The following is a 452469-nucleotide window of genomic DNA, read 5'->3' on the forward strand; positions in this document are numbered from 1 at the left end:
GCTGGGCACGCTGCTCACCACGCCGACGGAGCGCGCTGCGCTGGTCGCCGCCACGCAGCAGGCGCAGGCGCTGAAGGCATCGCTGGACGCGGCGCAACAGCTCAAGGCCGGGGGCGATGCGGCCGCGCTGCAGGCACACATCCGGGGCGACACCCAGGGCAAGCTCAAGGCGTTTCAGAGCGCGCAGCAGGACATGGTGCGCCTGACCGAACGCGGCGCCACCGAGTTGCGCGACAAGGCGGGTACCGAGCGGCTCAAAACCGTGTGGGGCGTGGCGGGCATCATGGCCATCATCATTTTGGCAGTGTGTATCGGCACAAGGCTGGTGCAGCGCGGTGTGACCGAACCCCTGGCCGACATTGTTCAGGTGGCGCGTTCCATTGGCGCGGGCGACCTGACGGTGCGCATCGGCACCGACCGCCAGGATGAAATGGGCGAGGTGCTGCGCGCGCTGGCGCAGATGTCGCAATCCCTGGCGGAACTGGTGGGACAGGTGCAGCGCTCTGCGGGCAGCATCGGTACGGCCAGCGTCGAGATTGCCCATGGCAACCACGACCTTTCCAGCCGCACGGAGGCCACCGCCGCCCATCTGCAGCGCGCATCGTCTACGCTGGACCACCTCAGCGGCGCGGTGGGGCAGTCGGCCGCTTCGGCCCGCGAGGCCAATGCGCTGGCGGCTTCGGCCTTCACGTTGTCGCAAAGCGGCGGCCAGTCGGTCAGCGAGGTGGTGCACACCATGCACCGCATCGACAGCTCATCCAAGAAAATCGTGGACATCATTGCCGTCATTGACGGCATTGCGTTCCAGACCAACATCCTGGCGCTGAACGCCGCCGTGGAAGCGGCCCGCGCCGGTGAGCAGGGGCGTGGTTTTGCGGTGGTGGCCAGCGAGGTGCGCTCGCTGGCCGGGCGCTCGGCAGAGGCCGCGCGCGAGGTCAAGGCGCTGATTTCCGCCTCGGTCGAAAACGTGGAAGCCGGTACGGCCCTGGTGGACCGCGCGGGGCAGACCATGCAGGAGATCGTGCAATCGGTCCAGCGCGTCAGCGGCATCATCGAGGAGATCACCGCCAGCACCGCTGAACAAAGCGGCGACATGCAACTGGTGAACTCCGCCGTGGGCGAACTGGAGCAGATGACCCAGCAGAACGCGGCCCTGGTGGAGCAAAGCGCCGCAGCGGCCGGTGCCATGAGCGAGCAGGCGGCGGTGCTGGAACGCCTGGTGGGGCGCTTCAAGCTGGCCCATGCCGGGCCTGCCTCGCAGGCGCGGTTGACGGCCGGCTAAACCCGCCCCTCGGAACTGCGGCGCACCGGTGCACCGGCGCCCGGTGATCAGGGCCGCATGCTGGCGATATGCCCTGCACGTGGGTGGCCGCTGCCCGCCAGCACGCTGGCAAACAACGCCTGCGTGGCCTGGGGGCCTGCATGGTGCTGCACCACCAGCCAGGGCTGCGGCCCTGACGACACGGCGGCGCTGAACTGCTTCCTCGCTGCCACCAGGCGGTCGTTCAGGCCCTGGGCGCCCCAGTCGGCATGGCGCTTCTTGACCTGGGCGGGCGCAAAGAACATCACCGGGCGCGGGCCGGGCAGTTGGCCCGCGCCGCCCAGATCGCCCACATGGCTCGCCCCCACCGAGCAGCTATAGGCCAGGCCGGTGACATGGGCGTGTATGCGCTGGCGCAGGCCCACGCTGCCCGCGAAGTCGATATAGACGCTGGGCGTGGCGCCGTCGATGGTGTCCAGTGCGTCGTAGGTGACCACGCGGTGGTAGCAGCCCAGGCTTTCGCAAAACGCCACGTTGCCGGGCGAGGTGAGGCCGATGACCTCGATGCCCTCGCGCTGTGCGAGCTGGAACGCGGTGCCGTAGGCCGTCTTGCTCGACGCGCTGGACAGCAGCATGCGTTTTGCACCAAAGAACTGCTGGTCGGCCAGAAAGTCGTCAATGAGCCACGAGGTGATGAACAGCGGCCGCAGCAGGGCCTGCACATCCTCGTTGTCAGCGCGGTACAGCCCGTCGGTGCTGGTGCGCAGATAGTGGTTGTAGACCGCATGCAGGCCCGCGCGGTGGGCGGCGCCGTCGCTGAAGCCCGTCGGACTCACACGCGCTGGCGACAGCACGGCCTGGCTGGCCATCGGCCAGTAGCCATACAGGCGCTCACCCACGGCCACGGCCGGGTGCAGCGACTGCACCACAGTGCCGAAGCCCCACACGGGCACGATGCCCCAGCCGGCCTCGCCGGTGGGGAAGAACTGCCAGTAGTTCAGCATGTCGCCCAGCGCGGCATAGGTGATGTTGTTGGCTGTGAGGGCGAAGGACTCGACCCGCACGCGGACCTGGCCCTCGGCCAGCGGGGTGTCGTCGGTGGTCAACAGGCGGGTGGTGGCCAGCTGGTCCTGGCGCACGAGAAGGGTGGTGGTGCTCATGCCGCCACGCTAAACGAAACGGCCCGCTGGCTCAACACCAGCGGGCCGCTTTGGTGACAGGACTGGCGCCCTGCCGTGTTACTTACACCAGCGTGATGGTCACGTCGATGTTGCCGCGCGTGGCGTTGGAGTAGGGGCAGACCTGGTGGGCCGCGTCCACCAGCTTCTGGGCGGTCTCCTTGTCCAGGCCGGGCAGGCTGATGGCCAGGCGGGCAGCGATGCCGTAGGCGTTCGGGATGGGGCCCAGGTCCACTTCCGCGTCGATGGACACGTCTTGCGGCACGGGAATGCCGATCTTGCCGCCCACAGCCTTCATCGCGCCGATGAAGCAGGCGGCGTAGCCGGAGGCAAACAGCTGCTCGGGGTTGGTGCCGGTGCCGGCCGTGCCGGGCGAGGACAGCTTGACTTCCAGGCGGCCGTCATCGGTCTTGGCGGCGCCATCGCGGCCACCGGTCACGTGCGACTTGGCGGTGTACAGGACTTTTTCGAGCTTGGTCATGGTGTCTTCCTTGCGGTTGTTGCCCACTGGCGGGCGGTGGAGGGAATCGGTTCTTGCGTTGTCTGAAGGCCGTCAGCGTTGCTCGCTAAGCCGGTCTCGCAGTTGCTTGAGTTCGGTGGTCAGGGCCGTCAGCTCGGCAATCGAGCACTGGCTGCTTTGCAGCACGCACGGTGGAATGGCTTCGGCCTGGTTGCGCAGCGCGCGGCCTTGCGACGTGAGGGTGATGCGCACGCGGCGCTCGTCCTGCACATCGCGTAGCCGGGCAATGTGGCCCTGCGCCTCCAGGCGTTTGAGCAGCGGCGTGAGCGTGCCGGAGTCGAGAAACAGGCGCTCGCCCAGCTCGGACACGGTCACGCCGTCCTGTTCCCACAACACCAGCATCACGAGGTACTGCGGGTAGGTCAGGCCGATGTGGTCGAGCAGGGGCTTGTAGAGCTTGGTCATCGCCAGCGAGGCGGAATACAGCGCAAAGCAGACCTGGTTGTCCAGCCGCAGGATGGCGGGGCTGGGGGTGGAGGGGGTGCTGTGGCTGGGCATGGGGTGAATTGTGAGCGTGAATTCAATTGCGCGCAATTGAATTGTGAAAAACTTTGTTAATGGATGGGTTTGTGTCGGTGGGGGAGCGGCGCCGCGCCATCGGTGCTATTCGCGCGTCCCGCTGGCGCAGGCGGGGGCGCTGTGCCCCTTCACTCTCGGGAAATTGCTATCAATAGCAGAGCTGCTGGTGCATGATTCATATGCGCTAGCGGCCGATTGGGCTTTAAATTTGGCATGTAGTAGTTCGGGCGACGACGAACCACCAGGCCCTCAGCGCCCGCTGAACTGCGCGGGCCGGCGCTCGACAAATGCGCGCACGCCTTCGGCCGCATCCTCGCTGTTGGCCAGTTGCTTCTGCACCGGGATGAAGTCCGCCACCGCAGCCGCCTGGCCTTGCTCGATGGCCTTGAGCACATTCAGGCGCGTGGCCACCACCGCGCGCGGCGCCTGTGCGGCAATGCGCTGGGCAATCGCCAATGCCTCGTCCAGTTCCTGGCCAGCCGGCACCACTTTCTGCACAAAGTTCAGCCGGTACGCCTCGGCGCTGCCAAACTCGTCGGCCGTCAGCAGGTGCAGCAGCGCATTGCCCGTGCCGGCGCGCTCGGCCATGCGCAGCGTGGCGCCGCCCGTGGCCATGATGCCGCGCTGCACCTCCATCTGCGAGAAGCGGCAGTTGTCGGCCGCCACCACGATGTCCGCGCCCAGCATCAGCTCGATGCCCACCGTGAAGCAGATGCCCTTGACCGCCACCACCATGGGCTTGGTGCGGCGCCGGTAGCCGGGCAGGCCGTAGTCGTGCGGCTCAACCAGGCCTTCAGGGATGGCTTTCTCGCCGCGCTGCATGTAGGCGCTCACAGCGGGCAGGTCCAGTCCGGCCGTGAAGTGGTCACCCATGGCATGCAGCACACCGACGCGCAACTCGGGGTCATCGTCGAGGCGGGTGTAAGCCTCGGCCAGCTGGCGGAACATGGGGGGTGTCCAGCCGTTGCGCTTGGCCGGGCGGTTGATGCCTATCAGCAGTACGTGGCCGAGCACCAGGGTGTCTATGCAGCCCTCGGGCGGGGGCATGGTGCTGGATGGTGTGGTGGTGTTGGCTTCTGACATGGCCGGGTCTCCTTTTCGTTTCCACGATTGAAAACCCGGCGCGCCGACTGCGCCGTCCCCTGGGGGACAACGCATGTGCGCAGCGCTCCCATGCGGCCGCGGCTTCAAAAACCGGCGCGGCGCCTTACCAGTGCCCCCGCGCAAGGGCCGCCCCGCCGCGCTGGGGGCGTCCCCCTGCTAGGGGGAAGGCGCGAAGCGACTCAGGGGGTTAGTAGGTATACACGCCCTGCCCAGTCTTGCGGCCCAGGCGGCCCGCAGCCACCATTTCCTTGAGCAGCGGGCAGGGACGGTACTTGCTGTCGCCAAACTCGGTCAGGTACACGTCCATCACCGCCAGGCACACATCCAGGCCGATCATGTCCGCCAGTGCCAGCGGGCCGATGGGCTGGTTGCAGCCCAGTTTCATGCCGGCGTCGATGTCCTCGGGCGTGGCCAGGCCTTCGGCCAGCACGAAGAAGGCCTCGTTGATCATGGGCACCAGGATCCGGTTGACCACAAAGCCGGGCGCGTTCTTCACGGTGATGGGGCTCTTGCCCAGCGCCTCGGCCAGGGCCTTCACGGCGTCGTGCGTGGCATCGCTGGTCTGCAGGCCACGGATGATCTCCACCAGCGCCATCATGGGCACGGGGTTGAAGAAGTGCATGCCGATGAACTTGTCGGCGCGGCCGGTGGCGGCGGCCAGCTTGGTGATGGAGATGGACGAGGTGTTCGATGCGATCAGCACCTCGGGCGCCACGATGGCGTCCACCTGCTTCAGGATCTTGAGCTTGAGCTCGTAGTTTTCGGTGGCGGCCTCGATCACCAATTGCGCGGCTTTGAGGTCGTCGTAGCTGGTGGAGGTCTTGATGCGGCCCAGCGCGGCGGCCTTGTCGGCCTCGGTGATCTTTTCTTTCTTGATCAGGCGGTCCAGGCTGCCGGCCACGGTGGCCAGGCCTTTTTGCACTGCAGCATCCGAGATATCCACCATCACCACGTTGATGCCCGACACCGCACAGGCCTGTGCAATGCCGTTGCCCATGGTGCCTGCGCCGATGATGCCTACGGTCTGAATCGTCATATAGAGAGCTCTCTTCAAAGTGAAACGGATGGGCGGAATGGTAAGGCGAATCGCACGACCGTTCGGTTATCGTGGCCCGGCGCCGCTCTCACAACTCTCCTGGCGTCGTGCCGTGCCTGCAGTGCTACCCGTACTGCCTGCGGCGCGGCGCCTGGCCAGAACCGCCTTGCCGGGTTGTGTGAGCAGCGCTTCACACCACATAACCAACCCGCCACACAGCATGGCGGAGGAGACAAGACAGCATGTTCGATTACATCGTCATTGGCGGCGGTTCAGCGGGTTCTGTGCTGGCGGGCCGCCTGACCGAAGACCCCGCAGTGCGCGTCTGCCTGCTGGAGGCAGGGCCGGCAGACAAGAGTGTGCTCATCCACTGCCCCGCCGGGCTGGCGGTGATGGCCAAGTTCGAGCTCAACGGCTGGGGCCTGAACACCACGCCGCAGGCCGGACTGAACAACCGCCGGGGGTTTCAGCCACGGGGCAAGGTGCTGGGCGGCTCCAGCTCCATCAACGCCATGGTCTACATCCGGGGGCAGCATGCCGACTACGACCACTGGGCAGCCCAGGGCAACCCCGGCTGGGGCTGGGAGGACGTGAAACCCTACTTTCTGCGCGCGGAAAACAACGAGCGCGGCTCCGACGCCTGGCACGGTCAAGGCGGGCCGTTCAATGTGGCCGACTTGCGCGCCCCCCACCGGTTCAGCCAATACTTCACCGACGCGGGTGTGCAGGCCGGCCACCCGCACAACACCGACTTCAACGGCGCCACGCAGGAAGGCGTGGGCCTGTACCAGGTCACCCACAAGAATGGCGAGCGGCACAGCGCGGCCAAGGGCTACCTCACGCCGCACCTGGCGCGGCCCAATCTGCAGGTCGTCACCGGGGCGCACGCCACCCGCATCGTGTTCGAAGGCAAACGTGCCGTGGGCGTGGAATACCGCCAGGGCGGCTCGCTGCACCACCTGAAGGCCAGTCGCGAGGTGCTGCTGAGCGCGGGCGCGTTGATATCGCCCCAGTTGCTGATGCTGTCGGGCGTGGGGGCGGCGGCGCACTTGCAGCAGCACGGCATCCCCGTGCTGCACGATCTGCCCGGCGTAGGCCAGCACCTGCACGACCACCCCGATGTGGTGCAGGTGCTGGACGCCCCCGATCTGAAGGACCTCTTCGGCCTGTCGCTGTCGGGCATGGCGAAGACGCTGAGCGGCATCCTGGAGTGGCGCAAGCACCGCACAGGCATGCTGACCACCAACTTTGCCGAAGCGGGCGGCTTCATCAAGAGCGACCCGTCCGAGCCCGCGCCCGACCTGCAGCTGCACTTTGTGATCGGCAAGCTGGTGGATCACGGCCGCAAGACGGTGTTCGGCCACGGCTACTCGGCCCATGTGTGCCTGCTGCAGCCCAGGAGCCGCGGCGCCGTCTCGTTGGCAGGCCGTGACCCCATGAAATTGCCGTTGGTGGACCCCAACTTTTTTGGCGACGCCGATGACATGCAGCGCATGGTGCGCGGCTTCAAGCGCACGCGCGAGATCCTGGCGCAACCGGCGCTCGCAAAGTTCGGTGCCAAGGAGCTGGCAGCATCGGCCAGTGCGCGCACCGATGCGGAGATTGAGCAGTTCATCCGCCAGTACGCCGACACCATCTACCACCCCGTGGGTACCTGCCGCATGGGGCCTGGGCCGCTGGATGTGGTGGATGCCGAACTGCGTGTGCATGGCCTTTCGGGCCTGCGTGTGGTGGACGCGTCCATCATGCCGCGCATCGTGAGCGGCAACACCAATGCGCCCACGGTGATGATTGCGGAAAAAGCGGTGGACCTGCTGCGCGCCGCGCCGTGAACAATTTCACGTTTGGCGCCCGGAGCGCGATTTTTAAGGTTTTCAAAGGGTCTGCTTAAGGAGTTTTTAACAGGCAAAAGCGCGGCGAATTTCTAGACTTCTTGGCATGGAAACGGGTGCATGGTGCACCCGGCCCGGCGCCAGAAAAAAGGCGCTGAAAGAGCCCACCGGGGCCATGAAAGAACGTGATGAAGATTGATGCCCGCGAAATTGCCGCACTGACCCAAGCCCAGCCCGCAGCCCCCCGCATGGACATGTACGCCAGCATCCACAAGGCGCTGCGCGCCTTCATGGCCGACACGCTGCTGGGCCTGGGCCGCATGGATGTGGACGACGACCTGGAGTTTGCCCACACCTGCGACCGCGTGATGCAGCTGCTGGACCTGTGCCGCGCCCACCTGCACCACGAGAACCAGTTTGTGCACGCCGCCATGGAGGCGCGCCTGCCCGGCTCCAGCCAGAGCATTGCCGGTGAACATGTGGAGCACGAACAGGCCATTACGGCCCTGGCCGACGGGGTGAACCACCTGATGGCCTGTGCCAAGCCCGCACGCCCCGCCGCCACCCTGGCCCTGTACCGCCAGCTGGCGCTGTTTGTGGCGCACAACTTCGAGCACATGCACGAGGAAGAGACTGCGCACAACCGCGTGCTGTGGCAGTGCTACACCGACGCTGAACTGGCGGGCGTGCACGACGCGCTGGTGGCCTCGATCCCCCCGCACGAAATGATGGTGGTGGCCCGCTGGATGGTGCCCTACATGTCACCGGCCGAGCGCACGGCCATGCTGTCGGACATGCAGCAACATGCGCCCGCCCCTGTGCTCGCCGCAGTGCTGGTACAGGTGCAGCCGCACCTCACGCAGCCCGAATGGACCAAGCTGATGCGCAGCCTGGCCCTGCCGGTGGTGCCAGGTCTGGCGCACTGAGAGAACTCAGGCTTCCTCCAGCACCACCGGGCGCAGCACGCACAGCCGAAAGCGCCCGCGCCCCGTTTTTTCGATGTGGATGTGCGGGCAGTTCTCCTGCAGGCGGCGCTGCAGCAATAGCAGGCGGGCCTCCAGGTTGTCGGCCACATCGGGCAGGCGCAGGGCGGGGTCCAGCCGCAGTTCGCGGTTGGTGAAGTCCACGCGCCCGGTGTGCTGGTGGTCGCGCAGCAGCTTCCAGACAATGGCGCCCGCCACGCCCTTGATCAGGTAGTCGTCGTTGATGAACACGCTGTCGTTGGCCGCAAAGTGGCGCACCCGCAGCGCGCTGCCGCTCACCGGCGGTGCCGCTATTGGAGTAGGCAGCGGCTCGGGCGTATCGGGCGCGGCCTGCAGCAGGTCGATGGCGGCGGCCAGCTGGCCCGCAATGCCCACCAGCAGGTCTTCATCCTCGAAGCCAAAGCGCATGTCCTCGGGGCTCTCGGCAAACAGCACACCCAGTAGGCGCCCGGCCGACAGCAGCGGCACCGCCACCTGGCTGTGCGGCTCGGGCAGGCCGGGGTAGGGGATGTCCAGGCCGCGCAACGGGGGCGCATCGGGTGTGGCATGCGCGTCCATGCTTTCGCGGATGGCATGGCTGTACAGGGCGGCGTGCGTCATGTGGCTGATGCGCACCGGCGTGCGCTCGCGCGCAGCCATGCCGATCACTCCCTGACCCAGCCGGATTTCTGAACCCACGCCCGACGTGGCATAGCCGCAGCTGGCCACCGTGTAGAGCTGCTGGGCGCTGGCGTCCAGCATCAGCACCATGGCGTGCTGGATGCCCAGCTTGTCCTGCAGGCCCTGCAGTGCGCATTGCAGCAATTCGTCCAGCCCCGAGCAGCGCGCGATGCTCTCGCTGCACAGGCGCAGCGTGTGCAGCAACCCGGAACGCGGCGCCGGTGCCGGCAGGCCTTCGCCCGCCACCGATTCGATGCGCTCCACCGCGTAGATGTCGGCCCCTTTGAGTTCAAACACCTCGGCCATGCCCGCATGCGACGCAATGCCCGCCAGCTGCGCGCGCATGCTTTCGAACACCGGCCCGCTGTCTTCGGTGCGTTCGTACAGCAGGTGCAGGCGGTAGAAATGGGCGGTGACTGGGTCCAGCACCAGCACCGACGCGCGCGGGTTGCGCACGATGTTCTGGCGGGTCTTGTTGAAGAACTGGAACGACAGTGCCACATGCACCGCATCCACATAGACCACCTGCGAGATGTAGGCCACGTTGGGTGTGCCGTCAGGGTCGCAGGTCGCCATAATGGCGGGAATCGCCCCTTCCAGGCAGGGGCGGATGCTGTGCAGGGACGGCGCTGCGGTGCTCATGGCAGCGGTACGGGTGGCGTGGGCGGCGTACACAACTGCGCGCCTGCGCGCGGGCCTGGGGTCTGGTCGAACGCGCTGGTGGGGGTGAAGGTCACTGCGACCACATCCTGCAGCGGCGCCGCCAGCATGGCGCCCACATACTGCGGGCCGTAGCCGACCTGGCCCACCTCCTGCACCATGGACTGCAGGTAGGCCTGCAACACCGGCAAGTCGCCGTCATGGGCTGGGCGCTGTGTGGCCCGGTGTGCCTTGAGCTGCAGCGTCTGGTGGGTGGATGGCACGCTGAACACCACGGCAATCTCGCCGGTGTGCGCAATGTCTTGCAGCAACTGCTCGGACTGGCTGCGCCGCAGGTACACCGTGACCTCCTGCCCATCGCCGCTGATGTGGCTGCCCACGGCGCGCATGATGCTCGGCCGCAGGGCCGCGTCGCGTGACGCCACGATGGCCGAAACGCCCTTGGCCACCATGGCGATATGGCTGGGGCCGAGCAGCGCGGTCATGCCTTGAAGCGCTTGCGGGTCAGCGCCAGCGCCACCCAGAAGGCCACCACGGTGGTCACCACCAGCACCAGGCCATGGCGCCAGGGGTGGGCGGGCCACTGGTCCATGAACAGCGGGCGGACCAGCTCCACGGCATTGGTCAGCGGCAGCCAGTCGGAGATGGCGCGCACGATGGGGGGCAACTGCTCGCGCGGGAAGAACACACCCGACAGAAACATCATGGGCGTGAGCACCAGTGTGAAGTAGTACGTGAAGAAGTCATACCCCTTGGCCAGCGCATTGAAGATGAGTGCAATGCTGGAGAACATCACCCCCACAAACAGCAGCACCGGCCAGGCCACCAGCAGCTTGGGGCTGTGGCTGATTGAGAGGGCCAGCATGACGCCCAGGATGGCGGTGACGGTGAACAGCGCCTTGAACGCCGCCCACAGCATTTCGGCCAGCACCACGTCGTCCAGGCTCACGGGCGCGTTCATGATGCCGTCCCAGGTCTTTTGCACATGCATGCGCGAGAAGGCCGAGTACAGCGCCTCGAAGCTGGCCGCGTTCATGGCGCTCATGCAGATCGAGCCACTGGCCAGGAACAGGATGTAGGGCACCTTGGTGTCGCCCGCTGCGCCACCCACATTCACCTGCCCTACCAGGGCCCCCATGCCGTAGCCAAAGGCCACCAGCCACATCAGCGGCTCGGCAATGTTGCCCACCAGGCTGGGGATGGCCAGCTTGCGCCACACCAGCAGGTTGCGCATGAACACGGGCCACCAGCGCACGGACAGGCTGGGCGGGCGCCATACCGACGGCGGGGGCGGGGCCCCGGTGGTGGCCACGGTGGACGGGGAAGAAGTTTGCATCCGCTGATTGTGCGATGTTGACGGGCGCACGCACAGCCCCCAACTAGCGGTTGCCCAGCCAGCTGGGCACGGCCATTGCTTGGCCCAAGCCATGTCCACCCATGTCCTGAACCTGCCTGCCGGTGCCAGCGCCCTCTGGCAAAACCGCCTCGGGCTGCTGCTGGAGTCCACGGGCGAGGGGGTGTTCGGCATCGACCTGGCTGGCAACTGCGTGTTCATCAACCGCGCGGGCGCACAGATGCTGGGCTTTGCGGCCGATGAGGTGATGGGGCGCAACATGCACGCGCTCACCCACCACAGTCACCCCGACGGCAGCCCCTATGCCGACAGCGACTGCCCCATCTTCAACGCGTTCCGCCAGGGCCTGCCCTGCCGGGTGGACACCGAGGTGTTCTGGCGCCGCGACGGCACTGCGTTTGCCGTGGAGTATTCGAGCCACCCCATTCTGGAAGGCGATCAGGTGCAGGGAGCCGTGATCGCCTTTGTAGACATCACCAGCCGCAAGCGTGCCGCCGATGAGCTGCAGCGCGCGCACGATGAGCTGGCCCGCGCCAATGACGAGCTGGAGCGCCGCGTGGCCACCCGCACGCACGAGCTGTCGCAGGCGCTGGCGCAGCTGCGCGAGCTGTCGGCCTACTCGGAGCAGGTGCGCGAGGACGAACGCACCCGCATCGCCCGCGAGGTGCACGACGAGCTGGGCAGCCTGCTGGTGGCGCTGAAGATGGATGTCAACTGGCTGCACAAGCGCCTGGGCGAGCAGGGCGAGCGCACGCCCGAGGCCGCGGGCGACATGCGCACCCAGATGCGCTGCAAATGCCAGAACATGAGCCGCATGATCGAAAACGCCGTGGACAACGTGGGCCGCATCATCACCGACCTGCGCCCCAGCATCCTGGACCACCAGGGCCTGTGGGCGGCGCTGGAGTGGCAGGCACAGGAGTTCGTGCAGTCGGCCGAGCTGGAGCTGGCGTGGCAGATGGAGGTGCCTGCCACCCTGCACTTGCCCGAGCCTGCAGCCATCGCTGTGTTCCGCATCTTCCAGGAGATGCTGAGCAATGTGGGCCGCCACGCGCAGGCCAGCGCCATCGACATTGCGATTGACGTGCAGGACGATGTGCTGCAACTGCGTGTGCACGACAACGGTGTGGGCGCCACCCGCCAGGCGCTGGAGGCGCCCACCGCCTATGGGGTGATGGGCATGCGCGAGCGGGCGCGGCAGCTGGGTGGCCGGTTGAGCATCACCAGCGAGCCGGGGCAGGGCTCGTGCCTGCAATTGCTGATTCCTCTGGAGCTGTCATGAATTCCGTGGTTCGGGTGTTGATCGGTGATGACCACCGCATCGTGCGGGAGGGGCTCAAGCAGGTGCTGGGCGACCCGGCCAATGGCGTGCCCGAGATCACTGTGGTCGCCGAGGCCACCCAGGGCAGCGAGGTGCTGGAGCTGGTCGGTACGCTGCAGGGGCCCACGGGAACACCGGGGCTGGACCTGGTGCTGCTGGACATCGCCATGCCGGGCATGGACGGGCTCGAAGTTCTGCAGGCGCTGCGCAAGGCCTGGCCCGCGCTGCCAGTGCTGATGCTCAGCACCTACCCTGAGCGGCAGTACGCGGTGCGCTGCATCCAGATGGGCGCGGCGGGCTATCTGCACAAAAGCGCCGATCCCGACGACATGGTGGCCGCCGTGCGCAAGGTGGCCGCTGGCGGGCGCTACCTGACGGAGGCGACCGCGCAAGCCCTGGCAGGTGCACTGGAACGCACCGGGGTGGTGCGCACCGCCCAGCAGGGCACGCCTGCGGGGGTGGACGCGCTCTCCTATCGGGAGCACCAGGTGTTCCGCCTGCTCACTGCCGGGCAGAGCGTGAGCGAAATTGGTGCGCAGCTCAAGCTCGCGCCCAACACGGTGAGCACCTACCGCGCCCGCATCCTTGAAAAGACCGGTGCGCGCAATGACGTGGAGCTGGCGTTGCTGGCGCGCGGCACGCCTGCAGAATGATGGAGCGGCTCGCCCACCTGATTTTGTAGTGCTGCCCCTACACGCTGTAGACGCTGCACCCACGAATTCATGACAGCGGGTCGATGAGGGCTCCAACTGGCCCGCGCTTTGCGTAGTGCCTGGCATCAACTTCTCTGAGGTGTGCCATGTCCGAATTTTTCTCGCCCTACGATGCCGACCGCCCCTTGATGCTGAAATGCAGCTGCGGCCGCGACCACACCGCTGCAGACCACCACGCCGAGGTGGCTGCGGACGCTGCCGCCGCCAGGCTGCGCGAGCGCAGCGAGACCCGCGAATTCGAGGCCTACAGCAACGAATTCATCGAGGCCACGCTGGTCAAGGCGCTGTTTCCGCAAGATGAAGTGCGCCGCCGCTTCCTGCGCGCCGTGGGCAAGGGTACGGCAATGGCCGCCATCGGCAGCGTGCTTCCCGTGGCCAGCCTGCAGGCCATGGCGCAGGAGAAACAGGGCGCGCTGGAGAAGACCAACCTCAAGATCGGCTTCATCCCGATCACCTGCGCCACGCCGCTGATCATGGCGCACCCGCTGGGCTTCTATCAAAAGCAGGGCCTGAATGTCGAAGTCACCAAGACGGCGGGCTGGGCGCTGATCCGCGACAAGATGATGAACAAGGAGTACGACGCCACGCACTTCCTGTCGCCCATGCCGCTGGCCATCTCGATGGGCGTGGGCTCCAACGCCATGCCCATGAAGGTGGCCACCATCCAGAACACCAACGGGCAGGCCATCACCCTGGCCAACAAACACAAGGACAAGCGCGATCCCAAGCAGTGGAAGGGCTTCAAGTTTGCGGTGCCGTTCGAGTTCAGCATGCACAACTTTCTGCTGCGCTACTACGTGGCTGAGCATGGCCTGAACCCCGACACCGACATCCAGATCCGCGTGGTGCCGCCGCCAGAAATGGTGGCCAACCTGCGTGCCGGCAACATCGACGGCTACCTGGGCCCGGACCCGTTCAACCAGCGCGCGGTGTACGAAGAGATCGGCTTCCTTCACATCCTGACCAAGGAGCTGTGGGACGGCCACCCCTGCTGCGCGTTCGGCACCAGCGCCGAGTTCATCCAGCAAAACCCCAACACCTTTGCCGCGCTGTACCGCGCCGTGCTCACGTCGGCCGCCATGGCGCGCAAGCCCGAAAACCGCGAGCTGATCGCCAAGGTGATTGCGCCCGCGCAATACCTCAACCAGCCCGAGACCGTTCTCACGCAGGTGCTCACCGGCCGGTTTGCCGATGGCCTGGGCAAGATCCAGTCGGTGCCCGACCGTGCGGACTTCGACCCCATGCCCTGGCAGAGCATGGCGGTGTGGATGCTCACGCAGATGCAGCGCTGGGGTTACGTCAAGGGCGATGTGAACTACCAGCAGATCGCCGAGCAGGTGTTTTTGCTCACCGACGCCAAGAAGCACATGAAGGCGCTGGACCAGAAGGTGCCCGAGGGCGCGTACCCCAAGTTCAAGATCATGGGGCGCGAGTTCGATGCTGCGAAGGCCAGCGAATACGCCAAGAGCTTCCCCATCCGCAAGCCGGCATGACATGACTCCTGCCAAAAATCTCAACCTGCGTGCGGGCCTGCTGTCCGTGCTCATCTTCCTGACGCTGCTGGGCATCTGGTACATCGCCACGGCGCCGTCGGGCGCTGCGGGCGGAAGCACGGCCGGCATGACGGCCGAGCAGATCGAGTACGCCAAGATGATGGGCAAGGACCCGGGCGCGCCCAAGAGCGGCGGCTTTCCCACGCTGGGTGCCATGGGTACCACGGTGTGGAGCCATCTGTCCAACCCGTTCTACGACAACGGCCCCAACGACAAGGGCATTGCCATCCAGCTGGCGCATTCGCTGGGCCGCGTGGCACTGGGCTTTGGCCTGGCCTGCCTGGTGGCCATACCGCTGGGGTTTGTCATCGGCATGTCGCCGCTGCTGCGCCGCGCGTTCGACCCGTTCATCCAGGTGCTCAAGCCCATCAGCCCGCTGGCGTGGATGCCGCTGGCGCTGTACACCATCAAGGACTCATCCATCTCGGGCATCTTCGTGATCTTCATCTGCTCGGTGTGGCCCATGCTGGTGAACACGGCGTTTGGCGTGGCGTCGGTCAAGCGCGAGTGGCTCAACGTGTCGGCCACGCTGCAGGTCAACCCGCTGCGCAAGGCCTTTCTGGTGATCCTGCCTGCGGCGGCGCCCACCATCCTCACGGGCATGCGCATCAGCATGGGCATCGCCTGGCTGGTGATCGTGGCGGCCGAGATGCTGGTGGGCGGCACCGGCATTGGCTACTTCGTGTGGAACGAGTGGAACAACCTCTCGCTGACCAATGTGATCTTTGCCATCGTGGTCATTGGCCTGGTGGGCATGCTGCTGGACCTGGCCTTTGGCCAATTGCAGAAGGTGGTGACCTATGTGGAGTGACGTGACCCAGCGTCCAGCTGCTGCAGCCCCCCTCGCCTCTGACCTCCCGCAACGAAAGGCCCCCGCTGTGACCCAAGGCTTCCTCCAGATCGACCGGCTGAGCAAAGCCTTCGCACCCACCAAGCCGGTGTTTGCCGACGTGTCGTTCACGCTCGACAAGGGCGAGTTCGTCTGCATCATCGGCCACTCGGGCTGCGGCAAGACCACCATCCTGAATGTGCTGGCGGGGCTCGACACCGCCACCTCGGGCACCGTCATCATGGACGGGCGCGAAGTGGCCGGCCCCAGTCTGGACCGGGGCGTGGTGTTCCAGAGCCACGCGCTCATGCCCTGGCTCACGGTGCGCCAGAACATCGCGTTCGCCGTGAAGTCGCGCTGGCCTGACTGGAAGAAGAGCCAGGTGGATGCGCATGTGGAGAAGTTCGTGGCGCTGGTGGGCCTGAGCCCTGCCATCGACAAGAAGCCCTCACAGCTCTCAGGCGGTATGAAGCAGCGCGTGGGCATTGCGCGCGCGTTCTCCATCCAGCCCAAGATGCTGCTGCTGGATGAACCTTTTGGCGCACTCGATGCGCTCACGCGCGGCACCATCCAGGACGAGCTGATGGCCATCGTGCGCCAGACGCAGCAGACGGTGTTCATGATCACGCACGACGTGGACGAAGCCATCTTGCTGGCCGACCGCATCCTGCTCATGAGCAACGGCAACGAGACGCCCGAGGGCTACCGCCCCGGCGGCATCGCCGAGGTGGTGGTGAACCCGCTGCCACGCGAACGCACGCGCACCAGCCTGCACCACCTGGACGGCTACTACGCGTTGCGCAACCACATCGTGGACTTCCTGGTCACAAGGGCGAAAGCGTGAACACCCCCTGAGTCGCTTCGCGCCTTCCCCCTCAAGGGGGACGCCGCCCGTGCGGCGGGGCGGCCCTTGCACGGCGGCCCTGGCCTGGATCGCGCCGGTTTCAACCCCTGTAGGCAAAGCGCAACCGAATCGCGCCCATTTTTAACCCCTCTTTATCAAGGAGCCATCACCATGAACCGCAACGACGTTACCGAAAAGATCATCAGCACCAAGGTCGCCAAGGGCCTGCAATGGGAGGCCATTGCCAAAAAGGTTGGCCAGTCCAAGGAATGGACCACTGCGTTGTGCCTGGGCCAGATGACGGCCACGCCCGACCAGGCCAAGATCGTGGGCAAGATCTTTGGCCTTACGTCAGAGGAGCAAAAGTGGCTGCAAGTGGTGCCGTACAAGGGCTCGCTGCCCACGCCCGTGCCCACCGATCCACTGATCTACCGCTGGTACGAGGTGGTGAGCGTGTACGGCACCACCATCAAGGAGCTGATCCATGAAGAGTTCGGCGACGGCATCATGAGCGCCATCGACTTCAGCATGGACATCCAGCGCGAAGCCAATCCCAACGGCGACCGGGTGAATGTGGTGCTGTCGGGCAAGTTCTTGCCCTACAAGCAGTACTGAAACCGGGCCCAGGCCGCATTCGTCACAGCACTTTGACGGCGCGCCCGATGAAAGGGTTCGGGGGTGATCGCGTGCGCACAACCGGCAGCCGCGCACCCTCAAACCTGCACACCGGATACCTGGCCTCGCGTCGCCGGCGTTGCAGGCGGCTACAGTGGCTTCGAAAACCCGTCGCCTGGCGCTGGCCCCGCTGGTCAGGTGGCTGAGTGCGCGTGGTTTACGCGGCCTTCCAGAAGATGTAGTCCGCCTGGTATTTCACGATCTGGCGCTCGCCCTTGTTGGCCGGGCTGCACGCCGACGCCGGTGCCACACCGCCTTGGAGTGCCACCCGCTGGATGTAGGTGACGCCGGCCATTGCGCCCGCACCCATGGCGGGGTTGGCCTTGACCAGCTGGTAGGGGAGGTTGCCCGTGCCCGCCGGTGCCACGGCAATCTGCGTTGCAGTCAGTCGGGAGCCATCATTCGATGCCCAGGTGGCCGGAGGACCAAAGTAGGTGCCCACCTTGTTGCCGCTGCGGTCGTTCAGCACGGCACTGGGGCCGACAAACACCCATTCCGTCTGGCCGGGGGCGTTGGCCTTGTCGCGGCATTCATAGGTGATCTCTCCGACCCCCACGGTTTCCATGGCCACGCGGTTCCCGGCAGGCACCTGGATGGCGGCGGGAAGGCTGGCCTGCGAGAACATGGTGCTTGCAGGTGGCGCCGTTGTGCTGCACGCTGCGAGCAGGGCGGCTGCCGCCAGGGCGCCTGCAACGGGGACAAGCCGGGAAGTCGTTGAGGGTGTATTGCGCATGGTGATTCCTGTGCTGGAGTTGGGGATGAATCAGCCACCACCGGGCGGCGGCTGCACCCGTAACTACGCACGACACCGTGGCCTGGATTCAGCGCACCGCATTTTTGTTTTGCGCCGGATGTGCCGCATTGGCGCCGTGCGCTGGAAGCGCACACAAGAAAATATGAATGAAATTGCCTTCTGGCGCTTATGCAGCATGCGCAAGTAGCTATCAAATAAGAAGCGAATGGTGGCTGGCAACACGGCACAGACTGTGGACTCACTCCCGGATCTGGCGTCCTGTCAGCTTGAGAAACAGGTCCTCCAGATTGGCCGGCCGGTGCAAGGTGCGCAGGTGGCCGTGCGGGGTCAAGGCCTGCAACAAGGGCTGGGCATTCTGGGTGTAGAAAAACACGGTCTCACCGCTCACCTCGGTGCGCGCGGCCAGCGCACTCAGCGCAGCATCGTGCGCCAGCGCCACGGCGCCCATGCCAAACACTTCCACCACGTCGGGCTCCAGGTGCTGGGCGATCAGCTCGCGCGGCTTGCCCTCGGCGATCTTGCGGCCATGGTCGAGTACCAGCAACCGCGAGCACAGGCGCTCGGCCTCGTCCATGAAGTGCGTGGTCAGCAAAATGGACTTGCCTTGCTGCAGCAGCAGCTGCAGCCGCTCCCACATCAGGTGGCGGGCCTGGGGGTCCAGGCCGGTGGTGGGTTCATCCAGCAGCAAGAGCCGCGGGTTGTTGATGAGGGCGCGGGCCAGCGACAGGCGCCGCTTCATGCCTCCGGAAAGCTCCCCGGGTTTGGCGTCGGCTTTGTGCGTGAGGGCAGCGAACTCCAGCAGCTGGGGCACCCGCTCGTTCATCACAGGGCCCTTGAGGCCGAAGTAGCGGCCGAAGACGTGCAGGTTTTCGGCGCAGGTGAAGTCCGGGTCCAGCGTGTCGAACTGCGTGACCACACCGAGCTGTGCCTTGATGGCCAGCGCATCGCGTGGCATGTGCAGCGGGGTGCCGCCAGCCTGGGGGTAAAAGTGCACCGCACCGCCATCGGGCGCCGCTTGGCCCAGGCACATGCGGATGGTGGTGGTCTTGCCAGCGCCGTTGGGGCCGATGACGCCCAGGCATTCGCCGGGAGCAATAGCGAAGGAGACATCGTCCACCACGGTGGTCCCGCCGTAGGTCTTGCGCAGGTTCAGGGCTTCGAAGAGTGCGGTCATGGCGATGGGGGTGGTGTGCCCTTGCAGGGCAGTATTCACAGTCAAAATGGGCTGTAGCGCTTACGGATAAAGCGCGAAAAGCTATCAAAATAATAGTCGATGCAGCCTCTGACCGGGGCTTACACCGCAGCCGCCGTCAGCCGCCCGCGCCCGGATGCCTTGGCTTCGTACAGCGCTGCATCGGCCCGCGCCATCAAGCTGGCCAGCGTGCCCTCGCCCGCCTGCAGGGTGGCCATGCCGGCGCTAAAGTCGAGCTCGAAGCCGAGTTCCGCCGCACTGGTTTTGCGCAGGCGCTCGCGCAGGCGGCGGTCGAATGCTTCGCCGGCGGGGGCGGCGTTGTGCAGCAGTACTCCAAATTCCTCGCCCCCCAGCCGTGCGATGAGGTCGCCACTGCGGTGGGTTTCCTGCAGCAGGCGCGCAAACAGCTGCAAGGCGCGGTCGCCCGCCTCGTGGCCCAGGGTGTCGTTGATCAGCTTGAAATGGTCCAGGTCCAGCATCAGGGCCGTCATGGGAAGGCGGTGGTGCCAGGCGTGCGAAATGAGGTTCTCGCCTTGGTGCGTGAAGCCGCGGCGGTTGAGCAGGCCGGTCAGCCCATCGGTCATGGCGAGGGTCCGCAGCTTCTGTTCGGCCTCGTAGCGCCAGGCCACCAGCACGGCCACCGTGCCGAGCACCAGGCTCACGTTGGTGACCACCGCGGCCGCCAGGTTGACAGGGTGGGGCGTGCGAAAGCTGGGGTACTGGTCTGTGAACGCGCCCAGCAGTCCGCGCGCCAGAGTAAAGACTGCCGAGCTCAGCAGGCACCCCATCAACAGGTGCCGCCAGCGGCTGTCCGCCAGGATGAGCGGCGCCTGCGTGGCACGGGCCACCACACACAGCGTGGCGGCCAGCAGCCCGTTGGCCCATCCCACGCGCCAGGCGTAGTGGTCAAACCCCAGCGTGTAGCCCAGCGGCGCGGCCACCACCAGCACCAGCAGCGTACGGCGCAGAGGACGCGGCCCCAGCCACTCTTCCAGCGCGCGGTACAGCGCCCACTGCGCTGCGGTCTGGCACGCAATGGCGAGGGTGGACAGCGTCTGGTCCCAGAAGGAGGAAGAAGCGATGATGGCGGCCCAGCCCACCGCCTGCAGCAGCAGGCTGGCCTGCACGTGACGGGCCGCGCGGCTCACGTCGCGGCCCATGATGAGCGGCAGGACGGCCGAGATCATGAACAGGTTCGCCGCCATGACGGTCATCAGCGTGACGAAATCCAGCTTCATGGGTAGGGTGGTCTCCTTGCGGCAGTGTGTGCCGTCGGCGCGATGCCAATGGGTCGGCCCCTTGGAACCCGGAAAATCCGCTCGGGCTGAGCCTGTCGAAGCCCTGCGCAGCGCTTCGACAGGCTCAGCGTGAACGGTTCAAGCGGATTCATGCCGACTCAAATACGTTCTTGTTTGCTTGCTCCTTGCTGGCGGGCCTACTGGAAAGCCACTTCAGCAAAGCTGCGCAGCTTGCGGCTGTGCAGCCGGTGGATGCCACCCTTGCGCAGGATCTCCACCGCCCGCATGCCGATGCGCAGATGCTGGTCCACGCGCTCGCGGTAGAAGTGGTTGGCCATGCCCGGCAGCTTGATCTCGCCGTGCAGGGGCTTGTCGCTCACGCACAGCAGGGTGCCGTAGGGCACGCGAAAACGGAAGCCGTTGGCGGCTATGGTGGCGCTCTCCATGTCCAGCGCCACGGCGCGGCTCTGGCTGAAGCGGCGCTGGGGCAGGTTGTCGGGCAGCAGCTCCCAGTTGCGGTTGTCGGTGCTGGCCACGGTGCCCGTGCGCATGAAGCGCTTGAGGTCGGCCTCGGGCACCTGCGTCACGTCGGCCACGGCCTGCTGCAAGGCCTGCTGAATTTCCGCCAGCGCCGGGATGGGCACCCACAGCGGCAGTTCTTCGTCCAGCACGTGGTCTTCGCGCACATATGCATGGGCCAGCACGTAGTCACCCAGCTGCTGGCTGTTGCGCAGACCCGCGCAGTGGCCCAGCATCATCCAGGCGTGGGGGCGCAGCACGGCGATGTGGTCGGTGATGGTCTTGGCGTTGGACGGGCCCACACCGATGTTGACCATGGTGATGCCGCTGCGGTCCTTGCGCACCAGGTGGTAGGCGGGCATTTGCGGCAGGCGGGGCGGAGCCACGCCGAGCTCGTCGCCAGTCTGGGCGGGCAGCCCCACCCGGCGCGTGACGACATTGCCCGGTTCGATGAAGGCCACATATTCACTGTCCTCCTTGGCCATCTCGGCATGCCCCAGGCGCACGAATTCGTCAATGTAGAACTGGTAATTGGTGAACAGCACGAAGTTCTGGAACCACTCGGGCGCCGTGCCCGTGTAGTGGCGCAGGCGGTGCAGCGAATAGTCCACGCGCGGTGCGGTAAACAGCGACAGCGGTTGCGCCTCGCCCGGGCGGGCCTGCCAGGTGCCGTTGGCAATGCCGTCGTCCATGGCGGCCAGGTCGGGCAGGTCGAACACGTCACGCATCAGCATGCGGCGCTCGGTGGTCAGCGTGCCCTCGATGTGGTCGTGCTCGGCAAACGAGAAGTGGATGGGGATGGGGTGTGCGCTGGTGCCCACTTCCAGCTCCACGTTGTGGCTGGCGCGCAGCAGGCGGAACTGCTCGGCATAGTAGTTGGCAAACAGGTCGGGCCGCGTGAGCGTGGTCTCGTAGCGGCCAGGGCCCTCGACGAAGCCATAAGCCAGTTTGGTGTCGGCACGCGCCACCGTGGTGGTGTGCACCCGGACAAAGGGGTAGAACGCACGCACAGGCGATCCGGGCGTCTCACCGCCCACAAAGTGGTGCATGGCTTCGCGCAGGTGGCCTATCTGTTGCTGGTAAATGCGCTGCACCTGCGCCAGAGCGTCGGCCGGATCGGTGTGGCGGGTGGGGGCGATGAAGTCGGGGATGAGGGGCATGGCGCTATTGTCCACAAGCCTGTGGTTATTTCCGCAGCCAGTCGCTCGCCCTGCTTGCATCCATCGGTTCCGACACCACAAACCCCTGAATCAAATCGCACCCCAGCCCCGTCAAAAGCCCCACCTGCTCCGCCGTCTCTACCCCCTCTGCCACGGTCTTCAACAGCAGGCTGCGCGCCATCTGGATGATGGCCGTGACGATGGCAACGTCGTCTGCGTTGCCCGGGGTATCTGCCACAAAAGACCGGTCGATCTTGAGCTTGTCGATGGGGTAGCGCTTGAGGTACGCCAGTGATGAATAGCCTGTCCCAAAGTCATCAATCGAGATGCTCACGCCAAGCGCTTTCAGGGCATTGAGCGTGTCCAGCACCTGACCGGTCTGGTGCATGAGCACGGACTCGGTCAACTCGATCTCCAGGTAGTGCGGCGCCAATCCGGTTTCGCGCAGCACGGTGGCGATCTCTGCGGCCACGTCGCGTTGGCGGAACTCGATGGCGGACAGGTTGACAGCGACTGGCACCATGGCAAGGCCCTGGTCTTGCCATTGCTTGAGTTGACGGCAGGCTTCGCGCATGACCCAGCGGCCGATGGGCGTGATGAGGCCGCGCGATTCCGAGAAGGTGATGAACTCGTCGGGCCCAACCAGGCCGCGCTCGGGGTGGCGCCAGCGCACCAGGGCTTCCAGGCCCTGCAGCGCGCCGTCGGACAGGCGTACCTGGGGCTGGTAGTGCAGCTCGAACGCGTCGGTCGCAATGGCTTCGCGCAGCAGGCGTTCGTGGCGCAGCACGTCCAGGGCGCTGGCATCCATGCTGGGGTCGTAAAACTGGCGGTTTCCGCGCCCACTCTCCTTGGCGTGGTGCATGGCGGCGTCGGCGCAGCGCAGCAGCTGGTCAGCACTGTGGCCGTGTTCCGGGTACAGCGCGATGCCGATGGAGGGCGAGATGGTGAGCGGAAGCTTGTCGATGGTGAATACGCCATGCATGGCGGCCAGCAACTTATCGGCCACCACCGCCGCATCTTCTGGGCTGGCCACGTCGGTGAGCACGACCACGAACTCGTCGCCCCCCAGGCGCGCCACCACATCGGCGTCGCGCACGCCCTGGCGCAGGCGCTCCGCCACGTTGCACAGCAGCTGGTCGCCGGCATGGTGGCCCAGCGAGTCGTTGACGGTCTTGAAGTGGTCAAGGTTCAGGAACAGCGCAGCGCACCGCCCGTGCCGTCTGCGGGCCAGCGAGAGAACCTGCGAGAGCTGCTCCATCAGGAAGTGCCGGTTGGGCAACTGCGTGAGGCTGTCGTGCAGGGCGATGAAGGCTTCGCGCTCCTGGGCCTGCTTGCGGGCGGTGATGTCGCGCACCACCACGATGCGGTAGTCTGCGTGGTGCAGGGGCATGGTCTTGCCCACCACCTCCACGGGAATGGCGTGACCATCCTTGTGGCGAATCGTCACTTCGTAAGGATCTTCTCGGCCGGACCGGGTGTAGTCCAGGGCCACGGCGCGCCACTCGGGGCTGATGAAGTTGAAGATGGACAGGCCCACCACTTCCGTCAGTGCATAGCCGGTGAGGCGCGTGAGGGCTTCGTTGCCGTCGGTGATGATGCCGTCGCGGTGGAACACGATCGCCTCGTCGGTGGCCTCGGTGAACTTGCGCATGCGCTCTTCGCTCTGGCGCACCGTGCGTTCGGCACGCCAGCGCTCGGTAATGTCTGTGATCAGCACAAATGAGCCCAGCTGCTGCGAGTCGGCATCAAAGTGCGGGATCAGGTTGACCTCGATCATGCGGGCCTCGCCATTGGGCAGGGTCTGCTCGCGCGCGTATTTCACGTGCTCGCGCCGGCTGCTGCGCTCCACATGGGGCTGGATGGCCTCCCAGGCCTTGTCGCCAATAGCCTCTTGCACCGTCAGGCCGATGATGGACTCAGTGGTATGGCCGTTGTAGGCGGCGTAGCCCTGATTGGCGAACTGGCAGCGCAGGCCTGGCAGATCGTAGTAGGCCATCAACGCAGGCACAGAATCCGCAATCAGCCGCAACAAGGCGTCGCTGGAGCCTCGCGGGCCGGGGGCGGGTACGGCGTTCGGAAGTTCTTGCATGGAAGGTAACAGAGAGTTTTCGTTATATCCGATCGACCTGACACCAAACTTGGGGCCAATACCTAACCGGCTGCACAACAGCGCGCCGCCCGTGCGCGCTGCTCTGTCAACATGCAGCACCAGATCAACACAGAGCAGGTGCGCAATGGCGGGATTCGAAGGTTTTTCCACGGCAGCGGCCGTTCTGGCAAGCGCTACGGGGTGCGGTTTGCTGATGGGCATCGAACGGGAGCGCCGCAAGGGATCGGGGCCAGCTCGTTCGCTGGCAGGTGTCCGGTCCTTCACGCTGGCGTCCATCGGGGGCGCAGCGGCTGCGCTCACAGCCATTCCGGCGCTGGTAGTGGTGGGCGCTTTGCTGGTGGCCGCGCTGACGGTGGTGGCCTATGCCCGAGACCGCTCGGGCGACCCCGGAGTCACCACTGAAATTGCGTTGGTGCTGGCCTACCTCATTGGCGTGACCTGTGCGCGCGACCAGCTCCTTGCAGCAGCCCTGGCGGTGGTGGTGACCGGCCTGCTGGCGTTGCGCACCACCTTGCACCAGTTCTCCAGCCAGTGGCTGCAGCCGGGCGAAGTGCGCAGCGGCCTCATTCTGGCGGCATTGGCCTTGCTGGTGTATCCATTGGCGCCCAACGCGCCCCTGTGGCAGGGCGTGCTGAACCCGCAGGTGGTGGTGCGCCTGGTCATCGTGCTGCTGGCCATCCAGTCGCTCGCGCATGTGGCGAAGCGGCTCATGCAGGCGCGCCATGCGGTGGCGTTGTCAGCGCTGGCCTCGGGCTTTGTGTCCAGCACGGCAACCATCGGAAGCCTGGGCATGGAAGTGCGTGCGGGCCGGGCCATGCCGCGTGCACATGCCGGGGCCGCGGTGCTGTCGTGCGTTGCCACCATGGCACAGATCCTGGTGGTGGCGGCCACCGTACAGCCGCAGTGGCTGGGGCTGCTGTGCTTGCCGGCGCTGGCGGGCGGGTGCGTGGCGGGGGCCATAGGCTGGTGGGGCGTGCGGGGTGTGCGCCACCTGCCCGGCCAGGGTGCCGAAGCAGCATCGGCCCCCGCGCTGCCGCCCGACACGCCCATGTTCAAGCTGCGGGATGCGTTGGTCATCGCCGCCCTGCTGACGGGCATCCAGGCCGGTGTACAGCTGCTGACGGCGTGGCAAGGCGATGCCGGCATGCTTGTCGGCGCGCTGCTGGCGGCCCTGGCCGATGTGCATGCCGCGACCGCCGCCGTGCTGGTGCGCGGCGGGCCGGCGAGCGCTGCGGCACCCGCCATCGCGCAAGCCCTGATGGCCGCGCTGCTGGTGCATGCGGGCAGCAAATGTGTGGTGGCCCTGGCCAGCGGAGGCTGGCGCTACGCCCTGGCGGTGGTACCGGGCGTGCTGGCGCATACGCTGGCCTTTGTGGGGGTTCTGGCCCTGAAGTCATAGCGGCCTGTAGGGGGCGGGCCGGATAATCGGCCCATGACCTTCAAAGAAAACCAAGCCCGCACTGATTTCAGCGCGCTGGCCCTGAGCCCCGCCATGCTGGCCAACCTGCAGCAGCTGGGCTACACCACGATGACGCCCATCCAGGCGGCCAGCCTGCCGCCCGCCCTGCTAGGCAAGGACCTGATCGCCCAAGCCAGCACCGGCAGCGGCAAGACCGCCGCGTTTGCGCTGGCGCTGCTGGCGAACCTCAACCCCCGCCGCTTTGCGGTGCAGGCCCTGGTGCTGTGCCCCACCCGCGAGCTGGCCGACCAGGTGACCACTGAGATCCGCCGCCTGGCGCGCGCAGAGGAAAACATCAAGGTCGTGACCCTGTGCGGCGGCGTACCGCTGCGCGGCCAGATGCTCAGCCTGGAGCACGGCGCGCACATCGTGGTGGGCACGCCCGGCCGCGTGATGGACCACCTGGAGCGCCAGCACCTGAGCCTGGAAGCGCTCAACACCCTGGTGCTCGACGAAGCCGACCGCATGCTGGACATGGGCTTCTTCGACGACATCGTCGTGGTGGCCAAGCAGTGTCCCAAAGAGCGCCAGACCCTGCTGTTCTCGGCCACCTACCCCGAGGGCATCGCCAAGCTGAGCGCCCAGTTCATGAAGTCGCCCGAGCAGATCACCGTGCAGGCGCAGCATGCCGAGGGCAAGATCGAGCAGCGCTGGTACGAGGTGAAGAACAGCGAGCGCCTGCATGCGGTGTCGTTGCTGCTCAACCACTTCCGGCCCGATTCGTCCATCGCGTTCTGCAACACCAAGCAACAGTGCCGCGACCTGGTGGCCGTGCTGCAGGCCCAGGGCTTCAGCGCGCTGGCGCTGTTTGGCGAGCTGGAGCAGCGCGAGCGCGACCAGGTGCTGGTGCAGTTTGCCAACAAGAGCTGCTCGGCGCTGGTGGCCACCGACGTGGCCGCGCGCGGGCTGGACATTGCCAACCTGGCCGCCGTGATCAACGTGGATGTGACGCCCGACCCCGAGGTGCACATCCACCGCATCGGCCGCACGGGCCGGGGCGATGCCGAAGGGTTGGCGCTGAACCTGGCCAGCCTGGACGAGATGGGCAGCGTGGGCAAGATCGAGCAACTGCAGGGCCGAGAGTCGCGCTGGTTCCCCGTGGCCGACCTGACACCGACCGGCAACGGCCCGCTGGTGCCGCCCATGGTCACCATCCAGATCATCGGTGGCCGCAAAGAGAAGATCCGTGCGGGCGACGTGCTGGGCGCGCTGACCGGCGAGATGGGCTACACCCGAGAGCAGATCGGCAAGATCAACGTGAACGACTTCTCCACCTATGTGGCGGTGGACCGTGCCATCGGCGCCCAAGCTGCCCAGCGTCTGAACCAGGGCCGGGTGAAGGGCAAGACCGTGAAGGCCCGCCTGGTGACGGGAACCCAGGACTTTGAGTAAAAAGCGCCGGATGCGCTAGGCGGCCTCAATTCTGAAGTGCAACACCGAGAATTGAGGCCAAGATGTCAAATAAGAATTACCAGCAGTTGAGCCAGAGCGAACGTCATGCGATAGCCCTTGGACTGCAGCAAAAGCAAAGCCTCAGCGCCATAGCCCGTGCCCTGGGGCGCTGCAAAAGCACCATCAGCCGAGAGTGCCAACGCAATGCGGGCGGCAAGGGCTACAACTCCAAGTTCGCCCAGCAACGCTGCGACAGGCGCAGATGCTTTGCCCGCCCCCAACCCAAGCTTGGCCGTGATGGACCTTTGTTCAAAATCGTTCGCGACTACTTGCGCCAGCGCTGGTCGCCCCAGCAAATCGCAGGGCAGTTGAAGAAACTGCACCCTGACAACAAGCGCAAACAAGTGTCACACGAGAGCATCTACACCTGCATCTATGCCCAGCCTCGGGGAGAGCTCAAAAAGGAGTTGGTGTCCTGTCTGCGCATGGCCCGCGCCAAGCGCTGGCCCCGCTCCAAAGGCGAGGACCGGCGTGGACAAATCACCGATCTGCTGAGCATCCATGTGCGCCCGCCTGAGATTGAAGATCGCCAGTTGCCCGGGCACTGGGAGGGAGACCTCATCAAGGGTAAAGGCAATGCGAGTGCCATTGGCACGCTGGTCGAGCGCACCACACGCCTTGTGGTACTGGTCAAGCTGCCGCACCCCAACCCGGCTACCGCAGCGCATGTCCTGCAGGCCTTCAGTGACAAGCTCAACTCCATTGCCCAGCCCATGCGTCAGAGCCTGACGTACGACAGGGGCCGGGAGATGGCAGAGCACCAGCAGCTCACGCGCAACACCGGTATGAAGGTGTACTTCTGCGATCCCTACAGCCCCTGGCAGAGAGGCTCCAACGAGAACACCAATGGATTGTTGCGTCAGTACTTCCCCAAAGGCACGGATCTCAGTGGCTACACCCAGGAGCAGCTTGATGCGGTGGCCGATGAACTCAATGGCCGCCCCAGGATGACTTTGGGCTGGAGCAAGCCTATTGAGGTGTATGCCGAGCATTTGGCTCGCTTGGCACAACAGCCCGATTCAGTCCATTAACTTTTAATGTTGCACTTGGACTTGAAACCGCCCTAGTCAATCATGCGCCAAAAGCTATCAATTTGATAGTGGGTGCGCGTCCTGCACTGGCGGCATCAGCGCCGTGCTGCGGCAGCCTCCAGCATCCGCACCATCTCTCCAAAGCCCCGCTGGCGCGCCAGCTGCTGGGGCGTGTTGCCCTGCCGGTCGGTCAGTGCCTGGCTGGCCCCCGCCTGTAGCAAGGCTTGCAGTGTGGCCTGGTGGCGCGGACCGCCGTTGCCCAGCACGATGGACTCGATGAGCGCCGTCCAGTGCAGGTTGTTCACATGGTCCAGCGGCGCCCCGGCGGCGATCAACTGACGCACCACCCCGTCGTGCCCCAGGTGGGCGGCAGCGATCAGTGCTGTGCCGTCGTAGCGGCTGGTCACCTGTTTGGCGCTGGCGCCCAGCTGCAGCAGCACGCGCAGCGTGGCCTCGTCGTCGGCCACGGCGGCGATGGTCACGGCGTCGTAGCGGTCGTTCTCCAGCGCATTCAGGTCGGCTCCAGCCTGGGCAAGGGCGCGGATGGCATCGGCCTGCCGGGCAAAGGTGGCCACATGCAGCGGCGTGCGGCCGTAGCCATCGCGGGCATTCACGTCGGCCCGCGCTGCGATCAGCTGGGTGAGCCTGGGCACATCGCCCCGCGCCGCAGCGGCATGCAGGCCCTGGTAGGCCGCTGTTTCTGCCGCCGTGGGTGGCACCTGGGCCTGGGCCGGGGTGGCACAGGCCAGTGCGGCGGCCAGGGCGAAAACAAGATTCCACGGCTTCATGGGGGCCTCCGTTGAATGCTCAGTTGCCTGTGGTTGGGCTGGCTTACTTCAGCAAGTCCTGCACCTTGGCGATGCCCGCCACCGCGCACTGCTCGTCCAGGTGGCCGCCGGGTGCACCGCCCACGCCCACAGCGCCGATCACCTCGTTGCCCACCTTCACCGGCACGCCACCGCCCAGCAGCAGGTAGCCGGGGATGTTCACCAGGTTGGCCGCAGCGGGGTTCTTCTGCGCGCCTTCCATCATGGCCAGCGTGGTGTTCTTGGCCGATGCCGAGGTGTAGGCCTTGAGGCGGCTGGCTTCCAGCGTGTGGGGGCCGGCGTTGTCGGCGCGCTGCACAGCGCGCACGGTGCCTGCGCGGTCCACCACGGTGGCCGTGACGGCGTGGCCGTTGGCGGTGCAGGTGGCCACGGTTTGCGCGGCGATCTGCGTGGCCAGGTCCAGCGACATGTTCTTTTCGGTGCGCACGCCTTCGGCGCTGGCGGCGGTGGCGATCAGGGACAGGGTGAGGGCGGCGACGGTGGCGAGGCGGTTTTGCATGGTGTTCTCCGGTGTTTCTGGGTCGGTGCCACCCGTTGTGGCGCCGTGGGAGAACTGTAGAAATGGCCGCCGTTTTCGGCCATTCGGGCGGCTACGCGCGGGCCTCCGTAGAACTACGGAAAGCCCGCCAAAGGGCAGCTCACGCGGCCGCGTCCACCAGCGCCGCGTAGCGCCGGATCAGCTGCGCCAGCGACTCGGCCCCCAGCTTGGCAAACAGGTTGGCGCGGTGTGTTTCCACCGTGCGGGGCGAGAGTTCGAGAGCCCGGCCGATTTCCTTGTTGGTCAGACCCTCCACGATCAGTCCCAGCACCTCGCGCTCGCGGGCCGAGAGCTGCGCAAAACGCTCGCGCGCCTGCTGGTCTGCCTGGTGGCGTTCGCGCGAGCGCACATGCTGGCGCACGGCGTTTTGCAGGGCTTCGATCAGCACCTCGTCGTCCACCGGTTTTTCCAGAAACTCGGCCGCGCCAGTCTTGAAGGCGCGGCGGCACATCTCCACCGTGCCGTGGCCGGTGAGCAGGATCACGGGCTGGTCCACGCCCTGCGCCAGCAGTTGCTCCAGCACCGTGAGGCCGCTGATGCCCGGCATGCGCACATCCAGCACGATGGCGCCGATGCTGGCGCGGTCAAACCCGGCCATGAAGGACTGCGGGTCGGCCCAGGTCTGCACGCGCAGGCCCACGGTGCTGATGAGCAGGGAGAGGCCCTCGCGCACGGCAGCATCGTCGTCCACCAGGTGGATCAGGGGCGAGAGGGAGGGGGCGCTATCGGTCATCGGTGGGTGGTGCGACGTTGAGGGTCAGCACAAACTCAGCCCCCCGTTGGGCGGCGGATGAGGGCGTGGCCTCGGGCGCCAGGCTCAGCTGCGCGCCCATGGCCTGCGCCAGGCTCTCGCACAGCGTGAGGCCCAGGCCCAGGCCGCCGTTGCGTGTGGTGTAGAAGGGCTCGAACAGGTGCTGGCGTGCTTCGGGCGGGATGCCGGGGCCGTGGTCGCGCACCGAAAGCGCCACCTGTCCGGCACCAGCCTGCGCCATGGCAAGGTGCAGCCGGCGTTCAGCGGGGGGCACTTGCTCCAGCGCCTGCAGCGCGTTCATCAGCAGGTTGTGGATGATCTGTTGCAGGGCCACGGGTTCGGCCAGCACCGGGGGCAGGTCTGCTGCGGCCAACACCTCGGGCACTACGCCGCGCTGTGCCAGCTCGGGCTCCAGCAGGTGCAGCACGTCCTGCACGGCGGTGGGCAGTGCCAGGGGCTGGGCCTGACCGGCCAGGTCGGGCCGCTCCACCAGGCGGCGCAGGCGGCCCACCACGGTGGATGCGCGGCGCGCCTGCTCCACGGCGCGGGCCATGGCGGTCTGTGCGGTGTCGAGGTCGGGTGGGTCGTCGGCCAGCAGGCGCTGGGCGGCCTGCGTGCTGGACAGCAGTGCCGTGAGCGGCTGGTTCAGCTCGTGCGCCATGCCAGCGGCCAATTCGCCCAATGTGTTCAGCCGCGCCACCTGGCCCAGGCGCAGCAGCTCTTCGGCCCGCTGGCGCGCCACGCGCTGGCGCCACAGGGCGCGGCCTGCGGCCCACAGCGCTGCGGTCAGCAGGCACCAGCCCAACATGCGCCACCAGGGCAGTTCGTGCAGGCCCACGGTGCGGCGGGCCACCACGTCCAGCGGCTGGCTGGCGGCGGCCAGCAGTTTGTGAAAGTCGTAGGTGCGGATGCCGCTGCCCGGGTCGGCCTGGCCGGGCTGCACCACAAAGGCCGTGCCGCCCTGCTCCAGCGTCACGCGCACCGGGCTGGCGGCCATGTCCATGGGCCACTCGTCGGCGGGGATGGTGGTGCGCAGGTCGATGTGCAGCGCATAGCTGGCTGGCGTGCCCGCCAGCACCAGGTAGTAACGGCCTGCGGGCAGGTTCAAGCCTGCCGTAGCGGCGTGACCGGTGCGCCGTGAGGTGGCCTCGGCGGCTGTCAGCTCGGCCTGCAGTGCGGGCGGCCAGTCGCTGTGGGCCGAGCGCTGCAGCACCGCCAGGATCTGCGGATACACCGACGTGAGGCGGGGCAGGGGCGATGCCGCGTTGTGCAGGTCATCCACCGCAGCGGCTGGCTGCAGCAGCGCCAGCGTGGCCATGATGGCGTCGTGCTGCACCACGCGCTGGCTCAGCAGCCGGTGCACGATGCGCGCGTCGGTCTCAAACGCCGCGTGCAGCTGCTGCAGGCGGTCCACCACCAGCCAGCCGCAACCGATGCAGGCCACCGCCACCCACAACAGCAGGCTGGGCAGGTGCAGGGCGTGTCGGGGCAGAAGGCGGCGCCAGGCGGGGAACATGCGCGGATTCTGGCATGGGCGCCTTAGAGCCTGTTCAACGTCGCTCAGATTCTGAACAGGTTCTTAAGGTGGCTCTGGTGTAATTTCAGACTGCCTGTTTCCGCTCCTTCGCCTACCCACCATGTCTGCACCTTCTCCCGCATCCCACCCTTGGTTTTCACCCCGCAACCTACTGTGGGCCTCGGTGGCCGTGGCGGTGGTCACCATTGCGCTCAAGACGCTGGCCTGGGTGGTCACGGGCTCGGTGGGTCTGTTGTCTGACGCGATGGAGTCGTTTGTGAATCTGGCCAGCGCCATGTTTGCGCTGGCCATGGTGACGGTGGCGGCACGGCCAGCCGATGACGACCACCCCTACGGCCACCACAAGGCCGAATACTTTTCCTCGGGCTTTGAGGGCATCCTCATCATGGGCGTGTCGGCAGGCATCCTGTGGGCAGCCGGGCACCGCTTGTTTGACCCACAACCCATCGAGCAGGTGGGCTGGGGCCTGGGCCTGTCGGTGCTCAGCTCGGCCCTGAACGGGCTGCTGGCCTGGGTGATGTTCCGCTCGGCGCGCGAGCACCGCTCCATCGCGCTGGAGGCCGATGCCCGCCACTTGGTCACCGATGTGTGGACCTCGGCCGGTGTGCTGGTGGGCATTGCGGGCGCTGCCCTGACCGGGTGGTTGTGGCTGGATGCGGTAGCGGCCATTGCCGTGGCGCTGAACATCCTGAAAGAGGGCGTGGAGCTGGTGTGGCGGTCGTCCCAGGGCCTCATGGATTCGGCGGTGGAGCCCGAGGTGCAGTCCACCATTGACGCCACGCTGCAGCAGTTTGTGGCCGCTCAGGCGCCGGGCGCCGTGCGGTTCGACCATGTCTCCACCCGCCGCGCGGGCCAGCGCCAGTTTGTGGACATGCACCTGCACATGCCCGCCGACTGGACCCTGCGCCACGCCGCAGAGCTGCGCGGCCAGGTAGAGCGCGCGCTGATGACCGCCGTGCCGGGCCTGCGCGCCACCATCGAGCTGCTGCCCACCGATGTGGAGGCGCACTTTGACGACCCCCGTGACGATTTGAAGGATGCCGTGAAGTGATCAGCGTATTGCAACGTGTGCGCGAAGCGCGTGTGGATGTGGACGGGCAGACCGTGGGCGCCATCGGCGCGGGCCTGCTGGTGCTGGTGTGCGCCGAGCGTGGCGACACCGAGGCCGAGGCCGACAAGTTGCTGGCCAAGATCCTCAAGCTGCGCATTTTTTCGGACGCTGCGGGCAAGATGAACCAGAGCGTGCAGGACATCGATGGACGTGGAGCCTGCGGGGGCCTGCTGCTGGTCAGCCAGTTCACGCTGGCGGCAGACACCACCGGCGGCAACCGGCCCAGTTTTACCCAGGCGGCTGCGCCCGACGAGGGCCGGCGGCTGTATGACTATGTGGTGGCTCAGGCCCGCAAGGCGCATCCCGATGTCGCCACCGGGCAGTTTGCGGCCGACATGCAGGTGCATCTTGTCAACGACGGGCCGGTGACGATACCGCTGCGCGTGGCGCCTGCGTCTCCCACGTTGCCGGCATGACCCGGTGCTGCGCGTGACCGGGCCCGAGCGCCACCCTGCCGCTCCTGCCCCGCCCTCCGCGGCGCTGTGGTTCATGTACCTGTGCCTGCTCACGGCATTTTCGCTGAGCCAGGCGTTCCGCACGGTAACCAGCATCATTGCCACCGGGCTACAGGCAGACTTCGGGATCTCGCCGGATTCGCTCGGCGCGTTTGCAGGGCTTTTCGGGCTGTCGTTTGGCGTCACGCAGTTGCTCATGGGCATTGGCATGGACCTGTACGGCCTGCGCAAAACGGTGCTGACAGCCTTCCCCCTGGCGGTGCTGGGCGCTGCGGTGTCGGCCGCTGCACCCAGCTACGGGTGGCTGATGCTGGGGCAGCTGCTGATCGGGGTGGGGTGCTCGCCGGCGTTTCTGGCCTGCACGGTGTTTATCTCGCGCCACTTTCCAGCGCAGCGCTTCGCATTTTTTTCGGGCCTCGGGATGGGCGTGGGTGGGCTGGGCCTGCTCTTCACCGGCACACCGCTGGCCTTCATGGTGCAGCACGGGGGGTGGCGCATGGGCTTTGGGGTGCTTGCGGTGCTTTCGCTGTTGTCGTGGCTGCTGATTTTCTGGAAGGTGCGCGAGCCCGCGCTGCCGCACGCTTCCTCAGGCCCGCGCGAATCGTGGGGCCAGGCGGCAGCCCGGTTTGGCACGCTGTTCAGGGTGCCGCACACCTGGGGCATCCTGATCCTGGGCATGACCTGCTATGCGGCGTTTCTGTCATTGCGCGGCCTGTGGCTGGGCCCGCTGCTGATGGAGCGCCATCACTTCTCGCTGGTGGAAAGCGGCAACGTGGCGCTGGTCTTGTCGATGATTTCGGTGGTGGTTCCGGTCGTCTACGGGCGCATGGACCCCGGGGCCACGCACCGGCGCGCCTGGATCACAAGGCTTTCATTGCTCATGGGTGGCCTCTTCGTGCTGCTGGGCCTGTTGCAGCACGCAGCGGCCAGTGTGGCGCTGATTTTCCTCATGGGGTTGCTCTCGGGTTACGGGGTGCTGCAGTACGCTGATGTGCGCTCGTCGTACCCCGCGGAGACGACGGGCCGCGCGCTGTCTCTGTACACGATGTCGATGTTTCTGGGGGTGGCCCTGATGCAGTGGTTCACCGGGGTGGTGGCCACATGGGCACAACATGGCGGGCATGACCCCTACCAGGCGGTGATGGTGTGCATTGCCTGCATGCTGGCCGCGGCCTCCACGGCTTTTCGCCTGTTGCCCCGCTCGCCCCTGCTGCTGCCTGGCGCGCACTGAGGCTGTGCTTGCAGCCGATGGCTCAGGCCCGCAGGAAGAACAGGCCCGCCATCACCAGGCCCGTGGCCACGATGCCCCAGCGCAGCCACGCAGCCGGTATGCGCCGCGCCACCCGCGCGCCCCCGTAGCCGCCCGCCGTGGCGGCCACCATCATCATCAGCGCCTGCGGCCACAGCACCACGCCACCGGCGGCGTAGATGGCCACGGCAATGGCGGTGAGCAGGGCAGACACCCAGTTTTTCAGGCCATTCATGGCGTTCAGGTTCGTCTGCCCCAGCAGGCCGAACAACGCCAGCAGCAAGATACCCAGCCCGCCGTTGAAGTAACCACCGTAGGCCGCCACCGCCAGGATGCCCACGGTGGCCTTGGCCGTGGACGGCTTGCCACCCGCGAGCATCTTGCGCAGCTGCGGCCCGAAGGCGAACAGCGCCGTGGCCGCCAGCAGCAGCCAGGGCACCACGCGGCGGAAGGTGGCATCGGGCGTGACCAGCAGCAGAGCCGCACCGGCCGCGCCGCCCAGCAGCGACAGCACCACCAGCAAGCGCATCGACAGGCCCGGCGGCGGGGCGGTGTCCTCCCGAAAGCCCCAGGCCCCCGCCATGTAGCCCGGCAGCAGCGCCACGGTGCCCGTGGCATTGGCCACCACAGGCGGCACGCCGGTGAAGACGAGCGCAGGCAGGGTCAGAAAGCTGCCGCCTCCGGCAACGGCGTTCAGGGCGCCGGCCATGAAGGCGGCCACGAGCAGCAGGGCGATTTCGGTCATTTTTTCGGGGTCGGAAGGGGGGCTCCCCACCACGATGGCGCGCGGGTTGAAGCATTCGCCTGATCTTAGGTGTGCGAGACCCCTGTTTTGCCCACCATTACATGCAAAAAAGGTTGCACTGATGTGCTGTGTGATACGGCCCTGCGGCCCGCGCTGGCCCTCTGCAGCCAAGCCTGGGGGGCCGCTGGCTAGCGGGCGTAGGGGTCTGCGTACCCCAGCTCTTGCAGGATGGCGGTTTCGTAGTCTTCCATCTCCTGCGCATCCGCCTCGCTGGTCTCGTGGTCCCACCCCTGTGCGTGCAGCGTGCCGTGCACCAGCATGTGGGCGTAGTGCTCTTCCAGGCTCTTGTTCTGCTCACGGGCCTCACGCTCGATCACCGGGGCGCACAGCACCAGGTCGGCGGTCACCACCGGCTCCTGGGCGTAGTCGAACGTGAGCACGTTGGTGGCGTAGTCCTTCTTGCGGTACTCGCGGTTGAGCTGCTGGCCTTCTTCAGCACCCACGATGCGCACGGTGATTTCGGCATCCGTGGCCAACGCGTGGCGAATCCAGCGCGTGACCTTGTGGCGGGGCAGCACGGCACGGTGGGCGGCCACGCCGTCAAAGGAGCCGAATTGCAGAGACAGGGCGAGTTGGTTCAAAGGCATTTGGAGTGTTTTTGGCCGCTGGCGCTTGGTGGATAAGCGCAAGCAGCTATGAAAATAGGAGTTGAGTCTGGGAGGCTATTCGCGCACACGCGCTGCCGTCGCACGGCGGGGGGCGTCATAGGCGTCCACGATGCGGGCCACCAGCGGGTGGCGCACCACGTCGGCGCTGGTGAAGTGGGTGATGGAGATGCCCTTCACACGCTTGAGCACGCGTTCGGCATCAATCAGGCCGCTCAGGTTGCCCTTGGGCAGGTCGATCTGGCTCACGTCACCCGTCACCACCGCCTTGGCGCCAAAGCCGATGCGGGTGAGGAACATCTTCATCTGCTCGGGGGTGGTGTTCTGCGCCTCGTCGAGGATGACGAACGCGTTGTTCAGTGTGCGCCCACGCATGAAGGCCAGCGGCGCGATCTCGATGGCGTTGCGCTCGAAGGCCTTTTGCACCTTGTCATGCCCCATCAGCTCGTACAGCGCGTCGTACAGGGGGCGCAGATACGGGTCCACCTTCTGCGCCAGGTCACCGGGCAAAAAGCCCAGGCGCTCGCCAGCCTCCACCGCCGGGCGGGTCAGCACGATGCGCTGCACGCTGCTGCGCTCCAGCGCGTCCACCGCACTGGCCACGGCGAGATACGTCTTGCCGGTGCCGGCAGGGCCGATGCCGAAGGTGATGTCGTGCGTGGCAATGTTCTGCAGGTACAGGTTCTGCGTGGGGGTGCGCCCGCGCAGGTCGGCACGGCGGGTGTTGAGGATGATGGCGTCGTCTGGCGCCTCCAGCAGCTCGCTGTCGCCCGCCAGCATCAGCTGGATGTAATCCTCGCCAATCGGCCGCTCGGCCATTTCATACAGGGCCTGCAGCAGCTCCATCGCCTGTGTGGCCTTGGCCTTGGGGCCGTCAATCTTGAACTGCTCATGCCGGTGCGCAATGCTCACCTGCAAGGCCACCTCGATGGTGCGCAGGTGCGCATCGGCCGGGCCGCACAGGTTGGTGAGCCGGGTGTTGTTGTGGGGGGTGAAGGTGTGGCGCAGGATCACGCGGATAATTCCAGTCAGGCAACCGAAAAACGGCAAGAAGACGGCGCCGCGCGTCATGCCCGCGTCGCCAAAGGACATCAATGATAGGCAAATTGACCGGCACCCTGCTGGAGAAGAACCCCCCCGAGGTGCTGCTGGACTGCCACGGCGTGGGCTACGAGGTGAACGTGCCCATGAGCACCTTCTACAACCTGCCCGCCGTGGGCGAGCGCGTGAGCCTGCTCACCCAGTTCATTGTGCGCGAGGACGCACAACTGCTGTACGGCTTTGCCACCGTGCCCGAGCGCCAGGCGTTTCGGGAGCTGATCAAGATCTCCGGCGTGGGGCCGCGCACGGCCTTGTCCATCCTGAGTGGCATGGGTGTGAGCGACCTGGCGCAGGCGATCTCGCTGCAGGAGGCGGGGCGCCTGGTGAAGGTGCCGGGCATCGGCAAGAAAACGGCCGAGCGGCTGCTGCTGGAGCTCAAGGGCAAGCTGGGCGCCGACATGGGCGCCGTGCGTGGCGCCGCCACCAGCGATGCGCAGGCCGACATCCTGCAGGCGCTGCTGGCCTTGGGATACAACGACAAGGAAGCCGCAGCGGCGCTCAAGGCGTTGCCGGCGGACGTGGGGGTGAGCGAGGGGATCAAGATGGCGTTGAAGGCGCTGGCGAAATAGCAGCGCAGCGCGTTGCAGTGTTCAGTGAGAATGGGTGCGAACCAGGGGGTGAAGATGAAAAGCAGATTGTCGGAATGCGTGGTGGCGGTATTTGCAGCAGTGGCGGCGGCCCTGCTGGTGGGTTGCGGTGGTGGCCAGGAGGCGGGTGTGACGTCTTCGAGCCCGGTGCTGCTGGTGGATGGCTGGGTGCAGCCCGACACTGCGGACCAGGGGGTTTCGAATGTCAAGGCACGTAGCGCCGTGGCGTCGCCACCCGAACCTGCACGGGTGAGCCTGGGAGCGCTGGCAGATGCCAAGGTGGCTCAGGCCGCTGGGGGTGTCGGCCCGCGCCAGGTAGGTATCGCGCGCGATGTGGTGGCTACCCATGCGGCCGAGCAGACTCTGCAGCACATGCAGTGGAAGGCCGGTTCGAACGGCGGGCTGGTGGCGGCCATCAGCTTTACCGCAGAGGGAGCCCACGGCCTGCGTCTGGGGGTGGTGGCGCGGCAGTTACCTCCCGGCGCCGTGCTGCGTTTTTACCGCCAGACGGATCCGGGCTCCGTGTTCCAGATATCCGGGCAGGATGTTTTGCAGAGCATCCAGCGCAATGCGCAAGCCGCAGAGACCGGTCTGGATGCGCGCACCTGGTGGAGCCCCGATCTGGGTGCCGACGAAGTGACCCTGGAGCTTGAGGTGCCTGCGGGCACCCGGGTGGGTACGCTGGACTTTTCCGTGCCGCGCGTCTCGCACATCTACGAAAACCTGGCGATACCTACGGAGGAAGAGTTTTCCGCGAAGATCAACGAATCGGCGTCTTGCCACCTGGATGCCAGTTGCCAAGATGCTTATGCAAACCAGCGCAACGCCGTGGCCCGCATGATTTACACGTCGGGGGGCAGCACCTATGTGTGCACCGGCACCCTGCTCAATGACAACCAGTCCTCGGGAACACCTTATTTTCTGACAGCGAACCACTGCATTTCCACGCAGGCCGAGGCCTCTTCGCTGCAAACCGACTGGTTCTATCGGGCGCCAACCTGCAACTCGCGGACGTTGTCAAGCGCTACCACCAAGCGGTTCAATGGCGCTGCACTGCTCTACACCACCACCGCAACAGACATCACGCTGCTCCGGTTGAACGACACACCGCCAGCGGGCGTGTTCTTCGCAGGCTGGGATGCCAGCGTCCAGTCCATCGGCACACCCGTGGTGGGCTTGCACCACCCCAGGGGTGACCTTCTCAAGATGAGCATCGGCGACGTGAACAGCTATTCGTCGTGTGCTGCAACAAGCGGCACGCAGTTCCAGTGCAGCGGCACCACGGGCAACTTCTACCGCGTGATCTGGAACCAGGGCACGACCGAAGGCGGCAGCAGTGGGTCGGCGATCTTCAAGGGCGGCACGCACGTCATCGGTACTCTGTATGGAGGCAGCGCAAGCTGTTCTGCCATCACCGCGCCGGAGTTCTATGGACGCTTTGACATCGCGTACAACGATGGCCTCAAGAACTGGCTCGCAGCGGGAACCAGCGCGCAGGCGCGTACAGCGATCTACCGGTTTTTCAACATCCAGACGGGCGCCCATTTTTTCACGTCCAGCGCGGCTGAACGCGATTACGTCATCGCCACCTATCCGCAGTTCCAGTACGAGAACATAGCTTTCTATGCATACCCGCAGCCCACGGCCGGGCAGAGTGCTGTGTACCGCTTCTTCAACCTGTCCAACAGCGCACACTTTTATACGATCAGCCAGGGCGAGAGCGACTTTGTGCGGGCGAACTATCCGGTCTTCAAGTACGAAGGGCCCATCTGGTATGCGCAGACCACTGCGGGCAATGCCGCCATCCCCGTCTACCGTTTTTACAAGCCTGACAAAGGCACCCACTTTTACACGGTCAACGCCGCCGAGCGGGACTATGTGATCGCGAACTACAGGGACTTCAATTACGAAGGTGTGGCCTACCACGCCTGGACCAGCCGGTAGAACACCAGAGATCCTTCAACGGCAGCATCCAGCGCATGACCATCCAGACCGACGACTTCACCCCCGCCCCCGCCAAGCGCGTCATCTCGGCCGCCCCCGCTTCGCCCCAGGAGGAGGCGATCGAGCGGGCCCTGCGCCCCAAGCTCCTGCAGGAGTACGTTGGCCAGGCCAAGGCGCGCGAGCAGCTGGAGATCTTCATCGGCGCGGCGAGGAAGCGGGGCGAGGCGCTGGACCATGTCCTGCTGTTCGGCCCGCCCGGCCTGGGAAAGACCACGCTCTCGCACATCATTGCGGCTGAGCTGGGGGTCAACCTGCGCCAGACCAGTGGCCCTGTGCTCGAAAAGCCCAAGGACCTGGCAGCGCTGCTGACCAATCTGGAGAAGAACGACGTTCTTTTCATCGACGAAATCCACCGCCTGTCGCCTGTGGTGGAGGAAATCCTCTACCCCGCGCTGGAGGACTACCAGATCGACATCATGATCGGCGAGGGGCCTGCGGCGCGCAGCATCAAGCTCGACCTGCAGCCCTTCACGCTGGTGGGCGCCACCACACGCGCGGGCATGCTCACCAACCCGCTGCGCGACCGCTTTGGCATCGTGGCGCGGCTGGAGTTCTACACGGCCGAGGAACTGGCGCGCATCGTCAAGCGCAGCGCTGGGCTGCTCAATGCTCCGATGGATGAAGAAGGCGGCTTTGAGATCGCCCGCCGCTCGCGCGGCACACCGCGCATTGCCAACCGGCTGCTGCGCCGCGTGCGCGACTACGCCGAGGTCAAGGGCGACGGCCGCATCACCAAATCGATTGCCGACAAGGCATTGGCCATGCTGGATGTAGACCCACAGGGCTTTGACGTGATGGACCGCAAGCTGCTGGAGGCGGTCATCCACCGCTTTGATGGCGGCCCAGTGGGGCTCGACAACATTGCGGCCAGCATTGGCGAAGAAGCTGGCACCATTGAAGACGTGATCGAGCCCTATCTCATCCAGCAGGGCTTCTTGCAGCGTACACCGCGCGGGCGCATTGCCACGCTGGCGGCCTTCCGCCACCTGGGGGTGGCGCCACCCAAGGCGGCGGGCGGGCTCTTCTCTGATTGATCAAAAAAAGGCACGGCACATGACACCCCGAACATCCCTCGCACTTTGGATTTTCCTGTGAACAAGCGCCGCTGGGCCTTGGCGCTGGGCGCAGCAGCACTGGTGGTGGCTGCTGCAGTGGGTGCAATGGCGCTGCGGGGGCCGCAGGTCGATGCCCTGTTGGTGCAGTCGGCGCCGCTGGTGCGCACACTGCAGTTTTCGGCGCGCGTGGCCACGTTGTCGCGCGTCGAGGTGGGCAGCACCATCACCGGCCGCGTGGCCCAGGTGCGGGTAGCAGAAGGCGCACAGGTGCGACAGGGCGACGTGCTGGTGCAGCTCGAACCGGATGAGCTGCACGCTGCACTGGCGCAGGCGCAGGCTTCCGAGCGCCAGGCGCAGGCGCGCCTTGCGGGCCTGCGCAGCAGCGGCCGCAGCGCCGCCCAGGCAGCGCGCGCGCAGGCCGATGCCACCCTGCAGGCGGCGAGCGCCAACCTGGCGCGGGTGCGGCAGCTGGTGGCCCAGGGGTTCTACAGCGCCGCGCAGCTCGATGAGGCGCAGCGCGCCGTCGAGGTGGCCCGGGCGCAGCAGGTGAGCGCGCAGGCGCAGGTCCAGGCCAACGCCGATGCGGGCACCGATGTGGTCCAGGCGCAGGCGCAGCTGGCGCTGGCCCAGGCGGCGATCGTGGCGGCCCAGGCCCGCCTGGCACAGACTACGCTGTTAGCCCCGGCCGATGCCCGCGTGCTGGTGCGCGACGTTGAGCCCGGGCAGATCGTGCAGCCTGGCAAGGCCCTGCTCAGCCTGGCGCTGGCCGGGCCCACCCAGCTGGTGGCCCAGGTGGACGAACGTTTTCTGGACCAGTTGCTGCCGGGCCAGAAGGCCTTGGTGGTGGCCGATGCCTTTGCGGGCCAGCGTTTTGCCGCGCGCGTGCTCACCATTGCACCGGCGGTGGACGCCCAGCGCGGCGCCATCGAGGTGAAGTTTGCACTGGAGCAGCAGGCTCCCGCCTTCCTGCGCGAAGACATGACCTTGTCGGTCGAGGTGGAGACTGCGCGGCGCGAGCGTGCCCTGGTGCTGCCGCAGGCCGCGCTGCGGGGTGCGGTGGTGGGTGACCAGGCGACCGTGCTGGTGCTGCAGGAGGGGCGCGCACAGGCCCGCCCTGTGCGGCTGGGCCTGCGCACACTGGACGCAGCGGAGGTGCTCGACGGCGTGGCCGAGGGCGACACCGTGCTGCGCGGCGGCGCAGTGCAGGCGGGCGACCGCGTGCGAGCCCGCACGGTGGTCTGGACCGCAGGTTCGGCCGCCGCCGTTTCCAACGCCCCGGGGGGCGATGCGGGCTCCGCATTGACCAACGCCATGGGCCGTTGAGCATTCCGCCATGCTGATCTGGCCCGGCTTCGAGTTGCGTGTGGCGCTGCGCTTTCTGCGCGAGGGGCGCATGCAGACCGTACTCATCATCGTGGGCGTGGCGGCGGGTGTGGCGGTCATTGCCTACATCTCGGCGTTGATCAACGGCCTGCAATCGAACACCCTGGCCAAGACGCTGGGCGCCCAGGCGCACATCACTCTGAGGGCGCCCGACGATCTCGTCACACCCGCAGCCCCCGCATTGCCCGGCACCGCTCTGCTTTCCGAAACCCAGCCGCGCGCGCAGCGCCTGCGGTCCGTCGCCAACTGGCAGGCGCTGGTGCCGCTGCTCGAGCGCTTGCCCGAAGTCGCCGGGGTGTCGCCCATGGTCTCGGGCTCAGGCCTGGCGCTGCGCGGCGAGGCGTCGCAGGCGATTGCCCTGATGGGCGTGGACCTGGATCGCTATGACCGCGTGGTGGGGCTGCGCTCCAAGGTGGTCAGTGGCACGGCGCGGCTGGCACCGGGCGAGGCCATCGTGGGGCGCGAGCTCGCGAACGATCTGGGTGTGCGCGTGGGCGACCGCCTCACGGTGCAGACCGGCGGTGCGGGCGGCACGGTGAGTGATTCGGTGCGCGTCACCGCGCTGGTGGACCTGGGCGTGAAAGACCTGAACCGGCGCACCGTGATCGTGCCGCTGCGCGCAGCGCAAAGCCTGCTGGCGCTGCCGGGTGGCGCCAGCCAGCTCGACCTCACCCTGAAGGACGTGTGGGTGGCGCAGACCTTGGCGCGCGCGTTGCAGACCCAGTTCCCCTACAAGATCGAGAGCTGGCAAGAGAGCAATGCCCAGCTGGTGTCAGCACTCAATGCGCAGTCCATCAGCACCTCCATCATCCGGGGTGTGGTGCTGGCCGTGGTGGTGCTGGGCATTGCCAGCGTGCTGGTGGTCTCGGTGGTGCAAAAGGGCCGGGAGATCGGCATCCTGCGCGCCATGGGCGCCACGCGCGGTCAGGTGCTGCGCGTATTTTTGGTGCAGGGCGCCGTGGTGGGTGCGCTGGGCTCGGTGCTGGGCCTGCTGCTGGCGGTGGCGCTGATCTGGGTGTTCACGCATTTTGTGCGCGGCTCGGATGGCATGCCGCTGTTTTCCATCGCGCTGCCGCCCGCCATGGCGCTGCAGATTGCGCTGATCGCGTCGGTGTGCGGTGTGCTGGCGGCCGTGGCACCTGCGCGGCGCGCAGCGGCGCTGGACCCGGCACAAGCCATCAGGATGTAGTGATGAGACACCCCCCTGTGCGGCTGCGCCGCTTCCCCCCGCTCTCGCAGTGCTGCGCACTGCGGGCAGGGGGACGCCCCCAGCGCGGCGGGGCGGCCCTTGCGCGGGGGCCGCTGGCCTTGGCTGCGCCGGTTTCGTGCGCCACGAACGGTACGCAGCACAGTGGATTGCGAAGATGTTGATCGCGCTCGACGCCGTGCGTAAAAGCTACAACGTCGGCCGCCCCAGCGAGGCCGAGGTGCTGCACGGCATCGACCTGCAGGTGCGCCGGGGCGAGTTCATCGCGCTGATGGGGCCTTCGGGCTCGGGCAAGAGCACGATGCTCAACATCCTGGGCCTGCTCGAACGCATGACGACTGGCAGCTATCTGCTGGACGGCGAGGCGGTGCAGGACCTGGACGACGCGGCGCTCACGCTGCGCCGGCGCAGCACGCTGGGCTTTGTTTTTCAGTTCCACCACCTGCTGCCTGCTTTCTCCGCGCTGGAGAACGTCACGCTGCCGGCCCTCATGGCCGAAGGCCGCGTCAGTGCAGCCCACCGCGAGCATGCCCGCAGCCTGCTCGACGCCGTGGGCCTGGCCCGGGCCATGGACAAGCGTCCCGCAGAGCTGTCGGGCGGCATGCAGCAGCGCGTGGCCATTGCGCGGGCGCTGGTCATGAACCCGCCGTTGGTGCTGGCCGATGAGCCCACGGGCAACCTCGACACAGCTTCGTCGGCCGAGGTGTTTGCGCTGCTGCGCCGTATCCATGCCGAGCGGGGCACGAGTTTTGTGGTGGTCACCCATGACCCCCGCCTGGCCGCGCGCTGCGACCGGCTGGTGGAGCTGATCGACGGGCGCATTGCCCGCGACGAAGCCATCACCGAAGGCGTGGAGCCGGTCCCGCACCGGTAGGCGCAAGCAGTTTTTGCTACTGAATTAATAGCTGCTGGCGCTTATGGTGAAAGTGCTGGAGACCGATTTGACTGAAAATCAGGAAGAGCGCGCCGCCGTGCCCGGTGCGACGCTCGGGGCCACGTCCCGGGGCACGGGCGTGCGCCTGTCTCCGGCCGTGTGCGTGGCCTGCGCGGCGATGGCAGGCGACGCTGCCTGGTGGGCCAGCCACCCGCCGACGATCAGTGCCTGTGCAGCGTAATAGGTGGACAGCACCCACACCTGCGCCATCGGCAGCGGCATCACGAAGCGGTTGGTGGCCAGCAGCGAATCGCTGAGCATGAAGAACCCGGCGCCGATGGCCACCAGCAGCGAAGGGGTGTCGCGCAGCGCGGTGGCCCGCCCGATGGCCTGGGCGGCCATCAGCGCGATCACCAGCACGTAGGCGGCCACGGGGGCGCGCAACGCAGGCGGCAGCCCCCCCGCCCACAAAAAGGCATACATCGCCGCGCCCACCCCCAGCGTGGCGACCAGTGCGCCCCGGTGCGGAAACCACGCCTGACCGCTCTTGAACAGCGCCACGTAAAACAGGTGCGCCACCAGAAAACTCACCAGGCCGGGGATGAAGAAGCCCTGGAACATGAGGAACACATCCCCCGCCAGCGACCCGGCCAGCGCGGCCAGCAGAAGCCACAGGGTTTTGGAGTTAAATCGGCTGCTGGCGCTTGATGGATATGCGCTAGCAGCTACCAAAACAAGAGCAATCACCATCGTCAGCGGCTTGAACAACCAGTACCACTGCGTGAGCCCCAGCGCGCTGGAGGCGGTGGCCAGCGCGCCGCTTTGCAGCATCAGCGCCATCGGCATGCCAATGCGCCCCTGCATCACCGCGCCCAGCGCCCACTGGCTGACCAGCAGCACCGCAAACCACACGGCGCTGTGCGCGAGTGGCGCCGCATCGGCCTGCCACAAAAAGGCCGCCACGCCTGTGAGGATCAGCGCAAACTGCACCAGCGCAAACCGCTGCACCACGCGCGACATGGGCGGGTGGTACAGCTGCATCTGCGCCATGCTGAACGCGGGCTTGGGAAACCGCTCTGCCACATCGGCCGGGCGCCAGCCCGGTGGCTTGATCCACACCCGCAGCTTGTCCGCCCAGCTGCGCGCATGCCAGCTGTCGTGCGCGAGGCCCGCGTACACCTGCGCGTTGGCCCACAGCGGGTCCCAGCTGTTGAGCAGGCCGCGCGTGCCGTACACGCATTTCTCCTGCGCGTCCTCGTCCTTGAAGGTGCCGAACATCCGGTCCCACACGATCAGGACGCCGCCGTAGTTCTTGTCCAGGTAGGCGTCGTTCACTGCGTGGTGCACCCGGTGGTTGCTGGGGCTGCAGAACCAGCGGTCGAACCAGCCGAGCCTGCCCACCTGCTCGGTGTGCACCCAGAACTGGTAGAGCAGGTCGATGAGCGCCACCACAGCAAACACCAGTGGCGGCACGCCCGCCAGCGCCATGGGCACATAAAAAATCCAGCCCAGCAATGCGCCCGAGCTGGTCTGCCGCAGCGCGGTGCTGAGGTTGTAGTCCTGGCTCTGGTGGTGCACCGCGTGCGCGGCCCACAGCACCGCTGATTCGTGGCCCATGCGGTGCAGCCAGTAGTAGCAGAAGTCGTAGAACACCAGCGCCAGCAGCCAGCCTGGCAGGCTGGTCCAGAACGCATCGTTGCGCCACAGCGCCACGTGCTCGAACAGGGCCGTGTAGATGCCGATGCGCAGCAGCCGGGTGAACACGGCACTGGTCTGGCTCAGCATGCCCAGACTGATGCTGCTCACGGCATCGGCCAGGCGGTAGGTGTTGCGCTGGCGCTTGTAGCCAATGGCCAGTTCAATGGCGATCAGCAAAAAGAAGACGGGGGTCGCAAGGACAATGATCTGGCTGGGGCTCATGGAGGACACCAAAAATGTCCACCGATTCTTGCCCCAATCAGGTCAGCGCGCCTCTGGCATCAACCCTGATGATCCGCTCCACCACACCGTCCAGCAAACCGCCGCGCACGCCGATCAGGAAGTCGTGCAGATTCACCGTGGGGTCGCAATGGCCGGGAATGAGCCAGAGCATGTGCCCCAGGCTGGGCAGGCGGGCCTCGGGGTCGGCCGCGTAGAGCAGGCCGTGCTCGTCGCCGCCGTTGGCATAGCGCAGGGCGCGGCCCTCGGACAGCAGGGCCACGGTGGGCAGGCCCGAGTCGATGGCGTGGCTCTTGTGGCCCGCGTCACACACCGCGTGGGTGTCGCGCACCGACACCACCTGGGTCTTGATGAAGAGGGCGTGTTCAAACACGGGCTGGGCGGGCTCGCGCTCGTTGCGCGCGTAGTCGGCGTCCATGAACAAAAACGAGCCCGCCTGCAGCTCGCCAAACACGCCGCTGGCGGCCTCGTGCACCAGCGTGCCGGTGCCAGAGCCGGTGATCAGCGGCACGGGCAGTCCGGCGGCTTCGATGAGCTGGCGCGTATGGTCTGCCGCGCGCACCACCGCGGCAATGGTCTCGCGCCGGCCCACGCTGCTGGCCAGGTGCTGCGCGCGGCCATGGTAGGCCTGCAGGCCCGCAAACCGCAGGCGGGGGCTGCGGGACACGGCCAGCGTCAGCGGCACGGCGGCTTCGCCCGGCGGCACGCCGCAGCGGCCCTGGCCCACGTCGATCTCCACCAGCACGTCGATGCCCGCATCGCTGCCGGATTGCGCCATGGCTTCGGCCAGGCGTTCGATGCCGTCGATGTGGTCCACAGCCAGCCCCAGGCGCCCGCCGCGTGCGGCCAGGCGCGCGGCCAGCCGCGCCACGCGGTGCAGTTTGGGCATGGCAATGATCTGGTTGGTGATGGTGATGTCATCCACACCACCGGCGGCCAGCGCCTCGGCCTCGGCCACCTTCTGCACACACACGCCCTGGGCGCCCGCGCGCTGCAGTTGCAATGCCAGCTCGGCGCTTTTGTGCATCTTGGCGTGGGGGCGCCAGCGTACCTGGTGCTTGCGCGCAAAGTCGGCCATGCGCTGGATGTTGCGGTCCATGGCGTCCAGGTCCACCACGGCGGCAGGGGTGTCGATCTGGTCGACCCGCTGGCCAATGGTCATCTGCAAGGCTTCAGGCGTGGTTTTCATCGCGCAGCACGATCTGTTCAAGATGTTGGGTGTCTGCCCAACCCACCAGGGTCAGGCCGTCGGGCGTCCACAGCAGGCGGTTGATGGCGGCGTTGGCCAGTTGCCAGGTGCGCGGCGCCTGGATGTCCTGGCGGGTGGCCAGGCGGTACAGCACGTCGAGCACGCCGCCATGCGCCACCATCACCACCTGCTCGCCCACATGCTGCTGCGCCAGGGTGGTCACGGTGTGTTCGATGCGGTCACGCAAGGTGACAAGGGACTCGCCGCCTTCGGGCGTGTAGTGGGGGTCGCGCTTGCGCCAGCGCAGTGCATCCTCGGGCAGCTCGGCCTCGATTTCGGCAAACGTGCGGCCCTGGAAGTGCCCGAAGCTGCGCTCGCGCAGGCCGGGCTCCGTCATCAAAGGCGCGCCGGTGGTGCGGGCCACGGCCTGGGCGGTGGCGTACGCGCGCTGCAGATCGCTGGTGTAGATGGCTGCAATCGGCTCGCCCCCCAGGGCCTGGGCGACCTGGGCGGCCTGCCACAGGCCGGTGTCGTTGAGCGGAATGTCCAGGTGGCCCTGGATGCGGGTGTCCACGTTCCAGGCGGTTTCGCCGTGGCGGATGGCAACGATGCGGGTGGCGTGCATGCGGCGGGTGGATGTGACAGGAGTCTTAGCGTGCCGGAGGAACCAGCGGAAGGCGCACCTGCCGTGGCCCCTGGGGCGGTTGGGGAAAGCCGTTGAGTGCCGCGTCGAACAGCACGCCATAGACGGCCGGGTCGCTCACCCACACGTCTTCGTGCACGGCCGAGGTCTCGTACACCACGGCCTGGGTCTGCGCATCGCGCATCAGGACGCTGACCGTGCGCCGGTAAAGCGGTGTGGGCGCACCAAAGCGCAACATGCCATGCACGCCCCAGCCCCGGCCGTACCAGCCGCCCATGCCCCAGTGGTCGGGTCCGTAGGGATCATGGCGCGGCACGGTGTCGGCCTGCACACCCAGCTGCACCAGCAGGCGGGGCGCGGCATCGTCGCGCTGCAGGCCCGCGCGGGCCAGGGCCTGCTCGGCCAGCGTGGCGATGGCGTCAAACGATGGGGCCTGCTGCGAGGGCAGGCGCTCGATGCGGTACGTGGCGGGGGCCGGCGCGGCCGCCAGGGTCGAGAAGCTCTGCACCCGGCCTTCGACCACGCGGGTGGTGCTGCAGCCTGCGAGCAGGGCGGCTGTGAGGCCCAGGAGCAGGGCGGGAATCCATCGGCGTTGCGTCATGGTCAGAGCCTCCTGAAAAAAGGTTCTCCGGCAGAGCGCCGCTGCTCTGCCAAGGTTCACGACAGCTGTACCACCTGCACGCCGGGCAGCGAGGGCGAAGGCGCCACAAACTCTTCCTTGTCAAACGCCTTGTCGCCGTCTTCGCTGGCGATGCCCGTGGCCCTGGCGTTCTTGAAGTCGTACAGGCTGCCGTCCAGCAGGTGCGAGGGCACCACGTTCTGCAGCGCGTTGAACATGTTCTCCACCCGGCCGGGGAAGCGCTTTTCCCATTCGCGCAGCATCTCGCCCACCTGCTTGCGCTGCAGGTTCTCCTGGCTGCCGCACAGGTTGCACGGGATGATGGGGAAGTTGCGGTGCGCAGCCCAGCGGGCGGTGTCTTTCTCGGCCACGTAGGCCAGCGGGCGGATCACCACATGTTTGCCGTCGTCGCTCACCAGCTTGGGGGGCATGCTCTTCATCTTGCCGCCAAAGAACATGTTGAGCAGCAGCGTTTGCAAAATGTCATCGCGGTGGTGCCCCAGCGCGATCTTGGTGCAGCCCAGCTCGTCGGCCACGCGGTACAGAATGCCCCGGCGCAGGCGGCTGCACAGGCTGCAGGTGGTCTTGCCCTCGGGGATCAGCTTCTTGACGATGCTGTAGGTGTCTTCGTTCTCGATGTGGAAGGGCACGCCGGTGCTGGCCAGGTACTCGGGCAGCACATGCTCGGGAAAGCCCGGCTGTTTCTGGTCCAGGTTGACGGCCACCAGGTCAAAGTGGATGGGCGCGCGGGCCTTGAGCTTGAGCAGGATGTCCAGCAGCGCATAGCTGTCCTTGCCGCCGGACATGCACACCATCACCTTGTCGCCTTCTTCAATCATGTTGAAGTCGACGATGGCCTTGCCCACTTCGCGGCACAGGCGCTTTTCCAGCTTGTGGGTTTCGCGCTCGATCTTCATGCGGGCAGCGCCGCTGGCGGCTTCGGTGCTTTCCTCCGTCCAGCCAGTGGATTGGTCGGAGGTTGGGGCTTCATTCAATACTGCGCTCATGGGGTCACCACTGTCCTGTCTCAATGCGAATGGCCACTTCGCAGTCGTCAAAAATTTCGAGTTTGGCAATCTTCACCCGCACGCCCAGCACGCCGGGCAGTTGCATCAGGCGGTTGGCCAGCTTGCCGATCAGGCTCTCCAGCAGGTTCACATGCTCGGCCGTGCACTCGTCGATGATGATCTGGCGCACGCGCCGGTAGTCCAGCACGTGGCCGATGTCGTCGTCGCGCGGGGCCAGCGGCTGCACGCCCAGGCTCAGTTCGGCATCGACCTGGATGGGCTGGGGGTCAGTCTTTTCGTGGTCGAGGATGCCCAGGTTGGCGTCAAAGCGCAAACCGGTGAGCGTGAGGATCTGGGTGCCTGCAGCGGTGGTCATGAAAAGGTCCTGGGGCGAACAACGGGCGTTCACATCAACGAAAAATCGCGGTCAAACTTCATCAGGTGCTGGCCGCCATCGACCAGCAGCGTGGTGCCTGTGATGGAGCGGTTCTCCAGCGCGAATTTGACCGTAGCGGCCACGTCCTCGGCGGTGGACGAGCGGCCCAGCGGGGAGAGCGCGTGCAGCTGCGCGAACTTTTCGTCGCTGAGCATGTGGCTGGTCAACGTGAGGCCGGGCGCCACGCCCACCACTCGCACGCGCGGCGCGAGGGCCATGGCCAGCATGGTGCCGGCGGCCTCCAGCGCCGCCTTGGAGAGCGTGTAGCTCATGAAGTCGGGGTTCTGGTTCCAGAGCTTCTGGTCCAGCAGGTTGACCACGGCGCCCTGCGCGTCGGCCTCGCCGGCAGCCACGCGGTCGGCCACATGCTGGTGCAGCGCCTGCGCCAGCAGCACCGGCGCGGCGGTGTTGCTGCGCAGGTGCTTTTCGAGCGCGGCAAAACCAAAGGTGGCGGCGTTGTCATGCTCGAACAACGAGGCGCTGTTGACCACCGCATCCAGACGGCCAAAGTGCGCCACCACGCGGGGCAGCAGGGCGCGCACGGCGGCCTCATTCTCAAAATCAGCATCAAAATGGGCGCTAGCGCTTGTCAGTTGTGCGCAAGCAGCTACCGTATCGATAGCATCCTGCTCGGACGATCGGTAGTGCACCGCCACCTGCCAGCCACCCGCCGCCAGGGCCAGCGCAATGCTGCGGCCCAGGCGCTTGGCAGCGCCTGTGACCAGAACGGTGCGTGGGTGGGAGGGAGTTGGCATGTGGGCTGGGAGACAATGCGGGCCGTGACCCAAAGACCCGACAGTTTAACGACCGCCATGCACCAGCACATCACCCAGGCCATTGCCGCCGAGGGCGGATGGCTGGGTTTTGACCGCTTCATGGCCTTGGCCCTGTACACGCCCGGCCTGGGCTACTACGCCAACGACTCCACCAAATTCGGCGCCATGCCCGGGTCCGGCAGCGACTTTGTGACCGCGCCCGAGATGACTCCCCTGTTCGGCCAGACGCTGGCCGTGCAGGTGGGAGAAGCCCTGGCGCAGACCGGGACCGACGAGGTGTGGGAGTTTGGCGCGGGCTCGGGCGCGCTGGCCCTGCAGCTGCTCGATACCCTGGGCGACCAGGTGCAGCGCTACACCATCGTTGACCTGTCTAGCAGCCTGCGCGCGCGCCAGCAGACCAGGCTGGTGGCGCATGCCCACAAGCTGCGCTGGGTGGATGCGCTGCCCGAAAAGTTCAGCGGGGTGGTGGTGGGCAACGAGGTGCTCGATGCCATGCCCGTGCAGCTGCTGTCGCGCCACGGCGGCCAGCAAGGCGGGGTATGGCACGAGCGCGGTGTGGTGGTGGCGGAGGACGGCAGCTTTGCCTGGGCCGACCGCCCCACTGACCTGCGCCCACCCGTGGACATCGAAGGCCCGCAGGACTACCTGACCGAGATCCACGCCCAGGGCGAAGGCTTCATGCGCATGCTGGCCGACCGGCTCACGCGCGGGGCGGCCTTCCTGCTGGACTACGGTTTTGGCGAAGACGAGTACTACCACCCCCAGCGCCACATGGGCACCGTGATGTGCCACCAGGGGCACCTGGCCGATGGCGACCCGCTGGTGGCGGTGGGGCGCAAGGACATCACCGCCCACGTCAACTTCACCGCCATGGCGCTGGCCGCGCAGGAGGCGGGCCTGAATGTGCTGGGCTACACCACGCAGGCGCATTTCCTCATCAACTGCGGATTGCTATCAAAAATGGAGCTATTGCCGCAAGAGGGGCGGGCGACAGCGGCCAAATTGATCATGGAGCACGAGATGGGCGAGCTGTTCAAGGTGCTGGCCGTGGGCGCCGGCGAGCCCTGGGAGCCGATGGGGTTTGTGCACGGGGACCGGTCGCACCGGTTGTGATGCGTGCTGCAGGCCGGGCCGCCCCATCGCCCGCAAGCCTTTTCGAGCTTCAGGACGCCAAGAGGGGGTGTGAGCCCGGCTGGGGGCTGCGCATCTGCATGAGGGCGTTTCAGATGTCCGGCGCCAGAGGGTTGGCTTCATAGCGCGACCAGCCCGCGGTGATTGAAGCGCCGTCGGCACGGTCCTTGGGGTGGCTTCGGCCTTCGGAAACCGGAACCTCTGCAAAATCGAAAGGGCTCATGCCCTCGATGCACGCGACATTGACTCCGTACTGGTGATGGTTGGAGCGGCGCTGGTGGAAGGTGTAGATGCCGCACTTCGCGCAGAAGTAGTGTTTGGCCTCGCCCGTGTTGAACTGGTAGAGCGCGAGAGCTTCTTGCCCCTGGGTCACGTGGATGTCGTTCAAGTCCGCAGAGACCGCCACCGCCCCGCGCATGCTGCAATAGGAGCAGTTGCACCGTCGCGCGGTCCGCAGGCCATCGGCCAATCGCAGAGTGAATCGGACGGTCCCACAGTGGCATGCCGCTTGGTGGACGGGACGGTCGTCTGGAGATTTTTCGGTCATAACGAGCGGATTTTCATGGGTGGATTGCCATGGCGCCAGCGGACAGCGTCCCGTGCTACCGGCCAGGTTTCGATGACATGTTTGGCATGGCTATGAGCTATTGATGGCCAGTGCATCGCTGCGGTCCTTGAGCTGTATCCCCGTGAGCTGCAGGCGCCGCGCCTCCTGGCACAGCCACCACAGCCGCGCCGCCGCGGCGGGGGGCGCCAGGCCCTCGCGCCGCACGTTGGAGATGCAATTGCGTTCAGCGTCGTGGCGGCCCACCTGCGGGTGCCAGGTCAGGTAGATGCCCAGGCTATCGGGCGAGCTCAGTCCCGGCCGCTCGCCGATCAACACCGCCACCAGGCGTGCTCCGAGCAGCGCGCCCACCTCGTCGCCCAGCGCCACGCGCGCCTGCTGGGCGATCACCACCGGCCCCAGTGTCCAAGGCGCGGGCGCTTGCTGGCGAATCGCGTCGATCAGCGGCGGCGCGTGTCGCGCCACGGCCAGGGACGAAAGGCCGTCGGCCACCACCACCAGCAGATCTACGGTCTCAGCGCCGTCGCCCGCTTCGTCCCGCAATGCCTGCGCGTCCGCGTCGGACAGGCGCCGGCCCAGGTCGGGGCGCAGCAAATAGGTGGCGCGGTCTGGCGCGGCGCTGTGTACCAGGCGCGTGGCGTTGCCCAGGGCCTGGAGTTGGGTGGCCAACGCTGGTGCGTCCAGCGGCACGTGCACGGCATCGCGCGCCTGCGCATGCGCCAACCCAAAGCGCAGCAGCTCGGCCGTGGGCAGCGCTGCGCCCGCGCGCCCCAGCGCCACGCGTGCCTGGGTGTGGGCGCGCAGGTCGTCCCAGGGGTCGGGTCGCATGCCATGTGGTGCATGGTCGTATGTCATGCGCCAAACCTCAGTTGCCGCATCTGCGCCAGCGCGGGGTGGTGTGCGTTGGCCGGCAACAACCGCCCGCCAGCATCCGTGATCTGCATGCGCTGCAGCCAGGCATCGAACTCGGGCGCACACCGCAGGCCCAGCACCTCGCGCAGGTACAGGGCATCATGAAACGACGTGCTCTGGTAGTTGAGCATGATGTCGTCCGCCCCCGGCACGCCCATCATGAAGGTCAGGCCCGCCGTGCCCAGCAGCGTCATCAGCGTGTCCATGTCGTCCGAGTCGGCCTCGGCGTGGTTGGTGTAGCAAACATCGCAGCCCAGCGGCACACCCAGCAGCTTGCCGCAGAAATGGTCTTCCAGGCCCGCCCGAATGATCTGTTTGCCGTCGTACAGGTACTCGGGGCCGATAAAGCCGACCACCGTGTTGGTCAGCAACGGCGAGAACGCCCGGGCCACACCGTACGCCCGCGCCTCGCAGGTCTGCTGGTCTACGCCGTGGTGTGCGTTGGCCGACAGGGCGCTGCCCTGGCCGGTTTCAAAATACATCACGTTGTTGCCCAGGGTTCCACGGCGCAGCGACAGCGCCGCATCGCGTGCTTCCTGCAGCAGTGCGAGCGAAATGCCAAAGCCCGCGTTGGCCGCTTCGGTACCCGCAATCGACTGGAACACCAGGTCCACAGGCGCGCCCTGCTCGATCATCTGGAGGGTGTTGGTCACATGCGTGAGCACGCAAGACTGCGTGGGAATGCCGAGCCGCTCTATCACGTCGTTCAGCATGTGAACCAGCTCGGTCAGCGCGGTGATGCTGTCCGTCGCCGGGTTCACGCCGATCACCGCATCGCCCGCGCCATACAGCAGCCCGTCGATCATCGAGGCCGCGATGCCACGCAAATCGTCTGTGGGGTGGTTGGGCTGCAGCCGAACGGCCAGGTGGCCGGGCAGGCCAATGGTGTTGCGAAACCGCGTAACCACGCGGGACTTGCGCGCCACGGCGATCAGGTCCTGGTTGCGCATGAGCTTGCTCACGGCGGCGGCCATCTCGGGCGTGATGCCGGGCGCCACGGCGGCGAGGGTGGCGCTGTCGGTTTCGTGCGCCAGCAGCCAATTGCGAAAGTCGCCGACAGTGAGGTGCGCAATGGGTGCGAATGCAGCGGCATCGTGCGTGTCGAGGATGAGGCGCGTGACCTCGTCGCGTTCATACGGGACCAGCGCCTCGTTCAGGAAGGTCGTGAGTGGCACCTCGGCCAGCGCCATGCGGGCGGCCATACGCTCCACCGCGCTGGCGGCAGCCAGGCCCGCCAGTGCATCGCCCGATCGCAGCGGCGTCGCCTTGGCCATCAGGTCGCGCAGGTCAGCAAACTGCCAGCGGTGGCCGGCGGCGGTGTGCTGGTAACGGCTGGAGCAGTCCATGGATCCTCCTCGCAACTGCCATGGTAGCGGTGGTCCTGCTCTGGGGGGCGGCACACGCCTGCACCTACACTTGGCCCACCATGATCCGCTGGTTCCTCGTCATCTTCCTGGCCCTGATGCTGATCAGCTGGCTGTCGCCCTTTTTACGGCGCATGGGGTTTGGGCGCCTGCCGGGAGATCTGCGGTTTCGCTGGCTGGGGCGCGACTGGGATGTGCCGGTGGCGTCCACGCTGCTACTGAGCTTCGTCCTCAGCCTTCTGGTGAAGTGGCTTTGAACCCCGCCCGCAGCATGGTACCTGCCCGCCTGTTATTCCTCTGAATTTTGCAGGGCGCTCAGAAAGGTCTTGCGCCACCAGTGCACGTCGTGCTGGCGGATACGCGCCATGAGTTTCTGGTGACGCGCCTGCCGCTCCACCAGCGGCATTTGCAGCGCCAGCTGGATGGTGTCGGCCATGCCCTGCGTATCGTAGGGGTTGACCAGCAGCGCTTCCTTGAGCTGCTCGGCCGCACCCGCAAAGCGCGACAGCACCAGCACGCCGGGGTCGTCCGCGTCCTGTGCCACCACGTATTCCTTGGCCACCAGGTTCATGCCGTCGCGCAGCGGCGTCACCAGCCCCACCGATGCCGCGCGGCACAGGCCGGGCACGCGTTTGCGCGCGACCATGCGGTGGATGTAGCGCACGGGCATCCAGTCGAGCTCGCCATAGTCGCCGTTGACAGATCCGCACAGCCCTTCAAGCTCCTGGCGCAGGTCGGCATACGCGTGCACGTCGTCCCGTGTGGGCGAGGCGATCATGATGAGTGTGGCGCTGTTGCGGTTCTCGGGGTAGCGGTCCAGCAGCTCGCGAAACGCGCGCACGCGGTGCGGGATGCCCTTGGAGTAGTCGAGCCGGTCGATGCCGAGCAGGAGGCGCCGCCGCGAGTATTCGCCGCGCATCTTCTCGAAGGTTTCCACCGCGTCGGGCGCGGCAGTCAGGCGCGTGAACTCATCCACATCGATGCCGATGGGAAAGGCCTGCACCGCCACCGTGGCGCCAAACGCACGCACCCGCTTGTCGTCCACCTCCTCGGCGCTGCCCTCGTTGCGCACATAGCGCTTGAAGTGCGCCACATCGGCCTCGCTCTGCAGGCCCACCAGGTCGTAGGCAAACAATGAGCGCATCAGCCACTCGTGTTGCGGGATGGCCGCCATGATGAGCGGCGGCGGCATGGGAATGTGCAGGAAGAACCCGATGCGCTGTTTGCAGCCCATGGCGCGCAGCTCGGCGGCCAGCGGGATCAGGTGGTAGTCGTGCACCCAGATCACATCGTCGTCGCGCAGCAGCGGCAGCAGCTTGCGCGCAAACATCTGGTTCACGCGCCGGTAGCCCGCGATGTAGCTGGCGTTGAAGTCGGCAAGGTCCAGCCGGTAATGGAACACCGGCCACAGCACGCTGTTGCTGTAGCCGTGGTAGTAGCTGTCGTGGTCTTCGCGGCACAGGTCCACAGTGGCTAGGGTGACGGCGCCGGCGTTGCGGGTGTGCAACTCGCCCTCACCCGGGGTACCTTCTTCCACCACGGTGCCGCTCCATCCAAACCACAGGCCTCCCGTCTGGTTGAGGGCCTCGCCCAGTGCCACCGCAAGACCACCAGCGGCGGGTTTGCGGGGGTCTGCGACACGGTTGGAGATCACGACAAGTCTGCTCATCCTTCGATCATCCTTGTAACAAGGCGTGCCGCGGTGTCGGACGCCGCCGCAAATCGCGCTCAAATCACGCTGTCCCAGGGCGCCGACAGGCGCACGGCAGCGTTGATCACGCCCACCATGGAATAGGTCTGCGGGAAGTTGCCCCACATCTCGCGGGTGTCGGGGTGCGTGTCTTCCGACAGCAGGCCCAGCGGGTTGCGGGCGGCCAGCATGGTCTCGAAGATGGCCCGCGCCTCGGCCTTGCGGCCAATGCGCGCCAGCGCGTCGATGCGCCAGAAAGTGCAGATGTTGAAGGCCGTTTCGGGCTTGCCGAAGTCGTCGGCCGCCTCGTAGCGGCGCATGTAGGGGCCATCGCACAGGCTTTTCTCCATGGCCTCCACGGTGCTCACAAAGCGCGGGTCTTTGGGGTCGATGAGTCCCACCTCGGCCATCAGCAGCACACTGGCATCCAGCTCGTGCCCGCCAAAGCTCTCGGCAAACGCCTGGCGTTCTTCGCACCACGATTGGTCGAGGATCTCGGTGCGCATGCGGTCGGCATGTTGCTGCCAGTGGCTGGCGCGGTCGGCCAGCTGCAGCGTGGCGGCGATCTTGGCCAGGCGGTCGCAGGCGGCCCAGCTCATCAGGGCCGAGGAGGTGTGCACCCGGGCGCGCGTGCGCAGCTCCCACATGCCCGCATCGGGCTGGCCGTACACGCGCACGGCGTTGTCGCCCACCTGTTCCAGCCGCTTGAATTCGGCCAGGCCCGCGCGGTGCAGCAGGCGGTGGTCGTGGAAGGCCTGGGCCGCGCCCAGCACGATGTTGCCGTACACGTCGTGCTGAAAATGCTCGGCCGCCTGGTTGCCCACGCGCACCGGGCCCATGCCCCGGTAGCCCGCCAGCTGGGGTACGAAACTTTCGGGCAGGTCTTTCTCCAGCCCAATGCCAAAGAGCGGCTGGATATGGCCGCCGCCGCCTTCGACCACCACGTTGCTCAGCCAGCGCAGGTAGTCCTCCATGGTGCCCACCTCGGAGATGCTGTTGAGCGCGCGCACCACAAAGAACGCATCGCGCAGCCAGCAGTAGCGGTAGTCCCAGTTGCGGCCGCTGTGGGCGGACTCGGGGATGCTGGTCGTCATGGCGGCCACGATGGCGCCGGTGTCTTCGTACAGCGACAGCTTGAGCGTGATGGCTGCGCGGATCACGGCCTCCTGCCACTCCAGCGGAATGGCCAGCGCGCGGCTCCAGCTGCGCCAGTAGGCCGTGGTCTCCTGCTCGAAGTGGCGGGCGGTGTCGGCAATGCCGTCCACCAGCGTCTCGTCGGCGCCCAGCAAGAAGTTGTGTTCGCGCGTGAGCACAAATGCCTGGCCCGACAGCACATGCGACACCGGCGCATCGGTGGACAGGCGCAGCGTCATGCTCCCGCCCACATAGCGGATGTGGTTGCTGCCGCGCGTGATCCCGGGCGTGGTCTGGCCCCAGTCGTAGCGCACCTTGAGCGCCACGCGGATGCGCGGCGCACCCTGGATGGGGCGCACCCGGCGCACCAGCGTCATGGGCCGGAAGTAGCGCGAGCGGCTGTAAAAGCGCGGCGCAAAGTCGGTGATCTCGATGCCGTGGCCCGCCTTGTCGAACAGCTGCGTGCGCAGGATGGCGGTGTTGGGCTCGTACCACTGGTGGGCCGAGGCCAGGTCTTCGAGTTCGATGGCGAAGTGGCTGCCTTCTTCGCCAGGCTGCAGCAGGGCGTTGAACACCGGGTCGCCGTCAAAACGGGGCAGGCAGCACCACACCATGCGGGCGTGGTCGTCAATCAGTGCACTGATGGCGCAGTTGCCGATCATCCCGAGGTTGAGCGAGCCCGCTTGGGGGTCGTGGGCGGCGGTATTCATCGGTTTCGCTCCGGTTGCGGTGGGTTCCAGTGGGTGCGCGCGGCCGAGAGCCAGCCCCGCAATGCGGCGGGCGTCATGCAACGGTGTTGCGCCATGGTCGGGCCCTCACCCACCTTGATGCCCCAGCCGCCCAGCGCCTGCACGGCGGCAAAGCCCGCCTCGTCGGTGACGTCGTCGCCCACGAACACCGGGATGCGCCCTGCGAACGGCGTCTGGGTCATGAAATCGGTGATGGCCCGGCCTTTGTGTACGCCGCGTGGCTTCACCTCGAACACGCACTTGCCGCGCAAAAGCTCTACGCCCTCCACGTGCTGCATGGCACTTGCCAGCGCATCGTGGCACAGGGCCTCCAGATGCTGGGCCTGGCGGTAGTGCAGGGCCACGCTCACCCGCTTGTGCTCTACCAGCAACCCCGGGTGGCGTGCCGCGAGGGCGTGGGCGGCCTGCAGAACGGGCGCCAGGTCGGGCGGTGAAATCGCAGGCAGCGAGATGTCGGCAAGGCGGTATTGCGCGCCGTGCTCACTGGCCAGCGGCAAGCGCAGAGGCGCCAGAAATCCGTCAATATCGGCCTCGGGCCGGCCCGTCACGATGGCCAGCGCGCCGCCCAGGTGGGCATGCAACGATGACAGTGTGGGAACCAGCCCCGAGGCGACGCGCACCGCCTCAGGGCGGGGCGCCAGCTCGGTGAGCGTGCCGTCGAAATCCAGGAAAAGCGCATGCGCCGTTGTCAATTGTGGGAGCAGCTGCATGGGCCAAACCTTAGCAGACACGGCGAAACTGACTGCGGGGCAAGGGTGTTTCCTCGCGGTGGATGGCGTGCTGGCTGGGGGAAGGCACCGGCCCACCAGGGTTCATTGCGGGGTGCGTCACGCCTTGAAATTCAGGGAGCGCGGTGCCATCTGCAAACCACCGGGTGCCTGTCACCCCCGTTTCTGATTACCGCCCATGACCGAAGCACTGCACATTGTCTGCCCCCATTGCCACACCACCAATCGCGTGCAGAGTGCCGACCTGGGCAGCGCGCCTGATTGCGGCAAGTGCCACCAGCACCTCTTTGCTGGCGCGCCGCTGGAGCTTGATGCCACCAGCTTTGACAAACACGTGGCGCGCAGTCACATCCCGGTGCTGGTGGACTTCTGGGCTCCGTGGTGCGGACCCTGCCGCCAGATGGCGCCTGCGTTTGCGCAGGCGGCCCGCGAGCTGGAGCCCCGTGTGCGCCTGGCCAAGCTCAATACCGAAGACCAGCAGGCCATCGCGGCGCGCTATGCCATCAGCAGTATTCCGACCATGATCCTGTTCCAGCAGGGACGCGAGGTGGCGCGCATTTCCGGCGCGCTGGGGGCTGCAGACATCGTGCGCTGGGTGCGTACCACCGCAGGTTGATGCGCAGCGGTCAGCGGATTCCCAGCACGCGGTCCGCCGACACGCTGCCTGCGCCGCGCCCCACCAGGTACAGCATCAGCCCTGCCCATGACAGATGGGTGGCCCACGCATCGGGGTAGACAAACACCTGGATGATCAGTGTCATGCCCAGCAAGGCCAGGGCAGACAGGCGGGTGAACAGGCCCAGCACCAGCAGCACCGGAAACACATGCTCGGCCACGGTGGCCATCTGCGCCGCCAGATCGGGCGGCAGCAGGGGCAGCCTGTATTCCTCGCGGAACAGCATGTAGGCGCTGTCGGAGATGGTGAACCAGCCATCGACCTTGGTGCGGGCCGACATCCAGAAGATGCCTGCGATGGCCACCCGGTTGACCAGCGCCAGCAGGCTGTGCGGGGTAAGCCATGTGGCGGTGTCGGCCAGGCGCGCGCCCAGCCCGCGAGGGCCCTTGGGAGGTACAGCGGGCACGTGTGTGCGGGTGGTCATGAAGGGCTCCTCAGCATGGTCGTGAATCGGTGGGTATCAATGCGCCTGCGTCCAGCAAGGTGTTGATCAGCGCCGCAAAGTCTGTGGTGGGTTCGACACCCAGCGCCGAAGTGGCGGCGGCCTCCAGCGCGTGACCCTGGGCGCAGGCGTCCAGAAAAGCCACTCCAGCGCGCGACAGGGGGTGCCACACCACTTCTGCATGGGGCCGGGTGAGCAAGGCGCCATCGCCAGTCCACTCCAGCGGCTCTTTGGGTGTCAGGCCGTCACGGTGGCTTTGCCACAGGGTGTACGCAGGATGTTCGTCGCTCCAGGCCCAGCGCGTGGCGGGGTGGGGGCGCAGTCGCATCAGGGGCAATGTGTCGGGCGTCTGCTGTGCCAGCCAGTCGCGGCCAAGTGTGGGGGTATGGGCGGTAGCGTCTGCCGCCAGATGGCATTCGGTCCAGCAGCGGTCCAGGCGCGCCACGGCACTCAGGTAGGGCAGCTCGGCCGCCGGTGCAAACCCGGTCAGAAAGTCGGCAAACCCCGCGCCGTAGTCCACCAGCAGGCCGTCAAGTGGCGGCCGGGCGCGGGCAAACACCCCCGCAGCGGCGCGGAGCCACTCTTCGCCCACCAGCTGGCACACCGTGGGGTAGTTGGCCTGCAGCGCATCGATGCAGCCTTTGAGCGCGGTGTTGCGGTACACGGCAAAGCCCGGTTGGCATTCCAGCGCAGACAGCCACGGTGCTTGCGCAGCACGGCCGAGCAACGCGGCAGAGAAGTCGTCCTGGAAGGCGCTCAGCTGCATGGGGCCTCCTCGGGCTGCGTCGCTGTGAGCGCGCTGTGGGCCTGGTCGCGCTCTGCCAGCAGTTCGCAGAAGGCGGGCAGCTGGTCGTCCCGCTCGACGAGGGTGGGCACGGGGCCGGTGCGAGCGATCACCTGCGCGTACAGCGCCCATACCCCGGGGGCGATGGGCACATCGTGGCTGTCGATCAGCAGGGCATGGCCATGCACCGGGTCGGCATGGTGGCCTGCCAGGTGGATTTCGGCCACGGCGCGCAGGGGGAACGCATGGAGGTAGGCGTGCGCGTCAAAGCCCAGGTTGTTGGCGCTGACGTACACGTTGTTCACGTCCAGCAGCAGGGCGCAGCCGGTGCGCCGCACGAGTTCTGCAAGGAAGTCGGTCTCCAGCCAGTCGTGGCCGTCGATGTGCAGGTAGTGCGTGGGGTTCTCGATGGCGATGGGGCGTTGCAGCACGTCCTGTGTGCGGGCGATGTTGTCTGCGATGCGTTGCAAGGCAGCCTGCGTGCGCGGAAACGGCAGCAGGTCGGGCAGGTACTGCCCGCGCCAGCTGGACCAGGCCAGGTGTTCTGAAATGATGACGGGCTCCACCCGCCTTCCAAGGGCGGCCAGCCGCGCCAGGTGAGCCTCGTCGGGCGGCGAATCGGCTGCAAGCGACAACGACACGCCGTGCAGTGCCACGGAGTGGCGCGCGCGGATGGCCTCCAGCCAAGCCACGCGGGGGCCGCCATCGGCCAGGTAGTTTTCAGGGTGCACCTCCCACCACAGCCCCGGGGCGGTGCAGTGCAGCGCCTCGGCATAGTGCTGGGGCTTGAGGCCCAGGCCGGCGGTGAGAGAGCACTGGGCCATGGATCAGGCCTTGGCGGGTGTCAGCGAGCCCATGCCCTTGGGGGTCTTGATGGTGGCGCAAGTGCCTGCGGGCACATACTTCCAGGCGTTGCCCTGGTAGTCCATCTTGGAGGTGCCTGCGCAGGTGGTGCCGGGGCCTGCGGCGCAGTCGTTCTTGCCCGCCATCGAGACGCCGTAGCACTTCTCCATGGCGGGCTTGGCGCCGTCCATGGGGGCTGCGTTGGTTTGGGCCATGGCGGCGCCAGAGGTCAGGGCTGCGAGGGCCAGGGCGCCGAGGCTGAGGGTGCGAGTGGACATGGTACGTTTCTCCGAGGGTTGGACAAGGGTTGAATCCGACCGGGGTGCTGCGCAGTGGCCGCGTTGAAATACCCGATCTGCGTTGTAATTCGGGCTGCGCAGCAGGCGGGTTACAGCACTGCGCAAAAAAAATGCGTGGCGACATGCCGCCAAAGTTTTTTTGCATGGCCTGTAACCCATCGGTCCCGGCATCCGAATTGCCTTCAGGGAGACACCATGGAGAGTGTGGAAGAGCGCCTGCGAGGCTTGTTGCTGCAGGGGCTGGATACCGACGCAGCCGCCTACCAGCGCTTTTTGAAAGAGCTGAGTGCCCACCTGCGCGCCTTCATGCGCCGCCGCCTTGCGCAGCGGCCCGATGAAGTGGAAGACCTGGTGCAGGAAACGCTGCTGGCGGTGCACAACCAGCGCCACACCTACCGGCCCGACATGCCGGTGACGGCCTGGGCGCATGCCATTGCGCGCTACAAGCTCATCGACTGGCTGCGCTCGCACGCAGTGAAAGAAGGGCGCAACGACCCGCTGGACGATGCCGACGAGTTGTTTGCCAGCAGCGACAGCGAGGCCGCCGAAGCCCGGCGGGACCTGGGGCAACTGTTGCGCACGCTGCCCGACAAGCAGCGCCTGCCGATTGAGTATGTGAAGCTGGAAGGTTTGTCGGTGGTTGAGACGGCGCGCCTCACGGGGCTGTCGGAGTCAGCCGTCAAAGTCGGCGTGCACCGGGGGCTGAAGGCCTTGGCCGGCAGGATCAGAGACATGACTTACGCAAAACAGGGTTCAAGCGAATCGACAGGTGCATCCAAAGGCTCGTCGTTGCAGCCTGAATTGCGCAAGTCCCAGGAGGAATGGCATGAAAACCGATGAATTGATCCACCTGCTGGTCGCCGATGACCGGCCAGTGCAGCGCAACGCGATAGAGCAGCGGTTTTTGGTGGCCACGCTGGCGGGCATGGCCGGTGCCGGGGTGTTGATGCTGGCCCTGTTCGGCCTGCGCCCCGGTTTGCTGGCGACCATGGCGCTGCCCATGTTCTGGGGCAAGCTGGTGTTTGCGGCTGCGCTGGCTGCTGCCGGGCTGGCGCTGCTGCGCCGCATGGCCCGCCCGGGCATGGCGGTGGGGCACGCGGCGCTGTGGCTGGCCATGCCGCCGCTGGTGCTGTGGGGCATGGCCTTGTGGGCGTTGTCGCAGGTGTCGGCTGCAGAGCGCATGCCGCTCATCCTGGGAAGCACCTGGCGCACCTGTCCGTTCAGCATCGCGGCGCTGTCGGTGCCAGCGTTTGTGGCGAGCTTCTGGGCTCTCCGGGGCGCCGCGCCCACGCGCCTGGCGTGGGCGGGCGCCGGCGCCGGCTTGCTGGCAGGTGCGCTGGGTGCGCTGGTGTACGCCCTGCATTGCCCCGAGATGGCCGCCCCGTTCCTGGCGGTGTGGTACCTGGCGGGCATGGCGATTCCGACGGCGCTGGGGGCATTGCTGGCGCCGCACCTGCTGCGCTGGTAGCTGCGCCCTTCGCCGCTGTGCAGAGGTATCGCGCAGGACCAAGTGCTCTTGCGGTGTTTTCCCTGTACTTCTTCAGGCGCCCTGCCGTCCTTGCCATTTACCCTTCTGCAGTTCGTATTGCAGCCCTGCTGACCGTCACCGCACTGGGGGCGGTGATGGCGTCTGGCGCCCATGCCCAGGCCTTTGACGCGGTGCGCCTGTACGGCGCAGCGGCCGACCGCGATGGTGGAACCTTGGGGCTGGCTGTGGTAGCCGGGCATCAGTACATGGGCTCGGACGAGCGCCGCACGCGCGCCTACCCTGCCATTGACTACCGCTGGGCCAGCGGCTGGTTTGCGGGTACCACCAACGGCGTGGGCTACAACTTTTCGCGGCAGGCCGGTGTGCAATATGGTGTGCGCCTGACGGCAGACTTCGGCCGCGACGAGAGCCGCTCGGCGGTGTTGCGGGGCCTGGGGGACGTGGATGCCCGCCCGGAAATCGGTGCGTTTTACAACCTGCAACCCACGGCCCACACCTTTCTGACCTCATCGCTGCGCTACGGCGCGGGGCAGGGGCGCGATGGCCTGCTGCTGGACCTTGGGGCGGGCCTCACCGCGCAGGTAGCACCCGCATGGCGCGTGGGCGCGGGCGTAGCCACTACCTGGGCCAACGCGGCCTACACGCAGTCCTACTTTGGCGTCGATGCCGTCCAGGCTACCCGCAGCGGCCGAGGCGTTTACACAGCCGGTGCCGGTGTGCGGGATGTGCGGGTGTCCGTATCTGCCACCTACGCCATCACGCCGCGCGCATCGGCCACGGCCGCGCTGTCGTACAGCCGGCTGCAGGGCGATGCCGCCCGCAGCCCCATCGTGCGCGACCGCGCCGGGGTCAACGGCGTTTTGGCGGTGGCATACGCATTCTGAGGGCGTCTGCGGGTAACCGGGGTCTGCGCGCCCGGAGGGGAGGTCACTCGGGCGCCGCTTCACGCAGCCAGTGCGCCACCGCATCCACCCGCGCCTGGTGGATCAGCGCACCCACCTTGGGCCCGGTGAGGCCCTGGGCTGCCGCCCGCGCAGCAATGTCGCGCGTGACAACCGACTGTGCGGCCTGCAGCACGGCGGCCAGGCGCTGGCGCTGCGGGTAGGCGGCCTCGTCAAACCCCAGCCGCCCGCGTGCGTCGCACTCGCACGCCAGCAGAATCTCGGCAAACCGCTCTGGCTTGCGTATGGCGTCGCAGCGCTCCAGCAGGCGCACCAGCGCAGCGGCCGAAAGCTCGCCGCTGCGGTGGATGTTGCCGTGCTCGCGCGCCACCACATCGGCCGTCTCGCGGCAGTCCACGGGTACACGCAGCCGTTCGGCAAGTGTCCTGAGCAGCCTGGCGCTGCGCTCTTCGTGGCCGATGTGGCGCGGCAACACGTGCGCGGGCGTGGTGCCCTTGCCCAGATCGTGCACCAGGCATGCGAAGCGCACCGTGAGCGGCGCCTGCAGCCGGGCGGACATGTCCAGCACCATCATCAGGTGCACGCCGGTGTCCACCTCGGGGTGGTATTCGGCCCGCTGGGGCACGCCCCACAGGCGCGCCACTTCGGGCAACAGCACCTGCAGCGCGCCGCACGCGCGCAGCACCTCGAACATGCGCGACGGTTTTTCTTCCATCAGCCCGCGCGCCAGCTCCTGCCACACGCGCTCGGGCACCAGGTGGTCCACCTCGCCATGCGCCACCATCTCGCGCATCAGCTGCATCGTTTCTGGCGCCACGGTGAAATCAGTGAACCGCGCCGCAAACCGCGCCACGCGCAGGATGCGCACCGGGTCTTCGCGGAACGAGTCGGTCACATGGCGCAGCACCCGCGCCTCGATGTCTTTGGCGCCAGAATATGGGTCAAAAATGCCTCCAGCGCTTGTCCCATAAGCGCTAGTAGCTATTGCATTGATAGTGAGGTCGCGGCGGGAAAGGTCTTCTTCCAGCGTCACGTCGGGCGAGCTTTCCACCACAAAGCCCCGGTAGCCCCGCCCGCTCTTGCGCTCGGTGCGTGCCAGCGCGTATTCCTCGCGCGTTTCGGGGTGCAGAAACACCGGGAAGTCTCGGCCCACGGGCAGGTAGCCCAGCTCCAGCATCTGCTCGGGCGTGGCACCCACCACCACCCAGTCGTGGTCATTCACCGGCCGGCCCAGCAGCTTGTCGCGGACGGCGCCGCCCACCATGTAGATTTGCATGGAGCGAGTTTAGAACCTGCGCCGCGCCGTATATTCAACCCACCATGCCTCCATCGTCTGAACTTTCCGACCTCACCATCACCCAGCTCAACCCCGACGGCAGCATGCCCGTGCCCACGCCGCCCGACGCGGCCGCCAACGCCGCCGCCGAGGCCCTGCAGCGCGAGGCGCAGCTCGAAGCCTTGAAAGCCAAGGTGGATGACCTGCAGGAGATCCTGGCCAAGCCGCTCAACGACATCCTGGCCGAGCACGACAAGTTCAAGGAGATGGCGGCCGCATGGGATTCGTTCGGCGCCATGTGGATGCTGTCGCAGCGCGCCATGCGCCGCGTGGCGCTGGACCTGGCCGCCACGCAGGGCGTGAGCGAAGAAGAGGTGGTGGCCCGTGCGCTGGCCTATGCCAACCAGGTGCTCAACACCGAGGACGAAGACCTGGGCGGCACCATCGCCCCCGCCCAGCTGGCGCACATCGCACGGCACAAGCCGTTTTTGCGCAAGCAGTTCCGCTAGCGGGCCCTTCAGCGCCGCAGGCGGTAGGGCTCTTCAAAGGCCAGAAAGTCCTTCTCGGCCAGGGCCTCGTCGACCCAGGCCTGCACGCCCGGCAGGGCGCGCACGCGGTCCACATAGTCTTTGATAGCGGCGGGCACAGGCAGTGCGTAGGTGTGCAGGCGCATGCACACGGGGGCAAAGTAGGCGTCGGCCACGGTGAATTCGCCAAACAGCAGGGGGCCGCCGTGCTCTTGCAGCAGCGCGCTCCACATGTCCACCAGGCGCTGCACGTCGGCGCGCACGCCGGCCTGGTCGCGCCAGATCAGCGCGCCCGTGTCGGGCAGGTGGGCCTCGATGTTCATGGGGCAGTGGCTGCGCAGGGCGGTGAAGCCGCTGTGCATCTCGGCGCAGACGCTGCGTGCGCGCGCGCGTGCCTTGGCGTCTGCAGGCCAGAGCTTCTTGTCGGGGTGGGTTTCGGCCACGTATTCGGCAATCGCCAGCGTGTCCCACACCACCAGGTCACCATCCACCAGCACCGGCACCTTGCCCGTGGGGCTCACGGGTCCCATCGTGCGCTTGAACTCCGAGTTGGCGTCAAAGCTGTCGAAGCGAACGCGCACTTCCTCAAACACGATGCCGGCCTGCTTGAGCAGCACCCAGGGGCGCATGGACCAGGACGAGTAGTTCTTGTTGCCGATATAAAGCTTGAGCATGGTGGGCCTCTGAAGTGAAGAGATCAGCCCGCCATGCTAGCGGCTACCGGGCGCAGCCGCGATGCCAAAAATCGGCCTGAATGATGCGCAGCAGGCATCACCGGCCACCGGGCCGGTGGTCAGACCGGCCAGACCACGCCGTTGTCGTTCAGGATGGCATCGAGCGGAAGATCGAACTCTTCGGGCTCAAAGTCGTCCAGATAGCCATGCGTGAAACCAAGACCCACGGTAAAAGGCTGCGGCTGCAGCGTGGCCAGGGTGCGGTCGTAAAAGCCACCACCGTAGCCCAGCCGGTAGCCGCCCGGCGCGTAGCCCACGCAGGGCACAAACAGCAGCGTGGGCACGATGACCTCGGTGTCCTTGGGCTTGGGGATGCCGTAGGCGTCTTCTTCCATGGGGCAGCCGGGGTACCAGGCGTGGAAGGTGAGCGTCTTGTGCTGCTTGTTGACCACGGGCAGGCCGATGCGGCGCAGCTGGGGTTCGTCCAGCAGCTCGCCGTCTTCCTTCCAGCGGTGCAGGGCGGGCAGGGGGTCGAACTCGCCCTTGATGGGCCAGTAGGCGCCGATCACCGTATCCGGCCGGTTCACCAGCCAGATGCGCATCACCTGCTGCAACAGGTCGGATCGCTGCAGGCGGTCGGGCAGGTTGAGGCGTTCTTCAATCAATGCGCGCCGAAGGGCTGCTTTGTCCATCAGATAATTCCCCCATGCAATTTCTCAGAGCGATTCTGACACCCCTTGTGGCCGCTACCGTGCTGGCCGCCACCGCGCCCTTTGTCATGGCGCAAAACCGTGGTGACGAGACCCTGCTGGAGATGCACCAGGCGTTCCGCAAGGGCGACCGCAGCAAGCTGGCGCAGCTGCTGCCCGCCGCACGCGGGCATGCGCTGGAGCCCTGGGCGGCTTACTGGGAGCTCAAGGCGCGCCTGGGCGAGGCACAGCCGGCCGAAATCCAGTCGTTTTTGCAGCGCTACGCAGGCAGCTACCAGGAAGACCGCCTGCGCAACGACTGGCTGCTGCTGCTGGGCCAGCGGCGCGACTGGTCGCAGTTTGCCGAACAGCACCCCCACTTTCGCATGTCGGACGACCGCGAGGTGCGCTGTTACGCCCTGCTGATCGACCAGATCAAGGGCACGGCGCCTGCCACGGCAGCCGACGAAGTGCGCCGCAACTGGTACGCGCAGCGCGATGCCGACGACGGCTGCACGCACGCGGCCAGCGAGTTCTACAGCTACAAGAAGCTCTCGGCGCTGGATGTCTGGCGCAAGGCCCGGCTGGGCGCCGAAGCCAACCGCCCGCGCGCGGTGCGGGCGGCGGTGGAGATCGTGGCGCCCGAGGCGCTGGGGCAGCTCAAGGAGGCGCTGGACGCGCCCAGCAAATACCTGTCTTCGCGCTCCACAGCCGGTGGCCGGGTGCGCCAGGAGCTGGTGTTGCTAGCCCTCATCCGGCTGGCTGGGGGCGACCCCGATGGCGCCGCCCACCAGCTCGACAGCAAGTGGAGCGAATACCTCTCTGCCGAAGAGCGCAACTGGGCCTGGGGCGTGATTGGCAAATCTGCCGCGCAGAAGCTGGCGGGCAGCGCGCACGGCTATTTCTCCAACGTGACGCGCAGCAGCCACCTCAACGACGACTTGCTGGGCTGGAAGGTGCGCGCCGCCTTGCGCGCCGGCCAATGGAAAACGGTGAGCAATGCCGTGGACGCCATGAGCGACGAGGCCCGCCAGGACAGCACCTGGGTGTACTGGAAGGCGCGCGCGCTGCTAGCGGGCAAGCCCAGCGAGGCGGACCGCACCGAGGCGCGCCAGCTGCTGGAAGGCATTGCCAGCACCCGCGGTTTTTACGAACAGCTGGCGCTGGAGGAACTGGGCCAGCGCATCACCACACCGCCCGCACCCGCGCCGCTGACGGCCGAGGAAAAGGCCGCAGCCCGCGCCAACCCGGGCCTCAACCGTGGCCTGTACGCCATCCTGCTCGGGCTGCGTGGCGAAGGTGTGCGCGAATGGAACTACACCACCAACCTGCACCAAAGCGGCGGCATGGGCGACCGCGAGCTGCTGGCCGCCGCCGACTTCGCCTGCCAGCGCGAGGTGTGGGACCGCTGCATCAACACCAGCGAACGCACCAAGAGCGTCGTCGATGTCGCGCAGCGCTTTCCCACGCCGTTTCGCAGCGCGGTGGTGGAGCGTGCCAACGCCATCGGCCTGGACCCGGCCTACGTGTACGGCCTGATCCGCCAGGAAAGCCGCTTCATCATGGATGCGCGCTCGCACGTCGGCGCATCGGGCCTCATGCAGGTCATGCCCGCCACGGCGCGCTGGACGGCCCGCAAGATCGGCATGACCAACTTCACCGCCGACCAGATCAACGACCGCGACACCAACATCGCCATCGGCACGGCCTACCTCAAGCTGGCGCTGGATGATTTTGCGGGCTCCATGCCCATGGCCGCCGCGGCCTACAACGCCGGCCCCGGCCGCCCGCGCAGCTGGCGCAACGGCCCCGTGCTGGATGCCGCCATCTGGGCCGAGAACGTGCCCTTTGCCGAAACGCGCGACTACGTGAAGAAGGTGCTGTCCAACACCACCAACTACGCGGCCATGCTCACCGGCCAGCCGCAGTCGCTCAAGACACGCCTCGGTACCATCGGCCCGCGTGATGCGGCCGCGCCCGAGGTGAACAAGGACCTGCCTTGACGCAGGGGTTGCCGAAGACTGGGGCAGGCGGTGAATGGAAGAATAACGGTTTTGCTATAAATATTAGAGCTGTCAGCGCTTGGTCGATAAGCGCTGAAGCCTGATTTGATTGTGATTTTTTGGGAGGAGAGGGATGACAAAGCGCAAAGAGATGGTGGCTGCTGCGGCCATCGGACTCATGCTGTGGGCGACCTGCGGGGCTGCCCAGGCGCAGCCGGTCTACAAATGGGTGGACGAGAACGGCAAGACCCACTACGGATCACAGCCACCGCCCGCCAAGCCGGACGCCGCGCCCCTCAAGCTGCAAGGCAGCAACGGTACCAGCGGCGGCGCGGGTGCGGCCGGCAAGGGCAGCGCCAGCGCCCGTGCCCAACAGGAATACAACCCCGACGGCACCAAGAAGGTTCCCAAGGACGTGGCGGAGTTCGGCAAGGCCCTCAAGGATTCTCTGGGCAAGGTGGACAGCAAGCAGGTGCCGCTGAACTGCACCGCGGCTGTGGACAACATCCAATACCAGGCCGACCTGATGCTGGAAGTGGGCCAGAAGAACGTGCGCGACGGCTACATGGCGCAGGCCGACTTCGACAAGGCGGCCCCCAAGATCCGCGAGGCCAAGGGCAAGTACAGCGTTTCGGACTGCCAGGGGGCGGCGGGGAACAAGAAGTCGTTTTACCAGTGCATGTCCAGCAGCAACAACCACGTCACGGGTTGCGACAAGCAGTTCAAGCATTGATCGGGGTTTGGGGTCGCTGTGTGGCCAAAGCCGCCCCACACCCCGCACAGCCCCATCACACGTTGTGCAGCATCTCCCCCTGCCGCACCGCCGCCCCAGCGCGCACCAGTTCATCGGCCAGATGGGCGAGCCATTCGCCTTCGGCCTGACCGCCGAAATGGGTTTCGCGCAGCATGCCGAAGTAGGGCGTGGCCTGCGCCCAGGCTGTGAGGTCTTCCATGCGGATCTGCTGCCATTCGAGCAGCTTGTACTTGAGCAGCACCTTGGCGGCATACAGTGCGTGTTTGCCGGGGTTGCGCACGAAACCGTCCAGGCGCCGTCGCGCCCCGTCAATGGCGCGCGGGGCGTCGGCAAACACGGGGCCGTGGCCGGGGATGACCACCCGGGGCGAGAGCTTTTCGATCACGTCCAGCGTGGCGGCGACTTCGGCAAACGCATCGTCACCCTCCAGCTCGGGAAACACCACGCCAAAACCGTTTTCCCACAGTGCGTCGGCCGAGATCAGGATGCGGTCCCGGGGCTCGAACAACACCACCGAATGGGGGTCGTGGCCGGGCGCAGCATGCACCTGCCACGTGGTATCGCCCAGCAGCACGCTGGAGCCCGGCTCCAGCACCGCCTCAAACCGGAACTGCGGGCATTCTTGGCCGGTGGGGGTGTAGCTCAGCGCATAGGCGTCCCACTGGCGCACGTGGGTGGCCTGGCCGGGGGGGATGGCCGTGTGCACGGCAGGCCATGCACGTTGCAGTGCGGCGTTGCCTCCGCAGTGGTCGCTGTGCAGGTGGGTGTTGAGCAACCGGTCCAGCGCCCGCCCGCCGAGCGCATCCTGCACCAGCGCCACGGTCTGCTCCGCATGGCTGCAGTAGCCGGTGTCCACCAGTGCGGTGTCGTGCTGGCCGATGAAGAGGATGTTGTTAGCCGACAGCCAGCCGCGTTCCAGGACGGTGATGGCAGGGGGAAGAAGCGCGTGAGGGGCGGGAGTGAGGGGCATGGGCGGCATGGGGGCGTGGTCATTGCAGCGGCAGGGCGCCACGGCGTGCGGTAACGCGCCAGCGTACCCCACGCGCCGGGGTGCCCAAGCCCTCCAAAACCCGCAATCAACTGTACAGGCGCAAGGCCAGGGCGCGGTGACGGCCGGCTTGGTGTGAGCTGCAACAAGGGCGCCGAAGCGCCCTTGAATATGTAGCGGAGAAGCGTTAAAGCGGTGAAGCGGGTGAGGGAGCTCAGCGCCCCCCGGTGCGTTACGCGGTGGGTGACCGCAGCTCGCGCCGCAGGATCTTGCCCACGTTGCTCTTGGGCAGTTCGTCGCGGAACTCGATGTACTTGGGGCGCTTGTAGCCGGTGAGGTTCTGGTGGCAGTAGTTGGCCACCTCGTCCTCCGTCAGGGCCGGGTCGTTCTTGATGATGAAGACCTTGATGGCTTCGCCCTGCTTTTCGTCGGGAATGCCGATGGCCGCGCATTCGACCACGCCGGGGCACATGCTGATGACCTGCTCCAGCTCGTTGGGGAACACGTTGAAGCCGCTCACCAAAATCATGTCCTTCTTGCGGTCGATGATGCGGGTGAAACCCTGCGCGTCCATGATGCCGATGTCGCCCGTGCGCATGAAGCCGTCTGGGGTGAAGGCCTTGGCATTCTCTTCGGGCTGGTTGTAGTAGCCCGTCATCACGTTGGGGCCGCGGATGCAGATCTCGCCCGATTCGCCCTGGGGCAGGCTGTTGCCTTCGTCGTCCTTGATGGCAATGTCGATGCCCGGCAGCGGCAGGCCGATGTTGCCGCTAAACGACGTGTTGTTCACCGGGTTGTTGGTGCCAATGGCGCAGGTCTCGCTCATGCCCCAGCCCTCGATCATGGTGCTGCCGGTCACCTTTTGCCACTGCTTGGCTGTGCCTTCGCTGGCCGCCATGCCCCCGGCCTGCGACACGCACAGGTGCGAGAAATCGAGTGCACGGAACTGCGGGTTCTGCAGCAGCGCGTTGAACAGCGTGTTCACTGCGGGCAGCATGTGGAAGGGGCGTTTCTTGAGCTCGGCGACAAACTTCGGAATGTCGCGCGGATTGGGAATCAGCGTGAGGCTGGAGCCCTGGCGAATGGCCAGCAGGCACAGCGTGAGCGCAAAGATGTGGTACAGCGGCAGCGCGGCAATGCTGTTGGCCTTGCTCACATCGCCCACCTTGGACAGCGCGGGCGTGAACCAGGCCTCGGCCTGCAACGTGGCGGCCACGATGTTGCGGTGGGTGAGCACAGCGCCTTTCGACAGGCCCGTGGTGCCCCCCGTGTACTGCAGGAAGGCAATCGAATCCAGCGTGGCCTGGCTGGGTGCGAGCGACTTGTGCTCGCCCAGCGACAGCGCCTTCTTGAAGGTGACGACCTTGCGGCCATTGGACAGCGGCAGCTCATACGCAGGCACCATCTTGGCGAGATGCCGCACGGCAAAGGTGATCCATTTGCCAAACCAGAAACCCAGCAGGTCGCCCATGGAGGCCATCACCACGTGCTTCACGGCCGTGTGGTCAATGACCTCAGCCAGCGTGTGGGCAAAGTTCTCCAGGATCACGATGGCCGTGGCGCCCGAGTCCTTGAGCTGGTGCTGCAGCTCGCGCGCGGTGTAGAGCGGGTTCACGTTCACGCAGGTGTAGCCGGCGCGCAGCACGGCGGCCATGGTCACGCCAAACTGCGGGATGTTGGGCAGCATGATGGCCACGCGCGCGCCGGGCTCGAGCCCCAGGCTTTGTAGGTAGGCGCCCAGCGCGGCCGAGCGGCGCTCGAGCTCGCCATAGCTCATCCACTGGTCCATGCAGACCGAAAACGGGCTCTTTGCGTGTTTGCGGAACGACTCTTCCAGCAGGTGGGCCACAGAGCGGTATTGCTCGGGCTGCACGTCATGCGGGACGCCCGGGGGGTAGCTCTTGAGCCAGATCTTTTCCATGCGCTTGTTTCCTTGTGCTCGCCAAATTCCATTGATAGGTGGGCACAGATTGTGGAAGGCGGGCGCGTTGCGGGCTATCGGGCTTGTCCTAGTGTGTTGGCGAGCTGGGTCCCGCAGGTGACAGGGTCGGCATCGAAGAGCAGGTCCATCAGCGCCCGCTCGCGTTGCTCGATGGTGGCCAGAAACTGCTCCACCCCGCCGCGCTGGCGCGCAAGCTGGCCGAAGGTGTCAAACCCCGCCTCCAGAAACTTCTGCAGCGCCCCCATGCCCGCGGCGTTGGCGGGGCCGCGCATCATGCGCAGCATCATCCGCAGGCCGGGTGTGCGCGTGAGGCGCGCCAGGTCGGTGCCCATGGCCAGCACGCGCTCCAGCTGCTGCTGGCGCGCATGGCGCTGGGCCACAGTGCGCCAGGCGGTGGTGTAGCGAGCGACCTCGCTGGCTGCCCCGGCCCCTTGCGCCAGCCATGCGCGGCCCATGTCCTGGTCCAGCTCTTCGGTCTGTGCGTGCAACACGGCCAGGGCCACGGCGGTGTTCACCACCGGCTGGGGGAACATGGTCTGCAGCGTGCCCGCGATGCGGCCAAACTGCAGATCGCGGTCGGTGTAGTCGGTGTCGCTGTACAGCTCCTCCAGAAAAAAACCTGCCGCCGGGCCGAACGAGGGCGAGGCCATCAGATCCGCATAGGTGCCGCGAAAGCGCCGCGCCTGGAACGTCTTGACGCTGCCCACCGCCGCCCCCAGCGCCGGGTCGCCCGTGCGGTGCAGGCGCAGGGCGGTCACGTCGGCAATGGCATCGCGGATGGTCTGGGCGGCATCCATGGGGCGGGGTCCTTCCTGTTGTGTTGATGGCCTCGGGGCGGTGCCCAAGCCGCACAATGCGGCTGGTCGATTACATCATTGCATCCTCACCACCATCACCATGATTGCGCGCTGGCAACGAATCCTTCTCCTGTGCATCCTGCTGGCCATGGCCGCCTGGCTGGTGTGGCAGTGGCCCCATTCACCCCTGCGCGCCGTGCTGGGCGCCTTGGTGCCCCTGGGGATGTTCCTGGTGGTGATGGCGGTGGAGTTTGTGCTGATGCACATCACCAACCGTACCGACGCGGCGCCCCGCGCCCGCCTGTCGCAGGTGGTGGGTGCCTGGTGGGCCGAGGTGTGGGTGGCGCTGCAGGTCTTTGGCTGGCGCCAGCCGTTTCGCCACCAGTCCGTGCCCGACTGGCTGCCCGCCCAGCCAACGGGCAAGCGCGGCGTGGTGCTGGTGCACGGCTTCATGTGCAACCGGGGCCTGTGGCTGCCGTGGTTTGCGCCACTGCAAGCCCAGGGCCATGCCCATGTGGCGGTCAATCTGGAGCCGGTGATGGGCTCGATAGACGAATACGCGGACATCATTGAAGACGCTGTCTTGCGGGTAACTGCCGCCACGGGGCAGGCGCCGGTGGTGCTTTGCCACAGCATGGGGGGCTTGGCGGTGCGGGCGTGGCTGCGCGCGCACCAGGCCGATGGGCGGGTGCACCGGGTGTTGACGCTGGGCACGCCGCATGGCGGAACATGGCTGGGGCGCTTCAGCCGGGCGGTGAATGGGCGGCAGATGAGCCTGGCGGGGGACTGGGTGCTGGCGCTACAGAGGGCCGAGCCTGCGGGGCGGGCTGCGTTGTTTACGTGCTGGTATTCCAACTGCGACAACATCGTGTTTCCGGCGAGCACTGCCAGTTTGCCGGGGGCGGACAACCGGTTGGTTCAGGGGGTTGCGCATGTGCAGATGGCGTTTGATGCGGGAGTGATGAAGGCTTGTCTTGAGGAGATGGGGTGGGGGTGATTTTTTGATTGTTTTGGCCTCTAGCGCTTATGTATAAAGCGCTAGCAGCTATTGTTTTCATAGTCATCGAGTTTCCGTCTACCGTTCGGGCTGAGCCTGTCGAAGCCTGGGCGCGCTGGTTTGAAGCGCATGCTTGTGGTGAGTGCGGAGGCCGGGAGTCGCCCCGGCGGGCGAGGTACTTGTTCTTTGCTTCGCCAAAGAAAAGTACCCAAAAGAAAGGCGACCCCCAGTCTGCGACCCCTTCGCGTTGCGAAGGGGCAAACCTGCGGCGGGGCGGTTGCGGGGTGCGCCGTGGAACTCGCTTTGCGCCTGCGGCGCGCGTAGCGCAAAGCGAGTTCCACGGCGCACCCCGTGACCGAGCACCCCAGGTTGCCCCGTAGCGCAGCGAAGGGGTCGCAGACAGTAGGGTCGCTTTCTCTTTGGTGACTTTCTCTTGGCGAGACAAGAGAAAGTTACTGCGCCGCCGGGCGCACACCCCGGCCTCCGCCCGTCAACCCGGCATGCGGCCCATCCGCGAGCCTGCGAGCGCGCTCAGGTTTCGAGAAGCCCAACCTGAACGGCCGGTGAGATGCAAAGATTCAGAAAGCTCAGCCCGAACGTCGATTGGCTATCAAAAAAATAGCTGCTAACGCTTGTTGGATAGGCGCTAGCAGCCATTTTTATCAAAAGTCAGGCCGCCAAGGCCTCCCGCTCATCCGCCGCAAACTCCGGCAACCCCCGCAGCCGCTCATAGATCGGCGCAAAGTCCGCCGCCGTCATCTCAAACAGCTGCTCAAAACTGTCGATCACAAAATAGGTCTGCTGGTACGTATCAATCTTGTAGCGCGTGCGCATGGTGCGCTCCAGCTGCAGCGCAATGCGCTGCGGCTCCGGGCTCTGCACCGAATACGCCAGCTCGCCCGACGAACTCAGGATGCCAGCGCCATACGCCCGCAGCTCCCCCGCCTCGCGGATCAGCCCGAACTCGATCGTGTACCAGTACAAACGCGAAAGCATTTCGCACGACCCCAGCCCCTGCGCCTTCAGCCCGCCCTGGCCGTAGCGCTGCACATAGTCGCCAAACACGGGGTTGAACAGCAGCGGCACATGGCCGAACAGGTCGTGAAAAATGTCGGGCTCGACGATGTATTCGAACTCCTCGGGCTTGCGGATCCAGTCCGTCACCGGGAACTTGCGGTTGGCCAGCAGGGTGAAAAACGGCACCTCCGGGATCAGCCCCGGCACGCCCACCAGCTCCCAGCCGGTGGCTTTGTACAAGCGCTCGTTCACCTCTTCAAAGCGTGGGATGCGGTCGCTCGCGCCCAGTGAGGGCAGGGCGTTGATAAACGCCTGGCTCGCCAGGCCCGGCAGCAGCGCGCGCTGGCGTTCGTACAGGCGGCGGTAGGTGTCGTGGTCGGCGGCGGTGTAGCTCGCGTAGTCCTGGTTGCAGGTGTAGTCGGCATTGGCGCGGCTGTAGTCGCCGCGCGGAGGGCGGTCGCTCGCGCCGTATACGACGGGTTTGACGACAGACTCGGTGGTCATGGCGCTCACTCCCTCTCAGGCCTTCTTGGCCTCAAGCACGCCGCGGGCGATCTGGTCGCGCTCCAGCGATTCGAACAGTGCCTTGAAGTTGCCTTCGCCGAAGCCGTCGCGGTAGTCGCCCTTGCGCTGGATGAATTCGAAGAACACGGGGCCCAGCATGGGGGTCGAGAAAATCTGCAGCAGCAGGCGCGGTGTACCGTCGGCCGTGGTGCCATCGAGCAGGATGCCGCGCGACTGCAGTTCGCCCACGGGCTGTCCATGGCCAGGCAGGCGACCTTCCAGCATCTGGTAGTAGATGTCGTTGGGGGCTGGGGCCATGGGCACGCCGGCCAGGCCGAGCTTGTCCACGGTGGACAGAATGTCGTCGCAGATCAGCGCGATGTGCTGGATGCCTTCGCCGTTGAACTGCATCAAAAACTCTTCGATCTGCCCGCCGCCCTGCTTGGACTCTTCATTCAGCGGGATGCGGATCTTGCCGTCGGGCGCCGTCATGGCCTTGCTGGTGAGGCCGGTGTATTCGCCCTGGATGTCGAAGTAGCGGATCTCACGAAAGCCGAACAGCTTCTCGTAGAAGTTGGCCCAGAAGCCCATGCGGCCGCGGTACACGTTGTGCGTGAGGTGGTCGATCTCGTTCAGGCCATGGCCCACGGGGCGGCGGTCCACACCTTCGATGAATTCGAAGTCGATGTCGTAGATGGACTTGCCGTCTTCAAACCGGTCGATCAGGTACAGCGGCGCGCCGCCGATGCCCTTGATGGCGGGCAGGCGCAGTTCCATGGGGCCGGTGGGGATCTCGATGGGCTGGGCGCCCAGCTCCAGGGCACGCTGGTAGGCCTTGTGCGCGTCCTTCACGCGGAACGCCAGGCCGCAGGCCGAGGGGCCGTGCTCGGCGCCAAAGTAAGCCGCCTGGCTGTGGGGCTCGCGGTTCAGGATGAAGTTGATACCGTTCTGGCGGTACAGCACCACGTCCTTGGAGCGGTGCCTGGCCACGAGCGTGAAGCCCAGCTTTTCAAACACCGCCTCCAGTACGCCCGGCTGGGGCGAGGTGAATTCGACGAACTCGAAGCCCATCAGGCCCATGGGGTTGTCCCAGGCGTCGAGCTGGGCGGCGGTTTGTTGCGGCAAGGCGGCGTTCATGGGTGTCTCCGGCATTCGTCGTTGATGAATGTCATGGACTGTAGGCGCGCCCTGCCTCATGTTTCTGGCGAAATCAAGAGCCGGCGGCGCTTGATTTGCAGGAATATTGTGAATCGTCAATCTTTGGCGCACTTGTTGCGCTTGGAAAGCGCCGTGGAGGCCGCCTTGTCAGGAGCCGGGCGCAGCGGACTGCAGCTTGCGCAAAGCCAGTGCGGCTTCGATGCGGGGCTGCTCCTGTTCGCTGAAGAGCTGCTGGCGCAGCTGCTGCAGGCCGGGGCCATCGCCGTGCTGCGCACGCGCTTGGTCGTATTGCGCCAGCCGCTGCTGCCAGTGCTGTTCTTCCCGGTCGAGCCGGGCCATGTTGTGGGCGGCGGCCTCGCCGTAGCGGGCACTGCGCGCGGCGTGGCGGGTGCGTTCGTCGGTGTTCTGGGCGTTGAACGTGGCGGTCTGGGCCGCGGCGTCGAGGTGGACGGTGGCGGCGGCGCGCTCGGCGCGGCGTGCCTCGGGCAGTTCGTTGTCTGCATCGCGCAGCGCCTGGGCGCGTTGCTCGGCAGTGAGGCCGGGGTTGTGCGCAATCTCCAGGCGCGCCAGGGTGTAGCGGTCCAGGTCTGCCTCGCGGGCGAACAAAGCGTCGTACTCGGGGCCGTCAAAAAACTGCTGGCGCACCCGGTGCCGTGCCTGAAGCGCCTCGCGCAGGGCGGCGGGGTCGTTCATGTCCTGGGGCGAGCGCAATTGGCCCAGCGCCACCCGGTAGTCCACGTAGCGCTCGGCCAGTGCCAGCGCGCGGGTGGCCAGATCTGCAGAAAAGTGCTGGCCTACCAGCGCCGCCAGCCGCTGCTTGAGCGCGGCGGGGTCGCTCGCATCCTCGGCCCGCGCTTCCAGGAGCAGGGCTTCCAGCGTGTCGCGCAGGCCGTGCACCAGCAGCGGGTCTGCGCTGTGGTCGGCCACCGCGGCGCGGCCGGGGGCAAAAAAGCTGTCCTCCATGGGCCGCGCCGGCTGCGATATCCCCGCAAGCATCGCACCCCCGGCGGGCGCGGCGGCCGCACCCTGCGGGGTTGGCGTGGATGCGGCGTCCGGCAGACCGGGCGCCCCGAGCCACCACACCACGGCGGCCGTGGCGGCGGCAAGGGCCACCCCTGCACTGAGGGCGCGCGCGGCCTTCATGGCTTACAGGCCCACCGATTTGAGGCGGTTGGCGTGCTGGCGGTACAGCGTGACGGGGTCGGTAGAGAACCAGTCGCGCAGGCCCAGCAGCTGGTTGACTTCGTCCAGATGGTTCTGGCGGTAGTCGCCCAGGTGTTTGCCCAGGCGCGACGAGCAGGCCGATACCAGGCCGTCGTTGGATTCGCCAAAGGTGAGGCTCAGCGTGGCCAGCAGGGCGTCGCTGGCGTCGAGCACGTTGGTCAGGGGCAGGGTGCCGGTCCAGGAGTAGTAGCGCACGCCGTTCACCAGCTCGGCGCCGTTGCCGCAGCCCGAGGTGGGCACGCCGTGCGGGAAGCGGCTGTTGAACTTGGCCGAGCCTGCGGTGGTCAGCGAGTCCAGCGCTGCCGTGGGCATCTGGGGCAAGCCGGTACCGCCGGAGGTCAGGTTGATCAGGCCCACCAGCGCCCTGGCGGCGGCGCTGGCCACCACCTCCGACACCGAGCCCGCGGGCGCCACGCCCCGAAGGATGTCGGCCACGCGCGAGCCCCGGTTCACGCCACCAATCGATGTCACGGAGGCCACGAGCTGGGGGGCGACTCCGGCCACATAGCGCGTGGTGGGGCCACCGTGCGAATGGCCCACCAGGTTCACCTTGGCAGCGCCGGTGATGGCCAGGATGGTCTTGACCTGGGCCAGCAACTGCTCGCCGCGCACCTCGGTGCTGTTGGCGGCCGACACCTGCGCCACGTACACCCTGGCGCCGCCCTGGCGCAGGGCGTCGGGAATGCCGTAGAAGTAGTCGATTCCCAGGGCCGAGTCAAAGCCAAAAAGGCCGTGCACCAGCACGATGGGGTAGCGCGTCTGGGTGTAGCCGCTCTGTGCCTGGGCATTGGCGCCCATGAGCAAAAGCCCCGCCGTGGCCGCCAGCAACAGTCGCCGCAAAAAGCGGCTGAAAAATCCGGTCATGTGTTTGTCTCCGTTGGTATGGTTTCTTATGGTGCAAAAACGAACGACCGTTCTTTTTTGCAGGATCAATTTTTCTATTGGGCGCAGGGAGTCACTATCGGGACATACCCGTGCCCGCGGTGTGGAATGCGGGGCCGGCGCGGTGTTTCGTAAAATCCTGCGCCATGAATGGTTTCAACGCACTCGACAAGCTGGACAGGGCCATCCTGCGCCGCCTGCAAGACAACGGCAGAGAAACCTATGACGTCATTGGCGAACAGGTGGGCCTGTCGCCCAGCGCGGTGCTGCGTCGGGTCAAGCGCCTGGAAGACAGCGGCGTGATCCAGCGCTATGTGGCGCTGGTGTCGCCGGAGGCCGTCGGCCTGGGACTCACGGCGTACCTGAACGTGCGGCTCGAAAAGCACACCGAGAGCCACAAGCGCAACCCCATGGACCTGTTCCGCGCCAGTGTGCAGACCTGGCCCGAGGTGGTCGAATGCGCCTCGCTCACCGGCGAGATGGACTACCTGCTGCGCGTGGTGGTGGCCGACATGGCGCACTACAGCCGCTTCATCATGGACACCCTGCTCAAGCACCCCAGCGTGCAGGACTGCAAGACCAGCTTTGTGCTGGACCGCGTCAAGGCCACCACCGCCGTTCCTGTCTGACGCAGCAGGGCGGGCGCTTGCCATCGGGCCGCAAGCCGCGATACCCTGCGCACCCATGGTCCACGGGGCGGCTGGCGGTCTCCCAAGCGACTGCACACCGGGCCTGTTGCTATATCCTTCATAGCTGTTGGCGCTTGTCAGTAAAGCGCTGGAGCCTGATTTTGTGTGTATTTGAGAGAAGCCACTATTTTGTTGCAGCGCAGCAAATTTGGCTGGAGTTGCTGAGGGAAAACCCTTATATTTACCCGCATGATCGCAACAAAAGACTGGCTCAAAGCATCCTGGTACGCAGGCCGAGACATGCTGCGTCCCGTCACCGGCGGCGTTGTCGCCCCTGAACATGGCGTCAAGAAGGAGGTGCCCGTGATGGTTCCCATTCGTGCCCTGGGCCCCTCGTACCGCGAGCGGATCACCCAGCACCTGCTTCAGCTCGAGCCTGAAGACCGTTACCTGCGCTTTGGCTATGCGGCCAATGACGAGCAGATCCGCCGCTATGCCGAGCAGCTGGATTTCGACCGCGACGAGATCTTTGGCATCTACAACCGCCGGCTTGAACTCATCGCCATGGCGCACCTGGCCTTTTCGGAGCACCCGGAATATAAGCACTGCGCCGAATTCGGCGTGTCGGTGCTCAAGCAGGCGCGCGGGCGCGGCTTCGGGGCGCGCCTGTTCGAGCGGGCCGTGATGCACGCCCGCAACGAGGGCGTGAACATGGTGTTCATCCACGCGCTGTCCGAAAACACCGCGATGCTGAAAATCGCGCGCAAGGCGGGCGCCACGGTGCGCCGCGATGGCTCGGAGTCCGAGGCCTATCTGCAGATCGAGCCGGCCAACCTGGACACGCGCATGACCGAAATGGTGGAGCAGCAGTTCGCCGAGGTGGACTACCAGATCAAGAAGCAGGCCAAGCAGTTCTGGGATTTCCTGGCCAGCGTGCAGGAAGTGCGCAGCGGCGTGCAGCACGCACGCCACCAGTCGGCCGAATAGCCACCGGCGCAGCCCCTGGACGGGCTGACACCACAATCCGCTATCCTTGGGGCCCGACCCACTACCGCGCGCACGCTCTCAAACAGTGTCAGATCCGCATCCCGGGCGAGCGCCCGAAAAGGAAGACAAGCGCACCTTTCTGCAAAAGGTTGCCGAGTTCATCCACCCCGGCCCTGATTCCACCGAAGAGCTCATCGGTGCCCTGGCCGACGCCGAGGACAACCAGGTCATTGGAGCCGAATCGCGCGTGATGCTGGAGCGCGTGATCCGCATGGCCGACATGACCGCAGGCGATGTGATGGTGGCTGCGCCCCGCATGGACCTCGTCAACATCGAGGCGCCGTTTGACGAGATGCTGCACCTGGTCATCAACACCGCGCACTCGCGGTTTCCGGTGTACCAGGGCGAGCGGGACAACATCATCGGCATCCTCATGGCCAAGGATCTGCTCAAGCTGCAGCGGTCGCCCGAGCTGAACATCCGCACCCTGCTGCGCCCCGCAGTCTTCGTGCCTGAAAGCAAGGGCTTGAACGACCTGCTGCGCGAGTTTCGCGGCAACCGCAACCACCTGGCCATCGTGATCGACGAGTTCGGCCGTGTGGCTGGGCTGATCACCATCGAGGACGTGCTTGAGCAGATCGTCGGCGAGATTGAGGACGAGTTTGACATCCCCGAGGACAACGGCGACATCTTCGGCCTGGCCGACCACACCTACCGCGTCAGTGGCGACACCTCGGTGGAGCGTGTCTCCGAAGCGTTCGACGTACAGGTCAAGGGCAGCGACCCCGATGAGTCGTTCGACACCATCGGTGGCCTGATCGCCCACGAAATGGGCCACGTGCCCAAACGGGGCGAGCACCTGCAGCTCAGCGGGCTGCATTTCGTCGTGCTGCACACCAAGGGCGGCGCCGTGCGCTGGTTCAAGGTGTCGCGCGTCGAAGACGCCAGCACCAGCGACTGATGGGCCGCGCTGTGTCCATGGCGGGGCCACCGCTGGCCTTGCAGGCGCTGCTGGCCGTGGCTGCCGGTGCCGCGCAGGCGGCGTCGCTGGCCTGGCCGGGCAACGGCCAGCCCCTGTGGTGGTTGCAGATCGCCTCGCTGGCCGTGCTGGCCTGGCTGGTGCGCCCACACCCGGCAGCCTGTGTACGCTGGCAGCGCGGCGCGCTACTGGGCGGGCTGTTCGCCACCGCCTGGCTGGCCGGCACCTTCTGGTGGCTCTTCATCTCCATGCACACCTACGGCGGGCTGGCCGCGCCACTGGCGGTGGCTGCGGTGCTGGGCCTGGCGGCGTTCCTGGCCAGCTACTATGCAGCGGTTTTGGGGCTTTTTTGCCGTCTCACGCTTACCAGTAAAGCGCTGACAGCTATTGTTTTCGGAGCATTCTGGCTGCTGGCGGAGCTGGCACGTGGCACGCTGTGGACGGGCTTCCCCTGGGGGGCTGGCGGTTACGCGCATGTGGATGGGCCGCTGGGCGTGCTGGCGCGCAGCGTGGGCGTGTACGGTGTCGGCGCCGTGGCCGCGATGCTGGCCATGGGGGCCGTGCAGCTGCGCAGTGCCGACTTGCGGCGTGCGCGCGTGTGGGCCGGGCTGGTGGCACTGGCGGCGCTGCTGGCCGCAGCCACCTGGGGCCGCCATTGCGCTATCAGCGGTTGTGGCACACCCGTGCAGCCAGCCGTCCCATCACTCAGCCTGGAGCTGCTGCAGGGCAACATCCCGCAGGACGAAAAATTCCAGCCGGGCAGCGGCGTACCGTTGGCCCTGCAGTGGTATGCGCAGGCGCTGCGCGATGCCCGCGCTGACCTGGTGGTGGCGCCCGAAACGGCCATTCCGCTGCTGCCCCAGCAACTGAGCCCGGGGTACCTGGAAGGCTTGCAGCAGCGTTACGCGCAAGGGGCGCAGGGCGCGCAGGCCGCGCTGCTGGGCATCCCGCTGGGCGACGAAGTGCAGGGCTACACCAACTCGGTGCTGGGCCTGGGCCCCACCACGCTGGCGGCACCGTACCGCTATGACAAGCACCACCTGGTGCCGTTCGGCGAATTCATTCCGCCGTTCTTCAGGTGGTTCACGGCCATGATGAACATCCCCCTGGGCGATTTCAACCGGGGCCTGGTTGCGCAGCCCTCCTTTGCGTGGGCAGGCCAGCGCATCGCCCCCAACATCTGTTACGAAGACCTGTTTGGCGAAGAGCTGGGCGCACGTTTCATCGACCCGGCCCAGGCGCCCACGGTGTTCGTCAACTTCAGCAACATTGGCTGGTTTGGCAACACCGTGGCCATCGATCAGCATCTGCATATCAGCCGCATGCGCGCTCTGGAGTTCGAGCGCCCCATGGTGCGCGCCACCAACACCGGCGCCACGGCCATCATCGACCACCGCGGCGTGGTTACGCACCAGCTGGCGCGCCACACCCGCGGTGTGCTCAGGGGCGAGGTGCAAGGCCGGGGGCTGGACGCCCAGCGCGGCTGGCACATCACGCCGTATGCCTGGTGGGTATCGCGCTGGGGCCTCTTGCCGCTGTGGATGACCGGCGGCCTGGCGCTGCTGGTGGCATGGCTGCTCCACAGGCGCCAGCGCGGGGGCGTGCGGGGTTGATCCACGTCAGGTGCGCGCCGGGTTGGTCGGGCGCCACCGCAGGGCATTGTTTAGAGGCGGCTCCCTATGCCTTGATAATAGGGGCCCGCAAGCCGGGCCTGTATTGCGAACAATGACGATTTGAGGCGGGGCAACCGCTGTTCTGGAGCACGACTGAAAATGGCAGATTCCTTTTCCTACGAACAACTGATCGCCTCCGGCGAGGGCCGGCTGTTCGGCGCCGACAGCGGGCGCCTGCCGCTGCCGCCCATGCTGATGTTTGACCGCATCACGCACATCGACAGCGATGGTGGCGCGCACGGGCTGGGAAAGATCCGCGCCGAACTTGACGTGAAACCCGACCTGTGGTTTTTTGCCTGCCATTTCCAGGGCGACCCCGTCATGCCCGGCTGCCTGGGGCTCGACGCCATGTGGCAGCTCATCGGCTTTTACCTGACCTGGCTGCAGCTGCCGGGCCGGGGCCGCGCGCTGGGCGCGGGCGAGGTCAAGTTCACCGGCGAAGTGGGCCCCGATGTGAAGCTGGTCACCTACGAAATCGACATCAAGCGCGTCATCAAGCGCAAGCTGGTCATGGCCATTGGCGATGCCCGCCTGTTGGCCGATGGCAAGGAAATCTATGTAGCCAACGACCTGCGTGTGGGCCTGTTCAAACGCGAGGAAGACGGCAAGGACGCAGCATGACGACCACCAAGAAGCGCGTAGTCATCACCGGCGCGGGCATCGTCTCGTGCATTGGCAACGACCTGGCCACCGTGGAGGCCTCGCTGCGTGCGGGCACCAGCGGCATCAAGGCCGTGGAAAAGTTCAAGGAACTGGGCCTGCGCAGCCAGGTGGGCGGCGCGCCCGAGATCGACATCGAGGCGCGCATCGACCGCAAGCAGCTGCGCTTCATGGGCGATGCGGCGGCCTATGCGCAGATCGCGCTGGAAGACGCTATCAAGCAAGCAGGCCTTTCGCCCGAACAGGTGAGCCACCCGCGCACGGGCCTCATCATGGGGTCGGGCGGCGGCTCACCCGCCAACCAGATCGAAGCAGCCGACACGCTGCGCGACAAGGGCATCCGCCGCGTGGGCCCGTACCAGGTCACGCGCTGCATGAGCTCCACCGTGTCCGCGTGCCTGGCCACCAATTTCAAGGTCAAGGGCATCAATTACTCCATCACCTCGGCCTGCTCTACGTCGGCCCACTGCATTGGCGTGGCCGCGCAGCAGATTGCCTGGGGCATGCAGGACGTGATGTTTGCGGGCGGCGGCGAGGAACTCTCATGGGGCATGTCGCTGCTGTTTGACGGCATGGGTGCCATGTCCAGCAAGTACAACGACACCCCCGAGAAAGCCTCGCGCGCCTACGACGCGAACCGCGATGGTTTTGTGATCGCCGGTGGCGGCGGGGCGGTGGTGCTGGAGAGCCTGGAGCACGCCCAGGCCCGTGGCGCCACCATCCTGGCCGAAGTGGTGGGCTTTGGCGCCACCAGCGACGGTGAAGACATGGTGGCCCCCTCGGGCGACGGCGCCATTGCCTGCATGCAGCAGGCCATGCAGGGGCTGGATGCCCCCATCGACTACATCAACACCCATGGCACCTCCACGCCGGTGGGCGACATGCAGGAAGTGCGTGCCATGCAGGCGCTGTTTGGCGACAAGGTGCCGCCGTTCTCGTCCACCAAGTCGCTCACCGGGCATTCGCTGGGCGCCACTGGCGTGCAGGAGGCGATCTACTGCGTGATCATGCTCAACAAAGGCTTCATCGCCGGTTCGGCCAATGTCGAAACGCCGGACCCGGCGCTTGGCAACATGCCGCTGGTCACGCAGACGCGCGACGCCGAGCTCACCACGGTTCTGTCCAACAGCTTTGGCTTTGGTGGCACCAATGCCAGCCTGGTGCTGCGGCGCTGGATAGCCTGAGACCCCCCTGAGCGGCTGCGCCGCTTCCCCCCGCTCTCGCATTGCTGTGCGATGCGGGCAGGGGGACGCCACCCGTGCGGCGGGGCGGCCCTTGCACGGTGGCTTCTGGCTTGGGCCGAGCCAGATTTATGCGTCGCGGCTAGCGCTCGCGCCTGGAGCTACTGAAATCCCCCTTGAGGCCTTGCGGCCCGTCTGTCCTGCGGGGCAGGCGGGCCGATAGCGTTGTGGGGCCGTAAAATCCGATGTTTGCGCGCGTGTCTGGCGCGCCATGGTTCCAACACCCCCTTCCTGCGCGGTTTGCACCGCGCACACCAACGCATGTTGACCTTCCAACAAATCATCCTCAAGCTGCAGTCGTACTGGGACGCCCAGGGCTGCGCACTGCTCCAGCCCTACGACATGGAGGTGGGTGCGGGCACCAGCCACACCGCCACCTTCCTGCGCGCCATCGGCCCAGAGCCCTGGAAGGCCGCCTACGTGCAGCCCAGCCGCCGCCCCAAGGACGGCCGCTACGGCGAGAACCCCAACCGCCTGCAGCACTACTACCAGTACCAGGTGGTGCTCAAGCCCGCACCCGCCAACATCCTGGAGCTGTACCTGGGCAGTCTTGAAGCCCTGGGGTTCGATTTGAAAAAGAACGACATCCGCTTTGTCGAAGACGACTGGGAGAACCCCACGCTCGGCGCCTGGGGCCTGGGCTGGGAGGTCTGGCTCAACGGCATGGAGGTGACCCAGTTCACCTACTTCCAGCAGGTGGGCGGCATCGACTGCAAGCCCGCCACGGGCGAGATCACCTACGGCCTGGAGCGCCTGGCCATGTACCTGCAGGGCGTGGACAACGTCTACAACCTCAAGTGGACCGACACCCTGAGCTACGGCGATGTGTACAAGCAAAACGAGGTGGAGCAGTCCACCTACAACTTTGAGCACAGCGACGCGGACTTTTTGTTCACGGCCTTCAACGCGCACGAAAAGCAGGCCAAGTACCTGATGGAGCAGCAGCTGGCGCTGCCCGCCTACGAGCAGGTGCTCAAGGCCGCGCACAGCTTCAACCTGCTCGATGCACGCGGCGCCATCAGCGTGACCGAGCGTGCCGCCTACATTGGCCGCATCCGCAACCTGGCCCGTGCCGTGGCGCAAAGCTACTACGAGAGCCGCGAGCGCCTGGGCTTCCCGATGGCGCCGCGCGAGTGGGTGGAACAGATGGTCAAAAAGGCCGCGTGAACGAGCGAAAGAACAAGAACATGACGACCCAAAACCTCCTCGTTGAACTGTTTGTCGAAGAATTGCCTCCGAAGGCGCTGCAGAAGCTGGGCGATGCCTTCGCCACCGTGATGGCAGATCAGCTCAAGGCGCAGGGCCTGGCCACAGCCGCTTCCGCCGTCACGCCCTTTGCATCGCCCCGCCGCCTGGCCGCGCATGTGACCGCCGTGGCCGACAAGGCTGCTGACAAGGCCGTACAGCAAAAGCTGATGCCCGTGACCGTGGGCCTGGATGCCAGCGGCAACGCCACGCCTGCGCTGCTGAAAAAGCTGCAGGCGCTGGGCGCCGATGTGTCCAACCCCGCAGCCGCCGTGGCCGCCTTGAAGCGCGCGCAGGACGGCAAGGCCGAAGCCCTGTTCTACGACAGCGTGGTGGCCGGTGCCACGCTGGCGGCGGGCCTGCAAAAGGCGCTGGATGAAGCGATTGCCAAGCTCCCCATCCCCAAGGTGATGAGCTACCAGCTCGAAACCGACTGCGGTATGGACAACTTTTTGCCCGGCTGGACCAGCGTGAACTTTGTGCGCCCCGCACACGGCTTGGTGGCGCTGCATGGCAGTACCGTGGTGCCCGTGAAGGCGCTGGGCCTCATGGCGGGCAACAGCACCACTGGCCACCGGTTTGAAGCCGCCGTGTCGCCCGTGGTGCTGGCCGATGCCGACAGCTACGCCGCCACGCTGAAGAAAGACGGCGCGGTGATCGCCAGCTTTGCCGAGCGCAAGGCCGAGATCGCCCGCCAGCTGGCCGCTGCTGCCGCCACGGTGGGCAACGGCGCCCGCCCCATCGAAGACGAAGCCCTGCTCGACGAGGTGACCGCGCTGGTCGAGCGCCCCAACGTGGTCATCTGCCAGTTTGAAGAGCAGTTCCTGGGCGTGCCGCAAGAGTGCCTCATCCTCACGATGAAGGCCAACCAGAAGTATTTCCCGCTGCTCGACGCATCAGGCAAGCTGACGAACAAGTTCCTGGTGGTCAGCAACATCAGCCCCGAAGACACGAGTTTTGTGACCGGCGGCAACGAGCGCGTGGTGCGCCCGCGCCTGGCCGATGCCAAGTTCTTCTTTGACCAGGACCGCAAAAAGACCCTGGCCTCGCGCGTTGAAGGCCTCTCCAAGGTGGTCTATCACAACAAGCTGGGCACGCAGGGGGAACGTGTGGAGCGCGTGCGCGCCATCGCCAAGGCCATTGCCACGCAGTTGGGCGACGCGGCCTTGGTCGCTGATGCCGACAAAGCTGCGCAACTGGCCAAGACCGACCTCGTGACCGACATGGTGGGCGAGTTCCCCGAGCTGCAGGGCATCATGGGCGGCTACTACGCCCTGAACGACGGCCTGGGCGAGACCGTGGCGAACGCCATTGAAGACCACTACAAGCCCCGTTTTGCGGGCGATGCGCTGCCGCGCAACACGGCGGGTGTGGTGGTGGCCCTGGCCGACAAGCTCGAAACCCTGGTGGGCATGTTCGGCATCGGCAACCTGCCCACGGGCGACCGTGACCCGTTCGCACTGCGCCGCCATGCACTGGGCGTGATCCGCATGTTGGTCGAAAAAGACCTGCCGCTGGACCTGAGCGCGCTGCTGGCCGGTGCAGTGCCTGCCTTTGGCGACAAGATCACCGATGCTTCAGCGGCTCTGGCCGACTTCATCTACGACCGCCTCGCCGGCAGCCTGCGCGAGCAAGGCTACAGCGCGCAAGAAGTGGATGCCGTGCTGGCCCTGCGCCCGCAGCGCCTGGCCCTGGTCGAGAAGCAGCTTGCGGCAGTGCGCGCCTTTGCCGCCTTGCCCGAAAGTCCGGCCCTGGCAGCTGCCAACAAGCGCGTGGGCAACATCCTCAAGAAGGCCGAGGTCGAAGGCCCGGTGGACGCTCACGTCAACCCCAACCTGTTGCAGGAAAAAGCCGAGCAGGACCTGTACACCGCGCTGCAACGCTTCGTACCCGAGGCTAATACCCAGTTCGACGCCGGTGACTACACCGGCAGCCTGCAGACCCTGGCCGTGTTGCGCGCCCCGGTGGATGCGTTCTTTGACGACGTGATGGTCAACGCCGAACAGCTGGACGTGCGCATGAACCGCCTGGGCCTGCTCAAGATGCTGCACAACGCGATGAACCGCGTGGCCGACCTGTCACGCCTGGCCGTGTGACCCTGGGGCTGGTAGGCTGGCGGCTCTCACAAGGGAAACCTACCCCATGAAACTCGTCATCCTGGACCGAGACGGCACCCTCAACCCGCTGGGGGACGAATACATCACCTCGGCCGACGAGTGGATGGCCGTGCCCGGCGCGCTGGAAGCCATTGCCCGGCTCAATCATGCGGGCTGGCACGTGGTGGTTGCCACCAACCAGCCCGGGCTGGGCCGGGGCCTGTTTGACGTGGTGGCGCTCAATGCCATCCACGCCAAGATGCACCGGCAGCTGGCGGCCGTGGGCGGGCGGATCGACGCCGTGTTCTATTGCCCGCATGCCGCCGATGAGAACTGCGCCTGCCGCAAACCGGCGCCGGGCCTGCTGGAGCAGATCGGCGAGCGCTATGGGGTGGAGCGGCATGACATGCGCGTGGTGGGTAGCTGCGTGGCCCATCTGCAGGCGGGTGCCGCCCTGGGTGCGCGGGTGCACCTGGTGTGCACGGGGCGTTCGGCCGAGGTGGTGCCGGGCGGGCCGCTGCCGGTGGGGCTCCCGCCGGGCACGGTGGTGCACGCCAGCCTGGGCGACTTTGTGGACCAGTTGCTGCCCGTGGTGCAGCCGGTGGGTGCAGGGGCCGCAGCCCCGTTGCCGCTGGCGGGGCAGGGGGCGCACCCTGTGATTGCTACTTGATTAATAGCTGCTGGCGCTTTACTGGTAAGCCCTGGCGGCCAAAAAGACTGTAAAAATGGCTTTTCTTCGCTCCGTCATTCACCTTCTCTGGATGGGCATCACCGTGGTGCCCTACGCGCTGGCCATCATGCTGGGCACGCTGCTGGGCGTGCGCGGTGTGCCGCTGTACCGCATTGCGCGGGCCTGGCTGTCGCTGTGCATCAGTGGCGCGCGGGTGGTACTGGGCATCCGCGCCGAGGTGACCGGCATGGAGAACCTGCCGCAGGGCGAGAGCGAAGGCGCGATCCTGCTGGTCAAGCACCAGTCCACGTACGAGACCTTCCTGATGCCGGTGATCATGCCGCACCCCCTGGCCTACGTATTCAAGAAGGAGCTGCTGCACGTGCCCTTCTTCGGCTGGGCCATCGGGCGGCTGGACATGATCCACATCGACCGCAACCAGCGCACGCAGGCCTTCAACAAGGTGGTGCAGCAGGGCAAGGACCTGCTGGCCAAGGGCATCTGGATCATCATGTTCCCCGAGGGCACGCGCATCGAGCGGGGGCAGAAGGGCAACTACAAGACCGGCGGCACACGACTGGCGATTGACACCGGTGCGCCGGTGATCCCGATTGCCGTGACCTCGGCCAAGGTGTGGCCGCGCAAGGCGTTCGTCAAACGGCCGGGCGTGGTGGATGTGTCCATCGGCAAGGCCATCTCCAGCCAAGGCCGCCAGCCTGAAGAACTCATGCGCGAGGTGGAGGCCTGGATCGAGGCCGAAATGCGCCGCCTGGACCCCGATGCATACCCTGCCGTGGTCATCCCGGCCGCCAGGACCACCGAAGCGGCCAGCGAAGAGTAAGCATCACCGTGATGCAGCGGCTTGTGCAGTTAGCGCTGGACCTTTTCGACCCACCGGGCGCACTGGCTGCGGCGCCGGGGGGCAATGCTGAAAATATCAAGCAAAAAATGCCGCCAGCGCTTGATGGTAAAGCGCTAGCAGCTCCTGAAAAAATAGCAAACTCCTCTGCGGCACCAGCGCCCGCACCAGCACCAGCGGCGCCCCTGCCCTCGCTGCTGTCCCCCGCCGAATTCCGCCACCCCCAGGCCAGCCGCGAGGTGCTGCTGGGCGATGCCGTGGTGGCCTATGCGCTGCAACGCGCGCGCCGCCGCAGCATCGGCTTTACCGTGGGGGCCGATGGCCTGTCGGTGCGTGCCCCGAGCTGGGTTACGCTGGGCGCTGTGGATGCCGCGCTGCGCGAAAAATCCGACTGGATCCTGCGCAAGCTCGCTGAGGCGCGCGACCGCCAGCAGCGCATGGAAGGCGGCCGCGTCGTGTGGGCCCATGGCGCAGAGCTGCCCTATCTGGGCGAGCCCTTGAAGCTGGTGCTGGACCCGAGCCACGGTTTTGCGGGCAAGGGTGGGGCGCTGGTCACCGCAACAGAGCAGCCCAGCCTGCACATCGCGCTGCCCCACAGCGCCAGTGCGGCGCAGGTCCGCGATGCGGTGCAGGCCTGGTTGATGCGCGACGCGCGCCGCCACTTCACCGAGCGGCTGGACCACTTTGCTCCGCTGCTGGGCGTTCGCTGGGCCAGCCTGCGGCTGTCCAGCGCCAACACCCGCTGGGGCAGCGCCAAGGCCGACGGCTCCATCCGCCTGAACTGGCGCCTGCTGCACTACCGCCCGGCCATCATCGACTACGTGGTGGCGCACGAGCTGGCCCACCTGCGCGTGATGGACCACAGCCCCCGCTTCTGGGACACCGTGGCCACCGTGGTGCCGGACTACGCGCAGCTGCGCAGCCATCTCCGTGACGAACCCGCCCCTTTATGGTGAATCCCCCCTGAGTCGCCTTCGGCGCCTTCCCCCAAGGGGGACGACGCCCTCGCTGCGGGGCGGCCCTTGGCTTGCGTCCCTCGCGCCGGTCGCGCCCAGTTCAAACGTTTTGTCGAATGCCCAGAAAGGATCGAAACCATGACAAATACGCTCTCCTCCGTTTCTCCCGCCGAAGGCTATGCCGGTGACGTGACGCCCCAGCAGGCCTGGCAATGGGTGCAGGCCGGGCAGGCCGTGCTGGTGGACGTGCGCAGCGATGCCGAGCGCGAGTGGGTCGGCTACGTGCCCGGTGCCGCCGCCGCGGCCTGGAAGCAGTGGCCGGGCATGGCGATGAACGCCGACTTTGATGCCCAGATGCGCGCCGCGGTGCCCGAGGGCGCGCGGGCGGTGCTGCTGTGCCGCAGCGGCGTGCGCTCCATCGCCGCCGCGCGGCGCGCCACCGAGCTGGGTATCACCGCTTACAACATCCTCGAAGGGTTTGAGGGCGATGCGGATGGGCAAGGCCAGCGCGGCAAAAAGGGCGGCTGGCGCTTTCATGGCCTGCCGTGGAAGCAGGGATGAAGGCTGAGGACAACCCCCTGAGCGGCTGAGCCGCTTCCCCCTTCTCTCGAACCGCTGCGCGATTCGGGAAGGAGGACGATGCCCTCGCTGCGGGGCGGCCCTTGCTTGGCATCCCCGGTCCAAGCCGCGCCCATTCCCGGGTTTGGCTACTATCAAAAAAAAGAGCTGCCAGCGCTTGATGTACAAGCGCTGGCAGCTCTTTGGCCTTGAAGCCGAGAAAACTTACTTGGCCAGGGGAGGAATCCGCAGCTTCTGGCCAGGGTAGATCTTGTCGGGGTGGCTCAGCATCGGCTTGTTGGCCTCGAAGATCACGGGGTACTTGTTGGCGTCGCCGTAGAACTTCCTGGCGATGGCGCTCAGGGTGTCGCCGCGCACCACGTCGTGGTACTGGGCTTCGGGCTCGGGGTTGGTGACGTCCATCAGGTTCTCGACGCTGGTCACGCTGGCCACATTGCCGCAGCACAGGGTGACCTTTTCCTTGGCCGCCTGGGTGGGGGCTGTGCCCTTGACGGTGACCTTGCCCTGTGTGCCGTCGAACGCCACCTGCACATTGCTGGTGCCCAGGTTCTGCGAGGCGATATAGGTTTCGATGGCCTTGGCCGCCTTGGTGTTGAGCTCATCCTGTGTGGGGGGCGCTGCGGTGGTTGCCTGCGCTTCCTTGCCGCCAAACAGCTTTTCGCCGGCTTCCTTGATGAAACTGAAAAGACCCATGTCGTACCTCCTAATATTGCAGAAACAGGAAAGGCCACTGTAGCGGTAACTGGCGACCGTGTGGTGTCGGACAGGGGCGCGACACGATTTCTCGGGAGGGGCGTGGTGTGGGACTTGTCTGCGTGGGGCCTGTCTGCCCCGGAATCGGGCGGGCTCGCAAAACTCGGGATAATCCGCCGCATGACTTTCCTGGCCATCGACGTCGGTAACACCCGTCTCAAATGGGCGTTGTACGACGCTCCCCGCCCCGGGGCTGCGCTCATTGCGCATGGCGCCGAGTTCCTCGACCACATCGACCGCCTGGCCGAAGGCAGCTGGGCATCGCTGCCGCACCCGGAGCGCATGCTGGGCTGCGTGGTGGCGGGAGACGCCGTCAAACGCCGCGTGCAGGAGCAGATGGAGCTCTGGGATGTTGCCCCCTCGTGGGTGGTGTCGTCGGCGCAGGAGGCGGGGCTCACCAACGGCTACGACCACCCCTCGCGCCTGGGATCGGACCGCTGGGTGGCCATGATCGGCGCGCGCCACCATGTGCTGGCACGCGGCCCTGCACGGCCGCTGGTGGTGGTGATGGTGGGCACGGCGGTGACGGTGGAGTGCATCGACACCGACGGCCGCTTCATGGGCGGCCTCATCCTGCCCGGCCACGGCATCATGCTGCGCGCGCTCGAATCGGGCACCGCCGGCCTGCATGTGCCCACGGGTGAAGTGCGCCCGTTCCCCACCAACACCAGCGATGCACTGACCAGCGGCGGCACCTACGCCATCGCCGGTGCCGTGGAGCGCATGTACCAGCATCTGCTGCATCACTGCGGCCAGGAGCCCGCCTGCATCATGACCGGCGGCGCAGGCTGGAAGATGGCGCCCAGCATGACGCGGCCGTTCGAGCTGGTGGACAACCTGATTTTTGATGGGCTGCTGGAGATTGCTGCGCGGCGGTTTGGGGGCTGAGGTCTTTGTAACGCTGTCGCTGTATCAGTGCGACGCGGCTCTCTATGACCATTGATCTGCAAAACTGGCGCTGCCCAGGTCAGGGACACCAAGCAAGGGCCGTCCCGCAGCGAGGGTGTCGTCCCCCTTCCCGAATGGCGTAGCCAGTCGAGAGAAGGGGGAAGCGGCAAAGCCGCTCAGGGGGATGCCTCTTACTCCTCTTCCAGTTCAGCCCGCGCCATCTCCACATCCAGCCGTTCCATGGCATCCATCGGCTCGGCGGCGGCGGCCTTTTCGTACAGCGCGGTGGCTTCCTTCATCTTCTTGTCGCCTTCCAGCATGACCAGCGCGTTGGCGTACTCAATCATCGCAATGGCAGAGCCGGGGTTGAGCTTGAGCGCTTCCTGGAACAGCTTGAGGCCCGTGTCCTTCTTGGCGCCATAGGTCATGCCGCCAATCAGCGAGCCCACCTTGTCGATCACCTCGGCGTGGAACGCGCCCAGCGCAATGCGCGCATCGGCGTGTTTGGGTGATAAAGCGATGGCCTTCTCCAGCGAGTCCTTCACCTTGCCCCCCAACCCCTGCGCCAGTGCCTTGGCCACGCTGATGCCCTGGCTGTAGCGGCCCAGCGCATAGGCATGCCAGTACCAGGCATTGGCGTTATCGGGCTCTGCCGCCGCCTGGGCCTCCGCCCGTTCGGCCACCTGCATGAACAGGTCCAGGCGCGCCTTCTCCTTCGGCTCCAGGTAGTTGGCATAGATGGAGGTGGCCTTGTTGGCCGCAGTGATGCCTGCACCCCCGGCTGCCAGTCCCGCCGCCGCCGCTTTCTCAAAATCACCGTTGTGAAACAGCGCCCAGGCTTGCAGTGCGGCGGCGTCTTTGGGGCAGGGTTCGGCATCACCGCCATGCAGTCGTGCCCAGTGCTTCTTGACGCTCGCGGCGTCGAACTGGTAGTCGCCTGCGTGGGGGAAGGGGGTCCATTTGGCCATGGTGTGTCTCCGAGAGTTCTTGTTGGGGGTGTCTGTGGCGGGTGGGCTTTTTTTTATCAGCCTGGCGTTGCTGCGTAGGCACCGACCAGCTGCAGCAGGTGGGCCCGCTGGCTGCTTTCGAGGTAGGGCATGAGCAGGTTCAGCACATGGTGGGCACCACGCAGCAGCGCGGCCTGGGCGCTTTCGGGCTCCAGTGCGCGGCGCGGGTCGCGCACGTATTCAAAGCTGAGCCAGTAAGTGAGCACCACGACCATGCTGGTGGCGGTGGCCTCCAGTTCGCGCGAGTCGATGTGCAGCGCGTCTGCGCGCCCCATGCCGTCGAGCATGGCGCGCACGGCGCGGGTCTTGTTCTTGAGGATGGCCTGGAAGTGGGTTTCCAGGCGCCGGTTCTTGGACAGCAAGTCGTTGAGATCGCGGTACAGAAAACGGTACTGCCAGATCAGCTCGAACAGTGAGTGCATGAAGAACCAGGCGTCTTCCACATTGCGCACGCCATCGGCGGCGGCCAGCAGCTCGGTGAGCGCGGTTTCGTAGCGATCAAACAGCGCGTTGATCAGCTCGTCCTTGGCGGGGTAGTGGTAGTACAGGTTGCCGGGGCTGATGCGCAGCTCGGCCGAGATCAGGGTGGTGGAGACGTTGGGCTCGCCGAACCGGTTGAACAGGTCCAGCGTCACTTCCAGAATGCGTTCTGCGGTGCGGCGTGGCGCTTTCTTCACCATGTGTGCAGGCCCTTCGCGTCGTTGCGTGTCGTTGTTGCGTTGTCTCTGGTGGCTACTCTAACCCACGCAGTCATGCTGCAGTGCGACATGAAGGTGGGGTGCATATGCAGTACCCACGCCGCTTGTAGCGCACTTCATGGGTTTCACCAAAAAATGAAAAGCGGCCCAGACGCCGTGGCGCGTGGACCGCTGGGTGCGGGCTGAGGGCTTGCCAGTGGCAAGCCGGGATCAGCTGGCCGATGGCGTGCTGGTGGCCGCGGCGGTGGCACGAGTGGCGGTCTTCTTGGCCGCAGCCTTCTTGGCGGGGGCCTTGGCTGCGGGCTTGGCGGCTGCCTTGGCAGGCGCGGTCTTCTTAGCCGCAGCCTTCTTGGCAGGGGCTTTGGCGGCGGGCTTGGCAGTTGCCCTGGCGGGAGCAGCCTTGCTGCCCTTGGCCAGTGCGTCCACACGGGCGCTCAGGGCTTCCAGGTCGCGGGCCGAGGGCACGCCCAGCTTGGCCAGGGCCTTGGCCACACGGTCTTCAAAGATGTTCTCGAGCTTGTCCCACTGGCCCTGGGCCTTGGAGCCGATGTCGCTGGCCATGGTGGTCACGCGGCTGGTGGCTTCGGTGATCTTTTCTTCGGCCACGGCCTGGGTCTTGCGCTGGATGGTCAGGCCTTCCTTGACCAGGGCTTCAAACACCTTGCCACCTTCTTCCTGCGCCTTGGAGAAGGCGCCCAGGCCCGCCAGCCAGATCTGCTGGGCGGAGTCCTTGACGGTGCTGGACAGTTGGGCGTTGCTCTTCTTTTTGTCGGCGCTGAGTTTCTGCAGTTTCTTGACCATGGGGCCTCCGTTGTGCGGTTGGGGTGGATTTGCCAGGGCGGTTGGCCTCTGACGCATGGCCGCACTGTACGCCGCGTGACGCGCAAGGTGTAGGCGCGCGCTCCTAAAAATGTAGAGCGTGCCATCTAGCCTGCGCAGGCCAGGCTTGCCTAGTATCGGCGCGGGTTTGTGCTGAATCGGTGTGCGCGGCCCTTGGGCAAGAATGAAGTCATCTCAGAGGAGCTATCCATGCAGTATTTCGTGACGGGGGCAACGGGGTTCATTGGCAAGCGGCTGGTCAAGAAGCTGCTGGAGCGCAAAGGGGCGGTGGTCCACTTCCTGATCCGCAAGGAAAGTGCGGACAAGGTGGCGGACCTGCGCAGCTTCTGGGGCGTGGGGCCCACGCGTGCGGTCCCTGTGTTTGGCGACCTCACTGCGAAGAAGCTGGGAGTGGCGGCCGACGACGTGAAAAAGCTCAAGGGCCAGATCGACCATTTCTACCACCTGGCGGCGGTGTACGACCTGGCTGCCGATGAGGAAACCCAGGTGGCCGTGAACATCGAGGGCACGCGCAACACGGTGGACCTGGCCAAGGCCATCGATGCCGGGCACTTCCACCATGTCTCCTCCATCGCAGCCGCAGGCCTTTACGAAGGCGTGTTCCGCGAAGACATGTTCGAGGAGGCCGAGGGCCTGGACCACCCGTACTTCCAGACCAAGCACGAGAGCGAAAAGATCGTGCGCCAGGACTGCAAGGTGCCCTGGACGGTGTACCGCCCCGCGATGGTGGTCGGCGACAGCACCACGGGCGAAATGGACAAGATCGACGGCCCCTACTACTTCTTCAAGCTCATCCAGCGCCTGCGCCAGCTGCTGCCGCCCTGGATGCCCACGGTGGGCCTGGAGGGCGGGCGCGTGAACATCGTGCCGGTGGACTTCGTGGTGAACGCCCTCAACGTCATCAGCCACCAGAAGAGCATCACCAAGAAGTGCTACCACCTGGTGGACCCCGTGGGTTACCGCGTGGGCGATGTGCTGGACATCTTCAGCCGCGCAGCCCATGCGCCGCGCATGAACCTGTTCGTCAACGCCGCGCTGCTGGGCTTCATCCCCAAGAGCGTGAAGAAGAGCCTAATGGCGCTGGCACCGGTGCGCCGTGTGCGCAATGCCGTCATGAAGGACCTGGGCCTGCCGGAGGACATGCTGACGTTTGTGAACTACCCCACGCGCTTTGACTGCCGCGAAACCATGGCTGCGCTCAAGGGCTCGGGCGTGTCGTGCCCCAATCTCAAGGACTACGCCTGGCGCCTGTGGGACTATTGGGAGCGCAACCTTGATCCCGAGCTCTTCATCGACCGCACGCTCAAGGGCACGGTGGGTGGCAAGGTGGTGCTGGTGACAGGAGGCTCGTCCGGCATTGGTCTGGCGGCCGCGCACAAGTTTGCCGAGGCGGGTGCCACCACCATCATCTGCGGCCGCGACCAGGACAAGCTGGATGAGGCCTGCGCTGAAGCCAAGGCCAAGGGCTACCAGTTCATCGCCTATTCGGCCGACATCGCCGACATGGCCGATTGCGATCGTTTCGTGCAACTGCTCATCGACAACCACGGCGGGGTGGACTTCCTGATCAACAACGCGGGCCGTTCCATCCGCCGCGCCATTGAGTCGAGTTACGACCGCTTCCACGATTACGAGCGCACCATGCAGCTCAATTACTTCGGCTGCCTGCGCGTGACCATGGGCTTCCTGCCGGGCATGGTGGAAAGGCGAAAGGGCCATGTGGTCAACATCAGCTCCATCGGCGTGCTGACCAACGCGCCGCGCTTTTCGGCCTATGTGGCCAGCAAGGCGGCGCTGGACGCGTGGACGCGCTGCGCATCGAGCGAGTTTGCCGACCAGGGCATCACCTTCACCACCATCAACATGCCCCTGGTGCGCACGCCCATGATCGCGCCCACCAAGATCTACAACAACGTGCCCACGCTGAGCCCCGAAGAGGCGGCCGACATGATCGCCCAGGCCTGCATCTTCAAGCCGGTGCGCATTGCCACGCGCCTTGGCATCACTGGCCAGCTGCTGCACGCCCTGGTGCCGCGCGTGGCGCAGATCAGCATGAACACGAGCTTTCGCATGTTCCCGGATTCCACCGCCGCCAAGGGCAGCAAGGACGCCAAGCCGCAGCTGTCGGCCGAGGCGGTGGCACTGCAGCAGATGATGCGCGGCATCCACTTCTGAGGGACGCCAAGCCGGGGCAGAAGCAAGCGCGTTGAACTCTGTTACCCGGAGGTCCGGCGCGCAGGGATAATCACGGGTTTTGCCAAGCGGGCATTTCAAACAGCCATCCCTATGATTCTGGTCACCGGCGGCGCGGGTTTCATCGGCGCCAACTTCGTTCTCGACTGGGTAGCCGCGGCGGGTGAGCCCGTTGTCAACCTTGACAAGCTCACCTACGCAGGCAACCTGCACAACCTGGACAGCCTTCAGGGCAACACGCGCCACGTGTTCGTGCAAGGCGACATTGGCGACACCCCCCTGGTGGCCCGCCTGCTGGCTGAGCACCAGCCGCGCGCCGTGATCAACTTCGCCGCCGAGTCCCATGTGGACCGCTCCATCCACGGCCCCGAAGACTTCATACAGACCAACGTGGTCGGCACTTTTAGGCTTTTGGAGGCTGTGAGGCAATACTGGCAAGCGCTCCCAGCTATCAATAAAGAAGCATTCAGGCTCCTGCATGTGAGCACTGACGAGGTGTATGGCACCCTGGCTGCTGACGCCCCTGCGTTCACAGAGACGCATGGCTACGAGCCCAACAGCCCCTACAGCGCCAGCAAGGCCGCCAGCGACCACCTCGTGCGCGCATGGCACCACACCTATGGCCTGCCGGTGCTCACCACCAACTGCAGCAACAACTACGGGCCCTACCACTTCCCCGAAAAGCTCATCCCGCTGATGATCGTGCACGCACTGGCCGGCAAGAACCTGCCCGTGTATGGTGACGGCATGCAGGTGCGCGACTGGCTGTATGTGAAGGACCACTGCAGCGCCATCCGCCGCGTGCTCGAAGCGGGCCGCCTGGGTGAAACCTACAACGTCGGCGGCTGGAACGAAAAACCCAACATCGACATCGTGAACACCGTGTGCGCTTTGCTGGACGAACTGCGCCCCCGCGCCGACGGCCAAAGCTACCGTACCCAGATCACCTATGTGAAAGACCGCCCCGGCCACGACCGACGCTATGCCATCGACGCGCGCAAGATCGAGCGCGAACTGGGCTGGAAACCTGCCGAAACGTTTGAGACCGGCATCCGCAAGACCGTGCAGTGGTACCTGGACAACCCCGAATGGGTGGCCCAGGTACAAAGCGGCGCCTACCGCGACTGGGTTGCCCGGCAATACGAAGGCAACGCTGCATGAACATCCTGCTGCTTGGCAAAGGCGGCCAGGTGGGCTGGGAGCTGCAACGCAGCCTGTCCATGCTTGGCCAGGTCACCGCGCTGGACTTTGACAGCCAGGACCACTGCGGCGACTTTGCCAACCCCGAAGGCGTGCGCGACACCGTGCGCCAGCTGCGCCCGGACGCCATCGTCAACGCTGCCGCCCACACCGCCGTGGACAAGGCCGAGCATGAACCGGAGTTTGCGCGCCTGCTCAACGCCACCACCCCTGGCGTGCTGGCCGAAGAAGCCGCGCGCCTGAACGCCTGGCTGGTGCACTACAGCACCGACTACGTCTTTGACGGCAGCGGTACACGCCCCTGGCGGGAGACCGACAACACTGCCCCCCTGTCGGTGTACGGCGCCACCAAGCTCGAAGGAGAGCAACGCATACAGCAATCAGGCTGCCAGCACCTGATCCTGCGCACCAGTTGGGTCTATGCCGCGCGCGGGGGCAACTTCGCCAAAACCATGCTGCGCCTGGCGCAGGAGCGCGAACGCCTGACCGTCATCGACGACCAATGGGGAGCGCCCACGGGGGCTGACTTGCTGGCCGACGTGACAGCCCATGCCGTCCGCCACCTGCACCAGCACCCCCAAGACGGCGGCCTGTACCACTGCGTGGCCGGTGGCGAGACCAACTGGCATTTGTACGCAAAATACGTTCTAGCCCAGGCGCAGCAAGCGCAACCTGCTATTGAATTGAAAGTGACCGAAGTGGCGCCCGTACCCACCAGCGCCTTCCCCACACCCGCCAGGCGCCCGCACAATTCGCGTCTGGACACCACCAAGCTGCAGGCCGCCTTCGGCATCACGCTGCCCCACTGGCAGCAGGGTGTGGCGCGCATGCTCGCCGAAATTCTCTGAACAGCGATGCAGACCATGACCGCACCAGAAACCACCGCAGCCACCACCCGCAAAGGCATCATCCTTGCCGGAGGCTCTGGCACCCGCCTGCACCCGGCCACGCTGGCCATCAGCAAGCAACTGCTGCCGGTGTACGACAAGCCCATGATTTACTACCCGCTCAGCACCCTCATGCTGGCGGGAATCCGCGACATTCTGGTCATCAGCACGCCCCAGGATACCCCGCGGTTCGAACAACTGCTGGGCGACGGCAGTCAGTGGGGTATCAACCTGCAATATGCGGTGCAGCCCAGTCCGGACGGACTGGCTCAGGCGTTCATCATTGGTGAAAAGTTCCTCGACAACCACCCCAGCGCCCTGGTGTTGGGTGACAACATCTTCTATGGCCACGACTTTCACGAACTTCTTGGCAATGCCATGCGGCGTGACCAAGGGGCCAGCGTGTTTGCCTACCACGTGCAGGATCCAGAGCGTTATGGAGTGGCCGAATTTGACGCCAGCGGCAAGGTGCTGAGTCTGGAAGAAAAGCCTCAGACGCCGAAATCCAGCTATGCAGTGACGGGGCTGTATTTTTACGACAGTCAGGTGGTGGAGCTGGCCAAGAGCCTGCAGCCCTCAGCACGCGGCGAATACGAAATCACCGATCTGAACCGCCTGTACCTGGAGCAAGGCCAACTCAACGTCGAAATCATGGGCCGAGGCTACGCCTGGCTGGACACCGGCACGCACGAAAGCCTGCTCGAAGCAGGCCAATTCATCGCCACCCTGGAACACCGCCAGGGCCTGAAGATTGCCTGCCCAGAGGAGGTTGCCTGGCGACATAACTGGATCGATGGCGCCCAGTTGCAAAGGCTGGCATTGCCGCTTACCAAGAGCGGCTATGGGCAATATTTGAGCCGGTTGCTTCTTAACGTCATCTATTGATTGGGCACATGTCGAACTTGGGAGTGGATCCATATTTTGAGGAGCTCAGGCAGGGGCTTGCGCTGCAAAAATCAGGCAAGCGTCGCGAGGCTCAGTCCGTTTACCGAGGCGTCTTGCACAAGAACCCCTTGCATGCCATGGCGCTGCACCTGTCGGGCACCGTGGCGGGGCAACTTGGCTTTCCACTTGAAGCTGTCGAGTTGTTGCGCAAGAGCGTGTCTGTCAATCCGGCCGACCCAATGGCATGGAACAACCTGGCGAACGCACTGCAGGATATTGACGCAACGGAGGCGGCAATTGCCGCAACTGAGGAAGCACTTGCGAGGGCGCCCGGATATGCCGCAGCCTGGGTAACGCGGGCCACTGCGCTCTTGGCTGTTTCCCGACATGCCGAAGCGGTGGAGGCGTTCGAGCAGGCCGTTCACCTTGCACCCCATCTCGGCAGTGCATGGGCGGGTCTTTGGCGTGCACGCACCGAATCCTGTCAGTGGCAAGGCTTAGGCGCGGTGAGGGAGATGGTGGAGGCCGGCCTTGCGTCGGCGCCAGCGCCAGTGCTGTTGCCATTCGAGTCGTTGTCTTTTACTGAGAGTCCCGAAGTACATCGTCGCTGCGCCGAGGCATTTGGCGATGCCGTGATGGCACGCGAATGCATTGAGCCGACTCGCACCTTCGCGACGAGAGAAAAAGGCGGGCGCATCAAGTTGGCCTATTTGTCTGCAGACTTTCACGAGCATGCAACGGCCCACTTGACGGCTGAATTGTTCGAGCGGCACGATCGGACCCGGTTCAAAGTCATGGCATTTTCATTCGGGCCTGACGATCAGTCTTTTATGAGGAAGAGGCTGCAGTCTGCGTTCGACGAATTTGTCGATGTGCGAGACTTGGATAACGGAGCCATCGCCGATTTGATGTTGAGTCGCGGGTGGACATCGCTGTGGACCTGAAGGGGTATACCCGGGGCGCTCGCACCTCTGTACTGCTGCGAAAGCCCGCTCCGATCGTGGTCAACTACCTCGGCTACCCCGGCACCATGGGCCACTCTGCATATGACTACATCGTTGGCGACGCGATCGTCACACCATTTTCCGATGCAACCCACTACGCCGAAAAAATCGTTCAAATGCCGCACAGCTACCAGGTGAACGACACCCAGCGCGCCATCTCCGGGGCGGTGCCCACGCGAGCGGAAGAAGGGCTCCCATCTTCGGGATTTGTATTTGCGGCGTTCAACAACTGCTACAAAATTTCGCCTGATTTTTTCGCAGTGTGGATGCGCCTTCTCAAGCTAGTCCCTGGTAGTGTGCTATGGCTTATTTGCGACCAGCCCGGCATCCGTGCGAACCTGCAGCGCGAGGCGGCATCGCAAGGGGTACTTCCAGAGCGATTGGTTTTCGCCAGACGCGTACCCCTGGCTCGGCATCTAGCTCGCCATGCACATGCTGACATTCTGTTGGACACCTTGCCCTATAACGCCCACACAACGGCAAGCGACGCTTTGTGGGCGGGGGTTCCTGTGCTCACGTGCCAGGGAAGGGCATTTGCGGGCCGGGTTGCGGCCAGTTTGCTCGCGGCCGCGGGTTTGCCGGAGTTGGTGACACACACACTGCCGGATTACGAAGCCATGGCGTACAGGTTGGCGATTGATGCCGATTTTCTGGGTGGCTTTAAGCGGCGCATTGCTGCTAACCGGGCCTCTCTTCCATTGTTCAATTCCGCCGAATTCGCGACCGGTCTGGAAGTGGCGTACACGCAGATGTTCGACCGATGGTCCCGAGGACTCGAGCCTGCCGCATTCGCTATTCATGGCCTGAAGGCAGTCGCAGCTTCAAATCCCTGACTTATGAAAATGTTTCGCACAGCCATTCCTGACGTTCTCGTTATCGAGCCCTTGGTATACGGCGACGACCGAGGTTTCTTTCTGGAGAGCTTTAACCAGCGAGCCTTCAACGAAGCGAGCGGTACGGCGCATACATTTTTGCAGGACAATCACAGTCGCAGTACTCGGGGAGTTCTGCGCGGCTTGCACTATCAGATTCAGCAGCCGCAAGGGAAGTTGGTGCGGGTGGTGCGCGGTACTGTTTTTGATGTGGCCGTGGATCTACGTAAAAGCTCACCCACCTTTGGACAGTGGGTGGGCGAAGAGTTGAGTGAGCGCAATCATCGTCAGCTCTGGGTGCCCCCAGGCTTTGCGCATGGATTTGTGGTCTTGAGTGACGCCGCAGAATTTCTTTACAAAACCACAGACTACTATGCGCCAGTGCATGAACGGTGCATTGCTTGGAATGACCCTGTGCTGGCGATCGATTGGAAGCTCGACCAAGCGCCAACGTTGTCCTCCAAAGACGCACATGGCGTCCATTTTGAGAGCGCCGAGGTTTTTCCCTAAGGCTTATTCTCTCGCGCTGCCGCCCGCGTTAGTGGTGGATTTCAGGGCTTGCCAGATGGTCCTTCACGGCTTGATAGAGCATGTCTGAACCAAACTGTGGGTTGCCGGGGTCAAACGAAAAAAGATTGTGCCCGCGGGGCACTAACTTCTCCTGCCAGTACGGCTCTACAAAGAACGACAGGAAGTCAGCACCTCTTTGGGCGTGCCGATCAAACGTCTGCCCGAGATCGAGTCCACTCATGGCCTTGAGGGGGTGAAACTCCGTAATTCCGTAACGGCGGTGTCCGGTCGTTCCATACCACTTCGCAAATGAGGCGCCGTAGGAGGCCTCGCCGTACAGGCTCACACCCAGTCTAATGTTGCCCATGCTCCTTGCGCTGAGCGAGGAATCGATCGCAAATTTGTGCTCGTCCCAGCTCGGATTGGTGAAAGGAATGATCTGATGGGTGTAGCGCGGCTTGGCAGATAGACAGGAGCGCGCCACAACCTGGTCCATAAATTTCAGATAGTCGGCCACCTGCTGTCCGCGAAAGGCGTGCCAGAGCGGCACCAACGGGTTGTAGTAGTAAGAAGCTTGTTCAGTCGGTTGGTCTATGTGCGCTTGCACTGAGCCATCTCGGGGCTGATCGTGCCGCGGCAATGCCGCCTGCGCTTGATGGCGTGGAGGTGCCTGAGTTTTGTCCATTACGGCGACTTCTTTAGTCCCCATATGTACCAGGTGACCGGGGCTGGACTCAAGAAAAACATCCACTTTGTGTAGACCCGCCGGTAGTCTCCGGAAATCCAAGTTCAAACGCCATCCGGTATTGGCGGTGCCGAATTCCGGTTTGGCCGCAAGTACGTCCTGCCGGCTTTTGTCAACCAAGGTTTTGCCAACGAATTTTCCGTTGAGGTGAACATGGACGGATGCTGGCGGAGCATGCGGGTCCTTTGAGACGTATGCCCAGCCGGATACGGGGAATGTGCCATGTGCGAAAGAGTCGATGTGATCTGTATATCGCGTCAGCGGCTCCGTTCGAATGTCGCGCGATGGGGGAGCAATATCCTCGAATGCGAGGTAATTTGCGCCAATAACCCGGTTGAGTTGATCGATCCGGCGGAATTCAGCTTTGAGAAAGTGCCTGAACCCGTCAATTGAGGCTCGGCTGTAGTCCGTCACTCGATAGGGGGGGCCGAAACTCATACCTGTCTCAAAATCCGGAAACAGGTGATGGAGCTCACCCAGCAGGGTGATACCCCGGATTTTTGCGCGGTCTGCTTCGGGCAGCAGACATGTCTCCGCTAAAAGCGCCTCTGCAGCCTCCACACGACGCGCCGTCAAATCAGTTTGCGTCGTCGCGAAGGTCCAGTGATGGATGGCGGAATCGTAGTAGCGACCCTGAGCCAAGGGCCCGTCCCGCGTCTGCGCAAGGTTGGTGACATCTTTTGCAAGCTGTTGCTCTAACGGGGCATCCGTCGCGAAGTGAGTGGCGAATAGATACAAAATCACCGGGCGGTTGTTGTCACGAATGGTCCGCACAACCCGTTTGACTCTCTCGGTGTCTATCGCCCAGCCATCAGCACTGCTCGCAAAAAGCTGCAAGAGTGGCGCCGGCAAGGTGTAACCCATCGGCTGGTGTGTGGTGTGTATTTCGCGTGGCTCCATGCGGGCAAGCGTTGACTCCACCAGTTGGGCGGCGGAGCCCTCGTGCCCGGTGCAAGAATTCACGAGGGTGCTAGTGCCAGGGTTGCTCGCGGGTGAGGAACTCTTCTGCAGCAAGATGCATGAATCGACCACTGCGACCATGGGCGCGAGGAGCATGGGGCTCGTGCTAGAGATGTCGATGGGGAAAAGACGTGACATCAGAGCGAAACCGCCCCATCCGCCCGCAAGCGCCAGCACCGAGGCCATCGTGCAGGCGGTGAAAGTTGCAGGGTTCTTCAACAGGGTATTCATCGATTGTTCGGTGTGCAAATGGCCGCGGAAAAAGGTTCGACAGGTGTAGGTACCACCGGCGTCGTAAAACTCGATGCGGCTACACTCAGAGCCTCGCCATCTCTGTGGCTAAGTCTGCGGCTGGCAGTGTATTTTCCCAGCTTCGCGCGTCGCATCTCAGTATTCATGACCATTCAAACACTTTCGGCCTCCGCTGACAGGGAGTGCGGTGAGCCGACTTTCCGGCCACGTATCGGCGAATTGTTGGTGCAAGCCGGTAAGCTGAGCGCGCGTGACTTGGACAGGGCTGTCTCCGCACAGCAGGAAATGGGGGGAATGCTGGGGAGGGTTCTGGTCCGGCTGGGTTTGGTCTCTGAGGTGGACGTTGCCACTTCCTTAGAGGCACAGTTGGGTATCCCTCTGGTTCCTGCCGACAGCTTCCCAGATTTGATGCCCGAAGTCGACGGGTTGCTGCCAGAATTCCTGCACGCCAACGCCATCTTCCCACTTCAGGTCGAAGATGGGTGCCTGGACGTGGCGATGGCGGTGCCCCAGGATGCTTTTGTCGTTAAGGCACTCGGTTTGGCAACTGGTCTCTCCATCCGCCCGCACTTGGCCTTGGAATCCGACATTGAGAAGGCATTGGCCGAGCCTGTCGAAGAGTCAAGCGAGGATGACGACAGTTTTGGAGACGGGCTGGACAGCGGAGATTTTGTCGAGCATCTCAAGGATCTCGCCAGCGAAGCCCCGGTCATCCGGCTGGTCAACTCCATCATCGGCCGCGTGATCGATTTGCGCGCATCAGATATTCACCTGGAGCCGTTCGACGATGGCCTTCACGTGCGGTACCGGGTGGACGGGGTGATTCATCCAGGCGAACTGGTGCCGCCGCGGTTGAGCGCGGCGGTCGGTTCTCGCGTCAAGCTTCTTGCGCACTTGGACATCGCCGAACGACGGCTGCCCCAAGACGGCCGTATCAAGACACGCGTCAAGGGCCGCGAACTCGATTTACGGGTTTCCACAGTTCCCACTGTGCATGGCGAGAGCGTGGTCATGCGGGTTCTGGATCGCGCCAGCGTGCGACTTGAGCTTGAAAAAATGGGGTTCGAGGCAGATACCTTGGCGCGCTTCAACGCGTTGCTTGCGAAGCCGCACGGAATCCTGCTGGTGACTGGGCCAACGGGATCTGGCAAAACAACCACCTTGTATGCCGCGCTGGCTAAGATCGATGCGACCGAGCAAAAGATCATTACAGTGGAAGATCCTGTGGAGTACCAACTTGACGGGATCAACCAGATTCAAGTGCATACGCAGATCAATCTGACGTTCGCAAATGCCTTGCGCTCCATCCTGCGCCAAGACCCCGACATCATCATGATTGGCGAAATGCGCGACGGAGAAACTGCGCAAATTGCGGTCCAATCTGCCCTGACGGGGCACCTGGTGCTCTCCACCCTGCATACCAACACGGCCGCTGGCGCTGTGATTCGCATGCAGGACATGGGCGTGGAACGCTATCTCATCACGTCGGCGGTAAATGGAGTGCTTGCGCAACGGCTGGTCCGCACATTGTGCGCTCATTGCAAGGAGCCCTACCACCCTGATGAAGAGATCCTGAAGCGTACCGGGCTGGGGCGCTTCACCAAGCCTGGGCAAGCGGTCTACCGTGCGGTGGGGTGCCTGCAATGCCGCCAGTCTGGGTACAAAGGACGAACGGGGATTCATGAGCTCCTGGCGCTTGATGAGCGCATGCGGCGCGCCATCATTGAAGGCCGGGACGCTAATGCGTTGAACGCCGTTGCAGCTGAAGCTGGCATGCTCAGTCTCTATGAAGACGGCTTGCGCAAAGTCGCCTCCGGCGTGACCACGCTGGATGAGCTGGCCCGTGTGACGCAGGATCAAACCGATGCTTGACTTTGCGTGGCGCGCCGCGTCTGGGACCGGCCAGATCCAGGAAGGGCGCATGGCTGCGCCGGGTGCGGCTGCAGTGGTGAAGCAATTGCGCGATCGCGGGCTGACTCCCCTTGCGGTGGACGAAGTTCAGGGCGCTGCTGCCGACCACTCAGGTGCTGCGGCCTTAAAGCTGGACCGCAAGTCGGGGCGTGTCAACAAGGGCCCTGTCAACTCCGCTGACGTTCTGGCGTTGACGTCCGAGTTGGCCATCATGCTTCGTGCGGGACTGGCATTGGACAACGCCTTGCGTGTGCTGATTGACATGAGCCACAAACCCAGCGTGGCAGCGTTAGTCCAGGCAACACTGGAGTCGGTAAAGGGGGGGACGCCCCTCAGCAGAGCCCTCAGTCAACGTCACGACCTGTTTGGTGATTTCTATATCAATATGGTCCGATCCGGAGAAGCCAGTGGACAGATGTCCGCCGTGCTGGATCGTCTGGTTGAACATATGGAACGGCAGCGCTCTTTAAAGGAGAGCGTCATTTCCGCAACCATCTACCCGGCCATTTTGCTGGGCGTTGCTGTGCTATCTCTCATCGCCATGCTTGGCTTTGTGGTGCCACAATTCGAAAAACTTTTTACCGATATGGGCGACGCGTTGCCGCTGCCTACTCGCATGGTGATGACCATGGGCCAGGCATTTACGAGCTATGGCTTGGTGATGGGTATCGTGGTTTTTGCGCTGGGCGCATTTGTGCTGCGCTGGTTCAGGTCGCCCACGGGCCGAAGCTGGTGGCAAGCCCGCATTTTGCGCCTGCCGTTGATGGGGCCGCTTGCGCTCAAGTATCAACTTACGTTGTTCTCACGCTCGCTGGGAACCTTGCTGGGCAACGGCGTGCCTATGCTCACCGCGTTGCATATCGCGACGGAAACCGTTGGCAATACCGTTTTGCAGCAGGCTCTTGGCAAAGTCGGGCCTATCGTTAAAGAGGGGGGCAAGGTGGTTCACGCCATTTCTGCCACTGGCATTTTCGAGCCGCTGGCCATCAATCTCATCCGCGTGGGCGAAGAAACGGGACGCATCGGCCCCATGATGCTCGAACTTGCAAACATATTGAACCGCGAGGTCGAAACTGGAATCAAAAGATTGTTGACGCTTGTGGAACCGGCGCTCATCCTTGTGCTGGGGGTACTGATCGCCGCCATCATCGTATCCATCCTTCTCGGCATACTGTCCATCAACGACCTCGCCGTATAATTTTTGTTAGTCAAGGAACACCGCACATGGTGAGCATCTACGCTACCCACTTTAAGACAGCATTTCGAACTCGCCGCGCGCGGGGCTTTACGTTGATTGAATTGCTCGTTGTCCTGGCCATCCTCACATTGCTGGCTGGCTTGGTGGGCCCAAGGGTGTTGAATCAGCTGGGTGGTGCAAAGTCCAAGACGGCGGCTGTTCAAATTGCCGATCTCGACAAATCTTTAGAGCTTTTCAAGCTCGACGTCGGTCGTTACCCAACGTCTGAAGAGGGGTTGGAGGCACTGGTCAAGCGCCCTGGCAGCATCAATGGCTGGACGGGGCCCTACCTGAAGGGTGGCGTGCCCACTGACCCATGGGGGCGCGCATATAAGTATGCCAACGCTGGTGCCAACGGAGGCATTGAGATAATTTCTTTGGGGGCAGACGGCGCCCCTGGAGGCGACGGTGAGAACGCCGACATTCGCAACACTCCCTGAGTGTCTTGCTGAGACTCACAATTTCTATCGTAAAAAGCCAAGGTATGCGGCGTGAGGGCGGGTTCACGCTCGTAGAGCTGCTAGTGGTCTTTGCCATCATGGCACTGCTCATCGCTATCACTCCCATCGCATACCAAAAAATGCGCGATACAGCGCAATACCGAAACGTTTTGCGAACCATGCTTTCGGAATTGCGTACGGCACGTCAGCAGGCCGTCCTTACACGGACGGAGACCCGATTTGGCGTGAATCTCCAGCAGCGCAGCTTCGGCGTGCAAGGCCGCACTGAAAATTTGTTGCCCGATTCGCTGACCCTGCGGGCAACTGTGGCCGGGGTCGAACTTGATCCGGGCGGCGTTGCTGCAATCCGTTTTCTGCCGGACGGCGGCGCGACGGGTGGAAGCATTGATGTGTTGCGCCCCCATGGCGGTGGGGGCGCTCGGCTTCGGGTGGATTGGCTGTCTGGGCGCGTTACTCAGGAGGCGCTTGCTCCATGACTGATCTGTTACGCCAGCGCGGTTTTTCCCTGCTGGAGTTGCTGGTTGCATTCGTCATCATGGCGCTCTCGCTGGGCATGCTCTATCGCGCCAGTGGTTCCAGTGCTCGCGCTGTGGGAATGGCGGAGCAAAATCAACGGGCTTCCATGGTGGCAGAGTCCGTCTTTGCCATGCGCGACTTTGTTGGCCCCGACGGCTGGCAGGATGCGGGCGAAACGGCGGGTTACTCGTGGCGAGTGACCAGCGCACCCTATGCTGTACCTGTCGAAAGCTCCGACAAACCACGACTTCATGAAGTGAGTGTCATCGTAAGCTGGCAAGAAAGCGCCGCCAATAAAAGTTTTGAGCTCCAGACGCTTGTGCCTGAGCGCAAGCCAGTGCCGCAGGGGGCGGTGCGATGAGGCGCTCCGGTGTTTCTCCTTCTTTCGCGCGCCTTCCCGGCCTTGTCGACGGGTTTACGCTGGTCGAACTCTTGGTTGTCATGGCATTGCTCTCGCTCATTGCTTTGGGCATGGGCTCCGCACTGCGCACGACCGCACAAACCGGAGAGCGTGTAGACCGCCGGTTGCTGGAGGCAGACGAATTGCGCGTATCCACTGCGTTTCTCCGTTCCGTAGTGGGGCGTGTATACCCCTTCAAGCTCAACACGCCGACGTCCTCAGGGCAGCTTCCCTATTTCTTTGAAGGAAAGCCCGACGCCTTGACGTGGGTAGGCATCATGCCAGCACGCCATGGCGTGGGAGGTCGTTTTTTTTTCCGGCTCTCGCTGGGCGAGTTTGACGGGGCGAGGGGGCTAGTGTTGCAGTTCCTCCCTTGGGAGAGCGCTGCAGGCCAGCCTGATTGGACGCATGCTGAAGCGCGTTTGTTGGTGCACGAAGCCGTTGGTTTGCGAATGCTCTACGCGAACACGATTGTGGACCAGCCGCAGTGGAGCTTGGCATGGGAGTCGACGGATTCTTTCCCCGATCGCATCATGATTTCGCTGCAGACCACTGCGGGCAACCTGCCAGATTTAGTTATACCGGTTCGTCCCACGCCATCGGGTGTTTTGGGTGGCGCGTCCGGGGAGGCCGTGTTTGGCGGTGGTGCGAGGTGACTCCATGAGTCTGCAGTCGTCAGCATGCGCAGGACCGGGTGTATGTATCGCAGGCACGCGAGGGATGGCGCTCATCGCAGTGCTTTGGGTCGTCGCCGCGCTCTCCATTCTGGTCACCGGTTTCAGCCGGGTTGCCAAAGATGAAATCGGTATCGTGGCCTCAGTTCGTCAGGGTGTAGTGGCGCAGGCCACAGGTGACGCAGTGATTGCGCTGGCACTTTGGGAAATCTCTGGCACCGAAGTGCCTGTTGCCCGTGTACGGCATGCCGACATCGCCTACCGGGGCATGACGGTGCCCGTGTCTGTCATGCCACTCAATGGGTTGATCGACATCAATACCGCGCCTCTTGCATTGTTGACACGACTGTATGAAGTAGCGGGGGGGCTATCGGCCGAAGCTGCCCAGGCGCTTGCACAAACGACGGTGGAAGTCCGGACCAAACCGGGCCCTGCGAACCAGCCCCAGCGCTTTGAGGCCAATGAAGACTTGCTTCAAGTGCCAGGGGTCGACTACGACCTCTATGCTAGACTTTCGCCGCTTTTGACGGTCTATGCTCGGGCGAGCGGGGGGCGAGTGAACCCCTTGGCGGCCCCGCTGGACGTGCTTACCGTGCTTGCCAACGGCAACCTCGCCGTTGCTGGGCGCATTGCCCAGGAGCGCGATCAGGGCGCCGAAGGGGTGGACACCACCTCACTGGAGGCATCTTTCGTCAGCGTGTCCCCAACCCGCAGATACCGCGTAAGTGCACTGGTGCCGTTGCCGGATGGAGCTGAGATGCGTATCAGCCGTACGGTGGATTTGGGGTTTAGCTCGCGTGACGGTTTGCCGTGGCGCACGCTCCACACTGAACGCAGTTTTGAACCCATGTCACGTACCGTGGCCAAGTAATAACAATGCCAACCATCTCTTCCGACGCCAGGTTCTTTGGCATTGACCTTCAAAAGGTCGGGCAGGACGTGCGGAAGGCCTTGCAGGGCTTGCACCAATGGCCGCTGTTGGCCTGGCTCACGCCTGCCGTGCCCGTGAGACTGCTTCAGGCAGATGGGTCGCATTCCCTCTGGTGTGATGGCGCAGAACTGAAACAGCCAGAGCGGCAGACGGTTCAACCCAGATGCGTGGCCCTGGAATTGCCGGAAGCCATTGTGTTGCGCCGTCAACTCACTTTGCCCCCCATGGCCGCGCAAGACATCGCAAACGCCGTTGCGTTGGATGCTCAAAGCGCCAGTCCCTTTGGCCTGGGTGAAGTCGCCTGGGGCTACTCTTTGAAGGCGCCAGCCAAAGGCGCCGTCGTAGTCGAAGTGGCGTTGGCATCGCGAAGACAGATACAACAGTACATTCACACCCAGGCCGACCGCCTTCGCAATGCTGGCGACCCGGAGGTATGGGTACTAAGCACACAGGGCGCGGCACCACTGGTCTTCGCTGGTTTTGGCGAGGCTCAGCGCAGCAGGCAGGCGGCGCGTTGGCGGCACTTGGGTTATGCATTGCTGGGCACCAGCATGCTGTTGTTGGCCGCCATTGCGATCACCCCTACGGCACAACTCCGTTTGCGCGCCATAGAGGCCGTGCAAGCCTACGAAGGAATCGTGGGGCGTGCCGCCCCTGCCGTGCGTGAGCGCGAGGAGCTTCTGCAATCTATAGAACAGCTTTCTTCACTGGCTGAAGTACTCGCAGGGCGTATCGAGCCGTTGACACTGATGGACCGGTTGACCCAGGCGCTGCCCGACGACACGGCGCTGCAGACCGTCAAGCTCCAAGGGGGTAAGGTCACAATTTTGGGGCTGACTGGAGACGCCTCGTCCCTCATGAGAATCTTGGGTGAACAGCCCGGCCTGCGTGACGTGCGCGCGCCCTCGGCAGCCACCCGCATGCCAGGCGCACAAAAAGAATCTTTCATGATCGAATTCATGCTCGATCCCGCGCACTTCGGTGTGCAGACCACTCCTTCGCCAGTCGCGCCTTCACCTTCGGAATCTAAGCCGTCTACGTCAACCCCGACGGCGTCAGTCGATGCACCCGGCACGGCGCCTTCATCGGCCGCACCGCTCGCCGCCGCCAATCCATCTGCCAGCGCTGCGGCGCCCGCGTCACCACCTGCTGCACGGGCGGCCACATTTGGGGGAGGGGCCACTTTTGGTGGAGTGACCACTCGCCCTGCGCCACCCAAAGAAGCCGCGGCTACCACACCCGCTGCTGCGCCAACTGCGCCTGCGAAACCCTGAGCCACCCATGCAAAACCACAAAACAAGAGAAGTGGCGGCTTTGGCAGTAGTGTTTGCGCTGTTGCTGGCGCCGCTTGCGGCGGCGGGGGTCTACGTCTTCCAGAAGCACCAGTGGGCCCAGGCACGGCTGGCTGAGTTGGAGCCCCGCTACGCCCGCTTGCTCGGGCTGAATGAGCAGCGTGCCGACATCACGGCCGTTCTGGCGCAGGCCAAAGATGCGAGGGCACGCTACGTGTACCCCGCCTCGCAAGATGCCACTGTGGCGGGCAACGCCGCGCAGCAGCGCGTGCGTGAGATTCTCACCACCGCTGGGCTGCAGATCAGCAGCAGCCAGGTGCTCCCTCCTAAGGCCGTAAAAGGCTATGAGCGTATCCCTATAACGGTGCGAGCTGAGGGCGAATGGCTGGCAGTGCAGAGTGCGCTGGCGGTTTTTTCTACCCAACTGCCATTGATCGTGATCGATGAGTTTGAAGTACAGGTGCTGGGTGGCTTGGGCAACACCCCGCCCAAGTTTCAGCCTAAACTGGCTGTGAGCTTTGGGTTCAGCGTGCTGCGGGAGCAAAAATGAAGCGCCCCGCCATACTGGTCCTTATCGCTTTCAACCTTGCATTGCTCGCGGTGCTCGCCTGGCTTTGGTTGACGCCGGCTGCGCAGTTGAAAAACAGCACATGGGAGGCGCCCGCTGCCCACAAGGCAGACTACGCGCAAATGCTGCCTCCGCTGCCCGGCACGGCGCCTGTCGACACCAGCAAATTTGTGGCCATGCTCGATAGGCCGTTGTTCATGCTGACTCGCCGCCCGCCGCCTCCACCTCCACCGCCTGAGGCATCACCACCGGTGGATACCCTCAGTACGGCACGTATCTTCGGTGTGTTCAGCAGTCCCTCTGGCGGCGGCGTGATCATGAACATCGGTGGTAAGGACCGCAGGGTACGGCTCAACGAAACCGTCGATGGCGGCTGGACTTTGCAGTCCGTATCTGGAAACACGGCAACTTTTGCCAGCGGTGGTCAAACCCGGTCTCTGACCATGCCGCGTGCAGCGTTGACCACCTACACGGGAATGCCAGCTTCGCAGCCCCCTCCTGTTCTGGTTGCGCCGGCAGCCGCTCAGCCGCCCGTCGCCGCGCCGGCTCCAGACTCAGGGGCTGTCGGCGGACAAGGCTCGGCGCCCCCTCGGCCAACGCCCGACCCGCGCCGGGCTACCTTTGGAGGTGGCCGCTGAGTGCTGGCGATTCAAGAATGTGAGCACATAGCCCTCATGCTTCGACGGCATCAAGCTGTGCCACAGACACCCCAAAGACAAACCTAATGCAGACATGACACCATACCAACACGCACTCACAGCCATCGCGTTTGCCTCTTGCCAGCTCGCTGCAGCACAAACGCAAGGCGGCCCCGTGGTTGCAGGGCAGGCCCCTGGCTCTGCTGCGGTATCCACATCCCCCGCAGCATCCGTTGCAGGTAGCACTGCTGCTGCGGGCACCACAGCCACTGAGCCGCGCCTGATCATCGGCAATGACCAAATGGTGGGTGCCGTCAAGCCTGCACCGCAGCTGGATGGCCCGCCGGTGTCGCTCAACTTTGAAGAAGCACCTGTCGCCCAGGTGGTGCGCACCGTGCTGGGGGACATCCTCAAGGTGGACTACGTGCTCCATCCCCCGCTTGCTGGCTCCATTACGCTGGCTACGCGTGCGCCCATCTCGCCCGACCAAGCCTCTTTTTTGTTGGAAAGCGCCCTGCAGGCCAATGGGCTGGGGCTGGTGCGCGACGCGCGTGGCACCTACCACGTCGGCCGCACCGAGGCTCTGCGCGGCATTGGTGGCACGGTACGTCTGGCAGGTGGCAGCCCCTTGCCGCCAGGCCAAGGGGTCATTGTGGTGCCGCTCCAGTACATTGGGGCCGGTGAAATGGCCGCCATTTTGCGCCCCATGGTGCCTACCGAGTCCATCGTGCGGGTGGACAACCTGCGCAACCTTCTTGTGCTTGTGGGCACCCGCACGCAGGCAGAAGGATGGCTCGACATGGTTAGCACCTTTGACGTCAACCTGCTCAAGGGCATGTCTGTGGGGGTGTTCCCGCTCAAGCACGCATCCATCAAAGAGGTGGAGGCTGCGCTAGCGCTGGTGAGCGGCGGGGGCGGCGCTGCCTCGGCAGCCGCAACCACGCCGCAGCCTGTGGGCCGCGGCACGGTATCTGCCAGCACCCAGGCACCAGGCGGTGCGGCGGGTTCTGGTGCTGCCGCCATGCTGGGCGAGGGCAACCCCCTGTTCGGCGCCCTGCGCATCATGCCAATCGAGCGGCTCAACAGCATCCTCGTAGTGACGCCCCGCGCGGCGTACCTGGAGGAAGCCCGGCGCTGGATCGAGCGGCTGGACCAGCCCAGCGACAACGGCGCCGAGGCACAACTGCATATCTTCAAGGTGCAAAACGGCAATGCACGCCACCTGGCCTCGGTGCTCAGTGGTATTTTTGGCGGGCTCGGCGGCACGTCCCCCACCAGCGGCACGGGTGTGGCGCCCGGCCTCGCTTCTGCCACCGGCAGCACCTTTGGCCAAGGCAGTGTCCCCAACCCGTTCGGCAACACGGGTTCGTTGATCGGCGGCGCAGGTGGCAACCGAACAGGCACTGGCGGGCTGGGCACGACGGTGTCATCCCTTGGCGGTTTGGGCGGACGCGCCACTGGTCAGTTGGGCGCAGGCGCGCAAAGCCAGCAAGGCACGCAGCAGGCCGGTGCCGTCGTAGCGACATTTGGCAATATCCGCGTGATGGCTGACGAGCTCAACAACGCCATCCTGGTCTGGGGCACCCGGGCCGAATATCTCAAGATCGAGGCCACGCTCAAACGGCTGGATTTGCCGCCTACGCAGGTCCTGATTGAGGCCACCATCGTAGAGGTGACATTGGGCGATACCCTTAACTACGGCGTGCAGTGGGCGTTTACGGATAGCCGTGACAGCAGCAGCTTCACGGGTGCGGGCACCATCAGCGGGCTCACCGGTGGCGCGCTGGGCGGAGTGGCCCAAGGCTTTTCGTACCTGTTGCGCAAAGGCGGTAGCACCCGTGCGGTGCTGCAGGCGCTGTCTGAAAAATCCCAACTCAAAGTCATTTCCAGCCCATCGCTCATGGTGCTTGACAACCACACCGCAGCCATCACCGTGGGCAACCAGCAGCCAGTGCGAAGTGCCACGATTACCAACGACACCTCTGGCAATACCGTCGACACCATTCAGTACAAAGATACCGGCGTGGGCTTGACGGTGACGCCGTCGGTCAACTCGGGCAATCTGGTGACCATGCAGGTCGATCAAACCGTGACCGAGGTGGGCGACCCGGTAACCAGCGCCAACGGCCAGCCCGCATTCTTGCAGCGGCAAATCAGCAGCAAGGTGGCCGTGCGTTCGGGCGAATCCATCGTGCTGGGCGGGCTAATCCGCGACAACACCACCAGCGGCAAGACAGGCGTGCCCATTCTGCAAGACATCCCCATCTTGGGGAAAGCATTCGGGACCAACCGCAACAACAACAACCGCACCGAGTTGCTGGTGGTGCTGACCCCCCGGGTGGTGCGCACCGACATCGACATCCGCGAAGTCAGCGAGGACCTGCGCGACCGGCTGCGTGGACTGCTGGGCGTGGGCAGTGCCGACAGGAACTAAGCCCCGGCATGCAGAATCCGTGTCTCTGCGCAGCTATCAGTTGCATTCTTGTACGTTGGCGCACATTGAATCATGTGCGGCGGCCGCAAATTTGAGTAGTGTTTTATTTGAAGGAAATTCAAACCACCATGTCCATCTATCAAACTACGCGCCGCCTGGGCGCTATCGCCGTTGCACTGTCGGCGGTGATGCTTGTGGCTGGTTGCGCAAGCTTAGGCGCATCCACCCCTGAAGAAATCGTGGGCCAGCGCGCCACCGAGTACTGGAAGGCGCGCATCGCGGGGCAGTACGAAAAGGCCTGGGCCCTGTCCACACCTGCTTACCGGGCCATCAAGACGGCCGAGCAGTTTCGCGTGCAGTTTGGCTCGGGCGCAACGGTAGAAGCCGCAACGCCTTACAAGGTGACATGCGAGAGTGGCGAAAAGTGCACGGCCCGTATGAAATTGAGCGCAACGCCTGCCCTTTTGGGTATGAAACTGGGTACGATTGACACGTACGTGGACGAGACATGGTTGCTCGAAGACGGCAAGTGGTGGCGCCACCAGGATCTGTGATTACAAAAGGGTTCTACTGCGCTGTTGCTGGTCCCTGCGAAGGAGGTTCTGCCACACCGCTCTGACAACTGTTGCTTTTCCTCAACAACAGGCGGTTTCACCGGCCGCCCGCTGTACAAGCCCCTTGCGCGCTGTGCTACGATGCCTAAGCGTAATCAATCGTGGTAGTTGCGCTTACAAACTTTTTAACTGGAGTTCTTGATATGAAGAAAAATGTGATGGCCTTGAGCATTGCTGCCATGATTGGTGGCCTGGGCTTCGCGGGCGCTGCTTCGGCAGCCGTGATTGCTGGTACCGGCGTTGGTGCTCCGAATGCTGCGGACATCAACGGCGGCTTGATGTCCCCCCCGCACGGCTACCGGCCTCGGAGTTGCCGAGGGCGGTGTGGGCCATGCGCTGGTGGTGCCCTACTACAACGCTCAAAACGGCAATATGACCGTTCTGCACGTTACCAACACTGATTCGGCAAATGGCAAGCTGGTGAAGGTTCGCTTCCGTAGCGCCTCCAACTCGGATGACGTGCTGGACTTCCAAGTGTTCATGTCGCCTGGCGATGTATGGACTGCCGCAGTGATGGCTGGTGCTGACGGTGTGGCCAACATCGTTACCGCAGACAACACTTGCACGGTGCCTGCCTTGACGAAAAACGTTGCCCAGCCATTTGTTCAGACCCGTCTGCCAGCCTACGCCACTGCGGATGCCAAGGCGAACCTGACCCGTGAAGGTTACGTTGAAATCTTCAACATGGCTGACATCACGAATGTGACGGCTTGGCAAGCTGATGGTTCTACATCCGCTACCGGTACCGTTCGCTCACCTTTGTACACTGCCACGAAGCACGTCGGTGGTGTGGCTCCTTGCTCGGTGGCGGGCTCTGCCGCTCGTACGCTCGTAGATACAGTGGCTACGACTGCCCTCGATGAAGCTGCGGCAGCTCGTCGTGGTCTGCAAACCCCAACGGCTGGTCTGATGGGTGACTGGTACATCATCAATGTGCCACAAACTACCACCTTCTCTGGTGCAGCTACGGCTATTCAACTGACTGGCGGCACCCGTGGTAACTTTGTGCACTTCCCGCAGCTGGATACGGCTGCTGTTGCAGTGACGGCTGATGCTAATACGCTGACAGCAGATCCGCTGTTCCGTACCACTGAAGTGCGGACGAACGCTAACGTTGCACCTGCCTCGGTTCCAGCTCTGGCTCTGCTGAACTTCGACCTGCCCGACATGTCGACGCCTTTGTATGCTGCACCTGCGGCTGCAGCTCCCTTGACACAAGCTCTGGCGTTGCAGAACGCTTTGCGCGTGAACTCGGTGACGAATCAGTACGCAAACGATGCTTCCATCTCGGCAAAGACCGACTGGACGTTCTCTATGCCTACACGCCGCTACAACGTGGCTGCTAACTACGCAGCCGGTGCGACGCAAGCGCTGGCAACGGCCTCGACACAGTACCGCCTGTTCTCTGACTTGGGTGCTGCGAACCACACCGATGACATGTTCTACCCTGCCCAGGCTGGCGCTCCGCTCGAAGCCGGTAACACCAGCATCGACGCTGCAGGCAACATCTGCGTGATCGCTGACAGCCAGCGCTTCTACGACCGCGAAGAAACCACCGGTGGCACCACTCCAGTGTTCTCGCCAGGCACGGGCACTTCTGTCCAGTTCTGCGGTGAAGTCAGCGTGCTGGCCTTCCGTGACGCTGGTACCTCGGTTCTGGGTGCAAGCGTTGCTCGTCGCACTGTGACGAGCGGTACGTACGAAAACGGCTGGGGTGTGCTCAGCACGGCCAACGGCGGCAAGGGTCTGCCAATCTTGGGCGCTTCGTTCATCAAGCTGGAAAACCCATCCGCATCGGCTGGCAAGTCGGGTACCTACGGTATCACCTGGCCACACCGCTTCACGAGGTAATTTGTGGGCACTTTTTCGCGTTAACGCGATCCAAGAAGGCGGGGGGCAACCCCCGCCTTTTTTCATTGCTGATCTCTTTGTTGCTTGGTGACTATGACTCTTTTTGCTGACCTTACCCGGGCCGCGAGCCCAATTCGTGCGTTTGCTGTGGCGTCTGCTGTGTTTGGATGGATGGCAGGCCCTGCTGTTGCGAGCGAAGCCGCAGTGCCATTGGTGCAGGGTGACAAGATTGTGATTACAACGCTGGATGTTCAGGCGGATGCCTTGCGCATGCCTCCTGAAATGAGGCCTTTGGTACTGTCGCGCGTTCCCACCGTCAGCCAGATAGCCGGCAACCTCTACGTCCGCCGGGCTCTCGCCGCAGAGGCGCAAGCTATTGGGCTGGATAAGGATCCATTGGTAGTTGCTCACCTCAAGGTCGCCATGGACAAAGTCTTGTCTGACGCACTTCTGGAGCGCATCGACCAGAAGAGCACGCCCAGCGAGGCCGCGGTAGAGGCCAAGGCCCGCACGCTGTACCGCGCAAAGCCAGATCGTTTCAAGGCTGAGGAGCAAGTACACGCCCGCCACATCCTGATCGCTGGCACTACTACGGAATCGAAAGCGGAAGCAGAAAAACTCCTCAAGGACCTGAAGGATGGGGCTGACTTTGCCAAGTTGGCAGAAGAAAAATCTGCCGACAAGGGCAGTGCAGCCAAGGGTGGCGATGTGGGGTACTTTGGCAAAGGCCGCATGGTTCCGCAGTTCGAGCAGGCCGCCTTCGAACTCAAGAACAAGAATGACCTCAGTGGTGTAGTGGAGTCGCAGTTTGGCTATCACATCATTCAGTTGCTCGACCGCAAGCCCGCTGGCGTTCGTCCCTTTGACGAGGTGAAGGAGGAACTTGCGAAGGAAGTGCGAGCCAGTATTGTCCAAGACGCACGTGTAGCAGAAGCGCAGCGCCTGCAAGCCAATGGCGTGCCAGACGTGAAGGCTATGGAAGCCTTTGCCAAAAACTATGAGGCTGCCGTGCCTGCTGCACGGCGTGCAGTGGCACCCCAGCAGTAAACCACGCTCTCCATTGCACACCTCGCCCACGCAAGCGCTGATTGAACGGGTAGTTTGCGCGGGGTGGGCGGCGTAATGGGGAGTGGTTTTTTTTCACGGTTTTCGCACTGCTGTGCCGGACTGCATTTTTGATCAACTGAGCCCGCTTGCCCGCGGCCCTTGCATGGGAACTGCGGCATGTCTTGGCGCGTGCATTACAACGTTCGCGTCCCCATGACCGCTTTGTGGACTGAATGCCTTGCCCTCTGGCGCGCACACGCGCTGGTATGGGTGCTCACGCAGCGCGAGCTGGCCGCACGTCACAGCGGGACCGCTGCCGGCGTGGTGTGGCCTTACCTGCAGCCCCTGCTCACCGTGGCTGCGTTCTACCTAGTATTTGACATCGTGTTTGCCATGCGGCTGGGCGAAGGCGCGCCCGCCCATGCGGTCGGTACGTACCTCATCGTCGGGGCGCTGCCCTGGATGGCGTTTTGCGACGCAGTATCGCGCGGCATGGGCAGCTTGCTGGATGCGGGCGGCCTCTTACAGAAAAACCCGTTGCCCCCCGTGCTGTTTACGGCGAGGGCCGTGCTGGCCAGCGCACTCATCTACGGCCCGTTGCTTGCGCTGGTAGCAGTGGCCTACACCCCATTGCACGGTTTCGCACCTGCGGTGCTCAGCGTGGTGCCACTGCTCGCACTGCAGTTGATGCTGTGCCTGCTGCTGAGCTATCTGCTCGCCATACTAGCAGCAGCATTACGCGATACGGTGCAATTGGTGGGTTTCCTGCTGTCGGTCGGCATTTACCTGTCGCCCATCCTGTTTCCCATGACCCTGTTTCCCGAACGCTGGCGTTGGGTGCTGTGGCTCAACCCTATGACCGGGCTGGTACAGGGATACCAGCAAGTGCTGCTGCAGGGCGCATGGCCCTCCGCCGGGGTGTGGTGGGCCACGCTGGCGTGGATAGCGCTGACTGCGGTTTTGCTGAATGTCGTAGTGTCTCGCAGCCGCGACCAGTTGGTGGATTGGCTATGACGCACCAAGCACCTTCGCTCGCTACGAACATTCCAGCGGCCGCCCCCGTGCTACGCGTGCATGCAGTGGGCAAGGAATACAAGCTGTACCCCACACCGCGCGCGCGGCTAAAGGCGCTGGTGACTGGCAAGGCCACGCACCGCAGCCACTGGGCGCTGCACGATGTGTCGTTTGAACTGCAGCGCGGTGAGTGCATAGGCGTAATTGGTGACAACGGTGCCGGCAAGAGCACTTTGCTCAAGCTGCTGGCGGGCACATTGCAGCCCAGCCACGGCCGTATCGACCGGGTAGGGCGTGTGACTGCCATTCTGGAGCTGGGGGCGGGCTTCCACCCCGATTTCAGCGGCCGCGACAACCTGTACTTTGCGGGCAGCCTCATTGGCATCCAGCGTGAGGAGATGGCGCGGCTGGAGCCCGGGATCATTGAGTTTTGCGAGCTGGGTGAGGCGCTGGACAGGCCGGTAAAAACGTATTCGTCGGGCATGACGGTGCGGCTGGCATTCGCGTTGGTAACGGCAGTGCAGCCAGATGTTCTCATCGTGGACGAAGCATTGGCAGTGGGCGACCAGAACTTTCAGAAGAAGTGTGTGGAGCGCATCACGGCGTTTCGCAACAATGGCTGCACCATCCTGTTTTGTTCGCACAGCCCGTACCATGTTCGCCACCTGTGCGACCGGGCACTTTGGCTCAAGGGCGGCAGGGTGGAGCAGTTTGGCAATACCGAAGCGGTGTTGGCTGCCTACGACCTGTACACCCGGGAGCGGGAGCTTGAGAAAAATGGCGGTGCTGCGAGTGCACTGGCAGATGCCGCGCCAGGATCGGCCTCAGCCCATTCAGTTGACTCCGGCGCGGAGGGCACTGTTGCTGGCGGCGCCGGGCAGCCAGACTCGCAGATGGCTCCCAAGCACGCGGGGCGGTCACCACAACCCCAGCCGCTTGGCGATGCGGGCGGTAGTGCATGTATTTTGTCGGTGGATGTCGCGCATCTGGAAGACGCGCAAGCCGGGCATCCGCCCGTGCTGCAGGGGCAGGACCTGATTGTCACGATCCGTGCACGGGGGCGTGGCGATGAGCGTCCGCACATTGGATTCATGATCGAGCAGTCCAAAGGGGTGGGCATTACCTCGTTGGCAACGCATGAAGACGGTGCAGCGCCTGTGCGGCTGAGCGACGGCACCTGGCAGTCGGTTCTTACTTTTCCAGACTTGCCGTTGCACAGCGGTGATTACGTGATCAGCGCTTTCCTGTTTGATGAAACGGGCCTCGCCGTGTATGACGAGTGGTTCCAGTTTTTGCACTTCCGTTTCATCTTTCCCAAGCCGTTGCCGGGGTTGGTCCGGCTTCCGCACCGCTGGAGTTAGGGAGCGCGTTGGCCCCAAGGGCGAGCTATCGCGTGGTGCACTTTCGGTTCATGTTCCCCACCCAGCCGCCGTGGTGCATTGATAATCGGCGCTCCGCCTGAACACGCATCACATGACAGCAAACACGGATATACAAACAAGCAGAGGCCTGCAATTGCTGCAGGAAGGCCGCGACTTACTGGCCCGGGGTGACCGAACGGGTGCCGCGCAGGTGCTGGCCCGCGCGCGCGATGAGCGTGATGTGATGCTGGCAGCGCATGCGTTGATCGAAGCGCATGACCTGGTGGGCTCCTACAACAATGTGATGGGGCTGAACTGCGCCATCTCGGAGCACGACGACATCTTTGGTTTTTTTCTGGGCCACCACTCCAGTCGCAACCCGCTGCGCGATTACCTGGCTGACGGCTGGCGTACGCTTTCAGAGCTGATGTTGTTGCTGGAGGCGGTAGACAAGCCGTTGCTCAAGACGCCCAGTGTGCTGGAGTTTGCCAGCGGCCATGGGCGGTTTACGCGGCATCTCGTGAAGGCGTTGGGGCCGACGCGTGTGGTGGTGTCCGATGTGGTCCCCAGTGCCGTGGAGTTTTCTCGTCGCACGTTTGGTGTGGAGGGGTTCTTGTCCGCCAGCACGCCAGAGGCCGTGCAATGGCCAGGCCGCTATGACCTGGTGTTTGTGTTGTCGTTGTTCAGTCACCTGCCAAAGGCAACGTGGTCGCGCTGGCTCAAGGTGCTTTTTGATGCGGTTGCACCCGGAGGGTTGCTGGTATTCAGTACCCATGGCATCAAAGCGGCACATTTTGACCATGTGACGCTCGACGCAGAGGGTTACTTTTTTGCAGCTTCCAGCGAGTCGTCGGCGATTGATGGGCAGGAATACGGCACAACGTTTACCTCCGAGCCGTTCGTGTTGGCGCGCATTGCCGAAACCCTGGGTGCGGACAAGCTGGTGCACAAGGCGCCCGTGCACTTCTGGAACCATCAGGATGCCTATGTGTTGCGCAAGCCTTGAGCGCTCACGCAAGTCCGTGAACCAGCGGGAGGCGCTATGAACGGCAATTGGCTTCACTCCCTGCAGGAGCGTCTTTGGGGCGTGGCGCCTTGGGATGCGAGCAAGATTTCTGACGAATGGTTTCGGGCACATTTTGAGTATGCGGCCGATGTGGTGAACCACTGGATTGGCGGTGTGCTGGATGTGCGCAGCGCCAGGTTCTTGAACTTTGGCTGCGGCGATGGCATTACCGATCTGTCCCTGGTGCTGCGCTACGGCGCCACGTCCATTCATGGGGTGGATATCCGCCGGGAATACACCAAGCTGCCCCGCATTGCGAGAGAGCAGTTGGGCATGCGGCGTATCCCCTCGGCGCTGACATTCGAAAGCATCACCCCCGGTGCGCCGCTGGCAGGCCAGCGTGCGCTGGTTGACGGGATCATGAGCTGGTCTACCTTCGAACATGTGCAGCGCGATCAGCTGGCGCCGATCTTTGCGGATCTCCATGCCTGCCTGCGGCCAGGGGGCTACTTCTTCATCCAGATTGAGCCATTGTTTTATTCGCCGTTCGGGTCGCACTTGCGCAGGTATGACGACGTGCCGTGGCACCACCTGCTGGCCAGTGAAGAAGCGCTGTGGCAAGTGATCAAGAATCATCAAGGGCCCATCGACGCTGCGGAGGTGGATTTCGGGTTCGCGGATTTTGGCGTAGACGGCTACAAGGAGTTTGTATTCAAGGAGTACCGCTCGCTCAACCGCCTTACTGCCGACGAGCTGGTGGACCTGACAACGCAAGCCGGCTTTCACGTGGTGCGGCAGGAGCGCCGGAACGTAGAAATGGAGATCCCCAGCGCATTGCGTGGGCGCTACCCCGACGAGCTGCTGCTGAACAACGAGATTTTTCTGTTGTTGAGCAAGTGAAGGGTGAGACGCGGGCCTGCGCTGAGCAGCGGAGGATCTGAACCCCTTACAAACGTAAAAAATGATAGCTGCTAGCGCTTGTCAGAAGTAGTTTTCAGATAAAAAATACTGTGAAAATCAATGCCATCAAGCGCTGGCAGCTCACTTTTTTGAATGTTATTCAACAAGAATTCACGCTCTCAACCAGCTCTTCACCTTTGTCTGCCAATGCTGGGGCACGCGCTGCGCTACGCCGCGCAGCAATGGATGCGAGCGCAGTTTGACGATGCCGGAGAGCAATAAAGATCGGGCGCCCGTGGCGCCGGTGGATGGAGCCCGGTGGGTGGCGAGAAAATCCATGGGCACACCAATCGGGTGCGAGCTGCCGGGGACTGTTGCCAGGTAGCTGTCGTGGTAGTGCCAAGGCAGGCTGGAGGCCGACGCCTGCAGGGCCCGTGCACCGGGCGTAGCGGGCTGGGCCACGGGTGGCGGGGTGCCTTGGTCGAAATTCTGCTCGCGAATCCGTAAAAAAGCATCCAGCCATTGTGCTGGTGTCTGGTCCCACCGTTCGACCCAACTCCATGTTCTGCCGTGCAGACGCTCGGCAAAGGCGCCCAGGTCTGGCGCAACCACGGGCAGCGCGGCCTCCATGCAGGCGCTGAGCGTGTAGCTATACGTTTCTGGCCATTGGGCGGGAAACCATGCCAGATCCGGTTGCAGCCATTCCAGGAGGCGGGGAAGGTCGTTGTCTTCGTAGGCTCCGTGGACAGTGAGGTGGGCCTTGGGTTGTGTCTGCAGGTGCCGGTAGCCATACCCCAGCAAGTGGAATTCGACGGGAGCGTTGCGGCGGGCAGCTTCCAGGGCTACGGCTTCCAGGATGTCTGCACCTTTGATGGCGCTGAGAGCTCCGATCACCACGACTTTCAATGCGGCGCCAGCGGCACGGGCATGAGGTTGGGCAAGGGGCAGCTCGCCGTGGCTGGACAAATCTGTATGGGGAACGACGCGCACCCGTGCACCCGGAGCAAAACCGGCGATGCGGAGTGCTGCATCGTGGCTCGGCGTGAATACCTGGCGTGCCCCCGTAAGAAAGTGGATGTTCCGGTGGCGCCACTGGCCGACGGTACCGCCGTAGGGCGCCGCGGTGCTATCCGCAGGGCAACAGGTGCACTGGCCTGGAGCCAGCTCGCCAGCATAGCGATTGTCCAGACCCGTGAGCGAGATGTGGGTGCAGTAGCTGTAGAAATCGTGCGCAGTGAAGTCGTAGGCCACGCCCAGATGGTGGGGTAGATCCAGAACGCTTTCGTCATGGCCCAGCAGGTGGTGGTAGTGAATGTGCGACACGCCCAGCTGCCGAAGTGCCTGGAGGAGCTGCGCGAATTCATCTGCAATGCTGAATTGCAGGAGAAAGCCCTCCGACTCATCCGCCCACTGTAACCGTACCGAGCGATGGGGGGCGGGAGTGAGGGTCAGAAACAAGGCTTGGTCTGAAAGGTGCTGGGCGAGCTCCCGTACATGCCGCACGGTACCGCCGGCGCGGTCGTGCAAGACAGCAAGCACGACCTTGCGCCCGCCACTTTGCTGCTGGCGCATGCGTGCCACATCCAGTGCCAGTCGCCAAGGCTGTGCCGGGTCGGCGCGCACAAACGCCATCACATCCCGCTCATAGTTTGGATGAAGGCGGCGCAAGGTCTCCATCGCGGCGCGTTCGCGGGGGCTTTTGCTGTCACCAAAACTCACGCCACCAGTGTGCAGCACGAAAGTGTCGAGAAGGTGCAGGTTGCGCCAGCCAGCTTCTGCCGCTCGTTGGCAGAAATCGTTTTCTTCGCCATAGCCTTTGCCGAAATTTTCCGTGTCGAACAACCCAACCTGCTGCAGGCTGTCACGCCGGATGTACATGCAGAAACCGACGCCGGTGGGCACATCCACCACAGCGCCTGCGTTGGTTTGGGCGCACAAGGCGTCCAGCTGTGCGGTGTTGTAGCCCGGGGGCAGGTCGTTGTCTTTGCAGAAACGGGGGTAGCTGCAGATGGTGGCGTTGTTGGAGAAGGGCGTGACGGAGGCGACCTTCTGGTCGCTGTAGGCTGCGCGGCGAATGCGGTCCAGCCAGTCATTCGCCACCTCGGTGTCGCTGTTGAGCAGCAGCACGTCGTTGCTGTCGCTCAGCGCCATGCCCCGGTTGACGGTGCCTACGAAGCCAAGGTTTTCGGGGTTTTCGAGCAACGTGATGCGGTCATCCTGGCGTGCGCGGTCGCGCAACCAGGCAGTCACTTCGGGTTCCGGGCTGGCATCGTTGATCACGATCAGGCGCCAAGGGGTCTGGCAGGCGCTGGCCAGCACAGAGTCTATGCACAGTCGGGTGTCGTGCAGCCCGCGGTATACGGGCACGATGACGTCGACGGGTTGAGGCGGGGGCGTGACCGGGATAGGCGCGGGGGGCACTTGTGCTGCTGCCGCTGCAGGTGCGCGACCCAGCAGGCGATCAACGCGCATCTTTGCGTGGACCAAGGGGCGGGTGGCTCGAAACACGGTGGAGTTCTCTATGGTCTTGAGGTGCGCGGCCAAGGCGGCGTAATCTTTCTGAAGGCGGGTAGCTTCTTGTTGCCACGTGGCACGTTGCTGGGCCAGGGCCTTGTTGCTTTCTTCGAGAATGGTCGCACGGGCTTCAACGAGTCGCATCTCGTGCCGCTGATGGTTGAAGCTGCTTTCTGCGTCGCGTGCAGCGCGCTCCAGTTCGCCAATGCGGTCATCCAGCGGGCGCACGGTGCTGGCGAGGGCCAGATAGTCTGCAGACATGGGCCAACCCAGTTCCACCTCCAGGGTGGCGGGCGCCCGGTCGGCGAGTTCGAAAACGTCTGCGGGGATGGGTAGTTCCATCCACGGGTCTGTTCCCGCAAGGAGCAGCAGGCTCGCGCCTGAAGCGGGCGGCAGGGGGGCTTGCCAGACGATCTGGCTGTGAGGTGCTGCCGAGAGCAGTGAGCGGGATGTGCTATCAGCTTGCCAGTGCCAAAGGGGCTGCTGGGCGTGGTCAAGCAGCGTCAGGCTGTAGAGGTGGAGAAAACCCGGGCGATCTGCCGGGTCCAGGCGCAGTTGTTTGAGGGGACGAGCCGCTTGCGGAAGACTGAAACGCACCATCTGCCGTTCCTGGCCAATGATTCCGCTGGCCGTGAGCTTGTCTTCTTCGGCATAGCCACCGTCATATCCCAGGTAGAGCTGTGCCGTAAACCGCGCATGCGACGCTATACCGTTAGCAGGAGTATGTGCTGCACTGGAGACATGCGGCACTGGCCGAGCCACACAGATGAACTGGTAAGCGAGAGCGTCGGGGGACCCTAGCAGGTAGCGGGCCACTGCGGCAGGCAAGCGGTCAAACGCCACCTGGAACTCGGACTCTGGCAACTCGCGCTGGACGGTGTCCACGGTGTCCAGCTCCCAAAGCTGCTCAGCCATGAAGCGCACGAGCGAAGTGCGTGTGAAAAATCGCAGGTGGGTGCGGTCGAGCAACCCTTCCTCACGATAGCGGAACTCGCCTTCCATCAGTTCGGCCAGAAGGCCGGCATATGCAGCGTTGGGGACAGAAATCAGCAGCTTTCCATCGGGCTCCAACAGGTCGCGGCAAGCCTGCAATACCGTTTCTGGGCGGCGAAGGTGCTCAAGCACATCGGCGCACACAATGTAGTCGTAGCGCCGATCACCGAACATGCCGTGCAGGTTGGCGGTTTCGAGGTCGGCCACCTCTACCGTGCGATAGTGTGGCCGGGCGTGGTCGGCCTCGGCGCGGCTGAGGGTGACGCCGTCCGATGTGCAGCCCCGTGTTTCTTTCAGATGCTGCCCCAGGGCGCCACTTCCGCAACCGAGGTCCAGTACGCAAGCCCCTGGGTGGACCAGACTCGCCAGGACCGACAGCGAGGTGCGCTCGCCTTCGGCGATGGAGCGCAAATACACGTGCAGGTCGTCAATTGAATTCGTCATCCGGCGATTATGACGGCGCGTTCCGCAGGGAAAAGGGCTGCTGTGGGTGGACAATAGCACCCGATGGCCGACATTTTTCCCCTGCAGCGCCCGCGTCTGGCGATCTCCATCGTGAGCCACGGCCACGGAGCCTTGGTGCAGGCGCTGCTGCTTCAGTTGGCCCAGATTTCGGCGCGATCCGTCGCCCGGGTGGTGCTGGTGCAGAACCTGCCAGAGTCAAGCCCAGAGGCGCCGTTGGAGGGGTGGCCCTTTGAGTTGAAAGTGGTTGTAAATGACACGCCCAAGGGGTTCGGTGCAAACCATAACTTCGCTTTGAGGGGCGCTGACGAAGAGTTTGTCTGCATACTTAACCCGGATGTTGCGCTGCAAGCCGCCGATCCCTTTCCCGAGTTGCTTGTCGCCAGCAGCCTGCCAGGCGTAGGTTGCGCCTATCCCATTCAGGTAGACGACGAAGGACGTGTTCAGGATAGTGAGCGAGAGATTCCGTCGCCAGCCGCTTTGTTGCGCCGAAGGCTGCTGGGGCAGATCGAAACGCGGGCGGATTGGGTAAATGCGGCGTGCATCGTGGTGCCGACCCCGGTTTGGCACCAGCTGGGGGGGTTTGACGAGCGCTATTTCATGTATTGCGAGGATGTGGATTGGTGCTTGCGGGTCAGACTGCGGGGGCTGCAGCTGGTCCGGGCGCCGGTGTGCGTTGTTCATACGGGCCAGCGAGCCAGCGGCCGTAGTGCCAGGCACCTTGCGTGGCATGTGCGCAGTCTTCTGCGGTTGTGGATCTCTCCGGTATATCGTCAGGCGCAACAGTTGCTAACCTCTGCCTCGTCCAGCGCAGGTACTATCGGCACCCCATGATTTGGTTGTCAGTGGTTGGATTTTTGATGGCGACGTTGGTCGCAGGGCTCATTGTGCGATGGGGGCGGGCGCATGCTGCAGCCTATGGCGATGGGATGCCGCAGAGGTTTCATCTCGGCGATGTTCCCAGGTTGGGCGGTGCGGCTTTGCTGTTGGGCCTGGGGGTAAGCTGGGTTCTGGGCATGTTGCAGACCCTGCAATGGGGTGACCCTGGCTCGTTGGGAATGGGTTTTTGGGTCGGGGGCTGGCTTTTCACCCTGCTGCCTGCGGCGTTGGGCGGCATCGCAGAAGACATGACCCAGCGGTTGTCCGTGCGCTATCGGCTGGTTCTGACCGGCGCATCGGGTGTTTTGGCCGTGGCGCTGCTGGGCTTGACGCTGCCCCGCCTCGGCTGGCCAGTGGCTGACGCACTGCTCGGCGCTGCTCCCTGGATCGGCATCGGGATTGTGGTGCTGGCAGTGGCCGGCCTGCCCCATGCCTTCAACATCATCGATGGCTACAACGGCCTTGCGGGAATGGTGGCCCTCATCGTCTGTCTGGCACTGGCCCATGTGGCTTTGCAGGTCGGAGACCGCGCGCTGGCGGCGATGCTGGTTTGCACCGCCGCTGCCACCGGCGGTTTCCTGGTCTGGAACTACCCGCGTGGCATGTTGTTTGCAGGTGACGGGGGCGCTTACGTGTGGGGCGTGGTGATCGCGCTGGCCAGTATTTCCCTGGTGCAGCGCAATGCCGATGTGTCGCCGTGGTTTCCCATGCTTTTGCTGATCTACCCGGTGTGGGAGACAGTCTTCTCGATATATCGCAAAGCCGTGCGGGGCGTTTCGCCCGGGGTGGCAGATGCGCTGCACTTTCACCAACTGATCTACCGGCGCATCGTGCGCGGGGTGTTCCACGACGATGAGTCCCGCCGCATGCTGATGCGCAACAACCGCACCTCCCCCTATCTGTGGGGCTTTACCTTGCTGACTGTGGTGCCGGCCGTGCTGTTCTGGAGCAATACGCCGCTGCTGATGGCGTTTTGCGGGCTGTTTGTGGTCAGCTATGTGATGGCGTATTTCGCCATCGTGCGCTTCAAGGTTCCGCACTGGTTGCGCCACTGAAGCTGGCTGTGCTCGCGACGCTGGCGAATGCGGCACAATTTGCGCCTCACAGTTTTCTCCGGATGGCCCGCCTCCATGACCGACCTTCTTTCGATTGCCCCGCGCGACAAGGCTGAAATCCTGGCCCAGGCGCTGCCCTATATCCGCAAGTTCCACGGCAAGACCATGGTCATCAAGTACGGCGGCAACGCCATGACCGACCCGGCCCTGCAGGCGGACTTTGCCGAGGATGTGGTGCTGCTCAAGCTGGTGGGCATGAACCCCGTGGTGGTGCATGGTGGCGGCCCGCAGATCGAGACCGCGCTCAACCGCCTGGGCAAGAAGGGCGAATTCATCCAGGGCATGCGCGTGACCGATGCTGAGACCATGGAAGTGGTCGAATGGGTGCTGGCCGGCGAGGTCCAGCAGGACATCGTGGGCCTGATCAACCAGGCCGGTGGCAAGGCGGTGGGCCTGACCGGGCGCGATGGCGGCATGATCCGCGCGCAGAAGCTCAAGATGGTGGACAGCAAGAACCCCGCCATCGAACACGATGTAGGCCAGGTGGGCGACATTGTTTCCATCGACCCGAGCGTGGTGAAGGCGCTGCAGGATGACGCCTTCATTCCGGTGATCAGCCCCATCGGTTTTGGCGAAAACAACGAGAGCTACAACATCAACGCCGATGTGGTGGCCAGCAAGCTCGCCACGGTGCTGCAGGCTGAAAAGCTCATGCTGCTGACCAATACGCCGGGCGTGCTGGACAAGGCAGGCAATCTGCTCACCGACCTGACCGCCCGCGAGATTGATGCCCTCTTTGCCGACGGCACCATCTCCGGCGGCATGCTGCCCAAGATTGCGGGCGCACTGGATGCCGCCAAGGCGGGGGTGCATGCCGTGCACATCATCGACGGCCGGGTGCCGCATGCCATGCTGCTGGAAATCCTGACCGATCAGGCCTACGGCACCATGATCCGTAGTCATTGATGAACACCCCCCTGAGTCGCTGCGCGCCTTCCCCCCTCTCTTGCATTGCTGCGCAACGCGGAGGGGGGACACCGCCAGCGCCCTCACAGCGGAATACTGGCGGCCCTTGTGCGGCGGTCGCTGGCTTGGGTCGCGCGCAATGCAAGCGCTGTGCCTGTTGCATGGGCCGCATCAATGCGACTCATTAGACGCAGAGGATGAACCATGCGCCTGCTTTTGGTCGAAGACGACATCATGGTGGCCAGCGGCATCAAGCTGGGGCTCACGGACGCTGGTTATGCCGTGGACTGGGTAGGCAGTGGCGAGCGCGCTGAAGAGGTGCTGCGCGCGGAATCGTTCGACGCGGCAATCATCGACATCGGCCTGCCTGCCATGGACGGGCTCGAGCTGACCCGCCGCCTGCGCCGCCCCGACATGGTGAGCCCGGCGATGCCGGTGCTGATCCTCACAGCGCGCGACGCGCTGCATGACCGCGTGCAGGGCCTGGACCTGGGGGCCGATGACTACATGGTGAAACCTTTCGAGCTGCCCGAGTTGCTGGCGCGGTTGCGTGCCCTGCTGCGCCGCTCGCAGGCCGCCACCACGGCGGTGCTGAACTTCGGGCCGCTGGAGCTGGACACCGCAGGCCGCCGTGCCAGCGTGCGCACCGCAGAGGGTGAACAGGTCATCGAACTGGGCCCCCGGGAGTGGACGGTGCTCGAATACCTGCTCATCAACGCGCCCAAGCCTGCCAGCAAGGACAAGCTGCTGCAGGCGCTCACCGGCTGGGACAAGGAGATCACGCCCAACGCGGTCGAGGTGTATGTCTCGCGCCTGCGCGGCAAGCTGGAGCCCCATGGCGTGGCGCTGCGGTCCATCCGAGGCTTTGGCTATCGGCTGGAACTGCAGGCCGCCGCCTGAACCGGGCCCGGCAGGCTGCCCTCCATCCCGGTGACGCGCATGACGAAGCTGGACCGCACCACCCCCTTCCAGCGGCCTGGGTTGCGCGCGATGACCTCCGATCTGCGCAACCGGTTGCTCCTGTTGCTGGTGCTGCCCCTGTTTGCCTTGGCGTTGGTGGGGGTGTGGCTGGACTACCGCTCGGCCGACGAGGCCGCCGGACGGCATGACCAGCGCCTGCTGCGCTTGCTCCCGGCGCTGGCCGATTCGGTGCTGGCGCCTTCGATCCGCGACAGCGAGCCCCCGCTGTTGTTGCTGGCACCGCCGGTCGAGGACTTCCTGCGCCAGAACGCCGGGTTTGCTGCGTACAGCGTGCGCGACACCTCGGGCCGCCTGCTGCTGGGCGATGCCTGGGTCAACAGCGCGGTACCGGGCACACACGAGCCGGAGTTCCACAGCGCTGAATACGGCGGCGTGACCTACCGCGTGGCGGTGCAGCGCGGGCGAACCGGGGCGGGGGAGCTGGTGGTGGCGCTGGCCGACGGTTCCGACCCGCGCCAGCAATGGGCCCAGCAGCTGTTGCTGCGGGTGCTGTTGCCCAATCTGGTGCTGGTGGCCGCGGCGGCGCTGGCCATCCACTGGGCGGTGGGGCGTGCGTTCAAGCCGCTGGTGGACTTGGCCGAGGCGGTGGAGCACCGATCGCCGCGCGACCTGAGCCCCATCGACGAGGCCTCGTCCCCCGCCGAAGTGCGCCCGCTCGTGCATTCGCTCAACCGCCTGTTTGCGCTGGTCAATGCCCAGGCCGAGGCGCAGCGCCGTTTCGTGGCCGATGCGGCCCACCAGCTGCGCACGCCGCTGGCCGGCCTGCAGTCGCAGGTCGAGGCCTGGGCCATGATGGCCAAGGCGGCGGCGCCACCCCGGGTTGCGATCCAAAATTCTGATAGAAAAGTGCCTCCAGCGCATGACAGTAAAGCGCAAGGCGCTATTGTTTTAGGAGTTGAACAGATTGAAAAGCTGCGCAACGCCACGCGTCGCACATCGCAGCTCGCGCACCAGTTGCTGGCACTGTCGCGCGCCGATGCGCGCAGCCTGGACGCGCAGGCCCCCCAGCGCGTAGACCTGAAAGACCTGTGCGAAACCCTGCTGGAAACGTTTCTCGACCCCGCCACGGGCAAGGGGCTGGACCTGGGCCTGGAAGTCGAGCCCGTGCACGTCACCGGCCACGGCTGGCTGCTGCGCGAACTGCTCTCCAACCTGGTGGACAACGCCATCAAATACACCCCGCCAGGGGGCGTGGTCACCATACGCTGCGGCATGCGCCAACGCGCGGGTACGCCCCGTGTGTTTCTGGCGGTAGAGGACGACGGCCCCGGCGTGCCCGACGCCGAGCGTGGCCGGGTCATGCAACGCTTTTACCGGGTGCCCGGCACACTGGGCGAGGGCACAGGTCTGGGGCTCGCCATCGCCGACGAAATTGCGCGCGTGCACGGGGCATCCCTCAAGCTGGGGGCTGGCGCGCACGGCCGGGGGCTCTTGGTCACGGTGGTGTTTGCGCCGTAGGGTGCAGAGCGCAGCGGCTATGAGGCAATGCGGGCCGTGCCGGCGGTGCGAAAGCCCTTTGTGAACCCTGTGCGAGAATCATTTCCACACATGATTTACGCCCTGCCGCAGACCGGCGCATGCCCTGTGGCGTGACGCTGGGCACAGGGCGCCACTGGCCGCATGGCCCCATCCCAGCCCCTGTTCCTGCATGTCTGAACTTTTGCCCCTTCCAGAGCCAGCCAGTACCGACGATGTGGGTGAAACGCCCGCGGCACGCAAGCGGCCCAAGCCCGGCGAGCGGCGGGTGCAGATCCTGCAAGCGCTGGCGGCCATGCTGGAGCAGCCCGGGGCAGAGCGCATCACCACGGCCGCGCTGGCTGCACGCCTGTCGGTCAGCGAGGCGGCGCTGTACCGCCACTTTGCGAGCAAGGCGCAGATGTTCGAGGGGCTGATCGACTTCATCGAACAAACCGTGTTCACCCTGGTCCAGCAGATCACCGGCCGCGACGTGCCCGACCCGGACCAACCCGCCGAAGTCGGCAGGCGCCAGGCCGCACGCATCGTGGCGCTGCTGCTGCAGTTTGGCGAGCGCAACCCTGGCATGGTGCGGGTGATGGTGGGGGATGCGCTGGTGTTCGAGCACGAGCGCCTGCAGCAGCGCATGAACCAGTTTTTTGACCGCATCGAGTCCACCCTGCGCCAGTGTCTGCGGGCGGGGGCTGCGGGCTCTGCCACCCCCACGGTCGATGCCCAGGTGGCGGCCAGCGTGCTGGCGGCGTTTGCCGTGGGCCGCCTGCAGCGGTATGCGCGTTCGGGGTTCAAGCGCCTGCCCACTGAGCACCTGGACGCCAGCCTCGCGCTGATCCTGTAGCCAGGCGGCCGGGCAGGCCTGTCGCGGGCGGCTGCTGGCCGACCCTTTGGGGGGGTGGCGTGGCAACAACGGTGGATTTTGGGCGGGCTCCCTATTTTTCCCGGGGGTTTTGGCGGGGGGCGGAATTTGCTGCAAAATAGAACGAACGTTCGTTTTTATTTGCCTGCATGCCTTCCACCTCTTCCCCCAGCCCGGTTACCCGCATCCCGCGCGCTCGCAGCGGGACCGGCCGTGCCCTGCAAAAAGGCCAGCAAACCAAGGCCGCCATTGTCGAGGCCGCCTTGGGGCTGGCCACGCACATCGGGCTGGAGGGCTTGTCGATCGGGGCGCTGGCGGATGTCACGGGCATGAGCAAATCGGGCGTGTTTGCCCACTTTGGCTCGCGCGAAGAGCTGCAGATCTCCGTCATCCGCGAATACCACACGCGCTTCGAGCAGGAGGTGTTCTACCCCGCCATGTCCGCCCCGCGCGGCCTGGCGCGCTTGTCGGCCATGTTCGACAACTGGATGAAGCGCACCTCCATCGAAATCGACTCGGGCTGCATCTACATCAGTGGTGCGGTCGAGTTTGATGACCGTACCGGCCCCGTGCGCGACGCACTGGCCAGCTCGGTACTGACCTGGCATGCCGCCATGCAGCGTGCCATAGAGCAGTGCAAAGGCCTGGGTGAGCTGCGTGCAGACACCAACGCCGAGCAGATGCTGTTCGAGATCCACGGCCTCATCCTGGCGCTGCACTATGAAGCACGGTTCCTGCAGACCCCCGGCTCCATGGGTCGCGCCGTGCAGGGCTTTCACAACATCCTGGCGCGTTACAGCGCCGGGGCGCAGGCTGCTGCCGCGCCGGCCGAACCGGCTGGCTCCCGGCGCCGCAAAGTTTCCACCCAAACCATCCCATCCAAGGAGTAAACCCATGCCTACCTATACGCCGCCCCTGCGCGACATGCAATTCGTCATGCACGAAGTGTTCAAGGTCAGTGATGAATTCAAGGCCTTGCCTGCCCATGCTGACGTGGATGTGGACACCATCAACGCGGTGATCGAGGAAGCCGGCAAGTTTGCTGCCGAAGTGGCCTTCCCGCTCAACATCAGCGGCGACACCGAAGGCTGCGTGCTCGACAAGGCGACCCACGAAGTGAAGACCCCCACGGGCTTCAAGGATGCCTACGCCAAGTACGTCGAAGGCGGCTGGGCGGCACTGAGCTGCGACCCGGCCTACGGTGGCCAGGGTCTGCCCTTCGTGCTGAACCAGTGCCTGTACGAGATGATGAACTCGGCCAACCAGGCCTGGACCATGTACCCCGGCCTGAGCCACGGCGCCTACGAAGCCCTGCACGCCCACGGCACCGACGCACAGAAGGCGCTGTACCTGCCCAAGCTGACCAGCGGCGAGTGGACCGGCACCATGTGCCTGACCGAACCCCACTGCGGTACCGACCTGGGCCTGCTGCGCACCAAGGCCGAACCCCAGGCCGACGGCACCTACAAGCTCACCGGCAACAAGATCTTCATCAGCGCGGGTGAGCACGACATGGCCGCCAACATCGTGCACCTGGTGCTGGCCCGCCTGCCCGATGCGCCCAAGGGCAGCAAGGGCATCAGCCTGTTTGTCGTGCCCAAGTTCAATGTCAAGGACGACGGCTCGCTGGGCGAGCGCAATCCGATCTTCTGTACCGGCCTGGAACACAAGATGGGCATCCACGGCAACGCCACGGCGCAGATCTCGCTGGACGGCGCCATCGGCACCATGGTGGGCCAGCCCAACAAGGGCCTGGCCGCCATGTTCGTGATGATGAACGCCGCCCGCCTGGGCGTGGGCAACCAGTCGCTGGGCCTGACCGAAGTGGCCTACCAGAACGCGCTGGCCTACGCCAAGGACCGCATCCAGATGCGTTCGCTCAGCGGCACCAAGGCCAAGGACAAGGATGCCGACCCAATCATCGTGCACCCCGATGTGCGCAAGATGCTGCTCACTGCCAAGGCGTATGCCGAGGGTGGCCGCGCGCTGCAGATCTTCTGCACGCTGCTGCTGGACAAGGTGCACAGCCACCCCGATGAAAAGGTGCGCAAGGACTCCGAAGAACTCGTGGCCCTGCTCACGCCCATCGTCAAGGCGTTCATCACCGATAACGGCCACATCAGCACCAACGCGTGCATGCAGGTCTTCGGCGGCCATGGCTTCATCAAGGAATGGGGCATGGAGCAGTACGTGCGGGACAACCGCATCAACATGATCTATGAAGGCACCAACACCATCCAGTCGCTGGACCTGCTGGGCCGCAAGGTGCTGGGCAACCAGGGCGCCACGCTCAAGAAGCTGGGCAAGCTGATTGGCCAGCTGGTGGAAGAAGAGGGCGTGAACGAGAAGATGGCCGAGTTCATCAACCCCGTGGCCATGCTGGGCGACCAGATGACCAAGTTCACCACCGAGATCGGCTTCAAGGGCATGCAGAACCCCGATGAAGTGGGCGCAGCCGCCGTGGACTACCTGCGCGTGGCCGGCCACCTGGTGTTTGGCTACCTGTTTGCCCGCATGGCCCAGGTCGCCCTGCGCGAGATCGCCGCTGGCAACACCGACCCCTTCTACGGCGCCAAGCTGCAGACGGCCCGCTTCTACTTCGCCAAGCTGTTCCCCGAAACCGCCACGTTGATGCGCACGGCGCGTGCCGGCAGCAAGGTGCTGATGGACACCGATCTGGCACTGGCCTGATCAGTCATGGGTGCGGATTTCAAGTCATTTTGCCACGGAGCGCTTATGTATAAAGCGGTAGCAGCTATTGTTTTGGTAGCGAGTGCCTTGCCGGCCTGGGCGCAGATGTCGCCCGAAGGCCTGTGGCGCAACATCGACGACAAGACCGGTGAGGCCAAGGCCGAAATCCGCATCCGCGACATCGGCGGCGGCGTGCTGAACGGGGCGCTGGAAAAGCGCCTGACCAAAGACGCCAAGCCCGAGGATGTGTGCAATGAGTGCACGGACGACCGCAAGGGCAAGCCGCTGCTGGGGCTGGAGATCATCCGCGCCGCCAAGAAGGCCGAGGGCAAGGATGTGTGGGAAGGCGGCAAGATTCTCGACCCCGAGAACGGTCGCAACTACACCCTGCGCATGACCCCCATCGAGGGCGGCAAGAAGCTCGAAGTGCGGGGCTCTATCGGCCCCTTCGGTCGCACGCAGACCTGGATCCGCGTCCAGTAAGCGCTGCTCATCTTTCACAAAACCCCGTTCGCCCTGAGCTTGTCGAAGGGCCTGGATGCAACCCCCTCGCCACGGCTTCGACAAGCTCAGCCCGAACGGATTGAACCTCATCAAAACATGTCCCGATTTCAAGTGAAAAAAGTCGCCGTGCTCGGCGCAGGCGTGATGGGCGCGCAGATTGCCGCCCACCTCGTCAACGTGAAGGTGCCCGTGGTGCTGTTCGACCTGCCTGCCAAGGAAGGCCCGAAAAACGGCATCGTCACCAAGGCCGTTGAAGGCCTGAAGAAGCTCAAGCCTTCGCCCCTGGGCGTGGCCGATGATGCGGCGCTGATCCAACAGGCCAACTACGAAGAGCACATGCACCTGCTCAAGGAATGCGACCTCGTGATCGAGGCCATTGCCGAGCGCATGGACTGGAAGCTCGATCTGTACACCAAGATCGCTCCCCACGTGGCCAAGCACGCCATCCTGGCGTCCAACACCTCGGGCCTGTCGATCACCAAATTGAGTGAAGTGCTGCCCGAGAGCATCAAGCCGCGCTTTTGCGGCATCCACTTCTTCAACCCCCCGCGCTACATGACGCTGGTGGAGCTGATCAACACGCCCACCACCCAGCCCGAAGTGCTGGACCAGCTGGAAGCCTTTGTGACCAGCGGCCTGGGCAAGGGCGTGGTGCGCGCGCACGACACGCCCAACTTCGTGGCCAACCGCGTGGGCATTGCCGGCATGCTGTCCACGATGAAAGAGGTCGAGAACTTTGGCCTGACCTTCGACGTGGTGGACGACCTCACGGGCAAGAAGCTCGGCCGTGCATCCAGCGGCACCTTCCGCACTGCCGACGTGGTGGGCCTGGACACCATGGCCCACGTCATCAAGACGCTGCAGGACAACCTGAGTATTGAGACGGACCCGTTCTACGAAAGCTTTGGCACGCCCGCCGTGCTGAAAAAGCTGCTGGAGCTGGGCAACCTGGGCCAGAAGACCAAGGCAGGCTTCTTCAAGAAGGTCGGCCGTGATGTGATGCGCTTCGAGCTGGAAAGCGAAGAGTACGTGCCCGCCGGCCAGAAGGCCGACGAGGTGTATGCCCGCATGCTCAAGAAGCCCGCTGCCGAGCGCCTGCGCCTGCTGCGCAACGCCGAAGGCGCGCCCGGCCAGTTCCTCTGGGCCATCCTGCGCAACAGTTTTCACTATGCAGCCGTGCACCTGGGCACCATTGCCGACAACGCCCGCGACGTGGACCAGGCCATGCGCTGGGGCTTTGGCATGAAGCAGGGCCCCTTCGAGCTGTGGCAGGAAGCGGGCTGGCTCGACGTGGCGAAAATGATTCAGGAAGACATCGACGCGGGCAAGGCGCTCTCCAAGGCGCCGCTGCCCGAATGGGTGTTCAAAGGCCCCGTGGCCGACGCCGGTGGCGTGCACACCGCACAAGGTTCCTGGAGTGCATCGCAGAACAAGTTTGTGCCACGCCGCCAGTTGCCGGTGTACGAGCGCCAGATCTTTCCCGAGGCCTTGCTGGGCGAGTCCAACCTGCCCGACTGGCGCACCGCAGGCACGACCATCGCCGAGTCCAAGGCGCTGCGCACCTGGACGTTGGATGGCCAGGTGCTGATCGCCAGCATCAAGAACAAGATGCACGCCATCAGCCCCGAGGTGATGGAAGCCCTGATGGAAGGCTTGGAGCTGGCCGAGGCCGAATACCAGGGCATGGTTATCTGGTCCGGTGACGCCCCCTTCAGCGTGGGTGCCGACCTGGAAGCCACCATGCCTGCCTTCATGGTCGGCGGTGCCGATGCGGTGGAAAGCATCGAGCAGGAGCTGCAAAACCTGATGATGCGCATCCGCTACGCGCAGGTGCCTGTCGTCGCAGCCATCCATGGCATGGCGCTGGGCGGTGGTTGCGAGCTGGCCGTGTACTCGGCCAAGCGCGTGGCGCACATGGAAAGCTACATCGGCCTGGTCGAAGTGGGCGTGGGCCTGGTGCCCGGCGCCGGCGGCCTGACCTACATCGCCCGCCGCGCGGCCGAGAACATGGCGGCTTCGACGGGCAAGGACATCCTTCCGTTCCTGACCGAAGGCTTCACCGCCGCGGCCATGGCCAAGGTGGGCACCAGCGCGCTGGAGTCGCGCAAGCTGGGTTACCTGCTGGACAGCGACGTGATCGTGCCCCACAAGGACGAGCTGCTGTTCGTCGCCATCAACGAAGCCAAGTCCATGGCCGCGAGCGGCTGGCGTGCACCGCACAAGCGCCTGTTCCCCGTGGCGGGCCGCAGCGGCCTGGCCACCATCAAGGCCCAGCTCGTGAACATGCGCGACGGCGGCTTCATCAGCGCCTACGACTTCAAGATCGGCGCCATGATCGCCGAGGTGGTCTGCGGTGGCGATGTGGATGCGGGCGCCCTGGTGAGCGAGGAATACCTGCTCACGCTGGAGCGCAAGGTGTTCTGCCACCTGATCGCCCAGCCCAAGACGCACGAGCGCATTCTCGGAATGCTCTCCACGGGTAAGCCTGTCCGCAATTGACCGGTATCACCATGACGGGCCAAGCCCCCAACAAACTCCAGCGCTCGCTGATGCGTCTGGACGAAGCCCCCGCCTTCATGCGCGGCTTTGTGCAGAACATCATCCTGCGCCGGGCTGTGCCCTTCACCGGTACGGCCGGGGTGAAGTTCGTGTCGCTCACGCCCGAGCGGGTCGAGGTGCACCTCGCCAACGAGCACCGCGTGCAGAACCACATCGGTGGTGTGCATGCCTCGGCCATGAACCTGCTGGCCGAAACAGCCACCGGCATGGTGGTGGGCATGAACGTGCGCGACGACTGCATCCCGCTGGCCAAGGAGCTCTCCATGGCGTTCAAGAAGCGCGCCACGGGCGGCCTCAAGGCCGTGGCCACGCTCACAGCCGAGCAGCGCGCTGCCATGCAGGCCAGCGACAAGGGCGAGGTTCAGGTGAAGGTCACCGTGACCGACGAAGCCGGTGTGGAGCCGGTCGAATGTGTATTTACGTGGGCCTGGGTTCCTTCCAGCCGCCCCCCCAAGAATTGAAGGAGTGTCAACACCATGGCTCAAAAACAAGTCCAGGACGCCTACATCGTCGCCGCCACGCGCACGCCCATCGGGCGCTCGGGCCGCGGCTATTTCAAGAACATCCGCCCCGACGACCTGCTGGTCGCCGCCATCAAAAGCGCCATGCTGCAGGTGCCCACGCTGGACCCCAAAGCGATTGAAGACGCCATCATCGGCTGCTCGTTCCCCGAGGGTGAGCAGGGCATGAACATGGCCCGCATCGCCGTGGGCCTGGCGTTCAACCACCCCGTGGGCGGCGTGACCGTGAACCGCTTTTGCGCATCGGGCATCACCGCGCTGCAGATGGCCGCCGACCGCATCCGCGTGGGCGAGGCCGACGTGCTGATCGCTGGTGGCGCCGAGTCCATGAGTCTGGTGCCCATGGGTGGCAACAAGCCGTCGTTCAACCCCGAGGTGTTCGCCCGCGATGAAGACGTGGGCATTGCCTACGGCATGGGCCTCACGGCCGAGAAGGTGGCCCAGCAGTGGAAGGTGAGCCGCGAGGCGCAGGATGCCTTCGCCCTCGAATCCCACCTGCGTGCCATCAAGGCACAAAAGGCGGGTGAGTTCACCGACGAAATCACACCTTTCGAAATCGTGGAGCGGTCGCCCAACCTCGCTACCGGCGAAGTGGTGGAAAAGCGCCGCACCGTGAGCCTGGACGAAGGCCCGCGCCCCGACACGTCCCTGGAAGGCCTGGCCAAGCTCAAGCCCGTGTTTGCGGCACGCGGCAGCGTCACGGCGGGCAACAGCTCGCAGACCAGCGACGGCGCGGGTGCACTGATCGTGGCCAGCGAAAAGGCCGTGAAGCAGTTTGGACTGACGCCCCTGGCGCGTTTTGTGAGCTATGCAGCGCGCGGCGTGCCGCCAGAGATCATGGGCATTGGGCCTATCGAGGCGATTCCTGCGGCCCTGCGTTATGCGGGCTTGAAGAGCGATGACATTGGCTGGTACGAGCTGAACGAAGCGTTTGCGGCGCAGTCGCTGGCCGTCATCAACACGCTGGGGCTGAACCCGGCGAATGTGAACCCGATGGGTGGTGCGATTGCGCTGGGGCACCCTCTGGGGGCTACGGGTGCGATTCGGGCGGCGACGGTGGTGCATGCGCTGCGCCGCCACAAGCTGAAGTACGGCATGGTCACGATGTGTGTAGGTACCGGACAAGGCGCCGCAGGCATCATCGAAGCGCTGTAACTGGCTACTGCGCGGGTCATCTGCGTCGTTGGGCGGTGCTCGGAATCCTCACGTACAGGAAGTACGTTCCGGTTCCTGTGCTCCGTCCGCCTAGCAGCTGATCCCGCTCGCTACGCCCTGGAGGGTGGGGTGTGAAGGCAGGGAGCCGGGTCAGGGGGATGGGTGAGGAGGGCAGGTGCTTTCCACCTCCCCACCCGTTCGGGCTGAGCTTGTCGAAGCCGGGGCCCAGCCTCAGCGATCGTTTTCTTTTCAAGCCGGCGAAGATCGGTTTCGAACCAAGGAGACAGACATGAACAAGCAAACCTTGCAGGTCAACGGGGCGGTGTCTTTGGCGCTGCGTGTCTACGAACCCGAGGGCGCACCGCGCGCCAGCGTTGTCATCGGCGGCGCGATGGGGGTGCGGCAGTCGTATTACGGGGCCTTTGCGCTGTGGATGGCGCAGCAGGGGTTTCGGGTCACCACGTTCGACTACCGGGGGCATGGCGATTCGCTGCAGGGCGCGATGCGCGATGTGAAGGCGGATCTGTTTGATTGGGCGCAGGACTACGAGGCGGTGATTTCTGCCGCCAAGGCCGCGCTCCCGTCGCAGCCGCTGTATTTGCTGGGCCACAGCCTGGGCGCGCAGTTGCCGGGTTTGCTGAAAAAGCCCGAGCAGGTGGCGGGCCTGCTCAGCGTGGCCGCAGGCAGCGGCTACTGGCGTGACAACGCGCCGCAGCTCAAGCGCATCGTTCCGTACTTCTGGTGGGTGCTGGTGCCGCTGGCCACGCGGCTGTGCGGGTACTTTCCGGGGCGCACGCTCAAGAAGGTGGGCGACCTGCCTGCGGGGGTGATCCTGCAGTGGCGGCGCTGGTGTCTGGACCCCGCTTACAGCGTCGGTGCCGAGGGGCCTGCGGTGGCGCAGAGCTACGGTGCGGTGCGGTTCCCGGTGCTGGCGCTGTCGATGGCCGACGACGAGCTGATGACCTTGCGCGGCACACACAACCTCGTGAACCTGTACGCCAACACCGAGCGCCGCGTGGAGAGCATCACCCCGGCTGACCTGCAGGTGCGGCGCATCGGCCATTTCGGGTTCTTTCGCGACCAGTTCCGTCAGAGCCTGTGGCCGCGTGCGGCGGCTGCGCTGGCCGCCCTGGGCGGGGGCGGAATGCCCCGCGGTGAAGTCTCCGGTACGACGGCCTGAGCGGTCGTTTCGCGGCACACTTGCAGCATGACTTCCTCTGCATCCACTTCTTCGTCTTCATCTCTGCATCCGCTGGACGAGGCGCTGCAACTGACGGCTTCGTCCATCGCGACCGGCCAGTACGAAGGGCACACCCACCCCAGCTACTGGAACATGGTCGGCCCGTTTGGCGGCATCACCGCCGCCACGTTGCTGCAGGCCGTTCTGAAGCACCCCGACCGGCTCGGCGACCCGCTGTCGCTCACCGTCAACTACGCGGGCGCTTTGACGGCGGGTGCGTTCACCGTGCAGGCCACACCGGTGCGCACCAACCGATCCACCCAGCACTGGACACTGTCCATCCTGCAGGCCGGCGCCGATGGCGCGCAGGTGGTTGCCACCACGGCCACTGCGGTCACGGCCGTGCGCCGTGAGACCTGGAGCGTGGGCGACGTACCCATGCCGAAGGTGCCCGCCGCGGAAGAGCAACAGCCCCTTGTCGCCCCATCGGGTGCGGTGGAGTGGGTCAACCGCTACGAGATGCGCCCCGTGGCCGGCCTGATTCCCCGCACCTGGGACGATAGCGGCGACCACAGCCTGACGCAGCTCTGGATGCGCGACACACCACCGCGCCCGCTCGACTTTGCTGCGCTGACGGCACTGGCCGATGTGTTCTTCCCCCGCGTGTGGCTGCGGCGCGCGCGCCATGTGCCAGCGGGCACGGTGTCGATCACGGTGTACTTTCACGCCACGGCGGAGCAGTTGCGGGCCACGGGCACCGGTTTCCTGCTCGGGCAGGCGCGCGGGCAGGAGTTCCGCAATGGTTTCTTCGACCAGACCGCGCAGCTGTGGAACGAGGCGGGCACCATGCTCGCCACCAGCCACCAGATCGTGTACTACAAGGAATAGCCAGCCTCAGCGCGGCAGGCCGGAGCCTGGCGTTGCTGCGCGTCTTCTTCCTGCATTTATCCGTCCATCCATCCCCAGACCCCAAACACCAAACACTCACCACCATGACAGAAGCCACCCAAGATATCCTCGTTCACTCCGAAGCAGGCGTGACCACCATCACCTTCAACCGTGTGGACAAGAAGAACTCCATCACGCGCGACATGTATGCCGCCATGGCGGAAGCACTCGATGCCGCCAAGGCCGATGCCAGCGTGCGTGTGGTCGTATTCCAGGGCGACGTGGCCATCTTCAGCGCAGGCAATGACATTGGCGACTTTTTGCAGCAGCCGCCCGCCACGCAGGACTCGCCTGTGTTCCGCTTCCTGCGAGGCATCGCCGCCTTCCCCAAGCCCGTGATTGCGTCTGTCTGCGGCCCGGCCGTGGGTATTGGCACGACGATGCTGTTCCACTGCGACCTCGTTTACGCGGGCGACAACGCGGCGTTCTCCATGCCGTTCGTCAATCTGGGCCTGTGCCCCGAGGCCGCATCGAGCCTGCTGGTGCCGCAGATGCTGGGGTATCACCGCGCTGCGGAAGCCTTGCTGTTGGGCGAGCCTTTCATGGCCGAGGCTGCGTTGGAAGTCGGCCTGGTGAACCGCGTGGTGCCACCCACCGAGTGCAATGGCGTCGCACAGGCGCAGGCCAAGAAGCTGGCGGCCAAGCCGTTGTCGTCGCTCATCGAGACCAAGCGGTTGATGAAGGGTGGACAGATGGCGAAGGTGTTGGAGGTGATGGCACAAGAGGGCGAGAGCTTTGGGCGCATGTTGCGCGAGCCTGCGGCGCGGGAGGCGTTTTCGGCGTTTATGGAAAAGAGAAAGCCTGATTTCAGCAAGAGCTGAAATCAGGACGCCGCGTGAGCGGCGAGGACCGCGCAGCGGGCCGGAGATCTTTCGCTAAAAGCGCCGGCCGGATTCCGGAGCTCTCTGGGTCCTCGGATTTTGGTCAATTTGGCTGCTGGCGCTTATCTAGCAAGCGCTAGCAGCTATTGTTTTTGTAGTTTTGAGTCTTTTCTCAACCGTTCGGGCTGAGCTTGTCGAAGCCTTGGCGTGTTGATTTGAAAAGCATGCATGTGTTCAGGGCGGAGGCCGGGTTGTCGCCCGGCATGCGAGTAACTTTCTTTTGCGTCGCCAAAAGAAAGTCACCAAAGAAAAGGCGACCCCCAGTCTGCGACCCCTTCGCGGTGCGAAGGGGCGACCTGCGCCGGGGCAGTTGCGGGGTGCGCCGTGGAACTCGCTTTGCGCTGGCGCGCGCCGCTCGGACAACCACGGCGAGTCAGATTACGAGGCATGCGCGCTCCGACGCGCATGCTCACCCCGCAACCGCCCCGCCGCAGGCGCAGCCAGCAGGGGGTTGGACAGCCGAACATCCAGCAGCCGAACATCCACACGGGCCATCGCTGCGCTCGGCCCCGCCTCGCGGGCGCAAGCGCCTCGCGCTGCGCAGGGCGGGGCCGAGCGCAGCGATGGCCCGAATGGATGTCCGATCCCGGTGGGTTCCCTTCTGTATGCGTCTGGGGCGCGCAGGGCGTGGGGTGGCGCGTGTGCCGAAGGACACACGCGCTTCGTGAACTGACTCACCGCAGTTGTTCGAGCGGAGCGCCGCAGGCGCGCAGCGAGTTCTGCGGTGCACCCCGTGACCGAGCACCCCAGGTTGCCCCGCAGCGCAGCGAAGGGGTCGCAGACAGCAGGGTCGCCCTTTCTTTGGTGACTTTCTTTTGGCGACGCGAAAGAAAGTTACTCGCCTGCCGGGCGACTCCCGGCCTCCGTCCTTCGCATGGGCACGCGATCTGCTTCCAAATGAAAAGCAAATCAGGCAGTGAATACCGGCGTTTCACCTCAAAAAGCACCCGTAGCAATCGCGATCAGACAAGCTATCTATTTTTGCAAAGCACTTGCTTGCTAAAAATAAACAGTTTTGCTATCGTGCCTGCATGGATTCACCCGTGCCGCGCACCAGCGCCATCGCCCCCGCTCCCAAGAAACCCCCGGCCCGCCCTCGCAGCAAGGCCGTAGCGCCCGTCAGCGCCAACTCGGCAACCACAACACAATCCCCCATTGAAGAACCCACCCGACGCCCCCGCGGCCGCCCGCGCAAAACCGCCGAAGAACTCGACGACGGCAACCGCCGCCGCAAGCTCATGGACGGCGCGGCCAAGCTCTTCCGCACCCAGGGCTTTGCCGCCACCAGCACGCGCGACATTGCTGCGGCGGCAGGCATGCACAGTGGCTCGCCCTTCTACCATTTCGAAAGCAAAAGCGCGCTGCTCTACGCCGTGATGAGCGAGGGCATGACCATGGCCGCGCACAGCCAGCAGCAGGCACTGGATGCGCTGCCCGCCACGGCCACACTGCGCGAGCAGTTGCACACGCTCATCCGCCACCACTTCGAAATCCTGCTCGGCCCCCGCAGCAGCTTCATCCCGGTGATGCTGTACGAGTGGCGCTCGCTCACGCCCGCGCAGCGCAAGGGCATTGCCCGCATCAAGGACAGCTACGAGGCCACCTGGATGCCCGTGCTGGAAGCGCTGGCACAGCAGGGCGCGCTGCAGGCCGAGCCCGGTGTGGCGCGGCTGTTCATCTTTGGGGCGCTCAACTGGGCGGTGCAATGGTTCTCGCCCAAAAAGGGCAAGTCGCTCGACGCGCTCACCGACGAGGCACTCGCCTTGTTCATCCGTTCATAACAAGCCCATCAAGGCAGAGTCACCATGGCCCCCACCGCGCGCAACGCCTACCAGTCTGTGTTTGCTCCGGGCCTGTTCCAGGGCCAGGTGGTGGTGGTCACAGGCGGCGGCTCGGGCATTGGCCGGTGCACGGCACACGAACTGGCACACCTGGGAGCGCATGTGGTGCTGGTCGGGCGCAAGGCTGAAAAGTTGCTGGCCGTGGCCGAAGAGATCACTGCCGATGGCGGCAGCGTGTCGTGCCAGGTGTGCGACATCCGATCCGAAGAAGGCGTGGTGGCGCTGGTGCAGCAGATCCTTGCTGCGCAGGGCCGCATCGATGCGCTGGTCAACAACGCGGGCGGGCAGTTCATGTCGCCGCTCGAATCCATCAGCGCCAAGGGCTGGGAGGCCGTGCTGCACACCAACCTCACCGGCGGCTTTTTGATGGCGCGAGAGTGCTACCGGCAGTGGATGGCGCAGCACGGCGGCTCCATCGTCAACATCGTGGCCGACATGTGGGGCTCCATGCCGGGCATGGGGCACAGCGGCGCGGCGCGCGCGGGCATGGTCAGCTTCACCGAAACCGCTGCGCTGGAATGGGCGCATAGCGGTGTGCGCGTGAACGCCGTGGCGCCGGGTTACATCGCCTCCAGCGGCATGGACAACTACCCGCCCGAGGCGGGCGACATGCTGCGTGCCATGCCGCGCACGGTGCCGCTCGGGCGCTTTGGCAACGAGGCCGAGGTGTCGGCGGCCATCACCTTTTTGCTCAGCCCGGCAGCCAGCTTCATCAGCGGCACCACGTTGCGGGTTGACGGCGCGCGGCCCCAGGTGCGCATGGGTTGGCCGCAGCGCCCGCCCGGTGCCACCGCTGCTGCACACCCGGCCGTGCGGCCATTTGGCGGCTTTCACCGCGCGCAGGTGCCGCAGGTGTTTGCCCCTTCCCATACCCCCAAGACCGAGGCCGCATGACCGCCGTCTTCACTTCCCGATTCAACCCAGGCAGTGCCGAATCCACCCAGCGCCGCGCAGCGCTGCAAGCCCGCCTTCGTGCTCTGCGCGCGCTGGAAGAGCGTGCCGCCGCCGCCTCGGCCCGGTCGCTGCCCCAGTTTGAAAAACGCGGCCAGCTGCTGCCGCGCCAGCGTGTGGCGCTGCTGCTGGATGCGGGTGCGCCCTGGCTGCCGCTGTGCACGCTGGCGGGCTACCTGCAGGATGTGAAAGACCCCGAGAAGTCCGTGCCCGGTGGCGGCATGGTTGCGGGCATCGGCTTTGTCAGCGGCGTGCGCTGCATGGTGGTGGCCAGCGATTCAGGCATCGAAGCCGGCGCCATCCAGCCCATGGGCCTGGAAAAGATCTTGCGCGTGCAGGAAATCGCGCTGCAAAACCGCTTGCCGTTCATCCACCTGGTGGAGAGCGCGGGTGCCAACCTCATGCGCTACCGGGTGGAGGGCTTCGTGCACGGCGGCACGCTGTTCCGCAACCTCGCGCGGCTGTCGGCGGCGGGCATTCCGGTCGTCACCGTGCAGCACGGCTCGGGCACCGCAGGCGGCGCCTACATGCCCGGCTTGTCGGATGTGGTCATCATGGTGCAGGGCCGCTCGCGCGCCTTTTTGGCCGGGCCGCCGCTGCTCATGGCTGCGACGGGTGAGATTGCGACGGAAGAAGAACTGGGCGGGGCCGAGATGCACGCCGCCGTCTCGGGCCTGGGTGAATACCTGGCGCAGGACGACCGTGAGGCGATCGGCTTGGCGCGCGATGTGGTGGCGCAGCTGGGGTGGAACATGCCCCGGCGACCCAGCGCACCTGGGCCCACCTTGCCCGCAGACGATCTCCTGTCCCTGATGTCTGCCGACCTGCGCCAGCCTGTGGACATGCGCGAGGTGATCGCGCGGCTGGTGGATGGGTCTGAGCTGCTCGAGTTCAAAGCCCGCTACGGCATGGCCACGCTCTGCGCGCAGGGCCGCATCGGCGGCCATGCCGTGGGCTTCATCAGCAACAACGGCCCTATCGACGTGGCGGGCGCCAACAAGGCCACGCACTTCATCCAGTGGATGTGCCAGCTGGGCCACCCCATCATCTACCTGCAGAACACCACGGGCTACATGGTGGGCAAGGACAGCGAGCAGGGCGGCATGATCAAGCACGGCAGCAAGATGATCCAGGCCGTGACCAACGCCACCGTGCCGCAGATCACCATCCAGTGCGGCGCCAGCTTTGGTGCGGGCAACTACGGCATGTGCGGGCGGGGCTATGCGCCGCGCTTCCTGTTCAGCTGGCCCGGTGCCAAGACAGCGGTGATGGGCGGCGAGCAGGCTGCGCGCACCATGCAGATCGTGACCGAGGCGGCGCTGGCGCGCAAAGGCATCACGCCCGACCCGGCCGAATCGCAGGCCCAATTCGACAAGATCGTCGCCATGTTCGAGGCCCAGGCCGATGCGTTCTACACCAGCGGCCTGCTGCTGGACGACGGCGTGATTGACCCGCGCGACACGCGCGCCGTGCTGGCGTTTTGCCTGGATACCTGTGCCGAGGCGCAGGCGCGCACGCTGCGGCCCCTGAGCTTTGGCGTGGCGCGGATGTAAGCGCTTCGCACGCAATCTCCCCGATGGCCGAGCCTCTCAAATACCTGCTGAATGACACCGTGCCCCCGCGCATCGCGGCCATGGTGCGCCGTGCGTGGCGCAAGTTCGACACCACCGCGTTTCTGCAGCAAGTACAGCCCGGCTACGAATCGCTGGAGCTGATGGCGCGCGGCCAGCGCATTGCGCACGCCCTGCAGGCCCACCTGCCGCAAGACGTGCCGCGTGCGCTGGGCGTGCTGGTCGATTCGATGGACCCGTCGATGGGCATCGATGCCGCCGGTGAGCCCGATGCGGGTGACCGCCCCTACAGCGCCTTCCTGTACCTGCCCCACAGCATCTACATCGGCACACATGGCCTGCCGCATTTCGAGGCGGCCATGGCCGCGCAGCACGCACTCACCCAGCGCTTCACGGCCGAGTTCAGCATCCGCCCCTACCTGCTGCACCACCAGGGCGCCACGCTCGCGCGGCTGCGTGACTGGGCGCAGGACGACAACGCCCATGTGCGCCGCCTGGTGAGCGAAGGCACGCGGCCCCGCCTGCCCTGGGCGCCGCGTTTGCCTGCATTCCAGAACAACCCGCAGCTGGCCCTGCCGTTGCTCGATGCGCTCAAGGACGACCCATCGTCTTACGTGCGCCGCTCCGTGGCCAACCACCTGGGCGACATCGCCAAGGACCACCCCGAGCTGGCCGTGGGCCCGCGCGCACCTGGCTGCAGGGCGCGCCCGCCCCGCGCGAGGCTCTGGTGCGCCACGGCCTGCGTTTTCTCATCAAACGCAGCGACGCTGGCGCGCTCGATGCCTTGGGCGTGGGTCACGCCGTGGCGCTGGACGTGCGGGCCGCGCGCGTGCTGCCCGCCCGCGCACGCATCGGCGACAAGGTGCGCATCGAGGTCGAACTGCACAACCCCACGCCGCAGCCGCAGCGCGTGCTGGCCGACCTGAAGGTGCACTACGTCAAGGCCCACGGCGGCGCGGCGCCCAAGGTGTTCAAGCTGCAGACGCTGGACATACCGCCCGGCGCCACCGTAGCGGTGGGCAAGACGCTGTCGCTGCAGCAGATGACCACACGCACCCACTACCCCGGCGCGCACCAGGTGGAGCTGGTGCTCAACGGGCGGCCACAGCCGCTGGGGCAGTTTCAGCTTTCGTGATCGAAGTTTGCAGGCACACAAACGTACAAACGCAACAGCAGGAGACAAGCACCATGCAGTTCACGCACGAGCACCGCGAGATCCAGAAGACCCTCAAGCGCTTTATCGACGAAGAGATCAACCCCCATGTGGACGAGTGGGAGGCGGCCGAGATCTTCCCCGCGCACGAGGTCTTCAAGAAGATGGGCAACCTGGGACTGCTGGGCCTGTGCAAGCCCGAGGAATATGGCGGGCAGGGACTTGACTATTCGTACAGCCTGGCCATGGCCGAAGCGCTGGGCCACGTCTACTGCGGCGGCGTGCCCATGGCCATTGGCGTGCAGACCGACATGTGCACCCCGGCGCTGGCGCGCTACGGCAGCGAAGAACTCAAGCGCAACTTTCTCGCCCCCGCCATTGCGGGCGACATGGTGGGCTGCATTGGTGTGAGCGAGCCTGCGGCGGGCAGCGATGTGTCGGGCATCAAAAGCGTGGCGCGCAAGGACGGCGACGACTATGTGATCACCGGCCAGAAGATGTGGATCACCAACAGCCTGCAGGCGGACTGGATGTGCATGCTGGTCAACACGGGCGAAGGCCAGAGCGGAGCGGGCGGCAATCCTCACAAAAACAAGAGCCTGGTGATGGTGCCCATGCGCGACGGGCCCGGCGGCAAGCTCACCAAGGGCATCGAGGTGGCGCAAAAGATCCGCAAGATCGGCATGCACAGCAGCGACACCGGCCTGATCTACTTTGACGAGGTGCGCGTTCCGCAGCGCTACCGCATCGGTGCCGAGGGGCAGGGCTTCATCTACCAGATGCAGCAGTTCCAGGAAGAGCGCCTGTGGTGCGCCGCCAGCACGCTCGAATCGCTGACCAACTGCATCCAGTGGACCATCGACTACGCGCAGGAGCGCAAGCTGTTTGGCGCCACGCTGGCCGACCAGCAGTGGGTGCAGTTCAAGCTGGCCGAACTCAAGACCGAGGTCGAAGCGCTGCGTGCACTCACCTACCGCGCCTGCGACCTGTACGTGAACGGGCAGGACGTGCTGGAGCTGGCCAGCATGGCCAAGCTCAAGGCTGGCCGCCTGAACCGCGAGGTGCCCGACACCTGCCTGCAGTTCTGGGGCGGCATGGGCTTCACGCTGGAGAACAAGGTCTCGCGCATGTACCGCGACGGGCGGCTGGCGTCGATTGGTGGGGGTGCCGATGAAGTCATGCTCGGCATCCTGTCCAAGCTCATGGGCATCGCCAAGCGGCCCGTGCACTGACATGGCTGAATTGCTGTTGATCGACCGCGCGCCACTGGCCAGCGGCTGTGTGGAAACCTGGACGCTCAACGACCCGGCCAGCCGCAATGCGCTGTCCGAGGCGATGGTGGGCGGTTTGATAGCCGCGTGTGAGCGGGCTGCAACCGATGCCGACCTGCGCGGCGTGGTGCTGCGCGGCGCGGGTGGTCACTTTTGCGCGGGGGGCAGCCTGGGCGGCTTTGCCAAGACCATTGGCCAGCCCCTGGCCGCCGGCGAAGCCGACCCGCTGGTTCCACTGAACCGCCGCTTTGGCGCGTTGCTGCAGGCCCTGTGCGCGCTGCCGCAGTGGCTCATCGTGGCGGTGGGGGGGGCGGCCATGGGTGGCGGCTTTGGTCTGGTGTGCTGCGCCGACCATGTGCTGGCCCACACCAGCGCGCAGTTCGCCACGCCCGAGGTCACGCTGGGCATCGTGCCTGCGCAGATCGCGCCCTTTGTGGTGCGGCGCCTTGGCCCGTCTGCTGCGCGGCGGTGTTTGCTGACCGGCGAGCGCTGGGATGCCGCTGCCGCCCAGCGCTTGGGTCTGGTCGATGACCTGGTGGAGGGCGACATGAATGCCGCTGTGCAGGCAGCCATTTCACGCCACGCTGCCGCAGCGCCGCAGGCCGTGGCCGCTACCAAACGTTTTTTGCTGGCCCAAGCCGAAACGCCGTTGCCCGCGCTGCTGGACGAAGCGGCAATTGCTTTTTCGCAAGCGCTGCGTGGGCCCGAGGCGCCGCAAGGGCTGGCGGCGTTTGCTGCGCGCAAGGCGCCGCCCTGGAGTGCGAAGCCATGAAAAAAATCCTCATCGCCAATCGCGGCGTTCATGCCGCAGGCATGGCGAAGCAAATTGCCCGCGCACGCGAAGCGTGCAGGCGGGCGATGGAGCCGCGAGGGCACAGCCTATGAAAAAGATCCTCATCGCCAATCGCGGCGAAATCGCCCGCCGGGTGATCCACACCGCCCACCGCATGGGCATCGAAACCGTCGCCGTCTATTCCGACCCCGATGCCAACGCTCTGCACGTACGCGAAGCCACTCAGGCCGTGGCCTTGGGCGGTGCTGCCAGTGCTGACACCTATCTGCGCACCGACAAGCTGCTGGCCGCCGCCCGAGCCACCGGCGCCGATGCCGTGCACCCCGGCTATGGCTTCCTCAGCGAGAACGCTGACTTTGCCCAGGCAGTGGTCGATGCGGGCCTGACCTGGATCGGCCCGCCGCCCGACGCCATCCGCGCGCTGGGCAGCAAGGCTGGGGCCAAGGCGTTGGCCCAGTCGCAGGACGTGCCCTGCCTGCCCGGCTATGCGGGCGACGACCAGAGCGACGAGCGCTTTGCCGCCGAGGCTGCGCGCATCGGCACGCCCCTCATGGTCAAGGCCGTGGCGGGTGGGGGAGGGCGTGGTATGCGCCTGGTCACCGACCTGGCGCAGTTGCCCGCTGCACTGGCCAGCGCACGTTCGGAGGCGCTGGCGGGTTTTGGCTGTAGCGACCTGCTCATCGAACGCGCACTGCTGCAGCCGCGCCATGTGGAGGTGCAGATCTTTGCCGACGCTCACGGCGCGTGCATCCACCTGGGCGAGCGCGATTGCTCGGTACAGCGCCGCCACCAGAAGATCATCGAAGAGTCCCCCAGCCCCGCCGTGGACGCCGCGCTGCGCGAGCGCATGGGCACCTGCGCCGTGGCGCTGGCACAGGCCGCTGGCTATGTGGGTGCGGGCACGGTGGAATTCCTTCTGGATGGGGCTGAGTTCTTCTTGATGGAGATGAACACCCGCCTGCAAGTGGAGCACCCGGTGACCGAAGCGCTCACGGGGCTGGACCTGGTGGAATGGCAAATCCGCGTGGCGCGGGGTGGGCCGCTGCCGCTCACGCAAGATCAGGTGCATCTGCAAGGCCACGCCATCGAAGTGCGCCTGTGTGCTGAAGACGCGCACTTCCGCCCCCACACCGGCCGTGTGCTGCAGTTCAGCGCGCCGCCCGCCACCGCGTTCGAACGGGCCGCGCCGGGCGCGCTGCGCTTTGACCATGCGCTGGAGGAGGGCGCCGAGGTCACGCCTCACTACGACGCCATGCTGGGCAAGCTCATCGTGCATGCCCCCACACGGGCGGAGGCCATTGCCGCGCTGGTGCGTGCGCTGCACAGCACCCGCGTGCTGGGCCTGCCCACCAACCGTGCGTTTCTGGCGGCGTGTCTGCAGCACCCCGTGTTTGCCAGTGGACAAGCGCTGGTGCCGTTCCTGGCGGAGCACGCTGCTGGTCTGCAGGATTTGCTATTAAATGAAGAGCTGTCAGCGCTTATTCCGCCTGCGCTAGAGGCCATTTTTGCTTCAAATCCGGCATCGAATCTGCCTTGTTCCATGACCCGACCTCTGCGCCTGCGCCACCAGGGCGAGGTGCACGCCGTCGCTATGCGCGAGCTCAGCGGAGGGCGGCTGCAGGTTGAGCACGCCGGGGTTGAGCCCTCCAGCTTCACGCTGCAACTGCCCCAGCGTGGCGTGCATTACGTTGCGGTGGGGCCATTGCGCTGGCACTGGCAAACCGGCAGCGTGGACGGCTGGGTGGACGACGCATCGTGGGAGCCCGCTGCACGCACCGGCGCCGCCGGTGGCGCTACCGAGCTGCGCGCACCCTTCAACGGCAAGGTGGTCGCGCTGCCCGTGGCCACAGGCCAGGTGCTCGCGGCGGGCGACACGGTGGTGGTCATCGAATCCATGAAGCTCGAACACAGCCTGGCCTGCCGCGCCGCCGCCACCGTGGCCGAACTGCTGGTGGCGCCCGGTCAGCAGGTGTCGCCCGGCCAGGTGCTGGCCCGCTTTGCACCCGCCACGCAAGGAGCGCCCGCATGACAGCCACATCCGACGCGACCCCTGTGAGCAACGAAGACCGCACTGCCCTCACCGACACCGTCACCCGCTTTGCCCGCACCGAGATCGCGCCGCATGTGGGCGCGTGGGATGCCGCCGGTGAATTCCCTCGCAGCCTGTACCGCCGCGCGGCCGACCTGGGCCTGCTGGGCCTGGGCTACCCAGAGCAGTACGGCGGCACGCCCGCCAGCTACGCGCTGCGCCTGCCGCTGTGGCGCGCGCTCAGCCGCCACGGCGCCAGCGGCGGCGTGCTGGCCAGCCTGCTGTCGCACAACATTGGGCTGCCGCCCGTGCTGGCGCATGGCAGCGATGCGGTGCGGGCCGAGGTCATTCCGTCCGTGTTGGCAGGCGAGCAGATTGCCGCACTGGCGATTACTGAGCCCGGGGGCGGGTCCGACGTAGCCCAGCTCAAAACCACAGCGCGGCGCGAGGGCGATGAGTACATCGTCAACGGCGAAAAGGTGTTCATCACCTCCGGCATGCGCGCGGACTGGATCACGGTGGCTGTGCGCACTGGTGAGCCAGGCAGCAAGGGCAGCGGCGGCATATCCATGTTGCTTGTTCCCGGCTCCAGTTCAGGCCTGTCGCGCAGCAAGCTCGACAAGATGGGCTGGCTCTGCTCCGACACCGCCCACCTGCGTTTTGACAACGTGCGCGTGCCCGTCCGCTACCTGCTGGGCGAAGAGGGCGCGGGCTTTCGCATCATCATGGCCAACTTCAATGGCGAGCGCTTTGGCCTCGCCGCGTCGGCCCTGGGCTTTGCCGAGGCCTGCTACGACGAGGCCTTGGCCTGGGCCCGCCAGCGCAAGACCTTTGGCGCCCTGCTGGTGGAGCACCAGGTCATACGCCACAAGCTGGTGGACATGCAGATGCGCATCCAGTCCACCGCCGCGTGGTGCGAGTCCGTGGCCGCGCAGGCCGATGCGGGCCGCACCGGCCCCGAGTGGGTAGCGCAGGTGTGCCTGCTCAAGAACCACGCCACCCAAACCATGCAGTTCTGTGCCGACCAAGCCGTGCAGATCCTGGGCGGCATGGGCTTCATGCGCGGCACCGTCAGCGAGCGTATCTACCGCGAGGTCAAGGTCATGATGATCGGCGGCGGCGCAGAAGAAATCATGAAAGACCTGGCTGCCAAGCAGCTCGGCATTTGAAGCAAGGAGACAGGCACCATGCACAGCACCGACCACGGCAACAAAGCCATCATCACCTGCGCCATCACCGGCGTGCTGACGGACCCCGGCCAGCACCACGTGCCCGTCACGCCCGAGCAACTGGCAAAAGAGGCCCGTCGCGCCTGCGACGCAGGCGCCGCCGTGGTCCACGTGCACTTTCGCAACCAGGAGCCCGGCAAGGGCCACCTTCCCAGCTGGGATCCGCAGGTGGCGCGCGACTGCGTGTTGGCCATGCGCGAGGCCTGCCCCGGCCTGATCATCAACCAGACCACCGGCGTGGTCGGCCCCCACTACCAGGGCCCGCTCGATTGCCTGCGCGCCACCCGCCCCGAGATGGCTGCGTGCAACGCCGGCTCGCTCAACTACCTGAAGGTGCGCAGCAACGGCACCTGGGCCTGGCCGCCCATGCTGTTCGACAACCAGCCCGCCAAGGTCAAGGACTTCATTGAAGTGATGCTGGAGACCGGCACGTTGCCCGAGTTCGAATGCTTCGACGTGGGCATCGTGCGCTGCGTGGAGATGTATGTGCAGACCGGCATGTACACCGAGCGCCTGCCCGAATACAACTTCGTGATGGGCGTCGAGTCCGGCATGCCTGCGGACCCGGACCTGCTGCCCATTCTGCTCAAGCTCAAGATCAAGGACGCGCCATGGCAAGCCACCGTCATCGGCCGCAGCGAGATCTGGCCCGTGCACCAGCGCGTGGCCGAGCTGGGCGGGCATTTGCGCACGGGGCTGGAAGATACGTTCTATCTGCCGGATGGGACCAAGGCGGATTCGAACGGGCCGTTGATCGATAAGCTGGCGCAGTACGCGCGCAACGCGGGGCGGGAGGTGGCTTCGCCGCAGGAGGCGCGGGGGATGTTGGGGTTGAAGGAGTCAGCGGCTACCGCAGTCCTCTGATCCCCTCCGCGTGGAAGTGGTCAGCTCTTTCTGCATCGGATCCTTGCAAATTGATCGCTTAGTATTCGGGCTGTATGCGCTATGGGCAAGCGCTGATAGCTATAAAAGGAGGAGTGAATTCCCCGCAGGGGTTGATCGCACGGATTGAAGAAAATATACTTGTACGTATAAGTGTTTGGCAAAGGAGTTCGTCATGTCCCAAATCACTCTTTACCTGGACGATGCAACCCAAGCCCTGGTTGATCAGGCTGCACAGGCCAACGGTGTGTCTAAAAGCCGGTGGGTCGCGGACATCATCCGCAAGTACGCATCCCACGAGTGGCCGCAAGATTGCTTGAACCTTGCGGGCCGCTTTGCTGACTTCCCTTTGCGAGAACAGGGCTCTGACCAACCTGCGGATGTACCAAGGGTGGGCTTTTGAGCATGTTGGTTCTCGATAGCAACACCATCAGCTACTACTTCCGTGGCGACCCTTTGGTGGTACCGCGCATGCAGGCGCTGAAGCCTGTGGAGGTTGGCGTGCCCGCCATCGTTGAATATGAACTGCGGTATGGACTAATGCGCTTGCCGCCAGAGGCTGCAGCGCCACGGTTTGCCGCATTGGCCCAGCTGCTACAGCCCGTGCAGGTGCTTCCTTTTGACAGCGAATGCGCCGCGCATGCTGCACGGATTCGAGCTGAACTCGAGTCGGTGGGAACGCCCATTGGTCCGCACGACACTCTGATCGCTGCAACGGCATTACGCCATCAGGCCACATTGGTGACGCGCAATGTGCGGGAGTTTTCGCGGGTGCCGGGGTTGCAGTGGGTGGATTGGCATGCCCGTTAGAGATTTTTCTTCTGAGCAAGCTAGGCATGAGCTACGGGAGCTTGTTGGCTATGAAGACTGGCTTCTCCACTCTGTTTACAAGCTGACTGAGGATGAGCTCTTTCCCGAATGGCCAGATGCCGTTGTGTACGACGCAGACACTAAATCTTCAATAGTCAGGAATTTTGGCCGGGGGAATGTAGTGCTGTTTGATTGGCGCCCAGGCTTCCTCCAAGTCGCGCCACCGCTGGTCTTTGTTGCTTCTTTCAAATTGCTCGATATGTTGTTCGAGTGGGTTCTCAAGGGGAACGGCCAGCCCGCAGAGTTCCGCTTTAAGGGGAAGATCAAGCAACTAGCCTCGCCAGGCCTTGTATACCCATCCGTCCTGCATGCCCGGCCATGGTTGGTGGCCGCTCTAATACAAGTGTTCTGAGCCGCTGCGCGGAACCATCATTCACTCTCGCCACTTTGATTCGTCGAATGGGGGATTGCGGATCGCAAGCTCAAAGAATGAGGTAATTGGCGAGCGCATTGATCTCAGTGCGGAGGACCTGCGCACATATGCGCAGCTCTCGGTGTCGGTGCTCAAGTATCTGCACGGTGATTGGCATTTGGATGCCCATCGCGAGAAATGCCTGCGTTGGCAAATCGACGCGCTTCAAAAATTGCACAGGTTGGAGCCGTTGGGGCAAGCGCAGCCTCGTCATATGTGCGTCCGGTGGAACACACGCGATCCCAACCTACGAATCGTTGATGTCCCTCGCTTACAAAGAGACATCTTGGAACGCAACCCTGGCCAAGATGTCACTTTCGACCTGAGGATCGTCATCACCGACGATGAGAGGAATTCCCCACGCGCCTATCTCATCCCTTGTGAAGTCCTGCCGAGGTTGGACTCGCTCCTTGAAGAGCGATGGTCAGATTACATCAGTCCGATTCCCGACGAGACCGAAGTAGCTGCGTCAATTCAAAAAGTGGGACAGTAGCGTTTTATTGCGGCACTGGTTTCACCTTCGACGTTGAATCCGGCACCGTACCTAGCCGCCAGTTCATCCGCTCGCTGCAAGAACGCTTCCAGGCCCGTCCCATAGATAAACTGCATCGCCCCCCCCGTCCACGCCGGAAACCCAATCCCAAAGATCGACCCAATGTTCGCGTCATGCACGCTGGTCAGTACGCCCTCGGCCAGGCAGCGCGCGGTCTCGATCGCTTGGCGGTAGAGCAGACGGTCCTGAATCTCCTGCACGCTCCATTCCACACCGGGTTTTTCGAACAGCGTTTTCAACTCCGGCCACAGGTGCTTCTTGGCGCCTGCGGGGTAGTCATAAAAGCCGCCGCCACCTGCGCGGCCTGGGCGCTTCAGCTCCTTGACCATGTGCTCCACCAGCAGCTCGCCGGGTGTGGCGTTATAAGTCTTGCCTTCGGCCGCGTAGTCGGCGCGGGTCTGGTCCAGCACGTGCACGCTCAGGGTCAGCGCGGTTTCGTCCAGCACGGCCAGCGGGCCCACGGGCAGGCCGGCTTGCATGGCGGCGTTTTCAATCGCGGCGGCGGGGATGCCTTCGCCCAGCATGGCGGCGCCTTCCATCACAAAGGTGCCAAAGGTGCGGCTGGTGTAAAAGCCGCGTGAGTCGTTGACCACGATGGGCACCTTGCCCAGGGCCTGCACGTAGTCGAACGCGCGTGCCACGGTCTCGTCATCGGTCTGCTTGCCTCGGATGATCTCCACCAGCTTCATCTTGTCCACGGGGCTGAAGAAGTGGATGCCGACGAACTTCTTGGGCCGACTGCTGGCCGTGGCCAGGCCGCTGATGGGCAGGGTGGAGGTGTTGCTGGCAAAGAAGCCGCCGGGTGCCAATTGCGGCTCGGCCTCTTGCGTCACCTTGGCCTTGAGGTCGCGGCTTTCAAACACGGCTTCGATGATGAGATCGCAGCCCGCCAGGTCGGCCGCGCTGGCGGTGGGCGTGATGCGGGCCAGCAGCGCTTGCTGCGCCTCGGCCGTCATGCGGCCTTTATCCACGCGGGCCTGGGTGAGTTTGGCGCTGTAGGCCTTGCCGGCCTCGGCCTTCTCGGTGCTCACGTCCTTGAGCACCGTGGCGATGCCCCGGCTGGCCTGGGCCCAGGCGATGCCTGCACCCATCATGCCAGCGCCCAGGATGCCAACCTTCTGCGGCTTGTAGCGTGGGGCCGTGCCTGGACGTGACTTGCCGCTCTTGATCGCGTTCATGTCGAAGAAGAACGTGTTGATCATGTTGCGCGCCACGGGGCCGGTCATCAGGCGGGCGAGGTAGCGGCTTTCGATGCGCAGGGCGGTGTCATAGTCCACCATGGCGCCTTCGACCATGGCCGCCAGCGCAGCCTCGGGCGCGGGGTAGCGGCCGCGCGTGGTCTTCTTGAGCATGGCGGGCGCCACTGTCAGCGCGCCTGCAATCTTGGGGTTGGCGGGCGTGCCGCCAGGCATCTTGTAGTTCTTGTCGTCCCACGGCTGCACGGCGTGCGGGTGGGTGGCGATGTGGGCCAGGGCTGCTGGCAGCAGTTGCTCGTGGGTAGCCACCAGTTCGTGCACCAGTTGCAGCTCCAGCGCCTCGGCGGGGTTGAAGAGCTTGCCTTCCAGGATGTAGGGCTGCGCGCCCATCAGGCCCAGCAGGCGCGTCATCTTGGTCACGCCGGTGGCACCGGGCATCAGGCCCAGCGTGACCTCAGGCAGGCCAAACTGGATCTTGGCGTCGGCCACGGCAATGCGGTAGTGGGCGACCAGCGCCACCTCCCATCCGCCGCCCAGCGCCGCGCCGTTGAGGCAGGCCACCACGGGGATACCCAGGGTTTCGAGCGTGCGGAAGTGCTTCTTCATGCGCTCGATTTCGCCAAACGCGTTGGGCGCATCGGCGGGCGTGAGGCGCATGGTGGCCTTGAGGTCGGCCCCGGCAAAGAAGCTGGTCTTGGCCGATGCGAGCACGATGCCCTTGAGCGCGGCGCCCAGGCGTTCGCGGTCGCCCAGCACCTGGGCGGTGACCTCGCCCAGCTCTTGCTGCCACTGGCGGCACATGGTGTTGACGGGGGAGTTGGTTTCGTCAAAGGTGATGACGGCGACCTGGCCTTCGGTGCCCTGGGCGGGGATGAGTTCGTAGCGGATGGTTTGCATGTGTTTGTCTCCTGATGCAGTGTTCTTGCGGCGATGTCAGGCGGCTCGACGAGCGATGTGCCCCGGCTTCGACAGGCTCAGCCCGAACGGATGGGGGAGGGGCGCGGCGTCAGCCTCTCCACTGTCCGTTCGGCCTGAGCTTGTCGAAGGCCTGCGCGCAGTGAGCCTGTCTGAAGGTTGTCTGAATGCCTTGGCTTCGACAAGCTCAGCCCGAACGGGTTTTGGGGATGGGCAAGGTGCACGGGGGGCGGAAGTGGGGTCACAGCCTTTCCACAATCGTTGCGATGCCCATGCCGCCGCCCACACACAGCGTGGCCAGGCCATAGCGCAGGCCCCGGCGGTGCAGTTCATCGATGAGGGTGCCCAAAATCATCGCGCCCGTGGCGCCCAGCGGGTGGCCCATGGCGATGGCGCCGCCGTTCACGTTGACCTTGTCGTGTGGCACGCCCAGCTCGCGCATGAAGCGCATGGGCACGGCGGCAAAGGCCTCGTTCACTTCAAACAGGTCGATCTGGTCGATGGTCATGCCTGCGCGGGCCAGCGCCTTCTTGGCGGCGGGCACGGGGCCGGTGAGCATGATGGTGGGGTCGGCACCGCTGAGCGCCGTGGCCACGATGCGTGCGCGCGGCGTGAGGCCGTGGGCCTTGGCCGCGGCCTCATTGCCGATGAGCACGGCAGCGGCACCGTCCACGATGCCCGACGAGTTGCCCGCGTGGTGCACGTGGTGGATGCGCTCCACCTGCGGGTAGCGTTGCAGCGCCACGGCATCAAAGCCCATGCCGCCCAGTTGCTCGAACGAGGGCTTGAGCGCGCCCAGGCCTTCGAGCGTGGTCTTGGGTTTGATGAACTCGTCTTCGGCCAGGATGGTCTGGCCGATGAAGTCGCGCACGGGCACGACAGAGTTCTTGAAGTAGCCCGCTGCGCGCGCGGCGGTGGCGCGGCGCTGCGATTCGAGCGCGAAGGCGTCCACGTCGGCGCGGGTGTAGCCGTCCAGCGTGGCGATCAGGTCGGCGCCGATGCCCTGGGGGACGAACAGCGTGGCGGAGTTGGTAGCAGGGTCTTGCGCCCAGGCGCCGCCGTCGGAGCCGATGGGCACGCGGCTCATGCTCTCCACGCCGCCCGCCACCACCAGGTCTTCCCAGCCGCTGCGCACTTTTTGTGCGGCCAGGTTCACGGCTTCCAGGCCCGAGGCGCAGAAGCGGTTGACTTGCACGCCCGCGCAGCGAAAGTCCCACACGGCCTTGAGCGCAGCCACCTTGGGTAGCACCGAGCCCTGTTCGCCCACGGGCGAGACGATGCCCATGACGACATCGTCCACCGCCGCCGTATCAAAGCGGTGGCGCGCTTGCAGTTCGGTCAGCAGGCCCACCAGCAGGTCGATGGGCTTGACCTCGTGCAGGGTGCCGTCCTTCTTGCCCTTGCCGCGCGGGGTGCGCAGCGCATCGAATACATAGGCTTCGGTCATGAATGGTCTCCGGTGGTTTCTCTAAACTTCAAGCAGTGCGGCGGTAAAGCAGCTGGGCTGGCTCACGCCACTACAAGGTGCTTTCTGACGCGGGTGCAGTGGTTTTTGCACTATCTTTCGACGGTTGTTATCTACATTTCTGGCTATGGAACGAAATACATCCCCTGCATTGCAGCGCATCGCTCGCAGCGCCATCGAATACGACGACACGCGCGAAGGGTTTGCGCTGGAGCACCATGTCGTGCTGGCTGCATCCAGTGCGCTGGCGGTGGCGGCCTTCATGGCGCCCAGCCCCAGCTCAGCGGCCATTCGCGGCATTGGCGCAGGCTTGCTGCTGATGCGTGCGCTGAGTGGCAGCCAGGGTGTGCGCTCCTGGCTGAATGTCACCGACCGCCGCCCCGGTGCGCCGCTCAGCCCCGAAGAGGCCCGCGCCGCCTGGTATCTGTAGGGAAATTCGGCGCCCGCGGATACCCATTCGCCTTCTAGCCGAAGAAGCCGATCACGCTGAGCTTGTCGAAGCGCCGCGCGGGGCTTCGACAAGCTCAGCCTGAACGGTAGGGGATGGCCGAACGCGAGGTCGAGGGCGCCAAGCTTAGTGCAGGGCTTGTTCACGTTGTCTTGCGCGTTGTGCTACTTGCCCAGGCCCATGGCCCGCGCAATCACTTCTTTCATGATTTCGTTGGTGCCGCCATAAATGCGCTGCACGCGTGCGTCGGCATAGGCGCGGGTGATGGGGTATTCCCACATGTAGCCATAGCCGCCAAACAGCTGCACACATTCGTCCATCACCTTGCACTGCAGGTCGGTCGTCCAGTACTTGGCCATGCTGGCGGTTTCGGTGTCGAGCTGATCGCGCACGATCAGCTCACAGCATTTGTCCACGAACACGCGGGCCACCTGCACCTGCGTTTGCAGCTCGGCCAGGGTGTGGCGGGTGTTTTGAAATGACGCCACGCTCTGGCCAAAGACCTTGCGCTGCTTGACGTAGTCCAGCGTCCAGTCAATGGCGGCCTGGGCGGCGGCCACGGCGGTGATGGCGATCTGGAGGCGCTCCCAGGGCAACTGCTCCATCAGGCAGATGAAGCCGCGCCCTTCCATGGCGGGGCCGCCCAGCAAGTTGTCCACCGGCACCTGCACGTCGTTGAAGAACAGCTCGGACGTGTCCTGCGCCTTCATGCCCATCTTCTTGAGGCGCTGGCCCTTTTCAAAGCCGGGCATGCCGCGCTCCACCAGCAACAGGCTGGTGCCCTTGGCCCCGGCCGCCGGGTCGGTCTTGGCGACCACAATCACCAGGTCGGCATGCCAGCCGTTGGTGATGAAGGTTTTGCTGCCGTTCAGCACATAGTGCGACCCGTCCGCACTTTTGATGGCTGTGGTCTTGATGCCTTGCAGGTCGCTGCCCGCAGCGGGCTCGCTCATGGCGATGGCGCCCACCACGGCGCCACTGGCCATTTGCGGCAGGTACTTTTGTTTCTGGGCCTCGGTGCCGTAGTGCAGGATGTACGGCGCCACGATCTCGCTGTGCAGACCAAAGCCGATACCAGAGGTGCCAGCGCGCGCCAGCTCTTCCATCTGCGCCACCGAATAGAGCTTGTCGGCCCCGGCACCGCCGTATTGCTCGGGCAGGCTCATGCACAGAAAGCCGTTGGCGCCCGCCTGGCTCCACACCTCGCGCGCCACGTAGCCCTGGTCTTCCCAGGCGGCATGGTGGGGCGTTACCTCTTTGTCGATGAATCGGCGAAAGCTGTCAGCAAAGGCCTGGTGGTCGGGCTGGAAGAGGGTGCGGTCGATCATGGCGTTTGTCTCTTTCTATTTATGCAAAGTTACTGCTTGGTTAAATTCTGCCACTTCCGAGGCAAAAACGCACTCACCAAAGACAAGGCCGCCCGAAGGCGGCCTGCTGGCAGAAACAATGCGGGCGACTATTTCACGTAGTCAGACACCACTTTCCACTTGCCATCGGTGATCTGCGACAGGCGAGAAAGATCGCTGCCCAGGCGCTTTTGTGGGCCAAAGGTGCCTTCGGCGCTGCCGAACATGTCGGGCGGAATCACCATGGTGTCCATGGCCTTGATGAAGCTGTCGGTGCTCAGGTTGGGACCTGCCTTCTGGGCCGCCTTGATGAAGGCATCGATGGCGTTGTAGCCGTAGACCGAGAACACGGTGGGGTCTTCGTTGAACTTGGTCTTGTACTTGTTGGCCCAGAAGCGGATGGGCTGGCTGGCTTCATCCAGGTAGGGGTGTTGCACCGTCATGGTGGCGTACAGCCCGTCCATGGGCTTGCCGCCCAGCTTGTGGATGAGGTCGGTGTAGGCGGCGCTGGAGCCCAGGAAGGTGGGGTTGAAGCCCGTCTTGCGCGCCTCGCCAATCGTGCCGATGGTCTCGCGGATGATGGTGCCCAGGATCACGAAGTCGCACTCCGAAGACTTCATCTTGGCGACCTGCGACGAAAAATCGGTGGCGCCGCGCTTGTACGAGGTCTTCTCGGTGAAGTCCATGCCCATGGACTTGAGTGCCGCCTCGCCGCCGCGCATTACCTCCAGGCCAAACTCATCGTCTTGGTAGATGGTGCAGATCTTCTTGGCGCCTTTTTCCTTGATGAGCTTGGGCGCGGCCAGGCGGATCTGGTCGTAGTAAGTGGCGGCAAACGAATACTTGAGCTTGTGGAAGGGCTCGTACATTTCCCGCGCAGCGGTGATCGGGAAGAAGTTGATCACGTTCTTGCTGAACTGCACGGGCATGGCCGCCAGGTTCTGGGCCGTGCCGATGTGGCCCACCATGATGAAAATCTTGTCCTGGTTGACCAGCTTCTGTGCGGCCAGCACGGCTTTCTTGGGGTCGTAGCCCGAGTCTTCCACCTTCAGGTCGAGCTTGCGGCCGTTCACGCCGCCTTGCTCGTTGGCCTCGTCCACGCGCAGCATCATGCCCAGCCGCACCTGCTTGCCAAAGCCCGCCAGCGGGCCGGACAGATCCTGGATGGAACCCAGCGTGATGGTGTCCTTGCTCACGCCCTGGCTGGGCTGGGCCTGTGCAGCACCTCCGGCCATGGCCACGATGGCCAGCGCGGCAATGTGATGAAACTTCATGGCACGTCTCCTTTGGTTGGATCGAACTCGGTTGCTCGTTATAGAACGGTGCCCGGGGTGGGGCACCAGCACTTTCCCTATCCTGATGGGCGTGGCCTGTGGTTGCGTGACGTGCGCACCTACCGGTACATCGCCTCAATCTGCGGTGCGTACTTCTGCTGCACCAGCTTGCGCTTGAGCTTCATGGTGGGTGTCAGCTCTTCATCCTCGGCCGTGAGTTGCGTATCGAGCAGGAAGAACTTCTTGATCTGCTCCACTCGGGCGAACTTGGCGTTCACGCGGTCGATTTCGCCCTGGATCAGCTCCTGCACCTCGCGCGTGCGGGTCAGGCTGGCGTAGTTGGAGAACGGCACGTCGTTGTCCTGAGCGTACTTCTCCACGTTCTCCTGGTCGATCATGATGATCACCGTGAGGTAGGGCAGCTTGTCGCCAATCACCACCGCATCGGTGATGTAAGGGCTGAACTTGAGTTCGTTCTCCAGCTCGCTCGGCGTGATGTTCTTGCCGCCCGCCGTGATGATGATGTCCTTCATGCGGTCGGTGATGCGCAGGTAGCCGTCGGCGTCGATCAGGCCCACATCGCCCGTGTGCAGCCAGCCTTCGGGGTCGATGGTTTCGGCCGTCTTCTCGGGCTGGTTGAGATAGCCCTTGAACACATTGGGGCCACGCACCAGGATTTCGCCCGTGGCGGGGTCGATGCGCACCTCGTTGTAGCTGGCCGCGGGGCCGATGGAGCCCGGTTTGATGCGGCTGGCCGGCACACCGGTGGAGGCGCCGCAGGTCTCGGTCATGCCCCACACCTCCAGCATGGGCACGCCCAGCGCCAGGTACCACTTCACCAGATCGGGCGAAATGGGCGCTGCGCCTGTGACCAGAAAGCGCGCACGGTGGATGCCGATGAGCTTGCGCACATTGTTGAGCGCCAGAAAGCGCGCCAGCATGAACTGCGCCTTTAGCAAACCGCCCACCGGCTGTCCGGCCAGCACCAAGTCAGCGATGCGGGTGCCCACGCCAATCGACCAGGCATAGGCCGCCTGCTGGATGCGTGTGGATTCCTTAAGTGCGATCATCACGCCCGAATAGAACTTCTCCCATACCCGCGGCACGGCGGTGAACACCGTGGGCGCGATCTCTCGCACGTTCTCGGGCACGGTGTCGGGGTTCTCCACAAAGTTCAGGCGCGCGCCGGTGTAGAGCGAGAAGTATTCGCCGCCCATGCGCTCGGCGATGTGGCACAGCGGCAGAAAACACATGGTCTCGTCGGCCTCGCTGCGCGAGATGAGCGTGTTGTAGCCGCGCACGGTGTAGGTGAGTGCGCCGTGTGTGTGCATCGCGCCCTTGGGCTTGCCGGTGGTGCCCGAGGTGTAGACCAGAATGGCCAGGTCTTCGGGGCGGCAGGCCTTGACGCGCTGCATCAGCGCGTCGGGGTGTTGGGCGTTCCATGTACGGCCCAGTTCACGCAGGCTCGCCAGGCTCAGCACATCGGGGTCGTTCAGGCTGCGCAAGCCCTCCATGTCGAACACCACCGCCTTGCGCAGCAGGGGCAGGCTGCTGCGCACTTCCAGGGCCTTGTCGAGCTGTTCATCGTCTTCCACAAACAGCACGGTGGTCCGAGAGTCTTCGCTCAGGTAGTGCACCTGCGCCGCCGCATCGGTGGGGTAGATGCCGTTGGCCACGCCGCCGCAGCTCAGCACGGCCAGATCGGCCAGCACCCATTGGATGTTGGTGTTGGACAGGATGGATGCACATTCACCTGCCGCAAAACCCAGCGACATCAGGCCGCCCGCAATCTCCCGCACGGCTTCCGCCGTCTGGTCCCAGGTCCAGCTCTTCCAGATGCCCAGCTCCTTCTGGCGCATCCAAACGCGCGGGCCGCGCTCGGCCACGGCGTTCCAGAACATGGCGGCGATGGTGTCGCCCGCGAGCACGTCGGTGCCTGCGGGCTGGATGTGAGAGAGATCCCAGAGATTGCTCATGCCGTCCTCACCGCCACGTTTTCTTCTTTTTCCAGCGGCGCTCACCGCGCACGCCGACGTCCTTCATTCCCAGGTAGAACTCCTTGATGTCGTCCTTCTCGCGCAGGCGCTCGCAGCTGTCTTCCATCACGATGCGGCCGTTCTCCAGCACGTAGCCGTAGTCCGACGCGTTGAGCGCCATGTTGGCGTTCTGCTCCACCAGCAGGATGGTGGTGCCGCGCTCGCGGTTGATGCGCACCACAATCTCGAAGATCTCCTTGGTGAGCTTGGGCGACAGGCCCAGGCTGGGCTCGTCCAGCAGGATCAGCTCAGGGTTGGCCATGAGCGCGCGGGAGATGGCCAGCATCTGTTGCTGGCCGCCAGAGAGCAGGCCGGCATCCTGTGCGGTGCGTTCCTTCAGGATGGGGAAGTAGCCGAACACGGTTTCGATGTCGCGCGCCACGCCATCCTTGTCGGCGCGTGTGTAGGCGCCCATCAGCAGGTTGTCGCGCACCGACAGCAGCGGGAACACCTCGCGGCCTTCGGGCACATGCATCAGGCCCCGGCGCACGATGGCCGCCGGGTCGCGGGCGGTGATGTCGGCGCCCGCGAATTCGATGGAGCCCTTGCGCGGGTCGATGATGCCGCTGATGGTTTTGAGAATCGTCGTCTTGCCCGCGCCGTTGCTGCCCAGCACGGCCGCGATCTCGCCACGACGCACCTGCAGGCTCACGCCGCGGATGGCCTTGATGGGGCCATAAGCGCTCTCCACGTTTTGCAGTCGCAGCAGGGGTTGGTCAGCCGCTGCAGTAACTGGTGTGCTGGTGGCGGCAAGTACGGCGTTCATTCGGAAACCTCCGTGCTGCGCACTGCGGTGCGAGCTTGCTTGGGGCGGCCCGGCGCGGCGCTCATGCCCGAACCCCCAGGTGGGACCCCGCCGGGCGGCGCAGGTTGCTCACATCGTCGATCGTGCCCAGATACGCCTCGACCACGCCGGGGTGCGTCTGCACTTCGCGCGGCGTGCCCATCGCCACCACCTCGCCCTGGTTCATGGCCAGCACGCGGTCAGATACCTTGGAGACCAGCGACATGTCGTGCTCCACCATCAGCACGGTGATGCCCAGCTCGTGCTGGATGTCCTGTATCCAGAAGGCCATGTCGTCGGTCTCCTCCATGTTCAGGCCCGACGAGGGCTCGTCGAGCAGCAGCAGCTGCGGCTCGGTGCACAGCGCGCGGGCCAGCTCCACCACCTTGCGCACGCCGTAGGGCAGGCCGGCCACCATGGTGTCGCGGTAGTGCTGCAGGTCGAGAAAGTCGATGACCTGCTCGGCCTTCTCGCGGGCCTGAATTTCCCCTTCGCGCACCTTGCGCGTGAAGAACATCTCGGCCCACAGGCTGCTGTGCTGCCGGGTGTGGCGGCCGATCAGCAGGTTGTGCAGCACACTCGCGTGCTCGAAGAGTTCGATGTTCTGGAAGGTGCGCGCAATGCCCAGGCCTGCTACCTTGTGCGGCGGCTGGTCGGTCAGTGGTAGCAGGGCCCCGCCCGGGCCCGCATAGGCGATGGTGCCGGTGGTGGGCGTATAGATGCGGCTGATGAGGTTGAACACCGTCGTCTTGCCCGCGCCGTTGGGGCCGATGAGGGTGAACACCTCGCCACGGCGCACGTCAAAGCTCACGTTGTTGACCGCGAGCACGCCGCCAAAACGCACACTGAGGTTCTGGGCTGAAAGCAGGACTTCGTTGGTCATTGCTGTCATTTCAACCTGTCGGATTTTTGAAAGGACTTCTGCCGCTTGAACAGGCCCTTGCGGTAGAACGGGAACATCTGCAGCCAGGTGCGCACCTTGAGCCAGCGGCCATACAGCCCCATGGGCTCGAACAGCACGAACAGGATGAGCACGGCGCCATACACCACCGCCTGAAGCCCCGGCGCCTGGCCGATGGCTGCGGGCAGCCAGTCCTTGCCAAGCGAGATGAGCTGCGGCATTGAAATGAGAAAGATCGCGCCCAGGAACGCCCCGTGCACCGAGCCCAGGCCGCCGATCACGATCATGAGCAGCAGGTCGATGGACTGCAGGATGTTGAACTGGTCCGGCGAGATGAACTGCAGCTTGTGTGCGTACAACGCACCACCCACGCCTGCCAGCGCGGCGGATAGCGAGAACGACAGCGTCTTGTAGCGCGCCAGGTGAATGCCCATGCTCTGCGCCGAGATTTCTGAATCGCGGATGGCGACAAAGGCGCGCCCCGTGGGCGAACGCAGCAGGTTCAGGATGGCCAGTGTGCTGACCACGGCAATCACCAGGCACAGAAAGTAGAACGACTCCGTGGTTTCGAACGAGTAGCCGAACATCTGCGGTGGCACCAGGTGCTTGCCCGAGTTGCCACCCGTCACCGACTCCCAGCGCGCAAACACCTCTTCAACGATGAAGCCAAACGACAGCGTGGCCATGCCCAGGTAGATGCCCTTGACGCGCAGTGCGGGCAGCCCCACCACCACACCCACTGCGGCCGACAGCCCTGCCGCGCAGGCCAGCGACAGTGCGAACGGCCAGCCCATGCCCGTGAGCACCGCCTGCGTGTACGCCCCCACACCCAGAAAGGCCGCATGCCCCAGCGAGAACAGCCCTGTGAAGCCTGCCAGCAGCATCAGCCCCAGGCCGACGATGGAATAGATGAGCACAAAAGTGAGCTGCGCCAGCCAGTATTCAGGCGCCACCCAGGGCGCTGCGACCAGCGCCAGGCCCAGCAGGCTGTACCAGAACACATGCCCGCCGTGTTTGGCCAGCCGGATGTCTTGTTCGTACGAGGTCTTGAAAAGAAAGCGCATGGGTCAGACTTTCTTTCTCAGCTTTTCGCCGAAGAGGCCATTCGGTTTCACCATCAGCATGATCAGCACCACGATGTAGGCCGCCGTGTCCTTGAAGCCGTCGGGCAGGTAAAAGCCCGAAAGCGACTCGACGATGCCAATCACCAAACCGCCCACGATGGCGCCCGGCAGGCTGCCAAAGCCGCCGACCACCGCCGCCGGGAACGCCTTGAGCCCGATGAAGCCCATGTTGGCGTGCACAAAGGTGATGGGTGCCAGCAGCAAGCCCGCCACCGCCGCCACCACCGCCGCCAGCCCCCAGGCCAGGCCGTTGAGCCGCTGCACCGGGATGCCCATGTAGTAGGCGGCCAGCTGGTTTTGCGATGCGGCCTGCATTGCAATGCCCAGCTTGCTGTAGCGGAACATCGCAAACAGCAGCACGCACAAAACGCCCGTGGCACCGATCACCACCAGCTGCTCGGCGCTGACGACCAACTCGCCCAGCCGCAGCGACTGGTCCTTGTAGGGTACGGGCAGCGTGTGCGTGTCGGTGCCGATGTTGGGGATCATGGTGACGAGCCCGCGAAGCACATAGCCGATGCCGATGGTGAGCATGACGATGGAGAACGCGGGCTGGCCGAGGATGGGGCGGATCACGGCGCGCTCCAGCAGCACGCCAAACACACCCATGGCCAGGATGCTGGCCAGCACCGCCACCCAGAAGGGAAAGCCCAGCACCGTCATGAGTGCCAGGCCGCAAAAGGCGCCGAGCATCATCAGTTCGCCCTGGGCGAAGCTTACGGTTTCGGTGGCCTTGTAGATGAGCACAAAGCCGAGCGCAATCAGCCCGTAGATGCACCCCTGTGAGATACCGCTGATCAACAGTTGCACAAATTGCACACTGGCTCTCCAGAATATTTTTGCAAAGCATTTGCTTTGCATAAATCATCGTGCCTGTGCGCGGCGCAGACCGCACTCGGGGCTAACCCTGATCGGGTTGCGGCATGAGCAGCGGCGCATATTGACGCAGTGCGCAGCGGGGCGCAATAAGGGTTGCGTCGGATGCGATGGTGCCGTGGCGCGCGGCGCCCGCCTATCCCCCCGGAAGGAGGGGCGCAGGGCATGTCGCTCATGCGACAGGCATGGGCCGTTCGTGCGCAGCGGTGGTGGCCGACAATGCTTGGGCTCGTTGTCCTGCCCCGGCCCGGCACGGCGCGCGCGGTGTGAGAATATGAGCGAAAATCGCCATCAGCGCTTATCTGTAAAGCGCGAGCAGCTATAAAATAATGAGCAAATTGATGGACTGGCGCCTGCCCTCCATCAGAGCCGCCCACCCGTGTCTGTGAACCAGCACCTACCCGCGAGTTTCCATGAGCAAAACTGTCCCTGTCGCGCCGCAAGACTTTGAGCCCGAGTTCATTGCCGGGCTCAAATCCATCTTTGAAGAAAAGATCGTGTTCAACCAGGTGCTGGGCCTGAAGATCACCGCACTGGCGCCCGATGGCGTGGTGGGTCGTATCGACATGAAGCCCGAGCTGGTGGGCCACTATGCGTACAACCGCATCCACGGGGGCGTGATCAGCGCGGGGCTGGATGCCATGGGCGGGCTGGCGGTGATGGCTGCGATTGGGGCCAAGCACATGGACGAGGCGCCCGAGCAGCGCCTGCACCGTTTTGCCAAGCTGGGCACCATCGACCTGCGCATCGACTACCTGCGACCCGGCATTGGCAGCCACTTCGAGCTGCGCGCGCAGGTGCTGCGGCTGGGCTCGCGCGTGGCCACCACGCGCATGGAATTCCTGGGGCCTGACGGGCAGATCATGTCGGCTGGCGCGGCCGCGTACATCGTTTCGTAGGTGGGGAGCCACCCCGGGGACGTGGCGCGGCAGGCCTTCGGGTTGTGTGATCAAGCAAGCCTTGCAAGCGCATGCAACCATCGAACCGTTTGGTTACCGTTCTTGCGTAACGAAGGCATCTTTGGCGGCATGTGAAACCTACGATGGCTCTCTTTTCAAGGAGATCTGATGGCCGTGCAAAACCCTTTCTTTGGCAAGCGTGAACCCGAGTCGTTTCAACCCCGCAGCAGCACCAGTTCAGGCTCCGTACTGGGGGGGGCTGCCGCCAGCAGTGCCGCACCGGCGCAGTCCATGCCAAGTTCCGTCGTGCCCAAGTCCGCCAGCAGTGACAGCACGGGCAGCAAACTCACGGTAGGCCCCAACATCAAGCTCAAAGGTGTGGAGATCACCGATTGCGACACGCTGGTGGTCGAAGGCACCGTGGAAGCCACCATGGATTCGCGCGTGATCCAGATCGCGGAGAACGGCGCCTTCAAGGGTTCGGCAGAGATCGACATTGCCGAAATCCATGGCGAATTCAACGGTACGCTCACCGTGCGCCAGAAGCTGGTGATCTTCAGCACCGGCAAGGTCAACGGCAAGATCCGCTACGGCAAACTGGTGGTGGAAGAGGGCGGGCAGCTGGCGGGCGAGATCGAGGCGGGCTTCTCCCCGGCGTCATCCTCCAGCAGCGCCCAGCGTGCCGCCGCGCCCTTGAGGGCTGAGCCGGCCGCCATGGCCGCCTGATCTGCTCCAAACCCTGCTCCCCGCTCCGCGCGTTGGCCGGACGCCTCCACGCGCGGAGCATAATTTTTTTGGCTGCTTGTGCTGCTTGTGCTGCTTGGGCCGCTTTTGCGGTTTACGCAGGCGCGTTGTGCCGGGGCACCGGGCGCGGCCTGCCCTGCTCATCGATGGCGACATAGGTCAACCGCGCCTCGGTGACTTTCACATACCTTCCCTGATCGGTGAACCGTTCGGCATACACCTCCACCTCCACGGTGACCGAGGTGTTGCCCACCCGCGTGATGGCCGAGAAGAACGACAGGATGTCGCCCACCCGCACGGGCTGCTTGAAGATGAATTCATTGACCGCCACCGTGGCCATGCGGCCCTGGATGTAGCGCGCGGGCAGCACAGAGCCCGCCAGGTCCACCTGCGCCATCACCCAGCCCCCAAAGATGTCGCCATTGCCGTTGGTGTCGGCGGGCATGGGGATCACTTTGAGCACCAGCTCCTTGTCGGTGGGTAATGCGGCGGGTGGTGGGCTGAAAACAGCAGACATGGGCACAATCTCGGGTTGGGGCTGAGCCAGACGAATGGGAACCACGGGTTTCCGGCGGCGGCTGGCCTGCAGAAAAACCACCTTGGCGTCAGCCGGGTCGGTAATAACAACAACACCTGGAATTGTCCCCCATGCGCCACCACGGCGAAGCCGCACCTTCCACCCCCGGCCCCTCCGCGCCCGCCACGTCAGACTGGGCCACGCTGCACCGGCTGCTGCCCTACCTGTGGCAGTACAAGTGGCGCGTGATCGCGGCCATCGTGTTCATGGTGGGGGCCAAGCTGGCCAACGTCAGCGTGCCCCTGCTGCTCAAGACGCTGGTGGATTCCATGAACTTCAAGCCCGGTGACCCGGCCACGCTGCTCGTGGTGCCGGTGGGGCTGCTCGTGGCGTACGGCGCGCTGCGCCTGTCCACGTCGCTGTTCACCGAGCTGCGCGAGCTGGTGTTTGCCAAGGCCACGCAGGGCGCGGCGCGCTCCATTGCGCTGCAGACGTTCGAGCACCTGCATGCGCTCAGCCTGCGCTTTCACCTGGAGCGCCAGACTGGCGGGATGACCCGCGACATCGAGCGCGGCGTGCGGGGCATCGAATCACTGATTTCCTTCTCGCTGTTCAACGTGTTTGCCACGCTGATCGAGGTGATCCTGGTGCTGAGCGTGCTGGCCGTGAAGTTCGACGCCTGGTTTGCCTGGATCACGCTGGCCGCCCTGGTGCTGTACATCACCTACACCGTGCTGGTGACCGAATGGCGCACCAAGTTCCGCCGCGAGGCCAACGAATTCGACTCGGCTGCGCACACCAAGGCGGTGGATTCGCTGCTGAACTACGAGACGGTGAAGTACTTCAACAACGAAGCCTTCGAAGCCCGCCGTTACGACGAGAGCCTGGAGCGCCTGCGCCGTGCGCGCCTCAAGAGCCAGACGACGCTGTCCATGCTCAACACCGGCCAGCAGCTCATCATTGCCGTGGGGTTGGTGGCCATGCTCTGGCGCGCCACGCAGGGCGTGGTCGATGGGCGCATGACGCTGGGCGACCTCGTCATGGTCAATGCCTTCATGATCCAGCTGTACATCCCGCTCAACTTTCTGGGCGTGATCTACCGCGAGATCAAGCAGAGCCTGACCGACCTGGACAAGATGTTCACCCTGATGGACAAGGAGCGTGAGGTGGCCGATGCGCCGGGCGCCCAGCCACTGACGGGCCTCAGCCAGCCCGCGGTGCGTTTTGAGGACGTGCACTTTTCGTACGAAACCCGCAAGGGCAACGACATGAGCACGGGCCGTCCCATCTTGCAGGGCATCAGCTTCGAGATCCCGGCGGGCAAGACGGTGGCGGTGGTGGGACCTTCGGGTTCGGGCAAGTCCACACTGGCCAGGCTGCTGTTTCGCTTCTACGACATCCAGCAAGGCCGCATCTCCATTGCAGGGCAGGAGATCCGCAGCGTGACGCAGGCCAGTGTGCGCCAGGCCATTGGCATCGTGCCGCAGGACACCGTGCTTTTCAACGACACCGTGGCCTACAACATTGCCTACGGCCGCCCCGGCGCCAGCCAGGACGAGATCGAAGCCGCCGCCCGCGCCGCGCGCATCCACGACTTCATCGCCAGCACCCCCAAGGGCTACGCCACCATGGTGGGCGAGCGCGGGCTCAAGCTCTCGGGTGGTGAAAAGCAGCGCGTGGCGATTGCCCGCACCCTGCTCAAGAACCCGCCGATCCTGATCTTTGACGAGGCCACCAGCGCGCTGGACTCGGCCAACGAGCGCGCCATCCAGGCCGAGCTGCAGGGCGTGGCGCAGAACAAGACTGCACTGGTGATTGCGCACCGCCTGTCCACGGTGGTGGACGCGCACGAAATCCTGGTCATGGACGCCGGCCGCATCATCGAACGCGGCACACATGCGCAACTGCTGGCCCAGGGCGGCCGCTACGCCAGCATGTGGTCGCTGCAGCAGGAGGCCCCCCCTGAGTCGCCATAGCCGCCTCGGTGCGGCCGCCACAGGCGACCGCTCTTCGGTGCCGTCCAGGCCTGCACAGGCAGGCCTGGAGCCGCGGCACTCAGCCCCTGAGGGGGACGACGCCATCGCTGCGGGGCGGCCCTTGCCAGGCGTCTCTCGCCGGGACTGCGCCAGTTTTACCCGCTCCGCGCGGAGGTAGGTGGCGCAGACTGCACAGCGCTGGTTCTCGCAGATTTTTATTGTTGATATTGCACTGACCCATGAAGCCCGTCCTTCTTGCCCTCATGTTTTTGTCTGAAGAGCACATCGCCCAGATGGCCCAGACCTTTGAAGTGATCTACGCGCCCGACGCGCCGCAGGCCGCTGCCGCGATCGCGCAGCACGGCAGCCGCGTGCGGGTGGTGCTCACCATCGGTGCCGTGGGCCTGAGCCCGACGCAGATCGACGCGCTGCCTGCGCTCACGCTGATTTGCGCGCTGGGCGCGGGCTACGAGAACATCGCCGTGGCCCACGCCAAGGCGCGCGGCATCGTGGTGGCCACGGGCGCGGGCACCAATGACGACTGTGTGGCCGACCACACCTGGGGCCTGCTGATTGCCGCGCAGCGCCGCATCCTGCCGCTGGACAAGGCCACGCGCGCCGGCATCTGGCGCACGGCCTTGCCGCTGCCGCCCAACGTGTCGCACAAGCGGCTGGGCATCATCGGCCTGGGCACCATCGGCAAGAAGATCGCACAGCGCGCGCTGGGCTTTGAGATCGAGGTGGGCTACCACAACCGCAGCGCGCGCACCGATGTGCCGTATCGCTACTTTGCCGATGTGGCGGCGCTTGCCGCATGGGCGGACTTCCTCGTGGTCGCCACGCCGGGTGGCGCTGCTACCCGGCACCTGGTCAACGCAGACGTGCTGAACGCGCTGGGCCCGCGCGGCGTGGTGGTCAACATCGCACGCGGCAGCGTGATCGACACCGCCGCCCTGGCCGCCGCGCTGCGCGAAGGCCGCATTGCGGCAGCAGGCCTGGATGTGTACGAGAGCGAGCCCGCGCCCCCGGCCGAGCTGCTGGACCTGGACAGCGTGGTGCTCACACCCCACGTGGCGGGCTGGTCGCCCGAGGCGGTGCAGGCCTCGGTGGACCGTTTCCTGGAAAACGCTCGCCGCCATCTGGCAGGCGAGGCGCCGGTGTCTCCGCTCTGAAGTTTGAATGAAAAGTGGCTCTAGCGCTCTACAGATAAGCGCGAGCAGCTATCAAATCAGGAGTTTTTGCAATGTCTCTGGATGTCGATGCCTTGCAGGCGCGGCTGCGCGCCTTTGCCGCCGAGCGGCAGTGGCAGCCGTTTCACACCCCCAAGAACCTGGCGATGGCGCTGATGGTGGAAGCGGCTGAACTGACCGAGATTTTTCAGTGGATGACGCCCGAACAATCGCGGGCAGTGCGCGACGATCCGGCGCTCAGGGAACCCATTGCCGATGAAGTGGCCGATGTGCTGCTCTACCTGCTGCAGCTGGCCGACCACGCGGGCGTGGACGTGGCTGCTGCGGTGGAGAACAAGCTGCGCAAGAACGCGCTCAAGTACCCGGTGCCGGGTGCCGAGGCTGGAATATGAGTAAAAAATGCCTCTGGCGCTTTGCTGGATTGCGCTGACAGCTATCAATATTGAAGCAACAGCAAGTGGCGCTCGCCGCGATGCAGCGCAAAAAAAGCCCCGCTTTTGCGGGGCTCGTTCAGGGGGCGGTGCGCTCGCCCTGGCCTGTTCTTACTGTTTGCGGGCTGCAATGGCCTTTTCGGCCATGTTCACCAGGTCGGCGCCGATCTGCCCCTTCCACTTGTCGTGCACGGGGCGCGTGGCTTTCACAAACGCCTCACGTTCGGCCGGGGTGAGCTGGGTGACCGTAACGCCCAGGGCGGCGATGTCCTTGAGCAGCGGCTTGTCGGCCTCGATCACGCCCTTGCGGGCGATGGCGATTTCTTCCTTGCCGGCCTCGATGGCGGCCTGCTTGACGATCTCCCGGTCGGCCGGGGTCCAGCTGTTCCACACTTCCTTGTTCACCACAAAGATCAGCGGGTCGTTCACGTAGCCCCACAGCGTGATGTGCTTTTGCGCCACGCTGTGCAGCTTGGCGGCGGTGAAGATGGATAATGGGTTTTCCTGCCCGTCCACCGCGCCGCTGGCAAAGGCGGGCTGCGCATCGGCCCAGCTCATCTGCGTGGGGTTGGCGCCCAGGGCGGTGAAGGTGTCCAGGAACAGGGGCGAGCCCACCACGCGGATTTTCAGGCCCTTGAGGTCGGCGGGGCTCTTGATGGCCAGCTTGGAGTTGGAGATTTCGCGGTAGCCGTTTTCGCCCCAGGCCAGCGGCACCACACCGGCTTTGTCCAGCGTGGCAAAGATGCTCTTGCCCACGTCACCCTGCGTCACGGCATCGACGGCCGCGTAGTCGGGGAACAGGAAGGGCAGCGAGAACAGGTTGAGCTGCTTGACCTGCGGCGACCAGTTGATGGTGGAGCCCACGGCCATGTCGATCACGCCCTGGCGCAGCGCACTGAACTCGCGCGTCTGGTCGCCCTGGATCAGCGAGACGCCGGGGTAGAGCTTGATATTGATGCGGCCATTGGTGCGCTCGCGCACCTTGTTGGCCCACAGCTCGCCGCCCTTGCCCCAGGGGAACGCGGGGCCCAGCACCAGCGACATGCGGTACTCGCTCTTGTACGCCGTCTGTGCGATGGCGGCTGGCGCCGTGAAGGCGAGGGCGGCGGCAGCGGCCAGGGCGGTGGTGAGGAAGGTGCGCAGTTTCATGGAGTCTCCTTACTATGAAATAAATAGCTGATGGCGCTTTTTTGACAAGCGTTAGGGCCACTTTCTACCATCAAAGTGATGTTTTGCTGGTGGCGGCGGGTGCGGCAGCCGTGCCCGCGAGGGCGGGGGCAGCGTGCCAGCGTTGCCCATGGTGCGGCGCTACGGATGGTTGTCCCGCGTGGCACCGAGGCCGAACGCCAGCGCCCCTGCGCCGCCCTGCACCAGTCCATACAGGCCATACACCAGGGCCGCACCCACGGCGCCGGCGGCGTCCACGCCAAAGGGTGCCAGCGCCAGCACGGCGGCGGCCTCGCGGGTGCCCCAGCCCCCCACGCTGACGGGCAGCGCAGCCAGCAAAAAGATGGGCGCCATGGCAAAGGCCCAGGCCGACCAGGGTGCCTGCACCCCCAGGGCCCATGCACCCGCTGCCAGTGCGGCGGCCGACAGCACCTGCACCGCCATGGATGCCAGCGCCTGGCGCAGCAGCCGCTGCCCCGTATCGGGCTGGTTGGCCAGTGTGTGCAGCGCGGCCAGCCAGCGGTGCGGGGGCGCTTTGCGGCGGCGTAAATGCCGCATGCCGGCCCAGGGCAGCACCAGCCCCAGGCCGGCGGCCAAGCCTGCCAGGCCGGCCAGGGCCCAGGCAGGCACCCCCGCCCAGGGCGCGAGCACCGGGGCCGAGGCCAGCGCACCCAGGGCACCGAGCACGCACAGCATCCACACCCCGCTGAGCCGGTCCAGCACGACCGAGGCACTGGCCGCCATGGCACCCTCGCCGCTTTGCCGCAAGGCCACCGCCCGGTACACGTCGCCGCCCACCACGGCGCCGGGCAGCAGGGCGTTCAGCCCCATGGCCTGGAAGTACCAGCGCAGCGCAGACCGGCAAGGCATCTTTGCCCCCAGCCACTGCACCAGTGCCCGCCAGCGCAGGGCGGACACGATGTTGGATGCCAGCGCCAGCGCCAGCCCCGCCAGAAGCCACAACGGCTGCGCCTGTCGCAGCCGTTGCCACAGCTGCGAAAGATCCGCCAGCACCACCACGCCCAGCAAGAGGCCCAGACCCAGCAGCCCGCGCAGCAGGGCCTTGTGGGCGCGGCTCATGCCAGCGGGGCGTCAGGTGGGCCGGCTGCAGGGGCTGTGTCGGCCAGTGGGTCGTGCTCGTGCGCGTAAAACTGGGGCTGCCCCCGGCCTTCGTGGTAGATGCGGATCAGCATCTCGCCCACCAGACCGGCCACGATGAGCTGCAGCCCCATCAGCAGCAGCATCACGCCCGTGATCAGCAGCGGCCGCCCGCCCACATCGTGCCCCAGCAGCTTGAGCCCCGCGAGCCAGGCCAGCATCAGCAGGCCCGGCGTGGCCAGCCACAGGCCCATGCCGCCAAAGGCGTGCAGCGGCCTGTGGCGATAGCGCATGAAGAACACGATCAGCATCAGGTCTAGGATCACGCGGAAGGTGCGGTCGATGCCGTATTTGGAAACGCCCCGGGTGCGGGCGTGGTGGCGCACCGGCACCTCGGTGATGCGCGCGCCGGCTTCTTTGGCCAGCGAGGGGATGAACCGGTGCAGCTCGCCATACAGGCGGATGCGGTCGATGATGGGGCGGCGGTAGGCCTTGAGCGCGCAGCCGTAGTCGTGCAGGTGCACGCCGGTGCTGCGCGAAATGAGCCGGTTGGCCAGCATGGAGGGCAGGCGTCGCGACAGGGCCTTGTCCTGCCGCTGGTGGCGCCAGCCCGACACCATGTCCACGTCGGGGTCGGTCTCCAGGCGCTGCAGCAGCAGGGGGATGTCTTGGGGTTCGTTTTGCAGATCGGCATCCAGCGTGACCACATAGCGGCCGCGGACCTGGTCAAAACCCGCCTGCAGGGCGGCCGACTGGCCGTAGTTGCGTACCAGGCACACCGCGCGCAGCCAGGGCCGGCCGTCGGTGAGCTCGCGCAGGCGGGCAGCACTGCCGTCGCTGGAGCCGTCGTCTACCGCAATCAGCTCGAAGCTCAGGGGCTGGGTGGCCATTGCCCCATGAATGCGCTCGACCAAGTCGGGAAGATTCTCGAGTTCGTTATAAATGGGCACCACAATCGAGACTTCGGGCGGTGTGGTGCTGGAATCGCGCATGGGTTGGTTCGGGTGTGGTCGATGGACTTGGTATTGTGCCAAGGCAAAGGCCCGCCAAGCCGCTGCCCGCCTTGCTCTCTGGGCCGCTGCGGCTTTATTTTCTGGTTACCTACCGTGTCTTTTGCTCCGCCGCCCCGTTGGTCCCCCTGGATGCACCCGCTTGCGTGGTGCCTGCTCTGGATGCTCGCCCATGTGGCGTCGCGCGTGGCGGTGTCGCCAGCGCTGGAACTGGATGAGGCCGAACAGGCGCTGTGGAGCCAGACGCTCGCCTGGGGTTATGGCAGCCAGCCGCCGCTGTACACGTGGCTGCAAGCGGGGTGGTTTGCCCTGCTGGGGCCGAGCGTGCTGGCCCTGTCGAGCCTGAAATTCATGCTGCTGGGCCTGACGCTGGTGCTGGTGTGGCGCACGGCCCTGCCCCTGATGCCCGAGCGCGCAGCGCTGTGGGCGGCGGCAAGCCTGCTGCTGATCCCCGCCATGGGGTGGGAATCGCTGCGCGATCTGACGCACTCGGTGCTGCTCACCTGTCTGGTCGCCGCCACCTGGTGGGCGCTGTTGCGCCAGCTGCGCCAGCCCCGCCCGGCGGGGTTCGCGCTGCTGGGGTTGCTGCTGGGGCTGGGCATGCTGTCCAAATACAGTTTCGCGCTGTTTGCCGCGGTGCTGGGCGGCGCACTGTTGTCGCTGCCGGCAGGCCGGGCACTGCTGCGCGAGCGTGGGGCCTGGTGGCTGCCGGTGTTGGCACTGCTCGTTGTGCTGCCGCATGGCCTGTGGCTGCTGGAGCACTGGCAGGCCGCCAGTGCCCCCACCATGGGCAAGCTGCAGTCCGTTGGCGACCAGCACCCGGTGGTGCGCGGCGTGCTGAGCCTGGCCAAGGCGGTGCTGGCCAACCTGCTGCTTTTTGCCCTGTTGGCGCTGGTGGCGTTTCGCAGCGGCTGGTGGCGGCCCACGCCCCCGCCAGCGGTGGCGGAGCCCAGCCCGGGTCCAGGTCTTTCCGACAGTGTCTTGCCCCTGTTTGGCCGCTATGTGCTGCTGCTGGCGCTGGCGCTCGCGGCGCTGGTCGTTGTGGGCGGTGTCACGCACATCAAGGGCCGCTGGCTCTACCCGCTGCTGTGTACGGTGCCGCTGATGGCGTTTGCTTGGCGGCCCGGGCTGGCAGGGCATCGGGGCGGCAGGCTGTTTGGCGGGATGCTGCTGGGCATGGCGGTGCTGGTGTGGCTGGCGCTGAGCCTGCGGGTCTGGGCCAATGGCCAGCGGGGCGCACCCGACGAGCTGAACGAGCCCGTCGCCGCGCTGGCTGGCGCCCTGCGCGCAGCCGGTTATGACGGCCGCAGCCCGATTGTGGCGGGCGATGCCGTGCTGGCCGGGCAGCTGCGGCTGCAGTTTGTGCAGGCGCCGGTATCCGTGTGCAAGGTGCCCGCCCCGCAGGCCACGCCCCCAACGGAGCCGCCCGCAGGCGCATGCGCAGTGGAGGTGTTGCGCGGCGGAGCAAACCAGCGATGGCTGCAGGTGGCGCGCGGCGCTCCACAGCCGCCGTCCGGTTGGTGGCACACGCCCGCGTTGCCCACAACGGCGGTCACGCTGGAGCTGCCCTACCTGCACGCGAAAGCGGGCCAGCCTCCCATGCGCTACCAGTTTCTCTGGCATCCAGCCCTGGCAGCGCCCCCTGCTGCCTCACCACGATCCCCCAACCCATTGCCTTCGCCATGAACACTGTGCTTGTCACTGGCGCTGCCGGATTCATCGGAATGCACGCCTGCGCCCGCCTGCTGGCGCGCGGCGACACCGTGGTCGGCATCGACAACCTCAATGCCTACTATGACCCGGCGCTGAAAGAAGCGCGGCTGGCGCGCCTGTTGCCGCATCCGAACTTCCGCTTCGAGCGGCTGGACATCGCTGACCGCCAGGCGTTGCCCGAGCTGTTTGCGCGGGTGCGCCCCGCCCGCGTGCTGCATCTGGCGGCGCAGGCGGGGGTGCGCTATTCCATCGACCAGCCGCACGCCTACGTGGATGCCAACCTGGCGGGCTTTGTGAACCTGCTGGAGGCCTGCCGGGCCTGGCCGGTCCAGCACCTGGTGTATGCCAGCAGCTCCAGCGTGTATGGCGGCAACACCCGGCTTCCCTTCAGCGAGGCCGACGCGGTGGACCACCCCATCAGCCTGTATGCGGCCACCAAGAAGTCCAACGAGCTGATGGCGCACACCTACAGCCACCTGTTCCAGCTGCCCACCACCGGGCTGCGGTTCTTCACGGTGTATGGCCCCTGGGGGCGGCCCGACATGGCGCTGTTCAAGTTCACCCAGGCCATCCTGGCGGGGGAGACCATTGACGTCTATGGCCAGGGCCAGCTGGTGCGCGATTTCACCTACATCGACGACATCGTCGAGGGCGTGCTGCGCGTGCTGGACAAGCCCGCCACGCCCGATCCGGCCTTCAATCCGCAGGCGCCACACCCCGGCCGCGGCCAGGCACCCTACCGGGTGTTCAACATCGGCAACAACCAGCCGACGGTGCTGATGGACTACATCGCCGCCATCGAGGCCGCGCTGGGCGTACAGGCCAGCAAGCGCCTGCTGCCCGTGCAGCCCGGCGACATGACCGCCACCGCCGCCGACACCCGTGCGCTGGCCGAGTGGGTGGGGTTTGCGCCCAACACCCAGGTCAGCAACGGGGTGGCCCGCTTTGTACAGTGGTTCAAGGAGTTTTACGCAGCATGAAAGTCACCGTATTTGGCACAGGCTATGTGGGCCTGGTGCAAGGGGCCGTGCTGGCCGATGTGGGCCATGAGGTGCTGTGCGTGGACGTGGACGAAGCCAAGGTGCAGGCACTGCGCGCCGGGCGCATTCCCATCTATGAACCCGGGCTTCAGCCCCTGGTGGCGGACAACGCCGCCCTGGGGCGCCTGCGCTTTACCACCGATGCCGCCGAGGGCGTGCGCCATGCCGAGGTGCTGTTCCTGGCTGTGGGCACGCCGCCGGGCGAGGATGGCAGCGCCGACCTGCGCCACGTGCTGGCGGTGGCGCGCACGGTGGCGCAGCACATGGACAAACCGCTGTGCATCGTCAACAAATCCACCGTGCCCGTGGGCACCGCCGACCGTGTGGCCGCCACCGTGCGTGAAGGTCTGGCAGCGCGGGGGCTGGAATTGGAGTTCGACGTCGTCTCCAACCCCGAATTCCTCAAGGAAGGCGCGGCCGTGGCCGACTGCCAGCGGCCCGACCGGATCGTGATAGGCACCGACAGTGCCCGTGCCGGGCGCCAGTTGCGCGAGCTCTACGCCCCGTTCAACCGCAACCGCGACAAGCTCCTGGTGATGGACGTGCGCAGCGCAGAGCTCACCAAATACGCTGCCAACGCCATGCTGGCGACCAAGATCAGCTTCATGAACGAGATGGCCAACCTGGCCGAACAGCTGGGCGCCGACATTGAAGCGGTGCGCCAGGGCATTGGCAGCGACCCGCGCATCGGCTACCACTTCATTTACCCGGGCGCTGGCTACGGCGGCAGCTGCTTTCCCAAAGATGTGCAGGCGCTGATCCACACGGCGCACAGCGTGGGCCTGCGCCCCGTGGTGCTGGAGGCTGTCGAGCAGCGCAACGCCGCGCAGCAGCGCGTGCTGTTCGAGCGCATCCGCGCCCACTACGAGGGGCAGCTGCAGGGCAAGGTGATTGCACTGTGGGGCCTGGCCTTCAAGCCCAATACCGACGATATGCGTGCAGCCCCCAGCCGCACCCTGATGGAAGCGCTGTGGGCCGCGGGCGCCAGCGTGCAGGCCCACGACCCGGTGGCCATGGAGGAGGCCCGTCGGCTGTACGGCGAGCGGCCCGACCTGCGCCTGTGCGCCAGCCCGCTGCAGGCGCTGGAGGGAGCGGATGCGCTGGCCATCGTCACCGAATGGAAAGCCTTTCGCGTGCCGGACTTTGCGCGCATGGCCGAGCTTCTGCGCGACCGTGCCGTGTTTGACGGGCGCAACCTCTACCCGCCTGAGCTGCCTGCGCGTTATGGGCTGCACTACGTGTCGATTGGTCGGCCGGTCCCTGCGGCGCAGGGCCTGCCCTCAGGGCGACGCTGAAAACATTTCCCGGGATTCGCGGCGCATGAGGGACCTGTTCAGCGTTGCCTCAAGTCAGTAACCCAGCCTTGCGGGCAGCCACAGGGCCAGCTGGGGGAATGCAATCACCAGCACCATGACGAGGAACATGGCCAACAGCATCCAGCCAACCCAGCGCACGGTGGACTCCATGCGCACGCCGGCAATGCGGCACGACACCATGAGGTTCACGGCCAGCGGTGGCGTGAACTGGCCCAGGGCCACCTTCAGGGTCAGGATCACGCCAAACCACACCGGGTCCCATTGGTAGTGGTTCATGATGGGCAGCAGCAGCGGCACGAAGATCAGGAAGATCGAGATGCCGTCAAGGAACATGCCCACGGTGATGAGCAGCACGATGAGCAGTGCCAGCACGCCGTATTCCCCCAGGCCCGAGTTCACGATGGCCTTGGCCACCGGATCGATCACGCCCAGCGTGGACAGTGAATACGCAAAGATGCCCGCCAGCGATACAACCAGCAGGATCACCGCCGACAGCTCGCCCGATTCGCGCAGGATGGGAAAGAGGTCGCGCACGGAGATCGTGCGGTACACCACCATGCCCACAAACAGGCCGTAGAACACCGCCACCACCGCTGCCTCGGTGGGCGTGAACCAGCCCGCGCGCATGCCGCCCAGAATCAGCACCGGAGCGGCCAGGCCCCAGCTGGCTTCGCGCAGGCTCTTCCAGAAGGCCGGGCGGGGCAGGGTGGACTCCAGCGTGCCCATCTTGTGCTTGCGCGCCATCCACACGGCGGGCACGATCAGTGCAATGCCCGCCAGCACGCCGGGCACCATGCCCGCTGCAAACAGTGCGGGTACCGAGGCGCCGGGCACCAGCACCGAGTAGATGATGAACGCGACGGATGGCGGGATGAGGATGTCGGTGGCCGCAGCCGCCCCCACCACACTGGCCGAGAAGGAGGGCGGATAGCCCGCGCGTGCCATCGCGGCAATCATCACTCCGCCCACGGCAGCAGCATTGGCCGGGCCAGAGCCCGAGATGCCCCCGAGGAACATCGCCACCGCAATCGCCACCAGCGGCAGCATGCCCGGCCCGCGCCCGACCATGGATACGGCAAAGTTCACCAGCCGCAGTGCCACGCCCGAGCGGTCAAAGATCGAGCCCACCAGGACGAACATGGGAATGGCCAGCAGCGGGTATTTGCCCAGGCCTGCATAGAAGTTCTGGGGCACGGCCAGCAGGCCGAACCACTGGCTGTCGGCGTTGGCCAGTGCAATCGCCGCGGCGCCCGCCAGGCCCAGCGCAGCGCCTATCGGAACGCCCAGAAACATCAGGCCCAGAAAGGCCACGAACAGCAGTGTGGCGATCATGGTTGATCCCCATCAGGGGGCGATGCGGCTTCGCCGGGCGTGGCGCGTGTGCGTCTCACCAGCACTCCCAGGGAGCGGGCCGCAATCAGCGTGGACAGTATCGGCAGCCAGATCGAATACCACCACTGAGGCACGCCGATGCCCGGCGAGGTTTCCCCAAAACGGTAGTCGTCCCACACCACGCGCACGCTGAGCACGGCAATGAGCCCGAACAGCAGGGCGACGCTGATGGCTCCCAGTTGCGCCAGGCGCTTGCGGCGCTGCGCTGTGCCGCCTTCGGCAAAGTATTCAATACGGATGTGCTGGTTGCGCGCCACCGCCGCAGAGCCCGCCACCAGCGCCAGAACGATCATCAGAAAGATCGAGATCTCTTCCGTCCAGGCAAAGGACGAGTTGGTGAAATAGCGCACCAGCACATTGGCAAAGGTGATCAGGGCCAGCGTCGCCATCACGATGACGGTGAGCCAGTCTTCAAGGCGCAGCGAACGGGGTTCGGCCTCGGGGCCTGTGGCGCGGGACGGCGTGTCCGTTGCGGGCCCTGGCGTGGGAGGGGTGGACATGGAGGGCAGTGGTGGGAGGGGGGAACGTGCGAAAGCCCGCCGCCCTGCCCGGCGGTGTTGTGCGCCGGGGGCCGGGGGCGTTGCCGCCCCGGGCATGGAACAGCGCGGCAGGCGCTGCCCGGCATTATGCGTTGGCTGGCTGGCTGGCTGGCAGGCTTGCACAGCAGGGGTGCGGCGCGCCGGCACCGTTCATCACCCGCGTTCCCCTGGCGCGCAAGGCGGTGAACGCGGGCGGATAATGCGCCCCATGGAAACCAAGTGGCTCGAAGATTTCGTCAGTCTTGCGGAAACGCGCAGCTTTAGCCGCTCTGCCCAGTTGCGCCACGTGACGCAACCCGCGTTTTCGCGGCGGATACAGGCACTCGAAGCCTGGGCGGGCACCGATCTGGTGGACCGCAGCTCCTACCCCACACGCCTCACACCCGCGGGCAAGACCCTCTATGACCAGGCGCTGGAGATGCTGCAGGCGCTGCAGAACACGCGCGCCATGCTGCGTGCGCACACCAGTGCCGGCAAGGACATGATCGAGTTCGCGGTGCCGCACACGCTGGCGTTCACCTTCTTTCCCGCCTGGGTGTCGAGCCTGCACGACAAGTTCGGTCCGTTCAAGAGTCGTTTGATTGCGCTCAACGTGCACGACGCCGTGATGCGGCTCGTGGAAGGCGGTTGCGACCTGCTCATCGCCTACCACCACCCGTCACAGCCTTTCCAGCTGGATGCCGACCGCTATGAAATGGTCAGTCTCGGGCAAGAGGTGCTCTCGCCCTACAGCAAGGCCGACGCGGAGGGCCAGCCCGTGCACCGCCTGCCGGGTCGTGCAGGCCAGCCCTTGCCGTACCTGGGCTATGCGCCCGGTGCGTACCTGGGGCGGGTGACGGAGCTGATTCTCAAGGAGTCCGGCACGCCCATTCACCTGGACAGGGTGTATGAGACGGACATGGCCGAAGGGCTCAAGGCCATGGCGCTCGAAGGCCACGGCGTCGCTTTCCTGCCGCACAGTGCTGTCAAGAAAGAACTGCGATCGCGCCGGCTTGTCAGCGCGGCGCCTGCCGACACGACCGACCTGCAGATGACGATGGATGTCCGCGCCTACCGTGAGAAACCGACTGGCAAGGAGGCCCCCAAAGGAACCGCGCAAGCCTTGTGGACGTACCTCCAGGCGCAGGCCACGTCATGCCTAGGGTAAATACGGATATAAACGCTTTGCATAGTTGCGCGCGCAAACGGCATTGGAATTTCATGGGGCCGACACGTAAAGTCTGCGCCATCGCGGGGTCGGTCATCGCAACGCGCCTTCCTTGAGCCCACGGTTCCAGGGCCAGGGCGATGGCACGAACATTGCAGTTCCGATCCATCCACTCACCGAGTCACAGCATGAACGTTCAGCATTGGGGAATAGCCTGCGGCCTTGTTGCCGCATTGAGCAGCTTTGCCGCTTCTGCGCAGGCCTCGGTGCTGGATCGCATCAATGCTGGCGGAAAGCTGGTGATTGCCCACAGGGAGTCGTCCGTACCGTTTTCGTACATCGACGCGAAAACCGGCAAGCCCATGGGCTACGCGCTGGACCTTTGCCTGCAGCTGGCCGAGGTGGTGCGCCGTAAGACCGGCAAAAAAGACATGGCCGTCGAGTTCATGACCGTCACGGCCGCCAACCGCATCACCATGATCGAGCAGGGCAAAGCGGACCTCGAGTGCGGCTCCACCACCAACAACGCCGAGCGGCGGCAGAAAGTGGCGTTCACGATTCCCCACTTCATCACGGGCGCGCGGCTGCTGGTCAAAACAGCTCCATCGACCGCGTAGAAGACCTCAATGGCAAGCGGCTGGTGTCCACCAAGGGGTCCACCCCGCTCAAGGCTGCCGACCAGGCCAACCGTGAACGCCTGATGGGCATCACCATCATCGAAGCACCAGACCATGCGCGTGCACTGGAAATGGTCGAGAAGGGCGAGGCGGACGCGTTCGTGATGGACGACGTACTGCTGTATGGGCTGGCTGCGGGCCGCCCCGACCCCAAGGCGCTCAAGATCGTGGGCCGATTCATGACCACCGAGCCGCTGGCCATCATGCTTCCCAAAAACGACCCCGAGTTCAAGAAGCTCGTGGACGAGGAGATGCGCAGGCTGATCACCAGCCGCGAGATCTACCCCATCTATGACAAGTGGTTCAACCAGCCGATACCGCCCACCAACACCGCGCTGAACCTGCCCGTCAGCTACCTGTTGCGCGACTTCTGGAAATACCCTACCGACCAGGTGCCGTTCTGACTACCATTTCGGCCCTGGGTGCACATTTTTTGGAGATGGCGGGCGCCCGACACCGCGGGCGCTGCCGAGTCTCTAGAATCCCCCCCTTTTTTTCCGGTTTCAACACAAGGAGATATCAATGAAGAAACATCTGCTCGCGGTCGCCGTCACCGCCCTGGCTGTAGGTAGCGCTTTTGCGCAGGCCAACGACACCCTCGCCAAGATCAAGGCATCGGGTAGCGTGACCCTGGGAGTTCGCGAGTCTTCCGGTCTCTCTTACACGCTGGGCAATGGCAAGTTTGTGGGTTTCCACACCGAAATGGGTGAGATCGTGCTGGCCGACATCCAGAAGCAGCTGGGCCTGCCCAAGCTGGATATCAAGTACCAGCCCGTCACCTCGCAAAACCGTATCCCCCTGGTGACCAATGGCACGGTGGACCTGGAGTGCGGCTCCACCACCAACAACGCCGCGCGCCAGAAGGATGTGGCCTTTGCCGTGACCACCTACGTGGAAGAAGTTCGCATCGCCACCAAGGCAAGCTCGGGCATCACCTCCATCAAGGACCTCAACGGCAAGACCATTGCCACCACCACCGGCACCACGTCGGTGCAAACCCTGCGCAAGCATGAGCGCGCAGGTGGCGTGGATTTCAAGGAGGTGTTCGGCAAGGACCATGCTGACAGTTTCCTGATGCTGGAAACCGGCCGTGCGGACGCCTTCGTGATGGACGGCTCCATCCTGGCGGCCAACATCTCCAAGTCCAAGAACCCTGCCGACTACAAGATCGTGGGCGAAGTGCTCAATGTGGAACCCATCGCCTGCATGCTGCGCAAGGACGACCCTGCTTTCAAGAAGGCTGTGGACGACTCCATCAAGCGCCAGATCGCAGACGGCTCCCTGGCCAAGCTGTACGACAAGTGGTTCATGCAGCCTGTGCCGCCTACCAACACCAAGATCGGCCTGCCAATGTCTGAAGCGACCAAGGCTGCATGGGCAACGCCCAACGACAAGCCCATGGAAGACTACGCCAAGAAGTAATCTGTAGAGAGCTTGTGCCCCTTCGGCCAGCCGGTTCGGAGGGGCTTTTTTGTTGGCTTCGCAAAGGGCCGCGCCACCGGTGCGGCCCTACAACTAAAGGGGTGCTCCTATGAGTTGGGATTGGCAGGTGTTCTGCCAGGACACCATGGACAGGGAAGTCGTGCAAAGCTGCTTTGGCAAAGGCGGCGACATCACGTACCTGGACTGGATGCTGTCGGCCTGGGGCTGGACCGTGTCTGTTTCGTTGCTGGCCCTGGTGCTGGCGCTTGTGCTGGGGTCATTGATCGGTACGCTGCGCACCTTGCAGGACCGGCCGGTGATCGTGCGCCTGGGCAACGCCTGGGTCGAACTGTTTCGCAATATTCCGCTGCTGGTGCAGATTTTTCTCTGGTACCACGTGCTGCCCAGCTTCTTTCCGGTGCTGCAGGGTGTGCCGGGGTTTGCGCTGGTGGTGTTTGCACTGGGTTTCTTCACCTCGGCGCGTATCGCCGAGCAGGTGCGCTCGGGGATCCAGTCGCTGCCACGGGGCCAGCGCTATGCGGGGCTGGCCATGGGTTTCACCACCTTCCAGACCTACCGCTATGTGCTGCTGCCCATGGCGTTTCGCATCATCATTCCGCCGCTGACCAGCGAGACGATGAACATTTTCAAGAACTCGTCCGTGGCCTTTGCGGTGTCGGTGGCGGAGCTCACCATGTTCGCCATGCAGGCCCAGGAGGAGACCTCGCGCGGCATTGAGGTGTATCTGGCGGTGACGGCGCTCTACATCATCTCGGCGTTCGCCATCAACCGCATCATGGCCTTCATTGAAAAGCGTGCCCGCATTCCTGGCATGGTCGTCAGTGGTGCTGCCGGGGGAGGGCATTGACATGACGATCGATTTTTCCTTCTACAACTGGGAGCTGATCTCCAACTTCGTGCTCAAGGGGCTGTACTTCAGTCTGGTGCTCACGGTGATCGCCACCATTGGAGGTGTGCTGTTTGGCACCGTGCTCGCGCTCATGCGGCTGTCGGGCAAGAAGTGGCTTGAAGTGCCCGCCACCATCTACGTCAACGGTATGCGCAGCATTCCGCTGGTGATGGTGATCCTGTGGTTCTTTCTGCTCGTGCCTGCCATCATCGGCCGCCCCATCGGCGCTGAAATGTCGGCCATCATCACCTTCATCGCCTTTGAAGCGGCGTACTTCAGCGAAATCATGCGCGCCGGCATCCAGTCGATTCCGCGTGGCCAGGTGTATGCCGGCCAGGCGCTCGGGATGACGTATGGCCAGAACATGAAGCTGGTGGTGCTGCCCCAGGCGTTCCGCAACATGCTGCCCGTGCTGCTGACGCAGACCATCATCCTGTTCCAGGACACGTCGCTGGTGTACGCGATTGGTGCCTACGACATGCTCAAGGGCTTTGAGGTGGCGGGCAAGAACTTCGGCCGCCCCATCGAGGCCTACCTGGCCGCAGCCGTGCTCTATTTCGTCATGTGCTACGCCCTTTCATGGATGGTGAAACGCCTGCACCAGAAGATCGCCATCATCCGCTGAAGCACAAGAGACCGAGGAACCAGAAATGATTGAACTCAAGAACGTATCCAAGTGGTATGGCCCCGTGCAGGTGCTCAATGAATGCACGGCCACCATCCAGAAGGGGGAAGTGGTGGTGGTCTGCGGCCCTTCGGGCTCGGGCAAGTCCACGCTGATCAAGACCATCAACGCGCTCGAACCCTTCCAGAAGGGCGAGATCACGGTGGACGGTATTGCGCTGCACGACCCCAAGACCGACCTGCCCAAGCTGCGCAGCCGCGTGGGCATGGTGTTCCAGCACTTCGAGCTGTTCCCCCACCTGTCGGTGACGGACAACCTCACGATTGCGCAGATCAAGGTGCTGGGCCGCAGCGCGGACGACGCCAAGAAGCGCGGCCTCAAGATGCTCGAGCGCGTGGGCCTGATGGCGCACAAGGACAAGTTCCCCGGCCAGCTCTCGGGCGGCCAGCAGCAGCGCGTGGCCATTGCGCGTGCGCTGTCCATGGACCCCATCGTGATGCTGTTCGACGAGCCCACCTCCGCGCTCGACCCGGAAATGGTCGGTGAAGTGCTGGACGTGATGGTGGGCCTGGCCAACGAAGGCATGACCATGATGTGCGTGACCCACGAAATGGGCTTTGCCCGCAAGGTGAGCAACCGCGTGATCTTCATGGACGTGGGCGGCAAGATCCTGGAAGACTGCTCCAAGGAAGACTTCTTCAACAACCCCGACGCGCGCCAGCCCCGCACCAAGGACTTTCTCAACAAGATCCTGGCGCACTGATGCTCCCCCTGCGGCGCTGCGCGCCTTCCCCCTGAGGGGGACGCACCCCCTGGACCGGCGAAGCCGGATCCACGGGTGCGCTGGGGTGGGGAAGTGGCGGTTTCATGGGGCGGTGCCGCATGCGGTGCCAGCTGGATAAAACAAAGCGCTCTTCGGAGTGCTTTTGTTTTGGCGGCTCTTGTTGGAGGCTGAACCTGTCCCACACCAACCGTTCGGGCTGAGCTCGTCGAAGCCAGGGCACCGCCGCCACCGATCTGCAGCCTCGATGCTCCACGGCATTCACCCTTGGGATGGCGATACTTCAAGCATTTTTGGCAGCCAGCGCTTATCCATAAAGCGCTGATAGCTATCAAATTAGTAGCAAGCGCTCCGATGGGACAATGCTGCCCATGACAGCCGCACCCGACACCCCCACCCAGCCTGATACCCTCACCATCACCCGCCCCGACGACTGGCACTTGCATGTGCGCGACGGTGAGGCGCTGCACACCGTGGTGCCGCACACGGCCGCCCAGTTTGGCCGCGCGATCATCATGCCCAACCTGCGCCCACCGGTCACCACGGCCGAGCAGGCCCTAGCCTACAAGCAGCGCATCCTGGCCGCCGTACCAGCGGGCGTGCAGTTCGAGCCGCTGATGACGCTGTACCTCACGGACAACCTGCCGCCCGAAGAAATCGTGCGCGCCAAGGCGGCCGGTGTGGTGGCCTGCAAGCTCTACCCTGCCGGCGCCACCACCAACAGCGACGCTGGCGTGACTGACTTGCGCAAGACTTACAAGACGCTGGAAGCCATGCAGAAGGCCGGCATGCTGCTCTTGGTGCACGGCGAAGTCACCAGCAGCGACATTGACCTGTTCGACCGCGAGGCGGTGTTCATCGAGCAGCAACTCATCCCGCTGCGCCGCGACTTCCCCGAGCTGAAGATCGTCTTTGAGCACATCACCACCAAGGACGCGGCCGACTATGTGATGCAGGCCGACCGCTACACGGCCGCCACCATCACCGCGCACCACCTGCTGTACAACCGCAACGCCATCTTCATCGGCGGCGTGCGCCCGCACTACTACTGCCTGCCGGTGCTCAAGCGCGAAACGCACCGCGTGGCCCTGGTGCAGGCGGCCACCAGCGGCAGCAGCAAGTTCTTCCTGGGTACCGACAGCGCACCGCACCCGGCGCACCTCAAGGAGCACGCCACCGGCTGCGCCGGCTGCTACACCGCGCATGCGGCCATCGAGATGTACGCCGAGGCCTTCGACAATGCGGGCGCGCTCGACCAGCTCGAAGGCTTCGCCTGTTTCCACGGCCCCGACTTCTACAGCCTGCCGCGCAACACCACCACCATCACCCTGCGCCGCGAGTCGTGGACACCGCCCGACAGCTTTGCGTTTGGCGAGGCCGAACTCAAGCCCCTGCGCGCTGGTGAAGCCCTGCCGTGGCGGCTGGTGTAAGCGAAGCGTTCGGCGCCATTGACTGGAGCGCTCCCTGGTTGGCGCCGTGGTGCGGCCTGGGCCAGCCCCTTGCCCAGCAGCTTCTGCAGGATGACCCATCGGTGCACCAGGCATTGCAGACCGCAGCGCCGAAGGGTGCTCCCGTGGTCTTTGTGCCCCAGTCCGCGCTGTCCGAAGGCACCGCCTACGAGCAGTACATCTGGGACACCCGCCGCGTGCCCACGCGCGACAACCTGCACGACTTCTTCAACGGGCTGGTCTGGCTGCGGTTTCCGCACACCAAGCGCCGCCTGAACCAGCTGCAGGCCCAGGCCATTGCCACCCATGGGGTGCAGGCGGTGCGGGGGCCGCTGCGCGATGCGCTCACCCTGTTCGACGAGAACGGCGCTGTGCTGCAGGCCCCCGAGCCGATCTGGCAGGCACTGCGGGCGCGGAACTGGCAGGCGCTTTTTGTCGATCTGCGCCCGCTTTGGAACGAGGCCCGGCTGCTGCTGTTCGGGCATGCCCTGCTGGAAAAGCTTGTTTCACCACGAAAACCCATGGTGGCGCACGTCTGTCAAGCGCCATGTGCTATTAATTTGGTAGCGCATCTGGATGCCTGGCTGGCGCAGGATATCGACACCCAGCGGTGGGCCGGCAAGCCGTTTGCTCCGTTGCCCGTGCTCGGGGTGCCCGGCTGGTGGCCTGCCAATGGGGATGCTGCCTTTTATGCGGATCCTCTGGTGTTCCGGCCGCCGCGTCGCGGCGACGGCGCCTGATGCAACGCTGGATCAGTACTAATTCCCGCCGCTGCCTGTGTGATAAGGCCACTGTCGAAATTTGCACCTACCATAGCGCGATGAAATCGCGGCTGCGCCCGGCTGGCTTGAAGCCGGGCCCACGGCCCCCATCTGGTCCGGCATCCGCCTAGTGCGTGTTTTTGTAATTCCATTGTTTTGTCCCACGGAGTACCCATGAAACGGATCATGTTATTTGTAATGACCAACCTGGCCGTTGTGCTGGTGTTGGGGGTGGTGGCGAGCCTGCTGGGCGTCAACCGCTACCTCACGGCCAACGGCCTGAACCTCACGGCGTTGCTGGGTTTTTCGCTGATCATGGGTTTTGGCGGCGCGATCATCTCGTTGCTCATCAGCAAGCCCATGGCCAAGTGGAGCGCCAAGGTGCAGATTATCGACGGCACGGGCTCGGCCGACGAGCGCTGGATTGTCGATACCGTGCGAAAGTTTGCCGACCAGGCTGGCATCGGCATGCCGGAAGTGGGCATCTTCCCGGGTGACCCCAATGCCTTCGCCACGGGCGCGTTCAAGAACAGCGCGCTGGTGGCGGTGTCTACCGGCCTGCTGCAAGGCATGACGCGTGAAGAGGTCGAGGCGGTCATCGGCCATGAAGTCGCCCACATCGCCAATGGTGACATGGTCACCATGACGCTGATCCAGGGCGTGATGAACACCTTCGTGGTGTTCCTGTCGCGCGTGATCGGATACGCGGTGGACAGCTTCCTCAACAAGAACAACGAAAACCGCTCCGGCCCTGGCATCGGCTATTACGCCACCACCATCGTGCTCGACATCGTGCTGGGCTTCGTGGCCGCCATGATCGTGGCCTGGTTCAGCCGCCAGCGCGAGTTTCGCGCCGACGCAGGCGCCGCGCAGCTCATGGGCCGCCGCCAGCCCATGATCAACGCCCTGGCCCGCCTGGGCGGCAGCCACCCTGCCGAACTGCCCAAGAGCATGGCCGCCATGGGCATTGCCGGCGGCATTGGCAAGCTGTTCAGCACCCACCCGCCCATTGAAGAGCGCATTGCCGCGCTGCAGAACGCGCAGCAGGGCTAAGGTCCGGGCCCCGTGCCTGCAAACCGCCGCCGGGCTCGTGCCCCGCGGCGGTTTCTTTTTCTGGGGCGCTGCGGCTCAGTGCACCATCAGCCCCAGCCACGGCCAGTAGGTCAGCGCAAAGACCACCAGCAGGGCCGCCGCAGCCAGCGTGATCACGATGCCGGTGCGTATGAAGTCGCGCGCTTCGAAGGTGTCGGTGCCGTAGGCGATCATGTTCTGCGGTGCGTTTACCGGCAGGATGAAGCCAAAGCTCACCACGAACTGCAGGATCATCGTCATGCCCACGACGTTGATGCCGGGCGTCTGCACCGTGGACAGCACGCTGATGACGATGGGAATCATCGTGGAGGCCAAGGCCGTGGCGCTGGCAAAGCCCAGGTGGATGACGATCAGGAAGGCCGACAGCAGCATCAGGATCGCAAAGGCCGAAGCCATCTGCAGCCCCAGGTTGCTCACGATGAGCTGGGCCAGCCACCCCGCCGCCTTGGTCTGCAAGAGGGCGGAACCCACGCTGATGCCCACGGCAAACAGCACCACGGTGCCCCACGGAAAACCCTTTTGCGACTGCTTCCAGTCCATCACGCCGATGCGCGGGAACAGCATCAGCGCCACGGCTGCCACGGTGGTGGAGGTGGTGTCGAAGTTGTGCAGCACCTTTTCCGTGGACCAGAAACCGAGCAGCACCAGCACCAGAGCCAGCAGCTTCCACTGGTTCAGCGTCATGGGGCCCAGCTCGGCCAGCTGCTGGCGGATGGTCTCCTGCCCGCCCGCGATTTCCTTCATCTCGGGCTTCATCATGCGCGTCATGATGAAAAACAGCGCCACCGTCATCAGCGCGGCAAACGGGGCCGCCGCCACAAACCATTCGCCCCAGGTGATCTGCGCGCCCAGCTGCTTTTCGATGAATCCGATGGCCACCATATTCTGCGCTGCGGCGGTCTTGATGCCCACGTTCCAGATGCTGGCGGTCTGCGCCGTGGTGATGACCAGCAGCGCGGCGAAGCGGCTTTTGCGGTCCACCTTGAAGGCCAGCACAAAGCCCAGCATGATCGGCATCAGGCACGCTACGCGGGCCGTGGTGCTGGGCACGATGAACGACAGCAAAAAGCCCACCACCATGGCGCCAATCACGATGTGGTGCGTCTTGGCCCCCACCTTGGACAGCACCGTGAGCGCGATGCGCCGGTCCAGCCCCGTGGCCGTCATGGCCGACGCGATGAAACATGCGGCAGCGACCAGCGCGACGGCACTGTTGGCAAATCCTGAGAGCGCCAGATTCAGCGCCGCGCCTGTGCCCATGCCTGCGCCAGCGGGTTTGGCCACGCTGGGCGCGTAGGCCAGCAGGAACACCATCAGCGCGGCAATCACCACCGCGCTGACCGAATATTCGAGCGCCTCGGTCATCCACACGATCACGGCGAACGCCAGGATGGCCAGCATGGTCTGCCCCGCTACCGGTAGCCCGGCCGGCGTGGGCAATGCCAGCACCAGCAGCAGCGCTACCAGGGCGCCGAGCAGGCCGAGCCGTTTGGTGAGACTTCCCGAAGGGGTGGTAGGGGCGGGGCTGGGCACGGCAAGGGACATCGAAGGACTCCGGTCGGTGCGGCGGGGCGAAAGCGATCTGCGCAGATCGTTTTCCAGAGATACCCGCACAAGCTTCCAGTGTTGCGCGCTGCACGGTGCGCACGTTGATGCAAGTCAAGTGACGAGCGCGGAAGCCCGCCGGGCGCCACCGCGTCCGTGCTTTCGCGCGTGGGCCTTCAGGTGGCGCGCTGCGCCAGCTGACGGCTGATGAGCAAGCGAAACGGCAGCAGCAGCGCCACGCCCAGGGCGAGCTTCACGGCCAGATCGCCCAGTGCCCAGGTCACCCAGGGCCCTTCGGTGACCGCAAACGCGATGCTCCAGAACACGGCGGTGTCCAGCATGGCCGCGAGCAGCGTGGCCACCAGTGGCGCGCGCCACCAGCTGCCTTGCCGCAACCGGTCAAACACGCCAATGTCCAGCCATTGCGACAGCAAAAAGGCAGTGCCCGAAGCCACGGCAATGCGCGCTGGCGCCAGCACCAGCGAGGCTGCCACGGCCACCGCAAACCCCACCCACGCCACGCGCCGGGCCTGGGCGGGCCCATGGGCGCGGTTGACCAGCTCGCTCACCAGAAAGGCCACCGGGTAGGTGATGGCGCCCCAGGTCAGCCAGTCGTTGATGGGGTACTGGACGAGGATGTTGGAGGCCAGCACGACCGCTGCCATGGCCAGGGCAGCGGCGGCAAACTGCGCCACGCCGGGGCGCGCCAGGGTCGCTGTGGTCATGCGGCGCCTGTGCCCAGCAGGCTGCGCGCCACGGCTTCACCCACCTTGATGCCGTCCACCCCGGCCGACAAAATTCCGCCTGCGTAGCTGGCGCCTTCGCCCGCGGGGTACAGGCCGGGCGTGTTCAGGCTCTGCAGGTTCTCACCGCGCCCGATCTTGAGCGGCGACGAAGTGCGTGTTTCCACGCCCGTCAGTACCGCGTCGTGCATGTCAAAACCCTTGATCTTGCGGCCGAACACCGGCAGCGCCTCGCGCAGGGCCTCGATGGCGTAGCCGGGCAGGGCGGCGTGCAGGTCACCCAGAGCCACGCCCGGCTTGTAGGAAGGTTCCACATCACCCAGCTGGCTGGATGGCGTGCCTTTGATGAAGTCACCCACCAGCTGGCCCGGTGCGCTGTAGTCACGCCCGCCCAGTACAAAGGCGTTGGATTCAAGCTGGCGCTGCAGCACGCTGCCCGACAGCGGGTGGAATTGCCCGGGGGCCAGGCGCTCCACGCCATGGGTCTGGCCCAGATGGGTTTCAAACGCCTGCGCGTCCTGCGGGTAGTCGCGCGGGTCGATGCCCACCACCATGCCCGCGTTGGCATTGCGCTCGTTGCGCGAATACTGGCTCATGCCGTTGGTGACCACCCGATTCGGCTCGCTGGTGGCGGCCACCACGGTGCCGCCGGGGCACATGCAGAAGCTGTACACCGCGCGCCCGTTGGCGGCATGGTGCACCAGCTTGTAGTCGGCCGCGCCCAGCAGCGGGTGGCCGGCGTGGCGGCCCCAGCGGGCGCGGTCGATCACGCCCTGCGGGTGCTCGATGCGAAAGCCGATGGAAAATGGCTTGGCCTCCATCGCCACGCCGCGCTCATACAGCATGGCAAAGGTGTCGCGCGAGCTGTGACCCAGCGCCATCACCACATGGTCAGCACGCAGCTCGCTGGTCTCGCCCGTGGCCTGGTTCAGCACCTTGAGGCCGCGCAGATGGCGTTGGTCGCCCTGGCCTTCGATGATCACGTCCGTCACGCGCTGCTCGAAGCGGATCTCGCCGCCCAGCGCGATGATCTGCTCGCGCAGGTTCTCCACCACCTTCACCAGCTTGAAGGTGCCGATGTGCGGGTGGGCGACGTACAGGATTTCTTCAGGCGCGCCGGCCTTGACGAACTCGTTCATCACCTTGCGGCCGAGGTGGCGCGGGTCCTTGATCTGGCTGTAGAGCTTGCCGTCGGAAAACGTCCCGGCGCCGCCTTCGCCAAACTGCACGTTGCTCTCGGCATGCAGCTCACGCTTGCGCCACAGGCCCCAGGTGTCCTTGGTGCGCTCGCGCACGCTCTTGCCACGCTCCAGCACGATGGGCTTGAAGCCCATCTGCGCCAGCACCAGCGCGGCAAAGATGCCGCAGGGGCCAAAGCCCACCACCACCGGGCGCAGGGGCAGGTCTGCCGGGGCCTGGCCCACAGGGTGCCAGGCCATGTCGGGCGTGGGCTGGATGTGCGGGTTGCCGGCGAACATTGCGAGCAGCGCGGCTTCGCGTTCAGGCTGGGCCAGGGTGATGTCCACGATGTAGACGGCCAGCAGATCGGCCTTGCGCGCGTCAAAGCTGCGCTTGAAGACGTGCAGGTGGGCAATGTCGGTGTCGGCCAGGCCCAGGATCTGGGTGGCAGCGGCGCGCAGCGGCGCATCGGGGGCTTCGGCTACGGTGAACGGCAGCCGGATTTCGGAGAGTCGGATCATGGTCTTGCGGGCCCGTGGTTATCGGGCGAAGTGCAATGCAAAAGTGCAGATTTTACCGGCCGTGCCTCACCGGTAGACCAGTACCGGAATGCGGGAGTGCGCCAGCACCTTCTGTGTCTCGCTGCCCAGCAGCAGGGCACTGACGCCGGAGCGCCCGTGCGAGGCCATGAAAATCAGGTCGCAACCGTGGCTGTCTGCCGCAGCGATGATGAGTTCAAAGGGCCTGCTGCCCACGAGCACCACGCGCTGGCAACTTGCGCCGGCTGTGCGCACCACGGCGTCTGCGGCATCGAGAATTTCCTGCGCGGCTTCGTCGAGACGGGTATGGATCTCCTGGGTGAGGTGCGGGCTGCTCATGGCCCCCAGCCCCGCATAGGCTGACGGCGCTTCAGGTTGGGCGTAGAACAGCGTGATGCGTGCGCCGGTTTCCTTGGCATAGGCGGCAGCCCGTGCCACGTTGCCGAGCGACAGCTCCGAGCCATCGGTGGGAACCAGGATGTGTTTGAACATGGTCGTATCTTTCATCAATGCCCACCGGCGCCAGGCTCGATGGTGCGCGTGGGCTTGGGGGCGATCCAGATGATGGCGGCGGCGATGAAGAACATCACGGCAATGCCGGTCATGACCTGGTTGGTGGACAACATGCCGCTTTGCGAAACGATGAGATAGTCCACCACCTGTGTGGCCACTTCGGGCGGCGTGCCCGACTGCTGCAGCAGGGCCTGCACGCTGCCATCGCGGTCGGCCAGGCCCACCAGCTCGGCGTGGTTGCGCGTGGTCTGGTTGGCCCACACGGTGGTGACGACCGAGGTGGCAAACGCCCCCGAGAGCGTGCGCAGGAAGTTCATCAGCCCGGCGGCCGAGTCCATCTCGCGCTCCTCCACGCTGCCCAGGGCGATGCCCGTGGTCGGGATGAAGAAGAACGGCAGCGCAAAGCCCATCACCGCCAGCGGAATGGCAATGTCCCAGAACGCCATGTCGCTGTTGGCCACCGTGCGCCACAGCGTCACCAGCGCCATCCACAGCACGCCAAAGAACACCAGCGCGCGCGGGTCGCGCTTGCTGTTGGCCACCATGGGCGCGACGAACAAGGCGGTCACGCCGGTCCAGGCAGTGGCCAGGCCCGCGTCCGTGGCGGTGTAGCCCATGAAGCTTTGCAGCCACAGCGGCGTGAGCACGCTGACACCAAAGAAGGCGGCATAGGCCACGCTGACGGTGATCACCGCCGCGTTGAAGCCGCGGTGGCGGAACACGCGCAGATCGACCACCGGGTGCTTCTCGTGCAGCTCCCAGATCAGGAAGGCGGCAAACCCGACCACGGCAATGATGCTGAGCGCGACGATCTGGCTGGAGGCAAACCAGTCGAGGTTCTTGCCCTCGTCGAGCACCAGTTGCAGCGCGATGACCCAGACCAGCAGCAACGCCAGTCCGACCTTGTCGAACGGGTTGCGCACGGGGCTGTCCTGGTAGTGGCGGAGCAGCTTCCAGGCGCCCAGGCCAAAGCCGATGGCAATGGGCGCGTTGATCAGAAACACCCAGTTCCAGGCGTAGTCGTCCACCAGCCAGCCGCCCAGGATGGGGCCGACCACGGGGGCCACCAGGGTCGTCATCGACCAGATACCGATGGCCGCGCCCGCCTTGTCCTTGGGGAAGATGCGCAGCATCAGCGTTTGCGACAGCGGCATCAGCGGGCCGCCGCTCAGGCCCTGGAACACGCGCATCACCACCAGCATGCCGATCGAGGTGGACAGGCCGCACAGGATGGAGAAGATGCCGAACAGGATCATCGACACCACGAACACGCGCACCGCACCAAAGCGCGCGGCAAACCAGCCGGTCAGCGGCACGGTGATGGCCTCGCCCACGGCGAACGAGGTGATGACCCAGGTGCCCTGGCTCGCAGCGGCGCCAAGCGCGCCGGCGATATTCGGCACCGCCACGTTGGCGATGGTCATGTTGAGCACCGCAATGAAGTTGGCCGAGGCCAGCATCAAGGCGGCGATGATCAGCATCGGGCCGCTCAGCGGCGCGGGGGCTGCAGGGGCATGGTGTGCGGCGGGCGCGCCGGGCGCCGTGGTCGCTGGACTCATGGTGTCGGTCCCGCTCAGTTTGCAGCCGTGCGCGGGGCTTGCGCAGAGGCGGCGGCCGTGGCCTGCCTGTCGCCGGTGCGCGTGTCAATCTCGGCGCTCATCGACAGGCCCACCTTGAGCGGGTTGGCCTGCAGTTCGGCCGCATCGAGCTTGACGCGCACGGGCAGGCGCTGCACCACCTTGATCCAGTTGCCCGTGGCGTTCTGCGCCGGAATGGCGGCAAAGGCCGAGCCCGAGCCGCCCGAGAAGCCTTCCACCACGCCCTGGTAGGTGACGCCCTTGCCGTAGATGTCGGCGTGCAGCTTCACGCTCTGACCGACGCGCACTTTTTCCAGTTGCACTTCCTTGAAGTTGGCGTCCACATAGATCTCCTGCACGGGCACCACCGCCATCAGCGGCATACCGGGCTGCACGCGCTGGCCCAGCTGCACCCTGCGCTGGGCCACCACGCCGTCGAGCGGCGCGCGGATCACGGTGCGCGCCAGGTCCACCCTGGCTTGGTCGAGGCGGGCACGGGCCGCCTGCACTTCGGGGTTGGTGTCCACGGTGCTGTGGCTGATGAGGGCCGCATTGGCCTCCTTGGCCGCGACGGCCGAGCGCTGGTTGGCGGTGACCTGTGCGGCGGCGGCCTTGGCGGCGGCCAGCTGGGCGGTGGCGGCGTCAAAACCGTTCTTGGCGCGCGTCAGCTCATCGCCCGACACCGAGCCTGAAGCGACCAAAGCCTGGCGGCGTTGCAAGTCCACCTTGGCGCGCTCGAAGTCGGCCTGGGCAGCGGCCAGCTGGGCGCTGGCGCGCTGGGCGTCGGCCTCGCGGGCGCTGATCTGCGCGCTCAGGTTGGTGTCGTTGGCCATGTAGCTTTTGACGCGGCGGGTGGCGCGGTCGAGTTCGGCCGTGGCCTGGGCGACGGCCAGCTGGGCGTCGGTGGGGTCGATGACCAGCAACACGTCGCCCGCCTTCACCGCGTCGGTGTCGCTCACCTTCACCTCCAGCACGGTGCCGCCGACGGACGGCGTGATCTGCGCCACTTCCGCCGCGGCGTAGGCGTTGTCGGTGGAGACGAAATGCGAGGCGTGCAGCTTCCAGTAGGCGGTGGAGCCCACTGCGGCCAGCACCACCACGCCGCCCAGCAGGGCCAGGCGGGCGTTTCGGCGCTTTTTGACGATGGCATCAGCGGCAGACAGGGTGTTGTTTTCAGACATGGGAATTCCTTGTTCGATGTTCTTGGGGGCCGGGCGTGGCGGGTGTGGGGCGCTTACTTGCGCGCACTGGCGATGGTGCTGGCGGGGGCTGTCTGGTAGCCGCCACCCAGTGCCCGCTGCAGGCCGAGGTCGAGCGTGAACGACGCCGAGCGCAGGTTGGTCTGGGCGCTCAGGGCGCCCAGGAGGCCGTCTTCGGCGGTGAGCACTTCGAGGTAGGTGGCCAGGCCGCCTTCGTATCGGTTGCGGGCCACGCGGTGCGCCTCGGTGGCGGCGTCCACGGCTTCTTGCGCCTTGCCCAGGCGCTGGCCCAGGGCCTTCTGGCGGATGGCGTTGTCGGCCACGTCCTGCAGCGCGCGGGCCACGGTGGCGTTGTACTGGGCCACGGCTTCGGCATAGCTGGCATGTGCACCGCGCAGCTCGCCCTGCAGGCGGCCACCGCTGAAGATCGGCAGCGAAATCGCCGGGCCAAAGCTGGCAATGCCCGAGCCGCCCTTGGCCAGCATGTCCAGCCCGAGCGACTGCACGCCGATCAGCGCCGACAGATTGACGTTGGGGTAGAACTCGGCCTTTTTCTGCTCGATGCGACTGCCCAGCGCCTCGGTGCGCAGGCGCGCGGCCACCACATCCGGGCGGCGGCCCAGCAGGTCGGCCGATATTTCCGCGGGCAGGCCGAAGGCGCGGTCGAGCTTCAAAGTGGGCGCGGCAATCGACAGTGCGCGGTCCGGCCCGGCGCCCAGCAAGGCCGCCAGGCGGTTGCGTTGCAGCGCGATCTGCTCGTCCAGCGCCAGCAGCTCGCCTTCGGCCACGGCGCGGCGGGCGTCGGCATTGCGCAGGCCGCCGCGCGTTTCCAGCCCGTTGTCAAAGCGCTGGGTGAACAGGCTGGCGGTTTTCTGGCGAATCTCCAGCGCGCGGGCGGCGGTGTCGCGGTTGGCGTGCAGGCGGCTCAGTTCGGCATAGTTCGCCGCCACGCCGGCGGCCAGCCACAGGCGCGCCTGCGCCAGTTCGGCACGGCTGGCTTCCACGTCGGCCGTGGCAGCGGCCAGCGCGGCGCGGTTCTTGCCCCAGAAGTCCAGCTCCCAGCGCACATCCAGCGTGGCGCGGCCGTAGTCGTTCAGGCCCTCGGTGGCGGGGGAGCGTGGGATCAGGTGGTTATAGCTGAGCTTGTCGCCCGTCACGGAGGCATGGGCGCTGACCTGTGGCTTGCTGGCGGCGCCGGTGATCTGCATGACGGCATCGGCGCGCTGCAGGCGCGCGGCGGCGGCGGCCAGGTCGGGCGCATCGGCCAGCGCTTCGGCGATCAGCGCGTTGAGCTGGGCGTCGCCATAGGCCGTCCACCACTGCTCGGCGGGCCACTGGGCACTGGGTGCGGTCAAGGATGCGCTGGACTGGAAGGCCTGCGCCGACTTGGGCTGGGGCGTGGCGCCCAGGTCCGGCAACTGGGCGCAACCGGCCAGAAACAGGGCTGCGCCCAGGGCGGACAAGGGCATGCGCAGCCTGTGCAAGGCGGGCGAGGGCGGCGTGCTGCGGTGGTGCATCGGGATTCCATTTAAATGAACTGATCGGTTTAGTTTAGCTTTGGTTTTGGGCGAATTCAAGCTAAACTGAACTCATTGGTTCAAAAATAAAGGAGTTGACATGCGCGCAAAAACCGAAACAAGGCGCCAGGCCATCCTGGACGCCGCCGCCGAGGTTTTTCAGGAAACGGGGTTCGAGCGCACCACCATGGCCGCCATCTGCGAGCGCCTGGGGTATTCGAAGGCCACGCTGTACAACTACTTTGCGTCGAAGGAAGAGCTGTTCTCGGCCGTGGTGTTCGAGGCCACCGAGGCAGAGTTCCAGGCCAGCCTGCAAGCCCTGGACGCGACCGTGGAGTGCATATCCGAGGCGCTGCAAAAGTTCGGCCGGGGCCTGCTCACGCTGCTCTATTCACCGCAGGTGCAGGCGGTGCGCCGCCTCGTCGTGGCCGAGGCCGGGCGGTCTGACCTGGGCAAAAAATGCTACGAACTGGGGCCCGCGCGCAACGAAGCGGCGATGGCAGTGTTCCTGCAGCACGCCATGGACAAGGGCCAGCTGCGCCAGGCCGATGCCCGCATCGCTGCCCTGCACCTGCGCGGCCTGCTGGAGGCCGAATGGCTGGACCGTTTTTTGTTCCAGACCCTGGAGCCAATATCGGCCCAGGACATCAACGACACGGTGCATCGCGCGGTGGCCGCATTCATGGCGGCGTACGGGCCGGTGCAGGCGTAAAAAAAGGAACTAAAAAGCTCCTGTTTTTATAGCTATAGACGCATGATGTATAAGCGTTAGAAGCACTTTTGAATCATATTCTCTCAGCTGAAGGCGCCTTGTCGTGGCTGGCCGAATGCTGGCGCCAGCGCAGCTCTGCCGCGCCAAACGCCACGGCTGCCAGCACCAGCGGCCCGAAGTAGTACAGCGCCCGGTAGGCCAGCAGCGCGGCCAGCACTTCTTCCTGCCCCAGCGATCCGGCGGCCAGCAGCGCCACCCCCACCGCCTCCAGCACGCCCAGGCCCGCAGGCACGCGCAGCACCAGCCCGGCCACCGCGCCCAGCAACACGGTGGCCAGGGCGGCGGGGTAGCTGACCTGGCCTTGCAGCACCGTCCACAGCGCGGCACCCATCAGCATCCAGTTGGTGGCCGATACAGCCACCTGCCACAGCGCCACGGGCCAGCGCGGCAGCGGGAACTCACGGCCGCGCAGCGTGAGCGCGCGGCCACTGCGCACCGCGCACAGGGCCACATAGGCCACCGGCAGGCACCCCAGCACGGTGCCACCCAGGCGCCATTGCCAGGCAGTCACCGCCCATCCCGCCACGGGGGGCGGCTGCCACAGCCACGCCAGCACCCCCGCCAGCAGCAGGTAGCCCAGCCAGTTGGTCACGATGCTCGTGCCCACCACCTGGCCAATCGTGCCGGGATCAACGCCCCGCCGGGCGTACAGCCGGTAGCGCACACCCACGCCGCCAATCAGCGAGCCCAGGTTGAGCGTGAACGGATAGCTCGTCATGGCGATGGCAAGCGTGGCGGGCCGCGAGAGCCGGTGGCCGCTGCAATGGCGGCCCACCCAATCGAACGTGCCATAGGTGAAGTGACTCACCAGAGCGAGTCCGCCCGCCACCGCCAGCGCACTCGCAGGCAAATCACGCAGCGCCTGCAGCACGGCAGGCCAGTCCACGGTGCGCGCCTGCTGAAAGATCAGCCACGCCACCACGGCAAAAAAGCTTGCGGCCACCGCGCGGGTGGCCCAGGGCCACCAGGCCTGCTCAGGCCAGTTGCGCCAGCCGCGCGCGCTGCCGCTGTGCCGGGCCTTGCCTCCGCTGCGGGGGCGGCCGCCGGTGTCGGAGTCTGCGATCAGGCTGGGCGTGGCCATGGCGTGCGCTGGGTTCGTGCCGTTGCCGTCAGGTGGCGTGGCTGCTGGCAGGCTCGCCGGGTGCCGCACCGGCGGTGCCGGGGTTGGCCAGCGCGATGGTGGGCTCGTGCCTGGGCAACCAGCCCGCCCAAGCGGGGAACCAGCGAATCAGGTGGAACACTGCATAGCTGCGCACCAGGCGCAAACCGTCCCAGCGGCTCGGTGGCACGGCTTCAATCTGCTTGCAGCTGTTGTCCATGAGATGCGCGAGGCGGCGGTACAGCTGGGCGTTGAAGCTGCGGTCCTGGATGATCACGTTGGCTTCCAGGTTCAGCGACAGGCTCAGCGGGTCCAGGTTGCTCGACCCCACGGTGGACCATTCGTCATCCACCAGCGCCACCTTGCCGTGCAGCGGGCGGTCGCAGTATTCGTAGATGCGTACGCCAGCGCGCTGCAGGTGGTCGTACAGCAGGCTCGCTGCGGTTTTCACGATCGGCATGTCGGGCTGGCCCTGCAGGATGATGCGCACATCCACCCCGCGCCGGGCCGCGCGCCGCATCTCGCGGATGAAACGGTACCCCGGGAAAAAGTAGGCATTGGCAATCACCACGCGCTGGCGAGCGGCCCGCAGCGCCACGCGGTAGTGGCGCTCGATGTCGCTGGTGTGCTGCTGGTTGTCGCGCGTGACGAACATGGCGTGCGCCGTGCCCGCGTGGGGCCGCCCGGTCACGCCGGCTGCGCGGTGGCGTTTGTGGTGTGCGCGGTCAAGCACGGCTTCGCGGGTGAAGTGGTGCATCTGCGCCACGATGGGGCCGCGCACCTGCACCGCGTAGTCCTGCTTGGCCTCGGGGCCAAAGTCCAGAACGTGGTCGGCGGAGTAGTTGATGCCCCCGATGAAGCCCAGCTCACCATCCACCACCACGATCTTGCGGTGCATGCGGCGCAGCAGGTTCAGCCGTTGCCCCAGAAACCGGCGGCCGGGGTCGAAGATGCGGAACTGCACCCCGGCTTCCACCAGGCTGCCCACATAGTCGTCCGACAGATCGGGCGAGCCGAAGCCGTCCACCAGCACATGCACTTCCACCCCGCGCTGTGCAGCAGCGAGCAGGGCGGTGTGCAGCTCCTTGCCGATCTTGTCTTCAAAGAGGATGAAAGTCTCCAGCATCACCTCGCGCCGGGCCTGGGCGATGGCGCCAAAGACGCGGGGGAAGAATTCTTCACCGTTTTCCAGCAGCTCGAAATGGTTGCCCGGAACCCAGCGGGAGGAGCGGGGCAGTCTGAAAGGGCGTTTCATAGCAGGATCTCCGCAGCAAGAGGGGCATGGTCGGACAGCTTGTCCCAGGGTTTTCTGGGCAATGCGAGGGGCGCATGCACGCCCGCATTGCGCACATAGATCCGGTCCAATGCCAGCAGCGGAATGGAGGCCGGGAAGGTGCGCACCGCGCGGCCGAAGGCATGCACGAACACCTCCTGCAGGCCGGCCTCGCGTTGCAGCACTTCGTGGGCCCGGTTGCGCCAGTCATTGAAGTCGCCCGCCAGCACCACGGGCTCGCGAGCCGGAAAGCTGTTGACCAGATCGCACACGCGCCGCAGCTGCTGCTGGCGGTGCGACTCCTGCAGGCCCAGGTGCACACACACTGCGTGCACGGGCAGGTGGTGCCCCGGTGGCTGCAGCACACAGTGCAACATGCCGCGCCGCTCTGGCCCGCTCACCGAAATGTCGTGGTTTTCGTAGTGCGTGATGGGGAACTTGGACAACAGCGCATTGCCGTGGTCGCCGTTGTCATACACCGCATTGCGGCCATAGGCGTACTGCGACCAGATGGTGTCGGCCAGAAATTCGTAGTGCGGAACTTGCGGAAAATTGGCAAAGCGGCTGGCGTGGCGGTGGTGTGTACCCAGTACCTCTTGCAGGAACACCAGGTCTGCCGCCACATCGCGCACCGCGTCACGCAGCTCATGCAGCATGAAACGCCGGTTGAAGGTGGTGAAGCCCTTGTGCACGTTGACGGTAAGGACCTTGAACGCGATGGGCTGTGGAGTTGTAACGGCAGTGGTGGCGGTGTTGGCCATGGGCAGTCAGACAATCTGTGGAGTGGCTCCCTGGCGAAATCGTCACCAGGGACGGGCCGGGGGATGCCTCCATTGTTTGAGCCGGGCCACGTGACCGCTGTAGGACGGCTGGCCGTGGTTTTGTGTGCGGCGGGCGTAAAAACGGGGCCGCTCGGCCCCGTTTCATCTGCTGGACTCATGCCGCAGTGTTTACACCGGCAGGAAACCTTCCACCGACAGATACCGCTCGCCCGTGTCGTAGTTGAAGCCCAGCACCTTGGCGCCCGCGGGCAGCTCCGGCAGCTTTTGCGCAATGGCGGCCAGCGTGGCACCCGAAGAAATGCCCACCAGAATCCCTTCTTCGCGCGCGCAGCGGCGTGCGTATTCGCGGGCCGGCTCGGCATCGACCTGAATCACGCCGTCGAGCAGGCTGGTGTCCAGGTTCTTGGGGACAAAGCCCGCGCCAATGCCCTGGATGGGGTGGGGCGAGGGCGCGCCGCCCGAGATCACGGGCGACGCCGTGGGCTCCACCGCAAACACCTTGAGGTGGGGGAACTTGGCTTTCAGCACGCGTGCCGTGCCGGTGAGGTGCCCGCCCGTGCCCACGCCGGTGATGAGCGCATCCAGCCCGTCGGGGAAGTCGGCCAGGATCTCCTGCGCCGTGGTGCGCACGTGCACGTCGATGTTGGCGGGGTTCTCGAACTGCTGCGGAATCCACGACCCCGGCGTCTGCGCCTGCAGCTCCTGCGCGCGGGCAATCGCGCCCTTCATGCCTTTTTCGCGCGGTGTCAGGTCGAACTGCGCACCATAGGCCAGCATCAGGCGGCGGCGCTCGATGCTCATGCTGTCGGGCATCACCAGGATGAGCTTGTAGCCCTTGACGGCCGCAACCACGGCCAAGCCCACACCGGTGTTGCCACTGGTGGGCTCGATGATGGTGCCGCCGGGCTGGAGGGCACCCGATTTTTCGGCGTCTTCCACCATGGCCAGCGCAATGCGGTCCTTGATGGAGCCGCCGGGGTTGCTGCGCTCGGACTTCACCCACACGTTGGCACCCGCGCCAAACAGGCGGTTGATGCGCACGTGGGGCGTGTTGCCGATGGTTTGCAGAATGTTGTCAACTTTCATGGCGTCTCCTGTGAGGTGCAAAGACAAAAGGGTGTGGTGCGCATTCTGACCCGATTGTTCTTCTGAGGCGCCATATGGATATGCCGGATATGCCGAAGCAGCGATAATCCACCCCGTGAAGCGCGCCAGACCGCCGCTGGTGCAATCTGGGAAACCAGGCACTGGAGGAACGTCCGGACTGCACAGGACAGCGTAGCAGCTAACGGCTGCCCACCGTGAGGTGAGGATCAGAGCAACAGAGACGAGTCAGGTCGTTTTCAGCCACCAAGGGTGTTCTATGGGGGGCCAGCGCAAGCTGGCACCGGCTGGCGTAAGCCAGACGCTCGGGCGCAAGCCTGAAGCCCCATAGCCGCCCAAGGCGCGGAACGCGACTTGGGTGAAACGGGCAATCTCTACGCGCAGCAATACCAAGTAGGCCAGCGTTGATGTGGTTCCGCAGAGCTGGCGGGTAGGTAGCACCGAGCCGTGGTGGCGACACCCGGCCCAGATTAATGGCGGTCACACTGCGGGCAACCGTGGTGCACAGAATCCGGCTTATCGGCGCGCTTCACACTTATTCATTCTTGACGCGTTGGGCGCACTCAGTTGTTGGGGCAGTGGGGCGCGTGCCCGCGTTCCAGTTCGCCAGCCCGCGCTACCGTATCGGGGTGGCTGCTCAACAGTGACCAGGCCGGGTGCGGCACTTCCTCTTGCTTCGTCTGTCGCCCGCGCGAGGGTTCGGGGCTGCTGGCGGCGGGTTCGCCCGCTGTGGTGGCGGCACTGTTCTGGCCTGCTTTGTCTTCTTTCTTGCGGGCCCCTTTTTCGACTTCTTCGTCGTCCGCTTCGTCCTTCGCAATGGCCAGCAGCAGCTTGCCCATGGGCGCTGTCGGCAGCGCTGCCTGGCCCATGAGGGCGATGGCGTAGCAGTCTGCCTCGCGCTCATGGTTGCGGCTGTAGGCCAGGCCGGTGAGCACCGATGCGCCGGTGGACACGATGGCCGACACATCCCCGAGCGCAAGGCCAAGGCCCATGTTGAGCACGCCCTGTTCCACCACCATGCGGGTGGTGTGGCGGTACACCACGTGGCCAATTTCGTGGGCCAGCACGCCCACCAGGGCGTCATCGGGCAGGCCTTTTTCGGCTGCGGCTTTGACGATGCCATCGGTCATCACCACCTTGCCGCCGGGCAGCGCAAAGGCGTTGGCGCCCATGCCTGAGCGGAACTCGAGCGTGAGCGGTGGCTTGTAGCCGGGGTAGCGGTGCAACGTGGCGGAGGTGTGCTGCACCAGGGTCTCAAAGCGGGCCTTCAATTGGGCTTGGCGTTCGGGCGGGAGCTTGCTGGGTTTGAGTGTGCCGTCGTCCATCTGCTGCAGGACGTTCTCGGCCACGCTGGTCTCCCAGGTCAGGGGCACAAACCGTGTGATCCGCGTGGCGGCCCACGGCGTGCCGTAGCGGTAGAACAGCGTGAGGCCAACCACGGCAGCGGCCGCCACGCCCAGCAGCACCGGCCAGCGGGTCTGCATGCGCTGGGCAATGCCGGGGCGCTCGCCTGCTGCTGCCAGGGCGGCGCGCCATTGGGTCACTGCGTCGATCTCCAGGCTGCCATGGTCGCGCAGGTCCACCACCACGCGCACCTGGGGGCGGCGTTCGTTCCAGGCTTCCGGCCACACGACGTCCTTCCAGGCGAAAACCACAGGTTCCGCCCCGGCCTGCGCGAGCGGGTGCAATGTCAGCGATGGTCCCTGCGGCGTGGGCAGCAGGCTCACCATCACCGGCCGGGCCTTGCTGCTGTGGCCGTCAAACCAGCGCCCTGGGACGAGCGCGGCGTGCTCGGGGACCGACATGTTCAGCCGATCAGATCGAGGCCAGCGGCATCCGCCAGCGCATCGCCCAGGCCGCCCTGCTGCTGGCGCACCATGGCGCCGGTGACCTGCTCCACACCGCCCTTGACGTGCAGGGTGACGGATTCGCATTTCATGCGGTACTCACTCACCCGTGCAAAGGGGCGGTAGAGCCCCAGCGTGATGAGGGTGAGGAACATGTTGCGGATGCGCAGCCACACATAGCTGCCGCTGGCCAGATGGCACTTGAAGCGCGCCACGTGGCTCACGCCGATGTTGTTCCACATCAGCTGGAACATGCGCGCCTCGCGGTAGGCGCGGGCGGGGGCCGAGGCGAGGAACATCAGAAAGATGCCCCCCACGATGGCCGCGATGATGATCACAAACATCCAGAAACCCAGGCGCTTGCCCAGCCCCGCCACCAGCGCCACCGAGCCGCCTGCCAGCACGCTGATCAGCAGCGACAGGCTCACCACACACACGATGAACACCAGCACGGTGGCCAGCCAGATCTTGACGAAATCCATGTACACCGGTTTCCACCGGCCTTTTTCATTGCCCACCTGGGCTTTGAGCACCAGCAGGCTCTTGTAGTTGTATTCCAGCCGGATGAAGCACAGCACCGTTAGCACCAGGCCCAGCACCAGCAGGGCGGCCATGGCGGGCGTGAAGGTGGGCAGCTTGCGGCGGGTTTCCTCTTCGGCTTCCTGCAAGGCATCGGTCAGCTCGGGCGACAGCACCTGCAGGCCGTAGAACACGCCAAACCACACCAGTGCCAGCGCAAACACGGGCCAGCTGGCCAGGTAGACCTCCTTCCAGCTGGCCGTGAACTGCAGCCGCAGCCCGCGCCATCGGGTGGCGCCCAGGCGAAAGCGCATGGCACTCCCCCAGATGAAGGGGGCCAGCACCGCGCCCGCCAGCAGGAACAGGCCCACCGCCGTGTCCTGCCCCGTGTTGGCGGCAATGTTGTAGGCCAGGGTGATCAGCATCAGCAGCACAAAGCCCATCACCATCTTGCGCTGCTGCGCGGTGAATTCGAGCGGGCTGCCGGCCACCAGGGTGTGGCTGTAGAAATACTGGGCGGTGCGGCGCCGGGCCCAGGGGGTGTAGATGCCCAGCGTGATGATGCTGAGCAACACGTTGACGATCCACACGCGAAAGTACTCGCCGCCGCTGCCCGTGAACTCGAGCGGATGCGCGTCGATGTTCTGCGGCATGAAGGTGGACATCGGCCCAGCGGCGCTGTCGTTGTCTTGTAGAACCTGGCTCATGAGCTCCCTCCTGTTTGCCGCGCAGTGTAGCAGTGGCCTCTGGGCGGAAAACATCAAGCCAAATGGGCAGCTGGCGCTTGTCTGTAAAGCGCGGGCAGCTATGTTTATCATAGCTATCCGCTACGCAGATGCCGCCCCTTCAGGCGGCAGGCGCCGGGGGGGCGGGGCAGCGGGGCTCAAAACTTCTCCCACCCCTGCAAGTAGCGCCACTGCCCCTCGGGCACTTTGGCCAGTGGCACGCGGCCGATGCGGATGCGTTTGAGGGCCACGACCTGCAGGCCCACGGCCTCGCACATGGCCGGTATCTGGCCGGGGCGGATGCCCTTGAGCGCAAAGCGCAGTTTGGTCTCGCTTTGCCAGCTCACCTTGATGGGGGGCAGCGGGCGGCCGTTGAAGGTGAGGCCGTGGCACAGGCGCTGCAGGCCATTGGGCGCGATGTCGCCCTTGACCTCGACGATGCATTCCTGCTCGAGCGACTCGATGTCTTCGGCCAGCTTGCGTGCGATGCGCTTGTCCTGCGTGTACACCACGAGGCCACTGGCTTCGGTGGGCAGCGGCGTAAAGCATTCGAGCTGCTTGAAGTGGCGCTGCAGCACGCGGATGCCCGAGGCGTCCTCGGCCAGGTGCGATGCTGCGCCCAGCAGCGTGGTGGCGGGCGTCGCGCCCTGGCTGCGGCTGGCGTGGGCCGCCTGCCCTGTGGGTGCGCTTGGCAGACCCAGGCCGGCTTCAAACCCCGCAGGCTTGTGCAGCAGCAAGGTGACCGGGGTGAGCTCCAGCAGGCTGGCGTCTTTTGCCACCGTCACGGCCTGGTCGGGGCGCACGCGCGCACCGGGGGCTTCTTCCACGCGGCCGTCCACACTCACAAAGCCGCCCTCGATGAATTGCTCGGCCGTGCTGCGCGAGCAGTTCAGTTGTTCGGCCACCCGTTTGGCCAGGCGGATGTGGGTGGGGTCGGGGTTCTTGTCGGTCATTGAAGGGTGGCGATCAGTGAATGTTGCGAGCTCGGCGCAGGTGTGTTGTTCCGTCGTCAAAACAGGAATGGGCCGTTCGTGCTGAGCTTGTCGAAGCATTGCGCGGCGCTTCGCAAGCTCAGCGTGATGGGGTTCTGATGATTTGAAAAGAGGGCGTTGGTGCGTCAATTGTTTCCGGGCTGCTGGGCGCGGATGCGCTCTACATGTGCCAGCAGCGAGCGCTGGGCCACGGGCCACATGCGCGGTGGCACGTCGTCGTAGGCATGTTGCACCCACTCCTGAACGCTGCCCTGCGGCATTGCCTGCATGGCGGCCAGCACCTTGGCTTCGCGCGCAAGGCGGTGGGCCTTGAGCTTGGCGATGGCGTTGCGCGCCGCGTGAACCGGCCCACCGAGCACGTAGCCGTGGGCGGGCAGGATGAATTCCACACCGTGCTCGGCGCAGACCGCATCGAGCCGGTCCAGCGAGTCGAGGTAGTCGGCCATGTTGCCGTCGGGCGGGTCAATCACCGTGGTGCTGCCGTTCAGGATGTGGTCGCCGCTGAACAGCAGGCCGTCTTCCACCAGCACAAGGCACAGGTGGTTGGCCGCATGGCCGGGGGTGTGTATCACCTGCAGGGTATGGGTCATTTTGCCATCTGGCGCTTGTCCAGTAAGCGCCAGCAGCTCATTATTTTGTAGCGGTCTGTCGGGCGTGAACTCGCTGGCGGCACGCGCTGTGGGTGCCGACGGCAGGCCCAGAATGGGTGGGCGGGCCTTGCCTGCCTGCACGCACATGGCCTGCAGCGGTGCGGCGCCCGGCGAGTGGTCGGGGTGCGAATGCGTGCACACGATCATGCGGATGTCGCCCCCCGCCGCGCGCCAGAGCTTGTCCAGGTGCTCGGCGTCGGCCGGGCCAGGGTCGATGGCGATGAAGCCTGTGGCCGGGTCGCCCACCAGATAGCTGTTGGTGCCAGGGCCGGTCATCACGCCGGGGTTGGGCGCCGTCATGCGCTGCACGTTACGCAGCAGTGGCACGGGGCGCTCGGTCTGCCAGTCCAGCGGGTGCACGATCTGGCCGTCGGGGCAGACCAGGGCGAGCTCGCCAAAGGGCATTTCGTCCTCCATGTAGCGCGCTTCCTTGCCTGCCAGCAGGCCTGCGCGCGGGCAGCTCACCCACAGGGGCTGCTCGTGCGCCAGGGCGTCCAGCACGGCCTGGGTGCTGGCGAACTTTGCCAGCCGCTGCAGGGTGCGGATGGTGGGGAAGATCATGAAGAACTGCCCCGCCTCGTGTCGCGCCAGTGCATCTGCCGGCCGCACCCACACGGGCTCGAACTGTTCGGACTCGTCCGCCACGGGCTCCTGGCCCTCGGGCATGCGTGCCACCAGAAAGGGCACCTCAAAGCGGCGTGCCAGGTCGCGGTCGGCCGTCCAGTGGGCCAGCAGGTACACCGCATCGGCCGCCAGGCGCAGGCCCCGTGCAGCGCACTGCGCGGCAAAGGGCTGGTGGCGGTCGATGGCGGCGATGTCGTCGGCGTCTGCCATCAGGCCCTTGCGGGGGCCGTCGGCATGGCGGGCCAGCAGCACGCCCAGTTCTTCAAAGCTCTCGCGGATGGCGGCGATGGCCTGCGTCAGGTGCAGGTCGCTCTGCGCCGGGCGGCGGTGGGCCACGGCGTGGGTGACGGGCGCAGCGTCCAGCGCGTCGATGCCGCCGCCGGGGAACACATAGGCGCCTGGCGCAAAGCTGGCCTTGTCCGAACGCCGGGTCATCAGGACTTCGAGCCCACCGTCATCGGGCGCATCGCGCAGCAGCAGCACGGTGGCGGCGGGGCGGGTGGCTACGGGTTCGCGGTGGGGGTGCAGGTGTTGGCTGGTGCGGGGCATCGGGCGATTATCGAGTTTTCGCCGGTGCGTGCGGCCTGCCCCCACGCCGCACCGTCAACCCCGTGCCGCGTTCAGTATCGGCCCGACAGCAGCTCCCCGGCATTCGGCACCTGGGTCTGAAGGCCCAGGCGCCGGAGCATCGCCCAGGTGGTGCAAACGGCCGCAGACACGACGGGGATGCCCAGCTGGTCTTGCGCCACCTGCACGGAGGCCAGCGAGGGCATCTGCACGCAGGCCGAGATGACCACCACGTCCACGCCGCGCGTGTCCAGCCGCTGCACGATCTGCGCGGGCGCGGCAGGATCCTGTGCGCCCACCTGCAGGTTGTCGGGGATTTCGAGGGACAGGCTGTCATGCACCTCGATGCCTTCGTGCTCGATGTACTGTGCCACCAACCCGGTCAGCGGCTTCATGTAGGGCGTGAGGATCGAGACCTTTTTGGCCCCCATGGCCTTGAGGCCGTCCACCAGGGCGCCGGCACTCGACACCACGGGCGCGGGCTTGCCGTTGGCCACCGTGATGTCGTGCAGGCGCTTTTCGGAGGCGCGGTGGTAGCCCAGGCCCATGCTCATGATGGCCACCAGGCAGGCGTAACCCATCACGTCCATCTTGCCGTCCGACAGCTCCAGGGCGCAGCGGTCGGAGTCGCGGTCCATCGCGGCCAGCTCCTCCTTGGTGACTTTTTGCATGCGCATGCGGCTGGAATGGAAACTGAAGCGCTCGGGCAGCACCTGCTCGCGGGCGCGCAGCATGGCGGGGATTTCGGTTTCCATCGTGGTGTTGGAGCTGGGCACGATCTGCCCGATGCGGTAGCTGCGTTGCATGGTGGTCTTCAAGAAAGGAAAAAGGCGTGGCGCCGCCGGCACCGTTGCAAGCGTGGAACGGCGCGGGGCGCTACGGGGGAGGGGAGGGGCGCGCAGGCGCCCGTGGGGTCAGTCGGCCTTGATGCCGGCGGCCTTGATGGTCTTGGCCCAGTAGGCGGTTTCTGTCTTGACCAGATCGCCCAGCGCCTCGGGTGGCAGGTAGCGCAGTTCGATCCCGGCGGCGTCGGCGCGCTGGCGGGTTTCTGGCAGCTCCAGCGCCTTTTTCACGTCCGCAGTCAGTTTGGCAATCACGGCCGGTGGTGTGGCGGCGGGGGCAAACAGGCCCACCCAGGCCTCCAGCTTGAAGTCCGGCATACCGGCCTCGGCCACCGTGGGCACGTTGGGCAGGCCGGGGTGGCGCTTGGCGCTGGTCACGGCAAAGGCCTTGAGCTTGCCGTTCAGCACATGCTGCATCACGGAGGGCGGCGTGGTGATGAACACCTGCACCTGCCCTGCCAGCACATCCCCCACGGCCGGGCCGGAGCCGCGGTAGGGGATATGGGTCATGAAGGTGCTGCTTTGCTGCTTGAAGATCTCGGTGCCGATGTGCGAGAGCGAGCCGTTGCCCTGAGATGCGTAGTTGACCTTGCCGGGGTTGGCCTTGAGATGGGCAATGAACTCCTTGAGGTTGTTGCCCGGCACCGAGGGGTGCGCAGCAATCACGTTGGTGGCCACGGTGAGCAGTGCCACCGGGGCAAAGTCCTTGGCCTCCCAGGGCAGGGTGGGCGACAGCGCCGGGTTGCCCACATGGTAGGCCGAGTACGAGATGAGCAGGTTGTAGCCGTCGGCCTTGGCCCGGGCCACAGCACCATAGGCCACGTTGCCGCTGCCCCCGGCCTTGTTGTCGATCACCACGGGTTGTCCCAGGATGCGTGCGAGCGGTTCGTTCAGCAGCCGCGCCGAGGTGTCCACCACGCCGCCTGGCGGGTTGGGCACGGTGAGCGTGATGGCCTTGCTGGGATAGTTGTCCTGTGCATGGGCCAGTCCGCATAACGCGAGGGTGGCCGCCAGCACGCCGTGTGCGATCTTCATGGTTTGTCTCCGCCAAGTGTTGGTAGTGGTGCCATTCTGGAAACAAGTGAACCAATAGTCCAATATATTGTTGGTCTTGATTGATATCTTGCAGGTATTGATGCCAAGACGGGCCGCGGCGCCGCACCCGGCCCTTCGCCGTCTGAATTTTTCCCTGCCGCAAGGACTGCCGCCCCATGGAACTGCGTCATCTGCGTTACTTCATTGCCCTGGCCGAAGAGCTGAGCTTCACGCGAGCTGCACGGCGCCTGCATGTGTCGCAGCCCCCGCTGAGCCTGCAGATCGCCCAGCTGGAAGCGGAGCTGGGCGTGCAGCTGTTTGTGCGCACCAGCCGCCGGGTGGAGCTCACGCTGGCGGGCCAGTCCTATCTGGCGGACGCGCGGGCCGTGCTGGAGCGGCTGGATGCGGCGCGCCTGCGGGTGTCGGCCATTGGCCAGGGGCAGGCGGGGCGCATCGAGGTGGGGTTGTCGGGCTCGCATTTTCTCGGGCCGTTTCCCCAGGCGCTGGCGCGCTACCGGCAGCACTATCCGGGCGTGGATGTGGTGCTGCACGAAATGCAGCCTTCGCTGCAGCCTGGCGCCCTGCGCGACAAGCGCATTGATGTGGGTATCGCCCGCACACCGGTCAACGACGACCAGTTGGCAAGCACCTTGCTGTGGCCCGACCCGGTGGTGGCCGCCTTGCCGCCCGACCACGCGCTGGCCAAGCGCAAGGTGCTGGCGCTGCGGGATTTGCGCAGCGAGCGCTTTGTGATGCTGCGCCGGGATTCATCCGCCCACGCCGAGTACATGGTGCAGTGCTGTGTGCAGGCCGGTTTTGCGCCCCGGGTGGCCCAGACCACGGTGGAGCTCGCGGCCGTGTTGAGCCTGGTGGCCGCTGGGCTGGGGGTGGCGCTGGTTCCGCTCTCGATGGGCGTGCTGTTTGGCAACCGCGTGGTGCTCAAGGCCCTGGGTGCCAAGGCGCCCAGGGCCGATGTGCATGCCGTGCAGCGGCGCGACGACGCCCTGGGTGTGGTGCCCGCGTTTGTCCGGGTCATGGCGACGGTGTCGCCGCCCGCCTGACATCGGCGAAAGACTGCGAGCCTCTCAGTCCCGCGCCGGGATGGCGAGGCCCCGCGCCACGGGCGGGCGTGCCACGAAGGCATCGAGCACGCGCTGCACTTGCGTGAACTGGCCAAACTCCACCAGGTCGCCCGCGCCGTAAAAGCCGATGAGGTTGCGCACCCACGGCAGGATGGCGATGTCTGCGATGGTGTACTGGTCGCCCATCACCCACTGGCGGCCCGCCAGGCGCTGGTTCAGCACGGCCAGCAGGCGGCTGGATTCGGCCACGTAGCGGTCGCGCGGGCGTTTGTCTTCATAGTCCTTGCCCGCAAATTTGTGAAAGAACCCGAGCTGGCCGAACATCGGGCCCAGGCCGCCCATCTGCCACATCACCCACTGGATGGTTTCGTAGCGCGCAGCGGCATCCTGGGGGATCAGCTGGCCGGTTTTATCGGCCAGGTACAGCACGATGGCGCCGGATTCGAACAGCGCCAGGGGCTGGCCGCCGGGGCCGTTCGGGTCGAGGATGGCGGGGATCTTGTTGTTGGGGTTGAGCGACAGGAACTCGGGCGACATCTGGTCGTTGGTGTCAAAGCTCACCAGGTGGGCCTCGTAGGGCAGGCCCAGCTCTTCGAGCGCAATCGACACCTTCACGCCGTTGGGCGTGGGCAGCGAGTACAGCTGAAGACGGTCGGGGTGCCGGGCGGGCCATTTGCGGGTGATGGCAAAGGTGGAAAGATCGGACATTCAAGACTCCTGGCTGGTGGCGGCCTGTGTGGCGCGAAAGGGTGCAAGCCTATCGCGCCAAGGCAAGTGGCGCTGCCCGAGGTCATTGGCGGCCCAGCGACGATAATCCGGCGGATGCAGATTCGCTTCACCAAAATGCAGGGCGCGGGCAACGACTTTGTGGTGCTCGACGAAACCCGGGGCCGCCTGGGGCTGAGCACGGCCCAGTACCGCTTCCTGGCAGATCGCCACTTCGGTGTGGGCGCAGACCAGATCCTGACTGTCAGGCCTTCTCCTGCCGAGGGCATCGACTTCGAATACGTGATCCACAACGCCGATGGCGGCGAGGTGGAGCAGTGCGGCAACGGCGCCCGCTGCTTTGCGCGCTTTGTGCACGACAAGGGCCTGTCTGCCAAGGACACCATCCGCGTGTTGACCCAAGGTGGCGTGATCGCCCCGCGCCTCACGCCCGACGGCCGCGTCACGGTGGACATGGGCCGGCCGCAGTTCGAGCCTGCCCAGGTGCCCTTTGATGCCACCGGCCTCACGCCCGTGGCGCAGGGTTCAGGGCAAAAATGGCCTCTGGCGCTTGATGGTAAAGCGCCAGTAGCTACTGTTTTGGTAGCGGTTGCGTCGATGGGCAACCCCCATGCCGTGCAGCTGGTGGACAACGTGGACACCGCGCCCGTGCAGGAAACCGGCCCCCTCATCGAACGCCATGCACGGTTTCCGCAGCGGGTGAATGCGGGCTTCCTGCAGATTGTGGACCGCGCCCACGTGCGTCTGCGCGTGTTCGAGCGGGGCACGGGCGAAACCCTGGCCTGCGGCACCGGCGCCTGCGCCGCCGTGGTCAGCGGCATCCGCCTGGGCCTGCTCGACCCCGAGGTGCAGGTGGACACGCGCGGCGGCCGCCTCACCATTGCCTGGAGCGGTGCCGACACCGATTCCGTTTTCATGACCGGCCCTGCCACCACGGTGTTCGAAGGCCAGATCGATATTCCTGACACCCTCCTATGACGTCCCACATCCCACCGATCACCGAAGACGACATCGCCCAGTTCCTCACCAACACGCCGGGCTTCTTCGAGCGCCATGCGGAGGTGCTGGCCAGCGTGCAGATCACCAGCCCGCACGGCGCGCGTGCCGTGAGCCTGCAGGAGCGCCAGGCCGAAATGCTGCGCGAGAAGATCAAGGGCCTGGAGCACCGCATCATGGAGATGGTGCGCAACAGCAGCGAAAACGCCGCCATTGCCCACAAGGTGCACCAGTGGACCGGTAGCCTGCTGCAGGTGCGCGACCCGTTCGACCTGCCCCAGGCCGTGGTGGATGGTGTGCGCACCCTGTTCGACGTGCCCCAGGCGGCCGTGCGCGTGTGGGAGGTGGCTGCGCCGTACATCGACGCCGACTTCACGCAGGGCGCCAGCGAAGACGCCCGTGCCTTTGCCTCGTCGCTGACCATGCCGTTCTGCGGGCCCAACCTGGGGTTCGAACCCGCCGCCTGGCTGGCCAACGAGGCCGGTGAGCCCGCCCAGTCACTGGCCCTGCTGCCGCTGCGCGAAGGCGCCATCGACAGCGCCACGCCTGCGTTTGGCCTGCTGGTGCTGGGTTCGCAAGACCCCCAGCGTTTTGACGCCACGATGGGGACGGACTTCCTGTCGCGCATGGCAGAGCTGGCCAGCGCTGCACTGCTGCGGCTGAAGTAGCCCGCGCGCCACCACAGCCCCAGCGGCGTCTCAGCCACGGCCCCAATGCCTGATACGCCCACCCCGCTCGACCCCCATGTCCAGCGCTACCTGGAGCACGTGCGCGTCGAAAAGCGGCTGGCCGCACGCACGCTCACGCTCTACACCCTGGACCTTGAAAAGCTGGCGCAGTTTGCGGCCGGTGTGCACGTGCCGCTACTGCAGTTGCAGACGGCACACATCCGCCGCTTCGTGGCGCAGATGCACAGCAGCGGGCGCAGCGGGCGGGGCATTGCGCTCATCCTTTCGGGCTGGCGCGGGTTTTTCATCTGGGCGGGCCGGCAGGGGCTGATTCCGCACAACCCGGTGCAGGACGTGCGCGCCCCCAGGGCGCCCAAGCCCTTGCCCAAGGCGCTGGGCGTGGACGATGCCGTGCGGCTTGCAGAATTCGACAACACCGGCGCCGACCCCTGGCTGGAAGCGCGCGATGCGGCCATGGTGGAGCTGCTCTACGGCTGCGGCCTGCGCGTAGGCGAGCTGGCGGGGCTCGACGCCATCCCCAACGCCGACACCCAGCGCCAGGGCCGTGGCTGGGTCGATCTGCAAGCGGGTGAGGCCCATGTGTTCGGCAAGGGCAGCAAGCGCCGCAGCGTGCCCGTGGGCCGCGCGGCCACCGCAGCGCTGCAGGCCTGGCTGCAGCTGCGAGCCACCCCCTTCGGCGGTGAAGGATCAGCGCGGCTTGACACGGCACTGTTCGTCGGCCAGCGCGGCAAGCGGCTGACTGCGCAGTCGATCTGGCTGCGTCTGCGCCAGCGCAGCCAGCAGGCGGGGCTGACCACGCCGGTGCACCCGCACATGCTGCGCCACTCGTTTGCCAGCCACCTCCTGCAAAGCAGTGGCGACCTGCGCGCGGTGCAGGAGCTGCTGGGCCACGCCAACATCACCACCACGCAGGTCTACACGCGGCTTGATTTTCAGCACCTGGCCAAGGTGTATGACGCGGCGCATCCGCGTGCAAAACGTAAGCCCCCTTAAACGGCTGCGCCGCTTTCCCCAGGGGGACGCACCCACCCGATGGCCCAGCGAAGCCGGCTCCATGGGTGCACTTGCGCGGGGCGTGCGAGGTGACGGGGCAGCGGCCGCGCGACAATCGGGCCCATGAAAACCCTTCGCCTTCGCCCCGGTAAAGAGCGCTCGCTCTTGCGCCGCCACCCCTGGATCTTTGAATCGGCCATCGCCAAGGGCGGGGGCGACAGCGGCGAGACTGTGCGCGTGGAGTCGCACGAGGGCCAGTTTCTCGCCTGGGCTGCGTACAGCCCCAGCTCGCGCATCCGCGCACGGGTGTGGAGCTTTGACGAGGCGCAGCGCATTGATGCTCCGTTTTTCATAGCTGCTTGCGCCCGCTCCATCATCGCCAGAGCCCGTTTTGACGTACAAAGCGACGGCGTGCGCCTGGTGCACGGTGAATCCGACGGCCTGCCGGGGCTCATCGTGGACCGTTATGGCGACACGCTGGTGGCTCAGTTCACCAGCGCGGGTACCGAGCGCTGGAAGGACGTGATTGCCGACGCCCTGTTGCGCGAGACGGGTCTGACCAAGCTGTATGAACGCTCGGACGCCAGCGTGCGCACCCTCGAAGGCCTCCCGCCCGCCACCGGCTGGCTGCGCGGCGGGCCCACGGGGGCGGCAGGCGATGGCGAGGGGCCGCCGCTCGAACTCACCCTCCGTGAACACCAGTGGCGTCTGACGCTCAACATCGCCGAGGGCCACAAGACGGGCTTCTATCTGGATCAGCGCGACAGCCGCAAGCGGTTTGCCGGCTACACCCAGCGCCTGGGCTTCAAGCACGTGCTCAACTGCTTTTGCTACACCGGTGGTTTCAGCGTGGCGGCGCTGGCCGGCATGCGTGCGGCGGGCACCGTGGCCGATGGGCATGTGACGTCCATCGATTCCTCGGGCCCGGCCCTGGAGCGCGCCCGCGCCCATGTGGCGCTCAACGGCTTCGATCCGAACCGGGCCACGTTCCTCGACGCTGACGTGAATGCGTCGCTGCGCCAGTTCCTCAAGGAGGGCCAGCGCTTTGACGCCATCATCCTGGACCCGCCGAAGTTTGCGCCCACTGCAGCGCACGCCGACCGTGCAGCCCGGGCGTACAAGGACATCAACCGGCTGGCGCTGCAGTTGCTGTCACCCGGTGGCGTGCTGTTCACCTTCTCTTGCTCGGGCGGCATCAGTGCCGACCTGTTCCACAAGATCGTGGCCTCGGCCGGCGCGGATGCCGGGGTGGACGGCTACATCCTGGAGCGCCTGGGCGGCGCGCCCGACCACCCGATGACGCTGGAGTTTCCGGAGGGCGAGTACCTCAAGGGGCTGGTGGTGATGCGCAAAGGGTGAACCCGCCGGCTCCGGCAAGGGCTTGACAGCCTCGGTACACTGAAAAAGTTGCCCCCGCGAGGGGCACCGCGTTGTGCGGCACCGGCCGCAGCGCACGTATTTGATCCCCTTGAAAGACAGATCTATGGCACTGATTCCCGTCACCATCCTCACCGGCTTCCTGGGCTCGGGCAAGACCACGCTGCTCAAGCGCCTGCTCACCGAAGCCCACGGCCAGAAGATCGCCGTGATTGAGAACGAGTTCGGCGAAGAGAACATCGACAACGACATCCTCGTGACCGAGTCCAAGGAGCAGATCGTGCAGATGAGCAACGGCTGCATCTGCTGCACCATCCGCGAAGACCTGCGCGAAACCCTGCAGCTGCTGGCCGCCAAGCGCCGCAAGAACCTGCTCGACTTCGACCGCATCGTCATCGAGACCACCGGTGTGGCCGACCCGGGCCCCGTGGCACAGACCTTCTTCATGGACGAAGAGATCGCCGAAACCTACCTGATCGACTCGATCATCACGCTGGTGGACGCCAAACATGCGCCCCAGCAGCTCAACGACCGCCAGGAGGCGCGCCGCCAGGTGGGGTTTGCGGACCAGATCTTCCTGTCCAAGACCGACCTGGTGTCCAAGGACGAGACCGAGGCGCTGATCCATCGCCTCAAGCACATGAACCCGCGCGCGCCCATCAAGGCCGTGCATTTTGGCGAGGTGCCGCTCAAGGAGGTGCTGGACCTGCGCGGCTTCAACCTCAATGCCAAGCTGGATATCGACCCGGATTTCCTGAAGGAAGAAGGGAGCGGGCATGACCACCACGACCATGACCACGAACATGGCGAGCACTGCAGCCACCCCTCGCACCAGCATGAGCACGGCCATGGCCACCACCATCACCACGATGATGATGTGAAGAGCTTTGTGTACCGCTCGGACCGCCCGTTCGACCCCGCCAAGCTTGAAGACTTCCTGGGCGCCATCGTCAACATCTACGGCCCGCGCATGCTGCGCTACAAGGGCGTGTTGAACATGAAAGGCACCGATCGCAAGGTGATCTTCCAGGGCGTGCACCAGCTCATGGGCAGCGACCTGGGGCCGCAGTGGGCCGAAGGCGAGCAGCGCACCAGTAAGATGGTCTTCATTGGCATCGATCTGCCCAAGGACATCTTCCTGCAGGGGCTGGAGCAAAGCCTTGTGTGATGCCCTTTGGCACTGCCCGGGGCATGTGCCTTCTGACCGGGTTTGTGTTGTATCTGCAACGTTTCCGTTTGCGTCAGTCCAGGTCGATACAATCGCGCCCCGGTAAAAGCACCGAAGGCTTGCCACCCGCCCCTGGCTGCAATGCAGCCGGGGCCTGCCCGTATTGCGAGGAGACCAGGAAGTGAAAGCCGACACCAGCAAATCCAAGGGGACCGCCAAGGCGACCCCTGCCGTGGCAAAAAAGGGCGCCGCTGCTGCACCGGCTCCCAAGGCTGTTGCAAAGGCCCCCGCCAAGCCCGCCGCCAAGACCCCTGCCGTGCCCAAGGCCGCAGCCGCAGTGAGTGCGCCGGTGTCTGCACCGGCTCCAGCGCCTGCGTTGCAGGCCGGTTCGCAGGTACCCGTGCGCACAACCCGGCCTTCTTCCCGATTGGCCCAATTGACCGTACCATCCATGGCACAAACAGTGGCCTCGACCGCTGCCAAAGCCAGTTATCTACACACCATGCCCACGACCGCGCAAGCGCAGCCCACGTACACGGCTGCCAAAAAAGACCCCAAGCTGGCGAACAACTGGAAAACCAAGTCCGCCGCCGAGCTGACCGACGCCGAAGTCATGGCCATGCCTGATGGCGAGTACATGAACGAAAAGCAGTTGGCGTTTTTCCGCCTCAAGCTCGTAGAGCTCAAGCAGGACATCCACAACAGCGCCGGTGAAACCACCGAACACCTTCGCGAAGACACCGTGGTGGTGCCCGACCCGGCCGATCGCGCCACCATCGAAGAAGAACACGCGCTGGAGCTGCGCACCCGCGACCGCGAGCGCAAGCTGCTCAAGAAGATCGAGCAATCCATCGCCCGCATCGACGCCGGTGATTACGGCTATTGCGACGAAACCGGCGAGCCCATTGGCGTGGGCCGCCTGATCGCACGCCCCACCGCCACGCTGTCGCTCGAAGCGCAGCAACGCCGCGAACTCAAGCAAAAGATGTTTGGGGATTGAGCAGGCAGCGGCCTGTCGATCAACGCGCGCACTCTGTACCCTGAGCCATGAGCAAGGAAGAATCCACCCCCGGCGGCCTGCTATCGAAGGTGGTGCGGTTCGTGAAAAACCCGACGGTGAACTGGACCGAGCTCGATTCGCTGCAGGACGACCGGGAGAGCCAGTACAGCAAGCAGATGCTCAAGGAGATGATCGAGCGCAAGCGCCGCAACGACTTCGTGCGGCGCCGCGAGTTTGATCAGCTGCGCAAGCTGCGCCAGCGCGAGGTGCTCCAGGGTCAGCGCGTGGAAGATGCGGCGGGCCGCCCCTCGTTCTTCCAGAGCAGCATGGCCTCGCCCGATGAGCGTGCCGTCACGCTCAAGAAGATCGACGAGATCGAAGCGCAGATGTCGCAGCAGTGGTGGAAGAGCAAGCAAGGCGCCGAGGCGCCCACCCAGCCGGGCGATGCCCCTGCCGCGGTAGAACCACAAGGCCCTGACTCTGCGCATTCGCGCGCCTATGCGCCCACGGCTCCTGGCAGCCTGCCAGCGCCCCTGGAAAGCAAAGCCGGTGTCCAGCCGCTGTTTGCCGATGACAGCATGGCCATCGGCCGGTTTGGCGGCGCCGATGCGCAGATGCTTGCAGGTGCGGGCCCTGCGGAAGCGTCTTTCAGCCTTGCGCAGGCTGCGCCAGCGACCGCATCCGAACCGGAGGAATTCGTGCACGAACCCGATCTTGAAGAGGCAGCCATCCGGTTTGCCAATGGTGACCATGCGGGTGCGGAGTCTGGCCTGCTGGAGGTTCTGGCCCAGCATCAGCAGGATCCGCCCGAAGACCAGCTGGAAATCTGGATGACGCTGTTCGACCTGTACCGTGCGACCGGCCAGCACGACCGGTTTGACACCCTGGCCATCGACTTTGCCGCGCAGTACAGCCGCTCTGCGCCGTTGTGGTTTTCCATGCCCGAGCAGTTGGGCATGGCGCCTGCGGCCCCGGCGGCGGCTGGGGCCGCAGCGCCGGTGGCGGCGGTGCGCAAGGATTTCAGCTGGAACGCGCCCGCTGCCGTGGCGGTGTCTTCCGTGGCGGCGCTGCAGGCGTCGTTGGCCCGCGCCGCATCGCCATGGACCCTGTCGTGGACACGCCTGACGTCCATCGATGAGGCTGCCGTCCCTTTGCTGGCAGACCAGTTCACCCAGTGGGCGGAACGGGACGGGCAGCTTGTGTTCTCCGGCGTGGAAAAACTCAATGCGCTGCTGGAGGCCCGCACCCAGTCCGGAGACCGTGCCACCAGTCCGGAATGGTGGCGCCTGCGCATGGCGGCGCTTCGCCTGATGGGCAAGGCCGATGAGTTCGAGCTTGTGGCGCTGGATTACTGCGTGACGTACGAGGTCTCTCCGCCGTCGTGGATGTCCCCGCGCTGCGGGTATTCCGACAATGAGGGCGCGTCCTCGGGATCTGCACCGCTGGCCGCTGACAGTGATTTCATGGCGTCGGACCTGGGCGATGTGAGTGTGCCCGCGCCGCTCGACACCGGCCCGGTGGCCCAGCTCAGCGGCCACATTGATGGCGATGCCACACCCATGCTGCAGCCTTTTGAGGCCTTTTTGCGGGCGGGCGTGCCGCTCACCATTGCGTGCGACAAGCTCATCCGGGTGGACTTTGCTGCCGCGGGCTCCGTGCTCAACTGGGCCGCAGAGCAACAGGGCCAGGGCCACGTCATCCAGTTCCACAATCTGCAGCGGTTGGTGGCGATCTTCTTCAATGTGATCGGCATCAACGAGCACGCCTGGGTGGTCCCCCGCAAGAACTGACCCGCCCGGGTCGCTTTGCCCCTTCGCACTTTCGCCCCTGCGCGGACCTGCGAAGCGCCGCACTAGTGGTTTGGCAGGCTTGGCGCGGGGCGCGGTGGCGTCGGTGCCGGGTTCACACACCGCCTGCAGTGGGATGATTGGATGGCAGCACGCAGCGGCTTTCTGCCTTGAAAGCGCCGCCCGCGCCCTCAACTGCCGCAGTTATGGACTCATCTAACGACAACCACCCGGTGTTCCACGGCACCACCATCCTGAGCGTGCGCCGCCAGACCCCGGAAGGCATCCAGGTCGCCATTGGCGGCGATGGCCAGGTTACTCTGGGCAATATCGTGGTCAAGGGCTCGGCGCGCAAGGTGCGCAAGCTTTACCACGGCAAGGTGCTGGCAGGCTTTGCGGGCGCCACGGCCGATGCGTTCACGCTGTTCGAGCGCTTTGAAGCCAAGCTGGAAAAGCACCAGGGCCATCTGACGCGTGCCGCCATCGAGCTGACCAAGGACTGGCGCACCGACCGCGTGCTGCGCCGGCTGGAAGCCATGCTGGCCGTGGCGGACGCCAGCGCCTCGCTCATCATCACCGGCAACGGCGACGTGCTGGAGCCCGAGCAGGGCATCGTGGCGATCGGTTCGGGCGGTGCGTACGCGCACTCGGCAGCCAAGGCGCTGCTCAACCACACCGATCTGTCGGCGCAGGACATCGTCAAGAAGTCGCTCGAAATTGCGGGCGAGCTGTGCATCTACACCAACATGCACCACACCATCGAGACGCTGTAACAGCGGCGGTGGATTGGATACTCACAATTTAATAGCTGTTGGCGCTTATCCATAAAGCGTCAGGGGCTGATTTGACATAGATTTTTAAGGCAGGCTCACCCATGTCCTCCATGACCCCCCAGGAGATCGTCTCCGAACTCGACCACCACATCGTGGGTCAGGCCAGTGCCAAGCGCGCCGTGGCCATTGCGCTGCGCAACCGCTGGCGCCGCCAGCAGGTCGAAGGCAGCCTGCGCCACGAGATCACGCCCAAGAACATCCTGATGATCGGCCCCACGGGCGTGGGCAAGACCGAGATCGCGCGCCGCTTGGCCCGCCTGGCCGATGCACCCTTCATCAAGGTGGAAGCCACCAAGTTCACCGAGGTGGGCTACGTGGGCAAGGACGTGGATTCCATCATCCGCGATCTGGCCGAGATCGCCGTCAAGCAGACGCGCGAGTCTGAAATGAAGAAGGTGCGCACCCGTGCCGAAGACGCGGCTGAGGAGCGTATTCTGGACGTGCTGATCCCGCCCGCCCGCGCCGCCGCTGGCAGCGAGCCGATGGCCGACAACACGGCCCGGCAGGTGTTTCGCAAGAAGCTGCGCGAAGGCTTGCTGGACGACAAGGAAATCGAGATCGACGTGGCCGAGGCCCGCCCGCAGCTGGAGATCATGGGCCCGCAGGGCATGGAGGAGATGGCTGAGCAGTTGCGGGGCATGTTCAGCCAGATGGGGCAGGACAAGCGCAAGACCCGCAAGCTCAAGATCGCCGAGGCCTTGAAGCTCATCACCGACGAAGAGGCGGCCAAGCTCGTCAACGAGGAAGACATCAAGACGCGCGCCGTGCAGAACGCCGAGCAGAACGGCATCGTCTTCATCGACGAGATCGACAAGGTGGCCGCACGCCAGGAAACGAGCGGCGCCGACGTGTCGCGCCAGGGCGTGCAGCGCGACCTGCTGCCCCTGGTGGAAGGCACCACGGTGTCCACCAAGTACGGAATGATCAAGACGGACCACATCCTGTTCATCGCCTCGGGGGCGTTCCACCTGTCCAAGCCCAGCGATTTGATTCCGGAGCTGCAGGGACGTTTTCCGATCCGTGTGGAGCTGGAGTCGCTGTCCGTGAAGGATTTCGAGGCCATCCTCACGCAGACGCATGCGTCGTTGGTCAAGCAGTACCAGGCGCTGCTCGCCACCGAAGGCGTCATGCTCGAATTTGCGCCGGAGGGCATCACGCGCCTGGCGCACATTGCGTTTGAGGTGAACGAACGCACGGAAAACATCGGGGCACGCCGCCTGTCTACCGTCATGGAGCGCTTGCTGGATGAGGTGAGTTTTGACGCCACGCGCCTGTCGGGCCAGTCCATCACCATCGACGCCGCCTATGTCGATGCCCGCCTGCAGACCCTGAGCCAGGACGAGGACCTGTCGCGCTACATCCTGTGACGAGTCGGCCAAGCCTTGAGAGGTCACTTTCATAGGCCTCTGTAAGTGCTTCTTTTTGAACGACTTTTGTCGCCAGAGTGTCTGCAAAGTCACGGCTAAGTCGTTGATTTCATTGCAAAAGTTTGTTGGACACCCCCTTGTTCGGTGTGCTTTTCCTGCTACAGTGCAAAAAAGTGCAATTAAGTGGTGAAAAGTGCCTTGGGAGTCCGTTTTGCGGACCCGGGGGCGCAGAACCGAACTGGGAATCCATCCGTGTTTCAAGGTGCCTCGTCGCTGAGTCTCGATGCGAAGGGTCGGCTCTCCGTGCCGACCCGGCATCGTGACGTCCTGGCGGCGACGGCGTCTGGCCAGCTCACCATCACCAAACACCCCCACGGTTGCCTGATGGTGTTCCCCCGCCCCGAGTGGGAAAAGTTTCGTGAGCGCATTGCCCAGCTGCCCATGTCCGCCCAGTGGTGGAAGCGCATCTTTCTGGGCAACGCCATGGATGTGGACATGGACGCCACCGGCCGAGTGCTGGTGTCGCCCGAGCTGCGCGAAGCGGCCGGTATCTCCAAGGACACCATGCTGCTGGGCATGGGTAACCATTTTGAACTCTGGGACAAGGCCACCTACGACGAGCAGGAGGCCAAGGCCATGCAGGGCGAGATGCCGGATGTCTTCAAGGACTTCTCCTTCTGAGGCGCGCAGTGACATCCCCCATGCAACACACCACCGTCTTGCTCAACGAGGCCGTCGATGCCCTCCTGGGTGGCGCAGGCCCGGAGCCTGCGGGCACCTGGGTGGACGCGACCTTCGGGCGTGGCGGGCATTCGCGCCTGATTCTGCTCAGGCTCGGACCACAAGGGCGCCTTGTGGCCTTCGACAAGGACCCCGAAGCCATCGCTGAAGCAACGCGCATCACCGATGCGCGTTTTTCCATCCGGCACGAAGGTTTTAGCCATCTGGCCGACCTGCCGCCTGCGAGTGCCGCCGGCGTGCTGATGGATCTGGGCGTGAGCTCACCCCAGATCGACAGCCCCGAACGGGGCTTCAGTTTCCGTTTTGACGGCCCGCTGGACATGCGCATGGACACTACGCGCGGGACCAGCGTGGCCGATTGGTTGGCCACGGCCGAAGTCGGTCAGATTGCGGAGGTGATACGTGACTACGGTGAAGAACGGTTTGCTGGCCCCATTGCAAAGGCGATTGTTGCTCGGCGCGAAGAACGGGGTCCTCTTGCAACCACCGCAGAACTGGCCGACCTCGTGGCTGGCGCGGTCAAAACCCGCGAAGCGGGCCAGAACCCTGCAACGCGCACATTTCAAGCTCTTCGGATTTTCATCAACGCCGAGCTTGAAGAGCTGCAACAGGCACTAGAGGCCAGCCTCTCGGTGCTGCAGCCGGGCGGGCGGCTGGTGGTCATCAGCTTTCACTCGCTTGAAGACCGCATCGTCAAGCAGTTCATCGCCAAGCACTCCAAGGAGGTGTATGACCGCCGCGCACCGTTTGCCGCGCCCCAGGCCATGAAGCTCGTCGCGCTGGACCGCATCAAGCCCAGCGTGGCCGAGGTCGAGGCCAATCCCCGCTCACGCAGCGCCATCATGCGCGTGGCCGAACGCACGGCGGTCGTCTGACATGACCCGGTTGAATGTCGTCCTGCTGCTTGCCGTGCTGGCCAGCGCGATCTACCTCGTGCACACCCAGTACGAATCGCGCCGCCTGTTCACCGAGCTGGACCGCGCTGTGGCCGAGGCCCGCCGCCTGGAGACGGAGCACCAGCGTCTGCAGGTGGACAAGCGCGCGCAGGCCACGCCGCTGCGGGTGGAGAAGATCGCCCGCGCCCAGCTGAACATGCGCACCGCCACACCGGCCATCACGCAGTATGTGTCTGACCCGCAAGGCGTAGCTGCTGCTGCTGCTGCGGGTGCCACGCCGTCCCGGCCCGAGGGGGAACAGCCATGAGCCGCAGCGTGGTCTACACCGCAAGCCCGCTGCTGGCAAGCAAGACGCCCGTCTGGCGCAGCAAGTTCATCGTGGCCATGATTGCGCTGGGTTTTCTGGGCTTGGCGGGGCGTGCCGCCTATGTGCAGGTGTTTGGCAACGCCTTCTTTCAGCGCCAGGGCGAGGTGCGGTTTGCCCGCACGCTGGAGCTGCCGGCCAACCGCGGCAAGATCCTGGACCGCAACGGGCTGATCCTTGCCTCCAGCGTGCCCGCGGCCAGCATCTGGGCCATCCCTGAAGACGTGGAGCAGGACAAACCCGAGGTACGCGCCAAGCTAAGGCAGCTGGCCAAACTGCTCGACATGCCCCAGGCCGAGCTGATGAAAAAGCTGGCTGACGAGGACAAGACCTTTGTCTGGATCAAGCGCCAGCTCGACTGGGACGTGGGCCAGCAGATCGCCAGGCTCGACATCAAGGGCATTTACCAGCGCAAGGAATACAAGCGCCAGTACCCCGAGGGCGAGGCCGCCGCGCACGTGGTGGGCTTTACCAACGTGGAAGACCATGGCCAGGAGGGCATGGAGCTGGCGTTCGACAAGGAGCTGGCGGGCAAGCCCGGTTCGCGCCGCGTGATCAAGGACCGCCTGGGCCGCGTGGTGGAAAGCGTGGGCGAAACCGTGCCCCCGGTCGATGGCAAGGACATGCAGCTGTCCATCGACAGCAAGGTGCAGTTCTTTGCCTACCAGAAGCTGCGCGACCAGGTGGCCGCGCACAAGGCCAAGGCCGGCAGCGTGGTGGTGCTGGATGCCCACACGGGCGAGCTGCTGGCGCTGGCCAACTACCCCAGCTACGTGCCCGACAAGCGCAAGAACCTCTCGGGTGAGCAGCTGCGCAACCGCGCGCTCACCGACGTCTTCGAGCCTGGCTCCACCATGAAGCCGTTCACCATTGGCCTGGCGCTCGAAACGGGCCGCGTGCGCCCCGACACCGTTGTGGACACCACGCCGGGCCGCATCAACATTACCGGCTCCACCATCTCCGACACGCGCAACCATGGCGTGCTCACGGTGGAGGGCGTGATCCAGAAGTCGAGCAACGTGGGCACCACCAAGCTGGCCATGCAGATGCCGGCGCGTGAGATGTGGGAGACGTTTTCGGCCGCGGGCTTCGGGCAGAAGCCGCAACTGCACTTCCCCGGCGTGGTGACGGGGCGCCTGCGGCCGTACAAGACCTGGCGTCCGGTCGAGCAGGCCACCATGTCCTATGGCTATGGCCTCTCGGCCAGCCTGTTCCAGATGGCGCGGTCCTACACCGTGTTTGCCAACGGCGGGCGGGTGATTCCCGCCACCATGCTCAAGACCGACGTCCCCGCCCTGGGCGTGCCGGTGTTCTCCGAACGCACGGCCGACCAGGTGCGCAAGATGCTGCAGATGGCCGCAGGCCCTGGTGGCACCGGCCAGAAGGCGCAGACCGTGGGCTACTCGGTGGGCGGCAAGTCGGGCACGGCGCGCAAGCAGGTGGGCAAGAACTACGCGTCGGGCAAGTACCGCGCGTGGTTCACCGGCATGGCACCCATCGACAAGCCCCGCATCATCGTGGCCGTGATGATCGATGAGCCCAGCAATGGCGTGTTCTACGGCGGTGCCGTGGCGGCACCGGTGTTCAGCGAAGTGGTGCAGCAGACGCTGCGCATGATGGGCGTGCAGCCGGACATGGCGGTCACGCCGCAGATCGTGGCCGATGTGGTGGAGGAGTCGCTATGACGGCGCTTGCCCTGCTCGGTTCGGTGAGCGAAGCTGTCAGCTGGCTGCGCGAGCGGGTCACGGGCACGCTGCAGACGGACAGCCGCCAGATCCGGCCGGGCGACGGTTTCATCGCCTGGCCCGGCGCCGCAACCGACGGCCGTGCGCACATCGGGGATGCGCTGGCGCGTGGGGCCGTGGCCTGCCTGGTGGAGCACGAGGGTGCCGAGGCTTTTGCGCTGCAAGGACTGCCTGTGGCTGCGCTGCACGGGCTCAAGGCGGCTACCGGGCTGGTGGCAGCCGAATGGTTCGGCCAGCCCACCCAGCACCTGGATGTGTTGGCCGTGACGGGCACCAACGGCAAGACCACGACCAGCTGGTGGCTCGCCGAGGCCCTCAATACGCTATCGAAAAATGAGCTGTTTGCGCAAGGTGGGTGCGCGCTGGTGGGCACTTTGGGCATTGGAACGCCGCCCGCGCTCACCAGCACCGGCATGACCACCCCCGACCCGGTGCGGCTGCAGCGCGCGTTCCAGCAATTCACCGATGCGGGCCGCACGGCCTGCGCCATCGAGGCTTCGTCCATTGGTCTGGCCGAGCATCGGCTGGTGGGCACGCGCATTCGCGTGGCCCTGTTCACCAACTTCACCCAGGACCATCTGGACTACCACCCCAGCATGGTCGCCTACTGGCAGGCCAAGAGCGTGCTCTTTGACTGGCCCGGTCTGCAGGCGGCGGTGGTCAACATCGATGACCCGCAGGGCGCAGAGCTGCACACCGCGCTGGCCGGCCGGCCGCTGGACCTGTGGAGCGTTTCCGCCACCGGCCCGGCCCGCCTGGCGGCGCGCGATATCGGCATGGGCGATGGTGGCCTGCGCTTTACCGTGGCCGAGGGCGTGCACACGCATGTGCTGCAGACGCGCGTGATCGGGCAGTACAACGTCTCCAACCTGCTGGGCGTGGTAGCGGCGTTGCGTGCGCTGGGTGTTCCGCTGCAGCACGCGCTGTTCGCCTGTGCCCAGCTTTCACCTGTGCCCGGCCGCATGGAGCAGATCAACCACCCGGGCCAGCCCCTGGTGGCCGTGGACTATGCCCACACGCCCGACGCGCTGGACAAGGCCCTGCAAGCCCTGCGCCCGATTGCGCAGCAGCGGGGCGGCCGGCTCTGGTGCGTGTTTGGCTGCGGTGGCGACCGCGACGCGGGCAAGCGCCCGCTGATGGGCGCCGTGGCGCAGCACCATGCCGACCAGGTGGTGGTGACCAGCGACAACCCGCGCAGCGAAGACCCGGCGGCCATCCTGCACCAGATCCTGCAAGGCACCATCGCTGGCGCCACCGTGCGGGCCGAGCCCGACCGTGCGGCTGCCATCGCCCAGGCCATTGCCGAGGCCGCGTTCGCCGATGTGGTGCTGATTGCCGGCAAGGGCCACGAAGACACCCAGGAGACGGCCGGTGTGCGCCTGCCGTTCTCCGACATGGCCCACGCGCAAGCTGCGCTGCAGGCCCGAGGAGCCCGTACATGACCGCGACCCCCGGGAGCATGGTGACCCTGCAGCAGGCGTATGCGCTGCTGCAGCCACGCATGCCCGCCGCCCGCCTGGTGGGCGATGGCGCCACGCCGCTCCTGCGCGTGCACACCGACACACGCACGCTGCAGGCGGGCGACCTGTTTGTGGCACTCAAGGGCGAGCGCTTTGACGCCAACGCCTTTCTGGCGGATGCCCGCGCCGGTGGCGCCGCTGCTGCCATCGCGCATGGTGGCCTCGACGCCGCGGGCCTTCCAGGCATCGAGGTGCCCGACAGCCTGGCCGCGCTGGGCGCATTGGGAGCCGCGTGGCGCGCGCAGTTTGCGCTGCCGCTGATCGGCGTCACCGGCAGCAACGGCAAGACCACGGTGACGCAGATGATTGCCTCCATCCTGCGCGCCTGGAAGGGTGAGGGTGCCTTTGCCACGCAGGGCAACTTCAACAACGACATCGGCGTGCCGTTGATGCTGCTGCGCCTGCGGGCCCGCCACACCGCCGCCGTGATCGAAATGGGCATGAACCACCCCGGCGAGATTGCCCAGCTTGCCGCCATGGCGCAGCCCACGGTGGCCCTGGTCAACAACGCCCAGCGCGAGCACCTGGAGTTCATGCACACCGTGCAAGCCGTGGCCCGAGAAAACGGATCGGTGTTTGCCAGCCTGCCCGCGGATGGCGTGGCCGTGTTTCCCGCTGGCGATACCTACACAAGCCTCTGGCAATCACTCGCCCTGGAGCAGCCTGGCCGCCGCACGGTGACCTTTGGCGATGGCGGCGACGTCCGCTGTGCGCGAGCCACCTGGGAGCGTGGCGCCTGGGCGGTCACCCTCGCCACGCCACGCGGCGAGATCACCACCCGCCTGCACATCGCGGGCCGCCACAACGTGACCAACGCGCTGGCGGCTACGGCGTGCACGCTGGCAGCGGGCGCACCCGTTGCCGCCATTGCCCAGGGGCTGCGGGATTTCACACCGGTCAAGGGCCGCTCGCGCGCCTTCAGCGTGACGCTGGCGGGCCGCGAGATCACGGTGGTGGACGACACCTACAACGCCAACCCCGATTCCATGCGCGCCGCCATCGACGTGCTGGCCGAGCTGCCCGGCCCGCAGCTGCTGGTGCTGGGCGACATGGGCGAGGTGGGCGAGCAGGGGCCGCAGTTTCACGCCGAGGCCGGTGCCCATGCCCGGGCTGCGGGCATCCCGTTGCTGTTGGCGTTGGGCGCGCAGTCGGTGCACGCCGCAGCGGCTTGCGAGGGAGCCCGGCATTTCAACGACATGGCCGCGCTGCTGGCGGCCGTGCGCGACGCGTTGCCCACCGTGGGCAGTGTGCTGGTCAAGGGATCGAGATTCATGAAGATGGAACAGGTGGTGGAAGCCATTGCAGCGATGGCGGCCACCGTGGCCACGCAGCCGCATGAACAACAACAAGAGCGCACCCGCAGCACACCGGAGGGACACCATGGCGCAACGCACTGAAACCATCCGCGTGGTCAACCCACGGGCCGGGCAGGCCGGGGAGTTGCCATGCTGCTGATGCTGTCGCAATGGCTGCAGGGGCAGTCGCCCGAGTTTGGCTTTTTCCGCGTGTTCCAGTACCTGACCTTCCGAGCGGTGATGGCCGCCATGACGGCGCTGCTCATCGGCCTGATCGCAGGCCCCAAGGTGATCCGCGTGCTCACCTCGCTCAAGATCGGTCAGCCCATCCGGGGCTACGCCATGCAGACGCACCTGTCCAAGAGCGGCACGCCCACCATGGGCGGTGTGCTGATCCTGCTGTCGATCGCCATTTCCACGCTCTTGTGGTTTGACCTGTCCAACCGCTTTGTCTGGATCGTGCTCATCGTCACGCTGGGCTTTGGCGCCATCGGCTGGGTGGACGACTGGCGCAAGGTGGTCAACAAGGACCCCGAGGGCATGCGCTCGCGCGAGAAGTATTTCTGGCAGTCGGTCATTGGCTTGATCGCCGCGCTGTATCTGGTGTTCAGCATTTCCGAAAGCTCCAACGCCAAGGTGTGGGAGCTGTTTGTGGGCTGGGTGCAGTCGGGCTTCTCGCTCGACCTGCCGCCCAAGGCTGGGCTGCAGCTGCCTTTCTTCAAGGAGATCAGCTATCCGCTGGGTGTGCTGGGCTTTGTGATCCTGACGTATCTGGTCATCGTGGGCTCCAGCAATGCCGTGAACCTCACCGACGGGCTGGACGGGCTGGCCATCATGCCGGTGGTGATGGTGGGTTCGGCCCTGGGCGTGTTTGCCTACGTCACCGGCAGCTCGGTGTATTCCAAATACCTGTTTTTCCCGCACATCCCGGGCGCGGGCGAGCTTCTGATCTTCTGCGCAGCCATGGCGGGCGCGGGGCTGGCTTTTCTGTGGTTCAACGCGCACCCTGCGCAGGTCTTCATGGGTGACGTGGGCGCGCTGGCGCTGGGCGGGGCCCTGGGCACCATCGCGGTCATCGTGCGGCAAGAAATCGTGCTGGCCATCATGGGCGGCATCTTCGTGGTCGAGGCCCTGTCGGTGATGCTGCAGGTGACCTGGTTCAAGTACACCAAGAAGCGCTATGGAGAAGGCCGACGTCTCCTCAAGATGGCGCCCCTGCACCACCACTTTGAAAAGAGCGGCTGGAAGGAAACGCAGGTGGTCGTGCGCTTCTGGATCATCACCATGCTGCTGTGCCTGATCGGCCTGTCCACCCTGAAACTGCGATGAACCCGGACGATCCCCTCATCTCCGCTGCGCCTGCCGCACCCGCTGTGGCTGGGTCTGCCATGGCGCCGGCCGACCTGGGTGCGCCTGCCGTGCCACCGCAAGCGCTGCCGGACGAGACGGCCGTTGCACCGCAAGAGGTGACGGCTGGCATGGCGGACGCCGCGGCGCCGGGGGAGGGTGCAAGCACTGCGCCAGCAACGAGCCCTGGCGGCCGGGCTGCGCAAGGGGCAGCGCATGCGTGGGACCCCGAAAAACCACCCGCCGTGTCCGCAGCCAAGGCCGCCGCTGATTTTGTGGCGCAGATTTTTGCCGAGGTGGCAGCCCCCGAAGGCCCACCGGTTCCCTCGCAAGAAACCGACGAAGAAGTTGCCGACGCCGCACCCGCCAATGCAGCCGCCCAGCCACTGGGCCGGCCCGGCGAAGATCTGCAAACGATGCAGGGCCAGCACATCCTCATTCTGGGCCTGGGCGCCTCGGGCCTGGCCATGGCCCGCTGGTGCGTGCGCTGCGGGGCAGAGGTCACCGTGGCCGACACCCGTGCCGCGCCACCCCAGCTGCCCACGCTGCAGCACGAGCTGCCGCAGGTGCGTTTTGTCGCCGGTGATTTCGATGCTAGCCTGGTGGAAGGCCAGGGCCTGCACGCGGTTTACCGTTCTCCGGGGTTGAGTCCACAAGCTGTTGCTCCTGTTTTGGTAGCTGCTGGCGCATGTGGAATAAGCGTTGGAGGCGAAATAAGCTTGTATTCGATGGCGCTCGGCGCGCTGCGCGCGTCCCACGGGTACGCCCCGGCGGTGCTGGCGATCACGGGCACCAACGGAAAAACCACCGTCACGTCGCTCACGGGCCAGCTGGTGGAACGCTCGGGCAAGAGCGTGGCCGTGGCGGGCAACATCGGCCCCACGCTGCTCGATACCCTGGCGGGCCACATCGATGCCGACACACTGCCCGAGGTGTGGGTGCTGGAGCTGTCGAGCTTCCAGCTGGACGGCGTGACCGGGTTCGAGCCCACGGCGGCGACGGTGCTCAACATCACGCAAGACCACCTGGACTGGCACGGCAGCCTGGAGGCCTACGCGGCTGCCAAGGCGCGCATCTTTGGCCAGACCGGGCTGATGGTGCTGAACCGTGAAGACGCCGCAGTGATGGGAATGCTGCCGCCACCCGGCCGCCCGAAGGCGGCAGCCGCCCCCTCGGGGGGCAGCGCAGCACACGCAGTGGCAAGCGTGGGGGCGCCCCAGCCATTGCCGCCCCCGGTCAAGGTCAGGCTGCAAAAGCCCCAGGTGCGCGAGCACATCACGTTCGGCGCCGACATGCCCCGGCGCCCCGGCGACTTCGGTATCGAGGTCGTGAGCGGCATGCCTTGGCTGGTGCGCGCGATGGACGCCGACGAAACCCGCAAGCGCGGCCGCAACGAAGTGGCCGAAGACCTGCACATCCAGCGCCTGATGCCCGCCGATGCGCTGCGCATCCGGGGCCGCCACAACGCGGTGAACGCGCTGGCCGCGCTGGCGCTGGCGTCGGCCGCAGGCTGCACCCTGGCCCCGATGCTGTACGGACTGCGCGAGTACCGCGGCGAGCCGCACCGCGTGGAGCCCGTGGGGATCATCCATGGCGTTGAATTCTTTGACGACAGCAAGGGCACCAACGTGGGCGCCACCGTGGCAGCGCTGGTGGGGCTGGGCACGGAGCGGCGGCTGGTGGTCATTCTGGGTGGCGACGGCAAGGGGCAGGACTTTGCGCCGCTCGCCGCGCCGGTGTCGCGCCATGCGCGTGCGGTGGTGCTCATCGGTCGCGATGCACCGCAGATACGCGCTGCACTGCAGGACTGCGGCGTCGCACTGCTCGATGCCGCGACCCTGCCAGAGGCCGTAGCGCTGGCCTCGCAGCGGGCGCATGCGGGCGACGCCGTGCTGATGTCGCCCGCCTGCGCAAGTTTTGACATGTTCACCGGCTACGAGCACCGCGCCCAGGTCTTTTGCGACACCGTGCGCGCCCTGGCCGACGACGCCGGGCAGTCGTTGGGGGGAATGGCATGACGGCCGATGTGCGCAGTTCTACGTTGCTGCAACGGGTGACGGGCTGGTTTGGCGGCCTGCCCGGCAAGGCGGCCGACGTGCTGCCCGTGCGCGTGGGCGGCACCGAGTACCGTCAGTCGTCCAGCACGCCGGCCAGCGTGCTTGGCTTTGACCAGGCGCTGCTGTGGGTGGTGGTGGCACTGCTCGCCTGGGGGCTGGTGATGGTGTATTCGGCCTCGATCGCCATGCCGGACAACCCGCGTTTTGCCAACTACGCCTCCACCCACTTTCTCACCCGCCACGCGATGTATCTGGTGGTGGGCTTTGTGGTGGCCCTGCTGGCGTTTCAGGTGCCCATGGCCCTGTGGGAGCGCGCGGCACCGTGGCTGTTTGTAGCGGCGCTGGTGCTGCTGATTGCCGTGCTGATCCCGGGTGTGGGCAAGGTGGTCAACGGTGCACGGCGCTGGCTGGCCATCGGGCCTGTCAGTTTCCAGCCGTCCGAAGTTGCCAAGTTTGCGGTGCTCATCTACGCGGCCGATTACATGGTGCGCAAGATGGAAGTGAAAGAGCGCTTCTTCCGCGCCGTGCTGCCCATGGGCGCTGCCGTGGGCATTGTGGGCGTGTTGCTGCTGGCCGAGCCCGACATGGGTGCGTTCATGGTGGTGGCGGTGATTGCCATGGGCATCCTGTTCCTGGGGGGCGTGAATGCCCGCATGTTCTTCCTGATCGCTGGCGTGCTGGTCTCGGCGTTTGCGCTGATGATTGCCAGCTCGCCCTGGCGCCGCGAACGCGTGTTTGCATACCTCGACCCGTTCAGCGAGGAGCACGCTCTGGGCAAGGGCTACCAGCTTTCGCACTCGCTGATCGCCATCGGGCGGGGAGAGATTTTTGGCGTGGGTCTGGGTGGCAGTGTGGAGAAGCTGCACTGGCTGCCCGAAGCCCATACCGACTTCCTGCTGGCCGTGATCGGCGAAGAGTTCGGCCTGCTGGGGGTGGTGGCACTCATCGTGCTGTTTTTGTGGATGACCCGCCGCATCATGCACATCGGCCGCCAGGCGATTGCGCTGGACCGTGTTTTTTCCGGCCTCGTCGCGCAGGGCGTGGCGATCTGGATCGGCTTTCAGGCCTTCATCAACATGGGTGTGAACCTGGGCGCGCTGCCCACCAAGGGGCTCACGCTGCCTTTGATGAGCTTTGGGGGCTCGGCGATTTTGATGAATCTCGTGGCGCTGGCAGTGGTGCTGCGCGTGGATTACGAAAACAAACTCCTCATGCGCGGAGGCCGCGTATGAGGAGTTTGTTTCACCAAAACAAGCTGCAACAGCGCGCCAGCGCTGCCGAATGCGCAGCATTCGATGCGCGGAGGCCGCGTATGAGGAGTTTGTTTCACCAAAACAAGCTGCAGCAGTGCGCCAGCACTGCCGAATGCGCAGCATTCGATGCGCGGAGGCCGCGTATGAGGAGTTTGTTTCACCAAAACAAGCTGTGCATTGCGCAAGCAATGCCAGGCACGCAGTGCCTCATGCGCGGAGGCCGCGTATGAGCGCGCAGAAAACTGCTTTGATCATGGCCGGTGGCACCGGCGGCCACATCTTTCCGGGCCTTGCGGTGGCCGAAGAGCTGCGTACACGCGGCTGGCGTGTGCACTGGCTGGGCGCGCCCGGCAGCATGGAGTCCCGCATCGTGCCGCAGCACGGCTTTGTGCTGGAACTCATCGACTTTTCGGGCGTGCGCGGCAAGGGGCTCGTCACGCTGGCCCTGCTGCCGCTGCGCCTGCTGCGTGCGTTCTGGCAGGCGCTGCAGGTCGTGCGCCGTGTGAAGCCCGATGTGGTGGTGGGCCTGGGTGGCTACATCACCTTTCCGGGAGGCATGATGGGTGTGCTGGCCGGCAAGCCGCTGGTGCTGCACGAGCAGAACTCGGTGGCCGGCATGGCCAACAAGGTGCTGGCGGGCGTGGCCGACCGGGTGTTCACCGCCTTCCCCAATGTCTTGGCCAAAGGCCAGTGGGTGGGCAACCCGCTGCGCGCCGCGTTCACGCAGCAGCCCGGCCCGGCCGAGCGCTTTGCCGGGCGCACCGGGCCGCTGCGCTTGCTGGTGGTGGGCGGCAGCCTGGGGGCGCGCGCCCTCAATGAGATCGTGCCGCAGGCGCTGGCGCTGATGCCCGCCGCGCATCGCCCAAGCGTGATCCATCAAAGCGGCGCGACACAGATCGACCAGCTCCGTGCCAACTACGCCGCAGCCGGCATCGAGGCAGAGCTGACGCCTTTCATCGACGACACCGCCAGCGCATTTGCAGCGGCTGACATCATCGTTTGCCGCGCGGGCGCGAGCACCGTCACCGAGATCGCCGCCGTGGGCGCCGCAGCGCTGTTCGTGCCCTTCCCGTCGGCGGTGGACGACCACCAGACCACCAACGCGCAGTTCCTGGTGAATGCAGGCGGCGGCTGGCTGGTGCAGCAGCGCGACCTGACGCCCGAGGGGTTGTCACAAATGCTATTGAAATTGGAGCGCCCTGCGCTTGTAGATATTGCGCTGAAGGCCAAAAACATGCAAAAAATCAACGCCACCCGCGAAGTGGTGACTGCCTGCGAGGAGCTTGCAGCATGAAACACGCGATCAGGCACATCCACTTCGTCGGCCTGGGCGGCGCGGGCATGAGCGGCATCGCCGAGGTGCTGTTCAACCTGGGCTACCGCATCTCGGGCTCGGACCTGGCCGACAGCGCCACGCTGCGCCGCCTGGAGGGGCTGGGCATCAAGACCTGCCTGGGCCATGCGGCTGCGCACATTGACGGTGCCGATGCGGTGGTCACCTCCACCGCCGTCACGCCCGACAACCCCGAGGTGCTGGCCGCGCGCGAGAAAAAAATTCCCGTGGTGCCCCGCGCGCTGATGCTCGCCGAGCTGATGCGCCTGAAGCAGGGCATCGCCATTGCAGGCACCCATGGCAAGACCACCACCACCAGCCTTGTGACCAGCGTGCTGGCCGAGGCGGGCCTGGACCCGACGTTCGTCATCGGCGGAAAGCTCAACAGCGCAGGCGCCAACGCCAAGCTGGGCAGCGGCGACTACATCGTGGTCGAGGCCGACGAGTCGGATGCGTCATTCCTGAACCTGCTGCCCGTGATGGCCGTGGTGACCAACATCGACGCCGACCACATGGAGACCTACGGCCACGACTTCGGCCGGCTCAAGGGTGCTTTCGTCGACTTTCTGCACCGCATGCCTTTTTATGGCACAGCGGTGCTGTGCGTGGACAGCCCGGCGGTTCGCGAGATCCTGCCCAGCGTGACCTGCCCGGTCACCAGCTACGGCTTTTCGGAAGACGCCCAGGTGCGCGCCATCAACGTGCGGGCCGAGGCGGGCCAGATGCGCTTCACGGTGCAGCGGCGCAATGGCGTCACGCTGCCCGACATGGAGATCGTGCTCAACCTGGCGGGCGAGCACAACGTGCTCAACGCGCTGTCGGCCATCGCTATCGCTGTGGAGCTGAACATTCCCGACGAAGCCGTGCAGCGCGCGCTGGCGGGCTTCAAGGGCGTGGGCCGGCGCTTTCAGCGTTACGGCGACCTGCCCGCCAAGGATGGCGGCACATTCACCGTGATCGACGACTACGGCCACCACCCCGTGGAGATGGCCGCCACGCTGGCAGCTGCGCGCGGAGCGTTTCCGGGTCGCCGCCTGGTGCTGGCGTTCCAGCCGCACCGCTACAGCCGCACGCGCGATTGCTTCGAGGATTTTGTGAAGGTCATTGGCAATGCCGACGCGGTGCTGCTCACCGAGGTGTATGCCGCTGGAGAAGCGCCCGTGGTGGCGGCAGACGGCCGCTCGCTGGCCCGGGCCTTGCGGGTGGCAGGCCGCGTGGAGCCGGTGTTTGTGGACAACGTGGCCGACCTGCCCCAGGCCATTGCCGACAACGCGAAGGGCGGCGATGTGGTGATGTGCATGGGCGCAGGCTCCATTGGCGCGGTGCCCGGCAAAGTGGTGGAAATGCTACAAAATAATGAGCTACCAGCGCATGATGGGAGAGCGCTATGACCGGTTTTGATCCAAGTATTGATGTGAAATCCCTGGGCAAGGTTGCCGTGCTGATGGGCGGCGACTCGGCCGAGCGCGAGGTCTCTCTCATGTCCGGCAGCGGTGTGCTGCAGGCGCTGCGGTCACGCGGTGTGGATGCACACGCCTTCGACCCCGCGCAAAACGCATTGGCTGATTTGAAGCGCGACGGCTATGCGCGCTGTTTCATCGCGCTGCATGGCCGCCATGGCGAAGACGGCACCGTGCAGGGTGCGCTGGAGCTGCTGCGCATTCCGTACACCGGCCCGGGTGTGATGGCCTCGGCCATTGCCATGGACAAGGTCATGACCAAGCGGGTCTGGCTGGCCGAGGGCTTGCCCACGCCGCGTTATGTATGGCTGGCACCCGACCGCCAGCAGCCTGAGGTGGTGCGCACCGTGCCCGACGAACTGGGCCTGCCCCTCATCGTGAAGCCGCCGCGTGAAGGTTCGTCCATTGGGGTGACCAAAGTGCGCGGCAACGAAGACATGCAGGAGGCCGTGCAACTGTCGGCCCAGTACGACCCCGACGTGCTGTGCGAAGAGTTCATCGAAGGCGAAGAGGTGACCTGCCCCGTGCTGGGCCAGGGTGCCAGCGCCCGCGCGCTGCCGGTGATCCGCATCGTGGCGCCCGATGGCGCGTACGACTACCAGAACAAGTACTTCACCGACGACGTGAAGTACCAGTGCCCGAGCGGCCTGCCCGAAGTCGAGGAGCGCGAGATCCAGCGCATCGTGCTGGAGGCCTACCGCACGCTGGGCTGCCGGGGCTGGGGCCGTGCCGATCTGATGATCCGCGCCAGCGACCGCAAGCCGTTTCTGCTGGAGATGAACACATCCCCCGGGATGACCGGGCACTCGCTGGTGCCCATGTCAGCACGCGCGTCAGGTATCAGCTACGAAGAGCTGTGCCTGCGCATCCTTGCCGACGCGGCGCTGGACACACCCGCAAGGCCCAAGGCCGACTGATGACCAACACGTTGCCAGCACCCCTGGACGTCAAGCTCATGAACCTGACCGCAACGGTTTTGTTCGTGGGCTTTGTGGCGTTCGTGCTGGCGGCGGGCGCCTGGTGGGTGCTGCGCTACCCCGGCTTTGCCATTGCACGCATCGTGGTGCAGGGCGAGCTGGTGCACAACAACGCCGTCACCCTGCGGGCCAATGTGGCGCCGCACCTGGCGGGCAACTTCTTCACGGTGGACCTGCGCGCTGCGCGCGAGGCTTTCGAGCAGGTGCCCTGGGTGCGCCGCGCGCAGGTGCGGCGCGTGTACCCCGGCAGCCTGCAGGTGGCCCTGCAGGAGCACGAGGCCGTGGCGTACTGGGGCAGCGAATCGGGCTCTGCGCTGGTCAATCGCCAGGGCGAGGTGTTCGAGGCCAATGTGGGCGACGTGGAGCAGGACGACCTGCCGCGCCTGCTGGGGCCGGCGGGCACCTCACGCGAGGTGCTGCAGATGCACGGGTTGCTGGAGCCTGTCCTCAAGCCCCTGGGGCTGGAGATGGAAACGCTGGAGCTGACAGGGCGGGGCGGCTGGCGCGCCACCTTGGACAGCGAAGCCGTGGTGGAACTGGGCGGAGGCTCCGCGCAGGAAGTGGTGCAGCGCACACAGCGATTTGTGCGCACGCTCACGCAGGTGGCCGCGCAGTATGGCCGGCGCCCGGACGCCCTGGAGTCGGCGGATCTGCGCCATGCGGGCGGCTATGCACTGCGCCTGCGCGGCGTGACCACCGTGAGCGCGGAATCCGCAGCCGCCGGTGCCGCCCCCGGCGCCGTGCGCAGGAGGTAGGGGCATGCAGGCACACAACGAAGTCGGCAACAAGCGGTGGACGGGACAGCGGGACAGAACCGAGAAGGGCAGAGACTGATATGGCAAGAGAATACAAAGACGTCGTCGTGGGGCTGGACATTGGCACCGCCAAGGTCATGGCCGTGGTGGCCGAGGTTCTGCCCAATGGCGAGCTCAAGCTCGCAGGCCTGGGCGTGGCCCCGAGCAATGGTCTCAAGCGCGGCGTGGTGGTCAACATCGACGCCACGGTGCAGAGCATCCAGCAGGCCCTGAAAGAGGCCGAGCTGATGGCGGACTGCAAGATCCAGCGTGTGTACACCGGCATCACGGGCAGCCACATCCGTGGCCTCAACTCCAGCGGCATGGTGGCCGTGAAGGACAAGGAAGTCACCTCGGCCGATGTGGCGCGTGTGGTCGAGACGGCCAAGGCCATCAACATCAGCAGCGACCAGCGCCTGCTTCTGGTGGAACCGCAAGAGTTTGTGATCGACGGGCAGGATGTGAAAGAGCCCATCGGCATGAGCGGCATCCGCCTGGAGGCCAAGATCCACATCGTGACCGGTGCGCAGAGCGCGGCCGAAAACATCATCAAGTGCGTGCGCCGCTGTGGCCTGGAGGTGGAGCAGCTCATGCTGAACCCGCTGGCCAGCAGCCAGGCCGTGCTGACCGACGACGAGCGCGAGCTGGGTGTGGTGGTGGTGGACATCGGCGCGGGCACGACCGACGTGGCCATCTTCACCGGCGGCGCGATCCGCCACACGGCGGTGATCCCGATCGCGGGCGACCTCATCACCAGCGACATTGCCATGGCGCTGCGTACGCCCACGAAGGATGCCGAGGACATCAAGGTGGAGAGCGGCTACGCCAAGCAGCTGCTGGCCGATCCCGAGGCGCAGGTGGAAGTGCCCGGCCTGGGCGACCGCAGCCCGCGCATGTTGAGCAAGCAGGCGCTGGCCGGTGTGATCGAGCCGCGGGTGGAAGAAATCTTCTCGCTGGTGCAGCAGGTGGTGCGCGAGTCGGGGTATGAAGAAGTGCTGTCGTCAGGCATCGTGCTCACGGGCGGCAGCTCGGTGATGCCCGGGATGATCGAGCTGGGCGAAGACATCTTCCTCAAACCCGTGCGGCGCGGCATTCCCAAGTATTCGAGCGCCCTGGCGGACATGGTGGCGCAGCCGCGTGCCGCCACCGTCATGGGTCTTTTGGAAGAGGCCCGCCTGGCACGGCTGCGCGGCTTCAAGGTGGCGCAAAAGAGCGGGTCGATGAAGACCGCGTTCGGGCGCTTCAAGGATTTCATCGTGGGGAATTTCTAGCCATGAAATATCCCCTTTGGCTTGCACGCGGCAGCCCGCACCGAAGACCGCGCGAGCGATGGCGATGTACAGGACCGCCTCGCTCTGCCGCACCCCAGACCTCATTTCCCCATTGGCAATTGCATACGAATCTAGAAACAGGAGCTCCAACATGACCATCGAAATGATCGAAGCCGAAGAATTCAACCAGGGCACCCAGATCAAGGTGATCGGCGTGGGCGGTGGCGGCAGCAACGCTGTCGAACACATGATTTCCCGCAGCGTGCAGGGCGTGGAGTTCGTCAGCGCCAACACCGACGCGCAGGCGCTCACGCGCAGCACGGCGCACCGTGTCATCCAGCTCGGTGGCAGCGGCCTGGGCGCAGGCGGCAAGCCTGAAAAGGCGCGCGATGCGGCCGAAGCCGCGGTGGACGACATCCGCGACGCCATCCAGGGCGCGCACATGCTGTTCATCACCGCGGGCATGGGCGGCGGCACGGGCACGGGCGCTGCGCCGGTGATTGCACGCGTGGCCAAGGAGATGGGCATCCTCACCGTGGGCGTGGTCACCAAGCCTTTCGACTGGGAGGGTGGCCGTCGCATGAAGAACGCTGACGAAGGCCTGGCCGAGCTGGAAGCCAACGTGGATTCGCTGATCGTGGTGCTCAACGAAAAGCTGCTCGATGTGCTGGGCGACGACATCACCCAGGACGAAGCCTTTGCACACGCCAATGACGTGCTCAAGAACGCCGTGGGCGGCATTGCCGAAATCATCAACGAATACGGCCAGGTGAACGTCGACTTTGAAGACGTGCGCACCGTGATGGGTGAGCCCGGCAAGGCCATGATGGGCACGGCCACCGCCAGCGGCCCCGACCGCGCGCGCATCGCCGCCGAGCAGGCCATTGCCTGCCCGCTGCTCGAAGGCATCGACCTGTCGGGCGCCAAGGGCGTGCTGGTGCTGGTCACGGCGAGCAAGGGCAGCCTCAAGCTGTCCGAGTCGCGCCAGGCCATGAACACCATCAATGCCTACGCATCGACCGACGCACATGTGATCTTCGGCGCGGCCTATGACGAAACCCTGGGCGACGAGATCCGCGTGACCGTGGTGGCCACGGGCCTGTCGCGTGCCAACGCACGCCGCCAGCCCATCTCGGTGGTGCAGGGCGGCCTGCGCACGGGCACGGACAACATGGCCTACCAGACGCCAGTGGTCGGCGTAGGCACGCTGGGCGGAGCCGTGCAGGGCGGCCACGCCGGTGGCGCACAAGCCGACTACGGCAGCATGTCGGTGCCCAGCGTGTGGCGCACCAACCGCACGCAGGCTGCAGCCCGCGTGGATGCCCTGTCGTCCGGCGGCATGGATGACCTGGAGATTCCTGCGTTCCTGCGCAAGCAGGCGGATTGAGGTTTGCTATGAATAGATGAGCGCGTTGCGCTTTTCATCATTGGATTTCAGAAATCAAAGCAGCTGAAATCTTTTGATGGAGAGCGTAAGCAGCTATTCATCTGATAGCAAGCGCAAGGCTTTGCTGGTCCGTAAAAAAGCCCCGGTCGCAAGACCGGGGCTTTTTCTATTTGGATGTGCTCCCCGCGCTTCAGAAGCTCTCCCAGTCTCCCGCATCGTCCCTGCCGGGTTTGCTGGCTGGGGCGGTGGGCGGCAGCGCTGGTGGGGGCTTGCTCGCTGCAGGCTTGCGCAAGGCCGCCGGAGTGGCAGGGGCTCTGATCTTGGGCGCACCGGTTGCCGGGCGCGGTGCGGGGGCAGGCACTGTGCGGGCGGTTGTGCCGGACGCCGTGCTGCCATTGACCCGGAAGAGTGCCACCACCTGGGTGAGTTTCATGGCCTGCTCGCGCAGGCTGTCGGCGGCGGCCGTGGATTCTTCCACCAGAGCCGAATTCTGCTGCGTCATCTGGTCGAGCTGGTTCATGGCCGTGTTGACCTGGGCAATGCCCTGGCTCTGCTCGGAAGTGGCCGAGCGGATTTCGCCAATGATGTCGGTCACGCGCTGCACGCTCTCCACAATCTCGGTCATGGTGGCGCCCGCGCTGCCCACCAGCTGGGTGCCTGATTCCACCTTCTCGACCGACGCATTGATGAGCGCCTTGATCTCCTTGGCCGCCTCGGCGCTGCGCCCGGCCAGGCTGCGCACCTCGCTGGCCACCACGGCAAAACCCCGGCCCTGCTCGCCTGCGCGGGCGGCTTCCACCGCGGCGTTCAGCGCCAGGATGTTGGTCTGGAAGGCAATGCCATCGATCACGCCGATGATGTCGCTGATCTTGTTGCTGCTGGCGTTGATGTCCTGCATGGTGGACACCACCCGCGACACCACTTCGCCCCCGCGCGCTGCCACCGCAGCGGCCGATGTGGCCATCTGATTGGCGGTCTGGGCGGAATCCGAGGTCTGCCGGACGGTGCTGGTCAGCTCCTCCATGCTGCTGGCGGTGCTCTGCAGGTTGCTGGCCGTGTCTTCCGTGCGGTGGGCCAGGTCGTTATTGCCCTGGGCGATCTCGCTGGACGCGGTGGCGATGTTTTCGGTGGCGGAGCGCACCTCCGTGACCAGCTGGCGCAGGGAGGTGACCATGTGGCCCAGGCCATCGAGCAGCGAGCCCGCGGGCGCCGCCGGAATGGTGGTGTCCAGATTGCCCTGCGCCACTTCGGACATCACCGCGATGGCGTCGGTCGGCTCGCCGCCAATCTGGCGCAGTACCGAGCGCGCCACCAGCAGGCCCACGCCGCCCACAACCACCATGACCGCCAGCACGATGGCCAGGTTGGACAACAGCGTCTTGCGCACCAGCTGGTCGATGTCGTCGGTGTAAAGGCCCGAGCCCACCATCCAGTTCCAGCCGTCCACGCGGATCACGTATTGCAGCTTGGGCACCAGCGCCTGAGAACCCGGGCGCGCAAACATCGTGGGCACAAACACCCGGCCGTTTGCGCTGGCGCGCAAGGCATCCGAGATCTGCTTGAGGATGTCCGTGCCCGCCCCGTCCTTGACCTTGCCCGCCATGTCCTGGCCCTCCCACTCCGGCTTGATGGGGTGCATGACACCCTTGGAGTCCAGGGTCCAAATGTAGAAATATTCGGTTTTACCGTCCGGGCCGCCAAAGCGCGAAACGCGCAGCGCTTCCTTTGCGGCCTTTTGCGCATCTTCCAGCGGCATGGCACCGCTGGCAGCTTTCGACTGGTACGACGCCACAATGCTGTGGGCGGACTGCACTGCGGTGGTCAGCAGCTCGCGCCTCGATTCGATGATCTGGGAGCGTTGCTGCAGCAACGAACTGACGGCCATGAACAGCAAGGCCACCAGCGCCGTGGCCAGCATCAGCAAGATCTTGCTTCTGAAACTCAGTGTGTTCATGAGATAACTCCTTGGGATCGGAAAAATATACGCCCCGGACAATCGCCAGCGAAGGGGTTTGCCCCGGTGGCGGGCAGGCCTCTTGATGTGCATCAACCAGTCGTAACCGATTGTGGAATGGCCATTCGCCGGCGGGGGCAGGGAAAACGAGCGGGACGCTGGCCACGGTGCCGCTTGGACCCGTGCGGCGCATGGGCACCCCCGCGCCCCTAAAATGCGTCCATGCTCCAGCAACGCACCTTGAAGACTCTGACCCGCGCCGTGGGCGTGGGGCTGCACAGCGGCCAGCGGGTCGAGCTGACCCTGCGGCCCGCGCAGCCGGACACAGGCATCGTGTTCCGCAGGGTGGACCTGCCCCAGCCGGTGGACATCCCCATCCGTGCAGACGCCGTCACCGATACCCGCCTGGCCTCGACCATTGCGGTCGGCAGCGCCAAGGTGCACACGGTGGAGCACCTCATGTCGGCCTGCGCAGGGCTGGGCATCGACAACCTGTATGTGGACATCACAGCCGAAGAGGTGCCCATCCTGGACGGGTCCTCCGCTTCGTTCGTGTTTCTGCTGCAAAGTGCGGGCGTTGAGCTGCAGAACGCGCCCAAGCGCTTCATCCGCGTGATTCGGCCGGTGGAAGTGCGGGAAGGTGAGGGCGCCAACGCCAAGTGGGCACGCCTGTCGCCCTACCACGGCTACAAGCTCAGCTTCGAGATCGACTTCGACCACCCGGCCGTGGACTCCACTGGCCAGCGAGTCGAGTTCGATCTGGGCGCCGGCAACTACAGCCGCGACATCGCCCGCGCTCGCACCTTCGGCTTTACCCGCGATGTGGAAATGATGCGCTCCAACGGGCTCGCCCTGGGCGGTGGGCTGGACAACGCCATCGTGATGGACGACTACAAGGTGCTCAACAGCGATGGCCTGCGCTACGACGACGAGTTCGTCAAGCACAAGATCCTCGACGCCATGGGCGACCTGTACCTGATTGGCAAACCGCTGCTTGCCGCGTACAGCGCGTTCCGCTCGGGCCATGCAATGAACAACCTGCTGCTGCGCGAGCTGCTGGCCCAGCGCGATGCGTGGGAGGAGGTCACGTTCCAGGACGAACGCCAGGCGCCCACCGGTTTTGCGCAGCCTGCCCGGGCCTGGTAAGGCAGCCTGTCATGCTGATCGTTCGCTGGCTCGCCCTGTTTCTGCTGCTCGCATCGGCCGTGTGCTTCGGTTTTTATGTGGGCACCGGGCAGGTGTTCTACAAACGGCTGGGGCTGGTGATTCTCAAATGGACGATCATCGCCGCCGTCGTTTTCTTCGTGGTGGTCCTCGTCGAGCGATTACTCTGACGGCCCGGCGCCGCAACGGCGCTGGCCTATACTCGCGCCTGCTCCGGGGTGTGCTGATGCGCTGAGATGCAAGAGTCCTGAAGGAATTCAGGCGAGCTTGCGAACCCGACGAACTTGATCCGGTTCATACCGGCGGAAGAAGAGCCGACCTCCTTGTCCCGTGCCCGCAGACCCTGTGGGCACGCCATGCCTCAGGTGCTGCCATGCGCAGCCACCTGAGGGGCGCACAGGTCCATTCCGGAGCAGACCCCCACCGCTACCGGAACCAGGAGACCTGCTCATGAACGCCCCCGATCCCCACGCCCAACTCGCCGCGCCCGAAAAGTTTGCCGAGTTGCTTGCCCGCACCCGCGAACCCTTCCCCGCATCCCGCAAGGCCTACATCCCCGGCCACCTGCACGCCGACCTGCGCGTGCCCGTGCGCGACATCGCGCTCACCAACGGCGAGCAGGTCAGCGTGTACGACACCTCGGGCCCTTACACCGACCCTGACGCCGTGATCGACGTGCGCCAGGGCCTGGCCAGCGTGCGCGGTGGCTGGATCACTGGCCGCGGCGATGTGGAGCACTACGAAGGCCGCGCCCCCGTGGCGCTGGACGACGGGCAAAAGAGCGAAGACGCCACCCGCCTGGCACAGCTGCGCGCCGAGGCCGCCGCGCTGCAGCGCAAGCCCCTGCGCGCCAAGGCCGGCGCCAACGTCACGCAGATGCACTACGCTAAGAAAGGCATCATCACGCCCGAGATGGAGTACGTGGCCATCCGCGAAAACGGCAAGCGCGAGTGGATGGAGCAGTACATGGCCGATGCAGGCCGCGAGCAGCGCCTGATGGGCAACCCGATGGGTGCCAGCATCCCGCGCATCATCACCCCAGAATTCGTGCGCGACGAGGTGGCACGCGGCCGCGCCATCATCCCGGCCAACATCAACCACCCCGAGGTCGAGCCGATGGCGATTGGCCGCAACTTCCTGGTGAAGATCAACGCCAACATCGGCAACTCGGCCGTCACGTCGAGCATTGAGGAAGAAGTGGAGAAGCTCGTCTGGGCCATCCGCTGGGGCGCCGACAATGTGATGGATCTGTCCACGGGCAAGAACATCCACACCACGCGCGACTGGATCGTGCGCAACTCGCCCGTGCCGATTGGCACCGTGCCGATCTACCAGGCGCTGGAAAAGGTGGGCGGCGTGGCCGAAGACCTGACCTGGGCGATCTTCCGCGACACGCTCATCGAGCAGGCCGAGCAGGGCGTGGACTACTTCACCATCCACGCGGGTGTGCGCCTGGCCTACATCCACCTCACGGCGCAGCGGCGCACGGGCATCGTCTCGCGCGGTGGCTCCATCATGGCCAAGTGGTGCATGGCGCACCACCGCGAGAGCTTTTTGTACGAGCACTTCGAGGACATCTGCGACATCATGAAGGCGTACGACGTGTCGTTCAGCCTGGGCGACGGCCTGCGCCCTGGCTGCGCGTCCGACGCCAACGACGAAGCCCAGTTTGCCGAGCTGCACACGCTGGGCGAACTGACCCAGGTGGCCTGGAAGCATGACGTGCAGACCATGATCGAAGGCCCCGGCCATGTGCCCATGCACATGATCCAGGCCAACATGACCGAGCAGCTCAAGACCTGCCACGAAGCGCCGTTCTACACCCTGGGCCCGCTGACCATCGACATCGCGCCGGGCTACGACCACATCGCTTCGGCCATCGGCGCGGCCATGATCGGCTGGATGGGCACGGCCATGCTGTGCTACGTGACGCCCAAGGAGCACCTGGGCCTGCCCGACCGTGATGACGTGAAGCAGGGCATCATTGCCTACAAGATCGCTGCGCACGCGGCCGATGTGGCCAAGGGCCATCCGGGCGCCCGCGCGCGGGACGATGCACTGAGCCAGGCGCGTTTCGATTTCCGCTGGCAGGACCAGTTCAACCTGGGCCTGGACCCCGACACGGCCAAGGAGTACCACGACGAAACCCTGCCCAAGGACTCGGCCAAGGTGGCGCACTTTTGCTCGATGTGCGGCCCCAAGTTCTGCTCGATGAAGATCACGCAGGAAGTGCGCGACTTTGCAAAGCAAAAGGGTGTGGCCGAGGCTGAAGCCCTGGCCCAGGGCATGCAGATCAAGGCGGCGGAGTTCCAGCGCCAGGGCGGGCAACTTTATATTCCCCTCACACCGGCGCCATAAGCCTGCCTACTGCCCCCGAGGATTCCCTGTATCAGGGCCCGGGGGGCGTGCTTACCCTGTGCGGCAGATGCAGGCACCCGCTCTATAGTCCCGCCACCCCCGCGGCTCCACAAGACCCCGGCGGGGGTTCTGTGGCACTGAATTTGCTATGCTGAGCTATCTGTTAAAAAATGTAAGGAAGAGCCCATGAACGCTCTCGGCCGCTTCTCGATCCGCACCCGCCTGTACTTCGGAACCGTCTTTTCCCTCATTCTTCTTGTCGTCATTGGTGCCATGGGCTATGTGGCGCTGGACCGCACGCGTGGCACGCTGCAGGTGCTGTTCTCCGAAAGGGTGCAGACACTGACCGACATGTCGGACCTGCGCACCACTTTGGGTGATGTGCGCCGGATTGAAAAAGACATCATCATCAACTTCAACAACTCGGTCGAGGTGTCCACGCTGCGCGAAACCTGGGCGAAGACCCTCGGCGGGCTGCGCAAGAGCCTGGCCGATGTGCGCCAGGTGCAATCGGGCGATGCAGATTTCGTGGCGTCCATCGACAAGTCGCTGGACGAAATCAAGCAGTACGAAACCGGTATCTCGCCCATCTTCGAGAAGATCGAGGGCGCGCAGCTGGACGGCGCCGGCGGCGGCGCCTACGCCGACCGCCTGAAGGTGCACATGGAGGCCACCGACAAGCTGTTCTCCAGCCTGGCCACTTCGGCTCGCGCGCAGATGGACGAAGCGCGCGAAGGCGTGGAGTCGCGCACCTCGGCCATGTCTGCGCTCATCGGCATTGCGTTGCTGCTGGGCTTGGCGGTGCTGATTCCGCTCACCTTCTTCAGTGTGCGCTCCATCACCAAATCGCTGGGGCAGGCGCAGGAGCTGGCCGAGCGCATTGCCAGCGGCGACCTGTCGCGTGATGTGACGGTGATGAACCAGGACGAAGTGGGCCAGCTGGTGGGCGCCATGGGCCGCATGCAGGACGCGTTGCGCGGCCTGGTGCGCCAGGTGCAGGATGCGGCGGGCAACATCTCCACCGCCAGCTCCGAAATCGCCAGCGGCAACCACGACCTGAGCCACCGCACCGAGCAGACCGCGGCCAACCTGGAAGAAACTGCCTCGTCGATGGAGGTGCTGACCAGCACGGTGCAGCAAAGCGCGCAGTCGTCCCGCCAGGCCAGCGACTTCGCGTCGTCGGCCGCTGAAGTGGCGGCACGCGGCGGTGCCGTGGTGTCGCAGGTGGTGACCACCATGGACCAGATCACCACCAGCTCGCGCAAGATCGCAGACATCACCGGTGTGATCGACTCCATCGCGTTCCAGACCAACATCCTCGCGCTCAACGCCGCCGTGGAGGCTGCGCGTGCCGGTGAGCAAGGGCGCGGCTTTGCCGTGGTGGCCAGCGAGGTGCGCAACCTGGCGCAACGCTCTGCGTCCGCAGCAAAAGAGATCAAGTCCCTGATTGGCTCGTCGGTGGAGCGGGTGGAAGACGGCTCGCGCCTGGTGAGCCAGGCCGGGCAGACCATGACCGAGATCGTGAGCAGCGTGCGCCGCGTGTCCGACATCATTGCCGAGATCACCGCTTCGTCGGCCGAGCAGAGCGACAACATCGGCCAGATCAGCCAGTCCGTCACCCAGCTCGACCAGATGACCCAGCAGAACGCGGCGCTGGTGGAGGAGTCCACCGCAGCGTCCGAATCGCTGCGCGAACAGGCGCGCCACCTGAGCGACGCGGTCAGCCAGTTCAAGTTGCAGGAGGGCGGGGCCGCTTCGGTGGCCTCTGCGTTCAGCGCGCCCGCGGCGCCCCCGGCACCGGCCGTGGCGGCTAGCTTGCGCCGGCCCGCGCTGCAGATCCGGTAAATTCCAAGACTTTTTGGCTGCTAGCGCTTATCCAGTAAGCGCTAGCAGCTATTAAATTAATAGCAATCTTTGGCTGGCAGGGCTTGCGCTCGCAGGGTTTGCACCCAAGCCGACTTGCCAGGCCCGCGGGTGAGCCGCCGGTGTGGCGAAGCCTGGGCTCAGCTGCGGCGCTTCAATCCCGCGTGACCCGCAGCACTTCCTCGCGGCTGGTGATGCCGGCGGCGATCAGCCGTTCGCCGTCTTCCCGCATCAGCGCCATGCCATCGGCGATGGCGGCGGTGCGGATGTCGGCTTCGGACGCCTGGTTGTGGATCTGCGCCCGGATCGCATCCGTGGTCACCAGCAGCTCGAACACGCCCGTACGGCCCGCGTAGCCCGTGTGGCCGCAGGCATCGCAGCCCGCACCGTGGCAATGGCTGCAGTACTTGCGCACCAGGCGCTGGGCCAGAACACCCAGCAGGGACGACGACAGCAGGAAGGGCTCGACCCCCATGTCGGTCAGGCGCGTGACGGCGCTGGCCGCATCGTTGGTGTGCAGCGTGGCCAGCACCAGGTGGCCGGTGAGCGAGGCCTGGATGGCGATCTGCGCGGTCTCGAAGTCGCGGATTTCGCCGATCATGATGATGTCCGGGTCCTGCCGCAGGATGGCGCGCAGGGCCTTGGCGAAGGTCAGCTCGATCTTGCTGTTGACCTGCGTCTGGCCCACGCCCGGCAGCTCGTATTCGATGGGGTCTTCCACCGTCATGATGTTGTTGCGCGTGGCATCCAGCCGCCCCAGCGCTGCATACAGCGTGGTCGTTTTGCCCGAGCCCGTGGGCCCGGTCACCAAAATGATGCCGTGCGGCTGGCTGATCAGCCCCTCGAAGCGGCGCAGCGTGTCGCCCTGCATGCCCACGGCTTCCAGGCTCAGCTTGCTTTCGCTCTTGTCCAAAAGGCGCAGCACGGCGCGCTCGCCATGGGCGCTGGGCAGGGTGGATACGCGCACATCGATGGCGCGGGTGCCCAGGCGCAGGCTGATGCGGCCGTCCTGCGGCAGGCGCTTTTCGGAGATGTCGAGGTCGGCCATGATCTTCAGGCGCGAGATCAATGCCGCGTGCAGCGCGCGGTTGGGCTGCACCACCTCGCGCAGCGTGCCGTCCACGCGAAAGCGCACGCTGCTGTGGCGCTCGTAGGGTTCGATGTGGATGTCGCTGGCGCCATCGCGCGCCGCCTGCGTGAGCAGGGCGTTGAGCATGCGGATGATGGGCGCGTCGCCGGCCGATTCCAGCAGGTCCTCCACGGCAGGCAGCTCCTGCATCATGCGGGAGAGGTCGGCATCGCTTTCGACCTCGCTCACCACGGTGGCGGCGCTCGATTCGCTGTGCGAATAGGCGGCGCTGATGCGCTGGGCCAGGGCCGGGGCATCGAGCGGCAGCAGCTGCTGCACGGCATGCTTGCGCAGCACTTCGGATAGCGCCCCCGCATCGGGGCTGGGGCCGTGCCACAGCACCAGCTGGTGGCCGTCATCTTCCAGCAGCAGCTGGGCCGTGCGCGCAAAGGCGTAGGGCAGGGGGTGGCGCATGGGGGTCAGGGCAAACGGGGTTGCACGGGGCTGGCTGGCAGCGGTGCGGGGGTGGCGCCGGTGGCGTCCGGCCTGGGCGGCAAGGCCGGCAGCACAGGCGCACCGGACACCGAGCGCATCACCGTGCTGGGCGCCGGCTGGGTGGCCTGCTGCAATGCACGGATGGCTTCGTAACGGTCGATCATCAGCGCCTCGCTGGTGGCGTTGTCACGCACCACGATGGGCCGCAGGAACACCATGAGGTTGGTCTTGTTGCGCGAGCGGTTCTCGCTCTTGAAGAGGTTGCCCAGCACGGGGATGTCGCCCATCACGGGCACCTTGTCCTGGCTTTGCGAGTAGCTGTCCTCCAGCAGGCCGCCGATGACGATGATGCTGCCGTCGTCCACCACCACATTCGACTCGATGGCGCGCTTGCTCGTCGTGGGCCCGTTGATGGAGCCCAGCGTGGCGCGGTCGATCTTGGAGACTTCCTGGTAGATGGACATCTTGACGGTGCCGTTCTCGCTGATCTGCGGGCGCACCTTGAGCATCAGCCCCACGTCCTTGCGCTCCACGGTGGTGAACGGGTTGACGGTGTTGTTGTTGCCCGTGTTGGCGTACGAGCCGGTGACAAACGGCACGTTGTCGCCAATGATGATCTTGGCTTCCTCGTTGTCCAGCGTCATCAGGTTGGGGGTGGAGAGCACGTTGGCATCGCCACTGTTTTGCAGAAAATTGGCCAGGGCGCCCAGGTAGTACTGGCCATTGATGCGCGGCGCCAGGGCGAGGTTCAGACCCTGACTGAGGCCGTTGGAGCCTGTTACCGCGCTGCCAATGGCGGCCGGGTTGCCCGACGCGAGGGCTGCGGTAATGCCCAGGATGTTCGCCCCGGCCTGGCCGGAGTTGGTGCCGATCACGCCCACCGTGCCATCGCCCTGCTTGCCGAGGATGCCCTGCCACTGGATGCCGAACTCGGCCAACTTGTTGGCCGAGACTTCGACGATCAGGCTTTCCACCAGCACCTGGGCGCGGCGCCCGTCGAGCTTGTCGATCACGGCGCGCAGCTGGCGGTACTGGGGCTCGGGTGCGGTAATGATCAGCGAGTTGGTGGTGGGGTCGGCCTGGATCTGCCCACCGGTGGAAGGCTCGTTGCTGGTACCGCTGCCCATGCTGCTGCCCATGCCCAGCCCTGTGTTGGTGCTGGAGCCCGACAGCCCGCCGCCCGCCGACAGGCCGCCGGCGCTGTTGCCGCTGAGCCCGCCACCGGACGGTGCCGGTGCCGTGCTGCCCGCCGAACTGGCGCCCGCACCGCCGCCGGTGCCCATCGCTGCCATGGCAGCGCGCAGCGTGGTGGCCAGCTTGGTGGCGTCGGCGTTTTTCAGATAGACCACATGGATGTTGCCGCTGGCCGCGCTGCTGCCCGGCGCAGGCGGCTGGTCCAGCCGCTCCACAAGCGACCGCACCAGGGCCACGCGGGCCGGGTTGGCGGCGCGCAGGATCAGCGAATTGCTGCGTGGCTCGGCAATCAGCGTGGTCTTGAACGAGGTGTCGGCCTGGCCGGGCGCCGCGCCCGCCGCGGGCGCCGCTGCGGTGCCGCTGCCGTCGATCAGGCGCGCCACCAGCGGCGCCATGTCGGTGGCAATGGCATTGCGCAGCGGGATCACCTCCACATCGCTGGCGTTGGACACATCCATGGCGGCCACGATGCGCGCCAGGCGCTGCAGGTTGTCGGCGTAGTCGGTGATCACCAGCGAGTTGTTGCCGGGGTTCACGTTGATGGTGTTGTTGGGGCTGATGAGCGGGCGCAGCACCGGCACGAGGTTGGCCGCGTTTTCAAAGTTGAGCTTGAAGATCTGCGTGACGATCTGCCCGCCCGCGGGCGCGCTGCCGCTGCTTCCTTGCACCACGCTCACGCTGCCACCCTGCAGCTTGGCGTCGGCCTCGGGCACCACCTTGTACAGGCCGGCCGCCTCCACCACCGTGAAGCCCTGCAGCCGCAGCGCCGCCAGGAACTGCTGGAACGCCGCAGCCGGGGGCACAGCGCGTTCCGTCACCAGGTTGAGCTGGCCTTTGACGCGCGGGTCCACCACCACGTTGCGGCCGGTGATGGTGGCCATGGTGCGCGCAACGGCCTCGATCTCGGCGTTGGCAAAGTTCAGCGTCACCGGTTCGCTCTGGCGCACGCTGCCGGTGCCCGTGCTCACAGCAGTTTGAGCAACAATTTGGCCGCTGGCGCTTGCCAGTAAAGCGCTGGCAGCTATTGTTTTGAGAGCGAATCGCAGGTGTGGCGAAAACAGGAAGTTCATAAAGTCAACCTACGGTGATGATGGAGCGCGCGCCACTGCGCCGTCCGATGATGTTCAGGAGATTGGACAGGGCCGCCTCACGCTCCGGGCTGGCGCTGGCCTCGCCCGCAAAGCGCAGGCGCTGGCCCACCCACTGGCCGGTGCCGCTGAGCTGCAGGTGCCCGTCCAGGGTGCTGAGCGTGAGCGTGGGCACATCACCACCCTGAAACACAAGCCGGTAGCTGCCCATGGGGCGCAGGGTGGACAGGCGCGAGGACATGGCCCGTGCCTGCACCTCGGCCTGGCCCCCCAGCACCATGCGGCCCGCGGCCCAGTTCACAGTCAGGGCCTGGGTGCGCAGGGCCAGCTGGCCCTGGGGTTGCAGCGTGTTCCAGGGGGTGCCCAGCCCGGCCAGCAAGGCGGCGGGCCATTGGCTCTGGCCATCGGCCACCGCCAGCTGCACACCGGCCCAGCGCACGCGCGCCTGTGCCTGCAGGGGCGCGGGGGTGCAGCAGCTGGTGTTCAGCTGCGCACGCACGCCGCCCAGTGCGGGGCGCAGCTTCCAGTCCACGCTGCCGGGCAGGGCGGCGCGGTCCTGGCTGGCAGCGCCGCCGGTCAGCACCAGTTGTGCCGAGCCTGTCCAGACCGTGCCGCGCGCCTGCAGCAGCTGCACCTGGCCGCCGGTGGCGCCGGCCACCGCACCGGCCAGCCAGTGTGCGGGGGCAAACACCACCACCGCCGGGAGCACGCCCGCCACTGCGCCCAGCAGTGCCCAGCCCCAGGCGCTCAGGGGCGCACGGGCGGCTGCAGGGGCTTTGCGAGGGCGGGAGGGGCTGACCACGGGTGCTTGGCAGAAATGAGAAGGATGTGCTCAAGGCTGGCCGGGGGGCAGCGCGAGCACCAGGGTGCCATCCCAGCGGGGCATGTCGGGTGGGGGATTGCCCAGCATGGCTGGTGCAGTGCCTGCAACGGGTGCCGCTGTGCTGCGCGTGAGGCGTGCCTCGACCGGGGCGGCCCGGGCATTGCTGCGGGCCTGTGCCAGCCACTGGCCCAGCGCATCGGCCGGGGCCCCCTTGAACGTGACCGTGGCGCGGTCGCCCACCATGTTGAGCTGCGCCGTGTTGCCCAGGCGCTGCGCGAGTGCGGTGCGCAGTGCACCGGCTGCGTCGCCGCGCCCGGTGGCGGGCGCTGCCTGCAGCTGCTGGGCCTCGGCGCGCAGGCTTTGCATGCGCTGCAGTTGCGCGTCCAGCTCGGCATGGCGCGCGGGTGCGTCACGCAGCGTGGACAGGGCAGGGGCCAGCGCCAGCCACCACAGCAGCGCGAACGCGACCAGGCCGCAGGCCGCAAGCACCAGCGTCTGCTCGCGCGGTGCCAGTGCCTGCCAGCGAGCGGCCAGTGCTGCAGAGGTGGGGGAGGGGGTCTTGCGTGTCATGGGGTGCCTTCCGCGCGCAGCAGCAGGCTGCCGTCGTCCAGCTGCGCCCGGTAGCCGGCGGCCTGCAAGCGGGCCGACAGTGCGGGTTCTTCATCCGGGGCCAGGGCAACGCCCCGCAGGCGCAGCTCGCCGGGCGAGTATTCGATGGTGGTCGGCTGGCGACCTGCGGGCAGGGCCGTGCCGGCGGCAGCCAGCAGCGGCTCCAGGTCGCGCGGTGAAACGCTGCCCGCTGCCTGCCGCAGTTGCGCCAGCTCGCGCTCCATCTGCAACGGTGCATCCACCACCACCTGCACCTTGGGGAAGGTCTGGGTCAACAGCGTGCGCACGGCGGTCTGTTTGGCGGCCAGTGTCTGGCGCTCCTTCCAGGCCCAGGCATTGAGCCCGACCAGGTGCGCCACCACCAGCAGCACGGCACCCCAGCGCGCAGCGCGCCACTGCGGGGCATGCAGCAGTGCACTGGCCACGCTGCCAGCCTTGCGCAGGGCCCGGGTGCGGCCCGTGCTGGCCAGTTCGAACTGCGCCAGATCCCAGTCGCCGCGCGCGGCCTCCAGCGCGCGCTGGCTGGCCGTGTGCAGCGTGGCGCGCTGCCCCAGCGTTTGCTCGGCCAGCGCGGCCACGGCAGGCTCGGCGCGCACCAGGGGTGCGGCATCCTCGTCCTCGGGGCCAGTGCCTGCCACCGTGCCGGCGCGCGCCAGTGCCATGGCCATGCTGGACAGGGGCAGCACGGCCACGCCGTGGTCCGCACCCTGGCCGGTCAGCACCACGCAGGCGTCTTCAGGCGTGCCCAGGGCGCACAGTTCGGGGCGGCCACTGGGCGTGGGGCCGGGGGCAAATTCGGGCACCACACGGGCCACGTGGCGGCCCGCAGCTTCCAGGGCCTGCAGGTGTTCCCGCAGCCAGGCCCGGTCGCACACGGCCACCCACACAGGCGCGCCTGCGTGCGCGCCGGGCTCGATGGCAAAGTGCAGCTGGGCGGCGTCGTCCAGCACGCGGTCTTCCAGCAGGCCTTCCAGCACCGACCGCAGGCGCGGCGTCTGCTGGCCTGCGCCCAGCGGCAGGCCCGGGGGGAGCTGTACGCGCTGCCACGACAGTGCCCGCGCGGGCACCACGGCCACCACCTCGCCGCCGGGGCGGGTGGGCTCGGGCAGCAGGGCGGCCGGGGCCGTGGCGTGGCGAAGGGCGGTGTGGCCGTCCGCCGTCAGCGTGTAGCTGTATTCGGTGGCGGGGCCCGGGCGGGCCGATGGCAGGAAAAGGATGAGGGTGCTCATGGACGGGTTTTGCAGGCCATTTTAGGGGGCAGGCATGACGGCGCCCGGTCCTGCCGGGGTCGGGTTGTGGTGGGCGCACTTCTCATCGCAGGGCCTGTTGCGGGGTGTCGGCAGTTTCGCGGTCGAACGCGCCGCGTTCGCGCCACAGCGTGGTGACCTCCATGCCGATCTTTCGCACCAGCGAACGCTCGTCCACCATGGCATCGCCCAGGCGCAGGCGCCCGCGCACCTCGAAATAGGACGAGGCGACCGCGAGCGAGCCGACGGAACGGTCGTAGCTGGCGCCCAGCAGTGGCCGCACATCCTCCAGCGTGCGGAAGTGGCGGGTTTCGCGGGTCTGCACGATCTGCTGGGCAGAAGCCATGTCCAGCCCCTCAATGGCGGCCATCAGCACGTCCACATTGGCCGTGTTGATGTTGACCGGCGTGCGCACCGGCAGCAGAGTTACGTGCGGACTCAGCGCGGCAATGGTGGCCGGCGCGAGACCCAGCCAGCCCAGCTGCGAGACGGAGGGGGGCATCAGCGGGGCGTCGGTGCTGCTGTCCTCTGCGGGCGCGGCCTGGGCACGCTGCAGGCCGCTGGCCAGCAGGGTGAGCTCTTGCCGGGGCAGCCCCAGGCGTTCGAACAGGCGGGTGAACTGCGCCAGCGTCACGGCCTGGTCGGCCGCGGTTCCCGTCAGGTTGCGCAGGTTCAGGCGGCCCTGCAGGTCCGAAATCTGGCCGGAAAGAAAGGCCTCGGTGGTGTCGGTGCTGGCGTCATCCACCTGGCTCACGTTCTTGTCGGCCGCGAGAAAGGTGGACAGCCGGGCCTCTTGAAGCGGCACGGCCCAGGGCTCTGCCAGGTGGTCCGCGCCGCCCGCGCGCCCGTCCTCCCGCAGGATGAGGCGCGACCAGTCCAGCGCGCCCACCAGAATCCAGGCCGATTGCACGTGGCCGCGCTCGGCGGTTTCGACCTCGACAGCACGCCATTGCTGCCACATGGCCGACGCCGCGAACGTGGCCACCAGCGTGACGGTGAGCATGGCCAGCAGCAGCGCCGCGCCACGCTGCGTTCGAATCCGGCGCTCGCCGGGCCGGGCGCTCATGACCGCCCCCCGCCCAGAACGGGGTTGACCCAGTCGCGCGTCAGCCGTCCGGCCAGGGCCTGGCCGGGCGGCAGGGTGATCTGCAGGCGCACACCATCCGGAAGGGCAGTGGTGCCCGCCGGGCTGGTGCCGGTGCTGGAGAGGGGGTTGGTCCACGCCCCGCCCCGGTAGTAGAAGATCTGCCATTCCTGCAGGGGCATCAGCGTCATTTCGTAGCGTCTCTCGGCCTCGCCCGGGCTGCGCGCCCACTGCGCGGCCAGCTGCCATGCCGCCTGCCAGTCGGCGCGGGTGCGCACGGGCGGCGACTGCCAGCGCATCCACTGGCCCGCACCCTGCGTGCCCCGGCGCGTCCAGGCCACGACCAGCGCGCCTTCGTCGGGCACCGCGCTGCTGCGCCGGGTCAGGCGCAGCACCTGGCCGTCCCAATCGAGCGGTGTGGTGTTGGCAATCGGCAGCAGCGCATCGAGGTCCGCCCCCCACTGGCCCAGCGCGGCCTGCAGCACCAGCATCTCGTCGGCCCGCTGCCGCGTGATCTCCTGCGCCCGCACCATGCCATCCAGCCCGCGCCAGCTCAGGATGGCCAGCAGGCTCATCACCGCAATGGCCAGCAGCAGCTCGACCAGGGTGAAGCCGCGCGAGCCCCGGGCCTTCGAAACCGGCGTGGCGCCATCGCGAGGACGGCCAGCAAGGGCCGCCCCGCAGCTAAGGCCGTCGTCCCCTCGGGGGGATGCCGCAAAGCGGCTCAGGGGGGGCATCGCTAGTATCTTCCGACGATGGTGGACACCCGCAGGATGGAGTTGCTGCCATCCAGTACCTGCGCATCAACCCGGCGGAAACTCGGGTTCGGCGTGGGGCGCACGATCAGCGCCACCGTGAGCTGGCGCCCCGCCTGCTCGCAGGTGACCGTGCTGTCGCCCACGCTGGGCATCTGCCGCGACAGGCGCGCCGCGACCAGTTCGTTCTCGGCGCACAGCTGGGCCAGCACGATGTCGGACTGGCGCAGGGCATTGCGGGTGAGGGCGGTGGTGGCCTGCAAGCCCGCCATGAGCGCGATCGCGACGATGCCCAGTGCCACCAGCACCTCCACCAGCGTGAAGCCGCGCTGTGGCGCGCGGCGGAGAGGGGCGCGCCGTGTGCTCACCGGGCGGGCTCGACCGTGAAGGGGCGCACGCCGTCGGTGGCCACGCGCAGCGTGCGTTCGGGATGGGCCTGGTGGGTGATCAGCACCTGCTGCGGGCCAATGAGCGGCTCGGGCCCCAGCACCAGCACCGTGGGTACCAGCACCGTGGTGCCCGCGTCCAGCCATTGGCTGGGCAGTGCCGCCTGGGCACTGGGTGGCAAACCCTCGAAGCGGAAACCGCCTGCGTCGCCGCGCCAGCGCACGGGAATGCCGCCAGCCCGCGACTGCGCCCGTGCCGATTCGAGCAGTGCTGCCAGCCGTGCCGCCTCGCGCTCGATCAGCGCCTGCCCGCTGTCGCGCAGGGCCAGCCCCACGCCGGCAGTGGCCAGCGCGACGATGCTGACGACCACCAGCAACTCCAGAAGCGTGAAGCCGCGTGAGCGGTTCATGAGCGGTTCATGAACGCTTGCGGCGCGCGGTGCAGGCCAAGAGCGACACGCAGTGCGCGACCGTGGGGGCCAACGGTTTCGCCGCCGGGCCGCCCCAAGGCGAAATGCGGCCCCCTCGGGGGGCAGGGAGCGACACGCAGTGCGCGACCGTGGGGGCCAACGGTTTCGCCGCCGGGCCGCCCCAAGGCGAAATGCGGCCCCCTCGGGGGGCAGGGAGCGACACGCAGTGCGCGACCGTGGGGGCCAACGGTTTCGCCGCCGGGCCGCCCCAAGGCGAAATGCGGCCCCCTCGGGGGGCAGGGAGCGACACGCAGTGCGCGACCGTGGGGGCCATCTTCACTGCCAGCTGCCAATATCGGCATTCTTGCCTTCGCCGCCCGATTGGCCGTCGGCGCCGAACGACATCACGTCGATCTCCCCCTTGATGCCGGGGTTCAGGTACTGGTAGGGGCGGCCCCAGGGGTCGTTGGGCAGCTTTTCGAGGTACAGCTTCCAGTTGATCGGCGCCGGGCCTGCGGTGGGCCGGTTGATCAGCGATTGCAGGCCCTGCTCGGCCGTGGGGTAGCGCTGGTTGTCCAGGCGGTAGAGCTTGAGCGCCTGCATGATGTTGGTGATGTCGGTGCGGGCGGCAGTCACCCGGGCGTCGTCGGCGCGGTCCAGCACATTGGGCACGATGAGGGCGGCCAGCACGCCGATGATGACCAGAACCACCATCAGCTCGATGAGGGTGAAGCCACGGGCCACGGTCCGGGCCAGGCGGCGGGGGGCGGAGCGCACGAAGAGAGGAAAGGAAGTGATCACTGCAGGCGGTCTCTCGGAGGGTCGGATCGCGTGAATCATAATCCGCGCATGGTGACCAACACATACAGCAAATGGGGCGTCCGTCTGGGGACTCTGGCACTGTGGGCCGCCGCGGGCGCCAGTGTGGTCTTTTGGGGACTGCGCCTGTCGGCCCCGGCGGCCGGCCCCGGCGCTCCCGTGGTGCTGCCCGCGTCTGTGGTGCCCGACGCCCAGGCCCTCGCCCGCCTGTTGGGCGCGGCGCCCGAAGCGCCGGGTGCTGCGCCCGCGGCGCCTGTGGCTTCTCTGGCCAGCCGGTTTGCGTTGATTGGCGTGCTTTCGGGGCGCAGCAGCGGCGGGGGCGCGGCGCTGATTGCGGTGGACGGCAAACCTGCCAAGCCGTTCCGGGTGGGCGCTGCGGTGGAGGAAGGGCTGGTGCTGCAGGCACTGGGCCCCCGCCAGGCCCAGCTGGGCCCCGATGCGGCGGGGCCGGCCACCCTCACGCTGGACATGCCGCTTCAGCGGTGATTCCTGTCGGGGGCGCTGGTCCGGGGTCTAACCCAGCTCGATCCGCTCCCACTCGCCCCAGCTCGGCGCGGCAGTGGGCCATTCTTCCGAGCGCGGCAGGGCGCTGGCGCCGTGCTTCATGAGCCACGCCACGCTGCGGATCACCCCGGCGTGGGTGACCCACACCACATCTTGCGTGGCCCCGGTGCAATGGTCCTCCAGTGCAGCCGCCACGCGGGCCAGCACGGCCGACAGGTTTTCCCCGTGGCCCGGGCGGTAGCTGGCGAAGGCGGCGGTCCAGGCGTCGATGTCGCTACGGGCAATGGCGTCCCAGGGGCGCCCCTCCCAGTCGCCAAAGTCCATCTCGCGCAGGCGGGCGTCGGGTTTTGGAGTCAAATCAGGCAGCAGCGCTTGCAGTGATTGCGCGAGCAGCTCACATCTTTGTAGCGTTGAATGCACCAGTCTGGTCTGCGGAGGTAGCTCGCGGGCCAGGCGCTGTGCGGCAGCTCGGGTGGCGGCGATATCGGCAGCGACGTCCAGCGCGCCGTAGCAGGTGCCCGGCGCGACCAGCGGTGCTGCGTGGCGCACCAGCCAGAGGCGGGCCATGCGCCTCACACCCAGCGCAGGGCCAGCGCCGCGCCCAGGTAAAAGCCGATTTCGCTGACCTGCTGCGTGGCGCCCAGGCAGTCGCCCGTGAAGCCCTGCAGCCTGCGCGCGAACCACCGGGCCATCCAGGCGGCCGCAAAGACACTTGCCAGCACGGATGCTATCAAAAATATAGCTTCTTGCGCTTGCCAGACAAGAGTCAGCGGCACAAAACACCATAAAACGGCTGCCACCAGTGCGGGGCCTGAAATCTGGTCGGCCAGCGGCTTGCTTTTGGACCGCGCCGTGTCGCCCACATGCGGCAGGCTGCGCACGATGAGCAGCGGCCAAAAGCGCGACAGCACATGCGCCCCCACCAGCGCGGCCACGGCGGCCAGCAGGCTGTGGGCACCCAGCAGCGCCAGCAGGCTGAGCTTGGCCAGCAGCGCCAGCACCAGCGCCATGGCGCCAAACGCGCCGATGCGCGAGTCCTTCATGATGTCCAGCGCGCGTTCGCGGTCGTAGCTGCCGCCCAGGCCGTCGGCCACATCGGCCAAGCCGTCTTCATGGAAACCGCCGGTCATCAGCACCGTGGCAATGGTGCAGAACACGGCGGCCACGGCCGGGGCCAGCGGGTTGGGCGCCAGCGCCCAGTGCAGCGCGGCATACACCGCCGAAGACAGCAGCGCCGCCAGCCAGCCGATGCCCGGAAAGTGCGCCGCGCTGGCGCGCAGCATGGCGGGGCTGTAGCCCACCCAAGCCGCCAGCCGCCCGGTGACCGGTATGCGCGTGAAGAACTGCACGGCCAGCAGGTAGTGGCGCAGGGCTTGCATGAACGGACTATGGTTATGTCAGATTTGATAGCTGCCAGCGCTTGCTGGATAAGCGCCGGAGGCCAATTTGACTCATATTCCGGTTATTTGGACCGCAGGAACAGCCGGTAGGCCGGGTTCAGCGTCTCTTCCACGTAGGGGTAGCCCAGCGTGGCCAGGAAGGCGTCGAACGTGGCGGCGTCTTCGGCCGGCACCTGCATGCCCACGAGGATGCGGCCATAGTCGGCGCCCTGGTTGCGGTAGTGGAACAGGCTGATGTTCCAGGTCGGCTGCATCAGGCTCAAAAACTTGAGCAGCGCGCCGGGCCGCTCGGGGAAGGTGAAGCGCATCAGCCGCTCGTCCTGCGCCAGGGCTGAATGCCCGCCCACCAGGTGGCGCAGGTGCTCCTTGGCCAGCTCGTCGTGCGTCAGGTCCAGCGCCTCGAAACCGTGGCGGCCGAAATTCCTGGCGATCTTTTCCGATTCGCCCTTGCCATTGGTCGTGATGCCCACGAACACATGGGCCTGGGCGGCGTCGCTGATGCGGTAGTTGAACTCGGTCACGTTGCGCGGGCCGCCCGGCAGGCCGCCCACCACCTCGCAAAAGCGGCGGAAGCTGCCGCGTTCTTCCGGAATCGTCACGGCCAGCAGCGCCTCGCGCTCCTCGCCCACCTCGGCCCGCTCGGCCACGAAGCGCAGGCGGTCGAAGTTCATGTTGGCGCCGCACAGGATGGCGGCGTAGGTCTCGCCCCTGGTTTTCTTATCGGCCACGTACTGCTTGATGGCCGCCACGGCCAGCGCCCCTGCGGGTTCGACGATGCTGCGCGTGTCCACAAAGATGTCCTTGATGGCAGCGCAGACGGCGTCGGTATCGACGGTGATGTAGTCGTCCACCAGGCCCTGTGCCACGCGGAAGGTTTCCTCGCCCACCAGCTTCACGGCGGTGCCGTCGGAGAACAGGCCCACATCGGCCAGCGTCACGCGCTGGTGGGCTTTCACTGACTGGATCATCGCGTCCGAGTCGTTCATCTGCACGCCGATCACCTTGATCTCGGGCCGCACGGCCTTGATGTAGTTGGCCACACCCGAGATGAGTCCGCCGCCGCCAATGGCCACGAACACGGCATCGAGCCGGTTGCTGCCCAGGCTTTGCAGCTGGCGCAGGATCTCCATGGCGATGGTGCCCTGGCCGGCAATCACGTCCGGGTCGTCAAACGGGTGCACGAAGGTCAGGCCCTGTTCCTTCTCCAGCTTCACCGAATGGCCGTAGGCATCGGAATAACTCTCGCCAAACAGCACCACCTCGCCGCCCAGCGTCTTCACGGCGTCGATCTTGAGCTGCGGCGTGGTGGTGGGCATCACGATCACGGCGCGCGTGCCCAGCTTGTGGGCGCTCATGGCCACGCCTTGCGCGTGGTTGCCGGCCGAGGCGCAGATCACCCCGCGTGCCAGTTGCTCTGGCGTGAGGTGCGCCATCTTGTTATAGGCGCCCCGTAGTTTGAAGCTGAACACGGGCTGCTGGTCTTCGCGCTTCAGAAGCACCTTGTTGTGCAGGCGGCGGCTGAGGTTCCTGGCGGGCTCCAGCGCCGACTCCATGGCCACGTCGTACACGCGGGCGGTCAGGATTTTTTTGAGGTAGTCGGCGGGGGTGAGGTGCAGGGGCATGGCAGGAGCAAGGTGAAGACCGCCGCAGCGCAGTGGGCGGGGCCACATCATAGGGGGTCGGTTTCCAAGGGCGCCAAGCGGTGAACGCACACGCGCCGTGCGCCGGGCCAAAAAAAAGCCCCGGGCCGTGAGGCCTGGGGCTGAATCCATCCTTTGAGGAGATGGAGGAGACAATCGGTGCGGGGAAAAAGCTGGAAACTTCGTTTCGGTCTTTGTTCCATCTGCTTCGTTATTGATTGAAAAGCAGCGCTTGGATCGAAGTTTAGCGCGAGTTGTGTTGCATTGCAGCAAAATCCTCATCAAATTTGTCGCACCGGATGATTCCGTGCGAAAAAACCACGTCAAAACACAGTCACCAAGGAGAAATACAAATGGAATGCACAGTCAGCTGGACGGGCGGGGCCGGAACACGGTCGGGCATGGGTTTTGTGGCCGAAACCGGCAGCGGCCATGTCCTGACCATGGACGGCGCCCCGGATGCCACCCACCCCGCCAACGGCGGTCAGAACCTCGCCCCTCGCCCCATGGAAACCGTGCTCGCCGGCACCGGCGGCTGCACGGCGTATGACGTGGTGTTGATCCTCAGGCGCGGCCGCCACGATGTGCGTGGCTGTACCGTCAAACTGACCACGGAGCGTGCCGACACCGATCCCAAGGTTTTCACCAAAATCCACATGCACTTCACGGTGGCCGGCAAGGCCATACCAGCCGCGGCAGTGGAGCGGGCGATAGCGATGAGCCATGACAAATACTGCTCGGCCAGCATCATGCTGGGCAAGACGGCCGACATCACCACCAGTTTCGAGGTGAACGAAGCCTGAAGCGGCCGACCTGCGGGACCGACCCGCAACCACTTCAGAGGTAGTGCGCCGTGGTGGTCATGACCTTTGCGGCCGCACGCATGGCTGCACGGGCAGGCGCGGGCAACTCCAGCGCCCCTGACGCCCGGGCCTGTGCTGCATGCCGCTCTTCATCTTCTTTCATGCGCGCCACCACGGCCCGGGACGCCACATCCTGCAGCGGTAGCCGGCCCAGATGTCCGCTCAGGTGTTCCGCCACCTGCTTCTCGGTTTCCACCACAAATCCCAGGCTGGCCCGGTCGCTGACCTTGGCGGCCACCAGGCCCAGGGCGAAGGCGCCCGCAAACCAGACCGGGTTGAGAATGCTGGGGCGGGCGCCCAGGGCATCCAGGCGCTGCTGTGTCCACGCGAGGTGGTCCGTTTCTTCTCTTGCGGCCTCTTGGAGATGGGCGCGCAACTGCGGGTCCCGCGTGACGGCGGCCTGCGCCGTGTACAGCGCCTGGGCGCACACTTCACCCACGTGATTGACCCGCATCAAGGCTCCGGCCAGCTTCTTCTGTGCCGGATCGAGGGCTGCCTCGGGCACGCCGTGGGCCGGTGACTTCTCGGAAGCCAGGGGCTTGGCAAAGAGTGTGCGCAATGCGTTGTCTGCTGCGGTCAGGAGCGCGTCCATGTAAACCTTTGAGGTGGCGGGATGTGCAACACAAATTGCACTCCGATACAAATAAAAGCCGGGCGGGGCACCTCCCCGGTGCGTCAACTCCCCGATTTTGACGGGACTTGGTGAAATGTTGCAACACTGCAACGAATTTCCCCTTTCGACCCGATTGTGGGTGAATTCCTTTGCGAAACCGGGCCGGGTCTGGTGCAATAAGAGCAACTTCCCCACCAGGAGGTTGGCCCGGGGAACCGGCGGGACTGTGCAGGTGTGCATTCACCATAGACCCCCCGTACCGGCGCCCTATGTTTAACCTTGGAGTAACTCGCAATGAAAAAATCCCTGATTGCCCTGGCCGTGCTGGCTGCTTCCGGCGCTGCAATGGCTCAATCGTCCGTGACCCTGTACGGCGTGGCCGATGCAGCCCTGGTCAAGTCCAGCGGTGTTAGCGCCCAAATGGGTTCGGCCAGCATCATGAACAACGGTACTAGCCGTATCGGCCTGCGTGGCGTTGAAGATCTGGGCGGCGGTCTGACGGCTTCCTTCAACTTCGAACAAGGCGTGAACCTGGAAAACGGCGCTCTGACGGGCGGCGCTGCAGGTGCTTGGAATCGTGCTGCTTTCGTGGCTCTGTCGGGTGGTTTTGGTAAGTTCCAAATGGGTCGTGCCCTGAACCCCAGCTTCTTCGGTATCGCTGCTTGGGAACTGACCGGCACCGCTAACTACTCTGTTGTGGGCACCCAATTCGGCTACGCTGCCGCTGGTCCTCGTAACAACAGCATGTTCATGTACAACACGCCCAAGATGGGTGGTTTCTCCGGCTCGTTTGGCTACGTGATGAAGCCTGACAACGGTGGCAATGCCAAGTACGACCTGAACCTGATCTACGCAAACGGCCCTCTGGCTACTGCTCTGTCGTACAACAGCGTGAAGAACGGCAATGACGGTCTGGCACTGGGTGCTTCGTATGACTTCGGTGCATTCAAGATCGCCGGTTCGTTGCAAGATTCTGATATCGCTGGTACGGATGCAGATCCCAAGGGCTTCACCCTCGGCGCTACCGTGCCCCTGGGTGCATTCGCTCTGACCCTCGATATCGCTCGCGATACCGAGTTCAAGGACACCGACGTGCTGCTGGAAGGCAAGTACGCCCTGTCCAAGCGCACGTTCGCTTACGCTGCCTACTACAAGGACGGCGACAAGAAGCTGGTTACCGGCGCAAAGAACCACTTCTCCGTGGGTGTTCGCCACAACTTCTGATGGGGTGCTGGCGTAAGCCAGTGACCATTAGCCAAAAAAACCGCCACCCTTCGGGTTGGCGGTTTTTTTATGAGTAATCGTTATGGCGCGGTTTTTGCTTGTTTTGAGTTGCGAAAATGGAATTTCGGCCTTGATATCACTGCTATCACAACGGTACAAAACCCCACTGCAGCTTGGTATTCAGGGATTTCCCGTTAGCTATAGAGCAACCTTTACTGCATAGTAAAACTTTTAATCAAGAGGGTTCCATGAAACTCAATTTCAGTCTGTTGTCGGTGGCCGCTGCTGTGGCCTTGCTCGCAGCCCCCGCCTTGCATGCCAAGCCATTCAAGTGGGCCAGCCAGGGGGAAATTTCCACTTGGGATATTCATTCGCAGAACAATGCGCTGCAAAACGGGCTGCATGCGAATGTGTATGAAAGCCTGGTGTACTACAACAGCAAGACATTTGACGTGGAGCCCGTGCTTGCCACTGCGTGGAAGGAGATAAGCCCCACGCAGATGCGTTTTACGCTCCGCCAGGGCGTGAAGTTCCATGACGGCTCCGCGTTCACGGCCGATGATGCTGTGTATTCAATACAGCGCGCCATGGCCAAGACTTCCAACTTCACGCCCTACGTGCAGGGCATCAGTAAAGTGGTGAAGGTGGACGCGCAAACCATTGACGTCATGCTGGCTGCACCAAACCCGGTATTGCTGCGTCAGATGACCGAACTGCGCATGATGAGCAAGGCCTGGGCTGAAAAGAACAAGTCGGTGGACCCGAAGGACATGAAGGCGTCCGACGAAAACTTCGCGCACCGCAATGCCATGGGCACGGGCCCCTACACGCTCGAATCCTGGCAACCTGATGTGAAGATGGTGTTCAAGCGCAATCCCAACTGGTGGGGCAAGATGGACGGCAACGTGACTGAGATCGTGTACACGCCAATCAAGTCCGCTGCCACGCGCATTGCGGCACTGTTGTCAGGCGAAGTGGACATGGTGCTCGACCCCACACCCCAGGATCTGGGCCGTCTGCGTGCCAGCCCCGACCTGAAGGTGATCGATGGTATCGAGAATCGCACCATCTTCCTGGGCATGGATCAGTTCCGCGATGAGCTGCCAGGCTCCAACATCAAGGGCAAAAACCCGCTCAAAGATGTTCGCGTGCGCAAGGCCCTGTATCAGGCCATCGACGCAGAAACCATTTCGCGCAACATCATGCGTGGGCTGGGCAAACCCACGGGCACGATCGTGGCGCCTCAGGTGGCCGGCTATACGGAAGCTGTTGGCAAGCGTTTTCCCTACAGCGTCGAGGCTTCCAAAAAGCTCCTGGCAGAAGCCGGGTACCCGGACGGTTTTGAAGTCGACTTTGCCTGCCCGAACAATCGCTACATCAATGACGAAGCCATCTGCCAGGCCGTTACTGCCATGTGGTCCCGTGTGGGTGTGAAGGCCAAGCTGCGCACGTTGCCGCTGGTGAACTACTTCCCCATGATCCAGCGTTACGAGGCCAGCATCTACATGCTGGGATGGGGCGTTCCGACGTTTGACGCCCTGTACAGCCTGCAGTCCCTCGTGCGTACGGTGGGTCAGGGTGGCGACGGCAATTACAACGTAGGCCGCTACAGCAACCAGCGCATGGACTATCTGGTGGACCGCATCAAGGCGGAGACCGATGCTCCTGTGCGCTCCCGCATGCTGACGGAAGCACTGCAGCTTTCCAACGACACGGTGTCTCACATTCCTTTGCATGACCAGGTAATCCCATGGGCGGTAAAGAAGAATATTGAGCTCGTCCATCGCGCAGATAACCGCGTGGACATGCGTACGGTCAAGGTGAACTGATTTATCCTCGACACACTGAGAGCAAGGGCCCAGCGGCCCTTGCTCTCTTTGGTTTAGTTTGACGACGTATTGCCTGACAGCGCCCCCGCCATCAAAAGTGGCTGCGGCGTTCCCATCGAACACTCACTCGACTCTCCGATGCTTGCCTTTATATTGCGCCGCCTGATACAGGCTGTGATTGTCATGGTCACGGTGGCCTTCATCTCCTTCATGCTGTTCCAGTACGTAGGAGATCCCGTGGTGTTCCTGCTGGGCCAGGATGCCACTCCCGAACAGATTCGCGAGCTGCGCGCTTCGCTGGGGCTGGACAAACCGTTTTTCGTGCAGTTCTGGCACTTTCTGGTGAATGCCGCTCAAGGTGAGTTTGGCCTGAGCCTGCGCCAAGGTGCCAAGGTGTCACGCCTGATTGCCGAGCGTTTCCCTGCAACGCTGGAGTTGGCGCTGGTTGCCGCCTTCCTGGCGCTGGTCATTGGCGTGCCGATGGGCGTATATGCCGCACTCAAGCGCGGCACGTTCACCAGCCAGGTGTTCATGACGCTGTCGTTGCTGGGCGTTTCCCTGCCAACATTCCTCATCGGCATCCTGCTGATTCTGGTGTTCGCCGTCACGCTGGGCTGGTTCCCGAGCTTCGGCCGCGGCGAAGTTGTGCAGATGGGCTGGTGGAGCACGGGCCTGCTCAAGGCCAAGGGCTGGCACCACATCACCCTGCCAGCCATCACCTTGGCCATCTTCCAGCTCACGCTGATCATGCGTCTGGTGCGTGCAGAAATGCTGGAGGTGCTGCGCACCGATTACATCAAGTTCGCGCGTGCACGGGGCTTGTCCAATCGCGCTATCCACTTTGGCCATGCGCTCAAAAACACGCTGGTGCCTGTGATGACCATCACGGGGTTGCAACTGGGTGGTCTGATCGCCTTTGCGATCATCACCGAGACTGTGTTCCAGTGGCCTGGAATGGGTCTGCTGTTCATCCAGGCTGTAACGTTCGCCGACATCCCGGTGATGGCCGCCTACCTGTGTCTCATTGCACTGATTTTCGTGGTGATCAACCTGGTGGTGGACCTGTTGTACTTCGCCGTCGATCCGCGGTTGCGCGTGGGCAAGGCGGGAGGCCACTGATGCAGGGCCCACGCCTGAAGGCCGGCGGCCGGGCGTTTGCGCACATTGCGCAGTACCACCCTGAGCTGACTGCGCTGCGCAGGGACTTGCATGCTCACCCTGAACTGGGCTTTGAGGAGATCTACACCAGCAAACGCGTCAAGGAGGCGTTGGCGCTCTGCGGTGTGGATGAGATCCATGAAGGCATTGGCCGCACCGGCGTGGTGGGCGTGATCCGGGGGCGCAGCACTTCCAGTGGCAGCATGGTCGGCTTGCGCGCCGACATGGACGCACTTCCGCTGGCCGAGCACAACGATTTCTCCTGGAAGTCCTGCAAGCCAGGCCTCATGCACGGTTGCGGTCATGACGGCCACACCGCCATGCTGGTGGGGGCTGCACGCTATCTGGCCGAGACACGCAACTTTGACGGCACCGCCGTGCTGGTGTTTCAGCCGGGTGAAGAGGGGTTTGCGGGTGCGCGCGTGATGATGGAAGACGGCTTGTTTGACCGGTTTCCGGTGCAGTCGATCTACGCAATGCACAACTGGCCTGCCATGAAGCCCGGCACCGTGGGTATCAACTCCGGCCCCATGATGGCAGCGGCCGACCGCTTCACCATCGAGATCACCGGACGCGGCGGACACGGTGCCCATGCCTACCAGACCGTGGATGTGTTGGTCGTTGCAGCGCACATCATTACGGCGGCCCAAAGCATCGTGTCGCGGAACGTGCGCCCCATTGAAAGCGCCGTGGTGAGTATCTGCGCCGCGCAGGCGGGTGATCTCGGCGCCTTCAGCGTGCTGCCCGGCTCCGCCACGCTGGTGGGTACGGTGCGCACGTTCGATCCCGTGGTGCAGGAGATGGTGGAAAAGCGCCTGAAGGAACTGTGCAACGCGATTGCACTGGGCTTTGGCGCAACCGCTACCGTGCACTACGAGCGCATCTACCCCGCCACGATCAATAGTGAAAGTGAAGCCCTTTTTGCGGGCGATGTGGCCGAGTCTCTGCTGGGCGCCGACCATGTGGTGCGCGACCTGGAGCCCAGCATGGGCGCAGAAGACTTTTCCTTCATGCTGCAGAACAAGCCGGGCGCCTACTTGCGCATTGGCCAGGGCACTGGCGCCAGCGGCAGTGCCCTGCACAACAGCCGGTACGACTTCAACGACGATATCTTGCCCTTGGGCTCCGCCTTGCATGCCAGCTTGATCGAGCAGGCCATGCCACTGGCAACACCCTGACTGTAAACAGCGTCCACAAACGCCACTACCAAGACCGATCCGACTGTCCCGTTCCTTCGCCCCCATTTCATCACCAGGAGATTTCTATGAAATTCCAGAAGAAAGTCGCCCTTACTGCTGTCTTTGCTGCCTTGGCTGCGGCCGGGCTCACAGCCAACGCACAAACCATCCGTATCGCAAACCAGGGCGATGCCCTGTCGATGGACCCGCACTCGCTCAACGAGTCGCTTCAGCTGAGCGTGACCAGCAATGTGTACGAGCCCTTGGTGGGTCGCAACAAGGATCTGAGCCTGGCCCCCGCGCTCGCGACCAGCTGGAAGCAGACTTCGCCTACGGTCTGGCGCTTCGAACTGCGCAAGGGCGTGCAGTTTCATGACGGAACGCCTTTCACTGCAGACGACGTGGTTTTCAGCTTTGCCCGGACTCAGGTGGACGGCTCTGACATGAAGAGCTACACCAATGATTTCAAGGAAGTCCGCAAGATCAATGACCATACGGTAGAAATCGAGACCAAGACGCCATTCCCCATCCTGCCCGACGTGATCTCGCAAGTCTTCATCATGAGCAAGAAGTGGTGCGAGACCAACCAGGCCATGGGCCCGGTGGATCGCCGCAAGGGCATCGAGAATGCGGCATCGTTCCGCGCCAACGGCACCGGCCCGTTCCGTCTGCGCGAGCGCCAGCCGAATGTCCGCTCGGTTTTCACCCGCAACGGCACTTACTGGGGCACCATCGAGGGGAATGTCTCGGAAGTGGTCTTCACGCCCATCGGTAACGACGCAACCCGCGTGGCTGCCCTGCTCTCGGGCGAGGTGGATGTGATGGAACCGATTCCGGTGCAGGACATCGAGCGGGTGAACGCCAGCGCAAATACGCGCGCCATCACGGGCCCCGAGTTGCGCACGATCTTTTTGGGCATGGACCAAAAGCGCGATGAACTGCTCTACTCCAACGTCAAGGGCAAGAACCCCTTCAAGGACAAGCGCGTGCGCCAGGCTTTCTACCAGGCCATCGACATCGAGGGCATCAAGCGCACGGTCATGCGCGGCGCCTCCAACGTATCTGCGCTCATGGTCGGCCCTGGCATCAATGGTTTCCAGCCTGATGCAAAGCGCCTGCCCTTCGATGTGGAAGCCGCCAAGAAGCTCATGGTGGAAGCCGGATATCCCAACGGTTTTGAAGTGGCCATGAACTGCCCCAATGACCGCTACGTGAACGATGGCCGCATCTGCCAGACGGTGGCCGCCAATCTGTCGCGCATCAACGTCAAGGTGAACCTCCAGGCGGAGACCAAGGGAACCTATTTCCCCAAGGTGTTGCGCCGCGACACCAGCTTCTACATGCTGGGCTGGACGCCTTCCACCTACGACGCACACAACGCCCTGAACGCGCTGATGGCCTGTGTCGACGACAAGGGTGCGGGGCAGTTCAACCTGGGTGCTTACTGCAATCCCAAGGTGGACGAGCTGACCAAGAAGATCCAGGCGGAGACCGACAAGGTCAAACGTGACGCGATGATCAAGGAAGCGTTTGACCTGCACTCGGCCGATATTGGTCATCTGCCACTGCATCAGCAATCCCTGGCCTGGGGCGTGAGCAAGAAGGTCAAGCTCGTGCAGCTGGCCGACAACTACATGCCGTTCAAGTGGATGAGCATCGAGAAATAAAGACCGACACCGACAGGTCGTAGAGAGGTAGTACGAAGGTACGACTTAGCTATCGCTAATTGACAGCCTGGAAGCAACGCACGGCTGCTACCCGCGCCGTGCGTTGTTGCATGTTTACTGGTTTCCCACAATGAAAACTACCCTTGCCCGCTGGTTTGACAGCGATATCGGCTACAGCTTCCGTACATCGCCCATGGCGATGGTGGCAGCTGCCATTGCCCTGATTTGCGTGTTCTGTTCGCTTTTTGCCGGATGGGTTGCGCCCCACAACCCGTTTGATCTGGCTACGCTGGAGCTCAGCGATGCCCGGCTGCCCCCGGCCTGGAGTGCCGAAGGCTCCATCAAGTACCCGCTGGGTACCGACGATCAGGGCCGTGACATCCTTTCCGCGCTCATCTATGGCGCGCGCATCTCCCTCGTGGTGGGCCTCGCTTCGGTGGTGCTGTCCGTGGTGGTGGGCGTGGCGTTCGGCCTGCTGGCCGGCTTTCGGGGCGGCTGGATCGATGCCGTTCTGATGCGCCTGTGCGACGTGATGCTGTCGTTCCCCGCCATCCTGGTGGCCCTGCTGATTGCCGGTGTCGGTCGCGCGCTGTTCCCGAACGCGCACGAGTCGTTGGCCTTTGGTGTGTTGATCATCTCCATCTCCCTCACCGGCTGGGTGCAGTACGCCCGCACGGTGCGTGGCTCCACGCTGGTGGAGCGCAACAAGGAATATGTGCAGGCCGCCCGCGTCACCGGCGTGTCGCCCCTGCGCATCATGCGCAAGCATGTGCTGCCCAACGTGATGGGCCCCGTGATGGTGCTCGCCACCATCCAGGTGGCCACGGCCATCATCACCGAGGCCACGCTGTCGTTTCTGGGCGTAGGCGCGCCACCCACATCGCCCTCGCTGGGCACCCTGATTCGCATCGGCAACGACTACCTGTTCTCAGGCGAATGGTGGATCACCGTGTTCCCCGGCGCCATGCTGGTGCTGATCGCCCTGTCCGTGAACCTGCTGGGCGACTGGCTGCGCGACGCGCTGAATCCTCGCCTGCGTTAAGTGGCATTCGCAGTATTTTTGAAGCAGGCACACAACCCATGTCTCTCCTAGAAGTCAAAAACCTCGTAGTCGAATTTCCGGGCCGCCGCGGTACCCTGCGCGCCCTGGACGACATTTCCTTCTCCATCGCACCCGGCGAGATCCTGGGCGTCGTGGGGGAGTCCGGCGCGGGCAAATCGCTTACCGGCGCCGCCATCATCGGCCTGCTGGAACCGCCGGGCCGCGTCGCATCCGGCCAGATCCTGCTGGAAGGCCAGCGCATCGACAACCTCGGCAATGAAGAGATGCGCCACATCCGTGGCCGTCGCATCGGTGCCATCTTTCAGGACCCACTGACCTCGCTGAACCCGCTCTACACCGTGGGCCGGCAGATCACTGAAACCATTCTTGCGCACTTGCCGGTCACGCCTGCCGAGGCGCGTCAGCGTGCCATTGCACTGCTCAAGGACACTGGCATCCCTGCCGCGGAAGAGCGCATCGACCACTACCCGCACCAGTTCTCGGGTGGCATGCGCCAGCGCGTGGTGATTGCCCTGGCCCTGGCCGCAGAGCCCAAGCTCATCGTGGCCGACGAGCCCACCACCGCGCTCGACGTGTCCATTCAGGCGCAGATCATCACGCTGCTGAAAAACATCTGCAAATCGCGCGGCGCTGCCGTCATGCTGATCACCCACGACATGGGTGTGATTGCCGAGACCTGCGACCGTGTGGCCGTGCTGTACGCCGGCCGCGTGGCCGAGATCGGCCCTGTGCATGACGTGATCAACAAACCCTCGCACCCCTACACCAGCGGGCTCATGGCGTCCATCCCCGACATGGCGGTGGACCGCGAGCGCCTGAACCAGATTGACGGAGCCATGCCCCGCCTGAACGCCATCCCCCAGGGCTGCGCCTACAACCCGCGCTGCCCCAAGACCTTTGACCGCTGCATGACAGACCGCCCCGACCTGATGGATGCCGGCTCCACCCGAGCCGCCTGCTGGCTGCACGCTGGCGCCACGACGAAGACTGCCGAGGTGACAGCATGAGCGCCACAGCTACGAGCCCCGCCGTGAAGAGCAAGGCTCTGGTGCAGGCACACGACCTGGCCAAGACCTTTGATGTGTCCGCTCCCTGGCTCAACCGCGTGATCGAACGCAAGCCGCGTACCCTGCTGCACGCCGTGGACGGCGTGAGCTTCGAGATCGAAAAAGGCAAGACCCTGGCCCTGGTGGGAGAGTCCGGTTGTGGCAAAAGTACCGTGGCACGCCTGCTGGTCGGCCTGTATGAGCCCACTCGCGGCGGCCTGACGTTCGACAACCAGGATGCGCACGCGGCCTTCAAGGGCAACGATGCGCGCGCCATGCGCCGCCGCATCCAGATGATCTTCCAGGACCCGTACGCCAGCCTGAACCCCCGCTGGCTGGTGGAAGACATCATCGGCGAGCCGCTCAAGGAACACGGCCTCATCACCGACAAGGCCGAGCTCAAGCAGCGCGTGGGCGAGCTGCTCAAGTCCGTCGGCCTGTCGCCTCTGGACATGGTGAAGTACCCGCACCAGTTCTCGGGCGGGCAGCGCCAGCGCATCTCGATTGCGCGCGCCCTGGCTACCGAGCCCGAGTTCCTGGTGTGCGACGAGCCCACCAGTGCGCTCGACGTGTCGGTGCAGGCGCAGGTGCTCAACATCATGAAGGACCTGCAGCGCGAGCGGCAGCTCACCTACTTGTTCATCAGCCACAACCTGGCCGTGGTGCGCCACGTGAGCGACCAGGTGGGCGTGATGTACCTGGGCCGCCTGGTGGAGCTGGCCGACAAGCACACGCTGTTTGACACGCCGCGCCACCCCTATACGCGCATGCTGCTCGACGCCATCCCCAAGATGCACGACACCGGCAAGGCCCGCACCCCCGTGCAGGGCGAAGTGCCCAACCCGCTGAACCCGCCACCCGGCTGCGCCTTCAACCCGCGCTGCCCGCACGTGAACGACCGCTGTCGCACCGAGCGCCCCAAGCTGTTGACCATTGGCGGCATCCGCATCGCGTGCCACGCGGTGGAAGAAGGTCGGATCTGAAAGTTTCCTTCCAGTCACGCCACTCTCAAGGAAACCCAAAGATGAAATATTCGCCTCGCAAGGCGCTGGCGGTGGCTCTGCTGTGCCTGTGTGTGGGGGCTCCTGTCACCCATGCCAAGACTTTCAAGTGGACGAGCCAGGGGGACATCACCACGTGGGACATCCACGCGCAGAACCTCGCGCTGCAAAACGGCCTGCACGCCAACGTGTATGAAAGCCTGGTGTACTACAACAGCAGGACTTTCGAAGTCGAGCCGATGCTGGCGGCCTCCTGGAGGGAGATCAGCCCCACTCAGATTCGGTTCGTGCTGCGCCAGGGCGTCAAATTCCATGACGGCTCAGCGTTCACCGCAGACGATGTGGTGTTCTCGCTGGGGCGGGCGCAGGCCAAAACCTCGCAGTTTGGCCCCTATGCGCAGGGTATCGCCAAGGTGGTCAAAGTGGATTCCGGCACGGTGGATGTGTTTCTCAACAGCCCCAACCCGGTGTTGCTGCGCCAGATGACCGAGTTGCGCATGATGAGCCGTGCCTGGGCCGAGAAGCACAAGGCCACGGACCCGCTCAACACCAGCAACCTTGCAGACAAGGCGAATGAAACGTTTGCCCACCGCAATGCCATGGGCACCGGCCCTTTCATGCTGGAATCCTGGCAGCCCGGTGTGCGCATGGTTTTCAAGCGCAACCCGCAGTGGTGGGGGACCATGGCGGGCAATGTGACGGAAATTGTCTACACCCCAGTCAAGTCCACTGCGGCCCGTACCGCAGCCTTGCTGTCGGGAGAAGTGGACATGGTGCTTGACCCTGCACCGCAGGAGTTGCGCCGCTTGCGTTCGGATGCGAACCTTCAGGTCATAGACGGCCTGGAAAACCGGACCATATTTCTCGGGATGGACCAGTTTCGCGACGAACTCGTGGGCTCCAACGTCAAAGGCAAAAACCCGCTGAAAGACGTGCGCGTGCGCAAGGCGCTCTATCAGGCGATCGACACAGACGTGATCACACGCAGCATCATGCGCGGGCTGGGGAAGCCGACGGGAGCACTTGTGGCGCCCCAAGCCGCGGGATGGGGCCCGGAAATTGGCAAGCGCCTTCCCTACGATGTAGAGGGGGCAAAACGGCTGATGGCTGCCGCTGGGTACGTGGAGGGTTTCGAGGTGGATCTGGCATGCCCCAACAACCGCTACATCCATGATGCGGACATCTGCCAGACCGTGATGCTCATGTGGGCGCGCATCGGTGTGATGGCCAAGGTGCGCACCATGCCGATGGCGACGTTCTTCCCGATCATCCAGCGCAACGAAGCCAGTATCTACCTGCTGGGCTGGGGCGTTCCGACGTTTGACGCCCTGTACAGCCTCCAGTCACTGGTGCGCACGGTGGGCAGCGGTGGCGATGGCGAATACAACCTTGGTCGCTACAGCAATCCGGAGATGGACAAGCTGGTAGACCGTATCAAGATCGAAACCGATGCTGCGGCGCGCACCCGGTTGATGACGCAGGCACTGCTGCTTGCCAAAGACACGGTGGCCTACATTCCACTTCATGACCAGGTTATTCCCTGGGCCGTAAAAAAGAACATCGAGCTGGTGCACAGGGCTGACAACCGTGTCGACATGCGCCACGTCAAGATCAACTGACGACGGCATTCGCTCATCACCCGCATCACAGGCTCCCCAAGGAGCCTGTGTCGTTCTGGCTGGCTGGCACGGGTCCCGCACCGAAGGCGGTACCTGCTTTTCGCCGGACTCCTGCTTTGGCTGTGCCGCTATCTCACGCGTACCGCTTGGCCCGCAGGTTCTCTTTCATCTGTTGCAAGGTCGGCTGCAGAGAGCTGCCAATACGCAACGCCACGCAGGTGGCCAGCACGTCGATGATCAGCAGGTGCATGAGGCGCGACACCATCGGGCTGTAGCGGTCATAGCCCTCGGGGTGGTCGGCCGCCAGGTGGATCTGGCAGGTGCTGGCCAGGGGTGAGCCGCTGGCGGTGATGGCGATGGTGGTGGCGCCGTTCTTGCGCGCGATGTCGGCGGCATCCATCAGATCGCGGGTGCGGCCCGAGTTGGAAATGATCACGGCGCAGTCGCCGGGGCGAAGCAGCGTGGCGCTCATCACCTGCATGTGGCCGTCGCTGGTGGCAATCGACGTGACGCCCAGGCGAAAGAACTTGTGCTGCGCGTCCTGCGCCACGATGCCTGAATTGCCCACGCCATAGAACTCGATGCGTTTGCCGGTTTTCCAGGTGGCGGCAATGGCTTCCGCCGCGCGCTCCAGCGCCACGGTGCTGGCGGCGTTGCGGTACTGCAGGAAAGCCGCCACGGCGTTGTCGACCACCTTCACGAGCACGTCGCCGGTCTTGTCGTCGGCGTCCACGCTGCGGTGGATGAAAGGCACGCCCTCGCTCACGCTGCCCGCCAGTTTCAGCTTGAAATCTGCCAGTCCGTCGTAGCCCATGCTGCGGCAAAAGCGCACCACGGTGGGCTTGCTCACATGCGCGCGGTCGGCCAGCTCACGCACCGGCAGCCGGGCGAAGGCGCGGGGGTCGGCCAGCACCAGTTTGGCTACGCGCTGCTCGGCGGGGGCCAGGGACGTGAGCGAGGCGGTGATGCGATCCAGCATGTCGGCGGTGTTCCTGGGAAGGGCGCAGCAGTCGGCCCGGAGTATGGCAACAAAGAAGCCAGAAATGGTAACGGCGTTCCATCGTATTTGGTAAACCAATTACACGCTGTGCATGGCGGATCCGCGGGCGCTGAACGTGGCCCGCAGCCGATACGGAATAATGGCGCCATGAACCAACTCGACGCCCTCAAACAGTTCACCACCGTGGTTGCCGACACCGGCGACTTCAAGCAACTGGCGCAGTTCCAGCCCCAGGATGCCACCACCAACCCGTCACTCATCCTGAAGGCCGTGCAAAAGCCCGAATATGCGCCGCTGCTGCAGGACACCGTGGCCCGGTTCCGGGGCCGGCCCATGGACGAAATCATCGACCGGTTGCTGGTGCGTTTCGGGCGCGAGATTCTCGCCACCATTCCGGGCCGCGTCTCCACGGAGGTCGATGCGCGTTTGAGCTTCGACACGAGTGCCACCGTCACACGTGCCGAACGCATCATCGAGCTGTACCAGGCCGAAGGCATTCACATCGACCGCGTGCTGATCAAGATCGCCGCCACCTGGGAAGGCATCAAGGCCGCCGAGAAGCTGGAGCGCAAGGGCATCCACACCAACCTCACGCTGCTGTTCTCATTCGCCCAGGCCGTGGCCTGTGGCGATGCCAAGGTGCAGCTGATATCGCCTTTCGTAGGTCGCATCTACGACTGGTACAAGAAGCAGGCGGGCGCGAGCTGGGACGAGGCAGCACGTGCCGGTGCGAATGACCCCGGCGTGCAATCGGTCACGCAGATCTACAACCACTACAAGCACTTCGGCATCGCGACCGAGGTGATGGGCGCAAGTTTTCGCAACGTGGGGCAGATCACGGCGCTGGCCGGCTGCGATTTGCTCACCATCGCACCCGAGCTACTGGCACAGCTGGCGGCGAGCGATGCGCCATTGCAGCGCGTGCTGAATGCCGACGCGGCCAAGGGCATGGACCTGCCTGCAGTGAACTATGACGAGGCAGGGTTCCGCTATGCGCTAAATGAGGACGCGATGGCGACGGAGAAACTCGCGGAGGGCATTCGGGCCTTCGCGGTGGATGCGGTGAAGCTGGAGAAGATGATTCTGGCGGCTTGAGGCTTTCTGACTGATTTTGGCGGCTGGTGCTTGTGTGGCAAGCGCCAGTCGCTATTGTTTTTGTAGCTTCCTATTTTGCGATGGGTGGGAGGGCTGTTGGGGCTTGGGCTCCGCACTTGCCCGCCCGGGCTGAACGTGCCGAAGCTTGGGCACTTTCGCTCGCTCGCTTGCCAATCTGTGCGGCGTGCTTGGGTTGAGTGAGGAGGCCGGGAGTCGCCCCGGCGGGCGAGGTACTTGTTCTTTGCTTCGCCAAAGAAAAGTACCCAAAAGAAAGGCGACCCCCAGTCTGCGACCCCTTCGCTGGGCGAAGTGGCAAACCTGCGTCGGGGCGGTTGCGGGGTGCGCCGTGGAACTCGCTTTGCGCTGGCGCGCGCCGCTCGGACAACCACGGCGAGTCAGTTCACGAGGCATGGGCGCTCCGACGCCCATGCTCACCCCGCAACCGCCCCGCCACAGGCGCAGCCAGCAGGGGGTTGGGCAGCCGAACATCCATTCGGGCCATCGCTACGCTCGGCCCAGTTTGCGCAGCGCGTGGCGCTTGCGCCCGCGAGACGGGGCCGAGCGTAGCGCAGCGAAGCAATGGCCCGTGTGGATGTCCCTCGGGTTCCCTTCTGGATGCGCCTGGGGCGCGCAGGGCGCGGGGTGGCGCGAGTGCCGAAGGACACACGCGCTTCGTGAACTGACTCACCGCAGCTGTTTGAGCGGAGCGCCGCAGGCGCGCAGCGAGTTCTGCGGTGCACCCCGTGACCGAGCACCCCAGGTTGCCCCGCAGCGCAGCGAAGGGGTCGCAGACAGCAGGGTCGCCCTTTCTTTGGTGACTTTCTTTCGCCGACGCGAAAGAAAGTTACTCGCCCGCCGGGCGACTCCCGGCCTCCGCCCTCAACGAAGGCATGCCATTCGATGCGCGCAAGCCCCCAGAATCAGCACGCGCAACAGACGCATGAAGCCGTCAACTTCCGCCGGCCATCTACCGTCCCGTAGCTAGGTAAATACTATAAAAATCATAGCTACCAAGGCATGAAACACTGGCGCATCCAGCCAAATAACCCCGAAAATTCACCCCGCAGGCAGCCGCATCCCCACCCGCAACCCCTTCGGCACCATCCCCTCTGCCACCGTTCGCCCCCCGTGCCGCAACGCGATCTCCTCCACGATCGACAACCCCAGCCCGCACCCGCCCGCCTTGTCTGACCCGCGCCAGAAGCGCGCAAACAGATCGCCCAGGTGCTCGGCCGGCACGCCCGGGCCGTCGTCCTCCACCACCAGCAGGGCCCAGCGGCCGGGCTCTTCGCGGGTTACGCGCACGGTGACGGTGGCGCCCGCACCCGCGTAGTGCAGGGCGTTGTCGATGAGGTTGTTCAATGCCTCGCGCAGCAGCAGCGGCTGGCCCTGCAAGGGCAGGCGGTCTTCACCCTCGTAACCGAGGTCCATGCCCTGCGCCAGGGCACGGGCTGCCCATTCTCGGGCGACATCGCGGGCCAGCGCGGCCAGGTCAATGGACTGCATCTCCACGCTGGACTCTGACCGTGCCAGCTGCAGCAACTGGTGCACCAGGTGGGCGCTGCGCTGCGCGGCAGAGAGCACCTTTTTCAAGCGCTCCTGCACCGCGGTTTCGTGACTCTCGTGCAGGGCGAGTTCGGTCTGGCCGATCAGGCCGGCCAGCGGTGTGCGCAGCTGGTGGGCGGCATCGTTCAGAAAGCGCTTTTCTTTCTCCTGGCCGCGTGCCACGGCCTCCAGAAGGCGGTTGATGGTGCTGGCGAGCGAATGCACTTCCTGCGGAGCCGAAGTGAGCTCGATGGGGGCGAGGGGATCGGTGCCGCCGTGGGGGCGGGCACCCGCCTGCTCGATCTGCGCCTCCAGGCGTTTGAGGGGCTGCAGGCCGCGCAGGACACCGGCGTAGACCAGCGCACTGAGCGCCAGCCCCATGAGGCCCATGGGCAGCAGCATCTGTTCCAGCAGCTCCTGGGCAATGCGCTCACGCACGGTGAGGCTCTGCGCCACCTGAACGCGCAGGGTCTGGCGTGTCTGCGGTGTGCCGTAGTCCACATCGAGCAGCGCCACGCGCACGGGTCGGTCGTCCAGGCGGCCGTGGTACAGGTACGGGTCACCCACACGGACCTCCACCGGCGGCGGCGGGGGCAGCTGGGCGTTGCCGAGCAGAAAGCGCCCAGGCGGCGACGACACCATGTAGGTGATGCGGTCGGCCGGGTCTTGCTCCAGGATGTCCTGCGCGGCTTTGGGGAAGTCCACCAGCAGGCCGTCGCCAATCGGCTTGATCTGCCGCGCGAGCGCACGCACTGACTGGGTCAGCGTCTGGTCAATGCCTTTCTCGCCGTTTTGCAGGGCAATGCGCCACGCCAGAAACCCGCCGGACAGCCACAGCACCAGCTGGGGCAGCAGCAGCCACAGCAGCAGCTTGCGCTGCAGGGAAACGCCGGGGATCTGGCGCATGAATCACCGATGCCGATTTGCGGCAGGGCCGCCGCGCAATCCCTGCCACGCCGCAGGAGCTGCCCGCCGCCTTGGCGCGGAGGCGTTCCCCGCACTGCGGGCAGATGCACGGAAGCCCAGAGGCGCAGTCACGGCTTTTCCAGCATGTAGCCGAGACCACGGATGTTGCGGATGGCCAGGTTCGACAGGTCCAGCTTCTTGCGCAGGCGGTGCACGTAGACCTCCAGCGCGTTCGAGTTGACAGGCGGAGCTGCGGGTTGCCCCGGCTCTGGTGGGCCCGCGCGCCAGGCGGCCAGCACGTCGTCGCGCGTGACGACTTCACCGCTGCGGTGCACCAGCAGTTCCAGCAGCTCCCATTCGCGTTGTGTCAGGTCCAGCGGTTCGCCGTTGAGCGCGGCCGTCCGGCTGGCGTGGTCCAGCAGCAGCGGCCCCAGCGCCGTGCTGGGCACGCCGGATGCACTGCTGGCCTGCGTGAAGGCGGGCTGGCGCGCACGGCGCAGCATGGCCTGCAGGCGTGCCTGCAGCTCCTGCATGTTGAAGGGTTTGGTGATGTAGTCGTCGGCCCCGGCGTTCAGGCCCCGCACACGGTCTTCCACGCCGTCGCGTGCGGTGAGAATGAGCACGGGCAAGCCGCTGATGTGGGTGCGCGCCCAGGTCAGCAGATCCATGCCGTCGGCGCCGGGCAGACCCAGGTCCAGAATGATTCCGTCCACCGCCTGCGTCTGCAGCAGGGCCGTGGCATCGGCCACGCTGGAGGCTGTGCAGACCCCGAATTGCAGTTGCTGAAGTTGCCCGGTCAGGGCGTCCAGCAGCAGTGCATCGTCTTCAACTATCAGTATGGTGGCCATGCGAATGAGCATAACAAAGCACCCGCAGTTGCCGCGGAGCGACGATCAGGGAAAGCCCCGATAAGAGAATTAATTATTGTAATTAAAGTACCGACTGCGCTGGACGGCAGCGGGTTCGCGGTGCACAACCGGATTCATAACATCGAGGAGACAAGGGTATGTGGAAGATGACAAAGACCGCCGCCCTGGCGGTGGGCCTGGCGGCCGCGATGGCCGCCAGCGCGGGGGAGGTCGAGGTCCTGCACTACTGGACTTCGGGCGGCGAGGCCAAGTCGGCTGCCGAGCTCAAGAAGATCATGCAGGCCAAGGGCCACACGTGGCGCGACTTTGCGGTGGCGGGCGGCGGCGGCGACAGCGCCATGACGGTGCTCAAGAGCCGTGTGATCTCGGGCAACCCCCCGTCGGCTGCGCAGGTCAAGGGCCCGGCCATCCAGGAATGGGCCTCCGAAGGCGTCTTGGCCAACATGGACGCCCTGGCAAAGTCCGAAAAATGGGACGACGTGCTGCCCAAGGTGGTTGCCGATGTGATGAAGTACAAGGGCAACTACGTGGCGGCACCCGTCAATGTGCACCGCGTGAACTGGATCTGGGCCAGCTCGGATGCCCTCAAGAAAGCGGGCGTTGCCGCCATGCCCAAGACGTGGGACGAGTTCTTTGCGGCGGCCGACAAGCTCAAGGCTGCTGGCCTGATCCCGGTGGCCCACGGCGGCCAGAACTGGCAGGACTTCACCACCTTTGAATCCGTGGTGCTGGGCGTGGGCGGCGCCAGGTTCTACCAGGATGCGCTGGTCAGGCTCGACAACACCGCACTCACCAGCGACACCATGAAGAAGTCGCTGGAGACCTTCCGCCGCATCAAGACCTACACCGACCCCGGCGCCCCCGGCCGCGACTGGAACCTGGCCACCGCCATGCTCATCCAGGGCAAGGCCGGCTTTCAGCTGATGGGCGACTGGGCCAAGGGCGAGTTCATTGCCGCGGGCAAGGCGCCGGGCAAGGATTTCATGTGCGCCGCGGCGCCGGGCACGGCCAATGCGTTCACCTTCAATGTGGACTCGTTCATCCTGTTCAAGCTCAAGGATGCCGCCGCACAGAAGGCGCAGGGCGATCTGGCCAGCGCGATCATGAGCCCCGGCTTCCAGGAGGTGTTCAACCTGAACAAGGGCTCGATCCCCGTGCGCGCGGGCCAGCCCATGGACAAGTTTGACGACTGCGCCAAGCTGTCCAGCAAAGACTTTGCCGACACCGCCAAGAGTGGTGGCCTGGTACCCAGCGTGGCCCACGGCATGGCGATTGCGCCTGCTACCGAAGGTGCCATCAAGGATGTCGTCAGCCAGTTCTGGAACGACGACAAGGTGAGCGTCGCCGACGCCATGAAGAAGATCGCGACCGCCGCGAAGACCCACTAAAACCTACCTGAGAGGGATTCATCATGACAACAAGAAACCGCCTCACGGCGGTGGCTTTGGCCGCCGCATGCCTGACGCAAACCGCGTTCGCCATGGAAGTCGCAGGCTTCGAGTTCAACGGCTACTCCCGCGGTGGCCCGGTGTTCAACCATTCCGACGGCGTCAAGGGCCACATCGGCCTGGGGGGAGAGCTGCAGAAATACCGGCTGGGCAATGAGGGCGACAACGGTATCGAAGTCAACTTTGCACGCGGCTTCGAGACCAACGGCATCCAGTGGAAAGTGAACTACATGCCCGCCAAGTGGGGCAGCGGCGACATCAGCACCGAGCAGGCCTATGTGGAAATGAGCGGCTTCTCGTTCTCGCCCGAGGCGAAGTTCTGGGTGGGCCAGCGCCGTCTGCGCATTCAGGACGTGCACATCGTCGATTACTTCCTGATGAACTACGGCGACAACATCGGCGCTGGCGTCACCGACATTCCGGTGGGTGGCATGAAGCTGGGTGTGGGTGTGTTCACCGGCGACAAGTTTGACGGCAACCTGCCCAACAACGTGAAGGCCCAGCGCATCAACGCTGACCTGTCGGAGATCAACACCAACCCCGGCGGCAAGCTGCGGGTGCTGCTGACAGCGGTGAACGGAAAGAACCAGGCCAACGGGGGTTCGGGATCGGGCATCTCCATTTCGCACAACCAGAAGGACTTTCTGCTGCCGGGCATGAGCAACGCACTGTTCCTGCAGACATCGCGCGGCCATGCCCGCATCGATGGCCAGTTCGAGGCGATTGACGGCCTGACCCCCGGCAAGCGCGTGGTGCGCATTGCCGATTCGATCAACTGGCAAAGCGGCCCCTTCGGCGGCCAGGCCCTCATCGGCTACCAGACGAACAAGGCGGACCTGACCGGCGTGGAGACCAAGGACTTCTCGCTGGGGGCGCGCGGCTCGTATGCCTTCAGCAAGCATTTCAAGATGCTGGCCGAGCTGTCCACCACCACACGCAAGGGCGCGGGGCCGGACCAGCGCCTGTCCAAGGCCACTCTGGCGGGCGCACTGGCGCTGAGCGAAGACTTCTGGTCGCGTCCCGAGCTGCGTCTGTACGTGACCAAGGCCAACTGGAACCAGGCCGCTGCCGCGGCAAATGCCGGCACGTTTGGCGCCAATGGCAAGACCTCGCGCACGTTGGTGGGCGTGCAGTACGAGGTCTGGTGGTGAGCGTGACAACCAGAGAGGAAGAGGGAGAGAGCGAGTTAGCGAGTGATTGATTGAGTGAGTGATCCAGAGGTTACTTTGTTCTTGGGGGGCCTCGGTGCCCCCCTTTTTTGACATGTGCGAACTGCACAAGCCCCTATTTGCAGCCATGAAGATTGACCCCCATGCACCGCTGGTGCAGCGCCTGTCGCGGCCTGTGGCGAGCGGGCCGCTTGACCCCGAGGCCACCCGGTGATGAAGCATTCCCACAACACCTTTGAAAACTGGCTGCCCAAACTGGTGGTGGCGCCTGCCTTTGTGCTGGGCTTCGCCTTCATTTACGGCCTCATGGTGTGGAACGGCGTGCTCAGCCTCACCGCATCGCGCATGCTGCCCAACTACGAATGGGCGGGCCTGGCGCAGTACGAGCGCCTGTGGGAGATGGACCGCTGGTGGGTCGCGCTCAAGAACCTGGGCATCTTCGGCGTGGGCTATGTGGGCGGCTCGCTGGTGATTGGCGTGGTGCTGGCCGTGCTGCTGGACCAGAAGATCCGCGCCGAGGGCGCGCTGCGCACCATCTACCTGTACCCCATGGCGCTGTCATTCGTGGTGACCGGGACGGCCTGGAAGTGGCTGCTGAACCCGGGCCTGGGCATCGAAAAAATGGTGCGCGACTGGGGCTTTCCCAATTTTGAATTTGGCTGGCTGGTGGACACCGAGATGGCCATCTACTGCGTGGTCATCGCAGGCATCTGGCAAAGCGCAGGCTTTGCGATGGCGCTGTTCCTGGCCGGGCTGCGCGGCATTGACGACAGCATCATCAAGGCCGCGCAGGTCGATGGCGCCTCGCTGCCGCGCATCTACTGGCGCATCGTGCTGCCAGCGCTCAGGCCGGTGTTCTTCTCCACGCTCATGGTGCTGTCGCACCTGGCGATCAAGAGCTTTGACCTGGTGATGGCGCTCACCGCAGGTGGCCCGGGTTTTGCCACGGATGTGCCCGCAACGTTCATGTACACCATGTCGTTCTCGCGCGGGCAGATTGGCCTGGGCGCGGCCAGCGCCACCATGATGCTGGCCACCGTCGCGGCCCTGGTGATTCCTTACCTTTACAGCGAACTGCGGACCAAAGCCCATGACCGCTAAGCCCTCCTTGTTCCCTTCTGTGGGCCGCCTGCTGGTCTACACGGTGCTGGCCCTGGCCACCGCCTTCTTTCTGCTGCCGCTGTATGCGATGCTCGTCACGTCGTTCAAGGACGCCGAGGAAATCCGCAGCACCTCGCTGCTGGCACTGCCCGCTGCGCTCAACTGGTCGGCCTGGGGCACGGCATGGCAGAGCGCCTGCACGGGGGTGGATTGCAACGGCTTGCGCCCCTTCTTCTGGAACTCGGTGGCCATGGCCGTGCCGGCCGTGATGATCTCCACCGTGTGGGGTGCGCTCAATGGTTATGTGCTGAGCCTGTGGAAGTTTCGCGGCAGCGATGCGCTGTTCGGCATGCTGCTGTTTGGTGTGTTCATGCCGTTCCAGGTGGTGCTGCTGCCCATGAGCCAGGTGCTGGGATGGCTGGGGCTTTCGAGCTCGATCACCGGGCTGGTGCTGGTGCACTGCCTGGCGGGGCTGGCGGGCACCACGCTGTTCTTTCGCAACTACTACGCGGCCATCCCCAAGGAGCTGGTGAACGCCGCACGCATGGACGGCGCGAGCTTCTTCCAGATCTTCTGGCGCATCGTGCTGCCGCTGTCCACGCCCATCGTGATGGTCACGCTGATCTGGCAGTTCACCAACATCTGGAACGATTTCCTGTTCGGTGTGGTGTTCTCGGGCACCGAGTCCAAGCCCATCACCGTGGGCCTGAACAATCTGGCCAACACCAGCAGCAGCGTGAAGGCCTACAACGTGGACATGGCGGCCGCCATCATCGCGGGCCTGCCGACCATGGTGATCTACGTTCTTGCAGGCAAATTTTTTGTGCGTGGCCTGACGGCTGGCGCAGTGAAGGGATAAATCATGGCTTCTTCATTGGACATCGCAGGCATCAACAAGCGCTTTGGCAAGGGCGACAAAAGCGTGGAGGTGCTGCGCAAGGTGGACATCCACGTCGCACCCGGCGAGTTCCTCATCCTGGTCGGCCCCTCGGGCTGCGGCAAGTCCACGCTGCTTAACATCATTGCGGGGCTCGATGAGCCCACTGAGGGCGAGATCCGCATCGGTGGCAAGAACGTGGTGGGCATGCCCCCGCGCGACCGCGACATCGCGATGGTGTTCCAGAGCTACGCGCTGTACCCCACTCTCAGCGTGGCCGACAACATCGGCTTTGCGCTGGAGATGCGCAAGATGCCCAAGGCCGAGCGCCAAAAGCGCATCGACGAAGTGGCGGCCATGCTGCAGATCAGCCACCTGCTGGACCGCAGGCCCAGCCAGCTGTCGGGCGGCCAGCGCCAGCGCGTGGCCATGGGGCGTGCACTGGCGCGCCAGCCGCAGCTGTTTTTGTTCGACGAGCCTTTGTCCAACCTGGACGCCAAGCTGCGCGTGGAGATGCGCGCCGAGATCAAGCGCCTGCACCAGGCCAGCGGCATCACCAGCGTGTACGTCACACACGACCAGGTTGAGGCCATGACGCTGGGCTCGCGCATCGCGGTGATGAAGGGCGGTGTGGTGCAGCAGCTGGGCACGCCCGACGAGATCTACAACCGCCCGGCCAATACCTACGTAGCCACCTTCATCGGCTCGCCCACCATGAACCTGCTGCGCGGTGCGGCCACGGGCGGGCAGTTTGGCATCCAGGGCGCAGCGTTGAACCTGGCAGCCCCCGCCAGTGCCAACGAGGTGCTGCTGGGGGTGCGCCCTGAGCACCTGGTGATGCAGGAGACCGCCACCTGGCGCGGCCGGGTCAGCGTGGTGGAGCCCACGGGCCCCGACACCTATGTGATGGTGGACACCGCCGCAGGCAGCGTCACGCTGCGCACCGATGCGCAGACCCGCGTGCAGCCCGGCGACGCCGTGGGCCTGGCGGTAGAGCCCGCCAACGCCCACTGGTTCGACGCCAAGTCCGAAGATCGATTGACAGGCTGAGCGTTTGGAGCCCCGGCCCCTGGGTCGCCGCAAGAAGGGGCTTTGGTCTTTGCCTGAAGAGGTAATTCAGGTAAAAAGAGTCTCCAGCGCTTATCCATCAAGCGCCAATAGCTATATAAATAATAGCATTAGCGATCCGCAGGCCGTCGTCTGCCGCAGGGCAACGGGGGCGTGTGGCCTTTGGTTTCCTCCTTTTGCCGTATGCACCCTCAGCGCCTTCTTGCCGACATCGGCGGCACCAATATCCGACTGGCCTGGCAGAACGAGCCTGGCGGACCCTTGCATGACACGCGCGTTTTGCCCTGCGCGCAGTTCCCCACCGTGGACGCCGCACTGGCGGCGTACCTGAAGGAAGTGGGCGTGCCCACCCCGCGCGAGGCGGCGTTTGGCATTGCCAACCCGGTCACGGGCGACGCGATCCGCATGACCAACCACAGCTGGAGCTTTTCGCAGCGGGCGGTGCGCGACGCGTTTGGTTTTGAGCGCCTGGTGGTCATCAACGACTTCACCGCGCTGGCGCTGGCGCTGCCCCTGCTCGCGCCCGACCTGCTGCGCCCCGTGGGCGGTGGCGAGGCAGTGCCGGGCGCCGCCATCGCGCTGCTGGGCCCGGGCACGGGCCTGGGGGTGTCGGGGCTGGTGTTCCCGCCAGGGTCCAGCAACGGCGTGCCCCTGTCGGGCGAGGGCGGGCATGTGTCGCTGGCCGCGCAGACGCAGCGCGAATTCGACGTGCTGGCCATCCTGCAAGAACGCTATGGCCACGTGTCGGCAGAGCGCGCGGTGTCGGGTGCGGGGCTGGTGGACCTGTACCACGCGCTGCGCAGGCTGGCCCAGCGCGGCGGCAAGGAGATCAGTTCGGCCGCCGAAGTGACCGAACTGGCCCTGCAGTCCAACGACGCACTGGCACTGGAGGCGCTGGACCTGTTCTGCGGCTTTCTGGGCAGCGTGGCGGGCAACCTGGCCCTGACCCTGGGCGCGCGCGGCGGCGTGTTCATTGGCGGCGGCATCGTGCCGCGCCTGGGCACGTGGTTCGACAAATCCTCGTTCCGCGCACGGTTCGAGTCCAAGGGGCGCTTTCAGCCCTACCTCGCGTCCATCCCCTGCTGGATCATTGACCCGAGCGCCACGCCAGCGCTGTATGGCGCGTCGCGCGCGCTTGACATCGCGGGCTCCGAAGGATGAGCACCGGCCCGGCCGCGCCGCCTGTGCAAGGCCCCGCGCTGCGGGTCAGCGGTGTGCACCACGTGGCCATCATCGCCAGCGACTACGCCCGCTCGCGCCGCTTCTACACCGAGGTGCTGGGCCTGCCGGTGGTGCACGAGCACTACCGCGCCGAGCGCCAGTCGCACAAGCTGGACCTGCAACTGCCCGATGGCACGCAGGTGGAGCTTTTCTCCTTTCCCCACCCCCCCGCGCGCCCGTCGTACCCCGAGGCCTGCGGCCTGCGCCATCTGGCACTGCGCGTGGCCGACATGGAGGCCAGCGTGGCTGCATTGGCCGCGCACGGTGTGGTGGCAGAGCCGGTGCGCATCGACCCTTTTACTGGCGCACCGTTGACCTTCTTTGCCGACCCTGATGGGTTGCCGATTGAGCTGGTGGGGCCGGTGCCTTGACGGGGGCTGGGGCGACGGCTGCTTGGGCTGGGTTTGAAGTGCTTTCTTGGCCTCTGGCGCTTTCCCAGTAAGCGCTATCAGCTATAGAGTTGGTAGCAAAAAGCGCCCTCCTGCGCGAAGGCTGCTTTTTTCAAAGGCCTGGGGCAGGCTCACATCTCCTCGCTCCAGCAATACCCATCGCGCGCAATCATCGCGCTGGCCGAACTCGGCCCCCAGCTGCCCGCCGTGTACGCGCGTGGCCCCACGGGGTCGTGCTTCCAGTGCTGCAGGATGGGCTCCACCCAGCGCCAGGCTTCTTCCTGCTCGTCGCTGCGCACAAAGAGGTTGAGGCGGCCTGCAATCACGTCGAGCAGCAGGCGTTCGTAGGCGCCCACGCGCTCGGTGCCAAAGCGTTGGTCGAAGTCCAGGTTCAGGTGCACCTGCGACAGCGCGGGCTCGGCCTGGTGCTGGGCGGCGCCTTGGGCCAGCAGGTGCAGCTCCAGCCCGTCCTTGGGCTGCAGGTTGATCACCAGTCGGTTGGCGGCGCCCACGGGCGTTTTGAAAATGGGATGCGGCACGGGGCGGAAGTTGACAACGATGTGCGCGTCGCGCCCCGCCAGCCGCTTGCCGGTGCGGATGTAAAACGGCACACCGGCCCAGCGCCAGTTGCTGATTTCGGTGCGCAGCGCCACAAAGGTTTCGGTGGTGCTGCCGGGGGCCACGCCTTTTTCCTGCAGGTAGCCGGGCACTTGCGCGCCGTGCACGTTGCCCGCCGCGTACTGACCGCGAATCACGTGCTGGCCGATGGTCTCCATGCTCCAGGGCTTGAGCGACTGCAGCACCTTGAGCTTTTCATCGCGGATGGCGTTGGCGCTGGAGTTGATGGGCGGCTCCATGCCAATCGCGCACAAGAGCTGCAGCGCGTGGTTCTGCACCATGTCGCGCAGCGCGCCGGTCTGGTCGTAAAACGCACCGCGCGTTTCCACGCCCAGTTCTTCGGCAATGGTGATCTGGATGTTGGCAATGGTTTCGCGCCGCCACAGGGGCTCGAACAGTGCGTTGCCAAAGCGCATGGCAAACAGGTTCTGCACCGAGGGCTTGCCCAGGTAGTGGTCGATGCGAAAAACCTGCTCTTCCTTGAGCACGCGGCGCAGGGTGTCGTTGATGGCCTGGTTCGATTGGAGGTCGTGGCCCAGGGGTTTTTCGAGCACCACGCGGGTGGTGGGGCCGTTCAGGCCCACGGCGGCGATCTGCTCGCACACGTTGGTGAACAGGCTGGGCGCGGTGGCCACATACATCACCACCGAGTCGGCGCCACGCTCGCGCAGCATGGCGGCCAGCTGGGTGTAGTCCTCGGTCTTGGACAGGTCCATGCGCAGGTAGTGCAGCAGGGCGCCAAAACGTTCGAACTCGTCCGGGGTGGGGCGCTTGGCCAGTTCCACGCTGTCAAACCGCGCCTTGATCAGGCTGCGGTATTGTTCGTGGCTCAGCTCGTCGCGCGCGACCGCAATGATGCGGCCCCCCTCGGGCAGCGTGCCGTGCCGGAACGCCTGAAACAATGCGGGCATGAGCTTGCGCCAGGCCAGATCACCTGTTCCACCAAACAGGACAAGGTCAAAACTCATGGGGTCTCCGTATCAGGGTGTTGTTGTGCACGTTTGAGGCTGGAAATTGTAATCTCGTTACATCAGCTTGTGCGGAGAGTCTGTAGGAGTAGGGCTCGAAAACGTTATCTGACATTTTGCGAGCGATGAAAATCGACGATGTTTGTGTAATCAAGTTACCATTTCGGCCGTGTTGACCATTTCTTTCGCCTGAATCCATGACCCTTCGTTGCGACCAAACCCCCGAATGGCCCCTGTTGCAGGCCCATTTTTCAACCGGTGCCCGCCAGCAGGATCTTCGGCAGTCGTTCGCGCAGGATGCGCAGCGGTTTGCGCATTTCAGCCAGTCGGCGCCGCATGTGTTTGCCGACCTTTCCAAAAACCTGTGGGACCGCGACACCGAGGCGCTGCTGCTGCGCATGGCCCGACACAGTGGCCTGGAGCAGCACCGTGACGCCCTGCTGGGTGGTCAGCCCGTCAACACCACCGAAGGCCGTGCGGTGCTGCACACCCTGCTGCGCCGCCCCGCAGGCATGGCATTGCCGGGTGATTCCAGCACGATAGCTGCTGACCTGGCGCGCGTGCATGCCACGCTGGATGCCATGCTGGCTTATGCCGACACGGTGCGTGCGGATGAGGCGATCACCGATGTGGTGAACATCGGCATCGGCGGGTCAGACCTCGGCCCCCATATGGCCGTGCTGGCGCTGGAGGCGTTTCGCGTGCCGGGCAAGCGCTTTCACTTTGTGTCGAACGTGGACGGGCACGAGCTGCACACCACGCTGCGCACGCTGCGCCCCGAAAGCACCCTGTTCCTCATTGCCTCCAAAACCTTCACCACTGCCGAAACCATGACCAACGCGCGCTCGGCGCTGGCCTGGTTTGCTGCGCAGGGCGGGCAGGATGTGGGGCGCCACTTTGCGGCACTGACCACCAACGTCGAGGCCGCCCAGTCGCTGGGCATCACCACCACCTTCGGCTTCTGGGACTGGGTGGGCGGGCGCTATTCGCTGTGGTCGGCCATCGGCCTGCCCGTTGCCATCGCCATCGGTTCGGCAGGCTTTCGCGACCTGTTGTCCGGAGCGCATGCCATGGACGAGCACTTTCGCACCGCGGCGCTGGCGCAGAACCTGCCCGTGCGCCTGGGTCTGCTCGATATCTGGTACCGCAACTTCCATGGGTTCAACAGCCGCTGCATCGCGCCCTACCACGCGGCGTTGCGCCGCCTGCCTGCCTATCTGCAGCAGCTGGAAATGGAAAGCAACGGCAAACGCGTGGGTCTGGATGGCCAGCCACTGCCCTATGCCACATCGCCCGTGCTCTGGGGCGAGCCGGGCACCAACGGCCAGCATGCGTTCTTTCAGATGCTGCACCAGGGCACTGACGTGCTGCCGCTGGAGCTGATCGCCGTGCGCCAGCCCACCCACCCCCTCAAGGGTCACCACAACAAGCTGCTGGCCAACGCGCTGGCGCAGGCGCAGGCGCTGATGGTGGGTAAAGAGAGTGAGGACGGCCACCGCCACTTCCCGGGCAATCGCCCCAGCACCTTCCTGCTGCTGGATGAACTGAGCCCCGCCTCGCTGGGTGCGCTGATCGCGCTGCAGGAGCACCGCGTGTTCGTGAGCGGCAGCCTGTGGGGCATCAACAGCTTTGACCAGTGGGGCGTGGAGCTGGGCAAGGTGCTGGCCAAGGACATTGAGGCGCGCCTGGACTCGGGTGACGCCACGGGGCTGGATGGCTCCACCGCAGGGCTTTTGAAGCGGCTGCTGGGATAGCTGCAGGTTTGCAGGTGGGGCGGCTTGATTGCAAAATTGATAGCTGCTTGCGCATATGGGGTAAGCGCTAGAGGCACTTTTGATCCATATTTTCCATCTGCGACCCCAGTGCACCCCCGGTCAGCGCTGCAGTTGAAAGAAGTTGACCGGCAGGCCGGGTGCACTGACCCGGGTGCTGAACAGGGCGCCGGCGGGCACCCTGGCGTTCTGCTCCTCGGCAGGCCGCCCGGCGCGGGCCGACGTGATGTACAGCGTGCGCAAATCGTCGCCCCCAAAACACACCATGGTCGGGCACACCACGGGCGTGGCGATGCGCTGCAGCACGTCCCCGGCGGGCGAGAGTTGCAGCACGCAGCCGCCTTCGTACATCGCCACCCAGTAGTGGCCCTTCACATCCACCGCCGCGCCATCGGGCCGCCCGCCATAAGGCTTGCCTTCCACCTTGCGTTCAAACTGCACCCAGGGGCGGCGGTTCGTGATGTCGCCCGTGGCCACATCAAAGTCAAACCGGTCAATGCGGTGCTCGGGCGTGTTGGACCAGTACATCGTGCGGTCGTCGGGGCTGAAAGCCAGGCCGTTGGCGGTGAAGTTGTCGCCTGCCATGTATTGCACCGCATAGCCGCCATCCCCAGCGGCCAGGCACCACAACGCCGCGTGAGGCGCTGTGCGCGGCGTGATCATGGACCCCGCCCAGAACCGGCCCGCCGTGTCGCAACGGCCGTCATTCAGGCGCAGCACAGCGGTGTCGTGCTGATCAGGTGGCAGCAGGGCCAGGCAGGTGAGGGCGGTGATGTCGGCACTGTCCTTCGCCGTATCCAGAAGGTAGAAACCGTTTCGTAACCCGATTACCAATCGCCCGCCCGCTGCAGGCGCGCAGCAGCCGGGCTCACTGGGCATGCGCCATTGCCGATGGCGACCGCTTTCAGGATGCCATGCGTGTACTGCTTGTCCCTGAATGTCACACCAGTAAAGGGATTTTTCCGTGGGGTGCCATAAGGGGGATTCGCCCAGTTCGCAGGGCGGCAAGGGCAAGGTGTGAAGGGACATGGGTTGAATTGGGGTGGTTATCGAGTTACATTCTAGGGCCTCAGATAACGACCCTGGCGCAATGCACGGGGTCCTGCCACCCACCGATGGAGACTTCCATGCATCCAGTTGTAGCGCGCGTGACCGAGCGCATTGTCCAGCGCAGCGCAGACACCCGCGGTGCCTACCTCGCGGGCGTTGACGCCATGATCGCCCGCAAGCCCGCCCAAGACCGCATGGGCTGCGCCAATCTGGCCCACGCCTATGCTGCACTGCCGGGCTCTGACAAGTTCAAGATCACCGTCGAAAAGGCGCCCAACATTGGCGTGGTCACGGCCTACAACGACATGTTGTCGGCCCACCAGCCCTACCAGAGTTACCCCGCCGTGCTGCGGGATGAGGCCGCCCAGCACGGCGCCACGGTGCAGGTGGCAGGCGGTGTACCTGCGATGTGCGACGGCGTGACGCAGGGCACGCCCGGCATGGAGCTGTCGCTGTTCTCCCGCGATGCCATTGCCATGGCCACGGCGGTAGCGCTGTCCCACGATGTGTTCGATGGTGCGCTGCTGCTGGGTGTGTGCGACAAAATCGTGCCGGGCCTCTTGATTGGTGCGCTGCACTATGGGCACCTGCCGTGCGTGTTCGTGCCCGCAGGCCCCATGGGCACCGGCCTGCCGAACAAGGAGAAAGCCAAGGTGCGCGAGCAGTACGCACAAGGTCTGGTCGGGCGTGATGAGTTGCTCAAGGCAGAGTCTGCCGCGTACCACAGCCCCGGCACCTGCACCTTCTACGGCACCGCCAACAGCAACCAGATGCTGCTCGAAGCCATGGGCCTGCACGTGCCCGGCGCGGCCTTTGCACCGCCCGGCACCGAAGAGCGCGAAGCCTTCACACGCCAGGCCGTGCGCACGGTGCTCGACATTGGCAAGCGTGGCCAGCGCTTCACGCCCATCGGGCACGTGGTGGACGAGCGCTGCATCGTCAACGCCATGGTGGCCCTGCTGGCCACCGGGGGCTCCACCAACCATTTGATCCACTGGGTGGCCATTGCGCGCAGCGCGGGCATCCTCATCGACTGGTCGGACTTTGACGAACTCTCGTCCGCCGTGCCGCTGCTGGCCCGCGTGTACCCCAATGGCGATGCCGACGTGAACCAGTTCCAGGCCGCAGGCGGCCCCGCATGGATCCTGCGCGAGCTGTTGTCCGGCGGCTTCATGCACCCCGATGTGATGAGCGTGAACGCGGGCGGCATTGCCGCAGGCGGGCAGGGCGCCCCGGCGGTGTCGGGTGACGAAACCGTGTTGCGCCCCGTGACCCGGCCGTTTTCGCCCACCGGCGGGCTGCGCCTGCTGCAAGGGCGCCTGGGTCGCGCGGTGATCAAGGTGTCGGCCGTGCCCGAAGACCGCCACATCATCGAAGCGCCTGCGCGCGTGTTCGATTCGCAAGAGGCGTTGCTCGCCGCCTTTGCTGCGGGCGAGGTGCAGCAGGACATGGTGGCCGTGGTGCGCTTTCAGGGCCCGCAGGCCAATGGCATGCCCGAACTGCACAAGCTCACCCCGCCGCTGGCCGTGCTGCAAAACCAGGGCTTCAAAGTGGCGCTGGTCACCGACGGCCGCATGAGCGGCGCATCGGGCAAGGTGCCTGCCGCCATCCACGTCACGCCCGAGGCGCTGGCCGGTGGCCCGCTGGCCAAGGTGCTGGACGGCGACATTGTGCGGGTGGACGCCGTTGCCGGCACGCTGGATGTGCTGGTCGACGAAGCCACCTGGGCGGCACGCCCCGTGGCGCCATACACCGCGCCTCCCGCCACCGGCTTTGGCCGTGAACTGTTTACCAACTTTCGCCGCCACGCAGGCGGTGCCGAACAAGGAGCCTGCACGTGGTTGTAAAGGCTGCCCCCCTGAGCCGCTTCGCTTCATCCCCCCAGGGGGACGCCACCCGTGGCCTGGCAAAGCCAGTTCCACGGTGGCCCTCGCATTGCATCGCGCCAGTTTCATATGCCGCTCGCGGTACTCAAAATTAAGGAATAAACCCGTGAATCCCCTCGACATCGCCAGCCATGGCCCCGTCATCCCCGTCATCGTGATCGACCGCGTGGAAGACGCGCTCCCCCTGGCCGAGTCGCTGCTGGCCGGTGGCGTGAAGGTGCTGGAAGTCACACTGCGCACCGCTGCGGGCCTGCCCGCCATCGAAGCCATTGCGCGCAACTTGCCCGAGGCCGTGGTGGGTGTGGGCACGGTGCTCAACGCTGACGACGCGCGCCGCGCGAGCGAGGCCGGGGCGCGGTTTGCCGTGAGCCCCGGCTATACGTCTGCAGTGGGCAGCGCCTGCAAGGGGCTGAACCTGCCCCTGCTGCCCGGCGTGGCCACCTCCAGCGAAATCATGGCGGCCCTGGCCGACGGGTTTTCGTTCCTCAAGCTCTTCCCGGCCGAGGCCGTAGGCGGCATCCCGCTGCTCAAGTCCTGGGCCAGCCCGTTTGGCCAGGTGAGCTTTTGCCCCACGGGCGGCATCACCCACACCTCGGCATCCAGCTACCTGGCGCTGCCCAATGTGCGCTGCGTGGGCGGCTCGTGGCTCACGCCCACCGATGCGGTGCGCGCGGGCGACTGGGCGCGCATCACGCAACTGGCGCGTGAGAGCGCGACACTGCGCATGCCGCGCTGAAAATTTGAGTAAAAATAGGCTGTAACGCTTTGTGGTAAAGCGCTGGCAGCTATCGAAAAAATAGTAAAAAACCCCGCAGGCCTTGCAGCCTGCGGGGTTTGTTTTTTGGCGTTACCGGGTGGGCTTGCAGCCTGCCCGGTATGTGCCGGGCAATTACATGCCCATGCCGCCCATGCCACCCATGCCGCCCATGTCGGGCATGCCGCCGCCAGCACCGGCTTCTTCCTTCGGTGCGTCAGCCACCATGCACTCGGTCGTCAGCAGCAGGGATGCCACGGAAGCGGCGTTCTGCAGGGCCGTGCGGGTGACCTTCGTGGGGTCCAGAATGCCCAGCTCAAGCATGTCGCCGTAGCTGTCGTTGGCAGCGTTGAAGCCGAAGTTGCCCTTGCCGGCCAACACAGCGTTCACCACCACCGAGGCTTCGCCACCGGCGTTGTTCACGATTTCGCGCAGAGGCGCTTCGATGGCCTTGAGCACCAGCTTGATGCCGGCTTCCTGGTCAGCGTTGTCGCCCTTGACGCGGTCGCCCACGGCTTGCTTGGCGCGCAGCAGGGCCACGCCACCACCGGCCACAACGCCTTCTTCCACAGCTGCGCGCGTTGCGTGCAGTGCGTCTTCCACGCGGGCCTTCTTTTCCTTCATTTCGACTTCGGTGGCAGCGCCGACCTTGATCACGGCCACGCCGCCAGCCAGCTTGGCCACGCGCTCTTGCAGCTTTTCGCGGTCGTAGTCGCTTGTGGCTTCTTCGATCTGCACGCGCACTTGCTTGACGCGGGCTTCGATGTCAGCAGCGGCACCGGCGCCGTCGATGATGATGGTGTTTTCCTTGCCCACTTCGATGCGCTTGGCCTGGCCCAGGTCGGCCAGCGTCACCTTTTCGAGCGTCAGGCCCACTTCTTCAGCGATGACCTTGCCGCCCGTCAGGATGGCGATGTCTTCCAGCATGGCCTTGCGACGGTCGCCAAAGCCTGGAGCCTTCACAGCCACAACCTTCAGGATGCCGCGGATCGTGTTGACCACCAGCGTAGCCAGGGCTTCGCCTTCGACTTCTTCGGCAATGATCAGCAGGGGACGGCCAGCCTTGGCAACTTGCTCCAGCGTGGGCAGCAGGTCGCGGATGTTGCTGATCTTCTTGTCGAACAGCAGCACGAAGGGGTTGTCCAGAATCGCGGATTGCTTTTCGGGGTTGTTGATGAAGTAGGGCGACAGGTAGCCGCGGTCGAACTGCATGCCTTCCACGACGTCCAGTTCGCTGTCCAGCGACTTGCCGTCTTCCACAGTAATCACGCCTTCCTTGCCAACCTTGTCCATGGCGTCAGCGATCAGCTTGCCGATGGTTTCGTCGGAGTTGGCGGAGATCGAACCGACCTGGGCGATTTCCTTGGAGGTGGTGGTGGGCTTGGAAGCCTTCTTCAGCTCTTCCACCAGGGCCGACACAGCCTTGTCGATGCCGCGCTTGAGGTCCATCGGGTTGATGCCCGCGGCCACGTACTTGAAGCCTTCGCGCACGATGGCCTGGGCCAGCACCGTAGCGGTGGTGGTGCCGTCACCAGCGTTGTCGCTGGTCTTGGAAGCCACTTCCTTCACGAGCTGGGCGCCCATGTTCTGCAGCTTGTCCTTGAGTTCGATTTCCTTGGCCACAGACACACCGTCCTTGGTCACGGTGGGGGCGCCGAACGAGCGCTCCAGCACCACGTTGCGACCCTTGGGGCCCAGCGTGACCTTGACCGCGTTGGCCAGGATGTTCACGCCTTCAACCATGCGTGCGCGGGCTTCGCCGCCGAAAACTACGTCTTTTGCTGCCATTTGGAGCTCCTAAATTGGTTCAAATTGGCCGCTCACGCTTATCTGGTAAGCGCTAGCAGCTATGAAAAAATGAGTGAATCAGAGAGAGGGAGAATTACTTCTCAACCACTGCAAAGAGATCGTCTTCCTTCATGACCAGCAGCTCGTCGCCATTGACCTTGACGGTCTGGCCCGAGTACTTGCCGAACAGAACGCGGTCACCGACCTTCACGTTCAGGGCAAGCACGTCGCCCTTGTCGTTCTTCTTGCCAGGGCCGACGGCCAGCACTTCACCTTGATCGGGCTTTTCGGCGGCGTTGTCAGGGATCACGATGCCGGAGGCGGTCGTGGTTTCGCTTTCGATACGCTTGACGATCACGCGATCGTGCAGAGGGCGAAGGTTCATTGCATTGCTCCTGTTTTCAGTAAAAAAAGCTTGATTGACCTGGCATCCGGGGCTTCCGGATACCTCCAAACTGCCTGCAGTCGAGGCGTTGTTAGCACTCGACTGCGGTGAGTGCTAATGATACGGGCATTTGTGGCGGTTTCAAGACGCGTTTTTCGCTTCCCGCGAAAACTGGTGGCTACCCAATGAGCGGACGAAGGCCTTGCGGATGTGCTTTGGTATGCCTCAGAGTCTTGAACGAGGCCGTCGCTATGTCGTCATTTACACTTCGGATCGTTTGAAGTGGTTGGCTGATCTGGATTGCGTGCTTGCTCCAGCCGTGCAACCACTCATGTCCCGCCCTTAAGAGCGTCTTCTGGACCTCCCAATTGTTTCCTGAACGGGCTTGGAGTTTCATGCCATCTTTGCAAATTACCACTTCGCTGATGGGCATTGGCTTGGCGGTGCTAATCCTCTATCTGATACGCCGGGACCATCTTTACCTCATGCACGGCCTGTTCTGGGTTGTGGTGGCGGCTGCTGCTGCAGTTTTAGGCGCCTGGCCTGGTCTCATCGATCGTCTGGCCAGGTGGACGGGGTTCAGCTATCCGCCAGCGCTGTTGCTGCTTTTGGCCTGCATGGTGCTGGTGGTCAAAGCCCTGCATGCAGATATGGTGAACACACGCATTGAGCGCGACGTGCGCCGTTTGAACCAGCGTTTGGCGTTGCTGGAGGCAGATCTTGAATCGGTTCGCCAGGTTGGGTCAGCTGAATCGTCCAACCCGTGACAAACCTCTTGCTCCCAGTCATTTTGTGCGGCGGCTCAGGCACTCGCTTGTGGCCGCTCTCGCGAGAAAGTTATCCCAAGCAGTTCTTGGCGTTCTCGGGCACGAAAACCATGCTCCAGCAGACCGCTACACGTCTGCAGGGTCTGCACCCTGACATCCCAATCGCTTGCGCACCGCTGCTGGTTTGCAATGAAGACCACCGGTTCCTGGCGGCCAGCCAGTTGATAGAAGTGGGTGTATGTGGTGCGACCATTCTTCTGGAGCCTGTTGCGCGAAACACAGCGCCTGCGCTAACCGTTGCAGCGCTGCAAGCTACAGCCCAGGGGGCAGACCCCGTCATGCTTGCAATGCCGGCAGATCACATTGTTACGGACTTGGCAGCATTTCAGAGGGCAGTGCAAACAGCATTCGCAGCAGCAAGCCGGGGGCGCGTGGTTACCTTTGGTGTGAAGGCCGACTATCCAGAAACCGGCTATGGCTACATACGCCATCAGATGAAACAGGCAGAAGGGGTTTTTTTGCTAGAGGGTTTCACCGAAAAACCCGATGCTGACACAGCCCAGCAATATCTGAATGCAGGTAACTACCTGTGGAACAGCGGCCTGTTTATGCTCCGCGCCAGCACATGGTTGAAGGCGATAGGCATTTGCCGCCCCGACATCCTTCAAGCCTGTGAGAAATCGATGCAAGCAGCCCGACACGACCTTGACTTCACTCGGCCGGATGCCACAGCTTTTTCGCTTTGCCCATCTGATTCCATTGACTACGCAGTGATGGAAAAGCTGCCAACACACCCTGAATGGGGCTTGGCCCCGTGCGTGGTACCTTTACAAGCGGGGTGGTCTGACGTGGGGGCATGGGATGCCCTTTGGGGTGTGAGCGCACACGACGCTCAAGGCAATGCCCTGCTCGGCGACGCCGTGGTGCAGCAAAACTGCACCAATTCGCTGCTATTGGCCAGCAGCCGCCTCGTAGCAGGTGTGGGGCTGCAAAACCTCATCGTGGTTGAAACTCCTGATGCCGTGCTGGTTGTTGACAAACGCTTTACCCAAGAGGTCAAACAGGTGGTGGCAAACCTTGCGCGTGATGGTGATGCCTTGGCGCAAACGCACCGCAAGGTTCATCGCCCTTGGGGCTGGTTTGACAGTATCGACCGCGGGGAAAAATTTCAGGTGAAGCGCATCGTGGTGAACCCCGGTGCCAGCCTGAGTCTGCAGATGCATAACCACCGCGCGGAGCACTGGGTGGTGGTCCGGGGTACCGCCGAAATCACGAACGGCGACCAGACCTATCTGCTGAACCAGAACGAATCCACATACATTCCGGTGGGGCGCGCGCACCGCCTCGCCAATCCTGGCAGCGCCCCCCTGGAGATCATCGAGGTGCAGTCGGGGGATTACCTTGGTGAGGACGATATCGTGCGTTTTGACGATATCTATGGGCGGTCGTCCCCCATGCCTTTTTCTTCTCATTCTCAAACATGAAAATCGACGAAAACGCAACCATCGCTGTGATCGGACTGGGCTACGTGGGCCTGCCTTTGGCGGTTGAATTTGGCAAGCAGCGCAAGGTGCTGGGGTTCGATATCAATACTGCGCGCATTGCCGAACTGCAGGCGGGGACCGACGGCACATTGGAAGTCACGCCCGAAGACCTTCAGGCGGCCGCCCAACTGAACTTCAGTGCCGACCCTCAGGACCTGAAGGACTGCCAAGTCTTCATCGTGACGGTCCCCACCCCGGTAGACCAAGCCAATCGGCCAGACATGACACCGCTGGTCAAAGCCAGCGAGACCGTGGGGCGCGCCATGCCCCAGGGCGCCTTGGTGATTTATGAATCCACCGTGTACCCGGGCGCTACCGAGGAAATTTGCGTCCCGGTACTGGAACGCCTGAGCGGCAAACGTTTCAATGTGGACTTTTTCTGTGGGTACAGCCCCGAGCGCATCAACCCGGGTGACAAGGTGAACACGCTCACCAAAATCAAGAAGATCATCAGCGGCAGCACGCCCGAGGTGGCTGACGCAGTGGATGGTCTTTATGCAAGCATCATTGTTGCGGGCACGCACAAGGCCAGCAGTTTGAAAGTGGCCGAGGCCGCCAAGGTGATCGAGAACACGCAGCGGGACCTCAACATTGCACTGGTCAACGAGCTGTCAGTCATTTTTGAGCGCCTGGGAATCGATACACTGGAAGTGCTCGAGGCCGCCGGGAGCAAGTGGAACTTCCTGCCCTTCAGGCCCGGCCTGGTAGGCGGCCACTGTATTGGGGTGGACCCGTACTACCTGACACACAAGGCCGAAGAAGTGGGCTACCACCCCCAGGTGATTCTGGCGGGCCGTCGTATCAACGACAACATGGCCCGGTACGTAGCGCGCAACACCCTGCGCCTCATGCTCAAGAACGGTATGGACGTTCCGCGTTGCCGCATCGGTGTGCTTGGCATTACCTTCAAGGAAAACTGCCCTGACATTCGCAACAGCAAGGTGGTGGACATGGTGCGCGAGTTTGAGGCCTGGGGGGCCAATGTGGTCGTGTGCGACCCCTGGGCAAGCGCGCAGGATGTGCAGCATGAATATGGCCTAAGCCTTGCTGGTATTTCCGCGCAAGAACCCGTAGATGCGCTGGTCGTTGCGGTCGGCCACCAGCAGTTTCGCGACGCCACACTGAGTGAGCTACGCAGTTTTTGCCGAAGCGAACAGCCTGTACTGGCCGACGTAAAGAGCCTCTTTGACCGGCACGAGGCTGCATCCGCCGGATTCACCGTTTTCCGTCTCTGAACCCGTTTCTGACCTCATATGAAAAACTTTGCCCTCATCGGAGCCGCTGGATATATAGCGCCGCGGCACATGCGTGCCATCAAGGATCTCGGTCACCAACTCTCAGTGGCTTATGACATCAATGATTCGGTCGGCATCATCGACAGCATCTCGCCACAGAGCGACTTCTTCACCGAGTTCGAGCGGTTTGAGGAGCATGCGTACCGGCTGCAGCGGTCACCTGCTACCAGGCTTGACTATGTAGCAATCTGCTCGCCCAACTACCTGCACCATGCGCACATCGCAGCGGGCTTGCGCCTGGGTTGTGACGTTATCTGCGAGAAGCCCCTGGTGCCAACGCCCGCGCTGGTTGACGAACTGACCCGCATCGAGCAAGAGACCGGAAAGCGGGTGTTCAACATCCTGCAGTTGCGCCATCACGAGGCCATCTTGCGCCTGAAAGAGAAGGTCACCGCCGCGCCCACGGATAAAAAGTTCGATGTTGAACTGACCTACATCACCTCACGCGGCAAGTGGTACCTGGAGAGCTGGAAGGGCGATCCGCGCAAGTCGTTCGGCGTTGCCACCAACATTGGCGTGCATTTTTTCGACATGCTGCATTTCATCTTTGGAAATCTGCAGGAAAACCGCATCCATTTGAGCCAAGAGACCAAGGCCGCCGGTTACCTCGAATACGAACGCGCCCGTGTGCGCTGGTTCTTGTCCATCGACGCCGATGATCTGCCCCAGGAAGTGAAGGGCAAAAAGCCCACCTATCGCAACATCGACATCAGTGGCGAGCAGCTCGAGTTTTCCGAGGGCTTTACCGACTTACACACCACCAGCTACCGCGAGATTCTCGCGGGGCGGGGTTATGGGCTGGAAGACGCACGTCACTGCGTCGAGACCGTCGACGGGATCCGGCAGGCAAGCATCGCAGCCGACGCGGGGGATCGGGTGCATCCATTCGTGTCTGCCACGGAGCTTTAGCAGTATGAAGTCACCCGGGTTGAACCCACTTTCCCAGTTTCAATTGCTTCTGAGAGATGTGCATGGTGCGCTCAAGCTCTGGCGCTTCTGGCTGCATCTCGGCCTTGAAGACATTCTGAAGCAGTACCGTCGCTCGTTTCTGGGGCCCGTTTGGATCTCTATCAACACAGCCATCTTCATCGGCGCATTCGGTTTGATCGGCTCGCAGGTTTTCAAGATCGACGTACAGACGTATTTGCCATTTTTCTGCGTCAGCCACATCCTGTTTCTGTTCATCTCTCAATCCATATCGGACAGCTGCCAGACCTTCATCGCTGCCAGCGCGTTTCTTAAGCAGACGCCTTATCCTAAGACAGCCTTTGGCCTTCGGGTTATCTGGCGCAACCTGCTCATGATGGGGCACAACATCCCGATCGCGCTGATCGTGCTTCTGGTGTTTGGGCGCCTTCACGAGGTCAGGCCCTTGCCCTTTGTGTTCGGGCTTGCGTTCACCGTGGTTTGCGCGGCCCTGGTTTCATGCATCCTGGGCGCGCTGTGCGCCCGTTTTCGCGACATACCGATGATCATTACCAGCATGATGCAGATCGCTATGTTCCTCACGCCAGTGATGTGGCAGCCTTCTCAACTCAGTGAGCGAGCGCAACTTATCGTGCATATCAACCCGCTGGCTGCATTTCTAGACCTGGTTCGTGCCCCTATGCTCGGCCAAGCGGTTGACCCTTATAGCTATCTGATGGCTGGCGGCACGCTTCTGGTGCTGTTGGCAGCGTTCTTCACACTGTTTCTTCAGAGCCGACGTAGGCTTGTATATTGGCTTTGACCATGGCGAGCATCGAACTGGATCGGGTCAACGTTGACTTCCCACTGTTTTCTTCGCGCTCGCGCGGACTGCTGAACACGCTGCTGGGCAAGGCCCAGGGCCATCGGGGTCGGATTGAAGATATCGGGGGCGGCGCGCTTGCCGTGCGCGCATTGCGTGACATCACGCTGTCGCTCAAAGACGGAGACCGAATGGGACTCATGGGGAGCAACGGCGCCGGAAAATCCACCATGCTGCGGGTGCTCTCCAGTGTGTATGAACCCACCTCAGGTGTTATGCGGGCTTCGGGTCACATCTCATCGTTGATAGACCTTATGCTGGGCATGGACCCCGACGCAAGCGGCTATGAATTTGTGGCAACCCGCTGTGTGGTGATGGGCATAGGAAGCCGCCAAGCCAAGGCGCTGGTGCCAGATATTGAAGAATTCACCGAATTGGGCGATTACCTTCACTTGCCCGTGCGCACCTATTCGTCCGGCATGATGCTGCGCCTCGCCTTCGCCGTATCGACGGCGGTCGCGCCCGACATTCTGTTGATGGACGAGATGATTGGCGTGGGCGACGCACAGTTCATTGACAAGGCGCGTATCCGGCTTGAGAACATGATGAGCAGGGTCAAAATCCTGGTCTTGGCCTCGCACAGCGATCCCATCCTCAAGACGTTCTGCAATCAAGGAATCTGGCTCGATCAAGGCCAGATTCGTATGCAGGGCGACATCGAAGACTGCTTGGCCGCGTATCACGCAGGCTGAGCCTACTTTCAACAGTACCCGTATGAGTGAGTCTTCCTACACCGCACATCCCTCTGCCATCGTGGACGAAGGCGCGCAGATTGGTGCTGGCACGCGCATCTGGCATTGGGTTCATATCTCCGCAGGTGCTCGTATCGGACGGGCGTGTTCGTTCGGGCAGAACGTCTATGTGGGCAACGACGTAGTGATTGGAAACAACGTCAAGGTACAGAACAACGTTAGTGTGTACGACGCCGTCGCCTTGGAGGACGATGTATTCTGCGGCCCGAGTGTGGTCTTTACCAACGTCTACAACCCGCGAAGCAGTGTGGTGCGCAAGCACGAATACCGACATACCCTGGTGCGCAAGGGCGCCACACTTGGAGCCAATGCTACGGTTGTGTGCGGCGTCACGGTGGGCGCTTATGCCTTCGTGGCCGCTGGTGCGGTGGTGAATCGCGATGTGAAGCCCTATGCGCTGGTTGCGGGTGTACCCGCGAGGCAAATTGGCTGGATGAGCGAACACGGCGAGCGACTGGACCTTCCGCTAACGGGCGATGCACAGACGCAGTGCCCGCAAACAGGGCATTGGTATCGGTTGGCTTCGGGGGAGGTGCATCGCGCCTGACAGACCATGCATCACCACAGCCACTACGGAATCTGAAATGGAATTCACCGATCTGAAAGCCCAGTACCAACGGCTAAAAACTGACATCGACGCACGAATCCAGAAGGTGCTGGACCACGGCCAGTACATTTTGGGCCCGGAGGTGCACGAGTTAGAAGAACAGTTGGCCGGATACACCGGCGCCAAATACTGCATCACCGTAGCGAATGGTACTGATGCACTACAAATCGCGCAGATGGCTCTGGGCATCGGTCCAGGTGACGAGGTGATCACGCCCGGCTTTACCTACATTGCCACGGCCGAGACGGTCGCATTGCTGGGCGCAAGGCCGGTTTACGTAGACGTGTTGCCCGACACGTACAACCTGAATCCGTTACTACTCGAGGCTGCCATTACCCCGCGTACCAAGGCCATCATTCCGGTCAGCCTTTACGGCCAATGCGCTGATTTTGAAGCGATTAATGCAGTTGCTGCTCGCCATGGCATCCCCGTCATCGAAGATGCAGCCCAAAGCTTTGGTGCTACTTACCATGGCCGACAAAGCTGCAATCTGACAACGGTGGCGTGTGCCAGCTTCTTCCCAAGTAAACCGCTTGGCTGCTACGGCGATGGTGGCGCCATTTTCACCAGCGACGAAGCACTCGCGCGAGTGATGCGTCAGATTGCGCGCCATGGGCAAGATCGGCGATATCACCACATACGGGTTGGAGTGAACAGCCGTCTGGACACCTTGCAAGCTGCTGTGCTTCTGGCCAAGCTGGATAGTTTTGACGAAGAAATAAAGTTGCGTCAGCAAGTGGCTGACCGTTATCACCATTCGCTGAAGTCCGCAGGTATCTCCACCATACCGCTCATCGCAGCCAATCAGCAAAGTGCCTGGGCTCAGTACACCGTTCGTACGCAAGAGCGCGATCGCGTCCAAGCCAAGCTGAGCGAGTTAGGTGTGCCTACCGCCATTCATTACCCGCTCCCTCTGAATAAGCAGCCTGCCGTGGCGGATCCGGATGTGCAATTGCCCGTGGGTGACCGTTTGGCTCAAGAGGTGCTGAGTCTGCCCGTGGGCCCCTTCCTGACCGTTTCCGACCAGGATCGGGTAGTCAGCGCATTGACGAAAGCCATGCAATGACCAGACGCAAAATTCTCACGATCGTGGGTGCTCGTCCCCAGTTCATCAAGGCAGCCGCAGTGTCGCGGACCATTCAGTCTGATTTCGCCGAGCAATTGGAAGAGCTGATCGTTCATACGGGCCAGCACTTTGACGACAACATGTCGAAAGTATTTTTCGACGAGCTGGAGATTCCCGCACCCCATGTACACCTAGCGATATCCGGGGGCAGCCATGGAGCCATGACCGGCCGCATGCTGGAGGCGATCGAGGCGGTACTGCTGAAAGAGCGGCCAGATTGGGTGCTGGTCTACGGTGATACCAATTCGACACTGGCCGGCGCGTTGGCGGCTGCCAAGTTGAACATTCCCGTGGCGCATGTGGAAGCGGGCTTGCGATCATTCAACATGCGCATGCCGGAAGAAATCAACAGGATTTTGACGGACCGTGTTTCGACACTGTTGTTGTGTCCCACGTCTACCGCCGTTGGGCATCTTGCCAACGAAGGTCTTACCCGCGGGGTTCACTTGGTTGGGGACGTCATGTACGACGCATCGTTGTTTTATGGCAGCCTTGCCCTGCAGCGGAGCTCCATCCTCGAACAGTTGCAGCTGTCTCAGCGCGGCTATGTGCTTGCAACATGCCACCGTGCCGAAAACACAGACGACTCATCACGTCTTACGCAGATCGTCGAAGCGTTGGTAGAAGTCGCGCAGGACATGCCGGTTGTGCTCCCTTTGCATCCGCGCACAAGACGCCTTATCGAGGCAACGGGCTTGCAATCCAGCCTGTCCAAGTTGCATGTGGTTGAACCGCTCTCATATCTCGATATGGTGGCGCTGGAGCAAGCTGCAGCCGTCATCATGACGGACTCTGGCGGTGTTCAAAAAGAAGCCTATTTCTACAGGGTTCCCTGCATCACCCTCCGCGATGAGACGGAGTGGGTTGAAACTGTCACGCTGGGTTGGAACCGCCTGACAGGGGCGACGAAAGATCGCATTCTCTTGGCTTATCGGAACGTCGTAGCTTCGCCCCCTCCAGCGGCCGGTAAAGACAATCCCTACGGAAATGGCGATGCATCCGCGCGCCTGCTGCAATTCCTTGCTTCATAACTCTCACTGGAAAATCACATGAAAGTTTTTGTCACTGGTGGCCTCGGCCAAATTGGCTCCCACGTCGTTGAAATGCTGCTTGCTCGCGGCGACGAAGTGCTCACTATCGATAACCTTGCCACTGGCAGGCGTGAGCATTTGGATGAGCATCCACAACTGAAGGTCGTGATCGGCTCTATCGCAGACAAGCTACTGGTGGACCAACTGCTGGGTGCGTTTCGCCCGGACGCGGTGGTCCACACCGCAGCCTCATACAAGGACCCCGATGACTGGTACAACGACACGCTGACGAACTGCGTTGGGGGCTCCGCCGTCATCGACGCAGCGAAGCGCAATGGAGTTAAGCGGTTTGTATATTTTCAAACCGCTCTTTGCTACGGCCTGCGCCCGCAACAGCATCCCATCCGCCTGGACCATCCGCGCTTGCCGGGTGGCAGCAGTTATGCCATCAGCAAAACGGCCAACGAGCTGTACCTTGAGTTGTCCGGGCTGGACTTCGTAACGTTCCGCTTGGCGAACGTGGTTGGCCCCCGCAACGTGGCTGGTCCGCTGCCCATTTTTTATCAGCGACTCAAGGATGGGAAACGTTGCTTCGTCACCAAGGCACGGCGCGACTTCGTCTTTGTCGAAGATCTGGCTCGGGTCGTTCTGAAGGCATGCGATGGCATCGGACATGGGACATACCATTTTTCATCCGGCACGGATATCGCGATTGAAGAGCTGTACCACGCTGTGGTCACCGCAATGGGCTTCACCGACAAGCCCGAAGCCGAGGTCAAAGAGCTTGGCCCGGATGACGTCGCCTCGATCCTGCTGGATCCTTCCAGAACGTTTGAAGATTTTGGTCAACTGACTTTCACACCGCTTCAGCACACGGTTGATACGGCTATCGCTTATTACAAACAGCATGGCACGCTCGGTGAATACACGCATTTGAGACTTGAGGGTGACCAGAAATAACCATTTTATTTCCGGAAAAATCGAGTGATGATTCTAAATCCACCAAAAATTAGTGGGCGATCAGAGGGAATTGATTTAATGCGCAGTGTATGTGCGCTTGCAGTTCTGCTTTTCGCTCATCTTATTTTTTGGTCGGATTTGGTTCATCAAGATGTTCCCTCGAATCTGTTGGTTGTTGGAAGGGCTTTAATATTCATTTTTCAGAAGCACGGTGAGCTGAACCCATTCGTATTGGCATTTATTGTGCTTAGTGGCTATTGCATTCATCGCAATGGATTGCGATCAAGGGTGGGGATAAAGCAATTTTTAATTCGAAGATTTTTCAGAATTGTTCCTGTTTTTTTTCTTGCAACAGTTCTTGGAATGTATTTATTTGGGGTGTCGGTAAATATTGATGCACGGTTAGCATCCATTTTGACTGGGACTTCTGAGATCAAAGGCGAATGCTTAGCCGCAAAATTGCTTCTGATTCCAGCGTTGCTTCCTGTGGCTCATCCTTGCGACTTTCTAGGCAATGCTCCCTCATTGACAGTGATGGTTGAGTTGGTTCTCTATATTTTTTATGCTTTGATCTTTTGGAGAGTATCACGGTACTGGCTAGAGGGCATATTGATAATTTCTGTTGTTGCAGGAATTGTTTTTTCTGCAAATAATACAAAATATCCTATTTTGTACAACTGGTGGCAGAATAGTTCTGCATTGGCTTTTCTTCCGTATTGGTGGGCTGGTGCGGCGGCCATTGTTCCAAGCTACAGAAAACTGATAAAGAAACATTCGATTGGAATTTTTTGTACATGGGTGATTTTGTCGTTTTTTGCAAATCTTGCTGATAGTGCCGTCGCTGCAGAGCTTCGTAAATTTGTTTTTGCAATATTAATTGCTGGACTGGTAATTCGTTTGGATGAAGCCTCGATTCCCGTAAATCCGCTATCGATGCTTGGAAGAACTGGATATAGCTTATATGCAATTCATGCTCCCCTCTGCGTAATATTTTTATTATGGGGTTTTGGATGGTGGCAAACTCTAATCGTGACAGTTGTTTGCGGGATAGGTTGTTATTTGATGTTTGAACGACCTTTTGATAAATTCGGAAGAAAAATAACTGAGCAACACTTGGTTATAAATTCCAAAAATGAGGCATGAAATAATATGCGGATTCTGATCACGGGAGGAGCCGGCTGTTTAGGCTCCAACCTTATTGAACATTGGTTGCCAAAGGGGCACCAAATCGCCGTGCTGGACAATTTCGCCACCGGCAAGCGGGAAGTTGTGCCAACGGTCAAAGGTCTTCAAGTACATGAAGGCCATATCGCTGATGCGGCTTGGGTGGACAAGACATTCGATGCGTTTGCACCAGAGATCGTCATTCACGCCGCTGCTGCGTACAAAGATCCTGAGGACTGGCGAGAGGACGCAAACACTAACGTCACTGGCAGCATTGCCGTGGCCCGCGCCAGTGAACGTCATCAAGTCAAACGGCTTGTGAATTTTCAAACTGCGCTTTGCTACGGCCGCCCTACATCGTTGCCCATCTCGACGCAGGAGCGTTGCGCGCCTTTCACCAGCTATGGCATCAGCAAAACGGCCGGCGAGCAGTTCATGCTGATGAGCAAGGTGCCTTCGCTGTCTCTTCGCATCGCGAATGTGACTGGCCCTCGCCTCGCGATTGGTCCCATCCCTACCTTTTACAAAAGGCTTAAGGCTGGGCAGAAGTGTTTTTGCTCAGATACCGCCAGGGATTTTCTGGACATGCAGGATTTCCTGCGATTCATGGATCTGGCCATTCAGCCAAATGCCCCGATCGGTGTCTACAACGTGTCGAGCGGCGAGGCGCATACGATCTTGGAGATCTTTCGCGCGGTAGAGCGTTATTTGGGACTTGATCCGACAGAAGTGCCTGTGGTGCCACCGTTAGCAGACGATGTTCCTGTGGTTTGCCTTGACGCGAGCAAAACAGAGGCGGACTTTGGTTGGAAGTGTCAGCTCGACTTTGAGCAAACCATTCAGCGGCAACTGCAGTGGTATGACCAGCATGGAGTCAACGACGTCTTCAGCCACCTCAAATCGCCTACCGCTGCTTAAATCATGAATGTGAATTCCGCTACGTTTTCTGGCCAACGCGTGCTGATCGTTGGGGGCGCAGGCTTCGTGGGCAGTAATCTGACCCACGCAATCCTGCAACAAGATCCACGAGAAATCATTGTCGTGGACAACCTGCTTTCATCAGAGGCAAGCAATATCCCAGCCGACCCTCGCGTGCGTTTCGTGTTTGGGTCGATCACCGATGATGAGATCCTGTCGGCGTTGCCTGACGATCTCGACTATGCATTTCATCTGGCCTGCTATCACGGTAATCAGTCTTCCATTGCCAATCCATTTGCAGACCACGAAAACAATACGCTGACCAGCTTGAAACTGTTTCAGCGGTTGTCTGCCATCAAAGCGCTGAAGAAGGTGGTTTACGCGGCCGCCGCTTGTGCGGTAGCGGAAAAGACTTATGACGTCGCTTCTGCCACGACGGAAGATCAACCTGTTACGCTCTACCATGACAGCCCCTATTCGATCTCAAAGATCATTGGTGAGTTGTATGGAAACTATTTTTTCCAGAGAGCAAACTTGCCATTCGTTAAAGCTCGATTTTCAAATGTGTATGGGCCAAGAGAAATCTTGGGCGCTGGTCAATGGCGCGGCACCGCTCATACCGTATGGCGCAATGTAACCCCCACGTTTGTTTGGCGGTCGTTGCAGCAAGAGGCACTGCCTTTGGACAATGGCGGCAACGCTAGTCGTGACTTTATCTTCGTGGAAGACATGGCGCGCGGATTGATGGCATGCGCGCTGAACGGACAGAAGGGTGAAATTTATAACCTGGCTACCGGTCGTGAAACCACGATTCTCGAACTAGCTACTTGGATCAATGAATTCACAGGCAACAAAACACCTCTTGATCTGCGACCTGCCAGAGATTGGGATCGATCCGGTAAACGTTTTGCCTCAACGGACAAAGCCCGCGAACAATTGGGTTTCGAAGCCCAAGTGGACATACGAGAAGGTCTTCGCCGCACGGTCGAATGGACGCAAAACAATGCCGAAATGATCGAGCGTTGCATGGCGAAGCACCAAAAGATGTTGAGCCAACACTGACATGTCATTGCCAATACAAGGCCACTCTTTCCTGGTGATTGGTGGCGCGGGCTTTATAGGTTCTCATCTGGTAGAGCAGTTGCTTAGCGCCGGGGCTGCGCACGTCAGGATCTATGACAACCTGTCCAGGGGGCGCCTTTCGAATCTTGGTGAAGCTTTGAATGATCCTCGTTGTGAAATATTCCCCAGTGGAGGGGATATTTTGCATCGGGATACTTTAAATGCTGCAATGCGTGGCATTGATGGGGTATTTCATTTGGCGGCATTATGGCTGTTGCACTGTAATGAATATCCACGTTCTGCGTTTGAAGTCAATGTCGGTGGCACCATGAATGTTGCCGAAGCCTGCATTTCGAATGGAATTCGCCGGCTGGTTTATTCTTCTTCAGCGTCGGTTTATGGGGATGCGGTCTTTGAACCGATGGATGAAAGTCATCCGTTTAATTGCGAAGAATTCTACGGCGCAACTAAAGTGTGTGGTGAGTATCTTCTGAAGGCTTTATATCGCCGTCCTGCCAGCCGCGATAAAAACTTGAGTTATGTGGGGCTCAGGTATATGAACGTATATGGGCCGCGCCAAGATGATAAGGGTGCCTATATCGGCGTGGTTACACGGATGATTAATTCTCTAAAAAAGGGTGAGGCGCCTGTTATTCATGGTGACGGCTCTCAAGCTTACGATTTTGTGGATGTGCGTGATTGCGCGCGCGCTAATATTCTCGCTATGCAAGCTGAGGCTGGGATGCGCTGTTATAACGTCGGGACCGGCATCAAGACCAGCATTAAAGAGTTGAATGTTATGCTGCATGGTATCTTCCCCGATGCCCCACCTGCGATTTTTCAAAATGTAAACCGCCCATTCGTTAAAAATCGAATTGGATCCACTGATAAAGCTAAGCAAGACCTAAATTTCCAAGCATTGATTCCCTTGGATCGGGGATTAATCAACCTTTGCCAGCTTTGATTTGAATGAATGGGATTCGTCCCAAGAAAATGAGGGGGGGATGATGATTGAACAGCCTAGTTTTATATTTGACCAGCGAAAGAAAAATAAGAAAAAGTTTCTGTTGGTTTGTTATTATGATCCAGCAGGCATTTCTACGGTGCCTGAAATAATTGCATACGTTCAAAAGCTATCTATCTTTCCGGTTGTTGTAGCCAATATATTTGAGTGCAGGGATCCAGCGGGCATTAATTCTCTTCCTCCAAATATTAATTTGTCCGAGTTTGCTGGAATTATTATTCATAATTCCATTTCTTATGATGTGGGAAATTTGCGCGTATTGGACGCCAGATTGTCAATAAAGCTCAAAGACTTTAACGGCTTAAAAATATTATTAAAGCAGGACGAAAATCATAAATTTCGTGAACTTGCAGAATACGTGGGGCAGACAAGGTTTGACCTGATTCTGACATGTCTACCATCCTCAGAAATTGAAAAGATTTATCCTAAGGACGTTGTTGGAGAAGTTAAATTTCAACGAATGTTCACTGGTTATGTGACGCCAACTTTGCGGGCTATCGATGCGAAACCTCTCAACCGGCGGGAAATAACTATAGGGTATCGGGGCTCAATTCAACCACTCTCGTTCGGAAGATTGGCATATGAAAAGCGATCGATCGGAGAAAAAGTTATATGTAATTTGAATGAGGTTGCAGATATTCGATTGGATATTTCGAGCAAATGGGAAGATCGATTAGGAACTGATGCTTGGTTTGATTTTTTAGGAAATTGTAAGGCTACTTTAGGTGCTGAATCCGGGGCAAGTGTTTTTGATATAGATGGATCTCTGAAAAGTAAATGTGCTTTAGCAGAGGAGGCCCTAGGCGATTTTCGAGAAGACGCTCATTACGCGGAAAGTTATCTGAAATATATTGTCGACCTTGAGGGGAAGGTAAACTACAATCAAATTTCACCTAGACATTTTGAGGCTGCTGCCACCAGAACACTTCAATTACTATACCCAGGTGAGTATTCCGGAATATTCTTGCCCGGAATCCATTATTTAGAATTGGCACGAGATCATTCTAATATATTAGAAGTTGTTTCGTTTCTGCAGAACGATGCTGCAGTTGTGGAAATTACGGAGCGAGCGCATAAAGATATTGTGATGAATCCGTCCTTCTGGATAGAAGGATTCGTTGCAATGCTAGATGAATGTATAGAGGAATTGCTTTCAGTCGACTCTGATAGCTCTCAGCTATCAATATCTGAAAATGAGAAAAAGCAGGTGATGCTGCTTTGTAGCCATCCAGCTCAAATTGACCCTCGTATCGACTGGGTAGAGAAATATGCGCCTGATAACATGTTAATTCATGTTGTCGACATATTGAGGGATGGGGAATTAGACTTCTCAGTCGTTACTCACGAAGATGGATCCAAGAAGATATCAACTCCAAGGATCAAGTTCACATCTCAGTTGTTTTTAAAATGGCAACGGCTTCTATCAGGAAGCAGTGCAGGTGCTGACGCGCTGTTTCAAATGTCGCGAATTGAAAAATTGGCTAGCTCTTCTGATTCTGAGCTTGCTAAGTTTATGGGTATGCCTGATGGTGCACAAAGACTTAACGATTTCAGATGGTATTTGAGATTTGTATTAGAAATCAATACTGGTTTGTTAGAGTCGTGTTTGGCTACCAGCAACGTGCAATGTCTAATTGCTACAGACTTGGTAACATTGCCCGCTGCAGTGCTTTATGGCGCCATTGAAAATATTCCTGTTCACTATGATGCTCATGAATATTGGCCTGCTTCTGATACCAGACAATTTCAAAGTGAACAAGAGTTTTGGCTGGACTTGGAAAAGAACTTAATCAAGTACACCGCGGATCGTTCTACAGTTTCCCCAGGTTTAAAAAAAGTATTTGAAAAAAGTTACGGGTTGAATTTTCGTGTAGTCCCTAATTGCGAACCGTTAAAAAATTCTTCTGATCAGAAATTTCGGGAAAAGAGAGTCGGCAATGAGATTTGCAACTTCTTATTCCAAGGATCTTTTGCTCCACACAGAGGCTTAGAAGAGTTAATTAGTATTTGGGTAGAAACTGGCCCCAGCGCTCATTTGATTCTTCGTGGACCAGCTAACAGTTTCAAAACTGAGATGATTAATCTCGCAAAAAATACTGGGCTTTTTGAAAGTCGAATTTTTTTCCCGGATGCGGTTTCAGAAGACCAACTGGTGGAGATGGCAAGTGCCGCTGATGTAGGAATTATTCCGTATAAAGCACACGGATATAACTATGCCCATTGCTGCCCAAATAAGCTTTCTCAATATATGGCGGCAGGAATTCCTATTTTGGCAAATAACACATCTTTTGTTGCGAGTGTTATTCGAGAGGCTAAATCGGGACTGGTTGTCGATTTTGCTAATAAAAAGTCTTTGTTGAAAGCAATTGCTGAATTTGGATCGAACGGTGTTGCTCGTCGGGAAATGGGGAACGCTGGAAAATTGTTTCACGAAAAAAAATACAATTGGCAGAACGCTTCTGCTAATTTGTACGAGGCGCTTGACAATTTAATTCTGCAGCCGACAAAGCGAGTTGAAATTTTCACAGCTTCCCTAAGCGATTCAATTGAAGAGTCGAATAGTGTGAAATGTGTTCAAGCTGTTGAGATATTGGAAAGAAAATTTTTACGCAGCTTAATGCCTTTCTGGTTGGCGTTGCCATCACGTGTTCGTGATCCAGTTGCTCCCATATTAAAAAGAATTTTAGGTATTTAGCTATGTGTGGAATTTTTGGCGTCTTGCAAAAGCAGGCTTCTACTAGTCAACTGATTTCGGACGTGGAAATAGGGCTAGAGAGAATTAGACATCGCGGACCTGACGGAAGTGGAGTCTGGGCTTCAACGTCTGGACAGGCAGGTTTAGGACATGTCCGTCTCTCTATCATTGATGTTGAAGCGGGTGCTCAACCGATGCATAGTAGAGATGGGCGCTTTACCATAGTATTCAACGGCGAGATATACAACTATATAGAACTCCGCGAAGAACTTGGAAAAGATTGCTTTTCAACGCATTCTGATACTGAAGTTATTCTGGAGGCATATAGAAAATGGGGCATAGCATGTACCACTCGTCTGCGCGGCATGTTTGCTTTCGCAATTTGGGATGCGAAAGATAAACAATTATTTATAGCTCGGGATCGTTTTGGTATAAAGCCGTTATATTGGACTCAACAAGGCGAGAAGTTCTTCTTTGCTTCTGAGGCAAAAGCTTTATTGCCTTTTATTTCACGTCGAGAATTATCTTCTTCTGCGATATCTGACTATTTCACATTTCAATTTTGTTTGGGTGAAAAGACTTTAATATCTGGCGTATATCAAGTGCCGGCTGCTCATGCGGCTATATTGGCTCCCGGTCTTCCTCCTGTATTCGAAAGGTACTGGGAAGTACACTACGAGATCGATTATGACCATACGGCTAAATGGTTTGAAGCCAAGCTGCGAGATTTACTCGAGGACTCCGTAAAAATTCATCTAAGAGCTGATGTTGAAATTGGGAGTTATGTTAGTGGTGGAGTTGACTCAAGTTTACTGGCGGCGATGGCCAGGAAATTCAGTTCCCAAAAGAATTTTTCAGCATTTAATGGTCGTTTCCTTGAAGGCAGTCGATTTGATGAGTCAGAGTATGCTAATGAACTAGCTGCTGAGCAAAATATGCAATTGCATATTGCTGATATTGGGGAAATGGATTTTGTCAAAAATATTTCCAGCGTGATATGGCATTTGGATCAACCTGTCGCCGGTCCCGGGGCATTTCCTCAATACATGGTTTCGAAAAAGGTGTCGGAACATGTAAAGGTGGTGCTGGGCGGTCAAGGAGGGGATGAGATTTTTGGTGGCTATGCTCGATATCTTATTGCTTATTTTGAGCAATGCATTAAGGGCGCTATCGAAGGTACTTTGCACGATGGGAATTTTGTCGTTACCTATGAATCGATAATTCCTAGTCTGCAAACATTGCGGCAGTATCAGCCAATGATGCAGGAATTTTTGGCTGAAGGTCTTTTCGGCGAACGGGATGCTCGATACTGGCGACTGGTCAATCGCTCAAATACCTTTGGTTCGATATTGTGTCCAGGGGTGATTGATCACACTGCTACTTACTCTGAATTTCAGCAGATATTTAAGGGGGAAAATGTCGGAAGTGGTTCATATTTCGATGCGATGACACACTTCGACTTTAAAACTTTATTGCCAGCGCTACTGCAAGTCGAGGACCGTATGAGTATGGCGCATGGTGTTGAAGCACGCGTTCCATTCTTGGACCATCCATTGGTTGAGTTTGCTGCGACCATCCCTGCAGATGTTAAATTTCGCGATGGGGAGCTGAAGCGCCTGCTGAAATCTGTTTTCTCTGACTTACTTCCGTTAAGGATAAAAAATCGTAAAGATAAAATGGGATTTCCTGTTCCATTGAATCTATGGCTTTCTAAAGATGGACTAGCACGCGAGTACATCGGTGATGTGTTGGGGAGCGCTCGTGCGCGCCAGCGTTCGTATCTAAACGATGGATTCACTGTTGACCAGGTTCTAAACTCTCAATCTGTTTATGGGCGAAATTTGTGGGCGTTGCTAAGCTTGGAGCTTTGGCAAAATCAATTCATTGACGCATGAATGTTCTGATCCTTTACGACCACTTCGAAACCTATACCAATACGGTTTTTGACCATCTTTGCGCGTTTAAAAAACACTCTAAAAACAATCATTTATATATGCACGCCGGGTTGCCCGATGTGCAATTTGATTTTGCAGTTTTCGATGTAATTTTAATTCATTACAGTGCGAGAGTGGCTTTTGGGCATATCTCAGGTGTACTAAGGTCGAAAATTTCCAAGCATTCAGGGCGAAAAATATTATTTGTTCAAGATGAATATGATCTGACATCTAATGTTTGGGGCGCTATTGATGAGTTAGGCGTTTCAACAGTTTTTACTTGCGTCCCTACCTTACACAGGGAAGATATTTACCCATCCGCACGCTTTCCCAATGTTCGCTTTGTGAGTACTTTGACTGGTTATTGTCCTGAATCAATTCAAGAAGCCTTTTTACCTCCCTCCGCAGTAAATCGTCCTATTTCTATTGGGTATAGAGGGCGAGCATTGCCATATTTTTACGGTGATCTTGGTCAAGAAAAGCTGGAAATTGCAAAGGGTATGCAGCTTGCCTGCAAACAACGCGGTATTTCTTGCGACATCGAATGGGATGAGGAAAAGCGTATCTATGGAAGTGATTGGCCTCGTTTTCTCATGGACTGCAAAGCCACGCTGGGTACTGAAAGCGGCGCCAATCGATTTGATTTTGACGGTAGCCTGCGTAAGGCGGTTAACGGGGCTCTCGCTGAACATCCGGAACTGAGTTACGCGGAATTCAAGCGGCGAATGGGGTGGGCGGATGAGCAACCCATCATGAATCAAATTTCTCCCCGTTTTTTTGAAGCAATCACTTACCGCACGGCGTTGATTCTCTTCGAAGGAAGATATTCCGGGATATTGCAACCATGGGTCCATTACATCCCTTTGCGCAAAGATTTTTCCAATGTTGACGACGTAATAGCTGCTGTGTCCGATGATTCTTTGCTGGACCGCTTGACCGCCCAGGCCTATCTTGATGTTGTTCAGTCCGGCCGTTACACCTATCAAAAGTTCATCGCGGAGTACGATGCGTTGATCGAGTCATGCCAACCTGCTCTTAAGCGCAGCCTTTTGCCTATTGAGGTGCCAATTGAAATCACCGAACACCCTGTGCGTAAATCCCGGCTGCCGCCGGCGCCTGGGCCGTTGCTGGCGATATGGCATTCGATTCCGTGGGCCCTTCGCCGTCCTTTCAATGACGGTGTCAATCGGCTATGGGCAAAGCTGCATTCAAAATAATTTGTATGTGCGGTATTGCTGGATTGACTTCCCATCGCCCTGCGGCAACGCTTCGAAGCGATTTGGCGCAGTCCTTGGCCTTCCTGCGCAGACGCGGCCCAGATGATCGAGGTATTGAGATTTGGCAGGGGCCCGGCCACAGCGTAGCTATGGGCCACACTCGCCTTAGTGTCATTGATCTGACGGAGGCCGCCCATCAGCCCATGCCCAGCGCCGACGGGCGATTTCTATTGGTCTTCAATGGAGAAATTTACAACTACCGTGAGCTCCGCGCGCAGTTGGAAGCCATTGGCCATGGGTTCAGCTCTGCTTCTGATACTGAAGTCCTTCTGCAAGCGTGGGTGGAATGGGGCGCGGCGTCGCTAGCGCGGCTTGTTGGTATGTTCGCGTTCGTGATCCTCGACCGCGCAACAAATACGCTGCACGGCGCACGCGACGCTTTCGGCATCAAGCCGCTTTACTACCACCACTCTGATGACGAGGTGTTCTGCTTCGCTTCCGAGATTCCAGCGGTGCAGGCGCTGCGGTCTTCGCCCCAGACGCTCGACTGGCAAGTCGCGTACGACTATCTGGTACATGGCAGTTATGACACTGGAGAGCGCACCTTTTTTGCAGACGTGCGAGCGCTGCGGCCTGGGCACCGATTTACCTACGATCTCGGTTCACGGCGTCTTGACCTGCACTCATGGTGGAAGCCCACGATCTCGCCCGTCCAGCACCTCTCGATCGACGATGCGGCTGAGGGGCTGCGCAGTCATCTGTTAAACAGCGTAAAACTTCACTTGCGCAGCGATGTGGCTTTGGGGGCCGCGTTGTCGGGCGGGCTCGATTCGTCCGCGATTGTGGGGTGCATGCGCCATCTCGAGCCCGATGTACCTATCCACACGTTCAGCTTCATTGCCTCTGGCAGTGCGGTGTCAGAAGAACGGTGGGTTGATCGTATGAACGCCCATGTTGGCGCAGTGGCACACAAAGTGAGCATTACGCCGCAGGAGCTGGCGACCGATCTGGACGACATGATTGCTGCGCAGGGCGAGCCCTTTGGCAGCACCAGTATCTACGCCCAGTACCGGGTGTACCAGCTGGCGCGCGAGCATGGCGTTACAGTCACGCTCGACGGGCAAGGTGCCGACGAGTTGTGCGGCGGTTATGTGGGTTACCCCGGCCCGCGGGTGCACAGCTTACTTGATTCTGGCCGGGTATTCGGCGCTGCTGCCTTCCTGCGGCAGTGGGGCCGCTGGCCCGGTCGCAATGGCATGGATGGCCTCAAAGCTGCGGTGGCCGAATACACCAGCGATGCCGCCTATCAGCGGCTGCGGCGCTTTAACGGGGCCGAGGTGTGTCCGGCTTGGCTGGATGGCAACGTTGTGGCGGCAGCGGGCGTTTCGCTGCGCTTCCCCCGGCCCTTACCCGATGTGACGGCCCCGGGTAGGCGCTTGCCTGCTGAGCTGGCGCGGTCGTTGCACGGGCTGGGGCTGCAAGGGCTGCTGCGCCATGGGGACCGCAATTCAATGCGATTCTCGGTAGAGAGCCGCGTACCCTTCCTCACCACCGATCTTGCCAATTTCTTGCTAACGCTGCCGGAGGAGTATCTGGTCGCACCCAACGGTGAGACCAAGCACCTGTTGCGACGGGCCATGCGGGGGCTGGTACCACAGGATGTATTGGACAGACGCGACAAGATTGGCTTCGCAACGCCTGAGCACCAGTGGCTGCTGCAGATGGCTCCGAACATACGGGAGTGGTTGCGCCATCCGCTGCACCTGCCTTTCCTGCGGCAGGATGAAATGCTGAAAGCATTTGACCAAGTGGTCGCTGGGCAGCGGCCGTTCAGTTGGCAAGTGTGGCGCTGGATCAATTTCACACGCTGGCATTCTCAGCATTTTTCTGGCTGAGGGCGCGAGCACAATGGCCCGGATACTGTTGTTGTCCTTGTCGCCGATAGCCTCGGATCCGCGCGTCATGCGCCAGATTCAGGCGTTGTACGGTTACCACCAAGTGCATGTGCTGGGTTACGGGGCTGCGCCCAGGGGCGCAGCATGTTTTGTGCAGGTGCATGAGCCTGCCCCGTCGCATTGGGGCGCAGCAGCCAATGCGGCACTGCTGGCTGCGCGACTGTACAAGCGTTACTACTGGGGTCACGCACAGATACAGGCACTGATGCAGGCTGCCTACACCCTCCCGGTTCAATCGTTCGACCTGGTGCTGGCCAACGATGTATGGGCACTACCTGCGGCGCTTCGCCTGGCCAAGGGTGCCCCTGTCTGGCTGGACGCGCACGAATATGCGCCGCGTGAATTTGAAGATCGTATTGCCTGGCGGTTGCTTCTGGGGCCGTTCTTTGATTCGGTATGCCGTCGCGACCTGCCGAAGGTGGCGCGCATGACCACCGTGTGCGAAGGCATTGCGCGCGAGTACACGGCGCGTTACGGTGTGCCCGTGGATATGATGCCCAATTGCCCCGAGCCAGTCGAGCTTTCTGTGCAGCCCGTGCAGGCGGGGCGAATCCGCATGATCCACCACGGTGCAGCGATTGCTTCACGAAGGATCGAGGTCATGATCGATCTCATGCATCATCTGGACGACCGGTTTCACCTCGACCTGATGCTGGTAGAACAGGACGCTGCCACGATGGCTGCATTGCGCAAGCGCGCAGCAGGTCACCCGCGCATCCGGTTCATCCCGCCGGTTGCCATGCACCAGATCGCCGCGTACACCAACGCCTATGACATCGGTTTGTTCTTGCTGCCGCCGACCAATTTCAATTACCTGCACGCATTGCCGAACAAGTTTTTCGAGTTCATGCAGGCGCGGTTGGCCATCGCCGTCGGACCGTCGCCTGAGATGAAAGCTTTGGTGGAGTTGCACGAGTGTGGGGTAGTGAGCCCCAGTTTCGAGCCCACCGATCTGGCACGCGTCCTTGGGGCGCTGACGCACGCTGATATCGAAGCCATGAAGCACGCGTCTGATCGGGCTAGCCGGCGCTTCAACGCAGCGTCGACTCGGTCCTGGCTGCAGGCAGAGGTCGCATCGGTGCTGGCCAGCGCAGGGGTAGGTGCCTGAGATGCGCGCCATCGTGCTTGGCACGCAGTCATTTATCGACGGTGGTACCAAGGTGGGATCGCAATACCTTGCGCAGGCTCTGGCGGCGGCTGGCTGGCAGGTGGACTACCTGCCCACACTGTCGTCGCCGCTAGACGTGGTGGGCCGCCAGCGCCATGCCCGGCTGGCGAGAGCATGGGGGCATGGGATACCGCAGCGAGCAGTGGGCATTTCGCCAGGTCTCATCGAGTGGAGCCTTCAATCGATGTTTCCCGCGCATCGTCTTTTTCTCCGTTGGTCCTGGCAATTGGCGGCGTATGGCGGACGCTGCCCTTCGCCATTGCGCGACGTGCCGTTCGACGCATGCATTGCCGATGTCGCACCCAACATGTTGCTGCTGCACCAAATCACAGCCCGCGCCAAGGTCTGCCGCCTCAACGATTGGCCGCATGGTTTCGCTCGCGATCTGCACCCGGTGCTCATCAACGCGCTCGGGTCCATGGTGGGTGCCCCTGATTTCGATGAAGTGTGGGCCGTCTCTAAGCCCCTGGCGGAATATGCCAGTACGCTGCGCCCGGAGGGTGAGGTGGTGCATATTCCCAATGGTGTCGACGCCCGTCTTTTGATTCCTGCCACGCGAAGCCCGGTGGCGCGAAAGCCACGCAGCGCGGTCTATGTCGGCGGGCTTACGGCTTGGCTGGACATCGGCTTGCTCGCCCAAGCTGCGCGTTTGCTTCCCGATTGGACTTTTGAGGTGTACTCCCCTGGTACGCCCCCGCAGCACGGATGGCCTGTCAACCTCCATTGGCGCGGTAGCGTCGGACGTGCGGAACTGCCAGCGGTTCTACAGAGCCATGAAGTCGGCCTGATTCCTTTTAGTGAGGCCGATGGACGCATGCGCTATGTGGAGCGTCCCTTGAAGTTCTATGAGTACATTGCCGCGGGATTGGGTGTGGCCAGCACAGATTTGGGCGCACTGCGCCAGGGGATGGGTGATTTGGCCTGCTATGGCACCGATGCACGGACATTCGCCGACGCAATCTTGCAGGCCCGGGAGGATGCGCAGGCTCGCCCTCCGAGTTTCGCGAAAGACTTCGTGCAAGCACACGACTGGAGTGCGCGTGCGCGGACCATGTTGGCCCGGCTGGAAATGTTGCTGGCATGAAAAACTACCTTCTCTACGACTTCATGCAGGTGGCCGGAGGCGCGGAGCGTGTCACGCTTACGCTGGCCGAGGCTTTTCCGGACTTTCAGACCCTGGTCAGCCGGTGCTACCCGGACGCCCAACCCTTGCTGGATGCCTCCGCCGCCCAAGTGCAGGAGCTGCGGGGTGGCTGGTCTGCGCGCCTGCCGCGCATTCTGGAAAGCATGTGGTGCTTCCGGTTTCGGGCCGGACGGTTGCACGATGCCCACACCGTGCTCTACAGCGGCTTCTATGCCCCGCTGGCGGTCTACCAGCAGGGGTCTGGCCGGCGCTTTTACTATTGCCACACCATTCCCCGGTTCGCCTATGACCTGTACGACAGCACGCTGGCGGGTTTTCCGTTTTGGCTTCGGCCGTTCTACGCGATCTTCGTGCGGTGGTTCCGCAATCAATACGAAGCTGCCATCGGCCGGATGGATCGTATTTTCGTGAACTCGGAGAATGTTCGCGCACGGCTCCAGCGGTATACCGGGTTGGATGCCGAGGTGGTCTACCCCCCGGTGGCCACACAGCACTTTCGGTTTTTGGCCGATGAGGGCTACTACCTTTCTACCGCACGATTGGTGCCCAACAAGCGGGTGGATGTGATCGTGAGGGCTTTTCTTCAGATGCCCGAGCGCTCCTTGGTCGTGCTCTCTAGCGGGCCGGAGCTGGAGCGATTGAAAGCGATCGCCGGAGCGGCTCCCAATATCCGATTCACCGGCTGGCAGACCGATGAGGCGCTGCGACGCTGGGTGGGTAAAGCGCGCTGTGTGATCTACCTGCCGGTGGACGAGGACTTTGGCATGTCACCCGTGGAGGCCATGGCTGCAGGCAAGCCCGTGATCGGTGTGGCCGAAGGGGGGTTGCTGGAAACTGTCGTTCCGGCAGAGACTGGATTGCTATTGAATCCGCCGCCCAGTATCGAAGCGCTGATCGATGCGGTGGAGGAAATGGAAATTTCTGCGGGGCCCAAGCTCTTGGAGCTGTGTCGGCAGCGTGCGGAGTTGTTCAATGAACAACGGTTTATTGAATCAATGAGAAAGTGGTTGATTTAGCCGTGGTGTCCCTGACGCTCAAATGGAAGCTGGGAGCCCTATGCCATTACTCTGAAGCCGGTTGCACACCGCGTCCGTGTGCAATGCTCAAGAGCGACGAAACAGCTACGTATCGCACTGCGTTGGCCCATGACCTGAATATCTTGGAGCGATCGAGCTTGGGTGTGTGCATCGCAAGCGCCACTTCCTTGATCCGCCTGCCCTCGCGACGCATCAATAAGAGCGTGCCGATGTCCTGGTAGTCGAGCAGCGTGGCGTCTGCAGAGGCGGCTACTTGCATTGCGGCCCGGTTGTACAGCCGAAAGCCAGAGACAAAGTCACGCATGCGCAGGCCAGTCGTCCAGCGAAACCATTGCCAGGCCGCGCGACGCGGCAAGCTGTTACGCGCAGCAAAGTAAGCCACTGCCATGTCCGCTTGGCGGCCTGCCTCCAGCAGGGCTGGCAGCTCTTCCACCTCATAGCGGCCCTCGGCATCAATGGTGACGACCGTCTCGTAACCTTGCGCCAGCGCGTGGCGTATTCCGGTTTGCAAACTGCCCCACGGCGTCATGGCCAAGAGCGGACGCAACACCTTGGCGCCATGTTGTTCAGCAAGGTGGCAGGTGGCATCGGTGCTGCGGTTGTCCACCACCAATACGGGTGCATCGACAATCGCGTCCACACGTTGCAACAGATGGGTAATGTCCGCCGCATTGTTGCAGGTGGAGATAACCACCAATAGGCCCCGTGTGGACGACCGAGGTGCGGTACCAGGGGCCAGCCCTCGGTAGTGGCGTGCAGTGGCCCTTTCACAAGGTCCGATGCTGAAATGCTGATGCAGCGCCCGAAGGCCGTTTTGCCCCAAGCGGCCGCGAAGCCTTGGGTCATGCTGTAAACGGGCAAGGTTGCTGCGCCATGCGTCAATGTCTTCAAATGGCACATGAAGGCCGCAATGTGCATGCGACACAACCCAAGGCATACCAGACCCTGGCAGGTCGGTCACCAGGCAGGGGCGAGCGTGTTGCATGGCCTCCAGCAGCACAATGCCAAACGCCTCGGTGCGCTCGCGCGACGCCAGGCAGAATACGTCGCATTGCGCCAGCAAAGCATGTTTCTGGGTGTCGTTCACAGCACCCAGCAAGCGCACGGCAGGCGGGCTTCCTTGTGGGGTGGTGCTTTCTATCAACGTCTGTAAGTTGTCACGCAGCTCGCCATCACCAGCAATCAGCAATTCCACACCGGGCAGCGTAGAAACGGCTTGAATGAGTGTTTCAAAACCCTTGTAATAGGTAAGGCGTCCAATCGATAAAAGCCTCAATTGCGTCATGGGGCGCCATTGCAGTATTGGTTCGATCGGCCCCGCTGATGGCGTGCTTTGCAGGTTCATACCGAGAGGGACAACTTCGCATTTATCGTGCCATGCTCGCAGTGCATTGCTGGCTTGCAGATACGGGGGTGATGTGGCGAACACCTGTTGTGCGCGCTCCAGCAGGGCCTGCTCGAAGGGCCGATACAGCAGGTAGGCCAGAGCCACAGACCACTTGATGTTGGACACCACGACGTCGGAGTGCCAGTGAACCACCCAAGGCACCTTTCGCGCGCTGGGTAGCGTCAGCGCCCACAATGCTGAGTTGTTGGGCATGTGCAGGTGCAGCACATCGGGATTCAAGCGTGCTATGGCGGCACCCAGCGCTTGTCGAAAACCCATTGCAATAGGGGCGTACACCAGATTGAACTGGACTGGCACACGGGTCAGCCACGGCGGATCGTCTGGAAGGGGTTCGCCATGCACCAGTGCGTAGGCGTCGATGCCTTGCCGACGCTGCTCCTGGATCAGGTCGGCCAAAAATACTTCCATGCCACCCAGGTAGGGCGGGAAAAATTTTCCGATGTGTAGAACGCGAAGGGCCATGGTGGTCCAGTAGATCAGTACGGGTGCCAGCTAGCGCTTGGTGGTGCCTCTCGACGTACTGGCACTTTCCAGTTGCGCGCGCACTTGGCGATATTGGGCGTTGCGGGGCTCCAGTCTGATGGCCTCATCGATGTCTTTAAGCCCTTCTTTCACCTTGCCAGCGCGATACTGCGCAACGCCCCGCCCGTAATACGCCGCAGCACTGGGGGCGGTTGCAATCAACCGCTCAAACAAGGGAACCGCCCGTTGGGTGTCGCCTTTGCCCACCAAAGCCATACCAAGGCCGAGCAACAGTCGCGGATGATTTGCGTTGGTTTCAAGGAGGGTTTCAAAATTGCGTATAGCGATGTCGTATTGCTGGGTTGCAACGGCTGCGTCTGCATGCTTTTGCAACAACAACGCCCACATTTTTTTCTGATCGGCATCGCCCGCGTCGTCCGTGTATTTGAGGGCTTCGCCAAAGCTCTCAAAGGCCAATGCATACTGGCCCAGGGCAAACGCAGACTCCCCCCGCTGGTAGTGCAGAGATTGGCCGCCAAAGCCTCTTTGCTGCGCTTGGGCAAAGGCTTGCAATGCGTCGGCGTGCTTTTTTTGTTGCTGCAGGGTCACTCCCAAATTGAAGCGTGCGTTGCCACCCAAGTCGCCCAGCGCATCCGCTGTCAGGAATGCGCGCTCTGCCAAGTCCAGCGAGCCTCTGTCCAGGTGATGGGCGCCAAGGTTGAGAAACGGGCGGCTGCGCCCCACTGCGTTCAATGGAGCCTTCAGGTCGATTTTTTCAGCAGCGTCCGCCCAAGCGGTGCCCTCATCCTTGAGCGACAACGTACGCTCCAGGGCCAACCCGCCAAAAAGCATGGCCAGCAAGATGCCCAGTGTGTAAATCGTTGTGGGCTTAAAGCCGGTCAGCGCTATGGCTACCAGCCCGGGAACGGCCACAGCCCACAGGTAGCTGCGGTAAAGCACGAAAGGGTCCTGCACCCACACAGTGGCGAACTCGGTGCCAAACCACAGGATGGGGAACAGCAGGCACAAGCCAGCAAGACCAAGAACATCTCTGCGGCACAGAACTGCCCAGACGGATGCACTCATCAACGCCACGTAGCCAAGAGCCCCCAACACGTGCTGCCAAGAGTCAACGCCGAGTGGGAATGCGGGCCGCAGGTCTACGGACATCCATTGCACGTTCGGGACGAACCACAGCAGCCCGTACCTAAAAAACAGCGCAGCTTCGTTCAAAACGCTCAAGGGGTACACCTGCGCGCTAACCCCTGGGCGGACAGCCTCCAGTTGCCGCACCAGGGCCTCTGAGCGGGGGTCGAACACTTTGCCAACCAGGTCGCCATAAATGCCAAAGAACGCTGCTGCAGCCAGTAACAGCACCAGCGAAGAGGCTGCTGCCAGCGCAGCGATGGCCTTCCAGCCAGGGCGGCGCACATAAATGTAGAGCGGTACCGCCATCGCGGCGGTCAGAAGAGCGTGCTCTTTGGAGAGTACCGCCACCAGATAGCTGCCCAGAGCTGCAGCGAACCACACGCTGCGCCGAGTCTGAAGCCCCCGCACAAAAAGCCAGCAGGTCAGCACGGCAAACAGCGTGGCCATAAGGATCGAGCGTTGAATCAGATACGCAACTGCATAAACCGCAACAGGGTTCAGTGCGAACAGGGCAACCCCAACCCGCAACGCCGCGGTGCGAGAGCTTGCAAAATGCGGTTGATCCTCAAACTCCTGGGGAAACTTGGCGTGGCTGAGCAAAGCCCCCAGCAGGGCGTAAAGGCTGGCTACGGTGCCAAGGTGCAAAAGGATATTCAGTAGCCGTTGCTTCCACCACCCATCTCCCACCAATTCTTGCAGCCAGACAAAGCTCCCATAGGAAAGCATGCGCTGCTTGAATTGCAGCAGGCTGCCATATTCGCCAAAGATGGTGCCGTCACTCAACCGGAAATCATCAAAAATCAGTTCGTTGCTGATACCGGGCAGGTAAACGCCAAGCACGCCAAGAATGAGAGCAACTGCGAAAAATACGCTTGTTTTGCGCGACGTTGCCATGGGCTTCTGCAATGGGTTGGAGGTGGATGCCGACATCGATTGTTGTAAGAAAATGAAACTCAACGATCAAGTTGATGAAGTCTAAGCCATGCCCAGTTGCGGGCAGCTGGGGGCCGCGGCGTCTTGTCCGCTCGTAGAAAAGAGCACCTCGCGCTAAACAACCGTGCCGGTTTGATGGGCCAAGCCGGCCAGCACCATGCGCACCAGCAGTTCCTCGGCGTGTTCAAAGTCCCGTTCGGTCAATGCCGGCTTGCCCAGCAGCAGCGCAAACTGCGCCTCCTGCTCCGCATAGGCCTGCGTGACCGACCAGATGATGAACATCAGGTGCGTGAAATTGACCTTGGCGATGCGGCCTTCGCGGGCCCAGCGCTCGAAGGTGCGCACCTCGGTCTTGAGCAGCGGGCCCACCCGCTCCGTAATGGCTTTGCCATAACGTGGTGCACCCGCAATCACCTCTTTGGTGAAAACCTTCGCGCCCTGGGGGCGCTCGCGCGAGTACTGGAGCTTGGCGCGGATGTAGCGGCGCAGGGCCTGCTGGGGGTCGTCGCTGTGCGAGAGGTCTTCCATGCCCGCCAGCCATTGCGTAAGCACATCGTCCAGCACGCGCTGGTACAGGGCTTCTTTGCTGGGGAAGTAATACAGCAGGTTATGGCGGCTGATGCCGGTTGCCGCTGCAATGCTCTCCAGCGACGCACCTTCAAAACCAAATTGGGCAAAGTGGTTCTCCGCCTCGGCCAGGATGGCCTGCTCCTTGAGCAGGCGCGCCGCCGTGGGCGGCCGGGGGGGCGTGTCCAGGGGGGCAGCCAGAGCGCCGGGCTTGGTGGGGCGGCGTCGGGCTGCGTTGACAGCCTTGGGCTGGCGAGCGTCTTTCATTGCACCATTGTGGAACAAGCGGGGCGCCAAATACTGGCATTTCGCTGGCAACTCGCTGTCGATTGGCCGGCCGAGCCTGGCATGTCCCTTGCTGTAGGGATTTTACCAATTGGTAAATTTTTACCGGTTGGTAAATTGACCAACATGCCGGGCCGCCATGCACATGCAGCGCGCACGGCACCCCACAGCGAGGACCCCGATGAAACCTCCGAACATCGCAAGCGCAGACCTCCATGCCCGCGCTGCATTGGCTGGCCCAGGCCCAGCGCACTCTGTGTGCCGCCCGGCGCGCGCTCGCGCCCAGACCCCCACCCTCACCCTCTCGGAGGAAACCTGATGGACACACCCGCAAGCCGTGCCTGCGGCATTCATGCCGCACGCCTGAACCTGGCCGACTACGCCGTCAACTTCAGCGACGCTCACCCGCCGCTCACCCGCCCGCAGGCGCTGATCGAGGCCGAGCGCTGCTATTACTGCCACGACGCCCCCTGCGCCACGGCCTGCCCCACGGGCATCGATATTCCTTCGTTCATCCACCGCATTGCGCAGGACAACAACCGGGGCGCCGCCCGTGCCATCCTGGAGGCCAACCCGCTGGGAGGCATGTGCGCCCGCGTGTGCCCCACCGAGGTGCTGTGCGAACAGGCCTGCGTGCGCAACACCAACGAAGACAAGCCGGTGGAGATCGGCTCGCTGCAGCGCTACGCCACCGATGCCTTCTTTGCCCAGCCCGGTGCACCGCTGTTCCAGCGCGCATCTGCCACCGGCAAGCGTGTGGCCGTGGTGGGCGCGGGGCCTGCGGGCCTGGCCTGTGCGCATGGCCTGGCCGTGCGCGGGCATGACGTGGCGCTGTTCGAGGCGCGCCCCAAGCTGGGCGGCCTGAATGAATATGGCCTCGCCAGCTACAAGACCACCAACAACTTCGCGCAGAAGGAAGTGGAGTGGCTGCTGTCCATCGGTGGCATCGAGGTACGCACGGGCCAGCAACTGGGTCGTGACATCACGCTCGACAGCCTGCTGGGCGCCTACGACGCCGTGTTTCTGGGCCTGGGCCTGCAGGGCGTGAACGCGCTGGGCGTGGCCGAGCCCACGGCCACGGGTTTGCGCAATGCAGTGGACTTCATCGCCGAGCTGCGCCAGAGCACCGACCTCTCGACCCTGCCCGTGGGCCGCCGCGTGGTGGTGATTGGCGGCGGTATGACGGCGGTGGATGCCGCCGTGCAGTCGCGCAAGCTGGGCGCGGAAGAAGTGACCATCGTCTACCGCCGGGGCGCAGAGGCCATGTCGGCGTCCGCCGTGGAGCAGCAGTGGGCGCAGACGAATGGCGTGACCATCCGCCACTGGGCTGCACCGAAAGAGGTGCTGAGCGAAGGCGGCGCTGTCAAGGGCGTGCGTTTTGCCGCCACGGCGCTGAGCGGCGGCAAGCTGGTGGAAACCGGCGAAACCTTCACGCTCGATGCCGACATGGTGCTCAAGGCCATTGGCCAGACCTTTGTGGCCGAGCCTGTGGGCAACCGCATTGCGCTGGAGGGCGGGCGCATCGCCACCGACGCCGAAGGCCAGACCAGCCAGCCGCGTGTGTGGGCCGGTGGCGACTGCCGCGTGGGTGGCCGCGACCTCACGGTGGAGGCGGTGGAGCACGGCAAGGTCGCCGCTGTTGCCATCCACGCCGCATTGATGGCCTGAAGTGGCCTGAACCCCTTCACCCCAGTTTTCACGGGAGCACCCCATGGCAGACATTCGCAGCAATTTTCTGGGCATCCAGAGCCCCAACCCCTTCTGGCTGGCCTCCGCACCGCCCACCGACAAGGAGATCAACGTCACCCGCGCCTTCGAGGCGGGCTGGGGCGGCGTGGTGTGGAAAACGCTGGGCGAAGACCCACCGGTGGTCAACGTCAACGGCCCGCGATACTCCACACTCATGTCGCAAGACCGGCGTGTGATCGGCTTGAACAACATCGAGCTGATCACCGACCGCCCGCTGCACACCAATCTCGAAGAGATCAAGCGCGTCAAACGCGCTTGGCCCGACCGCGCGATGATCGTCTCACTGATGGTGCCGTGCGAGGAGCAGAGCTGGAAGAACATTCTGCCGCTCGTGGAAGACACTGGCGCCGACGGCATTGAACTCAACTTCGGCTGCCCCCATGGCATGAGCGAGCGCGGCATGGGCGCTGCCGTGGGCCAGGTGCCCGAATACATCCAGATGGTCACGGTCTGGTGCAAGCACTACAGCAAGCTGCCCGTGATCGTGAAGCTCACGCCCAACATCACCGACGTGCGCCACCCGGCCCGTGCGGCCAAGGCGGGCGGGGCGGATGCGGTGTCGCTCATCAACACCATCAACTCCATCATGGGCGTGGACCTGGACCGCATGGTGATGAGCCCGAGCACCGACGGCTGGGGATCGCACGGCGGCTACTGCGGCCCGGCCGTCAAGCCCATCGCGCTGAACATGGTGGCCGAGATTGCACGCGACGCGCAGACCGCGGGCCTGCCCATCAGCGGCATTGGCGGCATCACCACCTGGCGCGATGCGGCCGAATACATTGCGCTGGGCTGCGGCACGGTGCAGGTGTGCACGGCCGCCATGGTGTACGGATTCAAGATCGTGCAGGACATGTGCGATGGCCTGTCCAACTTCATGGACGAGCACGGCTATGCCACGCTCGACGACTTCAAGGGCCAGGCCGTGCCCACGGTGAAGGACTGGAAGAACCTCAACCTCAATCACATTGAAAAGGCCGTCATCAACCAGGACGCCTGCATCCAGTGTGGCCGCTGCCATGTGGTGTGCGAAGACACCTCGCACCAGGCCATTACCTTCACCAAAGAGGGTGGTGTGCGCAAGTTCGAGATCAACGAGGCCGAATGCGTGGGCTGCAACCTGTGCGTGTCGATCTGCCCCGTGCCCGAGTGCATCACCATGCGTGCGCTCGCGCCGGGCGAGGTCGATGTGCGCACCGACAGGGCGGTGACGGGCGAATACGCCAACTGGACCACGCACCCCAACAACCCGCAGCGGGTGGCAGCAGCAGCCTGAAGCGGGCGACAGCGCACCGGAGCATCGGCGTGAAAGCGGTATCCGTGATGACCGATCTGGTGCACATTCGCAACGCGGTGCTGCAGTGCATCTGGTGCAGTTCTTGCGTGACCGATAGCATCGCTCGCTTCCTTTTGCCCGCCATCTGCCAGCGTGAGGGCGCTTTAACAGACAGCGGGTTGTTTGCAACCCCAACGAAGTCTTTGACAGGAGAACAGGTATGACCAAAAGTACCGGCAGTGCCGCCCATGTGGTGGGGCAAATGCCCGGCGGAGCCATGAACCCGCTCGCCAATGAAGATTTGCTCCCCACCACGCAAGCCCAGCGCCATTGGGCCTGGAAAGACTATGCGGCGTTGTGGGTGGGCATGGTGGTGTGCGTACCCACGTACACCATGGCCAGTGCCATGCTCGACCAGGGCTTCACGTGGCAGATGGCGGTGTGGCTGGTGTTTGTCGCCAACTGCATCGTGCTGGTGCCGATGCTGCTCATCGGCCGCGTGGGTCCCAAATACGGCATTCCGTTTCCGGTGCTGGCGCGGGCTTCATTCGGCGTCAAGGGCGCCAACCTGCCGGCCGTACTGCGTGGCCTGGTGGCCTGTGGCTGGTTCTCCATCAACTGCTACTTTGGCGCACTGGCGCTGCACGGGTTCCTGAACATCCTGGGCATGGGCCTTGCGGGTCCGGCGGACGGGCAGACCATCAGCACTTCGCAGTTCATGTGCTTCCTGGCGTTCTGGGCCGTGCACATCTACTTCATCTGGAAAGGCCCCGAGTCCATCCGCAAACTGGAAGTGATCGCTGCGCCGCTGATGATCATTGCTTCCATCGTGCTGGTGGTGGTGCTGATGATGAAGGTGCCGTCCGGCCAGCTTTTCAACCTGCCGGCCAAGATTGTGGAAGGCGGCCCCAAGACCTGGGCGGCGCTGACCGGCCTGGTGGGCTTCTGGGCCACACTCGCCCTCAACATCCCTGACTTCACCCGTTTTGCCAAGTCGCAAAAGGACCAGGTCATCGGCCAGGCCATTGGCCTGCCCATTCCCATGGCGCTGTTCTCCATGGTGGGCGTGATCGGTTTCTCGGCCTCGGCCATCCTGTATGGCAAGGCCCAGCTGTTCCCGGATGGCCTGCTGACGCAGATGGGCAGCCTGGCTGCCGGCGTCGGCCTGCTGGTGATCCTGCTGGCCAACCTGACGACCAACGTCGCCGCCAATCTGGTGTCGCCGTCGTATGACTTCAGCCAGGTGGCGCCTTCCAGGATCAGCTTCCGCACCGGTGGCCTGATTGCCGCCTTCATTGGCCTGCTGTTCATGCCCTGGAAGCTGCTGGCCACCTCGGGCGGCTACCTGTTCACCTGGCTGGGCGGGTATGGCACGCTGCTGGGCGCCATTGCAGGCATCCTGCTGGTCGACTACTACCTGGTGCGCAAGACAGAACTGAAGGTGGACGACCTGTACCGCCGTGGCGGTGACTACGAATACAGCGGTGGCTGGAACGTGCAGGCGCTGGTCGCGTTTGCGCTGGGTGTGCTGCCGTGCCTGCCGGGATATCTGGCGGTGTCGGGCGTGGTGGACAAGGCCTCGGTAGCGCCACTGTTGCTGAGCCTTTTTGACTTCGGCTGGTTCTTCAGCCTGGCCGTCGCCGGCACCTACTACTACCTGACCGCAAAGAAGAAGTGACGCTGCGGCTCTGCCAGGGCGAGCGGCCTTGGCAGAGCCTTGTTTGATGTGCATTCCTGAAGGAGACCCCCATGAGCCAAGCCCTTGTGATCCGCGGTGGTACCGTGGTCAACGCCGACCGTGAACAGCGCGCAGATGTGTTGTGCGCCGATGGCCGCATCGTGGCCGTGGGGGATGGGGCTGCGGCGCAGGCCCCTGCTGGCGCGCAGGTGCTGGACGCCAGCGGCCAGTACGTGCTGCCCGGCGGCATCGACCCGCACACGCACATGCAATTGCCGTTCATGGGTACCGTCACCATGGACGACTTCTTCACCGGCACGGCGGCTGCGCTGGCGGGCGGCACCACGAGCATCATCGACTTCGTGATCCCCGATCCGCAAGAACCCATCCTGGATGCTTATCGCAAATGGCGCGGCTGGGCGGAGAAGTCGGCCGCCGACTATTCGTTTCACGTCGCCATCACCTGGTGGAGCGATCAGGTGCGCGCCGACATGGGCACGCTGGTGCAGGACGAGGGCGTGAACAGCTTCAAGCACTTCATGGCCTACAAGAACGCCATCATGTGCGACGACGAAACCCTGGTGAACAGCTTCAAGCGTGCGCTGGAGCTGGGCGCCATGCCCACGGTGCATGCCGAAAACGGTGAACTGGTGTACCTGCTGCAGCAAGAGGTCGCCAAGATGGGCATCACCGGCCCCGAAGGCCATCCACTGTCGCGCCCGCCCATGGTGGAGGCCGAGGCCGCCAACCGCGCTATCGCCATTGCCGATGTGCTGGGCGTGCCCATTTACGTGGTGCATGTGAGCTGCATGGAGTCGGCCGACGCGATTGCCCGCGCCCGTGCGCGCGGCCAGCGCGTGTACGGTGAGGTGCTGGCGGGCCACCTGCTGGTGGACGACAGCGTGTACCGCGACCCCGACTTCGCCAAGGCCGCCGCCTATGTGATGAGCCCGCCCTTCCGCCCCAAGGGCCACCAGGAGGCGCTGTGGCGCGGCCTGCAGTCGGGCCAGCTGCACACCACGGCCACGGACCATTGCACCTTCTGCGCCGCCCAAAAGGCCATGGGCAAGGATAACTTTGCCAAGATCCCCAACGGCACGGGTGGCGTGGAAGAGCGCATGGCCGCGCTCTGGGATGGCGGCGTGAACACCGGGCGCCTCACACCCAGCGAGTTCGTGGCCATCACCTCGGCCAACGCGGCCAAGCTGTTCAACATCTACCCACGCAAGGGTTTCATCGGCGAAGGCGCTGATGCCGACCTGGTGCTGTGGGACCCGCAAGGCACCAAGACCTTCTCCGCCAAGACCCAGTTCAGCAAGGGCGACTTCAACATCTTTGAAGGCCGCACCGTGCGCGGCATCCCCAGCCATACCATCAGCCAGGGTCGCGTGGTGTTTGCCAACGGCGACCTTCGGGCTGAACAAGGCAAGGGCCGCTACATCAAGCGCCCTGCGTTTGGCGCCAACTTCCAGGCCGTGCAAAAACGTGCGCAGGACCTGGCCCCCACCGCCGTTGCACGCTGACCGCTGCAATGCATCCGGAGAACACCATGGACACCAAAGTCAAACCCGACATCGAAAACCTGCGCATCAACGGCGATCGCCTGTGGGCGTCGCTGATGGAGCTGGCCCAGATCGGCGCCACCCCCAAAGGCGGCGTATGCCGCCTCACCCTCACCGACCTGGACAAGCAGGGCCGCGACCTCGTCACCCGCTGGGCGCGCGAAGCCGGCATGACGGTCACCATCGACAAGATCGGCAACGGCTTCATGCGCCGCCCCGGCCGCAACAACAGCCTGCCCCCCATCATGACCGGCAGCCACATCGACACCCAGCCCACCGGCGGAAAGTTCGACGGCAACTACGGCGTGCTGGCGGGCATCGAGGTGGTGCGCACCCTCAATGACCACGGCATCGAAACCGAGGCCCCCATCGAGGTCGCCTTCTGGACCAACGAAGAAGGCAGCCGCTTTGTGCCCGTCATGATGGGCTCCGGCGTGTTCGCCAAAGCCTTCACTTTGGAACACGCCTACGCCGCCACCGACACCGAAGGCAAGACGGTGAAAGGCGAACTCGAGCGCATCGGCTACATCGGCGACCAGGAGCCTGGCGACCACCCCATCGGCGCGTACTTCGAAACCCACATCGAACAAGGCCCGGTGCTCGAAGACAACAACAAGACCATCGGCGTGGTCAGCGGCGTGCTGGGCATCCGCTGGTACGACTGCACGGTGACCGGCATGGAAGCGCATGCAGGCCCCACGCCCATGGCCCTGCGCAAGGACGCGCTGCAGGTCGCCGCGCAGCTGATGCAGGAGGTGGTGGCCTGTGCCCACCGCCACCCGCCGCACGGGCGCGGCACGGTCGGCATGGTGCATGTGCACCCCAACAGCCGCAACGTCATCCCTGGCCAGGTCAAGTTCAGCATTGACCTGCGCAACGCCACCGACGCTGAATGCGACAGCATGGACCAGGACATCCGCGCGGTAGCCGCCAAGCTCAGTGCGGACACCGGCCTGCCCATCAAGATCGAACTGGTGTCCAACTACCCCGCCCAGGTCTTCCACCCCGACTGCGTGGACGCCGTGGGCCGCGCCGCCGCCAAGCTGGGCTACAGCCACATGCCTGCTGTGTCGGGCGCGGGGCACGACGCGGTGTACATGGCCCGCCTGGCGCCTGCGGGCATGGTGTTCATCCCGTGCAAGGACGGCATCAGCCACAACGAGATTGAAGACGCCAAGCCCGAGCACATCGAGGCAGGGTGCAATGTGCTGCTGCATGCGATGTTGGAGCGGGCGGGCACCTGAGCCTCTGGTCCATCGCACTCTATCCATCGCTGCCGCTGGCTGTCGCCAGTGACTCGAAACTCCCAGCCAACACCTTTCGGGTTGGCTGTGGCGTTGCGGGTGCGCCGCATTTCCGAGGCTGTTACACCTGCGCCCCGAGCGGGTGCCAATCCCTGTCGCCGTGCGGCCTGCGCAATTTGGCGGTGGACGTGCAGACATTGCCCGGCGACACCACCAGCATCCTGCACGCCATCCGCGCCATCCGCGCCATGCGCGACAACCTTTCGCACCTGGTAAAGCAGGTGCGCGACAGCACCGACTCCATCACCACCGCGTCGTCCGAGATCGCCGCCGGCAATGGCGACCTGTCGGCGCGCACCGAGTCGCAGGCCAGCGCGCTGCAGGAGACGGCCGCGTTGATGGAGCAACTCACGTCCACCGTGCAGCAAAACGCCGCCAACGCCAAGCGCGCCGACGAACTGGCCCGTGCCGCATCCGACATGGCAGTGCGCGGTGGCGACGTGATGCAGCAAGTTGTGGGCACGATGGTGTCCATCGACCAGTCCTCGCGCAAGATCTGTCGCAGACGGTGGGCAAGTTCCGCGTGGCGTGATTTCGGATTGGGAGGGGTCTGCGGTCCTCATTCCCGTTGGTTTCACGGTTGAGACGGCGTATCTGAATTAAGTTTTTTCAAAGCGCGGGTGCGCGTTCTACAGGTTATCTATGGCAACGGTGTAAGCAACCAGACCAATAAGACTTATGACGAAAAGGCCGCCCAGGGTTAAGAAATATATCCAGTACGTTTTCGAAAAGATTTTGTACCATCGGGGTGCATCCAAATGAGCGTCGGTCAGTTTTCTTTTTTTGCCCAATTTTGGAAATGCAATAACACCTGTCAACATGACTGTTCGCATAAATGTCGATGGAAATATGTTAAATGCATTAATTTCCCAAATCTGAAAAAATGGGCTGGTGAAATATTTTTCTAGGAATTGCTTCGGCATCAGGAAATGAAGAGCTAGAAAAATAGCTGGCCCCGTAGCTAAAAAAATAATCCCACCCCACATAGTGGTCATAAAAATATTGTGGGGCGTAATTAGTGACATACCTGGCTGATGTGAGTTGCAGAAACGAGGTCAGCAGAATTTCCCCACCGATCATACGCCCAGCGTGACGCTTTTCCTGCGTTGTAACCCCAAGCGGCTGTGCCGGCCGCGAGTAACAATGCGGTACCCCAACCTACGGGATTCGACACAAGAAATAGTCCCACCGCTGCTCCGCCCACCAAACCTGTGACAGATCCAGCAACGCTTTCAACGAATATCTGATTCTTCTCGTTCTGACTCGTGGTGTTGGCGATTTGTATGCATGACGCAGCGAGGCCCACTCCCGTCAGTACAACTCCCCCTTTATTCGCCACCTGACCCAATCGCTGGAGCCGACTCGCGTGGCGTGCCAGATTGGCATTGGCTGGAACGCCTCCTGCACGCGCGATGCGAAGCGACTGTTGACTCCCGCCGTTCCCGAAGAGCAAGCGGTCCATAGGGCCAATGTTGGTTTGAAACCTTCGAAGGGCTAAAGCCCGGCGATAGTCGTACTGGCCTTTCGTCAGGTTGCCTGATTTGTAGCTTGCATAGTGGTCGCTCATCTGATGGATGAGCGAGACGTTTCCGCCGCTAAGCAAATTTGCTCCTCCGCTCGCAATGACAGAACCGGGGATGAGAAAGGAGTTGCTGTTGTCGGCCATCCAGGTCACTGCTTGAAAGCCTGCCGCATCCGCGCTCTTCACCCCCTCGCTGATCAACGGCGTATTGACGATGTGCGGCGGCGGGTCGTTGCCTTTGTGGGCCTCCTCAACCAGGGGTTCATTCAACCGAAGCACATCACCCGCACGGATGCGATCAGGATTTTTTATGTGTGGATTGAGTGCAAGCAGATACTGAAGGCAACGGCTGTACTGCGGATCGGATTGGCTGACACCGTAGATAGTTTGCAGAATCGATGACAGAATATCTCGATCCTTGATGGGGTACTCAAAGTGGCCGGGTACGGCTGCCATTTGCTGTGTGCCTTCATAGAGAGTGAATGATTCGACCCTACAAATACCCGCGCTCCTTCGAAAGGACTGACGCGGCGATGTGGGCTACGACTTGTGAACGGGTAAAAATCCGCTTACAGGCATGAAAAAAGCCGCCAGAATCGTATCCAGGGGTTGCACATACTCCCAGTGTTTTTACATCGGGAAGCAACCGCCACGAGTTGTTGCACGGGGCATGAAGGAGGTGCTGCTTCTTTCTGATAGTGCGACGCACAACTCCTTCAGATGATGCTTTGCAACAATCATGTGATATTCAAGAAGTGGTCCAGCATGTGAAAGTGGTCTTCAAAGAACTCTTCTTCCAGGCAAGCCAGCTGGTCGATGCGCGTCCACTGCACCAGCATCGCGTCGTCATCGGCCTGCACCACCGGGAACGGTGCGTCTGCCAAATCAAAGTAATGCGCATGCGTAATCGTGCGGCCGCGCTGGCTGCGGTCGGGGTGGTCGAACACGGCCACCGACTGCAGCGCGGCGCGCATAGTGGCTTCGGGCAGGTGGCAGTGGGTTTCTTCCACCAGTTCGCGCAGGCATGACTGCCACACGGTTTCGCGCTGTTCGATGAAGCCACCGGGCACGGCCAGCTGGCCCTTGCCGGGTGCGTGTGCGCGGCGGATCAGCAGCACATGGTCCTGGCAGCGCAGCACCGCGTCCACCGTCACGAAGACGGGTGGGTAGGGCGCGGCGGCCCAGGCCTGGCGGTAGCCGCGCAGCATCTGCCACTCCTGCTGCAGCGCCAGGTAGTGCGGGGTCTGCGCAAACTCGGTCAGCGTGGCCAGGGTGCTGGCAGGCATCTGGTCAGCCAGAGGAGCGAGGGCGGACTGCACCGTGTCGGGTGTGGCGCCAAACCAGGCGTCGCGGATGGCGGTGGCGTCAATCGGCCCCTGGCGCTCCACATGGATCAGCTCCCAGCCCGGGAACGCGCTCAGGTAGCCGCTGGTGGCGTCCTTGAAGTGGCCCACCAGACCGATATGCGCACCGGGTGTCGTCAGCCGCGCCACGCCCTGGCGCACGGCCTGCACCCAGACCGCCTCGTTGTAGTAGTCGCGCATGGGCAGCACCACCATGCGGCTGCGGTCGGCCTCGGGCAGCGCATTGCGCAGCATGGCCTCGCGTTCTTGCCAAGTGAAGGGGTTCTTGGGCGAGCGCGCCTGCCAGGCCGAGCCCACCACCACGATGACCTGCTGCGCGCTGTCGAGCGCGCGCTGCAGCAGCGCCATGTGGCCGTTGTGCACGGGCTCAAAACGCCCGATGTAGATGGCGGTATCGACCATGTGTCTCCAGTCGTTGTCGGGTAACTTTTAAGTGTTTTTGGCTTCTAGCGCTTATCCATAAAGCGCTAGCAGCTATCGTTTTAGTAGTGATTTTACCGTGGACCGATTTCACACATACCGCGCTGCAATCGGCATCTGCCGCCCGCTGCCAAAAGCCCGCGCCCGCACGCGCACGATGGGCGGGGCCTGACGGCGCTTGTATTCGTTGCGCGCCACCATCATGCGCACACGGTGCACCAGGGCGCGGCCTGCGTCGTCGGCTTGCAGCTGGGCCACAAATTTCTGAGCCGCCGCGTGCTCCGCGGCAGAAAGGCGGTCGCCTTCGATGAGCAGCTTGAGCACTTCGTCGAGCACAGGGTAGGGCGGCAGGCTGTCCACATCGCGCTGGCTCGGGGCCAGCTCGGCAGAGGGTTCCTTGTCGATGATGGCCTGAGGAATCAGCGCGCGCCCGGCGTGTTCGTTGACGTGGCGCGACAGGGCAAACACCTCCGTCTTGTAGAGGTCACCCAGCAGGCCCAGCCCGCCGTTGGTGTCGCCATACAGCGTGCAGTAGCCCACCGAGATCTCGCTCTTGTTGCCCGTGGTGAGCAGCAGGTGGCCAAAGGCGTTGGAGTATTCCATCAGCACCGTGCCGCGAATGCGCGCCTGCAAGTTTTCGAGCGGCAGGCCTTGCAGCGGTGTACCAAAGCTGGCCTCGAACTGCTGCGCATAGCCCGCCACCAGCTCGGCAATGGGGTGCGTGAAGAGTTGCACACCCAGGTTGCGGCACAGCGCCACCGAGTCATCGACCGAGCCGCTGCTGGAGTAGCGCGAGGGCATGGTGATGCCCACCACGTTGTCGGCGCCCAGCGCCTGCACCGCCAGTGCCAGCGTGAGCGCGCTGTCGATGCCGCCCGAGCTGCCCACCACCACCTGCGTAAAGCCGCAGCGCCGCGCGTAGTCGCGCAGGCCCAGCACGATCTGCTGGCGGTAGAAGTCCATCGGCGGGATGCCCTGCGCTGGCACCGCCGCCGGGCGCTCGCCCTGGGCGGCCCAAAAGCGCCCGCCATCAAACCGCAGGGTGCGTACGTCTTCGGCAAAGCGCGGCGCTTCAAACACGATGCCCGCGTCCGGCTCGGCGGCAAACGACCCGCCGTCATACACCAGCTGGTCGTGCCCGCCTGCCTGGTTGACGTACAGAATCGGCAAGCCGTGGCGGCGCGACGATCCGCCAAACATCTGGTGGCGCTGCTCGCGCTTGCCCACATGGCTGGGGCTGGCGTTGATGCTGATGACCAGGTCGGGCGCGGCATCGCGCAGACGCTCGAACGGGTTGATCACGTAGTCGCCGCCGTGGTCGTTCCAGCCGTCTTCACACACCAGCAGCCCCACCTGCGCGGTACCGACGCGCAGCACCTTGGCCACGTCGGGGCCGGGCTCGAAGTGGCGGCGCTCGTCAAAGATGTTGTACGTGGGCAGCAGCTGCTTGGCGTATTGCAAGCGGACTTGCCCACCCTGCAGCACCAGCAGGCTGTTGTGCAGCTTCTTGCCGGGGCCTTGCGCGGGGGTGGGGGCGCCCACCACCCAGTGCAGTTGTGGCAGCGCGGCAGAGGCTTGCTGCAGCGCTGCCAACCCGGCCGCGATACGTTGCTGGAAGGCGCTTTCCTCCAGCATGTCACCGGGGTAGTAGCCGCACAGCGACAGCTCGCTGAACACGACGAGGTCGGCCTCTTCGCGTGCGGCCTGCTGGGCGGCGGCCACCATGCGGGCCACGTTGCCTTCGATGTCGCCGACGGTGAAATTCAATTGGGCGATGGTGATGCGGAGCATTGCGTTTCCCTTGAGTCTGCAGAGCGGGTCGGAGAGTTTTCTCAGCCACTCAGTTAGCAACGTTGAAGACCTGGCGCAGGTAGGCCAGGTACGTTTCATCGTCGCACAGCGTCTTGCCCGGCGTGTCCGACAGCTTGGCCACGGGCTGTCCGTTGGCGCGCACCAGTTTCATCACGATGTTGATCGGCTTGTGGCCCGGGCCCATGTCGTTGGTGAGGTTGGTGCCGATGCCAAAGCCAAGCTGCGTGCGGTCGCCAAAGTGGCGGTACAGCATGAGGGCGCGCTCCAGGTCGAGTCCGTCCGAGAACACCAGCCGCTTGGTGTTGGCGTCAATGCGCAGCCTGGCGTAGTGCGCCAGGGCTTTTTCGCCCCAGGCCACCGGGTCGCCCGAGTCGTGCCGCAGGCCGTCGAACAGCTTGGCGAAGTACAGGTCAAAGTCAGCGAGAAAGGCGTCCATGCCCACGGTGTCGGTCAGCGCAATCCCGAGGTCGCCCCGGTACTCCTGCACCCAGTCTTCCAGCGCAGCCTTCTGAAAATCGCGCAGCCGCACGCCCAGCGCCTGGTAGGTTTGCAGGTATTCGTGCGCCATGGTGCCGATGGGCACCAGGTTCAAATCGCGCGCCAGCAGCACATTGCTGGTGCCTTTGAACCATTGCGGTGCTTCGCGCGCAAAGGTCTGCACCACCTCGTGCTGCCAGGCCCCGCTGTAGCGGCGGCGCAGGCCAAAGTCGAACAGCTCGAACGGGTGGCGCAGCGTGGCCTGCTGGGCCAGCGCCTGCAGCTGCTGCACCTTGGCGGCGAGGCGCTCACGTCCGCTGGCGAGGGCTGCAGTGGTATCGAAGCGGCGAAAGTACAGCTCGTTGACGATGGCCAGCACAAAGATCTCGAAGCCCATCACATGCACCTGCGGGCCTTGCGCCACGATGTGCAGCTGGTCGCCCTCGGCCCAGGCGCGGATGAAGCTGCGCTGGAATTGGAAGATGCGCAGGAAGTCCACAAAGTCGCTCTTGATGTAGCGCAGGCCGCCCACGTAGGCCAGCTCGTCGGGTGTGAAGCGCAGGGTGCACAGGTGGTCCAGCGCGGCATTCACCTCGGGCAGCAGCTCGGCCAGCGGGTAGGCGGAGGTGTTGCGGCACACAAAGCGGTACTCGCTTTGTGTTTGCGGGTGGCGGTGCAGCAGCGCCTGCCACATCGTGAACTTGTAGAGGTCCGTGTCGAGCAGGCTGGTGATGACGGGGTTCATGCGTTTGCTCCCAATGTTGTAGCTGTTAGCGCTTTATGGATAAGCGCTAGAGGCTCATTTGATTGCTTTTTTCAAGTCGCACGCCCTGTGCGCGCATGCTGTCCAGAAACGCCTGGTGCTGCGCCTCGAACCCGCCCACGGGGCTCATGCAGTCGGTCAGCAGCACGATGTGCTCCGGCCGCGCCCCCGCCTTGAGGCGGGGCAGGTGCTGCAGGATGTGCTCGGTGGTGGCGCGCACGCAGTGGCTGCTGGCTTCGCCGGCAATGAGCAACAGGTCGGCAGTGTCGAGGGCGGCCAGCAGGCGGGTGTTGAGCGCGGTGTCGGGGTCGCCGGCTTCCACCACCTCGGCCTCGATGGCGCTGTAGTGCTCGGTCCAGGGGTTGGTGCCCTTGAACACGTTGTGCACGGCGCGCTGGCGCTGCAACTGCCAGTCGCCACACGCGGCCAGCACCTCGGCATGGATGCCATGGCCCCAGCTGCCAATTTCGCAGTGCACGGGCCAGACCATCAGGGTGTAGCGCCCGCGCGCCTCCAGCGCGTCCAGATAGGCCAGCGTGCGTGGCAGGTGCGCAGGGTGGCGCGGTGCGAATGCACCTGTGCGCACCTGCTCGGCGGTGATGGATGTGAACGGCGCGACCGTTCCGCCATCGGCCTGCTGCCAGAACCCCGGGTGGGCAATGTCGATGCGCTGGTGTGAGTCGAGCGTGACCGTGATGTGGTCGATGCTGGCCGCGTGATGGCGGATGAAGGCGGCCACGCGCTGCATGTCGGCATGGGCGCCAGCCACGGGCAGGCTGGGGGCGGTGCGCGCGCCGGTGAGGGGGTTGGTGGGCTGCCACGCGGCGGGCAAGTCGCAGAAGTCGTTTTGCGGGTCGATCACCAGAAGCTGAATGTTGCGGGCCATGGACGTTCTCCTTTGCAGTGTCACCAGTGTAGACCTGTTAGTAAAAAAAATGAACTAACTAAATCGTAAATTTGTGTTGGCTTGTTTCAGCGTCGTTGGTGTTCGTACAGCTGTGTGACAAACTACCGGCCATGTCAGACACACTCGCCCGCTCTCCCATCTGTACTGTGGACGTGGTGCTGCTCACCCTGCAGCACGGCGCGCTGCAGGTGGCGCTGCTGCGGCGCGAGCGGGCCCCGTTTGCCGGAGCGCTGGCCCTGCCCGGGGGCTACATCCATACCGGGGAAGATGCCGACGCCCAGGCGAGCGCCGCCCGTGTGCTGCGCGAAAAGGCCGGTTTGCAAAGCCCCTACCTCGAGCAGCTGGCTACGTTCTCCGGCCCGGTGCGTGACCCGCGGGGCTGGTCGCTGGCGGTGGCCTACTGTGCGCTGGTACCGCCCGAGCTGCTGGCTGCGGCGCCGCTCACCCTGGTGCCTGTGGCCGAGCTGCCGGCACTGCCGTTTGACCACCGCGCCATGGTCGATGCCGCCGTGGCGCGGGTGCGCAGCAAAAGCCAGTATTCGTCCATGCCCGTGCACCTGTGCGCGGAGCCCTTCACCTTGCCGCAACTGCAGGCCGTGTACGAGGCCGTGCTGGGCGAGCCGCTCAACAAGGTGAGCTTTCGCCGCAAGGTGGAAGAGCTGGCCATGCTGGAGGCCGTGCCCGGCGCGCTGCACAGCGGGGGGGCCCACCGGCCTGCACAGCTGTACCGCGTGCGCCCGGCCTTCCGGCAGCGTCTGTCGCTGAGTGCGCGCGGCCTGTAGGGACGACCCGGGCACAAAGTATTGGACCGGCGCGCCGAAATCTGGCACAAACGCAAACTTTGTGTACCACCAACAGAGTTGCGCGCAGGGCTCACCACAATGGCCGCCGCTGCTGCACCGCCCATAACAGGCCAGGTCGTCACTGGCACCTGAGGGAGATCCATGTCTTTGCGGCTCAAATTCAACCTGGTGCTGGCGGCCGTGCTGATCGCAGCGGCCACGGGTGCGGGGCTTTACGTGCACCGTTTCCTGCAGCAATCGGCCATCGAGGAGGTGCAGCACAACTCGCAGATCATGATGCACGCGGCCATGGCCATCCGGGACTACACCACCGAACTCGTCAAGCCGCACCTCGATGTGACACTGGCCGAGAAATTCCTTCCGCAGACCGTGCCCGCCTACGCCGCCACCGAGACGCTGCGCCGCCTGCAAAGCCGGTTCCCCGGATACGAATACAAGGAGGCGGTGCTCAATCCCACCAACCTGCGCGACCGCGCCAACGAGTGGGAGGAGCGCATCATCGGCGACTTCCGCGAGGGGCGGGTGGACCTCAAGAAGGAGGTAACCGGCGAGGTGGGCGAGGGCATGCACCGCGCCCTGTATGTGGCCCGCCCCATCACCATCAAGCAGGCCCAGTGCCTGGCCTGCCACAGCAGGCCGGAGGCGGCGCCTGCGTCCATGCTCAAGGTCTATGGCGACAAGAACGGCTTTGGATGGCGCATGAACGAGACCGTGGGCATCCAGGTGGTGAAGGTGCCGATGTACTTCCCGCTGGAGAAGGCGCGCCAGACCTTCAACACTGTCATGACGGCGCTGATCGGCAGCTTTGTGCTGCTGTTTGTCGTGCTCAACCTGTCGCTGTCCTCGCTGGTGATCGAGCCCATGGCGCGGCTTAACCGCAAACTGGAAGACCTGGCCACCAAGGACTTCCTGACCGACCTCGTCAACCGCCGGCGGTTCTTTGAGCGGCTGGAGACCGAGATGGCCGACACGCGCATCAAGAAGGGCAGCCTGTCGGTGGTGATGTTCGATATCGACTTCTTCAAACGCATCAACGACACCTTTGGCCATGACTCGGGCGACGTGGTGCTCAAGAGCACGGCGCTGCGCGTGCGCGAGCTGCTGCGGTCGTCGGACTGCGCGGCGCGCTTTGGGGGCGAGGAGTTCATCATCCTGCTCAAGGAAACCCCGGTGGATGCCGCCATGGCCATGGCCGAAGCGGTGCGCGCGCGTATCGCCACCGTGCCATTCGATGCCGTGGGCCATGTCAGCGCCAGTTTTGGCGTGGCGACGTGGGACCACAAGGAAGACAGCCACGCGCTCATCAAGCGTGCCGACACGGCGCTCTACAAGGCCAAGTCCAGCGGCCGCAACTGCGTGGTGCAGGCGGAAGAACCGGTTTGAAGGCCATCGCGCTCATCAGCCCTTGCACGACCCGGTGACAGCCTGGAGGGCGTAGCGGGCAAGGGCTCAGGCCGTGGTGGTCTTGGCCTCTTCGTAATCCGCCTGGTAGCTAACTGCCAAGGCGGTTTTCTGCTTTTCCGTGAGCAGCTTGCCCGCCATCTGGAAGAACTTGTGTTCCTCCTCTTTCAGGTGGTGCTCGACCTTGTCGGCCAGCTTTCTCGCCAGTGGCAACCAGGCGGGGCTGGAGGGCTCGGTCTCCTCCAGCGATTCCACCAGCTCGTCGATCTCATGGTGTTCCGCAATGGCATGGCGCGACAGGTCCACGCCAGCGTCGTGTGCGATCAGGGGCACGTAGAAGTGGCGGTCCTCGGCCAGCGCGTGGGCCGCCAGCTCGGTTTTGAGCTGTTCAAACAGCTCACGACGTTCAGGCGTGTCACCGCTGGTGTTCGTCAACGCCGAATACAGGGCGCGCTGCTGCTCGTGGCTTTCGCGCAGGGCTTCAAAAATGTTGCGTGTCATGGGGTTTTCCAGGTCGGGTTGTTCGGCAGGGCGCCGGGCCTCACTTGAGAGCCTTGCGCGCAGCGCCGATCCCCAGCACGGCCAGCACCACGAACACGACAGCGATCACCAGGAACAGCACGAACAGCACCTTGGCAATGCCAGCGGCCCCCGCAGCCACGCCGCTGAAACCCAGGGCACCAGCCACCAGGGAGATGAGGGCAAAAATGATGGCGTACTTCAGCATGATGGTCGCTCCTTGCAGTGAAAAGGCAGGCAGCGCAGGGCTGCGAAAGGGTGTGCAGGAACGATACCGGGAGGCTGCCGCCAGCGCCGTCAGTGCAGGCGGGCGGTGGGTGTAGGAGAGGGCCGCTGGCGGGCGGTGGTGCAGCGCCAAAAGAAAAGCCGCAATGCGTTGGCGTTGCGGCTTGGAGTTGCTTCAGCGTTGCGGGTGTTTTGGTGTCCGTTCACATCGCTGCCGCGATATGAGTTTCGCCCACGCACGGAAAGCCGAGCGATGCGCGGAGGGCTTACAGCCCTGCTGCCGCACGCAGTGCAGCAGCCTTGTCCGTACCTTGGTCTCCGTTCACATCGCTGACGCGATATGAACTACGCCCGAAGACCGAAAACCGCGCTATAGCGCGGCGGGCTTTACAGCCCGGCTGCTGCGCGAAGCGCCGCAGCTTTATCGGTCTTCTCCCAGCTGAACTCGGGTTCTTCGCGGCCAAAGTGGCCGTAGGCTGCGGTCTTTTCATAGATGGGACGCAGCAGGTCCAGCATCTGGATGATGCCCTTCGGGCGCAGGTCGAAATGCTCACGCACCAGCGCTGCCAGACGCTCGTCCGACACCACGCCCGTGCCTTCCGTGTAGACCGTGATGTTCATGGGCTCGGCCACGCCGATGGCATACGCCACCTGGATCTGGCACTGGCGTGCCAGGCCTGCGGCCACGATGTTCTTGGCCACATAGCGGGCAGCGTAGGCGGCCGAGCGGTCCACCTTCGTTGGGTCCTTGCCGCTGAACGCGCCGCCGCCGTGGGGGCAGGCGCCGCCGTAGGTGTCCACGATGATCTTGCGGCCGGTCAGGCCACAGTCACCTTGCGGGCCGCCGATGACGAAGCGGCCCGTGGGGTTGATCAGGTAGCGCGTGTTCTGCAGCCAGGCCGAAGGCAGAACCGGCTTGATGATCTCTTCGATGATGGCTTCGGTGAACGAAGCCTTCATCCTGGTCTGCGTTTCGCTCTGGTCGGGGTGGTGCTGGGTGGAGAGCACCACGGTGTCGATGCTGTGGGGCTTGCCGTCCACATAGCGCATCGTCACTTGCGACTTGGCATCGGGGCGCAGGAACGGCAGGCGGCCGTCCTTGCGCAGCTGGGCCTGGCGCTCGACCAGGCGGTGCGCGTAGTAGATGGGCGCGGGCATCAGCTCGGGCGTTTCGTCGCAGGCGTAGCCGAACATCAGGCCCTGGTCGCCGGCGCCGGTGTTCAGGTGGTCGTCGGACGCGTGGTCCACGCCCTGGGCGATGTCGTTGGATTGCTTGTCATAGGCCACCAGCACGGCGCAGCCTTTGTAGTCGATGCCGTAGTCGGTGTTGTCGTAGCCGATGCGCTTGATGGTGTCGCGCGCCACCTGGATGTAGTCCACGTGGGCGTTGGTGGTGATCTCGCCTGCCAGCACCACGAGGCCGGTGTTGGTCAGCGTTTCAGCGGCGACGCGGCTGCGGGGGTCCTGTTTGAAGATTGCATCGAGAATCGCGTCCGAGATCTGGTCGGCCACCTTGTCGGGGTGGCCTTCGGAGACGGATTCCGAGGTAAAGAGAAAGTCGTTCGCCATTTGAATAAACTCCTGTGTTCCGGCATTTGGGGCGTTGCCCTCACCCCGAAGGAGATCTGGCGAACGCTTTAGCAGATTTTTTTAACGTCGCCCTGCAAGTTGCTCATTTAACTCAGCGACCCCGTCATTTTAATGCCAGTCGTCTTCCGATTCTTTTCCGTATTTCCACTGTGGTTGCTGCATGTCATGGGTGCTGCCATGGGCTGGGTGGCGTTTGTCGCATCTCCCACGTACCGGCGCCGGTTCCTCGCCAACTCGGCGCGTGCTGGGTACGGGTTCGGCGATGTGCGTGCCGCCGTGGCCCACGCCGGCCGCATGGTGGCCGAGCTGCCGCGCCTGTGGCTGGGCGCCGCCATGCCCTGTGCCCTCACGGGCGAAGCCTGCGTGGAGCAGGCGTATGCCGCTGGCCGCGGCATCGTCTTTCTCACCCCGCACCTGGGGTGCTTTGAACTCTCGGCCCAGGCCACTGCGCGCCGCTGGGGCGCGGAGCGCGGACCCATCACCGTGCTCTACCGCCCGGCGCGCCAGGCCTGGCTGGCCAAGGTGATGGAGACCGCGCGCAACCGCCCCGGCATGCTGGCCGTGCCCACCACGCTGGCCGGTGTGCGCCAGATGATCAAGGCGCTGCGCCGCGGTGAGGCCGTGGGCCTGCTGCCTGACCAGGTGCCGCCTGAGGGGCAGGGCCAGTGGGCACCTTTTTTTGGGCGCGACGCATACTCCATGACGCTGGCTGCGCGCCTGGCGCAGCAGACCGGTGCGGCCGTGGTGCTGGCGCGTTGTGAGCGCCTGCCGTGGGGGCGCGGCTACGTCACGTATTACGAGCCGCTCGCTGCGCCGCTGTCCGCCGACATGGGCCAGGCCGTGCTGCAGATCAACCAGGGCATGGAGCATCTCATCCGCCAATGCCCCGATCAGTATCTGTGGGGCTATGGCCGCTACAAGCAGCCGCGGGGCGAGGCCGCTCCGGCAGCGGGGGCCGCAGCATGACGGGCCGGCTGGGTGTGTGGTTCATGCGGGTGCTGGCGTTGCTGCCGCTGCCGGTGCTGCGCGGCATGGGCTGGCTGTTGGGGCAGGTGGCGTTTGTGCTGGTGGTGCCCCGGCGCAAGGTGGCGCTGCGCAATCTGGCGCTGTGTTTTCCAGACTGGACCGAAGCACGCCGCCGCGCCGTGGCACGGGCCAGCTTTGTGGCGTTCTGCCAGACCTGGCTGGACCGCAGCTGGCTGTGGGCCGCGCCGCGTTCGGTGGTCGAGCAGCGTGTGCGCTTGACGGGCGCGGTGCACGAGCTGGAAGGCGACACGCCCACCATTTTGTTTGCGCCGCATTTCTATGGCATGGACGCGGGGGGCCTGGCCTTGCCGCTGCGCAGCAGCCGTGCGTTCACGTCCATCTTTGCCACCCATCCCGATCCGGCGGTGGACGCCTGGTTCATGGCGGGGCGCCAGCGTTTTGGCGACGTGCGTATGCTCAACCGCGCCGATGGTGTCAAACCCATCATTGCCAACCTGCGCAAGGGTGGCCTGCTGTACCTGCTGCCCGACATGGACTACGGGCGCAACGATTCGGTGTTTGTGCCGTTCTATGGCGTGACGGCAGCCACCATCCCCTCGCTGTCGCGTTTTGCGCGGCTGGGGCGTGCCAAGGTGGTGGGCGTGTATTCGCGCATGACGCCCACCGGTTACGTGGCCGAGGTTTCCCCCGCCTGGGCCAACTACCCCACCGACGATGCCGAGGCCGACACCGCCCGCATGAACCGCGAACTGCAGGCCGTGATCGACACCATGCCCGAGCAGTACTACTGGGTGCACAAGCGCTTCAAGACACGGCCCGAAGGCGAGCCGTCCGTTTACGGCTGAAAATTCAGGTCGAAATGGCTGCTAGCGCTTATTTGGCAGGCGCTACTAGCTATAATTTTGATTGCAAAAACCGCTGCAAATCCTGGGCCACGCGCTCAGGGTGCTCGTGCACGATCCAGTGCGATGCCTGCTCTACCTGCCGCAATTGCAACTGCGGCACCCAGCCCGGCAGGCCGTCGAGCAGACCGGGCAACAGGGCGGGGTCGTCCATGCCCCAGAGCACCAGTGTGGGCATATCCACCGTCAACATCGACTCGGGCAGGGTGATGGCCTGCGCGCCCGGGTCTCCATCGCGGGGTGGGCGCAGGGGGCTGGCGCGGTAGTAGTTGCAGGCGCCGGTCAGGCCCTGCTGCCACAGGGCGCGGTACTGGGCGCGTACGCTGTCGGTCAGCCATGCGGGGACGCTGCCGTCGGGGGCGTTGAAAAAGGCGAACAGGCGGCGGAAGTCGTCCTCGGCCAGCAGGGCCTCGGCGTCGGGCCTGCACAAAAAGTGCATGTACTGGCTGCCTGCCTGTTGCGCGGCGTTATGAGACAGCTCGCGCACAAAGGCACCCGGATGGGGGGAATTGATGATGGCCAGCCGCTTCATCCGCTGCGGCTGCTGGTTGGCCAGGTTCCAGGCCACGGCGCCGCCCCAGTCGTGCGCCACCAGGCATTCCAGAGCGCCACCAGGGCATTCGTGGGCTATCAGCGCGGCCAGGTCCTGCACCAGATGCCTGGCGCGGTAGGCATCGACCTCGGCCGGGCTGCTGGACGGACCGAACCCGCGCAAATAGGGTGCCACGCAGTGGTAGCCGCCGTTCTCGGGGCGGGCAAAGTGCGCTAGCTGCTCGTCCCAGATGAACGCGCCCTCGGGGAACCCGTGCAGAAACAGCAGCACGGGGCGGCCTGCCACGCCGCTTGTACGGCAGTGCAGGGTGGTGCCGTGGGGCAGGGAGACAACGCGGTCTTGGATCATGGCGCTACGCATTTGATAGCTGTTAGCGCTTGATGGATAAGCGCTGGGGGCTAATTTGACTCAATATCCTCAGAACCATCGGGCGGCGGGGATGCATCTGCGGGTGCCGGGTCGCCATCGGCATCGGCATCGGCAGGGGCTTTTACCGGGTGCGCCCATTGCCACAGCAGCTGTGCCACCTCGTCCACGCCTTGTTTCTTGAGGGCCGAGAACATCTTCACCTCTCCGCCGCCGGCATTCAGTCGCGTAATCGACAGCACCTTGGCCTGCTCGGCCCGCGTGAGCTTGTCGGCCTTGGTCAGCACGATGAGGAACTTGAGGCCTTCTTCCACACGGGGGCGCACCACTTCGAGCAGCGCCTCATCGAGCTCGGTCAGGCCCAGGCGGGGGTCGCACAGCAGCACGATGCCGGTCAGCCCCGGGCGGCTGACCAGGTAGTTCACCATCACCTGCTGCCAGCGCACCTTGTCCGAGCGCGACACGGCCGCGTAGCCGTAGCCGGGCAGGTCGGCCAGCACCGCGTCCATCACGCCCTGCTTGCCCAGCGAGAACAGGTTGATGTGCTGGGTGCGGCCGGGCTTCTTGGAGGCAAAAGCCAGCTGTTTTTGCTGGGTGAGCGTGTTGATGCAGGTGGACTTGCCCGCGTTGGAGCGGCCCACAAAGGCAATCTCCGGCACGTCGATGGGCGGCAGGTGGTGCAGTTGCGCCGCCGTGGTCAAGAACTTGGCGGTGTGCATCCAGCCCATGGCGGTCTTGGCGTCGGGTGCGGGCGGAAGGGAGCCAGCAACTGGCGCGGAAGAGGGTGTCGTCATGGGGGTTTGGGAGAGAAAGAACCGTCATTGTAGAATCGCGAGGTTTTGCGCACCTCAACACAGACCCTCGATATGAAGTTGCTCGCCTCTTTGCTGACGGCTGCCGTACTGGCAGCACCTGTTTTCTCGGCCTATGCAGCGGGTGAAACTCCTGCGGTGCCTCCCAAGGCGGCCAAACCGGATCTCGTCAAGGGCGAGGCCAGCTACACCGCAGTGTGTGCCGCCTGCCACGGCGCCGATGGCAACTCGGCCATCGCTGCCAACCCCAAGTTGTCGCAGCAGCACCCTGAATACCTGGTCAAGCAACTGCAGGAGTTCAAATCGGGCAAGCGCAACAACGCCGTCATGAAGGGCTTTGCCATGGCCCTCACCGATGACGACATGAAGAACATTTCGTACTGGGTGGCCTCCAAGGCGGCCAAGCCCGGTTTCGCCAAGGACAAGGACCTTGTCACGCTGGGCGAGCGCATTTACCGCGGCGGCATCGCTGACCGCCAGATTGCGGCCTGTGCTGGCTGCCACAGCCCCAACGGTGCCGGCATTCCGGCGCAGTACCCCCGCCTGTCGGGCCAGCACGCCGACTACACGGCAGCCCAGCTGGTCATGTTCCGTGACGGATCGCGCGGCAACAGCGCGCAGATGACCCAGGTGGCCGCCAAGCTGAACGACAAGGAAATCAAGGCCGTATCCGACTACATCGCCGGTCTGCGCTGATCCTTTCGTGTCAAAAGCGGCCCGTGAGGCGGGCCGCATGGAACCTACCGCCAATAACAAACCCAAAACGGGCGGGCCCATCGCACAGATGGTCCCGCCCTTTTTTTTTCGTGCTCCGCTGCCGACCTCATCCATGTCCGACAACACCCAAGGCCTTCGTGTCCAGTCTGGTTCCCAGGCGTGGCGCGCCGCGATCGAACTGCTGTCGTCGATGCGGTTTGCCATTTCGCTGCTGACGGTCATCTGCATCGCCTCGGTCATTGGTACGGTGCTCAAGCAGCACGAACCTGCCGTCAATTACGTCAACCAGTTTGGCCCCTTCTGGGCCGAACTGTTCGCCGCCATCCAGCTCAATGCGGTGTACAGCGCCTGGTGGTTTTTGCTGATTCTGGCGTTCCTGGTGATCAGCACCTCGCTGTGCATTGCCCGCAACACCCCCAAGATCCTGGTCGACCTCAAGGCCTATAAGGAAAACATCCGCGAGCAGAGTCTCAAGGCGTTCCACCACAAGGCCGAGGCCGAACTGCCCCTGAGCGCTGAGGCCGAGGCGCGCCGCATCGGCACGATGATGGCGGGTGGCGGCTGGAAGGTGCGCCTGCAGCAGCGGGACACCGCGGCCGGCCCCGGCACCGGCTGGATGGTGGCGGCCAAGGCGGGCGCAGCCAACAAGCTCGGTTACATCGCGGCCCACAGCGCCATCGTGCTGGTGTGCGTGGGCGGACTGCTGGATGGCGATCTCATCGTGCGTGCGCAGATGCTGCTCGGTGGCAAGTCCGTTTACACCGGCGGCGGGCTGATTGCCGATGTGAAGCCCGAACACCGCCTGTCCGAACGCAACCCCACCTTCCGCGGCAACCTGCTGGTGGCCGAGGGCACTCAGTCCAGCACCGCCATCCTCAACCAGTCCGACGGTGTGCTGCTGCAGGACCTGCCGTTTGCGATCGAGCTCAAGAAATTCATCGTCGAGCACTACTCCACCGGCATGCCCAAGCTCTTTGCCAGCGAGATCGTCATCCACGACAAGGCCACCGGCGAGAAGACGCCTGCCCGCGTGGAAGTGAACCACCCGGCCAGCTACAAAGGCATCGAGATCTACCAGTCGAGCTTTGACGATGGCGGCTCGCACCTCAAGCTGCGCGGCGTGCCCATGGTGCCGGGGGCCAGATTCATCGATGTGGAAGGCGTGGTGGGCAACTCGACCCAGCTCACCAATAACGGCGGTGGGCCGGGCAGCGATACGCTGACGCTGGAGTTCACGGCGCTGCGCACCATCAATGTGGAGAACTTTGCAGACGCAGGCACCAGCAGTTCCGGCGCAGACGTGCGCAAGGTGGACCTGCGCCAGTCCGTCGAGTCGCGCCTGGGGGCGGCCAACAAGACGGTCACCAAAAAGGAACTCCGCAACGTGGGCCCCAGCGTGAGCTATAAGCTGCGCGACGCGGCCGGCCAGGCGCGCGAGTTTCACAACTACATGCTGCCGGTCGACACGGGCGACGGCGTGCCCGTGTTTTTGCTCGGCGTGCGGGAGACGCCTTCCGAGCCGTTTCGCTACCTGCGCGTGCCTGCGGATGACAAAGGCAGCATGGACGGCTTTCTGGGCATGAAGGCCCTGCTGGCCGATCCCGCGTCGCGCGAAGCGGCCGTGCGCCGCTATGTCTCGCAGGCGATCGAGCCGTCGCGGCCCGACCTGGCCGAGCAGTTGCAGCAGTCTGCATCGCGTGCGCTGGCCCTGTTCGCGGGCCAGGGCATGGTGGATGGCAAGCCGACTGGCGGGCTGCAGGCGGTGTCTGATTTCATGGAGGCCAACGTGCCCGAGGCCGAACGTGAGCGTGCTGGCGAGGTGCTGGTGCGCATTCTGAACGGCACCCTGTTCGAGGTAGCCCAGCTCTCGCGCCAGCGTGCGGGGCTGCCACCTTTGCCGCAGGACGACCAGACCCAGGGTTTCATGACCCAGGCCGTGCTGTCGCTCAGCGACGCTCAGATTTACCCCGCGCCGCTGGCGTTCGAGCTCAAGGATTTCACGCAGGTGCAGGCCAGCGTGTTCCAGGTGGCACGTGCCCCTGGCAGAAACATTGTTTATCTGGGCTGCGCCTTGCTCATCCTGGGCATTTTCGCGATGCTCTATGTGCGCGAGCGGCGCGTCTGGGTCTGGCTCGCGCCGCAGGAGGGCCGCACGCACGCCACCATGGCGCTTTCCACCAACCGCAAGACCATGGACGGCGACCAGGAGTTTGTAGAGCTCGCACGGAAATTGATCGGGGCAGCGCCCCGCGAAGGCAAAGCATGAACACCGCCACTACCACGTCAACCACCCCCACCACCATCACGCTGAACGAGGGTTTTTTTGCCCGGCGCAACTGGTTCGACTGGCTGTTTGCGGCCATCGTGGTGGTGGGCGGGCTGTATGCGCTGCAGCGCTACGGCAGCTTCATGGATGTGTATGAAAAGGGCATTCTGCTCGGCACCATTCCCTGCACCATCTGGCTTTGCTGGTTCTGGCGCCCGTTGCGGGCCCTGCTGCTCATCGTGGCGGCCGCGGCGCTGCTGGCCATCGGTCTGTACCAGCAGGACGGTGCGGGCAGCCTTGCGCGGGCCGACACGGTGTTCGGCCTCAAGTACTTTTTGTCAAGCCAGTCCGCCATTCTGTGGATGAGCATGCTGTTCTTCATGAGCACCGCGTTCTACTGGATCGGCATGTTTTCTCGTGGCGAAGGCCGCACCATGAGCCTGATCGGTTCCCGCATTGCCTGGGTGGCGGTGGCCATGGCGCTCATCGGCACGCTGGTGCGCTGGTACGAGAGTTACCTCATCGGCCCGGACATCGGCCACATCCCGGTGAGCAACCTGTATGAGGTTTTCGTGATGTTCTGCTGGATGACGGCAGCCTTCTACCTGTATTACGAACAGCAGTACGACACGCGTGCGCTGGGTGGGTTTGTGATGCTGGTGGTCAGCGCGGCCGTGGGTTTTCTGCTGTGGTACACCGTGGTGCGCGAGGCCCACGAGATTCAGCCGCTGGTACCGGCCCTGAAAAGCTGGTGGATGAAGCTGCACGTGCCCGCCAATTTCATCGGTTATGGCACCTTTGCCCTGGCTGCGATGGTGGCGTTTGCCTACCTCGTCAAGCAGCAGGCGTCCGAGACGCGCTGGTACAAGCTCGCCCCGCTGTGGTTGCTGGGCGTGGTGCTGTGTTTCGAGCCCATCGTCTTCCGCCAGGGCGCAAGCGATGGCGGCAGCAGCTACTGGATGGTGTATTTCGGCATCTCCGCGCTGATCGTGGCGGGCATCCTGATGGGACGCAAGCGCATTGGCGAGCGGCTGCCGTCCTTCGAGGTTCTGGACGATGTGATGTACAAGTCCATCGCGGTGGGGTTTGCGTTCTTCACCATCGCCACGGTGCTCGGTGCGCTGTGGGCCGCCGAAGCCTGGGGTGGCTACTGGAGCTGGGACCCCAAGGAAACCTGGGCGCTGATTGTCTGGCTCAACTATGCGGCCTGGCTGCACATGCGCCTGATGAAGGGCCTGCGTGGCACGGTCTCGGCGTGGTGGGCGCTGGTGGGTCTGGCGGTTACCACTTTTGCCTTCCTGGGTGTCAACATGTTCCTGAGTGGACTGCACAGCTACGGCACGCTCTGAGCCCGCAACCCTGCCGCGGATGATCAGCCGCAGGTCAGCAACTATTGCGTCTTCGGTGTAACCTGAAGAGTCTATGGAACGAACTCACAGTTGTACTTCTCTACCGCTGCAGCTGTTTCAACCAGAATGACCGGAGCCACCCATGCTGATCCCATCGCGCGATTCGGGTTTCAACCACCCACACTCCTCTGAAATCACGCCGCGTGCGGTCTACGAAGACCGCCGCCAGATGCTCAGGCTGATGGCAGGCGGTGCGGCGGGTGCCGCCATGGCGGCATGGGCTGGGCGCGAGGCACTTGCGCAGCAGGCGGCGGTGCCGCGGCCCGGCAAGCTGGCGGCGCTGCCGGGGGCGAAATCTGGGGTGGCTGGCGCGATGTCGATGGAGAAGCTCACCGACTACAAGGACGCGAGCACCTACAACAATTTCTACGAGTTTGGCACTGACAAGGCCGACCCCGCCCGCAACGCGCACACGCTCAAGACCACGCCATGGACGGTGGAGGTTGAGGGCCTGGTCAAGAAGCCTGGCAAATACGGCATCGAAGACCTGATCAAGCTCAGCGCGCAGGAGGAACGTATCTACCGCCTGCGCTGTGTGGAGGGCTGGTCCATGGTCATCCCCTGGGTAGGCTACTCGCTGGCCGAGCTGATCAGGCGCGTGGAACCCCAGGGCAGCGCCAAATACGTCGAATTTGTGACGCTGGCCGACAAGGCCACCATGCCCTACGTGGGCTCGCGCGTGCTGGACTGGCCCTACGTGGAAGGTCTGCGCATGGACGAAGCCATGCACCCGCTGACCTTGCTGGCCTTTGGCATGTATGGCGAGGTGCTGCCCAACCAGAACGGCGCGCCCGTGCGCCTGGTGGTGCCGTGGAAGTACGGCTTCAAAAGCGCCAAGAGCATCGTCAAGATCCGTTTTGTCGAAAAAGAGCCCGGCACGGCGTGGAACAAGGCGGCACGGCAGGAGTACGGCTTTTACTCCAACGTGAACCCCGAGGTGGACCACCCCCGCTGGAGCCAGGCCACCGAGCGACGCATCGGTGAGGACGGCCTGTTTGCCAAGAAGCGCAAGACACTGATATTCAACGGATATGAAGCCCAGGTGGGGCAACTTTACGCCGGCATGGACCTCAAGAAGTTCTACTGAGCGGTGTCGGCGCCCCCGGCTGCGCGCACTCCCGCGCCGAACTGGGTGTGAAGCAACCCAATCGCCATGCGAAAAATCCTGCTCCATCCGGCGGCCAAACCGCTGGTCTTTGTGTTGTGTCTGCTGCCGCTGGCGTGGCTGGTATATGCCGCGTTGTTCAACGCCTTGGGCGCCAATCCCGCAGAGGCATTGATCCGCGCGACGGGCGACTGGACGTTGCGTGCCCTGTGTCTGGTGCTGGCCGTTACGCCGTTGCGCGTGCTGACGGCCACACCACAACTGGCGCGCTTTCGGCGCATGCTGGGCCTGTTCGTTTTCTTTTACGGCCTGCTCCACTTGCTGAGCTACGCATGGTTCGACATGGGGTTGGTGGTTGCCGACATCGTGCGCGACATCATCAAACGCCCCTTCATACTGGTGGGCTCGCTGGCGCTGCTGCTGCTGGGGGTGCTTGCCGCGACCTCATTCAACCGCGCCATCAAGGCCATGGGGGGCAAACGCTGGCAGGCGCTGCACCGCAGTGTGTATGCGGTGGCTGGCCTGGCGCTGCTGCATTTCTTCTGGATGCGTGCCGGCAAGAACGATTTTGAGGAAGTGGCTGTGTATGCCGCCATCCTCGGCGCCCTGCTGGGCTGGCGCGCATGGCAGCGGCTTCGCCGTCTGCCGGTGCTTGCAGCGCGTTCCGCGTCCCAGTGACTGCAATCAGAACTGCTATTAAAATAATAGCTGTTAGCGCTTGATGGGTAAGCGCTGGGGCCTGTTCTGATGCTTATTTCAGGCGTTGACTGCGCGCAGGGCGGGACGCATCTGGCGCGTGACGGGGTCAATGTGGGCCGTCGGCACCTGGTAGGCCCGGTCGTCGAAAAGATCAATGCCGCACATCAGGTTCTCGATCCACGCAAAAAAGTCCTGGATGGCCTGCTTGCCCATGATCGGCGCTCCGTGCTGCGGTACCAGCATGGAAATGTCCAGCTGTCGCGCCATCCGCACCCAAAGGCGCAGGATCTTGTTGGAAACCATGTAGCGCCGGTGAAAACCCTCCATGCGCGGGATGTGGGCCTTCAGGTCCGTTACGGGCACGCGGGCTTCGGCGCCCGACATCATGGACACCCCCAGATCACCGGTGAAGAGAATGCGGCTCACGGGGTCATAAAAATGGAAGTTTCCTTCCGAATGCATGAAGTGTGCGGGCAGCAGCACCAGCTCATGGCGGCCCAGGGGCAGGTGGCCGCCGCTGTCAGGCACGCCGATGACCCGGTTTTCCGTCTTGCCCACCTTGGTGAAATGGGGGGCGAAACGCTCCCACACGCGGGAGATGACGAGGTCTGCCTTGGTGCTGGTCATCCAGCGGTCCAGCGAGGCGATGATGTCCGGATCCGCGTGTGACGCGATCAGGTACGACAGCTTGTGCGGCGGGAAATGCTTGGTCATTCCCATGAACAGTTCGTTGAAGGCAAGGTTGCCGCCGGGATCGATGATCGCGCCCGTGTCGTCGTCCACAATCAGGAACTGGTTGGCCTGTACGGCCAGACCGTCTTCTTCGATGAGATCAGTGAACATCAGACAAGCGTGATTCTTGTCTCGGTAGAGTTCCAGGGCCATGGCCATCCTGCAGAGCAATAAAGCAGTGACTCTACGATTGCCCTTGCGTTTTCTGCTTGATAGAAATCAAGCGAGTGGTGTTTGGTGCAGCTGCTGGCCCGATGCAGCCCACCGCAACGTGTCAGCGTGCCACCGAAGCAGCCGTGGCGGATGCCGGTGCAGGAGCGTCGGCGGTTTTGGCGCCCGGTGTCAGGGTCTGCGGCAGTGTGGCGCGCTGTGCGGCCTCTGGGCCTGCCGGCAAATACAAAGGCCCCCGTTGACCGCAACCGTTAAATGCCGCCGCGCTGGCAGCAAGGACAACCGTCCTGACTAGAATTTGGGGAGCTTTCAACATGCGCAAATTGTAATGACCGACCTCGAATTCATGGATCACGCAGAAAAACTGCTTTTGGCCGTCGAACGCAGTTGCGATCGCATCAACGACGCAACCGATGCCGACGTGGATGCCCAGCGTTCCGGGGGCATGGTGACGTTGACGTTTCCCAACCGCAGCCAGATCGTGATCAATCTGCAAAAGCCGCTGCACGAGGTCTGGATGGCCGCGCGGTCCGGCGGGTATCACTACCGCTTTGACGGACAGCAGTGGCAGGACACCAAAGGCGCCGGGGAGTTCTTTGATTGCCTCAGCCGCGATGCCACAGTTCAGGCGGGCATACCCCTGCAGTTTGTTGCCTGAGTGGGGGCGGGGCGAGCGGCCAAGTGCGCAGAGCGCCACCCGCTACAGCGCTTAATTTCTGAACAGATCGAGAATGCGGCTTCTCTCTTCCGGCGGCGGTGGTGCGGAGGGTGATACGGCCGCAGGGGCCGAGCGGTCGTCCAGGCCCAGACTGGAAACCCCGCTGTTGCGGGCGTATTCCTCATAGAACCATTCGCCACCTACATTGACCACCCCGGCCGGCACAGTGGGCTCACTCACCGGTACGCCCTTGAGGGCGCGCTCCATGAAGTGGATCCACACCGGCAGGCTAAGGCCGCCACCGGTTTCGCGGCTGCCCAGGTTGCGGGGCGTGTCATAGCCAATCCAGGTCACCGCCGCGATGGTGGACTGGTATCCGGCAAACCACGCATCCACCGAATCGTTGGTGGTTCCGGTCTTGCCATGCAGGTCCGGCCGCTTCAATGTGGCCTGCGCGCGCGCAGCAGTGCCTGAGCGGGTCACCTCCTGCAGCAGACTGTTCATGACGAAGGCGTTGCGGGCATCAATGGCGCGCGGTTGTTCGCTGAGCACAGGTGGCGTGATCTCCGAGATCACACGTCCTTTGTGATCGGTCACCTTGGCAATCAGCCAGGGGTTGACGCGGTAGCCTCCATTGGCAAACACCGAATAGCCGGTGGCAAGCTGCAGTGGCGTGACCGATCCGGCGCCCAGCGCCATCGTGAGGAACGGGGGGTGTTTGTCGGCGTCGAAGCCAAACTTGGAGACCCACTGCTGGCCGGTCTTGGGGCCTACGGCCTGCAAGATGCGGATCGAGATCATGTTCTTCGACTTCGCCAGCCCCGTGCGCATGCTCATGGGCCCGTCGTATTTGCCGTCATAGTTTTTGGGTTCCCAGGGCTGCCCCCCGGTGACGCCAGCGTCGAAAAACAGAGGCGCATCGTTGACAACCGTCGCAGGGGTAAAGCCTTTTTCCAGGGCCGCGGAGTAGATGAACGGCTTGAAGCTGGATCCCGGCTGGCGCCATGCCTGCGAAGCGTGGTTGAACTTGTTCTTGTCAAAGTCAAAGCCACCCACCAAGGCCCGGATGGCGCCGGTGCGTGGATCGAGCGCCACAAATGCCCCTTCGACCTCGGGGAGCTGCGTGATCTCCCAGGTATTCTTGGGCGTCTTGACCACACGGATCACCGCACCGCGTCGAATCTTGATATTGGGGGGCGCCTTGTCACTCAGGCCCGACTGAGCAGGTTTGAGCCCGTCACCGGTGATCTCGAGCGTGTCACCATTGGCACGGGCGGCGACGATCTTGCGCGGCGTCGCTTCCAGGACGACGGCTGAGAGTACGTCTCCGTTGTCGGGGTGGTTGGCCAGGGCATCGTCAATGGCGTCTTCAACCTCCTGGGGAGTGGAGGGCAGGGTCACGAACTTTTCCGGACCGCGGTACTGTTGTCGACGCTCGTAATCCATGATGCCCTTGCGCAGCGCCACGTACGCGACCTCTTGTTCCGCCGCGTTGAGGGTCGTGTATACGTTCAGGCCTCGGGTGTACGCCTCATTGCCATACTGGGCGAAAATCAGCTGGCGTGCCATCTCGGCAACGTACTCGGCATGGACTCGGGCGTTGTCTGGCCCGGTACGGATCTTGAGTTCCTCGTCCTTGGCCTGTGCCGCCTGGGCAGCGGTGATGAATCCGTTTTCCTCCATGCGTTCGATGATGTGAAGCTGCCGTGCGCGCGCGCGCTTGGGGTTGCTGATCGGGTTGTAGGCGGAAGGTGCCTTCGGAAGGCCCGCGAGCATCGCCGCCTCGGCGACGGTGACAGATTTGAGCGGCTTGCCGAAATAAGTTTCGGATGCTGCAGAAAAACCGTAAGCACGGTTACCCAGAAAAATCTGGTTCATATAAATCTCGAGAATCTGGTCTTTTGTCAGCAGATGCTCAAGCTTGAATGTCAGTAAGACTTCGTAAATTTTGCGAGTAAATGTTTTTTCGGATGAGAGATACACATTCCGCGCAACTTGCATCGTGATCGTCGAAGCACCCTGGCTTTTGACTCTCCCCAGGTTGGCGAGTCCTGCGCGAATGACGCCCTTGTAGTCCACGCCTCCGTGTTGAAAGAACCTCGCGTCCTCAATGGCCAGGACGGCGTCTTTCATGACTTTCGGGATCTCACCGATGGGGGTGAGGTTGCGTCGCTCCTCGCCAAATTCCCCCAGCATCGCTCCCTCGGACGAGTAGATTCGCAAGGGCAGCTTGGGACGATAGTCCGCCAGATCAGAGATGTCCGGCAGGTTGGGGTAGGCAACTGACAGGGCAAGAGCCACAGCCAAGGCCAGCGCAACCGCTGCCGCAGCCGTGATGCCCGTCAACCAAAGAACTGCGCGCCCGAGCCAGAACAGCCAATTGCGGCGTGGTGATGCAGGTGTTGATCCCCGCTGATCGGAAGGCTTGGGTGAAGAGGGCGGCATATCGCTCCGGAGTAAGACCGCTCATTATAAAAATCTCTCGATGCGGCGACCGGAAAATCGCTCGGCTTGCGGACGGGAGGGACCCGAACGGTCTTCCAAAGCCATCAAACGGTGCCACAGACACCCTAAAAATCGTCTGCTTTTGGCAACGCTCCACAACTGTTACGCGGGGAAAAATCTTTGCCGGAGAACTATCTTACTGATAGCATTCATGTGAAGTGTTAAGTTTTGTTGCCTCATTTTGGCAAGTTACAGGGGACCAATCTTGAGCTCAATGGGGTCTTTGTTCAGTCGCCAGTCTCCGCCGCTGCTGGGAATCGACATCAGCTCTTCCAGCGTGAAGCTGGTGGAGCTCGGGCGCGATAAGGCAGGCAGCTTGGTGTTGGAGCGTTGTGCGATCGAACCGCTGGAACGTGGTTGGATCACGGACGGCAACATCGAAAAATTCGACGAAGTCGCCGATGCCCTGCGCCGCGTCGTTAAGAAAAGCGGCACGCGTACCAAAAACGTTGCCTTGGCATTGCCTCCGTCAGCAGTCATCACCAAGAAGATCACGCTGCCCGGCGGCATGACGGAGCAGGAGCTGGAGGTTCAGGTTGAATCCGAAGCAAACCAATATATCCCGTTTTCCCTTGATGAAGTGAGTCTGGATTTTTGTGTCATTGGGCCCAGCAAAAACGCGCCCGGTGACGTGGAAGTTTTGATAGCTGCGTCCCGGCGCGAAAAGGTTCAGGATCGCCAAGGGCTTGCTGAGGCAGCAGGCCTGAAGCCGGTGGTTGTAGACATCGAATCTCATGCATCACGCTTGGCTGCCGGGCGTCTTATAGAAGCGCTGCCAAAGAAGGGCGTCGACGCGATGGTTGCTCTCTTTGAAGTGGGAGCTTTGACTACCAGCATGCAAGTCATCCGGAATGACGAAGTGCTGTATGACCGGGATCAGGCTTTTGGCGGCGCCCAGCTGACGCAACTGATCGTCCGACAATACGGCTTCTCCGTTGAAGAAGCTGAGAGCAAAAAAAGAAACGGCGACCTGCCGGAAGATTATCAGTCCGCCGTTCTCCGTCCTTTTGTCGACAGTATGGCCCAGGAAATCGGTCGTGCATTGCAGTTCTTCTTCACAAGCACCCCTCACAACCGTGTTGATCACGTCATGCTGGCGGGTGGATCGGCACCATTACCTGGCCTCACGGAGGCCGTAACCCAGCAAACCGGCTTTGCATGTAGCGCGGTCAATCCCTTTGATGGGATGGAAATCGGAAGTTCCGTGCGGTTGAAGAAAATGGTACGTGAGGCTCCTTCGTATCTGACGTCGTGCGGCTTGGCCATGCGGAGGTTCCTGCAGTGATACTCATCAACTTACTCCCCCATCGGGAAGCGGCGCGAAAACGTCGCAAAGAGGCTTTTCAGGCAACGATGTTCGCATCGTTCCTTGTGGGCTTGGCGATTGCTGGTGCGGTTTATTGGTGGTTTCAAATGATGATTACCAATCAACAGGAGCGTAATGCGTTTCTGCAGAGCGAGATAAAAGTACTGGAGGGGCAAATCAAGGAAATCGCCACCATTGAAGATGAAATTGCCGCCTTGCGCGCGCGACAAAAAGCTGTGGAGGACCTGCAGTCCGATCGAAATCTTCCTGTCCACTTGTTGAATGAACTTGTGCGGCAGATTCCTGAAGGTGCATATGTAACCAGCATCAAACAGACGGAGCAAGTTATCGCGATGCAAGGCGTCGCTCAATCTAACGAGCGCGTGTCTGAGATGCTCCGGAATCTTACTGACAATACCCCATGGTTGTCGAAACCCGAATTGGTAGAGATTGTTGCGAGCAACATCGCACTCACGCCGAGAGATCAGCGTCGAGTCTCGACCTTTAATCTGCGTTTTCGTTTGATGAGAACCGCCGAAGCGCAGAAAAGTATGGGTGCGGCAAGCGTTGCGACTGGAAATTGAACATGGCAAAAAAATCAAAAAATAGCATTGATTTCGCTGTCGTTCAGGAAAATATTTCCAGGCAGTTTCGGAATCTTGACACTAAAGACCCGTCCTTGTGGCCAATTGCGCCAAAAGTTCTGCTCTGTGTTTTTATTGCAGTCGGCGTTGCTGCGGGGTTGTGGTTCGCAAAGATTAACGAGTATGAGGTGGAGTTTCAGGCTGAGGTGGCAAAAGAACAAACTCTCCGACAAGATTATCAAACTAAACTTGTTAAAGCGGTAAGTTTGGAGGCTCTGAAACGACAGCGGGAGCAAGTGCAGCAGTATGTTATACAGCTCGAGAAACAGTTGCCGAGTAAAGCCGAGATGGCTGCGCTTCTTTCCGACATTAACCAGGCAGGGCTTGGCCGCAGCTTGCAATTCGAGCTGTTTCGACCCGGGCAGGTTGTCGTTAAAGAATACTACGCTGAGCTTCCTATTCAGATACGTGTTACCGGAAAATACCACGATATGGGTTCGTTTGCGTCCGATATCGCTCATCTGTCGCGAATTGTAACGCTTAACAACATATCGATCGCTCCTCCCCAGGCTAAGGATAAGGACGGCTCAACATTGACGATGGAGGCAACTGCCCGTACGTTCAGGTATTTGGATCCGGAAGAGATACAAGCCCAGAAGCAAGTGACGCGGGGGGGCAAGAAATGAAGCGTATGCAACTGTTTTTAGCATTTTTTATGTCGATTCTTGTTGTCGGATGCGGTTCCACTGGAGACGACGAATTGCGCCAATGGATGTCGGATTTGCGCGCCACGACCAAGCCACGTGTGACCCCTTTATCTGAGCCAAAGCAGTTTTTACCGCAAACTTACTCTATGGAGTCAGGTGTAGAGCCGTTTAATTCTGTCAAGTTGACGCAGGCACTCAGGCGTGAGACTAACCAATCGGCCTCGAATGCTGCGTTGATTGCTCCGGAAATGGCTCGACGAAAAGAGCCGCTGGAAGCGTATCCGTTGGATGTCATGGCAATGGTCGGTAGCCTGGACAAAAAGGGTGTTCCAACAGCGTTGCTGAGAGTGGATAAGTTGCTGTATCAAGTCCGCGTGGGAAATTACGTTGGACAAAATTACGGGAAAATCGTGAAGATCACCGAAAACTCGATTCAGTTGCGTGAAATTGTCCAGGATGCGACTGGCGATTGGATTGAACGTGCTGCGGCGCTGGATTTGCAAGAGGGCAGTAAATGAAATATTTCAAAATCGACTTGACCAAAATTTATAGAATCGCGACCGGGTTCTCGATTGCAATTTTGGTGCCTATTTCCGGCTACACGCAGACGCTCATTCAGTCAGTGGCAGGGAGTATGCAAAATGGTGTGGACGTTGTTCGCATCGATTTCTCTGAACCGCTGGCTGCGTTGCCCACTGGATTCTCGATTCAATCACCTCCGCGAATCGCACTTGATTTTCCGAGCGCCTCCAATGCATCGGGGAGGAATGTCTTCGACGTCAACCAAGGTAATGTGAAAACAGTGAGTGTTGTGCAAGCAGGTGATCGCTCGCGTGTTGTGCTCAACTTGAAGCAAGCCACGTCGTACCAAGCAGAAATTCAGGGTAAGTCTCTGTTTATTTCTCTGGGAGTGGCTTCTTCCGCAACTCCGGTAGTTCAATCGGCTCAGGCTTCGGTATTTGCTGACTCTGCAAGCGTAGACGCTCAGACGCTCAAAGATGTTGATTTCAGGCGCGGAGCTGATGGTTCTGGAAGGGTAGTGGTATCGTTACCTTCAAGCCAAGTGGGTGTTGATATACGCCAGCAAGGTAAAGGCTTGGTGGTGGATTTTCTGCGATCGAGCCTGCCAGAGGGGTTGCGACGTCGTCTCGATGTGGGAGATTTTGGAACTCCGGTACAGGCGATTACTACAATCCAGCAGGGTGACAGGGTCCGAATGACCATTGAGCCAATTGGTGAGTGGGAACACAGTGCATACCAAAGCGATAGCCAGTTTGTGGTAGAAGTGCGGCAAAAAAAGGTTGACCTGAACAAGCTAACCCAAGGCCCTGGATACAGTGGTGAAAAGCTGTCGCTTAATTTTCAAAATATCGAAGTTCGCTCTTTGCTTCAGGTGATTGCAGATTTTACAGATTTCAATATCGTAACGTCTGATACTGTTACCGGTTCATTGACGCTGCGTCTCAAAGATGTACCGTGGGACCAAGCGCTTCAAATTATTATGGACGCCAAGGGGCTTGGCATGCGCAAGTCGGGAAGCGTTCTGTGGATTGCGCCCAAAGATGAGATTGATGATCGGGTCAAGAAGGACTATGAAGCTGCGTTGTCAATCCAGAAATTAGAGCCATTGAGAACGCAGGCATTTCAGATGAATTACGCCAAAGCTGTAGATATGGTGGCGCAGCTGACGGCTTCTAGCGGCGGATCAGGAACATCGAACCGCTTCCTTTCTGAGAGAGGAAGTGCGATTGCAGAACCGCGAACTAACCAGTTGTTTGTAACGGATACGGCCAGCAAACTAGAAGAAGTACGGCAGTTGCTATCGACCCTCGATGTAGCGGTTCGTCAAGTGATGATTGAGGCCAGGATCGTCGAGGCTTCTGATACTTTCGGCCGGTCTCTTGGAGTGCGCTTGGGAGGAACTGATCTAAGAGCTAGTAGGGGTGGAACTGGCGGATACAATATTGGCGGTGGCAATAGCGTCGCGTTCGGAACAAGTTACAGCAACGCTGTCGCGTCGTCAGGTGCGGGTGGTGCAACTAATACGCTCGGAAGCTTCGTGAATTTGCCTGCACAAGCGCAGGGTGGTTTTGATCCTGCGAGCTTTGCGATTTCCATATTCAATTCCGCAGCTAACAGATTCTTGAATCTTGAAATTTCGGCAATGGAAGCTGACGGCAAAGGGAAGATCGTGTCTAGCCCCCGCGTTGTGACTGCTGATCAAACCAAGGCTTCCATTGAACAAGGGACGGAGTTCCCCTATCCGGTGACGGCACCTAATGGAGGCACGGTCATCGCTTTTAAGAAAGCCGTTCTGAAGCTTGAAGTGTTGCCACAAATTACACCTGAAGGCAACATTATTTTGGATCTTGATGTGAATAAGGACAGTCCAGGTGAGATTCTGCAGAATGTGCGTGCCATCAATACAAAGCATATCAAGACGCAGGTTTTGGTTGAGAATGGCGGAACCGTCGTAATTGGTGGCATATTTGAATTGTTCGAGGATAACGCAGAGGCCAAGGTTCCTTTCTTGGGTGATATCCCTGCGGTGGGAAATTTGTTCAAAACTAAAACAAAACAAATGAATAAGCAGGAAATGCTTATTTTTATTACGCCAAAAGTTCTTACCGAGCGTTCGGCAGTGCGTTAAATTAGCTAATAGGGAGTGATCATGGTCAAGCGGTCAAATATTTTTTTCATGACGATAGCGGTCGTGCTTTCTGCATGCGGTGGTGGTGGAGGGAGTCCTGGTGAAACGAATGAGCATTACAGTATCAATCTCCGCGCAGAAAAAAATCAGTTGCCATTGAACATCGCTGGAGCTGCACCCGGACTTGGGGCTTACAGGCCGTATACCACGACACTCTATGTGGAGGCTCGCAAGGGTAATCTGCCTATTCCAGGTGGGGAGGATATCTTTGCTTGTAATGTGGCCGGCGGTTTGGATTCGGGTGCGTTATATTATTTGGATGGAAAAGACGAGCATGAAACTGAAGTGGATGATGGTAACGGTGGGAAGGTCAAGATCCCAAATGCCTATCGAAATATTACGTTAGGTGCCAACGCCGGAGGGAATTCGTTTCATTTTCATGCAGGTGATCAAGCGGGAAATGCTCGCATCACGTGCTCTGTTCAAGACCCTCGCGACAATCGACAGAAAGCTGCAAGCGTAGAAATTACCGTAGGGGCGGCGACTGGTAAACCCGCAAGTGTACGCTTAGCGGCGCAACGTGATGATATTCTGGGAACTAGGTCAAATCCAAATGGTATTCTGAGCCAGATGGCCATTCAGGCATTCGTCATGGACGATGCCAACCAGCCAACCGGCAGTACATCAGGGTCGAATGTACAAGTTCGGATTCTTGCCGGTACAGACGCCGCTCGAGGAGCTCGCTTAGTGGCTGGCAGCCAGAGTGGTAGCGTACTGCAATTGCCTTCAATTGGCGGGGTTGCGCTCTTCTCGCTGTTGAGTGGCACTGAGACTGGGACGATTTTCTTGGAGATGTTGGCGGATCGGTCGGATAACAACGTGAGCAACGGTATCGCCGATCCGATGAATGCGATTCTTCCTGTGCAAGTAATGGCGGCACGCACGATCGCTCCTTCAATCGAGAGTGTGAATCTCGGAGACGTTACCAAGGGCGTTCCATTTACTGCTTACTTGGAGGCCAAAAATGGTTTGCCGCCTTTCACATGGTCGGCTGTAGGACTTCCTCCCGGTTTGACTGTGGATGCAAGCACGGGGATCTTGAGTGGGACAGTAAGCCTGGATGCTGCGGAACGTGAATACCGAGCCACTGTGACAGCGACGGATAAGAATAAAATATCTGCAACGGCTACTATAACCCTCAACGTTGTGGGCGGCCTATCAGAAGATTTTTCTATTGGGGACTGCAATGGGAATACAGTCTGCTCGCTGGGGTCTGCAGCGGTGGGAGTCAACTTCGCGTATTCTTTCGTGACGTCAACAAGCGGAGTCACGTGGGAGTTTGCTGGGCTGCCTGGATGGTTGAGCAGTGCAACAACTGGCACGGCAGGTGTCCTTAACGGTGTACCAAGTGGCGGTGATTGTGGCAATCATGAATTTGCAGTCACGGCGAAGAAGGGGGGCACTTCTATAACGCGGAGATTCCAAATCACTGTAGTTGCCGGTGTGGGTCCCGCTAACGCCTGTTCCTAGAAGTTGAGCCATTGCCCGGTACTTAGATGTGCCGCGGCTGGGCTTCATGTGCTGGTCTTTCTATCCCCGGCTCGTCCGGGGATTTTTTATTCTTGTACGATTGACTTATCGGATAGTAAGAAACGACTGCCCTTGAAGTTCATAGATCGCCATGAAGGGGATCGTCATCACATTCTGAAAGCGTAGAGATATCCAATGTCCGAGTTTTACGAACAGGTTGCTATTGACCTTGGCGAACGTGGTTATCGCATAGTTATTGGCGACGGACTGCTGATGAGCGCCAATGCTTTTGAAAGTTCGCCTTCCGCTAGAACCGCCGTCATTGTGAGTAATCCCCAAGTTGCCTCTATGTATGGCGTCGCCTTACGTGCGGCTTTGTTAGGCCGGTTCATGCAGATTCATGAAGTGCAACTTCCCGATGGGGAAGCTCACAAAAACTGGCAAACGCTCAACCTGATTTTCGATGCCTTACTGCAGAATAACTGCGACCGCAAAACCGTCCTCTTCGCCCTCGGCGGCGGTGTCATCGGCGACATGACCGGCTTTGCCGCTGCCTGCTACATGCGCGGCGTACCTTTCGTGCAGGTGCCCACCACGCTGCTCGCCCAGGTGGACTCCTCCGTCGGCGGCAAGACCGCCATCAACCACCCTATGGGCAAGAACATGGTCGGCGCGTTCTACCAGCCGCAGCTGGTGGTGTGCGATCTGGATGTGCTCGATACGCTGCCGCTGCGTGAGTTGAGTGCGGGGCTGGCTGAAGTCATCAAGTACGGGCCGATTTACGACATGGCCTTTTTCGATTGGCTGGAGCAGAACATCGATGCCCTGATGGCGCGCGACCGTGCGGCGCTGGCCCATGCGGTGCGCCGCAGCTGCGAGATCAAGGCCTGGGTGGTGGGGCAGGACGAGCGTGAGTCCGGCCTGCGGGCCATTCTCAACTTTGGCCACACCTTCGGCCATGCGATCGAGGCGGGCATGGGCTATGGCGCCTGGCTGCACGGCGAGGGTGTGGGCGCAGGCATGGTGATGGCGGCTGAACTTTCGTTCAGACTGGGTTTGGTGGACGCCAGTTTTGTAAGCCGCCTCAAGCGGCTCATTGAGCGGGCTGGCCTCCCGACGCGGGGCCCGGTGCTGGACGCGGCGGACAATGCGGGCCGGTACCTGGAGCTCATGCGTGTGGATAAAAAATCCGAAGCTGGCGAAATACGCTTTGTTGTGATTGACGGCCCAGGCAAGGCTGCGGTGCGCTCGGCGCCAGATAGTCTGGTACGTGAAGTAATAGACGCCTGCTGTGCATAGGGCCCACATTAATACTGTGGATTGCTATTATATTTATAGCTATTTGCGCTTGCTGGATAAGCGCTAGCGGCTGTTTTGACTCATATATCTGAACTTGCAGCGTTTGCCTGTGACCCTGGCGCTACGCGGGGTCGCCGCCATGCGGAAACGCCGGCTCCTACGCGCACGGAATACCAGCGGGACCGGGACCGTATCGTGCATTCGACGGCGTTCAGGCGGCTGGTCTACAAGACTCAAGTGTTTCTGAATCACGAGGGCGACCTGTTTCGGACGCGGCTGACCCACTCGCTGGAGGTCGCCCAGCTCGGCCGCTCCATCGCCCGGTCATTGCGGATCAATGAGGACCTCGTCGAGGCTATCTCGCTGGCACACGACCTGGGCCACACACCGTTCGGGCACGCCGGGCAGGACGCACTGAATGCCTGTATGGCAGGGTATGGAGGCTTCGAGCACAACCTGCAGAGCCTGCGCGTGGTGGACAAACTGGAAGAGCGCTACCCGCAGTACGACGGGCTGAATCTGACCTTTGAGACGCGGGAAGGTATCCTGAAGCACTGTTCCAGGGCAACCGCGCAGCAATTGGAACTGGACGAACCGGGTGGAGTAGGGGCCAGATTCTTGCGACGGGAGCAACCCAGTCTGGAGGCGCAGTTGTGCAATCTGGCGGACGAAATTGCGTACAACGCGCACGATATTGATGACGGGGTTCGCTCAGGGCTGATCACGTTGGAGCAGTTGCGCGACGTGGAGCTTTTCGATCGCTACAGGGTCATGGCGCAGGCGGAATTTCCGGAGCTCGGAGAGCCCCGGCTGCACAGGCGCCTGCTGTATGAGGCCATCCGGCGCATGCTCAGTGCGCAGGTGTATGACGTGATTGATGCCACGCGACTAGCATTGGATGAGCTGGCGCCCCTTGACGCTCAGGCCGTGCGCGAGGCGCCTACATTGGTGAAATTTGGCGACGCGATGCGCACCGGGTCGCAGGAGCTGAAGCAGTTTCTTTTCAAAAACCTGTACCGGCACCCTCGCGTGATGGAAACCACCACGCGCGCACAAGAGGTGGTGCGTGACCTGTTTGCGGTGTACACCTCCGACCCGCATGAAATGAAGGCAACTATCACCGATCACGCATTGTCGAGTGAAGCGCCAGTGCGCGCGCGCGCGGTTGCGGACTTCATCGCGGGCATGACGGACCGGTTTGCAACGCGTGAGCACGAGCGCCTGACAGGGCGCCGACTGTTCGAGTGAGCTTGCGGCTGGGGTGGCATGGCCTCCCCGGTAAAATTTGCCACATCTGCCAGCGCGCGCACGCGCCCCATCCATGACTCATTGCTCTCCTTCGAACGGTTCGCCACCTGCACCACATTCTGCCGACTTGATCATTCGCGACACGGTGCATTGGTTGGAACGGGCGGTGATTGGCCTCAACCTGTGTCCGTTCGCCAAGGGTGTTCATGTCAAGAACCAGATCCACTATGCAGTTGCTTTCACCGAGTGTGTGAAGGAGCTGCGGGACCTTCTGCGGGCAGAGCTGCTGGCACTGGTGGCAATGCCGGTTGAAACCCGGGAAACCACGTTGTTGATTCTGGCCAACTGCCTCGATGATTTTCTGGACTTCAATGATTTTTTGGCCGAGGCCGATGCGCTGCTGGAAGAGCTGGGCCTTGACGGCACGCTGCAGATTGCCAGTTTTCATCCGAAGTACCAATTTGCTGGTACGCATCCGGACGATGTGACCAACTGCACTAACCGCTCCCCTTACCCCACGTTGCATTTGCTGCGGGAGGAGAGCATTGACCGTGCAGTAGAGGTGTTCCCCGAGGCTGAGTTGATTTTCGAGCGGAACGTGGCGACGCTGCAGGCTCTGGGTGTGCAGGGCTGGAGCGACCTGCAGGTGGGGGCGCAGTCCGGTCCATCCGGGCTCGAAGCCCGGGCCGAGAGAAAAGAGGTGCGGTGATGGCAAAGCGCACCGACTCCGGGCAGGTTCTTTCACATTTGCAAGCAGCGCATCCAAAAAAAGTCCCTGCTCGCGGGGGCCACGAAGAACTTTCTGAACTGCGGCCTGGGCAGTCGGTCGAGCTGCTCAAGGAGTTGCACATCCTCACCCGCGAAGGGCGGCTGAACCAGGACTCGCGCCGCAAGCTCAAGCAGGTATACCACCTGTTCAACTTCATAGAGCCGCTGCTTGCCGAGCTTGCCGTCACAAACCACCATCCCACGCTGGCGGACCATGGGGCCGGCAAGTCGTATCTCGGCTTCATTTTGTACGACCTGTATTTCAAGGCATTGGGACGCGGGCACATTTACGGAGTGGAGACGCGCGCGAATCTGGTGGAAAAATCCAGGATGCTGGCGCAAAAACTGGGGTTCGAGCGTATGTCGTTCCTGAATGTTTCTGTGGCGGAATCCGCCGAAGTCGCAGAACTCCCCGGTCAAATCGATGTTGTGACAGCACTGCATGCCTGCGACACAGCCACCGATGATGCCATCGCATTCGGGCTGGAGAAAAAGGCCCGGGCCATGGTGCTGGTGCCGTGTTGTCAGGCGGAAATGGCGGCTTGCCTGCGGCAGGGAAAGGCGTTGCAGTTGTCACGCACGCCGTTGGCCGAATTGTGGCGCCACCCGCTGCACACCCGTGAACTGGGCAGTCAGGTCACCAATGTGTTGCGCTGTCTCTATCTGGAGGCCAACGGCTACCAGGTCACGGTGACTGAGTTGGTAGGGTGGGAGCACAGCATGAAGAACGAGCTCATCATTGCCCGCTACACCGGCCAGAACAAGCGCAGCGCTGCCAGTCGATTGCAGGCCATCCTGGCCGAGTTTGGTCTGCAAGAGGCGCTGGCACACCGCTTCGCCCGCGCCGCCGCTCCTGTTTAAGACGCTTCTGGAGCCGGCCTGGTGGTGAGCTTCAGTTCGACAGCATGTTGTTGATCACCTGGCGGACTCCGTAGGTTCGACGTGCAATGTCGTTGGCCAGCAGCCGTTCTTGCGGATTGTTGGCGTCGCCGCGCAGTTCTGCAACGCCGTCTACGACGTTGACCGTAATGTTGGCGCGCCCACTGATTCGCACATCCGCCATGATGGCAGCCTTGACGCGGGCAGCAGTATCTGCGTCGCGTGCCGCAGCACGGTGCGAATCCCGGGTCATCTGGTTGTAATAACCGTCTGGGCCCCCGCCACCGCAGGCGGTCAGGGTTGCAGCGATGGCAAGTGCTCCGATGAGGAGGTATGGGGAAATGTTCATATGAGTCCTCTGTGGGGTTGTATGGACTGTGCGGATGTCTTTGTGTGCGAAGGCAAATTGTGCCGCCAAACTCTGTTGACAAGTGGATCGACCGCAGCCATCAATAATCTGGCACAGATCTCTCCACCATAAACCAAAAAGACTCACTGCCAATGGCCCGTCTCCCGCGCCTGAACCTGCCCGGTCATCTTCACCACGTCATCCAGCGCGGAAACAACCGCCAGCGCATCTTTGTAGATAGCGAAGACTTTGAAATGATGCTTTCGTTGTTGGCAGAAAACGCGCAGAAATATGGCGTGGCGGTTCATGCCTATGTGCTGATGGACAACCATTTCCATCTGCTGGTAACACCCGCTAGTGGTACTGCCTTGCCGCAGTTCATGCAGTCCGTAGGACGCCGATATGTGCAGTATTTCAACCGGCGCCATGGCCGTACGGGCACGTTGTGGGAAGGGCGCTACCGCTCCACGGTGCTGCAGCCAGAACGGTACTTGCTGGCATGCATGGCTTATCTTGATCTCAATCCGGTTCGGGCGGGGCACGTGGTGCAAGCCTCTGACTATCCGTGGTCAAGCCACGCCCACTGGCTGGGGCTGCGCCATGAGCGGTTGCTCACACCGCATGCCCTTTATTGGGCGCTGGGCAACACACCCTTTGCTCGCGAGGCGGCATACGCCGCTTTGGTACAGGCGGGCATCGGCTCGCAGGACCAGGCGGATCTCACCACCTCCGCTCTGAGTGGCTGGGCTCTGGGCGAGCCAGGGTTTTTGCAAGCCCTGCAACAACACACACCGCGACGCATTAACCGCAGCCAGGCGGGTAGGCCCCCACTGAAAACCAACTAAACCGACGTCAGATGAATGCCGCTGTTGCGGGTAATGCTATCAAATTTGATATGTCCCCAAATATATGCAATACGCAAAATGGACCTTACGATATTGGACCTGACCCCAATTAATTTGCTTGCCAAGGCATGTTGCAATGCACTAATCTCCGACTCCCTGCGAAAAATATAGGAGTGCGCCATGACCACGGCTGCCGAGATCCAGCATCTGCAACAACACGGTTTGTATTCATCGGGTAACGAACACGACGCCTGCGGCCTCGGGTTTGTGGCCCATATCAAGGGCATCAAGCGCCACGACATCGTGACGCAGGCCCTGAAGATCCTGGAGAACATCGACCACCGTGGTGCGGTGGGTGCCGACCCGCTGATGGGCGACGGCGCCGGCATCCTGATCCAGATCCCTGACGCGCTGTACCGCGAAGAGATGGCCAAGCAGGGCGTGACCCTTCCGGCGGCGGGCGAATATGGCGTCGGCATGATCTTCTTGCCCAAGGAGCATGCCTCCCGCCTGGCCTGCGAGCAGGAGATGGAGCGCGCCATCAAGGCCGAAGGCCAGGTACTGCTGGGCTGGCGCGATGTGCCGGTGAACGTGGACATGCCCATGTCCCCCACCGTGCGCAAGAAGGAGCCCATCCTGCGCCAGGTGTTTATTGGCCGTGGCAACGACGTGATCGTGCAGGATGCGCTGGAGCGCAAGCTGTACGTGATCCGCAAGACGGCCAGCGCCAACATCCAGGCGCTCAAGCTCAAGCACAGCAAGGAATACTACGTTCCGTCCATGTCCAGCCGCACCGTGGTCTACAAGGGCCTGCTGCTGGCCGACCAGGTGGGCGTGTACTACAAAGACCTGTCCGACGAGCGCTGCGTCTCGGCCATCGGTCTGGTGCACCAGCGTTTCTCCACCAACACCTTCCCCGAGTGGCCGCTGGCCCACCCCTACCGCTATGTGGCGCACAACGGTGAAATCAACACCGTCAAGGGCAACTACAACTGGATGAAGGCGCGCGAAGGCGTAATGGCCTCGCCCGTGCTGGCCGCCGACCTGCAAAAGCTCTACCCCATCAGCTTTGCCGACCAATCCGACACCGCCACGTTCGACAACTGCCTCGAACTGTTGACCATGGCCGGCTATCCCATCAGCCAGGCCGTGATGATGATGATCCCGGAACCCTGGGAGCAGCACACCACCATGGACGAGCGCCGCCGCGCCTTCTATGAATACCACGCTGCCATGCTGGAGCCCTGGGATGGCCCAGCTTCCATCGTGTTCACCGATGGCCGCCAGATCGGCGCCACGCTGGACCGCAACGGCCTGCGTCCTTCGCGCTACTGCATCACCGACGACGACCTGGTGATCATGGGTTCCGAATCGGGCGTGCTGCCCGTGCCCGAGAACAAGATTGTGCGCAAGTGGCGTCTGCAGCCCGGCAAGATGTTTCTAATCGACCTGGAACAGGGCCGCATGATCGACGACGATGAGCTGAAAGCGAACGTCGTCAACACCAAGCCCTACAAGCAGTGGATCGAGAACCTGCGCATCAAGCTCGACAGCATCGAAGCCGGTGCCGAGGCAGTCGCGCCACAAACGGCTGACCTGCCGCTGCTGGATCGCCAGCAGGCCTTCGGCTACACCCAGGAAGACATCAAGTTCCTGATGGCCCCCATGGCCAAGAATGGCGAAGAAGGCATTGGCTCCATGGGCAACGACAGTCCGCTGGCCGTGCTCTCGGGCAAGAACAAGCCGCTGTACAACTACTTCAAGCAGCTGTTCGCCCAGGTGACCAACCCGCCGATCGACCCGATCCGCGAGGCCATCGTGATGTCGCTCAACAGCTTCATCGGCCCCAAGCCCAACCTGCTGGACATCAACCAGGTCAACCCGCCGATGCGGCTCGAAGTGAGCCAGCCCGTGCTCGACTTTGCCGGCATGGCCAAGCTGCGCGACATCGAACGCCACACCAACGGCAAGTTCAAGAGCGCCACCATCGACATCACCTACCCGCTGAGCTGGGGCCGTGAAGGCGTGGAAGCCAAGCTGGCGTCGCTGTGCGCGCAGGCCGTGGACGCGATCAAGGGCGGCGCCAACATCCTGATCATCAGCGACCGCGCCGTGAGCGCGACACAAGTGGCCATCCCCGCGCTGCTGGCACTGTCTGCCATCCACCAGCATCTGGTGGTTGCGGGTCTGCGCACCACGGCCGGTTTGGTGGTTGAGACAGGTACTGCCCGCGAAGTGCACCACTTCGCCGTGCTGGCCGGTTACGGCGCCGAGGCCGTGCATCCCTTCCTGGCCATGGAAACCCTGGCCGACATGCACAAGGACCTGGGCGGTGACCTGTCGGCCGACAAGGCGATCTACAACTACGTCAAGGCCATCGGAAAGGGCCTGTCGAAGATCATGTCCAAGATGGGCGTGAGCACCTACATGAGCTACTGCGGCGCCCAGCTGTTCGAGGCCATCGGCCTGAACACGGAAACCGTGGGCAAGTACTTTACCGGCACCGCCAGCCGTGTGGAAGGCATCGGCGTGTTCGAGATCGCCGAAGAAGCCATCCGCATGCACAAGGCCGCGTTTGGCGACGACCCCGTGCTCGAAACCATGCTGGACGCCGGTGGCGAGTACGCCTGGCGCGCCCGTGGTGAAGACCACATGTGGACACCTGACGCGATTGCCAAGCTGCAGCACAGCACGCGCGCCAACAACTGGAACACGTACAAGGAATACGCACAGATCATCAACGACCAGAGCAAGCGCCACATGACGCTGCGCGGCCTGTTCGAGTTCAAGATCGATCCGTCCAAGGCGATCTCGATTGATGAGGTCGAACCTGCCAAGGAAATCGTCAAGCGCTTTGCCACGGGCGCCATGTCGTTGGGTTCCATCTCCACCGAGGCGCATGCCACGCTGGCCGTGGCCATGAACCGCATTGGCGGCAAGAGCAACACCGGCGAAGGCGGCGAAGACGCCGCCCGCTACCGCAACGAACTCAAGGGAATCCCGATCAAGAAGGGCGACACCTTGAAGAGCGTGATCGGCACCGAGAACGTCGAAGTCGACCTGCCGCTGCAAGATGGTGACTCGCTGCGCTCGCGCATCAAGCAGGTGGCCTCGGGCCGCTTCGGTGTCACGGCCGAATACCTGTCGTCGGCCGACCAGATCCAGATCAAGATGGCCCAGGGCGCCAAGCCCGGCGAAGGCGGCCAGCTGCCCGGCGGCAAGGTGTCCAACTACATCGGAAAGCTGCGCCACAGCGTGCCCGGCGTGGGTCTGATTTCGCCCCCACCGCACCATGACATCTATTCGATCGAAGACCTGGCCCAGCTGATCCACGACCTGAAGAACGTGGCACCGCACGCCGGCATCAGCGTCAAGCTGGTGTCCGAAGTGGGCGTGGGCACCATTGCAGCCGGCGTGGCCAAGTGCAAGAGCGACCATGTGGTGATCGCCGGGCATGACGGCGGCACGGGCGCATCGCCCTGGTCGTCCATCAAGCACGCGGGCGGTCCTTGGGAAATCGGCCTGGCCGAAACCCAGCAGACCCTGGTGCTGAACCGCCTGCGCGGCCGCATCCGCGTGCAGGCCGACGGCCAGATGAAGACCGGCCGAGACGTCGCCATCGGCGCGCTGCTGGGCGCCGACGAGTTCGGCTTTGCCACCGCGCCGCTGGTGGTCGAGGGCTGCATCATGATGCGCAAGTGCCACCTGAACACCTGCCCGGTGGGCGTGGCCACGCAAGACCCCGAGCTGCGCAAGAAGTTCTCCGGCAAGCCCGAACACGTGGTGAACTACTTTTTCTTCATCGCCGAAGAAGTGCGCCAGATCATGGCCCAGCTGGGCATCAAGAAGTTCGACGACTTGATTGGCCGCACCGACCTGCTCGACACGCGCCAGGGCCTGGAACACTGGAAGGCCCGCGGCCTGGACTTCAGCCGTCTGTTTGCCCAGCCCAACGTACCCGCCGATGTGCCGCGCTTCCATGTGGATGTGCAGGACCACAACATCGAGCACACGCTGGACCGCAAGCTCATCGAGCGCAGCAAGCCCGCCATTGAAAAGGGCGAGCGCGTGCAGTTCATCGAGGTGGCGCGCAACGTGAACCGCTCGGTCGGCGCCATGCTGTCGGGCGCGGTGACCCGGGTGCATCCCGAGGGCCTGCCGGACGACACCATCCGCATCCAGCTGGAAGGCACGGGCGGTCAGTCGTTCGGCGCGTTCCTCACACGCGGCATCACGCTGTACTTGATTGGCGACGCCAACGACTACACGGGCAAGGGCCTGTCGGGTGGCCGCGTCATCGTGCGCCCCAGCATTGACTTCCGCGGCGACGCCGTGCGCAACACCATCGTGGGCAACACGGTGATGTATGGCGCGACGACGGGCGAGGCCTTCTTCAGCGGCGTGGCAGGTGAGCGCTTTGCCGTTCGCCTGTCGGGTGCCACGGCGGTCGTTGAAGGCACGGGCGACCATGGCTGCGAATACATGACTGGCGGTACCGTGGTGGTGATCGGCAAGACCGGCCGCAACTTTGCGGCGGGCATGAGCGGCGGCGTGGCCTATGTGTACGACGAAGACGGCCAGTTCGACACCCGCTGCAACATGTCCATGGTGACGCTGGAGCGCATCCTTTCTTCTACGGAGCAGGAAGCCACGGTGCCCCGCGCCATCTGGCACAACGGCCAGACCGATGAAGCGCAGCTCAAGAAGCTGCTGGAAGACCACAACCGCTGGACAGGCAGCAAGCGCGCGCGCGAGTTGCTGGACAACTGGGCAGCATCACGCAGCAAGTTCGTCAAGGTCTTCCCGACCGAGTACAAGCGTGCGTTGGCTGAAATTTATGAACGAAAAGTGCTGGAGGAGTCCGCTACACCAGCGGTAGCTGCTACCAAAAAAGAAGTGGCTCCCGCCAAGTAAGGCGACGCCATCCCCCTTCGCACAGCATTCATAGACAAGGACATCGTCATGGGAAAAACTACCGGCTTCATGGAATACGAGCGCATCGAAGAGGGCTACAAGCCCGTGCCCGAGCGCCTGAAGCATTACAAGGAATTTGTCATCGGCCTCGACGAGAGCCAGGCCAAGGTGCAAGGCGCGCGCTGCATGGATTGCGGCACGCCGTTCTGCAACAACGGCTGCCCGGTGAACAACATCATCCCGGACTTCAACGACCTCGTGTACCACGCGGACTGGAAGAGCGCGATCGAGGTGCTGCACAGCACCAACAACTTCCCCGAGTTCACCGGCCGCATCTGCCCCGCGCCTTGCGAGGCGGCCTGCGTGCTGAACGTGAACGACGACGCCGTGGGCATCAAGTCCATCGAGCACGCGATCATCGACCGCGCCTGGGAAGAGGGCTGGGTCAAGCCCCGTCCCGCCAAGCACCAAACGGGCAAGAAGGTGGCCGTGGTCGGCTCGGGCCCCGCAGGCCTGGCCGCTGCCCAGCAACTGGCCCGCGCAGGCCACAGCGTCACGCTGTTTGAAAAGAACGACCGCGTGGGCGGCCTGCTGCGCTACGGCATTCCTGACTTCAAGATGGAAAAGTCGCACATCGACCGCCGCGTCAAGCAGATGGAAGCCGAAGGCGTGGTGTTTCGCACCGGCGTGTTCGTGGGCGCTGCCAAGGACGGCCTGGGCAAGGACTCCAAGGTCACCAACTGGGCCAAGGAAACCGTCACGCCCGAGCAACTGAACAAAGAGTTTGACGCCGTGCTGCTGACCGGCGGCGCCGAGCAGTCGCGCGACCTGCCCGTGCCTGGCCGCGAGCTCGATGGCATTCACTTCGCCATGGAGTTCCTGCCCCAGCAAAACAAGGTCAATGCGGGTGACAAGCTCAAGGGCCAGATCATGGCCACGGGCAAGCACGTCATCGTGATCGGTGGCGGCGACACCGGCAGCGACTGCGTGGGCACCAGCAACCGCCATGGCGCAGCCAGCGTCACCCAGTTCGAGGTGATGCCCCAGCCCCCCGAGGTGGAAAACCGGCCCCTGACCTGGCCCTACTGGCCGCTCAAGCTGCGCACCAGCTCCAGCCACGAAGAAGGCTGTGTGCGCGAGTTCGCGATCTCCACCAAGGAGTTCACGGGCGAAAAGGGCAAGGTCAAGAGCCTGACCACGGTGCAGGTCGAGTTCAAGGACGGCAAGCTGGTGGAAGTGCCTGGCACCGAGAAACACTACCAGGCCGATCTGGTGCTGCTGGCCATGGGTTTTGTGAGCCCGGTGGCCCCGGTGCTGGAGGCTTTTGGTGTTGAGAAAGACGCCCGGGGCAATGCCCGCGCCACCACCGACTTCGACGGCGGCTATGCCACCAATGTGCCCAAGGTGTTTGCGGCCGGCGATATCCGCCGTGGGCAGAGCCTGGTGGTCTGGGCCATCCGCGAGGGCCGTCAGGCAGCACGTGCTGTAGATGAGTTCCTCATGGGGTTCTCCGACCTGCCACGCTGACAGGTCTTCGGCACATGCCACATCTAACGGCGCTGCGGCGCCGTTTTTTCATGGGCATTGGTGCCAGCCCAGGAGAGGCTTCCACCTTCCAGAGCCGGCGCGGTGCCGCCAGTCCGGGCGCATGGCCTCAGCTCCAACGGCCGAGTACCTTTGTTGGCACAATTGATGGCTCTGTCAATCGGGAATTGCATGGCGTCTTTGTGTCGTGCATCTCGTGAGGTGATTTTTCAAAATGCAAACATGCATGAATGTATGTATGTTTGAAACTTCAGCTACCATCGCGGCTTTTCTGTGGCCGCAAGATCCTCTGCGCACCGACTTCGCCCCCGAACCCTGAATCGTTTCTGCATGTCCGATCCCTCCATCCTTGCCGAGCTGCGCAATGTCACGTTCTCCTATGGAGACCGTGCCATCCTGCGCGACGTCTCGCTGACCGTGCCGCGTGGCAAGGTCACGGCATTGATGGGTGCCTCCGGTGGTGGCAAGACCACGGTGCTGCGCCTCTTGGGGGGGCAGCAGCGGGCTTCGGGCGGTGAAGTCCTGTTTGATGGGCAGGACGTGGGTCGCCTCGACGCGGCTGGCTTGTATGCCGTCCGCCGCCGCATGGGGATGCTGTTCCAGTTTGGCGCGTTGTTTACCGATCTGAGTGTTTTCGAGAATGTGGCCTTTCCGTTGCGCGAGCACACGGACCTGTCCGAGGCACTGATCCGCGATGTAGTCCTCATGAAGCTGCACGCCGTGGGCCTGCGGGGCGCGCGTGACCTCATGCCCAGCGAGATTTCGGGGGGGATGGCCCGGCGGGTAGCCCTGGCACGCGCCATTGCACTGGACCCGGAGCTGGTCATGTATGACGAGCCTTTTGCAGGGCTCGACCCCATCTCTCTGGGGACGGCGGCGCAGCTGATCCGCCAGCTGAACGACGCCATGGGCCTCACCAGCATCGTGGTCTCGCACGACCTCGAAGAGACCTTGCGGCTCGCAGACCATGTGATCATCCTCGGGCCGGGCGTGGTGGCGGCCCAGGGCACGCCCGATGAGGTGCGTGCCAGCACAGACCCCCTGGTTCACCAGTTTGTGAACGCCTTGCCCACGGGACCGGTGCCATTTCATTACCCAGGCCCCGATGCCGCGCAGGACTTCGGACCCGTGGGAGGGCGTGCACCGTGAGCTGGTACAACCCGTCCGACGTGGGGTTTGCGGTGCGTGCCAAGCTTGCCGACATTGGCATGGCAACCCGCCTGTTTGTGCGGCTGGTGCGGCTGGCCGGGGCCACGTTTGTGCGGCCATCGCTGGTGCGCGACCAGGTGCATTTTCTGGGCAACTACTCGCTCGCCATCATTGCGGTATCCGGTCTGTTCGTCGGGTTGGTGCTGGGGTTGCAGGGGTACTACACGCTGCAGCGCTATGGCTCGTCCGAAGCGCTGGGGCTGCTGGTCACGTTGTCGCTGGTGCGCGAGCTCGGGCCTGTGGTCACCGCCCTGCTGTTTGCGGGGCGTGCGGGCACGTCGCTGACGGCCGAGATTGGTCTGATGCGTGCAGGCGAGCAGCTCAGCGCGATGGAAATGATGGCGGTGGACCCGGTGCAGCGCGTTCTGGCACCGCGTTTCTGGGCTGGGGTGATTGTCATGCCCCTGCTGGCGGCCGTCTTCAGTGCGGTGGGCGTGATTGGCGGGTGGGGCGTCGGCGTCCTCATGATCGGCATCGACCCTGGCGCTTTCTGGAGCCAGACGCAGGGCGGGGTGGACGTGTGGAAAGACGTGGGCAATGGGGTGCTCAAGAGCGTGGTCTTCGGTGTTGCCGTAACGTTCGTGGCGCTCTTGCAGGGTTACACCGCCAAACCCACGCCCGAGGGCGTATCGCGCGCCACCACGCGCACGGTGGTGGTGGCGAGTCTGGCGGTGCTGGGGCTCGACTTCATCCTCACGGCCCTGATGTTCAGTATCTGAGCTGGCGATGCTGGCTGCGAAGGGGAATCAAACAATGCAACGCTCCAAAAACGATCTCTGGGTGGGCCTGTTCGTGATGCTGGGGGCTGTGGCGCTGGTGTTTCTGGCGCTGCAGTCGGCCAATCTGCTGAGCCTGAACTTTCAGTCGGGCTATCGCATTACCGCGCGCTTTGACAATATCGGCGGCCTCAAACCTCAGGCTGCCGTGCGCAGTGCCGGCGTGGTGGTCGGCCGTGTGGAGTCCATCACGTTTGACGACAAGACCTTCCAGGCGCGGGTGACCCTGGCAATGGAAAGCCGCTACGCTTTCCCCAAGGACAGCTCCCTCAAAATTCTCACCAGTGGTTTGTTGGGCGAGCAGTACATCGGCATCGAAGCGGGGGCAGACGAGCAGAACCTGGCCGCCGGCGACATGGTGACCGCCACGCAGTCGGCGGTCGTGCTCGAAAACCTGATCGGGCAGTTTCTCTACAGCAAAGCCGAAGACGGCGGTAAGCCCGCAGGGGCAGGTGACAAAAAATGAAAAACTCTGAACAGTGGGCCGTGCCTGCCCGCACCGGATTCTGGCGGGCCGCGGCGGGCGGCAGCCTGCTGCTGGCCGCAGCGCTGCTGTCGGGCTGTGCCACCGTGGCGCATCCTGATCCGCGCGATCCGCTGGAATCCTACAACCGCAGCATGACCACGTTCAACGAGCAGGTCGATGCGATGGTGCTCAAACCGGTGGCCACCGCCTACCAGGAAATCACGCCGGCACCGGTGCGCACCGGGGTCCGCAATTTCTTTGCGAACCTGGGGGACGTCTGGTCGCTGGTGAACAACGTGCTGCAGCTTCGTGCGGAAGCCTCGGTGGCCACGTTTATGCGAGTCAACATCAATACAGTGATGGGGCTGGGCGGGGTTCTCGATGTGGCCAGCGAGCTGGGCATAGACCGTTACAAGCAGGACTTTGGCCTGACGCTCGGCCGGTGGGGCGTGGGTACCGGGCCTTATCTGGTGTTGCCCCTCCTGGGGCCGTCCACGGTGCGGGACACCTTCGCACTGCCTGTGGACATGCGGGGCAACTTGGTGCGCTATGTCGACCCGGTCTCCGCGCGCAACTCGCTCTATGCGCTGCGCCTGACGGACACCCGTGCCAACCTTTTGCGGGCGGGCTCCGTGCTCGATAGTGCCGCCCTGGACAAATACAGTTTCACCCGTGATGTCTTCCTGCAGGTGCGCAGCCAGGCGGGCGATCCGCACAACGGCAGCCGAGCGGAGGACATCAACGGCAACGATGGCTCCATTCCGGAAGAGCCCCCCCGGTAGCGCCCGTCGAGTGGCTGGTGCAGCCAACTGCCCGGGCAGGCTGCGCGTTGCACTTGCTTGCAACCCGCAACCTCCCCGACGCAAGTACCGGGGGCTTGCCCGCCACAATGAAATTCAGGGGCTGCCGCGCTGGCCGCCCTCTATCGGATGAGAAAGTAAACAACATGATGAACCGACGATCCCTCGCCCGACAGGTATTGTTTGCCGCTGCTGTGGTGTCCTTGGGCATGCCACTCTTGGCCGCAGCGGCCGATGAGGCCCCGGATGCGCTGATCAAGCGCCTGTCCACCGATGTGCTGAACACCGTGAAGTCCGACAAGGCCATCCAGGGTGGCGATCTGAACAAGGTCATAGCGCTGGTGGACAAGACGGTGATGCCCAACGTCAACTTCCGCCGCATGACAGCCGCCGCCGTGGGGCCAGGCTGGCGCCAGGCTTCGCCCGAGCAGCAGCAAAGGCTTCAGGAGGAGTTCAAGATATTGCTGGTCCGCACATACGCCGGGGCCCTGGCCCAGGTCAATGACCAGCGTATTCTGCTCAAGCCCCTGCGGGCTGCGCCGGAGGACAAGGATGTGCTCGTGCGCACCGAAATCGTCGGACGTGGCGACCCGATCCAGCTCGACTACCGGCTGGAGAAAACCCCGGGCGACGGCGCCGGCTGGAAGATCTACAACCTGAACGTGCTGGGCGTGTGGCTGGTGGAAACCTACCGCAGTCAGTTTGCGCAGGAGATCAATGCCAAGGGCATCGACGGGCTGATCGAGACACTGGTTTCGCGCAACAAGGCCAATGCCGCTGTCAGGGGCTGATAAGGCCTTCGCCATGCTGGTCCTTCCCCCCGAGCTCACCCACCGCCAGGCCACGGCCTGTCTGCACATGCTTTTGCAGGGGCTGCGGGTGCACCGCGAACCCGGTGTGGTGGTGGATGCCAGTGCGATGACGGTGTTTGACAGCTCGGCACTGGCGGTTTTGCTCGAGTGCCGCCGCGAGGCCTTGTCCGTGGGCAAGACCTTCGCCGTGCAGGGATTGCCCACCGCGCTGCGTGGCATGGCGGGCTTGTATGGCGTAGGCACCCTGCTTGCGCCCGCGTCCTGACCCCGCGGACCAAGGCGCCCTTACCGCCGGGTTGTCAGCGTGGATCAGGGCCAGGCCTTAAAATCCCTGCCTTCATGCCCGCAGTCTCCTTCCAAGCCATCTCCAAGACCTTTTCCACGCCCAAAGGCCCCTTTCAAGCTCTCAACGACGTCAGCCTGGACATCCAGGAGGGCGAATTCTTCGGGCTCCTGGGCCCCAACGGCGCCGGTAAAACCACCCTGATCAGCATTCTTGCGGGCCTGGCGCGCGCCACCAGCGGCCGCGTGCTGGTGCAGGGCAGTGATGTCCAGACGCAGTATGCAGATGCGCGCCGCAAGCTCGGCGTGGTGCCGCAAGAGCTGGTGTTCGACCCCTTCTTCAATGTGCGGGAGTCGCTGCGCATCCAGTCGGGCTACTTTGGCGTGAAGAACAACGACGCCTGGATCGACGAGCTGCTGGAGAACCTGGGCCTCACCGACAAGGCCAACGCCAACATGCGCCAGCTCTCGGGTGGCATGAAGCGCCGCGTGCTGGTGGCGCAGGCGCTGGTGCACAAGCCGCCCATCATCGTGCTCGACGAGCCCACGGCCGGTGTGGACGTGGAGCTGCGCCAGACCCTCTGGCATTTTGTGGCCCGCCTGAACAAGGAAGGCCACACCGTGCTGCTGACCACGCACTACCTGGAAGAAGCCGAGGCGCTGTGTGGCCGCATTGCCATGCTCAAGTCGGGCCGCATGGTGGCGCTGAACCGCACCAGTGAATTGCTGCAGGCGGCCTCGGGCAGCATCCTGCAGTTCAAGACGGATGCCGCCTTGCCGCCCGCGCTGGCGGGGGTGGCGCGTGTCACCGGCCGCATCGTGCAACTGCCCGCGCACGACGCGGCCGAGATTGAAAGCCACTTGGCTGCCCTGCGTGTGGCAGGGGTCGAGGTGCACGACATGGAGATTCGCAGGCCGGATCTGGAGGACGTGTTCCTGCAAGTCATGTCGGGTACATCGGCCTCCAATATCCCGATGTCAGAGGTTGCGTCCGCCGCCGCGCCGGGCCGCCCCAAGCAAGGCGCGGCCCCCTTGGGGGGCAGCGAGGACACGGCAGTGCCGAGCGTGGGGGCACAACGATGACGGGCTGGCAGACGCTTTTTTATAAAGAAGTGCTGCGTTTCTGGAAGGTCAGCTTCCAGACCGTTGCCGCGCCCGTGCTCACGGCCGTGCTGTACCTGCTGATCTTCGGCCATGTGCTCGAAGACCACGTCAAGGTCTACGACCGCATTAGCTACACCGCCTTTCTGGTGCCGGGCCTCGTGATGATGAGCGTGCTGCAGAACGCCTTTGCCAATAGCTCGTCCAGTCTGATACAGAGCAAGATCATGGGCAGCCTGGTGTTTGTGCTGCTCACGCCGCTGTCGCACTGGGCCTGGTTTGTGGCGTACGTTGGCTCATCGATGGTGCGCGGGCTGGTGGTGGGGCTCGGGGTGTTCATCGTCACGTTGGCCTTTGCGCGGCCGGAGTTCGCGGCGCCGCTGTGGATACTGGTGTTTGCGGTGCTGGGGGCGGGCCTGCTGGCCACGCTGGGGCTCATTGCCGGGCTGTGGGCCGACAAGTTCGATCAACTCGCGGCCTTTCAGAACTTTGTGGTCGTGCCCATGACGTTCCTGTCGGGCGTGTTCTATTCCATCCAGTCGCTGCCACCGTTCTGGCAGACCGTGAGCCACCTCAACCCGTTTTTCTACATGATCGACGGCTTCCGCTATGGCTTCTTTGGCCAGAGCGACACATCGCCCTGGCTCAGCCTCACTATCGTGGGCGTGGCCTGGATGGCCGTGAGCTTTCTCGCCGTGCACCTGCTGCGCACCGGCTACAAAATTCGGAACTAGAGCGTGCCATGCCCTTTTACGTACCCGCGTTGCCCCTGTGGCCCTGTGATCGCAAGGCGCGCCGCGTGGTCAATGCTGGTTGCATTGACAAGCGGCGCAACGCCGCGAGCGCGGGGCCACAGGGGCAACCCGCTGGGAAAGCTGGGGAACGGCCCGGCCACTTTGTTGCAGGTCACTTGCAGTATTCATACTGCGGTGTGTCCTGCGCCGCGTTGCCGGGCCGTTCCCCAGCTTTCGCGGGCACGTAAAAGGACATGCACGCTCCTATGACCGCTGACCAACTCAAACACATCATCACCGCCGGGCTGGCCTGCGAACACATCACGCTGGAAGGCGACGGCCGCCATTGGTACGCCACCATCGTCTCGGCCGAGTTTGAAGGCAAGCGCGCCATTCAGCGCCACCAGCGCGTATACGCCACGCTGGGCGCCAAAATGCACACCGACGAAGTGCATGCACTGTCGATGAAGACCTTCACGCCCGCCGAGTGGGCGGCCCAGGCGGAATGACGCGCCGCGCCTGAATACTCATATATTTATAGCTGACAGCGCTTGATGGATAAGCGCTAGAGGCTATTTTCATTAATATTTTTGTTGGTAGAGATGGACAAACTCCTGATTCGTGGCGGACGCAGCTTGCAAGGCGAGGTGCTGGTGTCTGGCGCCAAGAACGCCGCCTTGCCGGAGTTGTGCGCCGCCCTGCTCACGGCCGAGCCCGTGACCCTGCTCAACGTGCCCCAGCTGCAGGACGTGAGCACCATGCTCAAGCTCATCCGCAACATGGGCGTGGCGGCCGAGCGGGCCGATGACGGCACGGTGCGGATTGACGCCAGCGCGCTGAGCACGCCCGAGGCCCCGTACGAACTGGTCAAGACCATGCGCGCCTCCGTGCTGGCGCTGGGCCCGCTGCTGGCGCGCTTTGGCGAGGCCACGGTGTCGCTGCCCGGCGGTTGCGCCATCGGTTCGCGGCCGGTGGACCAGCACATCAAGGGCCTGGCCGCCATGGGCGCCGACATCGTGGTCGAGCACGGCTACATCATCGCCAAGCTGCCTGCACTTTCGAATGGTGGCCGGAAGCGCCTGAAGGGCGCTCGCATCACCACCGACATGGTCACGGTGACGGGCACCGAGAACTTCCTCATGGCCGCTGCGCTGGCCGAAGGTGAGACGGTGCTCGAAAACGCCGCGCAAGAGCCCGAGATTTCGGACCTGGCCGAGATGCTGATCGCCATGGGCGCGAAGATCGAAGGCCACGGCACCAGCCGCATCCGCATCCAGGGCGTCGAGAAGCTACACGGCTGCACCCACCGCGTGGTGGCTGACCGCATCGAAGCGGGCACCTTCCTGTGCGCCGTGGCCGCCACGGGCGGCGATGTGACGCTGCGCCACGGCCGCGCCGACCACCTCGACGCGGTGATTGACAAGCTGCGCGAAGCGGGTGCCACCGTGCAGGCGGTGGATGGCGGCATCCGCGTGCAAAGCGCTGGCGGCGCCACGCTCAAGGCCCAGGGCTTTCGCACCACCGAATACCCCGGTTTTCCTACCGACATGCAGGCCCAGTTCATGGCGCTTAACTGCATCGCACAGGGCACGGCCACGGTGACCGAGACGATTTTTGAAAACCGCTTCATGCATGTCAACGAGCTGGTGCGCCTGGGCGCCAAAATCCAGGTGGATGGCAAGGTGGCGGTCATTGAAGGCGTGCCACGCCTGTCCGGCGCCACCGTGATGGCCACCGACCTGCGTGCTTCGGCCAGCTTGGTCATTGCGGGTTTGGTGGCCGACGGCGAAACCGTGGTGGACCGCATCTACCACCTGGACCGCGGCTACGACTGCATGGAAGCGAAACTGCGCGGCATCGGCGCGGACGTTGAAAGATTGAAAACATGACGATGATCACCCTCGCGCTTTCCAAGGGCCGCATCTTTGACGAAACCCTGCCGTTGCTGGCCGCTGCAGGCATCGAGGTGCTCGAAGACCCTGAAAAGTCGCGCAAGCTCATCCTGCCCACCAACCAGCCCAACGTGCGCGTGGTGCTGGTGCGTGCCACTGATGTGCCCACTTACGTGGAATACGGCGGCGCCGACCTCGGCGTGACCGGCAAGGACACCCTCATCGAGCACGGCGGCCAGGGCCTGTACCAGCCGCTGGACTTGCGCATCGCCAAGTGCCGCGTGAGCGTTGCCGTGCGCAACGACTTCGACTACGAGCGCGCGGTCAAACAGGGCTCGCGCCTGAAGGTCGCCACCAAGTACACATCCATCGCGCGCGACTTCTTTGCCACCAAGGGCGTGCACGTGGACATGGTCAAGCTCTACGGCAGCATGGAGCTGGCCCCGCTCATCGGCCTGGCCGACGCTATCGTCGATCTGGTCTCCACCGGCAACACGCTCAAGGCCAACCACCTCGTGGAGGTCGAGCGCATCATGGACATCAGCTCCTACCTGGTCGTGAACCAGGCCGCGCTCAAGCTCAAGCAGGCGCCACTGCGCCGCATCATTGATGCGTTTGCCTCGGCCATACCGGCCGAAAAGAACTGACCTTCACCCAACGACTGACACTATGACTTTGGTAGCTGCTCCCGCCCGTCTGTCCACCGCTGCGGCCACTTTTGAGGCTGATTTTGCAGCCCGCCTGCATTGGTCTGCCGACACCGACGCGGCCATCGAGCAGCGCGTGGCCGACATCCTGTCCGATGTGCAAAAGCGCGGCGATGCGGCGGTGCTGGAATACACCGCCCGCTTCGACGGCCTCAGCGCCCCCAACATGGCCGCGCTGGAGCTGACCCAGGCCGACTTCAAGGCCGCGTTCGACGCCATCCCGCAGGCCCAGCGCGACGCGCTGCAGGCCGCCGCCAAGCGCGTGCGCAGCTACCACGAGGCGCAGAAAAAGGCCTCGGGCGAGAGCTGGAGCTACCGCGACGAAGACGGCACACTGCTGGGCCAGAAGGTTACCCCGCTGGACCGTGTGGGCATCTACGTGCCCGGCGGCAAGGCCGCCTACCCGTCGAGCCTGCTGATGAACGCCATCCCTGCCCATGTGGCGGGTGTGCAGGAAATCATCATGGTCGTGCCCACGCCTGTGCGCGGCAGCGTGGCAACCGGCGGAACGGGCGAGGGTACCTCGACGAAGGGCGAGCGCAACGAGCTGGTGCTGGCAGCCGCCTACGTGGCCGGTGTGACCCGCGCCTTCACCATCGGCGGCGCCCAGGCCGTGGCCGCGCTGGCCTACGGCACGGCCACCGTGCCCAAGGTGGACAAGATCACCGGCCCCGGCAACGCCTATGTGGCCAGCGCCAAGAAGCGCGTGTTTGGCACCGTGGGCATCGACATGATCGCGGGCCCGAGCGAAATCCTGGTGCTGGCCGACGGCAGCACGCCGCCCGACTGGGTGGCCATGGACCTCTTCAGCCAGGCCGAACACGACGAGCTGGCCCAGAGCATCCTGCTGTGCCCCGACGCCGCCTACCTCGACGCCGTGCAGCGCGAGATCGACCGCCTGCTGCCCACCATGCCGCGCGCCGAGATCATCGCCAAGAGCCTCACCGGCCGGGGCGCGCTGATCCTCACCAAGGACATGGAAGAAGCCTGCGCGATCAGCAACCGCATCGCACCAGAACACCTGGAGGTCAGCAGCACCGACCCGCACCGCTGGGAACCGTTGCTGCGCCACGCCGGTGCCATCTTTCTGGGCGCCTACACCTCGGAAAGCCTGGGCGACTACTGCGCAGGCCCCAACCACGTGCTGCCCACCAGCGGCACGGCGCGCTTCTCGTCGCCCCTGGGCGTGTACGACTTCCAGAAACGCAGCAGCATCATCGAGGTGAGCGAGGCCGGTGCCCAGGTGCTGGGTGCCATTGCAGCGGAGCTGGCCTACGGTGAGGGCCTGCAGGCCCACGCGCAAGCCGCAGAGATGCGGTTGAAATGAGCACGCCTTATTGCGTCCATGCCCCTCTGCTGGACGGCGTCGCTGCTTTTTGTTGTCTCTGACACTTTGGTGGGCGACGATTTTTGCCAAGTAGGGCTCAGAGATGGGTAAAACCGATCTCCGCCAGATGCCTGCGACTGGTCATTGAAGCAGGCAGCTGTTGACACAGCCTATTTCTAAGCTACGGACAAATCAGCAACCAGTCGTAGTGCTGGTCATGCGCACCTTCGTGTACGCCTGTAATCGCAACAGTGCCAGACGCCGTCACTTACCAGCCCTTTGGCAAACTGCAACTTACACGCGCAATGGACGATTGCGACTCGACAAAGGTCACCGCAAGCTTCAGACCATTCCATGTCCATCTATCCACAGGAAGAATGGGGCTCGAGAACTCCGGTGTACCAAACAGCTTGCGAACCTCATCCCGAGAAGCGCTAAACGTAAGCCCGGCGGGGAGATCTAACGGATACTGGCAGTGATTTTCTCGTCCTTCGCTGAAAAAAAAGACGCAACTCAAGATCAACGACCCCTCTGGTGAGTTATGCGTCAGAACATACGATTGAGGATCGGAAAAAACAACGTCTATTCCATGCTCTGGTGCGTCAAGGGCAGTATCAAAGTCACCCCTTTTGAGTTTGATTTTCTGGTGTGCAAGATCAAGCCGATCTAGCAGGCTAACCACTTTGGGATCAACATTCGACCTTCCAAGTGCTTCCAAACATTCATGTGTTGATGGAGTCATTTCGCGACTTTCAGGATTCAACGCAGCATTCTGCGTCAGGCCTACGACGTGTCGTTGGCTGCGCTTAGTATTTAAGAGACCCAACATGCTCTTTCGCACGCGTTTGGGGTCATCAAGGGTGCTTGGATGGCGCGTGGCCGACGATTGAAGAAGAACCGTCAGCTCAAGCCGCTGTTTGCGCTGTCCAAGCTGTGGGATGGTGCGCCACCAACTGCGGGCCGCAAAGGGTAAGCGCATACAAAGTGAACCTTGAGAGTAGAAATGGTCCTGCTTTAGCGCGATTACACGAACTTCGTGCAACACGAAGTTCGTGTACCATTTAACCCATGAAAAACATCACCGTGACCATGGACGACACCGTTGCCGAATGGGTGCGCGTGGAAGCCGCCAAGCGCGGCAGCAGCGTGTCCCGCCTGCTCGGTGAATGGCTGGCCGAAAAGATGCGCCAGGAAGACGCCTACGCCCAGGCCATGCGCGAGGCGCTGGGGTTTGAGAGCTGGGGCGCGTCCAGCGGGCCCTATGTGCCGCGCGAAACCCTGTTTCTGCGCTGAACGGGGCAGAACGCATGGCCACCGCCCCCATCTTTGTCGATACCGAAATCCTGCTCGCCAGCGTGGACGACCGCGATACCGGGCGCCAGGTGCGGGCGCGTGAATGGATCAGCTTTTGCTGGCAGACGCGCAGCGGCCGCATCAGCTCGCAGGTGCTCAACGAGCTGTACAACCAGGCCATCCAGCGTTTTGATGGCCCCCACGTGCTGCAGCAGGTGCGCGCCCAGGTGCGCCGCCTGCGCGTGTGGCTGCCGCCGCACCTGGACTCCTACACCGTGGACGGCGCCTGGGACCTGCAGGACCGTTATCGCCTGGGCTATTGGGATGCGCTCATCCTCTCGTCCGCCCACCAGCAAGGCTGCCGCTACCTGCTGACCGAGGCACTGCCGCACGATCAGCCGATGGACGCCGTGCGCCCCATCAACCCTTTCCTTGTCACCCCCAACGAACTGGACACCACCGAATGACTACTCCCGCGTCGTCCCCCCTCCAGGCCCTGGCCCGCATCCGCCCAGATGTGCGCGCGATGCATTCCTATGTCGTGCAGCCGTCCACCGGCATGCTCAAGATGGACGCGATGGAGAACCCCTTCCGCCTGCCCGCGCATTTGCAGGCCGCGCTGGGCCAGCGCCTGGGTTCGGTGGCACTCAACCGCTACCCCGGCGACCGCATTGCCGACCTGAAGGCGGCCCTGGCGCAGTACGCGGGCATGCCCGAGGGCTATGGCATCGTGTTGGGAAACGGGTCGGACGAACTCATCACCCTGCTGGCGCTGGCCTGCGCACAGCCAGGCACGGGACAGCGCGCCACCATGCTGGCGCCCATGCCCGGCTTTGTGATGTACCCCTTGTCGGCGCAGCTGCAGGGCCTGGACTTTGTCGGCGTGCCGCTCACGCCCGACTTCGAGCTGGACGAGCCTGCCATGCTGGCTGCCATCGCCCAGCACCGCCCCGCCATCACCTACATCGCCTACCCCAACAACCCCACGGCCACGCTGTGGGACGAGGGCACCGTGCAACGCATCATCGACGCCGCAGGCGCACAGGGCGGCATCGTGGTCATGGACGAGGCCTACCAGCCCTTTGCCAGCCGCACCTGGATCGACCGCATGCGCGCAGAGCCTGCGCGCAATGCGCACGTGCTGCTCATGCGCACGCTCAGCAAGTTTGGCCTCGCGGGCGTGCGCCTGGGCTACCTCATCGGACCCTCGGCGTTCGTGAGCGAGATCGACAAGGTGCGCCCGCCCTACAACGTGAGCGTGCTCAACTGCGAAGCCGCCCTGTTTGCGCTGGAGCATGCCGAGGTGTTCGCCGCCCAGGCCGCCGAGATCCGTGTCGAACGCACCACGCTCATCGCCGCGTTGCGCCAGATGCCGGGAGTCGAAAAGTGCTGGGATAGCGAGGCCAACATGGTGCTGATCCGCGTGGCGGATTCCGCCAAGGCCTACGAGGGCATGAAAAACCGCAAGGTGCTCGTCAAGAACGTTTCTACAATGCACCCATTGCTGGCCAACTGCCTGCGCCTGACGGTAGGCAATGCCGAAGACAACGCGCAGATGCTGGCCGCACTCCAAGCCTCCCTATGACTTCCTCCGCACTCGTACCCTCCGCCCCATCGGCCGACCCGATGGCCGACCGCATCGCCGAGGTCAGCCGCAACACCGCCGAGACGCGCATCACTGCGCGCATCAACCTTGACGGCACCGGCCAAGCCAAGCTGCACACCGGCATCGGCTTCTTCGACCACATGCTTGACCAGATCGCCCGCCATGGGCTGATCGACCTCGACATCGACTGTGAAGGCGACCTGCACATCGACGGCCACCACACGGTGGAAGACGTGGGCATCACCCTGGGCCAGGCCTTTGCACGCGCCGTGGGCGACAAGAAAGGCATCCGCCGCTACGGCCACGCCTACGTGCCGCTGGATGAAGCGCTGTCGCGCGTGGTGGTCGATTTTTCGGGCCGCCCCGGGCTGCACATGGACGTGAAGTTCACGGCCGGCAGCATCGGCCAGCTCGACACGCAACTGGTGTTCGAGTTCTTCCAGGGCTTTGTGAACCACGCGGGCGTGACGCTGCACATCGACAACCTCAAGGGCGTCAACGCCCACCACCAGTGCGAGACCATCTTCAAGGCGTTCGGGCGCACGCTGCGCGCGGCGCTGGAACGCGACCCGCGCTCGGCCGGTGTCATCCCCTCCACCAAGGGCTCGTTGTGAAATTTTGGGTTAAATCAGGCTCTATCGCTTGATGGATAAGCGCTAGCAGCTATGAATATGGAAGCAAAAACAGTAGCGGTCGTGGACTACGGCATGGGCAACCTGCGCTCGGTGTCGCAGGCCGTGCAGGCCGCTGCCGAGGGCTCGGGCTGGACCGTGGTCGTCACTCAGCGCCCCGAAGACGTGCGCGCCGCCCAGCGCATCGTGCTGCCAGGGCAGGGCGCCATGCCCGACTGCATGCGCGAACTGCGCGAATCCGGCCTCCAGGAATCGGTGCTCGAAGCCGCTGCCTCCAAGCCAATGTTCGGCGTGTGCGTGGGCATGCAGATGCTGCTGGACCATAGCGCCGAGGGGGATACGCCGGGCCTGGGCCTCATCCCTGGCGACGTGCTCAAGTTCGACCTGGCAGGCCGCACCCAGCCTGACGGCAGCCGCTTCAAGGTGCCCCAGATGGGTTGGAACCAGGTGCGGCAGATGCCCCACGCCCACCACGGCGGTGGCGTGCACCCGGTGTGGGCTGGCGTGCCGGACAGCAGCTACTTCTACTTCGTGCACAGTTTCTACGCGGTGCCGAAAAATCCCGACCATTGCGCAGGGCAAACGGACTACGGCGGTTTGTTCGCTGCCGCCGTGGCACGCGATAATATTTTTGCCACCCAGTTCCACCCGGAGAAAAGCGCGGAGCACGGGCTGGCCCTGTACCGCAATTTTCTGCACTGGAATCCCTGATCCCTTAACCGCCACCCGTTCGGGCCGAGTTGCGTCTCGCCCTTTTCATCCCCCCGAACTTCACCACCATGCTGCTCATCCCCGCCATCGACCTCAAAGACGGCCACTGCGTACGCCTCAAGCAAGGCGATATGGACCAATCCACCACCTTCGGTGAAGACCCGGCCGCCATGGCGCGCAAGTGGCTGGATGCCGGCGCACGCCGCCTGCATCTGGTGGACCTGAACGGTGCGTTTGCGGGCGTGCCCAAGAACTACAGCGCCATCAAGTCCATCCTGAAAGAGGTGGGTGACGACATCCCCGTGCAGCTGGGCGGTGGCATTCGCGACCTGGACACCATCGAAAAATACATCGACGGCGGCCTGCGCTACGTGATCATCGGCACGGCGGCGGTGAAGAACCCTGGCTTTCTCAAAGACGCCTGCAGCGCCTTTGGCGGCCACATCATCGTGGGGCTCGACGCCAAGGATGGCAAAGTGGCCACCGACGGCTGGAGCAAGCTCACCGGCCATGAAGTGGTGGACCTGGCCAAGAAGTTCGAGGACTGGGGTGTCGAATCCATCATCTACACCGACATCGGTCGTGACGGCATGCTGTCGGGCATCAACATCGACGCCACGGTGAAACTGGCCCAGGCTTTGAGCATCCCCGTGATCGCCTCGGGCGGCCTCTCGAACATGGCCGACATCGAGCAGCTGTGTGCGGTGGAAGACGAGGGCGTGGAGGGCGTGATCTGCGGCCGCGCCATCTACAGCGGCGACCTGGACTTTGCTGCCGCGCAGGCGCGCGCAGATACTTTGGGCCGCCCTGTCTGATCCTTGTTGCAGCGACGACCCGCAGCGACGCTTGCAGGGTCTCGCGGCACGCTCAGGGTAGTCGTCGGTCTGAAGCTGCGACTTTCCTCAAGGCGCCCAGTCCCATACCCAGTCGAAGCGCACATCCAGCGGCAGGTAGTGAATGCGGTAGGACGGCGGCAGAGGTTCGACAGGGCGCAAACGCACGACAATCGACGGCATGCGTGGGGCCAGAGGTGACGTTCGCTCTGCGGGGGTGCGCTCGGCTTCTGCGATGACGTCAGCCACTTCGGCGCGAATGCGCCCCCCGTCCATGAAGCGCAGTGTGGCTTTGCGCCCCACTTGCGCATAGCGTGCCTGGTCGGGCGGCAAGTAGGCGTGGACCATCGCGGGGGCTGGCCCTTGCAGTACCGCTATGTCGGCACCGGGCGCGACCCATTCGCCCTGGTGCACGAACTGGCGCACCACCACGGCATCGAAGGGTGCTCTCACATCCCCATCCTCTGTGGTTGAATCCTCGACCGCGCGGGGCGCGGGGGTGTCGGGCGGTTCGTCAGGGGTCCTGGCCTGCTCGCGTACCAGCTGGGCCCTGTTTTCCCTCGCATCAGTGCTCGCACGCACTGCCACAGCCTGCGCCTGCATTTCCTGGATGCGTGCGTTGTCCAATTCCTGGCGCGTCGCCGCTCCTTCGGCGCGCAGCGCCTGCATGGTGCGCAGGCGTTCCTGTTGCAGTGCGAGCTGGCTTTGGGCCAGGCGCAGGGCCTCATCAAACATGGCCTGGCGGCTCGCGATCATTGCCACCATGGGGTTGGATCGGTCACGGGCTGGTGCAGGAGCAGGTGTTGCCGGAGGATTCTGGCGAGGCGCTGCTGCGCCCTCCAGAGCGATGACAGGCTCTCCGGCGCGCACCAAAGCGCCTGGCTGCGCGACGTGTTTGACCTGACCGGCCGCCCGGGCACGCACCACCACTTGTTCGGTCATCACGATGGCAGGTGAGGTCTCCCACCAGTACGCCACCGTGAACCGGGTCAGCAGGTAGGCTGGCGGGGTGAGCACCATGGCCAGCAGCAAATACCAGCGCCAACGCGGCACCGCTCGTTTGGACGCGGCATAGCGCACGGACAGGCCGTTGGTTTCCTGGGCTGAGCCCGGGGGTTTGTCGAACTGAATTTTCAAGGTCGTGCCCTATTGAACTCTTCCAGCGACTGGATCAGAACGCCGCTGAATCCAGGCTGCCCTTCCAGTGATTTCGCCAGTTGGCGCCAGCGTTGCAGTGCCGCTGCTTTGCCCACCGAATAGCTGCTTTCCTCCGGGGGCAACGTGGATTCCATGCTTTGTGCCAACGCCAGCCGCAGTCCGACGGGGCCCTGGAGAAGGGGTCGTGCGATGTCGGTCGCGCGCACTGGATTGCTTACGTAGATCATGGCCACCAGTTCCGAGACACCAGCGGCAGCAATGCGCTGAGCGAAATCGGGCGACTGCAGCTCCCGGTAGTGTGTGGTCAGGCCCAATGGCCAAGGCACGGCGGCGCGTACGGCTTGCAGAGTCTCGACGACTGCGTCGTCCCAGAGCGGTTGGTCGGCGGAGGGCAATTGGCTGCGCTCCAGGTCAAGATTCAATCCGTCGAAGGGGAGGGCGCGCAATCGGGCCAGCAAATCCAGCAGATCCTGCCGGTGCGCGGGCAGTACCCAGGCGGGCTCGCCCAGCAGCAGCTCCACGCGAATCCCCAGGGACCTGGCCTTGGCGAGCAGCTGCAAGAGCCTGTTTTTTTCAGAAGGAAGTGTCAGCCGGTGCAGTTGCACTGCCGTGAAGGAGATCAAGACCCGCGTGCTGCCCGAGGGCAGCGCGTGCAAGCGGCTGGGGCGCTCCACAAGCGCCTGCCCTTCCCATGCGTACCAGCCCACGGCGTCCGGGGCTGGGGCCGCCTTGGCTGCCGCGGCAAACCCGGCGGGCAGTGTCGACAACACGGCAGAACCTTCATCCTGCGCAGCAGGGATCGCCGAGCCGCAGCTCTCCGGGGCCAAGGCCAGCAGATCCAGCTGGGCCAGGTCGCGGCGTTCTGCGCCATCGATGACCTGGATGGATGCCTGATAAAGCTCGTGGCGTGCAGTCAAGAGCGAGGCATATCCGTCGCCATCAAAGGCTTCCAGGCGTCGCGAGGCAACGCGGACCGCCTCGTGCGCGGCCTCAAGCCTGCGGACCAGACCTGCCAATTCGGCTTGACGCAGTTGCCACTGGACGAGCTGCTGCTCTGCCAATGCATGAAACTCGCCGCGGCGTACCTGCAGCAGGTTTTCAAGCCGTGTGCGTTCGCCCTGGATCTGCCCCAAGGCAGCGTCCCGCTGGGCGCGCCATTGCAAGGGCATCGAAAAGTCAATCGCCACTGCGGTGTTGCGCCCGTTGGGCCCGCCGATGTCGTGCGTTAACCCCTGCGCCAAGGAAATGCTGGCCTCCAGCCCGGTGTGCTTCAGGGTGTCCGCGATCTGTCCCCATGTGTTGAGTTCCAGCTGCGCCAGGGCAATGGCCGGGCTCTCGTCGGCACTTGCCAGCAGCGTATCGGCGCTGCGGCAGGTTTCTGGCCACACCATGGGCTGCGTTTGGACCACCTGTGGATGCTGGCCGGTGAGCCGCGAAAGTTCGCTGAGATTCAAGGCTTGCTGGGCAAGCTGGTTGTTGCTGGCGATCTGCACCGCATCGAACAGCCCCAGCAGTTTGAGCCTTTCGGCCTCAAGCATCAAACCGGATCTGTGGCGGGAGTCCAGCTGGGCCGTCGCCCGGGGGCGCATATCCAGGAAAACCTGGGCGATCTGCAACCTCTGTGTAGTGCGCACTTGTCGCACATAGGCTCTTCGCACAGTCTGCACTGCATCCGAGCGTGCTTGGCGCAATCGCTGCTGGCCTTGGGCAGCGGCCAGTTCTGCCTCGCGCAGACTGCGCACCTGCGCATTGCGGCTTCCCAGCAGAGGCCAGCGCACACCCAGTTGGGCATTCAGGCGTCGGTAGTCGCGGCTGAGCGTGTCGGTCACTGCTTCGCGCGCTACGTTCAGTCCGCCCCCCCCGAACAGCCGTGCTCCCTGGCCGGCCCTGGCCGCGTCATTGCGGTGCCCCGCCACATCCAGTTCCGCTTGTGCCAACCTGACCAGGGGGGCAGCCACGCGCGCAAGGGTCTCCAGCTCTGAAAGGGAACCGCCGGTGCCTGGAGAGCCAGCCCCTGAGGAGGCTGCCAACGGGCTTGCCGCCGCGAGCGTCAGTCCCAGCGCCACTGCCAGCGGCAAGGCCAAGGCCAGACGCACGTGTCTTGATAGGTATCCGGACATCTCAGAATTTGGTTTTTCGAAGAACCCACCAAGGCGCCATGGACGAGTCCAGATGCGACTTCAGGAAAATTTCCTGGAGGATGGAAAAAGAGCAGTGCACACGATTGACAAATGCAAACAGGGGGAACAGGGGCAGGAAGGCAAGGTACACCAGATCGTCCGCGGGCCGCTCTGAGACGGCCACGATGTAGAGCAGGAAGTAAAAAAGGAGGGACGCCAGATACGCGAGATAAATGAAGCCAAGGACGCCCAGCACTGCGCCCACCGGCAGCGTGAACAGCATGACGCCGGTGTAGCCGACGATCATAAAAGGCATCACGAGCTGCATCAGCAAGCCGTTGACGACCACGAACAGGAAATTGCGCCAACCCAGCAGCCTGGGGCGTAGGTTGAACCGGAACTTGCGAATGAAGATGTAGAACATGTCGCCGTCCCAGCGCAGCCGCTGGCGAAAGAAGATGCGCCAGGAGTCGGGTGCATCGGTGTGTCCGACGGCGTGCGGCTCAAACACGATGCGAAGGCCGGGGTGGCGACCGAAGTACTGCTTGATGCGCGTAGTCATGTCCAGGTCTTCGGCTGTGCCCGCGTCCCACCCTCCCAGGTTGCGGATGAACTGCGTGCGAAACACGCCAAACGCGCCGGAGATGTTGTTGACCAGGTTGAACTCCGACAACCCCGTTTTACCGGCCGCGATCGACAGCAGGTATTCCAGCGCCTGCATGCGCGTGGCCAGCGACCGTTTGGCATTGCGCACGCGCAGGTTCCCTGCGACTGCCACCACACCAGGATCATCAAAATGGCGGGTGGCATTGCGCACCATGTCGTTGTCGAACGAAGTGTCTCCGTCCAGCGCCATCACGATCTCACCTGTGGCCACGGACAGGCCGGCGTTGAGCGAAGAGACCCGGCCACCGCGTTGCCATTTGGGCAACACCACCAGCTGGCGACGGGGAGCGGCGCGCAGCAATGTCCGGGCGTTGCGCGCCGCCACCAGCGTGGGGCGGTTTTGTATGGCCCCGTCAACGATGGCGATGATCTCTATGACGCCGGGATACAGCTGGTGCGCCAGGGACTCAATGGTCTTGCGCACGTCCTCGCCCTCCGAGTAGCACGTGATCAGGCACGAAACGCGCGGATACCGCTCGCGCTGCCGATCAGGCCGGTGCTCGCGCAGCCCGTATCGCACCATGCCGGCAGTGACCAGAATGTAGAACGGCGCCTCCAGCAGCACTACGAAGGGAAAGAACTTCAAAGCAAGTTCCAGCCAAGTCTGCGAGCTGGAGCTGGCAAACAGCGTCTGAAACGAGAATACTATCTGCTCCCACATGCGTTCAGTCGCTGCCCTCAAGGCGGTTCATCAGTTGCGCTGCGTTGTCGCCGGGGCGCAGATCGCCGGGCACCTGCAGATATCGTATCCGCGCCTGCAGCGCCGATCCATCTGCAGCGAGATCCTCGGATACCAGAGCTTTCTCAAGCCGCGCCGCCAAACCTTCGGGTGAGGAAAACGGCAGCAGAAGCCACAGACGCTCTTCATGCGTCCGGGTCGTAATGTCAGAGGTTCGCAGCAACTCGTGCAGGCGGCGGGCGAATTCATCCAGCATCAGGAACACCCGTGCGGCTCCATGCTGCTCAATCAGCCCGGTGGCGTTCTGGAACTCCACCAGAATCAGCGCAAACCGCATTTCTTTGTGGCGCACGTGTGTGGCAAGTGTCCAGTCAACCAGTCGGCGAAAGTACGGGGGCTCGACGTAGTTGGCGGTGTCCAGCGCCGCAAAGGACTCCTGGATCTGGCCCGCACGCAAGGCGGCGCGACCATGCGGGGCGAGCCGTAATGTGGCGACCTCTCGCATGTCGAGAGCATCGGGCTCAGCCACCGTTGCGCAGTCAAGGCAGCGTGCAATAACGCTGGTTTCCATGAAAACGTGGTGACAGCTGCCACAGGCGTACTGGGTGAGAGGGCGGTCATAGTCAACGCCGATATGCCGCAAGGCCGTGCTGCACTTGGGGCACACCAGCGCCCCGTCGTTATGGAATACCGCCTCCGGACCCACGTGACCACACGAGAAACAATGCAGCGAAGCCGACTTGCCGATATGTATGCTGGAGCAGTGCGGGCACACGTCCAGGTAGTGCAGGTGCGCGCTGGCGCAGGTGCGGCAATGGCGGGTCCGGTCAATCAACAGCGCAGGTTCCAGGAGCCTGCGGCGCGTGAGCGTTGCGAGGCAGCGGGCCGCATCATCGCCATCGCGCGCCAGGGCCTCTACCATGGGATAGCGGTAAAGCTGCGCACTTAGCCGATCGAGCAACGGTTGGAGTTCAGCGGTGTCGCGCAGGTAGAGAAACAACAACACGCGCTCATCAAAATGCAGTGTTGTGGGATCCCTTTTAAAACTGCGCCGTACGGCCAGCGCCCGCTCGCTCATCGAGCGGGCTTGTGCATAGGTGGCGGCTGCATCGGCCAAGGGCGGCGGCGAGGCGCCGCCGGAAGCTACCACCACCGGGCGATCCCACCACATGCTGCTTCGCACTTTTTCTGCCAGATCGGCTTGATCGGCAGATGTCCAGCCGTCCAGATAGAAGCCCAGCGGGACCAGTCCGGTGCCGAGAATTGCTTCCCAGGACGGCAGCGCGACGCCGTCTGCCTCATCGTGCGCGCGTTCCCCCGAGGGGCGCAGGATCACCATGCGTTCGGCGTGCGCAAAGAAGGCCGTGGGAGTAGCTCCGAGAGGCTCAAGCGTCGACGTATCTGCAGTCATGTGAATGGTTTTGTTGGAGGGTTGGGGCATCTCCATGGAAGCCGCCGATATCCTGGAGAATGCGTTTGCGCATTTTCGGTGGACTGCGTATTGTGTGGGCGCCCGGCAGCGGACCCGGCGCTTGCTGGCTTGAGACGCGCCAGCGCCTTGATTTGGGTATTTTTTTGGGAGTGGGCAGTCGAATGATTCTTGTAACCGGTGGCGCAGGTTTTATAGGTTCGCACACCTGCGTGGCGCTGGCCCAGGCGGGTGTGCCCTACCTCATTTTGGACAACTTCGCGAACAGCCGCCGCTCAGTGATAGAGCGCATTGGGCGTATCACCGGGGCCGCGCCGCTGTGTGTAGAGGCGGATGTGCGCGACGAGCGGGCGCTGGCGCGTGTTTTTGCTGAACACCCTGTGGATGGCGTCATCCACTTTGCGGCGCTCAAGGCGGTGGGCGAATCCGTGCGGGAACCGTTGCGCTATTACGACAACAATGTCTCCGGCACGTTGACCCTGCTGCGGGCGATGCAGGCTGCAGGCGTGCAAACCCTCGTTTTTTCTTCCTCCGCGACGGTGTACGGCGATCCTGCATCAGTGCCCATCCGCGAAGACTTTCCGTTGTCTGCGACCAATCCCTATGGATGGAGCAAGCTCATGATGGAACAGATGCTGGCCGACCTCGATGCCGCGCAGCCTGGGCGGTGGCGGATTGCACGGCTGCGCTACTTCAACCCGGTGGGAGCGCACGAAAGCGGGGTCATCGGCGAGGATCCACAGGGAGAGCCGGGCAACCTGATGCCGTACGTCGCGCAGGTAGCAGCAGGGGAGCGCGCCTGCCTGAACGTGTATGGCAACGACTATGGCACCCCCGATGGGACCGGCGTGCGGGACTACATCCACGTGTGCGACCTCGCGGAAGGCCATGTTGCCGCTTTGCGCTATCTGCGCGGACATGCCGGATTGCTCACGGTCAACCTGGGTACCGGCAAGCCTGTGTCGGTCCTGGAGATGGTGCACAGTTTTGAACGGGCCAGCGGTCGGCCGGTGCCTTACCAGGTGACGGGGCGGCGGCCGGGTGACGTCGCGCAGTGCTGGGCCGACCCGACGCTTGCCCGGCAGTTGCTGGGGTGGAGCGCCCGCCATGGCGTGGATCGGATGTGTGCCGATGTATGGCGTTGGCAGAACGGAGTAGCCCGCACACTCGATTGAACCCGGTGCAGGGCGGCACCTGGCCGTGCATGGTATCTTGTCGCCCCATCCCGATTCGCCTGTAGAGCCTCATTCATGCTTGCAAAACGCATCATCCCCTGCCTTGACGTCACCGGAGGCCGCGTGGTCAAGGGCGTCAATTTTGTTGAACTGCGCGACGCGGGCGACCCGGTGGAGATCGCCGCGCGCTACAACGCCCAGGGCGCCGATGAACTCACGTTTCTGGACATCACCGCCACCAGCGATGGGCGCGATCTGATCCTGCACATCATCGAGGCCGTGGCCAGCCAGGTGTTCATTCCGCTTACCGTGGGCGGCGGCGTGCGCACCGTCGACGACGTGCGCCGCCTGCTCAATGCCGGTGCAGACAAGACCAGCTTCAACTCGGCCGCCATTGCCAACCCCGATGTGATCAATGCCGCGTCGGCAAAGTACGGCGCGCAATGCATCGTGGTGGCCATCGACGCCAAGCGCCGCTCGGCCGAAGACGCCCTGCGCCTCGGTGTCAACGGCCAGCCCGTGGGCGCAGGCTGGGACGTGTACAGCCACGGCGGCCGCAAGAACACGGGCCTGGACGCGGTTGCCTGGGCCACCGAGATGGCGCAGCGCGGCGCAGGGGAAATCCTGCTGACCAGCATGGACCGCGACGGCACCAAGGCGGGCTTTGACCTGGAGCTGACCCGCGCCGTGAGCGACGCCGTGAGCGTGCCCGTGATCGCCTCCGGCGGCGTGGGCCACCTCGACCACCTGGCCGACGGCATCCAGATCGGCGGCGCTGACGCGGTGCTGGCTGCCAGCATCTTTCACTATGGCGAATACACGGTGGGCCAGGCCAAGCAGCGCATGGCCGAACGCGGTATTCCCGTACGGATGTAGCGCCTCCAAAACACTATTTATTTGATAGCTGTCGGCGCTTTCCTGTAAAGCGCTGGAGCCGTGTTTGGTTTGAAATCTGGTTTCGCTTGACAGGACCTGTCACCCAAATCACGGACAATCCCGCCCATGAACTGGCTCAACGAAGTGAAATGGGACGCGCAGGGCCTGGTGCCCGTGATTGCGCAGGAGCAGGGTACGGGCGACGTGCTGATGTTTGCCTGGATGAACCGCGAGGCCCTTGCGAAGACGGCTGAGCTGGGCCGTGCCGTGTACTTCAGCCGATCGCGCAAGAAGCTGTGGTTCAAGGGCGAAGAGTCCGGCCACGTGCAAACGGTGCACGAAATCCGCCTCGATTGCGACAACGATGTGGTGCTGCTCAAGGTCACCCAACAGGGCCACGAGCCCGGCATTGCCTGCCACACGGGCCGCCACAGTTGCTTTTTCAGCGTTCTCAAGGACGGGGCCTGGCACGCGGTCGATCCGGTCTTGAAAGACCCGGAATCCATCTACAAGTAATGGCAATGGACGACAAGACCATGAGTTCCAACGATTCCCTGGCGCGCCTGGCCGCCGTCATCGAAAGCCGCAAGCCTGCCAATGGCGGCGATCCGGACAAGAGCTATGTCACCCGCCTTCTGCACAAGGGGCCGGACGCCTTCCTGAAAAAGATTGGCGAAGAAGCCACGGAAGTGGTGATGGCCGCCAAGGACGTGGACCACGGTGCCGACAGGTCCAAGCTGGTGTACGAAGTGGCCGACCTGTGGTTCCATTCCCTGGTGGCGCTCGCCCACTATGGCCTCACGCCTGCCGATGTACTGACCGAGCTGGAGCGCCGCGAGGGCACCAGCGGGATCGAGGAAAAAGCCTTGCGCAAGGCCGTTGCGCGTTCCACCGAGGAAGGGTCCGCATGAACGACATCATCGATGTGCAGAGCAAGGAGCAAAAGGCCCAGGGTCTCAAGAACATTGGCTGGATCAGCTATGTGCTGCACCTCATCGTGGCGGTGGGCGCCGTGCTGCCGGGCGCGCAGGCCAGCGCACTGCTGCTGGTCATTGCCCTGGTGATCGATCTGGTCAAACGCAGCGATGCCGAGGGCACCTGGCAGGCCAATCATTTTTCATGGCGTATCCGGTCCGTCATCTGGGCGGGCGTCCTGTACCTGGTAACGTTCCCGTTCTTCCTGCTGGGGTTGTTCCTCTTCAACCCTGCATGGATTCTGATTTCGATCTGGTTCCTGTACCGCATCGTGCGTGGCATGCTGGCCATGAGCAAGAACCAGGCGGTGGATGCCTGAGCCTGCTGCGCCATCGTTGCGGCGGCTGAACCTGGCCTTGCAGGGCGGCGGTTCCCACGGGGCGCTGACCTGGGGTGTGCTCGACGCCTTGCTGGAGGACGGCCAGTGGCAGTTTGACGGAGTGAGCGGAACCAGCGCTGGCGCCATGAACGCCGTGGCCCTGGCCCACGGCTTTGCCGCAGCGGCGCAGCAGAACAAAGACCCGCACGACGCGCATCTCGCGGGCTGCGCCATCGCCCGGGAAACGCTGACACGTCTTTGGGAAGGCGTGGGCACGCTGGGCAGTCTGATGTGGGGTTCGCCGCTGTCGGCTGCGAACCCGATGATGGGCATGATGCGCCAGTGGCTTTCGCCCTATCAGACGAACCCGCTCAACATCAACCCCTTGCGCCGCCTGCTGGAACGCGAGGTGGATTTCGACTTGCTGTGCGCCGCACACCGCGCAAGCGCCGCAGGCGGCGGGCCCAAGGTGTTTGTGTGTGCCACCAATGTGCGCACCGGGCGGGGGGAGATCTTCTCGGGGCCGCGGCTCAGTGCGGACGCGGTGATGGCCTCGGCCTGCCTGCCGCTGCTGTTCAAGGCAGTAGAGATCGACGGCCAGCACTACTGGGACGGCGGGTACTCGGGCAACCCGGCCTTGCACCCGCTGATCTACCAGACCGAGACCTCGGACATTCTGCTCGTGCAGATCAACCCCATCGAACATCTGGATCTCCCCCATTCGGGCCCCGAAATCATGGAGCGCATGAACGAGGTCACCTTCAACGCCAGCCTGCTGGCCGAACTGCGTGCCATCGAGTTCGTGCGCCGCCTGCTGGCCGAGGGCAAGCTTGACGCACGCCGCTACAAGAGCGTGCGCATGCACCGCATCGACGGCGGCGCCGTGCTGGCCCCTTTTGGCGCAGACAGCAAGACCCGCGCGGACATGGCGTTTGTGCGCAAGCTGTTTGAGCTGGGCCGCACGGCGGGGCAGAGCTGGCTGCAGGCGCACCGCCAGGACGTGGGCGTGCGGCCCACCATCAAGATCGCTGACAATGCGTGAGCCTTGGGTGGCCTCGCTGCCGCAACCGGCTTGTCGCCTTTCGTTTCTTCTCTCCTCACCATGCACGATCCGAACTGCCTCTTCTGCAAAATCATCGCGGGCCAGATTCCTTCGAAGAAGGTCTATGAAGATGAAGAAATTTTCGCCTTCCACGACATCCATCCCTGGGCGCCGGTGCACTTTTTGATGGTGCCCAAGCTGCATATCCCTTCGATGGCACAGGTCACCGCAGAACATGCGGGCGTTCTGGGGCGCATGATGGCGCTGGCACCCCGGCTGGCCGTGGAACAAGGCTGCAACCCGTATCCGGCAGGTGGCTTTCGCATCGTGGTAAACACGGGGCTTGAAGGGGGGCAGGAGATCCATCATCTGCATGTGCATGTGATGGGTGGCCCGCGCCCTTGGCTCAAAGGCTGAACCAGGCTGACGGGTGGTGCAGGGAGATTCCCGCGGTTCTGAGGTGGCGGTGAACTCCTGTCACGCCCCCCGTCTAAAATGATTGCAATTCGTTAGGAGATATTCCATGGGCTCTTTTTCCATCTGGCACTGGCTGATCGTGCTGCTGATCGTCGTCATGGTGTTCGGCACCAAGAAGCTCAAGAACATGGGCTCCGATCTCGGAGGCGCCGTCAAGGGCTTCAAGGACGGCATGAAGGACGGATCCGCCGATACGCCTGCCACGCCCCCTGCCGGCCAGGTTGCCAACAGCCAGGCCGCTGACAAGACCACCATCGATGTCGAAGCCAAGCAAAAGAGCTGAGCGGGCCGCTGTGGCTTGCCTGTGCACGGTGTGCGCCTGACCGATGATTGATATTGGCCTCTCCAAGATGGCGCTGATCGGCGCGGTGGCTCTTATTGTCATCGGGCCGGAAAAGCTCCCGCGCGTGGCGCGCACTGTGGGCACACTCCTGGGCAAGGCCCAGCGCTATGTGGCCGACGTCAAGTCCGAGGTCAACCGGTCCATGGAGCTCGACGAGCTCAAGAAAATGAAGGACACGGTCGAGAACGCGGCGCGCGACGTGCAAAGCTCCATCCAGACCAGCGCCAGCGAGTTTGAAAAAGACTGGGCCGAGGCCACTGATGGCGCCAGTGCCGCCCTGCAAGAGCCGACCGGCGTTGTGCCGGCCTACAAACACCCAGGCAAGAACTGGCGCCTCAAGCGCGGTGCGGTGCCGCAGTGGTACAAGGCGCGAAGCGGTGTGCGCACCAAGGCCCAGTCCGGTGCGGCCCGTGTGGCACGCTTTCGTCCCCGTAAATTCCACTGATGCGGCAGCCACCAGCGCTGCGCGTGCTGCCTGGGCGGCCCTGACGCCCACGAAGACCCAACATGTCCGAAACCCCTTCCAAAGAAGACGAGCTGGCCGGTAGCGAGCAGCCGTTCGTGCAGCACCTGATGGAGCTGCGCGACCGGATGGTCAAGGCCATCATTGCCATTGCCATTGCGGCGGCGATCCTGTTCTTCTTCCCCGGCCCTGGCGCGCTGTACGATTTTCTGGCGGCGCCGCTGGTGGCGCACCTGCCCAAAGGGGCGACCTTGATTGCCACGTCGGTGATCTCTCCGTTCATGGTGCCGCTCAAGATCCTGCTGATGTCGGCCTTCCTGCTGGCATTGCCTTTTGTGCTTTGGCAGGTGTGGGCCTTCGTGGCACCCGGTCTGTATTCGCATGAGAAAAAGCTGGTGCTGCCGCTGGTGATCTCCAGCACGTTGCTGTTTTTTGTGGGTGTGGCCTTCTGTTATTTTCTGGTGTTTGGCCAGGTGTTTGCCTTCATCCAGAGCTTTGCGCCCAAAAGCATCACCGCGGCGCCAGACATCGAGGCGTATCTGAGCTTCGTGCTGTCCATGTTCTTGGCCTTTGGTCTGGCGTTTGAGGTGCCGATCGCGGTGGTGGTTCTGGCGCGCATGGGCGTGGTCAGCGTGGAAAAGCTGCGCGAGTTTCGCGGTTACTTCATTGTTCTGGCATTCGTGATCGCCGCCATCGTCACGCCGCCGGACGTTGTCTCCCAGCTCTCGCTTGCGATTCCCATGTGCCTGCTGTATGAGGTGGGCATCTGGGCCGCGCAGATTTTCATCAAGCACACCAAAGCGCCCGAAGACCAGGAAGAGTCCGCATCGGCCTCCTGATCGGAATTTTCAAGCCAAAATGGCCTGCAGCGCTTGTGTGATAAGCGCTGATAGCTGCATTAATAATAGCTAGCGGGCGCTGTGCGCCAAGAGCCAAGAGCAGGGTGGCGTGTGTCCCGCCATTGGAACCGCCGCCGCTAATCCCCGGAAAAAAGACGTGACGCGCCCCCGCGGCGCTTGCGAATCCGCAGGGGCTGCAGGGCGCGTTACCGCCGGATGTTGCGTTGGGGCCGGGGGCGCACCCCGGGGCTGATCTGAAGCTCCACCATCCTGTCGCCACGCTGCAGGTTGAAGGGGGCGGCAATCCCTGGCTTGAGGCCCGCCACGGCGGTCAGCAGTTCAGACACGTTGCCGACGTCCTTGCCCTGCACGCGCACGATCACATCGCCCGGGCGCATGCCCGCCAGCGCGGCGGGGCCGTCCTGCAGCACGCCGGTGATGATGACCCCTTGCGTGGCCTTCACTCCAAAGGTTTCGGCCAGCTCGGGTGAGAGTTCGTTGGGCTCCACGCCGATCCACCCGCGCGTGACCTGGCCGTCCTTCACGATGCCGTCCAGCACCATCCGGGCCGTGGAGACAGGGATTGCAAAGCCAATCCCCATGCTCCCGCCGGAGCGGGAATAGATGGCGGTGTTGATGCCCATGAGATTGCCATTCACATCCACCAGCGCGCCGCCCGAATTGCCGGGGTTGATGGCGGCGTCCGTCTGGATGAAGTTCTCAAAGGTGTTGATGCCCAGTTGCGTGCGGCCCAGCGCGCTCACAATACCGCTCGTCACGGTCTGGCCTACGCCGAACGGATTGCCGATGGCCAGCACCTGATCGCCGACGGCCAGGGCATCGGAATTGCCCAGCACGATGACTGGCAGCTTGTCCAGGTCAATCTTGAGGATGGCCAGGTCCGTATCGGGGTCGGTGCCGATCACGGTGGCACGGGCGCGGCGGCTGTCGGTCAGCGTGACTTCAATTTCATCAGCGCCTTCCACCACGTGGTTGTTGGTGAGGATGTAGCCATCGGGGCTCACGATGACGCCGCTGCCCAGGCCCGCCTGGGCCTGCTGACCCTGGTCGCCAAAGAAGAACTGGAACCACGGGTCATTGCTGCGCGGGTGGCGCACCGCTTTGCTCGTGTTGATGCTGACCACGGCGGGAGAGGCCTGGCGGGCCGCGGCGCTGAAGCTGCCGGCAACCGGCTGCTGGCCGGGGCTGGCCGGAGGGGCCTCCAGCAGCGCGATGCCGGCGCCAGAGCGCGTGGCTGCCCCCCGCCCCAGCCAGCTGGGCTGCAGGGTTGCAACGACAAAGTAGGCTGCGACGAACACCGTCACGGCCTGCGAAAAGAGTAGCCAAATGCGCTTCATGGATGTGATGGACTCTGGAATGGGGCGTGGCACGCGCAGGTGCCAGGGGCGGTCTGGCAACGATTGTCGCTGAACGGCCTGCGGTACGTGGGCTTTGTGGGGGGCTTCTGCGTCAGGGTTTTGTCAGATCTGGCTTCTTGAAATTTTTTACACCGTCGCCGCCGGTTTCGTCATACGCCGGATGGTGTAAACCCTGTAGGGCCGCAGCGGGCGATGCCGACAATGAAATCGCAACAACAGATTGCGTATCAACCTTCCGGAGACATTCATGACGCATAGCAACACCCCGCGCCGTCGCAACCTGCTCAAGGGAGCCGCTGTCGCAGCGGGCGCCCTGAGCGCCCCCATGGTCGCCACGGCACAGACCACGACCAGCCTGCGCTTTCAGAGCACCTGGCCTGCGAAAGACATTTTTCACGAGTACGCACAAGACTTCGCGAAAAAGGTCAACGACATGGCCAGCGGCCGCCTGAAGATCGAGGTGTTGCCCGCAGGCGCAGTGGTGCCCGCGTTCCAGCTCCTCGAAGCAGTGGGCAAGGGCACGCTCGATGGCGGGCACGGCGTGGTGGCGTACCACTATGGCAAGAACTCGGCCCTGGCGCTGTGGGGCTCAGGCCCTGCGTTCGGCATGGATCCCAACATGGTGCTGGCCTGGCACAACTACGGCGGCGGCAAGGCACTACTGGAAGAAATCTACGCAAGCCTGAATCTGGATGTGGTGTCGTACCTGTACGGGCCCATGCCCTCGCAGCCACTGGGATGGTTCAAGAAGCCGATCGCCAAGGTCGAGGACATGAAGGGTGTGAAGTTCCGCACCGTGGGTCTGGCCGTGGACATGTTCACCGACATGGGTGCGGCCGTGAATCCGCTGCCCGGTGGCGAAATTGTGCCGGCACTCGACCGTGGCCTGATTGATGGCGCCGAGTTCAACAATGCCTCGTCCGACCGCGTGCTGGGCTTCCCTGACGTGGTCAAAAACTGCATGCTGCAGAGCTTCCACCAAAGCGGTGAGCAGTTTGAAATCCTGTTCAACAAGACCAAGCTCAATGCGCTGCCCGCCGAGCTCAAGGCCATCGTGGACTATGCCGTGCAGGCCGCCAGTGCCGACATGAGCTGGAAGGCGATCGAGCGCAATTCCAAGGACTATGAAGAGCTCAAGAAGCAGGGTGTCAAGTTCTACAAAACCCCGGATGCCATCTTGCGTGCCCAGCTGGGTGCGTGGGACAAGATCATCGCCAAGAAGGGTGGCGAAAACCCGCTGTTCAAGAAGATCCTGGATTCGCAAAAGGCATTCGCACAGCGTGCGGGCCAGTGGCAGAACGATTACATGGTGGACTTCAAGATGGCCTACAACCACTATTTCGGCAGGGGTGCCAAGAAGGGTTGAGCCACGTCAGTGAAACAGGGCGCCTGCAGGCAACGGCCTCAAGGCGCCTTTTTTTGTGTCCCGAGATAGACAAGTCATGCAAAAACTACTGCTCACCGTTGACCGGATCTCCACCTGGTTCGGCAAGGCCTGCGCCTGGAGTGTGGTCGGCCTTACTCTGCTGATCACCTGGGAGGTTTTCTCCCGGTATGTGCTGAACAAGCCACATGCGTGGGTGCTCGACGCCCAGATCATGCTGTATGGCGTGCTCTTCATGACCGCTGGTGCCTACACCCTGGCCAAAAGCGGTCATGTCCGGGGTGACGTGCTCTATGGCTTTTTTGCACCGCGCACGCAGGCCTGGGTCGATCTGATCCTGTACATCGTTTTCTTCCTGCCCGGCATCATTGCACTGACTTATGCCGGCTGGTACTTCTTTCAGGACTCTCTGGCCATGCGCGAGCAAACTTTCAATGCCGATCCGATTCCGGTGTATCCCTTCAAGTTTGTGGTTCCGCTGGCAGGGGCCTTCCTATTGCTGCAGGGCATCGTGGAAATCATCCGCTGCGTGATCTGCATCCAGACCGGGCAGTGGCCCCGGCGCGAGGAAGATGTGGAGGAGGTGGACGTCGACAAGCTCAAGCAGATGGTGCATGTCAAGGATTCCGACATTGACGCACTCGACCGCCTGGTGGTTCAGAAAGGTGGCCAGTGATGAAGATCCGCAAGGAACTGTATTTCGGCTTCACGCTGATGGCGCTGATCATCTGCGCGGCGCTTGCGATGGTGTTCAGCGTCGAGCGGATGACCAATGGCCACTACGGGCTGCTCATGCTGTCGCTGGTGGTGGTGGCCATCATGCTGGGGTTTCCCACCGCTTTTACCCTCATGGGCATGGGCATGCTGTTTGCATTCTTTGCCTACCACTCGGGGGACCAGTCGGCGGCGGGAGCGCTCAAGCAGACGCTGGACCTCATGGTGCAGCGTGCTTTCTCGGTAATGGGCAACGATGTGCTCATCTCCATTCCACTGTTCGTGTTCATGGGCTACCTCGTCGAGCGTGCCAACCTCATCGAGAAGCTGTTTCGCAGCCTGCACCTTTCGCTGGCGCGGGTGCCCGGATCGCTCGGGGTGGCCACGCTGGTCACCTGTGCCGTGTTTGCGACCGCCACGGGCATCGTGGGGGCGGTGGTCACGCTGATGGGGCTGCTGGCCTTGCCGCAGATGCTGCGCGCTGGCTATGACGTGCGCCTGTCGGCCGGCGTCATCACGGCCGGGGGTTGCCTGGGTATCCTGATTCCTCCGTCGGTGCTTCTCATCGTGTATGGCGCCACCGCGGGTGTGTCTGTCGTGCAGCTGTATGCGGGGGCGTTCTTTCCCGGGATCATGCTGGCGGGGCTGTACATCCTGTACGTGATCATCATGGCCAAGCTCAAGCCCGACTGGGCGCCGCCGCTCACGGCCGAGCAACGCGTCGTGCCGTTGCCGGCCGGTCTGCGGGCCATCGGCGCCACAGCGAACGGCTGGGCGCCGGGCAGCCTGGTCAACGCCCTCAAGGGCCGTCGCAACCAGGGGGTGTCCACGGGCTACCTGCTGGGACAGCTGGGCATTGCATTGCTGCCGGCGGTGCTCTTTGCGGTGGTCGCGGTCGGCAGCTACCAGAGCGCCACCCGCGTGGTGGTCGAAGAGGCGTATACCGAGCTGCAGGCGATGGGTGCGGGTTCGGAAGACGCCGCCACGTCGGGCTCCGGCCTGGCCGAGCCGGAAGGCTCCGGGCTGGCAGAACCACCCGCCGATGACGAGGTGGCCGAACCCGCCGGGGCCGATGCCGTGGCAGAGCCTCCGGGTGCTGAAGCGGCGGCCAACGATGCTGCCAATCCGGGCACCGCAGAGCCGCCTGCAGCAGCAGGGGTTGCAGGGAACAATGGGGATGCGCCCGCTGCCACCACCAAACCGGCGTCTACCGGGTTCTGGATCGGGCTGGGTGTGGGTGCCGTGGCGCTGGTGGTGTTCTACGCCATCCTGAGCTACGCGCGACTGGAAGTCTTCAAGATGCTGCTGTCGAGCTTCTTCCCGTTGCTGATCCTGATCCTTGCCGTGCTGGGCTCCATTGTGTTTGGCCTGGCAACACCCACGGAGGCGGCAGCCGTGGGTGCCTTCGGCGGCTTTGTGCTGGCGGCGGCCTACCGGCAGCTCACCTTCAATGTGGTCAAGGAGTCTGTGTTTCTCACGGCCAAGACCAGCGCCATGGTCTGCTGGCTGTTTGTCGGCTCTGCGATTTTCTCGGCCGCCTTCGCGCTGCTGGGGGGGCAGGAGCTGGTCGAGCAGTGGGTGCTGGGCATGAACCTCACCAAGACCCAGTTCCTCGTGCTCTCGCAGGTCATCATCTTCATCTTGGGCTGGCCGCTGGAGTGGACGGAGATCATCGTGATCTTCATGCCCATCTTCATCCCGCTGCTGGACAACTTCGGGGTGGACCCGCTGTTCTTCGGGCTGCTGGTGGCGCTGAACCTGCAGACTGCCTTCCTGAGCCCGCCGGTGGCGATGAGCGCGTTCTATCTGAAAGGCGTTGCGCCCAAACACGTGACGCTGAACCAGATCTTTGCGGGTATGTTGCCGTTCATGGGTATTCAGGTTCTGGCCATTGTGCTGCTGTACCAGTTCCCGGCCATTGGCCTGTGGCTGCCGCAGGTGCTCTACCGGTAGAGCGGATGTGAGCCTTCCCTGGTGCGCTCGGGAACCTGGCAGGCGGGCCAGGGCTCGCTGCGACGCCAAGGCGCCCTGGTGGCGCCTTTTTACATGGGGCGGCAGCGACAATACGGGCATGAGCATTTCCCGTACTGAACTCCTGCAGGCTTTCGATGGCCTGTTGCAACCCGAGCGTTTCAAGGACTACGGCCCCAACGGGCTGCAGGTGGAAGGCAAGGCCGATATTTCCCGTGTCGTGAGCGGCGTGACGGCCAGCCGCGCGCTGATCGAGGCGGCCATTGCAGCGCGGGCTGATGCGATCTTTGTGCACCATGGCCTGTTCTGGCGCGGACAGGATGGCCGTGTGACGGGGTGGATGAAACAACGGCTCCAGTTGCTGCTGGCGCATGACATCAATCTGTTTGCCTACCACCTGCCGCTCGATGCCCACCCCGAGCTGGGCAACAACGCACAGCTCGGCCGCGTCCTGGGGCTGACGCCCGATGCGCGGTTTGGCGATCAGGATCTGGGCTTTGCCGCACCTGCCGCGTTTGCCCACGGGCAGGCGCTTGCAGACCATGTGGCCCAATCGCTCGGCCGCACCGTGACCTGGGTGCCGCCCGACGGTGCTGCAGCGCAGCGGCCCGTTCGCCGCGTAGCCTGGTGCACGGGCGGGGCGCAGGGGTACTTTGAGGCGGCAATTGCAGCGGGCGCCGAGGTGTTTGTGACCGGGGAAATATCCGAACCCCAGGCGCACCTGGCCCGCGAGACCGGCGTGGGGTTCATTGCTGCCGGCCACCATGCGACCGAGCGCTATGGCGCGCCCGCGGTGGCGGCGCAGGTGGCCCATCAGTTCGGCCTGGCCCACGAGTTCATCGAGATCGACAACCCCGCCTGAGTGGGCCCTGTGCCACGTCGTTTGCTATTAATAGTATAGCTATTGGCGCTTATCCAGAAAGCGCTGGAGCCCGATTTTGCTTTGAACCAACCACCATGCATCCCTTAGCCATCACCCAGGGAGACTCCGCAGGCATTGGCCCTGAAATCGTCGCCAAGGCATTTCGCGACGCGCCAGACGCTTTGCGGGGCTGTTTCGTGGTGGGCGATGTGGCCACACTGCGGCGTGCCGGGCAAGCCATCGTGCGGCCGGGCGTTCCGACGGTGCCCGTGGCACAGATCGCGAGCCCGGCCGATGTGCGGGGCGTGCCCCCCCGCTGCATCCCCGTCCTGCAGTTGGCGGGGATTGCGGGGCCGCAGCCCTGGGGGCAGATCAGCGCCGATGCTGGACGGGCCGCTGCCGACTGCGTGGTGTGGGCGGCGCGCGCAGCACTGCGGGGCGAGGTGGCGGGATTGGTCACGGCGCCCCTGCACAAGGAGGCTTTGGCGGCCGCCTGCGTGGCGTTTCCCGGGCACACCGAGCTGTTGCAGGCTGAGGCAGCTGTACACCAGGGTGTGGCGCTGGCGCAAATGCCTGTGCGCATGATGCTGGCCAGCGACGAGCTGCGGACCGTGCTGGTCAGCATCCACATGTCACTGCGCGATGCCATTGCTGCGGTCACGACGGAGAACATCTTGCAGACGCTGCAGATCACGCACGCCGCCCTGGTCCGCAGCCTGGGCCGACCGCCGCGCATTGCGGTGGCGGGGCTCAATCCCCATGCCGGAGAAGGAGGCCTGTTCGGCAGTGAAGAGGTCGAGGTGATCGCCCCTGCCCTCGCTGCGGCGCGCGCACAGGGGCTGGATGTGCACGGGCCCATTGCGCCCGATACGGTGTTCATGCGGGCACGCCGTGCACCGGGCCGCGCGGGCGAATTTGACGTGGTCATCGCGATGTACCACGACCAGGGGCTGATTCCGGTCAAGTACCTGGGTGTGGACAAAGGGGTGAACGTGACGCTGGGCCTGCCCCTGGTTCGCACCAGCCCGGACCATGGCACAGCGTTCGACATCGCCGGGCAAGGCGTGGCCGATGCCGCAAGCCTGGTGGAGGCCGTGCGCATGGCGCGCGCGCTTTCGGCCTGAGGCCGCGTGCCGCTGACCGCTGGACACGCGGGGTCAAGAGGCTATTTCTTGAGGCTGTCCCTGATTTCCCGCAGCAGGACAATGTCTTCCGGGGCGGCGGCGGGCGCTGCCGGGGCGGGCGGCGGGGCCTCGCGCTTCATGCGGTTGATCTGCTTGATCATCACAAAGATGATGAACGCCAGGATGAAGAAGTTGACGGCCACCGTCAGGAAGTTGCCATAGGCAAACACCGGCACGCCTGCTTTTTTCAGGGCGTCCAGGGTCATGGCCGTGCCCGGTGGAACCGTGCCGAGCACCACGAAGAGGTTGGAAAAGTCGAGCTTGCCAAAGACCAGCCCCACCACCGGCATGATCAGGTCGGACACCACCGAATCCACGATCTTGCTGAATGCAGCGCCGATGATCACACCTACCGCCAGGTCAACCACATTTCCCTTGACCGCAAACTCCCTGAACTCCTGCATCATCCCCATGTTGTGCTCCTTGTGTAGATGGTGATGCCGGAGTATTGCCCGACTTGGGCCACTGTCAAGCCAGTCCTTCACATTGAAATAACCATTTTCACTCCGCTACAATTCGCGGTTGACCCAACAATAGCGATGTTTACCGAGGATCCCCATGAGTGACACACCAGTCGACACCAGTAAAAGGACGTGGCTGATTGCGTCCGGATGTGCCGGTGCCGCTGGCGGAGTGGCCGTAGCAGTGCCTTTCGTCAGTAGTTTCCAGCCTTCGGAAAAAGCCAGAGCGGCCGGTGCCGCTGTGGAGGTGGATATCTCCACCTTGCAGCCCGGTGAAAAGCTGACCGTTGAATGGCGCGGCAAACCGGTGTGGATCCTCAAGCGCACCCCCCAGCAGCTCGAGTCTCTCGCTCAGACCGAGTCCCAGCTGGCCGATCCCAAGTCGGATCGCAATACGTACCCCACGCCGGAGTACGCCAAGAACCAGCATCGCTCGATCAAGCCCGAAGTGTTCGTGGGTGTTGGCATTTGCACCCATCTGGGCTGCTCGCCCGGGGACAAGTTTCAGACCGGTCCCCAGCCATCGCTGCCGGACGACTGGCACGGTGGATTCCTCTGCGCCTGCCATGGTTCCACGTTCGACGTGGCCGGCCGGGTCTTCAAAAACAAGCCGGCGCCTGACAACCTGGAAGTGCCGCCGCACATGTATCTGTCCGACACGGTGCTGTTGATCGGCGAAGACAAGAAGGCCTGAGGTATATCGACATGGCTGAATTCAAGGAAATCTCCCCCAACGCGTCGGCAGGCGCCAAGGTCACGAACTGGTTCGAGAACCGCTTCCCGACCGCGTTTGACGCCTATCGCGTGCACATGTCGGAGTACTACGCTCCGAAGAACTTCAACTTCTGGTACATCTTCGGCTCGCTGGCACTGGTGGTGCTGGTGATCCAGATCGTGACCGGCATCTTCCTGGTCATGCACTACAAGCCCGACGCCAACCTGGCGTTTGCTTCGGTCGAGTACATCATGCGTGATGTGCCCTGGGGTTGGCTGATCCGCTACATGCACTCCACAGGGGCCTCGGCCTTCTTTGTGGTGGTCTATCTGCACATGTTCCGTGGGCTCATCTACGGCAGCTACCGCAAGCCGCGTGAGCTGGTCTGGATTTTTGGCTGCGCCATCTTCCTGTGCCTGATGGCCGAGGCCTTCATGGGTTACCTGCTGCCCTGGGGCCAGATGTCGTACTGGGGCGCCCAGGTGATCGTGAACCTGTTTGCCGCCATTCCGTTCATCGGCCCCGATCTGGCTCTGTTGATCCGTGGCGACTTCGTGGTGGGTGATGCCACGCTGAACCGCTTCTTCAGCTTCCACGTGATCGCTGTGCCGCTGGTGCTGCTGGGTCTGGTGGTGGCCCACTTGCTGGCGCTGCACGACGTGGGTTCCAACAACCCCGATGGCGTGGAGATCAAGGGCCCCAAGGCGCCCAAGGATGCCAATGGCAAGCCGCTTGATGGCGTGCCGTTCCACCCCTACTACACGGTGCACGACATCTTCGCGCTGAGCATGTTCCTGATGGCGTTCACGGCCGTGGTGTTCTTCGCGCCCGAGTTTGGTGGCTACTTCCTGGAGTACAACAACTTCATCCCGGCTGACCCGCTGGTGACGCCGCTGCACATTGCGCCAGTCTGGTACTTCACGCCGTTCTACTCGATGCTGCGCGCGATCACCACGGAAATGATGTACGTGCTGGTCCTGTGTGTGGTTGCCGGTGCTGCTTTCGGGGTGTTCAAGGCCAAATTGCCGAGCTTCGTCAAGGCAGGCATTGTGGGCGCTGCGGCTGTCGCCATCGTGCTGATGCTGTCGATTGACGCCAAGTTCTGGGGCGTGGTGGTGATGGGTGGTGCCGTGATCATCCTGTTCTTCCTGCCCTGGCTGGACCACAGCCCGGTCAAGTCGATCCGTTACCGCCCCGACTGGCACAAGTACCTGTATGCCGTATTTGTGATCATCTTCCTGATCCTGGGCTATTTGGGTGTTCAGCCTCCTTCCCCCATTGGTGAGCGAGTGTCGCAGGTGGGTACGCTGTTCTATTTCGGGTTCTTCCTGCTGATGCCCTGGTGGAGCCGTATCGGCGAGCCGAAGCCCGTGCCTGACCGCGTGACCTTTGTGGCGCACTGAGCCCAGGAGAGAACAACAATGAAGAAAATCATCCTCACGCTGGTGGCCGCCCTGGGTTTTGCTGCCGGCTCTGCACTGGCCGCCGGCGGTGGCATTCCGCTGGACAAGGCGCCAGTCAAGACGAACGATCTGGCCTCCTTGCAAAATGGCGCCAAGGTATTCGTCAACTACTGCCTGAACTGCCACTCTGCAGCCTTCATGCGGTTCAATCGGCTCAAGGACATCGGATTGACCGACCAGCAGGTCAAGGACAACCTGCTGTTCACGACCGACAAGGTCGGCGAGACCATGAAGGCAGCCATTGACCCCAAACAGGCGAAGGTATGGTTCGGTGCCAATCCTCCCGACCTGACAGTGATTGCCCGTTCGCGGGCGGGTGCTGGCGGCTCGGGTGCTGACTACCTTTACACCTACCTGCGCACGTACTACCGTGACGACACCAAGCCCACAGGCTGGAACAACCTCGTGTTTCCCAACGTGGGAATGCCCCATGTGTTGTGGGAGTTGCAGGGCGACCGGCGTCCGGTCTTCGAGGAGCATGAAAGCCATGGTCACAAGACCCAGGTCTTCAAGGGTTGGGAACAGGTCAAGCCTGGCCTCATGACCCCGCTTCAGTATGACCAGACCGTGGGTGACCTGGTGAACTACATGCAGTGGATGGGCGAACCCGCGCAAAACACACGCAAGCGCGTGGGCGTCTGGGTGCTGATTTTCCTGGGCGTTTTCACCCTGATTGCCTGGAGGCTCAATGCGGCCTTCTGGAAAGACGTGAAGTAACACGCACGGAGCCGAACCAACGCAGGCACCCTTCATGGGGTGCCAATGGTTTTTTGCAGAGTGGGCGCTTTTGGCGTCCCACTCTTTTGATTTTTAGGAGCTTCCCACCATGATGGTGCTTTACTCGGGTACGACCTGTCCCTTCTCACACCGCTGCCGTTTTGTCCTGTTCGAAAAAGGCATGGATTTTGAAATCCGCGATGTGGACCTGTACAACAAGCCCGAAGACATCAGTGTGATGAACCCCTATGGCCAGGTTCCGATTCTGGTCGAGCGCGATCTGATCCTGTACGAGTCGAACATCATCAACGAGTACATCGACGAGCGCTTCCCCCATCCCCAGCTGATGCCTGGCGACCCGGTGGATCGCGCGCGCGTGCGCCTGTTCCTGCTCAACTTCGAGAAGGAACTGTTCGTCCATGTGAACATCCTCGAATCGCGGGCCACGAAGGGCAACGAGAAGGCGCTGGAGAAGGCGCGTGCTCACATTCGTGACCGCCTGACGCAGCTCGCCCCCGTGTTCCTCAAGAACAAGTACATGCTGGGTGACAACTTCTCCATGCTGGATGTGGCGATCGCTCCATTGCTCTGGCGCCTTGACTACTACGGTATTGACCTGTCCAAGAACGCTGCCCCGCTGCTCAAGTATGCGGAACGCATCTTTTCGCGCCCTGCCTATATCGAAGCGCTGACGCCTTCAGAAAAGGTCATGCGCAAGTAATCTGCGGCCTGTCTCATACGTTTATCCACCGCAGCAGCCTAGAGCCCTCATGACCGCACAGGAATCGACCTCCACGCGCCCGTATCTCATCCGTGCCCTTTACGAGTGGTGCACCGACAATGGACTCACGCCCTATGTGGCGGTGCGCGTGGACGATTCTGTACAGGTGCCGCGTGAGTATGTGAAGGACGGTGAGATCGTTCTGAACATCAGTTTTGATGCGACCAGTGCATTGCAGCTGGGCAACGATTTCATCGAGTTCAAGGCCCGGTTTGGCGGCAAGCCGCGTGAGATCCTTGTGCCCGTCGGGCGGGTGATCGCCATCTATGCCCGTGAGAACGGACAAGGCATGGCTTTTCCGCCCCCTGTGGACGTGCTCGGCGGAGGTGCCGTTCCCGGGGCCATTGCGCCAACGCTGTCGGAAGTGGTGTCCCCTGGAGATGCTGTCGCAGCCGGCGGTGCGCCCGCAGTTGTCGATGAACGTGTGGTCCAGCTGGTGTCTACGGATGATGGCGCGAAGGGTGGCGACGAGGGCGGCGACGCGCCGCGGCCACCGCCTGCGTCGGGCGGCGCACGACCCGCGCTGAAGCGTGTGAAATAAGCGCGTTTTGTTCTTTTGTGCTGCTTTTTCCACGATAAAATGCAGCCTTCGCCGGTTTAGCTCAGTTGGTAGAGCACCCGCCTTGTAAGCGGTAGGTCGTCAGTTCGATTCCGACAACCGGCACCATGTCTCTTGTTTTCTTCAGCGTTCCCAAGGTTCTGACCCCTGCCCTCAGGTTTGAACTTTCAGGCGAATCGCGTTAACCTCCCACCCCCGGCTGCGTAAATGTGCCTGTAAAGCAGGCAGCAGCTGGCGTATTTTCGCCGCCGCAGCATTGCTTTTGACCAGAAGGCACCAGCAGTCTCCGTCAATGGGGCCTGCCTGCAAGGCGGGGCGCAAAGTGGCGGGAATCAGCATTTCAATGGCTTTGAGCCGTTCACTCGAGTCACGCGTCAGCGCTGTGAGCTTGGCCAGCGTGGGAGATTCCTCGCTGGCTTGCTGCAGGGTGACTGCGTAGTGGCGGCGGTTCATGGTGTGCGTCTTCGGGCGTGGAGAATTCGTAGTGCATCTGATTATCACGGACGCCCGGCTGGCCAAGAGCCGGGCCATTCATTTGTCCGGCACACGCTTGGTGCTCGTGGCTTTGATGCTATCGCTGTGCCTGATGCTGATGGCGGTTACGCTGTATCACTGGGTATTTCTGAAGGGGGCGCGGGAAGGGTGGCCCGTGGTGGGCTCCCTGGTGCGGCTGGTGGTCAAGGACGAGTTCGCGGAGCGGGATCGCTTCATGCGTGCCAATCTGGATGCGATGGCCCGGCGCGTCGGCGAGATGCAGGCCCGGATGGTTCAGCTGGAATCGCTGGGTGATCGCGTGCTCGGGCTTGCGGGTATGGCGCCCGCTGACATTCCCAAAGCCGAGGGCCGGGGTGGTGTGCTGGTTGGGGCGCGCAACCTGTCGATGGAGGAGCTCCAGGCGACGCTGGACGAACTGGAGCACCTGACCCACCAGCGTGTGGACTTGATGACGGTGCTGGAGTCCCGTCTTTTCGATCAGCATATCCGCAAGAAAATGGTTCCGACGCAGCCCCCCGTGCCGGGTCGAAATGCGGGTTCAGCCTTCGGCTGGCGGGTCGATCCCATTACCGGTCAGTCCGCCCTGCACACGGGCTTGGACTTTCAGGCAGAGACGGGTACCCCGATCCTGGCTGCAGCCGGGGGGGTGGTGGTGACGCAGGAGTACCACCCTGCCTATGGAAACATGCTGGAAGTGGACCACGGCAACCAGCTGATCACACGTTATGCCCATGCCTCGCGGACGCTGGTCAAGCAGGGTGACATCGTTCGCCGGGGCCAGAAAATCGCAGAGGTGGGCACCACGGGCCGTTCTACAGGGCCCCACCTTCATTTCGAGGTGCTGGTACAGGGCGTTTTCCAGGACCCACAAAAATTTCTCACTGCTGGCGGCGCGACACCCGGTGCGCAGGTGGCGTCTGTTCAGCCGCCAACATCGGATGCCCCTGCAACTATGCCCGCAGCGGGCAGGTAAAATCGCCGGTCCGGTCCACAGGTTACCGGATTGCAGTGCTTGCAATCCGTGGCGTTGGACCCACCTGAACTCAATTCATCTAAGGGATTTCGGTCGCCTCAAGCGCTGTTCGCAGCGTTGCAGGCGGTCCTGTTCGCATGGCCACCAACTTCCTCACCAAACTATTCGGCAGCCGCAACGACCGGCTCCTCAAGCAGTACCGCAAGACGGTGAACCGCATCAATGCGATGGAGCCCGAGTACGAGAAGCTGTCGGACGAACAGCTCCGCGCCAAGACGCAGGAGTTCAAGGATCGTGTGGGCAAGGGCGAGTCGCTGGATGACATCCTGCCCGAAGCCTTTGCGGTGGTGCGCGAGGGCTCAAAGCGCATCATGAAGATGCGGCACTTCGATGTGCAGTTGCTCGGCGGCATGGCGTTGCACTTCGGCAAGATCGCCGAGATGCGCACCGGTGAAGGCAAAACCCTGACCGCCACGCTGCCGGTGTACCTCAATGCGCTGTCCGGCAAAGGCGTGCATGTGGTCACCGTAAATGACTACCTGGCCAACCGCGACGCGCAGTGGATGGGGCGGCTGTACAACTTCCTGGGCCTCACGGTGGGTATCAACCTGCCCAACATGCCTCGCGAGCAAAAACAGGAGGCCTACCGCTCCGACATCACCTACGGCACGAACAACGAATACGGGTTCGACTATCTGCGTGACAACATGGTGTACGAAGGTCGCGACCGTGTGCAGCAGGGCCTGAACTTTGCCATCGTTGACGAGGTGGACTCCATCCTGATCGACGAAGCCCGCACGCCGCTCATCATCAGCGGACAGGCGGAAGACCACACGGCGATGTACATCGCCATGAACAAGGTAGTGCCGCTGCTGGTGCGCCAGGAGGGCGAAGCGGACCCGCGAACGGGCGAAGGTGTGACCAAGCCCGGAGACTTCACCGTCGATGAGAAGACACACCAGGTGTTCCTGACGGAGCAGGGCCATGAAAGCGCCGAGCGCATCCTGGCCAGCCAGGGCTTGATTGCCGAAGGCGCCTCGGTGTACGACCCGGCCAACATCACGCTGATGCACCACCTGTACGCAGCACTGCGTGCCAACCATCTCTACCACCGCGACCAGCACTACGTGGTGCAAAACGGCGAGATCGTGATCGTGGACGAGTTCACCGGCCGCCTGATGTCGGGCCGCCGCTGGAGCGAAGGCCTGCACCAGGCTGTGGAAGCCAAGGAAGGCGTGAACATCCAGGCCGAGAACCAGACCCTGGCTTCGATCACCTTCCAGAACTATTTCCGTCTGTACAACAAGCTCGCCGGCATGACCGGCACGGCTGATACCGAAGCCTACGAATTCCAGGAAATCTATGGCCTGGAAACCGTGGTCATCCCACCCAACCGCCCGAGCAAGCGCGATGACCAGCTCGACCGCGTCTATAAGACCACGCGCGAGAAGTACGAAGCTGCGATCAAGGACATCCGCGAGTGCCACGAGCGCGGCCAGCCCGTGCTGGTGGGCACCACGTCGATCGAAAACTCCGAGATCATCGACCAGTTGCTGATCAAGGAAGGCCTGCCGCACCAGGTGCTGAACGCCAAGCAGCATGCGCGTGAAGCAGACATCGTGGCCCAGGCGGGGCGCGAGGGCATGATCACCATCGCCACCAACATGGCGGGCCGGGGCACGGACATCGTGCTGGGCGGCAACATCGAGAAGGATGTGGCGGCCATCGAAGCGGACGAGTCCTTGTCGGAAGCCCAGCGGACCGCCAAGGTGGAGGCTCTGCGCGAACAATGGAAGATCGACCACGAGAAGGTCAAGGCTCTGGGTGGCTTGCGCATCATCGCCACCGAGCGCCACGAATCCCGCCGCATCGACAATCAGCTGCGCGGCCGTTCGGGCCGTCAGGGTGACCCCGGCTCCTCGCGTTTCTATCTGGGCCTGGACGATGCACTGATGCGCATCTTCGCGGGCGACCGCGTCCGGGCGATCATGGACCGCCTGAAGATGCCCGATGGCGAGGCCATCGAAGCCGGCATCGTCACGCGCAGCATCGAGTCCGCCCAGCGCAAGGTGGAAGCGCGCAACTTCGACATCCGCAAGCAGTTGCTCGAATACGACGATGTGTCCAACGACCAGCGCAAGGTGATCTACCAGCAGCGCAACGACATCCTCGATGCTGCCGACCTGTCGGACGTGATCGCCGCCATGCGCGAGGACTGCATGACCGATCTGGTGCGCCAGTATGTGCCCGCCGAATCGGTGGAAGAGCAGTGGGACCTCGCTGGCCTCGAAAAAGTGCTGGCCGACGAATGGCAGGTGTCGATTGCACTGCAGCAGATGGTGCAGGGCGCCAGTGCCATCACCGACGATGAAATCCTGGAGAAGGTGCTGGCCGCAGCCCATGCTTCGTTTGACGCCAAGGTGGCGCAGGTTGGGCGCGAGAACTTCACGCAGTTCGAGCGCATGGTGCTGCTGCAGAGTTTTGACTCCAACTGGCGCGACCACCTCTCCGCGCTGGACTATCTGCGCCAGGGTATCCACCTGCGAGGTTATGCGCAAAAGCAGCCCAAGCAGGAGTACAAGCGCGAGGCCTTCGAGCTGTTCCGCCAGCTGATCGACCAGGTCAAGAACGAAGTCACCAAGATCCTCATGACCGTGCAGGTGCAGTCGCAGGAGCAGCTGGACCAGGCCGCACAAGAGATGGAAAGCCGCGGCGAAAGCATTGCCAACGTGACCTATACCGCGCCGACCGAAACAGGTGAGGTCGAGAGCACGGTGGATGCCCAGACCGTGGGCCAGGTTCTGCCAGAAGGCGTCCGCGTGGGCCGCAACGACCCTTGCCCCTGTGGCAGCGGCAAGAAGTACAAGCAGTGCCACGGCAAACTCGCCTGATTTTCTGATCCACACAACACGGGCTTCGGCCCGTGTTTTCATTGGCGCGCCACGGTTATCCGGATAATCGGCCGCAGTTTTTCACAAGGACCTCCATGCCCGTCAATCTAGTTGCCCCCGTTGCCGCCGATCTGCACCCGATTGCCGGAGTGCGCATCGGCGTTGCCGAAGCCGGTGTCCGAAAGGCCAACCGCAAGGATCTCACCGTGTTCCTGCTGGACGAAGGTGCCAGCGTGGCGGGTGTGTTCACGCAGAACCGCTTTTGCGCCGCGCCTGTGCAGATCAGCCGCGATCACCTGGCCAGCGGGCAGCCCATCCGCGCCATGCTGATCAACACCGGCAATGCCAACGCTGGCACGGGCGCGGATGGCCTGGCGCGTGCGCGCGCCACCTGCGTGGCCCTCGCGCGCCAGCTCAGCGTGGCGCCCGAGCAGATCCTGCCGTTCTCCACCGGCGTGATCATGGAGCCGCTGCCCAATGACCGCATCGAGGCAGGCCTGCCCGCCGCCATTGCCGACGCGCAGCCGGGCCACTGGGCGCGCGCCGCAGAAGGCATCATGACCACGGACACCTTGCCCAAGGCCTTCTCGGCCCAAGTGCAGATTGGTGGTGCCACCGTGTCCATCACCGGCATCAGCAAAGGGGCGGGCATGATCCGGCCCAACATGGCCACCATGCTCGGCTTCATGGCCACGGACGCTTGCGTGGCCCCTGCCGTCATGCAGCAGCTGGCCCGCGAACTGGCCGATGGCTCGTTCAACCGCGTCACCATCGATGGCGACACCTCCACCAACGATTCGTTTGTGGTGGTGGCGACCAACAAGGCCGCGCATGCGCCCATCACTTCGCTGGCAAGCGCCGAGGGCCAGGCCCTCAAGGCTGCCATGCTGGCGGTATCGCAAAAGCTCGCCCAGGCCATCGTGCGCGACGGCGAGGGCGCTACCAAGTTCATCACCGTGCAGGTAGAAGGCGGCAAGACCGGCGAAGAGTGCCGCAAGGTGGCCTACGCCATCGCCCACTCGCCGCTGGTCAAAACAGCGTTCTACGCCAGCGACCCGAATCTGGGCCGCATCCTCGCGGCCGTGGGCTATGCGGGCATTGACGACCTCGACCAGACCGGGATCGATCTGTACCTGGACGACGTACACGTAGCCATTCAGGGCGGACGCAACCCCGCCTACCGCGAGGAAGACGGCCAGCGCGTGATGAAGCAAAGCGAGATCACAGTGCGTGTGCTGCTGGGCCGTGGCGATACCTCCGACACGGTGTGGACCTGTGATTTCAGCCACGACTACGTCACCATCAATGCAGACTATCGCTCGTGAAATTGCTATATATTTGATAGCTATCGGCGCTTTCTGTATAAGCGCTAGAGCCTGAAATGAATCAAAAATTTGAACATCTGATCGAGCGGGCCGAGCAATTGATCGCCCGCATCGAGTCCGTGCTGCCCCAGCCCCTCGGGGCGCCCGACTGGTCTTTGTCCATTGCCTGGCGTTACCGCAAGCGCAGCAGTGGCCACGGCACCCTGGAGCCCGTGCGCCATGTGGCTGCGATGCAGCTGGCGGATCTCAAAGAAATCGAGGGGCAAAAGGAAAAGATCCAGCGCAACACCGAGCAGTTTGTGCTGGGCAAGCCCGCCAACAACGTGCTGCTGACCGGTGCACGTGGTACCGGCAAGTCATCGCTCATCAAGGCCTGCCTGAATGCCTACGCGGGGCAGGGTCTGCGGCTGATCGAAGTGGACAAGGCGGACCTGGTCGATCTGCCCGACATCGTGGATGTGGTGGCCGAGCGGCCCGAGAAATTCATCATCTTTTGCGATGACCTGAGCTTTGAAGACGGCGAGCCCGGCTACAAGGCGCTCAAGTCGATCCTGGATGGATCGGTGGCCGCCGCCACGCCCAATGTGCTGATCTACGCCACCAGCAACCGGCGCCACCTGTTGCCCGAATACATGGCTGAAAACCTCACCTACACCCACACCGCAGATGGCGAAGTGCACCCCGGTGAAGTGGTGGAGGAGAAGATTTCGCTGTCAGAGCGGTTTGGCCTGTGGGTGAGCTTCTACCCCTTCAGCCAGGAGGAGTACCTGACCATCGTCGCCCAGTGGCTGGCATCCTTCGGGGCCTCTGCCGCCGCAATTGCGGCGGCACGGCCCGAGGCGCTCGTCTGGGCGCTGGAGCGCGGCTCGCGCAGCGGCCGTGTGGCCTACCAGTTTGCGCGTGACTATGCGGGGCGCCACGATGGCTGATCCTGTGGCCGTGTCCGACGATGCACCTGCAACACCCGCCGCGACCACGGCGCGCCAGCACACCGAGGTGGCCGTGGGCATCTTGCTGCGTGCCGATGGCGCGATGCTGCTCTCTACACGCCCGCCGGGCAAGCCTTATGCCGGGTACTGGGAGTTTCCGGGTGGCAAGCTCGAAGTCGGCGAGACGGTGGAGCAGGCGCTGCGCAGAGAGCTGGTGGAGGAGCTGGGGGTGACCATTGGCGCTGCCAGTGTCTGGAAAGTCACCGAACACGACTACCCACATGCCCTGGTGCGCCTGCACTGGTGCAAGGTGCGGGAATGGACGGGCGAGTTCGAAATGCGCGAAGGGCAGACCATGGAGTGGCAGCAGATGCCGCTGACTGTGTCACCGGTGTTGCCCGGCGCGTATCCGGTGCTGCAATGGCTCGCAGCAGAGCGCGGCTTGGAATATTCCCCGGAGTAAGGGTCGTTTTGCTACTAAATTAGTAGCTAATCGCGCTTTACTGGTAAGCGTTGGAGCCCAATTTCGCTTGAAATACGGTGGAGCAACCCGCCAAAATCAGTGCTGCAGCCGAGGATCACCGTAGAGTTCGTCGGCCGGTGGAGCCTCTGCAGGCATGCGGAAATCCTCGCTGGCCCAAGCGCCAAGGTCCATCTGCTTGCACCGCTCGCTGCAGAACGGGCGGTACACATTGGCCGGGCTGTAGACGCTGTCACCGCCACAACTGGGGCAGGTGACGATGCGTGCTTGGGGCTGGGTGGGCGTGGGTTCAGCCATGCTTTTCGTCGATCTTGAAGTTTGTGCCTGGTGCCCTGCTGCTGGCCGCCTCACGCGCACAGGGTCAACTCGAAAGCCGCATCTTCATTGCAGGAGTGCAGGCGCCCATCACCCTCCAGCCGCATGAGCCGCACCGAGACGATCAGGCGGTTGCCGCTGATCTCGGGAATCAGGTTCAAGGCTGGGTCGATGCGCAGGCGCAACAACTGGAACGTGCGGCCCTGGGGCAGGTTCTGCTGAAATTGACCGCGCTCTGCCGCCACCTTCTGGGGCACGCCAGAGTCGCGCAGGAGCTTGAGCAACACATAGATGGATTCGGCCAGCGGAGCCAGGGTCGATGCCCACTCTTCGAGGGCCTGCTGGCGCACCTCCGGTGTGTGGTGCTGCCAGGCGTAGTACGCAGGGAGGTCGAAACCGCAAGTGCCGCCGGGAATTCCCACGCGGCTGCGGATGCTCATCAGCCAATCGTTCTCGGTGAGCGAGTGGCCGGACTTGCCCGACTGGGTATTGAGCGCTGTGAAACAGCGGTCCAGCTGGGCAATGACAGCGTCCAGCGCCGCTTCCGAAATCGAGGGATTGCCGCGGTAGCTGTCGAGCTGGTGCTTGTGTCTCTCGATGTCCTTGAGCACGTCCGACTTGAGATCGGCGCGCGCTGCCACATCCATGATCTCGAAGATGGTGACCAGCGCAAAGTGGTGATCCAGCGCGTGCGAGCGGGGGATCAACTCCCCCAACCGGCGGAACAACTGCTCAAGCCGCAGATAGGTTCTGAGACGCTCGTTAAAGGGATATTCGTAAAGGATCACGCTGGCGGGTTCCTGGGGGCTCAGGCAGTATTCTGACGCCGGTGGCGCTCGGCATGGAGTGAAAGCACAAACGGTTGCGTTCGCATCATAGCCCGAACAGCGTGGCCAGTTGCCGGGTGTGCAGACGCAGGTCGTCCAGCGAGCAATCGCCATCGTTGGCAATCACGGCATCTGCCACGGCGCGCCGCGCGGGCCGGGTGGCCTGTGACGCGATGATGCCTTCCACCACCTCACGCGCCAGGCCGCTGCGCTGCATGACACGCTCGATCTGCGTTGCTTCAGAACAGTCGACCACCACGACCGCGTCCAGCCTGCGGGCCCAGCGGCCGGATTCTGCGAGCAGGGGAATGTCAAACACGATCAGGGCATGGCCTTGGTCCGCAGCCTGCAGGGCTTTCGCGTTGCTATGCAGCGTAACCAGAGGGTGCACGATCCCTTCGAGCCGGGCGCGTGCCTCGGGGTGGGTGAAGACCAGGGCGCGCATGCGCGCGCGGTCCAGTGCGCCGGTGGCATCCACAAAATCTGCGCCAAAAGTGGCTTGGATCGCATCCATGGCCGCGCCACGCGGGCTTGTCAGGTCGCGGGCCAGCTGGTCGGCATCAATGAGGCAGGCACCGAGTGCGGCCAACATGCTGCCCACCGTGCTCTTGCCGCTGCCAATGCCGCCAGTCAAGCCAAGGCGCAAGGGACGCTTGCGCAGATTCATCGTTTACAGGCCCACAAGATTCAGCACGGCATTCAAAATGGCGTTGGGGCCAAACACCATGGCGGTGAACCCCGCGCCAACCAGAAACGGGCCGAAAGGGATATATCCGCCTTCACGCAGGCTGCTGAAAACTTTCATGGCAATACCAATGACGGCGCCGATGACCGAGGACATCAGGATGATGGGGACCAGGGCTTGCCAGCCAAACCAGGCGCCCAGCGCAGCAAGCAGCTTGAAATCCCCATACCCCATGCCTTCCTTGCCCGTGACAAGTTTGAATCCCCAGTAAACCAGCCAAAGCGAGAGGTAGCCGGCCGCTGCTCCGAACACGGAGGCATGCAGAGGCACGTCAATCCACTGCAGCGCCGACGCGAGGAGGCCGGCCCACAGCAGTGGCAATGTGATGTCGTCCGGCAGCAGCGTCGTGTCCCAATCGATAAACGCCAAGGCAATCAAGGCGGCCGAGAATCCGCACCATGCGAACCCCGTGGGCGTCATGCCCCAGCGCTGTATGCAAAGGAAGAACAGCGCCCCGGTCGCAAGCTCAACCAAAGGGTAGCGTACAGAGATCCGCGCCTTGCACGCCGAGCAACGGCCTCGCAGAAAAAGGTAGCTCAGAACGGGGATGTTTTCGTACCACTGCACCAGGTGCCCGCACGACTGGCACCGGGAGCGAGGGACCATGAGGTTGAACCGCTCAGGTTCAGGAGCAGCGGGCGCGGCATCTGCTTGCGCAACCTCAGCCTGGGCAGACCGGATCTCTTGCGCCCATTGCCGCTCCATCATCTTGGGAAGCCGGTAAATGACCACGTTGAGAAAGCTGCCAATCAAAAGCCCCAGCACCCCACCCAAACTTGCGTTCCACCAAACTGGCATCTCCTCCATTACACAACTTGGCCAAGCTTGAAGATGGGGAGGTACATGGAGACCACGATGCCCCCGATCAGCGTACCCAGAAACACGATGATGATGGGTTCCATGAGGCTGGACAGGCCCGCCACCATTTCGTCCACCTCGGCCTCATAGAAATCCGCCGCCTTGCCCAGCATGTGGTCAATGGAACCGGATTCCTCGCCGATCGCGCACATCTGAAGGACCATGGACGGGAAGATGTTCGCATTGCCCATGGCAGCGGTGAGGCTGGTACCGGTAGAGACCTCCTGCTGGATCTTTTCGGTCGCCATGGCGTACACCGAATTGCCGGACGCTCCACCCACTGAGTCCAGTGCCTCCACCAGCGGCACACCGGCAGCAAACATGGTGGACAGGGTGCGCGTCCAGCGTGCCACGCACGACTTGTCAATCAGCGCCCCAAAAATTGGGATCTTCAGCAATACCCGGTCCATGAACATTTGCATTTTTTCATTTCTTTTCCATGCCTGCATGAAAAAGAAAAATCCGCCACCGATCACGCCGAATATCAACCACCACCATTTCACGAAAATTTCACTGATACCCATGACGAAAAGGGTAGGGGCCGGCAAATCTGCGCCAAAAGAACTGAAAACTTCCTTGAACGCAGGAATCACGAAGATCATGATAATCGTCACAACCACAAACGCGACGATAATCACTGATATCGGGTACATCAAAGCTGATCTGATTTTGGATTTGATCGCCTCGGTCTTCTCCATGTAGGTAGCCAGCCGGTCCAGAAGGGCCTCCAGAATACCGGCTGCTTCACCTGCCTCCACAAGGTTGCAATAAAGGCTGTCAAAATACATGGGGTGCTTGCGAAACGCCGCATTCAGCGAAGTACCTGTTTCGACATCGGATCGGATGTCGTTGAGCAGCTTGGTGACGCTTGCATTGGTGTTTCCCCGTCCGACAATGTCGAAGGACTGCAGTAGCGGTACACCGGCCTTCATCATGGTTGCCAGCTGCCGGGTGAACAGGGCAATATCTTTGGGCTTGATCTTTTTGCCGGACCGCATCCGGCGTTTCTTGATTTTGGTGGGAAATACCCCTTGCCGACGCAAAGTGGCTTGCACCTGATTCTCCCCAGATGCCCGCACTTCGCCACGGACTATCTTACCGTGGCGGTCCTTGCCTTCCCACTCGTAGACAAAATCCTTGATATCGCGTGATGCAGCTGTTGCCATGCTGTTCCCTCAAACTCGTTATTCGTTGGTGACGGCCAGCACTTCTTCCAGTGAAGTAAAGCCGAGTCTCGCCTTGTGCAAACCTGATTCGCGCAGTGATCGGACCCCCTCTGCGCGCGCCTGTTCCGCAATTTCCAGTGCACTGCCATCGCGCAAAATGATGCGCTGAATGTCTTCCGAAACTGGCATCACTTGGTAAATGCCTACCCGACCTTTGTATCCGTTATTGCAGGCTGAACAACCGACAGGCCGATAGGTGACCCAACTCCCGTCAATGTCCTCTTCCTTGTACCCTGCTTCCAGGAGTGACTCGTGAGGGATATCTGCGGGTGCCTTGCAGGCTGGGCACAGTCGGCGGGCCAGGCGCTGGGCGGTGATGAGGATCACGCTGGAGGCGATGTTAAAGGGCGCAATACCCATATTGCGCATGCGCGTCAGCGTCGTCGGGGCATCATTGGTGTGCAGTGTGGACAATACCAAATGGCCTGTCTGCGCCGCCTTGATGGAGATATCGGCCGTTTCCAGATCGCGAATTTCCCCCACCATGATAATGTCCGGATCCTGGCGGAGAAAGGACTTCAGTGCAACTGCAAAGGTCAGGCCCGCTTTTTCGTTAACGTTCACTTGGTTAACGCCTGGCAGGTTGATTTCGGAAGGATCCTCTGCGGTTGCAATATTGACACCTGGCTTGTTCAGGAGGTTCAGGCAGGTGTACAACGATACGGTCTTACCGGAGCCGGTAGGTCCGGTTACCAGAATCATCCCGTAGGGGCGTCCAATGGCTTCAAGCAGTCGCTCTTTTTCTTCGGGTTCATATCCGAGAGCATCAATACCCAGTTTGGCGCTACTCGGATCAAGAATACGGATAACGATTTTTTCCCCGAACAAGGTCGGCAGTGTGCTCACCCGGAAGTCGATCACCCTGTCCGGACCCACCTTCAGTTTCATCCGGCCGTCTTGGGGAACGCGCTTTTCAGAAATATCCAGACGTGAAATCACCTTGATGCGGGACGCCAGCTTGTCCTTGATGGCAATCGGAGGCGATGCGATTTCCCGGAGTTCTCCGTCAATCCGAAATCGAACGCGATACTGGTGTTCGTAAGGCTCAAAATGCAAATCTGAAGCGCGCATATTGAAGGCGTCCAGCAGCATCTTGTGCAGGAATTTGACGATTGGAGCGTCTTCGACGTCTGTGGCGCCCGCATCATTGTTGTCCGGCGTCTCTTCAACGGGGGCGTCGTCAAATTCAAAATCGCCCCCACCACTGACCAACGTTTCCATGGACTCGTTGGTAGACTTGGTCGTACTTTCGACCAATTTACACAGTTTGTCATACTCTGCAATAATCCAATCCACCCCCATCTGGGTCGTGAATTTGATTTTCTCTGCTGCTTCCTGATCGGTAGGATCTGCCGTGGCAACAATAAGGCGATTATTGCGCTTGCTTAAAACAACTACCTTGTAGGCTTGGCAAATTTTGCCATCCAGAAGTTCTTTGGGCAGCCGCAGTGGATCAATCGCTTCCAGATCCAGCAAAGGAGCGCCAAACACGGCTGAAACCGTGTGGGCCAAGTCTGCCGCTGATACCGCACCGGATCCCGTCAATTCTGCGATAAAGCTGGTGCGGCTAATTTGTGATTTTTTGTAAATGTCTTCCGCTGCCTTTTGGGTCAGCTTGCCGGCAGACATCAGGGCCCTGCCCAGTCCGGGGAGGGCCACTGCGGAGGCTTCTTTGGGGGCAGTATCGACAGCGGCCATGTAACCGGTAATGTGTTAGGTGTGGAAAAGAATCCATCCTATCATCACCGATCGGGTGAACGCTGTACAGTGACGGCAGATTGGCAACAGCACCACGAAATGGGTGCTATTGCGGAAAAGGCCATTGAAATCCTGGTCGGGGTGAGAGGATTCGAACCTCCGGCCTCTACGTCCCGAACGTAGCGCTCTACTAGGCTAAGCTACACCCCGAATGGCGGATTGCACCCGGATTCTGGTGCAATCGGCTCAGTTACGTCGTGTTAACAACTGCGCAGCCAATTCTAGCAAAGCGGCTGAATATGCATTGGTCGGTAATCGCTCTGCGGCCGACATGGCCCGATGGGCCTCGTTAACGGCTGCCGCCCGTGTAACTTCCAAAGCGCCAGTTTCGTGAACAATCCGCACGATGTCTGCGAGTTGGTCCGTGGAGCCTTGTTCGATGGCTTGGCGCACGACGTCGGCCTGGGTTTTTGTGCCGCGCTCCATGGCAGCGATGAGGGGAAGGGTGGATTTGCCTTCGCGCAGGTCGTCACCCAGGTTCTTTCCCATTTCCGAAACGTCACCGTCGTAGTCGAGAACGTCATCAATGATCTGGAAAGCGGTGCCCAGTGCTTGGCCGTACGTTGCGCATGCCTCCTCAATATCTGGCGAACCCCCGGCAAGCACTGCGCCCAAGCGCGCGCTGGCTTCAAAGAGTTTGGCCGTCTTGGAGCGTATGACGCGCAGGTAGCCCGCTTCGTCGAGCGACGCGTCGTGCATGTTCATCAGCTGCAACACCTCTCCCTCGGCGATCACGTTGGTGGCCTCCGAGAGTATCTCCATGATGCGCATGCTGCCCGCTTCGACCATCATCTGAAAGGAGCGGGTATGCAGAAAATCACCCACAAGGACACTCGCAGGGTTGCCAAACGTCTCGTTGGCGGTAGGGCGACCCCTGCGCAAGGTGGAGGCATCGACGACATCGTCATGCAGCAGAGTCGCGGTGTGTATCAGCTCAACGACTGCGGCGAGGCTGTGCCGATGTGCCCCCCGGTAGCCCAACGCACCACACACCATTAGGAGCAAGGCGGGCCGCAGCCTTTTGCCCCCTGCAGCAATGATGTACTGCGATATCTGGGCCACCAGCGGAACGCTGGACGTCAGGCGCTGACCAATGACCTTGTCAACCTCGTGCATGTCTTGTGCTACGAGCAGGAGCGGGGAGGCGGCGGGGGCGGTGTGGTCAGTCAAGATGGTGGTCACAGAAAGAGCCCGGATTATAGGAAGGCCTGCAGGCGCTTCGTTTCAGTCCCGCATCGCGTGCGGTGCGGGGATCAGTGAGGGTGGCGCCTTGCGAGGCAATGCGCTATACTCTTGGGCTCTGTGGAAATTCGTCCGCAGAACTCATATCAAGAGGTCAACATGTACGCGGTCATAAAAACCGGCGGCAAGCAGTATCGCGTTGCTTCCGGCGAAAAAATTAAAGTAGAACAGATTGCTGCGGACGTAGGCCAGGAAATTGTGATCGACCAGGTTCTGGCTGTCGGCAACGGCGCTGAACTGAAGGTTGGTACACCCCTGGTGTCCGGCGCAACCGTGAAAGCCACCGTTGTGGCCCACGGCAAGCACGACAAAGTGCACATCTTCAAGATGCGCCGTCGCAAGCACTATCAAAAACGCCAAGGCCATCGCCAGCAGTTCACTGAGCTGCAAATCGGTGCGATTGCTGCTTAATCGAAGGAGCTAGTCATGGCACAGAAAAAAGGCGGCGGCTCTACGCGAAACGGGCGCGACTCCAAGCCAAAGATGCTGGGTGTCAAGGCCTTCGGTGGTGAACTGATCAGCGCTGGCTCGATCATCGTGCGCCAACGTGGCACACGTTTCCACCCCGGCAACAATGTCGGCGTGGGCAAGGACCACACCTTGTTTGCCTTGGTGGACGGCCACGTGTCGTTCGGCACCAAGGGTGCGTTGTCCAAGTCCACGGTCAATGTGACTCCTGCCTGAGGTTCATTCCTCTGGTAGCCATCGAAGCCCCGCTTTGCCGGGGCTTTGTTGTTTGGTCTGTACGATGGCACTCAAGTCGTCGGCAGACGGCGCCTGCAAGGCGTTCTGCAGTTCCGACAGAATCAGGCAGTCTGGTGCTGGTGCTGCGCCCTTTTGTAAACTGGATATCCCATGAAGTTCGTCGATGAAGCCTTTATTGACATTGCCGCCGGTGATGGTGGCAATGGCTGCGTGTCGTTCCGGCACGAAAAGTACAAGGAGTTCGGCGGCCCCAATGGGGGTGACGGTGGGCGAGGTGGGCATGTGTTCGCGGTGGCCGACCCCAATCTCAACACCCTCGTGGACTACCGCTACTCGCGCCGGCACGAAGCCAAGCGTGGCGAGCATGGCATGGGGTCGGACATGTTCGGTGCCGCCGGTACCGATATCACCCTCAAGATGCCGGTTGGCACCATCATCACCGACGCCGAGACCGGCGAGGTGCTCTATGAACTGCTGAATCCGGGTGAGGTCATCACCATCGCCAAAGGCGGTGATGGCGGCTTTGGCAATATGCGCTTCAAAAGCGCCATCAACCGCGCTCCGCGACAGAAGACGCCCGGCTGGCCCGGGGAGAAGAAGAACCTGAAGCTGGAGTTGAAAGTGCTGGCCGATGTGGGCCTGCTGGGCATGCCCAATGCAGGCAAGTCCACCTTCATCACGGCCGTGTCCAATGCACGTCCCAAGATTGCGGACTACCCCTTCACGACGCTGCACCCCAACCTGGGTGTGGTTCGTGTGGGTCCGGAGCAGAGCTTTGTGGTGGCTGATATTCCCGGTCTGATCGAAGGCGCTTCGGAAGGTGCGGGCCTCGGGCACCAGTTTTTGCGCCATCTGCAGCGCACCCGCCTGCTGCTGCACATCGTCGATCTGGCCCCGTTCGATGATGCAGTCGACCCGGTGGCCCAGGCCAAAGCCATCGTCAACGAACTCAAGAAGTATGACCAGCAGCTGTACAACAAGCCGCGCTGGCTGGTGCTCAACAAGCTGGACATGGTGCCTGCCGACGAGCGGGAAGCGCGTGTGAAGGACTTCGTCAAGCGCTTCAAGTGGAAGGGGCCGGTGTTCGAGATTTCCGCGCTGACGCGGGAAGGCTGCGAGCCGCTGATTCATGCCATCTTCCGCCATGTGCAGTCCGAGCAGCGCACCGAGAACGAGCCGGTGGAGGTGGATCCACGCTTTGCCGGAGATGCTCCCGCCTGATCCCAGCCCGGGTCAATAGAACCTTGGTGCTATATTTTCAATAGCTGGTGGCGCTTGATGGGTAAGCGCTAGCAGCCAAAAATGCTTAAAAATGGTTTCCAGCGTATTGCGTGATGCCCGCCGCATCGTGGTCAAGGTGGGCTCCAGTCTTGTGACCAACGAAGGCCGCGGCCTTGATGAAACCGCCATTGGCGAGTGGAGCCGCCAGCTGGCGGCGCTGGTGCGCGGCGATGGCGGTGCGCCGCGCGAGGTCGTCATGGTGTCCAGCGGTGCCATTGCCGAAGGCATGAAGCGCCTGGGCTGGACCACGCGGCCGCACGAGGTCCACGAGCTGCAGGCCGCCGCTGCCGTCGGGCAGATGGGGCTGGCGCAGATGTACGAAACGAAACTGCGCGAGCAGGGCATGGGCAGTGCGCAGGTGCTGCTCACGCATGCGGACCTGGCCGACCGCGAACGCTACCTGAACGCGCGCTCCACACTGCTGACGCTGTTGCGTTTGGGCGTGGTGCCGGTCATCAATGAGAACGACACCGTCGTCAACGACGAAATCAAGTTCGGCGACAACGACACGTTGGGCGCCCTGGTGGCCAATCTGGTCGAGGCCGACGCGCTGATCATCCTCACCGACCAGAAGGGCCTGTACACCGCCGACCCACGCCGTGACACGTCTGCGCAGTTTGTGCACGAAGCCAAAGCCGGTGACCCGGCGCTCGAAGCCATGGCCGGTGGCGCGGGTTCCAGCATTGGCAAGGGCGGCATGATCACCAAGATCCTGGCGGCCAAGCGGGCGGCGGGTTCCGGCGCCTCCACCGTGATTGCCTGGGGGCGCGAATCCGATGTGCTCGTGCGCCTGGTGCGTGGCGAGGCTCTGGGCACTTTACTGGTGGCTCAGACGCAGAAAAAGCAGGCCCGCAAGCAGTGGATGGCCGATCATCTGCAATTGCGTGGATCGGTGGTGGTCGATGCCGGGGCGGTGGCCAAGGTGCGTGACGAAGGCAAAAGTCTGCTGCCCATCGGCATGACCGCAGTGGAGGGCGACTTCTCCAGGGGCGACGTGATTGCGGTGCGCGACGCGTCCGGCGCAGAGATTGCCCGGGGCCTTGCCAACTATGCGGCGGCCGAGGCGCGCATGCTCTGCCGCAAGCCCTCGACCGAATTCGAGCGGCTGCTCGGTTACGCTGCAGAGCCCGAAATGGTGCATCGCGACAACATGGTGCTTGGCGCACGCTGAGGGCGAAACATCCGCCGGTCTGTATACGCCCCTCCATAGCAAGACGCCTGCATCCGCAGGCGTTTTTTTCATGGGCTTGCCACGGTCGCTGAGCAAGTGCGAGGGCGAAACGGCTAGCGCGGCTCGGTGACCGAAGGGAGGCCATCGAGCTCCCCGGGCACGCTGTTTTGGGGGTCGGGATCGAAACTGGCTCCCGGCGGAAGCTCCATGCCCGGATTGACCAGCATCGAGCCGGTCCTGAACATCGTGCCTGCATTTTCACCCTCACGGGTTCGCATGCCACTGCGCAGATAGCGGTTGCGCTGCTCATGCCGGGGCAGAAAGCGGGCCAGCTCCGTCAGCGCCATTTCATAGACGCCACGTTTGAACTCCACCACCACGTCCAGCGGCACCCAATAGTCGTTCCAGCGCCAGGCGTCAAACTCCGGATGGTTGGTGGCACGAAGGTTCAAGTCCCAGTCGTGCCCTACCAGTTGTAGCAGATACCAGATTTGTTTCTGGCCCTTGTAGTGTCCGCGCGCATCGCGGCGGATGTACCGGTCAGGCACCTCATAACGCAACCAGTCCCGGGTCCGGGCCACCACGCGCACGTGGTTGGGCAATAATCCCACCTCTTCATGCAGTTCGCGGAACATGGCTTGCTCGGGGGTTTCACCCCGGTCAATGCCACCCTGCGGAAACTGCCAGCTGTGGGTGCGTATACGCTTGCCCCAGAACACCTGGTTTTTCTGGTTGAGCAGGATGATGCCGACGTTCGGCCGAAAGCCGTCCCGGTCAAGCATAATCAAACCCCAAATTTTTAAACTGTGTCCATTATGCACGGCGCCTTGCGCGCAGCAAGTGGACGGCCCCGTTCCGCCTGCTAGCGATCCCGATGAAAGCCTCCCAATTCTTTATCTCCACCCTCAAGGAAGCTCCGGCGGATGCCGAAGTGGTCAGCCACAAACTCATGACGCGGGCGGGGCTGATCAAGAAACTGGGCGCTGGCATCTACAACTACATGCCCATGGGGCTGCGGGTGATCCGCAAGGTCGAGGCCATCGTACGCGAGGAAATGAACCGCGCGGGCGCGGTGGAGCTCACCATGCCCGTGGTCCAGCCTGCAGAACTCTGGCAGGAGACGGGCCGGTTCGAGAAGATGGGCCCCGAGCTGCTGCGCATCCAGGACCGTCATGGCCGCGACTTTGTGGTGCAGCCCACCAGCGAGGAAGTGATCACTGACATCGCACGCCAGGAGCTCAAGAGCTACAAGCAGCTGCCGAAAAACTTTTACCAGATCCAGACCAAGTTCCGCGACGAGCGCCGCCCCCGTTTTGGCCTCATGCGCGGCCGCGAGTTCATCATGAAGGATGCCTACAGCTTTGACCGCGACCAGGCGGCCGCCAAGACCAGCTACCAGGTGATGGCACAGGCCTACCGGCGCATTTTCGACCGCTTTGGACTGACCTACCGTGCGGTGGCGGCTGACAGCGGTGCCATCGGTGGGGATCTTTCGGAAGAGTTCCAGGTGATTGCCGCCACGGGGGAAGACGCCATTGTCTACTGCCCACAGAGCGACTACGCCGCCAATATGGAAAAGGCGGAGGCGCTGGCCCCTGCAGGCCCACGCGGTGCAGCCACGCAAGTGCTGACCAAGACGGCCACCCCGGGCAAGAGCACCTGTGCGGATGTGGCGGAGCTGCTAGGTGTTCCACTCAGCACCACGGTGAAGTCGCTGGTGCTGGCAACTGACGAAACCAACGAAGCCGGCGAAATCGTCAAGACCCAGGTGTGGCTGCTGCTGCTGCGTGGCGACCATGACATGAACGAAATCAAGGTGGGCAAGGTGCCCGGGCTGGCGGACTTCCGCTTTGCCACGCTGGGTGAAATCGAAGACCACTTTGGCTGCAAGCCCGGTTACCTGGGCCCCATTGGTTTGAAAAAGCCCTTGAAGATTGTGGTGGACCGCGAAGTCGCGCTGATGGCCGACTGGATCTGCGGCGCCAATGAGGTGGATTTTCACATCACCGGCGTCAACTGGGGCCGCGACCTGCCCGAGCCCGACATGGTGGCCGACCTGCGCAACGTGGTGGCGGGCGACCGCTCACCGGACGGCAAGGGCGAGCTGGCGATCGAGCGTGGTATCGAAGTGGGCCACGTGTTCTACCTGGGCACCAAGTACAGCAAGGGCATGAACGCGACCTTCCTGGGCGACGACGGCAAGCCGGCGTTCTTCGAGATGGGTTGCTATGGCATTGGCGTGACGCGCCTGCCTGCCGCCGCCATTGAACAAAACCACGACGAGCGCGGCATCATCTGGCCGGACGCGATTGCGCCGTTCACGGTGGTGGTCTGTCCCGTGGGCATGGACCGCAGCGAGGCCGTCAAGGCCACGGCCGAGCAGCTGTATGCCGACCTGCTGGCCGCAGGTGTGGACGTGATCCTGGACGACCGTGGCGAGCGCCCCGGCGCCATGTTTGCCGACTGGGAGCTGATTGGAGTGCCCCACCGCGTGACCATCGGCGACAAGAGTTTGAAGGACGGTGTGGTCGAGTACCAGCACCGCCGCGATGCTGCCGCCACCAAGGTGGCCGTGGCCGACATCCTGGCCCATGTGAAGGGCCGCATGGCGGTATGAGCATGCACGGTGCATCTTCGAAAAGCCCGCTGCTCGCGGCATCCGGCGCGGGGGTATCCCGGCGCGGCTGCCTGGTGTCGCTGGCAACGCTTGCGGCGCCAGCGGCCTGGCTGGGTGCGCCGCAGTGGGCCCACGCAGGCGGCCAGCTCGAAGAGCCCTTGATGGACTCGGTGCGCACTGCGCTCAGTTCGGCCATTGCCAACCAGGCGCCGCCTGAGCCGGAGTTTTTCTCCACCGAGGCCCGCCTGCACTACCTGCGCTGGCTGGGCACCCAGAGCGACCGCCTGCGCCGTCGCAAGCCGGATTGGGAGGTGCGTCGCGATTTCCTGCAGACCGTGTGGTACGAGTCCAAGCGCGCCGGTCTGGATGTCTCTCTGGTGCTGGGCCTCATCCAGGTGGAAAGCGCTTTTCGCAAGTACGCCGTGTCCAGCGTGGGCGCCCGGGGCTACATGCAGGTCATGCCGTTCTGGACACGGGTGATTGGCGACGGTGACCCCGGAAAGCTCTTTCATCTGCAGACCAATCTGCGCTTTGGCTGCGTGATCTTGCGCCACTACATTGACCGTGAACGGGGCGATCTTTTCATGGCGCTGGGCCGGTACAACGGCAGCCGGGGCAGGCCGCCCTATCCCAATGCCGTATTTGCCGCGCAGCGCAACTGGGCCTTTGCCGAGAAGCCCCATCTCCTGCCGGCGCCCGGCAACCCCGACCCACTGGTTGCAGCCACGGCCTCCTAGCTGGGAGGCGCTGCACTCTCCACCTTGGCGGTGGTGGCATTGTTTCCGTCAGCGCCAGGCACGCTCAGACGCGAGACCATGACCTGGTCGATGCGGTAGCTGTCCACGTCCAGCACTTCGAACTTGTAGCCGCCCCAGCTCACGCTGTCGGTACGGCGCGGCACGCGGCGCAGCATCACCATCAAAAAGCCCGCGAGGGTTTCGTACTCCTCGGCGTGGGGCAGTTCGTCCAGCGAGAGGGCGTGCAAAACGTCCTGCACCGGGGTCACGCCATCGATCAGCCACGAGTTCTCATCACGCCGCACGATCCGCTCTTCGTCCGCCGGGCCCACCAGGTCGCCCATCACCGTGCTCATCACGTCGTTCAGGGTGACCACGCCCACAACCAGGCTGTATTCGTTCACGATGACCGCAAAGTCCTCGTGCACATGGCGAAACTGTTCCAGCACCTCCGACAGGGTCAGCCGGTCGGGCACGATCAGCACCTTGCGAACCAGGCTGTCGTCGGCCAAGGAAATGGGCTGGTTATTCAGCACCCGCTGAAAGAGGTCTTTGGCATCCACATACCCCACCACGTGGTCGATGTCGCCCTCGCACACGGGGTAGGTGGAAAACGGCTCGGCCGCAATGCGCAGCCGTATGACCGAATCGGGTTCGTCCCGCAAGAAAAAGGCCACACGGTCGCGCGGCGACATGGCACTGGACACCGTGCGCGTGTCCAGTTCAAACACATTGGTGATGACCTGCTGCTCCCGCGCGGCCAGCACCCCCGCGCGCGCGCCGGCTTCCATCATCGCCAGGATGTCGTCGGAGGTAATGCGGTCATCGCGCAACGATGACAGCCCCAGGGCCCTGAACAGCAGGTCTGCCCCCCGGCTGTAGAACCACACCAGCGGGCGCAACAAGGTCATGCACCAGGCCATCGGCTTTGCCAGCCCCACCACCAGCCGCTCCGGGTTGGCCATGCCCAGGCGTTTGGGAAAAAGGTCCGAAAACAGGATGAACAGGGAGGTGATGACCAGGAACGATGCCAGAAACCCGGCGGTCTGGGCAGACGTTGGCGACAGCCACAGCGCAAACAGGGCGGTGAAGTGTGGGCTCAACGCCCCTTCGCCCACGATGCCGCCCAGAATGGCCACGGCGTTCTGACCCACCTGCACCACGGTGAAATAGTCGCCCGGCTGCTCCTGCATGCGCAGCACCATGTCGGCACGGGCATCGCCCTCATCCGCCATCTGCCTCAGGCGCAAGCGGCGCGCTGCGGCGAGCGAGATCTCGGCCATGGAGAAAAAGGCGCTGGCTGCAATCAGCAGCCCGATGACAAAGAGGCTTTGGGAGAGGGTCATGAATGGCGACGGAGCGTGGCGCTGCGGCACACCGGATGACTGAGTGTATCTGGGCGTTCCGCAGGCACCTACCCCAGGTGTGCACACACCGGGGGGCCAGGTGGGCCTTCGCGGGTGGGGCCCCGAAGGCCAGTCCTGCGGGCGAGCGCAGGACTGGCGGCGGGGGCCTTGTTATTGCACGAAACCGATGCGGCTGCGCCCTGACGCCGCCTTGGGCAGATCAGCAATCTCCACCGTGGACCGCCGGTCCAGCCGCGCATTGCCAAAGCCCGTCATCAGCGCCCGCCGCATCTCGCGCGGGGGCATCTGCGCCAGGTGGTCCAGCACATCATCCAGGGGCTCCGGGTCCAGCAGGCGGCCCCAGTCGTGCCCTGCGCGGATTCCCTGGTACAGGTTGCGGGCAATGGTGCGCGCCTGCTCCAGCGTGGGCGCCTCCACCTCGAACACGTTCATGCGGTTCAGGATGGGGTCGGGGATGCCGCGCGTGTCGTTGGCGGTGGTGATCCAGATCACCTGGCTGGCGTCGATGGCCACCTCGGCAAACTCGTCGGTAAAGCTCTGGGCCGTGTCGTACTCCAGCAAGCTGTACAGCGCGCCCAGCGGGTCGTACTGTGCATCGCTGCTGGCCTTGTCGATCTCGTCCACCACGATCACGGGGTTGGCGTATTCACCCTCCACCAGCGCCTCGAACACCTTGCCCGGCCGCGCCCCCTTCCATTGCGCCGACGAGCCCGACAGCAGCCAGCCTGCGGTCATGGAGCTCATGGGCAAGAGGTTCATGCCCGTGCCCAGCAGTTCGGCCAGGTGGCGCGCAAAGTGGGTCTTGCCAATGCCGGGCGGGCCCAGCAACAGCATGGGCGTGACCTCCAGGCCATCGCTGCTGTCCTGCGCCAGCGCCACATGGCGCTTGACGTCGTCCAGCACCTCGGTGAAGTTGGGCAACTGCTCATACAGGCTGGCCATGTCGGGGATGCCCGAGGGCTTGACCTGAAAGCGCTCAGGACCACGTTCCAGCATGCGCTCGTAGACGGTGCGCAGGGTTTCGTATTCGCGCTGGTTGCCCGACTCCTGCAGCCGTGCGAGCTTGCGCTCGACATCGCCGGGGTGGAACACATTGCGCATCTGGGCCACCGGCAGGCGCAACGCCGGTGGCTGGGGAACAAGGCTATGGCTGGTCATTGCATGCTCCTGTGAGGGTTACTTCACGCAACCATTCAAGCACACTACATGCCCGCTTCAGTACCGGAAAAGCCCCCGTTTGGTGCCACTGTTGCGGGCAAACAAAAAGGCCGCCCGAAGGCGGCCTGGTTTGCACGGGGTAGTGGCCGCGTCGATCAGCCTTCGGTGCCCAGCACCTGCTTGAGTTCGCCCGACTCGTACATCTCCATCATGATGTCCGAGCCACCGATGAACTCGCCCTTCACGTACAGCTGGGGGATCGTGGGCCAGTTGCTGTATTCCTTGATGCCCTGGCGGATTTCCTCGTCTTCGAGCACGTTGACGGTGACCACAGCCTTGGGGTCCACGCCGCAGGCCTTCAGGATCTGGATGGCACGGCCCGAGAAGCCGCACATGGGGAAGCTGGCGTTGCCCTTCATGAACAGCAGGATATCGCTGGATTTGACGAGGGCGTCGATGCGTTGTTGGGTGTCGCTCATGGGAATACTCCTTGAAAGGGGCTGGCGGGCAGTGGGGTTGGGAGCCCGCGATGGGGGTGATTATTTCACTGTCTGGGCCACGGGCCACTGACCACCGGTGCAACGCGCGATGCCGGCGAGGTCATTGCGGCTTTGCACCTGGGTAAAGCCCTGGGCAAAAAGCAGGGCCTGCACGGCTTGGGCCTGGTCGTAGCCATGCTCCAGCAGCAGCCAGCCGCCCGGCCGCAGGTGGGCGGGCGCCTGGGCGACGATGGTGCGGATGTCTTCGAGGCCGTCTGCGCCGCTGGCCAGGGCCTGCAAAGGTTCGTGCGTCAGCGCGGCCAGGTGGGGGTCGGCACTGGCGATGTAGGGGGGGTTGGAGACGATCGCGTCAAAAACCCCATCCACGCCTTGCAGCCAATCACCACGCTGGAACAGCACCGGAAAACCCAGCCGCTGTGCATTGGCCTGGGCCACGGCCAATGCATCGGCACTCGCGTCCACCGCCAGTACCTTGGCGTCAGCGCGCTGGCTTTGCAGCGCCAGTGCAATCGCGCCGCTGCCGGTGCCCAGGTCCACCACGCGCGGTGCTGCCAGCGGGGCGACCACCTCCAGTGCCCAGTCCACCAGCGTTTCGGTGTCAGGGCGCGGGTCCAGCACGCGCGCGTCCACCTGCAGCGGCAGGCCGTAGAACTCCTTGCGGCCGGTGAGGTAGGCCACGGGCTCCCCAGCCACGCGGCGCTGGCACAGGGCCAGGAACTGGGCGTGTGCGGCCTCGTCCATCGCATCGGTGTCGTGCGCCAGCAGCCAGGCTCGGCCCGCGTCAGGGCGCGCCACGGCGTGCAGCAGCAGCAGTTGCGCGTCGATGCGTTCCAGCCCCAGCGTGTGGGCCTGGTTGAGCGCCTGGGCCAAAGTAGGTGCGGAGCAGTTCACTATGTTTTTAATAGCTTATGGCGCTTGATGGATAAGCGCTTGAGGCCTATTTGATACAAATTCCGACGGTGATCAGCCAGCCGTTCCCGATTCCAGCTCCTCCAGCTGCTCGGCCTCGCGGGCATGCTGCAGGGCCTGCAGCACGTCAGAGAGGTCGCCTTCCATTACGTTCAGCAGCTTGTACAGCGTGAGGTTGATGCGGTGGTCTGTGAGCCGCCCCTGCGGGAAGTTGTAGGTGCGGATGCGGTCGCTGCGGTCGCCGCTGCCGATCAGGCCCTTGCGCAGCGCGGCCTCCTTGGCGGCGCGCTCGCTGCGCTCCTTTTCTTGGATACGTGCCTGCAGCACCTGCAGCGCCTTGGCCTTATTGCTGTGCTGGCTGCGGCCGTCCTGGCATTCGGCCACGATGCCGGTGGGCAAGTGCACCACGCGCACGGCGGAGTCGGTCTTGTTGATGTGCTGGCCGCCCGCGCCGCTGGCGCGGAAGGTGTCGATGCGCAGGTCGGCCGGGTTGAGCTTGATGGCCTCGTGCTCGTCGGGCTCGGGCATCACGGCCACGGTGCAGGCGCTGGTGTGGATGCGGCCCTGGGTTTCGGTGGCGGGCACGCGCTGCACGCGGTGGCCGCCGGATTCGAACTTGAGCGCGCCGTACACACCGCTGCCGGAGGGGCCTGATCCTGGCGCGCCCTCGATGCGCAACACGATTTCCTTGTAGCCGCCCAGCTCGGCCGCGTTTTCGCTCACCACCTCCACCTTCCAGCCCACGTTGGCGGCGTAGCGGGTGTACATGCGCGTGAGGTCGCCGGCGAACAGGGCGGATTCGTCACCACCCGTGCCCGCGCGGATTTCGACAAACGCGTTGCGTGCGTCGTCGGGGTCCTTGGGCAGCAGCAGGCGCTGCAGTTCATCCTCCAGCTGCACCAGTTCGGCCTCGCTACTTTCGATTTCTTCCCGCGCCATCTCAGCCATGTCGGGGTCTTCCAGCATCTCGCGCGCGCCCGCCAGGTCGGCCTCGCGCTGCTGGTAGCGGGCGTAGCGGCCTGCGACCTGCGTGACTTCGGCGTGCTCGACGGAGATGCGCCGGTACTGCGCCATGTCGCTCATGATGTCTTCGCGCGAGAGCAAAAAGTCCAGCTCGCCCAGGCGCTGTGCATAGCGCTCCAGCTGGCTTCGGAGAAAGGGTTTCATGGGATTCTGGAAAAGTGTTTTGCTACGAATTTGGTAGCTGGTGGCGCTTATTGGTAAAGCGCTGGAGGCCGATTTGGCTTAAAATCGGGGCGGCTGCGGGAGCGGGCGAGCGCCGCTACAGGCCGTTGTTGTTGGGCGTCTTGCTTTGCGAGCGCAGGAACAGGCGCGAGACGGTCTGGGCCGTCTGGGCGCGCATCTCGGCATCGCCCGCGCGCAGCTCGGCCAGGGTGCCGTGCAGCATCTTCTGAGTGAGGCCGCGCGACAGCGCTTCAAGCACGGCATCCACGTCCTCGCCCTTGGCCAAGAGCTTCTTGGCGCGGGCGATCTCCAGTGCGCGCCACTCGTCCGTCTGGGCATTGAGCTGCTGGATCAGCGGCACCACACCGCCGGCCGCGGCGGCGGGGCTGCGCAGCTCCATCCAGTGCATGAAGCTCTGCACACCCGCGTCGATGATGGCCTCGGCCTGGGCCACGGCGGCCTGGCGGTTGGCCTGCGCGGTTTGCACCACGCTGGCCAGGTCGTCCACGGTATAAAGGTACACGTCGCCCAAGGCCTTGACCTCGGGCTCGATGTCGCGGGGCACAGCCAAGTCCACCATGAACATGGGGCGGTGGCGGCGCTTCTTGAGGGCGCGCTCCACGGCACCCAGGCCGATGATGGGCAGGCTGCTGGCGGTGCAGCTGATGACGGCGTCAAACTCGTGCAGGCGCTCGGGCAGGTCGGCCAGGCGCATTACCTCGCCACCGAAGCGGGTGGCGAGCTTTTCGCCGCGTTCCAGCGTGCGGTTGGCAATGGCGATGGCTTTGGGGTTCTTGGCGGCAAAGTGCGTGGCGCACAGCTCGATCATCTCGCCCGCGCCGACGAACAAAATCTTGGTCTCGGAGATGTCTTCAAACAGCTGGCCCGCCAGACGCACCGCGGCGGCGGCCATGCTGATGCTGTGTGCGCCGATCTCGGTGCTGGTGCGCACTTCCTTGGCCACGGCAAAGCTGCGCTGAAAGAGCTGGTTGAGCGTGGTGCCCAGGGCGCCAGCGGTTTCGGCGGCGCGGACGGCGTCCTTCATCTGGCCCAGGATCTGGGCCTCGCCCAGCACCATCGAATCGAGCCCGCTGGCCACGCGGAAGGCGTGGCGTGCGACAAGGCTGTCTTCCAGCGTGTACGAGTGCGAGCGCAGCAGCGCGGGGCTGACGCCGCCGCTCTGGGCCAGCCAGCCCAGCGTATGGTCCATGGCGGGCTGCTCACCGGCGCAGTAGATTTCGGTGCGGTTGCAGGTGGAGATGATGGCCGTTTCCACCCCCGGGTGGCGGCTGGTGGTGCCCAGCGACTGGCGCAAACCGTGCAGTGTGGGGGCAATCTGGTCGAGCGCGAACGCGAACCGGCCACGCAGATCGAGCGGCGCGGTGGTGTGGTTGATGCCGAGGGCCCAGACTGCCATAGTGGCCGATTATAAAATTGTTGGCCCGTACAGGCGGCCTTGCCTGTTCAAGCCTTGATCTGGGTCAATTT

Annotated in this window: 415 protein-coding genes, 2 tRNA genes, 1 other RNA gene, 1 pseudogene and 1 riboswitch (1 of these 420 only partly in view); of the genes and pseudogenes, 269 read left to right on the forward strand and 150 right to left on the reverse strand. The window is 63.7% G+C overall.

The window, feature by feature from the left end:
* Positions 1-1282: the 3' portion of a methyl-accepting chemotaxis protein gene (locus tag AAFF19_RS03965; RefSeq protein WP_008905278.1), read on the forward strand. 293 nt of this gene lie to the left of the window's left edge; only the last 1282 of its 1575 coding nucleotides appear in the window; its start codon lies off the left edge, out of view; its stop codon occupies positions 1280-1282.
* A 47-nt stretch (positions 1283-1329) separates the two neighbouring features.
* On the opposite strand, the gene AAFF19_RS03970 is transcribed toward AAFF19_RS03965, so the two are convergent.
* The 5 genes from AAFF19_RS03970 to AAFF19_RS03990 all read right to left on the reverse strand — a co-directional run bounded on the left by AAFF19_RS03970 (position 1330) and on the right by AAFF19_RS03990 (position 5618).
* Positions 1330-2421 carry a DUF2855 family protein gene (locus AAFF19_RS03970; protein ID WP_182119715.1) on the reverse strand — a complete coding sequence of 364 codons (1092 nt, stop codon included), beginning with the start codon at positions 2419-2421 and terminating at the stop codon, positions 1330-1332.
* Positions 2422-2503: 82 nt separating this feature from the next.
* The gene (locus tag AAFF19_RS03975) at positions 2504-2920 is read right to left on the reverse strand and encodes an organic hydroperoxide resistance protein (RefSeq protein ID WP_121423023.1); all 417 of its coding nucleotides are present in this window, start codon (positions 2918-2920) and stop codon (positions 2504-2506) included.
* 72 nt (positions 2921-2992) lie between these two features.
* On the reverse strand, positions 2993-3457 hold the full coding sequence (locus AAFF19_RS03980; protein WP_182119716.1) for a MarR family transcriptional regulator: 465 nt from the start codon (positions 3455-3457) through the stop codon (positions 2993-2995).
* A 270-nt stretch (positions 3458-3727) separates the two neighbouring features.
* Positions 3728-4561, reverse strand: a complete 834-nt coding sequence (locus AAFF19_RS03985) for a crotonase/enoyl-CoA hydratase family protein (protein WP_182119717.1) — start codon at positions 4559-4561, stop codon at positions 3728-3730.
* A 208-nt stretch (positions 4562-4769) separates the two neighbouring features.
* Positions 4770-5618: a 3-hydroxybutyryl-CoA dehydrogenase gene (locus AAFF19_RS03990; protein ID WP_182119718.1), complete on the reverse strand. Its 849-nt coding sequence runs from the start codon at positions 5616-5618 to the stop codon at positions 4770-4772.
* Between the two features lie 242 nt (positions 5619-5860).
* Between AAFF19_RS03990 and AAFF19_RS03995 the strand changes: the two genes are divergently transcribed.
* The gene (locus AAFF19_RS03995; RefSeq protein WP_182119719.1) at positions 5861-7450 is read left to right on the forward strand and encodes a choline dehydrogenase; all 1590 of its coding nucleotides are present in this window, start codon (positions 5861-5863) and stop codon (positions 7448-7450) included.
* Between the two features lie 188 nt (positions 7451-7638).
* Positions 7639-8376 carry a hypothetical protein gene (locus AAFF19_RS04000; protein ID WP_182119720.1) on the forward strand — a complete coding sequence of 246 codons (738 nt, stop codon included), beginning with the start codon at positions 7639-7641 and terminating at the stop codon, positions 8374-8376.
* Positions 8377-8382: 6 nt separating this feature from the next.
* Here AAFF19_RS04000 and AAFF19_RS04005 read toward each other — a convergent pair whose 3' ends face one another.
* Genes AAFF19_RS04005 through AAFF19_RS04015 form a run of 3 tightly spaced genes read right to left on the reverse strand, consistent with a single transcriptional unit; the run spans position 8383 to position 11089 of the window.
* On the reverse strand, positions 8383-9735 hold the full coding sequence (locus AAFF19_RS04005) for a GAF domain-containing protein (RefSeq protein WP_182119721.1): 1353 nt from the start codon (positions 9733-9735) through the stop codon (positions 8383-8385).
* The gene (locus AAFF19_RS04010; protein ID WP_182119722.1) at positions 9732-10238 is read right to left on the reverse strand and encodes a hypothetical protein; all 507 of its coding nucleotides are present in this window, start codon (positions 10236-10238) and stop codon (positions 9732-9734) included. The genes AAFF19_RS04005 and AAFF19_RS04010 overlap by 4 nt, the downstream gene beginning before the upstream one ends.
* Positions 10235-11089 (reverse strand): ABC transporter permease, encoded by an 855-nt coding sequence (locus tag AAFF19_RS04015; protein WP_342721349.1) that lies wholly within the window; start codon positions 11087-11089, stop codon positions 10235-10237. Before AAFF19_RS04015 ends, AAFF19_RS04010 begins: the two co-directional genes overlap by 4 nt.
* Positions 11090-11180: 91 nt before the next feature.
* Here AAFF19_RS04015 and AAFF19_RS04020 point away from each other — a divergent pair, with 91 nt between their 5' ends.
* The 6 genes from AAFF19_RS04020 (at position 11181) to cynS (ending at position 16982) form a co-directional block, all read left to right on the forward strand.
* Positions 11181-12389 carry a PAS domain-containing sensor histidine kinase gene (locus AAFF19_RS04020; protein ID WP_342721350.1) on the forward strand — a complete coding sequence of 403 codons (1209 nt, stop codon included), beginning with the start codon at positions 11181-11183 and terminating at the stop codon, positions 12387-12389.
* Positions 12386-13081 (forward strand): response regulator transcription factor, encoded by a 696-nt coding sequence (locus AAFF19_RS04025; protein WP_182119724.1) that lies wholly within the window; start codon positions 12386-12388, stop codon positions 13079-13081. Before AAFF19_RS04020 ends, AAFF19_RS04025 begins: the two co-directional genes overlap by 4 nt.
* Before the next feature lie 146 nt (positions 13082-13227).
* Complete coding sequence (locus AAFF19_RS04030; RefSeq protein ID WP_182119725.1) at positions 13228-14634, forward strand: CmpA/NrtA family ABC transporter substrate-binding protein; 1407 nt, start codon at positions 13228-13230, stop codon at positions 14632-14634.
* A 1-nt stretch (position 14635) separates the two neighbouring features.
* Positions 14636-15505, forward strand: coding sequence for a nitrate ABC transporter permease (gene ntrB / locus AAFF19_RS04035; RefSeq protein ID WP_182119726.1), 870 nt, complete (start codon positions 14636-14638; stop codon positions 15503-15505).
* On the forward strand, positions 15495-16367 hold the full coding sequence (locus AAFF19_RS04040) for an ABC transporter ATP-binding protein (RefSeq protein ID WP_182119727.1): 873 nt from the start codon (positions 15495-15497) through the stop codon (positions 16365-16367). The genes ntrB and AAFF19_RS04040 overlap by 11 nt, the downstream gene beginning before the upstream one ends.
* Positions 16368-16538: 171 nt before the next feature.
* Complete coding sequence (cynS, locus tag AAFF19_RS04045; protein WP_182119728.1) at positions 16539-16982, forward strand: cyanase; 444 nt, start codon at positions 16539-16541, stop codon at positions 16980-16982.
* A 217-nt stretch (positions 16983-17199) separates the two neighbouring features.
* Here the strand turns inward: cynS and AAFF19_RS04050 are convergent, their stop codons facing one another.
* Positions 17200-17775: a DUF3455 domain-containing protein gene (locus tag AAFF19_RS04050; RefSeq protein ID WP_182119729.1), complete on the reverse strand. Its 576-nt coding sequence runs from the start codon at positions 17773-17775 to the stop codon at positions 17200-17202.
* On the opposite strand from AAFF19_RS04050, the gene AAFF19_RS04055 reads away from it, so the two are divergent.
* Positions 17774-17983, forward strand: a complete 210-nt coding sequence (locus tag AAFF19_RS04055) for a hypothetical protein (protein ID WP_182119730.1) — start codon at positions 17774-17776, stop codon at positions 17981-17983. The two genes, AAFF19_RS04050 and AAFF19_RS04055, sit on opposite strands and share 2 nt — an antisense overlap.
* A gap of 51 nt (positions 17984-18034) precedes the next feature.
* Here AAFF19_RS04055 and AAFF19_RS04060 read toward each other — a convergent pair whose 3' ends face one another.
* The 4 genes from AAFF19_RS04060 to AAFF19_RS04075 form a co-directional block, all read right to left on the reverse strand.
* Positions 18035-18970, reverse strand: coding sequence for an ATP-binding cassette domain-containing protein (locus AAFF19_RS04060; RefSeq protein ID WP_182119731.1), 936 nt, complete (start codon positions 18968-18970; stop codon positions 18035-18037).
* Between the two features lie 119 nt (positions 18971-19089).
* Entirely contained in the window at positions 19090-20226 is a 1137-nt protein-coding gene (locus tag AAFF19_RS04065) for a GGDEF domain-containing protein (protein ID WP_182119732.1), read from the reverse strand.
* 197 nt (positions 20227-20423) lie between these two features.
* The gene (locus tag AAFF19_RS04070; protein ID WP_182119733.1) at positions 20424-21905 is read right to left on the reverse strand and encodes an AMP nucleosidase; all 1482 of its coding nucleotides are present in this window, start codon (positions 21903-21905) and stop codon (positions 20424-20426) included.
* 25 nt (positions 21906-21930) lie between these two features.
* Positions 21931-23994 carry an EAL domain-containing protein gene (locus AAFF19_RS04075; RefSeq protein WP_342721351.1) on the reverse strand — a complete coding sequence of 688 codons (2064 nt, stop codon included), beginning with the start codon at positions 23992-23994 and terminating at the stop codon, positions 21931-21933.
* Between the two features lie 145 nt (positions 23995-24139).
* On the opposite strand from AAFF19_RS04075, the gene AAFF19_RS04080 reads away from it, so the two are divergent.
* The 3 genes from AAFF19_RS04080 (at position 24140) to AAFF19_RS04090 (ending at position 27957) form a co-directional block, all read left to right on the forward strand.
* Entirely contained in the window at positions 24140-25414 is a 1275-nt protein-coding gene (locus tag AAFF19_RS04080) for an MgtC/SapB family protein (RefSeq protein ID WP_182119735.1), read from the forward strand.
* 33 nt (positions 25415-25447) lie between these two features.
* The gene (dbpA, locus tag AAFF19_RS04085) at positions 25448-26866 is read left to right on the forward strand and encodes an ATP-dependent RNA helicase DbpA (RefSeq protein ID WP_182119736.1); all 1419 of its coding nucleotides are present in this window, start codon (positions 25448-25450) and stop codon (positions 26864-26866) included.
* Positions 26867-26928: 62 nt separating this feature from the next.
* Positions 26929-27957 carry an IS30 family transposase gene (locus tag AAFF19_RS04090; RefSeq protein WP_342721352.1) on the forward strand — a complete coding sequence of 343 codons (1029 nt, stop codon included), beginning with the start codon at positions 26929-26931 and terminating at the stop codon, positions 27955-27957.
* 95 nt (positions 27958-28052) lie between these two features.
* On the opposite strand, the gene AAFF19_RS04095 is transcribed toward AAFF19_RS04090, so the two are convergent.
* The 4 genes from AAFF19_RS04095 to AAFF19_RS04110 form a co-directional block, all read right to left on the reverse strand.
* Positions 28053-28745 carry an ankyrin repeat domain-containing protein gene (locus AAFF19_RS04095; RefSeq protein ID WP_182117998.1) on the reverse strand — a complete coding sequence of 231 codons (693 nt, stop codon included), beginning with the start codon at positions 28743-28745 and terminating at the stop codon, positions 28053-28055.
* A 43-nt stretch (positions 28746-28788) separates the two neighbouring features.
* A complete protein-coding gene (locus AAFF19_RS04100) occupies positions 28789-29283 on the reverse strand; it encodes a heme-binding protein (protein ID WP_099731362.1) in 495 nt (164 codons plus the stop codon).
* A gap of 139 nt (positions 29284-29422) precedes the next feature.
* On the reverse strand, positions 29423-30055 hold the full coding sequence (locus AAFF19_RS04105) for a response regulator (RefSeq protein ID WP_056059589.1): 633 nt from the start codon (positions 30053-30055) through the stop codon (positions 29423-29425).
* Positions 30045-31589 carry an ATP-binding protein gene (locus AAFF19_RS04110; RefSeq protein WP_182117999.1) on the reverse strand — a complete coding sequence of 515 codons (1545 nt, stop codon included), beginning with the start codon at positions 31587-31589 and terminating at the stop codon, positions 30045-30047. Before AAFF19_RS04110 ends, AAFF19_RS04105 begins: the two co-directional genes overlap by 11 nt.
* Positions 31590-31710: 121 nt before the next feature.
* On the opposite strand from AAFF19_RS04110, the gene AAFF19_RS04115 reads away from it, so the two are divergent.
* From AAFF19_RS04115 to AAFF19_RS04125, 3 genes are read left to right on the forward strand one after another with little or no spacing between them, the layout of a single operon-like run.
* Positions 31711-32661 carry a cation diffusion facilitator family transporter gene (locus tag AAFF19_RS04115; RefSeq protein ID WP_342721353.1) on the forward strand — a complete coding sequence of 317 codons (951 nt, stop codon included), beginning with the start codon at positions 31711-31713 and terminating at the stop codon, positions 32659-32661.
* A complete protein-coding gene (gene dtd / locus AAFF19_RS04120; RefSeq protein ID WP_342721354.1) occupies positions 32658-33137 on the forward strand; it encodes a D-aminoacyl-tRNA deacylase in 480 nt (159 codons plus the stop codon). The genes AAFF19_RS04115 and dtd overlap by 4 nt, the downstream gene beginning before the upstream one ends.
* A gap of 4 nt (positions 33138-33141) precedes the next feature.
* Complete coding sequence (locus AAFF19_RS04125) at positions 33142-34407, forward strand: MFS transporter (RefSeq protein WP_342721355.1); 1266 nt, start codon at positions 33142-33144, stop codon at positions 34405-34407.
* A 22-nt stretch (positions 34408-34429) separates the two neighbouring features.
* Here AAFF19_RS04125 and AAFF19_RS04130 read toward each other — a convergent pair whose 3' ends face one another.
* The 3 genes from AAFF19_RS04130 to AAFF19_RS04140 form a co-directional block, all read right to left on the reverse strand.
* Entirely contained in the window at positions 34430-35170 is a 741-nt protein-coding gene (locus AAFF19_RS04130; protein ID WP_182118003.1) for a sulfite exporter TauE/SafE family protein, read from the reverse strand.
* A gap of 188 nt (positions 35171-35358) precedes the next feature.
* Positions 35359-35817 (reverse strand): rRNA maturation RNase YbeY, encoded by a 459-nt coding sequence (gene ybeY, locus AAFF19_RS04135; RefSeq protein ID WP_182118004.1) that lies wholly within the window; start codon positions 35815-35817, stop codon positions 35359-35361.
* 75 nt (positions 35818-35892) lie between these two features.
* Entirely contained in the window at positions 35893-36849 is a 957-nt protein-coding gene (locus tag AAFF19_RS04140) for a PhoH family protein (RefSeq protein ID WP_034695888.1), read from the reverse strand.
* A gap of 80 nt (positions 36850-36929) precedes the next feature.
* Here AAFF19_RS04140 and ruvA point away from each other — a divergent pair, with 80 nt between their 5' ends.
* The 6 genes from ruvA (at position 36930) to AAFF19_RS04170 (ending at position 44046) form a co-directional block, all read left to right on the forward strand.
* Positions 36930-37505 carry a Holliday junction branch migration protein RuvA gene (ruvA, locus tag AAFF19_RS04145; protein WP_182118005.1) on the forward strand — a complete coding sequence of 192 codons (576 nt, stop codon included), beginning with the start codon at positions 36930-36932 and terminating at the stop codon, positions 37503-37505.
* Positions 37506-37559: 54 nt separating this feature from the next.
* Complete coding sequence (locus AAFF19_RS04150; RefSeq protein WP_034695890.1) at positions 37560-39467, forward strand: trypsin-like peptidase domain-containing protein; 1908 nt, start codon at positions 37560-37562, stop codon at positions 39465-39467.
* Positions 39468-39502: 35 nt separating this feature from the next.
* Positions 39503-40561: a Holliday junction branch migration DNA helicase RuvB gene (gene ruvB / locus AAFF19_RS04155; RefSeq protein ID WP_182118006.1), complete on the forward strand. Its 1059-nt coding sequence runs from the start codon at positions 39503-39505 to the stop codon at positions 40559-40561.
* 45 nt (positions 40562-40606) lie between these two features.
* Entirely contained in the window at positions 40607-41905 is a 1299-nt protein-coding gene (locus AAFF19_RS04160) for an efflux RND transporter periplasmic adaptor subunit (RefSeq protein WP_342721356.1), read from the forward strand.
* Positions 41906-41915: 10 nt separating this feature from the next.
* Positions 41916-43154: an FtsX-like permease family protein gene (locus tag AAFF19_RS04165; RefSeq protein WP_182118007.1), complete on the forward strand. Its 1239-nt coding sequence runs from the start codon at positions 41916-41918 to the stop codon at positions 43152-43154.
* 175 nt (positions 43155-43329) lie between these two features.
* Positions 43330-44046 carry an ABC transporter ATP-binding protein gene (locus AAFF19_RS04170; protein WP_008907158.1) on the forward strand — a complete coding sequence of 239 codons (717 nt, stop codon included), beginning with the start codon at positions 43330-43332 and terminating at the stop codon, positions 44044-44046.
* Between the two features lie 78 nt (positions 44047-44124).
* Here the strand turns inward: AAFF19_RS04170 and AAFF19_RS04175 are convergent, their stop codons facing one another.
* From AAFF19_RS04175 to AAFF19_RS04205, 7 genes are read right to left on the reverse strand one after another with little or no spacing between them, the layout of a single operon-like run.
* Positions 44125-45966 (reverse strand): lysoplasmalogenase family protein, encoded by a 1842-nt coding sequence (locus tag AAFF19_RS04175; RefSeq protein ID WP_246330667.1) that lies wholly within the window; start codon positions 45964-45966, stop codon positions 44125-44127.
* Between the two features lie 37 nt (positions 45967-46003).
* The gene (locus tag AAFF19_RS04180; RefSeq protein ID WP_182118008.1) at positions 46004-47173 is read right to left on the reverse strand and encodes a DSD1 family PLP-dependent enzyme; all 1170 of its coding nucleotides are present in this window, start codon (positions 47171-47173) and stop codon (positions 46004-46006) included.
* A complete protein-coding gene (locus tag AAFF19_RS04185; RefSeq protein WP_182118009.1) occupies positions 47157-47798 on the reverse strand; it encodes a histidine phosphatase family protein in 642 nt (213 codons plus the stop codon). The genes AAFF19_RS04180 and AAFF19_RS04185 overlap by 17 nt, the downstream gene beginning before the upstream one ends.
* A 25-nt stretch (positions 47799-47823) precedes the next feature.
* Positions 47824-48417 carry a DUF4136 domain-containing protein gene (locus AAFF19_RS04190; RefSeq protein ID WP_342721357.1) on the reverse strand — a complete coding sequence of 198 codons (594 nt, stop codon included), beginning with the start codon at positions 48415-48417 and terminating at the stop codon, positions 47824-47826.
* Positions 48418-48473: 56 nt separating this feature from the next.
* A complete protein-coding gene (gene ttcA / locus AAFF19_RS04195) occupies positions 48474-49442 on the reverse strand; it encodes a tRNA 2-thiocytidine(32) synthetase TtcA (RefSeq protein ID WP_342721358.1) in 969 nt (322 codons plus the stop codon).
* A gap of 4 nt (positions 49443-49446) precedes the next feature.
* Positions 49447-49818, reverse strand: a complete 372-nt coding sequence (locus AAFF19_RS04200) for a dihydroneopterin aldolase (protein ID WP_008907163.1) — start codon at positions 49816-49818, stop codon at positions 49447-49449.
* Positions 49819-49847: 29 nt separating this feature from the next.
* Positions 49848-50633, reverse strand: a complete 786-nt coding sequence (locus AAFF19_RS04205; RefSeq protein ID WP_342721359.1) for an SDR family oxidoreductase — start codon at positions 50631-50633, stop codon at positions 49848-49850.
* A 15-nt stretch (positions 50634-50648) separates the two neighbouring features.
* On the opposite strand from AAFF19_RS04205, the gene AAFF19_RS04210 reads away from it, so the two are divergent.
* The gene (locus tag AAFF19_RS04210; protein WP_342721828.1) at positions 50649-51767 is read left to right on the forward strand and encodes an SAM-dependent methyltransferase; all 1119 of its coding nucleotides are present in this window, start codon (positions 50649-50651) and stop codon (positions 51765-51767) included.
* 109 nt (positions 51768-51876) lie between these two features.
* Here AAFF19_RS04210 and AAFF19_RS04215 read toward each other — a convergent pair whose 3' ends face one another.
* From AAFF19_RS04215 to AAFF19_RS04225, 3 genes are all read right to left on the reverse strand, one after another.
* Complete coding sequence (locus AAFF19_RS04215; protein WP_342721360.1) at positions 51877-52332, reverse strand: GFA family protein; 456 nt, start codon at positions 52330-52332, stop codon at positions 51877-51879.
* Between the two features lie 90 nt (positions 52333-52422).
* A complete protein-coding gene (eutC, locus tag AAFF19_RS04220) occupies positions 52423-53205 on the reverse strand; it encodes an ethanolamine ammonia-lyase subunit EutC (RefSeq protein WP_342721361.1) in 783 nt (260 codons plus the stop codon).
* On the reverse strand, positions 53202-54608 hold the full coding sequence (locus tag AAFF19_RS04225; RefSeq protein ID WP_182118014.1) for an ethanolamine ammonia-lyase subunit EutB: 1407 nt from the start codon (positions 54606-54608) through the stop codon (positions 53202-53204). Before AAFF19_RS04225 ends, eutC begins: the two co-directional genes overlap by 4 nt.
* Before the next feature lie 80 nt (positions 54609-54688).
* Here AAFF19_RS04225 and AAFF19_RS04230 point away from each other — a divergent pair, with 80 nt between their 5' ends.
* Complete coding sequence (locus tag AAFF19_RS04230) at positions 54689-54883, forward strand: DUF2905 domain-containing protein (protein WP_034695895.1); 195 nt, start codon at positions 54689-54691, stop codon at positions 54881-54883.
* 32 nt (positions 54884-54915) lie between these two features.
* Here AAFF19_RS04230 and otsA read toward each other — a convergent pair whose 3' ends face one another.
* Genes otsA through otsB form a run of 3 tightly spaced genes read right to left on the reverse strand, consistent with a single transcriptional unit; the run spans position 54916 to position 58909 of the window.
* Positions 54916-56295, reverse strand: a complete 1380-nt coding sequence (otsA, locus tag AAFF19_RS04235; protein WP_182118015.1) for an alpha,alpha-trehalose-phosphate synthase (UDP-forming) — start codon at positions 56293-56295, stop codon at positions 54916-54918.
* A gap of 59 nt (positions 56296-56354) precedes the next feature.
* Positions 56355-58160, reverse strand: coding sequence for a glycoside hydrolase family 15 protein (locus AAFF19_RS04240; RefSeq protein WP_182118016.1), 1806 nt, complete (start codon positions 58158-58160; stop codon positions 56355-56357).
* On the reverse strand, positions 58157-58909 hold the full coding sequence (otsB, locus tag AAFF19_RS04245) for a trehalose-phosphatase (protein WP_182118017.1): 753 nt from the start codon (positions 58907-58909) through the stop codon (positions 58157-58159). Before otsB ends, AAFF19_RS04240 begins: the two co-directional genes overlap by 4 nt.
* A gap of 196 nt (positions 58910-59105) precedes the next feature.
* Between otsB and trxC the strand changes: the two genes are divergently transcribed.
* Positions 59106-59543 carry a thioredoxin TrxC gene (gene trxC / locus AAFF19_RS04250; RefSeq protein ID WP_008907173.1) on the forward strand — a complete coding sequence of 146 codons (438 nt, stop codon included), beginning with the start codon at positions 59106-59108 and terminating at the stop codon, positions 59541-59543.
* 10 nt (positions 59544-59553) lie between these two features.
* Here the strand turns inward: trxC and AAFF19_RS04255 are convergent, their stop codons facing one another.
* The 4 genes from AAFF19_RS04255 to AAFF19_RS04270 are packed head-to-tail and all read right to left on the reverse strand — an operon-like array spanning position 59554 to position 61950.
* Positions 59554-60027: a DoxX family protein gene (locus AAFF19_RS04255; RefSeq protein ID WP_008907174.1), complete on the reverse strand. Its 474-nt coding sequence runs from the start codon at positions 60025-60027 to the stop codon at positions 59554-59556.
* A 10-nt stretch (positions 60028-60037) separates the two neighbouring features.
* A complete protein-coding gene (locus AAFF19_RS04260; RefSeq protein WP_182118018.1) occupies positions 60038-60811 on the reverse strand; it encodes a DNA-binding domain-containing protein in 774 nt (257 codons plus the stop codon).
* Entirely contained in the window at positions 60802-61653 is an 852-nt protein-coding gene (locus tag AAFF19_RS04265; protein WP_182118019.1) for a DUF692 domain-containing protein, read from the reverse strand. The genes AAFF19_RS04260 and AAFF19_RS04265 overlap by 10 nt, the downstream gene beginning before the upstream one ends.
* A 3-nt stretch (positions 61654-61656) precedes the next feature.
* Positions 61657-61950 (reverse strand): DUF2282 domain-containing protein, encoded by a 294-nt coding sequence (locus AAFF19_RS04270; RefSeq protein ID WP_008907177.1) that lies wholly within the window; start codon positions 61948-61950, stop codon positions 61657-61659.
* Positions 61951-62166: 216 nt separating this feature from the next.
* On the opposite strand from AAFF19_RS04270, the gene AAFF19_RS04275 reads away from it, so the two are divergent.
* The 3 genes from AAFF19_RS04275 to AAFF19_RS04285 are packed head-to-tail and all read left to right on the forward strand — an operon-like array spanning position 62167 to position 64344.
* Positions 62167-62811, forward strand: a complete 645-nt coding sequence (locus tag AAFF19_RS04275; RefSeq protein ID WP_182118020.1) for a sigma-70 family RNA polymerase sigma factor — start codon at positions 62167-62169, stop codon at positions 62809-62811.
* Positions 62798-63439 carry a DUF1109 domain-containing protein gene (locus AAFF19_RS04280; protein WP_182118021.1) on the forward strand — a complete coding sequence of 214 codons (642 nt, stop codon included), beginning with the start codon at positions 62798-62800 and terminating at the stop codon, positions 63437-63439. Before AAFF19_RS04275 ends, AAFF19_RS04280 begins: the two co-directional genes overlap by 14 nt.
* Positions 63440-63492: 53 nt before the next feature.
* Positions 63493-64344, forward strand: a complete 852-nt coding sequence (locus tag AAFF19_RS04285; protein ID WP_182118022.1) for a MipA/OmpV family protein — start codon at positions 63493-63495, stop codon at positions 64342-64344.
* Positions 64345-64387: 43 nt separating this feature from the next.
* Here the strand turns inward: AAFF19_RS04285 and AAFF19_RS04290 are convergent, their stop codons facing one another.
* The gene (locus AAFF19_RS04290; protein WP_034695880.1) at positions 64388-65638 is read right to left on the reverse strand and encodes a multifunctional CCA addition/repair protein; all 1251 of its coding nucleotides are present in this window, start codon (positions 65636-65638) and stop codon (positions 64388-64390) included.
* Between the two features lie 44 nt (positions 65639-65682).
* Here AAFF19_RS04290 and AAFF19_RS04295 point away from each other — a divergent pair, with 44 nt between their 5' ends.
* Entirely contained in the window at positions 65683-66147 is a 465-nt protein-coding gene (locus tag AAFF19_RS04295; RefSeq protein ID WP_182118023.1) for a hypothetical protein, read from the forward strand.
* An 8-nt stretch (positions 66148-66155) separates the two neighbouring features.
* On the opposite strand, the gene AAFF19_RS04300 is transcribed toward AAFF19_RS04295, so the two are convergent.
* Positions 66156-66839: a glutathione S-transferase family protein gene (locus AAFF19_RS04300; protein WP_008907183.1), complete on the reverse strand. Its 684-nt coding sequence runs from the start codon at positions 66837-66839 to the stop codon at positions 66156-66158.
* Positions 66840-66958: 119 nt separating this feature from the next.
* The gene (locus AAFF19_RS04305) at positions 66959-67531 is read right to left on the reverse strand and encodes a 5-formyltetrahydrofolate cyclo-ligase (protein ID WP_008907184.1); all 573 of its coding nucleotides are present in this window, start codon (positions 67529-67531) and stop codon (positions 66959-66961) included.
* Between the two features lie 14 nt (positions 67532-67545).
* Here AAFF19_RS04305 and AAFF19_RS04310 point away from each other — a divergent pair, with 14 nt between their 5' ends.
* Entirely contained in the window at positions 67546-69531 is a 1986-nt protein-coding gene (locus tag AAFF19_RS04310; protein ID WP_182118024.1) for a lytic transglycosylase domain-containing protein, read from the forward strand.
* Between the two features lie 133 nt (positions 69532-69664).
* Positions 69665-70264 (forward strand): DUF4124 domain-containing protein, encoded by a 600-nt coding sequence (locus tag AAFF19_RS04315; protein WP_182118025.1) that lies wholly within the window; start codon positions 69665-69667, stop codon positions 70262-70264.
* A gap of 55 nt (positions 70265-70319) precedes the next feature.
* Here the strand turns inward: AAFF19_RS04315 and AAFF19_RS04320 are convergent, their stop codons facing one another.
* From AAFF19_RS04320 to AAFF19_RS04330, 3 genes are all read right to left on the reverse strand, one after another.
* Complete coding sequence (locus AAFF19_RS04320; RefSeq protein WP_182118026.1) at positions 70320-71255, reverse strand: MBL fold metallo-hydrolase; 936 nt, start codon at positions 71253-71255, stop codon at positions 70320-70322.
* A 250-nt stretch (positions 71256-71505) separates the two neighbouring features.
* The gene (locus AAFF19_RS04325; protein ID WP_342721362.1) at positions 71506-73194 is read right to left on the reverse strand and encodes an AMP-binding protein; all 1689 of its coding nucleotides are present in this window, start codon (positions 73192-73194) and stop codon (positions 71506-71508) included.
* Between the two features lie 74 nt (positions 73195-73268).
* A complete protein-coding gene (locus AAFF19_RS04330) occupies positions 73269-74012 on the reverse strand; it encodes a hypothetical protein (RefSeq protein WP_008907189.1) in 744 nt (247 codons plus the stop codon).
* A 100-nt stretch (positions 74013-74112) separates the two neighbouring features.
* Here AAFF19_RS04330 and AAFF19_RS04335 point away from each other — a divergent pair, with 100 nt between their 5' ends.
* Entirely contained in the window at positions 74113-75009 is an 897-nt protein-coding gene (locus AAFF19_RS04335; protein ID WP_008907190.1) for an alpha/beta fold hydrolase, read from the forward strand.
* Between the two features lie 669 nt (positions 75010-75678).
* Here the strand turns inward: AAFF19_RS04335 and phhA are convergent.
* From phhA to AAFF19_RS04355, 4 genes are all read right to left on the reverse strand, one after another.
* Positions 75679-76530 carry a phenylalanine 4-monooxygenase gene (gene phhA, locus AAFF19_RS04340; protein WP_342721363.1) on the reverse strand — a complete coding sequence of 284 codons (852 nt, stop codon included), beginning with the start codon at positions 76528-76530 and terminating at the stop codon, positions 75679-75681.
* Between the two features lie 15 nt (positions 76531-76545).
* The gene (gene hppD, locus AAFF19_RS04345; RefSeq protein WP_008907192.1) at positions 76546-77667 is read right to left on the reverse strand and encodes a 4-hydroxyphenylpyruvate dioxygenase; all 1122 of its coding nucleotides are present in this window, start codon (positions 77665-77667) and stop codon (positions 76546-76548) included.
* A gap of 168 nt (positions 77668-77835) precedes the next feature.
* The gene (locus tag AAFF19_RS04350; RefSeq protein ID WP_008907193.1) at positions 77836-78831 is read right to left on the reverse strand and encodes a lipase secretion chaperone; all 996 of its coding nucleotides are present in this window, start codon (positions 78829-78831) and stop codon (positions 77836-77838) included.
* A gap of 3 nt (positions 78832-78834) precedes the next feature.
* Positions 78835-79776 carry a triacylglycerol lipase gene (locus AAFF19_RS04355; RefSeq protein ID WP_220459056.1) on the reverse strand — a complete coding sequence of 314 codons (942 nt, stop codon included), beginning with the start codon at positions 79774-79776 and terminating at the stop codon, positions 78835-78837.
* Between the two features lie 164 nt (positions 79777-79940).
* Here AAFF19_RS04355 and AAFF19_RS04360 point away from each other — a divergent pair, with 164 nt between their 5' ends.
* The 12 genes from AAFF19_RS04360 to AAFF19_RS04415 all read left to right on the forward strand — a co-directional run bounded on the left by AAFF19_RS04360 (position 79941) and on the right by AAFF19_RS04415 (position 92350).
* Positions 79941-80423, forward strand: a complete 483-nt coding sequence (locus AAFF19_RS04360; protein WP_008907195.1) for an Lrp/AsnC family transcriptional regulator — start codon at positions 79941-79943, stop codon at positions 80421-80423.
* 249 nt (positions 80424-80672) lie between these two features.
* The gene (locus AAFF19_RS04365; protein ID WP_034695884.1) at positions 80673-81410 is read left to right on the forward strand and encodes a GNAT family N-acetyltransferase; all 738 of its coding nucleotides are present in this window, start codon (positions 80673-80675) and stop codon (positions 81408-81410) included.
* An 85-nt stretch (positions 81411-81495) separates the two neighbouring features.
* The gene (locus AAFF19_RS04370; RefSeq protein WP_008907197.1) at positions 81496-82371 is read left to right on the forward strand and encodes a transporter associated domain-containing protein; all 876 of its coding nucleotides are present in this window, start codon (positions 81496-81498) and stop codon (positions 82369-82371) included.
* A complete protein-coding gene (gene lnt, locus AAFF19_RS04375) occupies positions 82371-84002 on the forward strand; it encodes an apolipoprotein N-acyltransferase (protein ID WP_182118032.1) in 1632 nt (543 codons plus the stop codon). Before AAFF19_RS04370 ends, lnt begins: the two co-directional genes overlap by 1 nt.
* A 159-nt stretch (positions 84003-84161) precedes the next feature.
* Entirely contained in the window at positions 84162-84683 is a 522-nt protein-coding gene (gene fabA / locus AAFF19_RS04380; protein ID WP_008907199.1) for a 3-hydroxyacyl-[acyl-carrier-protein] dehydratase FabA, read from the forward strand.
* Positions 84680-85906 carry a beta-ketoacyl-ACP synthase I gene (fabB, locus tag AAFF19_RS04385; RefSeq protein WP_008907200.1) on the forward strand — a complete coding sequence of 409 codons (1227 nt, stop codon included), beginning with the start codon at positions 84680-84682 and terminating at the stop codon, positions 85904-85906. Before fabA ends, fabB begins: the two co-directional genes overlap by 4 nt.
* 318 nt (positions 85907-86224) lie before the next feature.
* Positions 86225-87130 carry a glycine--tRNA ligase subunit alpha gene (gene glyQ, locus AAFF19_RS04390; protein WP_008907201.1) on the forward strand — a complete coding sequence of 302 codons (906 nt, stop codon included), beginning with the start codon at positions 86225-86227 and terminating at the stop codon, positions 87128-87130.
* Between the two features lie 20 nt (positions 87131-87150).
* On the forward strand, positions 87151-89304 hold the full coding sequence (gene glyS / locus AAFF19_RS04395) for a glycine--tRNA ligase subunit beta (RefSeq protein ID WP_182118033.1): 2154 nt from the start codon (positions 87151-87153) through the stop codon (positions 89302-89304).
* Positions 89305-89350: 46 nt separating this feature from the next.
* Positions 89351-89974 carry a D-glycero-beta-D-manno-heptose 1,7-bisphosphate 7-phosphatase gene (gene gmhB, locus AAFF19_RS04400; protein ID WP_008907203.1) on the forward strand — a complete coding sequence of 208 codons (624 nt, stop codon included), beginning with the start codon at positions 89351-89353 and terminating at the stop codon, positions 89972-89974.
* 55 nt (positions 89975-90029) lie between these two features.
* Positions 90030-90815 (forward strand): lysophospholipid acyltransferase family protein, encoded by a 786-nt coding sequence (locus AAFF19_RS04405; RefSeq protein WP_008907204.1) that lies wholly within the window; start codon positions 90030-90032, stop codon positions 90813-90815.
* Between the two features lie 11 nt (positions 90816-90826).
* Positions 90827-91789, forward strand: a complete 963-nt coding sequence (locus AAFF19_RS04410) for a SprT family zinc-dependent metalloprotease (RefSeq protein ID WP_342721829.1) — start codon at positions 90827-90829, stop codon at positions 91787-91789.
* Positions 91790-91927: 138 nt separating this feature from the next.
* Complete coding sequence (locus tag AAFF19_RS04415) at positions 91928-92350, forward strand: rhodanese-like domain-containing protein (protein WP_342721364.1); 423 nt, start codon at positions 91928-91930, stop codon at positions 92348-92350.
* 222 nt (positions 92351-92572) lie between these two features.
* Here AAFF19_RS04415 and lysM read toward each other — a convergent pair whose 3' ends face one another.
* Positions 92573-93061 (reverse strand): peptidoglycan-binding protein LysM, encoded by a 489-nt coding sequence (gene lysM / locus AAFF19_RS04420; RefSeq protein WP_342721365.1) that lies wholly within the window; start codon positions 93059-93061, stop codon positions 92573-92575.
* Between the two features lie 180 nt (positions 93062-93241).
* Here lysM and AAFF19_RS04425 point away from each other — a divergent pair, with 180 nt between their 5' ends.
* Entirely contained in the window at positions 93242-94009 is a 768-nt protein-coding gene (locus tag AAFF19_RS04425; RefSeq protein WP_008907208.1) for a type III pantothenate kinase, read from the forward strand.
* A gap of 191 nt (positions 94010-94200) precedes the next feature.
* Here AAFF19_RS04425 and AAFF19_RS04430 read toward each other — a convergent pair whose 3' ends face one another.
* From AAFF19_RS04430 to AAFF19_RS04440, 3 genes are all read right to left on the reverse strand, one after another.
* A complete protein-coding gene (locus AAFF19_RS04430; RefSeq protein ID WP_008907209.1) occupies positions 94201-94977 on the reverse strand; it encodes a hypothetical protein in 777 nt (258 codons plus the stop codon).
* Positions 94978-95033: 56 nt separating this feature from the next.
* Positions 95034-95696, reverse strand: a complete 663-nt coding sequence (locus AAFF19_RS04435) for a TetR/AcrR family transcriptional regulator (protein WP_008907210.1) — start codon at positions 95694-95696, stop codon at positions 95034-95036.
* 228 nt (positions 95697-95924) lie between these two features.
* On the reverse strand, positions 95925-96515 hold the full coding sequence (locus AAFF19_RS04440; protein WP_342721366.1) for a phasin family protein: 591 nt from the start codon (positions 96513-96515) through the stop codon (positions 95925-95927).
* Positions 96516-96743: 228 nt separating this feature from the next.
* Between AAFF19_RS04440 and AAFF19_RS04445 the strand changes: the two genes are divergently transcribed.
* The 7 genes from AAFF19_RS04445 to rfbC all read left to right on the forward strand — a co-directional run bounded on the left by AAFF19_RS04445 (position 96744) and on the right by rfbC (position 104105).
* Complete coding sequence (locus AAFF19_RS04445; protein ID WP_182118042.1) at positions 96744-98729, forward strand: SDR family oxidoreductase; 1986 nt, start codon at positions 96744-96746, stop codon at positions 98727-98729.
* A 111-nt stretch (positions 98730-98840) separates the two neighbouring features.
* Positions 98841-99908 carry a dTDP-glucose 4,6-dehydratase gene (rfbB, locus tag AAFF19_RS04450; RefSeq protein ID WP_182118043.1) on the forward strand — a complete coding sequence of 356 codons (1068 nt, stop codon included), beginning with the start codon at positions 98841-98843 and terminating at the stop codon, positions 99906-99908.
* Positions 99905-100795 carry a dTDP-4-dehydrorhamnose reductase gene (gene rfbD / locus AAFF19_RS04455; protein ID WP_246330669.1) on the forward strand — a complete coding sequence of 297 codons (891 nt, stop codon included), beginning with the start codon at positions 99905-99907 and terminating at the stop codon, positions 100793-100795. The genes rfbB and rfbD overlap by 4 nt, the downstream gene beginning before the upstream one ends.
* Positions 100796-100810: 15 nt before the next feature.
* On the forward strand, positions 100811-101719 hold the full coding sequence (gene rfbA, locus AAFF19_RS04460) for a glucose-1-phosphate thymidylyltransferase RfbA (RefSeq protein WP_182118045.1): 909 nt from the start codon (positions 100811-100813) through the stop codon (positions 101717-101719).
* Between the two features lie 8 nt (positions 101720-101727).
* Positions 101728-102663 (forward strand): tetratricopeptide repeat protein, encoded by a 936-nt coding sequence (locus tag AAFF19_RS04465; protein WP_342721367.1) that lies wholly within the window; start codon positions 101728-101730, stop codon positions 102661-102663.
* A complete protein-coding gene (locus tag AAFF19_RS04470) occupies positions 102654-103556 on the forward strand; it encodes a hypothetical protein (protein ID WP_342721830.1) in 903 nt (300 codons plus the stop codon). The genes AAFF19_RS04465 and AAFF19_RS04470 overlap by 10 nt, the downstream gene beginning before the upstream one ends.
* A 3-nt stretch (positions 103557-103559) precedes the next feature.
* Positions 103560-104105, forward strand: a complete 546-nt coding sequence (rfbC, locus tag AAFF19_RS04475) for a dTDP-4-dehydrorhamnose 3,5-epimerase (protein ID WP_342721368.1) — start codon at positions 103560-103562, stop codon at positions 104103-104105.
* A 28-nt stretch (positions 104106-104133) separates the two neighbouring features.
* Here the strand turns inward: rfbC and AAFF19_RS04480 are convergent, their stop codons facing one another.
* Positions 104134-106041 (reverse strand): hypothetical protein, encoded by a 1908-nt coding sequence (locus tag AAFF19_RS04480; protein ID WP_342721369.1) that lies wholly within the window; start codon positions 106039-106041, stop codon positions 104134-104136.
* Between the two features lie 165 nt (positions 106042-106206).
* Between AAFF19_RS04480 and AAFF19_RS04485 the strand changes: the two genes are divergently transcribed.
* From AAFF19_RS04485 to AAFF19_RS04570, 18 genes are all read left to right on the forward strand, one after another.
* Positions 106207-107934: an ATPase, T2SS/T4P/T4SS family gene (locus AAFF19_RS04485; RefSeq protein WP_182118049.1), complete on the forward strand. Its 1728-nt coding sequence runs from the start codon at positions 106207-106209 to the stop codon at positions 107932-107934.
* Positions 107927-109171, forward strand: a complete 1245-nt coding sequence (locus AAFF19_RS04490; protein ID WP_182118050.1) for a type II secretion system F family protein — start codon at positions 107927-107929, stop codon at positions 109169-109171. The genes AAFF19_RS04485 and AAFF19_RS04490 overlap by 8 nt, the downstream gene beginning before the upstream one ends.
* 26 nt (positions 109172-109197) lie before the next feature.
* Positions 109198-109650, forward strand: a complete 453-nt coding sequence (gene gspG, locus AAFF19_RS04495) for a type II secretion system major pseudopilin GspG (RefSeq protein ID WP_182118051.1) — start codon at positions 109198-109200, stop codon at positions 109648-109650.
* A 44-nt stretch (positions 109651-109694) separates the two neighbouring features.
* Complete coding sequence (locus AAFF19_RS04500) at positions 109695-110147, forward strand: type II secretion system protein (RefSeq protein ID WP_182118374.1); 453 nt, start codon at positions 109695-109697, stop codon at positions 110145-110147.
* A complete protein-coding gene (locus AAFF19_RS04505; protein ID WP_182118052.1) occupies positions 110144-110548 on the forward strand; it encodes a type II secretion system protein in 405 nt (134 codons plus the stop codon). The genes AAFF19_RS04500 and AAFF19_RS04505 overlap by 4 nt, the downstream gene beginning before the upstream one ends.
* A complete protein-coding gene (locus AAFF19_RS04510; RefSeq protein WP_342721371.1) occupies positions 110545-111243 on the forward strand; it encodes a prepilin-type N-terminal cleavage/methylation domain-containing protein in 699 nt (232 codons plus the stop codon). The genes AAFF19_RS04505 and AAFF19_RS04510 overlap by 4 nt, the downstream gene beginning before the upstream one ends.
* 64 nt (positions 111244-111307) lie before the next feature.
* Positions 111308-112132: a type II secretion system protein GspK gene (locus AAFF19_RS04515; RefSeq protein ID WP_342721372.1), complete on the forward strand. Its 825-nt coding sequence runs from the start codon at positions 111308-111310 to the stop codon at positions 112130-112132.
* Between the two features lie 5 nt (positions 112133-112137).
* Positions 112138-113466: a PilN domain-containing protein gene (locus AAFF19_RS04520; RefSeq protein WP_182118055.1), complete on the forward strand. Its 1329-nt coding sequence runs from the start codon at positions 112138-112140 to the stop codon at positions 113464-113466.
* Positions 113467-113473: 7 nt separating this feature from the next.
* The gene (gene gspM, locus AAFF19_RS04525; protein ID WP_182118056.1) at positions 113474-114034 is read left to right on the forward strand and encodes a type II secretion system protein GspM; all 561 of its coding nucleotides are present in this window, start codon (positions 113474-113476) and stop codon (positions 114032-114034) included.
* Complete coding sequence (locus tag AAFF19_RS04530) at positions 114031-114690, forward strand: type II secretion system protein N (RefSeq protein ID WP_342721373.1); 660 nt, start codon at positions 114031-114033, stop codon at positions 114688-114690. Before gspM (AAFF19_RS04525) ends, AAFF19_RS04530 begins: the two co-directional genes overlap by 4 nt.
* A 94-nt stretch (positions 114691-114784) precedes the next feature.
* Complete coding sequence (gspD, locus tag AAFF19_RS04535) at positions 114785-117124, forward strand: type II secretion system secretin GspD (RefSeq protein WP_342721374.1); 2340 nt, start codon at positions 114785-114787, stop codon at positions 117122-117124.
* 128 nt (positions 117125-117252) lie between these two features.
* Positions 117253-117678: a hypothetical protein gene (locus AAFF19_RS04540; RefSeq protein ID WP_342721375.1), complete on the forward strand. Its 426-nt coding sequence runs from the start codon at positions 117253-117255 to the stop codon at positions 117676-117678.
* A 402-nt stretch (positions 117679-118080) separates the two neighbouring features.
* The gene (locus tag AAFF19_RS04545) at positions 118081-119589 is read left to right on the forward strand and encodes a cell surface protein (RefSeq protein WP_342721377.1); all 1509 of its coding nucleotides are present in this window, start codon (positions 118081-118083) and stop codon (positions 119587-119589) included.
* A gap of 93 nt (positions 119590-119682) precedes the next feature.
* Positions 119683-120636 (forward strand): peptidylprolyl isomerase, encoded by a 954-nt coding sequence (locus tag AAFF19_RS04550; RefSeq protein WP_182118060.1) that lies wholly within the window; start codon positions 119683-119685, stop codon positions 120634-120636.
* A gap of 213 nt (positions 120637-120849) precedes the next feature.
* Complete coding sequence (locus AAFF19_RS04555; protein WP_342721378.1) at positions 120850-121650, forward strand: ABC transporter permease; 801 nt, start codon at positions 120850-120852, stop codon at positions 121648-121650.
* Positions 121647-123011, forward strand: coding sequence for an ABC transporter ATP-binding protein (locus AAFF19_RS04560; protein WP_342721379.1), 1365 nt, complete (start codon positions 121647-121649; stop codon positions 123009-123011). The genes AAFF19_RS04555 and AAFF19_RS04560 overlap by 4 nt, the downstream gene beginning before the upstream one ends.
* A 112-nt stretch (positions 123012-123123) precedes the next feature.
* A complete protein-coding gene (locus tag AAFF19_RS04565; RefSeq protein ID WP_342721380.1) occupies positions 123124-124017 on the forward strand; it encodes a class I SAM-dependent methyltransferase in 894 nt (297 codons plus the stop codon).
* A 36-nt stretch (positions 124018-124053) separates the two neighbouring features.
* Positions 124054-124917, forward strand: a complete 864-nt coding sequence (locus AAFF19_RS04570; RefSeq protein WP_342721381.1) for a class I SAM-dependent methyltransferase — start codon at positions 124054-124056, stop codon at positions 124915-124917.
* A gap of 171 nt (positions 124918-125088) precedes the next feature.
* Here AAFF19_RS04570 and AAFF19_RS04575 read toward each other — a convergent pair whose 3' ends face one another.
* Positions 125089-128868, reverse strand: coding sequence for a methyltransferase domain-containing protein (locus AAFF19_RS04575; protein WP_182118065.1), 3780 nt, complete (start codon positions 128866-128868; stop codon positions 125089-125091).
* A gap of 63 nt (positions 128869-128931) precedes the next feature.
* Here AAFF19_RS04575 and AAFF19_RS04580 point away from each other — a divergent pair, with 63 nt between their 5' ends.
* From AAFF19_RS04580 to AAFF19_RS04710, 27 genes are all read left to right on the forward strand, one after another.
* On the forward strand, positions 128932-129720 hold the full coding sequence (locus AAFF19_RS04580; RefSeq protein ID WP_182118066.1) for a glycosyltransferase family 2 protein: 789 nt from the start codon (positions 128932-128934) through the stop codon (positions 129718-129720).
* Entirely contained in the window at positions 129717-130820 is a 1104-nt protein-coding gene (locus tag AAFF19_RS04585) for a glycosyltransferase (RefSeq protein WP_182118067.1), read from the forward strand. Before AAFF19_RS04580 ends, AAFF19_RS04585 begins: the two co-directional genes overlap by 4 nt.
* Positions 130821-130895: 75 nt before the next feature.
* Complete coding sequence (gene argB / locus AAFF19_RS04590; protein WP_008903228.1) at positions 130896-131786, forward strand: acetylglutamate kinase; 891 nt, start codon at positions 130896-130898, stop codon at positions 131784-131786.
* Between the two features lie 204 nt (positions 131787-131990).
* Positions 131991-132686, forward strand: a complete 696-nt coding sequence (locus AAFF19_RS04595; RefSeq protein ID WP_008903229.1) for a response regulator transcription factor — start codon at positions 131991-131993, stop codon at positions 132684-132686.
* Between the two features lie 90 nt (positions 132687-132776).
* A complete protein-coding gene (locus AAFF19_RS04600; RefSeq protein WP_342721831.1) occupies positions 132777-134225 on the forward strand; it encodes a sensor histidine kinase N-terminal domain-containing protein in 1449 nt (482 codons plus the stop codon).
* A 190-nt stretch (positions 134226-134415) separates the two neighbouring features.
* Complete coding sequence (gene slmA, locus AAFF19_RS04605; protein ID WP_182118068.1) at positions 134416-135078, forward strand: nucleoid occlusion factor SlmA; 663 nt, start codon at positions 134416-134418, stop codon at positions 135076-135078.
* 167 nt (positions 135079-135245) lie between these two features.
* Positions 135246-135986, forward strand: coding sequence for a TetR/AcrR family transcriptional regulator (locus AAFF19_RS04610; protein WP_182118069.1), 741 nt, complete (start codon positions 135246-135248; stop codon positions 135984-135986).
* A gap of 4 nt (positions 135987-135990) precedes the next feature.
* Positions 135991-137787, forward strand: a complete 1797-nt coding sequence (locus tag AAFF19_RS04615; RefSeq protein ID WP_182118070.1) for an acyl-CoA dehydrogenase C-terminal domain-containing protein — start codon at positions 135991-135993, stop codon at positions 137785-137787.
* A 45-nt stretch (positions 137788-137832) separates the two neighbouring features.
* Positions 137833-138270 carry a DUF2147 domain-containing protein gene (locus tag AAFF19_RS04620; protein ID WP_182118071.1) on the forward strand — a complete coding sequence of 146 codons (438 nt, stop codon included), beginning with the start codon at positions 137833-137835 and terminating at the stop codon, positions 138268-138270.
* 117 nt (positions 138271-138387) lie between these two features.
* On the forward strand, positions 138388-140790 hold the full coding sequence (locus AAFF19_RS04625; RefSeq protein WP_182118072.1) for a 3-hydroxyacyl-CoA dehydrogenase/enoyl-CoA hydratase family protein: 2403 nt from the start codon (positions 138388-138390) through the stop codon (positions 140788-140790).
* An 11-nt stretch (positions 140791-140801) separates the two neighbouring features.
* On the forward strand, positions 140802-141311 hold the full coding sequence (locus AAFF19_RS04630) for a DUF4442 domain-containing protein (protein WP_034692827.1): 510 nt from the start codon (positions 140802-140804) through the stop codon (positions 141309-141311).
* 15 nt (positions 141312-141326) lie between these two features.
* Positions 141327-142526 (forward strand): acetyl-CoA C-acyltransferase, encoded by a 1200-nt coding sequence (locus AAFF19_RS04635; protein ID WP_342721382.1) that lies wholly within the window; start codon positions 141327-141329, stop codon positions 142524-142526.
* A gap of 289 nt (positions 142527-142815) precedes the next feature.
* The gene (locus AAFF19_RS04640; protein ID WP_342721383.1) at positions 142816-143706 is read left to right on the forward strand and encodes an alpha/beta fold hydrolase; all 891 of its coding nucleotides are present in this window, start codon (positions 142816-142818) and stop codon (positions 143704-143706) included.
* Between the two features lie 27 nt (positions 143707-143733).
* Positions 143734-144594, forward strand: a complete 861-nt coding sequence (locus AAFF19_RS04645) for a thioesterase family protein (protein ID WP_085942477.1) — start codon at positions 143734-143736, stop codon at positions 144592-144594.
* Between the two features lie 104 nt (positions 144595-144698).
* Positions 144699-145475: an enoyl-CoA hydratase gene (locus tag AAFF19_RS04650; protein WP_342721384.1), complete on the forward strand. Its 777-nt coding sequence runs from the start codon at positions 144699-144701 to the stop codon at positions 145473-145475.
* Positions 145476-146566: 1091 nt separating this feature from the next.
* On the forward strand, positions 146567-147316 hold the full coding sequence (locus tag AAFF19_RS04655; RefSeq protein ID WP_342721385.1) for a TetR/AcrR family transcriptional regulator: 750 nt from the start codon (positions 146567-146569) through the stop codon (positions 147314-147316).
* A gap of 24 nt (positions 147317-147340) precedes the next feature.
* On the forward strand, positions 147341-148270 hold the full coding sequence (locus AAFF19_RS04660) for an SDR family oxidoreductase (RefSeq protein WP_182118077.1): 930 nt from the start codon (positions 147341-147343) through the stop codon (positions 148268-148270).
* Positions 148267-149880: a carboxyl transferase domain-containing protein gene (locus AAFF19_RS04665; RefSeq protein WP_182118078.1), complete on the forward strand. Its 1614-nt coding sequence runs from the start codon at positions 148267-148269 to the stop codon at positions 149878-149880. The genes AAFF19_RS04660 and AAFF19_RS04665 overlap by 4 nt, the downstream gene beginning before the upstream one ends.
* Positions 149881-149903: 23 nt before the next feature.
* Positions 149904-150824: a hypothetical protein gene (locus AAFF19_RS04670; protein ID WP_246330673.1), complete on the forward strand. Its 921-nt coding sequence runs from the start codon at positions 149904-149906 to the stop codon at positions 150822-150824.
* Entirely contained in the window at positions 150809-151033 is a 225-nt protein-coding gene (locus AAFF19_RS04675; RefSeq protein ID WP_246330675.1) for a hypothetical protein, read from the forward strand. The genes AAFF19_RS04670 and AAFF19_RS04675 overlap by 16 nt, the downstream gene beginning before the upstream one ends.
* A 53-nt stretch (positions 151034-151086) precedes the next feature.
* The gene (locus tag AAFF19_RS04680; RefSeq protein WP_182118079.1) at positions 151087-152283 is read left to right on the forward strand and encodes an acyl-CoA dehydrogenase family protein; all 1197 of its coding nucleotides are present in this window, start codon (positions 151087-151089) and stop codon (positions 152281-152283) included.
* A 1-nt stretch (position 152284) separates the two neighbouring features.
* The gene (locus tag AAFF19_RS04685; RefSeq protein ID WP_182118080.1) at positions 152285-153094 is read left to right on the forward strand and encodes an enoyl-CoA hydratase-related protein; all 810 of its coding nucleotides are present in this window, start codon (positions 152285-152287) and stop codon (positions 153092-153094) included.
* Between the two features lie 109 nt (positions 153095-153203).
* A complete protein-coding gene (locus AAFF19_RS04690) occupies positions 153204-155144 on the forward strand; it encodes a biotin carboxylase N-terminal domain-containing protein (protein ID WP_342721386.1) in 1941 nt (646 codons plus the stop codon).
* Positions 155141-156313 carry an acyl-CoA dehydrogenase family protein gene (locus tag AAFF19_RS04695; protein ID WP_342721387.1) on the forward strand — a complete coding sequence of 391 codons (1173 nt, stop codon included), beginning with the start codon at positions 155141-155143 and terminating at the stop codon, positions 156311-156313. The genes AAFF19_RS04690 and AAFF19_RS04695 overlap by 4 nt, the downstream gene beginning before the upstream one ends.
* An 18-nt stretch (positions 156314-156331) precedes the next feature.
* On the forward strand, positions 156332-157237 hold the full coding sequence (locus AAFF19_RS04700) for a 3-keto-5-aminohexanoate cleavage protein (protein ID WP_182118083.1): 906 nt from the start codon (positions 156332-156334) through the stop codon (positions 157235-157237).
* Positions 157238-157430: 193 nt separating this feature from the next.
* Complete coding sequence (locus AAFF19_RS04705) at positions 157431-157658, forward strand: CopG family transcriptional regulator (protein WP_182118084.1); 228 nt, start codon at positions 157431-157433, stop codon at positions 157656-157658.
* Positions 157659-157660: 2 nt separating this feature from the next.
* Positions 157661-158065, forward strand: coding sequence for a type II toxin-antitoxin system VapC family toxin (locus AAFF19_RS04710; RefSeq protein WP_182118376.1), 405 nt, complete (start codon positions 157661-157663; stop codon positions 158063-158065).
* Positions 158066-158213: 148 nt separating this feature from the next.
* Here AAFF19_RS04710 and AAFF19_RS04715 read toward each other — a convergent pair whose 3' ends face one another.
* The 3 genes from AAFF19_RS04715 to AAFF19_RS04725 all read right to left on the reverse strand — a co-directional run bounded on the left by AAFF19_RS04715 (position 158214) and on the right by AAFF19_RS04725 (position 162648).
* The gene (locus AAFF19_RS04715) at positions 158214-158396 is read right to left on the reverse strand and encodes a hypothetical protein (RefSeq protein WP_182118085.1); all 183 of its coding nucleotides are present in this window, start codon (positions 158394-158396) and stop codon (positions 158214-158216) included.
* 615 nt (positions 158397-159011) lie between these two features.
* A complete protein-coding gene (locus tag AAFF19_RS04720; protein WP_182118086.1) occupies positions 159012-161183 on the reverse strand; it encodes a 3-hydroxyacyl-CoA dehydrogenase NAD-binding domain-containing protein in 2172 nt (723 codons plus the stop codon).
* Positions 161184-161442: 259 nt separating this feature from the next.
* A complete protein-coding gene (locus tag AAFF19_RS04725; protein WP_182118087.1) occupies positions 161443-162648 on the reverse strand; it encodes an acetyl-CoA C-acetyltransferase in 1206 nt (401 codons plus the stop codon).
* 169 nt (positions 162649-162817) lie between these two features.
* Here AAFF19_RS04725 and AAFF19_RS04730 point away from each other — a divergent pair, with 169 nt between their 5' ends.
* Positions 162818-163096 carry a hypothetical protein gene (locus tag AAFF19_RS04730; RefSeq protein ID WP_182118088.1) on the forward strand — a complete coding sequence of 93 codons (279 nt, stop codon included), beginning with the start codon at positions 162818-162820 and terminating at the stop codon, positions 163094-163096.
* Positions 163097-163278: 182 nt separating this feature from the next.
* Here AAFF19_RS04730 and AAFF19_RS04735 read toward each other — a convergent pair whose 3' ends face one another.
* The 7 genes from AAFF19_RS04735 to AAFF19_RS04765 form a co-directional block, all read right to left on the reverse strand.
* Positions 163279-164442, reverse strand: coding sequence for an acyl-CoA dehydrogenase family protein (locus tag AAFF19_RS04735; protein WP_182118089.1), 1164 nt, complete (start codon positions 164440-164442; stop codon positions 163279-163281).
* Between the two features lie 128 nt (positions 164443-164570).
* The gene (locus AAFF19_RS04740) at positions 164571-165734 is read right to left on the reverse strand and encodes an ABC transporter substrate-binding protein (RefSeq protein WP_182118090.1); all 1164 of its coding nucleotides are present in this window, start codon (positions 165732-165734) and stop codon (positions 164571-164573) included.
* Between the two features lie 119 nt (positions 165735-165853).
* Positions 165854-167710 (reverse strand): long-chain fatty acid--CoA ligase, encoded by a 1857-nt coding sequence (locus tag AAFF19_RS04745; RefSeq protein WP_182118091.1) that lies wholly within the window; start codon positions 167708-167710, stop codon positions 165854-165856.
* Positions 167711-167717: 7 nt separating this feature from the next.
* Positions 167718-168536, reverse strand: coding sequence for an ABC transporter ATP-binding protein (locus tag AAFF19_RS04750; RefSeq protein WP_182118092.1), 819 nt, complete (start codon positions 168534-168536; stop codon positions 167718-167720).
* A gap of 61 nt (positions 168537-168597) precedes the next feature.
* A complete protein-coding gene (locus AAFF19_RS04755) occupies positions 168598-169437 on the reverse strand; it encodes an ABC transporter ATP-binding protein (RefSeq protein WP_008903789.1) in 840 nt (279 codons plus the stop codon).
* A 5-nt stretch (positions 169438-169442) separates the two neighbouring features.
* Positions 169443-170519, reverse strand: coding sequence for a branched-chain amino acid ABC transporter permease (locus AAFF19_RS04760; RefSeq protein ID WP_008903788.1), 1077 nt, complete (start codon positions 170517-170519; stop codon positions 169443-169445).
* 3 nt (positions 170520-170522) lie between these two features.
* Positions 170523-171398, reverse strand: coding sequence for a branched-chain amino acid ABC transporter permease (locus AAFF19_RS04765; protein ID WP_182118093.1), 876 nt, complete (start codon positions 171396-171398; stop codon positions 170523-170525).
* A gap of 470 nt (positions 171399-171868) precedes the next feature.
* Here AAFF19_RS04765 and AAFF19_RS04770 point away from each other — a divergent pair, with 470 nt between their 5' ends.
* Positions 171869-172354 carry a thioesterase family protein gene (locus AAFF19_RS04770; RefSeq protein WP_034693242.1) on the forward strand — a complete coding sequence of 162 codons (486 nt, stop codon included), beginning with the start codon at positions 171869-171871 and terminating at the stop codon, positions 172352-172354.
* Positions 172355-172522: 168 nt separating this feature from the next.
* Positions 172523-173080 carry a polymer-forming cytoskeletal protein gene (locus AAFF19_RS04775; protein ID WP_008903785.1) on the forward strand — a complete coding sequence of 186 codons (558 nt, stop codon included), beginning with the start codon at positions 172523-172525 and terminating at the stop codon, positions 173078-173080.
* Between the two features lie 112 nt (positions 173081-173192).
* Here the strand turns inward: AAFF19_RS04775 and AAFF19_RS04780 are convergent, their stop codons facing one another.
* Positions 173193-173615, reverse strand: a complete 423-nt coding sequence (locus AAFF19_RS04780; RefSeq protein ID WP_034693273.1) for an acyl-CoA thioesterase — start codon at positions 173613-173615, stop codon at positions 173193-173195.
* A 131-nt stretch (positions 173616-173746) separates the two neighbouring features.
* Between AAFF19_RS04780 and AAFF19_RS04785 the strand changes: the two genes are divergently transcribed.
* From AAFF19_RS04785 to AAFF19_RS04795, 3 genes are all read left to right on the forward strand, one after another.
* Complete coding sequence (locus AAFF19_RS04785) at positions 173747-175591, forward strand: ABC transporter ATP-binding protein/permease (RefSeq protein ID WP_008903783.1); 1845 nt, start codon at positions 173747-173749, stop codon at positions 175589-175591.
* A 239-nt stretch (positions 175592-175830) separates the two neighbouring features.
* Positions 175831-176763, forward strand: a complete 933-nt coding sequence (locus AAFF19_RS04790) for a 2-hydroxyacid dehydrogenase (protein WP_047219844.1) — start codon at positions 175831-175833, stop codon at positions 176761-176763.
* A 71-nt stretch (positions 176764-176834) separates the two neighbouring features.
* A complete protein-coding gene (locus tag AAFF19_RS04795; protein WP_179218035.1) occupies positions 176835-177173 on the forward strand; it encodes a nucleotide pyrophosphohydrolase in 339 nt (112 codons plus the stop codon).
* Positions 177174-177323: 150 nt separating this feature from the next.
* Here AAFF19_RS04795 and AAFF19_RS04800 read toward each other — a convergent pair whose 3' ends face one another.
* From AAFF19_RS04800 to AAFF19_RS04810, 3 genes are all read right to left on the reverse strand, one after another.
* Positions 177324-178361: a DctP family TRAP transporter solute-binding subunit gene (locus AAFF19_RS04800; protein ID WP_182118095.1), complete on the reverse strand. Its 1038-nt coding sequence runs from the start codon at positions 178359-178361 to the stop codon at positions 177324-177326.
* Positions 178362-178520: 159 nt separating this feature from the next.
* Positions 178521-179459 (reverse strand): lysylphosphatidylglycerol synthase transmembrane domain-containing protein, encoded by a 939-nt coding sequence (locus AAFF19_RS04805; RefSeq protein WP_182118096.1) that lies wholly within the window; start codon positions 179457-179459, stop codon positions 178521-178523.
* Positions 179456-180469, reverse strand: a complete 1014-nt coding sequence (locus AAFF19_RS04810) for a glycosyltransferase family 2 protein (protein ID WP_182118097.1) — start codon at positions 180467-180469, stop codon at positions 179456-179458. The genes AAFF19_RS04805 and AAFF19_RS04810 overlap by 4 nt, the downstream gene beginning before the upstream one ends.
* Before the next feature lie 114 nt (positions 180470-180583).
* Here AAFF19_RS04810 and AAFF19_RS04815 point away from each other — a divergent pair, with 114 nt between their 5' ends.
* Genes AAFF19_RS04815 through AAFF19_RS04825 form a run of 3 tightly spaced genes read left to right on the forward strand, consistent with a single transcriptional unit; the run spans position 180584 to position 184535 of the window.
* Positions 180584-182173 (forward strand): glycosyltransferase family 39 protein, encoded by a 1590-nt coding sequence (locus AAFF19_RS04815; RefSeq protein ID WP_342721389.1) that lies wholly within the window; start codon positions 180584-180586, stop codon positions 182171-182173.
* Complete coding sequence (locus AAFF19_RS04820; protein WP_182118099.1) at positions 182170-183180, forward strand: NAD-dependent epimerase; 1011 nt, start codon at positions 182170-182172, stop codon at positions 183178-183180. The genes AAFF19_RS04815 and AAFF19_RS04820 overlap by 4 nt, the downstream gene beginning before the upstream one ends.
* Positions 183177-184535: a UDP-glucose/GDP-mannose dehydrogenase family protein gene (locus tag AAFF19_RS04825; RefSeq protein WP_182118100.1), complete on the forward strand. Its 1359-nt coding sequence runs from the start codon at positions 183177-183179 to the stop codon at positions 184533-184535. Before AAFF19_RS04820 ends, AAFF19_RS04825 begins: the two co-directional genes overlap by 4 nt.
* Before the next feature lie 54 nt (positions 184536-184589).
* Here AAFF19_RS04825 and AAFF19_RS04830 read toward each other — a convergent pair whose 3' ends face one another.
* Positions 184590-185888 (reverse strand): TRAP transporter large permease, encoded by a 1299-nt coding sequence (locus AAFF19_RS04830; protein ID WP_182118101.1) that lies wholly within the window; start codon positions 185886-185888, stop codon positions 184590-184592.
* Positions 185885-186448 (reverse strand): TRAP transporter small permease, encoded by a 564-nt coding sequence (locus tag AAFF19_RS04835; RefSeq protein ID WP_182118102.1) that lies wholly within the window; start codon positions 186446-186448, stop codon positions 185885-185887. Before AAFF19_RS04835 ends, AAFF19_RS04830 begins: the two co-directional genes overlap by 4 nt.
* Positions 186449-186695: 247 nt before the next feature.
* On the opposite strand from AAFF19_RS04835, the gene AAFF19_RS04840 reads away from it, so the two are divergent.
* From AAFF19_RS04840 to htpX, 9 genes and pseudogenes are all read left to right on the forward strand, one after another.
* Complete coding sequence (locus tag AAFF19_RS04840; protein ID WP_034693264.1) at positions 186696-187634, forward strand: LysR family transcriptional regulator; 939 nt, start codon at positions 186696-186698, stop codon at positions 187632-187634.
* 188 nt (positions 187635-187822) lie between these two features.
* Positions 187823-188715, forward strand: a pseudogene (locus AAFF19_RS04845) (amino acid ABC transporter substrate-binding protein).
* Between the two features lie 118 nt (positions 188716-188833).
* Positions 188834-189733, forward strand: coding sequence for an amino acid ABC transporter substrate-binding protein (locus AAFF19_RS04850; RefSeq protein ID WP_008903770.1), 900 nt, complete (start codon positions 188834-188836; stop codon positions 189731-189733).
* Positions 189734-189842: 109 nt separating this feature from the next.
* Positions 189843-190601, forward strand: a complete 759-nt coding sequence (locus AAFF19_RS04855; RefSeq protein ID WP_008903769.1) for an amino acid ABC transporter permease — start codon at positions 189843-189845, stop codon at positions 190599-190601.
* A gap of 1 nt (position 190602) precedes the next feature.
* A complete protein-coding gene (locus AAFF19_RS04860) occupies positions 190603-191268 on the forward strand; it encodes an amino acid ABC transporter permease (protein ID WP_034693261.1) in 666 nt (221 codons plus the stop codon).
* Positions 191269-191293: 25 nt separating this feature from the next.
* On the forward strand, positions 191294-192031 hold the full coding sequence (locus AAFF19_RS04865; protein WP_008903767.1) for an amino acid ABC transporter ATP-binding protein: 738 nt from the start codon (positions 191294-191296) through the stop codon (positions 192029-192031).
* A gap of 389 nt (positions 192032-192420) precedes the next feature.
* Complete coding sequence (gene pyrC, locus AAFF19_RS04870; RefSeq protein ID WP_182118103.1) at positions 192421-193479, forward strand: dihydroorotase; 1059 nt, start codon at positions 192421-192423, stop codon at positions 193477-193479.
* The gene (locus tag AAFF19_RS04875) at positions 193464-194237 is read left to right on the forward strand and encodes a DUF3025 domain-containing protein (RefSeq protein WP_182118104.1); all 774 of its coding nucleotides are present in this window, start codon (positions 193464-193466) and stop codon (positions 194235-194237) included. The genes pyrC and AAFF19_RS04875 overlap by 16 nt, the downstream gene beginning before the upstream one ends.
* A gap of 195 nt (positions 194238-194432) precedes the next feature.
* A complete protein-coding gene (gene htpX, locus AAFF19_RS04880; protein ID WP_034693233.1) occupies positions 194433-195311 on the forward strand; it encodes a protease HtpX in 879 nt (292 codons plus the stop codon).
* A gap of 75 nt (positions 195312-195386) precedes the next feature.
* On the opposite strand, the gene AAFF19_RS04885 is transcribed toward htpX, so the two are convergent.
* From AAFF19_RS04885 to AAFF19_RS04915, 7 genes are all read right to left on the reverse strand, one after another.
* A complete protein-coding gene (locus tag AAFF19_RS04885) occupies positions 195387-196895 on the reverse strand; it encodes a DASS family sodium-coupled anion symporter (RefSeq protein WP_342721390.1) in 1509 nt (502 codons plus the stop codon).
* Between the two features lie 176 nt (positions 196896-197071).
* Entirely contained in the window at positions 197072-197560 is a 489-nt protein-coding gene (locus AAFF19_RS04890) for a VUT family protein (RefSeq protein WP_246330696.1), read from the reverse strand.
* Positions 197561-197616: 56 nt separating this feature from the next.
* Positions 197617-199338: an NAD(P)/FAD-dependent oxidoreductase gene (locus AAFF19_RS04895; protein WP_182118107.1), complete on the reverse strand. Its 1722-nt coding sequence runs from the start codon at positions 199336-199338 to the stop codon at positions 197617-197619.
* A 66-nt stretch (positions 199339-199404) separates the two neighbouring features.
* Positions 199405-199848: a universal stress protein gene (locus AAFF19_RS04900; RefSeq protein ID WP_182118108.1), complete on the reverse strand. Its 444-nt coding sequence runs from the start codon at positions 199846-199848 to the stop codon at positions 199405-199407.
* A 14-nt stretch (positions 199849-199862) separates the two neighbouring features.
* Positions 199863-201350 (reverse strand): DHA2 family efflux MFS transporter permease subunit, encoded by a 1488-nt coding sequence (locus AAFF19_RS04905; RefSeq protein WP_182118377.1) that lies wholly within the window; start codon positions 201348-201350, stop codon positions 199863-199865.
* Positions 201351-201442: 92 nt separating this feature from the next.
* On the reverse strand, positions 201443-202627 hold the full coding sequence (locus AAFF19_RS04910; RefSeq protein ID WP_182118109.1) for an HlyD family secretion protein: 1185 nt from the start codon (positions 202625-202627) through the stop codon (positions 201443-201445).
* Between the two features lie 53 nt (positions 202628-202680).
* On the reverse strand, positions 202681-204162 hold the full coding sequence (locus AAFF19_RS04915) for an efflux transporter outer membrane subunit (protein WP_342721391.1): 1482 nt from the start codon (positions 204160-204162) through the stop codon (positions 202681-202683).
* A gap of 100 nt (positions 204163-204262) precedes the next feature.
* Between AAFF19_RS04915 and AAFF19_RS04920 the strand changes: the two genes are divergently transcribed.
* Positions 204263-204874: a TetR/AcrR family transcriptional regulator gene (locus tag AAFF19_RS04920; RefSeq protein ID WP_342721392.1), complete on the forward strand. Its 612-nt coding sequence runs from the start codon at positions 204263-204265 to the stop codon at positions 204872-204874.
* A gap of 73 nt (positions 204875-204947) precedes the next feature.
* Here the strand turns inward: AAFF19_RS04920 and AAFF19_RS04925 are convergent, their stop codons facing one another.
* The 4 genes from AAFF19_RS04925 to cysK form a co-directional block, all read right to left on the reverse strand.
* Positions 204948-206015 (reverse strand): lysylphosphatidylglycerol synthase domain-containing protein, encoded by a 1068-nt coding sequence (locus tag AAFF19_RS04925; RefSeq protein WP_342721393.1) that lies wholly within the window; start codon positions 206013-206015, stop codon positions 204948-204950.
* Positions 206016-206043: 28 nt separating this feature from the next.
* Positions 206044-207288, reverse strand: a complete 1245-nt coding sequence (gene clsB, locus AAFF19_RS04930) for a cardiolipin synthase ClsB (protein ID WP_342721394.1) — start codon at positions 207286-207288, stop codon at positions 206044-206046.
* Positions 207285-208067, reverse strand: a complete 783-nt coding sequence (locus tag AAFF19_RS04935) for an endonuclease/exonuclease/phosphatase family protein (RefSeq protein ID WP_342721395.1) — start codon at positions 208065-208067, stop codon at positions 207285-207287. Before AAFF19_RS04935 ends, clsB begins: the two co-directional genes overlap by 4 nt.
* Positions 208068-208256: 189 nt before the next feature.
* Entirely contained in the window at positions 208257-209174 is a 918-nt protein-coding gene (gene cysK / locus AAFF19_RS04940) for a cysteine synthase A (protein WP_342721396.1), read from the reverse strand.
* A 117-nt stretch (positions 209175-209291) separates the two neighbouring features.
* Here cysK and rnpB point away from each other — a divergent pair.
* Positions 209292-209727: RNase P RNA component class A (gene rnpB, locus AAFF19_RS04945), an RNA gene on the forward strand.
* Positions 209728-209755: 28 nt separating this feature from the next.
* Here rnpB and AAFF19_RS04950 read toward each other — a convergent pair.
* The 6 genes from AAFF19_RS04950 to AAFF19_RS04975 form a co-directional block, all read right to left on the reverse strand.
* Positions 209756-210997 (reverse strand): M48 family metallopeptidase, encoded by a 1242-nt coding sequence (locus AAFF19_RS04950; RefSeq protein ID WP_342721397.1) that lies wholly within the window; start codon positions 210995-210997, stop codon positions 209756-209758.
* Between the two features lie 2 nt (positions 210998-210999).
* Positions 211000-212223 (reverse strand): YjgN family protein, encoded by a 1224-nt coding sequence (locus AAFF19_RS04955; protein WP_182118378.1) that lies wholly within the window; start codon positions 212221-212223, stop codon positions 211000-211002.
* 218 nt (positions 212224-212441) lie between these two features.
* Positions 212442-213236, reverse strand: coding sequence for an rRNA pseudouridine synthase (locus AAFF19_RS04960; RefSeq protein WP_182118114.1), 795 nt, complete (start codon positions 213234-213236; stop codon positions 212442-212444).
* 164 nt (positions 213237-213400) lie between these two features.
* Positions 213401-215098, reverse strand: a complete 1698-nt coding sequence (locus tag AAFF19_RS04965; RefSeq protein ID WP_342721398.1) for an MBL fold metallo-hydrolase — start codon at positions 215096-215098, stop codon at positions 213401-213403.
* A gap of 71 nt (positions 215099-215169) precedes the next feature.
* Entirely contained in the window at positions 215170-215922 is a 753-nt protein-coding gene (locus tag AAFF19_RS04970) for an aspartate/glutamate racemase family protein (protein ID WP_008903747.1), read from the reverse strand.
* A 108-nt stretch (positions 215923-216030) separates the two neighbouring features.
* Positions 216031-216993, reverse strand: coding sequence for a tripartite tricarboxylate transporter substrate binding protein (locus AAFF19_RS04975; protein WP_182118116.1), 963 nt, complete (start codon positions 216991-216993; stop codon positions 216031-216033).
* A gap of 176 nt (positions 216994-217169) precedes the next feature.
* Between AAFF19_RS04975 and AAFF19_RS04980 the strand changes: the two genes are divergently transcribed.
* Positions 217170-218054: a LysR substrate-binding domain-containing protein gene (locus AAFF19_RS04980; protein ID WP_182118117.1), complete on the forward strand. Its 885-nt coding sequence runs from the start codon at positions 217170-217172 to the stop codon at positions 218052-218054.
* A 24-nt stretch (positions 218055-218078) separates the two neighbouring features.
* On the opposite strand, the gene AAFF19_RS04985 is transcribed toward AAFF19_RS04980, so the two are convergent.
* The gene (locus tag AAFF19_RS04985; RefSeq protein WP_342721399.1) at positions 218079-218783 is read right to left on the reverse strand and encodes a glutathione S-transferase N-terminal domain-containing protein; all 705 of its coding nucleotides are present in this window, start codon (positions 218781-218783) and stop codon (positions 218079-218081) included.
* A gap of 114 nt (positions 218784-218897) precedes the next feature.
* On the opposite strand from AAFF19_RS04985, the gene dapF reads away from it, so the two are divergent.
* From dapF to ftsZ, 24 genes are all read left to right on the forward strand, one after another.
* Positions 218898-219779 (forward strand): diaminopimelate epimerase, encoded by an 882-nt coding sequence (dapF, locus tag AAFF19_RS04990; protein WP_182118119.1) that lies wholly within the window; start codon positions 218898-218900, stop codon positions 219777-219779.
* Positions 219776-220465 carry a DUF484 family protein gene (locus tag AAFF19_RS04995; protein WP_182118120.1) on the forward strand — a complete coding sequence of 230 codons (690 nt, stop codon included), beginning with the start codon at positions 219776-219778 and terminating at the stop codon, positions 220463-220465. Before dapF ends, AAFF19_RS04995 begins: the two co-directional genes overlap by 4 nt.
* A 45-nt stretch (positions 220466-220510) precedes the next feature.
* On the forward strand, positions 220511-221479 hold the full coding sequence (locus tag AAFF19_RS05000) for a tyrosine recombinase XerC (RefSeq protein WP_342721400.1): 969 nt from the start codon (positions 220511-220513) through the stop codon (positions 221477-221479).
* Positions 221480-221602: 123 nt separating this feature from the next.
* Positions 221603-222838 carry a class I SAM-dependent methyltransferase gene (locus tag AAFF19_RS05005; RefSeq protein ID WP_342721401.1) on the forward strand — a complete coding sequence of 412 codons (1236 nt, stop codon included), beginning with the start codon at positions 221603-221605 and terminating at the stop codon, positions 222836-222838.
* Between the two features lie 124 nt (positions 222839-222962).
* Positions 222963-224024: a GTP-binding protein gene (locus AAFF19_RS05010; protein ID WP_342721402.1), complete on the forward strand. Its 1062-nt coding sequence runs from the start codon at positions 222963-222965 to the stop codon at positions 224022-224024.
* A 181-nt stretch (positions 224025-224205) separates the two neighbouring features.
* The gene (gene dksA, locus AAFF19_RS05015) at positions 224206-225024 is read left to right on the forward strand and encodes an RNA polymerase-binding protein DksA (protein WP_008903738.1); all 819 of its coding nucleotides are present in this window, start codon (positions 224206-224208) and stop codon (positions 225022-225024) included.
* A 47-nt stretch (positions 225025-225071) separates the two neighbouring features.
* Positions 225072-226814, forward strand: a complete 1743-nt coding sequence (locus tag AAFF19_RS05020) for an STAS domain-containing protein (RefSeq protein WP_342721403.1) — start codon at positions 225072-225074, stop codon at positions 226812-226814.
* 203 nt (positions 226815-227017) lie between these two features.
* Positions 227018-227584 (forward strand): ATP-dependent protease subunit HslV, encoded by a 567-nt coding sequence (gene hslV, locus AAFF19_RS05025; RefSeq protein ID WP_008903736.1) that lies wholly within the window; start codon positions 227018-227020, stop codon positions 227582-227584.
* A 101-nt stretch (positions 227585-227685) separates the two neighbouring features.
* Positions 227686-229011 (forward strand): ATP-dependent protease ATPase subunit HslU, encoded by a 1326-nt coding sequence (gene hslU / locus AAFF19_RS05030; protein WP_342721404.1) that lies wholly within the window; start codon positions 227686-227688, stop codon positions 229009-229011.
* A gap of 252 nt (positions 229012-229263) precedes the next feature.
* Positions 229264-229692 (forward strand): division/cell wall cluster transcriptional repressor MraZ, encoded by a 429-nt coding sequence (gene mraZ, locus AAFF19_RS05035; RefSeq protein ID WP_008903734.1) that lies wholly within the window; start codon positions 229264-229266, stop codon positions 229690-229692.
* 8 nt (positions 229693-229700) lie between these two features.
* Positions 229701-230627 (forward strand): 16S rRNA (cytosine(1402)-N(4))-methyltransferase RsmH, encoded by a 927-nt coding sequence (rsmH, locus tag AAFF19_RS05040; RefSeq protein ID WP_342721405.1) that lies wholly within the window; start codon positions 229701-229703, stop codon positions 230625-230627.
* Position 230628: 1 nt separating this feature from the next.
* Positions 230629-230955, forward strand: a complete 327-nt coding sequence (ftsL, locus tag AAFF19_RS05045) for a cell division protein FtsL (protein WP_342721406.1) — start codon at positions 230629-230631, stop codon at positions 230953-230955.
* Positions 230952-232697: a penicillin-binding protein 2 gene (locus tag AAFF19_RS05050; RefSeq protein WP_008903731.1), complete on the forward strand. Its 1746-nt coding sequence runs from the start codon at positions 230952-230954 to the stop codon at positions 232695-232697. The genes ftsL and AAFF19_RS05050 overlap by 4 nt, the downstream gene beginning before the upstream one ends.
* The gene (locus AAFF19_RS05055) at positions 232694-234199 is read left to right on the forward strand and encodes a UDP-N-acetylmuramoyl-L-alanyl-D-glutamate--2,6-diaminopimelate ligase (RefSeq protein WP_342721407.1); all 1506 of its coding nucleotides are present in this window, start codon (positions 232694-232696) and stop codon (positions 234197-234199) included. The genes AAFF19_RS05050 and AAFF19_RS05055 overlap by 4 nt, the downstream gene beginning before the upstream one ends.
* Positions 234196-235674, forward strand: coding sequence for a UDP-N-acetylmuramoyl-tripeptide--D-alanyl-D-alanine ligase (gene murF, locus AAFF19_RS05060; RefSeq protein WP_182118129.1), 1479 nt, complete (start codon positions 234196-234198; stop codon positions 235672-235674). The genes AAFF19_RS05055 and murF overlap by 4 nt, the downstream gene beginning before the upstream one ends.
* A 48-nt stretch (positions 235675-235722) precedes the next feature.
* Positions 235723-236901, forward strand: coding sequence for a phospho-N-acetylmuramoyl-pentapeptide-transferase (gene mraY / locus AAFF19_RS05065; RefSeq protein ID WP_182118130.1), 1179 nt, complete (start codon positions 235723-235725; stop codon positions 236899-236901).
* On the forward strand, positions 236898-238937 hold the full coding sequence (gene murD, locus AAFF19_RS05070; RefSeq protein WP_342721408.1) for a UDP-N-acetylmuramoyl-L-alanine--D-glutamate ligase: 2040 nt from the start codon (positions 236898-236900) through the stop codon (positions 238935-238937). The genes mraY and murD overlap by 4 nt, the downstream gene beginning before the upstream one ends.
* The gene (gene ftsW, locus AAFF19_RS05075; RefSeq protein ID WP_008903726.1) at positions 238934-240208 is read left to right on the forward strand and encodes a putative lipid II flippase FtsW; all 1275 of its coding nucleotides are present in this window, start codon (positions 238934-238936) and stop codon (positions 240206-240208) included. The genes murD and ftsW overlap by 4 nt, the downstream gene beginning before the upstream one ends.
* 247 nt (positions 240209-240455) lie before the next feature.
* Entirely contained in the window at positions 240456-241523 is a 1068-nt protein-coding gene (gene murG, locus AAFF19_RS05080) for an undecaprenyldiphospho-muramoylpentapeptide beta-N-acetylglucosaminyltransferase (RefSeq protein ID WP_342721409.1), read from the forward strand.
* Positions 241520-242953 carry a UDP-N-acetylmuramate--L-alanine ligase gene (gene murC, locus AAFF19_RS05085; protein ID WP_342721410.1) on the forward strand — a complete coding sequence of 478 codons (1434 nt, stop codon included), beginning with the start codon at positions 241520-241522 and terminating at the stop codon, positions 242951-242953. The genes murG and murC overlap by 4 nt, the downstream gene beginning before the upstream one ends.
* Positions 242950-243939 (forward strand): D-alanine--D-alanine ligase, encoded by a 990-nt coding sequence (locus AAFF19_RS05090; RefSeq protein WP_342721411.1) that lies wholly within the window; start codon positions 242950-242952, stop codon positions 243937-243939. Before murC ends, AAFF19_RS05090 begins: the two co-directional genes overlap by 4 nt.
* Positions 243939-244754 carry a cell division protein FtsQ/DivIB gene (locus AAFF19_RS05095; protein WP_342721412.1) on the forward strand — a complete coding sequence of 272 codons (816 nt, stop codon included), beginning with the start codon at positions 243939-243941 and terminating at the stop codon, positions 244752-244754. Before AAFF19_RS05090 ends, AAFF19_RS05095 begins: the two co-directional genes overlap by 1 nt.
* 80 nt (positions 244755-244834) lie before the next feature.
* Entirely contained in the window at positions 244835-246064 is a 1230-nt protein-coding gene (ftsA, locus tag AAFF19_RS05100) for a cell division protein FtsA (protein ID WP_015012559.1), read from the forward strand.
* A 151-nt stretch (positions 246065-246215) separates the two neighbouring features.
* Positions 246216-247451, forward strand: a complete 1236-nt coding sequence (gene ftsZ / locus AAFF19_RS05105; RefSeq protein WP_342721413.1) for a cell division protein FtsZ — start codon at positions 246216-246218, stop codon at positions 247449-247451.
* Positions 247452-247641: 190 nt separating this feature from the next.
* On the opposite strand, the gene AAFF19_RS05110 is transcribed toward ftsZ, so the two are convergent.
* Positions 247642-249405 carry a methyl-accepting chemotaxis protein gene (locus tag AAFF19_RS05110; RefSeq protein WP_342721414.1) on the reverse strand — a complete coding sequence of 588 codons (1764 nt, stop codon included), beginning with the start codon at positions 249403-249405 and terminating at the stop codon, positions 247642-247644.
* Positions 249406-249627: 222 nt separating this feature from the next.
* Between AAFF19_RS05110 and lpxC the strand changes: the two genes are divergently transcribed.
* The 4 genes from lpxC (at position 249628) to AAFF19_RS05130 (ending at position 254772) form a co-directional block, all read left to right on the forward strand.
* Complete coding sequence (gene lpxC / locus AAFF19_RS05115; RefSeq protein ID WP_342721415.1) at positions 249628-250551, forward strand: UDP-3-O-acyl-N-acetylglucosamine deacetylase; 924 nt, start codon at positions 249628-249630, stop codon at positions 250549-250551.
* Between the two features lie 11 nt (positions 250552-250562).
* Positions 250563-250739: a hypothetical protein gene (locus tag AAFF19_RS05120; protein ID WP_008903717.1), complete on the forward strand. Its 177-nt coding sequence runs from the start codon at positions 250563-250565 to the stop codon at positions 250737-250739.
* Between the two features lie 34 nt (positions 250740-250773).
* Positions 250774-250897: riboswitch (TPP riboswitch) on the forward strand.
* 122 nt (positions 250898-251019) lie between these two features.
* Positions 251020-252927: a phosphomethylpyrimidine synthase ThiC gene (gene thiC, locus AAFF19_RS05125; RefSeq protein WP_342721416.1), complete on the forward strand. Its 1908-nt coding sequence runs from the start codon at positions 251020-251022 to the stop codon at positions 252925-252927.
* 186 nt (positions 252928-253113) lie between these two features.
* Complete coding sequence (locus AAFF19_RS05130) at positions 253114-254772, forward strand: methyl-accepting chemotaxis protein (RefSeq protein ID WP_182118137.1); 1659 nt, start codon at positions 253114-253116, stop codon at positions 254770-254772.
* 172 nt (positions 254773-254944) lie between these two features.
* Here the strand turns inward: AAFF19_RS05130 and AAFF19_RS05135 are convergent, their stop codons facing one another.
* From AAFF19_RS05135 to gspG (AAFF19_RS05180), 10 genes are all read right to left on the reverse strand, one after another.
* Entirely contained in the window at positions 254945-256333 is a 1389-nt protein-coding gene (locus AAFF19_RS05135; RefSeq protein WP_342721417.1) for an ATPase, T2SS/T4P/T4SS family, read from the reverse strand.
* A 5-nt stretch (positions 256334-256338) separates the two neighbouring features.
* Positions 256339-258618, reverse strand: coding sequence for a type II secretion system secretin GspD (gene gspD, locus AAFF19_RS05140; RefSeq protein WP_342721418.1), 2280 nt, complete (start codon positions 258616-258618; stop codon positions 256339-256341).
* Positions 258619-258622: 4 nt separating this feature from the next.
* The gene (gene gspN, locus AAFF19_RS05145) at positions 258623-259438 is read right to left on the reverse strand and encodes a type II secretion system protein N (RefSeq protein WP_342721419.1); all 816 of its coding nucleotides are present in this window, start codon (positions 259436-259438) and stop codon (positions 258623-258625) included.
* A gap of 30 nt (positions 259439-259468) precedes the next feature.
* On the reverse strand, positions 259469-260029 hold the full coding sequence (gspM, locus tag AAFF19_RS05150) for a type II secretion system protein GspM (RefSeq protein WP_008905587.1): 561 nt from the start codon (positions 260027-260029) through the stop codon (positions 259469-259471).
* Complete coding sequence (gspL, locus tag AAFF19_RS05155) at positions 260026-261297, reverse strand: type II secretion system protein GspL (RefSeq protein WP_342721420.1); 1272 nt, start codon at positions 261295-261297, stop codon at positions 260026-260028. The genes gspM (AAFF19_RS05150) and gspL overlap by 4 nt, the downstream gene beginning before the upstream one ends.
* An 82-nt stretch (positions 261298-261379) precedes the next feature.
* Positions 261380-262381, reverse strand: coding sequence for a type II secretion system minor pseudopilin GspK (gene gspK, locus AAFF19_RS05160; RefSeq protein WP_342721421.1), 1002 nt, complete (start codon positions 262379-262381; stop codon positions 261380-261382).
* Complete coding sequence (locus AAFF19_RS05165) at positions 262378-263136, reverse strand: prepilin-type N-terminal cleavage/methylation domain-containing protein (protein ID WP_342721422.1); 759 nt, start codon at positions 263134-263136, stop codon at positions 262378-262380. The genes gspK and AAFF19_RS05165 overlap by 4 nt, the downstream gene beginning before the upstream one ends.
* Before the next feature lie 2 nt (positions 263137-263138).
* A complete protein-coding gene (gene gspI, locus AAFF19_RS05170) occupies positions 263139-263522 on the reverse strand; it encodes a type II secretion system minor pseudopilin GspI (RefSeq protein ID WP_008905591.1) in 384 nt (127 codons plus the stop codon).
* Positions 263519-263950: a prepilin-type N-terminal cleavage/methylation domain-containing protein gene (locus AAFF19_RS05175; RefSeq protein ID WP_342721423.1), complete on the reverse strand. Its 432-nt coding sequence runs from the start codon at positions 263948-263950 to the stop codon at positions 263519-263521. Before AAFF19_RS05175 ends, gspI begins: the two co-directional genes overlap by 4 nt.
* A gap of 336 nt (positions 263951-264286) precedes the next feature.
* Complete coding sequence (gspG, locus tag AAFF19_RS05180; protein WP_034694716.1) at positions 264287-264727, reverse strand: type II secretion system major pseudopilin GspG; 441 nt, start codon at positions 264725-264727, stop codon at positions 264287-264289.
* A 72-nt stretch (positions 264728-264799) separates the two neighbouring features.
* Here gspG (AAFF19_RS05180) and AAFF19_RS05185 point away from each other — a divergent pair, with 72 nt between their 5' ends.
* Positions 264800-265255: a type II secretion system protein N gene (locus tag AAFF19_RS05185; protein ID WP_342721424.1), complete on the forward strand. Its 456-nt coding sequence runs from the start codon at positions 264800-264802 to the stop codon at positions 265253-265255.
* 27 nt (positions 265256-265282) lie between these two features.
* On the opposite strand, the gene AAFF19_RS05190 is transcribed toward AAFF19_RS05185, so the two are convergent.
* The 3 genes from AAFF19_RS05190 to ilvA form a co-directional block, all read right to left on the reverse strand.
* Positions 265283-265840, reverse strand: a complete 558-nt coding sequence (locus tag AAFF19_RS05190; protein ID WP_342721425.1) for a histidine phosphatase family protein — start codon at positions 265838-265840, stop codon at positions 265283-265285.
* A 5-nt stretch (positions 265841-265845) separates the two neighbouring features.
* Positions 265846-266652, reverse strand: coding sequence for an adenosylcobinamide-GDP ribazoletransferase (gene cobS / locus AAFF19_RS05195; RefSeq protein ID WP_342721426.1), 807 nt, complete (start codon positions 266650-266652; stop codon positions 265846-265848).
* Positions 266653-266735: 83 nt separating this feature from the next.
* Positions 266736-268295, reverse strand: coding sequence for a threonine ammonia-lyase, biosynthetic (gene ilvA / locus AAFF19_RS05200; RefSeq protein WP_342721427.1), 1560 nt, complete (start codon positions 268293-268295; stop codon positions 266736-266738).
* Between the two features lie 371 nt (positions 268296-268666).
* On the opposite strand from ilvA, the gene AAFF19_RS05205 reads away from it, so the two are divergent.
* Positions 268667-269116, forward strand: a complete 450-nt coding sequence (locus AAFF19_RS05205; RefSeq protein ID WP_008905598.1) for an OsmC family protein — start codon at positions 268667-268669, stop codon at positions 269114-269116.
* A 34-nt stretch (positions 269117-269150) separates the two neighbouring features.
* Here the strand turns inward: AAFF19_RS05205 and coq7 are convergent, their stop codons facing one another.
* Complete coding sequence (gene coq7 / locus AAFF19_RS05210) at positions 269151-269768, reverse strand: 2-polyprenyl-3-methyl-6-methoxy-1,4-benzoquinone monooxygenase (protein ID WP_008905599.1); 618 nt, start codon at positions 269766-269768, stop codon at positions 269151-269153.
* 315 nt (positions 269769-270083) lie between these two features.
* On the opposite strand from coq7, the gene AAFF19_RS05215 reads away from it, so the two are divergent.
* The 9 genes from AAFF19_RS05215 to AAFF19_RS05255 all read left to right on the forward strand — a co-directional run bounded on the left by AAFF19_RS05215 (position 270084) and on the right by AAFF19_RS05255 (position 281574).
* Entirely contained in the window at positions 270084-271013 is a 930-nt protein-coding gene (locus AAFF19_RS05215) for a porin (protein ID WP_342721428.1), read from the forward strand.
* 248 nt (positions 271014-271261) lie between these two features.
* Entirely contained in the window at positions 271262-272842 is a 1581-nt protein-coding gene (locus AAFF19_RS05220) for an ABC transporter substrate-binding protein (RefSeq protein WP_342721429.1), read from the forward strand.
* A gap of 138 nt (positions 272843-272980) precedes the next feature.
* Complete coding sequence (locus tag AAFF19_RS05225) at positions 272981-273961, forward strand: ABC transporter permease (RefSeq protein ID WP_008905602.1); 981 nt, start codon at positions 272981-272983, stop codon at positions 273959-273961.
* Positions 273961-275178 (forward strand): M20 aminoacylase family protein, encoded by a 1218-nt coding sequence (locus AAFF19_RS05230; RefSeq protein ID WP_182118149.1) that lies wholly within the window; start codon positions 273961-273963, stop codon positions 275176-275178. The genes AAFF19_RS05225 and AAFF19_RS05230 overlap by 1 nt, the downstream gene beginning before the upstream one ends.
* A gap of 86 nt (positions 275179-275264) precedes the next feature.
* Complete coding sequence (locus AAFF19_RS05235; RefSeq protein ID WP_342721430.1) at positions 275265-276845, forward strand: ABC transporter substrate-binding protein; 1581 nt, start codon at positions 275265-275267, stop codon at positions 276843-276845.
* A gap of 130 nt (positions 276846-276975) precedes the next feature.
* Positions 276976-277887: an ABC transporter permease gene (locus AAFF19_RS05240; protein ID WP_342721431.1), complete on the forward strand. Its 912-nt coding sequence runs from the start codon at positions 276976-276978 to the stop codon at positions 277885-277887.
* A gap of 38 nt (positions 277888-277925) precedes the next feature.
* On the forward strand, positions 277926-278915 hold the full coding sequence (locus AAFF19_RS05245) for an ABC transporter ATP-binding protein (RefSeq protein ID WP_342721432.1): 990 nt from the start codon (positions 277926-277928) through the stop codon (positions 278913-278915).
* A complete protein-coding gene (locus AAFF19_RS05250; RefSeq protein WP_342721433.1) occupies positions 278912-279937 on the forward strand; it encodes a dipeptide ABC transporter ATP-binding protein in 1026 nt (341 codons plus the stop codon). The genes AAFF19_RS05245 and AAFF19_RS05250 overlap by 4 nt, the downstream gene beginning before the upstream one ends.
* A gap of 41 nt (positions 279938-279978) precedes the next feature.
* Positions 279979-281574: an ABC transporter substrate-binding protein gene (locus AAFF19_RS05255; protein ID WP_342721434.1), complete on the forward strand. Its 1596-nt coding sequence runs from the start codon at positions 279979-279981 to the stop codon at positions 281572-281574.
* Between the two features lie 133 nt (positions 281575-281707).
* On the opposite strand, the gene AAFF19_RS05260 is transcribed toward AAFF19_RS05255, so the two are convergent.
* Positions 281708-282553: an SIS domain-containing protein gene (locus AAFF19_RS05260; protein WP_342721435.1), complete on the reverse strand. Its 846-nt coding sequence runs from the start codon at positions 282551-282553 to the stop codon at positions 281708-281710.
* Between the two features lie 168 nt (positions 282554-282721).
* On the opposite strand from AAFF19_RS05260, the gene tal reads away from it, so the two are divergent.
* The gene (gene tal, locus AAFF19_RS05265) at positions 282722-283669 is read left to right on the forward strand and encodes a transaldolase (RefSeq protein WP_342721436.1); all 948 of its coding nucleotides are present in this window, start codon (positions 282722-282724) and stop codon (positions 283667-283669) included.
* 1056 nt (positions 283670-284725) lie between these two features.
* Here the strand turns inward: tal and AAFF19_RS05270 are convergent.
* Entirely contained in the window at positions 284726-286120 is a 1395-nt protein-coding gene (locus tag AAFF19_RS05270) for a sensor histidine kinase (RefSeq protein ID WP_342721437.1), read from the reverse strand.
* A 128-nt stretch (positions 286121-286248) separates the two neighbouring features.
* Positions 286249-286968: a response regulator transcription factor gene (locus AAFF19_RS05275; RefSeq protein ID WP_342721438.1), complete on the reverse strand. Its 720-nt coding sequence runs from the start codon at positions 286966-286968 to the stop codon at positions 286249-286251.
* 158 nt (positions 286969-287126) lie between these two features.
* Here AAFF19_RS05275 and AAFF19_RS05280 point away from each other — a divergent pair, with 158 nt between their 5' ends.
* The 7 genes from AAFF19_RS05280 to AAFF19_RS05310 all read left to right on the forward strand — a co-directional run bounded on the left by AAFF19_RS05280 (position 287127) and on the right by AAFF19_RS05310 (position 294244).
* A complete protein-coding gene (locus AAFF19_RS05280) occupies positions 287127-288377 on the forward strand; it encodes an ABC transporter substrate-binding protein (RefSeq protein ID WP_342721439.1) in 1251 nt (416 codons plus the stop codon).
* Positions 288378-288469: 92 nt separating this feature from the next.
* Complete coding sequence (locus AAFF19_RS05285) at positions 288470-289588, forward strand: carbohydrate porin (protein WP_342721832.1); 1119 nt, start codon at positions 288470-288472, stop codon at positions 289586-289588.
* Between the two features lie 231 nt (positions 289589-289819).
* Positions 289820-290707 carry a sugar ABC transporter permease gene (locus tag AAFF19_RS05290; RefSeq protein WP_182118155.1) on the forward strand — a complete coding sequence of 296 codons (888 nt, stop codon included), beginning with the start codon at positions 289820-289822 and terminating at the stop codon, positions 290705-290707.
* Entirely contained in the window at positions 290697-291566 is an 870-nt protein-coding gene (locus tag AAFF19_RS05295) for a carbohydrate ABC transporter permease (protein ID WP_342721440.1), read from the forward strand. Before AAFF19_RS05290 ends, AAFF19_RS05295 begins: the two co-directional genes overlap by 11 nt.
* A gap of 3 nt (positions 291567-291569) precedes the next feature.
* Positions 291570-292634: an ABC transporter ATP-binding protein gene (locus AAFF19_RS05300; RefSeq protein WP_342721441.1), complete on the forward strand. Its 1065-nt coding sequence runs from the start codon at positions 291570-291572 to the stop codon at positions 292632-292634.
* Between the two features lie 201 nt (positions 292635-292835).
* Positions 292836-293813 (forward strand): glucokinase, encoded by a 978-nt coding sequence (glk, locus tag AAFF19_RS05305; protein ID WP_342721442.1) that lies wholly within the window; start codon positions 292836-292838, stop codon positions 293811-293813.
* Positions 293810-294244, forward strand: a complete 435-nt coding sequence (locus AAFF19_RS05310) for a VOC family protein (protein ID WP_182118158.1) — start codon at positions 293810-293812, stop codon at positions 294242-294244. Before glk ends, AAFF19_RS05310 begins: the two co-directional genes overlap by 4 nt.
* Positions 294245-294393: 149 nt before the next feature.
* On the opposite strand, the gene zwf is transcribed toward AAFF19_RS05310, so the two are convergent.
* Positions 294394-295848 (reverse strand): glucose-6-phosphate dehydrogenase, encoded by a 1455-nt coding sequence (gene zwf / locus AAFF19_RS05315; protein ID WP_182118159.1) that lies wholly within the window; start codon positions 295846-295848, stop codon positions 294394-294396.
* 197 nt (positions 295849-296045) lie between these two features.
* Between zwf and pgi the strand changes: the two genes are divergently transcribed.
* Entirely contained in the window at positions 296046-297602 is a 1557-nt protein-coding gene (pgi, locus tag AAFF19_RS05320; RefSeq protein WP_182118160.1) for a glucose-6-phosphate isomerase, read from the forward strand.
* Positions 297603-297722: 120 nt separating this feature from the next.
* Here pgi and AAFF19_RS05325 read toward each other — a convergent pair whose 3' ends face one another.
* Entirely contained in the window at positions 297723-298649 is a 927-nt protein-coding gene (locus AAFF19_RS05325) for an SMP-30/gluconolactonase/LRE family protein (protein WP_182118161.1), read from the reverse strand.
* A gap of 98 nt (positions 298650-298747) precedes the next feature.
* Here AAFF19_RS05325 and edd point away from each other — a divergent pair, with 98 nt between their 5' ends.
* On the forward strand, positions 298748-300517 hold the full coding sequence (edd, locus tag AAFF19_RS05330; RefSeq protein WP_342721443.1) for a phosphogluconate dehydratase: 1770 nt from the start codon (positions 298748-298750) through the stop codon (positions 300515-300517).
* Positions 300518-300662: 145 nt separating this feature from the next.
* The gene (locus tag AAFF19_RS05335) at positions 300663-301292 is read left to right on the forward strand and encodes a bifunctional 4-hydroxy-2-oxoglutarate aldolase/2-dehydro-3-deoxy-phosphogluconate aldolase (protein ID WP_182118163.1); all 630 of its coding nucleotides are present in this window, start codon (positions 300663-300665) and stop codon (positions 301290-301292) included.
* 153 nt (positions 301293-301445) lie between these two features.
* On the opposite strand, the gene groL is transcribed toward AAFF19_RS05335, so the two are convergent.
* The gene (gene groL, locus AAFF19_RS05340) at positions 301446-303098 is read right to left on the reverse strand and encodes a chaperonin GroEL (RefSeq protein ID WP_008905625.1); all 1653 of its coding nucleotides are present in this window, start codon (positions 303096-303098) and stop codon (positions 301446-301448) included.
* Positions 303099-303192: 94 nt separating this feature from the next.
* Entirely contained in the window at positions 303193-303483 is a 291-nt protein-coding gene (locus AAFF19_RS05345; RefSeq protein ID WP_008905626.1) for a co-chaperone GroES, read from the reverse strand.
* A 395-nt stretch (positions 303484-303878) separates the two neighbouring features.
* Between AAFF19_RS05345 and AAFF19_RS05350 the strand changes: the two genes are divergently transcribed.
* The 21 genes from AAFF19_RS05350 (at position 303879) to AAFF19_RS05450 (ending at position 328651) form a co-directional block, all read left to right on the forward strand.
* A complete protein-coding gene (locus tag AAFF19_RS05350; protein ID WP_008905627.1) occupies positions 303879-304250 on the forward strand; it encodes a DUF2304 domain-containing protein in 372 nt (123 codons plus the stop codon).
* Positions 304247-305734, forward strand: a complete 1488-nt coding sequence (locus AAFF19_RS05355; RefSeq protein WP_342721444.1) for a mannose-1-phosphate guanylyltransferase/mannose-6-phosphate isomerase — start codon at positions 304247-304249, stop codon at positions 305732-305734. Before AAFF19_RS05350 ends, AAFF19_RS05355 begins: the two co-directional genes overlap by 4 nt.
* On the forward strand, positions 305731-307029 hold the full coding sequence (locus tag AAFF19_RS05360) for a nucleotide sugar dehydrogenase (RefSeq protein WP_342721445.1): 1299 nt from the start codon (positions 305731-305733) through the stop codon (positions 307027-307029). Before AAFF19_RS05355 ends, AAFF19_RS05360 begins: the two co-directional genes overlap by 4 nt.
* 18 nt (positions 307030-307047) lie before the next feature.
* Complete coding sequence (locus AAFF19_RS05365; protein ID WP_342721446.1) at positions 307048-307998, forward strand: Gfo/Idh/MocA family oxidoreductase; 951 nt, start codon at positions 307048-307050, stop codon at positions 307996-307998.
* Positions 307999-308017: 19 nt separating this feature from the next.
* Positions 308018-308818, forward strand: coding sequence for an ABC transporter permease (locus AAFF19_RS05370; protein WP_182118168.1), 801 nt, complete (start codon positions 308018-308020; stop codon positions 308816-308818).
* A gap of 2 nt (positions 308819-308820) precedes the next feature.
* Positions 308821-309570 (forward strand): ABC transporter ATP-binding protein, encoded by a 750-nt coding sequence (locus AAFF19_RS05375; protein ID WP_182118169.1) that lies wholly within the window; start codon positions 308821-308823, stop codon positions 309568-309570.
* Between the two features lie 22 nt (positions 309571-309592).
* Entirely contained in the window at positions 309593-310177 is a 585-nt protein-coding gene (locus AAFF19_RS05380; protein ID WP_342721447.1) for an acyltransferase, read from the forward strand.
* Positions 310178-310214: 37 nt separating this feature from the next.
* Positions 310215-311303: a DegT/DnrJ/EryC1/StrS aminotransferase family protein gene (locus AAFF19_RS05385; protein ID WP_342721448.1), complete on the forward strand. Its 1089-nt coding sequence runs from the start codon at positions 310215-310217 to the stop codon at positions 311301-311303.
* Entirely contained in the window at positions 311300-312394 is a 1095-nt protein-coding gene (gene wecB / locus AAFF19_RS05390; RefSeq protein WP_342721449.1) for a UDP-N-acetylglucosamine 2-epimerase (non-hydrolyzing), read from the forward strand. Before AAFF19_RS05385 ends, wecB begins: the two co-directional genes overlap by 4 nt.
* Before the next feature lie 18 nt (positions 312395-312412).
* Positions 312413-313354, forward strand: a complete 942-nt coding sequence (locus AAFF19_RS05395; protein ID WP_342721450.1) for an NAD-dependent epimerase/dehydratase family protein — start codon at positions 312413-312415, stop codon at positions 313352-313354.
* Between the two features lie 27 nt (positions 313355-313381).
* Positions 313382-314497: an acyltransferase gene (locus AAFF19_RS05400; protein ID WP_342721451.1), complete on the forward strand. Its 1116-nt coding sequence runs from the start codon at positions 313382-313384 to the stop codon at positions 314495-314497.
* A gap of 6 nt (positions 314498-314503) precedes the next feature.
* Positions 314504-315436 (forward strand): NAD-dependent epimerase/dehydratase family protein, encoded by a 933-nt coding sequence (locus AAFF19_RS05405; protein WP_342721452.1) that lies wholly within the window; start codon positions 314504-314506, stop codon positions 315434-315436.
* Positions 315437-315439: 3 nt separating this feature from the next.
* Positions 315440-316498, forward strand: a complete 1059-nt coding sequence (locus AAFF19_RS05410) for an NAD-dependent epimerase/dehydratase family protein (RefSeq protein WP_342721453.1) — start codon at positions 315440-315442, stop codon at positions 316496-316498.
* A gap of 1 nt (position 316499) precedes the next feature.
* Positions 316500-317462, forward strand: a complete 963-nt coding sequence (locus AAFF19_RS05415; RefSeq protein WP_342721455.1) for an NAD-dependent epimerase/dehydratase family protein — start codon at positions 316500-316502, stop codon at positions 317460-317462.
* A 40-nt stretch (positions 317463-317502) separates the two neighbouring features.
* A complete protein-coding gene (locus AAFF19_RS05420; RefSeq protein WP_342721456.1) occupies positions 317503-320217 on the forward strand; it encodes a glycosyltransferase in 2715 nt (904 codons plus the stop codon).
* Positions 320218-320219: 2 nt separating this feature from the next.
* Positions 320220-322112, forward strand: coding sequence for an asparagine synthase (glutamine-hydrolyzing) (gene asnB / locus AAFF19_RS05425; RefSeq protein ID WP_342721457.1), 1893 nt, complete (start codon positions 320220-320222; stop codon positions 322110-322112).
* On the forward strand, positions 322109-323368 hold the full coding sequence (locus AAFF19_RS05430; protein ID WP_342721458.1) for a hypothetical protein: 1260 nt from the start codon (positions 322109-322111) through the stop codon (positions 323366-323368). The genes asnB (AAFF19_RS05425) and AAFF19_RS05430 overlap by 4 nt, the downstream gene beginning before the upstream one ends.
* Before the next feature lie 5 nt (positions 323369-323373).
* A complete protein-coding gene (asnB, locus tag AAFF19_RS05435; RefSeq protein ID WP_342721833.1) occupies positions 323374-325263 on the forward strand; it encodes an asparagine synthase (glutamine-hydrolyzing) in 1890 nt (629 codons plus the stop codon).
* Between the two features lie 265 nt (positions 325264-325528).
* Positions 325529-326431, forward strand: coding sequence for a hypothetical protein (locus AAFF19_RS05440; RefSeq protein ID WP_342721459.1), 903 nt, complete (start codon positions 325529-325531; stop codon positions 326429-326431).
* A 1-nt stretch (position 326432) separates the two neighbouring features.
* On the forward strand, positions 326433-327575 hold the full coding sequence (locus tag AAFF19_RS05445) for a glycosyltransferase (protein ID WP_182118180.1): 1143 nt from the start codon (positions 326433-326435) through the stop codon (positions 327573-327575).
* A complete protein-coding gene (locus tag AAFF19_RS05450; RefSeq protein ID WP_182118181.1) occupies positions 327572-328651 on the forward strand; it encodes a glycosyltransferase in 1080 nt (359 codons plus the stop codon). The genes AAFF19_RS05445 and AAFF19_RS05450 overlap by 4 nt, the downstream gene beginning before the upstream one ends.
* A 46-nt stretch (positions 328652-328697) precedes the next feature.
* On the opposite strand, the gene AAFF19_RS05455 is transcribed toward AAFF19_RS05450, so the two are convergent.
* The 3 genes from AAFF19_RS05455 to AAFF19_RS05465 all read right to left on the reverse strand — a co-directional run bounded on the left by AAFF19_RS05455 (position 328698) and on the right by AAFF19_RS05465 (position 333458).
* Entirely contained in the window at positions 328698-330542 is a 1845-nt protein-coding gene (locus AAFF19_RS05455; protein ID WP_182118182.1) for a glycosyltransferase, read from the reverse strand.
* Positions 330543-330572: 30 nt separating this feature from the next.
* A complete protein-coding gene (locus AAFF19_RS05460; RefSeq protein WP_342721834.1) occupies positions 330573-332585 on the reverse strand; it encodes a tetratricopeptide repeat protein in 2013 nt (670 codons plus the stop codon).
* A gap of 153 nt (positions 332586-332738) precedes the next feature.
* The gene (locus AAFF19_RS05465) at positions 332739-333458 is read right to left on the reverse strand and encodes a TetR family transcriptional regulator C-terminal domain-containing protein (protein ID WP_182118183.1); all 720 of its coding nucleotides are present in this window, start codon (positions 333456-333458) and stop codon (positions 332739-332741) included.
* A gap of 336 nt (positions 333459-333794) precedes the next feature.
* Here AAFF19_RS05465 and AAFF19_RS05470 point away from each other — a divergent pair, with 336 nt between their 5' ends.
* The 7 genes from AAFF19_RS05470 (at position 333795) to AAFF19_RS05500 (ending at position 341629) form a co-directional block, all read left to right on the forward strand.
* Entirely contained in the window at positions 333795-335144 is a 1350-nt protein-coding gene (locus AAFF19_RS05470) for an NAD(P)-dependent oxidoreductase (RefSeq protein ID WP_342721460.1), read from the forward strand.
* 43 nt (positions 335145-335187) lie between these two features.
* Entirely contained in the window at positions 335188-336501 is a 1314-nt protein-coding gene (gene preA / locus AAFF19_RS05475; protein ID WP_342721461.1) for an NAD-dependent dihydropyrimidine dehydrogenase subunit PreA, read from the forward strand.
* A gap of 29 nt (positions 336502-336530) precedes the next feature.
* Complete coding sequence (locus tag AAFF19_RS05480) at positions 336531-336725, forward strand: hypothetical protein (RefSeq protein WP_139019375.1); 195 nt, start codon at positions 336531-336533, stop codon at positions 336723-336725.
* Positions 336722-338179, forward strand: a complete 1458-nt coding sequence (locus AAFF19_RS05485) for an NCS1 family nucleobase:cation symporter-1 (protein WP_342721462.1) — start codon at positions 336722-336724, stop codon at positions 338177-338179. The genes AAFF19_RS05480 and AAFF19_RS05485 overlap by 4 nt, the downstream gene beginning before the upstream one ends.
* 71 nt (positions 338180-338250) lie before the next feature.
* Positions 338251-339702: a dihydropyrimidinase gene (gene hydA, locus AAFF19_RS05490; RefSeq protein ID WP_342721463.1), complete on the forward strand. Its 1452-nt coding sequence runs from the start codon at positions 338251-338253 to the stop codon at positions 339700-339702.
* A gap of 26 nt (positions 339703-339728) precedes the next feature.
* Positions 339729-340985, forward strand: coding sequence for a Zn-dependent hydrolase (locus AAFF19_RS05495; RefSeq protein WP_342721464.1), 1257 nt, complete (start codon positions 339729-339731; stop codon positions 340983-340985).
* Positions 340986-341173: 188 nt separating this feature from the next.
* On the forward strand, positions 341174-341629 hold the full coding sequence (locus tag AAFF19_RS05500; protein ID WP_342721465.1) for a hypothetical protein: 456 nt from the start codon (positions 341174-341176) through the stop codon (positions 341627-341629).
* A gap of 45 nt (positions 341630-341674) precedes the next feature.
* On the opposite strand, the gene AAFF19_RS05505 is transcribed toward AAFF19_RS05500, so the two are convergent.
* The 6 genes from AAFF19_RS05505 to AAFF19_RS05530 form a co-directional block, all read right to left on the reverse strand.
* Positions 341675-342040 carry a hypothetical protein gene (locus AAFF19_RS05505; protein ID WP_342721466.1) on the reverse strand — a complete coding sequence of 122 codons (366 nt, stop codon included), beginning with the start codon at positions 342038-342040 and terminating at the stop codon, positions 341675-341677.
* Between the two features lie 20 nt (positions 342041-342060).
* The gene (locus AAFF19_RS05510) at positions 342061-343023 is read right to left on the reverse strand and encodes a hypothetical protein (RefSeq protein ID WP_342721467.1); all 963 of its coding nucleotides are present in this window, start codon (positions 343021-343023) and stop codon (positions 342061-342063) included.
* A gap of 281 nt (positions 343024-343304) precedes the next feature.
* Positions 343305-344333 (reverse strand): bifunctional nicotinamide-nucleotide adenylyltransferase/Nudix hydroxylase, encoded by a 1029-nt coding sequence (locus AAFF19_RS05515; RefSeq protein ID WP_342721468.1) that lies wholly within the window; start codon positions 344331-344333, stop codon positions 343305-343307.
* Positions 344334-344441: 108 nt separating this feature from the next.
* On the reverse strand, positions 344442-346142 hold the full coding sequence (locus tag AAFF19_RS05520; RefSeq protein ID WP_182118189.1) for an NAD+ synthase: 1701 nt from the start codon (positions 346140-346142) through the stop codon (positions 344442-344444).
* 49 nt (positions 346143-346191) lie between these two features.
* Complete coding sequence (gene pncB / locus AAFF19_RS05525) at positions 346192-347385, reverse strand: nicotinate phosphoribosyltransferase (protein WP_182118190.1); 1194 nt, start codon at positions 347383-347385, stop codon at positions 346192-346194.
* Positions 347386-347431: 46 nt separating this feature from the next.
* Complete coding sequence (locus tag AAFF19_RS05530) at positions 347432-348289, reverse strand: cysteine hydrolase (protein WP_182118191.1); 858 nt, start codon at positions 348287-348289, stop codon at positions 347432-347434.
* Between the two features lie 131 nt (positions 348290-348420).
* On the opposite strand from AAFF19_RS05530, the gene AAFF19_RS05535 reads away from it, so the two are divergent.
* Complete coding sequence (locus AAFF19_RS05535; RefSeq protein ID WP_034694287.1) at positions 348421-349092, forward strand: NUDIX domain-containing protein; 672 nt, start codon at positions 348421-348423, stop codon at positions 349090-349092.
* 162 nt (positions 349093-349254) lie between these two features.
* Entirely contained in the window at positions 349255-350496 is a 1242-nt protein-coding gene (locus AAFF19_RS05540) for a diguanylate cyclase (protein WP_182118192.1), read from the forward strand.
* Between the two features lie 66 nt (positions 350497-350562).
* On the opposite strand, the gene AAFF19_RS05545 is transcribed toward AAFF19_RS05540, so the two are convergent.
* The 3 genes from AAFF19_RS05545 to metK all read right to left on the reverse strand — a co-directional run bounded on the left by AAFF19_RS05545 (position 350563) and on the right by metK (position 352827).
* Complete coding sequence (locus tag AAFF19_RS05545) at positions 350563-351015, reverse strand: hemerythrin domain-containing protein (RefSeq protein WP_008905231.1); 453 nt, start codon at positions 351013-351015, stop codon at positions 350563-350565.
* Between the two features lie 40 nt (positions 351016-351055).
* On the reverse strand, positions 351056-351241 hold the full coding sequence (locus tag AAFF19_RS05550; protein ID WP_342721469.1) for a DUF1328 family protein: 186 nt from the start codon (positions 351239-351241) through the stop codon (positions 351056-351058).
* Positions 351242-351645: 404 nt separating this feature from the next.
* Entirely contained in the window at positions 351646-352827 is a 1182-nt protein-coding gene (gene metK, locus AAFF19_RS05555; RefSeq protein ID WP_342721471.1) for a methionine adenosyltransferase, read from the reverse strand.
* Between the two features lie 132 nt (positions 352828-352959).
* On the opposite strand from metK, the gene AAFF19_RS05560 reads away from it, so the two are divergent.
* Both AAFF19_RS05560 and AAFF19_RS05565 read left to right on the forward strand, forming a co-directional pair.
* Positions 352960-353814, forward strand: coding sequence for a lysophospholipid acyltransferase family protein (locus AAFF19_RS05560; RefSeq protein WP_182118193.1), 855 nt, complete (start codon positions 352960-352962; stop codon positions 353812-353814).
* Positions 353811-354680, forward strand: coding sequence for a lipid A biosynthesis acyltransferase (locus AAFF19_RS05565; RefSeq protein WP_182118194.1), 870 nt, complete (start codon positions 353811-353813; stop codon positions 354678-354680). Before AAFF19_RS05560 ends, AAFF19_RS05565 begins: the two co-directional genes overlap by 4 nt.
* A 49-nt stretch (positions 354681-354729) precedes the next feature.
* On the opposite strand, the gene AAFF19_RS05570 is transcribed toward AAFF19_RS05565, so the two are convergent.
* Positions 354730-355638, reverse strand: a complete 909-nt coding sequence (locus AAFF19_RS05570) for an alpha/beta hydrolase (RefSeq protein WP_008905226.1) — start codon at positions 355636-355638, stop codon at positions 354730-354732.
* Positions 355639-355688: 50 nt separating this feature from the next.
* Positions 355689-356450 carry a ribosome biogenesis GTP-binding protein YihA/YsxC gene (gene yihA, locus AAFF19_RS05575; RefSeq protein ID WP_182118195.1) on the reverse strand — a complete coding sequence of 254 codons (762 nt, stop codon included), beginning with the start codon at positions 356448-356450 and terminating at the stop codon, positions 355689-355691.
* A gap of 72 nt (positions 356451-356522) precedes the next feature.
* Between yihA and AAFF19_RS05580 the strand changes: the two genes are divergently transcribed.
* From AAFF19_RS05580 to AAFF19_RS05600, 5 genes are all read left to right on the forward strand, one after another.
* Complete coding sequence (locus AAFF19_RS05580) at positions 356523-357164, forward strand: c-type cytochrome (protein ID WP_008905224.1); 642 nt, start codon at positions 356523-356525, stop codon at positions 357162-357164.
* 133 nt (positions 357165-357297) lie between these two features.
* The gene (locus AAFF19_RS05585) at positions 357298-359451 is read left to right on the forward strand and encodes a cytochrome c biogenesis protein ResB (RefSeq protein ID WP_182118196.1); all 2154 of its coding nucleotides are present in this window, start codon (positions 357298-357300) and stop codon (positions 359449-359451) included.
* Positions 359448-360800: a c-type cytochrome biogenesis protein CcsB gene (ccsB, locus tag AAFF19_RS05590; RefSeq protein WP_008905222.1), complete on the forward strand. Its 1353-nt coding sequence runs from the start codon at positions 359448-359450 to the stop codon at positions 360798-360800. The genes AAFF19_RS05585 and ccsB overlap by 4 nt, the downstream gene beginning before the upstream one ends.
* Positions 360801-360942: 142 nt before the next feature.
* Entirely contained in the window at positions 360943-361947 is a 1005-nt protein-coding gene (msrP, locus tag AAFF19_RS05595) for a protein-methionine-sulfoxide reductase catalytic subunit MsrP (RefSeq protein WP_182118197.1), read from the forward strand.
* A gap of 66 nt (positions 361948-362013) precedes the next feature.
* A complete protein-coding gene (locus AAFF19_RS05600) occupies positions 362014-362643 on the forward strand; it encodes a protein-methionine-sulfoxide reductase heme-binding subunit MsrQ (RefSeq protein ID WP_008905220.1) in 630 nt (209 codons plus the stop codon).
* A 78-nt stretch (positions 362644-362721) separates the two neighbouring features.
* On the opposite strand, the gene AAFF19_RS05605 is transcribed toward AAFF19_RS05600, so the two are convergent.
* Positions 362722-363549 (reverse strand): MBL fold metallo-hydrolase, encoded by an 828-nt coding sequence (locus tag AAFF19_RS05605; RefSeq protein ID WP_034694384.1) that lies wholly within the window; start codon positions 363547-363549, stop codon positions 362722-362724.
* A 121-nt stretch (positions 363550-363670) separates the two neighbouring features.
* Positions 363671-363883: a lipoprotein gene (locus tag AAFF19_RS05610; RefSeq protein WP_034694280.1), complete on the reverse strand. Its 213-nt coding sequence runs from the start codon at positions 363881-363883 to the stop codon at positions 363671-363673.
* Positions 363884-363895: 12 nt separating this feature from the next.
* Here AAFF19_RS05610 and cyaY point away from each other — a divergent pair, with 12 nt between their 5' ends.
* Positions 363896-364225 (forward strand): iron donor protein CyaY, encoded by a 330-nt coding sequence (cyaY, locus tag AAFF19_RS05615; protein WP_008905218.1) that lies wholly within the window; start codon positions 363896-363898, stop codon positions 364223-364225.
* Positions 364226-364276: 51 nt separating this feature from the next.
* Here cyaY and AAFF19_RS05620 read toward each other — a convergent pair whose 3' ends face one another.
* Complete coding sequence (locus AAFF19_RS05620; protein WP_342721473.1) at positions 364277-366670, reverse strand: penicillin-binding protein 1A; 2394 nt, start codon at positions 366668-366670, stop codon at positions 364277-364279.
* Positions 366671-366935: 265 nt separating this feature from the next.
* Here AAFF19_RS05620 and AAFF19_RS05625 point away from each other — a divergent pair, with 265 nt between their 5' ends.
* From AAFF19_RS05625 to AAFF19_RS05670, 10 genes are all read left to right on the forward strand, one after another.
* The gene (locus AAFF19_RS05625) at positions 366936-368015 is read left to right on the forward strand and encodes a pilus assembly protein PilM (protein ID WP_008905216.1); all 1080 of its coding nucleotides are present in this window, start codon (positions 366936-366938) and stop codon (positions 368013-368015) included.
* On the forward strand, positions 368012-368620 hold the full coding sequence (locus tag AAFF19_RS05630) for a PilN domain-containing protein (protein ID WP_034694275.1): 609 nt from the start codon (positions 368012-368014) through the stop codon (positions 368618-368620). Before AAFF19_RS05625 ends, AAFF19_RS05630 begins: the two co-directional genes overlap by 4 nt.
* A 2-nt stretch (positions 368621-368622) precedes the next feature.
* Positions 368623-369306: a type 4a pilus biogenesis protein PilO gene (locus AAFF19_RS05635; RefSeq protein WP_342721474.1), complete on the forward strand. Its 684-nt coding sequence runs from the start codon at positions 368623-368625 to the stop codon at positions 369304-369306.
* Positions 369303-369845, forward strand: coding sequence for a pilus assembly protein PilP (locus AAFF19_RS05640; protein WP_342721475.1), 543 nt, complete (start codon positions 369303-369305; stop codon positions 369843-369845). The genes AAFF19_RS05635 and AAFF19_RS05640 overlap by 4 nt, the downstream gene beginning before the upstream one ends.
* Positions 369842-371977 carry a type IV pilus secretin PilQ gene (locus AAFF19_RS05645; RefSeq protein WP_342721476.1) on the forward strand — a complete coding sequence of 712 codons (2136 nt, stop codon included), beginning with the start codon at positions 369842-369844 and terminating at the stop codon, positions 371975-371977. Before AAFF19_RS05640 ends, AAFF19_RS05645 begins: the two co-directional genes overlap by 4 nt.
* Before the next feature lie 21 nt (positions 371978-371998).
* Complete coding sequence (locus AAFF19_RS05650) at positions 371999-373507, forward strand: putative Ig domain-containing protein (RefSeq protein ID WP_182118204.1); 1509 nt, start codon at positions 371999-372001, stop codon at positions 373505-373507.
* A gap of 195 nt (positions 373508-373702) precedes the next feature.
* The gene (gene aroB, locus AAFF19_RS05655) at positions 373703-374806 is read left to right on the forward strand and encodes a 3-dehydroquinate synthase (RefSeq protein ID WP_182118205.1); all 1104 of its coding nucleotides are present in this window, start codon (positions 373703-373705) and stop codon (positions 374804-374806) included.
* A gap of 75 nt (positions 374807-374881) precedes the next feature.
* The gene (locus AAFF19_RS05660; RefSeq protein WP_342721477.1) at positions 374882-376054 is read left to right on the forward strand and encodes a deoxyguanosinetriphosphate triphosphohydrolase; all 1173 of its coding nucleotides are present in this window, start codon (positions 374882-374884) and stop codon (positions 376052-376054) included.
* 73 nt (positions 376055-376127) lie between these two features.
* Entirely contained in the window at positions 376128-376763 is a 636-nt protein-coding gene (locus AAFF19_RS05665) for a DUF1415 domain-containing protein (protein WP_050813847.1), read from the forward strand.
* Complete coding sequence (locus AAFF19_RS05670) at positions 376763-377683, forward strand: SAM-dependent methyltransferase (protein ID WP_342721478.1); 921 nt, start codon at positions 376763-376765, stop codon at positions 377681-377683. Before AAFF19_RS05665 ends, AAFF19_RS05670 begins: the two co-directional genes overlap by 1 nt.
* Positions 377684-377714: 31 nt before the next feature.
* Here AAFF19_RS05670 and AAFF19_RS05675 read toward each other — a convergent pair whose 3' ends face one another.
* A complete protein-coding gene (locus AAFF19_RS05675; protein WP_342721479.1) occupies positions 377715-378050 on the reverse strand; it encodes a BON domain-containing protein in 336 nt (111 codons plus the stop codon).
* Between the two features lie 152 nt (positions 378051-378202).
* Here AAFF19_RS05675 and AAFF19_RS05680 point away from each other — a divergent pair, with 152 nt between their 5' ends.
* From AAFF19_RS05680 to hisD, 15 genes are all read left to right on the forward strand, one after another.
* Positions 378203-378895: a transposase gene (locus AAFF19_RS05680; protein ID WP_342721480.1), complete on the forward strand. Its 693-nt coding sequence runs from the start codon at positions 378203-378205 to the stop codon at positions 378893-378895.
* A gap of 180 nt (positions 378896-379075) precedes the next feature.
* Entirely contained in the window at positions 379076-383809 is a 4734-nt protein-coding gene (locus AAFF19_RS05685; protein ID WP_182118209.1) for a glutamate synthase-related protein, read from the forward strand.
* Between the two features lie 48 nt (positions 383810-383857).
* Entirely contained in the window at positions 383858-385336 is a 1479-nt protein-coding gene (locus AAFF19_RS05690) for a glutamate synthase subunit beta (protein WP_182118210.1), read from the forward strand.
* A 348-nt stretch (positions 385337-385684) separates the two neighbouring features.
* The gene (locus AAFF19_RS05695; RefSeq protein WP_182118211.1) at positions 385685-386503 is read left to right on the forward strand and encodes an ABC transporter ATP-binding protein; all 819 of its coding nucleotides are present in this window, start codon (positions 385685-385687) and stop codon (positions 386501-386503) included.
* Entirely contained in the window at positions 386500-387282 is a 783-nt protein-coding gene (gene mlaE / locus AAFF19_RS05700; protein WP_008905201.1) for a lipid asymmetry maintenance ABC transporter permease subunit MlaE, read from the forward strand. The genes AAFF19_RS05695 and mlaE overlap by 4 nt, the downstream gene beginning before the upstream one ends.
* Positions 387283-387316: 34 nt before the next feature.
* On the forward strand, positions 387317-387805 hold the full coding sequence (gene mlaD / locus AAFF19_RS05705; protein WP_182118212.1) for an outer membrane lipid asymmetry maintenance protein MlaD: 489 nt from the start codon (positions 387317-387319) through the stop codon (positions 387803-387805).
* A complete protein-coding gene (locus AAFF19_RS05710; RefSeq protein WP_182118213.1) occupies positions 387802-388587 on the forward strand; it encodes a VacJ family lipoprotein in 786 nt (261 codons plus the stop codon). The genes mlaD and AAFF19_RS05710 overlap by 4 nt, the downstream gene beginning before the upstream one ends.
* Before the next feature lie 164 nt (positions 388588-388751).
* Entirely contained in the window at positions 388752-389396 is a 645-nt protein-coding gene (locus tag AAFF19_RS05715; protein ID WP_034694264.1) for an ABC transporter substrate-binding protein, read from the forward strand.
* Between the two features lie 13 nt (positions 389397-389409).
* Complete coding sequence (locus AAFF19_RS05720; RefSeq protein ID WP_182118214.1) at positions 389410-389682, forward strand: STAS domain-containing protein; 273 nt, start codon at positions 389410-389412, stop codon at positions 389680-389682.
* A 74-nt stretch (positions 389683-389756) separates the two neighbouring features.
* Positions 389757-390782, forward strand: coding sequence for an ABC transporter ATP-binding protein (locus tag AAFF19_RS05725; RefSeq protein WP_342721482.1), 1026 nt, complete (start codon positions 389757-389759; stop codon positions 390780-390782).
* Entirely contained in the window at positions 390779-391534 is a 756-nt protein-coding gene (locus AAFF19_RS05730) for an ABC transporter permease (RefSeq protein WP_182118216.1), read from the forward strand. Before AAFF19_RS05725 ends, AAFF19_RS05730 begins: the two co-directional genes overlap by 4 nt.
* A 266-nt stretch (positions 391535-391800) precedes the next feature.
* Positions 391801-392043 carry a BolA/IbaG family iron-sulfur metabolism protein gene (locus AAFF19_RS05735; RefSeq protein WP_342721483.1) on the forward strand — a complete coding sequence of 81 codons (243 nt, stop codon included), beginning with the start codon at positions 391801-391803 and terminating at the stop codon, positions 392041-392043.
* Positions 392044-392136: 93 nt separating this feature from the next.
* Positions 392137-393423 carry a UDP-N-acetylglucosamine 1-carboxyvinyltransferase gene (gene murA, locus AAFF19_RS05740; RefSeq protein WP_342721484.1) on the forward strand — a complete coding sequence of 429 codons (1287 nt, stop codon included), beginning with the start codon at positions 392137-392139 and terminating at the stop codon, positions 393421-393423.
* Positions 393420-394073: an ATP phosphoribosyltransferase gene (hisG, locus tag AAFF19_RS05745; protein ID WP_342721485.1), complete on the forward strand. Its 654-nt coding sequence runs from the start codon at positions 393420-393422 to the stop codon at positions 394071-394073. Before murA ends, hisG begins: the two co-directional genes overlap by 4 nt.
* Positions 394074-394095: 22 nt before the next feature.
* Positions 394096-395460, forward strand: a complete 1365-nt coding sequence (gene hisD / locus AAFF19_RS05750; RefSeq protein ID WP_342721486.1) for a histidinol dehydrogenase — start codon at positions 394096-394098, stop codon at positions 395458-395460.
* A 268-nt stretch (positions 395461-395728) separates the two neighbouring features.
* Here hisD and AAFF19_RS05755 read toward each other — a convergent pair whose 3' ends face one another.
* Positions 395729-396505: a hypothetical protein gene (locus tag AAFF19_RS05755; RefSeq protein WP_342721487.1), complete on the reverse strand. Its 777-nt coding sequence runs from the start codon at positions 396503-396505 to the stop codon at positions 395729-395731.
* A gap of 23 nt (positions 396506-396528) precedes the next feature.
* Between AAFF19_RS05755 and AAFF19_RS05760 the strand changes: the two genes are divergently transcribed.
* From AAFF19_RS05760 to hisA, 6 genes are all read left to right on the forward strand, one after another.
* Positions 396529-396753 carry a hypothetical protein gene (locus tag AAFF19_RS05760; RefSeq protein ID WP_015012682.1) on the forward strand — a complete coding sequence of 75 codons (225 nt, stop codon included), beginning with the start codon at positions 396529-396531 and terminating at the stop codon, positions 396751-396753.
* A 14-nt stretch (positions 396754-396767) separates the two neighbouring features.
* Positions 396768-397220, forward strand: a complete 453-nt coding sequence (locus AAFF19_RS05765; protein ID WP_182118221.1) for a PIN domain-containing protein — start codon at positions 396768-396770, stop codon at positions 397218-397220.
* On the forward strand, positions 397217-398338 hold the full coding sequence (hisC, locus tag AAFF19_RS05770) for a histidinol-phosphate transaminase (protein WP_182118222.1): 1122 nt from the start codon (positions 397217-397219) through the stop codon (positions 398336-398338). The genes AAFF19_RS05765 and hisC overlap by 4 nt, the downstream gene beginning before the upstream one ends.
* Complete coding sequence (gene hisB / locus AAFF19_RS05775; protein WP_182118223.1) at positions 398335-398973, forward strand: imidazoleglycerol-phosphate dehydratase HisB; 639 nt, start codon at positions 398335-398337, stop codon at positions 398971-398973. Before hisC ends, hisB begins: the two co-directional genes overlap by 4 nt.
* 51 nt (positions 398974-399024) lie before the next feature.
* Positions 399025-399702 carry an imidazole glycerol phosphate synthase subunit HisH gene (hisH, locus tag AAFF19_RS05780; RefSeq protein WP_182118224.1) on the forward strand — a complete coding sequence of 226 codons (678 nt, stop codon included), beginning with the start codon at positions 399025-399027 and terminating at the stop codon, positions 399700-399702.
* Between the two features lie 68 nt (positions 399703-399770).
* Entirely contained in the window at positions 399771-400517 is a 747-nt protein-coding gene (hisA, locus tag AAFF19_RS05785; RefSeq protein ID WP_182118225.1) for a 1-(5-phosphoribosyl)-5-[(5-phosphoribosylamino)methylideneamino]imidazole-4-carboxamide isomerase, read from the forward strand.
* 87 nt (positions 400518-400604) lie between these two features.
* Here the strand turns inward: hisA and AAFF19_RS05790 are convergent, their stop codons facing one another.
* From AAFF19_RS05790 to AAFF19_RS05805, 4 genes are all read right to left on the reverse strand, one after another.
* Positions 400605-401672, reverse strand: a complete 1068-nt coding sequence (locus AAFF19_RS05790) for an HlyD family efflux transporter periplasmic adaptor subunit (protein ID WP_182118226.1) — start codon at positions 401670-401672, stop codon at positions 400605-400607.
* Positions 401669-403813, reverse strand: coding sequence for a TolC family protein (locus AAFF19_RS05795; protein ID WP_342721488.1), 2145 nt, complete (start codon positions 403811-403813; stop codon positions 401669-401671). The genes AAFF19_RS05790 and AAFF19_RS05795 overlap by 4 nt, the downstream gene beginning before the upstream one ends.
* A 1-nt stretch (position 403814) precedes the next feature.
* Positions 403815-405065, reverse strand: coding sequence for a glycosyltransferase (locus AAFF19_RS05800; protein ID WP_246330682.1), 1251 nt, complete (start codon positions 405063-405065; stop codon positions 403815-403817).
* A gap of 79 nt (positions 405066-405144) precedes the next feature.
* Positions 405145-406605 (reverse strand): diguanylate cyclase, encoded by a 1461-nt coding sequence (locus AAFF19_RS05805; protein WP_182118227.1) that lies wholly within the window; start codon positions 406603-406605, stop codon positions 405145-405147.
* Between the two features lie 146 nt (positions 406606-406751).
* Between AAFF19_RS05805 and galE the strand changes: the two genes are divergently transcribed.
* The 10 genes from galE to tatC all read left to right on the forward strand — a co-directional run bounded on the left by galE (position 406752) and on the right by tatC (position 413096).
* Positions 406752-407762, forward strand: a complete 1011-nt coding sequence (galE, locus tag AAFF19_RS05810; RefSeq protein WP_182118228.1) for a UDP-glucose 4-epimerase GalE — start codon at positions 406752-406754, stop codon at positions 407760-407762.
* 75 nt (positions 407763-407837) lie between these two features.
* Positions 407838-408638 carry an imidazole glycerol phosphate synthase subunit HisF gene (gene hisF, locus AAFF19_RS05815; protein WP_182118229.1) on the forward strand — a complete coding sequence of 267 codons (801 nt, stop codon included), beginning with the start codon at positions 407838-407840 and terminating at the stop codon, positions 408636-408638.
* Positions 408639-408755: 117 nt separating this feature from the next.
* Positions 408756-409154 carry a phosphoribosyl-AMP cyclohydrolase gene (gene hisI / locus AAFF19_RS05820; protein ID WP_085942562.1) on the forward strand — a complete coding sequence of 133 codons (399 nt, stop codon included), beginning with the start codon at positions 408756-408758 and terminating at the stop codon, positions 409152-409154.
* Positions 409155-409174: 20 nt separating this feature from the next.
* Entirely contained in the window at positions 409175-409549 is a 375-nt protein-coding gene (locus AAFF19_RS05825; protein ID WP_034694368.1) for a phosphoribosyl-ATP diphosphatase, read from the forward strand.
* Complete coding sequence (locus AAFF19_RS05830) at positions 409546-409932, forward strand: membrane protein (protein ID WP_008905176.1); 387 nt, start codon at positions 409546-409548, stop codon at positions 409930-409932. Before AAFF19_RS05825 ends, AAFF19_RS05830 begins: the two co-directional genes overlap by 4 nt.
* Positions 409925-410974 carry a patatin-like phospholipase family protein gene (locus AAFF19_RS05835; protein WP_008905175.1) on the forward strand — a complete coding sequence of 350 codons (1050 nt, stop codon included), beginning with the start codon at positions 409925-409927 and terminating at the stop codon, positions 410972-410974. Before AAFF19_RS05830 ends, AAFF19_RS05835 begins: the two co-directional genes overlap by 8 nt.
* 60 nt (positions 410975-411034) lie before the next feature.
* On the forward strand, positions 411035-411391 hold the full coding sequence (locus AAFF19_RS05840) for a histidine triad nucleotide-binding protein (protein WP_182118230.1): 357 nt from the start codon (positions 411035-411037) through the stop codon (positions 411389-411391).
* A gap of 106 nt (positions 411392-411497) precedes the next feature.
* On the forward strand, positions 411498-411734 hold the full coding sequence (gene tatA / locus AAFF19_RS05845) for a Sec-independent protein translocase subunit TatA (RefSeq protein ID WP_008905173.1): 237 nt from the start codon (positions 411498-411500) through the stop codon (positions 411732-411734).
* A gap of 43 nt (positions 411735-411777) precedes the next feature.
* A complete protein-coding gene (gene tatB, locus AAFF19_RS05850; protein ID WP_008905172.1) occupies positions 411778-412239 on the forward strand; it encodes a Sec-independent protein translocase protein TatB in 462 nt (153 codons plus the stop codon).
* Positions 412240-412301: 62 nt separating this feature from the next.
* Positions 412302-413096, forward strand: a complete 795-nt coding sequence (tatC, locus tag AAFF19_RS05855) for a twin-arginine translocase subunit TatC (RefSeq protein ID WP_008905171.1) — start codon at positions 412302-412304, stop codon at positions 413094-413096.
* A 206-nt stretch (positions 413097-413302) separates the two neighbouring features.
* Here tatC and AAFF19_RS05860 read toward each other — a convergent pair whose 3' ends face one another.
* Positions 413303-414454 (reverse strand): trypsin-like peptidase domain-containing protein, encoded by a 1152-nt coding sequence (locus AAFF19_RS05860; RefSeq protein ID WP_008905170.1) that lies wholly within the window; start codon positions 414452-414454, stop codon positions 413303-413305.
* 268 nt (positions 414455-414722) lie between these two features.
* Between AAFF19_RS05860 and AAFF19_RS05865 the strand changes: the two genes are divergently transcribed.
* From AAFF19_RS05865 to pdxA, 5 genes are all read left to right on the forward strand, one after another.
* A complete protein-coding gene (locus AAFF19_RS05865; RefSeq protein WP_342721490.1) occupies positions 414723-415841 on the forward strand; it encodes a TRAP transporter substrate-binding protein in 1119 nt (372 codons plus the stop codon).
* Between the two features lie 76 nt (positions 415842-415917).
* Positions 415918-416535: a TRAP transporter small permease subunit gene (locus AAFF19_RS05870; protein ID WP_008905167.1), complete on the forward strand. Its 618-nt coding sequence runs from the start codon at positions 415918-415920 to the stop codon at positions 416533-416535.
* Positions 416535-418526, forward strand: coding sequence for a TRAP transporter large permease subunit (locus AAFF19_RS05875; RefSeq protein WP_342721491.1), 1992 nt, complete (start codon positions 416535-416537; stop codon positions 418524-418526). Before AAFF19_RS05870 ends, AAFF19_RS05875 begins: the two co-directional genes overlap by 1 nt.
* Positions 418527-418644: 118 nt before the next feature.
* Positions 418645-419406 (forward strand): Nif3-like dinuclear metal center hexameric protein, encoded by a 762-nt coding sequence (locus tag AAFF19_RS05880; RefSeq protein WP_182118232.1) that lies wholly within the window; start codon positions 418645-418647, stop codon positions 419404-419406.
* Positions 419407-419501: 95 nt separating this feature from the next.
* Positions 419502-420530 carry a 4-hydroxythreonine-4-phosphate dehydrogenase PdxA gene (pdxA, locus tag AAFF19_RS05885; protein ID WP_342721492.1) on the forward strand — a complete coding sequence of 343 codons (1029 nt, stop codon included), beginning with the start codon at positions 419502-419504 and terminating at the stop codon, positions 420528-420530.
* Positions 420531-420571: 41 nt separating this feature from the next.
* Here the strand turns inward: pdxA and mscL are convergent, their stop codons facing one another.
* Positions 420572-421003 (reverse strand): large conductance mechanosensitive channel protein MscL, encoded by a 432-nt coding sequence (gene mscL / locus AAFF19_RS05890; RefSeq protein WP_182118234.1) that lies wholly within the window; start codon positions 421001-421003, stop codon positions 420572-420574.
* A gap of 145 nt (positions 421004-421148) precedes the next feature.
* Between mscL and petA the strand changes: the two genes are divergently transcribed.
* The 6 genes from petA (at position 421149) to AAFF19_RS05920 (ending at position 425394) form a co-directional block, all read left to right on the forward strand.
* Positions 421149-421745, forward strand: a complete 597-nt coding sequence (petA, locus tag AAFF19_RS05895) for a ubiquinol-cytochrome c reductase iron-sulfur subunit (protein WP_034694248.1) — start codon at positions 421149-421151, stop codon at positions 421743-421745.
* A gap of 11 nt (positions 421746-421756) precedes the next feature.
* Complete coding sequence (locus tag AAFF19_RS05900) at positions 421757-423169, forward strand: cytochrome bc complex cytochrome b subunit (protein WP_008905161.1); 1413 nt, start codon at positions 421757-421759, stop codon at positions 423167-423169.
* Between the two features lie 18 nt (positions 423170-423187).
* A complete protein-coding gene (locus tag AAFF19_RS05905; RefSeq protein ID WP_342721493.1) occupies positions 423188-423946 on the forward strand; it encodes a cytochrome c1 in 759 nt (252 codons plus the stop codon).
* A gap of 109 nt (positions 423947-424055) precedes the next feature.
* Complete coding sequence (locus tag AAFF19_RS05910) at positions 424056-424667, forward strand: glutathione S-transferase N-terminal domain-containing protein (protein WP_007854512.1); 612 nt, start codon at positions 424056-424058, stop codon at positions 424665-424667.
* Between the two features lie 49 nt (positions 424668-424716).
* Complete coding sequence (locus AAFF19_RS05915) at positions 424717-425268, forward strand: ClpXP protease specificity-enhancing factor (protein ID WP_182118236.1); 552 nt, start codon at positions 424717-424719, stop codon at positions 425266-425268.
* 50 nt (positions 425269-425318) lie between these two features.
* Positions 425319-425394, forward strand: a tRNA-Thr gene (locus tag AAFF19_RS05920).
* Positions 425395-425439: 45 nt separating this feature from the next.
* On the opposite strand, the gene AAFF19_RS05925 is transcribed toward AAFF19_RS05920, so the two are convergent.
* Positions 425440-425739, reverse strand: a complete 300-nt coding sequence (locus AAFF19_RS05925; RefSeq protein WP_008905158.1) for a hypothetical protein — start codon at positions 425737-425739, stop codon at positions 425440-425442.
* Positions 425740-425770: 31 nt separating this feature from the next.
* Here AAFF19_RS05925 and AAFF19_RS05930 point away from each other — a divergent pair, with 31 nt between their 5' ends.
* The 5 genes from AAFF19_RS05930 (at position 425771) to AAFF19_RS05950 (ending at position 432362) form a co-directional block, all read left to right on the forward strand.
* The gene (locus tag AAFF19_RS05930) at positions 425771-426754 is read left to right on the forward strand and encodes a M23 family metallopeptidase (RefSeq protein WP_192810328.1); all 984 of its coding nucleotides are present in this window, start codon (positions 425771-425773) and stop codon (positions 426752-426754) included.
* A gap of 137 nt (positions 426755-426891) precedes the next feature.
* Positions 426892-429645, forward strand: a complete 2754-nt coding sequence (gene secA / locus AAFF19_RS05935) for a preprotein translocase subunit SecA (protein WP_182118238.1) — start codon at positions 426892-426894, stop codon at positions 429643-429645.
* Between the two features lie 95 nt (positions 429646-429740).
* Positions 429741-430970 carry a bifunctional glutamate N-acetyltransferase/amino-acid acetyltransferase ArgJ gene (argJ, locus tag AAFF19_RS05940; RefSeq protein ID WP_182118239.1) on the forward strand — a complete coding sequence of 410 codons (1230 nt, stop codon included), beginning with the start codon at positions 429741-429743 and terminating at the stop codon, positions 430968-430970.
* 56 nt (positions 430971-431026) lie between these two features.
* Positions 431027-431899, forward strand: coding sequence for an ATP-binding protein (locus AAFF19_RS05945; protein ID WP_182118240.1), 873 nt, complete (start codon positions 431027-431029; stop codon positions 431897-431899).
* Positions 431892-432362: an NUDIX domain-containing protein gene (locus AAFF19_RS05950; protein WP_182118241.1), complete on the forward strand. Its 471-nt coding sequence runs from the start codon at positions 431892-431894 to the stop codon at positions 432360-432362. The genes AAFF19_RS05945 and AAFF19_RS05950 overlap by 8 nt, the downstream gene beginning before the upstream one ends.
* Positions 432363-432458: 96 nt before the next feature.
* On the opposite strand, the gene AAFF19_RS05955 is transcribed toward AAFF19_RS05950, so the two are convergent.
* The 8 genes from AAFF19_RS05955 to AAFF19_RS05990 form a co-directional block, all read right to left on the reverse strand.
* Entirely contained in the window at positions 432459-432677 is a 219-nt protein-coding gene (locus AAFF19_RS05955) for a DNA gyrase inhibitor YacG (RefSeq protein ID WP_008905152.1), read from the reverse strand.
* A gap of 50 nt (positions 432678-432727) precedes the next feature.
* A complete protein-coding gene (gene zapD, locus AAFF19_RS05960) occupies positions 432728-433483 on the reverse strand; it encodes a cell division protein ZapD (protein WP_182118242.1) in 756 nt (251 codons plus the stop codon).
* A gap of 85 nt (positions 433484-433568) precedes the next feature.
* On the reverse strand, positions 433569-434189 hold the full coding sequence (gene coaE, locus AAFF19_RS05965; protein ID WP_182118243.1) for a dephospho-CoA kinase: 621 nt from the start codon (positions 434187-434189) through the stop codon (positions 433569-433571).
* A gap of 3 nt (positions 434190-434192) precedes the next feature.
* Entirely contained in the window at positions 434193-435074 is an 882-nt protein-coding gene (locus tag AAFF19_RS05970) for an A24 family peptidase (RefSeq protein WP_182118244.1), read from the reverse strand.
* Positions 435074-436291: a type II secretion system F family protein gene (locus tag AAFF19_RS05975; RefSeq protein WP_008905148.1), complete on the reverse strand. Its 1218-nt coding sequence runs from the start codon at positions 436289-436291 to the stop codon at positions 435074-435076. The genes AAFF19_RS05970 and AAFF19_RS05975 overlap by 1 nt, the downstream gene beginning before the upstream one ends.
* Before the next feature lie 18 nt (positions 436292-436309).
* Positions 436310-438049, reverse strand: coding sequence for a type IV-A pilus assembly ATPase PilB (pilB, locus tag AAFF19_RS05980; RefSeq protein WP_182118245.1), 1740 nt, complete (start codon positions 438047-438049; stop codon positions 436310-436312).
* A gap of 133 nt (positions 438050-438182) precedes the next feature.
* A tRNA-Pro gene (locus tag AAFF19_RS05985) sits at positions 438183-438259 on the reverse strand.
* Positions 438260-438295: 36 nt separating this feature from the next.
* The gene (locus AAFF19_RS05990) at positions 438296-439225 is read right to left on the reverse strand and encodes a polyprenyl synthetase family protein (RefSeq protein WP_182118386.1); all 930 of its coding nucleotides are present in this window, start codon (positions 439223-439225) and stop codon (positions 438296-438298) included.
* A 225-nt stretch (positions 439226-439450) separates the two neighbouring features.
* Here AAFF19_RS05990 and rplU point away from each other — a divergent pair, with 225 nt between their 5' ends.
* The 4 genes from rplU (at position 439451) to proB (ending at position 442508) form a co-directional block, all read left to right on the forward strand.
* Positions 439451-439762: a 50S ribosomal protein L21 gene (gene rplU / locus AAFF19_RS05995; protein WP_005794184.1), complete on the forward strand. Its 312-nt coding sequence runs from the start codon at positions 439451-439453 to the stop codon at positions 439760-439762.
* 15 nt (positions 439763-439777) lie between these two features.
* Positions 439778-440035: a 50S ribosomal protein L27 gene (rpmA, locus tag AAFF19_RS06000; RefSeq protein WP_008905145.1), complete on the forward strand. Its 258-nt coding sequence runs from the start codon at positions 439778-439780 to the stop codon at positions 440033-440035.
* Positions 440036-440206: 171 nt separating this feature from the next.
* Positions 440207-441277 carry an Obg family GTPase CgtA gene (gene cgtA / locus AAFF19_RS06005; RefSeq protein ID WP_182118246.1) on the forward strand — a complete coding sequence of 357 codons (1071 nt, stop codon included), beginning with the start codon at positions 440207-440209 and terminating at the stop codon, positions 441275-441277.
* Between the two features lie 91 nt (positions 441278-441368).
* Positions 441369-442508 (forward strand): glutamate 5-kinase, encoded by a 1140-nt coding sequence (proB, locus tag AAFF19_RS06010; protein ID WP_182118247.1) that lies wholly within the window; start codon positions 441369-441371, stop codon positions 442506-442508.
* Positions 442509-442621: 113 nt separating this feature from the next.
* Here proB and AAFF19_RS06015 read toward each other — a convergent pair whose 3' ends face one another.
* Positions 442622-443290 (reverse strand): RNA pyrophosphohydrolase, encoded by a 669-nt coding sequence (locus tag AAFF19_RS06015; RefSeq protein ID WP_182118248.1) that lies wholly within the window; start codon positions 443288-443290, stop codon positions 442622-442624.
* Positions 443291-443382: 92 nt separating this feature from the next.
* Here AAFF19_RS06015 and AAFF19_RS06020 point away from each other — a divergent pair, with 92 nt between their 5' ends.
* Entirely contained in the window at positions 443383-445125 is a 1743-nt protein-coding gene (locus AAFF19_RS06020) for a proline--tRNA ligase (protein WP_182118249.1), read from the forward strand.
* Complete coding sequence (locus AAFF19_RS06025; RefSeq protein ID WP_182118250.1) at positions 445122-445862, forward strand: lytic transglycosylase domain-containing protein; 741 nt, start codon at positions 445122-445124, stop codon at positions 445860-445862. The genes AAFF19_RS06020 and AAFF19_RS06025 overlap by 4 nt, the downstream gene beginning before the upstream one ends.
* Here the strand turns inward: AAFF19_RS06025 and AAFF19_RS06030 are convergent.
* From AAFF19_RS06030 to hemA, 6 genes are all read right to left on the reverse strand, one after another.
* Entirely contained in the window at positions 445859-447208 is a 1350-nt protein-coding gene (locus tag AAFF19_RS06030; protein ID WP_008905139.1) for a hemolysin family protein, read from the reverse strand. The genes AAFF19_RS06025 and AAFF19_RS06030 overlap by 4 nt on opposite strands.
* Positions 447209-447379: 171 nt before the next feature.
* Entirely contained in the window at positions 447380-448387 is a 1008-nt protein-coding gene (locus AAFF19_RS06035; RefSeq protein WP_008905138.1) for an AAA family ATPase, read from the reverse strand.
* 155 nt (positions 448388-448542) lie between these two features.
* Positions 448543-448866, reverse strand: a complete 324-nt coding sequence (gene grxD / locus AAFF19_RS06040) for a Grx4 family monothiol glutaredoxin (protein ID WP_182118251.1) — start codon at positions 448864-448866, stop codon at positions 448543-448545.
* 60 nt (positions 448867-448926) lie between these two features.
* A complete protein-coding gene (prmC, locus tag AAFF19_RS06045) occupies positions 448927-449778 on the reverse strand; it encodes a peptide chain release factor N(5)-glutamine methyltransferase (protein ID WP_182118252.1) in 852 nt (283 codons plus the stop codon).
* A 72-nt stretch (positions 449779-449850) separates the two neighbouring features.
* A complete protein-coding gene (gene prfA, locus AAFF19_RS06050) occupies positions 449851-450963 on the reverse strand; it encodes a peptide chain release factor 1 (protein ID WP_182118253.1) in 1113 nt (370 codons plus the stop codon).
* Positions 450964-451078: 115 nt separating this feature from the next.
* Positions 451079-452398 carry a glutamyl-tRNA reductase gene (gene hemA / locus AAFF19_RS06055; protein WP_008905134.1) on the reverse strand — a complete coding sequence of 440 codons (1320 nt, stop codon included), beginning with the start codon at positions 452396-452398 and terminating at the stop codon, positions 451079-451081.
* Between the last annotated feature and the right edge of the window lie 71 nt (positions 452399-452469).

This window comes from Acidovorax sp. FHTAMBA, assembly GCF_038958875.1.
GTDB lineage: Bacteria > Pseudomonadota > Gammaproteobacteria > Burkholderiales > Burkholderiaceae_C > Acidovorax.

What these genes read in the sequence shown, in the direction of transcription:
- groL (WP_008905625.1), bottom strand. Translation starts at nt 303,098, where the DNA reads ATGGCAGCAAAAGACGTAGTTTTCGGCGGCGAAGCCCGCGCACGCATG.
- AAFF19_RS04965 (WP_342721398.1), bottom strand. Translation starts at nt 215,098, where the DNA reads ATGCCCCGCACCAGCCAACACCTGCACCCCCACCGCGAACCCGTAGCC.
- AAFF19_RS04090 (WP_342721352.1), top strand. Translation starts at nt 26,929, where the DNA reads ATGTCAAATAAGAATTACCAGCAGTTGAGCCAGAGCGAACGTCATGCG.
- pgi (WP_182118160.1), top strand. Translation starts at nt 296,046, where the DNA reads ATGACCCTTCGTTGCGACCAAACCCCCGAATGGCCCCTGTTGCAGGCC.
- AAFF19_RS04910 (WP_182118109.1), bottom strand. Translation starts at nt 202,627, where the DNA reads ATGTCTGAAAACAACACCCTGTCTGCCGCTGATGCCATCGTCAAAAAG.
- AAFF19_RS04820 (WP_182118099.1), top strand. Translation starts at nt 182,170, where the DNA reads ATGAACACTGTGCTTGTCACTGGCGCTGCCGGATTCATCGGAATGCAC.
- gmhB (WP_008907203.1), top strand. Translation starts at nt 89,351, where the DNA reads ATGAAACTCGTCATCCTGGACCGAGACGGCACCCTCAACCCGCTGGGG.
- hisH (WP_182118224.1), top strand. Translation starts at nt 399,025, where the DNA reads ATGAATATGGAAGCAAAAACAGTAGCGGTCGTGGACTACGGCATGGGC.
- AAFF19_RS04415 (WP_342721364.1), top strand. Translation starts at nt 91,928, where the DNA reads ATGACAAATACGCTCTCCTCCGTTTCTCCCGCCGAAGGCTATGCCGGT.
- AAFF19_RS04745 (WP_182118091.1), bottom strand. Translation starts at nt 167,710, where the DNA reads ATGAGCAATCTCTGGGATCTCTCTCACATCCAGCCCGCAGGCACCGAC.
- mraY (WP_182118130.1), top strand. Translation starts at nt 235,723, where the DNA reads ATGCTGCTGATGCTGTCGCAATGGCTGCAGGGGCAGTCGCCCGAGTTT.
- AAFF19_RS06030 (WP_008905139.1), bottom strand. Translation starts at nt 447,208, where the DNA reads ATGACCCTCTCCCAAAGCCTCTTTGTCATCGGGCTGCTGATTGCAGCC.
- AAFF19_RS05900 (WP_008905161.1), top strand. Translation starts at nt 421,757, where the DNA reads ATGGCTGAATTCAAGGAAATCTCCCCCAACGCGTCGGCAGGCGCCAAG.
- AAFF19_RS05540 (WP_182118192.1), top strand. Translation starts at nt 349,255, where the DNA reads ATGTCTTTGCGGCTCAAATTCAACCTGGTGCTGGCGGCCGTGCTGATC.
- AAFF19_RS05050 (WP_008903731.1), top strand. Translation starts at nt 230,952, where the DNA reads ATGAGCCGCAGCGTGGTCTACACCGCAAGCCCGCTGCTGGCAAGCAAG.
- gspL (WP_342721420.1), bottom strand. Translation starts at nt 261,297, where the DNA reads ATGAGCACCCTCATCCTTTTCCTGCCATCGGCCCGCCCGGGCCCCGCC.
- ilvA (WP_342721427.1), bottom strand. Translation starts at nt 268,295, where the DNA reads ATGCCCCTGCACCTCACCCCCGCCGACTACCTCAAAAAAATCCTGACC.
- AAFF19_RS04830 (WP_182118101.1), bottom strand. Translation starts at nt 185,888, where the DNA reads ATGATCGCCACACTGCTGTTCGTGGCCTTTCTGGGCCTGATGTTTCTG.
- AAFF19_RS05445 (WP_182118180.1), top strand. Translation starts at nt 326,433, where the DNA reads ATGCGCGCCATCGTGCTTGGCACGCAGTCATTTATCGACGGTGGTACC.
- AAFF19_RS04580 (WP_182118066.1), top strand. Translation starts at nt 128,932, where the DNA reads ATGGCCGACATTTTTCCCCTGCAGCGCCCGCGTCTGGCGATCTCCATC.
- AAFF19_RS05190 (WP_342721425.1), bottom strand. Translation starts at nt 265,840, where the DNA reads ATGGCCCGCCTCTGGCTGGTGCGCCACGCAGCACCGCTGGTCGCGCCG.
- AAFF19_RS04360 (WP_008907195.1), top strand. Translation starts at nt 79,941, where the DNA reads ATGAATGGTTTCAACGCACTCGACAAGCTGGACAGGGCCATCCTGCGC.
- tatB (WP_008905172.1), top strand. Translation starts at nt 411,778, where the DNA reads ATGATTGATATTGGCCTCTCCAAGATGGCGCTGATCGGCGCGGTGGCT.
- AAFF19_RS05225 (WP_008905602.1), top strand. Translation starts at nt 272,981, where the DNA reads ATGCTTGCCTTTATATTGCGCCGCCTGATACAGGCTGTGATTGTCATG.
- murC (WP_342721410.1), top strand. Translation starts at nt 241,520, where the DNA reads ATGAAACACGCGATCAGGCACATCCACTTCGTCGGCCTGGGCGGCGCG.
- AAFF19_RS05005 (WP_342721401.1), top strand. Translation starts at nt 221,603, where the DNA reads ATGAAAACCCTTCGCCTTCGCCCCGGTAAAGAGCGCTCGCTCTTGCGC.
- AAFF19_RS05350 (WP_008905627.1), top strand. Translation starts at nt 303,879, where the DNA reads ATGCCATCTTTGCAAATTACCACTTCGCTGATGGGCATTGGCTTGGCG.
- AAFF19_RS05410 (WP_342721453.1), top strand. Translation starts at nt 315,440, where the DNA reads ATGAATGTGAATTCCGCTACGTTTTCTGGCCAACGCGTGCTGATCGTT.
- hisG (WP_342721485.1), top strand. Translation starts at nt 393,420, where the DNA reads ATGACGATGATCACCCTCGCGCTTTCCAAGGGCCGCATCTTTGACGAA.
- ruvB (WP_182118006.1), top strand. Translation starts at nt 39,503, where the DNA reads ATGACCATCCAGACCGACGACTTCACCCCCGCCCCCGCCAAGCGCGTC.
- AAFF19_RS05235 (WP_342721430.1), top strand. Translation starts at nt 275,265, where the DNA reads ATGAAATTCCAGAAGAAAGTCGCCCTTACTGCTGTCTTTGCTGCCTTG.
- AAFF19_RS04610 (WP_182118069.1), top strand. Translation starts at nt 135,246, where the DNA reads ATGCCTTCCACCTCTTCCCCCAGCCCGGTTACCCGCATCCCGCGCGCT.
- AAFF19_RS05120 (WP_008903717.1), top strand. Translation starts at nt 250,563, where the DNA reads ATGCTGATCGTTCGCTGGCTCGCCCTGTTTCTGCTGCTCGCATCGGCC.
- AAFF19_RS04855 (WP_008903769.1), top strand. Translation starts at nt 189,843, where the DNA reads ATGAGTTGGGATTGGCAGGTGTTCTGCCAGGACACCATGGACAGGGAA.
- AAFF19_RS03985 (WP_182119717.1), bottom strand. Translation starts at nt 4,561, where the DNA reads ATGTCAGAAGCCAACACCACCACACCATCCAGCACCATGCCCCCGCCC.
- phhA (WP_342721363.1), bottom strand. Translation starts at nt 76,530, where the DNA reads ATGACCACCGAGTCTGTCGTCAAACCCGTCGTATACGGCGCGAGCGAC.
- AAFF19_RS05605 (WP_034694384.1), bottom strand. Translation starts at nt 363,549, where the DNA reads ATGGCCCTGGAACTCTACCGAGACAAGAATCACGCTTGTCTGATGTTC.
- AAFF19_RS04185 (WP_182118009.1), bottom strand. Translation starts at nt 47,798, where the DNA reads ATGCACGCCACCCGCATCGTTGCCATCCGCCACGGCGAAACCGCCTGG.
- AAFF19_RS04615 (WP_182118070.1), top strand. Translation starts at nt 135,991, where the DNA reads ATGCCTACCTATACGCCGCCCCTGCGCGACATGCAATTCGTCATGCAC.
- AAFF19_RS05955 (WP_008905152.1), bottom strand. Translation starts at nt 432,677, where the DNA reads ATGGCTGAACCCACGCCCACCCAGCCCCAAGCACGCATCGTCACCTGC.
- AAFF19_RS04270 (WP_008907177.1), bottom strand. Translation starts at nt 61,950, where the DNA reads ATGTCCACTCGCACCCTCAGCCTCGGCGCCCTGGCCCTCGCAGCCCTG.
- AAFF19_RS05645 (WP_342721476.1), top strand. Translation starts at nt 369,842, where the DNA reads ATGAAATATTTCAAAATCGACTTGACCAAAATTTATAGAATCGCGACC.
- galE (WP_182118228.1), top strand. Translation starts at nt 406,752, where the DNA reads ATGATTCTTGTAACCGGTGGCGCAGGTTTTATAGGTTCGCACACCTGC.
- AAFF19_RS04355 (WP_220459056.1), bottom strand. Translation starts at nt 79,776, where the DNA reads ATGACCGGATTTTTCAGCCGCTTTTTGCGGCGACTGTTGCTGGCGGCC.
- murF (WP_182118129.1), top strand. Translation starts at nt 234,196, where the DNA reads ATGACCGCGACCCCCGGGAGCATGGTGACCCTGCAGCAGGCGTATGCG.
- AAFF19_RS04770 (WP_034693242.1), top strand. Translation starts at nt 171,869, where the DNA reads ATGAGCAAAACTGTCCCTGTCGCGCCGCAAGACTTTGAGCCCGAGTTC.
- ftsZ (WP_342721413.1), top strand. Translation starts at nt 246,216, where the DNA reads ATGACCATCGAAATGATCGAAGCCGAAGAATTCAACCAGGGCACCCAG.
- hisA (WP_182118225.1), top strand. Translation starts at nt 399,771, where the DNA reads ATGCTGCTCATCCCCGCCATCGACCTCAAAGACGGCCACTGCGTACGC.
- tatA (WP_008905173.1), top strand. Translation starts at nt 411,498, where the DNA reads ATGGGCTCTTTTTCCATCTGGCACTGGCTGATCGTGCTGCTGATCGTC.
- AAFF19_RS04865 (WP_008903767.1), top strand. Translation starts at nt 191,294, where the DNA reads ATGATTGAACTCAAGAACGTATCCAAGTGGTATGGCCCCGTGCAGGTG.
- AAFF19_RS05675 (WP_342721479.1), bottom strand. Translation starts at nt 378,050, where the DNA reads ATGAACATTTCCCCATACCTCCTCATCGGAGCACTTGCCATCGCTGCA.
- AAFF19_RS05805 (WP_182118227.1), bottom strand. Translation starts at nt 406,605, where the DNA reads ATGGAGATGCCCCAACCCTCCAACAAAACCATTCACATGACTGCAGAT.
- AAFF19_RS05495 (WP_342721464.1), top strand. Translation starts at nt 339,729, where the DNA reads ATGGACACCAAAGTCAAACCCGACATCGAAAACCTGCGCATCAACGGC.
- AAFF19_RS04130 (WP_182118003.1), bottom strand. Translation starts at nt 35,170, where the DNA reads ATGACCGAAATCGCCCTGCTGCTCGTGGCCGCCTTCATGGCCGGCGCC.
- AAFF19_RS05440 (WP_342721459.1), top strand. Translation starts at nt 325,529, where the DNA reads ATGCAGGCTGCCTACACCCTCCCGGTTCAATCGTTCGACCTGGTGCTG.
- gspM (WP_182118056.1), top strand. Translation starts at nt 113,474, where the DNA reads ATGCAAAACCACAAAACAAGAGAAGTGGCGGCTTTGGCAGTAGTGTTT.
- AAFF19_RS04585 (WP_182118067.1), top strand. Translation starts at nt 129,717, where the DNA reads ATGATTTGGTTGTCAGTGGTTGGATTTTTGATGGCGACGTTGGTCGCA.
- AAFF19_RS04095 (WP_182117998.1), bottom strand. Translation starts at nt 28,745, where the DNA reads ATGAAGCCGTGGAATCTTGTTTTCGCCCTGGCCGCCGCACTGGCCTGT.
- AAFF19_RS05095 (WP_342721412.1), top strand. Translation starts at nt 243,939, where the DNA reads ATGACCAACACGTTGCCAGCACCCCTGGACGTCAAGCTCATGAACCTG.
- AAFF19_RS04810 (WP_182118097.1), bottom strand. Translation starts at nt 180,469, where the DNA reads ATGCGCGATTCCAGCACCACACCGCCCGAAGTCTCGATTGTGGTGCCC.
- dapF (WP_182118119.1), top strand. Translation starts at nt 218,898, where the DNA reads ATGCAGATTCGCTTCACCAAAATGCAGGGCGCGGGCAACGACTTTGTG.
- AAFF19_RS05375 (WP_182118169.1), top strand. Translation starts at nt 308,821, where the DNA reads ATGGCGAGCATCGAACTGGATCGGGTCAACGTTGACTTCCCACTGTTT.
- hppD (WP_008907192.1), bottom strand. Translation starts at nt 77,667, where the DNA reads ATGAACGCCGCCTTGCCGCAACAAACCGCCGCCCAGCTCGACGCCTGG.
- AAFF19_RS04000 (WP_182119720.1), top strand. Translation starts at nt 7,639, where the DNA reads ATGAAGATTGATGCCCGCGAAATTGCCGCACTGACCCAAGCCCAGCCC.
- AAFF19_RS05505 (WP_342721466.1), bottom strand. Translation starts at nt 342,040, where the DNA reads ATGACCACTATGTGGGGTGGGATTATTTTTTTAGCTACGGGGCCAGCT.
- trxC (WP_008907173.1), top strand. Translation starts at nt 59,106, where the DNA reads ATGACCGAAGCACTGCACATTGTCTGCCCCCATTGCCACACCACCAAT.
- AAFF19_RS04800 (WP_182118095.1), bottom strand. Translation starts at nt 178,361, where the DNA reads ATGAAACTGCGCACCTTCCTCACCACCGCCCTGGCCGCTGCCGCCGCC.
- AAFF19_RS05720 (WP_182118214.1), top strand. Translation starts at nt 389,410, where the DNA reads ATGCTGGTCCTTCCCCCCGAGCTCACCCACCGCCAGGCCACGGCCTGT.
- AAFF19_RS04320 (WP_182118026.1), bottom strand. Translation starts at nt 71,255, where the DNA reads ATGCCCCTCACTCCCGCCCCTCACGCGCTTCTTCCCCCTGCCATCACC.
- AAFF19_RS05250 (WP_342721433.1), top strand. Translation starts at nt 278,912, where the DNA reads ATGAGCGCCACAGCTACGAGCCCCGCCGTGAAGAGCAAGGCTCTGGTG.
- AAFF19_RS05110 (WP_342721414.1), bottom strand. Translation starts at nt 249,405, where the DNA reads ATGAACACACTGAGTTTCAGAAGCAAGATCTTGCTGATGCTGGCCACG.
- fabB (WP_008907200.1), top strand. Translation starts at nt 84,680, where the DNA reads ATGACGACCACCAAGAAGCGCGTAGTCATCACCGGCGCGGGCATCGTC.
- thiC (WP_342721416.1), top strand. Translation starts at nt 251,020, where the DNA reads ATGAACGCCCCCGATCCCCACGCCCAACTCGCCGCGCCCGAAAAGTTT.
- cgtA (WP_182118246.1), top strand. Translation starts at nt 440,207, where the DNA reads ATGAAGTTCGTCGATGAAGCCTTTATTGACATTGCCGCCGGTGATGGT.
- AAFF19_RS06015 (WP_182118248.1), bottom strand. Translation starts at nt 443,290, where the DNA reads ATGCTTGACCGGGACGGCTTTCGGCCGAACGTCGGCATCATCCTGCTC.
- zwf (WP_182118159.1), bottom strand. Translation starts at nt 295,848, where the DNA reads ATGAGTTTTGACCTTGTCCTGTTTGGTGGAACAGGTGATCTGGCCTGG.
- AAFF19_RS04295 (WP_182118023.1), top strand. Translation starts at nt 65,683, where the DNA reads ATGCCTCCATCGTCTGAACTTTCCGACCTCACCATCACCCAGCTCAAC.
- ftsA (WP_015012559.1), top strand. Translation starts at nt 244,835, where the DNA reads ATGGCAAGAGAATACAAAGACGTCGTCGTGGGGCTGGACATTGGCACC.
- AAFF19_RS04025 (WP_182119724.1), top strand. Translation starts at nt 12,386, where the DNA reads ATGAATTCCGTGGTTCGGGTGTTGATCGGTGATGACCACCGCATCGTG.
- AAFF19_RS04210 (WP_342721828.1), top strand. Translation starts at nt 50,649, where the DNA reads ATGCGGGCCGTGACCCAAAGACCCGACAGTTTAACGACCGCCATGCAC.
- ntrB (WP_182119726.1), top strand. Translation starts at nt 14,636, where the DNA reads ATGACTCCTGCCAAAAATCTCAACCTGCGTGCGGGCCTGCTGTCCGTG.
- clsB (WP_342721394.1), bottom strand. Translation starts at nt 207,288, where the DNA reads ATGAAACGCCCTTTCAGACTGCCCCGCTCCTCCCGCTGGGTTCCGGGC.
- rfbA (WP_182118045.1), top strand. Translation starts at nt 100,811, where the DNA reads ATGACCGCACCAGAAACCACCGCAGCCACCACCCGCAAAGGCATCATC.
- AAFF19_RS04315 (WP_182118025.1), top strand. Translation starts at nt 69,665, where the DNA reads ATGACAAAGCGCAAAGAGATGGTGGCTGCTGCGGCCATCGGACTCATG.
- AAFF19_RS05395 (WP_342721450.1), top strand. Translation starts at nt 312,413, where the DNA reads ATGAAAGTTTTTGTCACTGGTGGCCTCGGCCAAATTGGCTCCCACGTC.
- AAFF19_RS04835 (WP_182118102.1), bottom strand. Translation starts at nt 186,448, where the DNA reads ATGTCCACCCCTCCCACGCCAGGGCCCGCAACGGACACGCCGTCCCGC.
- AAFF19_RS05510 (WP_342721467.1), bottom strand. Translation starts at nt 343,023, where the DNA reads ATGGCAGCCGTACCCGGCCACTTTGAGTACCCCATCAAGGATCGAGAT.
- AAFF19_RS04075 (WP_342721351.1), bottom strand. Translation starts at nt 23,994, where the DNA reads ATGCAAGAACTTCCGAACGCCGTACCCGCCCCCGGCCCGCGAGGCTCC.
- asnB (WP_342721833.1), top strand. Translation starts at nt 323,374, where the DNA reads ATGTGCGGTATTGCTGGATTGACTTCCCATCGCCCTGCGGCAACGCTT.
- edd (WP_342721443.1), top strand. Translation starts at nt 298,748, where the DNA reads ATGCATCCAGTTGTAGCGCGCGTGACCGAGCGCATTGTCCAGCGCAGC.
- AAFF19_RS05600 (WP_008905220.1), top strand. Translation starts at nt 362,014, where the DNA reads ATGCGAAAAATCCTGCTCCATCCGGCGGCCAAACCGCTGGTCTTTGTG.
- AAFF19_RS05485 (WP_342721462.1), top strand. Translation starts at nt 336,722, where the DNA reads ATGACCAAAAGTACCGGCAGTGCCGCCCATGTGGTGGGGCAAATGCCC.
- AAFF19_RS05130 (WP_182118137.1), top strand. Translation starts at nt 253,114, where the DNA reads ATGAACGCTCTCGGCCGCTTCTCGATCCGCACCCGCCTGTACTTCGGA.
- AAFF19_RS05185 (WP_342721424.1), top strand. Translation starts at nt 264,800, where the DNA reads ATGGTGACCAACACATACAGCAAATGGGGCGTCCGTCTGGGGACTCTG.
- cobS (WP_342721426.1), bottom strand. Translation starts at nt 266,652, where the DNA reads ATGCAAGCCCTGCGCCACTACCTGCTGGCCGTGCAGTTCTTCACGCGC.
- AAFF19_RS04695 (WP_342721387.1), top strand. Translation starts at nt 155,141, where the DNA reads ATGACAGCCACATCCGACGCGACCCCTGTGAGCAACGAAGACCGCACT.
- AAFF19_RS04975 (WP_182118116.1), bottom strand. Translation starts at nt 216,993, where the DNA reads ATGAAGATCGCACACGGCGTGCTGGCGGCCACCCTCGCGTTATGCGGA.
- AAFF19_RS04600 (WP_342721831.1), top strand. Translation starts at nt 132,777, where the DNA reads ATGACCTCCGATCTGCGCAACCGGTTGCTCCTGTTGCTGGTGCTGCCC.
- coq7 (WP_008905599.1), bottom strand. Translation starts at nt 269,768, where the DNA reads ATGGACGCGCTCCTGACCGCAGCAGACAACGCATTGCGCACACTCTTT.
- AAFF19_RS05860 (WP_008905170.1), bottom strand. Translation starts at nt 414,454, where the DNA reads ATGAAGCGCATTTGGCTACTCTTTTCGCAGGCCGTGACGGTGTTCGTC.
- AAFF19_RS05430 (WP_342721458.1), top strand. Translation starts at nt 322,109, where the DNA reads ATGAATGTTCTGATCCTTTACGACCACTTCGAAACCTATACCAATACG.
- AAFF19_RS03980 (WP_182119716.1), bottom strand. Translation starts at nt 3,457, where the DNA reads ATGCCCAGCCACAGCACCCCCTCCACCCCCAGCCCCGCCATCCTGCGG.
- AAFF19_RS04750 (WP_182118092.1), bottom strand. Translation starts at nt 168,536, where the DNA reads ATGAACGCCGTACTTGCCGCCACCAGCACACCAGTTACTGCAGCGGCT.
- gspD (WP_342721418.1), bottom strand. Translation starts at nt 258,618, where the DNA reads ATGAACTTCCTGTTTTCGCCACACCTGCGATTCGCTCTCAAAACAATA.
- AAFF19_RS05515 (WP_342721468.1), bottom strand. Translation starts at nt 344,333, where the DNA reads ATGGTCGATACCGCCATCTACATCGGGCGTTTTGAGCCCGTGCACAAC.
- otsA (WP_182118015.1), bottom strand. Translation starts at nt 56,295, where the DNA reads ATGAGCAGACTTGTCGTGATCTCCAACCGTGTCGCAGACCCCCGCAAA.
- hydA (WP_342721463.1), top strand. Translation starts at nt 338,251, where the DNA reads ATGAGCCAAGCCCTTGTGATCCGCGGTGGTACCGTGGTCAACGCCGAC.
- AAFF19_RS04430 (WP_008907209.1), bottom strand. Translation starts at nt 94,977, where the DNA reads ATGGCCAAATGGACCCCCTTCCCCCACGCAGGCGACTACCAGTTCGAC.
- AAFF19_RS05220 (WP_342721429.1), top strand. Translation starts at nt 271,262, where the DNA reads ATGAAACTCAATTTCAGTCTGTTGTCGGTGGCCGCTGCTGTGGCCTTG.
- AAFF19_RS04635 (WP_342721382.1), top strand. Translation starts at nt 141,327, where the DNA reads ATGGCTCAAAAACAAGTCCAGGACGCCTACATCGTCGCCGCCACGCGC.
- AAFF19_RS05090 (WP_342721411.1), top strand. Translation starts at nt 242,950, where the DNA reads ATGACCGGTTTTGATCCAAGTATTGATGTGAAATCCCTGGGCAAGGTT.
- AAFF19_RS04655 (WP_342721385.1), top strand. Translation starts at nt 146,567, where the DNA reads ATGGATTCACCCGTGCCGCGCACCAGCGCCATCGCCCCCGCTCCCAAG.
- AAFF19_RS04500 (WP_182118374.1), top strand. Translation starts at nt 109,695, where the DNA reads ATGCGGCGTGAGGGCGGGTTCACGCTCGTAGAGCTGCTAGTGGTCTTT.
- AAFF19_RS05950 (WP_182118241.1), top strand. Translation starts at nt 431,892, where the DNA reads ATGGCTGATCCTGTGGCCGTGTCCGACGATGCACCTGCAACACCCGCC.
- AAFF19_RS04560 (WP_342721379.1), top strand. Translation starts at nt 121,647, where the DNA reads ATGACGCACCAAGCACCTTCGCTCGCTACGAACATTCCAGCGGCCGCC.
- tatC (WP_008905171.1), top strand. Translation starts at nt 412,302, where the DNA reads ATGTCCGAAACCCCTTCCAAAGAAGACGAGCTGGCCGGTAGCGAGCAG.
- AAFF19_RS04725 (WP_182118087.1), bottom strand. Translation starts at nt 162,648, where the DNA reads ATGACCGAAGCCTATGTATTCGATGCGCTGCGCACCCCGCGCGGCAAG.
- AAFF19_RS05405 (WP_342721452.1), top strand. Translation starts at nt 314,504, where the DNA reads ATGCGGATTCTGATCACGGGAGGAGCCGGCTGTTTAGGCTCCAACCTT.
- asnB (WP_342721457.1), top strand. Translation starts at nt 320,220, where the DNA reads ATGTGTGGAATTTTTGGCGTCTTGCAAAAGCAGGCTTCTACTAGTCAA.
- AAFF19_RS04540 (WP_342721375.1), top strand. Translation starts at nt 117,253, where the DNA reads ATGTCCATCTATCAAACTACGCGCCGCCTGGGCGCTATCGCCGTTGCA.
- AAFF19_RS04050 (WP_182119729.1), bottom strand. Translation starts at nt 17,775, where the DNA reads ATGCGCAATACACCCTCAACGACTTCCCGGCTTGTCCCCGTTGCAGGC.
- AAFF19_RS04720 (WP_182118086.1), bottom strand. Translation starts at nt 161,183, where the DNA reads ATGCAAACCATCCGCTACGAACTCATCCCCGCCCAGGGCACCGAAGGC.
- AAFF19_RS04780 (WP_034693273.1), bottom strand. Translation starts at nt 173,615, where the DNA reads ATGTCTGCTGTTTTCAGCCCACCACCCGCCGCATTACCCACCGACAAG.
- AAFF19_RS04665 (WP_182118078.1), top strand. Translation starts at nt 148,267, where the DNA reads ATGACCGCCGTCTTCACTTCCCGATTCAACCCAGGCAGTGCCGAATCC.
- AAFF19_RS04690 (WP_342721386.1), top strand. Translation starts at nt 153,204, where the DNA reads ATGAAAAAGATCCTCATCGCCAATCGCGGCGAAATCGCCCGCCGGGTG.
- AAFF19_RS04705 (WP_182118084.1), top strand. Translation starts at nt 157,431, where the DNA reads ATGTCCCAAATCACTCTTTACCTGGACGATGCAACCCAAGCCCTGGTT.
- ttcA (WP_342721358.1), bottom strand. Translation starts at nt 49,442, where the DNA reads ATGAGCGCAGTATTGAATGAAGCCCCAACCTCCGACCAATCCACTGGC.
- AAFF19_RS05735 (WP_342721483.1), top strand. Translation starts at nt 391,801, where the DNA reads ATGACCGCTGACCAACTCAAACACATCATCACCGCCGGGCTGGCCTGC.
- AAFF19_RS05455 (WP_182118182.1), bottom strand. Translation starts at nt 330,542, where the DNA reads ATGGCCCTTCGCGTTCTACACATCGGAAAATTTTTCCCGCCCTACCTG.
- AAFF19_RS05680 (WP_342721480.1), top strand. Translation starts at nt 378,203, where the DNA reads ATGGCCCGTCTCCCGCGCCTGAACCTGCCCGGTCATCTTCACCACGTC.
- lpxC (WP_342721415.1), top strand. Translation starts at nt 249,628, where the DNA reads ATGCTCCAGCAACGCACCTTGAAGACTCTGACCCGCGCCGTGGGCGTG.
- AAFF19_RS04905 (WP_182118377.1), bottom strand. Translation starts at nt 201,350, where the DNA reads ATGCTGATCATCGCCGCCTTGATGCTGGCCTCGGCCAACTTCATTGCG.
- AAFF19_RS05545 (WP_008905231.1), bottom strand. Translation starts at nt 351,015, where the DNA reads ATGACACGCAACATTTTTGAAGCCCTGCGCGAAAGCCACGAGCAGCAG.
- AAFF19_RS04305 (WP_008907184.1), bottom strand. Translation starts at nt 67,531, where the DNA reads ATGGACAAAGCAGCCCTTCGGCGCGCATTGATTGAAGAACGCCTCAAC.
- AAFF19_RS04205 (WP_342721359.1), bottom strand. Translation starts at nt 50,633, where the DNA reads ATGCCAACTCCCTCCCACCCACGCACCGTTCTGGTCACAGGCGCTGCC.
- gspD (WP_342721374.1), top strand. Translation starts at nt 114,785, where the DNA reads ATGACACCATACCAACACGCACTCACAGCCATCGCGTTTGCCTCTTGC.
- preA (WP_342721461.1), top strand. Translation starts at nt 335,188, where the DNA reads ATGGCAGACATTCGCAGCAATTTTCTGGGCATCCAGAGCCCCAACCCC.
- AAFF19_RS05295 (WP_342721440.1), top strand. Translation starts at nt 290,697, where the DNA reads ATGACCGCTAAGCCCTCCTTGTTCCCTTCTGTGGGCCGCCTGCTGGTC.
- AAFF19_RS05240 (WP_342721431.1), top strand. Translation starts at nt 276,976, where the DNA reads ATGAAAACTACCCTTGCCCGCTGGTTTGACAGCGATATCGGCTACAGC.
- AAFF19_RS03995 (WP_182119719.1), top strand. Translation starts at nt 5,861, where the DNA reads ATGTTCGATTACATCGTCATTGGCGGCGGTTCAGCGGGTTCTGTGCTG.
- AAFF19_RS04950 (WP_342721397.1), bottom strand. Translation starts at nt 210,997, where the DNA reads ATGTCGGTCCCCGAGCACGCCGCGCTCGTCCCAGGGCGCTGGTTTGAC.
- AAFF19_RS05460 (WP_342721834.1), bottom strand. Translation starts at nt 332,585, where the DNA reads ATGGCAACGTCGCGCAAAACAAGCGTATTTTTCGCAGTTGCTCTCATT.
- AAFF19_RS04215 (WP_342721360.1), bottom strand. Translation starts at nt 52,332, where the DNA reads ATGACCGAAAAATCTCCAGACGACCGTCCCGTCCACCAAGCGGCATGC.
- AAFF19_RS04960 (WP_182118114.1), bottom strand. Translation starts at nt 213,236, where the DNA reads ATGACCGACAAGAACCCCGACCCCACCCACATCCGCCTGGCCAAACGG.
- AAFF19_RS05650 (WP_182118204.1), top strand. Translation starts at nt 371,999, where the DNA reads ATGGTCAAGCGGTCAAATATTTTTTTCATGACGATAGCGGTCGTGCTT.
- AAFF19_RS04265 (WP_182118019.1), bottom strand. Translation starts at nt 61,653, where the DNA reads ATGGCCCAGTGCTCTCTCACCGCCGGCCTGGGCCTCAAGCCCCAGCAC.
- AAFF19_RS05420 (WP_342721456.1), top strand. Translation starts at nt 317,503, where the DNA reads ATGATGATTGAACAGCCTAGTTTTATATTTGACCAGCGAAAGAAAAAT.
- AAFF19_RS04275 (WP_182118020.1), top strand. Translation starts at nt 62,167, where the DNA reads ATGGAGAGTGTGGAAGAGCGCCTGCGAGGCTTGTTGCTGCAGGGGCTG.
- AAFF19_RS05165 (WP_342721422.1), bottom strand. Translation starts at nt 263,136, where the DNA reads ATGCCCCCCCTGAGCCGCTTTGCGGCATCCCCCCGAGGGGACGACGGC.
- AAFF19_RS05175 (WP_342721423.1), bottom strand. Translation starts at nt 263,950, where the DNA reads ATGAACCGCTCACGCGGCTTCACGCTTCTGGAGTTGCTGGTGGTCGTC.
- murA (WP_342721484.1), top strand. Translation starts at nt 392,137, where the DNA reads ATGGACAAACTCCTGATTCGTGGCGGACGCAGCTTGCAAGGCGAGGTG.
- AAFF19_RS04040 (WP_182119727.1), top strand. Translation starts at nt 15,495, where the DNA reads ATGTGGAGTGACGTGACCCAGCGTCCAGCTGCTGCAGCCCCCCTCGCC.
- AAFF19_RS05205 (WP_008905598.1), top strand. Translation starts at nt 268,667, where the DNA reads ATGGAATGCACAGTCAGCTGGACGGGCGGGGCCGGAACACGGTCGGGC.
- AAFF19_RS05715 (WP_034694264.1), top strand. Translation starts at nt 388,752, where the DNA reads ATGATGAACCGACGATCCCTCGCCCGACAGGTATTGTTTGCCGCTGCT.
- AAFF19_RS05300 (WP_342721441.1), top strand. Translation starts at nt 291,570, where the DNA reads ATGGCTTCTTCATTGGACATCGCAGGCATCAACAAGCGCTTTGGCAAG.
- AAFF19_RS05835 (WP_008905175.1), top strand. Translation starts at nt 409,925, where the DNA reads ATGCCTGAGCCTGCTGCGCCATCGTTGCGGCGGCTGAACCTGGCCTTG.
- AAFF19_RS05570 (WP_008905226.1), bottom strand. Translation starts at nt 355,638, where the DNA reads ATGATCCAAGACCGCGTTGTCTCCCTGCCCCACGGCACCACCCTGCAC.
- AAFF19_RS05135 (WP_342721417.1), bottom strand. Translation starts at nt 256,333, where the DNA reads ATGCGCCACCCCCTGCCCTACGCCTTTGCGCGCACGGCCCAGCTGCTG.
- AAFF19_RS04505 (WP_182118052.1), top strand. Translation starts at nt 110,144, where the DNA reads ATGACTGATCTGTTACGCCAGCGCGGTTTTTCCCTGCTGGAGTTGCTG.
- hslV (WP_008903736.1), top strand. Translation starts at nt 227,018, where the DNA reads ATGGACTCATCTAACGACAACCACCCGGTGTTCCACGGCACCACCATC.
- AAFF19_RS05520 (WP_182118189.1), bottom strand. Translation starts at nt 346,142, where the DNA reads ATGCTCCGCATCACCATCGCCCAATTGAATTTCACCGTCGGCGACATC.
- AAFF19_RS04165 (WP_182118007.1), top strand. Translation starts at nt 41,916, where the DNA reads ATGCTGATCTGGCCCGGCTTCGAGTTGCGTGTGGCGCTGCGCTTTCTG.
- AAFF19_RS05215 (WP_342721428.1), top strand. Translation starts at nt 270,084, where the DNA reads ATGAAAAAATCCCTGATTGCCCTGGCCGTGCTGGCTGCTTCCGGCGCT.
- hemA (WP_008905134.1), bottom strand. Translation starts at nt 452,398, where the DNA reads ATGGCAGTCTGGGCCCTCGGCATCAACCACACCACCGCGCCGCTCGAT.
- AAFF19_RS04015 (WP_342721349.1), bottom strand. Translation starts at nt 11,089, where the DNA reads ATGCAAACTTCTTCCCCGTCCACCGTGGCCACCACCGGGGCCCCGCCC.
- AAFF19_RS04790 (WP_047219844.1), top strand. Translation starts at nt 175,831, where the DNA reads ATGAAGCCCGTCCTTCTTGCCCTCATGTTTTTGTCTGAAGAGCACATC.
- AAFF19_RS05325 (WP_182118161.1), bottom strand. Translation starts at nt 298,649, where the DNA reads ATGTCCCTTCACACCTTGCCCTTGCCGCCCTGCGAACTGGGCGAATCC.
- AAFF19_RS05270 (WP_342721437.1), bottom strand. Translation starts at nt 286,120, where the DNA reads ATGCGCCAGATCCCCGGCGTTTCCCTGCAGCGCAAGCTGCTGCTGTGG.
- AAFF19_RS05415 (WP_342721455.1), top strand. Translation starts at nt 316,500, where the DNA reads ATGTCATTGCCAATACAAGGCCACTCTTTCCTGGTGATTGGTGGCGCG.
- AAFF19_RS05825 (WP_034694368.1), top strand. Translation starts at nt 409,175, where the DNA reads ATGAGTTCCAACGATTCCCTGGCGCGCCTGGCCGCCGTCATCGAAAGC.
- AAFF19_RS05345 (WP_008905626.1), bottom strand. Translation starts at nt 303,483, where the DNA reads ATGAACCTTCGCCCTCTGCACGATCGCGTGATCGTCAAGCGTATCGAA.
- AAFF19_RS05875 (WP_342721491.1), top strand. Translation starts at nt 416,535, where the DNA reads ATGAAGATCCGCAAGGAACTGTATTTCGGCTTCACGCTGATGGCGCTG.
- AAFF19_RS04860 (WP_034693261.1), top strand. Translation starts at nt 190,603, where the DNA reads ATGACGATCGATTTTTCCTTCTACAACTGGGAGCTGATCTCCAACTTC.
- gspK (WP_342721421.1), bottom strand. Translation starts at nt 262,381, where the DNA reads ATGAGCGCCCGGCCCGGCGAGCGCCGGATTCGAACGCAGCGTGGCGCG.
- AAFF19_RS05725 (WP_342721482.1), top strand. Translation starts at nt 389,757, where the DNA reads ATGCCCGCAGTCTCCTTCCAAGCCATCTCCAAGACCTTTTCCACGCCC.
- AAFF19_RS04710 (WP_182118376.1), top strand. Translation starts at nt 157,661, where the DNA reads ATGTTGGTTCTCGATAGCAACACCATCAGCTACTACTTCCGTGGCGAC.
- AAFF19_RS05765 (WP_182118221.1), top strand. Translation starts at nt 396,768, where the DNA reads ATGGCCACCGCCCCCATCTTTGTCGATACCGAAATCCTGCTCGCCAGC.
- AAFF19_RS04060 (WP_182119731.1), bottom strand. Translation starts at nt 18,970, where the DNA reads ATGACCGCACTCTTCGAAGCCCTGAACCTGCGCAAGACCTACGGCGGG.
- AAFF19_RS04920 (WP_342721392.1), top strand. Translation starts at nt 204,263, where the DNA reads ATGCGCGCAAAAACCGAAACAAGGCGCCAGGCCATCCTGGACGCCGCC.
- AAFF19_RS04640 (WP_342721383.1), top strand. Translation starts at nt 142,816, where the DNA reads ATGAACAAGCAAACCTTGCAGGTCAACGGGGCGGTGTCTTTGGCGCTG.
- AAFF19_RS04555 (WP_342721378.1), top strand. Translation starts at nt 120,850, where the DNA reads ATGACCGCTTTGTGGACTGAATGCCTTGCCCTCTGGCGCGCACACGCG.
- AAFF19_RS04365 (WP_034695884.1), top strand. Translation starts at nt 80,673, where the DNA reads ATGATCGCAACAAAAGACTGGCTCAAAGCATCCTGGTACGCAGGCCGA.
- cyaY (WP_008905218.1), top strand. Translation starts at nt 363,896, where the DNA reads ATGACCGACCTCGAATTCATGGATCACGCAGAAAAACTGCTTTTGGCC.
- AAFF19_RS04510 (WP_342721371.1), top strand. Translation starts at nt 110,545, where the DNA reads ATGAGGCGCTCCGGTGTTTCTCCTTCTTTCGCGCGCCTTCCCGGCCTT.
- AAFF19_RS05450 (WP_182118181.1), top strand. Translation starts at nt 327,572, where the DNA reads ATGAAAAACTACCTTCTCTACGACTTCATGCAGGTGGCCGGAGGCGCG.
- glyQ (WP_008907201.1), top strand. Translation starts at nt 86,225, where the DNA reads ATGTTGACCTTCCAACAAATCATCCTCAAGCTGCAGTCGTACTGGGAC.
- AAFF19_RS04840 (WP_034693264.1), top strand. Translation starts at nt 186,696, where the DNA reads ATGGAAACCAAGTGGCTCGAAGATTTCGTCAGTCTTGCGGAAACGCGC.
- AAFF19_RS04520 (WP_182118055.1), top strand. Translation starts at nt 112,138, where the DNA reads ATGCCAACCATCTCTTCCGACGCCAGGTTCTTTGGCATTGACCTTCAA.
- AAFF19_RS04005 (WP_182119721.1), bottom strand. Translation starts at nt 9,735, where the DNA reads ATGAGCACCGCAGCGCCGTCCCTGCACAGCATCCGCCCCTGCCTGGAA.
- AAFF19_RS04280 (WP_182118021.1), top strand. Translation starts at nt 62,798, where the DNA reads ATGAAAACCGATGAATTGATCCACCTGCTGGTCGCCGATGACCGGCCA.
- yihA (WP_182118195.1), bottom strand. Translation starts at nt 356,450, where the DNA reads ATGACGACACCCTCTTCCGCGCCAGTTGCTGGCTCCCTTCCGCCCGCA.
- AAFF19_RS05915 (WP_182118236.1), top strand. Translation starts at nt 424,717, where the DNA reads ATGACCGCACAGGAATCGACCTCCACGCGCCCGTATCTCATCCGTGCC.
- AAFF19_RS04330 (WP_008907189.1), bottom strand. Translation starts at nt 74,012, where the DNA reads ATGGATGCCGCCCAGACCATCCGCGATGCCATTGCCGACGTGACCGCC.
- ruvA (WP_182118005.1), top strand. Translation starts at nt 36,930, where the DNA reads ATGATAGGCAAATTGACCGGCACCCTGCTGGAGAAGAACCCCCCCGAG.
- AAFF19_RS05580 (WP_008905224.1), top strand. Translation starts at nt 356,523, where the DNA reads ATGAAGTTGCTCGCCTCTTTGCTGACGGCTGCCGTACTGGCAGCACCT.
- AAFF19_RS05910 (WP_007854512.1), top strand. Translation starts at nt 424,056, where the DNA reads ATGATGGTGCTTTACTCGGGTACGACCTGTCCCTTCTCACACCGCTGC.
- AAFF19_RS04180 (WP_182118008.1), bottom strand. Translation starts at nt 47,173, where the DNA reads ATGAAAACCACGCCTGAAGCCTTGCAGATGACCATTGGCCAGCGGGTC.
- AAFF19_RS04620 (WP_182118071.1), top strand. Translation starts at nt 137,833, where the DNA reads ATGTATAAAGCGGTAGCAGCTATTGTTTTGGTAGCGAGTGCCTTGCCG.
- AAFF19_RS04740 (WP_182118090.1), bottom strand. Translation starts at nt 165,734, where the DNA reads ATGAAGTTTCATCACATTGCCGCGCTGGCCATCGTGGCCATGGCCGGA.
- AAFF19_RS04625 (WP_182118072.1), top strand. Translation starts at nt 138,388, where the DNA reads ATGTCCCGATTTCAAGTGAAAAAAGTCGCCGTGCTCGGCGCAGGCGTG.
- AAFF19_RS05795 (WP_342721488.1), bottom strand. Translation starts at nt 403,813, where the DNA reads ATGTCCGGATACCTATCAAGACACGTGCGTCTGGCCTTGGCCTTGCCG.
- AAFF19_RS05245 (WP_342721432.1), top strand. Translation starts at nt 277,926, where the DNA reads ATGTCTCTCCTAGAAGTCAAAAACCTCGTAGTCGAATTTCCGGGCCGC.
- AAFF19_RS05635 (WP_342721474.1), top strand. Translation starts at nt 368,623, where the DNA reads ATGGCAAAAAAATCAAAAAATAGCATTGATTTCGCTGTCGTTCAGGAA.
- AAFF19_RS05385 (WP_342721448.1), top strand. Translation starts at nt 310,215, where the DNA reads ATGGAATTCACCGATCTGAAAGCCCAGTACCAACGGCTAAAAACTGAC.
- AAFF19_RS04055 (WP_182119730.1), top strand. Translation starts at nt 17,774, where the DNA reads ATGGTGATTCCTGTGCTGGAGTTGGGGATGAATCAGCCACCACCGGGC.
- AAFF19_RS04465 (WP_342721367.1), top strand. Translation starts at nt 101,728, where the DNA reads ATGTCGAACTTGGGAGTGGATCCATATTTTGAGGAGCTCAGGCAGGGG.
- grxD (WP_182118251.1), bottom strand. Translation starts at nt 448,866, where the DNA reads ATGAGCGACACCCAACAACGCATCGACGCCCTCGTCAAATCCAGCGAT.
- AAFF19_RS04010 (WP_182119722.1), bottom strand. Translation starts at nt 10,238, where the DNA reads ATGACCGCGCTGCTCGGCCCCAGCCATATCGCCATGGTGGCCAAGGGC.
- otsB (WP_182118017.1), bottom strand. Translation starts at nt 58,909, where the DNA reads ATGCAGCTGCTCCCACAATTGACAACGGCGCATGCGCTTTTCCTGGAT.
- AAFF19_RS04670 (WP_246330673.1), top strand. Translation starts at nt 149,904, where the DNA reads ATGGCCGAGCCTCTCAAATACCTGCTGAATGACACCGTGCCCCCGCGC.
- AAFF19_RS03970 (WP_182119715.1), bottom strand. Translation starts at nt 2,421, where the DNA reads ATGAGCACCACCACCCTTCTCGTGCGCCAGGACCAGCTGGCCACCACC.
- AAFF19_RS05925 (WP_008905158.1), bottom strand. Translation starts at nt 425,739, where the DNA reads ATGAACCGCCGCCACTACGCAGTCACCCTGCAGCAAGCCAGCGAGGAA.
- rfbB (WP_182118043.1), top strand. Translation starts at nt 98,841, where the DNA reads ATGATTCTGGTCACCGGCGGCGCGGGTTTCATCGGCGCCAACTTCGTT.
- AAFF19_RS06035 (WP_008905138.1), bottom strand. Translation starts at nt 448,387, where the DNA reads ATGACCAGCCATAGCCTTGTTCCCCAGCCACCGGCGTTGCGCCTGCCG.
- AAFF19_RS05465 (WP_182118183.1), bottom strand. Translation starts at nt 333,458, where the DNA reads ATGAAAGACGCTCGCCAGCCCAAGGCTGTCAACGCAGCCCGACGCCGC.
- AAFF19_RS04425 (WP_008907208.1), top strand. Translation starts at nt 93,242, where the DNA reads ATGACTTTCCTGGCCATCGACGTCGGTAACACCCGTCTCAAATGGGCG.
- AAFF19_RS05690 (WP_182118210.1), top strand. Translation starts at nt 383,858, where the DNA reads ATGGGAAAAACTACCGGCTTCATGGAATACGAGCGCATCGAAGAGGGC.
- AAFF19_RS04565 (WP_342721380.1), top strand. Translation starts at nt 123,124, where the DNA reads ATGACAGCAAACACGGATATACAAACAAGCAGAGGCCTGCAATTGCTG.
- AAFF19_RS04065 (WP_182119732.1), bottom strand. Translation starts at nt 20,226, where the DNA reads ATGAAGCTGGATTTCGTCACGCTGATGACCGTCATGGCGGCGAACCTG.
- AAFF19_RS05665 (WP_050813847.1), top strand. Translation starts at nt 376,128, where the DNA reads ATGACTCATTGCTCTCCTTCGAACGGTTCGCCACCTGCACCACATTCT.
- eutC (WP_342721361.1), bottom strand. Translation starts at nt 53,205, where the DNA reads ATGACATACGACCATGCACCACATGGCATGCGACCCGACCCCTGGGAC.
- AAFF19_RS05055 (WP_342721407.1), top strand. Translation starts at nt 232,694, where the DNA reads ATGACGGCGCTTGCCCTGCTCGGTTCGGTGAGCGAAGCTGTCAGCTGG.
- AAFF19_RS05000 (WP_342721400.1), top strand. Translation starts at nt 220,511, where the DNA reads ATGCCTGATACGCCCACCCCGCTCGACCCCCATGTCCAGCGCTACCTG.
- hisD (WP_342721486.1), top strand. Translation starts at nt 394,096, where the DNA reads ATGACTTTGGTAGCTGCTCCCGCCCGTCTGTCCACCGCTGCGGCCACT.
- secA (WP_182118238.1), top strand. Translation starts at nt 426,892, where the DNA reads ATGGCCACCAACTTCCTCACCAAACTATTCGGCAGCCGCAACGACCGG.
- AAFF19_RS04985 (WP_342721399.1), bottom strand. Translation starts at nt 218,783, where the DNA reads ATGTCCGATCTTTCCACCTTTGCCATCACCCGCAAATGGCCCGCCCGG.
- AAFF19_RS05380 (WP_342721447.1), top strand. Translation starts at nt 309,593, where the DNA reads ATGAGTGAGTCTTCCTACACCGCACATCCCTCTGCCATCGTGGACGAA.
- AAFF19_RS04660 (WP_182118077.1), top strand. Translation starts at nt 147,341, where the DNA reads ATGGCCCCCACCGCGCGCAACGCCTACCAGTCTGTGTTTGCTCCGGGC.
- AAFF19_RS04900 (WP_182118108.1), bottom strand. Translation starts at nt 199,848, where the DNA reads ATGTTCAAACACATCCTGGTTCCCACCGATGGCTCGGAGCTGTCGCTC.
- AAFF19_RS04405 (WP_008907204.1), top strand. Translation starts at nt 90,030, where the DNA reads ATGGCTTTTCTTCGCTCCGTCATTCACCTTCTCTGGATGGGCATCACC.
- AAFF19_RS04700 (WP_182118083.1), top strand. Translation starts at nt 156,332, where the DNA reads ATGCACAGCACCGACCACGGCAACAAAGCCATCATCACCTGCGCCATC.
- AAFF19_RS04735 (WP_182118089.1), bottom strand. Translation starts at nt 164,442, where the DNA reads ATGATCGACCGCACCCTCTTCCAGCCCGACCACCAGGCCTTTGCTGAC.
- pdxA (WP_342721492.1), top strand. Translation starts at nt 419,502, where the DNA reads ATGCATCCCTTAGCCATCACCCAGGGAGACTCCGCAGGCATTGGCCCT.
- cynS (WP_182119728.1), top strand. Translation starts at nt 16,539, where the DNA reads ATGAACCGCAACGACGTTACCGAAAAGATCATCAGCACCAAGGTCGCC.
- AAFF19_RS05945 (WP_182118240.1), top strand. Translation starts at nt 431,027, where the DNA reads ATGAATCAAAAATTTGAACATCTGATCGAGCGGGCCGAGCAATTGATC.
- AAFF19_RS04150 (WP_034695890.1), top strand. Translation starts at nt 37,560, where the DNA reads ATGAAAAGCAGATTGTCGGAATGCGTGGTGGCGGTATTTGCAGCAGTG.
- AAFF19_RS05535 (WP_034694287.1), top strand. Translation starts at nt 348,421, where the DNA reads ATGTCAGACACACTCGCCCGCTCTCCCATCTGTACTGTGGACGTGGTG.
- AAFF19_RS04785 (WP_008903783.1), top strand. Translation starts at nt 173,747, where the DNA reads ATGCGCCACCACGGCGAAGCCGCACCTTCCACCCCCGGCCCCTCCGCG.
- ccsB (WP_008905222.1), top strand. Translation starts at nt 359,448, where the DNA reads ATGAACACCGCCACTACCACGTCAACCACCCCCACCACCATCACGCTG.
- AAFF19_RS04240 (WP_182118016.1), bottom strand. Translation starts at nt 58,160, where the DNA reads ATGAATACCGCCGCCCACGACCCCCAAGCGGGCTCGCTCAACCTCGGG.
- AAFF19_RS04070 (WP_182119733.1), bottom strand. Translation starts at nt 21,905, where the DNA reads ATGCCCCTCATCCCCGACTTCATCGCCCCCACCCGCCACACCGATCCG.
- AAFF19_RS04685 (WP_182118080.1), top strand. Translation starts at nt 152,285, where the DNA reads ATGGCTGAATTGCTGTTGATCGACCGCGCGCCACTGGCCAGCGGCTGT.
- cysK (WP_342721396.1), bottom strand. Translation starts at nt 209,174, where the DNA reads ATGAAAGTTGACAACATTCTGCAAACCATCGGCAACACGCCCCACGTG.
- AAFF19_RS04440 (WP_342721366.1), bottom strand. Translation starts at nt 96,515, where the DNA reads ATGGTCAAGAAACTGCAGAAACTCAGCGCCGACAAAAAGAAGAGCAAC.
- AAFF19_RS05530 (WP_182118191.1), bottom strand. Translation starts at nt 348,289, where the DNA reads ATGGCCCGCAACATTCAGCTTCTGGTGATCGACCCGCAAAACGACTTC.
- slmA (WP_182118068.1), top strand. Translation starts at nt 134,416, where the DNA reads ATGTCTGAACTTTTGCCCCTTCCAGAGCCAGCCAGTACCGACGATGTG.
- AAFF19_RS06020 (WP_182118249.1), top strand. Translation starts at nt 443,383, where the DNA reads ATGAAAGCCTCCCAATTCTTTATCTCCACCCTCAAGGAAGCTCCGGCG.
- pyrC (WP_182118103.1), top strand. Translation starts at nt 192,421, where the DNA reads ATGACAGCCGCACCCGACACCCCCACCCAGCCTGATACCCTCACCATC.
- AAFF19_RS04325 (WP_342721362.1), bottom strand. Translation starts at nt 73,194, where the DNA reads ATGGAAAAGATCTGGCTCAAGAGCTACCCCCCGGGCGTCCCGCATGAC.
- mlaD (WP_182118212.1), top strand. Translation starts at nt 387,317, where the DNA reads ATGCAACGCTCCAAAAACGATCTCTGGGTGGGCCTGTTCGTGATGCTG.
- petA (WP_034694248.1), top strand. Translation starts at nt 421,149, where the DNA reads ATGAGTGACACACCAGTCGACACCAGTAAAAGGACGTGGCTGATTGCG.
- ftsL (WP_342721406.1), top strand. Translation starts at nt 230,629, where the DNA reads ATGACCCGGTTGAATGTCGTCCTGCTGCTTGCCGTGCTGGCCAGCGCG.
- AAFF19_RS04310 (WP_182118024.1), top strand. Translation starts at nt 67,546, where the DNA reads ATGCAATTTCTCAGAGCGATTCTGACACCCCTTGTGGCCGCTACCGTG.
- prfA (WP_182118253.1), bottom strand. Translation starts at nt 450,963, where the DNA reads ATGAAACCCTTTCTCCGAAGCCAGCTGGAGCGCTATGCACAGCGCCTG.
- AAFF19_RS04915 (WP_342721391.1), bottom strand. Translation starts at nt 204,162, where the DNA reads ATGCACCACCGCAGCACGCCGCCCTCGCCCGCCTTGCACAGGCTGCGC.
- AAFF19_RS05560 (WP_182118193.1), top strand. Translation starts at nt 352,960, where the DNA reads ATGCCAGTCGTCTTCCGATTCTTTTCCGTATTTCCACTGTGGTTGCTG.
- AAFF19_RS05310 (WP_182118158.1), top strand. Translation starts at nt 293,810, where the DNA reads ATGAGCACCGGCCCGGCCGCGCCGCCTGTGCAAGGCCCCGCGCTGCGG.
- AAFF19_RS03990 (WP_182119718.1), bottom strand. Translation starts at nt 5,618, where the DNA reads ATGACGATTCAGACCGTAGGCATCATCGGCGCAGGCACCATGGGCAAC.
- AAFF19_RS04100 (WP_099731362.1), bottom strand. Translation starts at nt 29,283, where the DNA reads ATGCAAAACCGCCTCGCCACCGTCGCCGCCCTCACCCTGTCCCTGATC.
- glyS (WP_182118033.1), top strand. Translation starts at nt 87,151, where the DNA reads ATGACGACCCAAAACCTCCTCGTTGAACTGTTTGTCGAAGAATTGCCT.
- AAFF19_RS05970 (WP_182118244.1), bottom strand. Translation starts at nt 435,074, where the DNA reads ATGGAGGAGATGCCAGTTTGGTGGAACGCAAGTTTGGGTGGGGTGCTG.
- AAFF19_RS04200 (WP_008907163.1), bottom strand. Translation starts at nt 49,818, where the DNA reads ATGACCACCGCTGCAGGCACCCAGATCCTCACGCTCACCGGTTTGCGC.
- gspG (WP_182118051.1), top strand. Translation starts at nt 109,198, where the DNA reads ATGGTGAGCATCTACGCTACCCACTTTAAGACAGCATTTCGAACTCGC.
- AAFF19_RS04760 (WP_008903788.1), bottom strand. Translation starts at nt 170,519, where the DNA reads ATGCGCTTTCTTTTCAAGACCTCGTACGAACAAGACATCCGGCTGGCC.
- AAFF19_RS04980 (WP_182118117.1), top strand. Translation starts at nt 217,170, where the DNA reads ATGGAACTGCGTCATCTGCGTTACTTCATTGCCCTGGCCGAAGAGCTG.
- AAFF19_RS04995 (WP_182118120.1), top strand. Translation starts at nt 219,776, where the DNA reads ATGACGTCCCACATCCCACCGATCACCGAAGACGACATCGCCCAGTTC.
- argJ (WP_182118239.1), top strand. Translation starts at nt 429,741, where the DNA reads ATGCCCGTCAATCTAGTTGCCCCCGTTGCCGCCGATCTGCACCCGATT.
- AAFF19_RS05230 (WP_182118149.1), top strand. Translation starts at nt 273,961, where the DNA reads ATGCAGGGCCCACGCCTGAAGGCCGGCGGCCGGGCGTTTGCGCACATT.
- AAFF19_RS04575 (WP_182118065.1), bottom strand. Translation starts at nt 128,868, where the DNA reads ATGACGAATTCAATTGACGACCTGCACGTGTATTTGCGCTCCATCGCC.
- ftsW (WP_008903726.1), top strand. Translation starts at nt 238,934, where the DNA reads ATGACGGCCGATGTGCGCAGTTCTACGTTGCTGCAACGGGTGACGGGC.
- AAFF19_RS05285 (WP_342721832.1), top strand. Translation starts at nt 288,470, where the DNA reads ATGGAAGTCGCAGGCTTCGAGTTCAACGGCTACTCCCGCGGTGGCCCG.
- AAFF19_RS04550 (WP_182118060.1), top strand. Translation starts at nt 119,683, where the DNA reads ATGACTCTTTTTGCTGACCTTACCCGGGCCGCGAGCCCAATTCGTGCG.
- AAFF19_RS04290 (WP_034695880.1), bottom strand. Translation starts at nt 65,638, where the DNA reads ATGCAAATCTACATGGTGGGCGGCGCCGTCCGCGACAAGCTGCTGGGC.
- rfbC (WP_342721368.1), top strand. Translation starts at nt 103,560, where the DNA reads ATGAAAATGTTTCGCACAGCCATTCCTGACGTTCTCGTTATCGAGCCC.
- AAFF19_RS05620 (WP_342721473.1), bottom strand. Translation starts at nt 366,670, where the DNA reads ATGCCGCCCTCTTCACCCAAGCCTTCCGATCAGCGGGGATCAACACCT.
- AAFF19_RS04775 (WP_008903785.1), top strand. Translation starts at nt 172,523, where the DNA reads ATGGCCGTGCAAAACCCTTTCTTTGGCAAGCGTGAACCCGAGTCGTTT.
- htpX (WP_034693233.1), top strand. Translation starts at nt 194,433, where the DNA reads ATGAAACGGATCATGTTATTTGTAATGACCAACCTGGCCGTTGTGCTG.
- AAFF19_RS04080 (WP_182119735.1), top strand. Translation starts at nt 24,140, where the DNA reads ATGGCGGGATTCGAAGGTTTTTCCACGGCAGCGGCCGTTCTGGCAAGC.
- AAFF19_RS04680 (WP_182118079.1), top strand. Translation starts at nt 151,087, where the DNA reads ATGCAGTTCACGCACGAGCACCGCGAGATCCAGAAGACCCTCAAGCGC.
- ybeY (WP_182118004.1), bottom strand. Translation starts at nt 35,817, where the DNA reads ATGCCTTTGAACCAACTCGCCCTGTCTCTGCAATTCGGCTCCTTTGAC.
- rpmA (WP_008905145.1), top strand. Translation starts at nt 439,778, where the DNA reads ATGGCACAGAAAAAAGGCGGCGGCTCTACGCGAAACGGGCGCGACTCC.
- AAFF19_RS05695 (WP_182118211.1), top strand. Translation starts at nt 385,685, where the DNA reads ATGTCCGATCCCTCCATCCTTGCCGAGCTGCGCAATGTCACGTTCTCC.
- murD (WP_342721408.1), top strand. Translation starts at nt 236,898, where the DNA reads ATGAACCCGGACGATCCCCTCATCTCCGCTGCGCCTGCCGCACCCGCT.
- aroB (WP_182118205.1), top strand. Translation starts at nt 373,703, where the DNA reads ATGTCCGAGTTTTACGAACAGGTTGCTATTGACCTTGGCGAACGTGGT.
- AAFF19_RS05550 (WP_342721469.1), bottom strand. Translation starts at nt 351,241, where the DNA reads ATGCTGAAGTACGCCATCATTTTTGCCCTCATCTCCCTGGTGGCTGGT.
- tal (WP_342721436.1), top strand. Translation starts at nt 282,722, where the DNA reads ATGAACCAACTCGACGCCCTCAAACAGTTCACCACCGTGGTTGCCGAC.
- AAFF19_RS04175 (WP_246330667.1), bottom strand. Translation starts at nt 45,966, where the DNA reads ATGAGCCCCAGCCAGATCATTGTCCTTGCGACCCCCGTCTTCTTTTTG.
- AAFF19_RS04955 (WP_182118378.1), bottom strand. Translation starts at nt 212,223, where the DNA reads ATGTCCACCTTCATGCCGCAGAACATCGACGCGCATCCGCTCGAGTTC.
- AAFF19_RS04595 (WP_008903229.1), top strand. Translation starts at nt 131,991, where the DNA reads ATGCGCCTGCTTTTGGTCGAAGACGACATCATGGTGGCCAGCGGCATC.
- hslU (WP_342721404.1), top strand. Translation starts at nt 227,686, where the DNA reads ATGTCCTCCATGACCCCCCAGGAGATCGTCTCCGAACTCGACCACCAC.
- AAFF19_RS04300 (WP_008907183.1), bottom strand. Translation starts at nt 66,839, where the DNA reads ATGCTCAAGCTTTATATCGGCAACAAGAACTACTCGTCCTGGTCCATG.
- rfbD (WP_246330669.1), top strand. Translation starts at nt 99,905, where the DNA reads ATGAACATCCTGCTGCTTGGCAAAGGCGGCCAGGTGGGCTGGGAGCTG.
- AAFF19_RS05975 (WP_008905148.1), bottom strand. Translation starts at nt 436,291, where the DNA reads ATGGCAACAGCTGCATCACGCGATATCAAGGATTTTGTCTACGAGTGG.
- AAFF19_RS05470 (WP_342721460.1), top strand. Translation starts at nt 333,795, where the DNA reads ATGGACACACCCGCAAGCCGTGCCTGCGGCATTCATGCCGCACGCCTG.
- AAFF19_RS04970 (WP_008903747.1), bottom strand. Translation starts at nt 215,922, where the DNA reads ATGCAACGCAGCTACCGCATCGGGCAGATCGTGCCCAGCTCCAACACC.
- AAFF19_RS04225 (WP_182118014.1), bottom strand. Translation starts at nt 54,608, where the DNA reads ATGGACTGCTCCAGCCGTTACCAGCACACCGCCGCCGGCCACCGCTGG.
- AAFF19_RS05870 (WP_008905167.1), top strand. Translation starts at nt 415,918, where the DNA reads ATGCAAAAACTACTGCTCACCGTTGACCGGATCTCCACCTGGTTCGGC.
- AAFF19_RS04485 (WP_182118049.1), top strand. Translation starts at nt 106,207, where the DNA reads ATGACCATTCAAACACTTTCGGCCTCCGCTGACAGGGAGTGCGGTGAG.
- AAFF19_RS05880 (WP_182118232.1), top strand. Translation starts at nt 418,645, where the DNA reads ATGAGCATTTCCCGTACTGAACTCCTGCAGGCTTTCGATGGCCTGTTG.
- AAFF19_RS05365 (WP_342721446.1), top strand. Translation starts at nt 307,048, where the DNA reads ATGAAAAACTTTGCCCTCATCGGAGCCGCTGGATATATAGCGCCGCGG.
- AAFF19_RS05840 (WP_182118230.1), top strand. Translation starts at nt 411,035, where the DNA reads ATGCACGATCCGAACTGCCTCTTCTGCAAAATCATCGCGGGCCAGATT.
- AAFF19_RS04885 (WP_342721390.1), bottom strand. Translation starts at nt 196,895, where the DNA reads ATGTCCCTTGCCGTGCCCAGCCCCGCCCCTACCACCCCTTCGGGAAGT.
- AAFF19_RS05585 (WP_182118196.1), top strand. Translation starts at nt 357,298, where the DNA reads ATGTCCGACAACACCCAAGGCCTTCGTGTCCAGTCTGGTTCCCAGGCG.
- AAFF19_RS04115 (WP_342721353.1), top strand. Translation starts at nt 31,711, where the DNA reads ATGTCTGCACCTTCTCCCGCATCCCACCCTTGGTTTTCACCCCGCAAC.
- AAFF19_RS04435 (WP_008907210.1), bottom strand. Translation starts at nt 95,696, where the DNA reads ATGGTGAAGAAAGCGCCACGCCGCACCGCAGAACGCATTCTGGAAGTG.
- AAFF19_RS05255 (WP_342721434.1), top strand. Translation starts at nt 279,979, where the DNA reads ATGAAATATTCGCCTCGCAAGGCGCTGGCGGTGGCTCTGCTGTGCCTG.
- lysM (WP_342721365.1), bottom strand. Translation starts at nt 93,061, where the DNA reads ATGGGTCTTTTCAGTTTCATCAAGGAAGCCGGCGAAAAGCTGTTTGGC.
- coaE (WP_182118243.1), bottom strand. Translation starts at nt 434,189, where the DNA reads ATGAATCTGCGCAAGCGTCCCTTGCGCCTTGGCTTGACTGGCGGCATT.
- gspM (WP_008905587.1), bottom strand. Translation starts at nt 260,029, where the DNA reads ATGACACGCAAGACCCCCTCCCCCACCTCTGCAGCACTGGCCGCTCGC.
- AAFF19_RS05020 (WP_342721403.1), top strand. Translation starts at nt 225,072, where the DNA reads ATGAGCAAGGAAGAATCCACCCCCGGCGGCCTGCTATCGAAGGTGGTG.
- hisC (WP_182118222.1), top strand. Translation starts at nt 397,217, where the DNA reads ATGACTACTCCCGCGTCGTCCCCCCTCCAGGCCCTGGCCCGCATCCGC.
- AAFF19_RS04645 (WP_085942477.1), top strand. Translation starts at nt 143,734, where the DNA reads ATGACTTCCTCTGCATCCACTTCTTCGTCTTCATCTCTGCATCCGCTG.
- hisF (WP_182118229.1), top strand. Translation starts at nt 407,838, where the DNA reads ATGCTTGCAAAACGCATCATCCCCTGCCTTGACGTCACCGGAGGCCGC.
- AAFF19_RS05670 (WP_342721478.1), top strand. Translation starts at nt 376,763, where the DNA reads ATGGCAAAGCGCACCGACTCCGGGCAGGTTCTTTCACATTTGCAAGCA.
- AAFF19_RS05730 (WP_182118216.1), top strand. Translation starts at nt 390,779, where the DNA reads ATGACGGGCTGGCAGACGCTTTTTTATAAAGAAGTGCTGCGTTTCTGG.
- AAFF19_RS05830 (WP_008905176.1), top strand. Translation starts at nt 409,546, where the DNA reads ATGAACGACATCATCGATGTGCAGAGCAAGGAGCAAAAGGCCCAGGGT.
- AAFF19_RS04335 (WP_008907190.1), top strand. Translation starts at nt 74,113, where the DNA reads ATGATTGCGCGCTGGCAACGAATCCTTCTCCTGTGCATCCTGCTGGCC.
- AAFF19_RS04630 (WP_034692827.1), top strand. Translation starts at nt 140,802, where the DNA reads ATGACGGGCCAAGCCCCCAACAAACTCCAGCGCTCGCTGATGCGTCTG.
- AAFF19_RS06025 (WP_182118250.1), top strand. Translation starts at nt 445,122, where the DNA reads ATGAGCATGCACGGTGCATCTTCGAAAAGCCCGCTGCTCGCGGCATCC.
- pncB (WP_182118190.1), bottom strand. Translation starts at nt 347,385, where the DNA reads ATGAACCCCGTCATCACCAGCCTGCTCGACACGGACCTCTACAAGTTC.
- AAFF19_RS05640 (WP_342721475.1), top strand. Translation starts at nt 369,303, where the DNA reads ATGAAGCGTATGCAACTGTTTTTAGCATTTTTTATGTCGATTCTTGTT.
- AAFF19_RS04255 (WP_008907174.1), bottom strand. Translation starts at nt 60,027, where the DNA reads ATGACCACCCGCACACACGTGCCCGCTGTACCTCCCAAGGGCCCTCGC.
- AAFF19_RS04530 (WP_342721373.1), top strand. Translation starts at nt 114,031, where the DNA reads ATGAAGCGCCCCGCCATACTGGTCCTTATCGCTTTCAACCTTGCATTG.
- AAFF19_RS05360 (WP_342721445.1), top strand. Translation starts at nt 305,731, where the DNA reads ATGAAAATCGACGAAAACGCAACCATCGCTGTGATCGGACTGGGCTAC.
- murG (WP_342721409.1), top strand. Translation starts at nt 240,456, where the DNA reads ATGAGCGCGCAGAAAACTGCTTTGATCATGGCCGGTGGCACCGGCGGC.
- AAFF19_RS04825 (WP_182118100.1), top strand. Translation starts at nt 183,177, where the DNA reads ATGAAAGTCACCGTATTTGGCACAGGCTATGTGGGCCTGGTGCAAGGG.
- AAFF19_RS04105 (WP_056059589.1), bottom strand. Translation starts at nt 30,055, where the DNA reads ATGACCGATAGCGCCCCCTCCCTCTCGCCCCTGATCCACCTGGTGGAC.
- fabA (WP_008907199.1), top strand. Translation starts at nt 84,162, where the DNA reads ATGGCAGATTCCTTTTCCTACGAACAACTGATCGCCTCCGGCGAGGGC.
- hisB (WP_182118223.1), top strand. Translation starts at nt 398,335, where the DNA reads ATGACTTCCTCCGCACTCGTACCCTCCGCCCCATCGGCCGACCCGATG.
- AAFF19_RS04190 (WP_342721357.1), bottom strand. Translation starts at nt 48,417, where the DNA reads ATGACGCAACGCCGATGGATTCCCGCCCTGCTCCTGGGCCTCACAGCC.
- msrP (WP_182118197.1), top strand. Translation starts at nt 360,943, where the DNA reads ATGCTGATCCCATCGCGCGATTCGGGTTTCAACCACCCACACTCCTCT.
- AAFF19_RS05010 (WP_342721402.1), top strand. Translation starts at nt 222,963, where the DNA reads ATGGCACTGATTCCCGTCACCATCCTCACCGGCTTCCTGGGCTCGGGC.
- dbpA (WP_182119736.1), top strand. Translation starts at nt 25,448, where the DNA reads ATGACCTTCAAAGAAAACCAAGCCCGCACTGATTTCAGCGCGCTGGCC.
- AAFF19_RS04480 (WP_342721369.1), bottom strand. Translation starts at nt 106,041, where the DNA reads ATGAATACCCTGTTGAAGAACCCTGCAACTTTCACCGCCTGCACGATG.
- AAFF19_RS04260 (WP_182118018.1), bottom strand. Translation starts at nt 60,811, where the DNA reads ATGCAGCTGAGCGCCTTCCAGGACGACTTCTCTGCCGCGTTGCTCGGC.
- lnt (WP_182118032.1), top strand. Translation starts at nt 82,371, where the DNA reads ATGGGCCGCGCTGTGTCCATGGCGGGGCCACCGCTGGCCTTGCAGGCG.
- AAFF19_RS04570 (WP_342721381.1), top strand. Translation starts at nt 124,054, where the DNA reads ATGAACGGCAATTGGCTTCACTCCCTGCAGGAGCGTCTTTGGGGCGTG.
- AAFF19_RS05290 (WP_182118155.1), top strand. Translation starts at nt 289,820, where the DNA reads ATGAAGCATTCCCACAACACCTTTGAAAACTGGCTGCCCAAACTGGTG.
- AAFF19_RS05905 (WP_342721493.1), top strand. Translation starts at nt 423,188, where the DNA reads ATGAAGAAAATCATCCTCACGCTGGTGGCCGCCCTGGGTTTTGCTGCC.
- AAFF19_RS05400 (WP_342721451.1), top strand. Translation starts at nt 313,382, where the DNA reads ATGATTCTAAATCCACCAAAAATTAGTGGGCGATCAGAGGGAATTGAT.
- AAFF19_RS05610 (WP_034694280.1), bottom strand. Translation starts at nt 363,883, where the DNA reads ATGTTGAAAGCTCCCCAAATTCTAGTCAGGACGGTTGTCCTTGCTGCC.
- AAFF19_RS05280 (WP_342721439.1), top strand. Translation starts at nt 287,127, where the DNA reads ATGTGGAAGATGACAAAGACCGCCGCCCTGGCGGTGGGCCTGGCGGCC.
- AAFF19_RS05760 (WP_015012682.1), top strand. Translation starts at nt 396,529, where the DNA reads ATGAAAAACATCACCGTGACCATGGACGACACCGTTGCCGAATGGGTG.
- AAFF19_RS04650 (WP_342721384.1), top strand. Translation starts at nt 144,699, where the DNA reads ATGACAGAAGCCACCCAAGATATCCTCGTTCACTCCGAAGCAGGCGTG.
- AAFF19_RS04890 (WP_246330696.1), bottom strand. Translation starts at nt 197,560, where the DNA reads ATGGCAGCGGTCGTGCTGGCCTCCAACATCCTCGTCCAGTACCCCATC.
- AAFF19_RS04230 (WP_034695895.1), top strand. Translation starts at nt 54,689, where the DNA reads ATGATCCGCTGGTTCCTCGTCATCTTCCTGGCCCTGATGCTGATCAGC.
- AAFF19_RS04350 (WP_008907193.1), bottom strand. Translation starts at nt 78,831, where the DNA reads ATGAAGGCCGCGCGCGCCCTCAGTGCAGGGGTGGCCCTTGCCGCCGCC.
- wecB (WP_342721449.1), top strand. Translation starts at nt 311,300, where the DNA reads ATGACCAGACGCAAAATTCTCACGATCGTGGGTGCTCGTCCCCAGTTC.
- AAFF19_RS04895 (WP_182118107.1), bottom strand. Translation starts at nt 199,338, where the DNA reads ATGATCCGACTCTCCGAAATCCGGCTGCCGTTCACCGTAGCCGAAGCC.
- AAFF19_RS04445 (WP_182118042.1), top strand. Translation starts at nt 96,744, where the DNA reads ATGCAGTATTTCGTGACGGGGGCAACGGGGTTCATTGGCAAGCGGCTG.
- AAFF19_RS05710 (WP_182118213.1), top strand. Translation starts at nt 387,802, where the DNA reads ATGAAAAACTCTGAACAGTGGGCCGTGCCTGCCCGCACCGGATTCTGG.
- rplU (WP_005794184.1), top strand. Translation starts at nt 439,451, where the DNA reads ATGTACGCGGTCATAAAAACCGGCGGCAAGCAGTATCGCGTTGCTTCC.
- AAFF19_RS04030 (WP_182119725.1), top strand. Translation starts at nt 13,228, where the DNA reads ATGTCCGAATTTTTCTCGCCCTACGATGCCGACCGCCCCTTGATGCTG.
- metK (WP_342721471.1), bottom strand. Translation starts at nt 352,827, where the DNA reads ATGGCGAACGACTTTCTCTTTACCTCGGAATCCGTCTCCGAAGGCCAC.
- AAFF19_RS04925 (WP_342721393.1), bottom strand. Translation starts at nt 206,015, where the DNA reads ATGGCCACGCCCAGCCTGATCGCAGACTCCGACACCGGCGGCCGCCCC.
- mscL (WP_182118234.1), bottom strand. Translation starts at nt 421,003, where the DNA reads ATGGGGATGATGCAGGAGTTCAGGGAGTTTGCGGTCAAGGGAAATGTG.
- AAFF19_RS05865 (WP_342721490.1), top strand. Translation starts at nt 414,723, where the DNA reads ATGACGCATAGCAACACCCCGCGCCGTCGCAACCTGCTCAAGGGAGCC.
- argB (WP_008903228.1), top strand. Translation starts at nt 130,896, where the DNA reads ATGACCGACCTTCTTTCGATTGCCCCGCGCGACAAGGCTGAAATCCTG.
- glk (WP_342721442.1), top strand. Translation starts at nt 292,836, where the DNA reads ATGCACCCTCAGCGCCTTCTTGCCGACATCGGCGGCACCAATATCCGA.
- AAFF19_RS04935 (WP_342721395.1), bottom strand. Translation starts at nt 208,067, where the DNA reads ATGGCCAACACCGCCACCACTGCCGTTACAACTCCACAGCCCATCGCG.
- AAFF19_RS04410 (WP_342721829.1), top strand. Translation starts at nt 90,827, where the DNA reads ATGCAGCGGCTTGTGCAGTTAGCGCTGGACCTTTTCGACCCACCGGGC.
- AAFF19_RS04805 (WP_182118096.1), bottom strand. Translation starts at nt 179,459, where the DNA reads ATGAGCCGCGCCCACAAGGCCCTGCTGCGCGGGCTGCTGGGTCTGGGC.
- AAFF19_RS04110 (WP_182117999.1), bottom strand. Translation starts at nt 31,589, where the DNA reads ATGTTCCCCGCCTGGCGCCGCCTTCTGCCCCGACACGCCCTGCACCTG.
- AAFF19_RS04170 (WP_008907158.1), top strand. Translation starts at nt 43,330, where the DNA reads ATGTTGATCGCGCTCGACGCCGTGCGTAAAAGCTACAACGTCGGCCGC.
- pilB (WP_182118245.1), bottom strand. Translation starts at nt 438,049, where the DNA reads ATGGCCGCTGTCGATACTGCCCCCAAAGAAGCCTCCGCAGTGGCCCTC.
- AAFF19_RS04795 (WP_179218035.1), top strand. Translation starts at nt 176,835, where the DNA reads ATGTCTCTGGATGTCGATGCCTTGCAGGCGCGGCTGCGCGCCTTTGCC.
- proB (WP_182118247.1), top strand. Translation starts at nt 441,369, where the DNA reads ATGGTTTCCAGCGTATTGCGTGATGCCCGCCGCATCGTGGTCAAGGTG.
- AAFF19_RS04850 (WP_008903770.1), top strand. Translation starts at nt 188,834, where the DNA reads ATGAAGAAACATCTGCTCGCGGTCGCCGTCACCGCCCTGGCTGTAGGT.
- AAFF19_RS05260 (WP_342721435.1), bottom strand. Translation starts at nt 282,553, where the DNA reads ATGCTGGATCGCATCACCGCCTCGCTCACGTCCCTGGCCCCCGCCGAG.
- AAFF19_RS04515 (WP_342721372.1), top strand. Translation starts at nt 111,308, where the DNA reads ATGGCGCTCATCGCAGTGCTTTGGGTCGTCGCCGCGCTCTCCATTCTG.
- AAFF19_RS05685 (WP_182118209.1), top strand. Translation starts at nt 379,076, where the DNA reads ATGACCACGGCTGCCGAGATCCAGCATCTGCAACAACACGGTTTGTAT.
- AAFF19_RS03975 (WP_121423023.1), bottom strand. Translation starts at nt 2,920, where the DNA reads ATGACCAAGCTCGAAAAAGTCCTGTACACCGCCAAGTCGCACGTGACC.
- AAFF19_RS04490 (WP_182118050.1), top strand. Translation starts at nt 107,927, where the DNA reads ATGCTTGACTTTGCGTGGCGCGCCGCGTCTGGGACCGGCCAGATCCAG.
- AAFF19_RS04020 (WP_342721350.1), top strand. Translation starts at nt 11,181, where the DNA reads ATGTCCACCCATGTCCTGAACCTGCCTGCCGGTGCCAGCGCCCTCTGG.
- AAFF19_RS05990 (WP_182118386.1), bottom strand. Translation starts at nt 439,225, where the DNA reads ATGCACGAGGTTGACAAGGTCATTGGTCAGCGCCTGACGTCCAGCGTT.
- AAFF19_RS05565 (WP_182118194.1), top strand. Translation starts at nt 353,811, where the DNA reads ATGACGGGCCGGCTGGGTGTGTGGTTCATGCGGGTGCTGGCGTTGCTG.
- AAFF19_RS05275 (WP_342721438.1), bottom strand. Translation starts at nt 286,968, where the DNA reads ATGGCCACCATACTGATAGTTGAAGACGATGCACTGCTGCTGGACGCC.
- AAFF19_RS04755 (WP_008903789.1), bottom strand. Translation starts at nt 169,437, where the DNA reads ATGACCAACGAAGTCCTGCTTTCAGCCCAGAACCTCAGTGTGCGTTTT.